This is a genomic window from Hymenobacter aerilatus, assembly GCF_022921095.1.
GTDB lineage: Bacteria > Bacteroidota > Bacteroidia > Cytophagales > Hymenobacteraceae > Hymenobacter > Hymenobacter aerilatus.
In genome coordinates, this window is record NZ_CP095053.1 from 2332495 (window position 1) to 2793867 (window position 461373).

General features: G+C 57.0%; 352 protein-coding genes, 3 tRNA genes, 2 other RNA genes and 1 riboswitch (2 of these 358 cut by a window edge). Of the genes, 183 read left to right on the forward strand and 174 right to left on the reverse strand.

Annotation, left to right across the window (positions count from 1 at the left end):
* The 9 genes from MUN82_RS09985 to MUN82_RS10020 form a co-directional block, all read left to right on the forward strand.
* On the forward strand, nucleotides 1–2780 hold the 3' portion of the coding sequence (locus MUN82_RS09985) for a helicase-related protein (RefSeq protein ID WP_245097130.1). Its footprint begins 64 nt before the window's first position; the window shows 2780 of its 2844 coding nt (coding positions 65–2844); its start codon lies off the left edge, out of view; the stop codon is at nucleotides 2778–2780.
* Between the two features lie 109 nt (nucleotides 2781–2889).
* Complete coding sequence (locus MUN82_RS09990; protein ID WP_245097132.1) at nucleotides 2890–3150, forward strand: hypothetical protein; 261 nt, start codon at nucleotides 2890–2892, stop codon at nucleotides 3148–3150.
* A 212-nt stretch (nucleotides 3151–3362) separates the two neighbouring features.
* The gene (locus MUN82_RS09995) at nucleotides 3363–3623 is read left to right on the forward strand and encodes a helix-turn-helix domain-containing protein (protein ID WP_245097134.1); all 261 of its coding nucleotides are present in this window, start codon (nucleotides 3363–3365) and stop codon (nucleotides 3621–3623) included.
* A 202-nt stretch (nucleotides 3624–3825) separates the two neighbouring features.
* The gene (locus MUN82_RS10000; RefSeq protein ID WP_245097136.1) at nucleotides 3826–5223 is read left to right on the forward strand and encodes a site-specific integrase; all 1398 of its coding nucleotides are present in this window, start codon (nucleotides 3826–3828) and stop codon (nucleotides 5221–5223) included.
* A 9-nt stretch (nucleotides 5224–5232) separates the two neighbouring features.
* Nucleotides 5233–6201, forward strand: a complete 969-nt coding sequence (locus tag MUN82_RS10005) for a hypothetical protein (RefSeq protein ID WP_245097138.1) — start codon at nucleotides 5233–5235, stop codon at nucleotides 6199–6201.
* A 101-nt stretch (nucleotides 6202–6302) separates the two neighbouring features.
* Nucleotides 6303–6581 carry a helix-turn-helix domain-containing protein gene (locus tag MUN82_RS22450; protein ID WP_375374088.1) on the forward strand — a complete coding sequence of 93 codons (279 nt, stop codon included), beginning with the start codon at nucleotides 6303–6305 and terminating at the stop codon, nucleotides 6579–6581.
* Nucleotides 6578–7819 (forward strand): hypothetical protein, encoded by a 1242-nt coding sequence (locus tag MUN82_RS10010; RefSeq protein WP_245097139.1) that lies wholly within the window; start codon nucleotides 6578–6580, stop codon nucleotides 7817–7819. The genes MUN82_RS22450 and MUN82_RS10010 overlap by 4 nt, the downstream gene beginning before the upstream one ends.
* An 842-nt stretch (nucleotides 7820–8661) precedes the next feature.
* Nucleotides 8662–8874 (forward strand): hypothetical protein, encoded by a 213-nt coding sequence (locus MUN82_RS22545; protein WP_245097140.1) that lies wholly within the window; start codon nucleotides 8662–8664, stop codon nucleotides 8872–8874.
* Nucleotides 8875–9223: 349 nt separating this feature from the next.
* Nucleotides 9224–9592 (forward strand): winged helix DNA-binding protein, encoded by a 369-nt coding sequence (locus tag MUN82_RS10020; RefSeq protein ID WP_245097141.1) that lies wholly within the window; start codon nucleotides 9224–9226, stop codon nucleotides 9590–9592.
* Nucleotides 9593–9610: 18 nt separating this feature from the next.
* Here the strand turns inward: MUN82_RS10020 and MUN82_RS10025 are convergent, their stop codons facing one another.
* Nucleotides 9611–9940, reverse strand: a complete 330-nt coding sequence (locus tag MUN82_RS10025) for a hypothetical protein (protein ID WP_245097143.1) — start codon at nucleotides 9938–9940, stop codon at nucleotides 9611–9613.
* 229 nt (nucleotides 9941–10169) lie between these two features.
* Nucleotides 10170–10532: a hypothetical protein gene (locus MUN82_RS10030; protein WP_245097145.1), complete on the reverse strand. Its 363-nt coding sequence runs from the start codon at nucleotides 10530–10532 to the stop codon at nucleotides 10170–10172.
* Nucleotides 10533–10655: 123 nt separating this feature from the next.
* Between MUN82_RS10030 and MUN82_RS10035 the strand changes: the two genes are divergently transcribed.
* The 3 genes from MUN82_RS10035 to MUN82_RS10045 all read left to right on the forward strand — a co-directional run bounded on the left by MUN82_RS10035 (nucleotide 10656) and on the right by MUN82_RS10045 (nucleotide 11856).
* Nucleotides 10656–11156, forward strand: a complete 501-nt coding sequence (locus tag MUN82_RS10035; RefSeq protein ID WP_245097147.1) for a hypothetical protein — start codon at nucleotides 10656–10658, stop codon at nucleotides 11154–11156.
* A complete protein-coding gene (locus MUN82_RS10040; protein WP_245097149.1) occupies nucleotides 11156–11407 on the forward strand; it encodes a hypothetical protein in 252 nt (83 codons plus the stop codon). The genes MUN82_RS10035 and MUN82_RS10040 overlap by 1 nt, the downstream gene beginning before the upstream one ends.
* A gap of 146 nt (nucleotides 11408–11553) precedes the next feature.
* Complete coding sequence (locus MUN82_RS10045; protein WP_245097151.1) at nucleotides 11554–11856, forward strand: hypothetical protein; 303 nt, start codon at nucleotides 11554–11556, stop codon at nucleotides 11854–11856.
* A 666-nt stretch (nucleotides 11857–12522) separates the two neighbouring features.
* Here the strand turns inward: MUN82_RS10045 and MUN82_RS10050 are convergent.
* Entirely contained in the window at nucleotides 12523–12819 is a 297-nt protein-coding gene (locus MUN82_RS10050; RefSeq protein ID WP_245097153.1) for a hypothetical protein, read from the reverse strand.
* Between the two features lie 135 nt (nucleotides 12820–12954).
* On the opposite strand from MUN82_RS10050, the gene MUN82_RS10055 reads away from it, so the two are divergent.
* The 3 genes from MUN82_RS10055 (at nucleotide 12955) to MUN82_RS10065 (ending at nucleotide 15242) form a co-directional block, all read left to right on the forward strand.
* Nucleotides 12955–13215, forward strand: a complete 261-nt coding sequence (locus MUN82_RS10055; protein WP_245097155.1) for a hypothetical protein — start codon at nucleotides 12955–12957, stop codon at nucleotides 13213–13215.
* Nucleotides 13216–13620: 405 nt separating this feature from the next.
* Nucleotides 13621–14274, forward strand: coding sequence for a hypothetical protein (locus MUN82_RS10060; RefSeq protein WP_245097156.1), 654 nt, complete (start codon nucleotides 13621–13623; stop codon nucleotides 14272–14274).
* A 122-nt stretch (nucleotides 14275–14396) separates the two neighbouring features.
* A complete protein-coding gene (locus tag MUN82_RS10065; RefSeq protein ID WP_245097158.1) occupies nucleotides 14397–15242 on the forward strand; it encodes a hypothetical protein in 846 nt (281 codons plus the stop codon).
* 67 nt (nucleotides 15243–15309) lie between these two features.
* On the opposite strand, the gene MUN82_RS10070 is transcribed toward MUN82_RS10065, so the two are convergent.
* The 5 genes from MUN82_RS10070 to MUN82_RS10090 all read right to left on the reverse strand — a co-directional run bounded on the left by MUN82_RS10070 (nucleotide 15310) and on the right by MUN82_RS10090 (nucleotide 16760).
* Nucleotides 15310–15522, reverse strand: a complete 213-nt coding sequence (locus MUN82_RS10070) for a hypothetical protein (RefSeq protein ID WP_245097160.1) — start codon at nucleotides 15520–15522, stop codon at nucleotides 15310–15312.
* Nucleotides 15519–16262, reverse strand: coding sequence for a hypothetical protein (locus MUN82_RS10075; protein ID WP_245097162.1), 744 nt, complete (start codon nucleotides 16260–16262; stop codon nucleotides 15519–15521). The genes MUN82_RS10070 and MUN82_RS10075 overlap by 4 nt, the downstream gene beginning before the upstream one ends.
* 116 nt (nucleotides 16263–16378) lie before the next feature.
* Nucleotides 16379–16452 (reverse strand) — tRNA-Arg (locus MUN82_RS10080).
* Nucleotides 16453–16504: 52 nt separating this feature from the next.
* Nucleotides 16505–16578, reverse strand: a tRNA-Pro gene (locus tag MUN82_RS10085).
* A 94-nt stretch (nucleotides 16579–16672) separates the two neighbouring features.
* A tRNA-Ser gene (locus tag MUN82_RS10090) sits at nucleotides 16673–16760 on the reverse strand.
* Nucleotides 16761–16956: 196 nt separating this feature from the next.
* Here MUN82_RS10090 and MUN82_RS10095 point away from each other — a divergent pair.
* The 19 genes from MUN82_RS10095 (at nucleotide 16957) to MUN82_RS10180 (ending at nucleotide 47758) form a co-directional block, all read left to right on the forward strand.
* The gene (locus MUN82_RS10095; protein ID WP_245097164.1) at nucleotides 16957–17928 is read left to right on the forward strand and encodes a VWA domain-containing protein; all 972 of its coding nucleotides are present in this window, start codon (nucleotides 16957–16959) and stop codon (nucleotides 17926–17928) included.
* 14 nt (nucleotides 17929–17942) lie between these two features.
* The gene (locus MUN82_RS10100) at nucleotides 17943–18917 is read left to right on the forward strand and encodes a tetratricopeptide repeat protein (protein ID WP_245097166.1); all 975 of its coding nucleotides are present in this window, start codon (nucleotides 17943–17945) and stop codon (nucleotides 18915–18917) included.
* A gap of 67 nt (nucleotides 18918–18984) precedes the next feature.
* Nucleotides 18985–20169, forward strand: a complete 1185-nt coding sequence (locus tag MUN82_RS10105) for an acetyl-CoA C-acyltransferase (RefSeq protein WP_245097168.1) — start codon at nucleotides 18985–18987, stop codon at nucleotides 20167–20169.
* Between the two features lie 158 nt (nucleotides 20170–20327).
* Complete coding sequence (locus tag MUN82_RS10110) at nucleotides 20328–21683, forward strand: sigma-54-dependent transcriptional regulator (protein WP_245097169.1); 1356 nt, start codon at nucleotides 20328–20330, stop codon at nucleotides 21681–21683.
* Between the two features lie 441 nt (nucleotides 21684–22124).
* Nucleotides 22125–22202, forward strand: a complete 78-nt coding sequence (locus MUN82_RS22455) for a potassium-transporting ATPase subunit F (protein ID WP_375374096.1) — start codon at nucleotides 22125–22127, stop codon at nucleotides 22200–22202.
* A gap of 60 nt (nucleotides 22203–22262) precedes the next feature.
* Complete coding sequence (gene kdpA, locus MUN82_RS10115; RefSeq protein WP_245097171.1) at nucleotides 22263–23960, forward strand: potassium-transporting ATPase subunit KdpA; 1698 nt, start codon at nucleotides 22263–22265, stop codon at nucleotides 23958–23960.
* Nucleotides 23961–24144: 184 nt separating this feature from the next.
* Nucleotides 24145–26190, forward strand: a complete 2046-nt coding sequence (kdpB, locus tag MUN82_RS10120) for a potassium-transporting ATPase subunit KdpB (RefSeq protein ID WP_245097173.1) — start codon at nucleotides 24145–24147, stop codon at nucleotides 26188–26190.
* Nucleotides 26191–26324: 134 nt separating this feature from the next.
* Entirely contained in the window at nucleotides 26325–26888 is a 564-nt protein-coding gene (gene kdpC, locus MUN82_RS10125) for a potassium-transporting ATPase subunit KdpC (protein WP_245097175.1), read from the forward strand.
* 83 nt (nucleotides 26889–26971) lie between these two features.
* Nucleotides 26972–28057, forward strand: coding sequence for a porin (locus MUN82_RS10130; protein WP_245097177.1), 1086 nt, complete (start codon nucleotides 26972–26974; stop codon nucleotides 28055–28057).
* A 46-nt stretch (nucleotides 28058–28103) separates the two neighbouring features.
* Nucleotides 28104–29273, forward strand: coding sequence for a sensor protein KdpD (locus tag MUN82_RS10135; protein WP_245097179.1), 1170 nt, complete (start codon nucleotides 28104–28106; stop codon nucleotides 29271–29273).
* Between the two features lie 51 nt (nucleotides 29274–29324).
* Nucleotides 29325–31103 carry an ATP-binding protein gene (locus MUN82_RS10140; protein WP_245097181.1) on the forward strand — a complete coding sequence of 593 codons (1779 nt, stop codon included), beginning with the start codon at nucleotides 29325–29327 and terminating at the stop codon, nucleotides 31101–31103.
* Nucleotides 31104–31330: 227 nt separating this feature from the next.
* Entirely contained in the window at nucleotides 31331–35860 is a 4530-nt protein-coding gene (gltB, locus tag MUN82_RS10145) for a glutamate synthase large subunit (protein ID WP_245097183.1), read from the forward strand.
* A gap of 74 nt (nucleotides 35861–35934) precedes the next feature.
* Complete coding sequence (locus MUN82_RS10150) at nucleotides 35935–37404, forward strand: glutamate synthase subunit beta (protein WP_245097184.1); 1470 nt, start codon at nucleotides 35935–35937, stop codon at nucleotides 37402–37404.
* A 139-nt stretch (nucleotides 37405–37543) separates the two neighbouring features.
* Nucleotides 37544–38944, forward strand: coding sequence for a toxin-antitoxin system YwqK family antitoxin (locus tag MUN82_RS10155; RefSeq protein ID WP_245097186.1), 1401 nt, complete (start codon nucleotides 37544–37546; stop codon nucleotides 38942–38944).
* Nucleotides 38945–39567: 623 nt separating this feature from the next.
* Nucleotides 39568–41961 carry a TonB-dependent receptor gene (locus MUN82_RS10160; RefSeq protein ID WP_245097188.1) on the forward strand — a complete coding sequence of 798 codons (2394 nt, stop codon included), beginning with the start codon at nucleotides 39568–39570 and terminating at the stop codon, nucleotides 41959–41961.
* A gap of 742 nt (nucleotides 41962–42703) precedes the next feature.
* The gene (locus MUN82_RS10165; RefSeq protein ID WP_245097190.1) at nucleotides 42704–43069 is read left to right on the forward strand and encodes a hypothetical protein; all 366 of its coding nucleotides are present in this window, start codon (nucleotides 42704–42706) and stop codon (nucleotides 43067–43069) included.
* A 149-nt stretch (nucleotides 43070–43218) separates the two neighbouring features.
* Entirely contained in the window at nucleotides 43219–44628 is a 1410-nt protein-coding gene (gene hisS / locus MUN82_RS10170) for a histidine--tRNA ligase (RefSeq protein ID WP_245097191.1), read from the forward strand.
* 6 nt (nucleotides 44629–44634) lie between these two features.
* The gene (locus MUN82_RS10175; protein ID WP_245097193.1) at nucleotides 44635–45762 is read left to right on the forward strand and encodes an aromatic amino acid lyase; all 1128 of its coding nucleotides are present in this window, start codon (nucleotides 44635–44637) and stop codon (nucleotides 45760–45762) included.
* 61 nt (nucleotides 45763–45823) lie between these two features.
* Nucleotides 45824–47758 (forward strand): T9SS type B sorting domain-containing protein, encoded by a 1935-nt coding sequence (locus tag MUN82_RS10180; RefSeq protein WP_245097195.1) that lies wholly within the window; start codon nucleotides 45824–45826, stop codon nucleotides 47756–47758.
* A 36-nt stretch (nucleotides 47759–47794) separates the two neighbouring features.
* On the opposite strand, the gene MUN82_RS10185 is transcribed toward MUN82_RS10180, so the two are convergent.
* The gene (locus MUN82_RS10185; protein WP_245097197.1) at nucleotides 47795–50587 is read right to left on the reverse strand and encodes a PAS domain-containing hybrid sensor histidine kinase/response regulator; all 2793 of its coding nucleotides are present in this window, start codon (nucleotides 50585–50587) and stop codon (nucleotides 47795–47797) included.
* Between the two features lie 667 nt (nucleotides 50588–51254).
* Between MUN82_RS10185 and MUN82_RS10190 the strand changes: the two genes are divergently transcribed.
* The gene (locus MUN82_RS10190) at nucleotides 51255–51590 is read left to right on the forward strand and encodes a YbaB/EbfC family nucleoid-associated protein (RefSeq protein WP_245097199.1); all 336 of its coding nucleotides are present in this window, start codon (nucleotides 51255–51257) and stop codon (nucleotides 51588–51590) included.
* Nucleotides 51580–52671 carry a glycosyltransferase family 2 protein gene (locus MUN82_RS10195; RefSeq protein ID WP_245097201.1) on the forward strand — a complete coding sequence of 364 codons (1092 nt, stop codon included), beginning with the start codon at nucleotides 51580–51582 and terminating at the stop codon, nucleotides 52669–52671. The genes MUN82_RS10190 and MUN82_RS10195 overlap by 11 nt, the downstream gene beginning before the upstream one ends.
* 111 nt (nucleotides 52672–52782) lie before the next feature.
* Here MUN82_RS10195 and MUN82_RS10200 read toward each other — a convergent pair whose 3' ends face one another.
* A complete protein-coding gene (locus tag MUN82_RS10200; protein WP_185283241.1) occupies nucleotides 52783–53001 on the reverse strand; it encodes a PspC domain-containing protein in 219 nt (72 codons plus the stop codon).
* Nucleotides 53002–53242: 241 nt separating this feature from the next.
* Between MUN82_RS10200 and MUN82_RS10205 the strand changes: the two genes are divergently transcribed.
* Nucleotides 53243–54970, forward strand: coding sequence for a tetratricopeptide repeat protein (locus MUN82_RS10205; RefSeq protein WP_245097203.1), 1728 nt, complete (start codon nucleotides 53243–53245; stop codon nucleotides 54968–54970).
* Nucleotides 54971–55214: 244 nt separating this feature from the next.
* On the opposite strand, the gene MUN82_RS10210 is transcribed toward MUN82_RS10205, so the two are convergent.
* Nucleotides 55215–56228: a Rossmann-fold NAD(P)-binding domain-containing protein gene (locus MUN82_RS10210; RefSeq protein WP_245097205.1), complete on the reverse strand. Its 1014-nt coding sequence runs from the start codon at nucleotides 56226–56228 to the stop codon at nucleotides 55215–55217.
* A 117-nt stretch (nucleotides 56229–56345) separates the two neighbouring features.
* Here MUN82_RS10210 and MUN82_RS10215 point away from each other — a divergent pair, with 117 nt between their 5' ends.
* From MUN82_RS10215 to MUN82_RS10230, 4 genes are all read left to right on the forward strand, one after another.
* A complete protein-coding gene (locus MUN82_RS10215; protein ID WP_245097207.1) occupies nucleotides 56346–56966 on the forward strand; it encodes a TetR/AcrR family transcriptional regulator in 621 nt (206 codons plus the stop codon).
* 86 nt (nucleotides 56967–57052) lie between these two features.
* Nucleotides 57053–57481, forward strand: coding sequence for a hypothetical protein (locus MUN82_RS10220; RefSeq protein WP_245097209.1), 429 nt, complete (start codon nucleotides 57053–57055; stop codon nucleotides 57479–57481).
* Nucleotides 57482–57663: 182 nt separating this feature from the next.
* Nucleotides 57664–58647, forward strand: coding sequence for a pyruvate dehydrogenase complex E1 component subunit beta (locus MUN82_RS10225; protein ID WP_219158344.1), 984 nt, complete (start codon nucleotides 57664–57666; stop codon nucleotides 58645–58647).
* Between the two features lie 136 nt (nucleotides 58648–58783).
* Nucleotides 58784–59323: a DinB family protein gene (locus MUN82_RS10230; RefSeq protein WP_245097211.1), complete on the forward strand. Its 540-nt coding sequence runs from the start codon at nucleotides 58784–58786 to the stop codon at nucleotides 59321–59323.
* A gap of 139 nt (nucleotides 59324–59462) precedes the next feature.
* Here the strand turns inward: MUN82_RS10230 and MUN82_RS10235 are convergent, their stop codons facing one another.
* From MUN82_RS10235 to MUN82_RS10255, 5 genes are all read right to left on the reverse strand, one after another.
* On the reverse strand, nucleotides 59463–59912 hold the full coding sequence (locus MUN82_RS10235) for an acyl-CoA thioesterase (RefSeq protein ID WP_245097213.1): 450 nt from the start codon (nucleotides 59910–59912) through the stop codon (nucleotides 59463–59465).
* A gap of 129 nt (nucleotides 59913–60041) precedes the next feature.
* The gene (locus MUN82_RS10240; protein ID WP_245097214.1) at nucleotides 60042–61001 is read right to left on the reverse strand and encodes a RagB/SusD family nutrient uptake outer membrane protein; all 960 of its coding nucleotides are present in this window, start codon (nucleotides 60999–61001) and stop codon (nucleotides 60042–60044) included.
* The gene (locus MUN82_RS10245; protein ID WP_245097216.1) at nucleotides 60955–61209 is read right to left on the reverse strand and encodes a hypothetical protein; all 255 of its coding nucleotides are present in this window, start codon (nucleotides 61207–61209) and stop codon (nucleotides 60955–60957) included. Before MUN82_RS10245 ends, MUN82_RS10240 begins: the two co-directional genes overlap by 47 nt.
* 28 nt (nucleotides 61210–61237) lie before the next feature.
* Nucleotides 61238–61798: a hypothetical protein gene (locus MUN82_RS10250; RefSeq protein ID WP_245097217.1), complete on the reverse strand. Its 561-nt coding sequence runs from the start codon at nucleotides 61796–61798 to the stop codon at nucleotides 61238–61240.
* 152 nt (nucleotides 61799–61950) lie between these two features.
* A complete protein-coding gene (locus tag MUN82_RS10255) occupies nucleotides 61951–62658 on the reverse strand; it encodes a TonB-dependent receptor plug domain-containing protein (protein WP_245097219.1) in 708 nt (235 codons plus the stop codon).
* 252 nt (nucleotides 62659–62910) lie between these two features.
* On the opposite strand from MUN82_RS10255, the gene MUN82_RS10260 reads away from it, so the two are divergent.
* Nucleotides 62911–64110: an anhydro-N-acetylmuramic acid kinase gene (locus tag MUN82_RS10260; RefSeq protein ID WP_245097221.1), complete on the forward strand. Its 1200-nt coding sequence runs from the start codon at nucleotides 62911–62913 to the stop codon at nucleotides 64108–64110.
* Nucleotides 64111–64286: 176 nt separating this feature from the next.
* Here the strand turns inward: MUN82_RS10260 and MUN82_RS10265 are convergent, their stop codons facing one another.
* Entirely contained in the window at nucleotides 64287–65021 is a 735-nt protein-coding gene (locus MUN82_RS10265; protein ID WP_245097222.1) for a class I SAM-dependent methyltransferase, read from the reverse strand.
* 114 nt (nucleotides 65022–65135) lie between these two features.
* Between MUN82_RS10265 and MUN82_RS10270 the strand changes: the two genes are divergently transcribed.
* The 6 genes from MUN82_RS10270 to MUN82_RS10295 all read left to right on the forward strand — a co-directional run bounded on the left by MUN82_RS10270 (nucleotide 65136) and on the right by MUN82_RS10295 (nucleotide 71372).
* Nucleotides 65136–65570 carry a hypothetical protein gene (locus MUN82_RS10270; protein ID WP_245097224.1) on the forward strand — a complete coding sequence of 145 codons (435 nt, stop codon included), beginning with the start codon at nucleotides 65136–65138 and terminating at the stop codon, nucleotides 65568–65570.
* Between the two features lie 326 nt (nucleotides 65571–65896).
* Entirely contained in the window at nucleotides 65897–67330 is a 1434-nt protein-coding gene (locus MUN82_RS10275; protein ID WP_245097225.1) for a phage integrase SAM-like domain-containing protein, read from the forward strand.
* Nucleotides 67331–67862: 532 nt separating this feature from the next.
* Complete coding sequence (locus tag MUN82_RS10280; RefSeq protein ID WP_245097227.1) at nucleotides 67863–69428, forward strand: hypothetical protein; 1566 nt, start codon at nucleotides 67863–67865, stop codon at nucleotides 69426–69428.
* A gap of 781 nt (nucleotides 69429–70209) precedes the next feature.
* Nucleotides 70210–70512 carry a type II toxin-antitoxin system HigB family toxin gene (locus MUN82_RS10285; RefSeq protein ID WP_245097229.1) on the forward strand — a complete coding sequence of 101 codons (303 nt, stop codon included), beginning with the start codon at nucleotides 70210–70212 and terminating at the stop codon, nucleotides 70510–70512.
* Between the two features lie 42 nt (nucleotides 70513–70554).
* Nucleotides 70555–71019, forward strand: coding sequence for a helix-turn-helix domain-containing protein (locus MUN82_RS10290; protein ID WP_245097230.1), 465 nt, complete (start codon nucleotides 70555–70557; stop codon nucleotides 71017–71019).
* 56 nt (nucleotides 71020–71075) lie between these two features.
* On the forward strand, nucleotides 71076–71372 hold the full coding sequence (locus MUN82_RS10295) for a hypothetical protein (protein ID WP_245097232.1): 297 nt from the start codon (nucleotides 71076–71078) through the stop codon (nucleotides 71370–71372).
* On the opposite strand, the gene MUN82_RS10300 is transcribed toward MUN82_RS10295, so the two are convergent.
* Entirely contained in the window at nucleotides 71373–71756 is a 384-nt protein-coding gene (locus tag MUN82_RS10300) for a hypothetical protein (protein ID WP_245097234.1), read from the reverse strand.
* Nucleotides 71757–71881: 125 nt separating this feature from the next.
* Here MUN82_RS10300 and MUN82_RS10305 point away from each other — a divergent pair, with 125 nt between their 5' ends.
* Nucleotides 71882–72670, forward strand: coding sequence for a hypothetical protein (locus tag MUN82_RS10305; RefSeq protein ID WP_245097236.1), 789 nt, complete (start codon nucleotides 71882–71884; stop codon nucleotides 72668–72670).
* Nucleotides 72671–72714: 44 nt separating this feature from the next.
* Here MUN82_RS10305 and MUN82_RS10310 read toward each other — a convergent pair whose 3' ends face one another.
* From MUN82_RS10310 to MUN82_RS10335, 6 genes are all read right to left on the reverse strand, one after another.
* The gene (locus MUN82_RS10310) at nucleotides 72715–73941 is read right to left on the reverse strand and encodes a hypothetical protein (protein WP_245097238.1); all 1227 of its coding nucleotides are present in this window, start codon (nucleotides 73939–73941) and stop codon (nucleotides 72715–72717) included.
* Nucleotides 73942–74025: 84 nt separating this feature from the next.
* Complete coding sequence (locus tag MUN82_RS10315) at nucleotides 74026–74691, reverse strand: hypothetical protein (protein WP_245097239.1); 666 nt, start codon at nucleotides 74689–74691, stop codon at nucleotides 74026–74028.
* A 218-nt stretch (nucleotides 74692–74909) separates the two neighbouring features.
* Entirely contained in the window at nucleotides 74910–75248 is a 339-nt protein-coding gene (locus MUN82_RS10320) for a hypothetical protein (RefSeq protein ID WP_245097241.1), read from the reverse strand.
* A gap of 244 nt (nucleotides 75249–75492) precedes the next feature.
* Complete coding sequence (locus tag MUN82_RS10325; protein WP_245097243.1) at nucleotides 75493–76047, reverse strand: hypothetical protein; 555 nt, start codon at nucleotides 76045–76047, stop codon at nucleotides 75493–75495.
* Nucleotides 76047–76391: a hypothetical protein gene (locus MUN82_RS10330; RefSeq protein ID WP_245097244.1), complete on the reverse strand. Its 345-nt coding sequence runs from the start codon at nucleotides 76389–76391 to the stop codon at nucleotides 76047–76049. The genes MUN82_RS10325 and MUN82_RS10330 overlap by 1 nt, the downstream gene beginning before the upstream one ends.
* Before the next feature lie 99 nt (nucleotides 76392–76490).
* Nucleotides 76491–77171, reverse strand: coding sequence for a GIY-YIG nuclease family protein (locus tag MUN82_RS10335; protein WP_245097246.1), 681 nt, complete (start codon nucleotides 77169–77171; stop codon nucleotides 76491–76493).
* Nucleotides 77172–78013: 842 nt separating this feature from the next.
* Between MUN82_RS10335 and MUN82_RS22285 the strand changes: the two genes are divergently transcribed.
* From MUN82_RS22285 to MUN82_RS10355, 3 genes are all read left to right on the forward strand, one after another.
* Complete coding sequence (locus MUN82_RS22285; protein ID WP_262922856.1) at nucleotides 78014–82201, forward strand: T9SS type A sorting domain-containing protein; 4188 nt, start codon at nucleotides 78014–78016, stop codon at nucleotides 82199–82201.
* A 124-nt stretch (nucleotides 82202–82325) separates the two neighbouring features.
* On the forward strand, nucleotides 82326–82802 hold the full coding sequence (locus MUN82_RS10350; RefSeq protein WP_245097248.1) for a nucleoside deaminase: 477 nt from the start codon (nucleotides 82326–82328) through the stop codon (nucleotides 82800–82802).
* A gap of 289 nt (nucleotides 82803–83091) precedes the next feature.
* Complete coding sequence (locus MUN82_RS10355) at nucleotides 83092–85863, forward strand: T9SS type A sorting domain-containing protein (RefSeq protein ID WP_245097250.1); 2772 nt, start codon at nucleotides 83092–83094, stop codon at nucleotides 85861–85863.
* 72 nt (nucleotides 85864–85935) lie between these two features.
* On the opposite strand, the gene ffh is transcribed toward MUN82_RS10355, so the two are convergent.
* Complete coding sequence (gene ffh, locus MUN82_RS10360; RefSeq protein ID WP_245097268.1) at nucleotides 85936–87291, reverse strand: signal recognition particle protein; 1356 nt, start codon at nucleotides 87289–87291, stop codon at nucleotides 85936–85938.
* A gap of 219 nt (nucleotides 87292–87510) precedes the next feature.
* Here ffh and MUN82_RS10365 point away from each other — a divergent pair, with 219 nt between their 5' ends.
* The gene (locus MUN82_RS10365) at nucleotides 87511–88818 is read left to right on the forward strand and encodes a glycosyltransferase family 4 protein (protein ID WP_245097270.1); all 1308 of its coding nucleotides are present in this window, start codon (nucleotides 87511–87513) and stop codon (nucleotides 88816–88818) included.
* A gap of 19 nt (nucleotides 88819–88837) precedes the next feature.
* Here the strand turns inward: MUN82_RS10365 and MUN82_RS10370 are convergent, their stop codons facing one another.
* Nucleotides 88838–90634 (reverse strand): hypothetical protein, encoded by a 1797-nt coding sequence (locus tag MUN82_RS10370; protein ID WP_245097272.1) that lies wholly within the window; start codon nucleotides 90632–90634, stop codon nucleotides 88838–88840.
* 307 nt (nucleotides 90635–90941) lie between these two features.
* Between MUN82_RS10370 and pseB the strand changes: the two genes are divergently transcribed.
* The 7 genes from pseB (at nucleotide 90942) to MUN82_RS10405 (ending at nucleotide 98985) form a co-directional block, all read left to right on the forward strand.
* Nucleotides 90942–91964: a UDP-N-acetylglucosamine 4,6-dehydratase (inverting) gene (gene pseB, locus MUN82_RS10375; protein ID WP_245097274.1), complete on the forward strand. Its 1023-nt coding sequence runs from the start codon at nucleotides 90942–90944 to the stop codon at nucleotides 91962–91964.
* Nucleotides 91965–92122: 158 nt separating this feature from the next.
* Nucleotides 92123–93283: a UDP-4-amino-4,6-dideoxy-N-acetyl-beta-L-altrosamine transaminase gene (gene pseC / locus MUN82_RS10380; RefSeq protein ID WP_245097276.1), complete on the forward strand. Its 1161-nt coding sequence runs from the start codon at nucleotides 92123–92125 to the stop codon at nucleotides 93281–93283.
* Between the two features lie 26 nt (nucleotides 93284–93309).
* A complete protein-coding gene (locus MUN82_RS10385) occupies nucleotides 93310–94047 on the forward strand; it encodes a cytidylyltransferase domain-containing protein (RefSeq protein WP_245097278.1) in 738 nt (245 codons plus the stop codon).
* Nucleotides 94048–94221: 174 nt separating this feature from the next.
* Nucleotides 94222–95700 (forward strand): UDP-2,4-diacetamido-2,4,6-trideoxy-beta-L-altropyranose hydrolase, encoded by a 1479-nt coding sequence (gene pseG / locus MUN82_RS10390; RefSeq protein ID WP_245097279.1) that lies wholly within the window; start codon nucleotides 94222–94224, stop codon nucleotides 95698–95700.
* A gap of 88 nt (nucleotides 95701–95788) precedes the next feature.
* A complete protein-coding gene (locus tag MUN82_RS10395; protein WP_245097556.1) occupies nucleotides 95789–96415 on the forward strand; it encodes a DUF4328 domain-containing protein in 627 nt (208 codons plus the stop codon).
* Nucleotides 96416–96460: 45 nt separating this feature from the next.
* Entirely contained in the window at nucleotides 96461–97504 is a 1044-nt protein-coding gene (pseI, locus tag MUN82_RS10400) for a pseudaminic acid synthase (protein ID WP_245097282.1), read from the forward strand.
* 173 nt (nucleotides 97505–97677) lie between these two features.
* The gene (locus MUN82_RS10405; RefSeq protein ID WP_245097283.1) at nucleotides 97678–98985 is read left to right on the forward strand and encodes a glycosyltransferase family protein; all 1308 of its coding nucleotides are present in this window, start codon (nucleotides 97678–97680) and stop codon (nucleotides 98983–98985) included.
* Here MUN82_RS10405 and MUN82_RS10410 read toward each other — a convergent pair whose 3' ends face one another.
* Nucleotides 98986–99702: a DUF92 domain-containing protein gene (locus MUN82_RS10410; protein ID WP_245097285.1), complete on the reverse strand. Its 717-nt coding sequence runs from the start codon at nucleotides 99700–99702 to the stop codon at nucleotides 98986–98988.
* An 88-nt stretch (nucleotides 99703–99790) separates the two neighbouring features.
* The gene (locus MUN82_RS10415) at nucleotides 99791–100786 is read right to left on the reverse strand and encodes a phosphotransferase enzyme family protein (protein WP_245097286.1); all 996 of its coding nucleotides are present in this window, start codon (nucleotides 100784–100786) and stop codon (nucleotides 99791–99793) included.
* 137 nt (nucleotides 100787–100923) lie between these two features.
* Between MUN82_RS10415 and MUN82_RS10420 the strand changes: the two genes are divergently transcribed.
* The 5 genes from MUN82_RS10420 (at nucleotide 100924) to rpiA (ending at nucleotide 108416) form a co-directional block, all read left to right on the forward strand.
* Nucleotides 100924–101766: a TolB-like translocation protein gene (locus tag MUN82_RS10420; RefSeq protein ID WP_245097288.1), complete on the forward strand. Its 843-nt coding sequence runs from the start codon at nucleotides 100924–100926 to the stop codon at nucleotides 101764–101766.
* Complete coding sequence (locus MUN82_RS10425) at nucleotides 101670–104309, forward strand: LpqB family beta-propeller domain-containing protein (RefSeq protein ID WP_245097290.1); 2640 nt, start codon at nucleotides 101670–101672, stop codon at nucleotides 104307–104309. Before MUN82_RS10420 ends, MUN82_RS10425 begins: the two co-directional genes overlap by 97 nt.
* 161 nt (nucleotides 104310–104470) lie before the next feature.
* On the forward strand, nucleotides 104471–105922 hold the full coding sequence (locus tag MUN82_RS10430; RefSeq protein WP_245097292.1) for a DUF7033 domain-containing protein: 1452 nt from the start codon (nucleotides 104471–104473) through the stop codon (nucleotides 105920–105922).
* Nucleotides 105923–106029: 107 nt separating this feature from the next.
* Entirely contained in the window at nucleotides 106030–107499 is a 1470-nt protein-coding gene (locus MUN82_RS10435; RefSeq protein ID WP_245097294.1) for a lipopolysaccharide biosynthesis protein, read from the forward strand.
* Between the two features lie 167 nt (nucleotides 107500–107666).
* Nucleotides 107667–108416, forward strand: a complete 750-nt coding sequence (gene rpiA / locus MUN82_RS10440; RefSeq protein WP_245097295.1) for a ribose-5-phosphate isomerase RpiA — start codon at nucleotides 107667–107669, stop codon at nucleotides 108414–108416.
* Between the two features lie 131 nt (nucleotides 108417–108547).
* Here rpiA and MUN82_RS10445 read toward each other — a convergent pair whose 3' ends face one another.
* Entirely contained in the window at nucleotides 108548–109012 is a 465-nt protein-coding gene (locus MUN82_RS10445) for a hypothetical protein (RefSeq protein ID WP_245097296.1), read from the reverse strand.
* 303 nt (nucleotides 109013–109315) lie between these two features.
* Here MUN82_RS10445 and MUN82_RS10450 point away from each other — a divergent pair, with 303 nt between their 5' ends.
* Nucleotides 109316–109501 (forward strand): hypothetical protein, encoded by a 186-nt coding sequence (locus MUN82_RS10450; protein WP_245097298.1) that lies wholly within the window; start codon nucleotides 109316–109318, stop codon nucleotides 109499–109501.
* Here MUN82_RS10450 and MUN82_RS10455 read toward each other — a convergent pair.
* From MUN82_RS10455 to MUN82_RS10470, 4 genes are all read right to left on the reverse strand, one after another.
* Nucleotides 109498–110238, reverse strand: coding sequence for an EcsC family protein (locus MUN82_RS10455; RefSeq protein WP_245097300.1), 741 nt, complete (start codon nucleotides 110236–110238; stop codon nucleotides 109498–109500). The two genes, MUN82_RS10450 and MUN82_RS10455, sit on opposite strands and share 4 nt — an antisense overlap.
* A 64-nt stretch (nucleotides 110239–110302) precedes the next feature.
* Nucleotides 110303–111331, reverse strand: coding sequence for a Gfo/Idh/MocA family protein (locus MUN82_RS10460; RefSeq protein ID WP_245097301.1), 1029 nt, complete (start codon nucleotides 111329–111331; stop codon nucleotides 110303–110305).
* A gap of 149 nt (nucleotides 111332–111480) precedes the next feature.
* Nucleotides 111481–112287: a M48 family metalloprotease gene (locus MUN82_RS10465; RefSeq protein ID WP_245097303.1), complete on the reverse strand. Its 807-nt coding sequence runs from the start codon at nucleotides 112285–112287 to the stop codon at nucleotides 111481–111483.
* A gap of 447 nt (nucleotides 112288–112734) precedes the next feature.
* Nucleotides 112735–113883, reverse strand: a complete 1149-nt coding sequence (locus MUN82_RS10470) for a DegT/DnrJ/EryC1/StrS family aminotransferase (RefSeq protein ID WP_245097305.1) — start codon at nucleotides 113881–113883, stop codon at nucleotides 112735–112737.
* Nucleotides 113884–114029: 146 nt separating this feature from the next.
* Between MUN82_RS10470 and MUN82_RS10475 the strand changes: the two genes are divergently transcribed.
* A complete protein-coding gene (locus tag MUN82_RS10475; RefSeq protein WP_245097307.1) occupies nucleotides 114030–114920 on the forward strand; it encodes a DUF6565 domain-containing protein in 891 nt (296 codons plus the stop codon).
* A 33-nt stretch (nucleotides 114921–114953) separates the two neighbouring features.
* On the opposite strand, the gene MUN82_RS10480 is transcribed toward MUN82_RS10475, so the two are convergent.
* The 5 genes from MUN82_RS10480 to MUN82_RS10500 form a co-directional block, all read right to left on the reverse strand.
* Nucleotides 114954–115886, reverse strand: a complete 933-nt coding sequence (locus tag MUN82_RS10480; protein WP_245097309.1) for a glycosyltransferase family 2 protein — start codon at nucleotides 115884–115886, stop codon at nucleotides 114954–114956.
* 40 nt (nucleotides 115887–115926) lie between these two features.
* Nucleotides 115927–116616 (reverse strand): cell division ATP-binding protein FtsE, encoded by a 690-nt coding sequence (locus MUN82_RS10485; RefSeq protein ID WP_245097311.1) that lies wholly within the window; start codon nucleotides 116614–116616, stop codon nucleotides 115927–115929.
* Nucleotides 116617–116762: 146 nt separating this feature from the next.
* Nucleotides 116763–116966 (reverse strand): fructose-6-phosphate aldolase, encoded by a 204-nt coding sequence (locus MUN82_RS10490; RefSeq protein WP_185283205.1) that lies wholly within the window; start codon nucleotides 116964–116966, stop codon nucleotides 116763–116765.
* A gap of 148 nt (nucleotides 116967–117114) precedes the next feature.
* An RNA gene (gene ffs / locus MUN82_RS10495) (signal recognition particle sRNA small type) lies at nucleotides 117115–117211 on the reverse strand.
* A gap of 117 nt (nucleotides 117212–117328) precedes the next feature.
* Nucleotides 117329–117760, reverse strand: a complete 432-nt coding sequence (locus MUN82_RS10500; protein ID WP_245097313.1) for a carboxypeptidase regulatory-like domain-containing protein — start codon at nucleotides 117758–117760, stop codon at nucleotides 117329–117331.
* 167 nt (nucleotides 117761–117927) lie between these two features.
* On the opposite strand from MUN82_RS10500, the gene guaA reads away from it, so the two are divergent.
* Nucleotides 117928–119460: a glutamine-hydrolyzing GMP synthase gene (guaA, locus tag MUN82_RS10505; protein WP_245097314.1), complete on the forward strand. Its 1533-nt coding sequence runs from the start codon at nucleotides 117928–117930 to the stop codon at nucleotides 119458–119460.
* Between the two features lie 93 nt (nucleotides 119461–119553).
* Here the strand turns inward: guaA and MUN82_RS10510 are convergent, their stop codons facing one another.
* Nucleotides 119554–121428, reverse strand: a complete 1875-nt coding sequence (locus MUN82_RS10510) for a DUF4153 domain-containing protein (RefSeq protein ID WP_245097316.1) — start codon at nucleotides 121426–121428, stop codon at nucleotides 119554–119556.
* A gap of 275 nt (nucleotides 121429–121703) precedes the next feature.
* Between MUN82_RS10510 and MUN82_RS10515 the strand changes: the two genes are divergently transcribed.
* Nucleotides 121704–123122 carry a redoxin domain-containing protein gene (locus MUN82_RS10515; protein ID WP_245097318.1) on the forward strand — a complete coding sequence of 473 codons (1419 nt, stop codon included), beginning with the start codon at nucleotides 121704–121706 and terminating at the stop codon, nucleotides 123120–123122.
* 81 nt (nucleotides 123123–123203) lie between these two features.
* Here the strand turns inward: MUN82_RS10515 and MUN82_RS10520 are convergent, their stop codons facing one another.
* Together MUN82_RS10520 and MUN82_RS10525 are read right to left on the reverse strand one after the other, a co-directional pair.
* Nucleotides 123204–124865 (reverse strand): beta-N-acetylhexosaminidase, encoded by a 1662-nt coding sequence (locus tag MUN82_RS10520; RefSeq protein ID WP_245097320.1) that lies wholly within the window; start codon nucleotides 124863–124865, stop codon nucleotides 123204–123206.
* 71 nt (nucleotides 124866–124936) lie between these two features.
* Nucleotides 124937–125248: a DUF6686 family protein gene (locus MUN82_RS10525; RefSeq protein ID WP_245097322.1), complete on the reverse strand. Its 312-nt coding sequence runs from the start codon at nucleotides 125246–125248 to the stop codon at nucleotides 124937–124939.
* A 182-nt stretch (nucleotides 125249–125430) separates the two neighbouring features.
* Between MUN82_RS10525 and MUN82_RS10530 the strand changes: the two genes are divergently transcribed.
* Nucleotides 125431–128655 (forward strand): AsmA-like C-terminal region-containing protein, encoded by a 3225-nt coding sequence (locus tag MUN82_RS10530; protein WP_245097323.1) that lies wholly within the window; start codon nucleotides 125431–125433, stop codon nucleotides 128653–128655.
* Between the two features lie 72 nt (nucleotides 128656–128727).
* On the forward strand, nucleotides 128728–129321 hold the full coding sequence (locus tag MUN82_RS10535) for a hypothetical protein (RefSeq protein WP_245097325.1): 594 nt from the start codon (nucleotides 128728–128730) through the stop codon (nucleotides 129319–129321).
* A gap of 137 nt (nucleotides 129322–129458) precedes the next feature.
* Here the strand turns inward: MUN82_RS10535 and MUN82_RS10540 are convergent, their stop codons facing one another.
* Nucleotides 129459–130160: a DUF1361 domain-containing protein gene (locus MUN82_RS10540; protein WP_245097327.1), complete on the reverse strand. Its 702-nt coding sequence runs from the start codon at nucleotides 130158–130160 to the stop codon at nucleotides 129459–129461.
* A 188-nt stretch (nucleotides 130161–130348) separates the two neighbouring features.
* Here MUN82_RS10540 and MUN82_RS10545 point away from each other — a divergent pair, with 188 nt between their 5' ends.
* The 5 genes from MUN82_RS10545 to MUN82_RS10565 all read left to right on the forward strand — a co-directional run bounded on the left by MUN82_RS10545 (nucleotide 130349) and on the right by MUN82_RS10565 (nucleotide 136103).
* Nucleotides 130349–132082: an ABC transporter substrate-binding protein gene (locus tag MUN82_RS10545; protein WP_245097329.1), complete on the forward strand. Its 1734-nt coding sequence runs from the start codon at nucleotides 130349–130351 to the stop codon at nucleotides 132080–132082.
* A gap of 229 nt (nucleotides 132083–132311) precedes the next feature.
* Nucleotides 132312–133640 carry a glutamate-1-semialdehyde 2,1-aminomutase gene (hemL, locus tag MUN82_RS10550; RefSeq protein WP_245097331.1) on the forward strand — a complete coding sequence of 443 codons (1329 nt, stop codon included), beginning with the start codon at nucleotides 132312–132314 and terminating at the stop codon, nucleotides 133638–133640.
* A gap of 238 nt (nucleotides 133641–133878) precedes the next feature.
* Entirely contained in the window at nucleotides 133879–134697 is an 819-nt protein-coding gene (locus MUN82_RS10555; protein ID WP_245097333.1) for a hypothetical protein, read from the forward strand.
* Nucleotides 134698–134821: 124 nt separating this feature from the next.
* Nucleotides 134822–135358 (forward strand): dCTP deaminase, encoded by a 537-nt coding sequence (gene dcd, locus MUN82_RS10560; RefSeq protein ID WP_245097335.1) that lies wholly within the window; start codon nucleotides 134822–134824, stop codon nucleotides 135356–135358.
* A 190-nt stretch (nucleotides 135359–135548) separates the two neighbouring features.
* The gene (locus MUN82_RS10565) at nucleotides 135549–136103 is read left to right on the forward strand and encodes a DUF4890 domain-containing protein (protein WP_245097337.1); all 555 of its coding nucleotides are present in this window, start codon (nucleotides 135549–135551) and stop codon (nucleotides 136101–136103) included.
* A gap of 76 nt (nucleotides 136104–136179) precedes the next feature.
* On the opposite strand, the gene gldC is transcribed toward MUN82_RS10565, so the two are convergent.
* The 3 genes from gldC to MUN82_RS10580 form a co-directional block, all read right to left on the reverse strand.
* Nucleotides 136180–136518 carry a gliding motility protein GldC gene (gene gldC / locus MUN82_RS10570; protein ID WP_245097339.1) on the reverse strand — a complete coding sequence of 113 codons (339 nt, stop codon included), beginning with the start codon at nucleotides 136516–136518 and terminating at the stop codon, nucleotides 136180–136182.
* Between the two features lie 134 nt (nucleotides 136519–136652).
* Entirely contained in the window at nucleotides 136653–137777 is a 1125-nt protein-coding gene (gene dnaN / locus MUN82_RS10575; protein ID WP_245097341.1) for a DNA polymerase III subunit beta, read from the reverse strand.
* A 313-nt stretch (nucleotides 137778–138090) separates the two neighbouring features.
* The gene (locus MUN82_RS10580) at nucleotides 138091–139434 is read right to left on the reverse strand and encodes a type IX secretion system plug protein (protein ID WP_245097343.1); all 1344 of its coding nucleotides are present in this window, start codon (nucleotides 139432–139434) and stop codon (nucleotides 138091–138093) included.
* 66 nt (nucleotides 139435–139500) lie between these two features.
* Between MUN82_RS10580 and MUN82_RS10585 the strand changes: the two genes are divergently transcribed.
* Both MUN82_RS10585 and MUN82_RS22460 read left to right on the forward strand, forming a co-directional pair.
* Nucleotides 139501–139767: a site-specific integrase gene (locus tag MUN82_RS10585; protein ID WP_245097345.1), complete on the forward strand. Its 267-nt coding sequence runs from the start codon at nucleotides 139501–139503 to the stop codon at nucleotides 139765–139767.
* On the forward strand, nucleotides 139748–139882 hold the full coding sequence (locus tag MUN82_RS22460; RefSeq protein WP_375374089.1) for an integrase: 135 nt from the start codon (nucleotides 139748–139750) through the stop codon (nucleotides 139880–139882). The genes MUN82_RS10585 and MUN82_RS22460 overlap by 20 nt, the downstream gene beginning before the upstream one ends.
* 912 nt (nucleotides 139883–140794) lie before the next feature.
* On the opposite strand, the gene MUN82_RS10590 is transcribed toward MUN82_RS22460, so the two are convergent.
* The 5 genes from MUN82_RS10590 to MUN82_RS10605 form a co-directional block, all read right to left on the reverse strand.
* The gene (locus MUN82_RS10590; protein ID WP_245097346.1) at nucleotides 140795–142828 is read right to left on the reverse strand and encodes a hypothetical protein; all 2034 of its coding nucleotides are present in this window, start codon (nucleotides 142826–142828) and stop codon (nucleotides 140795–140797) included.
* A gap of 704 nt (nucleotides 142829–143532) precedes the next feature.
* Nucleotides 143533–144063 (reverse strand): XrtX-associated membrane protein, encoded by a 531-nt coding sequence (locus MUN82_RS10595; protein ID WP_245097348.1) that lies wholly within the window; start codon nucleotides 144061–144063, stop codon nucleotides 143533–143535.
* Nucleotides 144056–144604: an exosortase X gene (gene xrtX / locus MUN82_RS10600; protein WP_245097349.1), complete on the reverse strand. Its 549-nt coding sequence runs from the start codon at nucleotides 144602–144604 to the stop codon at nucleotides 144056–144058. The genes MUN82_RS10595 and xrtX overlap by 8 nt, the downstream gene beginning before the upstream one ends.
* An 89-nt stretch (nucleotides 144605–144693) precedes the next feature.
* Complete coding sequence (locus MUN82_RS22465; protein ID WP_375374090.1) at nucleotides 144694–144792, reverse strand: PID-CTERM protein-sorting domain-containing protein; 99 nt, start codon at nucleotides 144790–144792, stop codon at nucleotides 144694–144696.
* Nucleotides 144793–145346: 554 nt separating this feature from the next.
* Complete coding sequence (locus MUN82_RS10605) at nucleotides 145347–147281, reverse strand: ABC-F family ATP-binding cassette domain-containing protein (RefSeq protein WP_245097351.1); 1935 nt, start codon at nucleotides 147279–147281, stop codon at nucleotides 145347–145349.
* Nucleotides 147282–147360: 79 nt separating this feature from the next.
* Between MUN82_RS10605 and MUN82_RS10610 the strand changes: the two genes are divergently transcribed.
* The 4 genes from MUN82_RS10610 (at nucleotide 147361) to MUN82_RS10625 (ending at nucleotide 150009) form a co-directional block, all read left to right on the forward strand.
* Nucleotides 147361–147726: a hypothetical protein gene (locus MUN82_RS10610; protein WP_245097353.1), complete on the forward strand. Its 366-nt coding sequence runs from the start codon at nucleotides 147361–147363 to the stop codon at nucleotides 147724–147726.
* Nucleotides 147726–148313 carry an HAD family hydrolase gene (locus tag MUN82_RS10615; RefSeq protein WP_245097355.1) on the forward strand — a complete coding sequence of 196 codons (588 nt, stop codon included), beginning with the start codon at nucleotides 147726–147728 and terminating at the stop codon, nucleotides 148311–148313. Before MUN82_RS10610 ends, MUN82_RS10615 begins: the two co-directional genes overlap by 1 nt.
* A 128-nt stretch (nucleotides 148314–148441) precedes the next feature.
* Nucleotides 148442–148966: a GNAT family N-acetyltransferase gene (locus MUN82_RS10620; protein ID WP_245097357.1), complete on the forward strand. Its 525-nt coding sequence runs from the start codon at nucleotides 148442–148444 to the stop codon at nucleotides 148964–148966.
* A 146-nt stretch (nucleotides 148967–149112) separates the two neighbouring features.
* On the forward strand, nucleotides 149113–150009 hold the full coding sequence (locus tag MUN82_RS10625) for an HAEPLYID family protein (RefSeq protein WP_245097358.1): 897 nt from the start codon (nucleotides 149113–149115) through the stop codon (nucleotides 150007–150009).
* Nucleotides 150010–150121: 112 nt separating this feature from the next.
* Here the strand turns inward: MUN82_RS10625 and MUN82_RS10630 are convergent, their stop codons facing one another.
* From MUN82_RS10630 to MUN82_RS10640, 3 genes are all read right to left on the reverse strand, one after another.
* The gene (locus MUN82_RS10630) at nucleotides 150122–150454 is read right to left on the reverse strand and encodes an ASCH/PUA domain-containing protein (RefSeq protein WP_245097360.1); all 333 of its coding nucleotides are present in this window, start codon (nucleotides 150452–150454) and stop codon (nucleotides 150122–150124) included.
* Between the two features lie 152 nt (nucleotides 150455–150606).
* A complete protein-coding gene (locus MUN82_RS10635; protein WP_245097361.1) occupies nucleotides 150607–152232 on the reverse strand; it encodes an amidase in 1626 nt (541 codons plus the stop codon).
* A 43-nt stretch (nucleotides 152233–152275) separates the two neighbouring features.
* A complete protein-coding gene (locus MUN82_RS10640; protein ID WP_245097363.1) occupies nucleotides 152276–152458 on the reverse strand; it encodes a DUF2256 domain-containing protein in 183 nt (60 codons plus the stop codon).
* 130 nt (nucleotides 152459–152588) lie between these two features.
* On the opposite strand from MUN82_RS10640, the gene MUN82_RS10645 reads away from it, so the two are divergent.
* On the forward strand, nucleotides 152589–153593 hold the full coding sequence (locus MUN82_RS10645) for a hypothetical protein (protein WP_245097364.1): 1005 nt from the start codon (nucleotides 152589–152591) through the stop codon (nucleotides 153591–153593).
* A 94-nt stretch (nucleotides 153594–153687) separates the two neighbouring features.
* Here the strand turns inward: MUN82_RS10645 and MUN82_RS10650 are convergent, their stop codons facing one another.
* Complete coding sequence (locus MUN82_RS10650; protein ID WP_245097366.1) at nucleotides 153688–154056, reverse strand: DoxX family protein; 369 nt, start codon at nucleotides 154054–154056, stop codon at nucleotides 153688–153690.
* A 161-nt stretch (nucleotides 154057–154217) separates the two neighbouring features.
* Nucleotides 154218–156392 (reverse strand): hypothetical protein, encoded by a 2175-nt coding sequence (locus MUN82_RS10655; RefSeq protein WP_245097367.1) that lies wholly within the window; start codon nucleotides 156390–156392, stop codon nucleotides 154218–154220.
* 183 nt (nucleotides 156393–156575) lie between these two features.
* Here MUN82_RS10655 and MUN82_RS10660 point away from each other — a divergent pair, with 183 nt between their 5' ends.
* Together MUN82_RS10660 and MUN82_RS10665 are read left to right on the forward strand one after the other, a co-directional pair.
* Nucleotides 156576–157163: a 2'-5' RNA ligase family protein gene (locus MUN82_RS10660; RefSeq protein ID WP_245097369.1), complete on the forward strand. Its 588-nt coding sequence runs from the start codon at nucleotides 156576–156578 to the stop codon at nucleotides 157161–157163.
* Nucleotides 157164–157235: 72 nt separating this feature from the next.
* Nucleotides 157236–157706 carry a hypothetical protein gene (locus MUN82_RS10665; RefSeq protein WP_245097370.1) on the forward strand — a complete coding sequence of 157 codons (471 nt, stop codon included), beginning with the start codon at nucleotides 157236–157238 and terminating at the stop codon, nucleotides 157704–157706.
* A gap of 143 nt (nucleotides 157707–157849) precedes the next feature.
* Here MUN82_RS10665 and MUN82_RS10670 read toward each other — a convergent pair whose 3' ends face one another.
* The 6 genes from MUN82_RS10670 to MUN82_RS10695 all read right to left on the reverse strand — a co-directional run bounded on the left by MUN82_RS10670 (nucleotide 157850) and on the right by MUN82_RS10695 (nucleotide 162177).
* Complete coding sequence (locus MUN82_RS10670) at nucleotides 157850–158524, reverse strand: hypothetical protein (RefSeq protein ID WP_245097372.1); 675 nt, start codon at nucleotides 158522–158524, stop codon at nucleotides 157850–157852.
* Nucleotides 158524–159294 (reverse strand): LVIVD repeat-containing protein, encoded by a 771-nt coding sequence (locus MUN82_RS10675; protein WP_245097373.1) that lies wholly within the window; start codon nucleotides 159292–159294, stop codon nucleotides 158524–158526. The genes MUN82_RS10670 and MUN82_RS10675 overlap by 1 nt, the downstream gene beginning before the upstream one ends.
* A 21-nt stretch (nucleotides 159295–159315) precedes the next feature.
* Nucleotides 159316–159831, reverse strand: a complete 516-nt coding sequence (locus MUN82_RS10680) for an LVIVD repeat-containing protein (protein WP_245097375.1) — start codon at nucleotides 159829–159831, stop codon at nucleotides 159316–159318.
* Nucleotides 159832–160088: 257 nt separating this feature from the next.
* Nucleotides 160089–160850 carry an SDR family NAD(P)-dependent oxidoreductase gene (locus tag MUN82_RS10685; protein ID WP_245097376.1) on the reverse strand — a complete coding sequence of 254 codons (762 nt, stop codon included), beginning with the start codon at nucleotides 160848–160850 and terminating at the stop codon, nucleotides 160089–160091.
* An 83-nt stretch (nucleotides 160851–160933) separates the two neighbouring features.
* A complete protein-coding gene (locus tag MUN82_RS10690) occupies nucleotides 160934–161350 on the reverse strand; it encodes a helix-turn-helix domain-containing protein (RefSeq protein ID WP_245097378.1) in 417 nt (138 codons plus the stop codon).
* Nucleotides 161351–161415: 65 nt separating this feature from the next.
* Nucleotides 161416–162177, reverse strand: a complete 762-nt coding sequence (locus tag MUN82_RS10695; RefSeq protein WP_245097380.1) for an OBAP family protein — start codon at nucleotides 162175–162177, stop codon at nucleotides 161416–161418.
* A 120-nt stretch (nucleotides 162178–162297) separates the two neighbouring features.
* Between MUN82_RS10695 and MUN82_RS10700 the strand changes: the two genes are divergently transcribed.
* From MUN82_RS10700 to MUN82_RS10715, 4 genes are all read left to right on the forward strand, one after another.
* Nucleotides 162298–163200: a helix-turn-helix domain-containing protein gene (locus tag MUN82_RS10700; RefSeq protein WP_245097382.1), complete on the forward strand. Its 903-nt coding sequence runs from the start codon at nucleotides 162298–162300 to the stop codon at nucleotides 163198–163200.
* Nucleotides 163201–163281: 81 nt separating this feature from the next.
* A complete protein-coding gene (locus MUN82_RS10705) occupies nucleotides 163282–164121 on the forward strand; it encodes an SDR family NAD(P)-dependent oxidoreductase (RefSeq protein ID WP_245097384.1) in 840 nt (279 codons plus the stop codon).
* Nucleotides 164122–164308: 187 nt separating this feature from the next.
* On the forward strand, nucleotides 164309–165169 hold the full coding sequence (locus MUN82_RS10710; protein ID WP_245097386.1) for an SDR family oxidoreductase: 861 nt from the start codon (nucleotides 164309–164311) through the stop codon (nucleotides 165167–165169).
* Between the two features lie 415 nt (nucleotides 165170–165584).
* Nucleotides 165585–166532, forward strand: coding sequence for an N-acetylmuramoyl-L-alanine amidase family protein (locus MUN82_RS10715; RefSeq protein WP_311136438.1), 948 nt, complete (start codon nucleotides 165585–165587; stop codon nucleotides 166530–166532).
* A gap of 15 nt (nucleotides 166533–166547) precedes the next feature.
* Here the strand turns inward: MUN82_RS10715 and MUN82_RS10720 are convergent, their stop codons facing one another.
* The 8 genes from MUN82_RS10720 to MUN82_RS10755 form a co-directional block, all read right to left on the reverse strand.
* Nucleotides 166548–166877, reverse strand: coding sequence for a hypothetical protein (locus tag MUN82_RS10720; protein ID WP_245097388.1), 330 nt, complete (start codon nucleotides 166875–166877; stop codon nucleotides 166548–166550).
* Nucleotides 166878–167051: 174 nt separating this feature from the next.
* Complete coding sequence (locus MUN82_RS10725) at nucleotides 167052–168620, reverse strand: DUF6770 family protein (protein ID WP_245097390.1); 1569 nt, start codon at nucleotides 168618–168620, stop codon at nucleotides 167052–167054.
* 61 nt (nucleotides 168621–168681) lie between these two features.
* Nucleotides 168682–169920, reverse strand: a complete 1239-nt coding sequence (locus MUN82_RS10730; RefSeq protein WP_245097392.1) for a M48 family metallopeptidase — start codon at nucleotides 169918–169920, stop codon at nucleotides 168682–168684.
* Between the two features lie 505 nt (nucleotides 169921–170425).
* Nucleotides 170426–171397, reverse strand: a complete 972-nt coding sequence (locus MUN82_RS10735; protein ID WP_245097394.1) for a deoxyhypusine synthase family protein — start codon at nucleotides 171395–171397, stop codon at nucleotides 170426–170428.
* 138 nt (nucleotides 171398–171535) lie between these two features.
* Nucleotides 171536–172024, reverse strand: coding sequence for an STM3941 family protein (locus tag MUN82_RS10740; RefSeq protein WP_245097396.1), 489 nt, complete (start codon nucleotides 172022–172024; stop codon nucleotides 171536–171538).
* Between the two features lie 20 nt (nucleotides 172025–172044).
* A complete protein-coding gene (gene hslV / locus MUN82_RS10745; protein WP_185283159.1) occupies nucleotides 172045–172584 on the reverse strand; it encodes an ATP-dependent protease subunit HslV in 540 nt (179 codons plus the stop codon).
* A 136-nt stretch (nucleotides 172585–172720) separates the two neighbouring features.
* Nucleotides 172721–174457, reverse strand: a complete 1737-nt coding sequence (locus MUN82_RS10750; protein WP_245097398.1) for a pyruvate dehydrogenase complex dihydrolipoamide acetyltransferase — start codon at nucleotides 174455–174457, stop codon at nucleotides 172721–172723.
* Between the two features lie 266 nt (nucleotides 174458–174723).
* Nucleotides 174724–175338, reverse strand: coding sequence for a histidine phosphatase family protein (locus MUN82_RS10755; RefSeq protein WP_245097400.1), 615 nt, complete (start codon nucleotides 175336–175338; stop codon nucleotides 174724–174726).
* A gap of 77 nt (nucleotides 175339–175415) precedes the next feature.
* On the opposite strand from MUN82_RS10755, the gene MUN82_RS10760 reads away from it, so the two are divergent.
* The 10 genes from MUN82_RS10760 (at nucleotide 175416) to MUN82_RS10805 (ending at nucleotide 185226) form a co-directional block, all read left to right on the forward strand.
* On the forward strand, nucleotides 175416–175844 hold the full coding sequence (locus tag MUN82_RS10760) for a hotdog fold thioesterase (RefSeq protein ID WP_245097402.1): 429 nt from the start codon (nucleotides 175416–175418) through the stop codon (nucleotides 175842–175844).
* Nucleotides 175845–175987: 143 nt separating this feature from the next.
* Nucleotides 175988–177199, forward strand: coding sequence for a chorismate-binding protein (locus MUN82_RS10765; RefSeq protein WP_245097403.1), 1212 nt, complete (start codon nucleotides 175988–175990; stop codon nucleotides 177197–177199).
* 151 nt (nucleotides 177200–177350) lie between these two features.
* The gene (gene menD, locus MUN82_RS10770; protein WP_245097405.1) at nucleotides 177351–179171 is read left to right on the forward strand and encodes a 2-succinyl-5-enolpyruvyl-6-hydroxy-3-cyclohexene-1-carboxylic-acid synthase; all 1821 of its coding nucleotides are present in this window, start codon (nucleotides 177351–177353) and stop codon (nucleotides 179169–179171) included.
* A 61-nt stretch (nucleotides 179172–179232) separates the two neighbouring features.
* Complete coding sequence (menB, locus tag MUN82_RS10775) at nucleotides 179233–180057, forward strand: 1,4-dihydroxy-2-naphthoyl-CoA synthase (protein ID WP_245097407.1); 825 nt, start codon at nucleotides 179233–179235, stop codon at nucleotides 180055–180057.
* 76 nt (nucleotides 180058–180133) lie between these two features.
* On the forward strand, nucleotides 180134–180694 hold the full coding sequence (locus MUN82_RS10780) for a hypothetical protein (RefSeq protein ID WP_245097409.1): 561 nt from the start codon (nucleotides 180134–180136) through the stop codon (nucleotides 180692–180694).
* Between the two features lie 440 nt (nucleotides 180695–181134).
* Nucleotides 181135–181872 (forward strand): DUF2490 domain-containing protein, encoded by a 738-nt coding sequence (locus tag MUN82_RS10785; protein ID WP_245097411.1) that lies wholly within the window; start codon nucleotides 181135–181137, stop codon nucleotides 181870–181872.
* A gap of 133 nt (nucleotides 181873–182005) precedes the next feature.
* Nucleotides 182006–182311: a hypothetical protein gene (locus MUN82_RS10790; RefSeq protein ID WP_245097412.1), complete on the forward strand. Its 306-nt coding sequence runs from the start codon at nucleotides 182006–182008 to the stop codon at nucleotides 182309–182311.
* The gene (locus MUN82_RS10795) at nucleotides 182275–182670 is read left to right on the forward strand and encodes a hypothetical protein (RefSeq protein ID WP_245097414.1); all 396 of its coding nucleotides are present in this window, start codon (nucleotides 182275–182277) and stop codon (nucleotides 182668–182670) included. The genes MUN82_RS10790 and MUN82_RS10795 overlap by 37 nt, the downstream gene beginning before the upstream one ends.
* 114 nt (nucleotides 182671–182784) lie before the next feature.
* Nucleotides 182785–183906, forward strand: a complete 1122-nt coding sequence (locus tag MUN82_RS10800; protein WP_245097416.1) for an AMP-binding protein — start codon at nucleotides 182785–182787, stop codon at nucleotides 183904–183906.
* Between the two features lie 78 nt (nucleotides 183907–183984).
* On the forward strand, nucleotides 183985–185226 hold the full coding sequence (locus MUN82_RS10805) for a cation:proton antiporter (RefSeq protein ID WP_245097417.1): 1242 nt from the start codon (nucleotides 183985–183987) through the stop codon (nucleotides 185224–185226).
* 5 nt (nucleotides 185227–185231) lie between these two features.
* Here MUN82_RS10805 and MUN82_RS10810 read toward each other — a convergent pair whose 3' ends face one another.
* Nucleotides 185232–185918 carry a hypothetical protein gene (locus tag MUN82_RS10810; protein WP_245097419.1) on the reverse strand — a complete coding sequence of 229 codons (687 nt, stop codon included), beginning with the start codon at nucleotides 185916–185918 and terminating at the stop codon, nucleotides 185232–185234.
* Between the two features lie 165 nt (nucleotides 185919–186083).
* Between MUN82_RS10810 and MUN82_RS10815 the strand changes: the two genes are divergently transcribed.
* From MUN82_RS10815 to MUN82_RS10825, 3 genes are read left to right on the forward strand one after another with little or no spacing between them, the layout of a single operon-like run.
* The gene (locus MUN82_RS10815) at nucleotides 186084–186533 is read left to right on the forward strand and encodes an ABA4-like family protein (RefSeq protein ID WP_245097421.1); all 450 of its coding nucleotides are present in this window, start codon (nucleotides 186084–186086) and stop codon (nucleotides 186531–186533) included.
* Nucleotides 186534–186559: 26 nt separating this feature from the next.
* On the forward strand, nucleotides 186560–187429 hold the full coding sequence (locus tag MUN82_RS10820; RefSeq protein ID WP_245097422.1) for a hypothetical protein: 870 nt from the start codon (nucleotides 186560–186562) through the stop codon (nucleotides 187427–187429).
* A 60-nt stretch (nucleotides 187430–187489) separates the two neighbouring features.
* Entirely contained in the window at nucleotides 187490–188542 is a 1053-nt protein-coding gene (locus tag MUN82_RS10825) for a sensor histidine kinase (RefSeq protein ID WP_245097424.1), read from the forward strand.
* On the opposite strand, the gene MUN82_RS10830 is transcribed toward MUN82_RS10825, so the two are convergent.
* Together MUN82_RS10830 and MUN82_RS10835 are read right to left on the reverse strand one after the other, a co-directional pair.
* Nucleotides 188532–188885 (reverse strand): STAS domain-containing protein, encoded by a 354-nt coding sequence (locus MUN82_RS10830; RefSeq protein WP_245097426.1) that lies wholly within the window; start codon nucleotides 188883–188885, stop codon nucleotides 188532–188534. The genes MUN82_RS10825 and MUN82_RS10830 overlap by 11 nt on opposite strands.
* Before the next feature lie 254 nt (nucleotides 188886–189139).
* Nucleotides 189140–189799 carry a response regulator transcription factor gene (locus MUN82_RS10835; protein ID WP_245097427.1) on the reverse strand — a complete coding sequence of 220 codons (660 nt, stop codon included), beginning with the start codon at nucleotides 189797–189799 and terminating at the stop codon, nucleotides 189140–189142.
* A 129-nt stretch (nucleotides 189800–189928) separates the two neighbouring features.
* Between MUN82_RS10835 and MUN82_RS10840 the strand changes: the two genes are divergently transcribed.
* Nucleotides 189929–190687, forward strand: coding sequence for a LytR/AlgR family response regulator transcription factor (locus tag MUN82_RS10840; protein WP_245097429.1), 759 nt, complete (start codon nucleotides 189929–189931; stop codon nucleotides 190685–190687).
* Nucleotides 190688–190846: 159 nt separating this feature from the next.
* On the opposite strand, the gene MUN82_RS10845 is transcribed toward MUN82_RS10840, so the two are convergent.
* The 4 genes from MUN82_RS10845 to MUN82_RS10860 all read right to left on the reverse strand — a co-directional run bounded on the left by MUN82_RS10845 (nucleotide 190847) and on the right by MUN82_RS10860 (nucleotide 194045).
* The gene (locus MUN82_RS10845) at nucleotides 190847–191629 is read right to left on the reverse strand and encodes a LytR/AlgR family response regulator transcription factor (RefSeq protein ID WP_245097431.1); all 783 of its coding nucleotides are present in this window, start codon (nucleotides 191627–191629) and stop codon (nucleotides 190847–190849) included.
* Between the two features lie 12 nt (nucleotides 191630–191641).
* Complete coding sequence (locus MUN82_RS10850) at nucleotides 191642–192112, reverse strand: DUF2306 domain-containing protein (protein WP_245097433.1); 471 nt, start codon at nucleotides 192110–192112, stop codon at nucleotides 191642–191644.
* A 71-nt stretch (nucleotides 192113–192183) separates the two neighbouring features.
* A complete protein-coding gene (locus MUN82_RS10855) occupies nucleotides 192184–193284 on the reverse strand; it encodes a sensor histidine kinase (RefSeq protein ID WP_245097434.1) in 1101 nt (366 codons plus the stop codon).
* Nucleotides 193285–193349: 65 nt separating this feature from the next.
* Complete coding sequence (locus MUN82_RS10860) at nucleotides 193350–194045, reverse strand: hypothetical protein (RefSeq protein WP_245097435.1); 696 nt, start codon at nucleotides 194043–194045, stop codon at nucleotides 193350–193352.
* Nucleotides 194046–194299: 254 nt separating this feature from the next.
* On the opposite strand from MUN82_RS10860, the gene MUN82_RS10865 reads away from it, so the two are divergent.
* A complete protein-coding gene (locus MUN82_RS10865; RefSeq protein ID WP_245097436.1) occupies nucleotides 194300–195076 on the forward strand; it encodes an SDR family NAD(P)-dependent oxidoreductase in 777 nt (258 codons plus the stop codon).
* Between the two features lie 190 nt (nucleotides 195077–195266).
* Here MUN82_RS10865 and MUN82_RS10870 read toward each other — a convergent pair whose 3' ends face one another.
* The 5 genes from MUN82_RS10870 to MUN82_RS10890 form a co-directional block, all read right to left on the reverse strand.
* Nucleotides 195267–197516 (reverse strand): TonB-dependent receptor, encoded by a 2250-nt coding sequence (locus MUN82_RS10870; protein WP_245097438.1) that lies wholly within the window; start codon nucleotides 197514–197516, stop codon nucleotides 195267–195269.
* A 257-nt stretch (nucleotides 197517–197773) separates the two neighbouring features.
* Complete coding sequence (gene gldG / locus MUN82_RS10875; protein WP_245097440.1) at nucleotides 197774–199483, reverse strand: gliding motility-associated ABC transporter substrate-binding protein GldG; 1710 nt, start codon at nucleotides 199481–199483, stop codon at nucleotides 197774–197776.
* A gap of 158 nt (nucleotides 199484–199641) precedes the next feature.
* Entirely contained in the window at nucleotides 199642–200367 is a 726-nt protein-coding gene (gldF, locus tag MUN82_RS10880; RefSeq protein ID WP_245097441.1) for a gliding motility-associated ABC transporter permease subunit GldF, read from the reverse strand.
* 138 nt (nucleotides 200368–200505) lie between these two features.
* A complete protein-coding gene (gene gldA / locus MUN82_RS10885) occupies nucleotides 200506–201414 on the reverse strand; it encodes a gliding motility-associated ABC transporter ATP-binding subunit GldA (RefSeq protein ID WP_245097443.1) in 909 nt (302 codons plus the stop codon).
* A 160-nt stretch (nucleotides 201415–201574) separates the two neighbouring features.
* Entirely contained in the window at nucleotides 201575–202264 is a 690-nt protein-coding gene (locus tag MUN82_RS10890) for an SDR family oxidoreductase (protein WP_245097445.1), read from the reverse strand.
* A gap of 12 nt (nucleotides 202265–202276) precedes the next feature.
* Here MUN82_RS10890 and MUN82_RS10895 point away from each other — a divergent pair, with 12 nt between their 5' ends.
* Nucleotides 202277–203050 (forward strand): GIN domain-containing protein, encoded by a 774-nt coding sequence (locus MUN82_RS10895; protein WP_245097447.1) that lies wholly within the window; start codon nucleotides 202277–202279, stop codon nucleotides 203048–203050.
* Nucleotides 203051–203096: 46 nt separating this feature from the next.
* Here MUN82_RS10895 and MUN82_RS10900 read toward each other — a convergent pair whose 3' ends face one another.
* The gene (locus tag MUN82_RS10900; RefSeq protein ID WP_245097449.1) at nucleotides 203097–203810 is read right to left on the reverse strand and encodes an SDR family oxidoreductase; all 714 of its coding nucleotides are present in this window, start codon (nucleotides 203808–203810) and stop codon (nucleotides 203097–203099) included.
* A 111-nt stretch (nucleotides 203811–203921) separates the two neighbouring features.
* Here MUN82_RS10900 and MUN82_RS10905 point away from each other — a divergent pair, with 111 nt between their 5' ends.
* Together MUN82_RS10905 and MUN82_RS10910 are read left to right on the forward strand one after the other, a co-directional pair.
* Entirely contained in the window at nucleotides 203922–204653 is a 732-nt protein-coding gene (locus MUN82_RS10905; protein ID WP_245097451.1) for an MlaE family ABC transporter permease, read from the forward strand.
* 110 nt (nucleotides 204654–204763) lie between these two features.
* A complete protein-coding gene (locus tag MUN82_RS10910; RefSeq protein ID WP_245097452.1) occupies nucleotides 204764–205573 on the forward strand; it encodes an ABC transporter ATP-binding protein in 810 nt (269 codons plus the stop codon).
* An 89-nt stretch (nucleotides 205574–205662) separates the two neighbouring features.
* On the opposite strand, the gene MUN82_RS10915 is transcribed toward MUN82_RS10910, so the two are convergent.
* The 6 genes from MUN82_RS10915 to MUN82_RS10940 form a co-directional block, all read right to left on the reverse strand.
* Nucleotides 205663–207105, reverse strand: a complete 1443-nt coding sequence (locus MUN82_RS10915) for an FAD-binding oxidoreductase (protein ID WP_245097454.1) — start codon at nucleotides 207103–207105, stop codon at nucleotides 205663–205665.
* A 161-nt stretch (nucleotides 207106–207266) separates the two neighbouring features.
* Entirely contained in the window at nucleotides 207267–207842 is a 576-nt protein-coding gene (locus tag MUN82_RS10920) for a Crp/Fnr family transcriptional regulator (RefSeq protein WP_245097456.1), read from the reverse strand.
* 29 nt (nucleotides 207843–207871) lie between these two features.
* Nucleotides 207872–208414, reverse strand: coding sequence for a YfiT family bacillithiol transferase (locus tag MUN82_RS10925; RefSeq protein ID WP_245097457.1), 543 nt, complete (start codon nucleotides 208412–208414; stop codon nucleotides 207872–207874).
* 118 nt (nucleotides 208415–208532) lie between these two features.
* Nucleotides 208533–209153 (reverse strand): bifunctional nuclease family protein, encoded by a 621-nt coding sequence (locus tag MUN82_RS10930; RefSeq protein ID WP_245097459.1) that lies wholly within the window; start codon nucleotides 209151–209153, stop codon nucleotides 208533–208535.
* 98 nt (nucleotides 209154–209251) lie between these two features.
* Complete coding sequence (locus MUN82_RS10935; RefSeq protein ID WP_245097461.1) at nucleotides 209252–210229, reverse strand: electron transfer flavoprotein subunit alpha/FixB family protein; 978 nt, start codon at nucleotides 210227–210229, stop codon at nucleotides 209252–209254.
* A gap of 123 nt (nucleotides 210230–210352) precedes the next feature.
* The gene (locus MUN82_RS10940; protein ID WP_245097463.1) at nucleotides 210353–211093 is read right to left on the reverse strand and encodes an electron transfer flavoprotein subunit beta/FixA family protein; all 741 of its coding nucleotides are present in this window, start codon (nucleotides 211091–211093) and stop codon (nucleotides 210353–210355) included.
* A gap of 74 nt (nucleotides 211094–211167) precedes the next feature.
* Between MUN82_RS10940 and MUN82_RS10945 the strand changes: the two genes are divergently transcribed.
* The 7 genes from MUN82_RS10945 to MUN82_RS10975 all read left to right on the forward strand — a co-directional run bounded on the left by MUN82_RS10945 (nucleotide 211168) and on the right by MUN82_RS10975 (nucleotide 222624).
* Complete coding sequence (locus MUN82_RS10945; protein WP_245097465.1) at nucleotides 211168–211509, forward strand: tetratricopeptide repeat protein; 342 nt, start codon at nucleotides 211168–211170, stop codon at nucleotides 211507–211509.
* Nucleotides 211510–211654: 145 nt separating this feature from the next.
* Nucleotides 211655–212332, forward strand: a complete 678-nt coding sequence (locus MUN82_RS10950) for a response regulator transcription factor (RefSeq protein WP_245097467.1) — start codon at nucleotides 211655–211657, stop codon at nucleotides 212330–212332.
* 186 nt (nucleotides 212333–212518) lie between these two features.
* The gene (locus MUN82_RS10955; RefSeq protein WP_245097469.1) at nucleotides 212519–213877 is read left to right on the forward strand and encodes a sensor histidine kinase; all 1359 of its coding nucleotides are present in this window, start codon (nucleotides 212519–212521) and stop codon (nucleotides 213875–213877) included.
* A 349-nt stretch (nucleotides 213878–214226) separates the two neighbouring features.
* Nucleotides 214227–215519, forward strand: coding sequence for a TolC family protein (locus tag MUN82_RS10960; protein WP_245097471.1), 1293 nt, complete (start codon nucleotides 214227–214229; stop codon nucleotides 215517–215519).
* 42 nt (nucleotides 215520–215561) lie between these two features.
* Complete coding sequence (locus MUN82_RS10965; RefSeq protein ID WP_245097472.1) at nucleotides 215562–216665, forward strand: efflux RND transporter periplasmic adaptor subunit; 1104 nt, start codon at nucleotides 215562–215564, stop codon at nucleotides 216663–216665.
* A gap of 99 nt (nucleotides 216666–216764) precedes the next feature.
* Nucleotides 216765–219929 (forward strand): efflux RND transporter permease subunit, encoded by a 3165-nt coding sequence (locus tag MUN82_RS10970; protein ID WP_245097474.1) that lies wholly within the window; start codon nucleotides 216765–216767, stop codon nucleotides 219927–219929.
* Nucleotides 219930–220473: 544 nt separating this feature from the next.
* Entirely contained in the window at nucleotides 220474–222624 is a 2151-nt protein-coding gene (locus MUN82_RS10975) for a catalase (protein ID WP_245097476.1), read from the forward strand.
* Between the two features lie 135 nt (nucleotides 222625–222759).
* On the opposite strand, the gene MUN82_RS10980 is transcribed toward MUN82_RS10975, so the two are convergent.
* From MUN82_RS10980 to MUN82_RS10990, 3 genes are all read right to left on the reverse strand, one after another.
* Complete coding sequence (locus MUN82_RS10980; RefSeq protein ID WP_245097478.1) at nucleotides 222760–223848, reverse strand: glycoside hydrolase family 43 protein; 1089 nt, start codon at nucleotides 223846–223848, stop codon at nucleotides 222760–222762.
* A gap of 71 nt (nucleotides 223849–223919) precedes the next feature.
* Nucleotides 223920–225473 carry a RagB/SusD family nutrient uptake outer membrane protein gene (locus tag MUN82_RS10985; RefSeq protein ID WP_245097479.1) on the reverse strand — a complete coding sequence of 518 codons (1554 nt, stop codon included), beginning with the start codon at nucleotides 225471–225473 and terminating at the stop codon, nucleotides 223920–223922.
* A gap of 35 nt (nucleotides 225474–225508) precedes the next feature.
* Nucleotides 225509–228592: a SusC/RagA family TonB-linked outer membrane protein gene (locus MUN82_RS10990; protein WP_245097480.1), complete on the reverse strand. Its 3084-nt coding sequence runs from the start codon at nucleotides 228590–228592 to the stop codon at nucleotides 225509–225511.
* 424 nt (nucleotides 228593–229016) lie between these two features.
* On the opposite strand from MUN82_RS10990, the gene galK reads away from it, so the two are divergent.
* Together galK and MUN82_RS11000 are read left to right on the forward strand one after the other, a co-directional pair.
* Complete coding sequence (gene galK / locus MUN82_RS10995; protein WP_245097482.1) at nucleotides 229017–230189, forward strand: galactokinase; 1173 nt, start codon at nucleotides 229017–229019, stop codon at nucleotides 230187–230189.
* A gap of 103 nt (nucleotides 230190–230292) precedes the next feature.
* A complete protein-coding gene (locus MUN82_RS11000) occupies nucleotides 230293–231342 on the forward strand; it encodes a UDP-glucose--hexose-1-phosphate uridylyltransferase (RefSeq protein ID WP_245097484.1) in 1050 nt (349 codons plus the stop codon).
* 151 nt (nucleotides 231343–231493) lie between these two features.
* Here MUN82_RS11000 and MUN82_RS11005 read toward each other — a convergent pair whose 3' ends face one another.
* The 3 genes from MUN82_RS11005 to MUN82_RS11015 form a co-directional block, all read right to left on the reverse strand.
* The gene (locus MUN82_RS11005) at nucleotides 231494–232636 is read right to left on the reverse strand and encodes a glycoside hydrolase family 43 protein (protein WP_245097486.1); all 1143 of its coding nucleotides are present in this window, start codon (nucleotides 232634–232636) and stop codon (nucleotides 231494–231496) included.
* A 3-nt stretch (nucleotides 232637–232639) separates the two neighbouring features.
* A complete protein-coding gene (locus MUN82_RS11010) occupies nucleotides 232640–233740 on the reverse strand; it encodes a cellulase family glycosylhydrolase (RefSeq protein WP_245097487.1) in 1101 nt (366 codons plus the stop codon).
* A 131-nt stretch (nucleotides 233741–233871) separates the two neighbouring features.
* Nucleotides 233872–234849: a glycoside hydrolase family 43 protein gene (locus MUN82_RS11015; protein WP_245097489.1), complete on the reverse strand. Its 978-nt coding sequence runs from the start codon at nucleotides 234847–234849 to the stop codon at nucleotides 233872–233874.
* 361 nt (nucleotides 234850–235210) lie between these two features.
* On the opposite strand from MUN82_RS11015, the gene MUN82_RS11020 reads away from it, so the two are divergent.
* The 4 genes from MUN82_RS11020 to MUN82_RS11035 all read left to right on the forward strand — a co-directional run bounded on the left by MUN82_RS11020 (nucleotide 235211) and on the right by MUN82_RS11035 (nucleotide 241074).
* A complete protein-coding gene (locus MUN82_RS11020; protein WP_245097491.1) occupies nucleotides 235211–236281 on the forward strand; it encodes a glycoside hydrolase family 43 protein in 1071 nt (356 codons plus the stop codon).
* 114 nt (nucleotides 236282–236395) lie between these two features.
* Entirely contained in the window at nucleotides 236396–237418 is a 1023-nt protein-coding gene (locus MUN82_RS11025) for a LacI family DNA-binding transcriptional regulator (RefSeq protein WP_245097493.1), read from the forward strand.
* Nucleotides 237419–237518: 100 nt separating this feature from the next.
* Nucleotides 237519–240008, forward strand: a complete 2490-nt coding sequence (locus MUN82_RS11030) for a M1 family metallopeptidase (RefSeq protein WP_245097495.1) — start codon at nucleotides 237519–237521, stop codon at nucleotides 240006–240008.
* A 214-nt stretch (nucleotides 240009–240222) separates the two neighbouring features.
* The gene (locus MUN82_RS11035) at nucleotides 240223–241074 is read left to right on the forward strand and encodes a transporter (RefSeq protein ID WP_245090084.1); all 852 of its coding nucleotides are present in this window, start codon (nucleotides 240223–240225) and stop codon (nucleotides 241072–241074) included.
* Nucleotides 241075–241237: 163 nt separating this feature from the next.
* On the opposite strand, the gene MUN82_RS11040 is transcribed toward MUN82_RS11035, so the two are convergent.
* Nucleotides 241238–242542: a M20/M25/M40 family metallo-hydrolase gene (locus MUN82_RS11040; RefSeq protein ID WP_245090087.1), complete on the reverse strand. Its 1305-nt coding sequence runs from the start codon at nucleotides 242540–242542 to the stop codon at nucleotides 241238–241240.
* Between the two features lie 86 nt (nucleotides 242543–242628).
* Nucleotides 242629–243396: a hypothetical protein gene (locus MUN82_RS11045; protein ID WP_245090089.1), complete on the reverse strand. Its 768-nt coding sequence runs from the start codon at nucleotides 243394–243396 to the stop codon at nucleotides 242629–242631.
* A 163-nt stretch (nucleotides 243397–243559) separates the two neighbouring features.
* Here MUN82_RS11045 and MUN82_RS11050 point away from each other — a divergent pair, with 163 nt between their 5' ends.
* The gene (locus tag MUN82_RS11050) at nucleotides 243560–244027 is read left to right on the forward strand and encodes an META domain-containing protein (protein WP_245090094.1); all 468 of its coding nucleotides are present in this window, start codon (nucleotides 243560–243562) and stop codon (nucleotides 244025–244027) included.
* 84 nt (nucleotides 244028–244111) lie between these two features.
* On the opposite strand, the gene MUN82_RS11055 is transcribed toward MUN82_RS11050, so the two are convergent.
* Nucleotides 244112–247558: a pyruvate carboxylase gene (locus MUN82_RS11055; RefSeq protein WP_245090095.1), complete on the reverse strand. Its 3447-nt coding sequence runs from the start codon at nucleotides 247556–247558 to the stop codon at nucleotides 244112–244114.
* A 210-nt stretch (nucleotides 247559–247768) separates the two neighbouring features.
* Nucleotides 247769–247886: riboswitch (SAM riboswitch) on the forward strand.
* 150 nt (nucleotides 247887–248036) lie between these two features.
* On the opposite strand from MUN82_RS11055, the gene MUN82_RS11060 reads away from it, so the two are divergent.
* From MUN82_RS11060 to MUN82_RS11090, 7 genes are all read left to right on the forward strand, one after another.
* The gene (locus tag MUN82_RS11060; RefSeq protein WP_245090097.1) at nucleotides 248037–249233 is read left to right on the forward strand and encodes a trans-sulfuration enzyme family protein; all 1197 of its coding nucleotides are present in this window, start codon (nucleotides 248037–248039) and stop codon (nucleotides 249231–249233) included.
* A 9-nt stretch (nucleotides 249234–249242) separates the two neighbouring features.
* Nucleotides 249243–250508 (forward strand): homoserine dehydrogenase, encoded by a 1266-nt coding sequence (locus MUN82_RS11065; RefSeq protein ID WP_245090100.1) that lies wholly within the window; start codon nucleotides 249243–249245, stop codon nucleotides 250506–250508.
* 137 nt (nucleotides 250509–250645) lie between these two features.
* The gene (locus tag MUN82_RS11070; protein ID WP_245090102.1) at nucleotides 250646–251362 is read left to right on the forward strand and encodes an SDR family NAD(P)-dependent oxidoreductase; all 717 of its coding nucleotides are present in this window, start codon (nucleotides 250646–250648) and stop codon (nucleotides 251360–251362) included.
* Between the two features lie 152 nt (nucleotides 251363–251514).
* On the forward strand, nucleotides 251515–252825 hold the full coding sequence (locus MUN82_RS11075) for a cryptochrome/photolyase family protein (RefSeq protein WP_245090105.1): 1311 nt from the start codon (nucleotides 251515–251517) through the stop codon (nucleotides 252823–252825).
* 44 nt (nucleotides 252826–252869) lie between these two features.
* Complete coding sequence (locus tag MUN82_RS11080; protein WP_245090108.1) at nucleotides 252870–253502, forward strand: TetR/AcrR family transcriptional regulator; 633 nt, start codon at nucleotides 252870–252872, stop codon at nucleotides 253500–253502.
* A 138-nt stretch (nucleotides 253503–253640) separates the two neighbouring features.
* The gene (locus MUN82_RS11085; RefSeq protein WP_245090111.1) at nucleotides 253641–254948 is read left to right on the forward strand and encodes an ABC1 kinase family protein; all 1308 of its coding nucleotides are present in this window, start codon (nucleotides 253641–253643) and stop codon (nucleotides 254946–254948) included.
* A gap of 69 nt (nucleotides 254949–255017) precedes the next feature.
* Nucleotides 255018–255872 carry a dienelactone hydrolase family protein gene (locus tag MUN82_RS11090; RefSeq protein WP_245090114.1) on the forward strand — a complete coding sequence of 285 codons (855 nt, stop codon included), beginning with the start codon at nucleotides 255018–255020 and terminating at the stop codon, nucleotides 255870–255872.
* A gap of 160 nt (nucleotides 255873–256032) precedes the next feature.
* Here the strand turns inward: MUN82_RS11090 and MUN82_RS11095 are convergent, their stop codons facing one another.
* From MUN82_RS11095 to MUN82_RS11140, 10 genes are all read right to left on the reverse strand, one after another.
* Entirely contained in the window at nucleotides 256033–256764 is a 732-nt protein-coding gene (locus MUN82_RS11095) for a phenylalanine 4-monooxygenase (RefSeq protein ID WP_245090117.1), read from the reverse strand.
* 375 nt (nucleotides 256765–257139) lie between these two features.
* Nucleotides 257140–258153 carry a 3-deoxy-7-phosphoheptulonate synthase gene (gene aroF, locus MUN82_RS11100; RefSeq protein ID WP_245090120.1) on the reverse strand — a complete coding sequence of 338 codons (1014 nt, stop codon included), beginning with the start codon at nucleotides 258151–258153 and terminating at the stop codon, nucleotides 257140–257142.
* 134 nt (nucleotides 258154–258287) lie between these two features.
* Nucleotides 258288–259070, reverse strand: a complete 783-nt coding sequence (gene trpA / locus MUN82_RS11105) for a tryptophan synthase subunit alpha (RefSeq protein ID WP_245090123.1) — start codon at nucleotides 259068–259070, stop codon at nucleotides 258288–258290.
* 116 nt (nucleotides 259071–259186) lie between these two features.
* Complete coding sequence (gene trpB, locus MUN82_RS11110; RefSeq protein WP_245090126.1) at nucleotides 259187–260392, reverse strand: tryptophan synthase subunit beta; 1206 nt, start codon at nucleotides 260390–260392, stop codon at nucleotides 259187–259189.
* Nucleotides 260393–260458: 66 nt separating this feature from the next.
* Nucleotides 260459–261157, reverse strand: coding sequence for a phosphoribosylanthranilate isomerase (locus MUN82_RS11115; protein WP_245090129.1), 699 nt, complete (start codon nucleotides 261155–261157; stop codon nucleotides 260459–260461).
* 16 nt (nucleotides 261158–261173) lie between these two features.
* Nucleotides 261174–261995, reverse strand: a complete 822-nt coding sequence (gene trpC / locus MUN82_RS11120; RefSeq protein ID WP_245090131.1) for an indole-3-glycerol phosphate synthase TrpC — start codon at nucleotides 261993–261995, stop codon at nucleotides 261174–261176.
* A 76-nt stretch (nucleotides 261996–262071) separates the two neighbouring features.
* Entirely contained in the window at nucleotides 262072–263061 is a 990-nt protein-coding gene (gene trpD / locus MUN82_RS11125; RefSeq protein ID WP_245090134.1) for an anthranilate phosphoribosyltransferase, read from the reverse strand.
* A 62-nt stretch (nucleotides 263062–263123) separates the two neighbouring features.
* Nucleotides 263124–263696, reverse strand: a complete 573-nt coding sequence (locus MUN82_RS11130; RefSeq protein WP_245090137.1) for an anthranilate synthase component II — start codon at nucleotides 263694–263696, stop codon at nucleotides 263124–263126.
* 45 nt (nucleotides 263697–263741) lie between these two features.
* A complete protein-coding gene (locus tag MUN82_RS11135) occupies nucleotides 263742–265157 on the reverse strand; it encodes an anthranilate synthase component I family protein (protein ID WP_245090140.1) in 1416 nt (471 codons plus the stop codon).
* Nucleotides 265158–265385: 228 nt separating this feature from the next.
* Nucleotides 265386–266123 carry an alpha/beta hydrolase gene (locus tag MUN82_RS11140; RefSeq protein ID WP_245090142.1) on the reverse strand — a complete coding sequence of 246 codons (738 nt, stop codon included), beginning with the start codon at nucleotides 266121–266123 and terminating at the stop codon, nucleotides 265386–265388.
* A 517-nt stretch (nucleotides 266124–266640) separates the two neighbouring features.
* On the opposite strand from MUN82_RS11140, the gene MUN82_RS11145 reads away from it, so the two are divergent.
* From MUN82_RS11145 to MUN82_RS11155, 3 genes are all read left to right on the forward strand, one after another.
* Nucleotides 266641–269664, forward strand: a complete 3024-nt coding sequence (locus tag MUN82_RS11145; RefSeq protein WP_245090144.1) for a SusC/RagA family TonB-linked outer membrane protein — start codon at nucleotides 266641–266643, stop codon at nucleotides 269662–269664.
* Nucleotides 269665–269685: 21 nt separating this feature from the next.
* Complete coding sequence (locus tag MUN82_RS11150; protein ID WP_245090147.1) at nucleotides 269686–271287, forward strand: RagB/SusD family nutrient uptake outer membrane protein; 1602 nt, start codon at nucleotides 269686–269688, stop codon at nucleotides 271285–271287.
* 78 nt (nucleotides 271288–271365) lie between these two features.
* Nucleotides 271366–272448 carry a SusE domain-containing protein gene (locus tag MUN82_RS11155; RefSeq protein ID WP_245090150.1) on the forward strand — a complete coding sequence of 361 codons (1083 nt, stop codon included), beginning with the start codon at nucleotides 271366–271368 and terminating at the stop codon, nucleotides 272446–272448.
* A gap of 225 nt (nucleotides 272449–272673) precedes the next feature.
* On the opposite strand, the gene MUN82_RS11160 is transcribed toward MUN82_RS11155, so the two are convergent.
* Nucleotides 272674–274158 (reverse strand): hypothetical protein, encoded by a 1485-nt coding sequence (locus MUN82_RS11160; protein WP_245090152.1) that lies wholly within the window; start codon nucleotides 274156–274158, stop codon nucleotides 272674–272676.
* Nucleotides 274159–274163: 5 nt separating this feature from the next.
* Nucleotides 274164–275246 (reverse strand): cellulase family glycosylhydrolase, encoded by a 1083-nt coding sequence (locus MUN82_RS11165; RefSeq protein ID WP_245090155.1) that lies wholly within the window; start codon nucleotides 275244–275246, stop codon nucleotides 274164–274166.
* A 393-nt stretch (nucleotides 275247–275639) separates the two neighbouring features.
* Here MUN82_RS11165 and MUN82_RS11170 point away from each other — a divergent pair, with 393 nt between their 5' ends.
* Nucleotides 275640–276491: an N-acetylglucosamine kinase gene (locus MUN82_RS11170; RefSeq protein ID WP_245090158.1), complete on the forward strand. Its 852-nt coding sequence runs from the start codon at nucleotides 275640–275642 to the stop codon at nucleotides 276489–276491.
* Between the two features lie 86 nt (nucleotides 276492–276577).
* On the opposite strand, the gene MUN82_RS11175 is transcribed toward MUN82_RS11170, so the two are convergent.
* Entirely contained in the window at nucleotides 276578–279436 is a 2859-nt protein-coding gene (locus MUN82_RS11175; RefSeq protein ID WP_245090161.1) for an alpha-amylase family glycosyl hydrolase, read from the reverse strand.
* A gap of 240 nt (nucleotides 279437–279676) precedes the next feature.
* On the opposite strand from MUN82_RS11175, the gene MUN82_RS11180 reads away from it, so the two are divergent.
* The 3 genes from MUN82_RS11180 (at nucleotide 279677) to MUN82_RS11190 (ending at nucleotide 284125) form a co-directional block, all read left to right on the forward strand.
* The gene (locus MUN82_RS11180; protein WP_245090164.1) at nucleotides 279677–280618 is read left to right on the forward strand and encodes a DUF2279 domain-containing protein; all 942 of its coding nucleotides are present in this window, start codon (nucleotides 279677–279679) and stop codon (nucleotides 280616–280618) included.
* A 338-nt stretch (nucleotides 280619–280956) separates the two neighbouring features.
* A complete protein-coding gene (locus MUN82_RS11185) occupies nucleotides 280957–282054 on the forward strand; it encodes a Smr/MutS family protein (protein WP_245090167.1) in 1098 nt (365 codons plus the stop codon).
* Nucleotides 282055–282253: 199 nt separating this feature from the next.
* Complete coding sequence (locus MUN82_RS11190) at nucleotides 282254–284125, forward strand: M1 family metallopeptidase (protein ID WP_245090170.1); 1872 nt, start codon at nucleotides 282254–282256, stop codon at nucleotides 284123–284125.
* Nucleotides 284126–284595: 470 nt separating this feature from the next.
* Here MUN82_RS11190 and MUN82_RS11195 read toward each other — a convergent pair whose 3' ends face one another.
* Entirely contained in the window at nucleotides 284596–285822 is a 1227-nt protein-coding gene (locus MUN82_RS11195) for a S8 family serine peptidase (protein ID WP_511184976.1), read from the reverse strand.
* Between the two features lie 235 nt (nucleotides 285823–286057).
* Between MUN82_RS11195 and rnpB the strand changes: the two genes are divergently transcribed.
* Nucleotides 286058–286534: RNase P RNA component class A (rnpB, locus tag MUN82_RS11200), an RNA gene on the forward strand.
* A 73-nt stretch (nucleotides 286535–286607) separates the two neighbouring features.
* Here rnpB and MUN82_RS11205 read toward each other — a convergent pair.
* Both MUN82_RS11205 and MUN82_RS11210 read right to left on the reverse strand, forming a co-directional pair.
* Nucleotides 286608–287051: a c-type cytochrome gene (locus tag MUN82_RS11205; protein WP_245090174.1), complete on the reverse strand. Its 444-nt coding sequence runs from the start codon at nucleotides 287049–287051 to the stop codon at nucleotides 286608–286610.
* A complete protein-coding gene (locus MUN82_RS11210; RefSeq protein WP_245090175.1) occupies nucleotides 287051–288331 on the reverse strand; it encodes a PQQ-dependent sugar dehydrogenase in 1281 nt (426 codons plus the stop codon). Before MUN82_RS11210 ends, MUN82_RS11205 begins: the two co-directional genes overlap by 1 nt.
* Before the next feature lie 297 nt (nucleotides 288332–288628).
* Here MUN82_RS11210 and MUN82_RS11215 point away from each other — a divergent pair, with 297 nt between their 5' ends.
* Nucleotides 288629–289786, forward strand: a complete 1158-nt coding sequence (locus MUN82_RS11215; RefSeq protein WP_245090176.1) for a sigma-54-dependent transcriptional regulator — start codon at nucleotides 288629–288631, stop codon at nucleotides 289784–289786.
* 177 nt (nucleotides 289787–289963) lie between these two features.
* Here the strand turns inward: MUN82_RS11215 and MUN82_RS11220 are convergent, their stop codons facing one another.
* The gene (locus MUN82_RS11220; protein WP_245090177.1) at nucleotides 289964–290965 is read right to left on the reverse strand and encodes an acyl-CoA synthetase family protein; all 1002 of its coding nucleotides are present in this window, start codon (nucleotides 290963–290965) and stop codon (nucleotides 289964–289966) included.
* 112 nt (nucleotides 290966–291077) lie between these two features.
* Between MUN82_RS11220 and MUN82_RS11225 the strand changes: the two genes are divergently transcribed.
* Nucleotides 291078–291614: a hypothetical protein gene (locus MUN82_RS11225; RefSeq protein ID WP_245090179.1), complete on the forward strand. Its 537-nt coding sequence runs from the start codon at nucleotides 291078–291080 to the stop codon at nucleotides 291612–291614.
* A gap of 159 nt (nucleotides 291615–291773) precedes the next feature.
* On the opposite strand, the gene MUN82_RS11230 is transcribed toward MUN82_RS11225, so the two are convergent.
* Nucleotides 291774–294194 carry an alpha-ketoacid dehydrogenase subunit alpha/beta gene (locus MUN82_RS11230; protein WP_245090182.1) on the reverse strand — a complete coding sequence of 807 codons (2421 nt, stop codon included), beginning with the start codon at nucleotides 294192–294194 and terminating at the stop codon, nucleotides 291774–291776.
* Nucleotides 294195–294440: 246 nt separating this feature from the next.
* On the opposite strand from MUN82_RS11230, the gene MUN82_RS11235 reads away from it, so the two are divergent.
* From MUN82_RS11235 to MUN82_RS11250, 4 genes are all read left to right on the forward strand, one after another.
* Nucleotides 294441–295229, forward strand: coding sequence for a DUF1573 domain-containing protein (locus MUN82_RS11235; RefSeq protein WP_245090184.1), 789 nt, complete (start codon nucleotides 294441–294443; stop codon nucleotides 295227–295229).
* A gap of 157 nt (nucleotides 295230–295386) precedes the next feature.
* Nucleotides 295387–296523: an alanine dehydrogenase gene (ald, locus tag MUN82_RS11240; RefSeq protein WP_245090187.1), complete on the forward strand. Its 1137-nt coding sequence runs from the start codon at nucleotides 295387–295389 to the stop codon at nucleotides 296521–296523.
* A 152-nt stretch (nucleotides 296524–296675) separates the two neighbouring features.
* Nucleotides 296676–297281, forward strand: coding sequence for an SMI1/KNR4 family protein (locus MUN82_RS11245; protein ID WP_245090190.1), 606 nt, complete (start codon nucleotides 296676–296678; stop codon nucleotides 297279–297281).
* Between the two features lie 8 nt (nucleotides 297282–297289).
* A complete protein-coding gene (locus tag MUN82_RS11250; RefSeq protein ID WP_245090193.1) occupies nucleotides 297290–299200 on the forward strand; it encodes an LTA synthase family protein in 1911 nt (636 codons plus the stop codon).
* Nucleotides 299201–299363: 163 nt separating this feature from the next.
* On the opposite strand, the gene MUN82_RS11255 is transcribed toward MUN82_RS11250, so the two are convergent.
* On the reverse strand, nucleotides 299364–304430 hold the full coding sequence (locus MUN82_RS11255; protein ID WP_245090196.1) for a cellulose binding domain-containing protein: 5067 nt from the start codon (nucleotides 304428–304430) through the stop codon (nucleotides 299364–299366).
* 42 nt (nucleotides 304431–304472) lie between these two features.
* Nucleotides 304473–305807 carry a DNA/RNA non-specific endonuclease gene (locus tag MUN82_RS11260; protein ID WP_245090199.1) on the reverse strand — a complete coding sequence of 445 codons (1335 nt, stop codon included), beginning with the start codon at nucleotides 305805–305807 and terminating at the stop codon, nucleotides 304473–304475.
* 570 nt (nucleotides 305808–306377) lie between these two features.
* On the opposite strand from MUN82_RS11260, the gene MUN82_RS11265 reads away from it, so the two are divergent.
* Nucleotides 306378–306890, forward strand: coding sequence for a hypothetical protein (locus MUN82_RS11265; protein ID WP_245090201.1), 513 nt, complete (start codon nucleotides 306378–306380; stop codon nucleotides 306888–306890).
* Between the two features lie 97 nt (nucleotides 306891–306987).
* Here MUN82_RS11265 and MUN82_RS11270 read toward each other — a convergent pair whose 3' ends face one another.
* The 6 genes from MUN82_RS11270 to MUN82_RS11295 all read right to left on the reverse strand — a co-directional run bounded on the left by MUN82_RS11270 (nucleotide 306988) and on the right by MUN82_RS11295 (nucleotide 314410).
* Nucleotides 306988–308370, reverse strand: a complete 1383-nt coding sequence (locus tag MUN82_RS11270; RefSeq protein WP_245090203.1) for an ABC transporter permease — start codon at nucleotides 308368–308370, stop codon at nucleotides 306988–306990.
* A gap of 4 nt (nucleotides 308371–308374) precedes the next feature.
* Nucleotides 308375–309793 carry an ABC transporter permease gene (locus MUN82_RS11275; RefSeq protein WP_245090205.1) on the reverse strand — a complete coding sequence of 473 codons (1419 nt, stop codon included), beginning with the start codon at nucleotides 309791–309793 and terminating at the stop codon, nucleotides 308375–308377.
* Between the two features lie 3 nt (nucleotides 309794–309796).
* Complete coding sequence (locus MUN82_RS11280) at nucleotides 309797–310504, reverse strand: ABC transporter ATP-binding protein (RefSeq protein WP_311136397.1); 708 nt, start codon at nucleotides 310502–310504, stop codon at nucleotides 309797–309799.
* Nucleotides 310505–310704: 200 nt separating this feature from the next.
* A complete protein-coding gene (locus tag MUN82_RS11285; protein ID WP_245090207.1) occupies nucleotides 310705–313131 on the reverse strand; it encodes a TonB-dependent receptor in 2427 nt (808 codons plus the stop codon).
* Between the two features lie 325 nt (nucleotides 313132–313456).
* A complete protein-coding gene (locus MUN82_RS11290) occupies nucleotides 313457–313792 on the reverse strand; it encodes a hypothetical protein (RefSeq protein ID WP_245090209.1) in 336 nt (111 codons plus the stop codon).
* Between the two features lie 165 nt (nucleotides 313793–313957).
* The gene (locus MUN82_RS11295) at nucleotides 313958–314410 is read right to left on the reverse strand and encodes a type I restriction enzyme HsdR N-terminal domain-containing protein (RefSeq protein WP_245090211.1); all 453 of its coding nucleotides are present in this window, start codon (nucleotides 314408–314410) and stop codon (nucleotides 313958–313960) included.
* A 262-nt stretch (nucleotides 314411–314672) separates the two neighbouring features.
* On the opposite strand from MUN82_RS11295, the gene MUN82_RS11300 reads away from it, so the two are divergent.
* Nucleotides 314673–315446 (forward strand): AMP nucleosidase, encoded by a 774-nt coding sequence (locus MUN82_RS11300; RefSeq protein ID WP_245090214.1) that lies wholly within the window; start codon nucleotides 314673–314675, stop codon nucleotides 315444–315446.
* Between the two features lie 226 nt (nucleotides 315447–315672).
* The gene (locus tag MUN82_RS11305; RefSeq protein WP_245090216.1) at nucleotides 315673–317322 is read left to right on the forward strand and encodes an amidohydrolase; all 1650 of its coding nucleotides are present in this window, start codon (nucleotides 315673–315675) and stop codon (nucleotides 317320–317322) included.
* Nucleotides 317323–317570: 248 nt separating this feature from the next.
* Here the strand turns inward: MUN82_RS11305 and MUN82_RS11310 are convergent, their stop codons facing one another.
* The gene (locus MUN82_RS11310) at nucleotides 317571–318080 is read right to left on the reverse strand and encodes a DinB family protein (protein ID WP_245090220.1); all 510 of its coding nucleotides are present in this window, start codon (nucleotides 318078–318080) and stop codon (nucleotides 317571–317573) included.
* A gap of 266 nt (nucleotides 318081–318346) precedes the next feature.
* Here MUN82_RS11310 and MUN82_RS11315 point away from each other — a divergent pair, with 266 nt between their 5' ends.
* The 18 genes from MUN82_RS11315 to MUN82_RS11400 all read left to right on the forward strand — a co-directional run bounded on the left by MUN82_RS11315 (nucleotide 318347) and on the right by MUN82_RS11400 (nucleotide 351633).
* Entirely contained in the window at nucleotides 318347–319204 is an 858-nt protein-coding gene (locus MUN82_RS11315; RefSeq protein ID WP_245090223.1) for a fumarylacetoacetate hydrolase family protein, read from the forward strand.
* Nucleotides 319191–320021: an amidohydrolase family protein gene (locus MUN82_RS11320; protein WP_245090227.1), complete on the forward strand. Its 831-nt coding sequence runs from the start codon at nucleotides 319191–319193 to the stop codon at nucleotides 320019–320021. The genes MUN82_RS11315 and MUN82_RS11320 overlap by 14 nt, the downstream gene beginning before the upstream one ends.
* Before the next feature lie 9 nt (nucleotides 320022–320030).
* Nucleotides 320031–320819: an SDR family oxidoreductase gene (locus MUN82_RS11325; protein ID WP_245090230.1), complete on the forward strand. Its 789-nt coding sequence runs from the start codon at nucleotides 320031–320033 to the stop codon at nucleotides 320817–320819.
* 198 nt (nucleotides 320820–321017) lie between these two features.
* On the forward strand, nucleotides 321018–322034 hold the full coding sequence (locus tag MUN82_RS11330) for a zinc-binding alcohol dehydrogenase family protein (protein ID WP_245090233.1): 1017 nt from the start codon (nucleotides 321018–321020) through the stop codon (nucleotides 322032–322034).
* A gap of 422 nt (nucleotides 322035–322456) precedes the next feature.
* Entirely contained in the window at nucleotides 322457–325198 is a 2742-nt protein-coding gene (locus MUN82_RS11335; protein ID WP_245090236.1) for a family 78 glycoside hydrolase catalytic domain, read from the forward strand.
* Nucleotides 325199–325223: 25 nt separating this feature from the next.
* The gene (locus MUN82_RS11340) at nucleotides 325224–326363 is read left to right on the forward strand and encodes a glycoside hydrolase family protein (RefSeq protein ID WP_245090239.1); all 1140 of its coding nucleotides are present in this window, start codon (nucleotides 325224–325226) and stop codon (nucleotides 326361–326363) included.
* Nucleotides 326364–326551: 188 nt separating this feature from the next.
* Nucleotides 326552–329032: a beta-galactosidase GalB gene (gene galB, locus MUN82_RS11345; protein WP_245090242.1), complete on the forward strand. Its 2481-nt coding sequence runs from the start codon at nucleotides 326552–326554 to the stop codon at nucleotides 329030–329032.
* 113 nt (nucleotides 329033–329145) lie between these two features.
* The gene (locus tag MUN82_RS11350; protein WP_245090245.1) at nucleotides 329146–332499 is read left to right on the forward strand and encodes a glycoside hydrolase family 2 TIM barrel-domain containing protein; all 3354 of its coding nucleotides are present in this window, start codon (nucleotides 329146–329148) and stop codon (nucleotides 332497–332499) included.
* Between the two features lie 171 nt (nucleotides 332500–332670).
* Nucleotides 332671–333837: an ABC transporter substrate-binding protein gene (locus tag MUN82_RS11355; RefSeq protein WP_245090260.1), complete on the forward strand. Its 1167-nt coding sequence runs from the start codon at nucleotides 332671–332673 to the stop codon at nucleotides 333835–333837.
* Nucleotides 333834–336287 carry a CaiB/BaiF CoA transferase family protein gene (locus MUN82_RS11360; protein WP_245090263.1) on the forward strand — a complete coding sequence of 818 codons (2454 nt, stop codon included), beginning with the start codon at nucleotides 333834–333836 and terminating at the stop codon, nucleotides 336285–336287. Before MUN82_RS11355 ends, MUN82_RS11360 begins: the two co-directional genes overlap by 4 nt.
* Nucleotides 336277–338631 carry an extracellular solute-binding protein gene (locus MUN82_RS11365; RefSeq protein ID WP_245090266.1) on the forward strand — a complete coding sequence of 785 codons (2355 nt, stop codon included), beginning with the start codon at nucleotides 336277–336279 and terminating at the stop codon, nucleotides 338629–338631. Before MUN82_RS11360 ends, MUN82_RS11365 begins: the two co-directional genes overlap by 11 nt.
* 277 nt (nucleotides 338632–338908) lie before the next feature.
* On the forward strand, nucleotides 338909–339352 hold the full coding sequence (locus tag MUN82_RS11370) for a MaoC/PaaZ C-terminal domain-containing protein (RefSeq protein ID WP_245090269.1): 444 nt from the start codon (nucleotides 338909–338911) through the stop codon (nucleotides 339350–339352).
* Nucleotides 339353–339523: 171 nt separating this feature from the next.
* A complete protein-coding gene (fucP, locus tag MUN82_RS11375; protein ID WP_245090272.1) occupies nucleotides 339524–340819 on the forward strand; it encodes an L-fucose:H+ symporter permease in 1296 nt (431 codons plus the stop codon).
* A gap of 169 nt (nucleotides 340820–340988) precedes the next feature.
* Nucleotides 340989–344558 carry a glycosyl hydrolase gene (locus MUN82_RS11380; RefSeq protein WP_245090275.1) on the forward strand — a complete coding sequence of 1190 codons (3570 nt, stop codon included), beginning with the start codon at nucleotides 340989–340991 and terminating at the stop codon, nucleotides 344556–344558.
* A gap of 162 nt (nucleotides 344559–344720) precedes the next feature.
* The gene (locus tag MUN82_RS11385) at nucleotides 344721–346769 is read left to right on the forward strand and encodes an aceric acid hydrolase (protein ID WP_245090277.1); all 2049 of its coding nucleotides are present in this window, start codon (nucleotides 344721–344723) and stop codon (nucleotides 346767–346769) included.
* 211 nt (nucleotides 346770–346980) lie between these two features.
* Nucleotides 346981–348342, forward strand: coding sequence for a sialate O-acetylesterase (locus MUN82_RS11390; RefSeq protein WP_245090280.1), 1362 nt, complete (start codon nucleotides 346981–346983; stop codon nucleotides 348340–348342).
* A 173-nt stretch (nucleotides 348343–348515) separates the two neighbouring features.
* Nucleotides 348516–350825: a DUF5703 domain-containing protein gene (locus tag MUN82_RS11395; protein WP_245090283.1), complete on the forward strand. Its 2310-nt coding sequence runs from the start codon at nucleotides 348516–348518 to the stop codon at nucleotides 350823–350825.
* A 112-nt stretch (nucleotides 350826–350937) separates the two neighbouring features.
* Nucleotides 350938–351633, forward strand: coding sequence for an HAD family hydrolase (locus MUN82_RS11400; protein WP_245090286.1), 696 nt, complete (start codon nucleotides 350938–350940; stop codon nucleotides 351631–351633).
* A gap of 243 nt (nucleotides 351634–351876) precedes the next feature.
* On the opposite strand, the gene MUN82_RS11405 is transcribed toward MUN82_RS11400, so the two are convergent.
* From MUN82_RS11405 to MUN82_RS11485, 17 genes are all read right to left on the reverse strand, one after another.
* Nucleotides 351877–353466, reverse strand: coding sequence for an SLC5 family protein (locus MUN82_RS11405; protein ID WP_245090289.1), 1590 nt, complete (start codon nucleotides 353464–353466; stop codon nucleotides 351877–351879).
* Nucleotides 353467–353715: 249 nt separating this feature from the next.
* The gene (locus tag MUN82_RS11410; RefSeq protein ID WP_245090292.1) at nucleotides 353716–354819 is read right to left on the reverse strand and encodes a Gfo/Idh/MocA family protein; all 1104 of its coding nucleotides are present in this window, start codon (nucleotides 354817–354819) and stop codon (nucleotides 353716–353718) included.
* Between the two features lie 135 nt (nucleotides 354820–354954).
* Complete coding sequence (locus tag MUN82_RS11415) at nucleotides 354955–355653, reverse strand: L-rhamnose mutarotase (RefSeq protein WP_245090294.1); 699 nt, start codon at nucleotides 355651–355653, stop codon at nucleotides 354955–354957.
* A gap of 50 nt (nucleotides 355654–355703) precedes the next feature.
* Complete coding sequence (locus MUN82_RS11420) at nucleotides 355704–357980, reverse strand: alpha-L-rhamnosidase-related protein (protein ID WP_245090296.1); 2277 nt, start codon at nucleotides 357978–357980, stop codon at nucleotides 355704–355706.
* Between the two features lie 77 nt (nucleotides 357981–358057).
* Nucleotides 358058–359926, reverse strand: coding sequence for a right-handed parallel beta-helix repeat-containing protein (locus tag MUN82_RS11425; RefSeq protein WP_245090298.1), 1869 nt, complete (start codon nucleotides 359924–359926; stop codon nucleotides 358058–358060).
* A gap of 156 nt (nucleotides 359927–360082) precedes the next feature.
* The gene (locus MUN82_RS11430; RefSeq protein WP_245090305.1) at nucleotides 360083–361507 is read right to left on the reverse strand and encodes an alpha/beta hydrolase family protein; all 1425 of its coding nucleotides are present in this window, start codon (nucleotides 361505–361507) and stop codon (nucleotides 360083–360085) included.
* Between the two features lie 220 nt (nucleotides 361508–361727).
* A complete protein-coding gene (locus tag MUN82_RS11435; protein WP_245090307.1) occupies nucleotides 361728–362879 on the reverse strand; it encodes a sialidase family protein in 1152 nt (383 codons plus the stop codon).
* A 218-nt stretch (nucleotides 362880–363097) separates the two neighbouring features.
* The gene (locus MUN82_RS11440) at nucleotides 363098–365821 is read right to left on the reverse strand and encodes an alpha-L-rhamnosidase (protein ID WP_245090309.1); all 2724 of its coding nucleotides are present in this window, start codon (nucleotides 365819–365821) and stop codon (nucleotides 363098–363100) included.
* 209 nt (nucleotides 365822–366030) lie between these two features.
* The gene (locus MUN82_RS11445; protein ID WP_245090311.1) at nucleotides 366031–366654 is read right to left on the reverse strand and encodes a hypothetical protein; all 624 of its coding nucleotides are present in this window, start codon (nucleotides 366652–366654) and stop codon (nucleotides 366031–366033) included.
* Nucleotides 366655–366824: 170 nt separating this feature from the next.
* On the reverse strand, nucleotides 366825–367328 hold the full coding sequence (locus MUN82_RS11450) for a hypothetical protein (RefSeq protein ID WP_245090313.1): 504 nt from the start codon (nucleotides 367326–367328) through the stop codon (nucleotides 366825–366827).
* A 277-nt stretch (nucleotides 367329–367605) separates the two neighbouring features.
* Nucleotides 367606–370392, reverse strand: coding sequence for a glycoside hydrolase family 2 protein (locus tag MUN82_RS11455; RefSeq protein WP_245090315.1), 2787 nt, complete (start codon nucleotides 370390–370392; stop codon nucleotides 367606–367608).
* Nucleotides 370393–370492: 100 nt separating this feature from the next.
* The gene (locus MUN82_RS11460) at nucleotides 370493–370879 is read right to left on the reverse strand and encodes an endonuclease domain-containing protein (protein ID WP_245090317.1); all 387 of its coding nucleotides are present in this window, start codon (nucleotides 370877–370879) and stop codon (nucleotides 370493–370495) included.
* Between the two features lie 234 nt (nucleotides 370880–371113).
* Nucleotides 371114–372967 (reverse strand): sialidase/neuraminidase family protein, encoded by a 1854-nt coding sequence (locus tag MUN82_RS11465; protein WP_245090319.1) that lies wholly within the window; start codon nucleotides 372965–372967, stop codon nucleotides 371114–371116.
* A 136-nt stretch (nucleotides 372968–373103) separates the two neighbouring features.
* Nucleotides 373104–374075: a glycoside hydrolase family 43 protein gene (locus MUN82_RS11470; RefSeq protein WP_245090321.1), complete on the reverse strand. Its 972-nt coding sequence runs from the start codon at nucleotides 374073–374075 to the stop codon at nucleotides 373104–373106.
* Nucleotides 374076–374176: 101 nt separating this feature from the next.
* Nucleotides 374177–375571, reverse strand: a complete 1395-nt coding sequence (locus MUN82_RS11475; protein ID WP_245090324.1) for a glycoside hydrolase family 140 protein — start codon at nucleotides 375569–375571, stop codon at nucleotides 374177–374179.
* Nucleotides 375572–375686: 115 nt separating this feature from the next.
* Nucleotides 375687–377348 carry a polysaccharide lyase gene (locus MUN82_RS11480; RefSeq protein WP_245090327.1) on the reverse strand — a complete coding sequence of 554 codons (1662 nt, stop codon included), beginning with the start codon at nucleotides 377346–377348 and terminating at the stop codon, nucleotides 375687–375689.
* Nucleotides 377349–377406: 58 nt separating this feature from the next.
* Complete coding sequence (locus tag MUN82_RS11485) at nucleotides 377407–379074, reverse strand: fucose isomerase (RefSeq protein WP_245090330.1); 1668 nt, start codon at nucleotides 379072–379074, stop codon at nucleotides 377407–377409.
* A 448-nt stretch (nucleotides 379075–379522) separates the two neighbouring features.
* On the opposite strand from MUN82_RS11485, the gene MUN82_RS11490 reads away from it, so the two are divergent.
* On the forward strand, nucleotides 379523–380416 hold the full coding sequence (locus tag MUN82_RS11490; RefSeq protein ID WP_245090333.1) for an AraC family transcriptional regulator: 894 nt from the start codon (nucleotides 379523–379525) through the stop codon (nucleotides 380414–380416).
* A 155-nt stretch (nucleotides 380417–380571) separates the two neighbouring features.
* Here the strand turns inward: MUN82_RS11490 and MUN82_RS11495 are convergent, their stop codons facing one another.
* From MUN82_RS11495 to MUN82_RS11535, 9 genes are all read right to left on the reverse strand, one after another.
* A complete protein-coding gene (locus tag MUN82_RS11495; protein WP_262922816.1) occupies nucleotides 380572–381498 on the reverse strand; it encodes a dihydrodipicolinate synthase family protein in 927 nt (308 codons plus the stop codon).
* Between the two features lie 72 nt (nucleotides 381499–381570).
* Complete coding sequence (locus tag MUN82_RS11500; protein WP_245090339.1) at nucleotides 381571–383169, reverse strand: sodium:solute symporter family protein; 1599 nt, start codon at nucleotides 383167–383169, stop codon at nucleotides 381571–381573.
* Between the two features lie 281 nt (nucleotides 383170–383450).
* Nucleotides 383451–387077, reverse strand: a complete 3627-nt coding sequence (locus MUN82_RS11505; RefSeq protein WP_245090341.1) for a malectin domain-containing carbohydrate-binding protein — start codon at nucleotides 387075–387077, stop codon at nucleotides 383451–383453.
* A gap of 239 nt (nucleotides 387078–387316) precedes the next feature.
* On the reverse strand, nucleotides 387317–390130 hold the full coding sequence (locus MUN82_RS11510) for a glycoside hydrolase family 95 protein (protein WP_245090343.1): 2814 nt from the start codon (nucleotides 390128–390130) through the stop codon (nucleotides 387317–387319).
* Nucleotides 390131–390345: 215 nt separating this feature from the next.
* The gene (locus tag MUN82_RS11515) at nucleotides 390346–391878 is read right to left on the reverse strand and encodes a glycoside hydrolase family 28 protein (RefSeq protein ID WP_245090345.1); all 1533 of its coding nucleotides are present in this window, start codon (nucleotides 391876–391878) and stop codon (nucleotides 390346–390348) included.
* Between the two features lie 295 nt (nucleotides 391879–392173).
* Complete coding sequence (locus tag MUN82_RS11520; RefSeq protein ID WP_245090347.1) at nucleotides 392174–393742, reverse strand: MGH1-like glycoside hydrolase domain-containing protein; 1569 nt, start codon at nucleotides 393740–393742, stop codon at nucleotides 392174–392176.
* A gap of 64 nt (nucleotides 393743–393806) precedes the next feature.
* Complete coding sequence (locus tag MUN82_RS11525; RefSeq protein WP_245090349.1) at nucleotides 393807–396539, reverse strand: alpha-d-galacturonidase; 2733 nt, start codon at nucleotides 396537–396539, stop codon at nucleotides 393807–393809.
* Between the two features lie 213 nt (nucleotides 396540–396752).
* Nucleotides 396753–398483 carry a RagB/SusD family nutrient uptake outer membrane protein gene (locus MUN82_RS11530; protein WP_245090351.1) on the reverse strand — a complete coding sequence of 577 codons (1731 nt, stop codon included), beginning with the start codon at nucleotides 398481–398483 and terminating at the stop codon, nucleotides 396753–396755.
* Between the two features lie 22 nt (nucleotides 398484–398505).
* Complete coding sequence (locus MUN82_RS11535; protein ID WP_245090353.1) at nucleotides 398506–401538, reverse strand: SusC/RagA family TonB-linked outer membrane protein; 3033 nt, start codon at nucleotides 401536–401538, stop codon at nucleotides 398506–398508.
* Between the two features lie 503 nt (nucleotides 401539–402041).
* On the opposite strand from MUN82_RS11535, the gene MUN82_RS11540 reads away from it, so the two are divergent.
* From MUN82_RS11540 to MUN82_RS11570, 7 genes are all read left to right on the forward strand, one after another.
* Nucleotides 402042–403706 carry a pectate lyase family protein gene (locus MUN82_RS11540; RefSeq protein WP_245090355.1) on the forward strand — a complete coding sequence of 555 codons (1665 nt, stop codon included), beginning with the start codon at nucleotides 402042–402044 and terminating at the stop codon, nucleotides 403704–403706.
* A gap of 244 nt (nucleotides 403707–403950) precedes the next feature.
* Complete coding sequence (locus MUN82_RS11545; RefSeq protein WP_245090358.1) at nucleotides 403951–407085, forward strand: DUF6298 domain-containing protein; 3135 nt, start codon at nucleotides 403951–403953, stop codon at nucleotides 407083–407085.
* 110 nt (nucleotides 407086–407195) lie between these two features.
* Nucleotides 407196–408689: a sialate O-acetylesterase gene (locus MUN82_RS11550; protein WP_245090360.1), complete on the forward strand. Its 1494-nt coding sequence runs from the start codon at nucleotides 407196–407198 to the stop codon at nucleotides 408687–408689.
* A 143-nt stretch (nucleotides 408690–408832) separates the two neighbouring features.
* Entirely contained in the window at nucleotides 408833–409735 is a 903-nt protein-coding gene (locus MUN82_RS11555; RefSeq protein WP_245090363.1) for a sugar phosphate isomerase/epimerase family protein, read from the forward strand.
* Nucleotides 409736–409993: 258 nt separating this feature from the next.
* Nucleotides 409994–410671, forward strand: coding sequence for a DUF3826 domain-containing protein (locus MUN82_RS11560; RefSeq protein WP_245090365.1), 678 nt, complete (start codon nucleotides 409994–409996; stop codon nucleotides 410669–410671).
* A 43-nt stretch (nucleotides 410672–410714) separates the two neighbouring features.
* On the forward strand, nucleotides 410715–413960 hold the full coding sequence (locus tag MUN82_RS11565; protein ID WP_245090367.1) for a SusC/RagA family TonB-linked outer membrane protein: 3246 nt from the start codon (nucleotides 410715–410717) through the stop codon (nucleotides 413958–413960).
* A 12-nt stretch (nucleotides 413961–413972) separates the two neighbouring features.
* A complete protein-coding gene (locus MUN82_RS11570; RefSeq protein WP_245090369.1) occupies nucleotides 413973–415781 on the forward strand; it encodes a RagB/SusD family nutrient uptake outer membrane protein in 1809 nt (602 codons plus the stop codon).
* A gap of 90 nt (nucleotides 415782–415871) precedes the next feature.
* On the opposite strand, the gene MUN82_RS11575 is transcribed toward MUN82_RS11570, so the two are convergent.
* From MUN82_RS11575 to MUN82_RS11600, 6 genes are all read right to left on the reverse strand, one after another.
* Complete coding sequence (locus tag MUN82_RS11575) at nucleotides 415872–417290, reverse strand: MFS transporter (protein ID WP_245090371.1); 1419 nt, start codon at nucleotides 417288–417290, stop codon at nucleotides 415872–415874.
* 80 nt (nucleotides 417291–417370) lie between these two features.
* Nucleotides 417371–417991 (reverse strand): nucleotidyltransferase family protein, encoded by a 621-nt coding sequence (locus MUN82_RS11580; protein ID WP_245090373.1) that lies wholly within the window; start codon nucleotides 417989–417991, stop codon nucleotides 417371–417373.
* A 28-nt stretch (nucleotides 417992–418019) separates the two neighbouring features.
* Complete coding sequence (locus MUN82_RS11585; RefSeq protein WP_245090375.1) at nucleotides 418020–419216, reverse strand: XdhC family protein; 1197 nt, start codon at nucleotides 419214–419216, stop codon at nucleotides 418020–418022.
* Nucleotides 419217–419389: 173 nt separating this feature from the next.
* The gene (locus MUN82_RS11590; RefSeq protein ID WP_245090377.1) at nucleotides 419390–421765 is read right to left on the reverse strand and encodes a xanthine dehydrogenase family protein molybdopterin-binding subunit; all 2376 of its coding nucleotides are present in this window, start codon (nucleotides 421763–421765) and stop codon (nucleotides 419390–419392) included.
* Between the two features lie 64 nt (nucleotides 421766–421829).
* A complete protein-coding gene (locus tag MUN82_RS11595) occupies nucleotides 421830–422819 on the reverse strand; it encodes an FAD binding domain-containing protein (RefSeq protein WP_245090380.1) in 990 nt (329 codons plus the stop codon).
* Nucleotides 422820–422825: 6 nt separating this feature from the next.
* Nucleotides 422826–423467, reverse strand: a complete 642-nt coding sequence (locus MUN82_RS11600; protein WP_245090383.1) for a (2Fe-2S)-binding protein — start codon at nucleotides 423465–423467, stop codon at nucleotides 422826–422828.
* 329 nt (nucleotides 423468–423796) lie between these two features.
* Here MUN82_RS11600 and MUN82_RS11605 point away from each other — a divergent pair, with 329 nt between their 5' ends.
* Nucleotides 423797–424468, forward strand: coding sequence for a hypothetical protein (locus MUN82_RS11605; protein WP_245090385.1), 672 nt, complete (start codon nucleotides 423797–423799; stop codon nucleotides 424466–424468).
* A gap of 182 nt (nucleotides 424469–424650) precedes the next feature.
* Here MUN82_RS11605 and MUN82_RS11610 read toward each other — a convergent pair whose 3' ends face one another.
* The 12 genes from MUN82_RS11610 to MUN82_RS11665 form a co-directional block, all read right to left on the reverse strand.
* Nucleotides 424651–427317 (reverse strand): MGH1-like glycoside hydrolase domain-containing protein, encoded by a 2667-nt coding sequence (locus tag MUN82_RS11610; RefSeq protein WP_245090388.1) that lies wholly within the window; start codon nucleotides 427315–427317, stop codon nucleotides 424651–424653.
* A 149-nt stretch (nucleotides 427318–427466) separates the two neighbouring features.
* On the reverse strand, nucleotides 427467–428288 hold the full coding sequence (locus tag MUN82_RS11615; RefSeq protein ID WP_245090391.1) for an SDR family oxidoreductase: 822 nt from the start codon (nucleotides 428286–428288) through the stop codon (nucleotides 427467–427469).
* A 180-nt stretch (nucleotides 428289–428468) separates the two neighbouring features.
* Nucleotides 428469–431489 (reverse strand): lamin tail domain-containing protein, encoded by a 3021-nt coding sequence (locus MUN82_RS11620; RefSeq protein WP_245090394.1) that lies wholly within the window; start codon nucleotides 431487–431489, stop codon nucleotides 428469–428471.
* Between the two features lie 160 nt (nucleotides 431490–431649).
* Nucleotides 431650–435012, reverse strand: a complete 3363-nt coding sequence (locus tag MUN82_RS11625; RefSeq protein WP_245090397.1) for a T9SS type A sorting domain-containing protein — start codon at nucleotides 435010–435012, stop codon at nucleotides 431650–431652.
* A 360-nt stretch (nucleotides 435013–435372) separates the two neighbouring features.
* Complete coding sequence (gene murI, locus MUN82_RS11630; protein ID WP_245090400.1) at nucleotides 435373–436203, reverse strand: glutamate racemase; 831 nt, start codon at nucleotides 436201–436203, stop codon at nucleotides 435373–435375.
* Nucleotides 436204–436269: 66 nt separating this feature from the next.
* Nucleotides 436270–437709 (reverse strand): carboxypeptidase-like regulatory domain-containing protein, encoded by a 1440-nt coding sequence (locus tag MUN82_RS11635; RefSeq protein WP_245090403.1) that lies wholly within the window; start codon nucleotides 437707–437709, stop codon nucleotides 436270–436272.
* Nucleotides 437710–437895: 186 nt separating this feature from the next.
* The gene (csgH, locus tag MUN82_RS11640) at nucleotides 437896–438267 is read right to left on the reverse strand and encodes a curli-like amyloid fiber formation chaperone CsgH (protein ID WP_245090406.1); all 372 of its coding nucleotides are present in this window, start codon (nucleotides 438265–438267) and stop codon (nucleotides 437896–437898) included.
* Between the two features lie 161 nt (nucleotides 438268–438428).
* Nucleotides 438429–439016 carry a hypothetical protein gene (locus MUN82_RS11645; protein WP_245090409.1) on the reverse strand — a complete coding sequence of 196 codons (588 nt, stop codon included), beginning with the start codon at nucleotides 439014–439016 and terminating at the stop codon, nucleotides 438429–438431.
* 131 nt (nucleotides 439017–439147) lie between these two features.
* A complete protein-coding gene (locus tag MUN82_RS11650) occupies nucleotides 439148–439960 on the reverse strand; it encodes a hypothetical protein (RefSeq protein WP_245090412.1) in 813 nt (270 codons plus the stop codon).
* 245 nt (nucleotides 439961–440205) lie between these two features.
* Nucleotides 440206–441612: a CsgG/HfaB family protein gene (locus MUN82_RS11655; protein ID WP_245090415.1), complete on the reverse strand. Its 1407-nt coding sequence runs from the start codon at nucleotides 441610–441612 to the stop codon at nucleotides 440206–440208.
* 58 nt (nucleotides 441613–441670) lie between these two features.
* Nucleotides 441671–442099 (reverse strand): curli production assembly/transport component CsgF, encoded by a 429-nt coding sequence (locus MUN82_RS11660; protein WP_245090418.1) that lies wholly within the window; start codon nucleotides 442097–442099, stop codon nucleotides 441671–441673.
* Nucleotides 442100–442155: 56 nt separating this feature from the next.
* Nucleotides 442156–442671 (reverse strand): CsgE family curli-type amyloid fiber assembly protein, encoded by a 516-nt coding sequence (locus MUN82_RS11665; protein ID WP_245090421.1) that lies wholly within the window; start codon nucleotides 442669–442671, stop codon nucleotides 442156–442158.
* A 441-nt stretch (nucleotides 442672–443112) separates the two neighbouring features.
* Between MUN82_RS11665 and MUN82_RS11670 the strand changes: the two genes are divergently transcribed.
* Nucleotides 443113–445026, forward strand: a complete 1914-nt coding sequence (locus MUN82_RS11670; RefSeq protein WP_245090425.1) for an ABC-F family ATP-binding cassette domain-containing protein — start codon at nucleotides 443113–443115, stop codon at nucleotides 445024–445026.
* Between the two features lie 57 nt (nucleotides 445027–445083).
* Here the strand turns inward: MUN82_RS11670 and MUN82_RS11675 are convergent, their stop codons facing one another.
* Both MUN82_RS11675 and MUN82_RS11680 read right to left on the reverse strand, forming a co-directional pair.
* On the reverse strand, nucleotides 445084–445758 hold the full coding sequence (locus tag MUN82_RS11675; protein WP_245090428.1) for a hypothetical protein: 675 nt from the start codon (nucleotides 445756–445758) through the stop codon (nucleotides 445084–445086).
* A 238-nt stretch (nucleotides 445759–445996) separates the two neighbouring features.
* Nucleotides 445997–446383 (reverse strand): hypothetical protein, encoded by a 387-nt coding sequence (locus MUN82_RS11680; RefSeq protein WP_245090430.1) that lies wholly within the window; start codon nucleotides 446381–446383, stop codon nucleotides 445997–445999.
* 274 nt (nucleotides 446384–446657) lie between these two features.
* Between MUN82_RS11680 and MUN82_RS11685 the strand changes: the two genes are divergently transcribed.
* Nucleotides 446658–448394, forward strand: a complete 1737-nt coding sequence (locus MUN82_RS11685) for a phospho-sugar mutase (RefSeq protein WP_245090432.1) — start codon at nucleotides 446658–446660, stop codon at nucleotides 448392–448394.
* Between the two features lie 167 nt (nucleotides 448395–448561).
* Here MUN82_RS11685 and MUN82_RS11690 read toward each other — a convergent pair whose 3' ends face one another.
* The 3 genes from MUN82_RS11690 to MUN82_RS11700 form a co-directional block, all read right to left on the reverse strand.
* Nucleotides 448562–449836 (reverse strand): aspartyl protease family protein, encoded by a 1275-nt coding sequence (locus MUN82_RS11690; protein ID WP_245090434.1) that lies wholly within the window; start codon nucleotides 449834–449836, stop codon nucleotides 448562–448564.
* 60 nt (nucleotides 449837–449896) lie between these two features.
* The gene (locus tag MUN82_RS11695; protein WP_245090436.1) at nucleotides 449897–450964 is read right to left on the reverse strand and encodes an o-succinylbenzoate synthase; all 1068 of its coding nucleotides are present in this window, start codon (nucleotides 450962–450964) and stop codon (nucleotides 449897–449899) included.
* Nucleotides 450965–451090: 126 nt separating this feature from the next.
* Nucleotides 451091–451342, reverse strand: a complete 252-nt coding sequence (locus MUN82_RS11700; protein ID WP_245090438.1) for a KGG domain-containing protein — start codon at nucleotides 451340–451342, stop codon at nucleotides 451091–451093.
* 269 nt (nucleotides 451343–451611) lie between these two features.
* Here MUN82_RS11700 and egtB point away from each other — a divergent pair, with 269 nt between their 5' ends.
* From egtB to MUN82_RS11730, 6 genes are all read left to right on the forward strand, one after another.
* Nucleotides 451612–452916, forward strand: coding sequence for an ergothioneine biosynthesis protein EgtB (gene egtB / locus MUN82_RS11705; protein WP_245090441.1), 1305 nt, complete (start codon nucleotides 451612–451614; stop codon nucleotides 452914–452916).
* Nucleotides 452917–453076: 160 nt separating this feature from the next.
* The gene (gene egtD, locus MUN82_RS11710) at nucleotides 453077–454069 is read left to right on the forward strand and encodes an L-histidine N(alpha)-methyltransferase (protein WP_245090444.1); all 993 of its coding nucleotides are present in this window, start codon (nucleotides 453077–453079) and stop codon (nucleotides 454067–454069) included.
* A gap of 38 nt (nucleotides 454070–454107) precedes the next feature.
* The gene (locus MUN82_RS11715; RefSeq protein WP_245090447.1) at nucleotides 454108–455229 is read left to right on the forward strand and encodes a pyridoxal phosphate-dependent aminotransferase; all 1122 of its coding nucleotides are present in this window, start codon (nucleotides 454108–454110) and stop codon (nucleotides 455227–455229) included.
* Between the two features lie 51 nt (nucleotides 455230–455280).
* Nucleotides 455281–456672 (forward strand): MATE family efflux transporter, encoded by a 1392-nt coding sequence (locus tag MUN82_RS11720; protein ID WP_245090450.1) that lies wholly within the window; start codon nucleotides 455281–455283, stop codon nucleotides 456670–456672.
* 226 nt (nucleotides 456673–456898) lie between these two features.
* A complete protein-coding gene (locus MUN82_RS11725) occupies nucleotides 456899–457465 on the forward strand; it encodes a DUF922 domain-containing protein (protein ID WP_245090453.1) in 567 nt (188 codons plus the stop codon).
* A 39-nt stretch (nucleotides 457466–457504) separates the two neighbouring features.
* Complete coding sequence (locus MUN82_RS11730) at nucleotides 457505–457855, forward strand: tRNA-binding protein (RefSeq protein ID WP_245090456.1); 351 nt, start codon at nucleotides 457505–457507, stop codon at nucleotides 457853–457855.
* Nucleotides 457856–458009: 154 nt separating this feature from the next.
* Here the strand turns inward: MUN82_RS11730 and MUN82_RS11735 are convergent, their stop codons facing one another.
* Nucleotides 458010–458384 (reverse strand): DUF4296 domain-containing protein, encoded by a 375-nt coding sequence (locus tag MUN82_RS11735; protein ID WP_245090459.1) that lies wholly within the window; start codon nucleotides 458382–458384, stop codon nucleotides 458010–458012.
* 37 nt (nucleotides 458385–458421) lie between these two features.
* On the opposite strand from MUN82_RS11735, the gene MUN82_RS11740 reads away from it, so the two are divergent.
* The 3 genes from MUN82_RS11740 to MUN82_RS11750 all read left to right on the forward strand — a co-directional run.
* A complete protein-coding gene (locus MUN82_RS11740) occupies nucleotides 458422–459324 on the forward strand; it encodes a DUF58 domain-containing protein (RefSeq protein ID WP_245090462.1) in 903 nt (300 codons plus the stop codon).
* On the forward strand, nucleotides 459317–460234 hold the full coding sequence (locus MUN82_RS11745) for a hypothetical protein (protein ID WP_245090466.1): 918 nt from the start codon (nucleotides 459317–459319) through the stop codon (nucleotides 460232–460234). The genes MUN82_RS11740 and MUN82_RS11745 overlap by 8 nt, the downstream gene beginning before the upstream one ends.
* A 617-nt stretch (nucleotides 460235–460851) precedes the next feature.
* A protein-coding gene (locus MUN82_RS11750) for a T9SS type A sorting domain-containing protein (protein ID WP_245090469.1) crosses the window boundary here: on the forward strand, nucleotides 460852–461373 show its start. It continues 1689 nt past the right edge of the window; the window shows 522 of its 2211 coding nt (coding positions 1–522); its start codon is at nucleotides 460852–460854; its stop codon lies beyond the right edge, outside the window.

Consider the following 461373-nt stretch of genomic DNA (forward strand, 5'->3'; position numbering starts at 1 on the left):
ATGGTGCGGGACCAGGGGTAGGTATGCGCTTCGTGAAAGAATACTTCCCGCAGACACAACAAGTGCTACGCATCGCCACGGCATATTTTACCTTGCGCGGCTATAAGTTGGGACGCGAGTTTGTAGCTCCCATCGCGCAACTACATATTCTGGTAGGACGCTCTGAAGAAAAGCACGCCTACGAAGCTGTCATCGATGAAATCGAGGCAGAGTTGGGCCAATGTGATACAGACCTGATGGCAGCCGTAACGGACTTGCTGCAACGCATTCGTACTGGTCGGTTTTTTATTCGCGAAGCCCGGTCAATGCAAGTGCCGTTTCACTGCAAAATTTACCTGATTGACGAGCAGTTGGTCTGGCATGGCTCGTGCAACTACACTTACAAAGGGCTGTGCGTATCAGCCGAGCAGGTCAGTGTCAGCTATGATAAACCTCAGGTTCAGGCTTGGATTAGCTGGTACGATCAGGTGGCCACGCAGGCCCATAATCTGCTGCGAGAGTTAGAGAAACGGCTAGATCAATGGCAGCTTCTGGCTACGCCGTTCGATGCCTATCTGAAGATGCTCCTGCTGCTCGACCATTTACCCGAACTGCCGAAGCATAACGGTGCATTTGCTCCAGCTTTCTACCAGCGTGGTGTTATTGCGCGGGCGTTGCGCCAGGAGCAGGATTTCGGTGGTTCGCTAATTGTGGCCGCTACTGGTTTAGGTAAAACCATTATCGGAGCCGAAATAGCGGGCCGTTTGCAAGTACAGGGTCGGATTCGCCAAACTATTTTGATTGCCCCAACCGGCGTGCTGCCCGAATGGGAACAGCAACTGGATGGCCGCGACGTGCGCTATAAGCATTTTACGCCCCAGGTGGTATTCCGGAAGGCCTCGGAGCAAGAACGTGGGCAAGTACACCACCTTGACAAAGTACTACGGCAAGCCGACCAGCACACGCTGCTGCTTATTGATGAGGCGCACTTTTATCGTAATCAGCTGCTGGTAGATGTTTCTGCCAAGCGCGACAGCCGCGTATACAACCGGCTGCTGCCCCTGGTAGCTGCGGGTGCCCGGGTAGTATTGCTCACGGCAACGGTGTACGGCACCAGCTACCAGAACCTCAATAGTCTGCTGCATCTGTTGCCGCATTCGCCGGACGAAAGTACAGGCCATCCATTACCACGGAGTGTCCGCTCGCACCAGCAATTTCTTGCGCTTCCCGTAACAACGGTGCTGGGTCTGCCCCATGTACTGAAGCTGGCCAGGAACCGCGGCGACGTGGACAACCAAGGTCGGACGTTTATTCAGTTCGAGCACGAGCGGCGCTACCTCCCGCGTTTTATGCGCCTGCGTACAGTGTCTTATCAACTGCTGATGCTGCCTGAAATGGAGCGAGCAGCTGAATCGCGTTGCTTCGACCAGCAGTTTAAAGTCCGCCATTTATATTCTGACGATGCCACTCTGCAGCACCGCGTTGGCCTCACCGACGCAGTATACAACACAACCATCGGCAGCTGGCTCAGCTCTCCTGCAGCAGCTAGCCTATCACTGATCAAGAATCTGGGTTCGCGCGATGCGACGGGCCAGCGTGGTACTGCCACCGATAACAAGAAGCGCCGGCGAGAGCCCAAGGCATTTGAGACACCGTTGTGGTTGGCATCAGATACTCGACAACAGCATTTAGCGCCGCTGTTGACGGCGCTTCAGCAGCTCAGCACGCCGGCCGACGATAAATACCAGGCTGTAGCCCGCATAGTAGAGCGGCATTGCGTAGTCGAACGTGGTAAGGTGCTTCTATTTGTTAACCGGCTTTCTACGGCCATTTATCTAAAAAAAGCGTTTGAGCAGCAGTTTACTATGCTGCGTATCGGCTGCACGGTGGAAGAAGCGCGGGGCGTAGCTCGCCTGGCCTCGCCCGAGCAGCGTCGCACCATTCTGACAGATTTCTCGCCTAAATCGCACCACCAGATGGGCCGCGATAAATACGAGGTGTTACTTTGCACCGATGCTGACGGCGTTGGCGTCAACTTGCAGGATTGTGCCACGGTGGTAAACTATGACCCACCCAGCGGGGCTGATGTACTGTTCCAGCGCGTTGGGCGCATCCTGCGCATGACCACCGACCCAACTCGCGAAGTACACGTGTACACACTCGCGCCCAGTCTGCTGACCGAAAACGGCAATCGGAGCCGAGTGGCGCATACTGTGCGAGAATTGTTTGAGCGTATTACCCAACGACACGAAAAGTCGCGCAGCATTACGGGCGCGGCTGTGTATGCGCCCGGTGCGCAAACCGATATCCAGCTGGATGGCGACATTGATGCGGCCGATTTTGTCCAGCAAGACGAGCTACTCACTGATATCGGCGGCCTAGGAGCTAAATCTGCTCTGACGCACACGGCCACCCTAGAACGCTACCGTTCGCAAGCCGTCACCTTGCCTTCCTTTCTGCTAAGTGCCTGTACCTACTCCTCAGCGCAGCCACGAGTAATCGTATTGATTCAGCATGGCACCTCTTATCGCCTGATTTGCTACAACTGCAAAAAGCAACAGCTGGAAACGCAGCATCAGGACTGGGAACTGCTTGACTGGGTTAGAAGCGAGCCGACTGCTTGCAAAGCGCCCGTGGCAGCTGACCAAGTAGAATACGAAGCTAACCAAGCAGTAAAGCGCTGGGCTATTGAGCAGCAAATAGAGATAGGTGAAGTAATAAAGCGGTGCGCCATATATTTATTGCCCGCCCGGCAACGGCATCATCAGGTCCGGCAGTTGCTCCGTAGTCTAACCCAGTAACCAAATCACTCTATCTAGATATAGCATTGATCATCAGCAAAACATACTACTAGCGTTTTCGCCAGCACAGATACTACTTCGTTAAATACTCAGTGAAAACTTTTACTGTATGATCTTATCATTCAATACTGCTGACCGCTACAATGGCACTTATAAACCTACTCTAGATACGCTTATCATTACCCACGATGCCGTACTGGTGAAGCTTTATACCGAAGGCTATTCGGCGGAAGACATGGTGGACTTTGTCTCCGACCTGATTGCTCTCGGACAGTTCAGTTTGGAAACGCTCAACGACGACCTGCGTCGGGCACGCGTAGCCGCAGAGGTCGATACTGCCCGTCCCGCTGTTGAGGTGGCCCCTAGCTAGGTGCAATTGTATCTACGAGGCCTGTTCAATACGCCGACCCCGAGTGGCCCGCCACTACGACACACGCCCGAGGTGCCGCTCAGCATCCAACTGCCCGATACCATAGCCGAAGAACATCAGACCATCCGGATACTGCGCCAACGTTTTCCGGCACTGCCGATAGCCACCGCCCGCCGCCTGCTGGACTATCCGTTTCCCGGCAACATCCGGGAGTGCAAAATACGATTGAGGGGCTCTACATGCTGCACGCAGAAAGCGAAATTGAGTTGCATCATCTACCCCGCCGCTTGCGTGAACCAGCTGCCGGCACCCTTTCGCTGCGCCTACTCGACGCGGAGCGAGTACATATACTGCATGTGTTGAAACTCAAAAAGGGAGTGAAGCTCCAGGCTGCTATGGCCTTGGACATTGACGAGCGCACACTGGCGGCCAAGCTGCGGGGATACGAAAGCGATGCTACCACTAACGCGTGAGACATGAAGCAATGTAAACCAACGTGTAAACCAACAACAAAAAGCCACCCAGCATCTAAGCTAAGTGGCTCATTATCAACGTGACCCCGATGTGATTCGAACACATGACCGGCTGCTTAGAAGGCATAATGCCATTCGTATTTGTCTGCTACTATCAGTTATCAAATCCACGCTTAAACGATTATAAGGCCATTTTTAGTAATTGCCCTCTATTGCCCGTATCGGTTATTTTACTAGATTTGTAGGCACCACCGTAGGCACCAACCGTTGGTGCCTACACTTTCAGCAGGAGCCGAGCATGAGCAAGACGACCGAACATAAAGAAGGAAAGGCTACGGTTAAGGTGTACTACAAGGTTGGGAAGACCCTGGCCGATGGCTCGCACCCCTTCATGGTTCGGATTACCAAAAATCGAAAGCAGGTTTTCCGGTCTACAGGCTTGAGCCTACACCCAAAGTACTGGAATCCCAAATCAAAAGAGATACGTCGGAGCTATCCGGAACCTGACCGGGATAAGCTGATAAAGGCGCTGGAAGCATGGCGCAAGAAGTACGAGGACGCCGCTGACTCCCTAGTGGCCGAAGATGAGCAGCACGACGCGGAAACGGTACTACGCAAGGTAAGCGAAACCCGCAAGGCCACGCGCCGGGTGTTACTGCTGGCTTACGTTGCGGAACTAGTCGAAGCCCAAGAGAAAGCTGGCCAACTGGGCAACGCCCGCGTGTACCGTCAAACGGCTACGGAGTTGCGCCGCTTTATTATTGATGAGTACAAGGTCGATGATGTGCCTTTCAGCCGGGTAACGGTAGCTTTTTGCAACGAATGGGAGGCCACACTACGCGCTACTAAAGCAGAAGATACAACCCTCTCCCTACGCTTTCGGACGCTCAGGGCCGTATTAAACAAAGCCATTGCCAACGGCCTGACCAAAGCGGAACACTACCCATTTTCCCGCAACCGGGCCGAACAGCACAAATACAGCGTCAGTAAGTTTGATTTAACTACCCGTAAGCGGGCAATCAGTCGGGCCGAATTGCGGCTACTGGAGGCTCTGCCCACCACCGACAACCGGGCGGGCAAGGCAAAGGATGCCTTTCTATTTAGCTATTACTGCGGCGGCATCAATTTCGTGGACTTGGCCCAGCTACGCTGGCGGGATTTGAGCGGCCCGGCTGACGCGCAACGGCTCGACTACGTACGGCAAAAGACTGGTGGCAAATTCTCGGTAAAGCTATTGCCCCCGGCCGCTGCTATTATTGCCCAATACCATCCCCTCACCTATACCGGGCCAGAAAGCTACGTGTTCCCATTCCTCACCATGCAGAAGCACGACACGCCCGAAAAACGCCTAGTGCGATTGCAAAACGTGTTGGGCTGGGTCAATAAGAGCCTGAAACTATTAGGGGAACAAGCTGGCATCAGCACCCCGCTTACCACGTATGTGGCTAGGCATTCCTTTGCGCAGACACTCAAACTAGGCGGGGCGCAAACAGGTATTATCAGCCAGGCAATGGGGCATAAGTCCGAAGCAGTAACGGCTATCTATCTTGACTCCTTCGGCTCCGATCTGGTAGATTCAGCATTCGAGCACCTTCTATAGTTAGCTGCTATGAACTACTATCAGGAACAACAGCAATACATTCAATCTCTTTTCTCCGACACGCATCGGGCAGAGCTTATAAGCTTATATGGAGAGGAGGATACAAATAGCTATTTAGATAGCTTAAGAAAAGACGAGGCGAAGCAGATAAGACTATTCAGAGAATCGAAGGCCCGCCAATTTGAGCAGCAAACAATGAAGGACTGCGATGAAACTGACCCTTTTTACTGGAGTCGGGTGGTTCAAAATGCGGCCGGCAGCTTCATACAAGAAAGAGTAGTGCCGCCGCCATACGGCAGAGCATACCAGTATGTATTCGTAGACACGATTCTGAACGGCTTAGGGGAGAGGATATATCAGTACCTAAATGATACATTTATCGGTGATGAGTGCGATAGGCAATATGTACAAGAGTTACTTGACATGATGGTTACTACAGGCTTTTTTAATGATGATATTGCTATAAGATTTCATAGTGGCGGTGATGGAGGTATCGAGCAGTGGGAAGCAGGGCAAGGTGAAAGGATTGTCAATATCAAAGTAGATGACAAACCATTACCTAGGTTATTCCTTGGCAGAGCTAGAAATATAGTCCGCGCTGACATTGTGCGCCGCTGGATATCTGATAAAGAGAAATCAGCACCTCAACGAGTTAGCCATAGGGCTAAAGCGCCTCTTACTCACAAGAGAGTGGCCTTGCTTGTGTTTCTATTGGGGAAATCTATTAGCAAGAATAATGCAGCGGCAGTTGCTAACGAATATGGATTAAACCCTGCCCCCGGCACTCCAGGAAAGCTCTATGATTATTGGGAAAAGTGGTGCACTAATGATAAGCTGAAGGCTGTGCACAGCAGCAGAGTGGCAAAAGCACTGATAAGAGACATTGAGGCAATAATACCAAATCTAATTGCTGAGCAACAGCAAGTTGAGGCACAGGAGCTAATGCTATATATCCAAGATAACCAGTCATCAAATTAGAAAACTAGTTTAAACCAGTTACGCCAATTAGCATCGGCAAACTTTGATCTATCGCCAGTGAATAGCAGGTAACGAAGCCTGCTATAAAGTAGCGCTAGGTAATGAATAACCCATTTGCGACCCTAGAAGAGTGGCTTCGCCGTATCGAAGCGAACCAAAACGAGTTGCTCCAACGGCTGAATGCTCCCCAACCCAACCTGCCCGAAGTTGGTGGGATTGAACTGGCCTGTGAGGTGCTACGACTAAGCAAGCCACGTATATACGCTCTTGTTTCAGAGCGAAGCATTCCGCACATGAAGCGAGGTAACCGCTTGACGTTCAGTCGTAGCGAATTATTGAATTGGGTCAAGGCAGGCAGTCGGCAAGTATCTGCGCAATGAGTAATAAGCGCAAGTCTGCAACTACTCCTGAGTTGCTCCACACTATTGGGCAGGCAGTGCAACATGAGCAGGAAATGGAAACTCATGTGCATAGGGAAAGTGCCCCCAAACGCGAAAAACAACGGCCGCCGCACTCTCATTTAGCCACCATCTTGGCCGGAGAGAAACGAATAGGCGAGTTAGCAAAGCAGCCCATTATAGGCGTGCTGCCATTCATTCGCCAGTACGAGGAGCCTATCTTCTTTTCTCGCTCTATTAACCTGCTACAAGGGCAAACCGGAGCGCACAAGAGCAGGGTAGGCGAACTGATAAGCGCCGTTGTCATTGCCCAGGATGCCCCCATTTGCGACAATCTTGGCTTTGTTCGCTCGCGCGAGTTGCCGCAAGAGTACACCCTAGTGTATGTGGATACGGAGCGAAACCTAGCCAGCGAGTCTCCCGCAGCCGTGCAACGCATCAAGGAGTGGGCGGGCTATAACAGAGTAGATACGGTGCCGCACTTTCGCTTTATCTCGCTGCAAGGTATAGCCAGGGCAGAGCGGTTTGACGCGCTAACCGAGTTTCTAGAATATGCCCGAGGCACCATTCAGACGCATATTGTAGTGGTCATCGATGTGCTTTCTGATTGCGTCAACGACTTCAACGACCCGAAGGATAGCCTGTTGCTCTCTGACTTGCTCAATCAGGCGATCAATACGTTTGACGTGACGTTTATCGGCATCATCCACGAAAACCCAGGCACCACCAAAGCACGGGGGCACTTAGGCACAGAGATTAGCAACAAGTCTAGTACCGTTGTACAGGTCGGCTATATCAAGCAGGCAAGCGGCGAAGCTACTGAGGTAATAGAATTGCGCTACATCAAACGCCGACATGGCAAACGCAATCTAGTAACCCATGCCCGATTTGACGAGGCTACAAAGCAATTGGTGAAGGCTACGCCACAGGCAGTAAAAGAGGCGCGGAGCCAACGTCAACGGGTTGCTACGCAGGATATGATACAGCCCGCACTCCTAAAGGCTCTTGCCAATGGTCCATTGGAACAGGGCAAGCTCGTAGCCCAGCTATGTGATGAGCTGAAAGCTAGCGGTCGTACAATGCGAGAGCGTTTAAAGGAGCTAGATGGTTCTACTCTCTCAAATGAAGGCGGGCAATCAATCCGTCTACGAAGCACGAAGGATGGCCGGTCAACAAGGTACCAGCTTACGTCGGCTCCAAATACCACTACTCCGGAATAGTGGCATAGTGGCAACTCCTTATAGGGGCTTTGCCAGTTGCCACAATCAACACACAGCCGGATAAATAGTGGCAACTGGTAAATAGAGTATATGCTTTTGCCACTATGCCACTATCGTACAAGCCCCTAACGGTGCGGCAGTCAGCAATCCTTGACGCTAGGCGCTGTGCCTTGTCGAATGCTCCCTTCGGTCCGCTTCGACCCCCTCTAAAAACTTGTCTTAATTGCTGGAAGAACGGTTTTTATCATATCGTAAACCGCAGCGGAGCGGAGGTTTATGATGCCCAGCGGCGAGCGTCGCTTCGTGCTGATGTTGTTTAGTCCGCACCAGTAGCACCCCGGCTACACACCACCCCAACCCCTGTATTTACTCACCCCCGTAGGCGCCCAAACAGGGCACCCCGGCCAAACCATGCCCTTATGTATGTACTTCCCAATGTCCCCACCATCAAATACAACGGTTGCACCTACTACCAAATTCAAGAGGCTCACGACTACTATGTAAGTACGTGCGGCTTTGTCTACTCAACACTTGCGGGCCGTCTCCTCAGTGGGGGCACGCACGGAGGTTATCGACAAGTATGGCTGAAGCTGAATAATGGGACTGAAGCATGGCGAGACGTTCACCGACTCGTAGCAGAGCGCTTCTTGCCCAACCCCGACAATAAGCCGTGGATAAATCATATATCCGGAAAAAAGGACCAGAACGAGGTCGGCAATCTTGAGTGGTGCACTCCGAGCGAGAACACCCGGCACGCCTACGCTACGGGACTACTGAAAGCCAGACACGGCGCCGAACACCACAACTACGGCAAACAATACAGCGAAGAAACCAGGTCTAAAATGGCTGAGGCAAAGCTAGGTGAGGCGCACCCTAAGTTTAAGGGCTGGTACATCACCCCGGCCGGCCGCTATCCTTCGGCCCGAGCCGGCGCCGAGGCCAACGGTACCTACCCCAAGCAGGTGGATAGATGGTGCAAGGGCGGCAAGATGAAAGCTCGGGGATGGGATTTTGAGCCGGCCCAACAGGCACCCGCAATGGCCCAGGCGGCCTAGTCTTTCTCATGGACACGCCTGTTTTGCTGCCCTGCCCGTGGTGTGGCGCCCCGGCTGCCGTCGAGGTGTGCTGCCCACCGTCACCTTACGAGGCGGCACCTACTGAATACTTTATCAGCTGCTCCCACGAGGGCGCGGGGTGCCCGGCAAACTTGGTATTTGTTGGCCCCTGTACCACGCTAATAAAGGCTGCTAGGCGGTGGAACACCCGCGCGACGCCGAGTCAGTAGCGGTAATTTTCAGAAGCGAGTGAGCTGCACACAGCCAATAGGCAATTCAGCCCCTTTCACCCCCTCCACCACCGCCGATAAGGTAGGCGGTGCCCTACCTCAAGCCGTATAAATTCCCCATGTCCAACGTGTTCAAAATCAACACAGAAGAATGGATTGTGCGGGCGCTAGTTAGTGAGCCAGTGCGCAAAAGCACAGCCGCGAAGCACGGTCTACGCCCTAGCCATTTACAGGCCCTGATGGCTCTCTATTCACTGACTCAGCGCGAAATGATAGCCGTTACCCCCGGCGAATTGTACGCCAGCACCCCGACTAGCCCAACGCTGCTACGCTCCTACGTTTGGGTGTTGGTGCTGAAGGGATTCGTGCAACGGAGCCGAGATGCCAGGGGCCGCGCGCGGCTTAGCCTAACGGTAGCGGGTAAGCTATTAATGACTGAGCACGCTCGTAAATTGAAACGGGCGGCCGAGCGCTACCTAGCAGCATAGTAGCTCGTAGCGAGTAAGCTACCGCTTTGGACCCTTAACAAAAATAAGCGTACTCACGCCGCTTCTGTCCTGTCCAGGAATCATGCCTTGCATAGAGTAACCTTCCTGATAAAGTTTAGCAATCACTTTTTGATAATGCACGGCAGCAGCCGATATCCGATCATCGCCAGCCCCGCCTTGAAATTCAGTTTCCTCCGGCTCTTTGCTACCTCGAGCTATTGACAGGAAGACACTCCCTTGACGCTCTTCTACTCTAACAATAATAACCTGAGGCGCCACTGCCTGCGCCAATACCGGCGAGCTACCCAGCACCAGCAGGCAGCCCACCATAAAGAATAGCTTTTTCATAGCGGCCAAGGTACGCACAGGCGTTAGCGCTACCTAGCACAGTGGCAAGTAATGAGCGAGGTATACGCAGAGGCTTAGCCTACACTTTAGGGCCTACCCTCTACTCATCCAAAACCGAATCCCAGAACCGGGTACCCTCGATAAGACGCCCCACCGGCCTAGCCGACTTGCTATCCCACACCACCGAGCCCCCAGGTACAGGCAGAAGCAAAATCTGAAAGCGGCCTAGTTACTTGCCGGCCTGTGTCTGCTGGAATCGAGATAAGAGGTCATCATAATCTAGCTGGAGCTGTTGGCGACGTGCTGTCTCTGCTTCTAATAGCGCCCAGCATTGCGTCTCCTTAGCTGCTTCAGTATCCCGTAGCATCGGCCCTTGCCCAGCTACCAGCCAATTCAAATTCAACTCAGGGCACGCCGTTACGAGCTTCTCCAGCATATCGGCTGAGGGCTTGCTAGTCCGTTCGCTACTGCCCACGAGGTAGCCCACCGCCGAGGCGCTTACCCCTAACTTCTTGCTGAGTGCAAACTTGCTTTGGCCTGTCTTTTCCAGAAAGGCCGCTAGACGGGTGTTAATCGTGTCCTCTTCTTTCACAACTGAGAAATAAAGTGTGCCGTATGTTTGGAATTAATTGCACAACTGTTAATATTTACCACAGTTGTGCAACAAACATAGCGGTTTACCTTTATTCTACCACCAGCCCTACCCCTGCTTACTATGGATTACCTACCCTTGCCCACGACGGGCACCGATGACTATATATGCGAGTTGTACCCGCCCCTGTCGCCTACCCTGTGTCGGGAGCTACGGTTACTACTGACGCCCGAAGAGACGCTGGCCGGCTGCCAGGTGTACGAAGTGGAGGAGCCCACCCTAGGCCCCACGCTGCCCCGTGGTAGCTACGCCGTTGTGCAGCCACTGCCCCCGAGCCAATGGCCTACCGTTCAACCGGGCGAACACTGCTTTCTGACGCTCGAATACCTAGCCGACGCACCGACCGCAGACTTCCTAGCTAATTTCATGTCGAATGAGTTTGTGCGCGTTGTTGCCAACCAGTTGCGCACGGCGGGCACACTGGCGGCCATCATCTCCAAAGACAACCCGCCATATCCCACGGTCTTAACCTTCGAAACAGAGGAACGCGCCGGGCCGGACGCGTCGAATTACTTGCGCGGCATAGGCCGGGTGCTACGTGTCATCTTATTGCCTACTGTGTAATGGGCGCCCGTATTCTGGCCCAGTTCGCCACCGAGGCGCGGGCCGTGGCCGACCGCTACGCATTGGCCCACATCGCCACCGACTACAACCCGCGCCGCACGGAAGGCCCATACGTGTGCCTATACCGTTGGCCCTTCGAGGAGGAATATTCTACTGCTTTCCCTGCCTATACGCCCGAAGATGCCGTGGCGAACTTGGAAGAGGCCCTATGGCAAGCCTACCACTCCAATCAGGTTATCTCCCGGCACTGAAACCCTACACCCTGTTGACTACCTGAAAGGCCCGTGCTTCTAGTGCGGGCTTTTCTACTGAAAATAATTTAGTAGAGTATTAATATACAGATATTTAGCTAAACAAAATACTTTTATGATGCTGGGGTGTCTACTAGGTTTGCGGCATGGAAGTATACAGCAAACAAGAGTTGGCCCCGTGGCTCAAACAGATTGAGCATTTGACCCAGCAAGTACAGGAGCTAGTGGCCGCCCGGCCCGATTGGATACCGGCCGAGGAGGCACAGGCCCTTACCGGCCGCAGTCGTGCATGGTTCTACATGGGGCGTACGGCGGGCACACTGCCTATTACTATGTTGCCCCGCGCCAAAGGCAGTCGGCGCGTCATGTACTCGCGCAAGGATTGTATAGCTTACGGAATCAAACACCGTATTTTACCGCCATGGTACCCGGGGGAAATGCCCAAGTAAAGCAGAGATATACCCTTTAGACCTATGGCGCTAGAAGCGTCGATGCATGAAGTACTTTTAAGGCTATGAGCGACAAATTATACAGAAGAATACTCTGCCTACTGCTAGTTGGAGCCTTGTTTATTGCTTATCAATGGTCAAACAATGGGCGCTATCATAGGGTAGGAGATTCCGGCTTATTCGACTCACGAACAGGTGAGGTATATATAATGAAACCGGATGCCGATATAAAGGGCTGGCACTGGGAACGGGTCACAAAGCCTGTAGAATAGGAGAGCCAATAAAGCAGAAACCCGCTAGATAGTCCAGTGGGCTTCTCTCTTATCTACTTCTAATCGGCGTAAAACGGTGCCGATTGATTAGGCCTCTATGCCTTTAGCTCTTGCCAATAGGCGCCGCGGCCTATGGTGAAAGTATACGTAATACCATTATGCGTAATGGCTGCGGGTACACCCAGTAGATCAGTATTTAGTTGCCCAATCTGCACACCATCCACATAGAACAGGGTGGTAACGTGGTGTGGATGTCTGACGGGCTCAGGATTGTAGCGGAATTGAGTCCCCGCGGCCCCGCACCATACGATACCGCAGTAGTTCTCTTGGCCCTCGGCGTTTCTGCCTGGTCCATTGCCCGTCAGTACGGTTGAGAAAGATGCAGCTGCCACCATTAGGTTAAATCCGTGCGGAAAGGGTAGCGGCCGCTGGGCGTAAAGTAATAGGTCATGCCCTTATATGTGACAGCGCACAACTCGCCACTCAGGTTCGCGTCGAGCTGCCCAATTTGCACACCGTCTATGAATAGCCAACGACAGCAGTAGCCAGCAACATCGTTTGGGATGGGATTGTACTTGAACTCAGTGCCGGGAGCACCGGACCAATGCACACCGCACAGGTTGTCTTGGTTCTCCGCATATTGATACGGTCCATTGCCAGGCAGAGAGGCAGAAAAGGAGGGATTTGCCATAGAGTAAAGATACCCATTTACGGCCTGAAAAATGGCCGGTAGGGGCCACCACGCACCGAGCAAAACTATATTCCGGCTGCCCTATGCTTTGTGGTCAATTCTTTGTAGCATAGCGCCCTATATCAACGATACGCTATGAAAAAACTACTACTATTCTGCTCCCTGTTACTGGCAGGCAGCACTGGCGCCACCAGCGTAGCTACTGCTACCTATGCTACGGCCTCCGGCATCGAGGCCAGGGCCGCCACCGTGTATATCTGCAACAATGGCAAAACAGCCGTGTACCATAGTGGTATGGATTGTTCAGCTATGAAGCGCTGTACCCATGAGACGGTGACAACGACGGAAGCCAAGGCCCAGGGTGCTGGGAAACGTCGGTGTATGAAGTGCTTTTGAGATATGAGAAGAGGAACAATTATAACAGTGGGGCTCCTGTGCTTCTCCTGTAGCCACTCTACTGATGAACAGGCCGCCAAATCTAGCAAGCGACAAACCGCACCGGGCGCGGCCGTAAATATTCAAGAGCTAATGTATTACTCGCATGGAGAACTAGACGCCGTTTCAGCGAAGTACAACATAGGCCGCGACACCGTATTGGGCATCATGACAGAATTTGAGCAGCGCCATTATTCTCCCTTCTCCTCAGATTCGGCGCGGCAATTACAGCGCCCTGGTAACACCATATCAAAGGAATTATCAATACGCTACCAGATACCATGCTCAACAGTCGGGAATATCATATATGATATCAAGGCCCTTACGATCATTAATGAACCTTCATCAAAGGAATAATTATGCATCATGGAATCGACCACAAATTCTAGCGATAATCAATTAGAGCACGTCCTAACCCAGTTGCAATCTTGCGACCAAAGAATTAAAGACGTTGCAAAGTACATGGTTGCTGAAGCAGTACTTTTCCCCATGGATTTGCTGACAAGCGCTGTCTTGAATCGATCTTTGGCAATGCTAAACGGGTTTATCTTATTGATGCGAGGCAACAATTCGCTGACAGCTTTGCATCTTGTTCGTTTGCAACTAGACAGCTTATTGCGGTACTCTGCCGCTTGGCTTGTAAGCGAGCCACACTCATTTGCCAATGAGGTATTAGCGGGCAAATCAATAAAGACATTGAAGGACCGTACAGGGTCCTGTATGCAGGATTGGTACTTAGTTAATGAATTAGCCAAAGAATATGATTGGGTCAAACCCGTGTATCAAGCTACCTCCGGATATATTCATTTAAGTGAGAAGCACTACCATTCTTCTACGAGAAGGAAAGAGGGAGCAGATGACACAATAGAAACAGTGATAAGCAGTGACGACCCATTTATACCTCAATACTTGAAGATAGAAGCAACTGAAGCGATGATTGAAATTACCAATCAAATTTGCAACTACGCCTTTGGCTGGGCAGACACCAAGCATGGTAACGGTCCAGTAGGCGAACAGTAGATAATATTGGCTGTAAATATCATATAGCTCCCGTTTATCCATAGTTATAGGTTTATTTGCTTTCTTAGATAAAATGAGTCTATCTACCACCTTAAATTTTTCTTTTCAATCTAGATAACACCATGAGCTTCAACCCCTATGATTTCTATTTCTCGTACGGATTGTATCAAAAAACACCTTTCAATGAGGAGAATTTTGAGGATCTATTCAATCTAGTATTTTCAGGAAAAAGACAAGATTTATATTGCCCATATTGCCAAAGAGAGACAGTCTTTTCCCCAAATCCCAGAAGGGAAAAAAAGGATAATAGCCCGTATGCCCCCAGCAGCGATATATATACTTTCAGTGATTTTAAGGAAAAATTTGATTTTAGATATTTCCATAATGGAAAAAGATTCGAGATAAGCTACAAGTGCACGAGGGAACAGTATTTAGATCACATTATTTATTTCCAGATGATAATTACCGATAGCGCTATTATGAAAATTGGTCAGTATCCATCTATAGCTGATTTGGGCGCACAGGATATAAAAATTTATGAGTCTGTTCTGCCGAAGAATTACTATAGAGAGTTAAGCAAGGCAATAGGATTATTTTCTCATGGTATTGGTATTGGGTCATTCGTATACATGAGAAGGATATTTGAACAATTGATATTTGATACATATGATGAATATAAAAGTGATATAAATATAGAATATGAAGATTTTAAAAAAATGAAAATGAATAATAAGATAGAAATTTTGAATAGCTTTCTACCCAAAAGTTTAGTTGAAAGAAAAGCATTATATGGAGTACTGAGCAAAGGTATTCATGAATTGGATGAAGATATTTGTAGGGATAGTTTTCCTATAATAAGAGCTGGTATCGAATTTATACTTGACGAAAAAATTAGGCAAATTGAACAGAAACGCAAAGAGGAAAAGTTTAACAAGGATTTTGCTTCTCTAATTAAAAAGCTAAGCTAAAGCAAAGATGTAATAAAAAAGCTCCAGCCTGTAGGCTGGAGCTTTTTTATTAATATCAGGGAACGTACTACGAATACATTAGACTGCACTCGCGTTGCCAACTCATTATAAAAGGATGAAGCTGTGCTACACTTAGGCCAAATATTAATAACACATCGTCTTCGCTCATACCCTCATCAAGTGCATCTAAAGCTGCCCAAGCTTGAAACTTAAGCGTTGTCTCTTGATTAAACTTAAAATCTGAGAGCATACCCAATGTTATCTGATCTCCCGTTTTCATGGCTTTGGACTAAGATACTCTTCAAATCTAACCACTTGTTGTTGATTATACAAATTTAATTCACCATGCCATATAGAACCTATTAGCAGACCTTTCAATGCGGGTACTGACCCCCATTGCCAGATAGGGAAAGGTTGACCAGGGCTTTGTGTGAAGTGTCTGCCTACCTGTCTTTGTAGGGCTTTTATGACGCTTTCCGGCTGTAGATTGAGCCGACTCGCTCTTGTTAACATGTCATCTAATTCTTCCTGATCTACAGCAGAGAATCCAGCTTTAGCCCACACGTATCCACCCACTTCCAACGAAGCACATGTTTCGATAGTTCGAACCTGCAAAATTTTATACTGTTTGTATAATGCTCCGTTAATCACACGAGACAGATTCATGTTTTGCAATGCACCAGGAAGACAGAGATAATCGTGATGTGCTACGAGTTGACCATCACGATTACTCAATCGGCGTTCGAGTATCAGTTTTTCTCGATTATTAAAGATAGCTTCATATTCCATCGTAAGAAGATCACCATTTATATATCCATCTGAAAATTCCCACTTGATAGTCTGCCACTCAAAGCCAAAGGTTCTAGCAGCATCGTTTAAATCCAATGCTAATTTCTCAAAATCACTATCAGGGAGAAACGCTTGGACATTCTGAATGATGGATTCATCACTTGCGTTCCTCGTTCCAGTTATTTTAACCCCGTAACTGCGAAGGTTAGCCAATGTTTCCTCATTAAACATATTAGTATAATAGTATATATATCATATAAGGTAGAGGGGTAAGATGTAGGCACCAACGTGGGCACCGCCAACATAAAAGCCACTTAGCTAGCGAGCTAAGTGGCTGATAATCAGTGTGACCCCGATGTGATTCGAACACATGACCGGCTGCTTAGAAGGCAGCTGCTCTATCCAGCTGAGCTACGGGACCAAAAACAAAAAGCCGGCCGTCCGGCTAGGTGGACGGCCGGCTTCCGCACGGGTCGGGGTGGCAGGATTCGAACCTGCGGCCTCCTGCTCCCAAAGCAGGCGCGATACCGGGCTACGCTACACCCCGAAAAGAATTATGAATTAATGACTAGCAATTAAAACGGGATCTGGCAGACCAGATGACTTTTAATTATTAATTCACAATTCTTAATAATGAGCAGCGGAGAGAGGGGGATTCGAACCCCCGGTAGCCTTTAGAGCTACGGCAGTTTAGCAAACTACTGGTTTCAGCCACTCACCCATCTCTCCAGAAGACGGCTATTCCGTCTGAATGGTGCGCAAATATACGACTGGAATGGAGAAATCAAGCATTTTCAAAAAATATCTTCTTCTCAGCAGCGTTGTGAAGAAGACTGCGCTACCCGGCAAAAGCTATCTTTGCTGGCATGAGTGAAACAAGGGCAACCCGTTATCAAATGACACCCAACAGTTTGGGTACTATTCTATGAGTTGGGCCTACCCTCTAAGCTGGCCCGAACTGACGGCGCTGCTGGCCTTTCTTTTTTTGTATGTGGGCTATGCTGTACGTACGTGGCGCCTGGCTGCGCCTCTGCAACAGCGCGGCTGGCGGTTAGGCTGGAAGCTAATGCTGCGCCTCACGTATTTCAGTTTGCTGTTGGTGGCGCTGCTCGGCCCGGCGTATGGCCTCACCCAACAACCCGTGCGCACGGCGGGCAAAGACGTGTGGCTCCTGCTGGACGTATCGCGCTCCATGGATGCCCCCGATGTGTCGCCTACCCGGTTGCTGAAGGCCCGGGCCGAGCTGAGTGAGTTAATTAACCGGTTTCAGGCCGACCGTATTGGACTAATGGTGTTTGCGGCTGATGCCTTCGTGCAATGCCCGCTAACGTATGACCAGAGCGCGCTGCAATTGTTTGTGAATACCATCCAGACAAATTTATTGCCCGTTGGCACTACAGATCTGGCGCCGGCGTTGGATTTGGTACTGGCCCGACTAAACGCCACGCCCCAGCCCGTGGGAAGCCCGCCCCGGGCCACGGCGCTGGTATTAGTAAGCGACGGCGAAGACTTTGGGGAAAATTTAGAGCCTACAGTGCGCCAACTCACCCGCTCAAGCGTCCGGTTGTTTGCGGTGGGGGTAGGCACGCCCGAAGGAAGCCGCATTCCGCGTAAAGGGGGCTACGTGCGCGACGCCAATGGCCGCGATGCTGTGACGCGCCTGGAGCCAAAATCCCTGCGCCGCCTAGCTGAGCAAACCGGTGGACAGTATTTTGAGTTAACAGATCAACGCAATGAATTTCCGTTGCTCGTGAATGCGCTAAACCGGGTAGAAGGCCAAGCCGAGCAGGTTCGCACCGTATCGGTGGCCGACAACCGCTACCGCTACCCCTTGGCGCTGGCTTTACTGCTCTTAGGGCTCGACATCTTACTGACTGTGAAAATAATTCGTCCGTGAAAAGCTTTGGTCTGTTGCTGCTTCTGCTACTGAGCGATGTGAGTGGGCTAAGCTGGCTTACGCGTATTCATCACCGCAATGCAGCCGTACGGGAGGCCCAGACGGCCTACACTCGCCAGGATTTTGCGGCAGCAGCACGCGCCTACCAAGCGGCCGTGGTGCAGTATGGCGCTACGGAAGAATCCATTGTGCTGAACCTGGCACATGCTTGCCTGCGTGCGGGTCAGCCTGCGCTAGCCCGCGCCTACTATGGCCGCCTGCTCACTAGCCCTACGCGCACCGTGCGCAGCGTGGCCCAGCAGCAGTTGGCGTTGTTGGCCAGCCAGCGCGGCGAGTATGCCCAGGCCGTAGGGCTGCTGCGGCAGGCGCTGCTAGCCTCTCCTACGAATGCGGATGCTCGCTATAACTACGAGCTATTGCGCGACTACCTGGCACGTCGGCAACAGTCGCCGGATATACCACCGCCGGCTGTGCCTCCCACTGCGCAGGCGCCCAAAAAGCCTACTCCACCCCAAGAGCAACAACAGCAGCAGAAGCAGGCCGACACCGGGCAGCAGGGCCAGCGCAACGACCCTACCCTACCCGACGACCCACGCAACGCCCCCCAACCCCGCGCCGACCAGCAGGGTAGGCCCGATGCCCGTCAGCCTGACGCAGCGCCCGGCTCCGAGGCGCGAGGCGGCTTCCGGCCGGGTAGTGGCACCCGGCGCGAGGTAGCTACAGGCAGCACCCCAGGTAGCGTGCGTGGCCTCAGCAACGATGCCAACGGCCCCGCCGCCCGGCAGGGCTATAGTAAGCGGGCTGGAACCGACTTGGCCACCGACGAAGCCCAACTGCAAACCCAACGTGCCCGCCTGGAGCAGATGAACCTTAGCCCCGACAAAGCCCGGCAGCTCCTGAACGCGTTGGGTGCTGCCGAACAGCAATATTTGCAGCAGATTCCGCACAAAGCAGACAAAAAACCAGACTCTGACAAACCAGCGTGGTGATGGCTAGGGCATCGACGCACTAACCATCAACACCTCAGTATACTTATCCACCCCACCCACCCTTTTTATGCAAATCAAAGACGTAGTAATTGTAGCCGCTGTCCGTACCCCTATTGGCAGTTTCGGCGGTAGCCTGTCCTCCTTGTCGGCTACGGAACTAGGCGGCATTGCCCTCAAAGGTGCCCTAGAAAAAGCCGGCGTGCCCCCTGAGCAGGTACAGCAGGTGATTATGGGCAACGTGATTTCGGCCAACTTGGGCCAGGCACCTGCCCGCCAGGCCGCCCGCAACGCCGGCCTTCCCGACACGGTAGAATGCACCACCGTAAATAAAGTATGCGCTTCCGGTACCAAAGCCATTATGTTTGGTGCGCAAGCTATTATGCTGGGCCAGGCCGATGTAGTGCTGGCTGGTGGCATGGAAAGCATGAGCAACGTGCCGTATTACCTCGACAAAGCGCGTTTTGGGGCGAAGTATGGTCATGGCCAAATGATTGACGGCCTAGTGCGCGATGGCCTCTGGGACCCTTACCACGATTATGCAATGGGCAACGCGGCCGAAAACACGGCCAAGGAAATGGGCTTCACCCGCGAGCAGCAAGACGAGTTTGCCGTTGAGTCGTACACCCGCAGTGCCAAAGCAGCTCAGGAGGGCAAGAAAAAGGACGAGATTGTAGCCGTGACTATTACCAGCCGGGGCAAGACCACGGTGGTGGAAGACGACGAGGAATACCTAAAGGTAGACTTTGCCAAACTGCCTGGTCTGAAGCCTGCGTTCCTGAAAGAAGGTGGCACCGTAACGGCCGCCAATGCCTCTACCCTCAACGACGGTGCCGCCGCCGTGCTGCTCATGAGTCGCGAAAAGGCCGAAGAGCTGGGCATAACGCCTCTGGCCCGTATCCGTGGCTTTGCCGATGCTGAGCAGGCGCCCGAGTGGTTTACTACCTCTCCTTCTTTGGCTATTCCGAAAGCACTGAAACACGCTGGCGTGGATGCTTCGGAGGTTGATTTCTACGAGATTAATGAGGCATTTTCGGTGGTGTCGTTGGCGAATAACAAGCTGCTGAACCTGGAAGGCACTAAGGTGAACGTGTACGGCGGTGCCGTGAGTCTGGGACACCCACTGGGAGCCAGCGGCGCCCGCATCGTGACAACGTTGGTAAACGTGCTGCGTCAGGAAGGCGGCAAAATCGGCGTGACAGGCATTTGCAACGGCGGTGGCGGAGCGAGTAGCTTAGTCATTGAGCGATTGTAAGTGTTGATTAGAACGTCCTGTTGAGCTGGTCGAAGCATCTCTACTAATAGTACTCAATTACTCACGGTAGAGATGCTTCGACCAGCTCAGCAGGACGTTCTTGTTTTTCATCAAACCAACTTCAACAACGACGGGCGTGTGCAACGCGCCCCTACCCTATGCCCACTGGAACCATTCTGCTCATCGACGACGAAGCGGTGCTTCGCCAGGCTATTGCCCGCACCTTGGAGCTGGAAGGCTACACCGTGCGCCAGGCCCCCGATGCCCGGCGCGGCCTGGAGGAATTGCGCGCCCACGCCGAAGAGGTGCTCGTGGTGTTGTCGGATGTGAAGCTGCCCGACGGCCGGGGCCTCGACCTCCTACCCCGTTACCGGGCGTTGGCTCCCCTGGCCGAAGTGGTGCTGATGACTGCCTACGGCACCATTGCCGACGGCGTGCGGGCCATGAAGGAAGGCGCCTTTGATTACCTCACCAAGGGCGATGCCGACGACCAGTTGGTGGTAGTGGTAGACCGCGCCGCCGACAAAGCCCGCCTGCAACACCGTGTGGCTGCGCTGGAAAAGAAGGTAGGCACACAGTACAGTTTCGACTCGATGATTGGGCACGCGCCGGCTTTGGAACAGGCTAAGACTATAGCGCAGCAAGTGGCCCTCACGGATGCTACTGTGCTCTTGGAAGGCCCTACCGGCGCGGGCAAGGAGCTATTTGCGCAGGCCATTCATCAGGGTAGTCCGCGGCGGGGCAAGCCATTTGTGGCCGTCAACTGCTCGGCTTTTCCGAAAGATTTGCTGGAATCGGAGCTGTTTGGCTATAAGAAAGGTGCTTTCACGGGAGCCCTGACCGATAAGAAAGGCCAGATGGAAGAAGCCAGTGGCGGCACCTTGTTTCTGGATGAGATTGGGGAGCTGGAAGCCGGTGCCCAGGCCAAGCTGCTGCGCGCCCTCGAAACGCAGGAGTTCACCAAGCTCGGCGACAGCAAGCCTACCCGCGTGAACGTGCGCCTAGTAGCCGCCACCAACCGCAACCTACGCCAGGAAGCCGCCGATGGCCACTTCCGCCCCGATCTGTATTACCGCCTATCGGTAGTGACGGTTCAGGTACCAGCCCTCAGCGCCCGCCGCGCCGATGTGCCGGCATTGGTGCAACACTTTGCCCGGCAGTTTGCGGCCAAGTTGCGCCGTCAGCCGTTGGAAATCAGCTCTGAGGCGATGCAGGCCCTTACGGCCTATCCTTGGCCGGGCAACGTGCGCGAGCTAAAGAACGTGCTGGAGCGCGCCTCTATCCTTACTCCTCCGAATCAGCTCCTCACCGTTGATGACCTGCCGGTGGAAATTCAGTTGGCAGCTGCTGCGGAAGCTCCTACCCCCGACGACCCGCGCAGCTTGCGCAACGCCGAAAAGCAGCACATCCAGCGCATCATGCTGGAAGCGGGCAGCAACAAGGCTGAGGCTGCGCGGATGTTGGGCATCGCGCATACTACCCTCTACCGCAAGTTGCAGGAATACGGGTTGTAAGATTGTCAGTCAGTCGGCTGTTCGCGGCCCCGCCCTACCCGGCGGGGCCGCACGCGTTTAGGGGCGGGGCGAAGTCCCCTGCCAGTCGGACGCATCTAGCATCGGACCTGCAAGCGACTTTCACTAGCATTCTGCACAACGGACTAGCGTTTCGCTAGTCCGACATGCTTTGCATGGGCCATACGCACAACACTATTTACATTATTTATATCTGATTATCAACTATTTAATTATCAAAACCTGCAGTTGACATCGGGGTAGGGCTAGGAATTGCTGAATGATTGGCATCACCAATACACGCAAAAAAGCATATGCCTACTCCCCTGCTTCTGCCGCTTCTCGTGGCTACTGGTTGCGCCGGCTTCCGGCTGTTCTACCGCTCCATTTCCTTTTTCGAGCGCATCTGAATGTGCGCTTTGGCTTCTATCGCTACCTACCATGATGCTTGCCCTGCTCCTGCTTTCTCTGGCTACGTTCGCCTACCTCAGCTACGTGCTGCTGCGCCCGGAGAAATTCTGAATCTAGTTGCTGGTCTTTCGCCCGCACGAAGTGCGCTGCAACTCCCAACGCTCAACCGAAATGAACATTGAATTATTCGGCATCCTCCTGATAGTGGGTGCCACCATGCTACTGGCTGTTCCACTGGGGCGCTACCTGGCTACCATCTACCGCGGCGATAAAAGCTGGACCGATTTCTTGGCGCCGCTGGAGCGCCTACTATTTCGCCTAGCTGGCATCGACCCTACCCGCGAGATGCGCTGGCAACAGCATTTGCTGGCCCTGCTCACCATCAACCTCCTGTGGTTTATCTGGGCGATGCTGGTATTGACCACCCAGGGCAGCCTACCCCTCAACCCCGACCATAACCCCTCGATGCCCGCCGACCAAGCCTTTAATACGGCCGTGTCGTTTCTAGTGAACTGCAATTTGCAGCACTACTCCGGTGAGTCGGGCGTGACGTACTTCTCGCAGGTGTTCTGCCTAATGTTCCTACAATTCGTGACGGCGGGCACAGGTATGGCGGCTTGCGTAGTGGTGTTCAACGCCCTGCGCGAAGGCACTACCGAGAAGCTGGGCAACTTCTACAACTACTTCGTCAAGAGCATTACCCGTGTGCTCCTACCCCTGTCACTGGGGCTGGCGCTGGTGCTGGTGTTCCAGGGTACGCCCATGACGTGGGAGGGCAAAATGGCCCTCGTGACGGTGCAGGGCGATACTACGGCGGTGAGCCGTGGGCCGGCCGCTGCCCTCATCGGCATCAAGCAGCTGGGTACCAATGGCGGTGGGTTCTTCGGCGTCAACTCGGCTCACCCCCTCGAAAACCCTACCTACCTCAGTAACGCCCTGGAAAACATGGGCATCTTGTTGATTCCGATGGCGATGGCACTGGCTTTGGGGTATTACCTGCGCCGCCCGCGTCTGGGCTGGATGGTGTTTGGGGTGATGACGGCTGGTTATTTGCTGCTCCAACTCCCTACCCTCTACCTGGAAATGCACGGCAACCCCGCCCTCACCGCCCTGGGCATCGACCAACGCCTGGGCGCGCTGGAAGGCAAGGAGATGCGTCTGGGTGCGCCGGCCTCGGCGCTGTGGGCCATCAGCACCACCGTTACCAGCAATGGCTCCGTGAATGCCATGCACGATTCGCTGATGCCGCTATCAGGTATGAACACGCTGCTGGGCATGATGACCAATTCCTTTTTCGGCGGCGTGGGGGTAGGCTTCCTGAATTTCTTTGTGTTCATCATCGTAGCTGTGTTCATTTCAGGGCTGCTAGTAGGGCGCACGCCCGAGCTACTGGGCAAGAAGGTGGAAGCCCGCGAGATGAAAATTGCCGTCATCGTGGCGCTGCTGCACCCGTTGCTGATTCTAGCCGGCACGGCCCTCACGGCCTACCTCTACGCCCGTCACCCCGATGCCTACGCCGGCTGGCTAGCCAACCCCGGCTACCACGGCTTCTCCGAAATGCTCTACGAGTTCACCTCCTCGGCCGCCAACAATGGTTCGGGTTTCGAAGGGCTAGGCGACAACACACCCTGGTGGAACATCTCCACCGGCGTGGTGATGCTGCTGGCCCGCTACCTTCCCATCATCGGGCCAGTGGCTATTGCCGGGCTGCTGGCGGCCAAAAAGTACACGCCCGAATCGGCCGGCACGCTCCGCCTCGACACAGCCACATTCGGCCTGATGGTCTTCTTCGTCATCTGGATTATTGCCGCCCTGGCTTTCTTCCCAGCGCTGGCACTGGGGCCACTGGCCGAGCATTTCACGCTGTAGCACGAAACTCCCCTCCTCAGCCGAGGAGGGGATGTTCAGCCGCCAGGCTGAACGGGGGTGGTTGACTCGTTGCTGATGCTGTTTGCCAAGAACGAGCTAACTAAACAACGACTAAACCACCCCGCCTTTCGGGCACCCCTCCTTAAAAAAGGAGGGGACCTCCTACCCTTCGTCTTTCTTCTCCATGTCTTCTCAATCTCAATCTCTCTTTCAACCCGCGCTGGTAGCGGAGGCCACCAAACAGGCCTTCGTGAAGCTCGACCCGCGCACGATGTTCCGCAACCCGGTGATGTTCACCGTGGAATTGGGCACGGTGGTAATGCTCATTGTCACGCTGGGCCTGCTGTTTCGGCCCGATGCCGGCCAGGGTAGCTTCGGCTACAACTTCACGGTATTCGTGGTGCTGCTGCTAACGTTGCTGTTCGCCAACTTCGCCGAGGCCATTGCTGAAGCGCGGGGCAAGGCTCAGGCTAACTCCCTGCGCAAAACCCGCCAAGACACCCCCGCCCGCCTGCGCCTCGATAACGGTAGCTTCCAGCAAATCAGCTCGGCGCAGCTCCAAAAAGGTCAGATTTTCGTGGTGGAAGCCGGCGAAATTATCCCTACCGATGGGGAGATTCTGGAAGGCCTAGCTACCATTGATGAGTCGGCCATAACGGGCGAATCGGCGCCGGTGATACGGGAGGCTGGCGGCGACAAATCCAGCGTGACGGGCGGCACCACGGTGCTGTCGGACCGCATTGTGGTGCTGGTGACTACGGCGCCCGGTGAGTCGTTTCTCGATAAGATGATTGCTTTGGTGGAAGGCGCTTCGCGGCAGAAAACGCCCAACGAAATTGCCCTCACCATCCTGCTGGCCGGCTTCACGCTGGTGTTCATTATCGTGTGCGTCACCCTGAGCCCATTTGCCGATTACGCCCAGACGCCCATTGCCATTTCGGCCTTCATTGCGCTGTTTGTGTGCCTGATTCCGACGACCATCGGCGGGTTGCTTTCGGCCATTGGCATTGCGGGCATGGACCGGGCACTGCGGGCCAACGTCATCACGAAGAGCGGCAAAGCCGTGGAAACGGCCGGCGACATCGACGTGCTGCTGCTCGACAAAACCGGCACCATCACCATCGGCAACCGCAAGGCTACCCACTTCTGGCCCGCGCCGGGGGTAGATGTGCGGCAGTTTGTGGAGGGCGCCACCGTCTCGTCGCTCACCGACGAAACGCCCGAGGGCAAGAGCATTGTGGCCCTGGCCCGCGAGCAGCAGATCAGCCCCGAGCAGCTGCAAGGTAGACTGGAAGGCGCCGAGCTAATCCGCTTCACGGCCGAAACTCGCAGCAGCGGCGTGACGCTCCCCGATGGCACGCGTATCCGCAAGGGCGCCGCCGACGCCATCCGTCAGCTCACCGAAAAAGCCGGCCACCCCTACCCCGCAGAAGTGGCCGAGCGGGTCCAGGCTGTGTCTGCCAACGGCGGCACGCCGCTGGTAGTCAGCCAAAATGATCAGGTGATGGGCGTGGTAGAGTTGCAGGACATCATCAAACCTGGCATTCAGGAGCGGTTTGCGCGCCTGCGGGCCATGGGCATCAAAACGGTGATGGTGACCGGCGACAATCCCCTTACGGCCAAGTTTATTGCTGAAAAGGCCGGTGTTGATGACTTCATTGCCGAGGCCAAGCCCGAAGACAAAATGCAGTACATCCGTGCCGAGCAGCAGCAAGGCAGGCTAGTAGCCATGATGGGCGACGGCACCAACGACGCCCCCGCCCTGGCCCAAGCCGACGTAGGCGTGGCCATGAACAGCGGCACTCAGGCCGCCAAAGAAGCCGGCAACATGGTTGACCTCGATAATGACCCTACCAAACTGATTGAGGTAGTAGAGATTGGCAAGCAACTGCTGATGACGCGCGGCACGCTCACTACCTTCAGCATCGCCAACGACGTGGCCAAGTACTTCGCCATTGTGCCGGCGCTGTTTATGACGGCCATTCCAGCTCTGGGCGCGCTTAATGTGATGGGTCTTCACTCGCCGCAGTCGGCCATTCTCTCAGCGGTGATATTCAACGCCCTCATCATTCCGGCCCTGGTGCCGCTGGCCCTGCAAGGCGTGGCATACAAACCCCTGGGCGCGGCGGCGCTACTGCGCCGTAATCTACTGGTGTACGGGGTAGGCGGTGTGGTAGTCCCGTTCGTCGGCATCAAGCTGATTGACCTGGTGGTAGGGCTTTTCGTGTAGCTGAACTAAAACAAACAAGAACGTCATGCTAACCTGCTTTAGCGTCGCCCAATCGACACAAACGAAGCGGTAGAAAGGCTCCACTCCGTGGATGCTAGATGAAGCATGACCGTCCTCTATAAACATCGACAACCATGAAAACGCATTTGGTTCCTGCTTTCCGCCTTACAGTGGCACTCCTTATAGTATGCTGTGTGCTCTACCCGGCTTTGGTGTGGACTGTGGCCCAAGCCGCCCCTGGTCACGGGGGGGGCGTGCAGGTTTCTTCCAAGGGCCGTGTGGTAGGCTTCGCCAACGTGGGTCAGAAGTTCGACCGGCCCGAATACTTCAACTCGCGCCCCTCGGCCGTAGACTATCACGCCGATGGCTCAGGTGGCTCCAACAAAGGCCCCAGCAACCCCGAGTACCTGGCCACGGTACGCACCCGCGTGGGCGAGTTTCTGCGCCAAAACCCTACCCACCAAGGCCCAGTACCTGCTGAGCTAGTAACCGCCAGCGGCTCTGGCCTCGACCCGCACCTCTCGCCTGAAGGAGCCTACGCCCAGGTAGGGCGCATTGCCCGACTGCGCCACCTGCCTGAAGCCCGCGTACGGGCGTTGGTAGCGGCCCACATTCACGAGCCACTGGTAGTGTTTTTTGGGCCGGCTACCGTGAATGTGCTGGAGCTGAACCTAAAGCTGGATTCGTTGGGCAAATAGCCACTGGTTGGGCGCCTACGACGTCCGACCAGCACATCCCCTCCCCTATTCTAATAGCGCCTTATTTTGCGCAAAATCACTCCATGAAACACGTTGCATTGCTAGTGGCTGCGGCCTTAACCGGTCCCGCCGCCCTGGCGCAAACCGATACCACCCAGGCTGCTCCTACCCCCCTTACCTTCTATGGCTTCGTGGATGGCTACTACGGCTACGATTTCGACCACGCCGCGACCCACGACCGGCCCGCTTTCCTTTACTCCCACGACCGCCAGAACGAGTTTACTATCAACCAGGCCCTGGTGGGTATGCGCTATAATAATGACCGAGTACGCGGGGCTGTGGGGCTGCACGCCGGCACCTATGTAAGTGCCAATTACGCCGCTGAAGACCAGGTGCTCAAGCACGTATTTGAGGCGTATGCGGGCTTCCGACCATTCAAAAAAGCCTGGCTCGACGTGGGTATCTTCGGCTCGCACATTGGGTTTGAGTCGGCCTTGAGTAAGGAAAACTGGACGCTCACGCGCTCCATGATGGCCGAAAACTCGCCCTACTACGAGTCTGGTGCCCGCTTCACCTACGAGGCGGCGCCACAGCTTACACTTACTGGGCTGGTGCTCAATGGCTGGCAAAACATCCGCGAAACCAACCAAGCCAAGGCGCTGGGCACTCAAATTCAATGGAAACCTACGGAGAAGCTGTTGCTTAACAGCAGCACGTTTTACGGCAACGAGCAGCCCCAGGACTCTGCCATCCGTCGCCGTTATTTCCACGATTTCTACCTTACCTATGCCGCTACCAGTCGTCTGAGCGTGGCGGGCGTGTTTGATGTGGGCAAGCAGCAAAGCCAGAGCCGCCGTGGCTACGACACCTGGCACACCGGGGCGGCCTTCGTGAAGTATCAGCTCAGCGACCTGTTTTCCACTACCCTGCGCGGCGAGTACTACTATGCCGAGCGCGGCGTGCTTATCAACAACATCACCCCAGCCCGCACCGACGTTGATTTCCGCACCAGCGGCGGCTCCCTCAACCTCGACTACCTGCCTACCCCCAACGTGGCCGTGCGGGTAGAAGGCCGCTACTTACGCGCCCGCAACGCCATTTTTCAGCACGACGACGGTTTCAGCCGCAACTACGGCAACGTGACTACCAGCGTGGCGCTGTCGTTTTAAGAAGCCTCTCCTCCTATTAGTATAAGGAGAACAACCGTCAGAACTCATGGCCAAAACTACCCAAGATCCACGCGACCTATCGGCCGAGCGGTTTCTGCGCCTCGTGCAGGGTAAACGACGTGGTACCCTGAAGGTATATCTGGGCCTAGCCGCCGGGGTAGGCAAAACCTACCGCATGTTGCAAGAAGCCCACGACTTGCACCAACATGGCGTGGACGTGCTACTGGGCTACATAGAAACCCACCAGCGCGCTGGCACCGTGGCCCAGCTGCACGACGTGCCCCTCCTGCCGCGCAAGCAGCTATTTTATAAGGGCAAGGCACTGGAAGAAATGGACTTGGAAGCCATTGTACAACGCCGACCGCAGGTGGTAGTAGTGGATGAGCTGGCCCACACCAACGTGCCCGGCTCGCGCCACGAAAAGCGCTGGCAGGACGTGGAATATATGGTGCAGCAGGGCATTTCGGTGATTACAGCCGTGAACGTGCAGCATCTGGAAAGCCTGCACGACCAGGTGTTGCACATCACCGGCACCGACGTGACCGAGCGTATCCCTGACCGTCTTTTAAAGCACGCCGACGAAGTGGTGAACGTGGACCTGACTGTGGGCGAGCTGCGCACCCGCCTAGAGGAAGGCCTCATCTACCACGCCGCCAAAGTCCCGACTGCCCTCAATGGTTTTTTCCGGGCCGAGAATCTATTGCAGTTACGACGCCTAGCGGTGCGCGAGGTGGCGCAATTGCTGGGCCAGCAGGTAGCCACCGATGCCGGCGGTGCCCCCGCCGTGGCCGCCCCCCGCCGCACCGACGACCGGCTGCTGGCTTGCATCAACTCCAACGAGCGCGCCGCCCGCGAAATCATCCGCAAAACCTCGCGCCTGGCCGATCAGCTGGGCGCGGCCGTGTGGTACGTGCTCTACGTGCAAACCGCCCGCGAAACCGCCGACCGCATCGGATTGGCAACCCAGCGACACCTATTAAAGAACCTACAGCTGGCCACCGAGCTGGGTGCGCAGATTTTGCGGGTGAAGAACAACGATGTAGTAGACGCCATTCGGCAGGTGGCGCAGGAGAAAAACGCTACCCTACTAATATGCGGTATCACTGGCGAGAAAGGGCTGTGGGAGCAGGTCAGCCGGCGCAGCGTGACGCACGATTTGCTTCGTGCGGTGGCCCGCACCAGCCCTACCCTCGACGTGTATTTGGTAACGTATTGAAGACAGCGTTGAGCACCGCATGACCAAACCGACTTCCTGAACAGCTTCTCCATGAATCTTAAAACGAAAATCAACCTGGGCTTCTTGGCGATGCTGCTGCTGGTGCTCAGCATTGGGGGGTATGCGTGGTACTCACTGCGGCAGCTCGACCGTAGCTCTCGCGATGCCCTCACGGCCAACGTATATTCCGTGGAGCTAGGTCACCGTATGCTCCGCAGCCTCGACCAACTAGCTCAGAGCCCCCTTCCCGACACGGCCGGCACCGCCCGCTTTATGGCGCTGGTACAGCAAGAAGCCCGCAACGTGACGGAGCCCGGTGAGCAGCAGGTAGCAGATGCGTTGGTACGTGGCACGCAGCAGCTGGTGCAGGCTCAACAGGCCGCACGGGATGGTCGGCAGCCACCGGCGGCCTCTCCGCTGGTAGAGCTACGGATACTTACTTACCGCGTCATATCTCTGAACACGGAGGCACTTACTCGCAAAACGGAAGCCGCCAACCAGCGCACCGACCGGGCCAATCGTAACCTTTTAGTCTTCATTACCTTGGCTACCCTGCTGGCGCTGGCACTGGCGAGTAGCGTGCCCGAAATAGCCGTGCAGCCCCTACGCAAGCTCACGGCCGCGCTGAGCCACGCCACCGAGCGCGATTTCACGGCTACCATTCCGCAGGAAAGCGGCGACGAGTTTGGGCAGGTAGCGCGGGCCTTCAACCACATGCTGGCCCAGTTGCGTGAGTACCGTACCTCTACCACCGCCGAGCTGATTACGGAGCGCAACCGCGCCGCCAGCATTGTAGATACCCTGGACGAAGGCCTGTTGCTGCTCGACGAAAACCGACGGATTCTGCTAGCCAACCCCGTGATGTGCGAACTGCTGGCCCTACCCGCCACCCGGCTCGTAGGCCAGTCGGCAACCCAAGTGCGCCTCGAAAACGACCTGTTGCACACGCTTCTCCTACCCCTAGATGCGCCCAACCAGGCAGCGGCCGTGGCGGCAGCCCCGCTGCTGCACATTGCCCAGCGCGGCGAAGAAGCGTTTTATCAACTAGCCGCGCAGGACCTGGTTTCTTATAATGAGGCCACTGACAAAACCGAGCTGGTAGGCCAAATGCTGACGCTGCGCAACGTGTCGGATTTCAAAAAGCTGGATCAGGTGAAGTCTGACTTCCTGGCTACGGTGTCGCACGAGTTGAAAACGCCTTTGTCGAGCATCAACCTGAACGTCCGCCTGCTCCAGGATGAGCGCCTACCCGCCGACGAGCGCCAGCGCGTGACCACCCACATCCGCCAGGAAACCCAGCGGCTGCAACGCATGGTGGCCGAGTTGCTGGCCGTGTCGCGCCTCGATGCCGGGGCTGGCATTCAGCTCGATGTGCGGCCTACAAATTTGGCCGAAGTTGTAGACTATGCCACCGATACCGTGCGCCCCCAGCTCACCGACAAGAAACTCCGGCTGGAGTTGGAACTGCCGCCTACCCTCCCCGCCGTGCGCGCCGACGTGGAAAAGACTACCTGGGTGCTCATCAACCTGCTCGCCAATGCTATCCGCTATTCGCCTAGCGAGGAAGTGCTGACCGTGGCTGCCACCGCCACCGGCGGCTTTGTGCAGGTGCAGGTAGTAGACCACGGCCCCGGCATTGCCGCCGAACACCACGAGCGCATCTTCCAGCGTTTCGCCCAAATTCCAGACAAGGTGGGCTACCGGGGTGGCTCGGGTCTGGGCTTGAGCATTGCTCGCGAGTTCATCACTACGCAGGGTGGTCGGCTGTGGGTAAAAAGCGAATTGGGCAGCGGCAGCCGGTTCTGTTTCACGCTGCCAATAGTCAAATAAGCTGGTTAGCAAATCAACTACACCGCTTTCCCTTCACGCGTTGGGAGAGGTGTCAGAGCGTAGAATTGCATTACGTATTTGTTAATAAATTACCATTTTGTTGATAAAAACATAAATAATCACACTAAAACTACTTATCGCTATGGCAAATCGAACATTTTGTTATAACTTAAATTTTTAGCTAGGCTGCACTACTTCTGGTTGCGGTATCAGGCTATTCTTTCGCGATGAAACTTACCGGTGATAACCAGCAGGGCTTGTACCGTCCGGAATTCGAGCACGACTCCTGCGGCACAGGCTTTATTACGGCCATTGACGGACAAAAATCCCATCAAACCATCTCCGATGCCCTCACCATGCTCGAGAACATGGAGCACCGCGGCGCCTGTGGCTGCGACTCCGACTCGGGCGATGGTGCAGGCATCTTGTTCCAGCTCCCGCACGAGTTTTTGCTCGATGAATGCATCGACCAAGCCGTGCGCCTACCCGAGCCGGGCCAGTATGGGGTAGGCATGCTCTTTCTACCCAAGCGCATAGCCTCCTACGCCGCCTGCAAAACCATTATTACAGAAGTAGCCGCCCAATTGGGCGTGCCGGTGCTGGGTTCTCGCAAAGTGCCCGTCAACCCGGATGGTATCGGCGAAACGGCGCTGTCGGCTGAGCCGCATGTGGAGCAGGTGTTCTTCGGGCGCCCCGCCGGTCTGGCTACCAACGACGACTATGAGCGCAAGCTCTACGTGCTGCGCCGCGCTATTAAAAAACGCGTCTATGAAACGGTGGAATTGGGGAACGAGACGTTCTACTTCACCTCCCTCTCCTGCCGCGTCATTGTCTATAAAGGCCAGCTCACCACCTACCAGGTGCGCTCCTACTACCCCGATCTGTCGGATGCGCGGGTGGTATCGGCGTTTGGTATGGTGCACTCGCGCTTCTCTACCAACACCTTCCCAAGCTGGAAGCTGGCCCAGCCCTTCCGGATGCTGGCCCACAACGGCGAGATTAATACCCTCACCGGCAACCTGAACTGGTTCTACGCCGGTTTACGCTCTATTTCCTCAGCTTATTTTACGCCCGAGGAAATGGAATTGCTGCTGCCCGTTATCGACAACAACCAGTCGGACTCGGCCTGCCTCGACAACATCATCGAGATTCTGCTGCACTCGGGCCGCTCCCTACCCCAGGTGATGACCATGCTGGTGCCCGAGGCCTGGGACGGCAACGAGCAGATGGATGCGCTCAAAAAAGCATATTACGAGTTCAACGCTACACTGATGGCCCCCTGGGACGGCCCCGCCGCCCTCACCTTCACCGACGGCCACATCATCGGCTCGATGCTGGACCGCAACGGTCTGCGCCCCCTGCGCTATACGATTACGAATGATAACCGCATTATTGTAGCCTCCGAGGCTGGCGTATTGGATATTCCGGCGCACACTGTTGTGCGCAAGGGCCGCTTGCAGCCGGGCAAGATGCTGCTGGTCGATATTGAAGCCGGCCGCATCATCACCGACGAGGAAATCAAGCATCATATTGCCACCCAGCAGCCCTACGGGCAGTGGCTAGAGAACTACAAAATCCGACTGGAGGAGCTACCCGAGCCGCGCCTGGCCTTCACTGGCCTCAACGCGGAGGCCGTGTTCAAGTATCATCAGGTATTTGGCTATACCCGCGAGGACATTGATACGCTCATCAAACCGATGGCCCTGGAGGGCAAAGAACCTATTGGCTCTATGGGCGTTGATGTGCCGCTGGCGGTGCTATCGGACCGCCCCCAGCACCTGAGCAGCTATTTCAAGCAGTTCTTTGCGCAGGTAACCAACCCACCTATCGACCCCATCCGGGAGCGGCTGGTGATGAGCCTGGCCACTTTCATGGGCAACAACGGCAACATCTTGGACGAGGACAAGATGCACTGCCACTGTGTGGCCCTGCAACAGCCGGTGCTCACCAACGCCGAGCTGGAGAAGCTGCGCAGTATTGATACGGGCATGTTCAATGCCAAGACCCTGCAAACCTATTTCCGCGCCGATGGCAAACCCGGTGCTCTGGAAGCTGGTCTGAACCGTCTTTGTCGATACGCCGAGGATGCGGTGGAAGATGGCTTTGAAGTGCTGATTCTTTCCGACCGGGCGCTGGACTCGGAGCACGCCGCTATTCCGTCGCTGCTGGCGGTATCAGCCGTGCATCACCACCTGATCAAGAAAGGTTATCGTGGGGCCGTGGGCCTAGTGGTAGAGGCCGGCGACGTGTGGGAGGTGCACCACTTTGCCTGTTTGCTGGCCTTCGGGGCCACGGCCATCAACCCCTACCTGGCGCTGGCTACCATCAAGACGATGCAGGCCGCAGGGCAGCTAGAAACCAAGCTGGACGCGCCGGCGCTGGTGAAGAACTACATCAAGGCGGTGTGCGACGGGTTGCTCAAGATCTTCTCCAAGATGGGCATCTCTACCCTGCAATCGTACCACGGCGCGCAGGTGTTTGAGATTCTGGGCATCAACCAGACCGTGGTAGACCGCTACTTCACAGGCGCTGTGACGCGCATTGGTGGCCTGGGCCTCGATGAAATTGCCCGCGAAACGCTTTATAAGCACCATCACGGCTTCCACGACAACTCGCCCGAGCAGGTACAGTTGCTGCCCGAGGGCGGCCTCTACCAGTGGAAGCGCCGCGGCGAGGCGCACCTATTCAACCCCCAGACGGTGCACTTGCTGCAATACGCCACTCGCACCGACGACTACAAGACCTATCAGAAGTACGCCCGTCTCATCAACGAGCAGACGGAAAAGGCCTTCACCATTCGGGGGTTGCTGAACTTTGCCCACCACCGCAGCGCTGTGCCGCTAAGTGAAGTAGAGCCGGCAGAGAGCATCATGCACCGCTTTGCCACGGGCGCCATGTCGTTTGGTTCGATTTCGCACGAGGCGCACAGCACGCTGGCTATTGCGATGAACCGCATCGGTGGCAAGAGCAACACCGGCGAGGGCGGCGAAGACCCCATGCGCTACGAGAAAATGGCCAACGGCGACTCCATGCGCTCGGCCATCAAGCAGATTGCTTCTGCTCGTTTCGGCGTAACGGCCCACTACCTCACCAACGCCGACGAGCTGCAAATCAAGATGGCACAGGGGGCCAAGCCCGGCGAGGGCGGCCAGTTGCCCGGCCATAAGGTAGACGAGTGGATTGCCAAAACGCGCCACTCCACGCCGGGGGTAGGGCTGATTTCGCCCCCGCCTCACCATGACATCTACTCCATTGAGGACCTGGCCCAGCTAATCTTCGACCTCAAAAACGCCAACCGTGCCGCCCGCATCAACGTGAAGCTGGTGAGCAAGGCGGGGGTAGGCACCATTGCGGCCGGCGTTGCCAAAGCTCATGCCGATGCCATCCTGATTGCCGGCTACGACGGCGGCACGGGCGCCTCACCCATCAGCTCCATCAAGCACGCTGGCCTACCCTGGGAGTTGGGTCTGGCCGAAGCCCACCAGACGCTGGTGCGCAACCGCCTGCGCAGCCGCGTGGTGCTGCAAGCCGACGGCCAGGTGAAAACCGGCCGCGACCTGGCCATTGCGGCCCTACTGGGCGCCGAGGAATGGGGCGTGGCCACGGCTGCCCTCATTGCCGGCGGCTGCGTGATGATGCGCAAGTGTCATCTAAATACCTGCCCGGTGGGTATTGCCACGCAGGACCCCGAGCTGCGCAAGCTGTTCACCGGTCAGGCCGACCATATCGTGAACCTGTTCCGGTTTATGACCGAGGAGCTGCGCGAGATTATGGCCGAGCTGGGCTTCCGTACGGTGAACGAAATGATTGGCAAGGTGCAGTACCTGAAAGTGCGCGACGACATCGGCCACTGGAAGGCCCGCACCATCGACCTGTCGGGTATGTTGCAGCTGGTGATGAACCCCGGCGGCGGCACCCTCTACAACAGCGAAACCCAGGACCACGGTCTTGATACCATCTTGGACTGGCAGCTGCTGGAGCACGCCCAACCCGCCCTGGAAGAGCGCGAGCCGGTGTTTGCTACCTTCCCGGTGAAGAACACCGACCGTACCCTCGGCACGCTGCTTTCCAACGAAATCACCAAGCGCTACCACGCCGCCGGCCTCCCCGAGAATACCATCAACTACAAGTTCACCGGCTCGGCCGGACAGAGCTTCGGGGCGTTCTGCGTGAAAGGTTTGGCGTTTGAGTTGGAAGGCGAGGCCAACGACTACGTAGGCAAGGGCCTGAGCGGCGCGCAGCTCACCATCTACCCCGACAAGAACAGCGGCTTTGTGCCGGAGCAGAACATCCTGATCGGCAACGTGGCGCTGTATGGCGCTACCAGCGGCGAGCTGTTTGTGCGCGGGCAGGCTGGCGAGCGGTTTGCGGTGCGCAACTCCGGCGCTACGGCTGTAGTGGAAGGCGTGGGCGACCACGGCTGCGAGTACATGACTGGTGGCCGCGCCCTCATTTTGGGAAAAACCGGCCGCAATTTCGCGGCTGGCATGAGCGGCGGCATTGCCTGGGTATACGACGAGGACGGCACTTTCCCCGAAAACTGCAACATGGAAATGGTGGAGCTGGAAGGTATCGACACCGAAGACGAGGACCACATCCAGACCCTATTGCGCAAGCACCAGCACCTTACTGGCAGCCAGCTGGCGGCTTATCTGCTAGGTAATTGGCAGGAAGCGGCCGGCAAGTTCCGTAAGGTGTTCCCTGTGGAATATAAGAAGGTGTTGAAGATGGCGAAGTACGAACCGGTGCGGAAATAGACTCCGCTCCGCAAGTACGCCCTTAGTTAGTTTAGCGAAATGCAAAGCTCCGGCTTTGTGCTACCATAAAGATTATGTCTCACATCACCGGTTTCAAAGAGTTTTCCCGCGTCCTACCCCCCAAAGTGGCTCCTACGGAGCGCGTGCGCCACTACCAGGAGTTTATTGGGATGTACTCGGAAGCAGAGCTGAACCACCAGGCAGCGCGCTGCATGGACTGCGGCATTCCGTTTTGCCACTCGGGCTGCCCGCTAGGCAATATCATTCCTGAGTTCAACGACGCTGTGTACCAGCAAGATTGGCAGGAGGCCTACCGCATCTTGTCGTCTACCAACAACTTCCCAGAGTTTACGGGCCGCATCTGCCCCGCGCCCTGCGAGTCGGCGTGCGTGCTGAGCATTCATAGCCAGCCCGTTGCCATCGAGGAAATTGAAAAGCACATCATCGAAATTGCCTTCGAGAAAGGCTTCGTGCAGCCGACCGCACCCCTGCTGAAAACCGGCCAGACGGTGGCTGTAGTCGGCTCGGGTCCGGCGGGGATGGCAGCAGCAGCACAGTTGGTAAAGGCCGGCCACAGCGTGACCGTATTCGAGCGCGACGACCGACCAGGCGGGCTCCTGCGCTACGGCATTCCCGATTTCAAGCTGGAAAAATGGGTGATTGACCGCCGCATTGAGCTGCTTGAAAAGGATGGCGTCGAGTTCCGGTGCAATACGGAGGTAGGCAAGGACATTTCGGCCGATGAGCTGATGAACTCCTTCGATGCCGTGGTGCTGGCCGGGGGCGCTACCATCCCGCGCGACCTCACCATTCCGGGCCGCGACTTGCATGGCATCCACTTCGCCATGGACTACCTCAATCAGCAAAACAAGCGCGTGAGCCAGCCCGACTGGGCCCACGACCCCATCCTGGCCACCGACCAGGACGTGGTGGTGATTGGCGGCGGCGACACCGGCTCCGACTGCGTGGGCACGGCCAACCGCCAGGGCGCCCGCTCGGTGCGGCAGTTTGCCATGATGATGGAGCCGCCCACCGAGCGCACCAAGCACATGCCCTGGCCTACCTACCCCTTGTTGCTCAGCACCACCAGCTCGCACGAAGAAGGTTGCGAGCGGCATTGGGGTGTGAATACCAAAGCGTTTCTGGGTGATATGCGGGGCAATCTACGGGCCTTGCTGGTGACGGACATCACCTGGGAAACCGATGAACGGGGCAAGCGCATTAAGTTCGAGGAAATTGCCGGCTCAGAGCGTGAAATTCCCGCTCAGCTGGCGTTCCTGGCCATTGGCTACCTGCATCCCCAGCACGATGGCCTGCTGACGGACCTGAAGGTAGAACTGGATGAGCGCGGCCACGTACAGGCCACCGAGCGCGACTACCGCACCAACGTAGATAAGGTATTTGTGGCCGGTGATGCACGCCGAGGCCAGTCGCTGGTGGTTTGGGCCATATCAGAAGGTAGGGAAGCGGCCCGGCAGGTAGATTTGTTCCTGACTGGCAAAACTACCTTACCTAGCAAAGACGCGGTGGGTATGTTTGCTTAGAATTCCTTCTTGAGGAGACAAAACGCGGAGGTTCGCAGGGGTCAACGACAACCATCGTTAGAACTCTGCGGACCTCTGCGTTTTGCCTTCACAAACCTCTGCGGGAAATTTTATAGCCCAACTTTCCGTTCTTGCCAGCATGAAACGTTTGCTGTTCCCGCTACTGCTGCTGCCTACCCTCGCCTACCCTCAGAAACTGCGCCGCTTGGTTACGTACCAAGACTCGACTAAAACACGGGTACGCGAGGTATACTCGGCCATTGTAGCCGGCGACACCGTGATGGAAGGTCCTTACAAGCGCTTCTACCGCTCGGGCGCGCTGGAGGCCCAAACCAGCTACCGCGCCGGCAAGGCCGATAGCGCCTACGTAGAATTTTTCCCCGATGGCAAAAAGCGGGTGGAAGTAACGTTCCGGCAGGGTGAGCGGCAGGGGCCGTTCAAGACGTTTTATAACTCGGGCCAGGTAGCACAGGAAGGAACCTACGCCAACGACCAGCCCACCGGCACGTTGCGCTACTACCATCCGGATGGAAAAATTAAGATGGAAACAACCCTGAACAACGGGCAGCCAGCCGGCGCCGTGCGGGAGTTGTATCCGTCGGGCAAGGTGCGTTCGGAAATCACCTATGCCAACGGGCAGCCCAATGGGCCTTCCAAAACGTATTACGAGAACGGCCAGTTACAAAGCGAGTCGACGTACCGGGCCGGCTTGCTCACGGGCTCTTATAAAACGTATTATCCCAACGGCCAGATAGAAACCGAGGTACAGGCCGATGCCAAGGGCAAAGGCACGTACCGTAGTTACTACCCCTCGGGCAAGCTCCGCACAGAAGGTAGTTATGCTGCCGCCACCCTACAGCAACGAGCCGTAACCAACCCACTAGCCGACAACAGTACTAAAGCGCCCACCGCTAACCTGGGCGGCACCAGCAACCTCGATGGCCCCGCGAAATCATACTACGAAAGTGGGGCCGTGAAAAGCACCATGACCTACAAGAGCGGCACGCTGGTAGGTACGCAGAAGGATTTCTTCGAGTCTGGTAAAGTGGAGCAGCAAATCGAGTACAGTAACCAGGCCCGCGACCGAAAGTTGACCACCTATTATAATACAGGTGCCCTTAAATCGGAGCAGCAGTTCAAGAACAACCAGCCGGCCGGCACGTGGCGCACGTTTTTCCCCGATGGCAAGCAAGTGCATTTCGTAGACCCCTACCAGAACGGTAAGCTGGTAGGCGAGCGGCTGGAGTATTTTGAAAACGGCACCGTGCAAAGCCGCGTGACCTACGAAAACGGCCGCCCCACTGGCATGAAACAGGAATTTTATCCCTCGGCAAAGCTCAAGAGCGAAACTACGTACGCTAAAGGTCTGAAAGCCGGCCCCTACCGTCAGCTACGCGAGGATGGTACTTTAGAGGCAGCTGGCGCATTCCGCAATGGGAAAGAAACCGGCGTCTGGACATACTATAAAGCCGATGGCAAAGCAGTGCAGGAAAAGAAAACCTTCCGCAACGGACAGGTGGTGGCACCTGGCACCAAGTAAGCAGCTTTCTGCTGTACAGAGTTACAGATAAGTAAAACAGGAGCCAATAGGAGTAAGCTGACCAATAACGTCGGCGCTCCTGTTGGCTCCTTTTTATTTTCTATTAGCTCTACGCGAATTTTCTTATCCCAAAGTCAGTCAATTAAATACCTATTCACAGGCAACGGTTGTCTCTGTACGCGCGTCTACCATATCAAATGCCTACCTCTTCGACCTTTACATAGAAAAACGAAAATAAATTTACCTAGTACCTTGCGTTGCATAGTACCTTATACTACCTTTGAATCACTAACCTGACATACCCGCTGTGGCGCCCGGCTCTATCCTGGCGTCGCCCGCCGCAGCTACCGGACACCGCCCCGCCAACCGGGCTGGGCTGCTGATTGCGCTTTACTAAAATTATATTTTTCTAAGTCGTCATCTATGCGTTTCGGTTCATGGAGCTGCTTGTAAGCAGCTTCCTTCCCACGTGTGCTTACTCTGGTGGCAGTGCCCCTCCCCCCTCGACGGAACCGCGGCCGTTGGGCTGGCCTCGCATTGCCGGATTTTTCATCCAACTCACCACTCCGATGAACTCCTTCCTGACTTTTCGCCGGGCACTGCGGTGCCTGGGGCTCCTCGTTATGCTCTTTCCGCTAACCGCCTGGGCCCAAACCGCTGGTACGATAACTGGTACGCTACTCGATGCCGCCAACAACCAGCCCCTACCTTTCACGACAGTAGTGCTCCTACAAGCGCGGGACAGCAGCCAGGTGGCAACGGGCACGCAAACCGCTGAAAATGGCACCTTTACTTTAGAGCCCGTGCAGCCTGGCTCCTACTTGTTGCGCACCTCGGCAGTAGGCTACGGCACACTGCGCCGGGTAGTTACCATCACGGCAGCCGCGCCTACCATGCGTTTGGGCACGCTGCGGCTGGCCTCTACCACCACCAAGCTAGGCGAAGTGACCGTAACGGGCGAGCGGGCTGCTGTAGTGGATAACCTGGATAAGAAGGTGATTAACGTAGATAAGGACCTGAATAGCGCTGGCGGTACGGCCGTGGATGTGCTGCAAAACGTGCCCTCAGTGGCCGTGGACCAGAACGGGCAGGCTACCCTGCGCGGCGCCGATGTGGCCATCTACCTCGATGGCAAACCTGCCCCTGCCAGCTTCCGGCTCGAGCAGCTGCCTGCCAGCCGCATCGAAAACGTGGAGGTCATCACCAACCCCTCGGCGCGCTACCCCGCGGCCGGTGCGGGTGGAGTCATCAACATCACGCTCAAAAAACAGCAGAAAGACGGCTGGAATGGCCAAGCAGCCGGTATTTTGGGCACTCGGGATAAGTACAACCTGTCATTGAGCGCTAACCGTAAGCTGGGCAAGCTCAACTTCTTCGGCAGCTACGACGCCAACGACAACCGCTACCGCGGCGAGTCGGACTTGCGCCAAGCGGCTACGGTAGAAGGCCTGACCACGCGCACCGACCAAGATGGCCGCAGCCTACGGCACCAGCAGTACCACGGCGGCCGCTTCGGGGTAGACTACGACCTGACGAAAGACCAAAAAATCACGGTCTCGGCTGATTTGAGCCAGAGCCGGGGCAACTCGCAAGAGAACTTGAATACCCTACTCACTCGCGGCACTGATACCCCGCTGGCCCTGCGCAACCTGGGCTACTCCAACGAGAAGCAGCACGAATCGGTGTACTCGGCAGACTACCGCCGTACCTGGGCCGAGCACAAAGGGCGTGAGCTGACGGCCAACGTGGCCTTCGTAGACGTGGGTGTGGATGTACAGGTAGGGCAGCGCGTGCTGGATGGCCCTGCTTCCTACCCTCGCCAGGAGCGTCGCCAGCTGTACGGGGTAGGCATCAACGTTCTGCAAGCCCAAGCTGACTACGTGCACCCGCTGGGCGAGAAAGGCCGCCTGGATGTGGGCCTGCGCAACGAGTCATGGTGGTCGGATGGCACGACGGACTATCTCTTGCAAGCCGGTGAAAACGAAGCCTTCGTGCGCCTCGACAACCAGTCGTTTGCCTACCGCTACCAGCAGCACGTGCGGGCCGGCTATGCCACTGCCCAGCAGGAGTTTGGCAAGTGGAGCCTACAAGGCGGACTGCGGGCCGAGCACACTACCCTCGACGGCCGCGTGTTGCCCAACACAGGCCAGTTCACCCAGCGCTACCTCAACCTGTTCCCTACAGCCATTCTGGTGCGCACCCTGCCCGGCGACCAGCGCCTGCAACTCAGCTACTCGCGCCGCGTCAATCGCCCCAACTTCATGCAGGTACTTGCCCTACCCATCTACAACGACCAGCGCAACTACCGCATCGGCAACCCTGTGCTACGGCCCGAGTTCATCAACGCGGTGGAACTAGGCCACCAAGCCACTTGGAAACAAACTTCGCTGACAACCACGCTGTTCTGGCGCCAGACTGTTGATGCCATCCAAGCCATCCGCGCCATCGACACGGCGGCTACCCGCCTCAGCGGCCAGCCCGACTTCATCACCCGCACCAGCTACCAGAACTTCGGCCAAACCAACAACTACGGCCTGGAAATGTCGCTGAATCAGCCCCTTGCGAAGTGGTGGAAAATCACGGCCAGCGGTTCGGTATACCGCAACGAGGTGACCAGCTTCCTGGGCGACGGCCGCAACCGCAGCACCGTAACGGGCACGGCCCGCCTGATGAACAACTTCACGCCCACCAAGCAGCTCGATGTGCAGCTTACTGGCAATTACCGCGCGCCCCAACTCACGGCTCAAGGTCGCCTGGCCGCCTTCTACGGTATTGATGTGGCCCTGCGCCAGCGCCTGTTTGAAGACCGCGCCGCCCTCACGCTGCGGGTGAGCGACATCTTCAACACCCGTCGCAACTACACGCAGCTATATTCCGAAGGTCTGGAGTCGAACTTCCGCACTAAGTACGAAACCCGCGTGGCCTACCTCGGCTTCACTTGGTTCTTCGGCAACAGCAAGCCCTCCAAGAAGATCGACCAAGGGCCACAAGGTGGTGGTGGCGGTTTCGGTGGCTAATTGTTGATGTGCTGATGGGTTGAGGGGGTAGGGGTATTCTGAGCGCAACGAAGGGTCTTATGCCTGTTGAACGACAGGCGTACCAACGACTCGTTCAACAGGCATAAGACCCTTCGTTGCGCTCAGAATACCCCTACCCCCTCAACCCATCAGCAATTTGTGGTATCCGACGGTCTGCGTATCGATGTGGCAGTACCCACACAGGCCTCGACTGGCGGCGTTGCTCACCACGCCGGACCAGCCGCTTTACCATTTGTAGCGTTTGGTCGGGGCAATGCAGCCCTTTACTGCCGCTCCCTTGGCGAATAGTTGGGCGTCGACACTGCCTCACGGGCAGCCTCACCCTCGCCTACCCTGCCGCGCGCGGGTTGGTGGGTAGGGCTGTCCTATACTGCCCAGGCCCACTTCTTTCGAGCGCGCCGCCACTAGCATCGCCTACCCACCTACAACCACTAAGCAACCTGAGTATTGCGCCTTGCTGGCTCGTGAGCAACACCCAAAACACTATTGCTCGATTATGTATTTTTCCAAGTACAATCAGTATGAATTACGAAAGGTCTTTGAAATATTTGAACAATAGCGATTTACTTTTTATGGCCACTTATCGGATTATTTTAATGAAAACTGATAATTTTCGACAAAAAGCTGTTTTCGTGTGCACTTTCTATGAATTCGGCCGTTTAAGTATCATTATTCTAACTGCGCTTGCATTTGGGGCAGTTATGAGTCGATTCACGTTACGATGCTACATATTCACCGCGACCCACTGCCTGACCGTTTCCTGCTGATTCCGGCCTCCGATTCATCGGAGTCGGCGGAGTTGGACTTATCACGGTCGCTGCATCGGGCCTCGCGTAGCGACAAACCGTCTATCTGGCTCGACTGTAGCCTGATTACGGACCAGTTGTCGGAGGATGCGGTTGATATTTTATTGGCTTACGCTTTTATGCTACGGCAGCAAGGACGGCAGTTGGTACTCTGCCATGCTAATGAAGCCATTCAGGCCGAGTTTGCCCGCCACGATGAGGCTTCCCAGCCTAGTATCGTCTCCACCCTCCTCGATCAGCCCGATACCGAATCTGGTCAGGTACAACACATCAGCTTATAAAGCTGGCATCAGTCTGCCAACTGGGTTTGCGTACCTTCGCAGTTCATTCACTTTAATGAAGTAGAAGGTAGAAGGAACGGTGGAAGGAATCAACTGGTCAGTGGCCGGCTATTCAATTCCTACCTTTTGCTTCTTGATTTTCAAATCAAATGAAACCCAGCATACCGCAAGGTACCCGTGACTTTGGACCGGCCGTAGTAGCCCGCCGCAACTATATCTTCGGCATCATTCGCCGCACGTTCGAGAAGTTTGGCTATGCCCCGCTCGAAACCCCTACCCTCGAAAATCTGTCGGTGCTGACGGGCAAGTACGGCGAGGAAGGTGACCAGCTGCTGTTTAAGGTGCTCAACTCGGGCAACTTCCTGAAAAAGCAGAAAGGCGATGTCGTAAAAGAAGAAGTCACGCCCGACGACCTGCTGGCCGGCCCTCGCCAGGTGCTGCCTAAGATTGCCGAGAAAGGCCTGCGCTACGACCTGACGGTGCCCTTTGCGCGCTACGTAGTAATGAACCGTGGCACGCTTACATTCCCCTTCAAGCGCTACCAGATCCAGCCCGTGTGGCGCGCCGACCGCCCCCAGCGCGGCCGCTACCGTGAGTTCTACCAGTGCGACGCCGATGTGGTGGGCACCGACTCGCTGCTCTGCGAGGCCGAGATTGTGCTGATGATGTGCGAGGTACTGAACGGGCTGGGCCTGACGGAATTTACTATCAAGATCAATCACCGCCGCGTACTGAGCGCCATCTACCATGCGCTGGGCGGCGAGGGCACCGAAACGGCCCTGTTCACGGCCATCGACAAGCTCGACAAAATTGGGCAGGACGGCGTGGAGAAGGAGCTGCGCGACAAGGGTTTTGGCGACGACGCGCTGGGCCGGCTGTTTGCTCTGTTGGGCGTGGAGGGCACGTTTGGCGAAAAGCTGGAGCGCCTGCAAGCGGCCTTCGTGACGGCTGGCGTAACGCCCGAAAATGAAGACGGTTACAAAGGCTTGCAAGACTTAGCGCGGGTGCAGGAGCTGCTGCAAGGCTTCGGTTTCGCACAGTTCGACCATCTTGATTTCGACGTGACTCTGGCCCGCGGCCTGAGCTACTACACGGGCTGCATCTTCGAAATCAAGATCAACAACGTGAACATGGGCAGCGTGTCGGGCGGCGGCCGCTACGACAACCTAACCGGGGCCTTTGGCCTGCCGGGCGTGTCGGGGGTAGGCTTTTCCTTCGGCGTCGACCGGCTCTACGACTGCCTGGAGGAACTGCAACTATTCCCTACCGACGCGACGACTACTACGCGCTGCCTGCTTGTAAATTTCGATGCCGAGAGCGAAACCGCCGTGCTACCCGTGCTGCGCCAGCTGCGCGAAGCCGGCATTGCTAGCGAGCTGTATCCGGAGGCCGGTAAACTGAAAAAGCAGTTTCAGTATGCCGACCAGAAAGGCATTCCTTACGTGCTGCTGCAAGGCTCGGAAGAGCGGGCGGCCGGAGTAGTGAAGCTGAAAACCATGCAGACCGGCGAGGAGCGGACGTTGCCGCTGAGCGAAGTTGTGGCGGAGCTAAGCAACTAAGCGTATATGGCCGCTGATTTTCTTCTTTCTCCTACTACCCCCCTCACGCTGCCTACCCTGCGCACACTGCTGGCTGGCAATGCCCGCGTGGTGACGGCAGATACTAACGCCCCGGCCGCCACAACTACTCCTGTAGCCTCAGTAGCACCACTCCTGGCGGCCGCCTGCGGAGTAGGCGCCGAAGTACCGCGCGAGCTGGTGCGCCTTATGCTGGTGCTGCAAGCCGGGCAGCAGCAGCGTTGTGGAGCTTCAGCCGCCACCGTGCGCCGCCTGCTCGACTTCTACAACCGCGAGGTGCTACCTGTAGTCTACCAGCAGGGTGGCAACCAAGTAGGGCTGGCCCACCTGAGCCTGCCGCTGTTTGGCCTAGGCGAGGTGAACTACCAGGGCTACCGTCTGCAAACCCGCGACGTGCTGGAGCTATTCGGCTGGGCGCCTTTACAACTGGCCGATGCAGATGCATCGGCGCTTCTAGTCGGGTCGGGCTTCACGCTAGCCTACGCAGTGCAGGCCTGGCTACGGGCCGAGCATTTGGTGTGGGTGGCAGACAACCTCGGCTCCTTATCGCAGGGCAATGCAGACCCTGCACTTCCTTCCTCACACGCAGCTTGCCACGCAGCCCTGGTGTATGTACAGCAGCTGTTGGAAGAGGCGCTTACCGTGGCTCCTACCCCAGCTAATCAACAGCTTGCTACAAAGGAATCCTTAGCCCCACCAACCGACGCTTGGCTAGCCCTAGGCACGCTGCTACTTGCAGTGGCAGAGCTGGGTAGCCGCTCCGCATGGCGCACAGAACTTCTGCTGCGTAACGCGGCGCCTACCTTAACGGGCCTGCGCCACCCGGTTGGTAGTCTCGTGTACCAGAACACGCAACTAAGTGGCGGGGCGTCGGCAGGTACTGCCGCTGAAATAGCCATCAATACGCATCAGCTGCTCGACAATGCAGAGCAGCTGCTTGGCATTGAGCTACTTGTAATTTTGCAGCAGCCTACGCAATTGCCTGCCACAGCGCCGTTTTTAGCGGACGCACGCGAACAGCTACCAGTTCTTGCCGAGCACCAACTGCTATATCCGGCGGTGCACGCAGCCGCGCAATTTGTACATCGCTATATTCGACCTGAGCAGGCTATGTAAGTTGTACCCCTCTCCGAACTGTTCCAGACACGTAACCAGTCCCCGCCGCCGTTAGCATCCCGTGAAACTCTACCAACTCTTCCTGTGCGGCTTGCTGAGCATTGTTGGGCTGACGGCGGCGCGGGCACAATGTCCTACCTCGCCGCCCTCGGCGCAGGCGCGCTTTCGCTTTTTCGATGTCGAAACCAAGCAGGAAATCACCGGTCGGTTTCTGTGCGTGGGCAAACGTGTCCGGATTGTAGATGCCAGCACGCCGCGCTTGGTCCCGGGCCAGGTGTTTTACCAGTGGCAGACCAGCGTAGCGTGCCGGGGGTTCACGGATACCACTTCTTTTTACACCCCTACCACCGCCGGCCCGATTGTACTGACGGCTAACATCAACCAAAACCAAGCTGGCGGTGGCTCCTCGGGGCTGCTGGTAGCGTATCCGGCGTTTGAGGTGAAGACCTCACCCCCGCCTACCTTTTCGCTGGTGAGCTGCACGCCGGGCGCGGTGCAAGTCACCGTAACCGACGCTACCTACGACCGGTACACGGTGCAGGTAGGCAGCGGCACAGCGGTGGCGGCCGCCCGCAATACCACAATTACCTACCCTGTTCCGGCTGGCAGCCCTACTACTGTAACGGTGGCAGGCTACTACACAGCGGCTACCCTGTGCAGCAACTCGGCCACCCAGCCTTTCACGTCGCCCCCTCTGGCCCAGGCGGCCCGGTTTCAGCGGCTGAGCCTGACTGGTACTACGGCCCAGCTCACGTTTGCGGGGTTGCAGGCCGGGTATCAATACAGCTTGCAGCTGCGTGATGCAAGCGCACCCGGCGGCTACCGTACCCTCACGGCTCTTTCGGCGGCGGCTTCCTCCTACTCGCTCCCCAACGCGGCGGTACCGGGTTGCTACCGCCTGCTGCAAACGGACGCCTGCCAGCCCTCCGTTACCAAACTGACTTCCAATGAATTGTGCACAATTGGGCTGACGGCTACTGCCCAGAACAATCAGAATCTGCTCACCTGGGCCACCGACCAGGCCGGGCCTTTTGAGGTAGTGCGCGAGGGGCAGGTAGTGGCACAGCTACCCGCCGGCGCCACCCGCTACACCGATGCAGCCGTAGTATGCGGCACCAGCTACACCTACCGGGTCCGGACCGTTGGGAGCAGCGTATCCGAGTCGGGAGAAGCGCGCGCGACGGCCATTTCGACGGACGCACCGCCAGCACCGGTATTACTAGCAACGTACACGCTGCGCAACCAGATAGAGCTGTCGGTTGGTAGTGCTGCTGGGAGCAATGTGCAGTACACCTACCTACGCGATGCGTCGCCCCTGGCTACCACCACAGCCCGCCTATTGCGCGACTCTACCCAGGCCACACCGGCCACACTGGCACCAGCGTGCTACACGGCCACCGTGCGCGACGCCTGCGGTAACACCTCGCCTCCCAGCGCAGCCGTGTGCCCCGTGGTGCTGACGGCCGAGGCTACTACCGCCGAAGGCACCATCGTGCGCCTGACCTGGACGGCCCTCGGCGCCCCTACCCCTAGCGCGCCCGTTACCTACCGCCTGCTCACGCTGGCCCCCGACAATACGGTGCTCAACGCCCGCCCCGTGACCTTACCTACCACCCTCGACCAGCCCGCCGCCGACCAGCAGGTGCTGCGCTACCGGATAGAAGCCACGGGCGGTGGCTTGCCGGCACCCAGCTACTCCAACGTAGCCACCGTGCCCCGCCGGTTGCAAATAGTGATTCCTAACGCGTTTTCGCCCAACGGCGACGGCCAGAATGATGTATTCGGGGTGAAAGGACGCTTTTTGGGGAGTTTTCTGCTGGTAGTAGTCGACCGGAGCGGCCAGGAAGTGTTCCGGGCCACCGACCGTTCCCAGACCTGGGATGGCCGTATAGGCGGGCGCCTGCCCGTACCCGCCACCTACGTATGGCGCTTCGAAGCCACGGATGCCACCGGCCAGCGCACGGTGGACCACGGCACCGTCACGATTTTGCGCTAGCAGCTACCCTACCCTACCCTACCCTACCCTACCCTACTATGCGGCGCCCTCTGCCGAACGACTGGTAATTAACTGCACCAACAGCCGGCAGAGGTCGTCTTCCTCAAAGGGTTTGGTGAGGCAGGCATCCATACCAGCAGCCAGATAGCTGACCCGGTCTGCCTCAAAGGCGTTGGCCGTCAGCGCAATAACCGGCACAGTGGCCCGGCGCTTGTTTGCACACTGCCGGATAGCCTCCGTTACCTCCACGCCACTCAGGCCCGGCATCTGAATATCGAGGATAGCCGCGTCGTAGTCGTTTTCCTGCAACTGCGACAGCGCATCGAGGCCATTGCCCACGGCATAGACCAGCACGCCCCAGTGTTCCAGCATCACGGTGGCCAGCCACTGGTTCACCATGTTGTCTTCGGCCAACAGCACGCGCACACTGTGCAGCTCTGGGTAGCCGACCGTAGCAGGCTGCTCGGCTGCCTGACCGGTAGCCGCTGCGTCTTCGGCGAGGGGCAGTGTGAGCACAAAAGAAAACGTAGTGCCTTGGTTGGGCAAGCTACTCAGTATCAGTGTGCCCCCCATATAGCGCACCAGCTGCTCGCTGATGGCTAGTCCCAGGCCGGTACCACCAAAGCGGCGGCTGGTCTCAGCGCTGGCCTGCGTGAAGGTGCCGAAAATAGCCTCTTGCCGCTCGGGGTCAATACCGATTCCCGTGTCTGCTACCCAAAAACGAAGCGTCTGGGCTGTGCCAGTGTCAGCCAGTATGGCTACTCCTAGTTGTATGCTACCCCGCTCCGTGAATTTGATGGCATTGCTAAGCAGATTGAGTACTACCTGCCGCAGCCGGTAGGCGTCGCCGAGCAACCGCGGAACGGGCCTGTCATTTGGTGGTAGCACAGTTAGTTGCAGCCCTTTTTCGGCGGCCAGCGGAGCCACCGTTTCCACGGCGGCTTCCAGCAACATCTCCAGGCTGAAGGCTGCCTGATCAAGCTCCAGGTGGTCTGCCGTAATCTTTGCCATATCCAGTACGTCATTCACCAGTGCCAACAAATGCTGTCCTGCCCGCTGCATGGTGGTCAGGTACTCATACTGCTGCGAGGTGAGTGAGGTTTTTTCCAGTAGCGCAGCCATGCCCAGCACCCCATTCAACGGCGTTCTGATTTCGTGACTCATGCGGGCCAGAAACGCTTCCTTTGCCCTGGCGTTGTCTTCTGCTTCCTGCTGCGCCTTTTTCAGCGCCGTAATGTCGGTGCTGACAATCAGCAATTCCGACCCTTTGTCGGATTGCGGCAAGGGGTGCATGTAGGTTTGCAGTATGCACGCTTCGCCCGAGGTCATTTCCAGCGAAATTTCTGTCGTTAGAGATTTCTGCGACAGCATCACCTGCTGCCCGAGCCGATAAATCTGCCGGAGCTGCTGTTGCACAACGGCCGTTTGCTCATCTGCCGGCAGCATATGCTGGCTGCGGGCTGCCATTTCATCAAAGGCGGCGTTCCGAAATACCACTTCGTTCCGGATATTCTTAACGTAAATCACGCTAGGCAGCGAGTCTACAATCAAGCGGATAAAGGCTTCCTGCTCCCGCATACGGGCCTCGGCCTGACGCTGTCGTTCCTCGGCCGCATACCGGGCCGTGATATCAATACCCGACCCTACTACCATTTGCAGGTTGCCCGTGGCACTGATGACGGGGCGTAAGTGGCGTAGAATCCGTTTAGGACCGGTAGTAGTCTGCATGGTTTCTTCCCACAGCACATCGGCATGCGTTTCCAACGCTTCCTGAAAACGCTCTTTCCGCTCCTGCGCCAACTCGGTAGAGCGCCCCCGAAACGCAAAGTACTCATCACTGGTCATACCCAGTATCTGCTGACGCACCTGCGCATTAGAGATGGAAGAGGGATTGGTGAACAGGAAGCGGTGCTCATTGTCGAATACGGCCACATCAACGGGTAGCAGGTTCAGAATAGACTCGTAGAATTCCCGCTGCCGTGCCACAGCTTCCTCTGCTTCCTTCCGCTCCGTGATGTTCAGGCCCGAGCTGACGATCATGCGTACGGTTCCATCGGGCCCCGCAATGGCCCAACTGCGTCGCAACCAGTGCTGCGGCTTGCCAGTGGCTTGATCAATCACCTGCTCCTCCCACACCGACTCGCGCCGGTTGTTTATAGCTTCGGCAAAGGCCTGCTCGCGCTGCTCAATAACCTCCTCCGACCGCTGCCGCATCTGGCACACCTCCCGGGAAGTTCTGCCCAGCATCTGCTGCCGCCGCACAGGATCCGGCTCCACGGCAGGATTCACAAACAAATAGCGGTGTTCCACATCAAATACTACTACCCCTGCGGGCACTTCCATCAGGATTGTCTCGTAGAACAGCTGCTGCTCTACCAGCGCCTGCTTGGCCTGTAGTATCGTGGTAACGTCGGTTAGGTAGTATGTGACGCGGCTATCATTAGAGGTAGAAGCATCCACCACCAGCAGATAATGCCGCTCCCCCACCATCAGTTTTTGCAAGGGTTGCTCCAGCGCAGATGCAGCCAGCGTTTGCAGGCGTTGGGGCAGCGTGGCATGAGCCCGCAACAGTGCGGTTCCGGCTGCATTGGCCCACAGCAGTGTTCCATGCGCATCCGTTTGCAAAATGGGACTAATATTTTGTTCGGGAATGCGCGCCTGAGCACGTAGGGTGTCAAGTTGGGTGGTAGTAGCGACCAGTTGTGCTTCGAGCGCCACAATCCGGGCTTCGGCTGCGGCCAGTGCTTCTTCAGCCCGCAGCCTACCGGCCTGCTCGGCCGCAACATAAGCAGCACACTCTACAGGAGCGGGTGGTAACAGTGTATGCATATAATGTTATAACACCTAAACTAGTTAAACCCGGCGGCTGTAACAGTCGGCAGGTTCCATGCGTTTTTTTATCCACAAACTACGCCAATACGCTTTCAATTATAGCCTTTCCAAGGATAAACTGTGTCCTTCCCAATTTGGTCTATTGAAGCCATTTAGGCAGAGTACCATGCTGCCTTCTATCATTTGCGGCCGCATGGAAACACATACCCTACCCAAATAATTGCAGTAGCTTATATCGATAAAGCGCCTGGCGCTGTACAGTCTGGCACCCACGGGCTACAGTGCAATTTTTATGCATCTTCTGCCTGCTACCTCGTCGCGTCCAGTTGTCTGTACGGGCCGCTCTATACTTTCTGTTTGTGCATCCGTTGTTCTCTGAAGTAGATATGCGAAGACAGCACCCGTAAGCTTAAAAAGCTGTTTGTGCACTCCTCTGAAAACGATGCTCCGCTGCCTATATTGCTACATACCGTAGCTATGCCCGGTACAGGCTTTGCGGATGAAGTGCTACGTCCCACGTCATTTCGCGTAAATTGCGTCCCTGCTAGCGTGCCACCCCTTTGGTATGGGCACGGCTAGTGTTAGCCGCTGCTATTTGCTGCTGGCTACCAACTATTTCTTTTAAGAACCGCGTTTCCGATGAATACGCACAGATTCTACGACTATGTTTGATATGATGGGCATGATGGGCAAAGTGAAAGAGCTGCAAGAGAAAATGCAGCAGGCCCAAAGCGAGTTGCAGTACCTGACCGCCACTGCCGAGTCGGGCGGCGGGCTGGTGAAGGCGACAGCCAACGGGCAGCGCCGGTTGCTGAAGCTGGAAATCGACGAGTCGCTGCTGACCCCGCAAGACCGCGATATGCTGGCCGACCTGGTGGTGGCTGCCGTGAACAAGGTGATGGAGGAGGTAGGCGAGCAGGCCAAGCAGGAATTGAAAAGTAAAACCTCGGGCTTGCTACCCAACCTGCCCGGCCTCGACCTGAGCAACTTTGGCCTCTGATACTACCGCCGCACCCGGCCCGTGCGCCGACGTGGCCGTGGTGATTCTGAATTGGAATGGGCGCCGCTGGCTGGAACAGTTTCTCCCCACCGTGCTGGCCCACGCCGACGGCGCTACGGTGGTGGTAACCGACAACGCCTCTACCGACGACTCGGCGGCCCTGGTGACGCGCTTTTTCCCGCAGGTTAGGCTTATCCAAAATGCTCATAACCTGGGCTTTTGCGAGGGCTACAACCAAGCGCTGGAGGAGCTGCACGCCACGGCCTCGTTTCGCTACTATGTGCTTCTAAACTCCGATGTGGAGGTGACGCCGGGCTGGCTGCCCCCACTACGCGCCCTGCTAGAGCAACAGCCTAAGGTAGCCGCCGTGCAGCCCAAAATCCGACAGTACAGCTCTGATGCCGCCACCCGGCAACAGTTTGAGTACGCGGGGGCCGGCGGCGGCTACCTCGACCGCCTGGGCTACCCCTTCTGTCGGGGCCGCCTGTTCGATACGCTCGAAACCGACCGTGGTCAGTACGACGACCTGCGCCCTGTGGCCTGGGCTACCGGCGCGTGCCTACTGGTGCGCGCCACAGCCTGGCATGCTATGAGTGGGTTGGATACAGCCTATTTTGCCCATATGGAGGAAATTGACCTGTGCTGGCGCCTCTGGAATGCCGGGCACGAGGTATGGTACCACGGCGGCAGCACCGTATTTCACGTAGGTGGCGGCACGCTGGCCAAATCCAACCCGCACAAAACCTACCTCAACTTCCGCAACGGCCTAGCACTGGTGTACAAAAACTCTCCGTCCGCCGAGCTACCAGGGGTGCTTGTGCAACGCTTTTTACTTGATTGGGTAGCCGCCCTGCGCCTGCTTACACAGGGCCAGGTAGCCGACTGCCGAGCCGTGCTACGGGCGCATTGGTATTTTGTGCGTCACGTGCGCCAGTGGCGGCAGCGACGCCAACAGTTTCCGCCCCGGCTACGCATCGACGAGCGTCCCGGTGTATATCGGGGTAGTTTGGTGTGGGCTTATTTCGCCAAGGGCAAGCGCGCGTTTCCGGCACTCACCAGAAAATTATTCAACAAAACGTAGTAGTTTCTTCACAGAGGACGCGCTCTTTACTGCATCAAACAATAGAATACAAAAGGCCCGCGAAAGTTGGTTCGCGGGCCTTCTGATCATGCTGTTTAGTACGTGGCCTGCTTACAAATCCCATACGGTGTAGCGCTGCCGACGCATGGCCTGGCGCACGTTCATCCAGAACGCCAGCACGAAGTACAGCACGATGGGCGAGCCAAACGTAAAAAAGGACGCGTAGACAAACGACAAGCGCACGCTGCTGCGGGAGAAGCCCAAGCGGTTTCCCAGCGCATTGCAAACGCCGAAGCTCTGCTTTTCGATGAAATCCGTAATTCGCCTCATGGTTTCTCGTTCAAGTAAGAGTGTATACTACTCTAGCAGAAATTCAAAATAACACTATTTCGCGCAGGTTGCAAGCCCAACAGCGCAAATCGGGCGAAAACGCAGCCTTTGGGCGGGCTTTTGCGTTTGTTGACCGACCTTTCGTCTGCTTTACCTTCACCGTATGAGAAACTCGCCGCGCTTTGTACTTGCTTTCCTGACCGTAGCCGTCTGTGTGTTACCGGGTTGTACGTTGCCCCGGATGCTAAAGGTTGCACAGGCCGGACAGCAAGTGCGCGTGGCGCCGAGCGTATTAGAAAGCAACGGCGAAAATGTGTTGTTTGAAGTGACGGCGAAAGTACCCGCCCAGCACCTACACAAGGGCGCCGCCTATCAGTTGCAATTTTCTTACCGCTACGACAATGGCCTGTACCAGGACACAATAGGAACGCTACGCTTCATTTCGGGTGAGTACGTGTACGACGACTCTGTGAAAAACCAGCTGGTGATTCGGCGGCAGCTGTCGTTTCCGTATGCGGCGCGCAAGTCGCCGGGCGAGCTTGTGGTGCAGCCGGTGGTTCGTGAGCTGAAGCCGGGCGGCAAGCAGCTGCCGGGCAAATCCTTTGTGGCCGCCCGCGGCATCGTCACGACCGACCGCCTGGTGGTGCGCGAGGATACGGCTATTGCCCTCCTACCCGAATCGGTGAGCAACAACATGAGTGGCACGCGGGTGCTCCCGTTTTTCTTCGATGCGGGTCAAGCTAAAATCCGCAACTACTTGGGTACCAACGTGGCGGCGCTGGAAGATTTCATTGAGGCCAACCAGCACACCGAAAAGGTGATGATTGCCGCCGGCCACTCGCCCGACTCCCTCGACCGCCACGACCCGCGCCTGGCCGACAAGCGCGTGCGTGTATTATTAGACTACTACAAGCACCGCGTCGACACAGATTCCTACCTGAACTCGGTCAAGAATATCGACTTTGAAACTCAGGCCTACCACCGCCGGTGGGACCTGTTTCTGACCAAGGTGCAAAGCTCGGCCCTCAAGCCGGCGCAAATCGACTCGGTAGTACAGCTCATCAACGACACACCTGGCAGCTACGCCCAGAAGGAACAGAGCCTGCACCAGCTCAGCTACTTCGACTACATCGAGCAGTATATCTACCCGGTGATGCGCTTCGGCACAGTGGCCGTGCGCTATACTGCCCCCAAGCGCTACGACTCAGAAATCTACCTACTCTCCAAGAAAATTGTGGAGAAGCAAACCGAGTTGGATGCCCTCACGCCCGAAGAACTGCGCTACTCGGCTCAACTTACCCCCTTGCTGGCCGAAAAGCAGCGCATCTACGAAACGTCAGCGGCGGCTACGGGTAGTTGGCAGTCCTACCACAACCTGGCCGTAGTGCTGCTGCAACGCGCCGAGAAAGAGCCCACCGATAAAGTACGGCGGGCCTACCTCCGCCGGGCGGCCGTCAACTTCACGCTGGCGGCACACCGCAACCCCACGGCCCAGCAGTTTTTCTACGTAGCCACCGCCTACCACCGCGCCAACGACCGGCTAGAAGCTCTTCAAAACTACGACTACGCCATTAAATTGGGAGGACCGCGCCCCTTACTGGAAAAGGTTTTTGCCGATAAGGCAGCCCTGGAAATCGAAATCGGCCAGCTCAGCGACGCCTACGCCAGCCTGGGCTACTCTGGCATCTCCTACCAAAACACGATGAACCGGGCGCTCATCTACCTACTGAAAGGCAACTACCCCGGCGCCGCCGATATCTACCAGCAAGCGCTGCAGATGCGCCCCCAGTCCCCGCTGGTTCATTATTGTCTGGCTGTGGTAGCCGCCCGCCAACACGACGAAGCAGCAGTAGGCTCCCTGCTCCGCCAAGCCGTACAGCTGGACCGCAGCTATGCCAACCGCGCTGTGGTAGACTTGGAGTTTGCGGAGGTAGCCAAGTCGAAGGCGTTTTTGGAAGCGGTACGGTAGGGGCGCCGTGCAGGCGCCTGTCGTTGCTGCTGCTCTTGTTCGACTGCCCCAAACGAACCCTATCCCTATTCCCCCAGAATCCGTCCTACCGTTTGCACGACGTTTGTCAGATGTTCAGACAAGAGCATGTTCACTCGCTGGCAGCTCATGGTAGTAGACCAAGGATGGGCAGTGCTCCTGCACCCCGCATTGCCAACGGTATGGTTAGCGGCTTGCGGGAGGGAGAAAGGGTAACAGTGTCTCTTTACTCCGGCGATACTTCTAGCGTTAGCACCTGGCCACCAATTTGCCGCAGACGGGTCAGGTACGCATGCGGCTCCAGGAGTTGATAGGGGAAGTATAACCCCGCCGGAACCGCAGGCTGGCCGTCTAGACCGAGCAACCGCTCCAGCAGCAAGACTACACCGAGAGCCGTCAACGGCATTTGTCCCTGCGGGTGCACCACCGCGTGCCGGGTGCGCAGCGGTTGCCCTGCGTGGTCTTCCCCGGCGAGGTCAATGAGGATTTCTGTCGACATGGGCTCTCCCTGGCGGCGGGAGGAACTCACACCAAACGCTAGCTTAAACTGTACGTTCGGCGCGCCAGTCGCCGTAGCCAGGCCGAGCACGTCATAAAAGGAGAACGAGTCCGCTTGTTGATCGGTACCATCCACGGCGCGAAAGGAGCTTTTGGCCTCGTCACCTACTTGCCAGGCAAAAGCCCCATCACGCCGAACAAGTGCCGCAGGCATAGTCTTGGTTTGGCGCTCAAAGTCTTCGTAGCCGGCTGGCCCCGTCACGTCTTGCTCATCGAGCAGCGCACCAATCGTAATGGCGTGAACCTGACCAAACGCTTGGGTAAATTGCAGCGTGGGCACGGTAGTAGCACCGACCAGCCATTCCGTACCTAGAACAACGGGGGACGCCTGCGGTTGGTGCATGTAGGTGGCTACCTCGGGACCCATCTCGAAGATGCCTGCCGAAATGCTCACGTGTGGGATGCCGCGAGCTTGGGCAAAGCGAAGCGCGGCAAGGCGGTGGTCCGTGAATAAAACCACTACGGCACTCACTTGGCGTTGCCCTACGCCTAGGTCTTCGGCGGCAAGAGCCAGTGCAATGCCTTCGGCGCTGGGTAGCGTGGCTCCAGCTTCCTGTGCTTTAGCCAGGTCACGGCCGCCCAATAGCAGAGGCACTTCTGGATGGGCATCATAAAGCAACTGGGCTACCCAGCGGCCAACGGTGCCAGAACCACCGACTAAAAGAATGGGATTTTGTACCATAGAAAATGCAAATAGGTATTGAGTACTTTTGACAAATATACCTACTATTAGTAAGTTACCAAAAGTAACTTACTAATAGTAGGTTATTAAGCCTCTTCGTAAGCAGAGATTATACCTATGACTCACTCTTCGGATACTGAAGCCCCTAAGCGCACCACCAGCAGGCTGGCAAAGGAGGAGCGGCGACACCAATTGCTTGCTACCGCGCTTGTTATCATTCGGGAGGAAGGCGCTGACCGTTTAACATTAGGCTATTTAGCAACTCGGGCCGGCGTGTCGAAGCCTATTACATACGAACACTTTGCTACTCGTGTGGGGCTGTTGACCGCGCTCTATAAATTACTAGATGAGCAGCAGTTACACGTATTGCAAGAAGCGTTGATATATGTTCAGCAAAATCTGCGGGATACAGCAGATGTGCTCGCCACCGCCTACATCCACTGCTCTGTCGACACAGGGGGTGAATGGCACGCAGTAAGGGCAGCTTTGGCAGGCAGCGAAGAAATGGGGGCAGTGCAGCAGGAACTGCTAGCCGGTTACGTCCAGTTGTTTAGCACCACTCTGGCTCCTCATAGCTCCTTAGCCCCAGTTGCATTACATCGGTGCTGCGTGGGGCTAGTTGGTGCCGGCGAGGCCCTTTCGGTGCTGATGCTAAGCGGACAGTGTAGTGAGTTGGAAGCAGCCACTGCTTTTTCCTCCTTAATACAGGGCGGCCTCCTGCTTTCGCCTCAACGCTGAGCGTAGGTATTGCAGCAAGCAGCAATCAAGGCCAATGCTGACTCTGCGGAGGGTAGACATACACCGTAAAAACAGATGCTTACTCTATGAAACTATCAAACTTTACGATTAAAAGCTTTACTGAGCTAGAATGGCCTAATGGAGGCTATGCAGATTTGCATAATGATTTCTTATCCAACCAATTAGCATATAAACCTCAGGCTGCAAGCCTAGTTCTATTCTGGACAAAATCGACAGGAGAATGGGCAAAACAAGTTCAGATTGCCTCTCTCAAGATTGTCTTTACAAACGTCAACTTCTTGCGAGTAAGGGAACGTGAGGCGGCCTACCCATTATCGGAGGATGAATGTTTATCTGAAATTGGCTGGTCTCCACCAGATGAGAAAGACAATTTTGACAGCTTTTACCCTGATCAAAACGCTCCCTCCACTTACGACTTACTTATTGGCTTTCACAGTGAATGGGCCATTAAACTTAATGCTGATAATGCTCAGCTATTTATCGAGACTCTTTGAGCCTACCACCCTACCCCTGTAACACAAGCGCAACATGGGTATACCCTCAAGGTCCTTCGATGCACTCAGGCCGACAAACGAGTAGGCACGAATCTGATTTGCCCAACCCGGCTACTCGTCGTAGCTTTACGGGCCGGATATTGCCGGTTTTTCTGTTTTCTGATTGTTGTCATTTACTGTCTATGCGGACTATTCAATTCCGGGAAGCCCTGCGCGAAGCCATGACGGAGGAAATGCGGCGCGATGAGCGCGTGTTTCTGATGGGCGAAGAAGTTGCCGAATACAACGGCGCCTACAAAGTGAGCCAGGGTATGCTCGACGAGTTCGGCCCGGAGCGCGTGATTGATACGCCGATTGCCGAGCTGGGCTTTGCCGGTATCGGGGTAGGCGCGGCGGCCAACGGCCTGCTGCCCATCATCGAGTTCATGACCTTCAACTTCTCGCTGGTGGCCATCGACCAAGTGATTAACTCGGCTGCTAAAATTTACTCCATGTCGGGTGGGCAGTATTCCTGCCCCATCGTGTTCCGTGGGCCTACGGGTAGCGCGGGCATGCTGTCGTCGCAGCACTCCCAGAACTTTGAGAACTGGTTTGCCAACACGCCCGGTCTGAAAGTGGTAGTTCCTTCGGACCCCTATGACGCCAAAGGCCTGCTGAAATCGGCTATCCGCGACCCCAACCCCGTGATTTTCATGGAGTCGGAGCAGATGTACGGCGACAAAGGCGAAGTACCTGAAGAAGAGTACCTGCTGCCTATCGGCAAGGCTGCCGTGAAGCGCGAAGGCAAGGACGTGACGCTGGTGAGCTTTGGCAAAATGATGAAGGTAGCTTTCGGCGCTGCCGAAGAGTTGGCCAAAGATGGCGTAGATGTGGAGGTAATCGACCTGCGTTCGGTTCGTCCTATTGATTACGATACCATCATCGAATCGGTGAAGAAAACGCACCGCCTCGTGATTGTGGAAGAAGCCTGGCCCCTGGCCAGCATCAGCGCCGACATCGCCTTCATGATTCAGCGCCGCGCCTTCGACCATCTCGATGCTCCCGTGGAGCGCATCACCTGCGCCGACGTTCCCCTACCCTACGCCCCTACCCTCATTGAGGCTTCGCTGCCGAACGTGTCGCGGGCTATCAAGGCCATCAAATCCGTGATGTACGCGGAGAAATAGAATTGCATTTCATAAGCGTGTCATCCTGACGCAGGAAGGACCTTATCCAGCTGGAACACTATGTTCGACTGAGATAAGGTCCTTTTGCGTAGCAAAAAATAGCTTTCTCTTATCCTACCCTCTTTTCTCTTCACCTATGAACTACCGCCTGAGCACCCGTCTGGAGCAGTTGGAACGTGCTACAGAACGCCTACTTCAGTCGGCGGAGGCGCTGGGCGAGCGGGCTTACCAATCGCCAGGATCGGGGAAGTGGTCTGCAGCGCAGGTAGTACAGCATTTGCTGGTGTCGGAGACGGGTATTAATCAGTACTTGGAGAAGAAAATCCAGGAGGCCGAAGGGTTGCAACACGCCGGACTTGGGCATTTCTTGCGCAGCCGGTTGCTGCGCGTGTTGCTACGAGCACCGTTTCTGCGCTTCCAAACGCCTGCCTACCTCACGGCTAAAACGCCCATCACGGCCCCACCCCTACCCGAGCTACGCCAGCAATGGGCCAGCGTGCGGCGACGACTGGAGCAAATTCTGAACGAATATCCAGAGCAGCTGATGCGGCGTGCCATCTTCAAACACCCGCGCTCAGGCATGCTCACCATCGCTCAAACGCTGGATTTTATGGTCGACCACGTGCTGCATCATCAAAAGCAGATAGAGCGGATTGAGAAAATGGTGAAGTTGTGAATGGCAGACGCTTGTCATCCTGAGTGGAGCGAAGGACCTTTTCACGTGTGAACGACGGTCATAATAACGACTCGTTCTGGTGTGACAAGGTCCTTCACTGCGTTCAGGATGACAGCTGAATTTTTATGTTCTTTTCTCCCTATTTCGCTTCTTTCACAATATCCTGATAGCTCTCGTGGCGGGCAGCGGCAGTCATAGCAGCGGCTAGCTCGGCTGGCGGCACGGTGAGCTTACGACGCTGCAAATCCAACCAAGCACCATCTACGGTGACGGTGGCCGCTACCACGCCATCGGGTTTGCGAATAGTATGAATGATGCGCCAGCGCGAACCATCGGCGTTCAGGCCAGCCACTTCCGACGATACGGTAATGGACTCACCCAGGCGTACTTCGCGCAGAAAACGCGTGTCTTCCCGAAACAGAATCGGTCCTAGCTGGTGCTCGGTGAAATACTTCATCGTAAAACCGGCCTCGGACAAATATTCCAGGCGGGTATGGGCGGCGTAATCAGTGTAGGCGGAGTGGCGCATGTGGCCGTTGGGGTCCATGTCGGCCCAGAGGGCAGTGTAGGTTTTTTCGTAGGCGGGCATAAGAGCGTGATGGATACAGGAAATGTTGCGGGATAAAACGCGTAAGCACCCTGGTTGTTCAAAAAAACAGCCCCATTGAATTTTCAACGGGGCTGTTTTCTGCAATGTGCATCTGTCCCCTACCCTTTATCAAATAGCAGGGTCGGTGGGCACGTTGGGGTTGGTGAGACGCTCCTGCTGCGGGTAGGGGTAGAAATTGCGCGTACGCTCTACCAACAAAGCCAGCGGGATTGGACGGCTCAGGCGGCGGCTATCGGGCAGGCGCAGGCCGGTCATGAACAGCTCGGCGGCCCGCTGCCGATAGATTTCCGCGAGCAGCGCATCGGCCGTAACGGCGCCGGCGTAAGCCGGTAGGCTAGCCCCTACCCCAAAGGCATCGGCGCTGGAGGCCTGGGTACGCACGGCGTTGATGAGCGTAACGGCCTGCGCCAAGTCGCCGTTCTGGCGCACAATGGCTTCGGCCTGAATCAGGCGCATCTCATCGGGAAGATACACTGGAATGGCGGTGCTTTGCGTGGTGAAGGAACCTGCCACGGAACGCAGCGTGTCGCGGCCCAGCACCGGGTCCGATACTACATCGGTTGGGTTGGTAAGGTAGAAGCACAGGCGCGCATCGCGGCGGTTTACCAGTGCGGCGGGCACTCCAAAGAGGTTGCGCGGCCGGAAGTTGCGTCCCAGCACAATGCTCTGATAAATGGGGTTTGGGTTCTGCGGATTGTATTGGAAAGTTGAGCGGCTACTCAGATTCACCACAGCGGCAGCGGCGGCGGCCTCAGCGTAATTGCCGGCGGCTAGGTTGTAGCGCGCCCGATGGGCATTGATGGTGTTGGCTAGGTCCAGCGTACTGGCCGTTACCTTGGTCGTAAACTCGGCCGAGGGCGCGGTAGTGGTAATCAGCTGCTGGGCTTCATTGAGCAAGCGGATGGCCTCGGCCAGCAGCTGTGCGCGCGGCACAAACGTGGCCTGCCCCGAACGGTCGGAGTTGACGGGGGCCTGTTCGAAGTATTGGGCCAGCGTACCCAGCGCAATGGCTTTAAATAGGTTAGCATGAGCCAGTACGGCGTCGCGGGTGGCGTACCAGGCGACCATCCTTCCAGAATTTTTCCTCCGACAGCTGGTAGGAGCCGCTGGCTTTGAGGTAGCGCTGCCAGTTGCGGTCCTGGTTGATATTGTCGTAAAAAGGCGAGGCGGCATCGAAGCGGATGGCGCCGGTGAGGTACACACGCTGCCCCAGGCCAAAGGTTTGCTGCAAGAAATAGCCTTCTATGCGGCGCTCGGCCCGGTAGTCATTGGCCAAGTAGGTGCCGTTGAAGTTTCTACCCCCGTTACCAGCTGTTGCGAGGCAATGTTGGTGAGCAGCGTGCGGTCAAACTGCTAGGTGCCGCCCAGCGAGGTAGTCGATTCCAGCCAGTCAGGAAGGTACGGCGGTAGCCCAGCGTCAGGTCGTTGTTGTACTGCAGCACCGTTTGGTCCCCACGGCAGGCATAGCCGGCCGCGTAGGTAGGCGTGGTGTTGCCGGGCGGAATAAAGGCCGTGCCAATCTGGGTGTAGGTATCAAAACCGAACACGTTGTCTATCGTGAAGCCCTCAAACGGCGTCAAATTCAGCTGAACGTCGCCAATCAGGCGCGAGGTGCGCTGCTGGAATTTGAAGCGGTTGATGGCCTGCAGCGGGTTGGTGCGCGTCACGATACTGGTAGGCGTAGTGCTAGGGTAGACGCCCGTGGCCTCGTTGGGCCGTGGGTTGATGAAGTTGTTGCTGAAGATAAAGCCTGTGAGGGCTCCGTAGGCCTCGTTGATGCCACCATTGGGCACCTCGTTGCTGGTACTAAGGGTGTAGCTGGCCCCACCCGACACACTGGCCCAGTTGGTAAGAGTCTGCTGCAAGCGCAGGCGGCCGGTATTACGGTTGAAATCGGTAGCGTCGATGATGCCCTGTTTTTAAAATAGGAGCCCGACAGCGTATACTTTGTGTTCTGACTGCCGCCGGATACCGAGGCGTAATTTTCCGTGCCCACGGCCGTCCGGAAAATCTTATCCTAGTAGTCATAGCGCTCTGCGGGTACCTGCGTCAGGTCGGTAGCGGTGGTATTGGCAAATCGGAGTGGGTACTGATTGTAGTCCAGCTTATTGCGCAGCTTCGACACGATAAACTCGCTGGAAACCGTGACAGAAGGCTTGCCTTCCTTGCCGCGCTTCGTGAAGATCTGCACCACCCCGTTGGCCGCCCGCGAGCTATAAATGGCCGCTGCCGCCGCACCCTTAATGACCTCGATGCGCTCAATGTCGTTGGGGTTGATATCGGCCAGGCGGTTTTGGGCGTAGCCGCCTAGATCCAGTAACTCGGGCGAGTCGTTGTTGATGATAACGGTATCCACCAAATACAGCGGTTCCGACGAACCCACGATGGTACTAGTGCCGCGCAGACGCACCGAAATGCCCCCGGCCGGATTGCCCGAGTTCTGCGAAATCTGTGCGCCCGATATCTTCCCCTGCAAGGCCTGGTCTATTTGGGTAGGGGCACCGGCGGTCAACTCGCGGCTGCCTACCGTACTGATGGCGTTGCCGAGCTGCTGCTTGCTGGTAGCCACCGAGTTACCCGTTACCACTACCTCTTTCAAGCCAATCAGGTCCTGCCGCAGCTGCACGTTGGCCGTCATAGTGGGGTTGTTGCCCAGCGTGATGGTTTGCGTGCTATTGGCGTAGCCTTCCGAGCTGACAACCAGCTGATAGGTGTCCGGCGCCACAGCGGCCCGCAGGTCGTAGTTGCCGAACGCCAGCAGCTACCAACCGGCAGCCCCACGGGGCGGCCTACCCAGATGCTCAGAAAAGGATGCGTAGAGTTTACTCATGCACTACAAAAAGTTAGGGTGAAAAGAAGCATAAACCGGCCGCATGTGCCCACAGTGTTTGTTGCGCACATTACCAGTTAGTAGCTCAATGTAAGCGGTTTTGTCTTTTCTTGTAGCACTTTCCTGATACCAGTTTCCTCCTTTTTTATGAATCCCAACCTGCTCCACCTCGTCCGCATAGCGCAACAGCCCGCGCGCCGTATCATTGGCCTAATGTCGGGTACTTCGCTCGATGGGCTGGACGTGGCCTTGTGCCGGTGCGAGGGAAGCGGCTTGCATACGCGGGTGCAGGTAGAGCGCTTCCACACAGTACCCTACCCCGAGGAGGTGAAAAACGAAATCCGGCAGGTGTTTGCCAAAGCCGATATCAGCTTCGAGCAACTCTGCCTACTCAATCCCTGGATTGGCCACTTGCACGCCGATATGGTCTTGGACTGCCTGCGCCAGTGGCAGGTAGCACCCCACGAAGTTGATTGCATTGCCAGCCACGGCCAGACCGTGTACCACGCGCCCAGCCACCAGCACGGCCGCCCCAATTTCCCGAACGCTACCCTCCAGCTCGGCGACGGCGACCATGTGGCCGTACGCACGGGCATTCTCACCCTCAGCGACTTCCGGCAGAAACATTTGGCAGCGGGCGGCGAAGGTGCTCCACTGGCTGTGTATGGCGACTACCTTCTATTCTCGAAAGAAAACGAAGACCGCATTCTACTGAATATGGGCGGCATTGCCAACTTCACCTACCTACCCGGCTCCCGAGAGCTGGCCGGCATCTTCTCCACCGATGTTGGTCCCGGCAACACCCTGCTCGATGCCTTCACGCAGCACTACTTCCCACCCCTCAGCTACGACGCCGACGGCGCGCTGGCTACCCAGGGCCAAGTGCACCAGGCCTTGCTCACTGCCCTCCTCGACCATCCTTTCTTTCAGGCTGATTTTCCTAAAACTACCGGTCCGGAGCTATTTAATAAGGAATATGTGCGGCGGGCGCAGCAGCGTAGCGGCTGCCCTACCCTGCCGCCGTACGATTTGCTGGCCACTCTCACGCAGTTCAGTGCCGAGGGTATCGTGCGGGCGCTGGAGCGTTGCTTCCCCATTCCGCACCTCACGGTATACGCAAGTGGCGGCGGCATGCACAACCCTGTGCTGATGGCCGCCCTAAGCCAGCGCCTCCCTCACTGCCGCTTCACTACCACCGACGAATTGGGTGTTTTACCCGATGCCAAAGAGGCCGTACTCTTCGCCGTGCTTGCCAACGAAGCCCTAGCCGGCACACCCGAAACCTTCCAGGGCGGCCAGCCTGGTAACCCAGCCGTGAGTATGGGCAAGATTTCCTTTGCGCGGTGAGATGGTGAGTAAAAAACGGCTGTCATCCTTCATCCGGCGTCTGCTTGCGAAGGACCTTATGCCCGAAAAAGGAGTCGTTGGTACGCTTATCGTTCTGCCGTGAGAAGGTCCTTCGCGCTGCTCAGGATGACAGCCGTATTTTTACTCACCATCTCACCATTTCACTATCTCACCACTTACAATAGCGTGAGGCGCACGAGGTACTGGTCTTGCTCATCGTGGTCCAGGAATTCGACGGTGTAGCCGGCAGCTTCGGCGTAGTCTTGTAGGATGCTGGCATCGGCGAACAGCCAGTGGAAGGGTGCGCCGGTTTCCTCTTTGTAGCTCATGCGGTATTCTACCTCGCCGTAGTAGGGGCCATTGAGGTTGAGGACCAGAGCGCCTTCTTCGTCCTCGTAGAGGTAGGCTATGTCGGCGGAGGTGGCTAGTATCTGCCCGCCCGGCGCTAGCAGGCCGCGGGCGTGCACCAGAAATTTTTCGAGGCCATCAAGGGTACCTACTAGGCCCAGGCCGTTCATCAGCATCAGAATGGTATCGTAAGGCTGGTCGTTGTGGAGAATGGGGTCGAACAGGTCATGACAGGCTACCTGCTGCACGCCACGCTGCTGCATTACCTGCACCGCACCAGGCGAAACATCCAGGGCCTTCACCGTGTAGCCGCGCTGTTGCAGTTCCAGCGCATGGGCACCGGCACCGGCGCCCACGTCCAGCACCCTACCCTGGCAGGCCTCTAAAGCAGTGCGCTCCAGCTCAGGCATTTCCCACAGGGTACGAAACAAGTAACTGGCCGGCAGGGGCTCATCCTCGGCCACATTGCTGTGCACCGTGAGCGTGGCCGATGCGTGGCCGTGGTGAAAGTCGAGCAGGGCGTGCCCCATGGGGTCGTGGGCGACAGAAGGAGAAGAAGGCATACGAGCAAGCGAAAGACAGAGGAACTACCCTGGTTTAGGCTGCAAGTTACGCCGCATTGCGCGAGTAAACAGCTCTTTTATGGGTTGCTGTATCCTTCGGCGGGCGCGTTGCGTTTGCCCTACGTACATTCACTCCTACCTTACATTCCTTCGGCCATGGCCAGCAACCTCGACTATCTGAATCCCGATCTGCTACCCCTCGAAGAAAAGCTAAACGCCTACCTCGAAGCCGAGCAGGACTATCGACGGGCTGCTACGCAGGCAACCAATCTGCCCGTTGACCACGCTGCCTCCTCCAAAACCGACGACCTTTTCGCCCAGCGCCCCGCCACTGGCAGCTTCGATCAGGCCACCGACGAGGTAACGCAGCAACTGGATACTATGCGCGCGGACATAGAAGCTTTGCGCCGCCAGATAATCGACTTGCTCCCCGTGCGCGACGAGTTTATCAAAGTTAATCTTGGGTATGGTCCCAGCCGTGCCGGGGCATTCCGTATTCCTTCTTCGCCGGCTGATGCGCCAGAATATGAGTTGCGCATTGTGCATTAAACGCCTTCTTTCCCTACCCCGCTAGCCAGCCGCATCTGCACGTAAAGGCCCCGCCGCTCCTGTATCATCTACAAGAGCGGCGGGGCCTTTACGTTTCTACCCCAGGCAGAATCTCATTTCGGGAAACCACCCGATTAGACATAAAAAAAGCGGAACCAACGGCTCCGCTCTTTCCCACAACCAAAACGGGTAATTTCCTAAAATCCCCTTTCTGATTGAATTGAGGCACTTTATTTTTTAGAATCCGGACCATGTTTGTAAAAAATCCGGACCATGTTTCCTGAAGCTTTAGTATTTTAGCATTACCTACTACAACTGCTAAAATCATGGCTACCATAACACCTGTGCTGAAAATTCGGAATAAAAAGAAAGAAGATAACCCACTACGGGTAATGTTCCGACATGGCAAGGTAGAAGTAGTGGTAAGCACATCGGAAAGCATCAAGGTAGAGGAATTACAGAAGGGAAAGATAGTAGGTGAAAAGGCAATTGCCCTGAATGAGTTGGTAGCTAAGATTGGGAGTGACCTTCAGAAAGCCCATGATATCATCCTGAAGCGTGGTGATGAGATAACCAGCACCAGTATCAGAGAAGAGTACGAACGTATCACCAGTGACCGTAGAATGGCTGAATTACTAGCCAAACCAGATGAGTACGCTAAGAACCAAAGAATCAATCAAGGCACTAAAGCTATCAGCAAACTTGAAAAAGAGATAAGCGAAAGAAAAGAGGCTATAGCACTTCACGAACGTAGGCTAGCTGAACTAACTGGTAACATCACCAGAAGTGATAAATCACAACTGTTGGTATCCTACATTGAAAAGTACTTAGAGGAAAAGAAAAACAACCATAAGAACAATACTAGGAACAGTTATTACGCTATCATCAAGATATTGAATGGGTACAATAAGAAGCTAAAAATTACTGATGTAGATAGACGTGTAATGTATGAAATTGAAGATTACATGATTAAGCTACAACACTCTAATAGCACCATAGAAAACTATACTAGTAAGACGAAAGGTATTCTTAACTATTATGGAATTGAACTAGGTTTATCCCAATCTTATAAACAATACAAGTTCAAATTACCTCTTTATCAGAATGAGGTTCTGTACTTCAGTCCCCAACAATTAGTAGACTTTTGGAATCATAAGAAAGAAGCTAAAATTTATGACAAAATCCCAGGTAGAGTTGTGCAGAAAAATTGGCAACGTATTAAAGATATTATGATGTTCATGTGTGGCACATCACTGAGATTCATTGATTGTTTTGAAGACTTCAGAGACACTATCCAAACCACAAATGGTGCAGAGGGTAAGAAGACTGAAAAGATAGTGCTGAGGCCCAGCAAAACGACTAAATATGATGTTGAAATACAGATACCTTTAACCCCTTTGGTTAAGTCTATCTTAGTGAGGAATGATTATAAGTTTAAGAAAATTGAAGACTATTATTTCAGGGACTTACTACGTGAATTCTGTGAAGATATACCATCCTTCCAACATGTAGTAAACAGGCATTACTACATAGGACAAACTAAGCATACTGATAAGAATAAGTACTTTAAAGAAATAGGGGCACATACAGGCCGTAGAACCTTTATCAACTTCGCTTTTCAGTCAGGTTGGACTATCCCAGAAATTTCAGGTTGTACGGGACACTTGGAAGTTAATACATTGATGCTATATGCAAGCAAGGTGAAGCAAACACAAACTAACCCCATGCAGCTATTCCACACACTTGATGATAACTTTTAGTCGGTTTTATCATTTCGCTTAAAACGCTTATACTAAGTTCAACGATTGTTATTCTTTACTTATTATCTCTATATACACTCTACACTACTATATTATCTACTCTATACTTACTACTGTATAGGTAGTACTAGTATCTCTATATGTTCTGGTATGTTCTCTTCTCTTACTCTGGTACACTTGCAAAAATATTGATTATAACATACATATAGTCAACACTTTAGAACGGTAAAAACATAAATAATTATTACACACCCCAATCAAAAGTTGGGGTTTTTTCATGTTCTACCCTTTCGCTGAAGCATGAAGTGAGGGTATGTTTGTTCACTTAGATATAAAATATTTTCGGGTAAAAGTGGATTTCATACACTACCCGACTATTTAGATAAGTAAGCAGCCTGATAAGCTTTCCCCATTGGGTGAAACAGGCAGGGGAAAGGGTAAGTGTTGTTCGTGCTTACCCTTTCATACCACCCCTACGAACAGTCAGAGTGGTATCTGAATATAACTAAAATTAGAAGATAACGAACAAACAATGATTCAACATCAATTCTCTATCCCTTCGAAGATAGATATCAATAAACTACTACGGGATAACATCACCTTCCCTAACCTTGCTGCTGATAAGGCAGAAAACAAGCTACAGCGTTACATAAACGACCATCAAGACAAATACGCCTACTTCATCTCAAAGATTGTAGAAACACGTGTTTTCAATCGTAGCATCAAAAATGATGATTACGTATGCCTGAATTGGGAGAAATTGAGAGACTTCTTAGGTAAGAGATATGCAGATGAAGTACGGGCTAACCTACTTCAATGGAATATTATACAGTGTGATAATCACTTCATCAGAGGCACTAAAAGTTTCGGGTATAGGATTCACCCCAGCTACGTTTCAAAGTCTATTCTACGTGATATTTTCAAGGTAGAAGTGATGGGTAAAAAGCTAGATGCCCAACACAAAGAATATGTAAAGAAGTACACTAGAAATACTACATACTCTAATCTAAAGAAGTTATGTATAGATGTTGATAAAGCTATTACTTATGTAGATACTAAGCTAGATACTACTATATCGTTTCTGTATGATAACATAGATGTATTATCTACTACTACTGTAGAGGATAAGATGTACAGTAAGGTATGTAAAGATATCTCTCTTCTTTCCCATCCTACCTACTCTCTTACTCTGGTACACTTGTTAAAAAGCAAGCTACAACGCAATGATAATAAAGGACTTACAGCGTTTGATATCCTCATAGAATCTGCATACAATCAGTATGATACAGATGTAATGTCAATCAGCAAGATTAAAAACAAGCAATTCTTTCTAGAACAACCAGACACAGAAAGTAGAATCTATACGAATCTAACCAGCCTATCTACGGACCTACGTCAATTCCTCTATCACCATAGTTCAACTGAGAAGTTAGTGAACTTGGATATCCGTAATAGTCAGCCCTTCATTTTTGCAGCTATCCTAAAAGACTATTACAAGGCTTCTACGGTATTACCAGAAGATGTACAGGAATATATCAACCTGTGTGCTGTTGGGACTATCTACGAAGAGATAATGAATCGATTACAGGTAGAGGAAACACAAAGAAGAACATTCAAAATAAAGTTCTTCGCTAATCTATTCTTCTGCAAAAATCAACATAGTGAGAATAGCAAAGCTGGCAAACTCTTCATGCAAGATTTCCCCAATGTGTACCGGGTTATTCATGAAAACAAAGCAGTAAACTATAAGTATCTAGCAATCCTCATGCAGAGAAAGGAAGCTAGCATTATCCTTAAAACCATCTCTAAGAAACTTCAGAAACAAGGTATCTACCATAATACCATCCATGATAGTGTAATAGTACTTGAAAGTGATGTTGAGACTGTGAAGAATCTGATGTTAGAAGCCTTTACGGATGCTATCGGTGTTGCACCCTCAATAAAAGCTGAAGTACTCGCAGAAGAGAAATTTGAAGCATCTATAGCCCCTATTGAAATGGGGTTACTATCTATCAACTACAATGATTTTGATGATATCCTTTCGATTTATTTACTATCTGATGAATACTGCTATGAAGAACTACTTTTAGCCTCTTAACTATACTGATATACAATTACTTATAACATCTTATTACACTATACCCTAATTCAATACCGACGATATAACTAAATACTTAGTTAAAGGAACCCCATACAGCCACTATAGGGGGACATAATAGAGTGACTTCTAAAGTAATGCGTCTATAGTGCAGAAGTTGAGAGAAACCCAGATAGTAATTATGTCTAAAGGCCCAATAGAGAGTATTTAAGAATATAGAAACAAAATATGAAAAACCTACCTACACACGGCACTACTATTAACTACACCTCTACTACAGGTGAACAAATCCTAGCAGCAATCAAAGCAACGCCTAAAGTGGGTGAAGCGCCTACTACAGATGATATCCTGAAGCAATTGAGAAGCAACACAGATAGTATCCAACAGCTAACAGAGAAGATACACCAGCTACTACGCTACCTCTCTACACCAAGCACACCAGATAGTAAGGCAGTGTACCATGATTAAGATAGGCCCCTACCCAGGGGCTTTTTCTTTTGGGTGCTACTTGCAAAAGTCAGATAGAGTGCTTTGAAGTCAGTTTGTCATGTCCCCTACCCTAGTGGCAAATCTTGGAAAAGTTGATTAACATAATATTGGTTATACGGCCACTCATGGAAGAGTACAAACAAGAGTGAAATCAAAGCAACCACTGTAACTACCATAGCTGCCAACCTGACAGAAACCGATACTTACAAATTATGTAAGTATAATTTCGATTTATGTAAGTTATTAGCTATCTTTATTGTATCAACTCTCTGTTTCCTTTCACCCTGCATCTATGCGTACCATTAGCAGAAGCATCATCAATGCCTTCATTGCCCGATACCCTGAATCAGCAGAAGTTTTACGTACATGGTACGCTATCGTAGATGCTGCTGATTGGTCAACGTTTCAGGATATGAAGGATACCTTCAATACTGTAGACTTGATTGGCGACAATCATTATGTGTTCAACGTTGGGGGTAATAAGTATCGGATAATAGCCTTGATTTTCCTCCCTAGCAGACGTGTATACCTACGGGCTATACTCACTCATAAGGAATATGACAAACTCTCTAGAAAGCAGATTTTAGAGATGTAATAGCATAACATTCAGTCAGTTCACATCTTAACTCTCAACATCATGGAAGCCGCACTTTCCTACAACATCACGAATGACACTGAACATCGACAAGCTATTGCCCAGATGATAGCTTTAGAAAAGGATAATGAAAATGGAAAGAATGAAGATAGAATAAATGAAATTGGAGATGCAGTAGTAAAATATGAAGAGTCACAAGGGCATACACCAGAACCGCCCCGAACATTACAAGGCATATTAGAAGTAGAAATGTATAAGCGTAGGATGAATCAACGTGCTTTAGCAAAGGCACTTGAAATCACAGAAACACGCCTAAGTGAGTTCATGAGAGGAAAGAGAGAATTGAATATTGATTTAGCTAAGAAGATACATGTGATTCTAGGTATAGACGGTAACATAATCTTAGAACTCACTACTAATGCAGAACTCTTAGAAAAGAACGTGAAGGGTATGCAACTAACTCAACCTTCACATTCAGAGTGGGATTACCTACGCAAACCATTATAAAAGAAAAGCCCCTATCAAGGGGCTTTTCCATATACCTACACTTCAGTTACTCCATCATGCCTACGTACCAGTACAGTAATAATGAGTATCACTATCTAAGTGATATACCTGATGCTTTTAATTACACCTTTCATGATGGTGTAGAAGAGACTTACAGTACCCTTGAAGATGTCTTTACTAGAGTGCAGCAAGATTCAAGTATGCTAGGAAGCAAAGGATATCAGGTACTCGATATAGAGAGGATTGAAACAGTGAAGAAGCATCTTGAGAACAAAGGTTACTATCAGCTACCCAGTATCATCCGAAAAGGCATTTTCTACAGATTAACAATCAGACTTACCAAAACAGAATAGCTAGACTTCTCTACTCGCTGCATCATAGAGTTTCTTCAGCCTCTCTTTTAGCTTCAGTGTGTCTCCATGTCTCATGAATTCATAGTTACCACGTGAGAAGATAAACCCTGGGTTCAGCAATAGGGCTACAGCTAATCCCTCAAGATTTATTTGTCTATCACCTGTTAATGTATCATAGTGTTCAAATGCTATTCCCAGTGTCTCTAAGTTGTATATAGCACCAAAGGTGAAGGGCTGTAAGTCCGTATTGGCCTTGCTTTTCCAAGATGCTGCATACTCAGTTACGATGTGGTGCAAATGTTTTAAACGTTTGTACTCTTCATCCGAGAAGATTACCGTCAGTATAAGGTAATTATACTGTTCACATAGTTTTTCTACGTCCATAATATTATAGTTATCCCGAATAGTGACAGGACTATGTTACAAACGTATATCATAAAATAAAGATATGCTATACTTGTGATACTGAATTTTTATTTTCGTTGCTTTAAATGAAATCAATAATCTAAATGGAACAGATAAAGAATAACCTACCCTTAATCTCTGCTGCCTTATTACCTATTGCACTCCTAAGGTTGATAATGTACTATTATTACTTTGGTATAGATATATCTAGCTACATTGAATTTACAGAAGCATTAACACTATCAGCACCAGCTTTTTTTCTGGGGGCATTGTTCATCAGTATCATGCTAATAATATTTCAATTAGAAAGTAGAACGAACCGCAATAGTGAAATTTTGAAAAGATTACAATTGAAGCTTAACGCAATAGGTTATAAGAAAAGATTGAAAAAATACTACCTAAATAAAGAAGCTATTGTCACATGTTTCATATATCCCTTAATGTTTTTTGCACTATATTTTATTATAAAACATTTCAAAGCCCCCATAATGCTAGCAAAAATATCTCTTCTATTCGGAATATACATGTTGTTATTGGCCCATTACCCAAAATTAGCGTACGAATTACGTTTAGGACATTTAAGAAGAAAGAAAGAAGTATTACCACAAAAAAATAGAATGCTGATTGATGCTATAGCTTTAGCAGTCATATTCATAGGTACAGTAGCTATTTTAGAAGCTATATATACTGAATATGCATCTTATCCCAAAGAAGCCACTTATGTCACTGAAGATGAAACCATAAAAAGTAATGATGACTACCGTTTTATAGGAAAAACTAAGAACTATCTATTCTACTATAACAGCAAAACAGATTCATATGATGTATACCACTTTGATGATTTCAATAAGCTGACAATAAGTACAGGCAGATACTATCAAAAAACATATTAGAAACAGCCTAACAACATGAAAGACCTTTGATTTATAATTTTATATTAATTGGCTTTACCCGAATCCTTAGAATAAAATAATTCTGAGTCATAATCAAATGTGGGTAGATATGTAACATCGGGCTTCCCACGTAAAATATTTCCTCCGTTAACTGCAATTGCGCTAATCGCATTACAAACACTGTAAAAGCACCCTCTCGCTTCTATTTGCTGAACATCATACTTTTCAAGATGGATAACTTTATTGCGCACCTTGATTGCTTTATTCAATAAATCAGCGTATTCTCTTGAATCTTGAAAGGCATACCCAGTAGCATCTTCTACTAGAATAGCAGCTATATCAGTTATAAACATAGGGTTTCCATTAACCTTAAATTTATTCTTTATAGCATTTTTTGACAATCCTTTTTCTGTATATATCTTATGAAGATAGGGCCGTATCCACGACTCAAATAGAATCAAAGAATCAGCTACAGCCATACGCCAATCATGAGTAGTTATTTTATACCATACGTCTTGATATATCCTTATATATGTTGCAAACTCATGATTATCCAATAATCCATTTCTTAAGAATAGTTCAGTCTGGTAATCATGTGTGTCTTCAAATGATACTGGCGTACCATAATGCTTTAGTACTTGAGTAATCAAAGAATTATCGTTTTCATCAACGTCTAGAAATTGATATTTACCAATACCGTATGTAGTTAGCTGAGGTATGTAATGCTTTTCGTTTATTATCTTATATATTACTAAAAATTTATTCAATGCTTCCATAGCACCATCAACTAATATATCTGTATTATTACCTTCATTATCATCATCACTGTTTAGAGGAAGAGAAGTGTATATGTCATCAAACTCAACATACACAGTGGTAAAACTTAATGCTTTACTGACACTACCGTAAAACTCATGATGAAGTTTTAAGGGCAATTCAGGATTATTTCTTCGTAGAAAACCTATTTTAACAATTCCTATTGACGTTACCACACTATAAGGTTCAATAAATTCAGTAGGAATGTACACTGGTGATTCCTGCACATGAACTGATGTTGGTGTATATGCAGACTTAACAGTTATGTCGTTGCCTTGCTTAAATTGCTTATCCCATTCCTGTAAATCATGGTCATTCACGCTATCCTTCACCATCACAACGAATGGTAAATCGAAACGCAATAGCCTATTTACCACTTTACCGTATACTCTACCTGGTGTCGTTTTTACATCTACTACCTTATGATACTTTTGATTGTATGATGGTTGTTTCATGCTGCCTTTGAATATCTAGAAGTGAATAGTACACTAAGTTAATGAGTCTTTACACATCAAAAAAGGGGCTTCTATGCCCCTCCATTATACTATTCCCATTTTAACCTTCTTTTGATACTCCCTGTGCCATTCGATGTAATCCGCCTTGTACTTGTTGTGCAAATAGTCTTTCAGTTCACCTTCAGGTAAATGCATAGACTGATTGTGTATGTTGAAGATATAATTAATCTCCGTGTTGAAAGGGTTAAGGTCTTCGTGTGCTACTGTATAACGTGGACCGTTTCCAAAATCTATTATCTCACCATTCAACAGTCGTTCTTTAGTTGTCCATCCTACAACCCAGCCCCCAGTTAGTGATTCATTTAGCACAACCTTCACATAATACTTTGCCCATTTAGATTGTTTTTTTAGACATTTCCCTGCTTTAACTTCTTTATTTTCAATTAAATATGAATTTTTATTACCTACTGAAGTCTTTACATCAACAGAGTTTTTAAAGTCTTCTCCTGTATCACCATAAGCCTTATAATCGAGGCTAATTTCCTCTTCAAGTCCCACCAGACGGGCGTATACTGCTTCCCCTTTTAACCCCACTACAAAGGAGTTCTGTTGTCCCTTCATTTCGTACAAACCGGGGGTACCTCGTTTGCGATTTTGCCATTCTATAGCAACTGCTTCTAATTCAGCACATCTATCAGTGATATTAATAAGCTTGCTAGTTGTTAAGTTCTTTGTAAAGTTGTTAATCATATAATTCTACCGGATATTTCTTTTATATATCCAGCGTTCTATTCTAAATAGTACCTCATATTCTTGTTATGTAAGTTCTTGAGAATAACTATTGAAATTTGACAGTATTTCTACCAAAGTCTCATACTTAAATACGTTGAAAACACCTGTAAAAAGAAAAGCCCCTAATGATTAGGGGCTTTTTTATTGCAATAAGAAAGGTGTTGTATCTGGTATCTCTAGGCAGGTTTATCAGCTTTGGAGGCTTTACCTTTACCTGATGCTTTGGGTGCTACTTCTGCTTCATCAGAAGGAAACACAGGTAGTGTGGCGTTTACACCTTGTCTAGCTGCTGCTTTAGCTTCTCTCTCAGCTTTCTTGCTACCACGTGGCGCACGTTGCTTCTTAACAGTAGCAGGTGCTTCGTAATCCTCTTCAAACACTTTAGCCAACTCTTCTACAGTAGCTACAAGCTTTTGGAAAGCTTGACGCATTGCTGCATTTTGGTTAGTCGTTTTAGCAGCATTCTGCATAAAACTTACCATTGCTTGTGGGTCGAAATTTTGGTTATCTGCCATTATCTAGTTGGTTAAATTCTTAAGATGATTCAAAGCTAATAAGAAGATACATATAATCTAATATTACTTTCTCTTTTCTCTAATGTAAGTGTAGGTAGCACCAAACAGGAACACTACTATAGCTGCTACATTCCACATCATTTCATTCCAAGGATAACCACGTACGAAAGCATCATTCAGGGTTATAATCACCATCAGCAGAGTAGCTAGTACCATAGCAGTTATAAAGGCTGCTGTTCCTCCATCATGCGAAGGAAACAGCTTTTTCAATAGTTTTTTCATCATATTCTTTTTTTGTTAATCTCTTTATTGTTGCACCCATTGTATACGGTGCTGTAGATTCACCACCAAAGTAAAAGCCTAGTAACCAGTTGAATAGAGGGTAATCAGGTTGCTTGCTGTATTCAAACTCTACTCCATTTATTGTTACTTCGTAGCTGAATTCAGCATCATTGATACAGATAAGTACCGGAACATTAGGCTTAATAATAAGGGGTGTTTCTAAGTCATTAATCAGCCTCTTACCACCTTGATAGACATAAGGTAGGACTTCGATAGCCTTACCATCTTCTGACGTTCTCCATCCTATCCGGCAACTATTGAAGTGATGGTTATAGGTAGTTGATAAGCCTATTAACTTATTCCAAACTATAGGGTCAATATCACTCTGTTTATATAGACAGGATTCATCAAATCGTACTTCATAATAAATGCTGCTATCGAATGTAATCTTAGGTATGAATGCTGTAGTGTGATAGTGGCAACCTTTCTTAATCTTGTAATCTTCACTACCAAACATTAAATACCTAATTTAACAGCATAGTACTTAGTTACTTCGTGTAGAATACTCACTTTCAAATCCCAGATGTTTTTATAAGTGATATCCATATCTCTGTTCAGGATTTCATCATCTAAGAAGATGGTAGCATTCATTACGGTAGATAAAGCAAAGAATAGTTCTTTGGTGATGCACACTAATTGTTCTTCTCCATCATGTACTTCACTAACCAGATAATCTACTATATCCTCTTTATCAGTACCACTTTTTACGTGTGCTGCTAGCCCTATTTCTTTTGTCTTTACACTCTCAAGTAAAGCTGTAAATTGTTTTAATACGGTTTCAGTAAATCTCATTGTATTCATGTTCTATAGATATATACGTTAAATAGTAACCAGATTGGAACAAGCATAAAAAAACCCTATCAATTCGATAGGGTTTTGCAGTTATTAAGCTAAAGTTGTTTATTTATTAAAGTATTTATTGACTTTACTGGAAAGTCGTACGCCACCTTTACATTTAGACATCCTAGTAACGATGATATCAAGAACATAAGTGTCAGATTTGAACCATTCGCCTTCAGCCCTGTAGAAGCGCAATAGCTGGTGAAGTTCAGCCTCTATATCTTCTGCTACTGAGTAAAGTAGATATAGCTTTGCTGGTGAACCTGTCTGTAGCTGCTTTAATCTACTTCTAACATTAATAGCACGACCTATCTTCACCATGTTGAGTCCTTCAGCCTCTATAACATAGGTATAGTAATCACGTTTAGTGCGCTTAATATTTTCTAACGTAGCAGACGTAAACGACCTTGTAGATGTTGGGCCTTGGTTTGGAGATGTTGGTGGTGTATCCCAACTAATGGAAGAAGTTATTTTAGTAATTAGGCCAATATTCGTCGTGACTGCTGAAAACCTCTCATCGGTACCATAGTCTGCATCACTACCATTTATATTGAATCGGTACTCCCACGAACCATCAGGTGTGTTTGTGTTGCCCCACGCCACACAAAATACAGCGTCATCACACAGCATCGAAATCAGCCCTTTATCATAAGCAGCTTCACGCTTAGCATCTGTGTTAAGTAGCAGTTCCGCCGATTTACACCATTTGATTAACTCGCTAAGGCTAGCTATAGACTTCATTGGTTAGTTATACTGTTTTTTGACCATAGGAAAGATAGGCAAGTGCTTACTCCACTCCAAAAGAAAAGCCCCTAATGATTAGGGGCTTCTTTGTTTCTATCTCTACTCTACCCTCACCTATATATATAGGTGTTTCATGCTTGGAATGGAAGTGGTCCGGATTGCTGGGTTAGATGGTCCGGAATCCGGACCATGTTTTAAGGAATTTTCCGGACCATGTACCGATTCGGGAAATTCTCGAAGTTGTAAAGGGTTGACTGATAGGAAATAAAAAAACGGATAGCATAGCCATCCGTCTTTCCCACAACCAAAACACCTAAAAACTATTCTTTCGTGTTAGGTATTATCAACCTCCGTGCCAAAAAAATAAATACCTATGATATAAATATTCCCAGCATTCTTATTTACATAATACAATTATTTGAAAAAGTATTTCGACCGTCTATAGTCAGGACTCATATTTGATTATATCAGATCATACCGACTACCTCGTCTTGTATATGCTTACTAAACAGACAACTACAAAATTATTTCTTCAAATATCACCATTCAACTTATTTCTATGATTTGGAATTAATTCCAAATCATAGAAAAACTGCGCTATAATAATCATATAAAGTATTTATCACTTTTTATTCCAGCTTCACTTGTCTGCTTTGCACAACACTTTCCTCTGCATGCTGACCTATATGGTCTTGTTTTTTGCCTCACGCTAGTTGTTTTGCCGCCTTACGTTTCTAGAGGCGGCGTTTTGCTATTCACTCTCTTCTCCACTGCTTCCATCTTTCTTCCACAGCTCTCCATCTACCACGCTTATGAAAAGAAACATACTCTGTCGGCATGTGTCTACTAGTAGTGCGCGCATCAGGCAACTGCTGGCGCTGCTAGTGTTGTTGCTGGCTAATACCACGGTATTTGCTCAGTTTCCGCGTCAGGTTAGCTTTTCCACAAACGCTAGCTCTGACTTTAACCTGGGCGGCACGGCCAAACTTACGGGTACCAGCACCAGCACTGATGGCGTTCTGCAGCTGACTACCAACGCCACCAACGTGGCAGGCTACGCCATCGACCAGAAGTCCTTTCCGGCGCCCAACGGCTTTAGCATCTCCTTTGAGTTTTTCTCATACGGGGGCAATGGCGCCGATGGCTTCTCGGTATTTCTGGTTGACGCTGATAAGACTACTGCCAGCGAGACAGGTATCAACGCGTTTCGTATTGGTGCCACAGGCGGTTCATTAGGTTATGCCCAAAAAAATGCTGCACCAGCAACCGGGCAACCGGACCTTAGAAGTCCAGGCGTACCAAACGGCTATATTGGCATTGGTATAGATGAGTTCGGTAACTACGCTAATCCGTCGGAAGGTCGGGTAGGCGGACCCGGCTCACGACCAGATGCGGTGTCGATACGCGGCGCTGGTATAGGTACGGACTACAACAGCACAACGGACTACCCTTACCTGGCGGGCAGCGGCACGCTACCCTTCAGCTTGGACGTAGGTACGGCCGGGCGTGTGACGGATCCTCTAAATCCAAACTACCGCCGGGCCTACATTGATGTTGTACCTCAAGCAGATGGCACCTATAAGATACGGGTGCAAATTCAGCACGGCACGGCTATTCAGACGGCTATTGACAATGTAACCGTCCCAAGACCTCCGGCCAACCTACGCATTGGCTTTGCCGGCTCTACGGGGGGTAGCACCAACTACCACGAAATTCGGAACCTAGCGGTATTGCAGTCACCAGTGGCCACCGACGACCGGGCAGGCACCCGGTACGACCAGCCGGTTACGTTCAGCGCCATTGCCAACGACCTATTCCAGTACAGCACATTCAAGCTGGGCGGTGTCGATCTGGATCCTTCCACTGCTGGTATTCAGTCTACCTATACTGTGGCTGGCAAAGGGACCTTCACCGCAAACGACGAGGGGCAAGTGACTTTCACCCCCAGCGGCACCTTTTCGGGCATTGTTACGATTCCGTATACGGTGCAAGACCTGGCAGGCAGCAACGCTAGCCCCATCTATCAGTCGAACCCGGCCAACATAACGGTGGTGGTATCTGGCGCCGATGTAGCCACTACCATCAGTGGCCCCACGGCCGCCAATCCGGGTGCTTCGGTTACGTATACCGTTTCTACCGTGAACATCGGTCAGGAAGCGGCCCTGAACGTAGTGCCTACGCTGCAGTTGCCAACCTCGGCAACTAATATTGTGATGCCTGCTAACGCTACCCGAAGCGCTTCCAACCTGATTACGTTTCCGGCCATTGCCAGCCTGGAAAGCAGCGCCCCCCCGGTGGCGCATACCGTTACATTCACGATGCCCAACAGCGGCAGCGTGACCGGAACAGCCACTTATACTGCTTCTACCCCCGACCCCAACCTCGACAATAACTCGTCAACTCTCACTACGAATATTATAGGCATCAGCAACGTAACCAGTGGCTGCGCTGCTCCCGGCCAGGATGGTGCTGTAACGCTTACAAGCACCTCCGAGCCCAACACTTACTATCCGGGTCTGAGCGTTGCAACCGATAAGAAAAGCATTGTGCTGGGTACTGTGCGCAATGCTACTGGCCTGCCCATCACGGCTGGCGACCTGCTCCTAGTAATACAAATGCAGGGAGCAGATATTAATACGAGCAACACTACCGCGTATGGCTCAGGCGCAACCGGCAACGGCGGTTCCGGCAATCTGTCGTCTAACTACTCTGCTGGTCAGTATGAGTATGCCATTGCCGCTAGTGATGTTGCCGCAGACGGCACTGTACGACTACAGGCCGCTCTAACGTACTCCTACAGCAATCAGAACTATTCTGACGCTACCGGCGGGCAGCGTCGTTTTCAGGTCATCCGCGTACCGCAGTATGCCTCCGTTATTGTTTCCGGTACTGTAACTGGTTTGCCCTGGAATGGTACCACAGGTGGCGTACTGATAGTTGATGTAGCCGGCCAAACAACATTCTCTACCGGCGCGGTGCTGGATATGAACGGCAAAGGTTTCCGCGGGGGGAGTGAAAAGCAATTTACAGGCGCCTCTGGCTATGCATCCAATGATTATCGTAATGTAGCTGTTACAGGTCTAGCTGGTGCACACGGTTCGAAGGGCGAAGGCCTTGCCGGCACACCGCGTTACGTTAATAACGCAGGCAGTTTGTTGGATACAGGTGTAGAAGGCTATTTCACTGGAAGTGTAGGAAGCGGTGCGCCTGGCAATGCAGGCGGTGGTGGCTCAGATGCTACACCGTTAACTAACCTAGGCAACACCGGCGGCGGCGGTGGCGGCAACGGTGGCAACGGCGGCAATGGTGGTAAATACAGCAGCGACGCTGCCTCTCTAGGAGGAGTAGGTGGGGCTAAAGGTGCTTCTGCTTCTGCCAACCGTTTATTTCTAGGTGGTGGCGGTGGCGCTGGCAGTAGCAATATGGCTGCTTCTACCATAGCCAGCGGTGCTACTGGCGGTGGCATCATCATTATACGGACCGGAATGGTTAGCGGAGCAGGTACGCTTCGGGCTAACGGCAATGATGCCGCTACGAACAGCACCGGATCTGGCGGTGGCGGTGGCGGTGCAGGTGGTACGGTCATGGTAGTAGCTCGCACGACGACAAACATGAGCAATATCGTAGTTTCCACAAATGGCGGTAAGGGAGGCAGCGCAACAGCTGCCACTACCAGTCGTGGCGGCGGCGGCGGCGGCGGCGGCGGCCTGATCTATGCTAACAACGCTCTGTCTCTCGTCTCTTCCAGCCAAGGCGGTACAGGTGGTGACACAAGAGTTCTTGGCCTTGCTAATGCAAAGGGAACAGATGGTGCACCGGGAACTATCAGCGCCGCTACTACTACCAGTATTCCGACCGGTATATCCAGTACCACCGACTGCTTGCCCATCCTCACGGCTTCGCTGGCCACGTCCACACCGCAGCTCACCCGCAGCAGCACTAGTGTTAAACCAGCTACGTACATTATCACAGTAACCAACTCGGGCGGCCAAGCCAACAATGTATCGGCGATGGTAACGATGGGTAACGGCACCAGCCGTACTACTGGTGGTTCTGAGGCCGGCACAGCCAACGGTTTGATCAAATACAAAGCCGGTAGCGCAGTCGTAAAACTTACGGCGGCCGATGGTACTGTCACTCAGCTGTTGGCAGTGGCCCGACGCGGGCAGGCTGCTTCTGCGCAATACACACAGCCTACTGCCGATTCTTCTACGCCCACGTTCAGCAATATCACGATGCCCGCGGGCTCTACCCTCACCATTTCGTACGTAGCCGAGGTGGCTTCCTCCGCGGTGAATAATACGCCTTACCAATCGGGCGTGAAAGTGATATACCCCGACCCTACTCGCACGAGCGATGCCAACTGGGCCTCTCCGGGAATTATGTATACGGCTATGCCAACCACTGCCGTACCCGGCAACAACTACGTGAGCACCAGCTCGATGGCCGAAGACATCATTATTACGCAGCCCCTACCCGTCGAGCTGAAGCAGTTCAGCGTAGCTGTTATTCGCCAAGATGCACAGCTGACGTGGAGCACGGCCTCGGAAAAGAAAAACGACCGGTTTGAGGTGGAACGCTCGTTGGATGGGCAGGTATTTGAGCGGATTGGTACAGTGAAGGGCGCAGGCTACAGCGCGCAGACGCAAACCTACCACTACCTCGATGCAAACGCTGCTCGCCTGAGTGTGGGACACCCTCTGTACTACCGCCTACGCCAGGTGGATATGGATGGCACCGACGCCTACAGCCCCGTACGGGCCATCCAGTTTGATGCGGCGCAGGAGGCCACTGTCAGCGTGTACCCTAACCCTACCCAAACGCAGGCCACACTGGAGCTAACCAGCCTACCAGCCGGCAGCTACCAGGTACGGATTCTGGACCTGACGGGTCGTGTGCTGCGCGAGCAGACACTGGCGGGCCAGCAACTGCACCAATTGTCTGTAGCAGAACTGCCAATGGGCACCTACTTGGTGCAGGTGCGCGGCGCCAATACCAACCTGACGCTACCGTTGTTGCGGAACTAGTCTACCCTGCACGCAGGTTGAAAAGCGGTCCGGCACCTTGCCGGACCGCTTTTTTTGTGCATTTTGGCCCGTTTCTACCCTGCTGAAGGGTAGGGCGCTTTTATTTTCTCTGTTTTTTGTTCCGATGGATTCTCCCCAACCCGAGTTCATGCGCGAAGCCATTCGCCTTTCTATTGAAAAAATGCAGGCCGGTCACGGTGGCCCGTTTGGTGCCGTGGTGGTAAAAGACGGGCAGATTATTGCCCGCGGTTTCAACCAGGTAACTAGCACCAACGACCCTACCTGCCATGCCGAGGTAGACGCCATCCGGAAAGCCTGCACGGCGCTGGGCACGCACCAACTCGACGGTTGTGATTTGTACACCTCCTGCGAGCCGTGCCCCATGTGCCTGGGTGCCATCTACTGGGCCCGCCCGCGGCGGGTATTCTATGGCAATACCAAGCAGGATGCCGCCGCCATCGGCTTCGACGACCACTTTATCTACGATGAAATTGAGCGGCCATTGGCTGAGCGTAGCATTCCGATGGAGCAAGTGCTACCCGAAGAAGCCATAGAAGGATTCAAGGCATGGCAGCGGCACGAAAGCCGTACTTCATACTAACCGCACGTAATTGCATAGCTGGAGATGAATATGATTTATTCTGTTTTATCTCCGGCTATAAATCGTGTTTTAACCTCATATAATACAATATAACAAGCCTTTATGGCTTTCTAATTGATACATACTGGTCTGTACGTTCTATCTACCGACCAGCTTGAAAACTTATTTATTTTATCTTTTCCTACTGTGCTTTACGTGCCGAGCCCTGGCGCAGCAAGGCAGTTGGACACCCGCTAATGCGGATTTGTCTTATCCGCGCACGCTACTGAAAGCCGCTGAGCTCCCCGCCGTGCAAAGGTCCTTAACGCTGCCGGCAAACCAGGCACTCTATACCGGGCTGTTCAATAGCATCAACACCCCACCACCTACGGATACGACCAGCACCAGCGGCCGGCGCAGCCGGGCTACGTTTGCTAAAAACACGGCCTTTGCGCTGCTACTCAACCGGCACCCGGCGTCTGCTGGGGGGCTGGAGCCACTACCGGCCAACCAGCGCGCTACCCTGCTCACCAACGCCACTACCTTGCTGGCTACCCTCAACTTTCAGGTATCGGCCTGGCCATCATACACTGACTGGCAATGGCGCTCCAAGGAGCTGATAGACTACCTGATAGCGTATGATTTGCTGCGCGGAGCCGGCGTGCCGGAAATGGAACTGACCATTGGTCGCGCTAAGCTTCAGAAGTTTGCCGGCAACCTGCACCGGCAGTCAGTGGCTTCTATCTTCGGCTTCACGTTTTATAGCACTGTCAAGAACAACCATACGCTGATGACGGCGGCGGCATTGGGCATGGCGGCCGTGGTGCTCAATGATGCCACCAGCACCACCGCCAGCCAGCAACCCGCTACCTGGATTGCCACCGGACTGTATAACATCGACAATGTACTGTGGCAAGACGCGCAACGGCAGTCGGACCCAACGGCGGTGGCGGGCTATGCTGAGGGGCCATATTATTTCAAGTACGCGTTTCTGAATTGCCTGCCTTTTTTTCGGGCGATGGGGCATTTTTTGCCGGCCGGCTCCCTACCCTATACCTTCAACGGCACCACGCGCAACATCCCCAACCCCTACTACGACCCGCGCTACGACCGTCTTTACCAATGGATATCGGCTATCCTGATGCCCGATGGCCGCTTTCCAGCGTTGGAAGACTCCTATGTGGATATGGGCATGCCCGAGTTGGCCCTTACCGGCAACCCGGCCTACGCGCGTCCGCTGCACCTGAGTAAGCTGGCGCCTACCCAACTAAACTCGCTAACGGCCCAGCTCCGCGACGTGACCGTAGACATGCGCGCTGCCTACCTCGCCGCCAACGTAGCCCCTACCCCTGGTCCATCGGGCACCCTTACATCTTTACCACAAAGCGGCAACCTCATCTTCCGCTCCGGCTCCGACTCACTGGCTTCCTACCTCCACCTTTATGGCAAAAGCCAGCAGGCCCGTACCACCTCCGGCGGCCACCGCCATACCGATGCGGGCAGCTTTGTGCTGCACGCCTACGGGCAGTTGCTGGCCCTGGACGCCGGCTACCTTAGCTTCGACCGCCGCAATGAGGTAAAAGAAGCCACCAACCACAACATGGTGCTGGTGGATAACGCTGGCCCGGCCTCGGATGCCACCAGCGCTGTGGGCACCGTGCAACGCGCTTTCCAAACCGAAAACCTCAGCTACGGCGAAGTGCAGTCTACCTACGCCGGGACCACGATTACGCGCAAAACGCTGTTTGTGCGCAACAGCTACTACCTACTGGCCGATTTTGTGCAGTCCAACGCGCCGCACGCCTATACGTGGCAGCTGCACGGCTATGGGCTGGAAAATGGCACCACCGCCACAGGCACCTTCCAAAGCACCCTCGGGTCCCATGAAGGCACCTGGTCTAAAAACGGTGTGCAACTGCTGGCTCACGTAACGGCTACGGCCGGCGCTACCAATTACGCTACCACTACCAGCGCCCACGAACTCACCTACAATACCCCTGAAAACCACACTACCCTGCTCGTACGCAAAGAAGGTAGCGCCCAAACGCAGTTTCTGGCAGCGCTTTACCCATACACCGCCGAGCCTACCCTCAGCCCCAGCACCACCAGCACGTCCACTACCGCCGCGCTGGCCCTCACCTCTACCTTCCAGGATGTAGTGTTTGCGCAGGCCGATACAGTGTTGACGCAGGACGAAAGCGATTTGCTTCCCCAAGCTGTTAGTGCCGATGGCCTTCTGACTTTTTATTCGCTGGATAAAGCCAATCGATTTGCGCAACTCTTTCTCCAACAAGGCACTACCATACGCTACGGCTCCACACCTGTGCTGACTTCGTCGCGGCGAGCCGATATCAGCTGGCAGCGTTTGAGTAGCAGTTTATACAGTGGCTACGTTAGCCGTGCCACCACCCTTATGCTGCCACTTCCCACAGCACCTCAAACCGTGACGGGCACAGGTGTAGCAGCGTATCAATACGATGCGGCCGCGCAGCAGCTCCGCATTACCCTGACGGAAGCCACCGACTTTCGGGTGGCGGCTACACCCGGCACGCCCCTACCCGTGGTACTGGCCAGCTTTGAAGCGCAACGCCAACCAGCAGCCGTACAACTGCGCTGGCAAACAGCCTCTGAAAGCCAGAACCGCGGCTTCGCTGTGCAACGCTCCACCGATGGCGTGACCTTTACCACTGTGGGATTTGCGGCCGGCGCGGGCGCAGCACACCGCTACGCCTACCACGATGCCACGGCCCCGCAAGCGCTGACGTATTACCGCTTGCAACAGCAAGACCATAATAGCACGGCTAGCCACTCACCGGTAGTGGCTGTGGCGGCTTCCGCTGCTACCCTATCGGTCGCCCCCGTTCCTGCGCAGGATTTTCTGACAGTTTCCTACCCCCATTCACCAATTGAAATCCGCCTGACGCTGTTCGATCAGCACGGCCGAACCATATTACAGCAGAGCTTCCGCCAGCAAACCCAGCTCAACGTTTCGGCCCTGGCAAATGGCTTGTATATACTGCGCGCCACTGACGCCGCCGGACAGCCGATAGGACAGGCGCAACGGGTGGTTGTTGCGCATTAAACAAACATAGCAGAAAACACAACGGCCCGCATCCAGTACTGGATGCGGGCCGTTGTGTGTGCAGCGGGCTTGTTAGAACTTGCCGCCTTTACCCATGCCACCCATCATGCGGGCCATTTGGGCCATACCGCCTTTGGTTTGGCTCATTTTGTTCATGGTGCGCATCATTTTGCGCATGTCCTCAAACTGCTTCATCAGGTTGTTTACCTGCTGGATGTCGGTGCCGCTACCTTTGGCCAGGCGACGACGGCGCGAACCGTTTAGCAGCTCGGGCTGGGCGCGCTCCTTGGGCGTCATGCTTTTGATGATGGCTTCGATAGGCTTGAACGCGTCATCGTCAATATCCACGTCCTTGATGGCTTTGCTCATACCCGGAATCATGCCTACCAGGTCCTTCAAGTTGCCCATCTTCTTGATCTGCTCCAGCTGCGAGAGGAAGTCGTCGAAGTTGAACTGGTTCTTGCGGATTTTCTGGTTGATGCGCTTGGCTTCGTCCTCATCGAACTGCTGCTGGGCGCGTTCTACCAGCGAAATCACGTCGCCCATGCCCAGGATACGCTGGGCCATACGGTCGGGGTAGAACAGGTCGAGGGCCTCCATCTTCTCACCCGTCGAGATGAACTTGATGGGCTTCTCCACCACGGCCCGGATCGAGAGGGCAGCGCCGCCGCGCGAGTCACCGTCGAGTTTGGTGAGCACCACGCCGTCAAAGTTCAGGCGGTCGTTGAAGGTTTTGGCGGTGTTCACGGCGTCCTGGCCGGTCATGGAGTCCACCACAAACAGGGTTTCGGAGGGGTTGATGGCCCGCTTCACCTGCTCAATCTCGCGCATCATCTGCTCATCTACGGCCAAGCGGCCGGCGGTGTCGATGATGACTACCTTTTTGTTGTTCTGCTTGGCGTAGGCAATGGCGTTCTGCGAAATCTCAACGGGATTCTTATTCTCCACTTCGCTGTATACCTCTACCCCAATCTGCTCGCCCAGCACCTTTAGCTGGTCGATGGCGGCGGGGCGGTACACGTCGCAGGCCACCAGCAGCACGTTGCGGTTCTGCTTCTTGATGTGGTTGGCCAGCTTGCCGGCAAACGTGGTTTTGCCCGACCCTTGCAAACCCGAGAGCAGTACCACGGCCGGTTCACCCTTAATCACGATGTCCTGCTTCTCGCCGCCCATCAGCTCGGTCAGCTCGTCATAGACAATCTTAGTCATCAGCTGACCCGGCGACACGCTGATGAGCACGTCGCGGCCCATGGCCTCGTCCTTAATTTTATCGGTTACTTCCTTGGCTACCTTATAGTTCACGTCGGCATCCACCAGGGCACGGCGGATTTCCTTCACGGTAGAAGCAACGTTGATTTCCGTGATGCTACCCTGACCTTTCAGGGTTTTAAACGCACGGTCGAGTTTGGTGGAGAGATTATCGAACATCGGTTGATGTAGTGTTTTTCAATGAGGTGAGGGGCTACGCGGCTGGCTATATAGTATTCACTGGCACAGCCCGCTACCCTACTCGTATGGCGGGACGCCTTTTCTTTATCATCAGTGTACTGCAGAACGAGCCCACAGAAAGTTTACAAAATTAGCCAGAAAACCCCGGAAAGCCGCGGCTGCGTACCTTCGCGCCTCCATTTGAATTATGCCGTGCCCGTGTCTGCCCTGCGTCCGCTTCGTTTGCTTGTGATTACGTACTACTGGCCGCCTTCGGGTGGGGCCGGCGTGCAGCGGAGTCTGAAGTTTGTGAAGCACCTACCGGCGCTGGGCGTAGAGCCTACCGTGGTGACCGTGGACCCCGAGCGCGGCGCCTACCCCGTGCTGGATGAGTCGCTGCTGGCGGAAGTGCCGGCCGGCGTGCGCGTGCTGCGCACCGATACGTCGGAGCCGTTTGGCAGCTACAAAAAAATCACGCGGCGGGAGCAGATTCCGTATGGCGGCTTTGCCAACGAGAGCAAAACGAGTTTCACGCAACGCCTGTTCAAATTTGTGCGGGGCAACTTCTTCCTACCTGACCCGCGCCGGGGCTGGAACCGCCATGCCCTGCGCGCGGCAGCACAGCTGCTGGCCCAGGGCGAGCAGTTCGACGCGGTACTCACCAGCTCGCCTCCCCACTCCACCCAGCTTATTGGTCTGGAGCTGAAAAAGCGTTACGGTTTGCGCTGGGTGGCCGACATGCGCGACCCGTGGACGGATATTTATTATCAACAGGAGCTGCACCAAACAGCACCCGCCCGCTGGCTCGACGCCCGCTACGAGCGCCAAGTGCTGGAGCAGGCCGATATCGTACTGACTACCAGCCCTGATACGCGCTGCCTGTTGCTGGGCAAATCGAAAAAGCTGACTCCGAGCAAGTTCCACGTCATTCCCAACGGCTACGACGAAAGCGACTTCCGCCAACTTTCTACCCCCCCTCCCGACGCGCTGCTTATTACCCATACCGGTACTATTTCGGAAACCTACCACGTGCAGGAGCTGCTGCGCGCCGTGGCCGCGTGCGCGCAGCAGTATCCGACGGTGCCCTTGCGGCTGCGCTTTGTGGGCAAGGTGTCGGAGGGGGTGCGGCAGCAGGTAGCCGTGGCAGGCCTAGCCGACCGCACGGAGTTCCTGCCCTTTGTGCCGCACCACGAGTCGGTGGGGTACCTGCTGCGCAGCACGGCCCTACTGATGGCCATTCCCGACGTGCCGAACAACCTAGGCATTTTGCCGGGCAAAATCTTTGAATACTTGGCGGCCCGCAAGCCCATCCTCTGCGTGGGCCCAGCCGGCTCCGACGCCGACGAGATTCTGCGCCAGTGCGGTGCGGGCCAAGCATTTCCTTACCTCGATTACACCGCCATGCTGGCCTACCTGGAAACACTGGTGGCGCAGTGGCAAACCAATTCTAATCTGGATTTGCCGGGCAACGCGCACACCCGCTATTCTCGCCGCGCCCTCACCGAGCAGCTGGTGAAGCTATTGTAAGGACGCTTGGCCGACACTCTTACCGTAAGCTTGCGGGCAAATAGCTCAATAACTGCGCTTTCCAATCGCGCCAGCCGGAGCGGGCTAGCTTCCTACCCTGCCACTCGCTGATGGCCGTGGCCAGGCCCTGGGCCAGGGTGCGGTAGTGCGCCCGCTGGTAGTGACGCAGGTTGTTGGTGACGTCGGCGGGGGTATGGATGAAGTCGCGCACGTCGATGAGGTAGCAGTTCTCGGCTTCGGCCACAAACTCGGCCAGCACCTGGTTCATCTGCTGATGCCGGGCTTTGGCGCCAGTTTCGCTGGAACCGGGCACGTCTATTTCGGCCCCATTAAGAAAGAAAATCGGGACAGTGGCAGGCACTTGGGCACGCAGCCAGCGCAGGTTTTGCCGAAAATCAGCTGGTGTTTCCTGACCGATACATGTAAACTCCTGCTGAAATTGGCGCAGAAAGGTCTCATCCATCCCCTTGAATTTTCGGCGGGCATGTTTGGCAGCTTGGGTAACGGGGTCCTGCGCCGTTAAGTCGTAATACCCCCCAAAAGGCACCACTATTCCTGAGTTGTTTTCGCGGTACAGCTCTTGGGTATAATCCATCAATGGGCTGTATATCAGCGCGTCGTACTTGCCATCCCACAACTTGGTATCGAAGGCTTCAGCCCCCAGGAAGGGTAGACGCGACAAGCGTTGCCGCTCTGATGCCGATAATTCCCTACCCTGGCGCAGTAGCTCCAAGTGCTCTACGTGCACGGGTATCTGGTTTTCATTCACGTAGTTGAATTCCTCGGTAATTTCCAGCTGAAACGCTTGCAAGAACGGCGTGAGCTGGCCCAGGTCGCAGCCGCCTTTCAGCAGCACCCGCAGGCGCGCAGCGGTATTGCCAGGCGTAGCCGGAGCGGATTGCTCTTGGCTTGGCGTTACGATGGTAATCCAGTCGGGGCGGTCGGTTTGGTTGAGGTCGGTGGCTACCTCGCCTTGCACCTCCAGACGTAGAAAACCCAAATGAGCGTAAGTAAACTGCTCGACACCCAAATGCAGGATACGGCAGGAAAACACGAACTGTATCAGATGGTTACTATCCAGCCCCACCGCATATACCCCCACCAAGCCATAGTCGCCGAACTGGTCGCGCACACGCACGGTGCCCCAGCGCACGGCTGGGTTCTGAAAGCTGACGTGCAGCTCCTCTTTAGTGACGAGCTGCTTGGTGAAATTCAGTTGGTTGGAGCGGTTGATAAGTTCTTCTATGCGGTCCAGATCGGGCAGCACCGCCGCGCCTTCCCGAAACTCGATCTGCACCTGCGCGTCGCGCAAAAAGGCCAGATTGTCGTGGTAGGTGGCACGGGCCTGCTGCTGGCGCTCCAGCAGCTTGTACTGCTCCAGGCGCGAGAAGGTAGGGTCGGGCTTACCGGCGGCGCGAAGCTGGGGCGCCAGCTGAGGTAGGTCAATGGGGTCGGCTACTTGCAGGGTAGGGTTGTAGTAGAGTGCCTCGGCACGATTTACGGGGTTGTCGTCGAGGAACAGCGCATTGGGAGCCCGCAGCTGCATATCTTCCAGCAACTGCTTGATAATGGCGCCTTTGGGCTGCCAACTCACCCGCAGAAATACAAACAGGTCGCGAATGCCCAGCTCCGTCAGCTTGGCTTCTACGGGGGCCAGATCGTTTTTGGAAACCACCGTGTGCACTAGGCCGCGGGCAGCCGTATCACGCACCAGCGCCAGGTTTTCCTCTACGGCTTCTACCGCGCCCTCCGAGAGCGTACCACGCCAAAACGTATCGTCCAAATCCCAGATAATGAGTTTAATAGGCTCCGGCATAGCAGTCTTCGTTGTTCGTATTCGGTTTTCGGCGGTATAGGGCCTACCCTTGTAACCGGCAAAGCTACTGAGTGTCCCGCGAAACGGGCAGCTTGTCATTTCGAGCGCAGCGAGAAATCTGGGTTACGGACTGGAGAACATACGCACTTATATGGCAGCCGCTGAGAATTGTAAAGATGCTCATGCTGTGTCCAGCTTAACACAAGTCGGCCAGATTTCTCCCGTTGGTCGAAATGACAGGCAAACGGCCACACACTTTCCCCCATCAACGAACAACTGCGTACTTTTGCCCTTCTATCAATTCCTTATGGCCCTCGATCTTAATCATAAATCGGTGCTGCTGACAGGCGGTACCGGCTCGTTCGGCAAGCAATTCGTACGCACCGTACTGGAAAAATTCCCACAGGTGCGGCGTCTCATCGTCTTCTCGCGCGATGAGCTGAAGCAGTACGAAATGGCGCAAACCTTCCCTACCGCACAGTACCCGGCCATGCGCTATTTCATTGGCGATGTGCGCGATGCGGCGCGTTTGCAACGGGCCTGCGAGGGGGTAGATATCATTGTACACGCCGCCGCCCTTAAGCAGGTGCCGGCCGCCGAGTACAACCCCATGGAGTGCATCAAGACCAACATCTTCGGGGCTGAAAACGTGATAAACGCGGCCCTGGACTGCGGCGTGAAAGATGTGGTAGCCCTCAGTACCGACAAAGCCGCCGCGCCCATCAACCTCTACGGCGCCACCAAGTTGTGCTCCGACAAGCTGTTTGTAGCGGCCAACAACATGAAGGGCAGCCGGGATTTGCGCTTTTCGGTGGTGCGCTACGGCAACGTAATTGGCTCACGTGGGTCGGTGGTACCGTTCTTTTTGCAGCAGCGCCACACCGGCGTGCTGCCCATCACTCACCCCGACATGACGCGCTTCAATATCTCCCTCGACGAGGGCGTAGACCTGGTGCTGTACGCGCTGGAGCACGCTTGGGGCGGCGAGATTTTCGTACCCAAGATTCCTTCTTACAAGATTACGGAGGTGGCCGAGGCCATCGGTCCCAATTGCCGTCAGGAAATTGTGGGCATTCGGCCGGGCGAGAAGCTGCACGAGGAAATGATAACCGAAACCGACTCCCTGAGCACGGTGGAACTACCGAAATACTACGTTATTCTGCCCTTCACGCCCATCTGGGACGTCGATAAATTCATTCAGCACTTCCACGGCCAGCGCGTGCCCGTGGGCTTTCACTACGACTCGGCTAACAACGAAGAGTGGCTATCGGCGGAGCAGATTCGAGAGGAAATCCGCCAGCACGTGGATGCTAGTTTTGAAGCGGTTTAGAATGGTTGAACAGCTAAATTCGTCTGTCATCCTGAGCTTGCGAAGTACCTTCTCACGCTAGGCGGACTTCGTACCAACGACTCATTCACATGTGAGAAGGTACTTCGCTTCGCTCAGGATGACAGGTTTGTAATCAACCACTTCTACCCTCACCCCCTATGCCTACCCCTCCCATCCCCTACGGCCGCCAGCACATCACCGACGACGACATTCGGGCGGTGACGGAAACGCTGCGCTCCGACTACCTCACGCAGGGGCCGAAGGTGGCGGAGTTTGAGCAGGCTTTTGCTGAGTATATCGGAGTGCGCTACGCCGTGGCCGTCAGCAACGGTACGGCAGCCCTGCACCTGGCGGCGCTGGCGCTGGGCGTGCAGCCCGGCCAGCGCGTGATTACCACGCCCATTACGTTTGCCGCCTCAGCTAACTGTGTGCGCTACTGCGGGGGCGAAGTGTATTTTGCCGACATCGACCCGGCAACGGCGCTGATTGACCTTGCTGCCGTGCGTCGGCTACTCGAAGCCCACCCAAAAGGCCATTTTCACGGCTTGATTCCGGTGGATTTTGCGGGCCTGGCCGTGAATCTGGAGCAAGCACGCCAACTCTGCGACGAGTTTGGGCTGTGGCTGCTGGAGGATGCAGCGCACTCGCCGGGTGGGTTCTTCGTGGATAGCCAGGGTAGGGAACAGCGCTGCGGCAACGGCCAGTTTGCCGATCTGGCCATCTTCTCGTTTCACCCTGTCAAGCACATTGCCATGGGCGAGGGCGGCCTCATCACCACCAACGACAAGGCGCTCTACGACCAACTCTTGCTGTTGCGCACCCACGGCATCACCAAAGACGCCGACCTATTGGAGCAGAACGACGGCGGCTGGTACTACGAGATGCAGACGCTGGGTTTTAACTACCGCCTACCCGACATGCTGGCCACCTTAGGCCTCAGTCAGCTCCACCGCGCCGATGCTGGCCTGGCCCGCCGCCGGGCACTGGCCGCGCAGTACGATGCCGCATTCAGCCAGACAGCAGGCGTGCAAACGGTGGCGCCCGGCCGCACTGGCCACGCCTACCACCTGTATATTATTGAGGTAGAAGATCGTAAGGGCTTATACGACTACCTGCGCGAGCGGCAGATTTTTGCGCAAGTACACTACATTCCGGTGCATCTGATGCCCTACTACCGCGCCCTGGGCTGGCAGCCTGGCGACTTCCCCCACGCCGAGGCCTACTACGCGCACTGCCTCAGCCTGCCCATGTTCCCTACCCTCACCGACGAGCAGCAGCAGTATGTAATAGACTGCGTGCGAACCTTTGTAGCAGGGTAGTTTTATAGAAACGATGTTTTTGGCCTATGACTCTCGCACCTCCCAACATCGGTATCATCTCCCAGGCCCGCATGACCAGCACGCGCCTACCCGGCAAAGTGCTGCTCCCCGTTGCGGGGCAGCCGCTGCTACACTACCATGTGCAGCGCCTGCGCCAGAGCGAGCTACCGCTGTATCTGGCCACCACCACTAATTGGGAGGATGACCGGCTGGCGGATTTTGCGGCGGCCCACAACATACCCTGCACCCGCGGCGACGAGCACGACGTGCTGGGCCGCTACCACCAGTGCGCGCAGGAGCACGGCCTCGACGTGATTGTGCGCGTCACCTCCGATTGCCCCCTCATCGACGGGCCGCTACTGGCCTCGTGCGTGCGCGAGTACGTTCGCTTGGCCAATCCCTACCTCTACCTTTCCAACGTGCTGCGCCGCACCTATCCGCGGGGGTTCGATTTCGAAATCTTTTCGCGCCAATTATTGGAGGAGGCCTACCAACGCGCCACCCTACCCAGCGACCGGGAACACGTGACGCCCTACATTCACCAGAACCGCTCGGGGCAGGTGCACTTCCGCCACTCCAGCCGCGTACCCGACCGCAGCCACTACCGCCTCACCGTGGATACGACTGAGGATTTTGAGCTGGTAAAAACGCTAATTGAACAGCACAGCGCCGACCAGCTCGACGCAGATGCATTAATTCAGCTGCTGGATGAGCACCCCGAGCTGGTGAATATAAACGCGCACGTGGAGCAGAAGAAAGTGTAATGAACTACTGCTAGACCGTCATGCTGAGCGCAGTCGAAGCATCTCACGTGCTAATGCTGGATAGTAATTCTGGGGCATTAAATTACCGGGAGTACACGAGATGCTTCGACTGCGCTCAGCATGACGTTCAACCCCAACCCAATTCACAATTTTTAATTCTTAATTTTTAATTATTTGAACCCTCGTCTGCTACTTCGTGCCGATGGCAATCCGCGCATTGGCCTGGGCCATGTGATGCGCTTACTGGCCTTAGCCGAAATCCTACGTGACCGGTTCAAGAGCGTATTTGTGATACAGGAGCCTGACGCGGCTGTGCGCGACCTGCTGCTGACCACATGCGACGAGGTAATGGAGATGCCCCCCATGCCCGCCGGCGGCGAACCGGCCTGGCTGCGCCAACATGCCCTGCGCCCCACCGATGTGCTGGTGCTTGATGGTTATGATTTCGAGCTGACTTACCAGCAGGCTGTGCGCCCGGCTGTGCACCGGCTGGTGTGCCTAGATGATCTGCACGCGTTTCCTTCCCTAGCCGACCTAGTGCTGAACCCGGCTGGAGGTGTCACCAAAGCTGATTACGAGCTGCGCCAGCCCGGCGCCCGTCTGCTGGCCGGCCCGGCCTACGCGCCGCTGCGCACTGCGTTTCGGGATGCCGCCGCCTTACCTCCCACAACGGCCGATACCGGCACGGTACTGCTTTGCCTAGGCGGCGCCGACCCTACTCACCAAACCCAGCGCGCCGCCACGCGACTGCTATTGTTACCCACCGTACGCCAGGTGCACGTGGTAGTGGGCAGCGCCTACGACCAGTGGGAAAGCCTGCAACAGTGGGCCGATGACCAACCCCGCCTGTTGCTGCACCGCAACCTGCCCGCCCCCGCACTGCGCGACCTGATGCGGCAGTGCGGCACGGCGGTTTGCTCGCCCAGCACCATCAGCTACGAGTATTGCGCAGCTGGCGGTGGCCTATTGTTTTTGCTGCCTACCGCCACTAATCAGCACGACCTCGACCGGTACCTGCGCGGCGCGGGTCTGGCCCTCCCTTACCTCAGCGTGGGCAACGTCCTCACCTCGCCCGAAGCCGAACGCATTGCCGAGCAGCTGCGCGAGGCCCAGCACCAGCACTTCGATGGTTTGGCCCCCCAACGGTTGCGACAGGAGTTTGCGGCCTTGCTGCTCCCTACCCTGCCGCTCCGCCTGCGCCCCGTAGTAGCCTCCGACTCCGACCAACTCCTGGCCTGGGCCAACGAGCCGGCCGTGCGGCAGTATTCCTTCATCCCTACCCCCATCGAGCGTGCCGACCATGAACGGTGGTTTGCCAACCGCCTCCACGACAAAGACTCGCTGCTGCTGCTGGCCGAGGACGAAACCACCCACGAGCCGGCCGGCCTGATCCGGTTTATGGTAGACGAGAGTACAGCGCTACTGAGCTATTTGCTGGCGGCAACGCACCGCGGCCGGGGGCTGGCGGCGGGGTTGCTGGTGGCCGGCGTGCGGGCCTTGCAGCAACAGTTTCCGGAGGTACGGCGGGTAGAAGGGCAGGTGCTGGCTGCCAATGTGGCCTCCGTGCGGGCGTTTGAGCGGGCGGGATTTGTACAGCAAACTGCTACGAATACTTCAGCTGAAAATTATACTTTTATCTGGCATATATCTTGAATCCAATTTATTATTTCATTTTACGCTAGCATCTAACGTGATTATTTCTACTGTACTAGATAATTCTGATCGGGCTAAACAGGCCATCATGTTACTGTGGGCTACTGCTTTTCTACTTGCTTTCTTCACGTTACTCAGCCTGCTGGTTCCGGCAGATGCGGAGGACGGCCTACTAGATGTAGTTCAAGGTATCGTGGCTCTCGTTCTACTGGGACTTTCAATTATAACAGCCGTTTATTTCATTCGCTGGTTTCGCAGAGCATATGCTAATTTAAAAAGGGCTGGGCGCCGCATACAACATGATGATGGGTGGGCTGCAGGGGCGTGGTTTGTTCCATTCCTAAATCTATTTCGCCCCTATTCTATAATGAAGGAAGTATGGGATGGCACCTTTCAGTTGGCTTACGCTCAACAACCGTCCCACCCACTACTACGCTGGTGGTGGATAATTTTTGTACTTACCAGCACTCTAGGACGAGTCGCCAGCTCCTCATCGCGTCACGCTGAAACTGCGCAACAGCTTGAGACAGCAGCTATGTATGATGCTGTTCACACCGTCTTTATCATCGTATTCATCGCACTTACGATTGCCTGCATCAAACGCATTGCGGTAGCCGAAGATCAGCTCCTGCTGCGCCAGCACGTAGACGCCATCGGCGGGCCGGCGCCTGAACCAACGAGCTACTACCCCGACGAGGAAACGCTGGCTTACTAACGCCCGTGGTGCGGCCGATTCGGGCGGGCTTCGTTACTTTGTAGTATGCCTACCATCACCCTCGGTGGCCGCGCCATCGGCCCCGACCACCCGCCGTTTATCATTGCCGAACTCAGCGGCAACCACAACCAGAGCCTGGAGCGCGGCCTGGCTATTGTAGACGCCGTGGCCGCGGCCGGCGCGCACGCCATCAAGCTGCAAACCTATACCGCCGATACCATGACGCTACCCGGCGCCTACCGCATCGACGACCCCAACTCCCTGTGGTACGGCCGCGAACTGCATGAGCTGTACCAGGAGGCATACACGCCCTGGGACTGGCACCAGCCGCTATTTGAGCGCGCTAAACAGCACGGCATGCTGGCGTTCAGCTCGCCGTTTGACGAGTCAGCCGTAGATTTTCTGGAAACGCTCGATGTGCCGGCCTACAAAATTGCTTCCTTCGAGAATATCGACTGGCCCTTACTGCGCCGCGTGGCGGCCACCGGCAAGCCCGTGATTATGAGCACCGGCGCCAGCACCCTGGCCGAAGTAGCCGAAGCCGAGCAGGTGCTCCGCGCCGCCGGCTGCCGGGAGCTAGTACTGCTGAAGTGCACCAGCACCTATCCCGCCACGCCCCTCAACACCAATCTGCGCACCATCCCGCACCTGGCGCAGCTGTTCCCGGCCTCGCCCATCGGCCTTTCTGACCATACGGCCGGGGTAGGCGCGGCCGTGGCGGCTGTAGCGCTAGGTGCCTGCGTAGTAGAAAAGCACGTGACCCTGCGCCGCGCCGATGGCGGGGTAGACTCCGCCTTTTCGCTGGAGCCGGAAGAGGTAGCCACGCTGGTGACGGAAACCGAGCGGGCCTGGCAGGCGCTGGGGCAAATACAATACGGCGTGCAACGCGCCGAGGAAAAATCACGCCTCTACAAACGCTCCCTCTACGTAGCCCAGGACATTGCCGCTGGCGAGGTCTTCACCCCCGATAACCTGCGCGTGGTGCGCCCCGGCCTAGGCCTACCCCCCCGTTACTACGACCAACTTTTGGGCAAGCCCGCCCGGCAAAACTTAGCCGCCGGCACCGCCCTCACGTGGGAGATGCTGTAAGGCCATCCTTTCGACAGCAGATAGAAATCTCGCGTGTTTATTGCCTGTCATGCTGAGCGCAGCCGAAGCATCTCGCCCGTGAGTAATCCCTACCGATTGGGGGTACCGCTGCACGCGAGATGCTTCGACAAGCTCAGCATGACGGTCTTATTTTGTGTTTCAGTCTACTTCTGATGCCCTCCCCTACCCTTCGCCTGCGCGACATCCTGCAACTGCGATTTTCGCCGCTGTTTGCCGGCTTGCCAGCGCGCACGTTAGAAGGTATTTCGCCGCATAGTCCGTGGAAGCGGCTGGCGAAAGTGGCTGGCTACGCGGCTGTGCGGCTGGTAGGCAACGTGTTCCGACCCATTCGCAACGCGGAAGATTTACATGGCAAGGTGTGGCTGTATGTGGTAAGTCAGAACAACTACGAAGCCCTGCATTTTTTGCGTGAATCTTTATCTGACACAGTGCTCGTGGCCGGGCAAAGCAAGCAGATTGGCCGCTACAACCAACAGGTAAACCGGCTTTCGTTGCGGCGAAAGCTGCTCTACTACGGGCAGTTCCCAGTGGCGCTGCTTGGCTTATGGAAAACGGAAGGCCGGCTGGCGTGGCGGTTTTTCGACTTGGTTTTCAATGCTATTGGCTATTACGAGGTGTACCGCCGGGCGCTACGTCACTACCGCCCCCGCGCCGTAATATTTGCCAACGACCACAACGACGACGCCCGCGCTCTGCTGCTGGCCTGCCGCGCCGAGGGCGTCCCCACGGCCTACGTGCAGCACGCCAGCGTGAGCACCAGCTTTCCACCCCTCGGCTTTGATTTGAGCCTCCTTGAAGGTCAGGACGCGCTGGACAAATACCGCCAGTGCGGCCCCGTGTGGGGCCGAGTAGACCTGGTGGGCATGCCAAAAGCCGATGCGTTTCTTGCTCAAAAAAATCAGCAGCCTACCGTGCAATGCGTGGGCATCGCCATCAACCTGCTCGACGAAACGCCTGCCGTATTTGAGGCGGTAACGTATTTGCTGCGCGAGTTTCCTGCCCTTCGCTTCACCTTTCGCCCCCACCCCGGCGACCAGCGCGACTTCACTTCGTTGCGGCAGCAACACCCTACCCTGCGCGTTTCAGATGCCCGCCAGGAAAGCGTTTTCGAGTTTTTGCAGCAGCAAGATGCCCTGGTAGCCGCCGACACCTCTACCCACTTGGAGGCTATCCTGCTCAACGTAGCCAGTATCTACTACCGCTTCGGTACCCACGCCGGCACCGACGATTACTATGGCTACGTAGCGCACGGCCTAGTGCCCCGTGCCCATTCGTTGCCCGAGCTGGGGGCGTTGCTGCGTACCTATCAGCAACACAAGCCGCTAGACTTATACCAACGTGCGGCCTACTACAACGCTACCCTCGGCACCCCCGACGAAGGCCACAGTCAGCAACGCGCCGTGCGCTTGTTGCGGGAGTGGTTGGGTGATTATCCTTCCGCGCTGCGCTCGGAAGGATAATCACCTAGCTGCCCAGTAGCACAGCCCCGCTACCAGTGCGCCCACCAGTGTGTTGAGGAAATTGACCGCGTTGTTGCTCAGGCGCTGCTGCCGCTCCAGAGTAGCACCCAGTACCGAATCGGTGAGGTTGCCGATGGTGCCGGCCAGCACCAGCCAGCCAAACTCCTTTCCCCAACCGAAGCTCAGGCTGTATAACCCCGCGATGAGGGCGCTACCCGCTACCCCGCACAAGGTCCCTTCCAGGCTCACTACGCCATTCAGGCCGCGGGTATCGGGCCGGAGTGTGAGAATGTTGTAGTAGCGCCGGCCGTAGACGTTGCCCAGCTCCGAGGCCAGGGTATCGGCGGTGGCGGCGGCGAAGCTCCCGGCCAGCAGCAGTTGCAATGTGGTGGCCTGGGTAGGAAACAGCCAAGTGCCCACCCCAGCCAGGGCGGCCACGCCGGCATTGGCCACCACCTGGCCAGCTGTGCGCCGGCCTTTGTTTTCCTCTGCTACTCCCAACCGGCGCTTTTCCGCCAGCTGCCAGCCCGAAGCCGCAGAGCCCAGCACAAAAAATGCCGCCAGCATGCTCAACCCGCCGAATCCGCCGCCCAGGTAGATGAGGGCACCCAGCAATCCGCCCACAAGGGCAGCGGCGGGCGTCAGCTTGCCGGCCCGCACACTGTAGAGCATCCCGGCGCCAAGCAGAAACAAAACGATACCAAGTCGTAGGAGCATGCTGACTGGGGTAAGAAATATGCGTGGGCGGCGCCACGGCTTTGAAAAGCAGCAATATTAGCCACTAGATCCAAATCTCCCTAGGTGCTTACACGCCGTACCACTCCGCCCATTGCTTAATGAGAGCTACGCGCTCTTGAATGTACCGGGGCGTGAAGAAGAAATTAGACCAATCATCGAAATTCTCGGCGGCGAAACCCAGGTAGAAAATCCAGAACATGACGCCGAGGTAGGGAATGGCCGCCAGCTCCGCTTCGGAAAGTGGGCGTACCTCGCGGTAGCTGGCCACAAAGACCGCAAACGCCCGCTCCGCTTCGGCCGGTGGCACCCCTTTGTAGTATCGGTCCAGAAAGAAGTGCACGAAGAAGGTCATCACGTCATTCACCAGGTAGCCCTGTCCGGCGAAGTCGAAGTCGAAAAACGTGAGAGAATCCTGAGCGTCGAAGTGAAAGTTTTTGGGCAGGAAATCGTACTGGCAATAGCCGTAGCTGAAGGCGTGGAGGTCGAATTCGGCGAGTTTACTTTCCGCAGTGGCTGCCAGTTCGCGAAGGTAGGCCAGGCCTTCGGGGTAGGCTTTGAATGACGGTTCCAGCACCTGCAAGGGTCTGGTGAGCGTAGTAGCTACGTTGTAAACGGAGCGTGGGTAGGGCAGTTGCAGACCAGCTGTACAATTGTGCACACGTGCCATTTCGCGGCCCACCATACGCAGCTGCGCGTCGCTCAGGGTATATACGTTGCTCCCTTCGGCATAGGCAAACAGCACGCCGTGGCGGGCACCCTCGGCCGCCGCGAAGTGCTGCACGTATTCGCCCGCCGCATCGGCCAGCGGTGCGGCTACGCGGGCGCCGTTGTCGCGTAACTGCGTCAGCAAGGCCACTTCGCCCCGAATCTCGTCCAGGGAGCGGTGCGCCTCGCGGTATATCTTCAGGATGTACTTCGCGGCGGCGCCCTCTAGCACGTACGTGTCGCTAACGCCGCGTAGCAGGTACCGGCACGTCAGGCCCGTGAAACCATATGCCTGCTCAATGTATGGACGTAAGGCTGCGGCAGACAGGGTAGAATACTGAGTAGGGAAAAGGCTCATAAGCGGTAGTTTGCAGAAAATACAGCCGCAAAAATGCAGTATCCGACCAATCAATAGTCGGCACGCAGTAAAAAAAGCAGCCCTACCCCTCCTACTTGCGTCGGTGATGCGTAGTTTGCTTTCTTAGCTGCGCTCCTATGACATCACACCTACTTTCTCGCTTGGGCCTGACTGCGGCCGCTTTCCTGCTTCCTACCCTACCCCTGTTAGCCCAAACTCCACAGCCGCAGTCGGCTTACGCTGAGCCGGCCGTATCACCGGACCACCAGGAGCTGGCCTTCGTGTCGGGTGGCGACATCTGGACGGTGCCGGTAGCCGGTGGCGAGGCTCGTCTGCTGGTGGCCCACCCGGCCACCGAGGGGCGGCCGCTCTACTCGCCAGATGGCACCCAACTGGCTTTCACCTCCACCCGCACCGGCAACGGCGACGTGTACGTGCTCACGCTCGCCACCGGCGCCCTGCGCCGCCTGACGTTCGACGACGCCCCGGAGCAGTTGGATGCGTGGTCGGCCGATGGCAAGTGGCTCTACTTCTCCTCCACCAGCCACGACATTGCCTCCATGAACGACATTTACCGGGTGCGCCTCACCGGCGGCACGCCTATGCCGGTAAGTGCCGACCACTACGCCAACGAGTTCTTTGCGGCTCCCTCGCCCGACGGTACTACCCTGGCCTTCGCAGCCCGCGGCATTGCCGATCGCCAATGGTGGCGGCACGGCCACAGCCACTTAGACGAGGCCGAAATCTGGCTACGACGTGAGCAAAATGGCACGCCTACTTACACGGCCCTCACGCAGGGCGGTGCCAAGGACCTGTGGCCTATGTGGGCAGCCGGCGGGCAGCAGCTGTTTTTCGTATCGGACCGCAACGGGGCCGAAAACATTTGGCGGATGGACGCCAACGGCAGCAATCCTACCCCCTCACCAGCTTCAAGGAAGGAAGGGTGCTGTGGCCGACTATTTCTGTTGATGGTCAACTGATTGTATTTGAGCGCGACTTCAAAATTTGGTCGATGGACACCCGTAACGGGCAGGTGCGCGAGGTGAACATCCGGCGACGGGGCGCACCGGCGGGCAACGTGGTGGAGCGCCAGCGCTTCACGGACCGCTTGCAGGAGCTGGCCCTCTCGCCTGATGGCAAGAAGGTAGCGTTTATCATTCATGGTGAAGTATTTGCCGCATCAGCGGCCGAGGGTGGCGAGGCGGTCCGCATCACCACCACACCCGGAGCCGAGTCGGATGTGTCGTGGTTGCCCGATAGCCGCGGGCTGGTGTACGTGGGCGAGCGAAACGGTACGGCCCACGTGTATCGCTACGACATCGGCACCGGCCAGGAAACCGCCCTCACCAGCGCCCCCGCCAACGATGCCGCCCCGCGCCTCTCACCCGATGGCCGCCAGCTAGCCTATGAGCACGACGCCAAGGAATTGCGCGTACTCGACCTCACCACCAAAAAGGAAAAGGTAATAGCCTCCGCCAGCTTCGACCGGCCGCCCCTGCATGCCGACCGATCCTTCACCTGGTCGCCTGATGGCAAGTGGCTGGCCTTCATGCCGAACCGGGGTAGGCGCTTCACCAACGTATCGGTAGTGCCGGCAGCGGGCGGCGAGGCCCGGCCGGTGAGCTTTGTGGCGAATGCCAACAGCACGGCTGTGTCGTGGAGTCCCGATGGTAAGTATATCCTGTTCGACACGGGTCAGCGCACTGAGGATGCACAGATTGCCCGCATCGATTTGCAACTGCGCACCCCGCGCTTCCGCGAGGACCAGTTCCGCGACTTGTTCCGTGACCCGGCGCCGTCCGTCCCTACCCCCACCGACAAAAACACGGCCCCTACCCTGAAGCCAGCTGCTCCCGCTGGCCCTGACAGAGCCGCTACGGCTGCTCTGCTCGACTCGACCGGCACCAAGGGCAAAGCCAAAACCAGCCCGCTGAAAGGCCCTGTCAGCATCAATTTCACGGATATTCGGCGGCGCTTAAGCTTGCTACCTATTGGCCTGAACGTAGGCGCCCACCGCATCAGCCCCGACGGCAAGTGGCTAGTGGTCACGGGCTACGCGGCTAATCAGTCGAACCTCTACCTATACTCGCTGGATGAGCTGGGCAAGGAAGGCAGCGTGGCCCGGCAGCTGACCTCTACCACCGGCAGCAAGCGTGAGGCGCAGTTTTCGCCCGACAGCAAGAAGATCTACTACCTCGACCAAGGCAAAATTCAGGTAGTGCCTGTGGAAGCCGGCGGCAAGGCGCAGCCCCTGGCCGTGTCGGCCGAAATGGAAGTGGATTTCGATCAGGAAAAGCTGGCCGTGTTCGATCAGGCGTGGAGCTACCTGCACGACCACTTTGCTGATGCCAAGTTCAACGGGGTGGACTGGACCGCCGAGCGCGCCCGCTACGCCCCGCTCATTGCCGGCGCCGAAACGCCCGATGAGGCCCGCCGCCTCACCAACCTGATGATTGGCGAGCTGAATGCCTCCCACCTGGGCCTGAACCCCGGCGGCTCGGGTAGCAGCGGCATTGCGCCCGCCACCGGCCGGCTGGGCCTGCACTTCGATGCAGCAGAGTATGAGCAGCACGGCCGCTTGCGTGTGACGGAAGTCCTACCCCTCAGCGCGGGTGCCTTGGCCGGCATTCGCCCCGGCGAGATACTGGAAGCCGTTGACGGTGTGCCGATTACTGCCACCACTAATCTGGAAGACCTGCTGCAATACAAGGTAAACCGCCGCGTGACATTGCGCTTGGCGGGTGCGGCTACCCCTACCCTCACTACCTCGGGTAAGCGCGGCAAGAAGCAAAAGGCTACCGTTGCGCCAGCCCGCGCGGCTACCCGCGAAGTGGTGGTGCGCCCACTCAGCCGCGACACCGAGAAGGGCCTCGCTTACCGGCAGTGGGTGGAGGAGCGCCGCGCCTACGTGGACAAAGTCAGCGGCGGGCGGCTGGGCTACGTGCACATGTACGATATGTCGGCCAACTCCCTGGCACAACTCTACCTTGACCTGGACACCGAAAACCTGGGCCGCGACGGCGTGGTGGTGGACGTGCGCAACAACAACGGCGGCTTCGTGAACGTGTATGCCATAGACGTTCTGACGCGCCGCAGCTACCTCACCATGACGCGCCGCGACCAGGATGGCCCCATGCCGGCCCGCGCCTCCCTGGGTCAGCGCACCGTGGAGCAGCCTACCATTCTGGTCACCAACCAGCACTCCTTATCTGATGCTGAAGACTTTAGCGAGGGCTACCGTGCCCTAAAGTTGGGCAAAGTGGTAGGTGAGCCGACCGGCGGCTGGATCATCTTCACCTACAACGTGTCGTTGCTCGACGGCTCCAGCCTGCGCCTACCCAACACCACCATCCGCGCCGCCCGCGACGGCCAAATTATGGAGATGAACCCGCGCCCCGTAGACGTAGCCGTGAAGCGTCCCATCGGCGAGAGCTACACCGGCCGCGATGTGCAGCTGGATACAGCCGTAAAAGAGCTGCTGGAGCAGTTAGGTAGTAAGACGGGTAGCACGGGCGGGCAGTGAGATTGTGTTAAAAGCGTTTGTCATCCTGAGCTTGCGAAGGACCTTATGCCCGCAGAACGAGTCGTTAAAACGTTTGTCGTTCTGCCATGAGAAGGTCCTTCGCAAGCTCAAGATGACAGGCGTACTTGAGGTGAAAGATTGGTTTCTAATACATTTACCTGATGCCTACTGCGCCCACCTGGCCACTTTCTTACGCAGTTCCTACCTCTGATGAGGCGCGCATCGCCTATGTACTGCGGCACCTGCGCATGGCTTACCCTACGCTGCCAGATATTCGGATTGGCTACGCAGGCACTCATCCGCAACTTGTAGTACAAGAGGCGTCTAATGGCTTCTTCGAGCAGCAACAACCCTACCCTATCGCGCCCAACTACCGCAAGTGGTTGGGTCGGCAGATTCCTTTTTTCTTCGACCCACATCCCGAAAAGCCATTACTCGAGCTACTGCCCGATGGCCGCGCCGTTATTCACGCGGATATTATTTCGGCGGCCTTCTATCTGCTCAGCGGCTGGCAGGAATACTACTCTGAGGAGCGTGACCTGCACGGCCGCTTTCCCTACGCAGCCAGCGTGCAGAAGCAGTACGACTTCGTGACAATACCTGTGGTCAATTACTACTTCGACGTGCTGAAAATAGCTGTAGAGCATGTCACGGGCCATTCCGTTCCTCCGCGCCGTTGGAGTGGTGCCCCCTTCGCTGCCTGCATCACCCACGATGTCGACAACCTGTATAGCGCCTGGAAAGCGCCTGCCAAAGCCGCTTTGCAGCGCCGCGATTGGTTGGGTTTCGGGCGGCAGCTGTGGCGGCACTTTACCCAGAAAGACGCCTGGAATAACCTGGAAGAAGTGCAGCAAGCCGTGGCATCGTATGGAGCCAAAAGCACATTTTTCTTCCTCACCGAACACCGTAAAGCTCCCGACGGCACTCCCAACGCCGACTATCGTCTACCTCGCATCTGGCCACGACTAGCTGCCCGGCTGCACAATGCAGAAATTGGACTGCATGCCAGCCTCGGCACTGCTACCCACGCCGGCCGGTTGAGCCTCGACTGGCAGCAATTACCACCGCGGACAGGCGCCATTCGCTTTCATTATCTAAGCTGGGAACCTCGTATCACCCCTACGTTTCTCAGCACATACAATTTCGATTATGATTCGACGCTGGGTTTCGCCGAGCATTTTGGTTTTCGTAATTCGTATTGCCTACCCTTCTACCCTTTTAATTTTACCGCCGATTCTTTCGAGCATGACCCACCGCAAATCAAACTTTTTTCGGTGGGTTCGCAACCTCATGATTATACGACACTAAACTCTAAAAATTCCATTCAAACATCTCGCTTCCTCGAAATTCCGCTCAACGTGATGGACACCACGCTCCACCACCCGCGCTACCTCCAGCTGGCCCCCGACGAGGTCCTACCTGCACTGCTCCCGATGCTTCTGGAAATCGAGATGTTTGGTGGTGTATGCACGGTGCTGTGGCACAACCAGAACTTCGACCCAGCCAACACCTACAACGGCCCGCGCCAGTTCCACGACCTGATGCGCTACCTTCGCAGCCGGAATGCCGCGTTTCTAACGGGTACAGAGGTGAGTAGTGAAATGAAGAAATAGTGCGTTTGATGTTTTGCCGATGCTAGCAAAACAATCAACCTAACTACTACTATCAGCATCATCCGAACGCCGAAGTCACCATTTCACCATTTCACCATTTCACCGCTTTGGGTATCGTTCGGCGGCAGGGGCTGCGTAATACTATCATTTCCTACTTCGGGCTGGGGCTGGGGTTCGTGAACACTACGTTTCTGCTGCCACGGTTTCTGGAGCCGGGGCAGCTGGGCCTCACGCAGGTGCTGGTGAGCATTGCTACCATCTACGCGCAGCTCTCGGCCTTTGGGTTTGCCAGCGCGGGCATCCGATTCTTCCCCTACTTCCGCGACGCCGAGCGGCGTCACCACGGCTTTTTGCCGCTCTTGCTGGGGGTGCCATTGCTGGGTTTTGGGTTGATGACGGCGTTATTCTTTCTGGGCAAGCCGCTGCTACTCAGCCTTTATACCGAACAAGCTGCCATAGCTGCCTATTACCCCTGGATAGCCGTACTGGCCCTGTTCACGCTGCTTTATTCCTTGCAGGATGCCTACCTGAAGGGGTTGTATCACACGGCCTTCTCGTCGTTTTTGCAGGAAGTGCTGCTACGCGTGTTGATTGCGGGCGTAGCGTTGTTGTTTGGGATGGGCTACCTCACCTTTCCACAGTTCGTGCTGGCCTACCTGGGTGTGAATAGTGGCCTTACCCTACTGCTAGCGGCCTACCTAGCCTACATCGGAGAGCTGCATTTGCGCCCCACGCGGGCAGTGCTACGGGTGCGGCCCGTGCGCGAGTTGCTGAGCTTTGGGGCATTTGCCCTGCTGTCCAACATTTCCGGCACCGTTATTACTACCATTGATGCGTTGATGCTGGGCTCCAAGGAAAGCCTGGCGGCGGCGGGTATCTACGCCATTGCCAGCAACATCAGCATTGCGCTGGTTATTCCCTCGCGGGCGCTCAACAAGATTGCCTTTCCCTTGCTGGCTGACTATTGGAAAGACCAGGACCTGCCCCGCATGGCCGATTTCTACCGCCGCACCACGCGCTTGCTCACGGTGCTGGGCTGCTGGCTGGCACTGGGCATCGGCCTGAACCTGGATTTTATCTACCATCTGATTCACCGGCCAGCCTACGCGGCGGGCACGGTAGCGGTGCTGCTGCTGCTGGCAGGCCGCTTATTCGACAGCATTACGGGCCTGAATGGCTTAATTGTCGTCACCTCCCCACGCTACCGCTACGATTTGATTTTCAACGCGTCGCTGGCTCTTGCCACGGTCGGCTTGAATCTGCTGTTGATTCCGCGGTTTGGTCTGACGGGTGCGGCGCTGGCGGCGCTGCTGGCGCTGGCGAGCATCAACCTGGCCCGCACGTGGTTTGTGTGGCACAGCTACCAGATGCACCCCTTTACGTGGCGCATTGCGGGCGTGCTGCTGGCGGCCGCCGTGGCTGGCACAGCTGCCTGGCTGGTGCCGTTTGTGCACTCCTACCTTGTGTCCATGCTGCTGCGTTCTGCGGTGCTTACGGGGCTCTATGGGGGGTTGCTCCTAACGTTTGGGCTGGTGCCGGAGGCTCAACCATGGCTGCGCAAGCTACGCGGCCGCTAAGTGGGCAGTGTGGCTTTGCAGCCCTCGTCGCTTCCAGTCTCCCAGTAGTATTCGGCTCTAGAATTACTCGCTCTCAGGCTTGAAATGATGTTCTTCTGTCCCGTTCGTTTCTTATTCGGATGGGCACTTACTACCTTCGCCCTACCCTTTCACCTCATCAGCTGCTCATGTCTGCTACCACGCCTACCCCGCAAGAACTAGAGAAACAAGCCGCCGCCACCGCTGCGTTGCGCTGGGTGCGCGACGGCATGCTGGTAGGCCTAGGTACGGGTAGCACGGCGGCGCCGTTCATTCGGGCATTAGGTGAGGCAGTACGCACCGGACACCTGCGCGTGCAGGCCACAGCTACTTCCGAAGCTAGCGACGCGCTGGCCCGCGAGGTAGGCATCCCCATGGTACCTCCTCAGCGCGGCATGCGCTTTGATCTGACTGTAGATGGTGCCGATGAGCTGGACTCGCATTTGCGCCTCATTAAAGGCGGCGGCGGGGCGCTGCTACGCGAAAAAGTGCTGGCTACGGCCTCCAACTATCTTCTGATTGTGGCCGATTCGTCGAAGGCGGTGCCGCAGTTGGGCAAGTTTCCGCTGCCCCTGGAGGTGGTACCGTTTGCCCTACCCTGGGTGATGGATGCGGTGGCCGAGCTGGGCGCCAACCCCGTAGTACGCGTCAGCAAGACGGATGCCGCGCAGCAGGTGCTTTCCGATCAGGGCAACTTACTGGTTGACTGCCATTTCGGGCAGATTAACGATCCGGCACAACTTGCCACGCAATTGAAAACTATTCCGGGACTGGTAGAGCACGGGTTGTTTTTGGGTCTGGCCAACGCTGCGCTGGTAGCCCACGGCGAGCAGGTACAGGTGTTGCAAGCCGGCATGGCCCCCATGCCGGTAGCGGCGTATACCGACTTTCCGCGTTAGAAAATAAGTCCGCCGAAGCGGGCTGCCTTGTACCCTCACACGCCACCGACCGCAAGGCCGGGCGGCTTTGTTATGGCAAGCTGCTTGTTGCTTTGCAGCGGTATGTATAGCAGTTGTAGAGCACCCTCCGGCTAACTGCACATCTTTCTCGAGAGCTCCGGATAGGAACGTTGCGCAGCGAGCATTTTGGGAAATCGAAATTTCACCTCGCGCAGCCAGGCATACGCCGACTCTACATCGTCGAACATTACCACCACTGGCCCATCTATCTGATACAGCGCAATATTAATCCAGGACTGCGTATCGATGGTAGGCGGGTACGTCCAGGCCAGGTATTCGATGGGTGACAGCTTCATACGTGGCAAGCACTCCGTTGCCAACCACGATGCCACCTCCGGCGACAAACCAGTGACGCTGGTATTGTCGTTGAGCACGCGTGCGTAGCTTTTCTGGCGGAAACACTGCGCTACGGCTGCGCAACTCTCCTGCACCAAACAGAGGGTCAGGTTGCCTTGCCAATCCAGGTATAGCCAGTCATTCTTAGCATCATGAAAAACAGATAAGACTGGTGTAGTAGCGAGTAGCTGTAGATGCATAGAGTGACGTTAGGGGTAGGAAGAGCAGTGGTGCAGAGGGCGGCCATACGGTTTAGGACGATTTTGCCACACTCGCTTTTTAGAGGCAAAGCAAAAGATAGGCCTTTAATCCAACACAACTAGCTATTGAAACATAATAAGGCGACTATTTATCAGAATAAAACAAGCCGTATGTGCTTTTATCCCTTTTGATTAGCACCTCCGTTTTTGATTCATTCCGATACAAACAACAAAATTTTATACCAATTATAAATCCGTAGACAAACTCCCTTCGTAAGTATACGCCTCAGAAAAAGCATTCCCGTGGCGCAGCATATATCAACCGTACAAAACCTGTTTCAGCCAGAAATTTATTTAGAAGCCATCCTGCGTCAGCAGGCGCAACAACTGGCAGGACGCCCGGGCTGGCCCAGCACAGTAGCCGCTGTGTACCAGTGCCTTCTCGACCAGATCGAAGCCGACGTGCTGGCTGGACCGTGCCTGCACTAATCAGCTAGTAGCTTTTCTGGACTTTGTAGCCAGCGCAGCCGGTAGCACTGGCGGGCTGTACGGCCTAGCTGCTCCAGAAGCTGGTAGTTGGCCACCGCGCCCACAGCTGCCCCTACCACCGGGAGCAGCTGCGCTAGCTTGGCCAGATCAATATAGTCCCGGTACTCCTGCTGAAAGGTGCGCCAGTCGAACTCAGCTGCTGTGGGAGGCAGTGTTTTGGCGTACGCCTCCCAGTTAGCCAGCCGCTGATACACGGCGTTGCGCGTGTGCTGGCTGGAAAACGTGAGCTGAAAAATATAGAGCAGGTAGAGCCGCTCGGGGTAGGCGCGCACGTCGTGCCCGTATAGCGCCGCTATATCAAACAACAGCTTCAGTTTAATACCCAACAGCAACGGAAAATCGGCTAGGCCCAGCAGGAACCCGCCCGCGCCCGTGGCTGCGCCCTCCACGGTAGCGGCGCGGCGATAGTACCGAATGCGCCTGTCTACCTGCGCTTCCCGCTCCTCCAAAGACGCAGCCAGCAACGGGCGACGCGTGATGTAGGAAGAGCCGACCAGCACGCCGCGCACCATGTGCTTAATGGTAGCCGTCACGACCTGGTGCACGCGCTCGGGCAGCAGGCCGTTCAGCCGGGTTTGCACACGATATGTTAGCCGGTTTAGCCAAGAGGGCGGCCGTTGCATCCGTTTCTGCCACGCTTGCAGCTCGGCGTAGGCTTGCTGTTCGTAGGAAGTCATCGTTATACCGCCTTGCGTTGCTATTTCTCGGGCTGTATACGTGTTGTGGTTCGTTGGAGGCGTCTTATCCTCGCAACCGATAGATACGCTCTATCATCTCGACCACCTTTACACCGTCCGAAGCATTGGTCACGGCATCAGTCGGATGCCGCACTGCCTGCACTATATCTTCAATCACGTGCACATGATTGGCGGCGCTGCCCTGGTAGGCGCCATACTGATTGGCCGGGTTGGTGGGGGGTAGTACGGGTAGCTGGTAATCGCGCAGGTGGCAGGAGACTACCTGGTCTAGGTACTGCCCACCCAGGCGCAGGCTACCGTGCTCGGCTACCACCGTCAGGGAGCTTTCCAGGTTCTGGTCCCACACGGCCGTGCTGTACTGCAACGTACCAGCACCGCCGCGCACCAACTCAAACGTCACCAGTCCTGAATCCTCAAACTCCGTGATTTTCTGATGGTTGAAATCATAGAAACGAGCCGTTATGTTGGTGATGTCACCGAACACCCAGTACAGCAGGTCGATGAAGTGGCTGAACTGCGTGAATAGCGTGCCGCCGTCCTGCATGTGCGTGCCACGCCAGCTGCCCGGCCGGTAGTAGCGGGCATCGCGGTTCCAGAAGCAATTGATTTGCACTAGGTATATCTGCCCAAGGCGGCCTTCCTCATAGATTTGCTTCAGCCAGCGGGCTGGGGGCGAGTAGCGATTCTGCATCACCCCAAAGGCCAGACGCCCTACCCTGGCGGCGGCGTCTACCACGGCCTGGGCATCGGCGGCGCGCAGGGCCAGCGGCTTTTCTATTACCACGTGCAGCCCATGGTGCAAACCAGCCAAGGCCTGCGGCGCGTGCAGATGGTTGGGAGTGGCCACAGTTAACACATCAGCAGCTGGACCAGCCGCCAGATAGGCAGCCAATGACATAAAAAACGGCACGTCGGGAAACTCAGCCGCCAAAGAAGCCGCTATTGCCGGATCGGTGTCAATAAGCGCTACCAGTTGTGCGCCGGCTTGGCGAGCAACCAACGCCGCGTGGCGGCGGCCGATGTGCCCCACCCCACACACAGCGAAGCGGACGGCGGCAAGAGATTCAGCCAACGAGGTTCGGAAAAGAAACGAAAGAGCCGCAAGCTGCAAAAAAACACGAGGTTTTGCAGCCTGCGGCTCTGTATCTCTAGTAGTATTGGCAACGGGTGCAACGGTCTCAGTTATGCTGATGCCAGACACCTATCCTGCGCAACGGCTGCTTAGAGTATTTTTTGCAGTTCCAGGAAGTTGCTGTTGCTCACGTTTTTGCCCGTACAGCCGAGCTTCTGGGCTTCTTTCTGAATATTGGTGATGCGCGAGCCAGGGTTGGGGTGCGTGCTCAAAAATTCGGGTGTACTGCCGCCGCCTTGCTTCTCGGCTTTGATGAAAAAACCCGCCGCCCCATCGCAAGAGTAGTAGCGCGTGCCGTTGAGGTAGATGGTAGAATACTTATCGGCCTCCGTCTCGAAGCCCCGGCTAAAGCGCAATTGCCCCAAACCAGCGGCAATCTGTGCCAGCTGACCTGGATTTTTGCCTAACAAAATATTGGATAGCAAGCTGATACCGAACTGCTGCTGCAATTGCTGAATGCTGTGACGACGGTCGGCGTGTGCAATTTCGTGGCCCAGCACGCCCGCTAACTGGTTTTCGTTGTCCAGGAATTTAATCAACCCTGAAAATACGTAGATGTGGCCGCCGGGGGTAGCAAAGGCGTTCTGCGTGGCGTCGTCTTTGATGATCTGCACATCCCACGGAAACTGCTTGCGGTACTTAAGGTTGCCGTTGTCGAGTACCCGGTTCACTACGCCATCCAGCAACTGGTAGGCACGCTTGTTTTTACTGCGTTCCAGCAGCTGGCCTTTGGCGCGGTAGGTAGAATCGGTTTGCTGGGCAACCTGGGCACCTAGCGCAATGTCCTGCTGTACGGGCAACAGAATAAAGCCCTGCTTAGGCTGATTGACAGCGGCCACGGCTACTGCTGAAATGATAGAGAGGGGCAACCAGAGCTTAAGAAAAGAGCGGCGCATACTGAAGTAGAAAAGAGGAATAAAGACAGATGAGTAGTACGAAGCAAAGAAAAAATGGTGCCAGCTCCACTCAAATCGTTCTACTTACACCTCGTCTTCACCACATCTCACATTGCCAGCACGATATAGCCCAGGTAGAAAATCGGTAACAAACTGCCTAAAAAAGCCACTACCCCCAGACTGTTATCGGTTTTCCGGCCATGCGTCGCCGTACCAGTGCTATCTGCCAACTCAGAAAAGGTAGCGCACACGGAATGAGCAGTAATGCCACCATAACCATTACTAAACTCATGTCGCAACGAGGCTCGCTGCTGCGCGACGCACTTGCTAAAACTCGATTATAGAGTACACACAGCCATAGTATTGCCGTCATCAATGCCGCCAACGTGCCTAGCAGAAGAATTCCTTACTGATAGCGCCACCACGATTGCCGGATCATTTTTATGCTTAATCCGGCAATTCCTCAACAAGTAACCCTAGTCGTATCGTTTGGGCGATATAGCTTACCTGCTCGTCTGTTAGGGTAGGGTGCACGGGTAGGGCTAGCACCGTGCGGCAGAGCTGCTCAGCCACCGGAAACTGCCCCAGCTGGTAGCCCAGGTAAGCATACGCCGGCTGCTGGTGCACCGGTAGCGGATAGTACACCACCGTAGGCACGCCGTGCTGGTGGAGGTAGGCCTGCAGTTGGTCACGGCGAGTTTCGGCGGGTAGGGTAATAACGTACTGATGAAACGTGTGCGTGCTCTGCGGGTCACGAGCGGGCAGCTTCACGCTTGCTATGCCCTCCAAGAGCGCATCGTAGCGGGCCGCGATGCGCTGACGGGCGGCAGTCCAGGCAGCAAGGTAGGGCAGCTTCACGCGCAACAGTGCCGCTTGCAGGGTGTCGAGGCGGGAGTTGAGGCCGATGTGCTGATGGTGGTACTTCTGCGTCTGGCCGTGGTTGGCCAGCTGCCGCAGCCGCTCGGCCCGCGCCGCATCGTAGGTAAATAACGCGCCTCCATCGCCGAAGCCGCCAAGGTTTTTGCTAGGGAAAAACGATGTGGTCCCTACCTCCCCCACCGTGCCAGCCGGCCGCACCTGTCCGTTTCCGAAGGTATACCGTGCGCCTAGGGCCTGGGCGTTGTCTTCTACCAAGGCTACCGCATGTTGGTCGGCCAGTGCCTGCAAAGCTTCCAGATTGGCGCACTGCCCAAACAGATGCACCGCCACGATGGCGCCTGTTTGGGGCGTGAGGGCTGCTGCTACGGCCGCCGGGTCCAACATACATGTATCGGGTAGCACGTCGGCCACCACTGGGCGTAGGCCCAGCACGGCGGCGGCCTCCAGGGTGGCCACGTAGGTGAAGGCTGGCACAATCACCTCCGTGCCTGGTAGCAGTTGCAGGCTCATCAGGGCTAGCTGTAGGGCGTCGGTGCCGTTGGCGCAGGGCACTACCACGGCGCCGGCTAGCTCCTGACTCAGCTCGTGGGCAAAGGCAGCTACCTCAGCTCCTTGGATAAAATCGCCCGCTGCTAGCACTTGCTGGCATGCGGCGAGCAAGGCCGGTTGCAGCGGGGCGTGCTGGCCCGCAAGGTCCACGAAGTGAATTGGAAACATAAGTAGCAAGTTAGTGAGGATCAGCTAGCCCCGCTACGCTTACGGTTTAGCTTACGCGCAACCCTGGCCGCTCTATCGGCGTTAAAAATAGCTAATCCCATCTGGTTTAGGGCCCTACCAAGCCTTACGCCGCAACCCTCACTCCCATGCTAAAAAGAACTTTCTCCGCCTCTGCTCTTGCCGCCAGCCTACTGTTGGGCGGCCTCACGTTCACGCAGGTAAGCTGCACCGAAAATCAGCAGAAAGAAGTGTCGCAGGAAAGCGACCAAGCCTACAATGACTTCAAAAGCTTCGTTGACGAAACGGAGATGAAAGCCAAAGACGTAGCCAACGAAACCGAAGCCGATTACGAGCGCGAAACGGCCCAATTGAAAGCCGATTACGACGCCAAGGTAGCCGCTGTAGACCGCTACGCCGACAGTTACGACGACCAGCGCAAGCAGGAACTCGACCAGCTACGCAGCCGCTACACCACGGCCTCAGATGCCCGTACTGCTACCTGGACCAGCCGCCCCGCCGTAGCGGCCGACGGCACTGCCACGGTACCCGCCGACGGTACAACCGTTAAAATGGGTAAATTCTACAAGCCCATCTCTTCGGAAATTGCCGTAATGACCCCACAGAACGCGCGGGAAAAGTACAATGCTTTCGTGAACATGGTAGACCGCAACAAGTCTAGCTATGACATAGACGACTGGAACAACATCAACGCCGACTGGCGCGCCATGGACGCCCGGTACGACCAAATCAAAGACCAGATTTCGTCAGCTGACAAACGTCAGATTGCTGAGGAAAAAGGTAAGTATGCGGCCTTTAAGTCAGTAGATAAAACCAAGATTCGCGCGGAGCAAGGTGCTAATGCAGTAGCCAACACAGCTGAAGACGTGGCACAAGGTGCCAAAGAAACAGGTAAGGACATTGGGAAAGGCGCAGCCAAAGTAGGCAAAGACATTGGTCAAGGAGCCGCTAAAGCGGGCAAAGCTGTAGGTGGTGCTGTGAAGGGCGTGTTTGATGGAAAAGACAAAAACAATGAATAATCTACCTGGCATTTAGTTAAAAGGGCCGCCTGCTTATGCAGGCGGCCCTTTTTTATGCGCTCTTTTTCCTACCCTGGCTAACTCCCGTAGCAGCCAATACAGCTTCAATAGATCGAAGTACGCCAAGCGGGGCGTGGCTGAGCATAGGTTGGCATGCAGATGAGGACGTAAGCGCCTGAGCAAGCCACTGGCTAGCTTGCTCAGCCCCAGTTGTTTCAGGCGCAGCGCTGTACGTATCAGTTTGCTATCGGCCCCTACCCCCTCCTTGCGGTAGAGCAGCACTAGATTATGCACTGCCGCCCGCGACTTGCGTAGAAACACAGGCGCTGGGTCTAGGCCGTCGTGTACCACCGGGTTGTCGAGGTGATGCAACAGCACGCCGGCTTGGGCCAGCTGCCAGCCCAGCTTGCTGTCCTCGTGACCGTAACGGGTCAGCGTCTCATCAAACCTAAACCGCTGGAATACCTCAGCCCGAATGAGCAGATTATTCAGCATGAGCTGGGAGGCGGGCAATTGGCGACGGCGAGCGGCGGGTAGGGCCTCGCGCTGCTGAGCATACTGCCAGCGCAGGCGTAAGGAGGGCTCAGTGGGCGGACTACCAACATACGTGATACCACCCACCACCACCGGCGCCAGCGTGCGAGCAGCAGCGTAGCGAGCCAGAAAGTGGGCATCGGGTAGTAAGCTGTCGTTGTCGAGCATTAGCAGCCACTCATAGCGGGCGGCGGCGGCTAGCTGGTTTCGGATGGCGGCACGACCTACATTGCGCGGCAGCTCGGCATAATGCACATTGGGCAACAGCGCCAGCGGACGGTTCTCTAGCTGAAATTCAGTTTGCGAGGCGTCGTCCAGCAGGCAGATTTCCGTGGGGCCTTCCCAATCGGACAACTGCGCGCGCAGCTGCTGCACTAGCAGTGCCACACCCCGGTTGTATACCGGAATCAGAATAGACAGCCCGGGCGTCAAACAGAAAGTAAGAAGTGTGAAATAGAATCCTCTGCGCTACTTACTCTCCTACCCTAAAACTAGCCGCTGTAGAGTCTAGTAATTGCCCATCTTGGCAGCGCAGCACACGGCGCGGATACTGCTGGATAAGCTGGTAGTTGTGCGTAGCCATCAGCACGGCCGTGCCCGCGTTGTTGATTTCTACGAATAGGCGCATAATGCTGTCGGCCACGTCGGGGTCGAGGTTGCCGGTGGGTTCGTCGGCCAGCAATAGTAGGGGCTCATTGAGTAGGGCACGGGCAATCACCACGCGCTGCTGCTCGCCCCCAGAAAGCTGGTGAGGCATTTTGCCGGCCGCGTTGGCCAGCCCTACCCGCATCAGCACCTCCGAAATACGCTGCTTCTTGCGGGCCTTGCCCTTCCAGCCGGTAGCATTCAGCACGAACAGCAGATTATCAGCCACCGAGCGGTCGAAGAGCAACTGAAAGTCCTGAAAGATAATACCCAGCTTACGGCGTAGATAGGGCACTTTGCCAGTGGCCAGCTTCTGCAGCGGGTAATCAACCACAGTAGCCACACCGCCGCCCAGCGGTAGGTCGGCGTAGAGGGTTTTCAGCAGGGAGCTTTTGCCCGACCCGGTGCGGCCTACCAAGTAGGCAAACTCCCCTTTGCCCAGCGTGAAGGTCACGCGCTGCAGCACCGTATTAACGTCCTGCATAATATAGGCATCGTGAAGCTCAACTACGTGCATAGGATATTTTTTGGGGTCTTAGGGACCGAAGGACTGGTTTTTGGGAAATTAAGTAACGGGTTGTAAGAGAATTGAGGGGGCAGTTTTGGGAGTTGGGCGCTTGCTAGTGAACGTCAACCAAAGCCTTTATTCCTCAAGACCCCACTCTATACCTCCAGCTTTTGCAGCTTGCCAAACGAGAGGCCTTCGATAACGGCAGCCAGCGGCTCTTCTTTGCCGGCCAGACCGTAGCGGTGCAGGTCTTTGAGAGGGCGGTCGGCACGGAAATAGGCAATGAGGACAAATTGCTCGTCGCGTAGCTGAATATAATCCGGAATTTTTGCCTTGCCTTTTACTTTGATGATATACATACGGAAAGTAGCTGAATGGCGGAAGCTCGCTGTGCGGCGGTAGTCCTACGTTACCTGCTCGGCGGGGGTTCGAGGCGCCGGAAATGAAAACTGCCCCAAAGCTACCGGTTTGCGTGGTATGGCGCTACGGGCGTTGGGGCAAGGGCAAAAAAAAGCGAGCCAAAATCGCACCGCTCAACCGCCTACCCTTGCTACCTTCCGGTCCTGGGGGAGTTCAGCAGGAGCTGGTCGTTCTGACTCGCCGGTGCAAAGATACGCACGCTATTTGGTTTTGCTGCGCCACAAGGCAATATTTTCTACGCAACAGGACCTGTTAGCGCGCATCAGCCTGATTGTCACGCCGAAAAAAACACTACTCGCAGTTAGTGGCTCTTGCCTTTGCCGTTCCACTCCTTATACGCTTTCTTGCCTTGCTTACGCAACTGCCGCTTGTACTTGTCGATGGGAGCTAGCGAAACGACAGCATCGCCGGTCTGGGGTACATCGGCCTGATTTTCTTCATAGCCGGCGCAGTTCACAATCAATACAGGCTGGGCTTGCCGGGTAGTTAGCAAAAACATGCCCTCCTTATTGGTTATCGCCGTATTATCGCGCTGGTCGCCGCGCACCAGCACGGTGGCCCCGGCCAGCGGCGCGCCGGCAATGGTGGTTACCTTGCCTGTGAGGGTGCGAGGCAGCGCGGCGGTTGGACTAGTTTGCGCCAGTGCCGACGTAGCGCCGATGCTGCCGAGCAGGAGCAGTAAAAAAAAGATAAAACAAGCCGGGCGGTAAATTGAATGGAGGCAGGAGCGCATGCGAATTATGAGTAATCGAGTAGCACAATAAGCTGAAGATAAATGCATTATTCCCGTTTTAGAAATAATACTTACCTGTTTATGCTCAGCTCACTTATTTTCTAATCAGTTACCAAATTCTGCGCCAGCTATACAATCGTTTCGTTCTGCACCGTACCTTTGAGCCCATGCCCGAACAGATTCTGATCCTCGATTTTGGCTCCCAGTACACGCAGCTCATTGCCCGGCGCATCCGCGAGTTGAACGTCTACTGCGAGATTCATCCCTACACCCACGCCCCGCTCCTCACCGAGGATATCCGGGGCGTTGTGCTTTCTGGCTCGCCCTGCTCCGTGCGCGAAGCCGACGCCCCCAACCCCGACCTGAGCGCCTACCTGGGCCAGGTGCCGGTGCTGGGCGTGTGCTATGGCGCCCAGCTGCTGGCCCACCAGAACGGCGGCGAGGTGCTGCCCGCTACCATCCGTGAGTACGGCCGCGCCCGCCTCGCGCATATCAACCAGCACCACCCGCTGCTACACGGCCTGGAGCCCGGCTCGCAAGTGTGGATGTCGCACGGCGACACCATCAAAACCCTACCCGAGGGCTTCTTGGCTATTGCTGGTACCCCCGACGTACAGGTGGCGGCCTACGAAATTGAAGGCCAGTCGACCTACGGTATTCAGTTTCACCCCGAGGTGACGCACTCCACCGACGGCAAGCAGCTGATGCGCAACTTTGTGGTGGACATTTGCGGCTGCGCGCAGGACTGGACGCCTGAGCACTTCGTGGATTCAATGGTAACGGCCCTGCAACACACCATTGGCGACACAGACCAAGTAATTCTGGGCTTGTCTGGTGGGGTAGACTCCTCGGTAGCGGCGCTGCTGCTGCACCGCGCCATTGGACCGCGCCTGCACGGTATTTTCGTGGACAATGGCTTGCTGCGCAAGGATGAATACGAAGGCGTGCTGGAAGCCTATAAAGTGCTGGGCTTGAACGTGCGCGGTGTGAATGCCTCGCAGGAGTTCTACGCGGCCCTGGCCGGCCTCACCGACCCCGAGCAGAAGCGCAAGGCCATCGGCCGCACGTTTATTGAGGTGTTCGACCGCGAGGCACAGAAGGTAGAAGGCGCCCGGTGGTTGGCCCAAGGCACCATCTACCCCGACGTAATCGAGTCGGTGTCGGTGAAGGGGCCGGCCGTGACCATTAAGAGCCACCACAATGTGGGTGGCTTGCCGGAGAAGATGAACCTGAAGATTGTGGAGCCGTTGCGGGCCTTGTTCAAAGACGAGGTGCGCGAGGTAGGCGACGCACTAGGTCTTCCCCACAACATCCTACACCGCCACCCCTTCCCCGGCCCTGGCCTAGGCATCCGCATTCTGGGCGACATCACGGCTCAGAAAGTAGACATCCTGCAACGCGCCGACGCCATTTTCATCGATGGACTGAAAGCGCACGGTCTCTACGACCAAGTATGGCAGGCCGGCGTAATGCTTCTTCCCGTGCAAAGCGTGGGCGTGATGGGCGACGAGCGCACCTACGAGCAGGTAGTAGCCCTGCGCGCCGTAACCAGCGTAGACGGCATGACGGCCGACTGGGCCCACCTCCCCTACGACTTCCTGGCCGAGGTCAGCAACAAAATCATCAACCAAGTGCGCGGTATCAACCGCGTGGTATATGACATCAGCTCCAAGCCACCGGCTACCATTGAGTGGGAATAGAGCAAATTTTAAAGTGTTACATGTTGAGTTTTAAATAACGAGAGGCCGCTGGTACACTACCAGCGGCCTCTCGTCATCTTAACAGACACCTTTCTACTTTTCTCCTACTTCCAGCAATGCATGACCGCTATAGTCATAGGATATGGTGTCCTGTTTTTCGCTACGCCGGAGGCTTTGCAAAAACAAATGCAAGCGGGTTTTGCCAGTGGCGGCACGTAGGTGTAGGAGTTGGTCTAAACTGACGGCTTCATTTTCGGCCTTGAACCCATGAATACGTGTCAGCGAATCAGCAAAAGCACCTGGCGAGAGAGTGAGCCGTATCTGCCAGCGGTGGTTTACCTGTTGTTCTAGCAGAAGCTGCCGGCCATAAGCGCCAGCACGCAGGCGAAAGACACCTGCCCGCGTAGTGACACTGGTGAGCGTGCTATCTTTCTTGTTGTATTGATAATGCTCTACGTTTCCAAGCCAATAGCGACCCTCTCCCAAATCAAAGTCCTCAGCGCCATTGAAGAAGTTGGCCGTGCGTTCATCGTCGGCGGCCGTAGCGTACCGGCTAACCCGCTGGATATCACTCACGGCAAAAGGCTGTTCCTGTTGCCACTGCCGCTGCTTCCATTCTTCCTGTTTTTGTAATGAATCGGGCAAAGCAAGAGAAGCCGTAAAAAACGGCTGTAGCTGCCTAGTAGCATCCCGGTCGGTGAAAAACTCGAAGATGGAGGTAATACGCTGCCGGACTTGCAACGGCAGCTTCGGCACGCGCTGCCCGGCACCGTCGAGCTTGCCGCCTTTCAGCAGCCCGTATTCCGTGCTGATTTCGCGTAGCTGTTTCAGCTGGCTGCGCTGGGCCACGGCAAATGCGCTCCACGGCCCGGCCGCTGACAACAAGGCCACCACCGCCAGCGAGGCAGGAATCCAGATGATGCCCTGCCCGCGCCGCACCAAGAAGTATACGGCCATGCAGAACAGCCACGCCGCCAGCACCAGCACAAAATACCGCTCCTCGGTGATGCCGTAGTCGCGGATGCGGGTACCGATGGCTACGGCCAGTAGTCCCAGCAACGGAAACAACGCCCGGTAGAACCAGCGCGCAAATGTGCGGATCCAGGTATTTTCGGCGGCGTGGCGGATGGGGTGAATCAGCAACAAGGCGAAAATACCGGCCACCGAAAACGCCAGAATTAGGATGGACACCCAGCCTTTAGGGAGCTCCCACTGTACCAGAATGCGGCCCAGGTAGGCGTATAGGATAACTAAGTACAACACCACCAGCGGCAGCAACACAAACTGCGTGAACAGCTTCAGCGCCTTCGGGTAGGGGGCTGCTTGTTCCAACTGTTCAAAATCGGAGGGCACGCCAGCCAGAAAAAACCACGTATTGAATACCGTGGCTAGCGTCACGAACAAATAGCCGAAGAGGTGCTCATCCAGCTTGACATCGAATAGATTATCAATAGCTACCAGCGCCAGCGCGCACCCTGCAAAGAGCACCCCGGAGTAGATACCGGCTAAAAGAATACGCAGGAACAGCGTTTCGTTGTAGCGCCAGAAACCGGGCGTATCGGCTGAGCGGCGCAGCTCGGGCAGGTAGGGGCCGGCGGCCACAGCCAGGTGCATGCCCAGCAGCAGCAGCGCCAGCCGCATACCCCACTCTAGATTGGGCTGTGTGGGCGCCAGTGCGTACCACAGCACCAGCAATGCCAGCACCACGGCCTGCGCACCCCAGCGTCCTGCCGGCTGCCAGCGCCATCGCTCGGTGGCCAAGGCTACGGCCAGCGTACTCGAGAGTCCCAACCCCGCTGCAGAGAGGGTAGGAAAAAGCCAGTCCAGCTGTTGCTGTGCTTTGTTATCCAGATGAATGACGTAGATGCCTACCCCGCACAGCACAAACGCACAAAGTAAGGTGAGTGGAAAGCGACGTACCACCCGCGCTGCTTCGGCAGCCAGGTGCTGGAGGGAGGGTAGCTTCACGAGGTAGTAATAAGGATAGTGACTATGCAATATAGTCGTTGCTCAAACGACAGAATATTATTTTTTGCAGGTACCCGATAGTAGTCAGTCGCTCCGCCCTACAGTTCTCAGGCGGTATCACGACGTAGTAGATACTATGTAGCAAGGAGCGTCATGCCCTACGCTATAGTCCGTGTAAAAATTCGTAAACAAAATTTTACATTTCAATTTATAGGCATACAATTACCTTGTAAATCAAATACTTAAATCCACTACATCCTCTTTTCCGATTGCATATGAAAATTACTAGCCTACTCTTGCTTTGCCTACCAGCAACTACCTCGTTCGGCCAGAATGTGGTGATAAAAGGAATAGATAAATCACACGCACGCACTCATGCTTATATCGCTTTGCATGATGCGTTCTTTGACCCTATTTACTCACGTGATACTCAACTAGAGAGTGTTTACAAGAATGACAGCACCTTTACGATTACCGTTCCTATTGCACAGCAACCTATCATTGCCACCTACGGCGTGAATGGAATGCAAATGTTTGAACCGACTTGTGTACTAACGCCAGGCGCTGATATCACCCTTATTTTACCGGCGAAAAAAGGTGCTTCTCCACTAGCCTTTGCGGGGAAGAATGCGGCGAGCTTCCGCTACTGGTACGAAGTAGACCAACTGGCAGCAGACACGCACATCTATGAAAAGCTGCAAACAGCCAAGAGTTGGCCGGACTACAAACAGCGACTTGACCACTATACAAAGCAGTTGGATAGCCTAGCAGCAGTGCATATCCGCCCCGGTGAGCCACTTTTTCTGCGACAGTTAGTACAAGCCGAGCGCCTTGGTCATTCCTATATGCTGGCTTCTACCCCCCTTTCTTCACATTTGAACGAGGTCGATATTCCGACAATGCAATCTTCCGCTCTGGATTTCAAACTGCTGAATCAAGATGCATTGGTGGGCTCCCAGCTTTATACTGTTGGCGTGTTTAACCTAATTCGGATGACGGATGGTAACCGGCAGGCAAGAAACGCCTCCAATTTTGCTGGGAACGTCCGTTTCATTCAGCGGCACTTTACGGGTCGCATGAGAGACTTCCTATTAGGTAAGCTGGTTGCAGACTACGCGCAAGCCAAAACAAGAATCAACGAACAAGATGCCTTGCTTCCTCTACTACAACAGGCAGTAACAGCGGTACAAGCACCCACATATAAGGCCTGGGCCCAATTCAGCCAACAGTACTACGAACAGGTCAATCAGCCTTTTCCCGCATTTGTATTACAAAGCCCTGTACTAACGTTGGATAGCGCAATTACAACGCTTGGCCAAGTGCTCACCAAATACCGAGGCAAGCCCGTCGTTCTTGATTTTTGGGCTAATTGGTGCGGCCCCTGTAAGCAGGAATTCCGTGAAGGGGCTCAGGAAGTGACTGAGTGGAGACAGAAGGGGTACCAGTTCATCTACCTTTCTATTGATAAGGCACAAGATTATAGCAAGATGAAAGCAGATGCTCAGCAATACCGCCTCACCGAACACGCTTACCTAATTAGCAACGACAAACAAGCGCCGCTTTACACCTATCTGAAACTACACTCCATTCCGCGCTATGTGTTGCTTGATAAAAATGGCGTGGTAAAGGCTCTTGATTTACCCAAACCTAGTAACGCACAGCCCTTCAATGAAATCCTAATGCAGCATCAGTAAGTACGATGTGCGCACAAAAAACGGCTGCCCTACCTTGTCGCTTACAGCACAAGGTAGGGCAGCCGTTTTTTGTGCACTACTCTACTTCTTCGTCTCTACCGGCCATTGATAAGTAAACTTATCATTGATTGGAGCGCCGAAGTAATTCACATTCAGCAGATCCAGGCGCTTCTTGTGCACGTCGAGGCGGCGGTTGAAGTCAGCATACTCCTTGTCTTTTTTGGGCGTCCAGCCTACCTCGGCCAGGGCTACGGCGCGAGGGAACACCATGTACTCCACATACTCCGGAATAATCATGTACTCGGTCCAAACGTTGCCCTGCACGCCGATGATGTGCTTGGCCTGCGCGGTGGTCAAGCTATCGGGCACGGGCTCGTAGGAGTAGGCCTTTTCGGTAGTAAGCAGGCCGCCGATGGTGATAGGCTGGGTTTTGGGGTCAGCCTGGTACTTATCGAGGTAGCAGAAGTCGCCGGGCGTCATGATGGCGTCGTGGTTTTGGCGGGCAGCGGCTAGGCCGCCCTCGGTGCCGCGCCAGCTCATCACAGTGGCGTTGGGCGAAAGGCCACCTTCCAGGATTTCGTCCCAGCCAATCATGCGGCGGCCCTTGCTGGTGATGAACTTATCGATGCGACGGATGAAGTAGCTCTGCAATTCGTGCTCGTCCTTGAGGCCCTCCTTGCGCATCAGCTCCTGGCAGAAGCGGCTTTCCTTCCACTGTACCTTGGGGCACTCGTCGCCGCCGATGTGGATGTACTTGCTGGGGAACAGGTCCATCACCTCGGTCAACACGTCTTCTTCAAACTGAAACGTCTGCTCGCGCGGAAACAGCACGTCCTCGAATACCCCCCATTTGCCGGTCACGGGCACAATCTTGTCGGGGTTGCTGCCCAAGGCGGGGTAGCCCGCCAGCACCGACATGGCGTGGCCGGGCATCTCAATTTCCGGCACCACAGTTACGAAACGCTTCTGGGCGTAGGCCACTACGTCGCGAATTTCGTCTTGGGTGTAGAAGCCGCCGTAGGGCTTGTTATCAAACTTGTTGTCGGCGTAGCGGCCCACCATGGTGTGGTCCCGCTTCGAGCCAATTTGCGTCAGCAGCGGGTATTTCTTGATTTCGATGCGCCAGCCTTGGTCGTCGGTGAGGTGCCAGTGGAAGGTATTCTGCTTGTGCAGCGCAATCAAGTCGATGTACTTCTTCACGAAGTCTACCGAAAAGAAATGGCGGCTCACATCAAGGTGCATGCCGCGGTAGGCAAAGCGTGGCTGGTCTTCGATGGTGCAGCAGGGCACGGCCCACGTTACGCCCGCCACGGGGGTAGGGCTGAACACCTCTACCGGCATCAGCTGCAACAACGACTGCATGCCGTAGAAAAGGCCCTGCGGCTCGCTGGCTGTGATGGTCACCTGCTTGGGCGTTACGCGCAGCTCGTAGCCTTCGGCACCCAGTTTGTTTTTCTTGTTGAGCGCGAAGAAGATACCTTGCTTAGCGGGGCGTTTGCCAGTAGCAATACTAGGCCGACGACCGGTAGCCGTACCCAATTGTTCGGCCAGTAGCTCGGCTACCTGGCGCATCTGCGCATCCGTTTCAGATACGGTAATGGTAAGGTTGGCAGGCAGTGCAAAGGTGCCGGACTGCTCGCGCAAGTGCGTGGGTTTGGGAATGATGGCGTAGCGCGCCGACTGGGCACAGCTGAGCTGCGCCGAAAACAGTACCGCGAGCAGTAGCAAGAGAGAAAGTCGCATAGATTAGGTAGCGGTTGAGGAAAAGAGCGCTCTAGTATACAGCCTTTTGCCGACACTACCCAGTTTTGCCCCTACCCTAGCAGCGCTTCTACCTCCAGCAACAGGCCCGTATTTTCCAGAATTTCGTGCAGCTGCTCCAGCTCCTGCCAACTGAGCACCAGCGCCATACGCTCGGTGGGGGTGCGCAGAGCAATGCAGCGGGCCTCCGGGTCGCGGTAGGCGGAATGGTTGCGCTCGTGCTCTTCTTCAATAAAGCGCCGAAACTCCTGAAATTCTGCCGTGGTGGCTACCAGCGCCAGGTTGCCAAAGCACAAATGCAGGTGCCGGGTGCGCGGGCACCGTAGACAATAGCCAAACGAGTTGTGATGAAAGAACTGCGCCATACACGAAAAAGAAAAGTCAAAAGACATAGACTACCGTAGCAATCAAATCTATTTAGATTTTTTCTAAATAAAAACTCTTCCTTTTCAAGCTCAACATTTGTCAGGCGTCCACTCCTGCTTTTTTTGCGTACAGTTGCACAATGCTGGCCTTCATTAAGGCCGCTTTCTGCCCGCTCGTCTTTATGAAATTCTCCACCCTCTGGCGGCTGTTGGCTGCTGGCTTTGTGCTGCTCTTGCTGTTGCTGCTGGGGGGCGTGTGGCTGCTGGGGTCTACGTACGGGCGCGAACAGGCCAAGAAGCTGCTGCGCCATCGGGTGAGCGAAAACACGGATTTGGTGGTGTCGCAGTTTGAGGTGGATTTTTCGCCTCTGCGCGACTTTCCGCACTTCACCATCTCAGTGCGCAACTTTGGGCTGACTGATACGGCGCACCAGCAGCTGGTGCCCGTGCTGCGGGTAGGCCGCGCCGATGCCCGCCTGGAGCTGGGCCAAATTCTGCGCGGCAAAGTACGCGTGACGCGGCTACAGCTCACCGATGTATTTTTTCATCAACAGGTTGATTCGCTGGGCCAGCAGTGGGGCCTGCGCGGCAAGCGGCGCCACGAGGCCGGCTCTGGCCCGCCCCTCAACTTCCGGCTAGACTCTTTGGTGATCCGGCATCTGCATCTTTCTACCCGCAACGACTACAAGCACAGCACCTTTGCGGCCGAGGTGAACCAGGCGCGTCTTTCGGCGGTGGTGTATGATGGGCAAGCCCGCCTGCGCGGCACCTTGGCCGGGCAGTTGCTGTACTTGCGCACGCGAGGCAACACACTGTTTGCAGGAGAGCCGGTGCGGGCCCAGGTGCGCTACCGCTACGATTTCCGGCAGCGCCAGGGCAAGCTCTGGCACACCTACGCTACCCTCAACGGCGACACGGTGCGCGTGGGCGGCACCCACACCGCCGCTACCGACCGCGAAACCGGCTCCCGCCTCAACCTACGCATGGCCGGCGAGCAGCCACTATTGGATGTACTGCGCACCGCCCTACCTCCCAACCTGCACGCCTACCTGGCCGACGCCCGCAGCCCCAGCAAGGCGCGCATCCGTTACACCATTCAGGGTCTGAGCGGCCCTACTTCCCGCCCCCACAACGTACTTACCTTTCGGCTGCGCAATGCTCGCGTGGTGTGGCCTGACTCGGGTAGGGCCATCCGGCGCTGGGACTTGCTGGGGCGCCTCGACAACGGACCGGCCCACGCCCCTGCTACCACTACCCTCACGCTACCCCGCTGCCGCATCTACTCCACAGCAGGGCAGCTGGATGCCGCGCTTACGCTCCGCAACTTTGTGCGGCCCTACCTGGTGGGCCGGGTGCGTGGCCAGACTGAGCTGCGCAGCCTAGCTACCATTGTAGCACCGGGCCTGTGGCAGGCGCAACAAGGCACGGCTAGTCTAGATCTGCACCTGCGCGGTCTGCTTCCTACGGGTCCTAACCCGGCCCGCGCCCTACCCGCCATGCGTATGCACGGCACGGTGGGCCTGCACAATGCCGCCTTCACGGTGCCTACCCGCCACGCGCACATCACCAACCTGAACGTGCAGCTGGGCTTGCAAGACAGTCTCTGGACCCTGCGCAATCTGTCGGGGCAGCTGGCAGGCATGCGCTTTCGGGCCAATGCGCGCACGGTCTATCTGCTGGATTACCTCACTGACCAGCATCCTACCACGACCATTACGGGCCGTTTTGCGGTGGAGGAGCTGCACGTGCCGCGCCTCCGCTACCTGTTGGCCCGGCCGGCGCAGCAGCGCATAAAAGCTGCGGGCCAGGGCAATGCCGCCAAAGCCATGACCCGCTACGCCAACCTATTCCCGACGGGCCTGCACCTGGACGTGCTGCTGCGCTGCAAGCAGCTCACGCTGCCCACTGACACCCTCCACGAGCTGGCCGTGCAGGTGCGCCACGATGGGCAGCGCGTGCGGCTGACTCACCTGGCGGGCCGGGTGTGGGGTGGGCAGGTGAGCGGGCAGGCGAGCTGGCCCACCGATACCACCGGCAAAATCAGGCCCGTAGATGCACAACTGGCGTTGCGCTTTGGCACTATTAATTACCGCCAGCTGCTCACGCGCCTGAGTCGCCCGCCGGGAAAACAGCGCGCCGCCCGCCGCGCCGCTGGTGCCGACCCCGACCCTTCGTTACGCGAGCTGCTGTTGGAATCGAGCGGGCAGCTCACGTGCACCATAGACCGAGTGAATTTGCTCACGGGTGAAAGTCTGCGCAATCTGCGGCTGCGTTTCGACAAGCAGGGCCCGAGCCTGCGCGTGCCCTACCTCACCTTCCGGACCAGTGACGGAGGCGCCGGCCGGGCGCAGGCCCACGCCGACATTGAGGACTTACGTCTTACCTCAGCCCACGCCGATGTTGATTTCACCTACAGCACGCTCAACATTCAGCGGCTATTGCGGCTGCTGGCCGGCCTCAACCCACCCGATAACTTGTTTGCACCCCGTACGCCGGCCGCTCGGGCAGCGCGGCGGGCGGAGCCAACTTGGGGCGTATCGCCGCTGTTTGATGGCACCATCACTGCCCAGGTGTGCGTGTACGCCGACCGGGTGCGCTATGCCGTGTTGCAGGGCACGCAGTTTCGGCTGCGCTCTACCCTGGCGGCAGGCTCGGCCCGACTGGAGGAGTGCACGCTGCAAGCCTTTGGGGGCGACGTAGCCCTGCGCGGCCGCTTGCGCACCGATGCTGAGGCCGGACACCACCCCCTGCACGTGCAAACCCGCCTCCGCAACGTGCAGCTTCCGGCCCTGGCCGAAGTAGCCGAAGTCCTGAACCTAAATGTCTTGAGCAGCGCCAACGTGCGCGGCACCATGCAGTGCGAAGCCGACCTGCGCACCGACCTCGACGAGGAATTCCTACCCCATCTCAGCCAAACTCTGGGCTACCTCAAGACCAACATTCAGAACCTGGAGCTATTGAACGTGGTGGTACTGCAGGATGCCCTCAAGCTCATCAGCAGGGAGCGGGCCGGGCACCTCTACTTCGAGCCCGTGAAGGCCGAGTTTTTCCTGGATCGGGGCCGTATTCTGATACCCCACCTGCCTTTGCATAGCAACCTTACCAGCATGTCGGTGAGCGGGACGTACTCGCTCAATGGGCCGGCTAACCTGTACGTGGGGATGAATCCGTTTCAGGCGCTTTTCGGCAACAACCAGAAGCGCGTGGCGCGCATTCAGGCGGGCAAGCGGGTGCGGGCGGTGCGGCAGCTATTGTATATCAACCTGCACCGCGAGCAGCCCGGCCCTTTCAAGGTAGGCTTGTTCAAGAAAAAAGAGCAGCGGGAGCAACAACATAATATCAGGCAGGAATACCGCACTCTCCTGCGCCAGCAGCCGCTGGACACCACGATGCGGCTCTTGCAGTAGAAGCTTCTATGCAACGTTTCCTATTGATTTTATCTCCACTAGCTATTCAACTCTCATTTATTTACTATTCTTATGATCAGGCATTTTCATCTTGTAGGCGCTGGGCTAGTGTTGCTGTTGCCCACGTCTACGCTGGCGCAAACTGCGCCAGCAGCCAAGCCTTCCTACATACGCTTGGGGGTAGGCACTGCGAACGATGTGAGCGGCTACTACCGCTCCACACGCCTGGCGCTGGAGTACGCCCCTACCCTGTCCCAGCATTTTGGAGCGGCAGGCCGGATAGTAGGCGTTTTCGGAAAGCCTGACAACAAGTTGGAGCGACAACTACCCAACCAGGATTACAAAGCTGGCTTTGTAGAAGCAGAAGGGATTTACTACCCCTTCGGCACCGACAAGCGCATAGTATTTGGAATCGGTGCTGGTGGCTTTGCGGGCTATTATCAAAAGGATAGCTATTCCTACTTACAGGCTACATCAGGTCAGGTAAATGCATACGAATTGTATTCCTACCGAGGCCCCTATGCGGGCTACCTGTTCTCCCTCAATCTCGACGCGGCTGTAGATGCCCGTCAGTTATGGCGCGTGGGCGCGAAAGCCACCGTGCAAAATGGCCTGAACGGCGGCACAACGTTTACCTATAATCTGACGCTGGCCCGCCGTCTATGACCCTGCCTAGGTTTCCGGCAGTGGTCTGACACGCGCCACCAGCCTCTTTCAACGTCAAAAGCATACTCCCCGCTACTGTTTGTACAAATACAAGCGACAGCGGGGAGTATGCTTTTGGGGCTTTTTGAAGTAATCCGTTAAAAATCGGTCATTTCGTCGCCGCTGCGCAACTGCCCTAACTGGCGCACCGTGAGGTAGCCCAACAGCAGAAATACGCCGTAGAGCAGCGTAACGCCCCAGGTACCCAAGTGGGCAAAAGGATGCAGGATACGGCTCACAATATCGTAGAAAAGCAAGAGCGGATTGGTCACCACATCCCAGCTGTTGAAGCGCAGGTAGCGGCCCAGATACACACCAAAGCTACTCAGCAGCAGGGCCGTGGTGGCAAAGCCCCAGCCCGCGGCCGTACCCAGGCGGCGCTGCACCAGCAGTTGCATATCCAGCAGGGAGGCGTAGGCCAGCATCAGGCCATTCCAGGCGCAGGAGAGCAGCAGCGCTAGGTCGTACCAATAGGGCACGCCAGCGCGGGGGGTGAGGTGAAACAGGTCGGTGAGAATGTAGGGAGCATTGGGGAAAAACAGCAGCCACACCGCCCCTACCGGCAGCAGCACCCGCGCCCGCAGGGGCCGGTCGGTGAGGCCCAGCAACGCGCTCAGGCCAAACGGGATGAAGGCCAGAAACAGGTTCCAGAGCAAAAACACGAACGTCAGCTCCCGGGTATATACCACGCGGCAGACAATCAGCAGAAAGCTGAGCGCCAAGGAGATACCCAGCAACAAAATCAATCCGAGGCGACGGCGCAGAAACGGTACCGGGGCGTGTAGAGTAGTTGTCGACATAACGCAGAGACGGCGCCGCAGCCACGGCACCGCGGCCGGCCACCCGCCGGCTTGTTTCTCCGAAGATACAACGCCCGGCTCTAAAACCCGACGTAGCACCGGCCCGACTTCTGTAATACCTTTGCGCCCGCTTCTGCCGTACACTTCGGCTGACCCTCTCCCGTTTCCTCGCTTTCTGCCCTTTTGCTATGCGGCCTTTTTCTTTCGTTCGACTGCTGTGCGTGCTGAGCAGCGCTGTAGTGTTGCCCGTCACTGTGCCCGCGGTCTGGGCAACTCCTGTGCAGACGCCTACCCCTGCCACTCCTGAGCAGAACACCCGCTACCAGAACGGCAAGCTCTTGCTCGACCAGGGTAGCTACCCGCTAGCCATGAAGGAGCTGGAGCCCCTTACGCCGCCGGCTGCGCGTTTTGAGCGGGCACCCGAGGCCGCCTACCTCTACGCCGTAGCCGCTACCCGCCTGAAAAAGTGGGCCGAAGCCGAGCAGATGCTCAACCTGCTCCGCACCGAATACCCTACGTCGGCGCTGGTGCCCGAGGCCTTGTATCTACAGGGCCAGGTGTCGTTTGAGCAAGGCGAGCCCGACAATGCCCTGCGCTCCTTGCAGCAGCTACCTGCCGGCAAGCTAGCCGCCGAGCGCGAGGCCATGGAAACCAACTACCTCTCGCGCCTCAACGACCGCGCCCTGTTCCAGACACTGTTGCAGCGCTACCCACAAAACGCTACCCTTGGCCGCGTGTACGCCGATAAGCTGCTCGGCGGCTGGTACACGCCCGCCGACAAGGCCACCCTCACGCGGCTAGTGGAGCAGTTCAAGCTAGATCCTACCCGCTACGCGCCCCGCCAGGTAGGCGCCGCCAAGAAAAACAGCTACAACGTTGCGGTGTTGTTGCCTTTTGAATTCACTGATGCTGCCCAGGCCCGCCGCACGCAGTTCGTCACGGACTTGTACGCCGGCATGCGCCTGGCCCAGGATTCGTTGCAGCGGGAAGGCCGTCCGGTGCAGGTATTTGCCTACGATACCGGCTCCGACACCTTGCAGCTCAAGCGGGTGCTGGCCCTACCCGAGCTGGCTTCTATGGATCTGATTATCGGGCCGATCTATAAATCGGGTAGCAAGATCCTGGCCCGCTATGCCCAGCAAAAGCAAATTATTACGGTCAATCCGTTGTCGCAGGATGGGGCGCTGGTAGAAAACAACGCCTGGCACTACCTCTACGAGCCCAGCTCCACTACGCAAGGTCAGCAGGCGGCTCGCTTTGCGCTGGGCACCTTCACCAACCGTACCGCTGCCATTCTGTACGACAACACCAGCGACGATGCCGCCTTCGCCCAGGCCTATAAGGAAGCTTACGAGGCTCAGGGCGGTAAGGTGAAGCTTATGCGCCGCGCCGTAGGCACCAGCACCGACTCAGTATTTGCGCAGGGCTTCGTGGGCTTCGATCTGAAATCGGTAGGGCATTTGGTAGTGGCCTCTACGGGCCGGCGGGCGGGGCCATACACCTTCAAGCGCTTGCAGGCGCAGAAGGTAACGCTGCCCATCATCACCTACGCGGCCTGGCTGGACAACCCTAGCGTTAGCCTCAACCAACTCGACGCCCGCGACGTGTACATGCTCTACCCCCACTACCTCGACCCAGGTGCCATGGGCGTACGCCGCTTCCGCCAGCTCTATACCCAGCAGTACAACCTGCCGCCGTCGGTGTTTGCGGATATGGGCTTCGAGATGCTGTATTACTTTGCCCAGCGTCTGCACGATTACGGTCCGGCTTTTCAGCAGCAATTGTCTGATTCAGGCCCCGTTTCAGGCGCTTTGTTCCAGGGCATTGGCTACCCCGGCGGAGCGCACAGCAACCAGTACGTGCCCATTGTGAAGCTGGAGCGCATGACGGTGGAAGTACAGAACCCCGTGGGGCAGCAGTAATTTTTCAATTTGTCAGCCTGTTGCTATCTGTCATCCTGAGCTTGCGAAGGACCTTATTACGACTGAACGAGTCGATATTACGCTTGCCTTTCCAACGTGATAAGGTCCTTCGCAAGCTCAGGATGACAGATGAAAAAGACGACCTTTTTCCTACCCTTCCCGCATCTTTCCAGCCTGTTGGCTGTTCTTTTCTTTTGCCACTACACAGGCTTCGGCCTTTTTTGACTCTATGCTTTCTTCTGATTCAATCATTGCCCCTACCCTCACGCACACCCAAAGCGCGGCTCTCTTTGAGCAGGCCAAGCAGCACATCCCCGGCGGCGTAAACTCGCCGGTGCGGGCGTTCCGGGCAGTGGGCGGCCATCCGGTGTTTATGCAGTCGGCGCAGGGCGCGTGGCTGACGGACGTAGACGGCAACCGGTATATGGATTTCATCAATTCCTGGGGCCCCATGATTCTGGGTCACGCGCCGGAAGTGGTACTCCGGGCCGTGCAGGAAGCCCTACCCCACTCACTGTCGTTTGGGGCGCCTACCCGCCGCGAAGTGGAAATGGCCGAGTTGATCAAGGAGATGGTGCCCAGCATCGAGAAAGTACGGCTGGTGAACTCGGGCACCGAGGCCACCATGTCGGCCATTCGGGTGGCGCGGGGCTACACCGGCCGCTCCAAGATTCTAAAGTTTGAGGGCTGCTACCACGGCCACGGCGACTCCTTCCTGATTGCAGCCGGCTCGGGCGCTCTCACCCTGGGCACCCCCGACTCGCCCGGCGTGACCAGCGGCGTGGCCCAGGACACCCTCACGGTACCTTACAACGACCTGGAAGCCGCTCGCCAGGCCATTGAAGCTAACCCCGAGCAGATTGCTGCTCTCATTCTGGAGCCGGTAGTTGGCAACATGGGCTTGGTAGCGCCTACCGAGGGCTACCTGCAGGGCCTGCGCGACCTGTGCACCCAACACGGCATTGTGCTCATTTTTGATGAGGTGATGACTGGTTTCCGCCTGGCCCCTGGCGGCGCGCAGCAGCGCTATGGCATCGTGCCGGACATGACCACGCTGGGCAAAATCATTGGGGGCGGCATGCCGGTGGGCGCCTACGGTGGCCGTCAGGACATTATGGATCAAGTGGCGCCGGCTGGCAAAGTGTACCAGGCGGGCACCCTTTCCGGCAACCCCATTGCCACGGCCGCCGGTCTGGCCCAATTGCGCTACCTGCAAAGCCACCCTGAGGTGTATGAGCAGCTAGAGCGCACCACCACCCGCCTCGCCGACGGCACCCGCCAGATTGCCGCCGAGCTAGGTCTGAATTACACCGTAAATCAGGTAGGCTCCATGTTCAGCTTGTTCTTCACCGACCAGCCCGTTACGGACCTCGAAACCGCTAAGCAAGCTAATTTGGAAGCCTTCGGGCGCTACTTCCGTGCCATGCTTAACCGTGGTATCTACCTGGCCCCATCGCAGTTTGAGGCGCTGTTCGTGTCGACCTCTATCACCGATGAACTAGTGGAGCAGTATCTCACCACCTGCCGCGAGTCGTTGCGCGAAGCGCACGGGATGTAGGAGGTTGAAGTTGTGAATTGACAATACGTCTGTCATCCTGAGCTTGCGAAGGACCTTATCACGCCAGAACGGCTATCGTAACAACGACTCATTCTAACGTGATGAGGTCTTTCGCCGCCGCTTGATGCGCGGAATGCTCAGGATGACAGACGTACTTTTATTCACCACTTCACAAACTCACAATTTCACCATTTCACCACTCACCATTTCCCTACCTTTGCGGCAAATCTGCGCCGCCATGTTTCAAGTTCGCTTTTTGCTTTGGGTTGTATTGCTGATAGGATGGGCACCAGTGGCAGGGTGGGCACAAACCGAAACGCCCGCTGTAGCCAACAAGCGCCTGTTTGACCGCACCGTGGATGAGCTGAACTTCCGTACCATGGAAACGGTCTACGATAAGACCTTCACGCGGCGGAAGTTTCCGGTGTCGTTGCGCACGCAGCAGCAACGCAAGCAGTTCGACGACTTCAACGGCAATACAGACCTGAAGAAGCTGTTTTTGAATTACAACGACCTATCGGAGCGCTTCAAGAGCCGTTTTGGCAAGGGCCGCACGGATTTGGCGGAGTTCGAGCGTCAGCTCAATGGTCTGCTCATCGACAAGAATTTCGAGTTCTTTATCAGCGTTATCCCGCGCGATGAGCGTATTGCTCTCATTCGGGCCGAGCAGCGTATCATCAAGCAAGCCACGGCCCAGTTCAACGCCTCGCAGGACCCAACACCGGATGAGTTGGCCACCGACGCGGCCACTGTGCCGCCGGCTGATGGCACCGCCCTACCCTCCGGCGATGCCGCTGAGCTGGAGGACGTAGCTCCCCAGCCGGAAGTGGTGGTACCCAATTCGGGCGGCCCTATCATCCGCTCCGCCGACGTTCCCAGCACGCATGATTGGTTTGACTACCTCACGCTAGCCCTGGCCTTGGGCAGCTCTTTGGGCCTGCTCTACGTGCTCACCAGCGTGCTGCCCGAAATGCGCGCCCGTCTCAACGAGCTAGACCCTACCCACGCTACCCGCTCCTCCGACCCGCTCCCCTCCGACCGCTACGAGGACGAATAATCTTTAATTAATAATTAAAAATCAAGAATTAAGAAGACGCTTACTCCTTGCTTTTTCAACGAGTATTTGATCGTCTTTACACGCTTCATTTTTAGTTATTAATTCTTAATTTTTAATTGAAAACATGATTCTCACCGATCAGCAGATTCTCGCCGAAATTGAGCGGGGCAATATTGTTATTGAACCGTTTGAGCGGGGCTGCCTCGGCACCAACTCCTACGATGTGCACCTGGGCCGCTACCTGGCCACGTACAAGGACAGCGTATTGGATGCCCGTAAACACAATGAAATCAGCACGTTTGAGATTCCGAAAGAAGGCTTTGTGCTGGAGCCCGGTGTGTTGTACCTGGGCGTGACGGAAGAGTACACCGAGAGCCACGCGCACGTGCCCTTTCTGGAAGGCAAGAGCAGCGTAGGACGTCTGGGCATCGATATTCATGCCACGGCCGGCAAGGGCGACATTGGCTTCTGCAACACCTGGACGCTGGAAATCAGCGTCTCGATGCCTGTGCGTGTGTACCACGGCATGCCCGTGGGGCAGCTGATTTACTTTGCGGTGCAAGGCGACGTGCAGACGTTCTACAACCGCAAAGCCAACGCTAAGTATAACGACCGCACCGACAAACCAGTGGAGTCGATGATGTGGAAGAACAGCTTCTAATTCGGATACCAGCGACAAAACGTCCTATCGACCATTCTGCCCCTTGAGTAGAATGGTCGATAGGACGTTCCGGTTTAATATCTCAGCTAAACTACTTTGTGCCTGTCTGCGTTAGAAAGAACGCGCTGGTGGGTAGTGCCTTAGCGGCACCAGCCGGCAACTGATGTTGAACTGCTCCTACTTTATATCCATGAAAAAGCAATTTGCTACCGTTGTGCTTGCTCTTGTAGCAGCTCTTGGCGCGCAGGCGCAGCAGGTTTCCACGGTTATTCCCCGCGACAAAACGCAGAGTACGCCCCGCCTGAACTCCCAGGAAATCAAGGCCGACCGTCTTTCCGCGCAAATGGCCCGCGACCTGCGCCTGAATGGCTATCAATCCGGCCGGGTACAGGCCATCAATGCCGAGCAGGCTAAAAAAATGGCCACCATCGCGCAGCAAAACGCTGGCAACCAAAAAGCTATTGATCAGCAGTGTGATGAAGTGTGCCGGCAGCGCGATGACGCGTTGCGCAGTGTGCTCAGCAATGAACAATACACCAGCTATTACAGTCAGCGCTCTGCCTACAACAAAGTAGCAAAGGACTTCGCTCTGCAAAATGCCGACGCGCAGTTTGTGAAGTCGGTGCGCGACCCTGCGCCGGTCAGCTCCAATGGTGCTACTATTGGCCCAGCCAAAAACACCGCCGACCCGCGCCCAGCGGCTACCCGTGCCCGCGGCGCCACCAAGGCCGACGGCAGCCGTTAGTCTGTCGTTTTCTTACGCAAAAGGCCCCGCTACGCAGTGTAGCGGGGCCTTTTGCGTAAGCGCGGAGCAATATGGGCTATTTGGCTTTGCGCTCCTCTTCCTCGATGTGGTCCATCAACTCGCGGCACACCTCGCGGATGCGACGGGCCATCTTGTCGTCGCTGGTGGCCGTTTGCAGGCTCTCGGCCATGGCGCCCATGGTATCCACGTAGAAACGCTTCATTTCGTCTACGGGCATATCCTTGGTCCACAGGTCAATCTTCATGGTACCGCGCTCGTCCCGGTCCCACAGGGCAATATTGATGGCCTTGGCAAAATGAATGTTTGGCCCCGCATCGGTGGCCTGCCAGCTGATGGCCTCGGGCACCTTCTGGTCGTCGAGGGCGATGCTAAAGTTGATTTCAGATTTCTTCATAGTGAATGGGTAAATGGTTGAATGGCCAAATAGTTTTCAATTCAACCACTCAAAAGAAAAAGCAAATTGATTTGACACGAAAAATGGTTAGCCGCAAGCACGACCAACCATTTCACAAACAAACAATTCAGCCCTTATACATAGTTGTTCAACATCACGGGCATCACCAGCATCAGGATGTTTTCGTTGTCATCCGGGGTGGTGGGCATCAGCAGGCCGGCGCGGTTGGGCGTGCTCAGCTCCAAGGTAATTTCCTCAGAATCGATATTCGACAGCATCTCTTGCAGGAAGCGGGCATTGAAACCGATTTCCATGTCCTCGCCATCGTACTGGCAGGCCAGCACTTCTTTGGCCTCGTTGGAGAAGTCTAGGTCCTCGGCCGAAACCGTCAGCTCGGAGCCAGCCAAACGCAGGCGCACCTGGTGAGTGGTCTTGTTGGAGTAAATGCTGATGCGCTTCACCGTGTTCAAAATCTCCTGCCGACCAATGATGAGGCGGTTGGGGTTGCTTACGGGAATTACATTTTCGTAATCGGGGTAGCGCTCATCAATCAGGCGGCACACTAGGCGCATCTGGTTGAAGCTAAAGAATGCGTTGGAGGTATTGAACTCCACCGTCACGGGCGTAGCCTCGGAAGGTAGGGCGCCTTTCAGCAGATTGAATGCCTTGCGCGGAATGATGATGTTGGCAGTCTGACCCGCGCCCACATCGGAGCGACGGTAGCGCAGCAAGCGGTGACCATCGGTGGCTACGAAGGTCACTTGGTTGTCGGCCAACTGCACCAGGATGCCGGTCATGGCCGGGCGCAGCTCGTCGGTGCTTACGGCGAAAATGGTCTTGTTGATAGCGCGCGCCAGCGACGACGACGGAATCTCTACCGGCGCCGAGCCTTTCACAACGGGCACACGGGGGAAGTCGGTAGCATTTTCGCCGGCCAGCTTGTAGCGACCGTTGGCCGAGGCAATCTCAATGGTATAAGTTTCCTCGTCCAGCGTGAAGGTCACGGGCTGGTCAGGTAGGTTCTTGAGCGTGTCAAGCAGGATGCGCGCCGGAGCCGCAATACGGCCGCTTTCGCGGGCCTCCACGGGCAGCTCCGTTATCATCGACGTTTCCAGATCGGAGGCCGTAATCGTCAGCTTGCCGTCCTCAATTTCGAAGAGAAAGTTCTCCAGAATAGGCACCACAGGGTTGTTCGTGACTACACCGTTGATGCTCTGAAGCTGCTTGAGCAAGGCAGAAGACGAAACGATAAATTTCATATGGGCGGGGCGTTGAGGCTTGGTGAAGTAGAGAGCAAAGATAGGAAACCGCTACCGGGTTTTCTACCTCCGGAACGTCATTTCAGGTAGCACCTCTTTCGCTATAGAGCGTCATTCCGAGCTTGCCGAGGAATCTTGCGTGCTGATGCTAGATAGTAGAGTATCATGCTGAGCGCAGGCGCAGCCGCAGCCGAAGCATCTCTACCGCTTCGGCAGATAGTAAATGATTACGCACGGGCGAGATGCTTCGACTACGGCTGCGCCTGCGCTCAGCATGACGTCGTTCTTCCACCCTATCCTACTCTGCCCTACCCTACCGCTTGTTCACATCTACCGTCTGGTAGCCCACGAGCAAATCGGCGCGGGCGCCGGGTGGGCGGTAGTAGACCAGCAGATCATACTGATTTTCGGTTTCCTGGTGCGAGCCTTCCCACATCACGCTGTTGGGTCCCTGGGGAGTTTGGGTGGCGTAGGTATAGTTGTAGTAACCCTGCTTGAGGAGCACGGTTTTGGTGTAAAGTTGGGCCGCGGCATCGTAGGTGAGCCGGAACTCGTCGCGCAGCTGCCAGTCGGTAAGCTGGCCCAGCACATACACCGGGCCGGGCGCGGCTTGCTCGGCGTGCAATTGGAACGTGACATTGGCGTAGTCGGCGTTGGTCTCGCCGTTGCCGTACTCACGGCTCTCAAACAGACGCTGCCCGTTGATGTCGGGATACTGCGTGTAAGCCTCGCCGACGCGGCTGGCATCGGGGTTGAGCAGCACGGCTTTTGGCACCGACTGTTGATCGAGCTTTAGCATGCCTACCCCCAGCACCTGCAAGGAGCGCATATCAAACGGCCGAAACTCGCTGAGGCCCGGAAACGCGTTTTCGAAGTTGAAATACTGATACTCTAGCCGCTGCTCGGCTTCGCGCACGAAGGTAGGGCGCAGGTTGTACTTGGCATTGTCCCACCGGAAGTTCTGGCGCAGAATCACCTTCAGCTCCTGCGAGGGGTTGACGATGGGGTAGCCCGCGTAGCTAATGCCGAAATTGAGCTGTTGTAGGGTATAGCGCTCGGCCCCCGCCGCAATAGGGCCAGGCTGCAAAAACAGCTGTACGTTGGTGTCATACACTAGCAAGCGGCGCGAAAGCAAGGGCGTGTTGCCGGGACCCTGCACCACCAGTAAGTAGTTGCCGCTGAGCTTCACGCGCGGTACTTGCAGCTTGTAGTGGAAGTAGGGTACGCGGGTACCCACCGACGAGCGGTAATCCGTAATCAGCTGTTCATTGATCTGGTCCAGAAACTGAATATCCGTCAGAATCGACGGTTTCCAGTCCACGTCGCAGTGAATGAGCTTGGCTGTGAGGCGCTGGCTCTGGCTGCCTAGCACATCAAACTCCAGCAAGATGGGTAGGCCCTGCGCCAGGGGCACAATGGGTGGCTGGAAGATGTCGGTATTGCCGCTGGTGCCCACGTAGCACTGCACCGAACGAACGTTGGGGTCGTAGATGTAGTCCTGGTAACGCAGGGTTTTGTCGGCGTAATACTCCGGCGCGGTTTGCTGGCCGGGGGTAGGCGCGGCCTGGCGGGCGGTGTCGGTGCTGGTAATAGGCGTGCCCAGCGGTACGCAGGCAGCAGCCAGGAGTAGGGAAAGCAGAATCGGGGAAAGACGCATAGTGCGAAGGTAACGCGAAGCGGGCGGTTGGCAGTACAGTTAACTCTTACCGTGTAATGTTACACAGTGGCACACGTACGCGGCGGCAAGGGCAAGAAGGACCGTGACCTGCCTTTGCCCGAAAGTCTGCTATTACTGCTACGCGAACAGTTTCGGCAGTTCCGGCCCGTTGTATACTTGTTTGAGGGGCAGTTACCCGGCGAACCATATAGCGAGCGTAGCTTGCAGCTCATGGTGAAGCAAGCGGCCGAGCGGGCCAGTATCCGCCGGCCCGATTACCTTGCACATACTGCGACACTACTACACAACGCACTTGCTGGGAGAGGGCGCTGATATTCGGCGTTATCTGAACCTGCTAGGGCACAGCAGCAGTAAAACAACTGAACTACACACCCTCATAACTTCAAAATCCTGCCTGGTTTCATCGCTCGATTCCCTTAATTTGTAATTTGAGTAGTGATGAAAAAACCTTCTACTGGTATGCTATTCGCTATTAACCCTTCTTATGATGACAGACACTCGCTATTGGATTCTTTGTCATTAATAATTTTGGCACATTATAGTCAATTTAAAAAATAATAAATGATAACAGCTATTAAAGTAATATTTATCATATATACCTCCTGGTTTTTTGCAAACACGGCTTGGTATGTTGCCTTTGAGAATGATTTTATATACAAATCAAATATGACATTCGACGAAACAGTAAAAGCTTTTAGAAGAATAAAAGTTAGAGAGAAGCATCTCACGCCCCCTGGTACGTCAATCGATGGCAACGATATTTTACCTAAAGACACTTTAAAGCGGGCATTAGAGTACCATATTAACTACTATGATACCCTTGAAAAATCTATATATCATGTAATGATTTACCAAAATGGTTTTAATCAAAAACATACGCAGAAAAATACTTACGTAAGTTTCCATTATTTACAGTACTCGGATGGACAGAACATACCTTATGTTCGTAAAGGTTTAAGAATTAGGCATAATAAAATTCTAAAGAACCGATTTGAAAACTTAGTAATTGACAGAGTAAGAGCAGACTTAAACAGTCTTAATCATCAAGCCGTTTACAAGAACCGCATAAAGAGAGTAATACATTTCATTCAATAAAAAATAGGCTATAATGATAGTTAAATGTCAGCATTAACTCATGACCTCACTATCCGCTTAGCTCAACCATTAAAAATACCCTTTAAAAGCCCCGCCCGAAGTACAGAGCTTCCGTCGGGGCTTTTCACATTTTACTGATTACACTACATCTCCGCCAACATTTCCCACTGGTCATTCAGCTGAGCTAACTTTTTTTCATGTGCTCAGACTTGAGGGTGGCGGCTTTTATCACAAAATTCAGATGTTATCTTAACAAGACCTCTACCGTCGCATCGTTCCTTAATGCCCGCTGTAGCACTACCTTGCCTTGGTGGACGACCTTCACCTGGAGCTTATCTTTGATTCTGCGCAGGTCAACATCAAAGGTCGTGTTAAACGCTTTTACTTGGCTGATAGTTAGATGGTCCCACGCAGTTGGCAAGTTTGGGCGCAGGGTGAAAGCATTGAACCCTGTTGGTTCGAGGCCTAGTATGCCTTCGGTGAAGATTCGGCAATACAAGGCGCTTTCGGCGGATAGGTGCGCCATGCCGTTCTCCGGCCAGGCTTCTACGGCATAGGGCACCCGAAAACCGGTTAACCGCGTGGTGGAATAGGATAGTAAGCGCTCCAAGGCTCGGTCTGCCGCGCCTGCCTTAAACGCACCCCGAAACGCATACAGGCTTCCTCGGTCCCAAAATACTTGCGGGGAATCAGTCCCTGGTGTGCGCTCCGTCAGGACACCGTTGGCCGACCACAACTTATCGAACAAGGCATCCAGCGTGCCGGCTTTGCGTTGGTTTAATCCTACCACCAAGGGTAGGCATATCCAGCTGCGCAACGTCGTATTCTCTTTGTAGTATTTATACGTGTGCAAGCCGTCCATCTCAGCGCCAAAATGCTTTTCAATAGCTGTTGCTACTCGCTGTGCACGTTGTTGATAGGTTGTGCGCAGGGCGGCGGGCTTCTGCATAGCTTTCACTAACCGGGCCGCTTGGATCAGCGCCCCGTAATATAAGGAAGAGGTGGAAAGATTGGCTGAGCCAGAAGGAAAACGGCCTTCCAGCTCGTCGCTTTCCGATGCCACAATGCCCTCCGACGTGGTTCGCTTATGACAGTAGTCCAGGCACCACGTAATCAAGGGCCATAGCTCCTCGGCTTTTTTCTTATCGCCTGAGGCGAGCAGAAAGTGCGTGGCGCCAAACGCAATCATGGCCGCGTCGCCGCGGTCACGCTCCCCGAAGGGAAACGTGACATCCATTTCGAACGAAGCCCAGATTTTGCCCCCATCTTTTGGCAGGTTGCGCTGAAAGATGCGGTAGGCGTTCATGGCGGCCTGTACGCCAGTTTGATACCCCAGATACGGAAAGAGGGGGCCACTGTACTCAGCCTGGTCATTAGCCCAGATCCCGACGTAATAATTGCCGCCACCCGGGGAATGAACTAGCCCGTAGCGGGAACGAAAAATACTTTCCGCAGCCCTTATCTTGGAGAAATAGAACAAGGTGTTAATGACCTTGTCTGGCGAGTGCAGGCGTAGATTAGTGGCGATACTATCCAGGAACGTATCGCGGCTTTGTTCGACTGCGGCTACAGAAACAGGTGGCTCTGCTTCGTCGTTTAGCGTTGCTAGGAAGTAAATACCAAAGTCATACTGCTTCCCGGGTTGTAAGGTGATGTTGCGCTGGGCATCGGTGAAGACCCTGCGGTGGTACGTTCCGTGCCAGCCGGCCTCTTCCTGCTTGAGTTCGGTGGCCCCAATTCCTAAAGTACAGGGCGTCTTGCCAGTATTAACCAAGGTCCACTTCTCCACCAGGCACCGGTCTTGCATCGAAGGAAAAAAAGAACGGACAACGGTTAGGCCATCTCTCTCCTTGAAATAAAAGCTGATTTTGCCGTTGATCCTGACGGAATCTAACGCACCGGTCTCATACTTCTTGTCCGCCAGGGTGAGTACGGGTAAGAGGTCATCGGTGTAGGTATCGCGCAGATAGGCGCGGTAAAGAGACTCGTTTGATTTGGTGTATTTGCGCAGTTGCGGAAAGAGAATATCACGGGCAATGCGCAGTTGCTTCTCCTTGGTGACCTCGTAGCGGATAATCCCGGAGACTTGCGTGCCCGACAGTTCAATATTGTCGTTGTGGGAGAGTCTTGTTTCACGGGTCAGGTCCCAGGTGATGCTATTGTCTGCGTTCGGACGCCAGAATAGCTCCTTTTGGTTTTTGAAATCTTGCGCTTGACTTTGGGTGACAAGACCAGTAGCTAGAACGAATAGGATGGTTAGGTAGGCTTTCGTACTCATTAGATACTTTATAGCAGAAAACGGCATAGGTACGTAATTCTATGTACTGCCTCAAGATACTAATAGAAGATTCAGTGCTGCCCAAGCTTTGCTTATCTGGTAGCCCCACAAGCTTCCCCACATCCTGTTCACATAAACCAGCACCTTGGTACGCAGTCAACAGCGAAAAGAATACACCAACAGCGGTGGTTGCGGACAACAAAAAAGCTCCGCTTGTTGACGGAGCTTTTCGCTATACGGTGAAGTTGGGCGGCCTTAGCGAACAAAAAAGCCTTTTGCGAGCCAGGCAGCAACGTTCTGCGAACGGACGAAGCGAGTCTCTACGTGTCCCCAGGCGTCTACTTGGTACATGATTGTTTTACCGGCCTCTCGGGCGTGTAGTGCCGCAAGGTGTTCTGCCGAAGACAGCGGTGGCGTAGGCGATTCGGCGGGTTTGCGTACCCGGGTACGCTTAGATGAGTCAGACATACTGAAACAACTTAAGCATCATGTAAAGGTTTGTGCATCACTCGAATTATATCGAAGCTGTTTAGGAAGTCAACAGTGAATCTCTCTACTTTTTAAACAGCCTCGATACCCAGTTCTTGGCAAATCAACCTCACTAAAACCAAAAAGCCCCACCCGAAGCACAGCGCTTCGGGTGGGGCTTTTTGATTATACTAGCTACACTACATTTCCGCCAGCATTTCCCAACGACCATTTAGCTAAACCGTTTCTTTTGAAACTACGGGGGCATACCAGCGCAGTACCGGCACCAGCGTTATAACAGCCAAAGGCGAGAGGATGAAATGAATGATCTGGCTGCTCAGGGCGTAGGCGGCGGGTAGGGCCAGCAGTTTGCCTACCAGCAAGAGTAATATCCCGCTTCCCCCTGCCACTGCATAAAACAGCACCGCCATACGCCACTGCTGCGCGCTCACCAGCAGCAGCCGCACCAGGGCCAGGCAGGCGGCCAGGTACAGCACAGCGTATAGCCCGGCAACGGGCACACTGCGCGAGCGGTTCATGAGGTGCTGGGCGGCATCATCGTGTTGTACGGCTGAGCCGATGCCAGCACTGGCCAGCAGCCGCTCCCATACGGGTGTTAGTGTGGCGTAGAACTCCTCGGTGTACCACGTGAGGCCGAACAGAAACAGTACCAGCAGCAGTACGCCGCTCCAACGCAATAGCATCTGCGGCGCGAAAAGGCGCATGGCTGGGCCTGGCAGTGCAGAGTAGGAAGCAACCTCAGGCATAGGCGTAGGTGGTTTCGGGCTGGGTAGGCGCGGGCTTGCGAGCAGCCAGGCGCGTGGCCCACCACATCCACAACCCGAAGATGAAGGCGTAGACAATAAATGTGAAGGTGTAGTGATGGTTGAAATCCACTGACTCGTGCGCGTAGTATTGGTTGATGCCTAGGGCAGCGATACGCAACACATTGATGCCATAAATGAGCGCGTTGCCGAGCGGAATAAACCACAGCTTACGCCGTAGCGGGCCAGGAAAGGCCAGCACAAAGCCCGTGAACAGCGCGTACAGCACCAAGCCGTCGCAGGGGGCGCTTACGACTACTGCTGGCACTCCATTCAGAAAGAGGACGTTGGATTGCGCATCGGGCACCATTGCCTGGTAGCCTACTACGCGCAGCACGACCGCACCTGCCGCTGCTAGGTTGTGCATCAGCACAGCATCGAGCCGACCATCCAAAGCCAGCGACTGTTCATAGCCGAAAAACCAGAGCAGATAGAGAATAATGGCAATACTACCTGCGCGTAGAAGAGGGTGCAGCCGGGACATATACTAAACGCTATATAGTAAGCAAAAGCAGCTTTTCGGGGTGATTCCGTTGTGTGACAGAACCACCCCAAAAAGCTGCCGGCGACTTTTTACTTGTTTTTGCGGATGCGACGCACCATGTAGGCGGCACCACCGGCGAGCAATAGTGAAGCACCACCATCAATGGGTGCGTGGGTAGGCGGGGGCAATCCTGTACGGGCAGGGGCAGCAAAATGTCACTTGCCTGAGCTGGAGCTGCGGCGCGAGTTAGCAAAAACGCCGTGATGGCAAAACGCAGAGTATTGGTAAAGATTTTCATGAAGAAAATAAGATAAGGTGAACAGAAAAAGTCAGGCTATGCTACCTCTACCGGACGTCAACGGCTGGGATAACAAGACCAAATGTATAGATCAAATTATACTATTCACATATTTTTCTAAATATATTTTTTAAATAAGCCTATTTAATCACTCAATAGTTAAAAAATCGGTCAATATATGCTACGGACATCGGTATCGACAGCGGTGCTCCTGTCCGCTTCTTGCTATGTTTCATATTGTATTCTAACCGTAGCGGAATCCGCATTAGGCAACTCGTATAGTCAGCGTAGAAAGCAAGCACAGGCTACCAATGGCTGTACCTGTAAACCGCAGAAGGCGGGTAGGCAAGAAAGGAAGAGCTCTTCCTTTCTTGCCTACCCGCCTTCTGCGGTTACTATATTGACCACTGCCCTACTTGACCACCGAAGCAGCTGCAGTAGCTGCTAAATACTTTCCAGCTCGTCTACGCGCTCTGCTAGCTGCTCCCAGCGGGTATTGGTCTTATCCAGCTCCTTTTTCACCTGCTCAAACTTCACTGTGGCGTCTTTCAGCTGTGCGGCGTTGTTGTAGATGGTAGGGTCGGCAAGCTGCTTTTCGTAGATGGCCAACTCCTTTTCCAGCTCCGTAACGCGGGATTCTACCTCCTTTAGCTCTTTCGACGCTTTCGTTAGTTCCTGCCGGGCTGTGTCGCGCTCCGTGGTGGAGAGCTGCTTTTTCTCTTCCTTGGGTGCGGGCTTGGGAGCCGAGGGCGAGGGTAGGCCGGCCTTTTTGGCTTCCTTCTCGCGGTCTTCCTGCCACTGCTCGTACTCGGCGTAGGTGCCGGGGTACTCCTTCAGCTGGTAGTCTTCGATGTACCAGATTTTGGTGGCCACGTTTTCCACAAAGAAACGGTCGTGGCTGATGACGATGAACGTGCCCTCGAACTGGTCTAGCGCCTGAATCAGGATGTTCACCGACTGCATGTCCAAGTGGTTGGTCGGTTCGTCGAGGAGTAAGAAGTTGGCTTCCGAAATCAGGGTTTTGGCCAGGGCCACGCGGCTTTTTTCACCACCGCTCAGCACCTTGATTTTCTTGAATACTTGGTCGCCGGTGAACAGGAAGGAGCCCAGCACGGTGCGCAGCTCCATTTCGTTGCGCTTCGAGCCCGCCTCTATCATCTCCTGCAAAATCTCGTTTTCGATGCGCAGGCTTTCCAGCTGGTGCTGGGCGTAGAAGGCCATAATCACGTTGTGGCCCAGCTGGTGGTTGCCGTTGGTAGGCGCTTCGGTGCCGGCTACCAGGCGCATCAGGGTAGACTTACCCTTACCGTTGGCCCCAATTAGCGCAATTTTGTCGCCGCGCTCGATGTGCACGTTGGTGTCGCGGAAGATGATTTTTTGGTCGTACTTCTTGGTCACGTGCTCCATGCGCAGGATATGGCGGCCAGGCTGCACCGAGAAACGGAACGAGAAATTGACCTTGGCCGCCTCGGGTGCTACGTCCTCAATGCGGTCCATCTTGTCGAGGGCCTTTTGGCGGCTTTGCGCCTGCTTGGCTTTACTGGCTTTGGCCTTGAAGCGCTCAATAAAGCGCTCCGCCTGCCGGATGGCGGCCTGCTGGTTCTCAAAAGCGCCCTTCTGAATCTCGTTGCGTTCCTCCTTCTCTACCATGTAGTAGGAGTAGTTGCCAGCGTAGGGTACCAACTTGCCACCCGTCACCTCTACCGTAGTATTGGTGGTGCGGTCCAGAAACTCGCGGTCGTGCGATACAATAATCACGGCGCCCTCGTAGCCAGCTAGGTAGTTCTCAATCCACTTGATAGAGGGTAGGTCCAAGTGGTTGGTTGGTTCGTCGAGCAGCAGCAGGGAGGGTTGTTGCAGCAGGATTTTCGCCAGCATCACGCGCATACGCCAGCCACCCGAAAACAGCTTCAGAGGCTTTTGCAGCTCCTCCGTCGTGAAGCCCAACCCCTCCAGAATTTCCTCGGTTCGGGCCTGCATGGTGTAGCCGCCCAGCGCCTCGAAGCGCTCCTGCAAATCGGCCAGCTTATCTACCAGGTCGTCGGTGTAGTTGGTTTCGAACTCCAGCAGCGTCTCGTCGATCTGCTTTTGCAGGTCCAACGCCTCGCCAAACGCCTGCATAGCCACAATGAGGATGGGCTCGTGCGAGTCGTAGCTCAGCAAATCCTGGTTCAGGAAGCCCAGCGTCACGTCCTTGCTCATGCTGATGCTGCCGCCGTCGGGCTTGTACTCGCCTACCAACAGGCGCAGCAGCGTCGATTTGCCTTGCCCGTTCAGCCCAATCAGGCCGATTTTGTCTTTGGGCTTAATGTGGAGGTTGGCCCCGTCGTAGAGCGTGCGCGAGCCGAAGTGAAAGTCTAAGTCGTTGATGGAAATCATTTCCTACTTTGCTATAAGCTACAAAGGTAAGGAACTATAGGCGCTAGTGTAAACGCAATATGTATTCAATCCACTATCTATGCTATCTGAAGATTTTTGCACTCGCCTCGAACAGGCTCTGACTACAGCCTTTTGTAATTCACTTGACAGAAGTCTTCGGGGCTACTTTTGCGATGGGATTTTGGCCCCTGAATGGAAGAAGGATTACGTACCTGCTAGCGTTAAGCATACAAAACAAATCGTAACACGTGCGTGGATTGATGAAGGACGACGCAGAGGCAGCAACTCATCTACTCAACGGTTGTATCAGTTGATATTATTACTTGGTAAGCAAACATATGATGACTATATGAAAAAAGGCCAACTCACACAGAGGGCCCCTGTAACTAGTGAAAGAGTATTTATTGATACGGCAACAGCAATTATTACAGTTCAACTTTTATAATGATGAATGAGTCAACTCCTATCCTACTCATTCTGGATATTGACGAAACATTATTACATGCTTCGCACATACCTCTTGGCCGGCCAGCAGATTTTGAAGTATTTGGTTACTACATCTACCTGCGCCCACACCTGACTGAGTTTCTGCTCGGCTGCAGTCAGCATTTCAGATTAGCGGTTTGGTCATCGGCATCGGATGATTACGTAGCTGAAATTATCCGGCGCATTGTACCTAATACTGTTCCGCTAGAATTTGCGTGGGGGCGCAGCCGCTGTACTTATTGTTTCAACAATATAGCGTTTGAACAAGTTGGTTATGCTGATTTTCAGAGTCATTACAATTACGTAAAAGTACTCAAGAAACTCAAGCGACGCGGTTATTCTCTCGACCGAGTAGTAATTGTGGACGATACCCCATCCAAATCCCAGCGCAACTACGGCAATGCTATTTATCCAACAGAATACATTGGTAAACCAGATGACAGAGAGTTGCTACAATTGCTACAGTATCTCGTGCGGATTAAAGATGTTCCTAACGTAAGAATTGTGGAAAAACGTCATTGGCGCGATGTCGTTGCCAACATGTAGTAATATAACCATCACAAGTTTTTACTCTTCCCATCTGTCATTTCAGCAGTATAATTTCGTCACATCTTAGGTGAAACACTGTTGCGCAGCTTACATCAGCATTGCTGCTGATGCTATATCTTCGCCGCATGGCCCCTACCCTTTCGCTAGCTCCTGCCGCCCCCGCCGACATTCCTGCGCTGGAACGCCTCGTCAACCATGCCTACCGCGGCGACGCCTCCCGCCAAGGCTGGACCACTGAGGCCGACCTACTCGATGGCACCCGCGTGGATGCGGCCGAGCTGCACCGGATGCTGGCGGCGCCTGGCGCTACCCTCCTTGTGGGCCGCAACGAGCAGGGCGAACCGGTGGCGTGTGCCTACCTGCACGTGCAGCCGCCACAGCTGTACTTAGGCATGCTTTCGGTGCAGCCTACCTTGCAGGCCCAGGGGGTGGGCCGGCTGCTGTTGCAGGCTGCCGAGCAGCATGCCCGCCAGTACGGCTGCCACCGGATAAAAATCACCGTCATCAGTGACCGAACCGAACTGCTAGCCTGGTATGAGCGCCACGGCTACCAGCGCACCGGCGCCACCGAGGCCTTCCCCACCGACCCGCGCTTTGGGGTGCCACGCAAGCCACTGGCGCTGCTAGTACTAACGAAATCTCTTGGGTAGGGCGCCGAAGTTCTCGTTGCAAAATCCACCCTCAGCACATGGAGTAGGTCCTCACAAAAGAGCAAGCAAATGCAGGTTTTTTCGTGTGGTTGTCGGTTTACACACTAGCTGGGCGTATTGTTGTATTTCATTTACCAACAATTTCAGTGGCTATATCTTTTTCCTTTACCCTACCCCGTGTCTGCCTGGTAGTATTGAGCTTGCTGTGTGGATGCCTACGACCGGCGTACGCACAGGTACTACCTGATTCGCTGAGCACTGTAGGGCGCGACAGCCTCTACATTGCCGAAACAGAAGCTACAGGCCCCGATAAGGTGCTGCACGCCGAGCCGCTCTATATTGACCTGATTCGGGACTTGGGTGCCCGCAAGGGCGAGCGGGAGTGGAACGTAGGCTTGGGCCTCACCGACAACACCGACTACGACGAACACACCCTACTGGTAGAGTATGAGTGGGCACCCGTAAATCGGTTAGGGCTGGAAGTGGAAGTGCCCCTGACGTTTTACTCCGGCAACCGGACACCCGGCAGCCCACGACCTAACCACCAACTCAGTGGCTTCAAAACAGCCATTCAGTATTCGTTTTTCGTCTCGGAAAAATTGAAGACCTCTATGGCCATAGGCTATATCAATGAGCTGACTGCAAACGACTTGAACCGCCTAAACGAAAAGCCTATAACAGGAAATGTGTACAGCCCTTTTTTCGTAGCTGCCAAGCGCTGGGGCAACTCGTTTCACACCCTCATCTATACAGGCCCTATTGCAGAGCAGCATTTTGCCACGGGCCATACCGAATGGTTTTACCAGCACAATACCAGCTTCCACTACCTAATTCCGGGCACGCGCAACTTCTTAGGATTGGAAATTAATCAGCTGTGGGGGCAAGACGATTTTGATACGGTATTGCGCCCGCAGATGCGGGTAAGCCTAGCCGACAATCTGCTGATTGGCATCGTAGGCGGCATTCCAATCGACCGCGAAACCGAGCGGCTGAGTACTTTCTTACGCCTGATCTACGAGCCAGGCCACCGAGGTCCCCGGTAGCCCCTACCCTACCCAAATCCTTTTGCCGCCAGACCCGCTTCCTCTATAATCGAAACGGCCTCAGCAACTTGCTGAGGCCGTTTCGGCTTATTATCGATGCACTAGACTGCGCCTACCATAGGCTGGTATTGGTGATACCCGGCGGCAGCGGCGGATGCTCCGTGAAGCCCAGCACGCACCAGCCGGCTTCTACCCCAAAGGCGCCGCCATGCAGCACGTAGCTGATCCAGCGGGTAGTAGCGCGGCCGGTGTACTGTTCGCTTTCGGGCTCGAACTCGCGCAATAATACTGCGTCGCCTACCTGAAAGTTTCGGTCATTCTGGCGTACGTCGAAGGGCTTGGTGTGGGCTTCTACGGCCGTAAAGCACGAAGGCCAGATTTTAAGTTCGTGCGTTTGGTAGGTAGCTGGTACCGTTTGGGTAGGGAAGGTTGCTATAGATGTCATGATGAAAAGTCAATTAGAGTAAGACATGGATTCTTATTAGAACCCGTTCAAGCGCGAAAGGTGAGCGTGCTTGTCACGTATTCACTTAAACATAACATGCGCCACGGGCAATTTGTGCAAACGCTCCGTCTAACTCCTCACCATCTTCTTCCCTACCCAGCCAGCGGACTCCGAAACTGCGGAGCCTTACGCTGCTTGCTGGCTTGCTCGTAGGCATAGGCCAGCGGCAACAGCGCCGCCTCTTGCCAGGCCCCAGCCACAAACGACAGTCCCACCGGCAAGCCGTGCGCCTGGCCCATGGGCACCGTGATGTGCGGGTAGCCAGCCATGGCGGCCGGCGACGAGAAGCCGGGACCGGGCCAGTAGTCGCCATTCACAAGGTCAATGCAGGGCGCGGGGGCATTGGTGATACCCACGATAGCATCGAGCCGGTGGGTTTGCAAAGCAGAATCAAGGGCACGGCGGGCACCCTCGTGCGACTTGCGCAGGGCGGCTTGGTACTTGGTGCTGGCGAGGCCATCGGTTTTCTCGGCCTGCTCCAGAATTTCCTGCTGGAAGTAGGGCATGGCTTTATCGGCGTGCTGGGTGTTGAAGGCAATAACGTCGGTCAGCGTTTTCACGGCGGCGTTGGCCGTGGCGAGGTACTTGTTCAGGCCATCTTTGAACTCGTAGAGCAATACATCGTATTCGGCGCCACCGAGAGGGTCGGTTTCCTTCAGCAGCTCAATCTCGACGATGGTAGCTCCTTGTGCCTTCAGCAGTTCCACGGCCTGGCGGAACAGTGGCACAGCGTCGTTGTTGCCGGTGAGGTGGGCTTTTTCTACCCCCAGGCGCTTGCCTTGCAGGCCATTGGCATCCAGGAACTTGGTATAGTCGGGGTGCAGATGGCCGGCGCTGGCCTGGGTGGCGGCGTCTTGGGCATCGGGGCCAGCCAGGGCGCCCAGCAGCACGGCCGCGTCGCGCACGGTGCGGGCCATAGGGCCGGCCGTATCCTGGGTAGCCGAAATGGGGATGATGCCCGTGCGGCTCCACAGCCCTACCGTAGGCTTGATGCCTACCACCCCGCTGCACGACGACGGCGACACAATGGACCCATCTGTCTCAGTTCCAATAGCAATAGCGCACAAATTGGCCGATACCGCCGCACCCGACCCCGACGATGAGCCGCTGGGCGTGCGGTCCAGCACGTGCGGATTCTTGGTTTGGCCGCCGCGGCTGCTCCAGCCGCTGGTGCTGCGCGAGGAGCGAAAATTAGCCCATTCGCTTAGGTTGGTTTTGCCGAGCAACACAGCCCCCGCCTCGCGCAACTTCTTCACAATGAAGGCATCTTGTGCAGCTTTATGCACGCTGAGCGCCAACGAACCAGCAGTGGTCTGCATCTGGTCACCGGTATCGATGTTGTCTTTGATGAGCACCGGCACACCGTGCAACGGCCCGCGCACCTTGCCCGCCTTGCGCTCCTGGTCCAGCTGGTCGGCCAGACGCAGGGCGTCGGGGTTCAGCTCAATCACGCTACGTAGGGTAGGGCCGCTTTGGTCGATGGCTTTGATGCGCTGCTGGTACAGTTCCACAAGGCTGCGGGCGGTGCGCTGGCCGCTTTGCAGCTGCTGTTGCAACTCACTCAGCGTAGCTTCGTGCAGCTCGAAGGCATCGGCCGCAGTGGGCGCCGTGGCGGCGGTCTGAGTGGCTGGCGACTTGGAGTCGCAGGCGGGCAGGGAAAAGGTAGAAAGGGCCAGCCCGGTCAGGCCGCCGTTGCGCAGGAATAGTCGTCGGTTCATTGGCTGCATTTTCCGCGTAAGATACGGGCCGAACCGTGGTTTCCTACCCTGGCACCGGGGCAGCTTTGGGGCGGTTGCGTTGGCATTTCTCGCCGCAGTACTTCACTTCCTCCCAGCTGTTACGCCACTTTTTGCGGTACTCGAAGGGGCGCCCGCAGGTGAGGCAGATTTTGGTAGGTAGATTACCCTTGGTGAGCTTGGCGGGGAGGTGGCTGGCAGCAGGCATAGCACGGGTGGCAAGTGAACCGATAGACACACCTTCAAACGGCGTGGGCAGCCGAAAGGTGCGCGGCTTATAACCCTACCCGGTAGCTCCTCCGTAGTGCGTTGATACAACCACCTCATCCTCACCGTCTATGTCTGCTCTCACTACCTTCCGGCGCCCTACCCTACCCCTGTTCTCGCTGGCGTTGCTGGGCCTGCTGGCCACCAGCTGCAAAGAAGATTCCAACGTTACTCCCGATGCACCCGATACCATCACCTTCACGCAATCGGCCCTCTACCCCGAGGGCGTACAGTACGACGCTACCAACAACCGCTTTCTGGTCAGCTCCCAGACGCGCGGCACCGTGGGTCAGGTGAAGGATGACGGCACGTACAGCGCCTTTGCGGAAGATGCGCAGCTAGTTTCGACCATTGGCATGCACGTAGACGATGCCCGCAACCGCGTACTGGTGGCCGTGTCGGACCCGGGTTACAACACGGCCCGCACCACCGAGGCTACCAGACGCAAGCTGGCCGCGGTGGCCATCTTCAACCGCGATACTGGTCAGCGCATTGCCTATGTGAACCTGGGTGCCCTGCGCCCCAACGCAGCCGGCCACTTCGCCAACGATATTGCCGTGGATGGTCAAGGCAATGCCTACGTGACGGACAGCTTCGCACCCATTATCTATAAAATAGACGCTCAAGGCACGCCCACCGTCTTCCTCGAAAACGCCCAATTGGGGGCGCCCGCCGGTTCTTTCGGTCTCAATGGCATTGTATATCACCCCGATGGCTACCTGCTGGTAGCGAAATCGGATGAAGGTGCGCTGTTTAAAGTGCCGCTCAACAACCCGGCGTCTTTCGCCAAAGTGACGACCAGCGTGAATCTACGCGGGGCTGATGGTCTGCTGCTCTACAACAATACTACGTTGCAAGCCGTGGCCAACAACCAAAGCACCGTATACCGCCTCACCTCGTCCGACAATTGGACCTCCACCACATCTACTGGCACCTTCACCACGCCGGCCGTGTACCCCACTACCCTCGCCCGCCGCGGCTCCGATACCTATGTTCTCTACTCCCACCTGAACGCGCTGCAAGCGAATCAGCAGCCGCCCGTATCAGACTTCACGATTCAGGAAGTGGATTTTTAAAGTAGCCTTTGGTTCTACAACACGATGTATGTTGTCCGTTCAGTAGTTTGCTAAGATATCTGCTACTAGCAAACTACTGAACGGAATAGCCGACTTACACCGTGGTGGTTACCGGCCGGCGCAGCCACAACACCACCAGCAGCAATAGTAGCAGCACAATAGCTGGCAAACCGCCCGCCAGCCCACCAGGAATTTTGGTTGCGTGCATAATGATGGCGCCAATCATGATGAAAACCAACCCTAACGCTGCGGGCCGAACAAAGCGTGGTATCAACAGCCCTATGCCTCCCAGCACTTCGGCGGCGGCCACAACATAGGCCAATGCGCCCGGTAAGCCCAGACCGCCAAACATGCCAACTGTACCTGGTAGGTCCATGAATTTTCTTGCTCCAGAAGCAATAAAAGCCAAGGCTAGTAAACCTTGCAGAACCCAGGCAATGATGTTACGAGCAGATGCGGACATGATGGAAAATGGTTGTGGAGTTAAAAATAGGACCGAACGTAGCAATAAGCTCTTTCTGCTATAATAGTAAGCATTGTTCGACTAAAAGACTACTACCCATCAATAGGAGAGACTATCCTGTTACCAGAGTTGACTGAAAACTCTAAGTCACTGAGCACAGCTTACTTGTATACCGGCTTATCCTGTTGCTCGCTGAGCTTTTTGCTGAGCAGGGCGGGCACGCCGGCGCTGTTGAACATGCCACTCACAATGCCTTGCCGCCATAGCGTGAAGACCGACACGCGCAGGTCGCGGGCGGAGGTCATGTTGCCTACCTGAAGCTTGCCCTTGCGCGGGTTATCGTCGCGCAGAAACAGGCCGTTGACGAGCGTCGTTTTCAGGCGGGAGCCGAGCGTTTTGTGGTCGGCACCGCCTTGTTGACTGAGGATGGTCAGCTTGAGGTTGGAGTAGTTGGCCCACATGGGTCCGGTTACCCGCTGGCGGTCGGCTTGTAGCTGAAAGCGAATATTATGCACCAGCCCGCTGCGGAAAACCAGCTGCTTGGTAGGCACCGTCATCGGATTCAACATCGACAGCTGCCCCTCACTGAACGTACCCGTGATGCTGTGCCGCCCGTTGGGGTCGAGTAGATTGGCCCTGAGCGTAGCTTGTAACCGGCAGCGGTTTTGCAGCCACGCCGTGGCGTGCACCACCGCCGGGTGCGCCGCCGACATTCGGTGCGGGTCGTTGGAGAAATTGTCGATGGTACCCGACACTCGGTTAATCGTTAGCTCACCGGGTTTGGGGTTTTGCGGGGCGCGGTAGATGGTATACAGCGTACCATTCTGCACGTTGATGCGCCGTATGTCCAGCGTGAAGCCTAAGTGGCGCAGCGCCTCGGGCGTGGCCACTGAGTGCGCCGGATTGAGGGCAAAACGGCCGTCGCTGCGGGTCTGCACGCGGGGTTGCCGGATGGTCAGCGTCTGCATAGCCAGGCGATGCTGATTGGTGAGGGCTGCGTATTGCACAGCCGTGGCGCGCAGCTGTGGAATAAGTAGCGTGACGTGCGGGGCCTGGTGGTGCTTGCGCCGAGAAAGCTCCGCTACGGACACCAGCGGCCGCAGCCGGAGGTTGTTGACTTCCAATAAACCTCCCCGCGTGGCTAGATGCGCACTTTGGCAGGCCAGCTCGTAGAAAGGCGGATCGAGGCGGGCCATAACCACGCCGGTACGTACATCCCACTGTCGGGCATACAGCACCCGCTGCTGGTCCTGCGCCCCCACCGAATCGATTCGCAGCTGGCTACCCTGCACCGCAATGCGTTGTGACCGGGGCTGCTCCTCTAATCCGCGTATTCGGGCCGAGGCGTTGGCCAGCAGCAGATGCTCCAACTGTACCCTATCAAACCACGGCGCCAGCAGCCGATGAATGGGTGGCGGTGGCACGCGCGGGGCCGTCATGTCGAGGTCGCAAGCCAGCAATAACAGCGTATCGGCCCGAAACCGATGGCGCGCCAGATCCGCTGTATGTAGGCCCGAGAGCAACAGCCGAGGCAGTTGCAGCGCCACGCGGGCATTGCGGCTGCGCACCTCGCTCAGCGGCTGCTGGGGCCGCACCACCACCGAATCAACCACCAGCGTGCCTGGCCGCGATGCAAACCACACCCTACGCAGTGCCAGGCGGTGCTGGGCCGCAGCTGCTTTCAAGTGAAATAGTTGCCCCTGCATAGCGGCGGCGTAGCCTACCCGTTGCGAGTCGGCAGCCCCGGCGGCACTCAACAGAATATCCTGCGCCGAGAAAGTGGCCTGTTTCCAGCCCACTGCCGTGGCACTATCTGGCTGGTAGGTGGCGCGCACGTGGCGAAGGGCCAGATAGCCAAGCCGCAGCCCTTGCAAACGCATGGGGAGGCGTTGGTGGAGTGGCTGGGATTGCCGGGCCGTGGGCAGCTTGCCTTGCAGACGAAGATGGAGAGAATCGAGTACCAGACTATCGACGGGAACTGTACCGCGCTGTAGTAGCTGCCACAGCCCTACCCCTGTTAGGCGGGCATGGCCTAGCCGAAGTTGCAGGGGCGGTAGCGCAGCCGTATCGGTGATAGAAGGCCCTACCGTACGCAGTTGTACGCCGCGCACATATAGGCTCTGGTCCCACAAGCTGGTATGAAGCTCGGCAATGTGCAACTGGTAGCGGCCGTGGGTGCTTTGGGCTACTTGCTTTTCTAGATACTGCCGCAGCCAGGGGTCGAGGGCCAGAAAGGCTACGCCCAGCAGCGCTCCTACCCCCAGCACTGCCCAATACCACCAGCGCCACGTGGGCCGTGCGGGTGGCGAGACAACTTGAGTAGTAGAAGCTGACAACACGAAATAATGAAAAAAGAAATAATACTCCTGTAACGTATAACGGAAGTGCAGCGGTTGTCGCCGCGTTGCTTTTTAGCTGCTTCTGCGGCGTTTACGTACTGTCAGACAATTGCCCAGTTACGCACCCAGCCCTATCTTGCTGGCCGTAGCCTACCCTTTTCGCCTTATACTCATTCTTGCATGCTCGCTATTACCTCGCTGCTCAGCCCCAAATACGCAGCGCATATCAACAAGATTATCAAGAGCCTAGAGGAAAAGTTTGGGCTCGACGATGTGCAGGCTACCCCCGACCCGCACATCACCTACCAGTTGGCCGGGGTGCGCCAGCTGTCGGCCCTGAAAGAAGTGTTGCAGGATGTGGCCTGTACCACTCATTCGTTTCCGGCCTTTACCACCGGATTGGGCGTGTTTCCGGGACCCAACCCCGTCATTTATATTCCAGTGCTACGCTCCAACGAGCTGAATGCCCTGCACCAGCGCATTTTGCGAGCCACTGCTCCCTTGTGCCTGCAAACCGATAAATACAGTGCCCCTGACTGCTGGCTACCGCATATTTCCCTAGCCCTGCACGACACCACCCCCGAGCTGCTGGGCCCCGTGCTGCAATACCTCAATGAGCAAACGTTCAATCTGAAAATCAGCATCAACAACCTGGCTATTCTGCGCCAGGAGGGCGAGCTGTTTGTGCGGGAGAAGGTATTTAAGTTTGAAAGCGCTACGCTTGATGAGGTTGCCCCTATATTGGAGGCACCCATGCCGCGCCTGTAAATTTCTGGGGGTAGGGCGCGGCATTTTGCGCCCCACGACCGACCTTTGCCGCTCAACCACTCCCACTACCTGATGACATTCTACTCTGTCGTACTACTGCTGCACAACTGGACGCGCTGGCTCGTCCTTATCTTTGGTCTCATTGCCATCTTCCGCGCGTTTGGCGGCTGGCAGGGCCGTAAGCCCTACACCGGCGCCGATAATGGCATGGCGGCGGCCTTCGTAGGCTCCATGCACTTGCAGTTGCTGTTGGGCGTGCTGCTGTACTTCTTTTTAAGCCCTGTTGGGCTGTCGATGATGAAGGCCATGGGCGGCGCGGCCATGAAGGATCCGCAAGCCCGTTTTTGGGGGGTAGAGCACATTACGGCCATGATCTTGGCCTGGGCTGCCGCGCAAATCGGGCGCAGCAAATCCAAGAAAATCAGCGACGCCGTACTCAAGCACAAGACTGCCTTTATCTGGTTTACCATTGCGCTGGTGCTGGTGCTCATTATGATTCCGTGGGGCATCTGGAACCCTGCCCGCCCACTAATTCGCCCGTAACCTAGCGCACGGATTTTTGCGGATTGGACGGATTAATCGGATTTTGTAGACGATTATTCTCCGAGCGAAATACAGAAGGCTTGCCAATTGGCAAGCCTTCTTTGTGCATTCGAGTTGGGGTAGGCAAACAACAAGGCTTGCTGCTACCACGCTACGCCTACCCGAAACCCAAGTGGGAAATAGTAGCCGCTGGCGCCGTAGTCGCTCATGCCGCTGTTGTAGTGGCTGCCTGGTACAGTAGCGCGTGCGTGCGCTTGGCGCATGCCAACGCCCATGTATACGTCTACAAACACCGGCAAGGTGGGTAGGAACAGCTGGCCGCCCACCACAGCCGTGGCGCCATACCGATTGATGGTTTCCTTTTGGTCGCGGGCGCGGTATTCGTAGTACGTCAGGCCATTGGCGGCTACTTCCGGCTGCCAGCTCGACGCCCGAAACGCTAGCTCGAAATGCTGGTAGTGCGGCCCGTAACTGACGTAGAATCCTTCCTGGGGCGTTGTTCGCTCGCTGAGGTAGATGCGGTGCTGCACGGCCAGGCCGTAGCCGCGCACCATATCGCGTCCCTCGGTCAGATCGGAGGTGACGTTCTGCACCTTGCCGCGGTAGAACTGAGGCGTGAGTACCAACGCGTGCCGATGCGCCGGTCCCCACAGCCTTTCTGCGCTGATGTGGTAGCCACTCGCCATCAGCGGAACCAGATCAAACTTCACGCTATATGTCCTGACCGGCGGCACCGGCAGTTGGGCCTTCGCGGTGGGTAGGCTGCCGCATACCATGCCCCACCCTACCAGCCAGCGCGTGAGTATACCAGGGCGCATCAGTTGCTGGGCGTAATGGAAAGTTTGCTGAGCGGCGTGAGCGTGCCGTTGCGGTAACGGTACTGGTAGAGCCCACCAGGCCCTATAGCCAGCAGCTGCCCCCGGTGCGGAATTACATCCGAAACGTTTACATCGAAGGTTTGCAAGGTCTTCAGATCCGGTGTATGCTGCGTGCTGAACAGTTTCAGCTGGTCTTTGTCGCACACAAACAGCAGCGCGCTATCCACGCCCAGCCCTAGCGGGTGCTGCATGGGGTAGGTGCGAGCCAGGCGGGGTTGATTGAGGTTGGTGAGGTCAATGACCTGGAGCTGGTCGGGGCCGCCGCCGCAGGTGCGGCCGCTGCGCAGGGTCACGTAGGCAAACCGCTCGTCTACCACCACTGGGTCGCAGCTCACCACGTGCTCGTAAAACGCTAGTTGCTTGGGCTGTGCGGGCACAGAGGCATCAAAAATATACATACCCTGCTGAGTGCCCAGAAAGAGGTAGGGCGCCCGTGGGTAGATGGTTTCAATGCCCATGCTCAGGGGTACCACTTGCCCACGGGTAGGGGCAGCAGGGGTAGCCAGGTCGAACAGGCGCAGGCTTTGGTTGTCCACCACGTATAGCGTATTGTTGAGCACCGTGAAGCGCGCTAGCGACCCACCTTTGCCATCGTTGGCGGCCAGGTCGGCGCTGGCGGGATTCATGTCGCTGTTGGCGCTACACGCGCCCAGGCCCAAGGCCAGCAGCACACTGCAAAAGCGGATAAAAGTTGTAGAAAGTAGGCGCATATGTTATTAATAATAAATAGTTTATAGTTTTTGCCAGCCTATCACCACCGCGTCGGCGGGGCGGTTTGGGGCCTGATATTCAGCGGGAACGTCTCCGGCTTCGGGCATGGGCAGTTCCGGCACGGCGTCCTTCACGCGGTGTACTAGCCGGGCCTTCTGCATATCAGACATATCGAACGTGAGCAGGTCGGAGCCACTGTCGGCGTACAGCATATTGCCCTTCATGGCCACATCCACATTGCCCGGAATGCGCAGAAACGCCACCGGCTGCGGATTAGCGGGGTCGATGTTATTAATAATGTGCACGCCCTCGTACCGCTCGTTGATCAGAAGGTACGGGTCGCGGAGGTAGATTTTGCCAGTATTGTGCATGGCCTGCGGCGGCAGTACGGCCACAGCCTGCTCCAGCTGAATGCGCGGCATCAGCAGGGGCTTGTAGCGCGGCAGTGGCACCCTATCTACAGGGTCTATCATGGGGCAGGCAGTTAGGCTGAGCAGCAGCGCACCGCCTAACAGGCCAGTGTAGAGTTTGTGCATATAAGGGAAGTATAGTGTAGTAGCTATTCTGTGGAGCCCCAGCACGTCCTCGATGGTTGCATCTGGCGTTAAATAAAATAAAGCCAGATGGTTAGCCTACCTATACAACAAGAAAAAAGGCGTTGCTGAGCATAGCGGTCAATCCGCCACGCCCAACAACACCTTACAAAATTGCCGCCTACTCGGCTTATGCCACCCGAACGATAATCGTCCACAAAATCCGACCAATCCGCAGGAATCCGAGCGAATCTGTGGTCCTAGATAGCCTGACCGCCGGTCACCTCAATGCGCTGGGCATCAATCCAAGCGGCTTCGTCGGTGCACAAAAAGGCGACTACCGGCCCAATATCAGTGGGTAAGCCTACCCTACCCATCGCCGTGAGGCTGGCAATGTGGGCGTTTACTCCCTTGTTGTCGCGGGTGCGGCCACCGCCAAAATCGGTTTCAATGGCACCGGGGGCCACTATATTGGCCCGAATGCGGCGGCTGGCCAGCTCCTTCGCCTGGTATTTGGTAAGGGTTTCCGTGGCCGCCTTCATGCTGGCGTAGGTAGCGGAGTTGGGGTAGATAATGCGCGTCAGCCCCGAGGAGATGTTGATGATGCCGCCACCGTCGTTCATCAGCGCCAACGCCTTCTGCGTGAGAAAGAACGGGCCTTTGAAGTGAATATTCAGCATGTCGTCGAACTGCTGCTCCGTGACCTCAGGGTAGGGCTGGTAGAGGCCCGTACCGGCGTTGTTGATCAGGAAGTCGAACCGCTCGGTGCCGAAGGTGCTGCCTAGTGTCGCTTTCACTTGCTCCAAGAACGCGTCGAAGCTGCTTACGTTGGAAGCATCGAGCTGTAGAGCAGCAGCTTTATGGCCCTGGCCCTGAATTTCGGCTACCACGGCTTCAGCTTCTTCTTTTTTGCTGTGGTAGGTCAGCAATACGTCTAGGCCTTTCTGGGCTAGGTTCAGGGCCATGTCTTTGCCAAGGCCGCGGCTGCCGCCGGTTACGAGGGCTATTTTGGGAGTGCTCATCGAAAATAGAAAGTAGTGCGTTAGGTGAATGACACGGCAAAAGTCGGGGTAGGCCGGCGCTCTGCTCTGGTGAGTAGTTCAGATTAACTAGTGACTGTTTCCGAAGTTTCTACCCGTTGCCCGGCCCATAATTCCTCGCGGTACTGCCGGGGCGTGCAGCCCACAAAGCGCTTGAAAAACTTGGTGAAGTTGGACGGGTCATACGTAAGCTGGGCAGCCACGTCGGCCACCGACCGCCCCGCATCGGCCAGCAATTCCTTGGACACTGCTACCAGCTTGCGCTCATAAATGGCGCAGGGTGCCTCCCCAGTGGTTAGCTTAAGCGTGTTGCTGAGGTGGGTAGGATGAATACACAGTTGCCCAGCAAAATCCCGGATTTCCAGCGCCTCGGTGGCTCTACCCGCCGCCAAGTCATCAACGTGAGCGTGCACGAGGCGAGTGAAATCGGCTGTTATTTCGTGCTGGCGAGCCAGAATTTTCTTCGGAACAAGCGGTGGCATAGCAATCAACTGGATGAATAGCGCACTACGGAGCAGCTAGTATTCACCCAACCTGCAACAGCCACTTAATGTTGGTGCGCCGCGCTGGCCCGCTGCGTTACTTCAAACTGCCGCACCTCTCCCTGCTGCCAAGCATCGGCGCCGGGTAGCACGTCGGGTGCCGGAATGTCGGCCCGCTGCCGGCGCTTTTCGGCCGTCGAAATTTTCATGCGTCGGTCGCGCTGGCCTACCATAGCCGTGTCAATCTGGCCATCCTGCGTGAACCCCATCATCAGCTGTGGGCCACCGTAGGGCAGTTCCTTGTCGCGGTCGGTGTGCCAGGTATGAATGGTTTTGCCGTAGGTGCTCACTATTTGCTCCATCAACTCGTGCTCGGCCGCATCGGGTAGGCCCGGCGCCACCAGCGTCCCCGATTTCACCTCGTGGCGGTGGCTGTGCCAGAGCTTCTTTTCCTCATCGGGCAGCTTTTCAAACAAGCGCCGCGACACAATGTATTCTACCCCCATAATCTTGGCCGAGGCAGTATTGCCATCAAAAATCACAGCCTGAATGACATCTTCATTGAGCTTCGTGCAGAAGTGGTGCGCTTCCATCTGCCCGCGCATATTGCCATTGTAGAAGTGGAAGCCATCGAGGTAGATATTCATGTTGCGCAATGGCTCTTTGCCCTGCAATACGTCGGCGCCTGCTTCAAGCACCTTGGTTTTGGTTGATTTTTCGGCGCCGGGCGTCTGCACTGGCGAGCGGGTGTTTTGGTCACCGCAGGCAGATAGGAACAGGCTTAGCAACAAGGCGCAGCCGGGGGAGTAGAAGCGGTTTGCTTTCATCGGGTAGGGAGATAGGTACTTCCCTACCCTACGCGTTACCGAAGGCTCTGTTATGGCCGAGCTGCACGTGTATGCTCCGTATAGTTTTATCATCTTTATTTGATTTACGTAGGTTTGTGTATGCTAAAGCCCCTGAGCCTCGAAGACTTTTACCAGCAGAAAATACACTGGCTGCCCGATAACCTGAAGCAGGACATCGGCCACTTCAACGTGTTTCGGCTCGATGACTTTGTGGGACCGAACGCCTGCCACTTGCCCTACAGCCGCAAGGACTTCTATAAGATTACGCTCGTCACGGGCCGCAGCAACTACCACTTCGCCGACAAAACCATCGAAATCAGGGGCAACGCGCTGCTGTTTGCCAACCCGCTAGTGCCCTACGACTGGGAGCCGCTCGACGACCAGCAGTCCGGTTTCTTTTGCATTTTCACGGAGGCTTTTTTGCAGCGCTACCTGGCGGCGGGCGCCATGGAGCTACCTATGTTTAAGCCTGGCGGCCAGCCGTTGTACGCGCTTACTGATGAGCAGCTGCCTAACATCACGCAGCTCTTCAAGAAGATGGCTGCGGAGCTGGATTCCGACTATGCTTTCAAATACGACCTACTGCGTAACTACGTGTTTGAACTAATACACAGCGCCCTTAAGCTTCAGCCCGCTACTACCCTCTACAAGGAGAGCAACGCGGCTACGCGCATTGCTTCGCTGTTCACGGAGCTGCTGGAGCGTCAATTTCCCATCGAGACGCCGGGCCAACAGGTACGCCTGCGCAGTGCCCATGCCTTCGCCGGGCAGCTAGCAGTGCACGTCAACCACCTCAACCGTGCGCTGAAAGAAGTGACTGGCAAAACCACCACCCAGCTCATTGCCGACCGCCTTTTGCAGGAGGCCCACGCCCTGCTCCGGCACACCGCCTGGAACGTGGCCGAAATCAGCTATTGCCTGGGCTTCGAGGAACCGGCGCACTTCAACAACTTCTTCCGCAAGCGGGCCGGCACCACGCCTACCGCCGTGCGCGTTGTTTGATTTTCGCAAGCAATGGTTTGAACCGGGCAAGCTGCCCGCCCCACGGCCGCTCTACCTTTGCAGTGTACCAAACACGCAACTATGAGCAATTCGAAAATTTGGTTTGTCACGGGTGCCTCGCAGGGCCTTGGGCTGGCGCTGGTGCAACACCTGCTGCAAGCGGGGCACCGCGTGGCGGCTACGTCGCGCCACCCCGATACTCTTATCCAGCTTCTCGGCAACGCTTCCGAAACTTTCCTACCCTTGCACATGGACCTCAGCAACGAGACCAGTGTGCAACAGGCCATCGAGCAGGCTGTTAACACTTTCGGCGGTCTGGAGGTAGTCGTCAATAATGCCGGCTACGGCATTGGGGGCAGCGTAGAAGAGCTGAGCGATGCCGAAACCCGCCAATCGTTTGAGGTGAATGTGTTCGGGGTATTGCGCGTCATTCGGCACGCGCTGCCGCACATGCGCGCCGCCCGCGCCGGGCACATTATCACTATTTCGTCGATTGCGGCGCTAGCCGGCACTGCGGGCTGGTCAGTGTATTCGGCCGCCAAAGCGGCCGTGAGTGCTATGTCGGAAGGGCTGGCGCAGGACGTGGCCCCGTTCGGCATCCGGGTAACGGCCGTGGAGCCCGGTGGTTTCCGCACCAATTTTCTCACTCCCGAATCGTTGGTGTTTGCTGCCCAGCCCCTCGCAGACTACCAGACGGTGCGCGACACACACGCCCGGTACCTGGCCCTGAACGGCATCCAGGCCGGCGACCCAGCGAAGGCAGCAGTAGCCATTGAGCAGCTAGCTGCCGAGCCTACCCCGCCCGTGCACCTACTGCTGGGGCAGGATGCCTACCGCCGGGCTACCCAACAGCTACAGGCCCGTTTGCAGGAAACGGAGGCCTGGAAGGCCGTAACGGTTTCCACTGACTTCGCGCAGTAACCAACGCCAAGTTAAGAAAACATGATTTTTTGGCTTCCGATACGGTAAACTGCCGTTTGGTGCGTCTTTATAAGAGTAGCCCGCTGGCCTACCCTCCCTCACACCTCACCTACTGCTTGCATGCTTTATCTATTCGGAAGTCTAGCCCTTAGTGACTCATTGTCTTACAACGAAACGCTTCAACCACATGACTTCTCAGCAAAACAAAAACATTTGGTTTGTGACCGGCGCCTCGAAGGGGCTGGGTCTGACCTTGGTGCAGCACCTGCTGGCCCGCGGCTATGCGGTGGCTGCCACCTCCCGCAACCTGACCGAACTCCAACAGAACGTGCCGCCTAACGAAGACCGTTTTCTACCCCTGCACATGGACCTCGCCAACGAGGCCAGCGTACGCCAGGCCATCGAGCAGACAATTAAGACGTTTGGCCGCCTGGACGTGGTGGTCAACAATGCCGGCTACGGCCAAGTAGGCGCCCTGGAAGAACTCTCCGACAAAGAAGCCCGCCGCAATTTCGACGTGAACGTGTTTGGGCTGCTGCACGTGCTGCGGCATGCTACCCCTCACCTGCGCCAGCAGGGTGCGGGCCGCGTGTTCAATATTTCCTCCGTCGGCGGTTTCATGGGCGACTTTCCCGGTTGGGGTATCTACTGCGCCACCAAGTTTGCCGTAGCAGGCCTCACCGAATCGTACGCGGCCGAGGTGCAGGAGTTTGGCGTGCAGGCCAGCGTGGTGTACCCTGGCTATTTCCGCACCGATTTTCTAACCGCAGGCTCGTTGGGCACGCCCCGGCAGCCGCTGGCCGCCTACCAAGCCGTGCGCGACTCTCAGCAGCAGCACGAGCAGCAGATCAACGGCAACCAGCCCGGCGACCCGGAAAAAGCCGCCGCCGTGCTGCGCGAGTTGAGTGAAGCCCCTCAGCAGCCCGTACACGTTTTTCTGGGCGAAGATGCCTACCAGATGGCCGACCAGAAAATAGCTACCGTGCAGCAACAGATGCAGCAGTGGCAACACCTGGCCGCGGCTACCAATCTATCCGTTGAGGCTTAAAACGTTAAGCAGCCGCTGAAGCTAGCCTTGCAAACCGTCCAAAAGGCGACGAGACGCATCCTGGCTGAACGATTTTGTACACACGGCGCGGACGATGAGATGCCAGGATGCGTCTTGTCACCTTTCGGGTAGCCCGGAACATAACATAAACAGTTTACAAGGTAGTAGGTTGTTTCAGACTCAAAGGCCCGCAGTTATCCGCGGGCCTTTTTTTGTGGCAGACAACCAATCTTTTTTAAATCAGTTTCTCCCTATATATCTGCCCGGTTTTTGCGGCTTTTGATTCTCCCAAATTGTCCATTACTCTTCTTGTTCTTTGCGCACAGCTACGCTTCTTCTCCTGACCTTTTTTATATCTGCAACTGCCTTTTGCCAAAGCACTTACCGCCGTGTAGTCGCTAAACCCGGCGACGGCGTGCATACGTTGCTCTACCGCCACGGCCTTACCCCCAGCCAGCACGGCCGGCAGTTTCGGGAGCTGAATAAAAAGAATCTGACGAGCCGCAATGGCCTGATTGTAGGCCGCACTTACCTCCTACCCCGCAAAACGGCTACCCCTGCCAAGGCCACCAGCAAGGCGCGGGCCAGCACTGCGCCGGCAACTACTGCCAGCCGCACCGCTATTTCACCACGTGCCCTGTATGGCCCCAAATATGGCCCGGCGCCCGTGCGCGACCATCTCCTGCGCGGTGCGGTGTACTACCTCTCGCCCGGCCACGGTGGCCCCGATCCCGGCGCCATCGGCACGTACGGCACCAGCAAACTAGCGGAGGATGAATACGCTTACGACATCACCCTGCGTCTGGCCCGCGTGCTGATGGCCCACGACGCTACCGTATATATGATGGTGCAAGACCCCAACGATGGCATCCGCGACGAGAGTGTGCTGAAGATGGACAACGACGAAGTCACCTACCCCAACCAGGTGATTCCGCTGAACCAGTTGGCCCGGTTGCGCCAGCGCATTACGCAGGTAAACAAGCTCCACGCCCGCCACAAGGGGGCCTACCAGCGCCTGCTCTGCCTGCATGTGGATAGCCGCAGCGCCGGCCAGAACATCGACGTATTTTTCTACCACCATGCCAACAGCAAAGCGGGTCTCAACCTTGCTAAGAACATTCACAAGGTCTTCACGGCCCGTTACAAACGTGCCCAGCCCAATCGGGCCACCTACTCCGGCAACGTGTCTATCCGCAGCACGCTATATGAAGTGCGCACCAGCCACGCCCCCGCCGTGTTTATGGAGCTTGGCAACATCCGCAACGCCAAAGACCAGCGCCGCTTTCTGGTTCCCGACAACCGCCAGGCCCTGGCCAACTGGATCTGCGACGGGTTGATAGCCGATTACCGCGGGCGCAAATAAGGTAGCCCCAACTCTTCACGGGTTCATCAACAGAAAAAACAGGTTGTGGTACAAAATGCCCTGCTCGCCATCGTGGATGCCATCCAGTCCGGCGTCTTCCATCAGAGCTTCCACCTCCTCATAGTCCTGCAAGAAGTCGATTTCCACGTCTTCCGAATCGGCTGGTTGCGTGTGCACCAGGTAGCGACGCTTCGGTTCTAGCGTGATAAATAGCTTCTGGTACCGGGTTTGGGCAATGAGCAGCGCCTCATACGTATCCACGGTTTCCTCGTCTATGTGAACGAAGACGGTTGTCTTTTCGCTTTCGGGCGTGTGGTGCAGGAAGCTGGCAAGGTCGAGAGGCATAGTGCAGAGGGTAGCCATATGGTGCTATTTCGAAGGTAAGTGTTTCAAACTGGTTTGTGCTTACTGAAAAATGCAGCGTTCTACCTCACTACAACTGTTGGCTGCTTCACCCTGTTAAATTTCAAAAAGAAACCCCGACTCAGGCCGGGGTTTCTTTTTAGAGGGGTAGCGGTATCAGATATTAAGCTTCACTAGTTTCATACCCAACTGATTTTTCTTTTTGTAGTAATCGGCTATCATCACGTAACCGGGCTTTGCCGGATACAGGTAAGAGTAGTTAGCTGCACTGGCCATATTAATCTTGTCTTCCAAGTACTGCCCGTTGTCGCCGAAAGCAATGTTGCCGATAACACGCTTAGTGCCTTCCCCTTTTTCCTTATCAAAATTGATATATACCACGTTGAATTGCGTACTAGCGTCGTTGCGCTGCATAAACTGGTAGTCAAAATCACCCTGCGACTTGATGACGTGCCCTAACAAACCGGCGCTCATCAGGCCAGAACCGGGAGGAAGGGTAGCATTGGATGGGTCTTTCTGATAAAACTTAACCTTTGAAAGCTTTGCCTCCGAATCGAGTTCGAAAACCAGCATATTCCCGATTTTTCCTTTCGAAACGCTAACCTTGCCACCCATAGCCCGCAGTGCAATACCCATTCCGTCGCCCACAATCTTGAACTGCTCGGCCACGATGTACATCTTGCCGTTAGCCCCCTTCACAATAGATTGGGTATAGTTCACGTAGTTATCTTCCATGCTGGCCTTTGCTTCGGCGGGCATAAGGGCCATCACCTCTTTTTGCCAACCGTAGTTTTTGGTACTCACTGCTTTGCCCGCTTCGGAGAAGCGTTTGATGAAAAAGCCCTGACTTTTGTTTACAAAAGGCTTATCATCAAGCTTGTAATATTCGCCAACGGCTACAAACTCACGCTTTTCTGCGTCGAAGGTAAACGAGCTAAGCGAAAGCTGCTCGGTCTTGCTTGTTTCTACCGGCACGTCCAGCACTTTCTTTCCTGTAGCTGCATTAATGGCTATCATGGAGGAGCTTATTTGCTTCGATAACATGCCATCTTTCCGCATCATAATGCCCAGGATGTATTTATCAGTTGCTTCCGTAAGGCTGACCATCTCGTAGAGTTTCGACTTTTCATCGGAGGCCAAGCGCCATTTTGCCTTGGCATTATCGTCGTACATCACGAGGGCGTAGCCTTTAGCCATACCAGTGTAGCTGTTGCGCACAAACCCATGACCAGGCACCGGAAAAAGATCCATTTTACCCGATACACTGCTGGCTTCTCCGTCCTGTTTTATCTGGTTTTGGATGATCATCTTGTCGACTTTCGACAAGTCCTCGATTACTTTACTTCCTAGCTTTTTCAGGCTGGTATCGTAGGTTTCAATTTCCAATGTTTCGTCCTTCAGATTGCAGAAGTAGAAGGCGAAGGCAGTACCGTTGAAGCTGTTTTTTAGCAGCGTAAATCGGTTGGCAGGCTTTTGAATCGTGATGTTGGATACTTTGCCTAAGTCTTGATCATAGAAGTCAAGTATATAATTATCGGTTTTCCGGTCGGCTTTGTCGCCCCGACCAAACATTAGATACCCTTTCACTTCGTTGCCAGCATAAATTGGTGACAGCGCCGAGCGGGTCATATTCTCGATGCCATCAAGCGTTTTGGTTTGCGCGAAAGCCGCCGACGTTGCCAGCGCAAAGCAGGCCGTCAGAGCTGCCCGTTTAATACATAACATAAAACAAAGGGTAAGAAGTGAGGAATAAGCTGTTCTGAAAAAAGTGGAAGAGTAGAAGTTGTCAGCGATGCGCGGCTGCTGTTTTCGGCCGCGGCGCCGAAAACAGCAGCTTATCGAATTTGCCTCCCGCATATTGCTTTTGGTACTGCACTTTGAGAGCTGCCGCCGCTGTCGTCTCGGTGGCTAGCGCACGAGCCGCATAGCAGGCGGCTAGGTCGTATTCGTCAGTGGGAGCAGTTGCATCCAGCCCGGTCTTCTCTGCGAAGCAGGTACTTATGCCTCCAAAATCATCGAGTCGGAGGTCGTATAAACTCAGCAGTAGCTTATTAAAGCTGGCAGGGTTTTGCTCTGATCTATTGGATACTACTTCGGTATAGGTATGCTGCTGCAAATGCTGTCGTAAGGCGTACAAGCTTAGCAACACTACTGAGCGCAGGTAGGTATTCTGCGGCTGCTGAGGCAGAAGTTGTAATGCTTCAAACAGGGCGTGGTCGTAGCAGTCGTAGTCAAACCAGCTCTGCACAACCTCCAGCCGACTAATTTGGCGAATACGTGCAAACGCTGGCGAACTAACAGGCTGTGGGCCTTCGGCTACCCGACCTTGCGCTAGTGTTGACATGAAACGCATCCGCTTTGCACAATCGGGGTGCGACTTAAGGGTATCCGTTGTTTGCAGGGCTGTTTTCTCTGCTGCCTTCACCGTAAAGATGGACTGTGGCTTCGTGGGAGCGGCCTCAAACAATTTGGGGAAAGCAGTGCAGCTAAAGTAGGCTGATAGTGCTAATGGCGCCGTTGTTTCTGGCTCGTCAATGTTATCCAGGAGCTGCAAGGCCCGGTAGGCTTGTGTGGCATCGTAGCCAGTATGGGTTAGCAACACGTACCCGAGCGAATCGGCTTGCTTCTCGTGGCGGCGACTGTGGTAGTTGTTGTTGAGAGTAAAGCCTAATGCCAGTGCTTTGATTTTAGAGCTGATGTTATACTCTGAGTTAATAATGCGACGAAACTCTCGCTTTAGCTCCTGGCTGTGCAGGGTAGTAAGTTGCTCCTGCATGCTACTCTCCATATGTCGACACGCCACGTGAGCTAACTCATGACATAAAATAAAGGCCAGTTGATCTTCATTTTCCAGTCGGGGTAGCAGGCCAACGTTCAGCATCACGATACCACTACCTACGGCATGAGCGTTGGGCTCAGGGTTTCGGGTGAGTATTAGCTTTGCGGAAGCAGGCAACTGCGAGTTAGCCTGCACGATGCGGCTAAACACCTGCTGCACATATGGTTCTAGCTCTGAATCAAGCAAAGCCGAATAGCGAATGGAATTGAAAACGTCCTCGGATGCTTCTTGTACTACCTTCTGATAATGTTCGCGGTACTCTTTCGAACCGCCTTTTGGCAGTGTAAAATGTGCTTTTACTGCACTACGATGTAGAACTGCTAGTTTATAAACCCGAGCTGTATCCTTGGAATAGTAGGGTAAATACGGTTTCTCTTGCGCAAGACCCGAATAGGTAGATGCTACATACAGCAACAATAAACACAACATTCGCAGCATGAAAATGCTATATCAGTATTCTAGCTTATATTATTTACAAAATCACTCACAAGCTAAACTCATGCCATTTATATTAATAAAATCATATTATAAAAAACGCCTGCCCTTGTAGACACGTCGTGAATATGGTAGGCTAGTTAAACTTACCAGAAGCCCAGATAGCATGCTTATTCTTTCATCCACCCACCTACAAAGAAATGCCCGACGCTGAAGCTCAGCGGCGGGCATTTCTATAACAATAACAACAATCCAATTACTGCCCCAGCACCATCGCAAATACCAGCGGCGCTACAATCGTCGCGTCCGATTCGATAATGTACTTGGGCGTATCCTGGCCCAGCTTGCCCCAGGTGATTTTCTCGTTCGGTACAGCGCCGGAGTAAGAACCGTAGCTGGTAGTCGAATCTGAAATCTGGCAGAAGTAGCCCCACAGCGGCACCGAAGTACGCTGCAAATCCTGGTGCAGCATAGGCACCACGCAAATGGGGAAGTCGCCGGCAATGCCGCCGCCAATCTGGAAGAAGCCTACCTTGCTTTCCTCGGTGGCTTGCTGGGTGTACCACTCGGCCAAGTAGATCATGTACTCGATGCCGGTGCGCACGGTGTGTACGTTCTTCACATCGCCGCTGATAACGTGACCAGCGAAGATGTTGCCCAGGGTAGAGTCTTCCCAGCCGGGGCAGATGATAGGCAAGTTTTTCTCGGCGGCGGCCAGCATCCAGGAGTCTTTGGGGTCAATCTGGTAGTACTGCTCCAGCTCGCCCGACTTCAGAATCTGGTAGAAAAACTCGTGCGGGAAGTACCGTTCGCCGGCCTTGTCGGCCTTCTCCCAGAACTTCAGCACCGAGTGCTCGAGGCGGCGCATGGCTTCTTCCTCGGGGATGCAAGTGTCGGTCACGCGGTTCATGTGGCGCTCCAGCAGGGCCTGCTCGTCGGCGGGGGTCAGGTCGCGGTAGTTGGGCACGCGCTCATAGAAGTCATGTGCTACTAAGTTGAAGATATCCTCCTCCAGGTTAGCGCCGGTGCAGCTGATAATCTGCACTTTATCCTGCCGAATCAGCTCAGCTAATTGAATACCCATTTCGGCGGTGCTCATGGCGCCGGCCAGCGTAATCATCATCTTACCACCCTCGGCGAGGTGCTTGTTATAGCCTTCAGCGGCATCAATCAGAGCCGCAGCGTTGAAGTGGCGGTAGTGGTGCTTAAGGAAGTTAGTAACGTTCATTGAGTCGTGTGTTCTGTACTTATGGATGTCAATGTTCTATCAAAAAAGAGGCTGGAATCGTTCAATCAAGATATCCTATATTGAAGATTCTGCCCAGTGTGCTATTGTGGCTAGGTTGTTCACAACAACAGCCTAAGACTAAAGCTGAGCAGCAGCGCTCTGTTTTAGAATATACTCTAGCAGCTGCTCCGGGTTGAGGTCAACGCCGCTTAGATTGATGGATAAAGGCGTAAAGCCCAATGCTGCATTTGCTCCCGCCAGCTTCCGTTTCAGAGGAGGCAATCGGCTCACATAGGCCTGTTCATCCCGCACGTATAAGCAAACAAAGTTTTCCCGGTTTACGGATTGTACGTATGCTCCCGTGATATCGGTCCAGAGAATGATACCTACGCCCAGGGTACGATCCAGGATGCCTTCATCCGTAATCTGCAGCCGTGGGCGAGTATCGAAAAACTGCCACCCTCCTACGGCCGCACAGGCCCCGAAGAAGACAATGGTTATGAGCCCCATACCCCAATTGCCTTTAGTCACAATCATAAATATTCCCATTGCTACAAACGCCAACCCACCCAGGGTTAGTAGCGCATGACGCTTGCGCGAGTTGTAGTAAATCAGGTTCTCCGTCATGTGCGCAACGTAGGGTTGGCTTAGCTGGGCTCCTCGATAATGAGGTTGTGGTTGGTGTAGATGCAAATGTCAGCGGCGATGTGCAAGGCTTCTTCTACCATCTGGCGGGCCGTGAGATGAGGGGCGTGCTTCTTGAGGGCCAACGCGGCGGCCTGGGCAAACATAGAGCCCGAGCCAATAGCGGCTACGTCGTTGTCGGGTTCCAGCACATCACCAGAGCCAGCAATGATGAGCAGCTCGTCTTTGTCTACTACAATCATCATGGCTTCGAGCTTGCGCAGATACTGGTCTTTGCGCCAGTCTTTGGCCAGCTCAATGGCAGCGCGCTTGAGGTTGCCACCGTAGCCTTCCAGCTTTTCCTCAAACTTGTCGAGCAGGCTGAAGGCATCGGCCGTGGAGCCGGCAAAGCCCGTCACGATTTTTCCGCCCTGAAGCTTACGGATTTTGCGCACGTTGTTTTTGGCCACGTGCTTGTCCATGGTAGCCTGACCGTCGGCACCGATGGCAATCTGCCCGTTGTGGCGCACACCGAGGACAGTGGTTGATCTTATCTTGGTCATTAGGTACTAGTTAAAAAGCTGTCATCCTGAGCGGAGCGAAGGACCTTCTCACGGCAGAACGAAAATCGTATTAACGACTCGTTCTTGTGTAAGAAGATCCTTCGCTCTGCTCAGGATGACAAAGAGGGAATTATATTTAGATCAGCATCCGTAGGGGGTCTTCCAGCAGGCTCTTCACCGTTTGCAGGAAGGCCGCGCCGGCTGCGCCGTCTACTACGCGGTGGTCACAGCTCAGCGTCACTTTCATCACGTTGCCGATAACCAGCGCACCATCCTTCACCACAGCAGTTTGCTTGATGCCTCCCACGGCCAGGATGCAGGCATCTGGCGGGTTGATGATGGCCGTAAACTCGTCGATGCCAAACATGCCCAGGTTGCTGATGGTGAAGGTACTACCCTCCCACTCGGCGGGTTGCAGCTTCTTGTTCTTGGCTTTGCCGGCCAGCTCCTTCACCTCGGTAGCAATCTGCGACATGCCTTTGCCGTCGGCATTGCGCACCACGGGCACTAGCAGGCCTTCGTCTACAGCCACGGCTACCCCGATGTTCACTACCTTGTTCTGGCGGATTTTGTCACCCAGCCACGAGGAGTTGATAACGGGGTGCTGCTTGAGCGCTACGGCGCATGCTTTGATCACCATGTCGTTGAAGCTGAGCTTCACCGGCGACAACTCGTTGAGCTTCACGCGGGTTTCCATGGCCTTGTCCATCAGAATTTCCATCGTGAGATAGAAATGCGGGGCCGTGAACAGGCTCTCCGACAGGCGACGGGCAATCACCTTGCGCATCTGCGACACGGGCGTGTCAGTGTAAGTGCCTTCGGCGGCAGCGGGGGCTGGTGCCGGGGTAGGCGCCGGTGCAGCTTTGGGAGCCTCAGGGGCGGGAGCAGCGGCCGGGGCAGCCTGGGGTGCAGCAGCGGGCTGGGCAGCAGGAGCAGCAGCGGGTTGCGCGGCGGCACCAGGCTGGAAGTTTTCAACGTCGCGCTGAATGATGCGGCCGTTGTCGCCACTACCCTTCACCTGGCTCAGGTCGATGCCTTTGTCTTTGGCAATGCTCTTGGCCAGCGGCGAGGCAAAAATGCGGCCGCCGTTGGCGTTGGCCGTTTGCGGTACTTCGGGGGTAGGCGCGGCGTTGGCGTCGGCCGGGCCTTCGGACTTCACGTCTGCAGCAGGCTGGACCGATTCGGCTTCTCCACCCGATTTGCCACTAATGAGGGCTTCCACATCAGCACCTTCTTCGCCGATAACGGCCAGTACGCCGTCCACCGGAATGGCTTCGCCTTCTTTCGGCCCGATGTACAGCAGCGTGCCGTCTTCGTAGTTATCCAGCTCCATGGTAGCCTTATCGGTTTCCACTTCGGCCAGCACGTCGCCGGACTTCACCTTGTCGCCTACCTTTTTCAGCCAGGCGGCAATGGTGCCTTCGGTCATGGTGTCGCTCATCTTCGGCATCCGAATCACGGTGGCCTTTTTGCCGTTGCCGGCAGGAGCTGCCGGGGCAGCAGGCTTGGCGGCTTCGGGAGCCGGAGCGGGTTTGGGTTCTTCCTTCGGCGCCTCGGCAGCGGGAGCCGGTGCAGCTTCAGCAGCCGGAGCGCTTCCGCCGGATTCGCCGTTCAGCAGACCCGAAATATCTTCGCCTTCTTTGCCGATAATGGCCAGCACGCCATCAACGGGCACGCTTTCGCCTTCTTTCGGACCTATGTAGAGGAGGGTACCGTCGTCGTAGTTTTCCAGCTCCATCGTGGCCTTATCGGTTTCGACTTCGGCCAGGACGTCGCCGGACTTCACTGTATCGCCTACCTTCTTGAGCCACGCGGCAATGACGCCTTCCGTCATGGTGTCGCTCATTTTAGGCATTTTGATGATTTCAGCCATCTGCTTTTTGTGCTTGGGTTGGAACGCCAAATTTAGCCCGAATTTCCGGGCAGGCAAGTAATAGATTAAGATGCGAGGCGCAATCTAAGGATTACGTCTGCGCTATTGGCACGTCCTGCTGAGCTGGTCGAAGTACCTCGCGTGCTTTACCAGACCGTCCTGCGGAGCGAAGTCGAAGCATCTCTACCGTGAGTAATCAATTACTATTCTAGCGAAGCACACGAGATGCTTCGACTTCGCTCCGCAGGACGGTCTGTGGTACCGGCTTACGCCAAGTGCGCAATATCCATGAAGTTGCGGGCCGTGAACATGGAGCCGGTGTAGTCCAGCAGGTACAGGCACAGGTTGTGGTGCTCGAAGGCATCCATACAGCTGAGGGGGTAGCCCAGCAGCTGGCAGAGCAGCACGCGCATGGCGCGGCCGTGCATGCATACTAGTATGGTTTCTTCCTCGGGGCGCGACAAAATCAGGTCGATAACCGGGCGCTGGCGAGCGGCTACGTCCTCGGGGCTTTCGCCGCCTATCATGGGGATGCTGGTGTTGCCAAGGCGCCACTGCTGCAGTACGTGGTGGTATTCCTCATCCTCCTCGGCCGTGATGCGAGTGCCTTCGCGGGCGCCCCAACTGATTTCGTTGAGGCCTGCATACTGCTCGTGAGGTAGGCCCAAATCCAGAAACGCCTGCACCGACTGGTGGGTGCGCTGCAACGTGGAGGTGTATACCTTATCGAACGGTACATGGCCATAGGCTGCGAAAAATTGTGCCGCCTGCCGCCGCCCTACCTCGTTCAGGCTGGAGTCGACGCCGCTGCCTTGCACAATGCCGCGCACGTTCAAATCGGTCTGGCCGTGCCGGATCAGGTAGATTTTTTTGACGCTCACTTTCCCGCTAGCTTTGCTGAATTCTCCCGAAAGTACGGATTTCAGGGCCGAAATCCGCGTTGCGCTGTTATCAATATATGACGAATTCTCCCGTTGATCTGGCTGAGCTGAACGCCTGGAGCCGCAATACCCTCGGCGAACATCTTGGCATTGAGCTGACTGAGGTAGGCGACCGGCTGCTGGTGGGCCGCATGCCCGTAGACCACCGCACACACCAGCCGATGGGCCTCCTACACGGCGGCGCCTCCGTGGCTCTGGCCGAAACGCTGGGCAGCATCGGCGCCATGTTGCAGGTAGACCGCACCAAGCAAGCGTGCGTGGGGCTGGAAATCAACGCCAATCACATCAAAGGGGTGCGTGAGGGCTACGTGGTAGGCCGTGCCACGGCTCTGCACGTGGGCCGCACCACGCAGGTGTGGGAAATTCGCATCACCCACGAGGAAACCGGCGCGCTGGTGTGCATCAGCCGTATCACAATGGCGGTGATTGATTTACCGAAGAAATAAGTATTAAGTCTGTCATCCTGAGCAGCGCAAAGGGCCTTCTCACGGTAGAACGAGTCGTTAGTGCGCTTGTCGTGCAAACGTGAGAAGGTCCTTCGCTGCGCTCAGGATGACAAACGATTGACCTTTATACTAATTAGAAAAACATGCAGCAACTTGCCTGGAACCCGGAGCTGCCGACGGCTATGCGGCTGCGGCAGTTGGTGGCTCTGGCCCTCACGTCGGGTAGGCCGGTGGCGCTGTGGCGCCTACCCGGTGCTGCGCACGCCCGGCTGTGCCTTACGCTGAAGGCCGATACAGCGCTGACGGGTTTGCCGCCGGTATTGGAGCCCAGCGCACCCGCGGGCTTTGCCTTTTTTCCGTTCTGGGATTCTGACCACAACCCGCCGCTGTTCCTGCCCGCCGATCTGTTTTTCGATCTGGCTACCCCCGGTACGATTCAGGTGAGTGCGGCGGCGGCAGTTCGCTTGCCGGAGCTGCGGCAGCGCTTTGCCGCCCTACCCCCCACGGCCCCGTTGCCTTGGCATATGAGTCCGCAACCCGTTCCCAAAGCAGCCACGCAGACGGAGTACGAGTCGTTTGTGGCGGCTGGGGTGGCGGCTATTGAGCAGGGCACGGTGCAAAAGGTGGTATCCAGCCGGGCGGTGCGGCGGCCATTGCCGGACGGGTTTGATGCGCTGGCAGCATTTAAGGACTTGCAGCAGCGCTACCCCAACGCCTTCGTGTCGTTGGTGAGTGCGCCGGGGGTCGGCACCTGGCTAGGTGCCACGCCCGAAGTGCTGGCTGAAATTACCGAAGACTCCGTGTTTCGGACGATGGCGCTGGCCGGCACCCAGCCGGCGCAGCCAGGGGTAGCACCCGCCGCCTCGTTGTGGACGGCGAAGGAGATGGAGGAGCATGCCATGGTAGCGCGATACATCGTCAACTGTTTCAAGCAATTGCGCTTGCGCGAGTACGACGAGCGTGGTCCGCGCGTGGCGGCAGCCGGCAACCTGCTGCACCTGCGCACCGATTTCGCCGTGCAGCTCAACCAGGTGCCTTTCCCGAACCTAGGCACTGATATGCTGCGCTTGCTCCACCCTACCCCCGCCGTGGCCGGTATGCCCAAGCAGCCCGCCCTCGACTTCCTACGCCGCCACGAGCACTACGACCGCGCCTATTACGCCGGCTTCCTCGGCCCTGTAAACCTTCCCGAAACCGGCTCTTCGCGCTTGTTTGTGAACCTGCGGTGTTTGCAGCTGCGTCCCCAGGAAGCCATCCTCTACGCCGGTACCGGCCTCACCGCCGACTCCGACCCCGCCCGCGAGTGGCAGGAAACGGAGCTGAAACTTCAGACGATTGGGGCGGTTTTGGAGTAGGACAGTCCATTTTCTCCCTGTCATCCTGAGCGGAGCGAAGGACCTTTTCACGCTAGACAGTAACTATCTAACGCCTGTTGTTCCTACGTGAGAAGGTCCTTCGCTCCGCTCAGGATGACAGACGATCATTAGCAACGAATACCAAGCTTCTATGTCCCTCCAAGCCATTCACAACATCCCCGAGATCTGCGCCCAATTGGGCATCACTGATGCGGTGCTGTCGCCCGGCTCGCGGTGTGCGCCGCTGACCATTGCTTTTGCCCGCCACCCCGGCGTGCAGGTGCGCACAGTGCCCGATGAGCGCGCGGCGGCGTTTATTGGTTTGGGCTTGGCGCAGGCGCAGCGGCGGGCGGTGGCGCTGGTATGTACGTCTGGTACGGCGGGGCTAAACTATGCGCCGGCTGTGGCCGAAGCCTATTTTCAGCAGATTCCGCTGGTGGTCTTCACTGCCGACCGCCCCCCGGAATGGATTGATCAGCTCGACGGCCAGACCATCCGGCAAACAGATTTGTACGGCGCCCACGCCAAAGGTTCGTTCACCCTACCTGTGGACACCACGCACCCCGACGCGGAGTGGCACGCGGCGCGCATTGTGAGTGAGGCCATCAACCTGGCGCAACGGGCACCCGCCGGACCGGTGCAGGTGAATGTGCCGCTGCGGGAGCCGTTCTACCCCAAAGCGGGCGAGGAGCTTACGTTTGGGCCGGTGAAGGTGACCCGAGAGGAAATGAGCGTACCGGCATTACCGCCAAGCCAGTTGGCCGCTCTACGCGACACCATCCGCGACGCCGAGCGTGTACTGGTGGTAGCCGGGCAGCACCAGTGGGAGCCTGCGTTGCAACAAGCGCTGCAACAGTTTGCCACAACGTTTGATGTACCCGTAGTGGGCGACACCATTGCCAATCTACCCTCCGCGATAGGCCGGCAAGATGCATTTTTGGCTGCCCAGAATCCGACTCTGAAAGAGTCGCTACGGCCTACCCTATTACTTACTTTCGGCCAGTCGTTGATTTCAAAAGCGTTGAAATTATACCTGCGCAATACGCCAATTACGCAGCATTGGCACATACAAGCCGCAGGCGAAGTAGCTGATACCTATCGTGCCCTCACCCAAGTAATTCGCTTGGAGCCAGTTGATTTTTTCGCTGCCTTGGCTTCAGCTGATACCGCAGATGGTATAAGCGTCTCCGAGTCTGCTAATCCAAGCTCGATTCCTGGCGCGACTACCATGCGTCCGCCGTTTCCTGCTGATGCCACTCGCGTAGCTCACCCTACCCCCCTAGCAGTTGACGCTGTATCATCTTCTTACGCAACCACCTGGCAACAAGCAGAAACACAAGCTACTAGCTTCCTAACTACCTTTTTCCAGCAACCCAATCAGCCGTTCAACGAATTCACGGCCATCCAACAGACCCTACAACTCCTCCCCGAGTATACAGCGCTGCACCTCGCCAATAGCATGGCGGTACGCTATGCCAACATCATCGGTCTACCCCATGGTAGGGCGGTGGAGGTGTTTGCCAACCGCGGCACCAGCGGCATCGACGGGTGCACCAGCACGGCGGTGGGCGCAGCGCTGGCCCAGCCGGAACGGCCGGTAGTGCTGCTTACTGGCGACGTGGCGTTTTTCTACGACCGCAACGCTTTCTGGCACAATTACCCTACCCCCAACCTGCGCGTGGTGCTGCTGAACAACCATGCGGGCGGTATTTTCCGGCTGATTGACGGGCCACGTCAGCAACCAGAGTTGGAGGAGTTCTTCGAGACGCGCCAGCCGCTACGGGCCGAGAATACGGCGCGGGATTTTGGGCTGCGCTACTTCGCGGTTTCGTCTTTCACAGAACTCGAATCGGCTTTACCCGTTTTCTTTGCAGCGGAAGGCGGTGCGGCACTGCTGGAAATCACCACCGACAGCCAAACCAACGCCGCCTTTTTTGAACACTACCGCAACTCTGTAAAGACTGCTTTCTAAAACATCATCTCTCCCGCGGGTCGAAATGATGCTTTATCTTATCTAATCAACACCCACTTGTATGTCTGAACAACTCGACTGGAAACCCATCAAAGAATTCCAGGAAATTCTCTTCACAGAAGCGGAGGGCATTGCCAAAATCTCCATCAATCGTCCGCAGGTGCACAATGCTTTCACGCCGCTCACGGTGCAGGAGATGATTGAGGCCATGGACATTTGCCGCAACCGCACCGATTTGGGCGTAATTATCCTCACGGGCGAGGGCGGCAAAGCGTTCTGCTCGGGTGGCGACCAGAGCGTACGGGGCCACGGCGGCTACGTAGGCGACGATACCGTGCCTCGCCTGAACGTATTGGACCTGCAAAAGCAGATTCGCTCCATCCCAAAACCTGTAATTGCCATGGTGGCCGGTTGGGCCATCGGGGGCGGGCATGTGCTGCACGTGGTCTGCGACCTGACCATTGCCGCCGACAACGCCCGCTTCGGGCAGACTGGCCCTAAGGTTGGCTCCTTCGATGGCGGTTTTGGGGCATCCTACCTGGCGCGCATTGTGGGGCAGAAGAAGGCCCGCGAAATCTGGTACCTCTGCGACCAGTACGACGCCCAGGAAGCCCTCGATATGGGTCTCGTGAACAAGGTAGTGCCGCTGGATAAGCTAGAGGAAACCACCGTAGCGTGGTGCCGCAAGATTCTGCAAAAGAGCCCCCTAGCGCTACGTATGCTCAAGTCGTCGTTCAATGCTGAGCTGGATGGGCAGGCTGGCATTCAGGAGCTTGCTGGCAACGCTACGTTGCTCTACTACCTCTCCGAAGAAGCTAAGGAAGGCAAGAACGCCTTCATCGAAAAGCGTCAGCCCGACTTCTCGAAATACCCCAAGTTCCCGTAACACGCCGGCACAGAGGGCACGTAAGAGTGGACTTCTACCCTTTTCTGAGGGTGGAAGTCCATTTTTTATTTCTGATATGCGCCTTTCCTACCTAATACTATCCGCTACCCTCACCGCAGGCTTCTTCAGCTGCACTACCTCCACTGAGCCTTCTGCTACTTCCCCTGATCTGGTAACACCCCCTACCCCCGATTCTTCCGTTATACCTCATCCGAACCCCGCGATAAGTCAGAATAAGCCGGTAACACTGGTGGGCCGAACGTTCCGCATTCACTCGATTGCAACAAGGGCCAACAACGCCGACGGCACGGCGCCTTTGTTTGCTATATATCTACATCCCAATGGGCTACGCGATAGTGTACTGGCGGCGCAGGACACCGAGCCGTCGGAGCTTGAACCAGACCGAAAAGCCAAGCTGGGCGTACCGAAAACGGCCGTTATTCTGTTTCAGACCTATTACGCAGGGGCAGGCTACTATTACTATGCCGCGGCAGAGGACAATCTACTACGCATCTATCGGAAGCAGCTAGAAGAAGCTACCTCTAACAACGCGCACTCACCGTTGCCGCAATGGCAGTTATTCAAGACTTTCGCCTTTTTCGCCGATGGCGTGCAGCAAGAATCAGTGGTGCCGTAAGGCAAGTTTTACCTCTTCTTTTCACCGCCGGAATAGCTTATCAACTACCTCTTGCACACCCTGCTGTAGCACTTACACCGCTACCTTCAACTCAAGGGTAGCGGGTTGCTTTTGCAGTAGTTGACCAGCCTCCCTTCATGCTACCTTCAGAATCTCTGGTGTCAGTTTGCACTCTTTGCGCTAGCTGATCGGCAGAACAACACAGCAAGAAGCACATTGCATACCTGTAGTATATTACACTGCAAATCAAATCTTTATCACCTTAAAATCTAGCTTACTGCTTCATCTGCCTGAAAAATTAGCGCCGATTTGAATGCTGCCAGTGGCTTGCAGGCCATGCAGCTGAACGCTACCCCAGGAGAATGAAGCTAACGAACGTCCTTTTTTTCTGTCTTTGCTGTGTCAGCCAATCCGTCGTCGCTCAGATTAGCCCGCCGGGTTTGGGGCAGGCCCACACTGCCGAGTGGCTGGCGGTAGGGATTCGGCAGGACCTCAATTCGCTCAAAAAGTGGCAATCCATGTCGTACGTTGGGCTGGGTCGCAAAAGCAACCCAACCGATTATAATCCGCTGGATAAATCATCCATTCTAGTTCTGAATCAGGAGTTTTACTATCGATTCCACAAACACTGGCAAAGCTCCTTTGCCCTGAGCTACCGCCGTCAGGACGCCTACGCCGAACGCTACCCCTACGACCACGAGGACCCACCCTTCGAGCAGGAGTTTAGAGCCTACAGCCGTTTTTCGTACGTGCTGGAAAACGCTCGCCTCAAGTTTGTACCCACGTTTCGGCAGGAATTCCGCAAGTTCTATACCCCTACCTTCACGAAGGAAGCTGAATCGTTTCAGTTTCGCTCCCGCGTGCGGCTGCAACTGACCCTCAACCTGGATGCAGCCAAAGTGCACCGCCTCATCGTCAGCTCCGAACAGTTGTTTTCGGCTAGTAAGCTGTCGGCGCCAAACCGGTGGACGGGCCTAGCCTACCAGGAAAGCCGGTTCGTGGGCTATTATTCGCTGGCGCCCACATCGTTGCCGTTTATTTTTGACATTGGGTATATGGCTAATCGACTGGGCACTACCTCGCCCAACTACGTGCACTACCTCGCCCTGGACGTCATCTGGAAAAACCCTTTCGGCCACCGAAGCCGGCAACGGACTCATGTGGGTAATCTGGAGTAGCCGGGCCTACCCCATCTAAAACTCTTGCGCATCGTAGCAACGCAATCTACTGGTTGCAGTAAGCAGCCGGTTGGTGTTTGCGGCGGCTCTTACAATGGTGCGCTCCCTACCCTTCGTGGACGACTCACGCTAAATGAAGACCCTGCTTCTGTACTGGTCTATTGCCACCCTCACCAGCGAGCGGGCCAGCATCCAGGACCCGAAGGTGCGTGAGCTGACCGATAGTAGTCTCAAAACGCAGAAGCGTGAGATGCAGCAGCGACTACAGCAGGAAAAAGCGCGGCAAATCATCCATTCCCTTTCAGCTGCGCGTGGCACGCCGAATTACGTAGCGCCCACGGGCAGCCTACGCCGCATTCTGCCGTATGATGCTGTATGCCTGCCATCCGTCGCATTCGCCTTATGCATATTCTGCAATACCTGGTGCTGGCCGGGCTGATGCTGACGCTGGTGTTGCTGACAGGGCAGCCGCGGCACTCCGCGGACACCAAGCAAACAACTACTCTTGTGGTGGTGCTATTGCTGGTGCTGCTAGTGCTGGTGGTAGGGGGTATTTATCTGCTGTTTCGGCGGATGCGGCCCAATCTGCGCCGTCCTGAGGCCGAGAATCTGCGCATCTATCAGAGCGTGGTGCTGCTGCGCAACAGCTTTCTGTCATTAGTGAGCTTGCCGCCCCTTCTACTCTACCACCTCACGGGCGAATGGGTGAACCTGCTGTCCTTTGGAGCGCTGCTGGTAGTACTGTGCGTGCTTACCTTGCCAACCGAGCGGAAGTTTCGGCGCTGGCTGCTCACATGATATTGGTCTCAGTGTAGCGCCGCCGTGTAATTTGATGCCTTTTAGCCGGGAGCTTCGTATGCGGTAGCAGTTGTATGGTTCAACCACGTGTTTTATTTGCGCCCTACCCTGTCTATGGCTACCCCTTCACTCCTCCCCGACTCGCTCCTGCTCAATGGCCGTACGTTTCGCTATGCCGATATCCAGCAATATCCCGCCAACTCGCCTACTGAGCTGAATGGCTACGAGGCTCGCGTGCTGGATTTTTGCCGGCAGTGGCTGAACGGGGCACTGGAATTTGAGTTGCAAACGTCGGGCTCTACGGGTCAGCCCCAGCCCGTGCGCATGACGCGGCGGCAGCTGACCGCCAGCGCCGCCCGCACCGGCGACTATTTCGACCTCGGCCCCGACACCCCCCTACTGGCCTGCTTGAACTGTGAGTTTGTAGGGGGCCTCATGATGCTGGTGCGTGGGTTTGAGCGCCATATGCACATTACCATTGTAGAGCCCCAGGCCGACCCTTTGGTGTTGCTACCCGCCAATGCTTCCATTGCCTTTGCTTCCTTTGTGCCCTTGCAGCTGCGCACCCTACTAGAGACCGGCCGGGCCGAGCAGCTCAACCAAATGAAGCTTATTCTGGTAGGCGGCGCCCCTACCGATGCCGCGCTTACCCAGCAGATTGCCCAGCTTACGGTGCCCGTGTACCTCACCTACGGCATGACCGAAACGGCCTCGCACATTGCCTTGCGCCACCTCAACGGCCCCGAGGCCTCGCCTTACTATCGCGTGCTGCCGGGCATCCACGTAGAGCAGGACGAGCGGGGCTGCTTGGCCATCCGGGCCGATGTCACCAACGATCAGCTCATCGTTACCAATGACCAAGTGCGCCTCCTGGATCAGCACACTTTCGAGTGGCTGGGTAGGGCTGACTTTGTGATAAACAGTGGGGGTGTGAAGGTGCAGGCCGAAAAAGTGGAGCTGGTGCTGGAAGTGGCTCTGGCCGAACTAGAGGTGTCGCGCCGCGCTTTCGTAACCGGCCTGCCCGACGAGCGCCTGGGCGAGCAAGTGACGGCCGTGCTGGAGGGCCACCCCCTACTCCCCGCGCAGCAGGACCAGCTGATAGGCTTGCTAGAGGAGCGGCTGAGCAAGTACGAACGCCCGCGCCGCTTGCTGTTCGTGCCGCAGTTCCAAACCACTGCATCTGGCAAGCTCGACCGGCGCAAGACGTTGAGCGAATTAGCACACATACCGGGGTAACTCAACACTAGCCTACCAGTATAAGAGGTACCGCCAGCACACCACCGGAAGCTACGCTGCCTACCCCTTTCCTACTGCATGTCTATTTTCAACTACAACCACGTTCTGCTTCTGCTTGGCATTGCTATTCTGGCGGTGGCTTGGCTTCCTTCCTTACTCGAAAAATACCCGCTTTCATATCCTATTCTGTTTGTGGCCTTGGGCACTGGGGCTTACTCAATACCGGCTCTCGGCCTACCCGACCCTAGTCCCTTGCACCACAGCAGCCTAGCTACCCACCTTATCGAGTTGTGCGTGATTGTGGCGCTGACCGGTACGGGACTGAAAATTGACCGGGCCTTTTCGTTCCGCAAATGGCGCATCCCACTGCTACTGATTGTGGTTCTGATGGTTATTACTGTGGTCAGCGTTGCGCTGGCGGCATGGTGGCTGCTTGCCGTGGCACCAGCCACCGCTATGCTAGTAGCTGGCGTGCTGGCTCCCACCGACCCCGTGCTGGCCGGCGATGTGCAGGTAGGCGACCCAGGCGAAGGCCGCGAGGACAACGTGCGCTTTGCTCTCACAGCCGAGGCTGGCCTGAACGACGGTTTCGCTTTTCCTTTCATTTATCTGGCCCTGGCGCTTCTTCCGGCTGCCATTCCTCTGTCGGAGCGGCTGGTACACTGGCTGTGGTTTGATGTTGCCTATCGAGTAATAGTTGGTTCGCTATCGGGCTGGTTGGCAGGCAAGCTGTTGGGCTACCTTATTTTTAAACTTCCCAAGCGTTTGAAGCTCAAAGCCTCAGCATATGGCTTTGTAGCGCTGGCTGTTACCCTCTGCACCTATGGCCTCACCGAAATGGCACACGGCTACGGCTTTCTGGCAGTATTTGTGGCGGCCATTACCCTGCGCGGCCGCGAGAAGGTACACGAGTATCATCACCAAATGCACGCTTTTACGGACCAGCTAGAGCGCCTGCTGATTGTGATAACGCTGGTACTATTTGGGGGGAATATTGCCCAGGGACTTCTCTCTACCCTCACGTGGCAGCAAGTGGCCCTGGCGTTGCTCTTGCTACTCGTGATACGCCCACTGGGCAGCATGCTCACGCTCGTTGGCTCGCGCATCACAATGCCCGAGCGCTGGGCTATTTCGTTTTTTGGAATTCGCGGCATCGGGTCGTTTTTCTACTTGGCGTTTGCGCTGGAGAAAGGCAGATTTCAACAGCCCGAACAGCTGCTTACCCTCACCGGCTTTGTGGTGCTGCTGTCGGTTGTGCTGCACGGCGTGCTGGCTACTCCCGTTATGACCTGGCTCGACCGCCGGGCCGGGCGCGCCTAGCGCCGCTACTCCTTTAGCAGCCCGCTTTGGGACAGCAGCCGCTCCCGGCCGCGCACAATCTGATACAAATCGCCCAAAAACAGCTTGACGCGCCCAATCAGAATGATTCCGCTTAGCTCCCGCTCCTCCTTTTGATTCAAGAAAAGCATCTGCCGATAACCAGCCCCGGCCCCTACCCCTATCCACCGAAACACGCGCATGTGTCCTACCACGGAAGGCTCTACCATCCAGATGTGGTCGATGGGCGACTGTTGCCGGTCGCCGTTGGGTAGGCGGAAGCTGGAAAAAACGGTGCCGTAGCCAAACTGCGTGGGCGTGCTCACCTCCCAGCGCGGCGTGCCAACGAGCACATACTCACCGTACACCGTCACGTAGCGAAAGCGCAGTTCACTGTCGGTGCCAACTGGCAGGCCGGGCGGCACCTTGATGCGGGCGGGCACCCCGCCGCTCAGAAAGTACCCCCCCAGGCCCGCCCGCAGCCGGCCGCGCCACTCCACGCCTACCTTCATGCCATAGATGCCCACCAGCTTGCCATTGAGGGGCGAGAAGCGCTGATCGAGCTGCACCACCACCCTGCGGTGCCGCTCCTGGCTGCTGTCGGGCGAGGCTACGCCCAGGCCCCTGCGGGCGGCAGCGGGCCGGGCAGCCAGCACTACCAGCAATAGCAAAAGCAGATGAGTAAAGTAGTTCACGCCCTCGAAATACGCGGCGAAACGACATGAGTTAAGTTTCCGGCCCACGGTTCACCTGTTTTTTTCGCCGCTTCACCCTCGCCACCCACTGCTTCGCCTCGATTTGGGCCACTGCCAGAGGCCGTTGCGCCGAATTTTAAACTCACTAACTCACCACTTCTGGCTATGTCTGACGCTTCCTTACCTACTTCTTTGTTCACCTTGGCCAGTAACATAGCCTTGGGAGGCTGGCTGCTGCTGGTATTAGCACCCCAGTGGCGCATTACGCACCGGGTGGTGGTGAGTGGGGCGTTGCCGCTGGTGCTAGCCGCCATGTATGCAGCGTGCATTGGCTATCACTACCTGAGCCCGCACGGCAGTGAAGGCGGCTTCGGCTCGCTGACCGAGGTAACTGCTCTGTTCCGCGACCCATGGGCGCTGCTGGCCGGCTGGGTACACTACCTCTGCTTCGATCTGGCTGTTGGTGCCTGGGAGCTTCGCGATGCCCAACGGCGCGGCCTGCCTCACTTGCTGGTGGTTCCTACCCTGGTGCTCACCTTTCTACTAGGGCCGGTAGGGCTGTTGCTCTACGCGGGCCTACGCCGGTTCTACCCCGCGCCTACCGTAGTGGCCTGATATCCATTCCTCCACATACTACCCTCATGAAAACGATCTTCGCTCCTGTTCCCGCTATTCGCCCTGCAGTCTTCCGTCTAGGTGCTCATTGGCGTCGGCCGGCTTGGCTGCGCCTGCTGCACGACTCCTACCCCCTGCTTACCTGGGTAGGCTGGCTACACGTGGCGGTAGTGGCTGGCGCCGTCATCCTCTGGCCGCTCGACCACCGTACCGTGACGGATCTGAACGTGTGGATCAAACCATTAAAATTCGGGGCTTCGGGGGTGCTCTACCTCTGGACGCTTGGCTGGCTCCTAGCCGATTTGCCCGCCTCGACGCAAGCCAACGTCCGGCACATTAGCCGCCTGGCGGGCATCACCATGGCCGGCGAAATTATCCTGATTTGCATGCAGGCCGCGCGGGGTACTACGTCTCATTTCAATCTGAGCAGCCCCTTCAACGGAGCGGTGTTTGCCACCATGGGCGTGCTGATTATGGTGAATACGGCGGCCATCGTGTGGGCTTTGCGGCTCACGTTCCGGTACCGGCCCGCGGGGTCGGAGGCGTGGGTGTGGGGCATCCGGCTGGGACTGGGGCTGTTTCTGGTGGGCAGCCTGGTAGGCGGCGCCATGAGCAGCCGCACGGCGCACACCGTGGGCGCGGCCGATGGGGGCGCGGGCCTACCCCTTCTGGGCTGGAGCACCCGTGCCGGCGACCTGCGCACCGCCCACTTTCTGGGTTTGCATGCCCTACAGGCCCTACCCCTGGCCGGCTGGCTGCTGGAGCGCACGGCGCCCCGCCTGCGCACTGGCTTGCAAACCGGCGCCATGTGCCTGATAGCGCTGGGCTACGCGGGTGCCATGGGCTGGCTGTACTGGCAGGCTATCGGCGGGCTGCCGCTGCTGGCTCGGCCGTAATTGCGTTATTTGGTCAGCCACTGCGCCCCGATACCTGCCGGGGCGCGCCTGTATGTCTCTATGAACGACCAACGCCTGCGCCTGCTGGGCATTCCACTGCTGGCGCTGCTGATTACACTGCTGGGCGACGACCCGCATCGGTTCAACTCGTGGCCGCACTTTTTTGTAAACTGGAGCATTTCGCTGCTTTTCACCACGGTGCTGTGGCTGGGCAACCGCCTGCTGTGGGACCTCCTGCTGCGGCGCTTTCCGGGCGTAGAGCACACGGCCCGCCGCCTGTGGTGGCTGGTTGTGCTATGCGTGCTGTATACCAGTGTGGCCTCGGTGGCCATCCTGTTGCTGCTGCATCTGCTGCTACCAGCCTTCTTTCCCCTCGAGGCCCGTGTGTTGCTGGTGCAGGTAGCCTTCAACCTGATTCCGACCACCGTAGTGCAGCTGATTTACGAAAGCCGCCATTTCTTTGAGCAGTGGCTGTGGAATGTGCGCCGGGCCGAGCAGCTGCAAAGCGCCGGAGTGCAAAGCCAGCTGGAAGCGTTGCGCAATCAGCTGGATCCGCATTTTCTGTTCAACTCCCTGAATACGCTATCGGCCCTGATTGAGCCCGACAACGAGCCGGCCCAGCAGTTTGTGGAGCAGCTCGCCGATGTGTACCGCTACGTGCTCCTGAGCCGCGACCAGGCCACCGTGCCCCTGCGCGAGGAGCTGACTTTTGTGGAAACCTACGTGGCGCTGCACAAGGCCCGCTTCCGCGACAATCTGCACGTAGCCTACCACATACCCGAGGCGGCATTAGCGCAGCACGTGGCCCCCCTCAGCGTGCAGCTGCTGGTAGAAAACGCCCTAAAACACAACGTGGCCTCGCAGGAGCAGCCGCTGCTACTCACTATTGCCTACGACCCGACTACCAACTACCTCACGGTGCAAAACCCCATCCGGCCCCGCACGGCCGGACTGCGTCCGCATACCCAGGTAGGGCTCGCCAACGTGCGCAAGCGCTACGAACTGTTGCAAGCTCCTCAACCGGTGCAGGTAGAAACCCACGATGGACTGTTTACGGTGCGGCTCCCGGTGCTACCCGCTACCAAAGCAACGCCCCCAACCACTACTCGCTGACGCTCTGAGTGGCTACCAGCTCCGCATCCAGTAACGTATTGGCCACTAATATGTTGCCCTCACTGGCTTGCACCAGGCTGGTGCCAGCCGGCATAGTCGGCGGATGGCATACCACCAAAGAGGTATGCCGGCGGCGCAGCCGGGCAGCGTAGCGCGTGAGCACCAACAGCATATCGGAGGATAGCACGGATAGTCCGCTGCAATCAAGCCAGATCTGGCCTTTGCCGCTGCGACTTGCCTGCCGCAGCGCATTGCACAGCAGCCCTGTATCGGTTGCCGCAGGTGCCGACTCAACCAAAATGACCAGATAGCTATTCGGCAGAACTTCGCGGTATACCTGCATGGGGCTGACGTTGGAAGGTGATATCAGGGGAGCGGTGCATTTATTGCCGTAGATAACCCAGCACAGACGGAATTATTGTGTGTACCCCGTCTGCCTGCCGGATTGACGGCCTTGCCTTGCGCTGCCTGATGTTGCTCCCAAAATAACGACTTTACCTTAATATAGTTGCATTAAATTATTGATTTTCAAAGTATTACTATAGCAAGCAAGTTGCACTATAACACTATACAACAAGAAAACAGGCAAGTAGTATATTATTCAATCAGCCCATTGCTGAGGGCGTATTTTATCAACGAAGCAGTATTCTTGGCCTGGGTTTTTTCCATCATGTTCTGCCGATGGGTTTCGATGGTGCGCTTACTGTTGTAGAGTTTATCAGCTATTTCGCTGGTAGTAAGGCCTTCTGAGATAAGCTTGAGTACCTCCAGCTCGCGGCGCGACAAAATCGATTCTTTCTTTGCTGGTTCGCTGGGGAGTACGGCCGGCGCAACGCCTGTACCTTGCAGCTTATACAACAGCTGAAAAGCCAGCTCTGAGCACAAAAACTGGCGCCCCGCAGCCACCGAGCGAATACCGAAGATTATTTCCTCTTTGCCAGCATTTTTCAGGATATATCCCGAGGCCCCGGCTTCCATCATGCGGCTGATATAGGCCTCATGGTCCAGCATCGATAAGATTAGCACCTGCGTTTGCGGGTAGAGCGCGCGCACGTGGCGTATGGCTTCTTCTCCACCCATAATGGGCATATTAATATCCATGAGCACTACATCGGCTGGCATGGTAGCCAGCTTGTCTAGCAGTTCCTGCCCATGGCCGGCCTGGTCTACTATTTCAATATCGGGCTCCTGTTGCAGCAGAAAGCTGATGCCATCCCGAATAATGGCATGGTCATCAACGAGTATTGTACGAATCATCCTGATGTTGTGGAAAGGGCAGAAAGTATAGTACTTTCATGTACGTGTTGGGCGCAATTTGGGCTATTTACGCTACACTATTTTCTTCCCGGTGTTCCTCTGTTTGATACCCCCCAGGACTTCCTCTGCATGACTGTTCTGCTTCTCGAAGATGAGTATCCGGCTGCCGAGCGTCTGCAACGGCTACTGCTGCAGGCGGCGCCTGGGGCGCAGGTCTTGGCTGTGCTCGACAGCGTGGCCGGCGCCCTTGCCTGGCTGGCGGCTCATCCTGCGCCCGACCTTATCCTGTCGGACGTTCAGCTGGCCGATGGGCTGAGCTTTGCGCTGTTTGAGCAACTGGTAGTGCGCGCCCCGGTTATCTTCACCACGGCCTACGACCAATATGCCATCCGGGCGTTTCGGGCCAATAGCATCGACTACCTACTCAAGCCCGTGAAGCTACAGGAACTGCAAGCGGCCCTCACCAAGCTGCGCCAGTGGCCTACCCTCCCCGACCCGGCGCAGCGCCTAGAGCGCCTGCTGGAAACACTGGCCGCGCCTCAGCAAACCTATAAAACCCGGTTTCTGGTGCGTAGCGGCGAGCAGCTACTCCCGTTGCCTACGGCGCAGGTAGCCTGGTTCCAGAGCCGCCACGAAACCACTACCCTCGTCACGCAGGAGGGCCAGCGCTTTGTAGTGGAGTACACGCTGGAGCAGTTGGAGCAATTGCTGAACCCGCAGGAGTTTTTCCGTCTCAATCGGCAGTTCATTGCCCAGCTACCGGCTGTGCAGCGTCTGCACGTCTATTTCAACGGCAAGCTCAAGCTCGATTTACACCCCGCCCCCAGTGAAGAAGTACTTGTGAGCCGGGAAAAAGCTACTGTGCTCAAGCAATGGTTAGAGCGATGAGGCGGTTAGATAGTGAGTAGAAATACGACTGTCATCTTGAGCGCAGCGAAGGACCTTCTTACGTCAGCACGATGCTCGCAACAACAACTTGTTCTAGCGTGAGAAGGTCCTTCGCTGCGCTCAGGATGACAGTCGTATTTCCACTCACTACTTACCATCTCACCTTTCTAGCCAGGCGCGGAAGGTGCTTACCCGCTCGCGGCTGACGAGTACGTCGCCCTCGGGGCTGGCGGGGGCGAGGGTTGTTTTCAGGCGGGAGTTGGTGTAGTGGATGATGTCCTGAATGGCGGCGTGGTGCACGAGGTAGGCGCGGTTGAGGCGGAAGAACTCGCGAGGGTTCAGGAGCTGCTCCAGTTGCTCCAGCGTCTGGTCTACCACCACGCGCCTACCCTCGCGGGTTTGCAGGAAGGTGGCCTTCTCAAAGCTGAAGAAATACGCCACCTGCGCCACCGGAATCACCTTGAGGTGCTCGCCTACCTTCACCACAAACTGCTGCTTGTACTGCGGCTGGGGTTGGAGCTGCTGCACCAGCTGTGTGAGCAGGGTAGCATCGAAGGCAGGGGCCGGGGCCGGCTGGCGGGCTTGCAGGCGGGCCACGGCGGCGGCCAGCTCGTCGGCATCAATGGGCTTTAGCAGGTAGTCGATGCTGTTGTGCTTGAAGGCGCGCAAGGCGTATTGGTCGTAGGCGGTGGTGAAGATAACCGGGCAGCGAACCTGCACGCGTTCAAACAGCTCAAAGCTCAGCCCATCGGCCAGCTGAATGTCTAGAAACAGCACGTCGGGGGCGGGTTGCGTGGCGCGCAGCAGCTCGGCGGCTTCCTCCACCGACTCGGCCGTGCCCACCACCTCGAGGGGCACTGGCTGCTTGCGGAGCAGGTCGGCGAGGCGGCGGGCGGCCAGGGGTTCGTCTTCAACCAGAATGGCACGCAGGGGGGTAGACATAGGAGACAAGTGTTATACAGATGTTTTTTTCGGTAAGAACCGTGCGGCGTTCCTACGAATCAGGAGGGAGCCTACTGTGGCCGTGAGTACAGTAGCCACCAGTACCATGGGCCAAAAGCGTTGCGAGGGTAGTGTCCGGGTAAGCGTTTCGGCCCAAAATGCGGCGTAGAGCCCTACCACCGACCAGTTCATGAAATAGTAGTGCCAGTGCAGCGCATTCTTCACGCGCCACCACATGGGCAGTATGCCCCCGGTCAGGACAGTTAGACTAACGATGGATAAGGCGTGAAACGGCCCAAACGTACCAAAGAGATGGTAGATCATGAAGGCGGTGGCGTTCAGCACCAGCATACATGCTACGTATGCATAGCCTAGGCGCTTGTGTGTGTGCCCTCCCTTACGATTTAGCAGCACCATCGCGCCTGTGAGCATAGCCAGCAGTGCCGACAGCAAATGAATGAGTCCGGTAGCAGAGTGAAACATAATAACATACGAGGTTAGGTGTTCAACACATAGGGAGCAGGGGTGCGGCGCTTTATGCACCCAGCATGCTCCTACCCCAGGGTCAGCAGCGGCAGCGCTACCACAAACTCGGTGGCCGTACGCTCAATGCGCACCGGCTGCTCGGTCAGGAAGCCGTAGCGCGCCTGCAAATTCCGCAGCCCCAGCCCGGTCGACTCGGCGGCGGCCACGGTGCGCGGGCGCAGGGTGTTGGCTACGCGCAGCTCGCGGGCAGCAGGGTCTATTTCCACCGTGATGTGTAGCGGGTTGCGCTGGCTGGTGGCATTGTGCTTGAAGGCGTTTTCGAGCAACAGCTGCACGGCCAGCGGTGGCACCAGCAGCGTATCTGCGCTGGCATCTGGCTGCTTTATCTCTACCTGAATGCCTTCGCCCAGGCGGGTGCGCTGCAAGTGCAGGTAAGACTCCACAAAAGCCAGCTCTTCGGTGAGCGGCACAACTTCCTGCTCCTGGCTATCGAGCACGTAGCGGTATACCTGAGCCAGCTGCCGGATGAAGCGCGTGGCACGGGCCGGGTCGTTTTCCTCTACCAGCACCGTCAGGGCGTTCAGCGAGTTGAACAAGAAGTGCGGGTCTACCTGCCGGCGCAGCGAGTCGAGGCGGGCGACGGCGCTTTCTTTTTCCAACCGCTGGGTGCGGATAGCCGCCTCGCGCCAGCCCAGCAAAAACGACCGGCTATGAATAAACAAGGACACCACCGTCGTCGTCACCAGAGGCAGAATAAACTGCCCCCACACGCGCGGCTCCAGTAGCTCGCGCAACGGCCGATGGTGGTAGAGCACCCGAAATCCGCCGTTCACCAGCACAATCACCAGCAACGACAGCACCGTGGAAAGCCCTACTGTGAGCAAAAACCGGCGGAGTGGCTCCTGGCGCCAGTCGGCTTTGCGGTTCAGCCAGGCGGCGGGGTAGCCATTGGCCAGCCACAGACCAACCGTGTAGCAAACGTTGTAGCCGAACGTTAGCCGGAAGTCCTCACTATTGATTGCGCACCCAGGGCAGAACAAAAAGGTAAGCCCCACCGACAACAGCAGCATAAGTCCCAGCAGCTGCCACCAGCGCAACGCATTGGCGTAGTGCTTTTTGAAGGTAGGAACTTCGGCCTTCGTGTGGGCTCTCATGGCTACAGAAATCATAACAGCAAAAAAAGTGTGTGGAAGTTACAGAAAAGCCGGTGGCAGCCAACCCGGAGCACGGCACACTACTTGGCAGCGGCCAGGGCGGTATTGCAGGTTTTGAGGCGGCTCAGTAGCTGCCCTTTGCCCCAATCGGGTGCAATAGCCGACGTCGGCTGAAACGCATCGAATTTCACCTTGGCCTCTTCATACAAAGGCTTGGCTACTTCCGGACCGCCGCCAAACATCTTGGGCGTGAAGAAGGCATTGTTGGCACCGATGAGGTAGGGCCGTGGGTTGTTGGGATTCAGCTTTTTAGCCTGCGCAATGGCCTCGTTCACCATGCCCGAATACTTCATGGAGCGCAGCATGGGCGACACGCCCAGTCGGGCCTGGTAGAGGTAGGCCTGCAATGCCAGCAACTCCGACTCGTCGCCGCCCAGCTTGCGGGCCTGCGCCAGGGCGGCCTCGGCCTGGTCGAGCGTCTTGTCTTTCATGTCGCCTTCTTCCTGACTTTGGAATACGTTGATCAGCAGCGCATAAGCCTGGTAATAGCGCGGCAACCAGTCCTGGGGCGCTACGGTAGCGGCGCGCTCAAACTTAGCGGCGCTGGCCTTCAGGGCAGCGGGGTCGCCAGTTTGCATCAGCTCCTGAATGGTGGCCGCCATCAAGTCCTGGTAGCCGGCCGGGGCCGTTTGGGTAGTGGCCGAAGCCGGTTTCGTTTGAGCCGATGTCGAAAGAGAAGCGGTGGCCAGGGCGAGCAGGAAGAACACCTTTTTCATTGTGGTAAGTGGTTGTGTGGATGTATCATCCAAAAGTCAGCAACCCCGACAATTGATGAAATTTCCTGCGTCTAAAGCGTCAGATAAGCCGGATGAAGTGTAGAAATCTTCTGATGGTATGATGGGCGCCTGGTGTAGTTCGGCTTGCCGGGCGCAATGCCCTTAGCCAAGCAACCCTACCCTGTTAGGCGCGTTTGCGGAAGATGCACAGCCGCCTTTTGGCTGTCCTACCCACTCGTCTCACTTTCTTTCCAATGAAAAAACTAATCAACAAAACAGCCCTCATCACCGGCTCCGATTCGGGAATTGGCCAGGCCACGGCCATCTTATTTGCCCAGGAGGGCGCCAACGTGGTAGTGGTGTACCACACCGATGCCGATGGGGCCGAGCACACGCGCCAGCAGGTGACGCAAGCCGGCCAGCGCGCTCTAGTGGTGCAGGCCGACGTGAGCGATGCCCAACAAGCTGAGCAACTTTTCAAGCAGACGCTGCTGGAGTTTGGTTCCGTGGATATTCTGGTGAACAACGCCGGCGTGAGCGGGGCGCACAAACCCGTGGTGGAGATGCAGCCCGAAGAGTTTGAGAAAACCATTCGCACCGATTTATTTGGGCCATTTTACCTAGCACGGCTGTTTGCCCAGCACCGCAAGCAGCGCGGCGGCAAGGGCAAGATTGTCAACGTCACGTCTATTCACGAGGAGGTAGTATCACCCGGCACGGCCGACTATTGCGCGGCCAAGGGCGGCCTACGCAACCTCACGCGCACGCTGGCCCTTGAACTGGCTGAAGACGGTATCAACGTCAACAACCTCGCCCCCGGCATGATCCTGACGCCCATGAACCAAAAAGCTCTCGACGACCCGCAAAAGCGTGAGGAGGGCGAGCAGCGCATCCCCATGAAACGGGCCGGCCAACCCGAGGAAATCGCCAAACTAGCCCTGTTTCTTTCCTCCGCTGATTCGGATTACGTGACGGGTTCTACTTACGTGATGGATGGCGGTTTCATGCGCATGGTGGCGCAAGGCGCGTAATGAGGGGAGGGGAGGAAGGTGTGAAGGTAAGAAGGGTAAGAAGGGTGTCATCCTGAGCGCAGCGAAGGACCTTCTCACGTCTGAACGACAAGCGTAATAAAGACTCGCCCTCACGTGAGAAGGTCCTTCGCTGCGCTCAGGATGACACCCTTCCTACTCTCCTCTACCTTCCCTACCCTCCTACCCTACCTTAATCCTCCGGCGCCGTGTGCAAATCCACCGGGCGGTTTTTGTTGATGGAAATCAGAAGGTACACGAACACCATGCGGCGGGCCGAGGGGAGCAGTGGCACGGCGGTGTAGCGGCCAGTAGCGGCGTCGGGCGTGCTGGCGTAGCGGTAGCCGAACACGTTCTGGCGGCCCAGGATATTGGAGCAACTCACATGAATGATGGCGAGGTTCTTATGGATTTGGGTGAGGTAGCTTAGGTTCAGACTCAGGTCTTGGAAGCTGGGTAGGCGGCCCGCGTTATAGCCTGTGCCTGTGGCAGCATCGTAGCGGTTGGGGTCGAAGTAGGCACGGGGGCTGCCGTAGCTGTAGGTGGCCCCGAATAGCGTGTGCCACTTATCTACCCAGTACTTACCCACCACCGAGAGATTGTGACGCGCCGCGTAGGTAGGCACTGCCCGTACTGGGTCGAAGCGCTGTTGGCGGCGGGTGTCGAGCAGGCTGTAGCTCACCCAGTAATCGAAGTTGCGCAAGGTGGTTTTGTCACGCCAGAGCACATCCAGGCCGCGGGCGTAGCCGGTGCCGGTGCTGCGGTAAGTAGCGGGGCTGGGCAGTTGGTAAGCCAGCGTGGCCGGGTTGAATGCGCCGGGCAGGTCGTAGCGCACTAGGTTGGCGTAGCGCTTGTCGTAGGCTTCGAGACGCAGCAGCCGGCGGTGCGCTTCGTACTGATACGTGAGCTGGTAATGGCGGGCACGCTCGAAACGCAGGGGCTCCGGGGCGTACTGCCCCAATCGCATGGCATCGTTGGTGGGCGTTTGGTAGAAGTAGCCCCAAGCGCCGGATAACTGGCTGTGTGGGTTGATTTGATAGGCCAGTGCCGCCCGCGGTGCGGCGTTCCAGCGGCCCAGCACCGCCGAGTATTCGGCCCGCGCTCCTACCCTGCCAGCTACCTTGTTGGAGAAGGCAATTTCCGACTCGGCAAAGCCCGCAGCCCGGCGTTCCGTGAAAGCCAGTGCCCGCGTCATGTCGCTTTCCCGAGCTTGATAGTGAAATTGATACCGCTGCGCCAATACTTCTGCGCCCAGCTTTAGGTTCCAGTAGGCACTGGCCGAGTCGTTGGTAACCACGGCCCTACCCACCACCGACTGCTCCAATTCCTGCACGCGCTGCTGGTCGGGTTGGATATGCTGGTTGTCGCGGGTGGCGGCAGCACCGGTTTGCAGACTCCAACCGCGGGCCAAGGGGGTGCGCCAGGTGGCATTGAGGTAGGCGTTGGTGTTGCGCAGGTCTACGGGCTGCCGACCATCAGCGTAGTCGGCGTTGGGTGTGAGTACGGCCATGTGCTGCTGCTGAAACGTTCCGTAGAGTTTCAGCATGCCCATCTCGCCGGTGCGTTGCCGGGCCGCTACCGAGCCACTGGCCGCTTGCAACGTGCGCAGAATCTGCTGGGGTACCAGCCCAAAGTAGGGTCGCATGTTCATGTAATCGGCCGTCACGGCTACCGACGACCGTTCCCACCGCTGCTGCCGGGCCAGCGTCAGCCCACCTAACGACAGCGCCGAAATGCCCGTTTGCGTCTCATCGGCCAAATCCACCGACCGCAGCGCCACCACCGCCGACAACGCCTGCCCGTACTCTGCCGAGTAGCCGCCCGTGCTGAACATCGTGCCCTTGAACAAAGTAGGCGCAAACCGCCCCCGCGCCGGCACGCCGCCCGGTGCGGCATTATAAGGGCTTTGCAGGGGTAGACCGTCGAGGTATTGTTTGGTTTCATAAGCCGCGCCGCCGCGCACAAACAGCTGGCCAGCCTCGCCATTGCGGGTAGTGCCGGGTAGGGTATTCAGGGCGCCGGCCACGTCGGCCTGGGCGCCGGCGGTGGTCTGCACGTCGCGGGCCGAGAAGGTGGTATTGCGCTTGTCGTCGCCGGCCTCGTAGGTACCAGCCGTTACGATTACGTCGCCTAGTTGATTGCGCACAGCCTTCAGCCGAAAGCTGAGTTGATGCGCTTTCCCATCCAGCACCACCGGTTGCTCCTGCGCCACATACCCCAGCAGCGAGGCTACCAGCGGCAGCGTGCCGCTTTGGGTAGTGGTGAACCGGAACCGGCCCAGTGTATCGGTGCTGGCCCCGTCGAAGGTGGTTTTCAAAAACACGTTCACGCCCGGCAGCGGCTGGCCGGCGGCATCGCGCACAGTGCCCGCAAGGGTAGTGGTCTGGGCCAGCAGGCGGCCGGCAGTAAGCAACAGGAGCAAAAGAGGTAGCAGTCGTTTCATCGGGGCAGCAGTGAAGTGATGCCCAAAAGTGCGCGGTGCCTACCGGGTAGGAAATTTGCTGTTACTGAAGTGTTGGATTAGGAGGATGAAGGGTAAGGGGAGGTAGGTAAAGCTATTTCTTATTCCCGGCGAAAATGCTTCTTGTCATCCTGAACGCAGTGAAGGACCTTCTTATGTTAGAACAATGTCGTGTAAACGACTCGTTCTAACATAAGAAGGTCCTTCACTGCGTTCAGGATGACAGATTCCTGTCAATGCTAAAACCGTGCGTACCGCCGCTTGCGCCACCAGGCCCTACCTAAGCCAAATGCGGCCAGTAGTGCCAGCGGCGCTGCCAGATTCAGCAGCTGCCAGCGTTGGCGCTGTTCGGCTACCTTCACCTTGTCCAGGGGGCGGAGGGTGATTTGCTTGCCACGAACGGCGATGAGGCCGGTTTCGTCGAGGAGGTAGTCCACGGCATTCAGCACCAGCTCGCGGTTGGCAAATTCGGTGTTGGCGAGGCGGTCGTAGCCGAGGCGGAAGGGGTTGCCGGTTTTGGGGTCCACGTCGTTGCGCACGAAGTCACCGTCAGGAATAACCAGCAGTTTGGCGGGCTTAGCCAGGGGTGACTTTTCGGGCTGAAACTGGGTGGTACCGGGCTGGGCGCGGTTGGCATAGAGCGAACGGAACTGCCCTTCCAGCAGGTAGCCTACTGGCTCGAAGCTCTGCTTATACAGCTTGGGGTCGGGAGGTAGGCGGGCGTCGTTGAGGTTGACGGGCACAGGCGCGGGCAGCACGCGGGTGTAACGTGAGGTGAACATGAGTGGCGTTTTGCGGATGCCCACGGCCTTCACCGTATCAATGCTGCTCACAAACTTGGTGTACACCGCGTCGAGGTTGCGGGTGATGGGGTGCTGGCTGAAGTTGTTGATGAGGGGGTAGAACTGCCAGGGCAGCGGCTCCACTTGCGGCTTGTCGCCCAGAGTGCCCGTCACCAGCGGAATCACGCCGGAGTTGAGGTCCAGCATGAGGTCGGGGTTGATGCGCACGCCGTACTTAAACAGCATGTCTTCCAGGTTCAGCTGCAAGGGAAACGAGAGCATGCCGCCGCGGTTGGCACTGTCGAGGTTCACGCGCATGGCATCCACGAAAAACAGTGTATTACCGCCTTGTGTGATGAACTGGTCGAGCTTGAACTTCTCTTCCTCGGTGTACGCCGTGGCAGGCTTGGCCACAATGATGGCGTCGAGCGGGCGCAGGTCGCGCACTTTGGTGAGGTTCACCCGGAATACGTCGTAGTTCTGGCGCAGGGAGCCAATCAGGTCGCCGGCTTCGGCGTTGTCCAGCTCACCGTGACCTTCCACGATGCCGATGCGCTTGCGCTGGCTAGGCTCCAGCCGCCGGATGGTGCTAGCTAATTCGTACTCCAAACCTTCAATACTTTGGTTGAGGCGCACGTCGGCGGGGGCGGCCTGGTTGCCACGCAGTAGCAACACTGGCAGCTCCTGTGCGCCCACCGACACGGTAGCCCACGGGAAGATGATTTTCTCGACCCGCTTGCCGTTCTCATTGGCGCCCAGGTTAGTAGGGCGCAGGCCTTTCTTGAGTAGAGTTTCGTAATACTGATTGCGCGCCTGCTCGGTGCCGGCCGCCGAGGGGTCCACAAACACGTAGTGCAGGTTGCTACCCCCATAGATCTGCATCTCGTTCAGTGTCTCGCGGGTGGCCTGCTGCAAGCGCCGGAACGCAGGCGGAAAGTCGCCATCCAGGTACACGGTGATGGTAACAGGCTGCTTCAAATTCTCCAGCAATTGCTTGGTTGCCGGCGACATAGAGTAGCGCTTCTCCTCCGTCAAATCGACACGAAAAAAGAACTGCTGGGCCAGGAAATTGAGCAGTAACAACGCGCCTATTACCACAAAGAACGTAGTTAGGTCGCGTCGCTTGCGGGAGGTAGCAGGGGTAGAAACAGATTCAGACGAAGCCATAAGCGGCGGATTGTAACTCAATTATGACTGTTATCCTGAGCTTGTGAAGGACCTTATGCCCGCAGAACAAATCGTTGGTACGAGCATCGTTCTGTTGTGAGAAAGTCCTTCACTGCGCTCAGGATGACATACTTATTTCACTTCTATTTCACTTACCCCTACCAATTTCTGCTCCGCAGCGCCAGTCGCGTAGCCCACAGCATCGCCACTATCATGCTCAGAAAATATAGCAGGTCGCGGGAGTCGATAAGGCCTTTGCTTAGGTCGCGATAATGGGCGGCAATGCCTAATTGGCTGATGTAGTAAGCCGTGCTACCCTCGAACACCGAAGCCAGCGAGTCGAAGCCCGTGTACACCAAGAAGCATCCTACCACAGCCACTAGAAAGGCAATAATTTGGTCGCGGGTAATAGCCGAGGCAAAGATGCCGATGGCCGCAAACACCGCCGCCAGCAGCCCTAGCCCCAGGTAGGAGCCTACCGTGGCCGCCGAATCGATGTTGCCCTCGGGGTTACCTAGCTGGTATACTGAATAGTAGTAAAGTAGGGTAGGCACCAGCGCCAGCAGTGCCAGCAGCAAGCACGCCAAGTATTTGCCGCCGATAATCTGCCCGTCGGTCAGTGGGCGCGTGAGCAGCAGCTCGATGGTGCCAGCCTTCTTCTCCTCCGCAAACGTGCGCATGGTGATGGCCGGAATCAGAAACAGGAAAATCCAGGGCGCGATGTTGAACAGCGTTTGCAGGTCGGCGTAGCCGTAGTCAAGCACTGAGCTATCTGGAAACACCCACACAAACAGCCCCGTAGCTACCAGGAACACGCCAATAACGACGTAGGCAACAGGTGAACTAAGGAAGGCGTTGAATTCTTTGCGGAGAATGGAATACATAAAAAACGGTTGTCATAACTTTTCTGTCATCCTGAGCCTGCGAAGGACCTTCTCACAGCAGAAAGGTTCGTTATTACGCCTATCGTTCTTCCGTGAGAAGATCCTTCGCAGGCTCAGGATGACAGAAAAGTAGACATATTACTTCGTCAAATTCTTAAACACCTGCTCCAGCGACTGTTCTTCCTGGCGCAGCCCTAGTAATATCCAGCCCTGCTCGGCTGCCAAACGCGAAATGCTGCCGCGCAGGTCGGGACCGGCGGCGTGGATGCGGTAGGTAGCGGGGGCCGCGTCGGCCTCCACGGCTAGGATGCCGGGTAGGGCGCGTAGCGGCGCAGGGTCGATGGGCTGCTCGAACTCAGCTCGGATGAGGGTTTCGCCTTTCGTGCCGGCGGCCAGGTCGGCTACGGGCGAGTCGGCTACCAGTTGGCCGCGGTTGATGATGACCACCCGGCTGCACAGAGCTGTGACTTCGGGCAGGATGTGGGTAGAGAAAATCACGGTCTTGTCCTCCCCTACCTCCCGAATGAGGGTGCGGATTTCGCCGATCTGGTTGGGGTCGAGGCCGGTGGTGGGCTCGTCGAGGATGAGCACGCCCGGGTCGTGGATAAGCGCCTGGGCCAGCCCTACCCGCTGCCGGTAGCCTTTGCTCAAAGCTCCGATTTGCTTGTTCTGCTCGCGCCCCAACCCTACCCTATCTACCATTTGCTGCACGCGTCGGCGTAGCTCACTCCCCTTCAGGCCGTGTACCGAGCCGATGAATTCGAGGTACTCGTGCACGTACATGTCCAGGTAGAGTGGGTTGTGCTCGGGCAGGTAGCCCACGCGGCGGCGCACCTCTAGAGGCTGCTCCGTCACGTCGAAGCCAGCTAGCTTCACGGTGCCGGCCGAGGGCGGTAGGTAGCCAGTGGCAATCTTCATGGTGGTAGACTTGCCCGCGCCATTTGGCCCCAGAAACCCCAGGATTTCACCTTTCCCCGCCGTGAAGCTGATGTTGTTCACGGCGTTTTGCGCGCCGTAGGTTTTTGTGAGTTTCTCGACCTCTACCATGTACGTTGTTGAATCTTACTCTTAGCCGTCATCCTGAGCAGAGCGAAGGACCTTCCCACGAGAGAACGATCTATTGAACGATAACCGTACCAACGACTTAGTTCGTACGTGAGAAGGTCCTTCGCTCTGCTCAGGATGACAAAACCATTTTGGCAGAACTTTATTTCGGCTGTGAAGGCCGCATCTGAATCTCCGAAATCATAGTGGCCTTGGGCGCTTCCAGCGCGTGGATGATGGCGTCGGCAATGTCTTCGGGCTGCATTTTGTGGGGGTTAGGCTCCTGGCCGGGCTCTGTGCCGCCGAAGTTGGTTTCCACCGAGCCGGGCATCACACACGTCACGCGCACGCCATCCTGGCGCACTTCCTTGAACAGCGCATCGGAGAAGCCACGCACGGCAAACTTGGTGGCGCAGTAGCCCGCCATACCCGCCGAGCCAGCGGTACCAGCCAATGAAGCCACGTTGATGATGTGGCCTTCACCTTGCTGCTTCATCCGCGGCAGCACAGCCTTGGTGCAGTAGAACACGCCATGCACGTTGGTATCAAACATAGCGTGCCACTCCTCCGACGGAAAGCCGTCGATAGCGCCCATGTTGCCAATACCGGCATTGTTGACGAGTATTTGCGCCGCGCCCAGCTTGTCAATAGTAGCGGAGTAGGCTTGCTGTACCGACTGCTCATCCTGCACATTGCACTCGAAAAAGTGAAAGTTCTCGTGCTGCAAACCGTCAGGAGCTGAGCGGCTCCAGCCAGCTACTACGGCGCCTTTTGCCAGCAGCGCTTCGGCTGTGGCCTTGCCAATGCCTTTGCTGCCTCCTGTGATTATCGCTACCTTGCCCCGTAAGTCCATATACCTGTGTTGATGTTTCAGATTGCGTTGCTGCCGCAAGTTAATCGCCCTATCCGGCTTTTATGCATCGGGATAGTCAGCAGCCTGCTTTTGTTGTTGATGGCCTGCGGCAGCGACAATGAAGCCGACTGCCTGAAAAGCACGGGCAGCATCACCACCGAACGCCGTGAGTTGCCCGCCTTTCGCCAGTTGTATATCTACGATAACCTCGAGGTAGTGTTGGTGCAAGACACGGCCATCTACGCCGAGGTGCGCACGGGCGAAAACCTGCAGGAGGAGATTAAGTTGGAGGTCACCAATCATCAACTTATTATGCGCAATACCAGTACCTGCAACTGGACGCGCCGCTACGATGTGCCCCGCGAAATCAGGCTGCACACGCCTTCCGTGCTCGACGTATTCCAGCGCGACCAAAGCACGCTGCGCATCCCTACCCCCTTTCAGGCCGACCAGTTCTTCTACCACTTCCTAGGCTCCGGCGACGCCGATCTTAATCTGCATGTGCAGTACCTGAACATGGACATGTACGAGCTAGGCGATGTGACCTTGCGTGGCACCGTGGCCAGTGATGCGGTAACGCTGCTAGGCGGCAGCGGTACCCTCCGCACCACCGATTTAACGGTCCGCAACCTTACGCTCCAAACCACTCGCGGCAGCATCGGCGACGCGCATGTGCGCGCTACTAATACGCTGGGCATCACCCATGCGGGCGCCGGCACCGTTTTCTACCGGGCCCCTACCCCCTACGTGGAGGTGACTGGTAGGGGCAATGTGGTGGCGGAGTAGTATGGTCCTGCTGAGTGGAGTCGAAGCAGGACGTTCCGATCAGAAGCTAGATGTCGCCCAGCTGCGGCCGGATCAGCAGCTCCTCTACCACGGCTTGCTCCGAGAGCTGATAGGTAGCAAATACGGCCTCGGCAAGGTCTTCGGGCTTGATGAACCGCTCGGGGGGTAGGCCGGCGCCGGCCCAGCTGTCGGTATAAGTGGCGCCGGGCAGCACGGCCGTTACGCGCACGTTGTGTTCCTTCAGTTCTTCGCGCAGGTTTTTGGTGAAGCCGTAGAGCGCGTGCTTAGCAATCCCATAGGAGCCCCCGTTGGGATAGGCCGTGAGGCTGGCCGTAGAGCAGATCGTGAAGATGTGCCCGTGGCGCTGCGCTATCAGGCCGGGCAGTAGGGCCTGCGTCACATCGTAGGCACTTAGCAGGTTCACGGCCAGCATCTGGCGCAGCTGCTGGCCGTCGGTGGGCTCGTCTTGCAGGCGGCCGGGGATGAAGGAACCCGTGTTGTGTACCAGCACCTCTATCCTACCCGGCAGCGCCCGTACAAACTCCCCAAACCGAACGGCGTCTGCGTGGTTGCTTAGGTCGGCGGGTAGGGTGTGCAGCACAGCACCCGGCGTGGCCTGCTGCACGGCGGCCGTTAGAGTGGCCAAGTCCTCGGCCGAGCGGGCACAGGTGACAACTGGATACCCAGCCTGCGCAAACCGTTCTACCAGGGCACGTCCTATTCCGCGGCTACCGCCGGTCACAACGATATTTTTTTGCATTCCTTTGTTTATATGTTGAGGTTTTACGTATGGTGCAACAGGCCTGCTTTCGCGTGTGCGTAGGCCCTGTTTTTTCGCAAGTTCCTGCTTTTCTCTTTCCGGACGCTTTTTATGGTAAAGACCTTCGGCTCTTTTCTACTCTTTCTCCAAAGCATGGTTTCCCGCGGCGAGCGGTTCAAAACGCTTTGGAACCGTACCATCGACGAAGCCATTCTTATTGGGGTCGATTCTGTGTTTATCGTGTCGCTGGTGAGTGCCTTTATTGGGGCCGTAACCTGCGTGCAGATTGCCTACAACCTAGTCAACCCGCTTATTCCGAAGGCTACTATTGGCTACATGGTGCGCGAAATGACCATTCTGGAGCTGGCCCCTACCATCACCAGCGTGGTGCTGGCGGGCAAGGTAGGCTCAAGCATTGCCGGCGGCCTGGGCACCATGCGCATCACCGAACAGATTGACGCGCTGGAAGTGATGGGCATCAACTCCTCTTCCTACTTGGTGTTGCCCCGCATTCTGGCCTCCCTACTGATGTTTCCGCTGCTGGTAGTTTTGGCCATGGGCCTGTCTATCATGGGCGGCTACATTGCAGGTACGCTGTCGGGCTCTATCTCGGCGCAGGAGTATATCGAGGGCATCCGTCAGGATTTCATTCCTTACAACATCGTGTTTGCCCTCATTAAATCGGTGGTATTTGCCTTCTTGATTTCGGCTATTTCGTCTTTCAAAGGCTTCAACACCCGCGGCGGCGCCTTGGAGGTAGGGGCAGCCAGCACCGGCGCTGTCACCAACTCCATTATTGCTATCCTGATAGCCGACTTTGTGCTGGCGGCTGTTCTGTTGTAATTGTTTTCGGAACCTGAGGGACCGAGAATCTGGGTTTACGTTTATTAGATAAAACAAAACGTTACCTCTTCTCTGAGTCTCCAGCCCCTCAGTCTCAGACACTAAGAAAGATGATCGAAATTCATAACGTTCAGAAGTCCTTCGATGGCAACGCCGTATTGAAGGGTATCAACTGCACTTTCGAAACGGGCAAGTGCAACCTCCTGCTAGGCGGCTCGGGCACCGGCAAATCGGTGTTGTTGCAGTGCATTGTGGGCCTGATGAAGCCGGATATTGGCAGCATTACCTTTGATGGCACTGTGTTCACCAACAACAAGGTGAATATCCGGCAGGAAATCCGCCGCAAAATCGGGATGCTGTTTCAAGGCTCGGCGCTGTTCGACTCCATGACGGTATTCGAGAATACCGAGTTTCCGCTGAAGATGCTGACGCCCGAGATGACCAAGGAGGAGCGCCGCGACCGAGTGGAATTTTGCCTGAAGCGGGTAGGGTTGGAAAATGCCGGCAACAAAATGCCTTCCGAAATATCGGGTGGTATGAAGAAGCGTGTAGGCATTGCCCGCGCTATTGCGCCCAACTGTACCTACCTGTTTTGCGACGAGCCCAACTCCGGCCTCGACCCACTCACCAGCCTTAAAATCGACGAGCTGATTCACGAAATCACGCACGAGTACAACATCACCACCGCCATCATCACCCACGATATGAACTCGGTGGTGGAAATCGGCGACCACATCATCTTTCTGCATAAAGGCTTAAAGCTGTGGGATGGTACCAAAGACACCATCCTCAACGCCGAAGTACCCGAGTTGAAAGAGTTTATCTTCAGCAGCAGCCTAGTGCGCGCCGCCAAGCGCGTAGACGAGCAGGAAGGCGGCTTGGAAAGCATCTCAGCAGAAGACCCCATGAATGCTCATTAGGTATGTTGCAGATACAACGTGCGTATGCGTTCAGACCACAACTCCGGCTGAAACCTGTGCATCACTAGCGAAATGACCAGCTCTAATTATCAGAGCTGGTCATTTCGCGTTTCTACTCGGTACTGTTGATAGAATTGGTTCTGAAAAACTGCCTGCGGATCGTATTTCTGTTTAAGCTGCAGAAACTCTTGAAACCGTGGGTAAGCGCGTTGCAATTGGGCAGGAGTAGCGTGCAAGCGGTAGGGTAAGTAATACGTACCGCCTAGCCGCTCAGCTTCCGTAATGAGTTTCCGCGTTAGAGCAATCATATCCGCTTCGGCAGCCGGGGTAAGGGCTTGATTGAAGAACAGCACGAACCCAAACACTTCCTCACGAGCGTAGGGTAGGAACGTGTCGTGGTCGGCGTATACGTTGCGTAAGGTTACGTTCAACAAATCTGCCTGGTGGCGGGGAATGCACCGCTGCAACACTCGTCGGAAATGATTGTAGTGGCGGGCTGGAATGAAGTACTCGTGCAAAATATCTGTCTGACCAGTCGAGCGGTTGAGGTAAAGCGCCGGGCTTTCATTCATAATTTGATTACGGCTGAATGTCTTTCCTACCTCATTCCGTGTGAATACCTGCTCCAAATCCCAACGTAGCTGTTTGCCGTAGGCATCACGCTTCGACCCCACAAATACGGCCCGCTTTAGGTTTGCCAGACCCGGTTCAGGAAGGTCAGCGTATGGCGATGCTGCTTGATGCACCACGAAAAAGTTTAGGGTTGATTCTTCCAAAAAATGCTCTTTCGTTACGTTAAGGCGCCCATAGGCCAACTGCACCCGCGGATTAGCATCCACATAACGACGATAGTTGACTAAGTACTCCTCCGCCGGACCAGCCACACGCTGGTAGGTGTACAGCGCATTGGGCACCGTGCGTAAGCGTGCGTCGATGATGATACCAAATAGCCCGTAGCCACCCAGCGTCAGCCTGAAAAGCTGCTGGTTTTGCTGGCGGCTACACGTCAGAAGTCGGCCGTCGGCCAGTAGCACCCGCATCGACTCAACAGTAGCCGCAATGGGTGGCTGATTGGGTTGCCAGCCATGACAGTTTACGCTTAGTGAGCCCCCAATGCTGAACGCATTATCTGATTGCATAGTCGCCACGGCTCGACCGTGACGGTTCAGGTAGGGAATTACATCCGCCCAGTGCGCACCGCTGCCTACCGTTAGCAGGTTCGAAACGGTATCTAGGTGCAAGTAGCGAAACGGCCGCATCACCAGCCGCATACCACCTGCTGCTACCGTGTGGCCTCCCATACTATGTTGTGCGCCGGCAATGGCTACTGGTAGGTGTCGTGCCCGCGCCGTATCCAGTAGCTGCCGCAGTTGCCGGAGCGCCGCCGCCGAATCGGCCGCCACAGCCACCGTTCGCATGGCTGTGGCATTGAGGCCGCTGACATCATTGGCTATACCTGGTTGCGGAGTGAGTGGTTGAGGTGCGTCTCGTGTGTATGCCTGCCAAAGGTGGTGCGCCGGACGCCCCCCCATGCCTAACAGGATACTGCACCCAGCCATTAGGCCAATTACAACATTTCTTTTCCAGCGCACAGCCATATGTCAGCCTACTTAAAGTATACCGACAAAAATCAGCATTCCGCAACGTGCTTTTTCTGATAAATATCATTTTCCATATACCCGCAGCTACTCCTTTAGCTACGGCTCCGCAACCGACTGAGCGTTTCCGGCGCCATGCCCAAATGTGAGGCAATGTGCTGCACAGACACCCGCTGAAACACCGTAGGAAAATCCTGTAGCAGCCGGGCATACCGCTCGGCTGCCGACAGTGCCCGAAGGTGACGGGCCCGCCATTCGCTCAGCACATAATAGCGCTCCGTGAGCACCCGGCCATGAAAATTAAACGCCGGAAAATTCTGGTAAAGCTGTTGCAGCTGCTCGTAGCTAAGGCTAAAGCCATGACTATTCTCCAATAACTCTAGGCACTCTTCGCCGGGTGTTTGGGTAAAAAAGCTAGCAATAGAAATTACAAAATCACCCTCTTGCATAAACCATGAAGACACCTCACGCCCTTGGCGCAAAGTGTAGCCGCGCACCAGCCCACTTTCCAGAAAATATACCCGTCGTGCTACCTGACCTGGTTCCAGTAGCCGATGCTGTGCCGGCCACCTTTCAGGCCGCACGCTGGCTTGCAGAGCAGCCGTGAGAGCCGCCCCAAGCGGCTGAATAGCTGCCAGCGTGGCTAGAAAGCGCGGAGAATTATTTTGCATCGAGCGCACTATTCACGGTTATTTACCCCCTACCACTGCTCGCGGCGGCGCAGCTCCGTAATGTGCGCTAGGTGGTGCCGCCCATGCCAGGCATATAGCACCAGGACCTGATCGAGCGTGAAGGTGCGCTGCGAGCCAGGGTGGTAGAACGTGCGCTGCCATTGTGCATCCGTAAGCTGCCGCAACAGGGTAGTCCAGCGAATGTGCAGCGCCTCCAGCAGCGCCAACGACACGGCAGGCTTAGTAGCAGCCGTGTCGGGCAGCTCGGCCCAGGCGTGCTCCTCGTAGGGGCTGATGGTAGGGGTATCTTCGGTGAGGGCCAACTTGAAGCGCACGTAGCTGTTCAGGTGGCTGTCGGGTAGGTGGTGCACTACCTGGCGCACCGTCCAGCCGCCGGGGCGGTAGGGCGTATCCAGCTGCGCTGGGCTAAGGCCGGCTACAGCCGCCCGCACTTGGTCGGGTAGTAGGGCTAGCTGCGCAATGTAAGCGATGCGGGCACCCTGAGCCAATGGCTGGGTAGGCAGTTCGGGCTGGCCAATGGGGTAGCGTAGGTCGGGAAGGTTGGCTGTCATAAGCGAAGATAAGTAAGGCACGAAAGGTAGTAGTCAAGCGGTAGTAATTAGTCTGCCCATATAAAACAAAAGCCTCTTCCTGAGAGGAAGAGGCTTTTGTTTTATAAAACTAGCTGCGTTATTCCTTGTTGCGTTTGTTTAGCTCGTCGCGGATTTTGGCAGCTTTCTCGTAATCTTCTTTTTCCAGAGCCTGGGCCAGCATTTTGGTCAGCTCGTCCAACGACACCTGCCCGCTGGGCTCACGGGGTTCTGGTGCAGGCTTGCTGCTGCTGGTGTTATCGTCATCATCGTCATCGTCGTCATCCGACTCCTCAGCGTTTTCGTCCAAATCGCTTAGGATGATGCCGGCCTCGCTCAGTACGCTTTCCACCGTATAAATCGGTACGCCGAAACGCAGACCGATAGCAATGGCGTCGCTCGGGCGGGCGTCTAGCTCGAAGGTAGTAGCCCCATCCGAGCACACAATTTTGGAGTAGAACACACCTTCTTTCAGGTCAGAGATTATGACTTCCAGAATGGCTACGTGTACCTGCTCGGCAAAGGACTTGAACAGGTCGTGCGTGAGCGGACGATTAGGATTTATTTTTTCAATCTGAATCGCGATACTCTGGGCCTCAAACATGCCAATGATGATGGGCAGCCGACGGTTGCCGGTCTTCTCCCCCAAAATCAGGGCAAACGACCCCGACTGGGATTGGCTGGATGAAAGTCCTAGTATCTCGAGCTGAATTTTTTTCACAGGAGAAAATATGTGCTGGTAGTGAGGTAAGTGCGCCTAACAGAATTGCAAGGAGCGTTTAGCCTAAAGCATAACGCTCATTATCAATTGTTTACGCCTTAACCTAGTTCCTTAACGGCTTGGGTTAGTTTCGGTAGTACGTCGAATACGTCGCCAACGATGCCATAATCGGCAGCTTTGAAGAACGGCGCTTCCGGATCTTTGTTGATAACCACAATCACCTTGGAGGAGTTTACGCCCGCCAAATGCTGAATAGCGCCCGAAATACCGCAGGCAATGTATAGGTTGGGCGAGATAGTGATGCCCGTTTGGCCCACGTGCTCGTGGTGGGGGCGCCAGTCTACGTCTGATACGGGCTTAGAGCAAGCCGTGGCAGCGCCTAGGGCCTTGGCCAAGTCCTCAATCAGATTCCAGTTTTCCGCACCTTTCATGCCGCGGCCACCCGATACTACCTTATCGGCTTCGGGCAGGAGCACGCCACCGGCCTGGTCCTGCATGATTACCTGCTTGGGCGCATCCGCAAAGTCGGCGTCGGTCAGGTTGGCCGAGAACTTCTCTACCGGTGCAGTCTTGCCAGCTTCGTGTTGGGCCTCGATGGAGTTTTTCTTGACAGCAATAATCTTGCGGTCGGTGGTGAGAGCCACATCGGCCAGGGCTTTGCCCGAGAAGGCGCCGCGCTTCACCACAAATTGTCCGCCTTCGGTGCGGGGCATTTCTACGGCGTTGGTCGCCAGGCTAGCCTTCAGGCGAATAGACAGGCGCGAGCCTACCGCCGCGCCAATGTTGGAGTTGGCCAGCACCAGTACCTGCGCACCTTCCTGCTCGGCAGCGGTGGCAATGAGCTTGGTATACGCACCATTCACGAAGTCTTTCAGGCGAGGCTCGGCATCGTACAGCACTTTGCTGATGCCCTGCTCGCCTAGCTTAGCCAGGTTGTCCTCAGTGGCTTCGCCCACGGCTACGGCCGTGGCCGTGGTGCCCAGCTGCTGGGCTACCTGGCTGGCGTAGGTAGCCACTTCCAGCGAAGATTTTTTCACTTCGCCTTTATCGCACTCTATAACAACTAATACAGACATGTTTTTGCGTTTTTGTCATCCTGAGTGGAGCGAAGGACCTTATCACGTCCGCGCCACTTGAAGTAGGAAAACCAACGAAAGCAGCCGTGATAAGGTGCTTCCTTCGTCAGCATGACAGTCAAACTAGATTACCTTGGCCTCGTTGCGCAGCAGTTTGATCAGCTCGCCGGCATTTTCGGCGGGGATGAGCTTCACACCTTGCTTCTTGGGGGGTAGGGCAAACTCGGTTACCTCCGTGCGGGGAGCGTCGCCGGTGGGCTCTACTACCTTCAGGGGCTTAGTACGGGCCGTCATGATACCGCGCATGTTAGGGATGCGGGGTTCGCACATAGGCTGCTGGCACGACGCCACGAAGGGCGTGTTCACCTCCACGATTTCCTTACCGCCTTCAATCTCACGCTCCAGGGTAGCCGTATTGCCACTCAGGTCCAGCTTCATAGCCGGCGCTACTGTGGGGATGCCCAGCAGTTCGCCTACCATGCCGTGCACCTGGAAGCCGTTGTAGTCGATGCTTTCTTTGCCCATCAGAATTACATCGTAGCCGCCATCTTTGGCTACGTTAGCAATCTGCTCGGCCACGAAGAAAGCATCCTTCGGCGCGGCGTTTACGCGTATAGCGTCGTCGGCGCCAATGGCCAGGGCTTTGCGGATGTTGGGTTCCGTATCGGCTTCGCCTACGTTGAGCACCGTCACGGTACCGCCGCCCTGGGCTTCCTTCAGCTCAATGGCGCGGGTTAGGGCGTATTCGTCCCAAGGATTTATCACAAACTGCACGCCGGCCTTGTTGAACTCTTTGTTGTCGGGCGTGAAGGTGATTTTAGTCGTCGTGTCGGGCACGTTGCTGATGCAAACGAGAAACTTCATTAGGCTGCGTTAGATAGACAAACAATACGGGAAAGCCCCTAATTTCGGGCGAAGATACAGAAAACTCCTACCCGATGGATAACACACCTAGCCGCCTTTCGCAACTCCTCGCTTTCTACGCCGACGACCCGAATGATGCCTTCACGATCTACGCGCTGGCCACCGAATACCGGGCGTCGGACCCGCAAAAAGCCATGGAATATTATCAAACGTTGCTGGATGAGCATCCCGAGTATGTGGGTACGTATTATCACGCCGGAAAGCTGCTGGCTCAACTAGAAAAGCCCGACGAAGCCGAAAAAGTTTTCCGCAAAGGCTTGCAAGTAAGCCGCAAGGCTGGCCAGATGCACGCCGCCAGTGAGTTGCAGCAAGCTCTCAACCAGCACTTGGGCTTAGACTATGAGGACGAGGTGTAAGGTTTTATTTCAGGAACCGAAGGCTGAGAACTAAATAGGGTCTGTCATCCTTCATCTGGCGTCCGCTTGCGAAGGATGACAGTACCTCCTCAGTCTCTACCTAACTATTCATACAGCCCGCCCCCTACCCTACTGAGAAACACCTATGAAAATCCTACTAGTCGAAGATGAGCCGAAGGTGTCCGCGTTTATCCGGCGGGGGCTGGAGGAGGAGCAGTACGAGGTGGAAGTAGCTTACGATGGCACCTTCGGACAGCGCTTGGCGCTTTCGCATGCCTACGACCTAATTATTCTGGATGTGATCCTACCCAACCAGAGCGGCCTGGATGTACTGAAGGCCATACGGCAGCAAGATCAGCAAGTGCCGGTGTTGATGCTCACGGCCCTGGGCACTACCACCGACAAGCTCCACGGCTTCGATGGTGGCGCGGATGACTACCTCGTGAAACCCTTTGATTTTGCGGAATTGCTGGCCCGCGTGAAAGTGCTGACGCGCCGCCGCGGGCAGACGACCAAAGGGGCCGTACTCACCCTAGCCGACCTCAACCTTGATACAGCTGCCAAAACCGTTACGCGCAGTGGCCAGCCCATCAAGCTCACAGCCCGCGAGTTCAACCTGTTGGAGCTATTCATGCGCAACCGCGGCCGGGTACTCAGCCGCGCCGAAATTGCCGAAAACTCTTGGGAAGAGTCCTTCGACTCCGGCTCCAACGTCATCGACGTGTACGTGAACTACCTGCGCAATAAGATCGACAAGAACTTTCCGACTAAGCTTATTCACACAGTAGTAGGCATGGGCTATGTGCTGCGCGAAGAGGGGTAGCAAAAAAGCGTTTGTCATCCTGAGCATTCCGCGCATCAAGCGGCGACGAAGGACCTTATGCCAGTTGAACGAGTCGTTGTTACGCCTGTCGTTCTTACGTGAGAAGGTCCTTCGCAAGCTCAGGATGACAAACGCTTTTTTCTATCTCACTTACTTCCCTACCCACACCTTCCCACCCTACCCCTCATGACCATCCGCAACCGTCTGACGCTCTTGTTTCTCAGCATGGTGGCCGTTATTCTGGCAGTAGCACTCACGGTGGCGTATGTACTGCAAGCCCGGTACTCGCAGCGCGAGTTTCGGCAGCGCCTGCGCGACCGGGCAGAGGTGACGGGCTATATTTTTTTGGAGCAAGACGAAATGCGGGCCGGGGCTTTTCGGTCGTTTCAGCAACGCTATTTGCAGGCGCTGAACAACGAGGTGCTCCAGATTTATGACTCCGACCACCGGGCGCGTTTTCTGGAAGAAGACGAAAGCGTGACGCTCTCCGATAAGCTGCTGGCCCGCATTGTGGTAGATGGCGAAATGTACTTTACCATTGGCCCGCGGCAGGCTATTGGGGTGTTCTACCACGACAACCAAGGCGACTATATTATAGTAGCGGCGGCCGAAAACAAGCTGGGTAAAGCTCGACTGCAAAACCTTGCCCTGATTTTGTCGCTGACGTTTGTAGGCAGCCTAGCCGTTATCTACGTGGCCGGGCGAATCTTTGCGGGGCGGGCGCTGGCCCCTATTGCGGCCGTAAACGACCAGGTAGACCGCATCACAGCCCGTGACCTGCACTTGCGGGTAGACGAAGGCCTGAGCCACGAGCAGGATGAAATTGCCCGCCTGGCCACCACCTTCAACCGCATGCTAACGCGCTTGGAAGACAGCTTTGAGGCGCAGCGCACGTTCGTCAGCAATGCCTCGCATGAGTTGCGCACTCCACTCACGGCCACCATCGGCGAGGTGCAGGTGCTCTTGAAGCGTGACCGGGAGCCGGCTGAGTACCGCGAGGCGCTGGCGTCGGTGCTGGCGGAGCTACAGCAACTAAAAACCCTGTTTAATGACTTGCTGGAGCTTACGCAGGCAGAAACCAGCAGCCTTCATACCGACGATATTCGCCTAGATGAGTTGCTGTGGGAAGCCCGGGAGGCCTTGCTGCCCGAGATGCGACGGCGCGTGCACATTCATCTGGAGGCCCTTCCCGCCGAGCCAGAAGCGCTGGAAATTAAAGGCAATCGTCAGCTGCTCACCCGCGCTCTAATCAATCTGCTGGACAACGCACTGAAGTACTCGGGCGAAGCGCCTGTGGAAGTCACGTTTCGCTACACCAGCGAGGCCATCCGGATCCAGATTCAGGACCAGGGTATTGGCATTGCCGAGAAAGACTTGGCCAACATCTTCCAGCCTTTCTTTCGGGCGGCCAATGCGCGGGGTGTTGTAGGGCATGGGGTAGGCTTACCCTTGGCACGTAAGATTATCGAGCTTCACCAAGGACAGTTGCACATCACTTCTGCGCTGCACCAAGGCACATCGGCGGAAGTAGCTTTCGTTGCTTAAAAGCGGTGAGCTACTCCGCTCACGGCGTGCGTTGCTGAGAAGCGCGGCGGCAGTTTTTGTTGTAGTTGACTATACCGGCAACCACAGCATTGTCAACGGAGCTGCTCCCCTAATTGGCCATCCACTACCTATTTTGTGATGTTGGCTAAAGTCAACATCACAACCATAAAAAAATAATATTCTTGCATTCTTCATGCTTTCATCATTTTTCCACAAAAAACAAGGACAAAAACTATCTATACGACTATATAACGTATTATTTTTCATTTCTAATCAGTTTCTAATGCACCTCTAATACGGCCCTAATACGGGCCGCGTACTCTTGCATATCCTATAATTCACTCCGGATATGCGACGCCTTTTTTCGCTTTTCTTGCTGCTGCTGACGATGGGTGGGGTAGCCCACGCTACAGCCCCTTTTCCCGCGGCGGCCGTGCCCGATACGGCTCAGCTAACCCTCGCCGAAGCCGAGCAGCGCTTCGCCCAAAACAACTTGCTACTGCTAGCCCAGCGCTACAACGTATCGGCGGCGCAGGCGCAAATCCTGCAGGCCCGGCTCTGGGACAACCCTACCCTCTCGCTAGAGCAAAATACGTATAACCCCAACACGCGGCGCGCTTTCGACGTGACCCAGCGGGGCGAGAGCATTGTGCAGGTGCAGCAGCTGTTTGCCATTGCCGGCCGCCGCAAAGCCGCCGCCAACGTGGCCCAACAGGGTGCCCTGGTAGAGCAGTACAACCTGGAAGACCTGCTGCGCAACCTCAACTACCAGGTGCGCACTACCTTCTTCGACCTGTACTACAAGCAACAGACTGTTGGCACCTATAACACTGAAATCAACTCGTTTCAGCGGACGCTGACTGCCTACCAAAACCAGTACGACAAGGGCAACATTGCCCTGAAAGAGGTGATTCGGTTGCGGGCCTTCCTATTTGATCTGCAAACAGAGCGGCAGGCCCTACTTTCCGAAATTGCCACGCAGGAGTCTGATTTGCGGATTTTGCTGCGCGAATCGTCGGGCACTTACTTCCGCCCTACCGTCAACAACGACCGGCTACAGGCGTTGTCGCTCACAGGGTTTTCGGAAGAGCAGCTGGCTGATACGGCTCAGGTAGCCCGCGCTGACTTACGTGCCCGTCAGGCTGATGTGGAGCAGCAAAACCAGAACCTGCGCCTGCAACGCGCCCTGGCGGCCCCCGATCTGGCTGTGGGCTACGTGTACGACCGCGCCGGCAGCTACATCCAGAACTACAACGCCGTGACGCTAGGCGTGGCCGTCCCAATTTTCAACCGCAACCAGGGCAATATCCGCACAGCGCAGGCCCAGATTGAGCAGAGCCGCGCCCAGCGCGACCAGCAGCTCCTCACGGTGCGCAACGACGTGCAGGAAGCCTGGCGCCAGGCCCAGCAAACCGACGCACTCTACCAAACGGCCACCCGCAACATCAGCGACTTCACCCGCCTGATTCAGGGCATCGAGCAGAGCTACGCCAAGCGCAACATCACCATCGTGGAGTTCCTGGACTTCTACGAGAGCTACAAGAACAACATTGTGCAGCTCAACCAATTACGCGCTGCTCGCCTGCGTGCTTTCGAATCGCTCAACTTCTCGGTAGGGCGCACTGTCTTCAACGCCGAGTAAGGCTGCCGATACTTTCAACAGAACAAACTAACCGCATACGATATGAACCGCTTTGCCACGTTGGCCTCTACCCTGGCCCTCCCGCTCGCCGTGGGTTTGGCGAGCTGCTCCACTCACACCGAAGCCGAACAGCCGCACAAAGCCGAGGCCGGCTTCTCGCTGTCGGATCAGATGTTGCAGGAGCTGAAGATTGATACGGTGCACGCCGAACCCGTGCGCGACGAGCTACTGCTGACGGGCCAGATTGCTTCCAACGGCGACAAAACCGTGAAAGTGTACCCGCTGGTAGGCGGCGTGGTAGAGCAGCTGTCGGTGGAGTTGGGCGACCACGTAACCAAGGGGCAGGTGCTGGCCGTGATTCGCAGCAGCGAAATTGCCGACCTGCAAAACCAGTCGTCTACGGCTGGCTCCGATCTGGACATTGCCCGCAAGAACCTGCAAGTGGCCGAGGACCAGTTTGCAGATGGCCTGGCCTCGGAGCGCGACGTGACCTTGGCGCGCCAGGAGCTGCGCAAGGCCCAGAGCAACGTGGGCAAGAGCCGCAAGCAGCTGAATGTCTACGGTGTATCGGCTGACGGCACCTACACGTTGCGTGCCCCCATTTCGGGCTTCATCACGGAGAAAAACGTGACCGACCACATGCAGTTCAACGCCGACAACGTGGGCAACCTATTCACGGTCAGCAACCTGGACGATGTGTGGATTATGGCCAACGTGTTTGAATCGGACATTGCCAAAGTGCACCAGGGCTACACGGCCCAGGTAACGACCCTCTCCTACCCCGACAAAGTGTTCACGGGCCGCATCGACAAGGTGTTCAACGTGCTCGACCCTGACTCGAAGGTGATGAAGGTGCGCGTGCGCCTCGATAATCCCGGCTACCTGCTCAAGCCCGAAATGTACGCCCAAATCAAGGTCGAAAACACCCAAAACGAGAAGATGCTGGCCGTGCCGGCCCAAAGCGTAGTGTTCGACAAGGACCGCAATTTCGTGATGGTGTTCAAGGACCGCAGCCACATTGAAACCCGTGAGGTGAAGGTAGCCAAAACGGTAGGCGACACCAGCTACGTGGAGTCGGGCCTGCAAGACGGCGAGCGAATCATCGCCCAGAATCAGCTGCTGGTGTACGACGAGTTAAATGATTGATTTTTAGCTAGTAGCTGATAGTTAGTAACTATTAGCTTTTGTGCTACGAATCATCGCCCTTACCTCTATAAAAAGCTATCAGCTACTAGCTGAAATCAAATGAACAAGTTCATCCAAGGCATTATTGCCTTTTCGTTGAAGAACCGCGGTTTCATCTTTTTGATGACGCTGCTGGCCATCGTGGCCGGGGTGGTGAGCTACCGGAACACGCCGATTGAGGCGTTTCCGGACGTCACGAACACCGAAATCACCATCATCACGCAGTGGCCTGGCCGCTCGGCCGAGGAGATTGAGAAGTTTGTGACGGCCCCGGTGGAAATTGCTCTGAATCCGGTGCAGAAGAAAACCAGCATCCGCTCGACCACGCTGTTTGGCTTGTCGGTGGTGAAGGTGATTTTCGATGATGGCGTGGACGATGCCTTTGCCCGTGTGCAGGTCAACAACATGCTACAAGATGTGGACCTGCCCGAAGGCGTGGACCCCGAGGTGCAGCCGCCCTACGGCCCTACCGGCGAGATTTTCCGCTATACGCTCGACAGCAAAAGCAAAACCGTGCGCGAGCTGAAAACCCTGCAAGACTGGGTGATTGAGCGCAATCTAAAAGCTGTGCCCGGCGTGGCCGATGTGAACAGCTTTGGCGGCGAGGTGAAGAGCTACGAAATCAGCGTGAACCCCAGCAAAATCCAGGACTTCGGCATCTCGCCGTTGGACCTGTACAACGCCATTCAGCGCAGCAACATCAACGTGGGCGGCGACGTGATAAACGCTGGCCAGCAGAACTTTGTGGTGCGCGGCATTGGCCTGCTCAACAACATCTCCGACATCAACAACACGGTCATTAAGAACGTGAATGGGGTAGGCATTCTGGTGAAGGACGTGGCCATTGTGCACGAGTCGGCCCTACCCAAACTGGGCAAGGTAGGCCGCAACTACGACGACAACATGGTGGAGGGCATTGTGGTGATGCGCAAGGGCGAAAACCCCTCGCAGGTGATTGCTGCCCTGAAGGCCAAGGTGACGGAGCTAAACGAGAAAATCCTACCCTCCGACGTGAAGATCAAGACCTTCTACGACCGGCAGCAGCTCATTGACTTCTCCACAGAAACCGTGATTCACAACTTGCTGGAAGGCATTATTCTGGTGACGGTTATCGTGTTCGTATTCATGGCCGACTGGCGCACCACGGTGATTGTGTCGGTGATTATTCCGCTGGCCTTGCTGTTCGCCTTCATCTGCCTGCGCTTGAAAGGTATGTCGGCCAACTTGCTCTCGATGGGTGCTATTGACTTCGGTATCATCATCGATGGGGCCGTGGTGATGGTGGAAGGACTCTTTGTGGCCCTCGACCACAAGGCTCATGAGGTAGGAATGGAGCGTTTCAACAAGCTCACGAAAATGGGCCTGATCAAGAAATCTGGCCGGGAGATGGGCAAGTCTATCTTCTTCGCCAAAGCCATCATCATCACCGCCCTCCTACCCATCTTCTCCTTTGAGAAGGTAGAAGGCAAGGTGTTCTCGCCACTAGCCTGGACGCTGGGTTTTGCGCTCCTCGGTGCGCTTATCTTCACGCTTACGCTGGTGCCGGTATTGGCTTCGATTCTGCTCAAAAAGAACGTGCGGGAGAAAGACAACTTCTTTGTGCGCGGCATCAACCGCGGAGCGCAACGCTTCTTTGCCTTCACCTACGCCCGCAAAACCATCAGCTTGCTGGTGGCGACGGTAGTGGTAGTAGTAGGTATGGGCGCCTTTCACTTCCTGGGCTCGGAGTTCCTACCCGAGCTGAACGAAGGTTCGATTTACGTGCGCGCTCAGTTGCCGCTGAGCATTTCGCTGGATGAAAGCAACAAGCTCTGTAACGAGATGCGGCGGGTGTTCCTGAGCTTCCCGCAGGTAGGCGATGTGGTGAGCCAGACAGGCCGTCCCAACGACGGCACCGACCCCACGGGCTTCTACAACAACGAGTTCCTGGTGCAGCTCAAGCATACGCCCGAGGTAGAGGCCGAGATGAAGCATAAGGACAAGCGCGAGGCCCTCATTGAGCACATGAAGGAGAAACTGGCCCGTTTCCCCGGCGTGGACTTCAACTTCTCCCAGCCCATTACCGACAACGTAGAGGAGGCCGCCTCGGGTGTGAAAGGCTCCATTGCCGTGAAAATCTACGGCACCGACCTAAAGCTGATGGAAGCCAAAGCCCGCCAGGTATACGACGTGCTGAAGGACATCAAAGGCATCGACGACCTGGGCGCGCTGCGCAATATCGGGCAGCCCGAGCTGCACGTGGAGCTGGACGAGCGGCGCATGGCCCAGTACGGCGTGAGCAAGGCCGACGCCAACGCGGTGCTGGAAATGGCTGTGGGCGGCAAGCAAGCCACGCAGATGTACGAGGGCGAACGGAAATTTCCCATCGTGGTGCGCTACGAGGAAGGCTTCCGCCAGTCGCCTACCCAGATTGCAGCCCTGATGGTGCCTATCATGAACGGCAACTCCGTACCGCTGTCGGAAATTGCTACCATTGGCAACGTGAACGGTCCTTCCCTCATCTACCGCGACGACAACAAGCGCTTTTCGGCCGTGAAGTTCTCTATCCGCGGCCGCGACATGGGTAGCACCATCGAGGAGGCCCAGCGCAAGGTAGACGCTGTGGTGAGCCTACCCAAGGGCTACAGCATGAATTGGACTGGCGACTTCGAAAACCAGCGCCGTGCCACCCAACGCCTCACGCAGGTAGTGCCCATCTCGCTGGCCCTCATCTTCTTCATCCTATTCATCTTATTCGGCAACCTGAAAGACGCCGGGCTGGTACTTCTGAACGTGCCGTTCGCCATCATTGGTGGCATTGCGGCGCTGCTCATCACGCACACCAACTTCTCTATCTCGGCCGGTATTGGCTTCATCGCCTTGTTTGGTATCTGTATTCAAAACGGCGTGATTCTGATTTCGGTGTTCAAGCAGAACATGTTGAAAAAGATGAGCCTTGACGACAGCATCCACGACGGCGTAACCTCCCGCGTGCGCCCCGTGGTGATGACGGCCCTCATGGCTACCATCGGCCTGATGCCGGCGGCCATCAGCACCGGCATTGGCTCCGAAACCTCGAAGCCGCTGGCTATTGTGGTAATCGGCGGCCTGATTACGGGCACCATCCTCACGCTGTTCATCTTCCCGCTGGTGTTTGAGCGCGCCTACCGCGCCGAGCACACACACTATGGCGACGACCCTACCCTGCGTCAGAACCACCGCAAGCCGGCGCTAGCTGGGGCGTAAGTAGCTTTTTTTATTCGGAACAACAGAAGCCCCAACGCCTTTTGGTGTTGGGGCTTCTGTTGTATTAGTACTCCTATACGCTTCAGTTGCCTCAACAGGTCCACGCATGACCCTACAACGAAATTCTATGAGCCACTGGGTGTTTCCGACGCTGCCGGGGTAGGCGACTATAAGCTGCCTCTCGTGACCGATGCACAAGCTCACGGCACTACCATCGACAGGTTCACAATGATTCGTGGCCTGCCACAGCCTCTTATCAGCTTGCCGTGAACCTAGCTGCTCCTACCAATTGAGACTGAACTGCGTGTAATAGAATTCCCAAGAAAGCAGCTTTTATTCAGTCAAAAACGCCATCAGCAACCCGGAAAAACATTCAGTATAACCGATGCAAATGAAATAGAACAGACCAGCTGTATGCTGAACATTAGGCTACTTGTTTTTGCTTTGAAAGGAGCTGCTAGCGGAACATCCATCGGGGAGCGGCGTAGGTTACTAAGGCTGCCAGGTTACTGACGGTGGCTTTTTCAACCCTTTTCAACCGCTTATGAAGCAAGAAAACGAACAGAAGGAACTGCATGTAAACAATGCCGACACGTTGCTGACCACTAATACAGGCGTGCGGGTTTCTGACACAGATAACTCGCTAAAAGCCGGCGAACGAGGTCCTACGCTGCTGGAAGATTTTCACTTCCGCGAGAAAATGACCCACTTCGACCACGAGCGAATTCCGGAGCGCGTAGTACACGCACGGGGCTCGGGCGCACATGGGTACTTCGAGCTATTTGAAGACATGAGCCGCTACACCAGCGCAGGCATTTTGCGGCACACAGGCAAACAAACGCCCGTGTTCGTGCGGTTTTCCACTGTCGTGGGCTTCCGTGGCTCGGCCGATACAGTGCGTGACGTACGCGGCTTTGCTGTGAAATTCTATACCGAAGAAGGCAACTGGGACTTGGTGGGCAATAACATGCCCGTGTTCTTTATTCAGGATTCCATCAAATTCCCTGACTTAGTACACGCTGCCAAACCCGAGCCGCACAACGAGATGCCGCAGGCTTCGGCCGCGCACGACTCGTTCTGGGACTTCATGTCTCTCACGCCCGAAAGCATGCATATGCTCTTCTGGGTGTTGTCGGACCGCGGTATTCCGCGCTCCTACCAGAATATGGAGGGCTTTGGGGTACACACGTTCCGGCTTGTAAACGAGCAGGGCGAAAGCCACTTCGTGAAGTTCCATTGGAAGCCGGTGGCCGGTATGGCCTCGCTAGTATGGGACGAAGCACAGAAAATTGCCGGCAAAAATCCTGATTACAACCGCCAGCAACTATGGGAAAGCATTGAAGAAGGCAACTTCCCAGAATATGAATTGGGCGTGCAGATTATCGAGGAGAAGGACGAGTTTATGTTTGACTTCGACATTCTGGATGCAACCAAGCTGTGGCCCGAAGAGCTGGTGCCGGTACGCATCATCGGCAAGATGACGCTGAATAGTAACCCCGACAACTTCTTCGCTGAAACCGAGCAGGTGGCCTTTCACCCCGGCCACGTTGTGCCCGGTATTGATGTAACCAACGACCCGCTGTTGCAGGGGCGCCTGTTTTCCTACGTCGACACGCAGCTTTTGCGCTTAGGAGGACCTAACTTCCAGGAGATTCCTATCAACCGGCCGCGGATGCAGGTGCACAACAACCAGCGCGACGGGTTTATGCGGCAGACCATCAACCAAGATCGGAAGAACCGCGCCAACTACTACCCCAACTCGCTGAACAATAATTCACCCCGCCCCGCCACCGCCGCCGAGGGGGGCTACGTGCACTACCAGGAGAAAGTGGAAGGCCACAAAATCCGGAAGCGCTCCGAGAGCTTCAACGACCACTACACGCAGGCCCGCCTGTTCTACAACAGCATGACGGCCCCAGAGCAGAAGCATATTGCGGAGGCATTCAACTTCGAGCTGGGCAAGGTAGAGCACCTGCACATTCGGGAGCGAATGGTGGAGCATATTGCACAGGTAGATGTGGCCCTAGCAGTGCAGGTGGCCCAGGAAATCGGAGTGGAATTCGATGAGGCATCTTGGAAAGCCAAGCTCAAGGATACTGCTCACAACGTGGCCGATAAGGTAGCCAGCGCTGTGAGCAGCAAAAAAAGCGTGACGGATTCGCCCGCGCTTAGCATGGAGAAAAACAAGAAGGAGCACATAAAGGGCCGCAAAGTGGCTGTACTGCTCGCCGAAGGTTTCAACCACGAAGCGTATCAGCATTTGCAGCAAACACTGCTAGCGAACGGAGCTGAGCTGGAAGTGGTGTCCACGATGCTGGGCGTGATCAAGGCAGCCGACGGACAGCAGGTAGAAGCAAAGAAAACATTCAATACCACTGCTTCGGTGCTTTACGATGCTGTATTTGTGCCCGGTGGCAAAGAGAGCGTACAAAAGCTGTTGAAGCTGGGCAAAGCGGTTCACTTTATTGAGGAAGCCTACCTGCACCATAAGCCTTTGGCAGCCAGCGGCGAGGGCGTCGACCTGTTCGCTGAATGCCGCCTTCGGGATGTAGCTCTCTCAGATGGCAGCACCCAAATGGATAAAGGTGTGGTAACCGCCCGCGATACCAACTGGCAAGACCTAACGGAAGCTTTCCGTCAAGCCATTGGGCAGCACCGCTTCTGGGAGCGAATGGTAGAAGCTATTCCAGGGTAGGAAGATTGCCTAGCCGCTTTAGTGATCTAGCCGGAGTAAGCAGGGAGACATCCTTTCCCTATCTGTTCCGACAGGATTAGTAAGTAAAAAACCTCAGTGCCGGAAGGCACTGAGGTTTTTACTTTTTGGTGGTAGTTATTCCCCGCTGGGCACGGGTAGGGCTGTGCCTACGGCCACGGGCGTGCCAAAATCGGGCATTCCGTCGCTTTTCCAGGTGAAGCTTTGCATGCGGGGCGTGCGGGAGTTGCTGCATCCCTGACCCGTCATCGGATTGGCATGGTAGACTATCCAATCCTGGGTACCGTCTTTCGATTTGAAGAAACCATTGTGACCGGGGCCGTAGGCCTGACTAGCGGCATTCTTGGAGAAGACCGGGGTAGCCGTTTTGGTCCAGGACTCGGGCTTAAGCGGGTCGGCGGTGCTAGAAGCTGTGAGCAGGCCTAGGGCGTAATCGTCGGTGCTACAGTGGCTGGCCGAGTACACAATGAATGTTTTATCACCGTGTTTCAGCGCCTCGGGGCCTTCATTCACAAAGGGGTAGCCGGTTTTCTCCCAGCCATAGGTAGGCTGCGAAATCTCCACCCGCTCGCCGGTGAGGGTGGTAGGGCTGCTCATTTTGGCAATGTACAGGCGCTGGGTTTCGTTTTCTACCCCGCTGCCAAAATCCTTGTGGCCCGACCATACGAAGTAGCGCTGGCCGTTTTGTTCCAGCACAGTGCCATCAATGGCCCACTTATCATCGGCGGTAGCTACTTTGCCAATCAGCGTCCAAGTGCCGGTGGTAGGGTCGGCAGCAGGGTTTTCCAGCACCCAGGTGCGGTGGCCGCCGCAGCAGTTGGGGTCGGCGCTGAAATACACGTACCACTTACCGTCGAAGAAGTAGATTTCCGGTGCCCAGATGTCGCGGTAGCTGCCGTTGGGCGTCCAGATTATCTTTTCCGGCGCCGTCCCTACCTCCGACATCTTCGCGGTTTTGCGCAGGCGCAAGTCGCCACCCGAGGTGCTCATGTAGTAATAGAAACCATCTTTCTGATATACCCACGGGTCGGGACCAGAATTGAGCAACGGGTTTCGAAAAGTAGCCGCGCCGGTGGTAGGCGGCGTAACAGGCGGGAGGATAGGCGGAGCAGGCGTAGGGTCCGACGACGAACCGCCTCCGCAGGCTAGGGCGCCCAGCAGGACAGCTGGCACCAGTAACCAGCGAGTAAGAATAGCTGCGAACATAAAAAAACAAGGAAGAAGGATTCATGAAAAAGCCGCCGCACCGATGGCAGGCGCGGCGGCTTTCTGTGGCCTTATTGCCAGCCTGGGTTTTGCGTCAGACCGGCCGCATCAATATCAACTTGCGGAATGGGTAGCAGATTGCTTTTGCCAATTACGAAGTTGTTGAAATCAGCATCCCGGGCTTTTAGTTGATCCAAGGTGCTCTGGTTATTTAGCAGATTCCAGCGCTTCAAATCAAACCAACGTAGTCCTTCACCGGTCAGTTCAGTTACGCGCTCGTGCATGATCTGCGTGCGTAGGCTGGCCTGGTCGAAGTTGGCACTGGTAAGCGGCGCCAGGGTAGCCCGGCTCCGCACGCGGTTGATCAACGGAATGGCGTTGGCCGTCTGGCCTTGCTCGTTCAGGGCCTCGGCTTGCAGCAGTAGTACGTCAGCAAAGCGCATCACCCGGTGATTAATGGGCGAATCGAAGTTCTCGAACGTCCGGTAATAATCCGTCTGGTACTTGCGCCAGTAGATACGGGCGCGGTTGCGCGCATCTGTTCTGTACCGGTTCAGAAAACCTACCCCATATACCAATGTGTCGCCATCAACTGGCAGATTGGTAGAGAATTGCCGCCGATTATAGAACACGGTAGCTGCTAAGCGCGGGTCGCGGGCACCACTCGTAGTTCCTTCTTTCAAGAATTCATTTACCACCCAGGGTCGCGCTTCACCATCTACAAAACCGCCGGCATTGGGGGCGCCGAAGAACTGAGAACGTTGCCCGCCCTCTGAGGAGGTAGCGTCGTCGCCGTCGTTGCCTCCTTGCCGGGCGTCGGAGAACTGTACCTCGAAGATGGATTCCGAATTGTTTTCCGTTGTGTGCCGGAAGTTATCGGTGTAGGTGTTGGTGAGCGAGTACTGGTTGGAACTGATGACCTCCGCAAACTGGGCCGAGGCATCGGCCCAGCGGCGGTTTTGCATGTAGGCCTTGCCCAGCAGAGTAGCCGCCGCGTTGCGGGTAGCGCGCCCAATATCATTACCCGAGTAGGACACGTCGAGGTCGGGCTTGGCGGCCAGCAGATCGGTATAAATCTGATTCCATACTGCCTCCTCGGTACCTTGGGGTGGGCGGTAGTCAAGGGTAGATGGCTCCAGCGCCAGCGGCACATTGCCGTAGAGCGATACCAAGTTGAAGTACAGCAACGCGCGCAGGAAGCGGGCCTCGGCAAGCACCCGCGCCTTCAGCTGGGCATTCATCTCAATGGCCGGCACATTGGCAATTACCTGGTTGCAGCGCCAGATGCCCCGGTACCCATCGCGCCACAGATTCTGCGACACCTCGAAATTGTAGTTCACCAGCGTGAACTTGGTGAAGTCGGCCAGCTCGCCCCAGGGGCTTTGGCTGAAGCCATCGTCGGAGCGCAGGTCGTAGGCAAAATTATACCAGCGGCGGTAGGTACCCAGCTGCTGTAGGCCACTATAGCAAGCATTCACGCCCTGCACGGCATCGTCGCTGGTGGCCCAGAAGGAGGCCGTGGTGGGCTGGTTGGGGTTTACCTGTTCCAGCAGATTGTCTTCGCAGGCGGTGGTCAGCAACAGGGTGCCGGCCAGCGCGGTTATTTTTACGAAAGGATATTTCATGATAAAGTAGAGGCGAATGGAATGAAACGACGCGCTTAGAAGCCCAGTTGGATGCCGGCCGTGTAGGAACGCACGATGGGGTAGGTACCATCGTCGATACCACGGGCCAAGCTGCCACCGCCCGGCGTTTCGGGGTCGTAGCCGCTGTATTTGGTGATGGTGAAGACGTTCTGGCCCGTCAGGTACACGCGCAGGCTGCCAATGCCTTTCACCTTACTCAGCGCCGTTTGGGGCACGTTGTAACCAATTTGCAGGTTCTTCAGGCGCAGGTAGGAGCCATTTTCCAGCCAGCGCGTAGAGTTCACGCGAGAGTTGTTGGCAGCCGACACGCCAGCCGCGCCGCCACCGCCCGCTTGCACAATGCGAGGCGTATTGGTGGGGTTTTCGGGCGTCCAGGGGTTGTAATCCGTACGGTAGTTGCTGTTGTCGTCGCCGCGGTCTACCCACCATTTGCCCACGTTAAGCACGTCATTGCCCTGCACACCCTGAAACAGAGCGGCAATGTCAAAATTCGCGTAGCCAGCATTCAGGTTCACGCCGTACTGAATTTTAGGAAACACCCGTCCTACATGTACGCGGTCGAGGTCGTTGATCGTGCCATCTCCGTTGATGTCGCGGTAACGCGCATCGCCCGGCGAGGCATTGGGCTGGGCGCTGGCCGCAATTTCGTCGGCCGTCTGAAACACCCCTTCGTACTGATACAGATAGAACGACCCGATTTCGTAACCTACCTCCGTGCGAGCCGCCCCGTTCGGACCAGCTTGGTAGATCTGGCCGTCGCCTCCTAGTTGCTTCACCCTATTGCGCAGGGTAGTAATATTGGCCGAAGCCCCGTAGGTAAAGGCGTTGCGCGTGTCAGCGTAGCCTAAGTTCAGCTCAAAGCCGCTGTTTTCCAGTCTTCCGATGCGCTGGTACGGGTCACCACCAGCGTTACCTAAAAAGATGGGGGGCACCGGGTTAACTAGCGCTTGGCGCGTTTGAGCAATGTAGTAATCGGCCGAGAGTGTCAGGCGGTCTTCCAGCAGCCCCAGGTCTACCCCAAAATTAGTGGTACGACGCTCCTCCCAGCCAATACGCAAGCTGGGTAGCTGAGTCTGAATCTTCCCATTAACAATGGTTTGGGTAGGCCCAAACGGGTAGTTCACGTTCGGGTTGATGTTGGCCGTGATGAGGTAGGAGCCGCCATAGGCACCACCGAGCAGGTCGTTGCCTAGAGAACCGTAGCTGGCCCGCACCTTCAGGTTGCTGATGCTGCTCACATTCTCAAAGAACCGCTCTTTGGAAATGCGCCATCCTAGCGAGGCAGCGTAGAAGTTGCCGTACTTGTTAGCCGGGTCGAAGCGGGAGGAACCGTCGCGGCGGTAGGCACCCGTCACGAGGTAGCGCTGGTCGTAGTCATAGGTTAGCTGACCGAAGTAAGAACGCTTCGTGAAGGTATACTGATTGCCTTGCACAGCCGGGTTCTGCGTACCAGCACTCAACGCCCAATAGTACTCAGGTCCGGTGCCATAGCCGTAGTTGATGCCACGCGTAAGGCTGTAATCAGTGCGCTGCTCGGAGTAGCCCGCCACAGCCGTCATGTTGTGCAGGCCGAAGCTTTTATCAAACGTCAGCGTATTTTCGGCTAGGCCGAAGAAGTTACTGCCTTGGTTTTCAGCAAAGCTCGACGGGTTCAGCGGGTCATTTTGCCGCCACTGGCCGTATTTGCGCTTGGCTTGGTCGTGGAACGCGTAGTAGTCCATGGCCAGGTTGAGGCGGTAACGCAGAAAATCGGTAAAGGCAAACTCACCGAACACGCTACCCTGCAAGTGGTTCTGGGTGTTAGTATCGTTCAGCAGGTTTTGCAGCGCAATGGGGTTGGTGCCGAAGGTGCTGGCGTTGGTATTGCCAAAGCCGTAGCCCCCGGGGTTGGCCGCATCGTACACGGGAATCACGGGTAGCATCCGCAGCACATCAATGAACGGCACCCCGTTGAGGCGAGTCTGATTGGCGCGCGTAAGCAGCAGGCTCTCCCCTACTTTCAGCTTGCCCTTTGTGAAGCCCGAGTTGATGCGCAGGCTGTACCGCTCAAACTTCGGCCCCTCGATAATGCCTTTCTGGTTGAAGTAGCCGGCCGAAATCAGGTAGTTGGACGTGGAAGTACCGCCCGAGAAGCCCAGGTCGTAGTTTTGTACCGAGCCGTGTTGTAACAGTTCTTTCTGCCAATCGGTATCTACCCCGTTGTCGTTTGCGGCAAATGGCTGCCGGGTTCGGCCGGCGTTGTCGTAAGATTGGTTGTTCAGTTCGCGCCAGCGGGCGGCTCCTACCAGGTCGTAGGTCCGGCCAATCACCTGTGGCCCACCCGAGGCACTCAGGTTGATTTTGGCCTCACCCGAGCGGCCGCGGCGGGTAGTGATGATAATAACCCCGTTGGCACCGCTGGCGCCGTAGGGGGCCAGCGAAGCTGCATCCTTCAGCACTTGTACTGACTCCACATCCTGCGGGTTGAAGTCACGGATATCATACGTCCACAGACCATCCACCACGTACAATGGGCTGCTACCGTTGTTGATAGAACCAATACCCCGGATATTCACGGTAGGATTTTGACCCGGCACGCCCGAGTTGGTCACCTGCACACCCGGCAAGCGCCCCTGAATGGCCTCCGTGACCGTGGCCACCGGTGCCCGGCGCACTTCCGTGCCGGTAGTCGTAGCCACGGAGCCCGTCACGTCCTCGCGCTTTTGCGTGAGGTAGCCTACCACCACTACATCGTTTAGCGTCTGGGCATCCGGCGCCAGCGAAACATCGATGCTCGTGCGGCCGTTCACGGCCACCTCTTGGCTGGTATAGCCCACAAACGAGAAAACGATGGTTGCATTCTCTGGCACTGTCAGAGTATAACGACCATCGGCGTCGGTCTGCGCACCATTGGTGGTGCCTTTCACTACCACGTTTACGCCTGGTAGGCCGACACCCTTCTCATCCACCACACGCCCCGCTACAGCTATATCAGCTACCTTGTTTAGGGCACTGTGCAAGGAAGCGGGCGTAGGTGCTGCTGCAGCCAGCGTCATTGGCACACAATAGAGCAGCGAGGGTAGCGCTATCTGATGTAGGTAACGTACATTTTTTTTCATGATTATTGAAAAGGGAAAGTGGGAACTGTTAGTTTGCAAACGTTTGCCTAGCAGGTTATAAAAGAATGCATTTGCAAACGTTTGCATATTCGTAGAATAAAAAAGCCCGTAGGCTTATAAGAGAGGTAGCTCGTAGAACACGTGATGGCGCTTATTGCTACCGCTACTGAAATATGATACAACTCAACACACCGCAAACACAGGTACAATGGTAGCATTTCAGCGTGCTAAAGTCAAGATTATACTTGAATAATTACATACTATCCCTACCACTACTCAACTGTAGCATGACTCAAAACTATAGGACAAAGCACATACAACGCCTTACCAACCAGTGCAAACTATTTTAAATAAATAAGACAAACGTTTGCGTAAATTTTGTTCTTTTGCACTTAGTATTCTGTTCTATTTCACTTCTTCGCACATGCTTTCTACCACCGTCGCAGCCGCATTCCGGCAACACTATCCTGCAACCCCCTTGCTGGTCCGGGCACCGGGCCGGGTCAATCTGATTGGGGAACACACCGATTACAACAACGGTTTTGTGCTGCCGGCGGCCATCGACAAAGAAATCTGTTTTGCGGTAGCACTGAACAATCAACCGGAAGCACGCCTCTACTCGGTGGACCAGGACGAGCATTATACGCTGAACTTGCAGGATGTGCAGCCAGGCAATACCCAGTGGGCCAACTACCTAAAAGGTGTGGTGGCAGGATTTCAGCAGCGGGGCGTTACAGTGCCGGGCTTCGACTGTGCGTTCGGCGGCAACGTACCCATCGGGGCCGGCTTGTCGTCGTCGGCGGCTGTGGAATGCGGGTTGGCTTTTGCTCTAAATGAGCTGCTCAATGCCGGCTTCAGTCGGATGGAGCTGGCCCTGATTGGGCAGCAGGCCGAGCACCAGTTTGCGGGCGTGCGCTCCGGCCTGATGGACCAGTTTGCCAGCCTGTTCGGCAAGGCCGACCATGTGGTGCGCCTCGATTGCCGCTCGCTGGACTATGAGTATTTCCCCTTCGACACGGCCACTTGCCACATTGTGCTCTGCAACTCCGGTGTGAAGCACTCCCTGGCCAGCTCGGAGTACAACACCCGCCGCCAAGAATGCGAGAAGGGTGTGCAGATCTTGCAGCAGTACTACCCTGAGGTGGAAAGCCTGCGCGACGCTACCCTGGATCAGCTGGACCAGCACCGCGAGGAGCTGGGCGACGTGGTATACCGCCGCTGCTCCTACGTGGTGCGCGAAAACCAGCGCGTAGAAATTGCCTGCCAGCACCTGACCCAAGGCGATTTAGCCGCGTTTGGACAGCAGATGTACGCCTCCCACGCTGGCCTGCGCGACGATTACGAAGTGAGCTGCCCTGAGCTAGATGTACTGGTAGAAATTGCCCGCGAAACGCCTGGCGTTCTGGGCTCTCGCATGATGGGTGGCGGATTTGGGGGCTGCACCATCAATTTGGTGCCTACTGAGTTGGTGGATAGCTTCTGCGAGCGGGCCGCCGCTGAATACCAGAGCCGCCTGGGTCTGCACCTGGAAACGTATAAAACCTCTATCGTGGCTGGCGTGGAGGCATTGCCAGCTGTAGCCACGTCGGGGCAGTAGCCGGCTACCTTTCCGACGGAAGCAGCATGGCCTGCGTATGCTTTCTAACACGTATTGGCGGCTACTTGGCGCCCGTTTTTCACTTTCAGACTTCTAACAGCACATGGCTGAGTTTAATTTCAACGACCATCCCCACCGTCGCTTCAACCCCTTGTTGGGGGAGTGGATGCTTGTTTCGCCCCAACGCTCGAAGCGGCCGTGGCAGGGCCAGCAGGAAGAGCCCGACACCGCTCAGCGCCCTACCTACGACCCTACTTGCTACCTGTGCCCTGGCAACGTGCGCGCCAATGGAGAGCATAACCCGCAGTATACGGGCACCTTCGTGTTCGACAACGACTTTGCCGCCCTGCAAGCCGACGTGCCCGCCGGCGACCTGAACGTAGAAGGCCTGCTGCAAGCCAAGGCCGAGTCGGGGGTAGGGCGCGTGATTTGCTTCTCGCCCCGCCACGACCTCACCCTACCCGAAATGAGCGTGGAGGCCATCCGCGGGGTAGTAGATGTGTGGGTGGAGCAGTTCCGCGAGCTGGGCGCCCAGCCCGACATCAACTACGTACAGATTTTTGAGAACAAAGGGTTCATCATGGGGTGCTCCAACCCCCACCCGCACGGCCAGATCTGGGCGCAACGCCACGTACCCGGCGACCCGGCCAAGGAAACAGTGCAGCAGGAAGTGTATTACAAGGAGCACGGCAAAACGCTGCTGGCCGACTACCTGGCCCTGGAGCTACGCACCAAAGAGCGGGTAGTGGTAGAGAATGAGCACTTTGTGGTGCTGGTACCCTTTTGGGCGGCTTGGCCCTACGAAACGCTGGTGCTACCGCGCCGTGTGGTGCAGGATATTACCCAACTGACCGACGAGGAGCGCACGGCCTTTGCCGACATCATCCGCCGCCTCACCATCCGCTACGACAACCTGTTCCAGACCTCGTTCCCCTACTCCGCCGGCCTGCATCAGCGCCCCACCGATGGCCAGGAGCACGAAAGTTGGCATCTGCACATGCACTTCTACCCCCCGCTGCTACGCTCGGCCACCGTGCGCAAGTTTATGGTAGGCTACGAACTGTTGGCTGAAGCCCAGCGCGACATCACCGCTGAGTATGCTGCCCAGCGCCTCCGCGAGCTACCAGAAGTTCATTATAAGGCTAGCTTGTAAAAGCAGAGTCAACACAAAATTGGCTGTCATCCTGAACGCAGTGAAGGACCTTCTCACGCGTGAACGATACTCGTAACAACGAATCGTTCACGCGTGAGAAGGTCCTTCACTGCGTTCAGGATGACGACTTCCTACCCTCCTACCTTCCGACTCACTTCTCCCCACTAGGCCGGGCCAGGGGCGTGCCCGTAGCTACCGGCACACCGAAATTGGGCGTGCCGTCGGTGTTCCAGGTGAAGCGCTGGGCGCGGGGTGAGCGGAACCCGCCGCAGCCCTGACCGGGCTGGTTGTTGGCATGGTAGAGAATCCAGTCCTGCTTGCCGTCCGGCGACTTGAAGAAGCTGTTGTGACCGGGCGCGTACACGCCGTTGGTGGGATTGGCCTGAAAGACTGGTTCGGGACTTTTTGTCCAGCTTTCGGGCTTGGTCAGGTCGCTTTTGGCGGAGGCCGTGAGCATCCCGAGTTTGTAGGAATCGGTCCAGCAGCCGCTGGCGGAGTAGATGAGGTAGAGCTTGTTGCCGTGGCTGAGCACCTCAGGGCCTTCGTTTACGTCTACATGGGGCGGGTTGCTGGTGGCACCCAGGTCGCCGTCCTTTTCCCAAGCATAGGTAGGGGTAGACACCAGCACGCGTGGGCCATCTACAGTCCACGGGTTTTTCAGGTGGGCCAGGTAGATGTTCTGGCGGCCGTTCACGTCGCCTTCCCACCCCGACCATACCATGTACAGTTCCTTGTTGTGCTCGAAGATGGAGCCGTCAATAGCCCACTTGTTGGTGGTATCGGTGAGTTGGCCTTTGTCGGTCCAGGTGCCTTGCAGGGGGTCGGGCGAGGCGTTTTCGAGCACCCAGAGGCGGTGCGTTTGGTTGGTGCCCGCATCGGCCGCATAGTACACATACCACTTGCCGCGCAGGTAGTGCAGCTCCGGCGCCCAGATTTCGCGGGAGTTGGGGCCGGTGGCAGGGGGCGTCCACACCACGCGCTTCTCAGCCGTACCTAACTGGCTTAGCGACTTAGTTTTCCAGAGCGTGATGTTGCGGCCCGTGGTGTGCGTGTAGTAATAATAGCCGTCGTGGTAGATGCTCCACGGATCGGCGCCGGAGGGTAGCAGCGGATTGGTGAAGGTAGCCTCCGGTGCCGTAGCCGCAGCAGTATCCGCGGGGGTGGTAGCAGCGGGGCGGGTACAGCCCCCTACCCCGCCTAGCAGCGCCACGCTGAGCAGCAAGCTGCTCAGCCACCGGGCAGGTGCTATGCTTCTGGTTGGAGGTAGTGTACGCGATGAAGTCAACAGCGTCATAGCTTATTTACTGTTCAGCTTTTTGATAAGGTCGGCTTCGTCCTGACGGTAGGGCGTGCCGTCTTTGCGGAACACTTCGTGGAACCACTCGATGGGCTCCGAGCCATCGGCCAGAGGCGTATCCCAGGCGTATTTGGTGTTGGTTTTGCCATCTACCAAGCCCCAGTTGATAGCACCCACGTTTTGCTTTTTCAGCATGGGCATGGTGGTGGCAAAGCGGCTGTTGCGCGGTCGGGCCATGTACTCGGTGCAGATTAGCGGCCGGCCGTTGGCTTTTAGCAGTTCCACCACGCGGCGGTGCCAGTCCTCGCTTTCGTAGTTGTGGTAGGTCACCACATCAGAATGACCAAGTTGATAGGTGTTCAGCTTCTCGAAGCCCCAGTTCCACAGGCCGACGCTCAGGGGCTGTGAGGGGTTTACCTCACGCGCCCAGGCAAAAGTATTGCGCAGCAGCGGCAGCGAGGTGTCGCCCTTGCCGGAGTTGCCAGGCTCGTTGTATAAGTCCCAGAGCAATATGCGCTTATCATTGGCGAAGGTGCGCAGCACATCCTGCACATAGGGTTTCAGGACCATGAAGGTAGCCGAGTCGCGCGAGGCCGGGTCGCCGGGGTCCTGCACCCAGCCGGAGTTGTGCACGCCGGTTTTGGGTGCCGGCTGTGTGCCCGGCTGCGACGTCTTGTTCCAGCAGTCATCAAAAAACACGAAGATGGTCTGGATGTGGTGCTTGTCGGCAATGGCCAAGTAGTCGTTCATGCGCTTTTTGAAGCCTGCCTGATCTTCTTTCCAGGCCACGCTGTGCAAAAACACCCGCATGGCGTTGAAACCGATGCCCTCGGCCCAACCTAGCTCTTTGTCAATCGTGGCGGGGTCGAAGGTAGCGGCCTGCCACATCTCCAGCTGGTTGATGGCCGTACTGGGCGTGAAATTGGCCCCGCTGATCCACGCGTGTTGCTTATACCAGGCATTGGCCTTTTCTGCCGACCAGCGCTGGCCAATGGTGGCCGCAGCCACGGCACGGCTCTTGGTTTTGGCTTTCGTTTTCTGCGCCTGCGCGCCAGTGGTCGTTAGTAGCGCCAACGACAAGTAGAGCAATAGTTTTTTCATAGGGAAAGTGGGAGTGGAAAAATGAAGTCGAAGTTGAGGTAGTGCTGTCATTTTGGACGCAGCGAGAAATCTGGCATGTGACGGCGAATACCAGATTCTCACTGCGTTCAAAATGACAGTCGGCTCCTACCCTACTTACTGGTGGGCCAGCGCAGAGACGTTTGCAACGAAACCGGAATGCCGAAATCGGGCGAGCCATCGGGGCGCCAGGTGAAGGGCTGCATGCGGGCGCTGCGGCCTTCGCACTTGCCGTCGGCCTGCTCTTTGGCGTGGTATACCAGCCAGTCCTGGCCGTCGGGCGATTTGGCAAAGCCGTTGTGCCCGGTGCCCCACACGCGGTTTTCAACTGAGGGTTTAAACACGGGCTGCGGCGCTTTCGTCCACGACTCGGCCCGGAGCGGATCGGCGCCTTTAGCGGCTGTCAGCATGCCCAGGCAGTAGTTGTCGTCCCAGCAAGCGCTGGCCGAATACACAATGAACAGCTGACCTTTTTTGCCGGCCAAAAACTCCGGCCCCTCCAGAATCTGCCTACCCCCACCTTTCTCCCAAGCGTGGGTAGGGCGGGCGATGATGGCTTCTTTGCCTTGCTCGATAGTCCAGGGATTTTGCAGGGGCGCAATGCACAGCACGCTCTGCGGCCCCACGTAGGCCGAGTAGAGGAAATACGGCTTGCCGTTGTGCTCGAACACAGAGCCATCAAGGCCGGTGTATTTCGTGTTTACCCTACCCTTGTCTACCCATTGGCCCTGAGTAGGGTCGGCCGAGGCGTTTTCCAGCACAAACACATAGCGATGGTCGTCGTCGGGGTGGCCTTTGTCGGCGGCGGTGTAGTAGAGGTACCACTTGCCGCGCAGGTAATGCAGTTCCGGCGCCCAAATTTGGGCGGAGTTGGGGCCGGTAGTAGGGGGAGTCCAGACTGTGATGGGCTGGGCGCTTCCTACCTCACTGAGCTTCTGGGTTTTCCAGAGGGCAATGCGGTTGCCGAGCGTGTTAGTATAATAGTAATAGCCGCCGCGCTGCGCTACCCACGGGTCGGGACCGTTCTTCTGTAGCGGATTGGAAAATGATTGTTGCGCCCAGGCACTTATCGGGAGTAGTGCTACCAGCAAACCAGTGGCTACACTGCGTGGCAGTAGCCGTTGTCGGTGAAAGCAAGCTTTCTTCCTGATCTGAGCATATGCAACTACTTCTTTCTGTCTTCGCGAAAATCTAATCATCATGCAAACGTTTGCCTTAATACGTAATGGAATGTCAGCGTATGTATCCTAATAGAGATTATCAGCTAGCCAGAAAATAGCAGTATGTTTCCTACTAGTCCTCTCTCCTGGTCAAAATCCAGCTTAATGTTATGCGAGTGCTACTGAGTAGAGGAATGGCAAGCTACTTGTCTAACGCCAATAATGCAAACGTTTGCATCTGATGCCAAAAAACTCTTACTTGCTCGCCCAGCATTTACCTTTCCCTTGCATCATGATTTCCCGCCGTCACTTCCTCCAACAATCTGCTGCTGGCTTAGCCGCACTGGCCTTGGCCAACCAACAGGCCCTGGCTGCCGCCCGCACCTATACCAACCCCGTCTACCCTGGCTCTTTCCCCGACCCTTTCGTGCTTCGCCACGGTAAGCGTTATTACGCATTTGGCACCACAGGCCAGAGCCGCACCACCGATGGACGCATTTTTACGCTGCTTACTTCGGATAATATGGTAGACTGGCGGCCCCAAGGCGGCGTCCTCCTACCCCCACCTGAGGCCGAAGGTGCCGATTTCTGGGCGCCGGAAGTGGTGGAGCACAACGGTACGTTTTATATGTACTACTCCAAGGGCGGCGGCGCCATTGCGTCGTCGGTGGGGCACCGGCTCTACGTGGCTACCAGCCCGAAGCCCGAAGGCCCCTACCAGCAGGTAGCCATGCTGGACGTGCCGGAAAGCAAGTTTACGATTGATGCCCACGCCTTTCGCGACACTGACGGGCAGTGGTATCTGTTCTACGCCCGCGACTTTACGGATACCGACAACGGTTACCGCCCCGGCACCGGCCTGGCCGTGGATAAGCTAGTAGGCATGACCAAGCTGGCCGGCCAGAGCCGTACCGTGATGCGCGCTCGCCACGACTGGACGGTGTTTGAGAAAAACCGCACCATGCCGCTCTACGACAACCGCACTTTTGCGGAGTGGCACACGCTGGAAGGCCCCTTTGTACGTCGGCATAATGGCAAATATTACTGCTTCTACAGCGGCGCTAATTTTCTTACGGACCGTTACGGGGTAGACTATTGCGTGGCTGATACCGTGATGGGCCCCTACCAGGATACGGGGTCCGATAAGGGCGCCCGTGTGCTACACTCTATCCCCGGCAAGGTGCGCGGCCCCGGCCACCACTCGCACACCATGAGCCCCGATGGCAAAACCGAGTACCTCGTGTACCACGCCTGGGACGAGGGGATGAAGGAACGGCAACTCTGCATCGACAAGCTGCTCTGGACGGCCCAGGGCCCCCGCTGCCAAGGTCCTACCTATACGCCCCAGCCGACACCGCGGTAGCCTTGCCATTGCTGTTGTGTGCTTCTATTTCGAATCTTTATCCGTAGGAACACGCAACAATTTGCGCAAATTTGCGGCAACTGTTGTGCTTTCTTACTCTAATATCTCCAGAACTTGGCCCGCGCAAAAGCCTCCATTACCGACCTGGCCGAACAGCTGGGCATTTCTGTTTCTACCGTATCTCGGGCGCTTAGCAACCATCCCAGCATCAGCGACGCTACCAAACAGCGGGTGTGGAAGCTGGCCAAGGAGCTGCATTACCAGCCCAACCACCTCGCAGCTGGCCTGCGCAAAGGCCGCAGCAAGCTGCTAGGCGTAATTGTGCCGCACATCGACGGGCACTTTTTTACGCTAGTAGTTAAGGGCATCGAAACGGTAGCAACCAAGGCCGGTTTCAACGTGCTTATCTGCCAGTCGAACGAAGACGTGGCTCATGAGCGTAAGAACATCGAAACGCTGCTGGGGGCGCAGGTAGAGGGTATTCTGGTGTCGTTGTCGCGCACCACGCGCGACTTTCGGCATTTCGAAAAGGTACAGCAGCAGCAGATTCCATTGGTGTTTTTTGACCGGGTGCTGGATGGTCCCGACGTGAGTGCCGTGGTGCTCGATGACCGCGCCGGGGGTTACCAGTCTACCAAGCACCTCATTCAGCAGGGCTACCGGCGCATTGCGCACTTCGGTGGTCCACAACACCTCAATATCTACAAGGATCGGCGCCAGGGCTACCTCGATGCCCTACGCGAGCACAACCTACCCGTGGAGGAGGAGCTGATCCATATCGGCAACATGAAGATGGAAGACGGCGCTGCTGGCATTGCCCACCTGCTCGCCCTACCCCATCCCCCCGACGCTGTATTTTCGGCCAGCGACTTTGCGGCCGTGGGCGCTCTGCAGGTGCTCAAGCAGCGCGGTCTGCGTGTCCCTCAGGATATGGCGCTGGCAGGTTTCAGCAACGAAACCTTCACCTCCCTCACCGAGCCCATGCTCACTACCATCGACCAACGCTGCGAGCAGATGGGCCAGGCCGCCGTGCGCCTGTTTCTGGAGATTCTGGCCGAGCCCACCGGCGACTTCTCGCCCCGCCGCGTGGTACTCCGACCCGATTTGCTGGTGCGCAGCTCTTCGCAGCCTGTGTAATGTCATTCTGGGCGTAGCGCAGATGGACACATCGCGGGCAACCTTCGCGGCACTTTTGTTTCCTTTGCGTCACAATTCCCCTTCCATCTACTTTTCTCTGATGAATAAAGCCTTCTTGCTGAGCCTGGGTCTGTTTCTGACTACCGCTGCGACTACGCAGGCGCAAACCCCGGCTACGGCTACCACTGTAGCCGAGGCCACTCCTTACCGTGCCACCGCCACCAAGCGCAACGATCTGGTGCACACCAAGCTCGACGTGCGCTTCGACTATAAAAAGCGCTACCTCTACGGCAAAGAATGGGTGACGCTGAAGCCCCACGCCTACCCTACCGACTCGCTCCAGCTCGATGCCAAGGGCATGGATATTCAGACTGTAGCGCTAGTAAATGGCAATGCCAATCAGCCGCTGAAATTCACCTACGACGAGGAGTTTCTGCGCATCAACCTGGGCAAAACTGTGCAACCGGGCACTGAGTACACGGTGTACATCGAGTACACGGCCAAGCCCGACGAGCTGAAAGTGAAGGGCTCGGCGGCCATTACCGATGCCAAAGGCTTGTACTTCATCAATCCCGACAGCTCGGTGGCTGGCAAACCGGTGCAGATCTGGACCCAGGGCGAGACGGAAGCCTCCTCGGCGTGGTTCCCTACCATCGACCGACCCAACCAGAAAACCACTTCGGAAATTTCGATGACGGTGCCCAGCAAGTACGTAACGCTGAGCAACGGCAAAATGACCGACAGCAAGCCTGCCGGCGCTGGCCTCCGCACCGACACCTGGAAGATGGAACTGCCCCACTCGCCCTACCTCTTCATGATGGCTGTGGGCGACTTCAAAATCACGCACGACACGTGGCGCGGCAAGCCGGTAGATTATTACCTGGAGCCCAAATACGCGCCCTACGCTAAGGCAATCTTCGGCAATACGCCCGAGATGCTGGAGTTCTTCTCGAACCGCTTGGGCGTGGAATACCCTTGGAATAAGTATGCCCAAGTAGTAGCCCGCGACTACGTGAGCGGCGCCATGGAAAATACCACCGCTACCCTACACGGCGAGGCGGTAGCTGGCACAGCCCGCGAAATGCTGGACCGCCCTTACGGCAGCAGTGAGTCGATTGTGGCGCACGAGCTGTTTCACCAGTGGTTTGGCGACTACGTAACGGCCGAAAGCTGGAGCAACCTGACCGTGAACGAGTCGTTTGCCGATTTCTCGGAAGGCCTATGGGCCGAGCACAAGTATGGCAAAGACGCCGCCGACGCCCACCGCTTTGGCTATATCCGGCGCTACCTCAGCGGCCCCGGCAATGCCCAGAAGGACCTCGTGCGCTTCCACTACGCCGACAAAGAAGACATGTTTGATGGCGTGACCTACCAAAAGGGCGGTGCTATTCTGGATATGCTGCGCACCTACCTCGGCGACGACGTCTTCTTCAAATCCCTCACCAAATATCTCACCGACAACAAGTTCGGCAACGGCGAAGCACACCAGCTACGCCTGGCCTTCGAGGCTATGTCGGGTAAGGATTTGAACTGGTTTTTCAACCAGTGGTACTTCGGCGCCGGCCATCCCGTAGTGACTATCGACTACGGCTGGGATGCAGCCACCAAACAGCAGAGTGTCACTATCAAGCAAACGCAGGAAGGGCAAAAGTTCATCCTACCCCTGGCTATTGATGTGTATGTGAAGGGTAAGGCCGAGCGCCATCAGGTGTTGATGACGGAAGGCACGCAAACGTTCCGTTTTGCTGCTGCTGGCCAGCCTGAGCTGGTGAACGTGGATGCCACCAAAATGACGCTCTGGCAGAAAACCGACAACAAGCCGTTTAGCGCCTATGTGTACCAATACCAGCACGCGCCCCTGTATCTCGACCGGCGCGAGGCGCTGGTAGCGGCCCAGTCGCGCCAGAAGGAAGATGCTGCCGCCCGCACCCTGTTGTTCTCGGCTCTCAACGACAAATTCTACGGTCTGCGCTTGGCCGCTGCCCAGTCTCTGGACCTGAAAAATGCTGATCTGCGCAAGAAAGCGCCCGCCCTGTTGCGCAAGCAGCTCAGCCAGGAAAAGGAAACTGCCGTGCAGGCCGCATTGCTCAGCAGCCTCGCTACCCTCAACGATAAGCGTGACCAGAATCTGTACGAAAAGTACCTTGACAACCAGTCGTACAATGTACAGGGGGCGGCCCTCAACGGCCTGAGCCTGACCAAGCCTGCCGTGGCCCTGAGCCGTGCCAAATCATTGGAGGCCGATAGCCGTGGGGCCCTCACGCAAGCCATTACCGAAGTGTATGCCAAATACGGCGACGCCAGCCAGTGGCCCTATATTCAGGCGCAGTTTGATGAAGCGGGTGCGCAACAACGCATCAACATGCTGGAAGCTTTGGATGAGGTAATGGTGCGCACCACCGATCCGGCCATCTTCAATGCGGCCCTCACCCGTGTGAAGGAGTTGGGCATCAAGTACAAGCAATACGGCATCGACCAAGCGGTACTGGGTTTGCTGGGTGATGTGCAGCAGCGTAAAACCGGCGCTACGGCTACCCAGGCCAAACAAGACCTTGAAAAAGCCGCGCAGGAAATCCAGCAAGCGCAGTAGGTGGTGAGTGGTGAAATGGTGAATTTGTGAAGTAAAAGCGCCTGTCATCCTGAGCTTGCGAAGGACCTTATCATGTCAGAACTACTTTCGTAACAACGAATTGTTCTTGCGTGAGAAGGTCCTTCGCAAGCTCAGGATGACAGGCGCTTTTACTTCACAAATTCACCATTCTATGAGAAGCTGAACTTTCCACGGCGCGGGCGTGTCGGGAGCTATGCGCACGACCATATTGCTGACGGCTACCGGCTTGCTTCTGCTTGCTGGTCCGGCCCGCACCCTGGCCCAGAACCTCCCCTCCGACCCTGTAGAAAATGCGGATACGCCTTTTATCCGCAACCTCCGCCCCGACCGTCCGGGCCAGACCGTTACGACCAGTATGCTGCATCCCGGCCAGGTGCAGGTGGAACTGGGGACTTTGCGTTACGCGCCGCCAGATGGCTTGGGCCCGCGCCGCACGTTGTCGTCGGCGCTGCTGCGGGTAGGCTTTTTCAACCACATAGAGCTTCGGGCTTCGCAAGGGTATTTAGCGAGCGTATCCGCTCCTACCCCTGTCGGCGATGCGCCATTGCCTACCCTACCCTCTTACTCCAGCGGCTTTGCCCCGCTCACAGTAGGAGCTAAGTTCCTCGCTTCCAGCAACCAAGATGCTCGCTCTCAGGTGGTACTGCTTACCGAGCTGACCCTACCCACCGGCGACGCATCCTACCCTAACCAAACCTACGAGCCGGCAGCCCGCTTGCTGGTATCGCAGCAGCTGGGCCAGCGCTACGGCCTGGAGGCCAACGTGGGCTTTCGGCAGCGCGGCTTCCGGGCCGAGGGCACCAGCCAAGGACACTACTTGGGCACCTTAGCGCTGAATGGAGCTATTCTGCCCACCATCGGCTTTTTCGCCGAAACGTATACTTTCTGGCAGCGCATCTATGGCTGGCAGCCGGGCCTCACGGGCGGCTTGTACTGGCGCCTCCTCCCTGGCCTGCGCCTTGATCTGAATGCCGGAAATACTTGGCGTGCAGGCCGTGCCGCCCCGCAGATAGGCGCTGGATTAAGCGTGCGGCTACCGAAATAGTGAAAAAGTGAAGAGGTAAATAACGAGTAAAGGGGGTATCATCTTGAGTGCAGCGAAGGACCTTCTTCATTCGAACGACGGTCGTACCAATGACTTAGTTCGTACGTGAGAAGGTCCTTCGCTGCACTCAGGATGACACCCCCTTTACTCGTTATCTTACCGTCTACTCCTTCGCTACACGTGTAGGGGTTTGCTGGCCCGATATAATGCCGGTGGCGCTGCGGGCAATAGCGTTAATGACAGCCGTCATATTCTTTAAATCCAGGCTCTCAATTTCATCATCGACGGAGTGGTAGAGCTTATCCGTCGGAATCTGGTCGGTGCTGATGGTATGGGCCGGTACGCCTAGTTTTGCTAGTGTAGCGTTGTCGGAGCGGTAGAATAGGTTTTGCTCGGGGTAGGGGTCGGGTTCGAAACGGAAGGGCGAACCTTGTAGGTTCTGTTGTAGCAGCGGGCCAAAGTTGCTGCGCTCATAGCCGGTGATGAAGGCCGTGTTGGGGCCAAACTTCGCTATTTTGCCAATCATCTCAATGTTGAACATAGCCACCACCTTCTCCGGGTCGAGTTGGCGAGAGAAATACTGCGAGCCGAACCCACCTATCTCCTCAGCCGTGAAAGCTGCAAACACCAGCGTACGGGCGTTTTTCTTCTGTTTCTTGTAGTACTCAGCCAGGGCTACCACGGCTGTAGTACCGCTGGCATCGTCGTCAGCGCCGTTGGCGATGGAGTCGCCGGCTACGGCTTTGATAATGCCCAGGTGGTCGTAGTGCGCCGAGAAGACCACCATTTCTGGGGCCAGTTTTTTGTCGCGGCCGGGTAGCACTCCTACCACATTGCGCATGGCTATCGGCCGGATAGTGGTAGCGCCCGTAACGGCATAGGTAGGCGCCTCACTATTTAACGGTGTAGTGGCCAGCAACATAACAACGGCATGTTCCGCTGGCTTCTGGCCTTTCACAGAGCCGCGGTTCAGCCCCAACAACCGCTTAAACGGCGCCTGATGGGTAGGGTCTACCACCACCACGGCGTCTTCGTGCAGGTCTAGCAGCGGCCGCACCACTTGGTACAGGTTGTCTTGAGCGCCGACCACAACGGTACGCACTCCGGCATCGGCATTGGTCCAGCTGACCTGCGGCCGGCCTGAAACCAGCACAATGTTATCTGCGGGCAGGTCTGCCCCATTTAGGGTAGCTGTGCGGGCGGTGGCTTGTGCCTCATAGGCCTCAAACTCCTGCAAAAATCCGCTTTGACCAGGCAACGGCTTTAGTCCGATGCGCTTGAATTCAGCCGCCAGAAACTGGCCGGCTTTCAGGTTGCCGGGGCCGGCGCTGGGGCGGCCGCCCATATCGTCGGCCGTAAGAGTGCGGGCCACGCGCTCCACGGTAGCCGCCGATACAGCCGGTTGCTTTTGGGCAGTAGATGAAAAGCCAATCAGCAAGCCAGCCGTTAAGAGAAGAAGGTGTTTCATGAAGCAAGCTTACTGCTTTGCACTAGGTTCTGCAACTGAGTGGTAGGTGAACTACAAAAGACGCAATATAATGCGCCTCTCCTTCCCTACCCAGCCGGATCCACTACCCGCATCAGCACCATCAGGTCAGCCTCCGATTTGCCCATGCTCCGGTTGCGGTCGGCTTCGCTTTTCAATTTGGACGTTAGCTCCGGCGCCGCGCTTTGCAACGCTTTCAGTGTGAGTTTGGTGATAGGAACTACTGTGCCATCGGGCCGGCACAGGTAGTATGTTTCCTTGGTCACTAGCTCGTCGTAGCGTTTGTCTTGGCTATAGGCGCCTTTGTAGCTGGCTTGCTCCATTTTCTTTTGGTACTGCTTGAGCACCGTATACTTGCCCTCATGCAGCACCTCCACAAACTCGCGGCCCTGCGCTGGATTCGGGGCTTCCGCGAAGCGCCGAAAGCGCCGCTCGGGGATAGAGCCACCGGCATCCGTCAGCACGAAGCTTTTCACGCGGTTTTCGTTCAGCAACATCGAGTCGGTGCGGGCAGGCTGACGGGCGTAGAGGAGCTGCTGCACCACATCGTATTTCAGCAACACAGGTTGCAGTTTCACATCGTGGTCGGTGGTGACGACGGCCGGCAGCCAGCGGGCAATGGCGTAGGGTGAACCTACCAGTCCCTGATAGCGCGTATCAACGGTATAACCCTGGCCCCCGCGCACAATAGAGTTGATGTTCTCCTGGGCCATCACGCCGCTGCCGCTCGTCGGCACCTGGCTCACCTGCGCCTTGCTTTGTTGCATTGCCAACCCCAACAAGACGGCCGCGACTCCGCCCCAACGAACTGCCCACTGTGTAGTTGCGTACTGCATAATGATTCTAATTTTTAAATAAAGAGAATGTTCCGACGTTGGCTCTAACGGTTCTGCTTTTCTGGCAGTATGCAGTGGTCTACCCCGTTTGTATACATAGATAAGCAGCTGCCCACAAAGTTTTATGTTTGCTGCTCATTCTTTGCTTTTTTCTTACTATTCCATGCGCATCCCTCTGCTTTTCACTACTATAACCACCGCGGCGTTGCTTGGCAGCTGCGCCACCCGCGAGCCGGCCGAAACCAACCAGACACCTGCTACCGCTGCAACGCCCCTCCGCGGCACGTACTGGGTGCTTCACCAACTAGGCAATTCAGCCGTGACTACTCCCGCAGACAGCCAGGAGCTATACCTTACCTTGAGTGCCGACAGCAGCAACAGCGCCCAAGGGCAAGCCGGCTGCAACCGCTTTCGGGGCCGCTTCACTCTCGCCGCCAACGATCAGCTGAGCTTCTCACCGCTCATGTCCACCAAAATGGCATGCCCGCGCTTGGCGTTGGAAAGCCGCTACATAAGCGCCCTCGAGGGCACTACCCGCTACCAACTCGCCGGCGACACGCTGCGCCTACTAGGTGCCCCCGCCGGTACGCAAGTGGTGGCACAATTTCATGCCGGTACAGCTCCAGAGTAAAGAGGTATTGAGTTAAAAAGCGTCTGTCATCCTGAGCGAAGGACCTTCGCTCAGGATGACAGACGCTTTTTAACTCAATACCTCTTACCCCAGCGTCAGCACCAAATCGTCGGCATTCACGAGGGTGCCTTCTTCCAGCGTTACGGCTTCCACGGTGGTATCGTCGGGGGCCGTGATGGTGGTTTCCATTTTCATGGCCTCGATGATGAACAGCGGCGCGTTGCGCTTCACTTCCTCACCAGGCTTCACCAGCACGCGCGACAACAACCCTTGCAGCGGCGCACCTACTTGGCGGGGGTTGGCTTTGTCGGCCTTGGCGTTTTGGACCTTCTTCACTTCCACCGACCGGTCGCGCACTTCCAGGTTGCGGGTTTCGCCATTGATGGAAAAGAACACGGTACGCTTGCCCTCGTCGTTGGCAATGCCCAAAGAGCGGAACTTCACAATGATGCTCTTGCCTCGGGCAATGTCGATGATGCTTTCCTCGCCGGGCTGCATACCGTAGAAAAACAGCCGTGTAGGCACCACCGACACGTCACCGTACTCCTGCACAAACGCCCAGTACTGCTCGAACACTTTAGGATAGAGCAAGTAGGAAAGCAAATCCGTAAACTCCACGCCCGGCCCAAATTTTTCCTGGAACGCCTTCCATTCCGCATCAAAGTCGATGGGTTCCAGATGGGCGTTCGGGCGGTCGGTGTACGGCTGCTGGTCTTTCAGGATGATTTCCTGCAACCCCTCGGGCCAGCCACCCTCGGGCTGCCCAATGTCGCCGCGGAACAGGCTTTGCACCGATTCGGGGAAGTTCAACGTCTGGCCTTTGTCCCACACGTCCTGAGTGGTCAGGTTGTTCGATACTAGGAACAGGGCCATATCGCCTACTACCTTCGAGGACGGTGTCACCTTCGTGATGTCGCCGAACAGCTGGTTCACGTCGGCAAACGTCTTTTTAATCAGCTCAAACTTATCGGCCAGGCCCAGAGCCGCGGCCTGCGGACGTAGGTTGGAATACTGCCCACCAGGAATTTCGTGCTGAAACACGTCGGCCGACCCAGCTTTCAGACCCGATTCAAACGGCTGGTAGTACGTGCGCACGCCTTCCCAATAGTTGCTGAACTCGTTGAGGCTCTGCTGATCAAACTCGCGGTGGCGGGGCGTGTGGCGCAACATTTCCACCGTGGCGTTGAAGTTGGGCTGCGAAGTGAGACCCGAAAGGCTACCCAAGGCTACATCAATCACATTTACGCCGGCCTCTACGGCCTTGAGGTAGGTAGCAGCTTGCAGGCTGCTGGTGTCGTGGGTGTGCAGGTGGATGGGTAGGCTCACGGTGTCGCGCAGGCCCGCAATTAGCTCCTGGGCAGCGTAGGGCTTCAAGAGGCCCGCCATGTCCTTGATGCAGAGGATATGGGCGCCAGCATCTTCAATTTGCTTGGCTAGGCGCAGGTAGTAGTCCAGGTTGTACTTCTTGTTCTGTGGGTCCAGCAGGTCGTTCGTGTAGCAGATGCTGGCCTCGGCCAGTCCTTGCGTTTTCTCGCGCACAAACCGGATGCAGCTCTCCATGCCCGGCATCCAGTTCAGCGAGTCGAAAATGCGGAACACGTCGATACCGGTTTCCCAGCTCTGTTGCACGAAGCGCTCTACCAGGTTGTCGGGGTAGGCCTTGTAGCCCACGCCGTTGGCACCCCGGATCAGCATTTGCAACAGAATGTTGGGCACGGCCTCACGCAGCTTGGCCAGGCGCTCCCAGGGGTCTTCGTGCAGAAAGCGTAGGGCTACATCGAAGGTGGCACCGCCCCAGCACTCCAGCGAAAACGCTTGGGGGTGCTGCTTGGCGAAGCGCTCGGCCACCTTCAGCATATCAAACGTGCGCATACGCGTGGCCAGCAGGCTCTGGTGGGCGTCGCGCAGGGTGGTATCGGTGTAGTGAATGAGGTTGTCCTCGCGCAGCCACTTGGCAAAGCCCTCCGGCCCCAGCTCGGTGAGGCGGTTTTTGGTACCGGGGGGATAGGGCGCGGTAGCGTCGTAGTGGGGCAGCTTGGGCTTGGGCATGTCGCGGGCCGGGTCCTGGGCACCGTGCACGTCGGGGTTGCCGTTCACGATGATGTCGCCTAAGAAGCTCAGCAGCTTAGTACCGCGGTCCTGACGCACCTCAAACTTAAACAGTTCGGGGTGGTCTTTGATAAAGTCAACCGTAGCGCTACCATTCTGGAAATCAGGGTGCGATACGATATTTTGCAAAAACTGAATATTGGTGCGCACGCCCCTAATCCGGAACTCCCACAGGGTGCGCAGCATCCGTTCGGCGGCCTCCTTAAGGGTAGGCGCCTGCGCCGACACCTTCACCAGCAGCGAGTCGAAAAACGGTAGAATCTTGGCGCCCTGGTACACCGAGCCCTGGTCGAGGCGAATACCAAAACCGCCCGCCGAACGGTAGGCCACGATGGTGCCATAATCGGGCTTGAAGTCGTTTTCGGGGGCCTCGGTGGTGAGGCGGCACTGCAAGGCAAAGCCCGTGATGCGGGGCCGCACCTGCGGATCGAGGTTGATTTCGGGGTCCTGCAAGTGGTAACCCGACGCGATATAGAGCTGGGTTTTGATGAGGTCGACGCCCGTCACCATCTCCGTGACGGTGTGCTCTACCTGAATGCGCGGGTTAACCTCAATGAAGTAAATCTCGCCCGCTTCCGGCTTCACCAAAAATTCCACTGTGCCCACGTTGTTGTAGTTCACAGCGCGGGCCAAGCGCAGGGCGTAGTCATAGAGCTGTTCGCGTAGTTCCTCAGCCAGGCCTAGCGCGGGCGCCACCTCTACTACCTTCTGAAAGCGGCGCTGCACGGAGCAGTCACGCTCATAGAGGTGCGTCACGCTGCCGTAAGCGTCGGCCACTACCTGCACCTCAATGTGCTTGGGCTGCTCCACAAACTTTTCCAGGAACACGGTATCGTCGCCGAAGGCTTTTAGAGCCTCGTTGCGGGCCTCGAAAAAGCCTTTTTCCAGCTGGTCATCGTCGCGGATGACGCGCATGCCCCTACCCCCGCCGCCCGAGGCAGCCTTCAGCATCACGGGGTAGCCGATACGGTTGGCCTCAGTCCGGGCCGTTTCAAAGTCGTTCAGTTCTTCTTCACTACTCTGAATAATGGGCACTTGCTCACGCAGGGCCACTTCCTTGGCGCGCACTTTGTCGCCAAGGGCTTCCATCACCTCGGGGCGCGGCCCTACGAAGATGATACCTTCCTCGCCGCAGCGCCGGGCCAGGGTAGCATTTTCGCTCAGGAAGCCGTAGCCGGGGTGGATGGCATCTACGCCGTTGTCCTTCGCTACGCGCAACAGGCCTTCAATATCAAGGTAGGGCTTCAGGGGGTCGTCGTCCTCGCCTATCTGGTAGGCCTCGTCGGCCTTGTAGCGGTGCAGAGAGTAGCGGTCCTCGAAGGTATACACGGCCACCGTAGTGATGCCTAGTTCAGTAGCAGCCCGCATCACGCGGATGGCAATTTCGCCCCGGTTAGCAACGAGGAGTTTGCGAATATTCATGAGTACGTACAGGTGTTTTTGGTCAGCGCGGGCTCAAACTAGGCAATAATTTAACAGAACACGCAGAAACACCCTGTTTTCCTATCAATATTTCAACGCAACGGGCATTTAGCGAGAATACTCTTTTCACCTAATTGAGTAAAAAATAGGCGTTGGGCTTGCATTGAATTATTTGCGCCGTATATTTGCACTACCGCTCCCGAAACGGAGCACTTATCAAGAAAGGCGGAGGGACAGGCCCGAAGATGCCTTAGCAACCGGTAGCAGGACTACAAGGTGCTAAATCCTGTTCTGACTCAGCTACGGCTGAATTGGAAGAAGATAAGTTACAAGATGCTCATCGACTGCAGACGATGCTAGCTCTTCTGACTTATCGGAAGAGCTTTTTTTTATGCCCTTCCGGTGAGAAATCTTGATGAAGTGTTTTGGCTGAAGGGATGCGTTTACGTCCATTTTTCAACGCAAACGTCATTCAACCATGCAAGCTGCAACCCGCCTCCTCCACTCTATTCCCGTTGATGAACTGACCGGCTCTATTGCCGTGCCGATCTACCAGACTTCCACCTTCGTGCAGGAAGCGCCCGGCGTAAATAAGGGCTACGACTACGCCCGCACCGGCAACCCTACCCGCTGTACACTGGAAAAGCTGGTAGCTACCCTCGAAAACGGCCACGCCGGCTACGCGTTTGCCAGCGGCCTGGCCGCCATTGATGCCGTGGTGAAACTACTCTCGGCCGGCGACCAGATTGTGGCCATTGATGATCTGTATGGCGGCGCTTTCCGCCTGTTTGAGCACGTGTATCGTCGTTTGGGCATCGATATCGTGTATTGTGATACGGCCAATCCGGCCAATGTAGCGGCGGCCATCACGCCCAAAACCAAACTGGTGTGGCTGGAATCACCTTCCAACCCTACCCTGAAAGTGTCGGACATTGCCACTATTGCCGACATTGCCCATGCCAACAACGCCTGGCTGTGCGTGGACAACACCTTCGCCTCGCCTATCCTGCAGCAGCCCCTCGACCTGGGCGCCGACATTGTGGTACACAGCGGCACTAAGTACCTGGGCGGCCACTCTGACCTGATTGCGGGCCTAGTAGTGGCTAAAACCGAAGAAATTGCGCTGCAACTGAAGTTTATTCAGAACGCATCGGGTGGTATTCTGGGGCCGTTTGATTCTTTTTTGGTGATTCGCGGACTGGAAACGCTCCCGCTGCGCATTGAGCGGCACAGCGCTTCGGCTCTGAAAGTTGCACAGTTCTTGCAAACTCGTCCCGAGGTAGCGGCTGTGTACTACCCTGGCCTGGAAGAGCACCCCAACCATGCTGTAGCGAAAAAGCAGCAGCCAAAAGGCTTTGGTGGCATCGTTGCCCTCAAGCTGAAAGAAGACACGCAGGAAGCCGCTATCAATTTGGTTACCAGCACCAAATACTTCAAACTAGCTGAAAGCCTGGGCGGAGCCAAGAGCCTGCTCTGCCACCCAGCCACCATGACACACAAATCGACGCCAGTAGACCAGCGTCGTGCGGCCGGCGTAGCCGATAGCCTGGTGCGCCTGTCAGTAGGCTTGGAAGATGCCGAAGACCTGATTGCCGACCTAGCCCAGGCTCTCGACCAGCTTAGCGCCGCCGCTACGGCCGTGGCCGATCTGAAACAGGAAGCTGAACTCGCTTAAGGATACCGCATGACCCGCTCCGACATTCGTATTGGTTTATTTGGGTTTGGCGTGGTAGGCCAGGGCCTGCACACGGTGCTGGAACGCACGCCTGGCCTGCGCGCCCGCATCGGCCGCATTGGGGTGAAGGACCGCACCAAGCAGCGTAGCCTACCCGCCGAGCTGTTTACGTTTGACCGCAACGCCCTGCTGGATGATGCGTCGCTGAACGTGATTGTGGAGCTGATTGATGATGCCGACGAAGCCTACTACATCGTGACCGAAGCCCTGCGCCGGGGCAAAGCCGTGGTGACAGCCAACAAGAAGATGCTGGCCGAGCACCTTCCCGAACTCATTGAGTTGCAGCGCCAGACCGGTACGCCCCTACTTTACGAGGCAGCCGCCTGTGCCAGCCTACCCGTGATTCGGAACCTGGAAGAGTACTACGACACCGACCTGTTGGAGGCAGTGGAGGGCATCATCAATGGCTCTACCAACTACATCCTCACGGCCATGCACCGTGACGCTATTTCCTTTGCCGAAGCGCTTAGCAAGGCGCAGGCACTGGGCTTCGCGGAGAGCAACCCGGCCCTGGACGTAGAGGGCCTCGATGCCCGCAACAAGCTGGTGCTGCTGCTCACGCACGCCTTCGGTCTGGTGACCTCGCCCCAGGAAATCCTGGCCGTGGGCATCGACCGGCTAAGCAACCTGGCCTCCGACTACGCCCGCGAAAAAGGGCTGGCGCTCAAGCTCATTGCCGAAGCCCGCCGCCTACCCGACGGCAATGTGGCCGCCGCCGTGCTGCCTACCCTAGTGCGCCCCGAGCACGAGCTGGCACGGGTGCAGGATGAGTACAATGGCCTCATCACCCAGAGCGGCTTCACCGACCGACAGTTTTTCCTAGGCCGCGGCGCAGGGGCCGTACCTACTGCTTCGGCCGTGCTCAGCGACTTGTCGGCACTTACTTACGGCTACCGCTACGAGTACAAGAAGATCAGCCAGAATACCGACTCGGCCCTGACGCCCGAGGCCGCCGAGGTAGATGTGCTGGTGACATTCACTGACGAGTACGCGCCTCAGGAAACTGATTTCACGCGGGTGCACGAAACGTTCCACTCGGCTACGCGTGGGCACTACCTCACCGGCACCATCGGGCTGGCGCAGCTGGCACAGGCCGAGTGGTTGCAGCTGCCGGGCATTTGTGTAGTGCGCCTCCCTACCCCACTTCGGGCTGCCGCCAATGCTCAGCTTGCTGATACTCAGCTCGCCGGAGCCGAGGCTGTTTTCGCGGAGTAACTAATTATCACCCAAAAAAGCTCGACCGCTAGCAGGGATATTTTCTCTGCTAGCGGTCGAGCTTTTTTGGGTGATGGATAGCCTTTTGCGGGCATTCCTGCGTAGCAGAAACTCAACTGTTCATCTGCTACGTTTTTATGGAATTTGCTGATAAGAATATTCTTCTAGTAGGAGCTTCCTCGGGTATTGGCTTGGCTACGGCCCGCTTGCTGCACGGCATGAAGGCCAACCTATACACGGCATCGCGGCACGAGTCGGCGGAGTTGGCTGAGTTGGGTACCACATTCCTACCCCTCGACGTAACCGCACCCTTTGCTCCTACCGCTTTCGATGCCCTACCCGACACGTTGCACGGCGTGGCGTACTGCCCCGGCAGCATCCGGCTGCGTCCGTTTGAGCGCATTGCGCCGGCCGATTTCCGACAGGATTTCGAGCTAAATGTGCTGGGTGCTGTGCAGGTGGTGCAGGCGGTAGTGAAGCGGCTGAAAAAAGCCAATGGCGCTTCCATCGTGCTGTTTAGTACAGTGGCCGCCGAAACGGGCATGAGCTTCCATACCAGCGTGGCCACGGTGAAGGCTGCCGTAGAAGGCCTCACCCGCGCCCTAGCCGCCGAGTATGCCGGCGCTGGTATTCGCGTGAACTGCATTGCGCCCTCCCTCACCGATACGCCCCTAGCTGCTACCCTCCTCAATACCCCCGAGAAAGCCGAGGCCAGTGCCAAGCGCCACCCCTTGCAACGGGTAGGACAGCCTCAGGACATGGCCTACATGGCGTCTTTTCTTCTCTCCGACCACAGCAGCTTCATCACCGGCCAAGTACTACCTGTAGATGGTGGTATGAGCCGGTTGAAGTAGCGCGGGCCTAGATGGTCCCTGTCATCCTGAGCCTGCGAAGGACCTTCTACCAATTGAACGACCATCGTAACGACAACTCGTTCAATTGGCAGAAGGTCCTTCGCAGGCTCAGGATGACAGATTTCTTTCAGTCCCATGAGAAACCCACCCGTATGAAACTCACGATATTCTGGCACCGGCGCGATTTGCGCATCACCGACAACACCGGCTTGGCGGCGGCGCTGCAAGGGGAGGCGCCGGTAGTGCCGTTGTTCATCTTCGACCGCGACATTCTGGATAAGCTACCTAGCAAGCAAGATGCCCGCGTCACGTTTATATATGATGCAGTGGAGCAGCTGGCCCAGGAAACCGGAGGCGCCAGTGGCACTATGCTGGTATGCTATGGCAAGCCAGAGGAGGTATTCGAACAGTTGCTGAAGGACTACGACCTGGCCGCTGTGCACACCAACGAGGACTACGAGCCCTACGCTCGCCAGCGCGACGAGGCCATAGCCAAGCTCCTAAAACAGAAAAACGTGCCCTTCACAGCGCACAAAGACCAGGTAATTTTTGCCAAGGACGAGGTGCTGACTAAATCGGGCACGGCGGCCAAGGTATACGGCGCTTATAATAAGGCTTGGCGGGCGGCCCTGCAGGACGACAGCTTTCAGGAACGCCCGTCGCGGCAACTGTTTACTAAGAAGAACCTACACCGTATAGATCAAGCTCCGGCTCGCCCTACCCTGGCAGATATGGGATTTGAGCGGTATGAGCAGCCCGTAACCCCCGCTCAACTACTCAATAAAAACGACGTAGAGCACTACGACAAAACCCGCAACCGCCTCGCCGACGACCATGGTACTACCCACCGCTCGGTGCACCTGCGCCACGGCACCCTCAGCGTGCGGCAGCTCATGAGCCAGGCCCAGGAGCTGAACGACAAATTGCTGGACGAGTTGATTTGGCGCGACTACTTTATGATGCTGCTCTGGCACTTCCCCGAAACCGCTGAGGAAAGCTACGACAAGCCGTTTCGGCGCATTGAGTGGCGCAACAACCAAGAGGAGTTTGCGGCGTGGTGCGAGGGGCGCACGGGTTTCCCGCTGGTAGATGCCGGCATGCGCCAGCTCAACCAAACCGGCTGGATGCACAACCGCGCCCGCATCACCACGGCCAGCTTTCTGATTAAAGATTTGCTGATTGACTGGAAATGGGGCGAGCAATATTTTGCCGACAAGCTCATCGATTACGACATGAGCAACAACATCGGCAACTGGCAGTGGACGGCCGGCACCGGCGTGGTGTCGGCTCCCTGGTTTCGCATCTTCAGCCCCGAGAGTCAGCTCCAGAAATACGACCCCAAGCTGGAGTACGTGAAGGCCTGGATTCCGGAGTTTGGCACCGACGCCTACCCCCAGCCGATAGTCGACCACAAGGAGGCGCGCCAGCGTGCGTTGGATGCCTTTCGCGCCGCCCGTAAATAGGCTTTTTGCGGCAACTTAAACCCTTGCTCAACGGTTATACTCTCATGGAAAAGGAAGCTATCAAACTCGCTTATCTCGACTACGTGCTGCGCAAAGGCCAGCCGCCGGTTTCGGTCTACAAGCTCATGCACAAGTTGGGCAGCACTGAAGCCGAGTTCTACCAGCACTATGCCACCTTTGCGGCCATCGACCGCGAGATTTGGGCTGACTTTGGACGCGATGCTCGTGCTCGTGCCGCCGAGGAACCGGTATGGGAGCAATACGGCGCCCGCGAAAAGCTGCTGGGTTTCTACTACACCTTGCTGGAAATTTTGAAACAAAACCGCAGTTACGCGCTGTGGTCGTTGCGCTATTCACTTTCCAAAATGCCGGGCATGACGCCGCGTATTCTGGACGATTTCCGCCAGGGTTTCGAGCAGTTTGTGGCCGATATCCTGCGCGATGGTCGTCGCACTGAGGAAGTGGCCTCTCGCCCCATGATTCAGGAGAAATACCCACGTGCTTTCTGGCAGCAGATGCTATTTGTGCTGGGCTTTTTCGCTAAAGACGACTCTCTGGGTTTCGAGCGCACCGATGCTGCTATCGAAAAAGCTGTTACGCTGAGCTTTGACTTGGTAGGCCGCAACACACTGGACTCAGCCGTGGATTTTGTGCGGTTTCTGGTGCAGAGCCGTTAGGATTGCGCTTTCCCGAAGGACTGTCCTGCTGAACAGAGTCGAAGCCTCTCGCGTGCTGATGCTAGATAATATCCAACGTCAGCACGCGAGAGGCTTCGACTCTGTTCAGCAGGATGGTCTGCAATATTATTCCACCCCATGCCAGATTCCCCTAAGCCGCTCGTTTCCCTACCCACCACCAAGGTTGCCCGTGCTGCCCGTTTCGCCAAAACCGGTTTGAATGTGGGCGCTAACTACGTGAAGCATTATGCCAAGCGGGCGGTGGGCGCCGAAAGCACTACCGCCGACCTGCACCAGGCCAATGCCGAGGAACTGTACGGCGCGCTAAGCGAAATGAAAGGCTCGGTGCTGAAGGTGGCGCAAATGCTGGCGATGGAGAAGAATATCCTACCGACAGCCTACTCCGAGCAGTTTGCCCAGGCCCAGTACCAAACGCCGCCGTTGTCGGGGCCGCTGATTGTGAAGGCGTTTCGCGACGCATTTGGCAAGTCGCCTTTCGACTTGTTTGATACGTTTGACTTGAATGCCCGGCAGGCAGCCAGCATCGGGCAAGTGCACTTTGCTGAAAAGGAGGACAAAGCCTTAGCAGTGAAGGTGCAATACCCCGGCGTGGCCGACAGTATCCGCTCCGATATTCGGATGGTGAAGCCCGTGGCTTTGCGCGTACTAGGGCTAGACGAGACGCAGATGCGGCCTTATCTGGAGGAAGTGGAAACCCGCCTGCTGGAGGAAACCGACTATCAGTTGGAACTGCGCCGCGGACAGGAAATTGCGGCTCAGTGTGGGCACATTCCGCATCTGCGTTTTCCGGCCTACTACCCTACCCTCTCGGCCGCCCGCATTCTTACGATGGACTGGCTGCCGGGCCAACACCTCAAGGAATTCTTGGCAACCAACCCCACTCAGGCTGTGCGCAACCAGTTGGGTCAGGCCCTATGGGACTTCTATGCCTTTCAGATGCACACGTTGCGCCAGGTGCACGCCGACCCGCACCCCGGCAACTTCCTGCTCGATGCCACCAACGGTGGCACACTAGGCGTGCTGGATTTTGGCTGCGTGAAGAATATTCCGGCCGATTTCTACCAGTTGTTTTTCGCTCTGCTCGACCCCGCCGTACTAGCCGACGACGCCCGCCTTGCGGAGTTGCTTACCCAATTGGAAGTCCTTCGGCCTGATGATGCCCCTACCCTACGTGACCTGTACCTGCGCACACTGCGCATTTCGCTGGAGCTGGTGGCGCGGCCTTTTCACCAGCCGGTGTTCAACTTCGGTGACCCAGCGTACATGCAAGCTGTGTATGCCCTCGGCGACGACCTGATGCAGGAGCCTGAGTTGCGGAAGCAGCGCGAGCCACGCGGCTCCCGGCACTTCATCTACGTCAATCGCACCTATGTAGGGCTCTACGCTTTACTAGCTGAGCTGGGCGCTGAGGTAAAAACCAGCTAGGGGCGCGTTGTACGCGCCTGTCGTACAATGGCAGCACCTCATCTTTCTCCCCTCCAACCCTCTTATTTCATGAAAAAACTTCTAACTCTCTGCCTGCTGCTGTTAGTCACTCTCCCATTTGCTTCGGCTCAAATGACGATGAGTTGCTGCGCCAAACCCGCTGCCGCCACCGAAGCTTTTGCCATGCTCGCCAATGATGACGCCTTCGTGGGCGGCCACGATGCCCCCCTACCCTATACCTACCAGGGCGCTGGCAACATGGTTTCCTACCCTACCCCCGATGGCAAAACGGCGAAAGCCTTTATGCTTAAAAGCACTACTCCTTCCACTAAGTATCTTTTCGTGATTCATGAGTGGTGGGGCCTGAATGACTACATCAAGCGCGAGGCAGCGGGCTTTGCGCGGGAGCTGCCCGGCGTCAACATCGTTGCCCTCGACCTCTACGATGGGCAGATAGCCACCGCACCCGCCGAGGCCGGCAAGATCATGCAGAGCGTGCAAACCAGCCGGGCCGAGGCCATTATTAAAGGTGCTATGCAATACGCTGGTTCTAAGGCGCAGATTGCTAGCATTGGTTGGTGCTTCGGCGGAGGCTGGTCGCTGCAAACGGCGCTGCTGGCCGGCAAGCAGGCCGTAGGCTGCGTGATGTACTATGGCATGCCGGAAAAAGACGTAGCCCGCCTAAAAACGCTGAACACCGATGTGCTGGGCATCTTTGCGCTTCAGGACAAGTCGATTTCACCCACTGTAGTGGCCCAGTTCCAGAAAGACATGGCCGCCGCCGGTAAAAAGCTGACGGTGAAAAACTACGACGCTGTGCACGCCTTTGCCAACCCCAGCAACCCCAACTACAACAAAACCTACGCCGACGAAGCCCACGAGTTGGCCGTGGCGTATTTGAAAAAAAGCTTCAAGTTGAAGTAGTATAGTTAGAAAGGCACAGACGCGCAAAGCCCTGTCATTCTGCGCTGGCGAAGAACCTGCTCACACTAGAACAAGACGTTGCTACATCAATCGTTCAAGTGTGAGCAGATCCTTCGCCAGGCAGAATGACAGGGCTTTTTCTCTGACAACTACCTCCCCCCTACCGCACCGCCAATTGCCAGTTGCTGGCCAGCAAGGCCGCCAAATCGGCTACGCTTTCGGTTAGCTGCTCCCAAGAATTGAGCGCAAAGTATTGGTCCTGATAGTGCGCCTCAGAATAGGGCGTGTGCAGCACCGTAGCCAGATCAAACGGGTGGCGCACATCGGTGCTGTTCAACCAGTGGTGAATTTCACCCGCTGACGACAGCAAACCCGCTCCGTAGATGCGTGTGCTGCCGCCTTCCGTCACAAGCCCAAACTGTACGGTGAAGCCGTAGAGCCGCTCCAGTTTTTGCAGTGCTACTGTATCGTGCAAATGCTGACCAGCTACCCTACCCAAAAAGTGCAGAAAATCGGCGAAGGCGTGATCCATTAATAGGGGCAAGTGGCCAAAGGCGCAGTGGAATAAGTCAGGCTCCTCGATGAAATCGAATTGCTGCATAGACCGAATCCAGGTGGTAACCGGGAATTTGCGGTCGGCGAGCAGACCGAAGAAGGTAGCGTCATCCAGCTCACCATCTACGGGCGCAATTTCCCAACCAGTACGCCGCCGTAGTCGCTCATTTACTTCCTCAAATCGAGGAATACCAGTACGCTGAAAACCAATCTGTTGCAGACCTTGCACGAATGCCGTGGCCGCACGTTTGTGTAGCAGCGCCGTTTGACGGTCAAACAAAACCTTCCAGACCAGTTGGTCCTGGGTAGTGTAGTGATGGTAGTGTTGCGTATCCATAGCTTTTGACATAAAAAAAGCCCGGCCTCCGGGTGGAGTCGGGCTTTCGTGGTTTACAGCGTTGTACGTCATGGTTTAGCTTCCGTACTGGCAATACCGCCCGACTCCGTCCTCCGCGGGACGAATATTCAGCATGGCAAAGCACTTGACGGATTGTTGTTGCATGACAAAACAAATATAGAGAATATTTTGAATTTGATACTTTCGTTTAAAAAAAATATCAAAAAAGTGTCGTAAAATATAAAAAATCATTACATAATATTAGTTTTTGATGATATTATTATAACTAAAGGGCGCTTATCTTATCAATTAAGCAACAACCCGTTCAGCTTTACCGATTCTTTATGTCTCCGTCAAATCCTAGCTCCATGGCAGCTATTCCAGCTCCTGCCGCAGGGCATATACCCGGCGCAGGTTGCGGATCAGGCGCGCCGACTCAGCAAAGTTCAGCGTCTGTGCGCCGTCGGAAGCGGCTTGCTCAGGCTTCTCGTGGGCTTCGTAGATGATACCATCGGCGCCGGCCATCACGCCGGCCAGGGCCATATCAGCTACGTAGTCGCGGATACCGATACCATGCGAAGGGTCGACGATGACGGGTAGGTGGGTCTTTTCTTTTAAAATAGGTACGGCGTTCAGGTCCAAGGTGTTGCGCGAGGCTGTTTCGAACGTGCGGATGCCTCGCTCACAGAGAATCAGCTTTTCGTTGCCACCTGAGAAAACGTATTCGGCCGATGACAGCAATTCCTCGATGGTGCCGGAGATACCCCGCTTAATCATCACGGGCTTATCCACACTACCTAGTGCATCGAGCAGGTTGAAATTCTGGGTGTTGCGGGCACCTACCTGAAATACGTCCACGTAGTCGTGCATCTCCTCTACCTGCGACACCTGCATTACTTCGGTCACGATTTTGATACCTCGCTCCCGCGCCAGCTGGTGAAACAGCTTCAGCCCATCCATACCCAGCCCCCGGAATGAGTAGGGCGAGGAACGCGGCTTGAACACGCCGCCGCGCATGATGCGCACGTCATTCTCAACCAAGTGCTGCATAATGCTTTCCATCTGCGCCTCGCTCTCGATGCTGCATGGACCGGCTGCCAGCGTGAGGGTGCCTTCACCGATGCGCACACCGTCGCCCAGGTCGAGGACGGTAGGGCGCACGCGCCATTTGCGCGACACCAGTTTGTAGTCGTCCGACACACGGTGGATGTCTACAATGCCGGGTAGCTGGCCAACACTGCGAATGTCAAAATCGGCCTTACCGATGCCAATGAGGTAGTGCGCACGCTGCGTAGTCACCTCCGTGACTTTGTAGTTCACCGCTTTGATGCGGTTGATGATGGCTTCCCGGTTTTCGGGAGAAATGGCGGGTTCTAGTTGAATGAGCATGAGGTAGCTTTTTGTCATCCTGAGCTTGCGCAGGACCTTCTCACGCGTGAACGACAAGCGTCACAACGATTCGTTCTCGCGTGAGAAGGCCCTGCGCAAGCTCAGGATGACAGTACTTTAGGGTAGCTATTAAATCAATTCAGTACCGATTGTACAAATTGGCGGGCGGCGGCGGGGGCGTCTTCAGCACCATCCATTGCCTTGATCAGAGCTGAGCCGATGATGGCGCCTTCGGCATGCTGGCAGGCGCGGTCGAAGGATTGCTTGTCGCCGATGCCGAAGCCAATCAGACGCGGATTGCGCAAGTTCATACCCTCGATGCGTTGGAAGTAGGCTTCCTGCGCGTTGGCGTCTTGGCCGGTTTGACTGCCCGTAGTGCCAGGACCCGATACGAGGTAGAGAAAGGAATCCGTCAGCTCGTCGATGCGGTGGATGCGCTCGGGCGCAGTTTGGGGCGTGATGAGGAATACCGGCCGCAGATTGTAGCGGCGAAAGGTTTCCTGGTATTCCTCCACGTAATCGTCGAGGGGTAGGTCGGGTAGGATCACACCATCCACACCGGCTTCGGCGGCTTCGCGGCAGAAGTTCTCTACCCCAAACTGCATCACCGGATTGAGGTAGCCCATCAGCAGAATGGGCGCGTCGGGCACACGCTGACGCACGCCCTGCAGCTGACGAAACAGCACGCGCATGTTCATCCCGTTTTGCAGGGCCACCGTGCCGCTGTGCTGTATCACCGGCCCATCAGCCAGCGGATCGGAAAACGGCATTCCGATTTCCACGAGGTCGGCACCAGCCTGGGTGACAGCTTCAATGAGTGGCACCGTGGAGTCGAGTGTAGGGTAACCGGCCGTGAAGTAGATGTTGAGCAGGTTTTTCTTTTTCTGCTCGAAGGTAGATTTGATACGGTCTTTCATGAAAATTATCGTTTGTCATCCTGAGCTTGCGAAGGATCTTCTCACACCAGAACAACTTGAATGGAGTTACTATCTCGCGTAATAAGGTCCTTCGCAAGCTCAGGATGACAAACGTTTTATTTCGACGTGGTCAGTTTTTCGGCGTATTTCAGGTAGGTTTCCAGGTCTTTGTCGCCACGGCCGGAGAGGTTGATGACCACCACATCATCCGGGCCGGCGCCAAGTTGGTCGAGCGCGGCTAGGGCGTGGGCGGTTTCGAGGGCTGGAATGATACCTTCGAGGCGGCTCAGCTCGGCCACGGCGCGCAGGGCGTCGTCGTCGGTGATGGCAATGAAGCGCGCCCTACCCGAGTCGCCAAGGTAGGCATGCAGAGGGCCGATGCCGGGGTAGTCGAGACCCGCAGACAGAGAATACGGCTCGGTAATCTGGCCGTCTTCGTCCTGCATCAGCAATGTGCGCGAGCCGTGGATGATGCCTGGCTTGCCTAGCACTGAGGTAGCCGCCGAATGGCCGGAGTGCACCCCATGACCAGCCGCTTCTACCGCTACCAACTGCACGGTCGGCTCATCGAGGAAGTGATAGAAAGCGCCGGCTGCGTTGGAGCCACCGCCCACGCAAGCCACCACATGGGTAGGCAGTTCGGAATCGGTTTTTTCCAGCAGTTGCTTACGCATTTCCTCGCTGATAACGGCTTGTAAGCGGGCTACCAGATCTGGATATGGGTGCGGACCTACCACCGAGCCGATGATATAGTGTGTATCCACGGGGTTGCTGATCCAGTCGCGAATAGCCTCGTTAGTGGCATCTTTCAGGGTTTTACTGCCACTGGTGGCGGGGCGCACCTCGGCGCCTAGCAGGCGCATGCGGTATACGTTAGGCTTCTGCCGCTCCATGTCGATTTCGCCCATGTACACAATGCACTCCAGGCCCATAAGGGCGCACACCGTGGCCGTGGCCACACCGTGCTGGCCGGCACCGGTTTCGGCAATGATGCGCTTTTTGCCCAGACGCTGCGCCAGCAAAATCTGCCCTACCGTGTTGTTCACCTTGTGGGCGCCGGTGTGGCACAGGTCTTCGCGCTTCAGGTAAATGCGCGTGTTGTACTTCGCCGATAGCCGCTTGGCCTCAAACAACGGGGTAGGCCGCCCCACGTAGTCGCGCAACAGCTGTTGGTATTCCTGCTGAAAGCTAGGGTCGGCCAGAATATCCAGGTATTGGGTGCGCAGCTCCTCCACATTGGGGTAGAGCATTTCGGGAATGAAAGCGCCACCAAACTGGCCATAATAGCCGCGGGCATTGGGCGCAAAAGCAGAAGTAGCCATAAGGTAAGAACCAAGAGCGCACCAGGTGCGCCGGGTGGTGGTTGAGATGGTAGAAGAAAGGTGCCGCTAAGTGCTTGAGATATTACTGCCGGGCCGGAGCCGCTGAAACAGCTGCCGCAGCTTACCCACGTCCTTTTCGCCGGGTGCCAGCTCGAAGCGGCTGTTTAGGTCGATGCCGAAGAGACCAGGTAGGCGCAGCGTTTGCAATTCCTGTGCGTGGGCTAGATCGAGTCCGCCAGCCAGAAAATAGGGTACGCTCAACGGATACTTCGCCAGCAGTTGCCAATTGAACGTAGTGCCGTTACCCCCTAGCTCCGGGCCTTTGGTATCGAACAAGAAGTAATTGCAGCAGTTCACGTAAGGTGCAGCTTGTGCGAAGTCAAACTCCTCACCTACCGAGAAAGCCTTGATAACAAGAATGCTCACGGAACGCAACTCGGCGCATTGCGCGGGCGACTCCTGCCCGTGCAACTGCACCAGATCGAGGCCGTATTCTGCCACCCGCTGCCGAATAATATCCGTGGTTTCGTTTACAAATACGCCTACCTTCAAAACAGAAGAGGGTAGCTTGTTGAGCGTTTTTACGCTGAGCGTTGGCACAGCACAGCGCGGCGACTTGGCGTAGAAGATGAACCCCATGAAGTCTACGCCCAGGTTGGCTACTTCTCGGATGTTGGCGTCGGAGCGCATGCCGCACACCTTAATGCGCAGGCCAGGACTATTAGCAGACGACAACGGATACGTAGCGAGTGGGGTAGGAAACATACGGCTTCAACAAGACTTAAAGAATAACAGCCGGTTCTGTGGCACGCAGCTCCTGCACCAAGGCCGCGCAGGCCTTCTCGGGCCGGCTGTGGCGCATGAAGGCCTCGCCCATCAAAAAACCGCGGTAGCCTACGCTACGCAGGTAAGTGATGTCAGCGGCGGAGGTGAGGCCGCTTTCGGTTACTTTCACAAACTCCGCCGGAATCTGCTCGGCCAGGGTCACGGAGGTTTCCAGGCTTACCGAAAAGTCGTGCAGATTGCGGTTGTTGACGCCTACCAGGCTCACGGCTTCGGGGTGCAGCGTGCGGGCGAGTTCCTCGGCGTTGTGCACTTCCAATAGCACTTCAAGGCCCAGCGAGCGGGCGAACTGGCCCAGGCGCGCTACCTCATCAGCTGAAAGTACAGCGGCAATCAGCAGTATCACATCAGCCCCCATGCTCTTGGCTTCGATGATCTGGTACTCGTCAATCACGAAATCCTTGCGCAGGATGGGGCAGAAATTGTAGCGCCGCGCAATGGTCAGGTCCTCAGTTTTCCCGCCGAAAAACTCCGTATCCGTCAGCACCGACAAGGCCGAAGCGCCCGCCTGCATGTAGCCCAGAGTAGTACGCTCCACGGGGGCATATTGGTTGATAAACCCCTTGCTGGGCGACTTGCGCTTGAACTCGGCAATGATGCCGCTCAGGTCGTCGCGGAGCAGGTAGCGGCGCAGGCTGAGTGGTTGCGCGTCCATATATAAGCTGCGCTCCAGCAGCTTGGTGGGCACCAGCTCGCGGCGCTCGGCTACCTCGTGGCGCTTGTGGGTGATGATTTTGTCGAGAATAGTTTCAGTTGACATCGTGCCTGTGAAGTTTCCCACCGTAATGCGCCGAAGAAACGCTGTGGCGGGCGGTGGGCGTTCAAACAAAGTGAAATTAAGCAGCCAGTAAGCGGCGCAGCGCCTCGCGGGCCCGCCCCGAATCCAGGGATTCTTGCGCAGCGCCTAGGGCTTGCGCAAAGGTAAAATCCGTTTCGCGACCCTGAATGGCCAAGGCTGCGTTGGCCGTCACCACGTCGCGCTGGGCGGGCGTGGCCCTACCCTCCAGCACATCCAGAAACAGCTGGGCCGACTCCTCCACCGTGCGCCCACCGGCCAGGCTCGCGGGTGTAGTAGCCGCCAAACCCAAGTCGGGGGCCGATACCACTCGCTCGCCAGTGCTGGTGGCTACTTTGGCCGCACCGGTCAGCGAGAGTTCATCGTAGCCATCCAGGGCATGAATCACGGTGTAGCGCGTGTGAGTTTGCTGGAAAAGATACTGGTAGAGGCGTAGCAGCTCCAGACTGAACGTGCCCGCTACCTGGTAGCGTGGCCGCGCCGGATTCACCAACGGCCCCAGAATATTGAAGAACGTACGTACGCCTAGCTCCCGCCGAATAGGACCGGCATGGCGCATGGCCGGATGAAACGCCGCCGCGTGTAGAAAGCAAATGTTGGCACGTTCCAGCTGGCGCTTCAGCACGTCGTTGCCTACCCCAAAGTTTATTCCCAGGCTCCCCAACACGTCTGCCGATCCACACACCGACGACACGCCAATGTTGCCATGCTTGGCCACCGGATAGCCTGCGCCCGCTACCACAAAGCACGCCAGGGTGCTGATGTTGAGCGTGTCCTTGCCGTCGCCGCCCGTGCCCACGATGTCTACCACATCGTGCGTGCCCAATTCTGGGTCACGGGAGAGTTCAAGTAGGGCGTCGCGGAAGCCCGCCAGTTCCGGCACTGTAATGGGCCGCATCCGATACACAGTCATGAAGGCCGCCATTTCCGATGCATTGGCGCCACCTTGCCCGATTTGCGTCATGGCTTCGCGGGCTTCGGCGTGCGTTAGGGTTTGCTGGTCGAATAAGGTATTGAGAAGGTGTTTCACGTGGGAGGGAATTTTCTAGGTAGGATGAGCTCTGTCTGTTGAAGGGAAATGTACTCTGGAGTCTATCCTTCCAACCAATTTTTCAGCATCTCCTTGCCATACTCGGTCAGGATAGACTCAGGGTGGAATTGCACGCCGCGCACGTCGTATTCGCGGTGGCGGAAAGCCAGCACCTGGCCCTGCGCATCAATGGCCGTCACTTCCAACTCGGCGGGTATTGAGTCGGGCTGCACCACCCAGGAGTGGTAGCGCCCTACCTTGAACTGCGTGGGTAGGCCAGAAAACAGCCGATCGTTGCCGGTGATGATGTCGGCATCCGTAGCTATGCCGTGCAGCACAGCCGGCAGGTTGTAGAGCGTGCCGCCGAAACTCTCGGCTATGCCTTGGTGGCCCAAGCACACCCCCAGCATGCGCTTGGTAGGCGCATAGCGCCGGATTACCTCCGGCATCAGGCCCGCGTCGGCCGGCACACCGGGTCCGGGCGAGAGCATGATGGCATCGTACTGCTCTACCTCCTCCAGCGTCAGCTTATCATTGCGGATGACGGTGGTTTGGTCGCCGTAGCCCAGCTCGCGCAGTAGCTGCACCAAGTTGTAGGTAAAGGAATCGTAGTTGTCGAGAACAAGAATTTTCATCAGACTAAAAAGCTAAAGCTGTTCTGAGATTTACATTTTCCTACCCTACACCTGCTCGGCCTCTTTCAGGGCTTTGCGCAGGGCAGCCAGCTTATGGTGCACCTCGTTGAGTTCAGAGTTGATATCGGAAGCCGCTACTACCCCAGCACCAGCTTGGAAGTAGAGTTGGTTGTCGGTGCTGAGGAAAGAGCGAATCATGATGGCGTGGTTGAAGTCGCCATTGAAGCCCAGATGGCCCAGGCAGCCGCCGTAATAGCCGCGGGCTGTCGGTTCTAGCTTGTCAATAAGTTGCATGGCGCTGTGCTTGGGCGCCCCCGAAAGCGTACCGGCCGGAAACGTATCGGCCACTACCTGCAAGGGGTTGGTGCCGGGTAGCAGTTGGGCCGTCACCTCGCTCACTAAGTGAATCACGTGGGAGTAGAACTGAATTTCGCGGAATACCTTTACCGCTACTTGGTCGCCGTGGCGGGCCAAGTCGTTGCGGGCCAAATCTACCAGCATCACGTGCTCGGCATTTTCCTTGGGGTCCTGGGCCAGGCGCTCGGCAGCAGCGGCGTCTTCGGCATCGTGACCAGTGCGACGGAAAGTACCAGCAATGGGGTAGAGACTGGCTTTGCTGCCTTTAATAAGGAGTTGCGTTTCGGGCGAGGAGCCGAAGATCTTGAAGTTGCCGTAGTCGAAGTAGAACAGGTAGGGCGAGGGATTGATGGAGCGCAGCGCCCGGTACACGTTGAACTCATCGCCGGTAAAGCCCTGCTGAAAACGGCGGCTCAGCACAATCTGAAACACATCGCCGCGCAGGCAGTGCTGCTGGCCTTGGGCCAGCACCCGCAGAAACTCCTCGTCGGTCTGGTTGGTCAGCACCTCGCCCTGCGTTTGAAACTGAAACTCCGGCAAGGAAGGGTTGCGAATGAGGTTCACCAGTCGCTTCAAGCCGTCTTCGTCTACCGCGTCGCCTTCCAACGTGTGTTCAAACACGTATAGTTCGTTGCGGAAATGGTTAAGCGCAATAACATAGCGGTAGGTGCCATACAGCATCTCCGGAATGTCGCCGGCCGCTTGCTTGGCTGCATTCAGGTCGAGGTCCTCGAAATGCTGCACCGCCTCGTAGCCCAAGTAGCCAAACAGACCACCCGTGATAAAGTCGAAGTCGTTTTCCTCCGTCTGAAAGCTCTGCGCAAACTCCTGTAGTCGGGCTAGTGCCGCGCGGGGCTCGGTTAGGGTTTCAGTAGCGACGGTGCCATCCGGGAAGGTCTGCTTCACCACCCCGCGCTGCACCTCAAAACGAGCTAGCGGGTCGCAGGCCAGATAGCTAAAGGCGTTTTGCTGACCATGGTAGTCGGAGCTTTCCAGCAGCAGGCAGTTGTCGTATCGGTCGCGCAGGCGCAGGTATAGGCCCACGGGCGTTACGGTATCGGCCAGCACCCGTAGGTGGCGAGACTTAAGCGTGAAATGCGGCATTCGGAAAAGCGTAGCGAGGTTGGAGGTAGAGAAGGGCTGAAAAACAGAAAGCCCGGCGGTCGGCCGGGCTTTCTGTTCAAGTATGCGGAGTATACTTTACCGCACGCACAGGGTATCCCGTCCGGAGTTTCGGAGAGGCCACCACCAGGCTTGCAGGCAAAGTTGCGTTGTCATCAGTTTAAAGCAATGTCGTTTTTATCGACGCGCCACAAAGGTAAGCAGCCGACTTTACGGCGCAAGTATTTTTTTGGTTTCCGCTGATTTTCCGAAGAACAGCCATTGATATGCGGCCGGAAACTCCCGCCGCCAGAAACCTTCGTTGTGCTGACCATCGGGGCGCACTACGAAGCGCAGGTTGGCAGAGCGTACACCAGCTTGGTGCAACTGGTCGCGCAGCTGCGTCATGTAGGGTACCATGGTTTCGCTTTCCTGCTGCCCAGCTACCAAGTAGAGCCGGGTAGGGCGCCCCGACCGGGCGCGTTGCACAAAACGGTCCAGCGAATCCTTCGCAAACCAGAGCGCCGGCGAAAACACCCCTACCCTGCCATACACATCTGGGTAACGCAGGGTAGCATACAGCGCAATGAGCGCCCCCATACTGCTGCCCCCAATGCCCGTGTGGCGTCGGCCAGGCCGAGTACGGTAGTGCTGGTCGATATACGGCTTAAGCGTTTCGGTGAGAAAGGCTGCGTACTCCCTACCCTCCCCGCCACCGTACTGCGAGTTGCGCCAGGGCGAGTACTCATCCAAGCGCTTGTCGCCGCCATTATCTATAGCCACTACAATGGTAGCGCGTTTTTCCTGGTTCAAGGCTTCATCTACGCCCCACTCGCCGCTGAAACTGGTTGCCTCGTCGAATATATTCTGACCATCCTGCAAGTAGAGCACCGGGTAGCGGCGGTGACTAGTGGTGTAGCTGGGCGGCAAATACACCCACACCCGGCGCGTGCGATGCAACTGAGGCATTGTCATTTCTAACGTGGAAACGGTAGGAGCAGCTGTGTGCTGCTTCTGAGCCTGCACTGGTTCGGAAAGACACAAAACCGCCAGACCCACAATAGTGGCCACCAGCTTAGAGGGTGCACCTTGCCAATAAAAACAATTGTTTACAATCTTTTTTTGTCTTTGCATTTGTAAGGTAGGCAGCTTCATTTGCGAGGTAGGACGCCTCATTTAGGCTGTACTTTTCTCTTATAACCCTTTCGTATTTAAGGTGCTACCCCAAAACTACCCAAACGTTTGCGGTAGTCAGCATTCCAAAGCCTATCTCATAGGCTATTCAAATGGTTGGGTACAGCTATGAGACACCTATTACACAATTGTGTTTATAGGTTTTATCATAGTACCTTCGCGTTTACATTCAATTTTGGTTGAAAAATCACTGCTTTAGTAGCCATAGCATGTAATTTTTCGTAGCTGCCGAAATCGTTTGCAAAATCGGCTAAGCCGACACTTAAATTCCCAACCCCCTAATCATTTTTCAATGAAACACCCTTACCTGGTGAAACTACTGTTTCTCCTGCTATTTGTGTGCGCTGGTTTCACCGGTGCATTCGCCCAAACCGGCTCTGTGAGCGGCCGTGTGCTGGACGAACAGAAACAGGGCTTGCCCGGCGTAACCGTTGTGATAGAAGGCACTTCCCTTGGTAACTCCACCAATGCCGATGGTACCTACTCTATTCAGAATGTGCCCACCGGTCCGCAAACGCTGGTTATTTCCTTTGTAGGATATAATACGCAGCGTCAGACGGTTACGGTAGCCGCCGGCCAAAATTCGGCTGTGCCAGCTGTTACTATTGGCGAAAATACGACCCTGCTGAATGAAGCAGTGGTAGTGGGTTATGGTACGCAGCGCAAAGAAGACGTAACGGGGGCTATTACGACTGTTTCAGCCAAAGACTTTGTGAAAGGCCAAGTAACTAACCCCGAACAGCTCATCCAGGGCAAAACGGCCGGTGTACAGATTACGACCGGCGGCGGCTCACCGGGTGCGGCAACCACGATTCGTATCCGTGGCGGCTCCTCGCTTAATGCCAGCAACGACCCGCTGATTGTAATTGACGGTGTGCCGGTAGACAATAGCGGCGTAAGTGGCGCTTCCAATGCCCTCAGCCTTATCAACCCCAATGATATTGAAACCTTTACCGTACTAAAGGACGCTTCTGCCACAGCTATTTATGGTTCACGTGCTTCCAATGGTGTTATTCTGATTACCACTAAAAAAGGTGTATCAGGCGAAAAACTAACGGTTAATTTCAGTTCACAGGCTTCCCTGTCGCACCGCTACAACGCCGTGCCTGTACTGTCTGCTGACGAATTCCGCAGTACGGTACAACGCGTTGCCCCCGAGAAAGCTGCTTTGTTAGGTAATGCTAACACCAACTGGCAGGATGAGGTGTTCCGGACAGCTCAGACGTACGACAATAATGTGAGCATAACTGGGGCCGTGGGCAAACTACCATTCCGTGCTTCCTATGGTAACCTCTCGCAGCAGGGTATTTTGATTACGAATCGGCTTATTCGTAATACAGCTTCACTGAGCCTCAATCCAGTACTGCTAGATAATCATCTGCGTGTCAACGTGAATGTGAAGGGCTCTTGGATTGATAACAACTTCGCAGATAACGGGGCTATTGGCTCAGCCGCCGCCTTCGACCCCACCCAGCCTGTGGTTAGCCCTACTGGCAATGCCTTCGGCAATTATTTTGAATATCTCCAGGGCAATGGCACACCCCAGCAAAACGTACCCCGCAACCCAGTAGCGCAGCTTTTGCTACGCCGCGACCGTAGCTCTGTGAAACGCAGCATCGGTAATGCCCAGCTCGATTACAGCTTCCATTTCCTGCCTGATCTGCACGCTAACGTGAACCTGGGTTACGACATCACGCGTAGCAATGGCTCTAATTTTATAGATGCTCGCTCGGCCGGCGCCTATTCCAATACACCCCTAGACGCCTCAAACAGAACGTCGCGCGGTGGTTCGTTCAATCAGTACTCGCAAAACCGTGACAATAAGCTGCTGGAAGCTTACTTAAACTATAGCAAGCAGTTTGGCAGCAATAATCGTCTGGAAGTGCTAGGCGGTTACTCGTATCAGGACTTCATCAGAGACGAGCCTGCCTACCCTACTTTCTTGGCCGATGGCTCCCTGTTTAAGCTAGCTGCCATACCAGTTCGGACGCAGTACACTATCATCTCTTTCTACGGCCGGGCGAACCTTACGCTTAACGACCGGTATGTGTTTACAGGCACACTGCGCGATGATGCGTCCTCGCGCTTCCCGGAGAACAATCGCCACGCCGTATTTCCAGCTGCTTCGGTGGCCTGGCGTCTGAAAGAGGAAAACTTCTTTAAAGACATGACTACCTTCTCCGACCTGAAGCTACGGGCCGGTTATGGTATCACAGGGCAGCAAGATGTGGCCGGCGTTGCTGGCGATTATCCCTACCTCCAGCGTTACGTAATCAACACTCCCACAGCTCAGTATCAACTAGGCAACTCCTTCTTCACGCCCTATTCGCCCCAAGGGTTCAATCGCAACCTCAAATGGGAGCAGACCACTACCTACAACGCAGGTCTGGACTTTGGCTTCTTGGAGGGTAAGTTGAATGGCTCGGTGGATGTGTACTACCGCAAAACCAAAGATCTGCTGGCTCAGGTACCGGTTGCACTGGGTACTAACTTCACCAACTTGCTGGTATCCAACGTAGGCACACTCGAAAACCGCGGGGTGGAGTTGAACCTGAACGCTACCCCCGTAGAAGGCGAACACTGGACCTGGACGTTGAATGCTAACGGTACCTATAACAAAAATCGCATCACCTCACTCGGCACGCAGGTACCTGGTTTCCAAGGCCTCGAAACGAATAACGGCGGCAGCATTTCGGGTGGCACAGGCACTACCATCGGCATTTACAGCGTAGGTGCTCCTTCATCAGCCTTCTATACTTATAAGCAGGTATATGGCCCAGATGGCCGGCCGCTGAATGGCGTGTACGTGGACTTAGACGGTGACGGAACCATCACAGCTCGTGACCGGTATGTAGGCAAGCAGTTTGCACCTAAGGTTATTCTGGGCTTTAGCTCCAACGTAAGCTACGACCGACTCAACTTGGCTTTCACGTTGCGTAGTAACTTGGGCAACTATGTGTACAACAATATCAACTCAAACGCAGGCAACTACCAAGGCATCAACGGTTCGAACAACTTCGTGTCTAACGTGACGGAGGATGCCAACTATACCCAGTTTCCCAACATTGCTCAGACCCGCTTCTCTTCGGATTATTACATCCAGAACGGTTCGTTTCTGCGCATGGAAAACATTACGTTGGGCTATAATGCAGGCACGCTGGGCGGCGGTGAAACGTTGCGCCTCACAGCAGCTGTTCAGAACGTGTTCCTGAGCACTAAATACAAAGGCTTAGACCCGGAAATTTCCAACGGGATTGATAACAATGTGTATCCCCGCCCGCGCACATACACACTTGGCCTGAACTTAACTTTCTAGCTTTCTGCTTTCAATTATAGTATGAAAAAGAATATTCTCCGCCACGTTTCGGCGCTGGCGCTGGTCTCCTCTTCGGTGCTCACGATAACGTCGTGCACGGATGATCTGGACCGTTTGCCTAAATATGACCTTACCTCAGAAGCTGTGTACAAAGATGCGGCTGGCTATAAGTCGGTGTTAGCTAAAGTGTATGGTGGCTTCGCCCTCACCGGGTCGCAGGGACCAAACGGTAACGGTGATGTGAAAGGTATCGACGAAGGTACCTCTGACTACATACGGCAGTATTGGAGTGCCCAGGAGTTGACCACGGATGAAGCAGTAGTGAACTGGGGTGACCCAAACATTCAGGACTGGCACCTGATGAACTGGACACCCACTGGCCTACTGGTGCAAGGACTATACAGCCGCATTCTGTACGAAGTAACCCTGTGCAATAATTTCTTACTGGAGTCGACGGATGCCAAGTTGAGCAGCCGAGGCATCAATGAGACGGATGCCGCTACTATCCGTGCATACCGCGCTGAAGTGCGTTTCTTACGTGCCTTGGCCTATTACCATGCCCTGGATCTTTATGGCAATGTGCCATTTGTTACTGAAGAAAATGAGATTGGGGGAACTACTCCTCCTACTCAAACTACACGTCCTGAGCTATTTGCCTTTATTGAACGGGAGCTACAAGCTATTGACGCCGATTTGCCTGCTCCTCGCCAGAATGAGTACGCTCGCGCTGACAAAGCCGCCGCGTGGATGCTGCTAGCCAAGCTTTACCTTAATGCTGAGGTATACACCAAAACGGCCCGCTATGCAGATTGCGCCACTAATGCGAAGAAAGTAATAGATGCCGGTTACACCCTTACGCCACAGTACCGAAACCTGTTCCGCACAGATAATAACACAAGCCGGGAAATTATCTTTCCCATTGCCTATGATGGCCGCCGCACGCAGAGCTATGGGGGTACTACCTTCCTAGTTCATGGACCTGTGGCCAGCACTTCCGACCGAAATTGGAATCCTGCCAGCTACGGCATCGATGGGGGTTGGGGTGGTTTGCGCACTACGTCGGCCTTCTATCGTCAGTTTCCAGATACCGCGGCTGATAATCGTGCTAAGTTCGTAACGGGTGGGCAGACCTTGGAAATCAACTCACTTATTGATTTTTACCAAGGCTACGTACCTATTAAGTTCAAAAACGTTAGCTCTACGGGTGCTCCCGGCTCTGATCTTGTTTTTGCAGATACGGACTTCCCTATGTTCCGTCTAGCCGATGCCTACCTGATGTATGCTGAAGCAGCCGTACGTGGTGGTGGCGACCGAAACCTGGCTTTGGAATACGTGAACCGAGTGCGTACGCGGGCCTACAAAAATACTCCGGCCGGCAACATTACTTCTTCGGAACTAACGCTGGACTTTCTGTTGAACGAACGCTCCCGCGAACTGTATTGGGAAGCAACTCGTCGCACAGACCTTATTCGCTATAATCGTTTCACTACGCGCGACTACCTGTGGCCGTGGAAGGGTGGTGTGAAGGAAGGGACTGCCGTACAGGACTACCGCAATCTATTCCCAATACCAGTATCTGACCTAAGCGTAAACCGAAACTTGGTACAGAACCCAGGTTACTAACTTACATGGCTGCCAAGCAATGCTATGTTGTTTGGCAGCCTGTATCGTCTCTTTTTCTACAGTATAATTCCCCGCACAATGAAAACTTGGTTTACCAAAATATTGGGAGTAGGCGCGGTTGCTTTACTCCTCACCGCGTGTGAGAAGGAGGATGAAAAAACGGTGATTCATCCGAGCGGTGGGCCTACCCTTACAGCCTCTTCTACAGCCTTGGGCACGCTCTCCATGGATAACGCAGCCAAAGAAGCCGTTACGTTCAATTGGACTGCTCCTAACTACGGCTATGCTGCGGCAGTCACTTATACGCTACAACTCGATGTAAAGGGTAATAACTTCAAATCACCTAGTGAGTTTACTACCACTTCTTCCAGCCGTACACTCACAGTATCGGAGTTGAATAGTGCATTGCTGGCCTTGGGTATTGCACCGGGCTCGGCAGGTCAGTTGGATGTACGCGTTAAGTCAGACGTAGGCAGTAACACTGCCTATGCACAACTTTCCAGCGTCACCTCTTTAACAGCAACTCCTTACCTATCTGTTATTGCGTACCCATCGCTGTACGTACCTGGTGACTATCAGGGTTGGGCACCTGATAAAGCGCCTAGAGTTGCATCTCCTACCAATAATGGCACCTACGAGGGGTATATTAACTTTGCTAGCGCTAGTCCTTTCAAATTCACAAGCACGCCTAGCTGGGCCAACACGAACTACGGTCTTGTGGGTACAGTCACTACAAACGCAACTACTAAAGTTACCTCAAGCTCCTTATCAACAGATGGAGGCGCTGGTAACCTTTCTGTCCCAACAGCAGGCTACTACCGTATTGTGGTGGATATTCCGAACCTAACTTGGACGGCTACACCTACTACTTGGGCAGCTATTGGCTCTGCTACCCCCGGCGGGTGGGATAACCAAACTCCTTTGACCTATAACGCTACTACAGGTACGTGGTCGGCTGTAATGACTCTAAGTGCTAATGGCGAGCTTAAATTCAGAGCGAACAATGGCTGGGATATCAACTACGGTGACAACAAAGCAGACGGGGTTCTCGACTTTAATGCTGACAATATCAAAGGTCCCGCAGCAGCTGGCAGCTATTTGGTCACGCTTGATTTAAGCCAGGGCGCGGGTAATTACACCTACTCTATCCGAAAGAATTAATCTTCTTTTCCCGCTTACAAGAAAGGCTCCTGATACTACTCAGGAGCCTTTTTTAATGGAGCTAATCGTCGGCGCACCTATTGTGCGTAGTGTGGTTACTCTACTTTATTACTAAGTATATACTGGTAAATTTTGCTTCTCAGTCAGTAGATTACTTATCCCAGTAGAGCCATTTAAACGGCTCTATCTTTCGCCCTTTGATTGTTGCGTTGCTCCTATCCCGCTTCACTGCAGCTGCACCGACTCGATGTCTACGTGCCGGGCAGCCGGTGCTGCGGGGAGGATAATCTGCAACACCTCGGCGTCGGCCAGCTGTAGCGTCGGGAGCTGCGTAGCAGGCTGAAAGGTTAAGGGCAGGAAGCTGGGGTAGGGTCGCGGACTTAGCAGCAGCGGCGCGGGCCGGAAGTCGGCTAATGGCACGCGCAGGATTTGCCGATCGGGACCCATGGTGATTGTAGCGGCGTAGGCAGCAGCATCCTTGGTTACTAGCACTACTTGCAGTGTGGTACCAGCTTGGCTAGCAGAACCTGTCAGTAGTAACTCCTTGCTGCGACTCGTAGCCTGGTGGCGGCCTTGCACCTTATCACCAAAATACGCTCGCAGGCACACAGCCGGACCGTCAGTTACTGCAGTAGCGCCAGTTTGAGGTATGCCAAGCAGGCGCAACGCCAGAGCACCCGTGGCGGGCGTAGTCACGTAGTCGGCATAACTACCCTCGCTGATGCGTCCTATTTCTACCTGGTCATGGTCGGTGGCGGCAGTGAACAAAGGGATGGGCGTAGCGGCCGGCACAATAGGTACTTCCCAATGCTCTGCATGTGCATAGTCCCAATTGAGCGGTGAGCCCGCAAAATTACCTGGGAAGGTAGTTGTCTTACTTCCCTGCTTTATAACCACCCAGTACCGCAACAGGCCCGGATACAGCAGCTCGGCCGGTACCGTAGTCTCAAATGAAGGGTAGGAGCCACGCCGCATGGGTAGGGTTTGGGTACGACCGTAGTAGTGTTGCGCCACCAGCAGCACACTATCGGTGGGGGCCAGCCCTACCACCTTGGCCGCGAGACGCAGCTGTTGCCCAGCCGATACCTGGGGGTAGGCTTCGTGTACCACTTGCAGGCCAGCAACGGTAGGCGTAGGGGCCACAAACTCACCTAGCCGCAACGTACCTACCCGCGTTTGGCCAGTCCAGGCAGTGGTTTTCTGCTCTGGAGCTGCCAACAGGTATACGCCCGGCCGCACAGCCACCTGTCCGTCGGTAGCCTCTGCCTGGGATGTGTTGCCTTCGTTGAGGCCGCGCATGGAGAACTGCGGCCCTAAATCGGCTAGTGAAATGCGTACGGGATGTGTGTTCCACTCGATACGCGTAACGATGCGTTGGAGTGAGGCTTGTGCGAAGGGGTCAGCTACTTGCACCGCATCGGGCATCACCTCCAGGCGCCATATGCCCGGCGCCAGCTGGTCGAGGAAGTAGGCCCCGGTGCCCTCGTAGCGCACTACTGGCGACGAACCTACCCCGGCCACATGCCGCAGCGCAGTGGGCTTTTGAGGTTGTATATGCGTGGTGCTGGTGTAGTAAAAGGCCTCAGGCATGTTCATCTCGCTGAGCTGCTCGCGGTAGCTGATACGAAACGCTCCAAAGGTGGAGTCGGCGGGGTAGGCGGCTTGTTGCTGCCCACGCTTCACCTGCCGGAACACCTGCCCGGCAATCAACAGGCTCAGGGCTTTCGCGGGGTGTAAGCTAGATTGAGGTAATGCGTCTGGTACTCGGTGTTGGCGTAAGCAATGGCCAAGGGGTCGTAGGCAAACTGCGTAGCCCACTGAAAACCCGCTGCCCGAAAGCTGCGAGCCATGGCGGGGTACATCACGGGCTGCAAAACATCCGCCGACTCAAACTCATATACCATCTTAGCCTTCGACTTGAACCGCGGATCCTGGCGGTAGGGAATCGGGTATTGGTCGACGTAGGGTAGGAAGTTGCCGCGCAGGGTGTGGCCTCCTACCAAGCCCTCGGGGTACCATTGGTACGTGAGGCCATCCACTTTTGCATTAAGAATAGCTTCATGCACCTGCGGGTTTTCAGCTATGTTATAGAACACTGGTTTGCGGCAGCCAGTGTTGCGAATGGCGGCGGCCATGCGGTCGGCAAAGGCCGTTACCTGCGCAGCCGGCTCGCGGTAGCGCGGCTCGTTGCACACCTCAAAGGCAATAATATCAGGGTCCTGACGGTTGAGCTGCTTGGTATACGTGTTGCGGTGGTTGAGAAACTGCGTGAGGTAGCGCTCCTGCGCCGCCACAGCTCGCGGGTTGGTGTAGGCCTGCACCTTGTCGTAGATAGACGAAAAGCCCGTCATGGCCGAGTCGCGCTCGGGGTAGCCGTTGCCCCAATAAGCAATGGGCGTCAAGATGATTTTGATACCGCGCTCTTTAAGACGGGCCACCAGAAAATCGAGCAGGCGTAAGTGCTCATTTTCCAGCAGGTTGCCTACCGTATCGGTAATTTCTACGTCCCATACGTGCACTCGAAACGCATCGACGCCCAACCGGGACAGGTGGTACACATCCTGCTCAATAGCCTGCTCTAGCGATACACCCAACCGCCGATGGGCACGGTAAGAATAGGCAAATGGTGTAGTGTAGTTAACGCCGAAAAGCGCTACTTCCTGCCTGCCTTTCTGCCACCGTAGCACGCCCTGCTTGTCTACATAAACACCGCCCTGCGAAGAAGTGCGTTGAGCCTGGGCGGTAGGCATTTGCACCAGAAAAAACGAGAAGAGAAGATAAAGAAAAGATTTATCCATCGGGGAAAATGATTACACATGCTGCTCAGTGCCTGCCGTACGAGCCCGAAACGTATGACGGCACCTTCCTGAAAGTAAAACCCCGGCAAGTTAATGCAAACGTTTGTCTAACTCTGAGCGCCTACCAACTTACTTGGTTGCGGATAGTCACTGTGTTTCCGTCGGCTTTTACCTTTGCTCATTTGTAGTTTCGTACTCTTTCGAGGATAATCTATTCTGTTGGTCTTTCACTTTTTTCTTGCTCCATATCCTTGCCTTTCAGTAACATCCTGACAAACGACTTTCAACTACCGAAAACTTTTCCGTGCTTCGCTATTCTGCGCTACGTGGTAAGTACACACCCTACCCCGGGATGCTGCGTATTTCTTCTTTTTACTTTCTTCTACCCTACCCATGATCATCATCGCTGACGGCGGCTCCACTAAAACCAACTGGTGCCTAATCGACAATGCAGGCACACGCATTTATTTCAACACCGAAGGCTACAACCCTTACTTCATCAACACCCAGGGAATCATTGAGTCGCTCGAAAAAAGCCTGCCCGATAACCTGGACCTGCCGGCCATCAGTGAGGTGTATTATTACGGTGCCGGGTGTTCTACCCCGGAGAAGGTAGAAACCGTAGCTGCGGCCATGCGCCACGTGTTTAAGCAGTCGGAAGTGTATGTGGGCCACGATCTGCTGGCGGCAGCCCGTGCGCTGCTGGGCCTGGAAAAGGGCTTTGCCGCTATTTTGGGTACGGGCACCAACACCGCCCTCTACGATGGCAAAGACGTAACGCTGAACATTGACTCTCTAGGCTATTTCCTGGGCGACGAAGGTTCAGGCTCGTTCATTGGCAAGCGCCTGTTGCGCGATTACATGCGCGGCTACCTACCCGATGGCCTCCAAGAGGCCTTCAAACAGCAGTACGAACTCGACAACGAAGAAATCTTCGACCGTCTCTACAACCAGCCCCTCCCCAACCGCTTCCTGGCCAGCTTCGCTAAGTTTGCCTACGACCACAACAACGTGAGCTACTGCCGCGACATCGTACTGGAAGGCTTCAACACGTTCTTCGACAACTTGGTGGTGCACTACCCCAACTATCAGGAATACACCTTCAACTGCATCGGCTCGGTGGGCTATAACTTCCGCGATGCCCTCACGCAGGCGGCCAAAAACCACGGCATGGAAGTCGGCAAAATCATCCGCTCCCCTATTGATGACCTAGTAACGTACCACACGGTACTCGCCAAGAAATAGCCTATATGCGTTAAGCATGACGCACAGCTAAAACAAAGAAGGCGGCTCCACTGGAGCCGCCTTCTTTGTTTTAGCTGTGCGTCAACCTAGTGCTGCACTACCAGGCGCGTGGTTTGCTGCTGCGTGCCGGCTTGCAGGCGCACGAAGTAGATACCGTTGGCCAGGTTGGCTACAGGCAGGGCTAGCTCGTGGGCACCGCTGGTCTGGCGGCCTGCTACGGGTACCGTGCGCACGGTGGCGCCCAGCATGTTTTGCACCGTCACGGTGACGGTAGGCACGGCGGCGCTTAGCTCGTAGTAGAGCGTGGCGGCGCCACCCGTGGGATTGGGCGAGGCCAGCAGCTTGAGGCCGCTTACTGCCTGCGCACTCTTCACAGGCAGCACCGAGTTGGCGGGCTTGGTAATAGGCTTGCTGGTATACACGAAGTACTCGCCGGGTTGCAATGTGATGGTCGCATTGGCATCGGCCACATTCATCGGCGTGCTGGTAAGGTAGTTATACCACGTACCAGTTTGCTGAAACTTGGGGTTGATGGTGGTGGCTGTCACGCCGAAGTTGCCGAGCACCGTCACGCTCAGGTCATTGTTGGATAGGTGAATGGCCTTGGCCTGCCCGGTTAGCTCCTGCGAAAAGGCGGTAGGCGCCGTAAATACCGGCTGTTTTTTCAACGCAATCAGGGCGCGGTAGGTGTCATAGAGGTGGCGACGGTCGGCCTGGCGGTAGTACTCCCAGCGGATGGGCTTGTTGCCGGTGCGGCCGTTTTCGTTGATGCTTACCTCGTACCCCACCTCACCGAACTGCCAAATCAAGCGTGGACCAGGCACCGTGAAGAAGAAGGCAGCCGCCATCTCGTTGCGCTTCAAAGCCGTAGCCAGATCTTTCACGCTGTACGTTCCGTTGCTGTTGCCGTAGCTTAGGTTTTCGAACATCAAGCGCTCCTCATCGTGGCTTTCCATATAGGTCACGAGGTTGGGCTCCATCCAATCGCGCTGCCGGTAATAGCCCCAGTTGAAGTCCCATCCGTCGCTGTAACCTAGTGCGGCTTGCTTGTAGTTGTAGTGCAGATTACCCCACAGCATCAGTCCAATAGCTGATAGCGCCTTCTCCTCGTCATTGCTACCCAAATGCTCCAAAATGGGGTAGGCAGTGGCACTTACGCTAGCTATGTAGTCGTGGTAGTCCTTCCAGATGGCTACGCGTGAGGCATCATATTGACCCCAGGCGTCGTACGTAGCGCCGTTTTCGGCTGTGCCTACATCGCGTTGTGTGAAGCCTTTCGAAAGGTCGAAGCGGTAGCCGTCGATATGGTATTCCTCCAACCAAAACTGCATCACGCGCTTGCTGAAATAGCGTGTGTAGGCGCTTTCGTGGTTGAAATCGTAGCCTACGTTGGCGGGGTGCTTGGCCGTTTGGTTGAACCACGGGCTGTTCGCGGCGGGCTTATTCCCATCAAAATACAGCTGCACCATCGGCGACTGGCCGAAGGAGTGGTTGAGCACCATGTCTAGCACCACGGCAATGCCGCGGCGGTGACACTCGTCAACCAACTTTTTAAGGTCGTTTTTGGTGCCGTAGTATTTGTCGGGGGCGAAGTAGAACGAGGGGTTGTACCCCCAGCTTTCGTTGCCCTCAAACTCGTTGATGGGCATCAGCTCCAGCACGTTCACGCCCAGGCGCTGGAGGTAGGCCAGCGAGTCGGTCACCGTTTTATAGTCGTGGCGGGCCACAAAGTCGCGCACGAGCAACTCGTATATCACCATGTTGGTGCGGGCCGGGCGCTGGAAGTTGGTCGTAGTCCAGGTATAGGGTGTCTGGTTGGTTTGCAGCACCGATACAATGCCGGTGGTCTTGCCTGTCGGGTAGGCTTTCAGGTTGGGGTAGGTCACGGCCGGGATGTACTGGTCGTTGTTGGGGTCCAGCACTTTCTCGGTGTAGGGGTCGGCGATGCGCAGGCTGCCGTCTACCAAGTACTGGTAGGCGTATTCCTGGCCCGGCGTGAGGCCCTCAATCTGTACCCACCAGCGGCCATTCTCGGCATCGTTGGCATCGGTGCGTTTCATTAGGGTAGCGGCCGTGGGCTGCCAGTTGTTGAATTCGCCAATTACGTACACGCTTTGCTTGCCGGGCGCCGTGAGACTCAGAACAACAGAAGTACCGCCGTTCAGGTAGGTCACCCCATCCTTCTTCGCGCCGGTAGGTAGGGCAGCCGTGGTGATGGTAGGCTGCACAAGTAGTAGGCGCTGATCCGTAACGGTAGTAGTGCCGTTGGTGGCCGTGAGCATCAGCGTATTAATACCGGGCTGCGTGACAGCCACCGTAGCCGACAGCGAGGTAGCGTTGGCCTGCTGCGCCACCTGCGTGCCGTTGAGCGTGAGCGTGAGGGTAGCCGCCGCCGAGGCCGTAGCCGTCACGGCTACCGAGCCGCCGCTCACCAGCACCGGATTGTTGTTGCTCGTGGCCGGCGACGTGATACTGGCCTGCAAAGCCGTAGTCTGCGACACGTCTACGAAAATATCCGTGTTGCCAGCGCCTTTACCTTCGGGTGTGCCATTGGCCCCGCGAAACACCATAGCCAGTTGCCGCACGATTTCGCCCGAACCCTTCAGGCCAGGATAGTAGTCTTCGGGCACGAAGGTGATGCTGTAGCGATGGTTGCCCAGTGCCGTCATCTTTTCAGCCGCAATGGGCGTACCGAAGCCGTTGGTATTCTTCACGTGCTTCCAGTCGCTGGGCGTGGTGCTCAGGTTGGTGATGACGCCAGTGTAGATGTATACGTCGCCGGTGTAGTTGGCCATGCCGGCGTTGCCTTTAGTGGCATCAAAGGTGAGCGTTACCTGCTCCGTTGCGCGGAAGAAGGTAGGCGTAGCCGTTACCACCTGCGCCCAGGCGGCGGGGGCGCCGCTCAGCACAGCCAGCAAAAGCCAGAGGAGTCGAAGTGTTTTCATTCAGACGTTAAAAAAGTGGGAATTTGAAAAGAAAGACGGCAGCAGACCCAAGCAAAAAACGCTGTTTTCCGGCTCCGTAATCGTTTGCATAGTAAAGGTACGCATTGTCTTTTCCCAGTATCAAATTGCACCCGGGTTTTGTGCGTAGTTTTGCATTTTGCTATTGCCTGCTCTGCCGTAATGCCACTTTTCCGCTCTGTTTGCTACCCTTTTACGTGCTGGAGTACCCTGCTGCTACTGTTGAGCCTACCTCACCTGCCAGTACAAGCACAGGTGGTTGCCGGGTTGCGCACGCAGCCCTATCGTTCTGCTTTTTCTTACACGGCGCCTACCCCCGTTCCGCAGCTTACCCTACCCGATTCAGTGCGGCAAGCCCGCCTTAACCGCCGCCTACCCCTGTTGGCCGGTGGACTGGTCGTTACTTACGCGGGCCTTACTTATGGCCTCAGCAAAGCCTGGTACACGGGCGAGCGGAGCAGCTTTCATTGGTTCAATGATTTTCCGGAGTGGAAGCAGATGGACAAAGCCGGCCATTTCTGGGGGGCCTTTCACGAGAGTCGGGGTGCCGTGGACATGTTGCGCTGGGCGGGTCTTGACGACCGTAAGGCTATCTGGTACGGCGGCTTTGTGGGATTCTTACTGCAAAGCCCTATCGAAATTCTTGATGGCCACGACCCTAAGTACGGCGCCTCGGCCACCGATCTGGCGGCTAATTTCCTGGGCTCGGTGGGGCTGATTGGGCAGCAGCTGGCCTGGAATGAGGTGCGCATTATGCCTAAAGTATCCTTCCGAACCACGCGCTACGCGCCCATGCGCCCCAACGTACTGGGCCGCTCATTTGCCGAGCGTCTGTTGAAAGACTACAACGGCCAGACCTATTGGCTGGCCGTAGATGTAGGTGCCTTTATGCCTGCCACCTCGCGCTGGCCCCGCTGGCTACAGCCGGCAGTGGGCTACGGTGCCCAGCAAATGGTCTACAACGATGCCAACGCCAACGCCGCCCTGGGCCTGCGCGCCTACCGCCAATACTACCTTTCCCTCGACGTAGACCTCCGCCATATTCCTACCCGCAGCAAACTATTGCGCCGCGTGTTCTACGTAGCCAGCATTTTCCACCTGCCCGCGCCGGCTCTGGAATACAGCAACCGGCGCGGCCTGGTGTTGCACGGGCTGTATCATTAGGTCCGACTGACGGATTCCCTTGGAGTTTCCGGATTTCGCGGATTTTGTGGCTGCTCGCTACGCCAACCAACCTGGCGCTACAAGCAAAGGCTGCTACGTTCTACTTTTCTCGTCTGTCTACGCCAACGCCGCGGCACACCTTCTCGACCGCCGTATTTGCTACGTTTTACTTTTCTCGTCTGGCTCCCCCTCTCCTTTTCGGAGAGGGGGCCGGGGGTGAGGCGCACCGTTGAACGCACCACCTAGCCAACAACTCACAACGCACCAAGCAACGCTGCCACCGTTTGGCCGTTACTTTTGTTGTATTCTGAAATTGAACCCACCCCCTCATAAACGAAATGCAAGTAGGAGATAGAGTGCGGCTGCTGACCGGCCGCGAAGAAGGTATTGTTACCCGCCTGCTCGACAACGATCTGGTAGAAGTAGCCATTGATAATGATTTCACGATTCCGGTGCTGCGCCGGGAGGTGGTGGTAGTGGCTGCCGAGGAGCAGAAAGCCTTCGGGCAAACGGCGGCAGCCGTGGCCAACGAGCGCAAAGCCGCTAGCACCGGCGCTGCCCGCGCCGCGCAGGCCGCTGGCGAAAAACCCGCACCGACTGCGGCTGCGGCCAAGAAAGGCAGCAGCCCTACCCCACCACCCGCGAAGATTGCGAAGGGACTATACTTGGCTTTGGTGCACCAGTCGCCAGAGCTGCTAGCCGTGCACGTCATCAACAACACCGACGCCGATGCGCTCTACACCTATGGCGAGGAGCGCTCCGATGGCACCTACCGCGGCCTGGCCTCCGATAAGCTAGGCCCCAAAGCCGCCAGCAAGCCCCTGGGTCACTGGCACCTAAAGGATTTCGACAAGTGGCCGGCCGTACTGGTGCAGCTTCTCCCCCACCAGCTCAACGGCACCACAGCCTACGAGCTGCTGAGCAAGCGTACTCAGTTTAAAGCAGCTACCTTTTATAAAAGCCGTCAGCAAGCGCCAGTGCTCCAGAAGGAGGCCTATCTCTTCCAGCTCGACGAGAAACCCGCCGCGCCCCTTGCGCCCCCTACCCCCGAGAAGCTGGCCGAGACCCTAAAGGCCCAGCTTTCCGGCGATGCGCCCGCCAAGCCCGCTGCCGTGGCTCCCGCCCCTGAGCCCGTGAAGGCCATTGTGGCCCCGCCGCACGAGCTAGATCTGCACATTGAAGCCTTGCGCCCCGAGGGCGCTGAAGGTCTCAGCAACACAGCCATGCTCAAACTTCAAATGGATACGTTTGAGGATGCCCTGTCGCGGGCGTTGGCCACCAACATGCACGAAATCGTGTTTATCCACGGCGCTGGCAATGGCACACTGCGCAAGGAAATTCACAAGCACTTGAGCCGAAATAAGGACATCAAGTTTTTTGAGGATGCCCGCAAGGAAAAGTTTGGTTACGGTGCTACGTTGGTGCGGCTGAAGTAAGCGGCAACTGATGGTTGGCTAGCGAAACACGTCTGTCATCCTGAGCAGCGCGAAGGACCTTCTCACGTGTGAACGATACTCGTAACAACGACTCGTTTATACGTGAGAAGGTCCTTCCCGCTGCTCAGGATGACAGACGCTTTGGTTAATGCCTCATACATCTGAAACAGCTAGGCGCGCTTATTGCGTACTCCATATCATGTTTCGCACCCCTTCTCTCGCTTCTCTTCTGGTGCTTGGCTCCTTTGCGGTGCAGGCCCAGCAGCCCCTACCCATCCCGCGCAACCTAGCCGACACCTACGCCAAAGGCACCCGCGCTGAAAGCGGCCTGCCTGGCCCTAACTATTGGCAGAACACCGCTGATTATACTATTAAGGTCAATTTCAATCCAACTACGCGCCTGTTAAAAGGCACCGTAGATATTGCCTACCAGAACAACAGCCCCGACTCGTTGCGGCAGTTGGTATTCAAGCTTTACCCTAACATTTACCAGAAAGGCGCGCCCCGCGACTCGCGCTTTTCCCCCGCCGACCTCACCGACGGCGTGCAGATTGAGCAGCTGACCATCAACGGCCAGGTCACCGACGAAAGCCAGCGCCGCATCGATGCCACCAACATGACGGTGCCCGTGCGCCAGGCCATTGGCCCCAAGCAAACGGCCCGCGTGACGGTAGCCTATTCCTACACCCTCAACAAAGGCTCGCACCAGCGCACTGGCGAAGTAGAGCCTGGGGCGGCCTTTGTGGCCTATTTCTTCCCGCGCATCGCGGTGTACGACGACATCGACGGCTGGAACCGCATTCCGTACACCGGCTCGGCGGAGCTCTACAACGACTTCTGCAACTTCAAGGCAGACATCACCGTGCCCAAGGATTTCGTGGTGTGGGCCACCGGCACGCTCACCAACACCCAGCAGGTATTGCAGAAGAAATACGCGCAGCGCCTGCAAGATGCGGAGCGGAAAGACGACATCATCACGATTATCAGCGCTGCCGAGGCCAAACGCAAGGGCATCACGGCAAACAACGCGCAGAATACCTGGCACTTTGAGGCCCAGGACGTGGTAGATTTCGTGTTTGCTACCTCCGACCATTATGCCTGGCAGGCCAGCAGCTTAGTGGTAGACCCCGCCACCAAGCGCCGCACCCGCGTAGATGCCGCCTACAATCCCAAGCATAAGGATTTTGAGGAGGTAGTACATTTTGCCCGCCGCACAGTGGAGGCCATGAGCTACACGTTTCCGAAGTGGCCCTTCCCCTACCCTCACGAAACCGTATTCGACGGCCTCGACCAGATGGAGTACCCCATGATGGTGAACGACAATCCCACCAAAACCCGCGAGGACGCCATCACCCTCACCGACCACGAGATCTTCCACACGATGTTCCCATTCTACATGGGCACCAACGAAACCAAGTACGGCTGGATGGACGAGGGTTGGGCCACCATCGGCGAGTGGATCATCTCCCCCCTCATCGACCCCAAGGTAGTGGACGAATACGGTGTGGCCCCCTACGCCCGCTCTGCCCACACCGAGCAGGATATGCCCATCGTCACGCTCACCACGCAGCAGTCGGGCGTGCCGTTCTACCTCAACTCCTACCCCAAGCCGGCGCTGGGCTACCTCTACGTGAAGGATATGCTTGGCGACGAGTTATTCACGAAAGCGCTACACACCTACATTCGCAACTGGCACGGCAAGCACCCCATGCCCTACGATTTCTTCAACTCGATGAACGCCGGGGCGGGCCAAAACATGAACTGGTTCTGGCAGCGCTGGTTTTTCGACAGCGGCTATCCTGACCTGGCCATCCAAACCGTGACCAAGCAAGCTACCGGCTACCAGGTTGTTGTAGCCGCCAAAGGCACCAAGCCCGTTCCTGTAGACCTCACCGTAACCTTCACAGACGGCACCACCACCAAATTGCACCGCTCCGTAGCCGCATGGCAGTCCGGCAATACCTCCGTCACGCTGGATATCCCTACCAACAAAACGGCCAAGCGCATGGTGCTGGGTAGCACCTACGTGCCGGATAGCTTTCCGAAGGATAATGTGTGGGAGGGTAGGTAGATTATGGGTATCTTACTAATGCTTGCGCTGCTATTAGCTACTATTGCTTGGTGTCGAGCTATGTTGGCGATAGTTATTACCTCTTCTCAAACAAGTCTAAAAGTAATATTCATCAGAATTTTCTTAGCTATTACGCTGATAATTTGGCCGATAATAATGTGGAGTACTACACGCAGTATATATACTTTCGGTCCGCCGTTCATCTATATGCTCTTTTCAGTTTTTGTCCCCTGCACTGTAGGTGAAATCCTATTAAGCTCTAAGACTAGAAGACCTAGAGGAAACCGTTTTTTCGTAGCACATTCACTATTTTTAGCAGTAAGTGTGGTCTTCCCTTTCATACTTACTTACTATTTCATAATGCCTGAAAGTATGAGTATACACGTCCTCCTAGGTTTAGAACCTTATCATTAAAAAAGGCCGCCGCAACCCACGTTGCGGCGGCCTTTTTATGTAATAGCACATCTATTCTACAAATGCGCAATCGGATCGGCGTTGCCGTCGGGGTCGTTTTTCACGGTGCCGCTGGTAGTGAAGCTCTTACCTCGTAGCAGCAGCACACCGGCCATGTGCGGGCTAGCCATAGAGGTGCCGCTGATGGTGTTGTACCCACCACCTAGCCAGGTAGACTGAATATTCACACCAGGCATGCAGTAGTCCACCGGTGGGTTGCCGAAGTTGGAGAAGGAAGCCCAGCTGTCGGAGCTGTTCATGGCCGAGATGGTGTAGATGTTGGGTCCATTCACGCGGGCGGGCGAGTGATTGTTAGCGTTGTCGGTTTCGTTGCCGGCGGCCAAGGCAAACAGTACCCCACCTTGCGAGGCGCGTAGCACGGCATCGTCCAGGGCCTGCGATACGCCGCCACCCAGGCTCATGTTGGCCACGTCGCCAGCTTTGCCGTTGGCCGCTACGTAGTCGACGCCGGCAATAACGCCGGAGTTGGAGCCGCTCCCGCGCGAGTCGAGCACACGCACTGCCACCACTGAGGCACCTGCTGCTACCCCTACCACCCCAATATTATTGTTGCGGGCCGCAATAGTGCCCGCCACGTGCGTGCCGTGGCCGTTGCCATCATCAGGCGACGTATAGCCTTTGCCGCTGGTGAGGAATGAGCGGCTGCGCGTGACGTCTACATTTAGGTCGGGGTGGTCTAGGTCAATGCCGGAATCAATTACCCAAGCTGTTTTACCGGTACCATCGCCGTAGCCTACCCGTGCAATGCCATAGGGAATGGTTTGGGCAGCTGGCGCAGTGCCTCCACCGCCTGGTTTACCCAGCGAAATCACTTGATCTTGCTCTATATACGCCACGCTGGCATCCATACGTAGCGCCGCAGCCTCGGCGGCCGTCAGCTTAGCCGAAAAGCCTTTCAACACGTGACCGTAGGCGTGGCCCACCGCTTGCTCGTTCAACCCACGCGCTTTCAGCAAACCATAGGCTTTGGCTTTCACTTTCCGCACTTTGCCTTCGTAGTTGTCGGCTGAAGTGGTAGCTACGGCATCCTCTTTCAACACCACAATGTATTGCCCGGGCAACACATCATCGGCTGATTTTGCATCGTTTGTCACGGTGGCTACTACCGGGTCCGAGGGCATTGCCATTTCGTCGGAGCAAGAAGACAAAGCCGCGGAGCCAGCCATTACTGTAGCTATTACTGCCCAAGAGGACAGACGCAAGTGATGTACTTTTTTCTGCATGATACTGAAACTTGGAGGAAAGGAAGGAATGAAAATAAGCGATGCACTTCCCACTCAAGTCATAATCAGAAATCGATTACGAACCGAATGGTCTCATCAAACTATCCCTTTTATTAATTTTTTCATATCATATTGCAGAAAATAATTCTGCTCTTATATTCAATAACCACTCTATTACTTTTGCACTTTAGCACGTTGGCTGCTTTCCTAGCAGCGTTGCGCTATCTTTGCATCCGTAATGAGTTGCTCCACCGCGGCGCCAGACGTAAGAATGGCGACGAGGAAAGTCCGGGCAACACAGAGCACCCTGCTTCCTAACGGGAAGGACTGGGAAGCGTAAAGCAACCCAGGACAGCCAGTGCCACAGAAAACTACCGCCGTTTTGGTAGGGTGTGGGGGTAAGAGGGTGGGAGTGCAAGAGGGTTTTCCCTCCTACCCTCTTACCCCCACACCCTCCTACCCTAACAAAAAGGTAAGGGTGAAAAGGTGCGGTAAGAGCGCACCAGCGGCCGGGTGACCGTGTCGGCTGGGTAAACCTCAGGGGTTGAAAGACCAAATAAGCGGACACGCCCCGGCCCTCGGGCCGAGGCACCGGGCGGCTCGTCCGGCGTCCGTGGGTAGGTTGATGGAGCCTTTCCGCGAGGACTGGCCTAGATAAATGGTGGAGGCGCGGCAACGCGTACAAAACCCGGCTTACAGACTCATTACCCACAACAAAAAGCCGCCGCAACTCTTGTTGCGGCGGCTTTTTTGCTTCCTACCCTCACAAGAGAGTAGAAACACCTCTACTTCTTCTTTGCAGCGCGGGCAGTTTTCACTTCTGCGGCCTGCACGGCACTGGCTTTATTGCCGAAGCTATTGCGCACGTAGGTAAGCACGTCGGCAATCTGCTGATCGGTCAGGAAGTCGTGGGCGGGCATCGCATTTTGGTAGGATTCGCCGTCGATATCTTGGTCTTCCATACCGTTGAGCAGCACGTTGATGAGGCGGGTTTTATCGCCCAGTACGTAGCTCGTCTTCGTAAGGGGCGGATTCATGTTCTGCACGCCGCCACCATCGGCCATGTGGCAGGTCAGGCAGTTTTGCGTGTACACTTTCTTGCCCGATGCCAATACCACCCCCGACACGGCAGCGGTGCCCGGCTTTGAGGTAGGCGTAGCAGGCTTCTTCTGGGCTAAAGCGGGTAGGGAAAGCAGCGCAAAAGCAACAATCAGGAAGGGAGACTTCATTATTTTTTGTTGTAAACGATACGGTAGATGGTGCCCTTCACGTCGTCAGAGACGTAGAGCGAGCCGTCGGGACCCTGAGCCAGGCCACAGGGGCGGTGGTCGGCACGGCCAGAAGCAGCTTTTTCAGGCGAGCCGGCAAAGTTGTCGGCAAACACTTCCCAGTTGCCACTGGGCTTGCCATTCTTGAAGGGCTGAAACACAACGAAATAACCTTTTTGCGGCTCAGGAGCACGGTTCCAGGAGCCGTGGAATGCAATGAACGCACCGTTCTTATATTTCTCCGGGAACATGGAGCCCGTGTAGAACAGCAGGCCGTTGGGGGCCATGTGCGCAGGGTAGGCCGCGGCCGGATTGATATACTTATCGTCCACGGTTTTCTTGCCGTCGCCGCCGTACTCGGGCGCCATCATCTTCTTGCTTATTTCCTGGTTGTAGTAGATGTAGGGCCAGCCGGCGTTATCACCTTTATTGAGGGCATACATGCACTCCGCTGGAAACTGCGCCGACTCTTTCTCGGTGTACTTATCCGGGAATAGCGTATGCAACTGGTCGCGGCCGTGCTGCATCACAAATAGCTGGTTGTCTTGTTGGTTCCAGTCCAGCCCTACTACGTTGCGAAGCCCCGTGGCGTAGCGCGTACCGTCGCCGTATTTCTGATTCAGCTTGTTGGCCTTGAACTGCCAGATGCCACCTGCCGAGTCCAGCACCGGGCAATTGGGCATACCCATGGAGCCGGGGCGCCGGTCGCGCTCCTGGCAGGAGTTAGAGAAAGCACCCACGTTCACGTAGATGTTGCCGTTGTTGTCGAGCACCACCGATTTGCTTTCGTGCTGGCGGCGGTTGATCAGGCCCGTCACGATTTTTTCGGGCTGGGTAGGGTTGGTCACTTCACCTTTGCTGTCGAGCTTGTAGCGGTACACGTCTTCGTCGGAAGAGGCGTATAGGTAACCGTCTTTGCTGTACATGCCCGTACCGCCGTAGCCGCCGAAGCCGCCCGTAACGGTAGCTTTGCCGGCACTACTGGGGCGCAGCACCAGAATGCCTTTGCCGTCTTTCACGCGGTTTAGCTTTACGTATACTACGCCCTGGGGCGTGACGGTAAGGTGGCGGGCCCGGCCACCGGTTTCGGCAGCTACCAGGGCGCTGAAGCCGGTAGGCAGTTTTAGCCCGGCATTATCGGCATCGGGTACTACCCGGTCGGGTGTGGTTAGCGCGTATAGCGCAAGGCTACCAACCACGGCGGCGGAGGGTAGCAAGAAACGAGTCAAGGTGTTTTTCATGGAATGGGTCGGTGAGTTTGCCAAGTAACGCGGGCGGCGGACGACGGTTGCTTTTACCGGCTTCGGGATAGGGGTAACGCGTCTAGGCATCCGCAGTCAGCATCGGTTGCAAGCTGCCGATTATTTCGGTGAGTTATATGCAAACTATACCTGCGCGAACGTTCGTATACAAAGCAGCAGTTCCAGCCAACCGCTACCCACCGGCTTTGGTTTCTGATACGAAGCCGCTACACGGCTGACCGCTGCTTTTTGCTACCTTCGCTCCCTATACGCATCACTCGCTCTCTTATTCGTTTCATGCCCCGTATTCTCATCATCGACGACGAAAAAGCCATTCGGAATACTCTAAAAGAGATTTTGGAGTACGAGAGCTATAAAGTCGACCAGGCCGAGGACGGCCCTACTGGCCTCGATATGCTTATCAAAGATAAGTACGACGTGGTGCTCTGCGACATCAAAATGCCCAAGATGGATGGCATCGAGGTGCTGGAGCGCGCCCAGATCGTGGCTCCCGACGCGGCCTTTATTATGATTTCGGCCCACGGCAACATCGATACGGCTGTGGATGCCACCAAAAAAGGCGCCTACGACTTCTTACAAAAGCCACCAGACCTCAACCGCCTGCTCATCACCGTGCGCAACGCCTTGGACCGCACCAAGCTGGTAGCTGAAACCAAGACGCTGAAGAAGAAAGTCGCCAAGAACTCGCAGATGGTAGGCACCTCACCGGCTCTTGAGACGGTGCGCCGGGCCATTGAGAAGGTAGCTCCTACCGATGCCCGCGTGCTCATCACGGGGCCCAACGGTGCCGGCAAGGAAATGGTGGCCCGCCAACTGCACGAACTAAGCGGCCGCAACAGTGGTCCCATGATTGAGGTAAACTGTGCCGCCATTCCTTCGGAGCTTATCGAAAGCGAGCTATTTGGCCACGAAAAAGGTTCGTTTACCTCGGCTGTAAAGCAGCGCATCGGCAAGTTTGAGCAGGCCGACGGCGGCACGCTGTTCCTCGACGAAATCGGGGACATGAGCCTCTCGGCGCAGGCCAAGGTGCTGCGGGCTTTGCAGGAAAACAAGATAACGCGGGTAGGCGGCGAAAAGGAAATTTCGGTGAATGTGCGTGTGCTAGCGGCTACTAACAAGAACCTGTTGCAGGAAATTGCCGACCGCAACTTCCGCGAAGACTTGTACCACCGCCTCTCCGTCATTCTCATTCAGGTGCCACCGCTCAACGACCGGCGCGAGGATATCCCGGCCCTCATCACCAAGTTCTTGGCCGACATTGCAGGCGACTACGGCAACAAGCCCAAGAAGGTAGATCCCGCCGCTATGAAGTACCTGCAAAACCTCGACTGGCGCGGCAATATCCGCGAGTTGCGCAACGTGGTAGAGCGCTTGGTGATTATGAGCGACGATACCATTTCCGAGAGCGACGCTAAAGCGTTTGCGGGGAAGTAAGTGGGTTACTAGTTAGTCAGAGCAAAAAAGCGTTTGTCATCCTGAGCGCAGCGAAGGACCTTATGACCGTAGAACGATAAGCGTACCAACGACTCGTTCCAAGGTGATAAGGTCCTTCGCTGCGCTCAGGATGACAAACGCTTTTTTGCTCTGACTAACTAGTAACTATCTAATAACTTACGCCATTTGATTGCACCCGCGCACGTCAGAATTATCCATCCTACCTAGTACCTCAAATGAGCCATCGGGGTGCATACGCGCTAAGTCTTTGGTTTCGATAAAAGCGCAGCTGTCCACGTTGGCGAGGTCGATGACGTTGAGGGCGCCGTCGGGGCGGTCCGTGCTGACGGAGAACGGGTCGCTAGGGTCGCGCAGGAGCACCCGCAGTTGGGCAGGCGCGTGGAAACGACCGTCGCCGAAGCTATAGGCCTGGCTCAGGAGTTCCGTCATACCGTACTCAGAGTGAATGCCAACGGGACCGAAGGCCTGTTGCAGCTCCTCGTGTAGTTCTTCGCGGATCATCTCGCGACGCCTACCCTTCATGCCGCCGGTTTCTAGTACGGTGAGGTTTTGCAGTTCGGGCGCCGGGCCGTATTCGGCAGCCAGGTCCAGCAGGGCGTAGCTCACGCCGAAGAGCATGATGCGGCGGCTTGGGTCGCGCTTTGCCTCGGCCAGGGTAGCCAATAGAGCGGCGTGGTCGCGCAGAAAGAACGCCTCGTGCTTCTGCCCGGAGCGGCGGGCAAAGTCGTCAATCATGGCCACCAGCGACGAATTGCCCTGCTCCAGATAGGAAGGCAGCAAGGCCAGAAACGTCCAGCTAGTAAGTGAGCCGTAGAACTTCTCGAAGATAAGGGTAGCATTGTCGCGGTAGAGTTGCGGGTCGCGGAGCTGGTGGCGGCTGCGCTGCTGCAGGGTGGTGCCGCTGCTCAGGAACAGCTCCTGCCCTACCCACGTCTGTGGCTCGGTGCGTACATCGTGCGTCTTGAAGAACTCGATGGGTAGAAAGGGAATATCGGTGAGGCGTTGCACGGTCTGCGGGTCGCGGCCCAGTTGGGCGAGGTAGGCGGCGTAGGGCGGACAGTGCACGGCCTGGTAGCGGAACAGGGTAAGAGCGGTTTCTTCTGCTTGCTCCACCGTGAGTTGGGGTAGGGCACGCAGGTAGGTTTGCCGGAAACTCATTAGTACATATTGGGGTTAGAATCGTACAACAAACAAACGCCCGCTTCGTTGGGAAATGTGTACCTTGTTGCCGTCTGAAACGTCTTTTTCGGGTCTTTCTTTATCGCCTTTTATGCTCACTACTCGTACGCTTGCACTGGGTGCTTCCTTCCTGCTGATTGGTGCCGGCGTGTCGTCGTGCCTCACCCCGCCCGACTATCCGGACACGCCTAGTATTGAGTTTAAAAGCATTACAGCCACGCGGGCCGAGCAAAATGGTACGCCGTACGATGCCGTGCGAGTTACGATTTCCTTTCGGGATGGCGACGGCGACCTGGGTCTGAATAATGGGGAAACCAGTCCGCCTTATAGTGAAACGAACAGCGACGGTACTAAGAATAAGTTTTACAACAACTACTTTTTCCAGCCCCAGATTTTACGGGGCGATACGTACGTTGACTACAACTTGGCTTTCCCTTACGACAGCCGTTTTCCCCGCATCACCTCCGACGACCGCAAAGAGCCGAAGCGCGGTACGCTGAATTTCGATCTGCAAGTCTTCGACAGCACCTTCCCAACCGGTTCCAAAATCCGCTTCAAAGTATCCATTGCAGACCGCGCCCTGAACATGAGCAACGAGGTGGTGACGGATCCAATTACAGCAAAATAGAAGTAACTCGTACAACGCCTGGCCAGCAGCAAACTCCCGCTGGTCTTTCCCAGTCCGATGCCTTTTGGTGTCGGACTGTTTGTTTTTTATCCTATGCGATGCAAATGGAACAGGAAAGCACCGGCCCGGCTCTATAAGAGCCGGGCCGGTGCTTTTGCCCTAGTAAATAGCCGGAAACTGCTTGGGGTTGGTTTCGTGCAGCAGCTCATATACTGTATCGAATACGTCTTCGGCGTTGGGCTTGCTGAAGTAGTCGCCGTCGGAGCCGTAGGGTGGGCGGTGGGCCTGGGCCGAGAGGCAGCGTGGCTGCGCATCGAGGTGGCGGTAGGCCTGCTGCTGGTCCAGCACCTGCTGCATCATGTAGGCTGTAGCACCGCCGGGTACGTCTTCGTCGGCAAACACTACGCGGCTGGTTTTGCGCAGGCTGTCGGCGATGATGTGCTGGGTGTCGAAGGGTAGCAACGTCTGCACGTCAATCACCTCCACCGAAATGCCTACCTCGGCTAGTTGCTGGGCTGCGTCCAGTACAATGCGGCACATGGAACCATAAGTCACCACCGTCACATCGATACCTTCGCGCAGCACCTCAGGCACACCCAGGGGTAGGGTAAACTCACCCACGTTAGTTGGAACCTGCTCTTTGAGGCGGTAGCCGTTCAGGCATTCAATCACAAGAGCCGGCTCGTCGGAGCGTAGCAGTGTGTTGTAGAAGCCCGCCGCCTGCGTCATGTTGCGCGGCACCAATAGCTTCATCCCGCGAATGGAACCCAGCACCATCTGAATAGGCGAGCCGGAGTGCCAGATACCTTCTAGCCGGTGTCCGCGCGTGCGTACAATCAGGGGCGCTTTCTGCCCGCCCTTAGTGCGGTATTGCAGGCTGGCAAGGTCGTCGGAGAGAATCTGGATGGCGTAGAGCAGATAGTCGAGGTACTGCACTTCGGCAATAGGCCGTAGGCCGCGCAAGGCCGCACCAATGCCCTGCCCCACAATAGTGCACTCCCGAATGCCAGTGTCCGTCACGCGCAACTCGCCAAACTTGGCCTGCAAGCCCGCAAAGGCCTGGTTTACGTCGCCGATGCGGCCTACATCTTCGCCAATGGCGAAGATGGTAGGGTCGCGGCGAAAGTTGGCCTCAAAACACGCCTGCAGCACCTCGCGGCCGTCTACGGGCGGAGCGTTGCGGGCAAACTCGGCGGGCACTTCTTCAATATTGGTGGTGGCATGCTCGCTCTGGCTGTGCAGGTAGGAGTTGTAGCGGTCGGCGTTGTCGGCTTCGGCTTGCTCCAGCCAGTTCAGCAGGTCGCGGCGGGCGGCACTGCGCTGGCCGCGCACCTGGCGCAGCACCCGGCGCACCGTACGCATAATATCGGCCCGAATAGGCGCGGGGTTGAATTGCAGCCCCGATACCAGTTCGCGCAACTGGTCTTCGGTATTGGTTTCAAGCAGCAGGGCATCAAGCAGCTTCACTGCCTCATCGCGCTCCTGCTTGATGGGGCTGAAGAAGGCGTTCCAGGAGGCAGTACGGGCCTGCTTCACGGTTTCTTTGGCTTCTGCTTCTATGCGGTCCAGCTCGGCTACGGTGGCGTGACCTTCTACCAGCAGCCACTCGCGCATCTTGCGCAGGCAGTCGTGCTCTTCTTCCCAGCTCAGGCGCTCCCGGCTCTTGTACCGCTCGTGCGAGCCGCTGGTGCTGTGGCCCTGGGGCTGCGTCACCTCCGTTACGTGGATGAGCACGGGCACGTGCTGGGTGCGGCACACTTCGGCAGCGCGCTGGTAGGTGTCAATAAGGGCGGGGTAGTCCCAGCCTTTCACTACAAAAATCTCGAAGCCGTCCTGCCCCTCGCCTTCGCGCTGAAAGCCAGCCAAAATAGCCGAAATGCTTTGCTTGGTGGTCTGATACTCGGCTGGCACCGAAATACCATAGTGGTCGTCCCATACCGACATCAGCATAGGAATCTGCAACACACCGGCCGCGTTGATGGCCTCAAAAAACACCCCCTCGGAGGTACTCGCGTTGCCGATGGTACCGAATGCTACCTCGTTGCCTTGGGTGGAAAGCTCCGTGAACTGGTGCAGCTCGGGGTTCTGCCGAAACAGCTTGGAAGCGTAAGCCAGCCCTACCAGACGCGGCATCTGGCCTGCCGTGGGCGAAATATCAGCTGAGGAGTTTTTGCTGGTCGCTAGGTTCCGGAACTGGCCATCCTCGTCGAGCAGGCGGGTGCCGAAGTGTCCGCCCATGCTGCGGCCGGCCGAAGCGGGGTCGGCTTCCGCGTCGGGGTTGGCGTAGAGCTGCGCAAAGTATTGCTGCAAGGTCAGCTCACCGATGGCCAACATAAAGGTCTGGTCGCGGTAGTAGCCGGCACGCCAGTCGCCGGGCCGGAAAGCACGGGCCATGGCCAGCTGGGGCAGCTCCTTGCCATCCCCGAAAATGCCAAACTTGGCTTTACCCATAAACACTTCCTTGCGGCCAGCCAACGAGGCCTGTCGACTTTCCCACCCCAGGCGGTAATCGTGCAGCAAGTCTTCCCGGCGCAGAGCAGTTGCGGTGAGCAGGTCGGCAGTTTCAGGAGTAGTAGACATAGAAAAGCAGAAAAAGAACAGAAGTACGGGTGGGAATATAGGAGGGAGTAGATGTAGGCCAATGCGGCACACAAAAGTACGGAAAATGCCGGGGCAGGAGAATGCGCCCCCTTACCGCCCGTTTCGTTGCTGTGCCGGTCAGCTAGTACGTATCTTTGCCGGAACTGACTGCTGCCGGTTTAAGTTACGCTCTCTGAGAGACTTTTGCGCCGCGAGAATTTTTCTTTTACCACTTATCTGCTACTTATGCCTGTTCCTTTACGCTTCGTGGCCAGCTTGCTGCTGTGCCTAGCTGGCCTCGCCACGACGGTCCACGCCCAGGGCATCATCACCTTTCAGGAGGAACTATATGATTTTGGGAAGGTGCCCGAGGGCACGGTGGCCACGCACGAGTTCAAGTTCAAGAACACCGGCAACCAACCCGTGGTGATTGGCAACGTGCAAGCTAGCTGCGGTTGCACCACGCCGGAGTGGACGCGCACGCCCATCCTACCCGGCAAGATGGGCGTGGTGAAGGCTATGTATAGCAGTGCCGGGCGGCCGGGCGTATTCAACAAGACCATCACTGTTACTACCAACACCAACGCGCCCAGCACAGTACTCACCATAAAAGGCACGGTGCTGAACAAGGAAGAAATTCGCAAGTCGCTTACGCCGGCCGAACTGGCGGCTGCGCCGAAGGCCGTGGTGGCCCAGCCGGTGCACAACTTTGGCCGCATCGAGGCCGGCCAGCAGCCGGTGGCCCGCTTCGTGGTGCAAAACACGGGTAAGCAGGATCTTGTGTTCAGTGGTATTTCGTCGGGCTGCTACTGCATTGGGTTCAAAACGCCACCGGGTCCTATCAAGCCCGGCCAAAGCGGCACCCTAGACATCATCTACACCCAGCGCAAGCTTGGCGCGATGGTTGACGAAGCCACCCTCACCAGCAACGACCCACGTAGCGACCTGAAGCTGACGCTGAAAGCCGAGGTAGTGAAAAGTCTGAACGCTGCCAGCCTAGTGAAAGAAAGCGACGTGAGCGTTCCGTTTAAGTAGTGATGTTTAGAGGGCAAGCTATGAGTTTGACGTTCTAATGAAGTGAGTGCCGAGTAGTGCACAGGCCGCTTTATATAGAACGTCACCCTTCACAACTTCACCACTGCTGTATATTTGCATTTCCATTTCCCATTTCTCTTATTTTTTCTTTTCTGCCATGTTAATCGGCGTTCCGAAAGAGATTAAAAACAATGAAAACCGCGTGGGTCTGACGCCCGCCGGCGTTGCCGAGTTGCGCAAGCACGGCCATACGGTGTACGTGCAGGCCACGGCTGGTCTGGGCAGCGGCTTTCAGGACGCCGAGTACCAGCAGGCAGGCGCCGAACTACTCCCAACCATTGAGGACGTGTACGCCACGGCCGAAATGATTATCAAGGTGAAGGAGCCGATTCAGCAAGAGTATGCGCTGATCAAGGAAGGTCAATTGCTGTTCACCTACTTCCACTTTGCCAGCAGCGAGGAGCTGACCCATGCTATGCTGGAGCGTAAAGCCGTGTGCTTGGCCTACGAAACTGTGGAGTTGCCCTCGCGCGCCCTACCCCTGCTGATTCCGATGAGCGAGGTGGCTGGCCGCATGGCCCCCCAGGAAGGCGCCAAGTACTTGGAGAAGCCGCTGAAAGGCCGCGGTATCCTGCTGGGCGGCGTGCCCGGCGTGAAGCCCGCGCACGTGCTAGTATTGGGCGGTGGCATTGTGGGTACGCAAGCAGCTAAGATTGCCGCTGGTTTGGGCGCGCAGGTGACCATCATGGACATCAGCCTGAACCGTCTGCGTGAGCTGGATGACATCATGCCCAAAAACGTGTCGACGGTGTACTCGAACGAGTACAACATCCGCGAGGCTATCAAAACCGCTGACCTCATTGTGGGCGCTGTGCTAATTCCGGGTGCCAAAGCACCCCACCTCATCACCCGCGACATGCTGAAGGACATGAAGCCCGGCACCGTACTCGTCGACGTGGCTGTGGACCAAGGTGGCTGCATCGAAACCTGCCGCCCCACTACGCACGAAGACCCTACCTTCATTATTGATGAGGTGGTGCACTACTGCGTGGCCAACATGCCTGGCGCAGTGCCCTACACCTCTACCCTAGCCCTCACCAACGCTACCCTACCCTACGCCGTGAAGCTGGCGAACCAGGGCTGGCGCGTGGCTTGTTTGCTCAACGAAGACCTGCAGAAAGGTCTGAACGTGGTGAATGGCGAAGTGGTATACAAAGGCGTAGCCGATGCTTGGGGCCTACCCCTGGCCAGCGTTGAATCGGTGCTGAAGCCTATGCCGACGCCCGTTGCGTAAGCTGCTTTTGACATAGTAGCATTATTGAATACTAGAACGTCATTTCGAACAGCGGGAGAAATCTCGCGTGCTGACGCCAGGTGGTAATCACCGGAGCACGCAAGATTTCTCCCGCTGGTCGAAATGACGTTCTCTTTTGCTTGTCTTTCAACATGAAAGGAGTTATTTACCAAGGCGAGCCGGTGTCGGACGCCGCTACGTTTGCCCGCCTACCCCTGGCGTTGCAGAACTACCTGTTGCAGTGCAACGGCCTGCTGGCCTATCAGGGCGGCCTGCACCTGCGCGGCTGCTGCCAAGCGCCTGCGTGGCACTCGCTACGCCATGCCTGGGAAGGCGAAACTGCGTTATCGGCTCGCTACCAGAAAGTGCGTCCCACCGATATACCGTTTGCCGAGGATTACGCCGGCAACCAGTTCCTGCTGCGTGGCGAAGAAGTGGTGTTTCTGGACGCTGAAACTGGCGAAATTGCCTACCTCCAGGTTGACTTCGAGAAGTTTATTGCGGGCGTAGAGAAGTTTCCGCAGCAGGCGCTGGGGCTTGAACTATTGATTTCCTACCTGAAAGGCGGCGGGCACCTGCGCCCCGGCGAGCTGCTGAGCATACAGCCGCCGCAGTGCGTGGAGGCGCCCAACCAGCAACGCACGCTACGCCCCCAGCCCACCGCTGAGCGCCTAGCGTTTCTGGCTGACTTCTACCGCCAGATCCGCAACCTCCCCGATGGGCAGGCCCTGCGCATTTCGCCTTCCTCTGACCAATAGCCGCGCCTATGCCTATGCTTGCCTTCCGGCTGTTGCTGCGCCGATTTTCGCTGCTGCTGGCGGTGTATCTGCTGCTGCGCCTGGGCTTTTACTGGGCCAACCACACCACGTTTGAGGAGGCCACGACCGGACAGGTGCTGCTGGCCTTCTGGCACGGCTTCCGGTTCGATATAGCGGCGCTGCTCTTGCTGAACCTGCCGTGGGTGGTGCTATCGGCAGTGCCGGCGTATGGGCGCGGGTGGCAAAGGCTGCTGCGCGTACTATTCGTGGTGCTGAACACGCTGGGCATTGCGCTTAATATCATTGACGCTGAGTATTTTAAGTTTATTGGTCGGCGTACTTCCAACGAGCTAACCACCATTGGTGACGACGTGCGCCGGCAAGCGGGGCAGTTGGTGGGGCAGTATTGGTATTTGCTGCTGCCGCTGCTGGCACTGCTGGCCTTGCTGTGGTGGCTGTACCCGCTGCCTACTCAGCGCGCCGTGCAGGATGAGCGGACGCGTGGGCGTACTCGGCGCCCAGCTGCCCACTATGGCAGCTGGGCGGCACAGCTGGTGCTGCTGGCCGGGTTGGTAGTGCTGGGCATCCGGGGTGGGTTACAGCTAAAGCCGCTGCGCACCGGCGCGGCCTTTGTGCAGCAGCCAGCCGTGCTGGGCCACTTAGCACTCAACAGCACCTTCACCTTCATCAAAAGCCTGGGCTATCAGAGCATCGACCATCGGCAGTACTTCGCCTCCGATGCTGCGCTACGGCAGGCGCTGGCGGCACGGTCCCTGCCGGCCCCTACCCTCCCCCCACGCCCCGACAACGTGGTGGTACTCTTGCTAGAGAGCTTTGCCTCAGAGTATGTGGGGGCCGAAAACAACGGCCGCGGCTACACGCCATTTTTCGATTCGCTGGCCACGCAGGGGCTGTTTTTTCGGGAGCATTACGCTAATGGCCGACGCTCTATTGAGGCCTTACCGGCCACGCTGGCGGGGCTGCCGTCGCTCCTGGAAAGCCCGTTTATTACCTCCAACTTCCAGACGGATGAGATGCATGGCCTGGGCGAAATCCTGGCGCGGCAGGGCTATAGCACCAGCATGTACCATGGCGCCCAGAATGGCACCATGGGCTTCAACACGTTTGCCGGGGCCGCCGGTATGCAACGCTATTTAGGACTGGAAGAATACCCCGGCGCCACCCAAAGCCCCAATTTCGACGGCCATTGGGGTATTTTTGATGAGCCCTACCTGCAGTATTTTGCCCGGCAACTAGGGCAGCAACGGCAGCCGTTTTTCAGCTTGCTGTTCACGCTCAGCTCGCACGAGCCGTTTGGGCTGCCAGCGGGGTATGAGAAGCGTTTTCCGAAAGGCACTTTGCCTATTCATCGCACCATTGCCTACACCGATTTCGCGCTACGGCAGTTCTTCAAAACGGCGGCCCGGCAGCCGTGGTACCGCAATACGCTGTTTGTGCTGCTAGCCGACCACACTTCCCAATCGGACCGGCCAGGCTACCGCAATACGCTGGGCGCCTACAAAACGCCGCTGCTGCTGTTCCATCCCAGCCACGCCCTACCCCCGGCCGACGTACACCGCATCACCCAGCAAGCCGACGTGCCCGTCACCGTGCTCGACTATCTGCAACGCGGCGCTAGCGCCCCACTCCTGCCCTTCGGCTACTCCGTATTCGACCAAGGCACTACAGGCCGCGCCATGTTCCTGAGCGGTGGCAGCTACTTCTTGGTTCACACTGATTTTGTGACCGAGCTAACCACCGATAACCAGGTGCGCCTCTATCCTTACCGTACCCACTTCATCCCAGCCACGCCCCTAGCGAATCCCGACCCGCAGAAGCTACGGCAGTATGGGGATGAATTAAAAGCGTGCGTGCAGTTTTACGTGAATGGCTTGGTAGATAATACGTTGTATAAGTAATAGCTAGAAGTCGTTCTGACTGGGCGCCTCACCCCTTGGCCCCCTTTCCGAAAAAGGAGAGGAGGAGCCAGCCGACAAGGTTTTATCTAGTGTGATATAAAGAAAAGCCCCCACCAGCTTACGCCGGTGGGGGCTTTTTGCCTGTCTATACAGGCAGATGCGCTTAGCGACGTACGAGCTTCACTTGCTGCACACCGTTGGCGGTGGTCAGGCGGGCCAGGTAGACGCCGGCGGGTAGGCCAGCAGGTTGCCAAGTTACGTGCACTGGTTGGCCTGCATTGGCTTTGCCAGTGGGTAGTTGCTGCACTAGGCGGCCACTCACGTCGTAGATGGCCAGCGTATAGGCCTGGTCCTGATCCAGCGTGAAGGTCAGCTGCGTTTCATCAGAGAAGGGGTTGGGGTAGCTGCGCAGTGCCACGGCGGCGCTTGCACTACCCTCTTCAGCCACTGTTAGTGCAGTGCTGGTAGCCGAGGCAGCCAGGGCGCCGGCTGGCTCGGTGCCGTATACCAGTTGGCCTTGCAGGTACACCGTCACGCGGGCATTTTCCAGTATGGCGTTGCCTTTAGCCTGGTAGGAGTAGTCGTTGGTGTGCTGGAAAGCCGACCAATCCTGTTTGTATAGGCGGTACTGAATGTTACCGGTGCTGCTGAGCGGCGCAAACGTGCCCAGCGCCGCGCTGAAGCGCACTTCAGCATAGGTTTGGGTGCCCGAACGGCCCGTCACAAGCCGCACGTTGTTGTTGCCTAGTTGGGCATAGTCTACGGCTGAGAGCAGGGCAGCCGTGCCCTCGGGGCTCAGCCAGTAGCGCACCGTCAAGTCCTGGTAGGCGGCGGGGGTATTGCCCTCGTTGCGCACTTGCAGGGTCGTGCTGATGGTGTTTGTGGTAGTCGAAGACGACGTGTTTTGCACGTACACACGCAGGTTGCGGGTAGCAGCTACCGGAGCCGGCTCCACGCCCCCTACCAACTGCCCATTGCGGTACACCGTGATGCGTGCATTCTTGGTATAAGCGCTGTTGTTGGCGTAGGAATAATCATCGGCTTCGTTAAAGTTAGTCCAGTCCTGCTTGTAGAAGCGGGCCTGAATGGGGCCGGAGCTGGCACCGGCCGCCAGGTTGCCCGCCGCAGCCGAGAAGCTATACTCCATGTAGCCAAACGCACCCTGACGCGGCTCGGTGAGCGGTACGTAACGCAACTGTACACTGCCAGTGCCCAGCTGAGCGTAATCTACAGCACCTTGCATGGCGGCGTAGTTTTCCGCCGTCAGCCAGTAGCGCACCGTGAGTTGCTGGTAGGGAATGGCCGTGCTGCTTTCATTACGCAGTTGCAGGTAGGGCTTGATGGCGTTGTTGGTAAGCTGGCGGTCGGCATCCAGGTGCAGCACGCTCAGACTAGCGGCCGTGGCCTGCACCGTTACGGCAAACGTCTCGCTCACCGTTCCGCAGCTGTTGGTGGCTGTAGCCGTTACGGTAGTAGTGCCTACGGGGAAGGTGTAAGGTGAGGTAATGGCCGTTGCGGTGCCGTTGCGCACAATGCTATAAGTCAGCACTGGAGCAGGACTACCCGTGGCCGTAGCCGCAAATGCTACAGAGGCACCCGTCTGGCCATAGGCCGCCGATACAGGGGCCACGGTAGGCACGGTTACGACGGGCGGCGTATTCACAATAACGGTAGCAGTACCCGTGGGCGTGAGGCCGGTGCAATTAGCATCTGATACGGCCGTGAGGCGGTAGGTGGTGGTAGCGGCGGGTTGCACCGTCAGCAGGTAGTTGCCTTCGGCATTCACCTGGTCGGCCGTTACAGTCAGGGTAGTGGCGCTGCCGCCCTCGGGCTGGTAGCTTACGGTCCAGGGTGCTGCGCCGGTCAGGTGCACGGTCAGCGTGGTCGACTCGCCTGCGCATACGGTGGCAGTGCCGGCAAGGGTAGCCGTGGGTAGAGCACGCACCGTTACGGCCTGCGTGTAGGTGTTAGTGCACGTGCCCTGCGTAATCGTCAGCGTAGTCTGGTAGGTGCCGGCCGCGGCATAGGTGTGCGTGAAAGCCCCTTTGGTGGTATAGTCGGTTTTGCCGTCGCCATCCACATCCCAGGCAAAGGTGGCGTTGTCTTCTACTACTGTGGAAGTGCTGGTGAAGGCCGTGGCCGTGCCCACGCACACAGTGGTAGCCGCAAAGGTCGGCTGCGGCGTTTCGCAGGTAGTACCCGTCTGCACGGTGCGGTAGGTAGTTCCCACCCGGATGCCGTCGATGACCAGTGCTGGCGAGCTGGAACCCTGGCGTAGGGCCAGCGTGCCAATATCAGACGGTGAGGAAGTACCGGCTTCGCTGACACTAATGTTGGCAGTGGCCGGCTCGGCGTCGGCAGCCGGATTGATGAACAGCTGGCTCACATTGCCGCTTTCATCGAACATGTATTTCACCACCAGCTGGTAGGTCGTGTTCAGCTCATACTCCGTAGTGGTATAGGTAGGCGCGCCGCTGCCGCTGATGCCGAACTGTAGCTTGCCCGTACCCGACCGGCGCACAAACACCCGCGGCCGGAAGGCAGAGCCTAAGTTAGCGGGACCCAGGTGCAGGAAATAGTCACCGGTTGTAGTGGCGTTGCTCACGTTCACCAAGAACGACGCGTACACCGGCGTGCGGGCATACACCGGCGCAAACTGCCGATTCACATCCTCGCCGCTGCCCGTCAGGGCCGTGGCGTTGCCGATGTTGCTGGCGTCGTAGCCGGGGTAGCTCAGGCTGGGCGTCACCACGGTGAGGGAGCGGGAGCCTGCACCGCTGTGGGCCGTCCAGTTGTTGGCGGTCAGCAGCGTACCGACTGGGTATTCAAAGTTTTCTACCAGCAACAGCTGCGCCGGAGCGGCCGGTGTGGTTTGCTCCAAGGTAGCGGGTGCAGTGGTCAGGTAGTTTTCGGCGAAGGGCGTGCCATTGTCGTTGAATGCTACGGCGGCAAACGCGTACGACGTGGCCGGGCGCAGGCCGGTTACTAGCACGCTATCGGCGTTGCCGCTATATACTACGTAGTTGCCGGTGCCTACCTGGCTACCCTGCCCAAAGGCCGCATTGGCGGTGTAGGTGGTAGCATCGGTGGGCAGCGCATCTACAGTGCTACCCTGGCGCACCAGCACTAGGCGCTTGGCACCATTGCCGCCCGTTAGGCGCAGCTGCACCGAGGTGCTGGTTACCTGCGTGGCCACGAGCGTGGGCTGCGTGGTAGGCTCGGTAGCCAGTGCTACGGCGGCAGTTGTGAAGGCAAACTCCTCGCCGTAGGCTGTGCTCACAGCCGTAGTGGCATAGGCGCGCACGTAGTAGGTAGTGCCAGGCAGCAGGTCGCGGAGCACGCTTGTGAAGGTGCTGGCTTCGGTGCTGTCCACTGTGCTGTTGGTGCCCAGGGTAGGGTTCACCTCCGTACCCCACACCACACCACGGGCCGTTACGGAGCTGCCGCCGTCGTTGGCGATGGTGCCGCCAGTAGTGGCAGTGGTAGTCGTGATGGCCGCTACGGCCGTGGTGCTCAGCGTGGCCGGGTATACAGGCGCCGTGCCGGTGCCGCTTATTGCCACGGCCTGTGCCGGCTGGCCAGTGCTGGTTACGGGGATAGAGGTCTGATACGCTTGCGCCGCCGTGGGGGCAAAACGCACATCAATGGTGGTATTGCCCACCGTGCCACCGGCAGGAGCCAGCGAAATGGTGCAGCAAGCAAATGGATTGCTACCCGTGCGAATCTCAACGCCCGCCGGGGGCGTGAGCAGGATGGGACTCGTGAGGCCACTGCCACTCACCGTAAACGACTGGCCCGCCGAAGCGCCGCCCGCTACCACGCTGCCGAAATCGGTTAGGGTAGTAGCCGACACGGTTAGCTGGGGCTGTGGGGCTGTTAAGGTGATGGTGATGGGGGCGCTAGTGCCGGTTACATTGCCGCAGTCGGTAGTGGCCTGGGCCACTATATAATAGGTGCCCGCGCCAGGGAAATCGGAGCCGCTTACGCGGTAGGTAGCCGTGGTGGCATCGCCAAGAGGCGTGAACGGACCGGCTGGGCTGGTGCCGTACAGCCAGTTGACGGTAGAAGGCGCAGCAGCCGTGGCCGTCAGCAGCGTACCGGTGCCCGTAGTAGCCAGCGTTTGGCTGCCTGCGGGCGTTACTGTTACAGTGTTGGTAGCCGGGGCCAGGGTCACCGTCAGGTCGGTGCCGTTGTTGGTGCCGAGCGTAGCCGGAGCGTCGCTCACCACCCGAATGCGGTAGCCGGTGCCGCTAGGCGTGCCGGCTGGCAGCACCGCCGAGATGGGCGAGCTGCTACCCGTGCCGATGATGTTGGCAGTGGTATTCGTCGGGAATACGCCATTGGCATTCGACAGCTGCGCCTTAAACGAGCCACTGAACGTGCCCGTAGCGGTGAAAGGCACCTCAAACGCGGCGCTGCTGGCGCTGGCGGTCAGGCAGTAGGACCCAGCATAGGCCGAAGGCGTGGTGCTGATGCTAGCTGTGGGTGTAGGGGTAGTACCGCCAGCCAGGGTAGGCGTCAGTACCAAATCATCCAGACCAATACCTTGGGCATTGGAGCTACCCCCTACCCCCAGGTAGGTCCAGCGCAGGTAGTAGGTAGCGTTGGCGGGCAGGTTGAGGCCCGTGAGCGTCAGCTGCTTAGTTTCCGAAACAGGTGGGTAGTGGTAGGCGTTGGTGCCGGCCGGCAGGCTCACAGTGGCGGATTGCGCTTCCCAGGTCACGCCATCAGCACTTACAAAAAACTGCCACTCAAATGCGCGAGTGTTGGTGCGGTATTTCTCCACCGCAAACTCTACCCCCAGATCCTGAATGGTGGTACCAGACGTATTTTGCACGGCCAGCAGCACGTGGCGCGGCGCCGTGTAGGTGCCACTGGCCAAGAAGCCAATGGCGCGGTCCGACGACGAAGCTGCTGCCCCGAAATTGTAAGTTCCGCCCGAAGTGAAGTTGTTGCCGTTGGCGGCCTGCGTGAAGGCCGTGTAGTTGTTGGCGCTGGTGTAGGTAGGCGCAGCTTCGGCCGAGAATGTGAAGCCAGCCGGTAGCACGCCAGCCGCCGTGGTGCCCAGGCTGTTGAAATCAACCGTGGTAGCGGTACCGGCGAGAGGCAGCTGGGCCTGCGCCGGCAGAGCTAGGCTGCCCAGCGCTGTGGCCGCCACCAGCGTGCGGAGGCGCCCCAGCAGGTGCTGCGCAGGTCGCCGAAAAGAGGAAAGGGTAAAACGTGTATCCATAGAAAAGCGGCCGGGCCGCAACAAATCGTAAGAAATAGAGGATTAGTTGGTGGGGCCGTTGTCTACTTTCGCTTCCACCACGGCCTGCACCTCCAGGGGTAGGGCTGAGAGCAGATCCAAGCCCGTGGCGGCCTCAATGGCATCCACGGACGTGCGGTAGTCGCCCCACTGCTCGCTGATGGAGTTGGTATTGGGCGTATCGATGGCAATGATGCGGGTAGCGGCCGTGATGCGAGCCACGTCGTTATCGCCCACTGGCAAAATCACAATCACCTTCCACACGCGGTTAGGCACCGTCACGCGACCCTGGTCGACGGTATTCGTAACGCCACCGTTGCTGCCCGTGCCGCCTACCCCGTAGCTGCCCATTATCACATACACCTCGTTATCAGGCAAAAACGTGCGAGTATAATTCTCCAGGTTGGCCCATGTTTTCTGGTTGTTGTTGGGCGCCTGCGGAATCATGTTTGTCATCAGGAACGTGGCCGAGTTGTTTTCGCGCGTCGAAGTGCGGTCGGCCGAAGGGCAGTTGTGGCCTCGGTCAAAACCCGAGCCCGTGTAGCTGCTCGACTGCACCTGGTACCAGCCATCGGGCAGGCTAGTGTCGTTGCGGAAGTTATCCTGCCGACCCACACTACCGCGGTCTGAGGCATCGAGGTGCCAGCTCACCCAGTTGGGCGTGCCCCGGTCGCGGCTATACGACACGGCGTACTGTGGCTTGTCGAGCAGGTAGTTATTGGGGTAGCTGGGGTCGGCCGTGGCCCCGCTGGGGTTACCCAGCGCCAGGTGCGAGTTGTCTTCCGACGGCGCCGTAACGCCGAAGGGCGTCACCGCAAAATCGTCGATGTTTAGCCGCGCCGCGCCGCCCGAGGTTTTGCGAATCTCAAACTTAACCGCGCCCGGAATATTCACCGTAAACGCCGCGGCCTGTAAGGTGCTAGTGGTGGTGAATACCGTGCCGCCTACCTTGGTCCACTTGTCGCAGTTGCAGGCGGTTTGGGGCTGGGCCCACAGTTCCCAGCTGCTGCTGGCATCGGTACCGTAGAGCGCGTGTTGCACCGTAACGGTAGCGGCCCCGTTGGACAGGAAAAACTGCATGGTGAGGCGCCCGGCCTGTTGCAGGCGGATGGCCTGCGCGCCATTTTTATGGTCGGCCTCAGAGGTTCCCGTTACAGCATCGGTGAGCAGCCAGGCACCCGAGGGAAATGTTACTTCTCCGGCTAGGTACGCGGGTTTCGTGCCCGTATCGAAGGTTTCTTGCGTCGCGCCCGTGGGTGCGGGCGTGGTTTGCCCCAGCACATGCGATGTGGGTAGGGCAAAGTAAGACAAGAGGAGCAGCCTCGAAAGGCGGTTTCCCCAGCGTAAAAGTGTTGGCATGAAGTAGATAAAAGGGTCCAAAACAGCCTCCTACTGGTAGGGGCACAATACAGCGCACAAAGCTACGATGCGCAGTAGGATCCTATCATCACCAAATTGTTAAATATTGAAATTATGTACAAATGATTACTTATATAATAATATTTATACAACCTACTTCAATAATAGCTTATCAGCTGTTCCTTTTTAACTGGTTCACTTTAGATGGCACGCTAATAAATTTCATATTACTTATATCCTATAACATCATAAAGCATCCATTCACGCATTTTCTTACTAATTAATTATTTTACTAATCTCGCTTATACCTCCGCTTCCACCTGACAAGATAAATTGCACTCTACCTCTCCCTTTCAACTAAACGCCGATAGGCCTACTCTATTTCCTCGCTTTCCCCTAAAAAGCTATTACCCTACGGATTCCATCCTGTTTGTATCGCCCACCAGGTTTTTGATATGGGAGTTGATTCTAGTGTTTGCACCGTCATACTGTGCGGAAATGCCACATACGCTGTATTGATTAAAGAAAAACGATACATTAGAATACATTCTCACGCAGACTTCCTACAGGATGCTAGAGTTCAAAGAGACGCAAAAAATGACTCAGTGGTGGTTGTGGCTCCTATTAGCGGGGGTTGTTGGAATTTGGGTTTGGGGCATTACGCAACAAATTATTCTGGGCCATCCTTTTGGCAACCATCCTATGTCGAATACGGGGTTGCTAGTATCCGCCATCTTCCCTCTAGCTATTGTTGCCTTTTTTTACTCTCTCACCCTCACCACCACCGTCAATGCGCAAGGAATCCGGCTGCACTACGCACCACTGACTAGTACGCAGCTGATTTGGGATGACATTCGAGAGGCTGAGGTTGTCCGCTACCGGTTTGTAGGATACGGCATCAGAGCCTCCCCAACCTACGGCATGGTATACAATGCAAAAGGCAACACCGGCTTATTAATTCATAAAAAGAACGGAGAGAAGTTTTTACTTGGCACGCAGCAGCCCGAACGCCTCATGCAAACAGTAAATCATTTTATTTCAATCGATTATACTAGCCCCAAAGTATCAACTCCTAGTGTCTGATGCGGACCAATTTCTGCCAAGTCAGGAGAAAAAAGCACTGCCTTTGATCCGCTTGTGCGTTGACCGGTCCAGCGTCTGCGTCAGGCCGACCAGCGGATTAGCGCAGTGCCACTGGCCGCGCCCGGAGCAGCCACCACCCAATGCTTCCTACCACTATTGTGCTGATGAGCAGCTTCCACAATCCTTGCACAGCCGTGGGGGTTTCGGAGGTGCTGGTGAAGGTATGAATAGGCTCGCCGGCGTAGTCGGCGTGGGTGAAGGGCGTTTTGTTGAACAGGAAGGGGTAGTAGTAGGCCCGCAATGCATCGTGGTAGCGCACCACACTCTGCTGAAAGGCCAGGTGGGTAGGCAGGTCGGAGCCAGCCAGGGCGTTGAGGCTGGTTTGTACATTGACAGCCGGTGACAGCCAGTTAAGTTGTTCTACCAACTCGTAGCGCTGGCGCAGACCAGAGGTATAGGCAGCAGCCAGGGGCTGCACCGATTGGTCGCCGAGGTGCTGGAAGGCGTAGTACCAGCGCCACACGAAGCGCTCCTTGATGGTCGTTGTATCGCGCCACTGGGGGTAGAGCGCAAAAAAGCGGTTCATGGTTTCGGCCTTGGGCTTGTCCCAGCCGCCGTGGATTTCCTCGCGCTGCTTCACCGTTAGCTCGATACCCTGGGGTACGGGGCGCTTCGCAGCTACGTACACGTTCAGCAGACCGGGTACCAGCACCAATAGCAGAAGCCATAGCCCCACCATCGCCACCGCATTGAAAGCCGACGGCCGCTGCCACGCCGTGACCACCAGCGCTACCCCAAACCAGAACAGGCAGTACAGCGTCACCAAAGCCAGCCACAGCCCTACCCGAGCATCGAGCGGCACCTGCGCCCACCCCATTGCCACCGCCGACAGCAACCACGCCAGCCCAAGCACCAGCCCAAGCCGAAACGTGAGCTTGGCCCCTACCACCACGCCAGCCGACACTGGCTGCGCCAGTAGCAACGGCAGAATTCCCTGCTCCCGCTCGCTCGACAACAGATTAAAACACAAGGCAATAATCAGCAGCGGAAATAAATAGACCAGCACAAAGGCCAAGTCGAAGTTACCGCTGAGCATTTTGGTGGGATTTACGTTTTCGGCGGCGTAGAGCTGGCCTTGCAGGCCCAGCAGCCGCAGCTTCACGTAGGAGGGGTTCACGTCGCGCTGACCCAACGAGAGGCTCGCCCAAGGTAGCGGGTGGTGCACGGCGAAGGTGGTGTGATAGTAGCCAATGTTGCCGGCGTCTTCGGGTTCCGGGAACTTGGCTTTCAACTCCTCCACGTTGTGGCGGGCCAGGGTAGGCAGCTCGGCCAAGTGCTGGCGCTGCCGGTTTATTTCGGTGGTGCCGTAGTAGATGCCGTAGAGCCCCACCAGCAGCACCAAGCCCGTGAGGACCACAAGGCCTTTGGCGGCCCTGAAGTGCCGCCATTCGTACTGTACTAAAATCCAAAAAATCTTCATCAGCCTATACCACAGGAGTTTTGTCAATTACTTTCAGGCCAAGCCAGCTCAGCCCCACAGCCCACAGCAGCAAGGCCAGCGCGGGCAGCAACAGGTAGCCTAGCGCCCAGCCCACAGGCGGCGCCTGGTAGGCGAAGGTGGGAATGGCCTGCCAGGTAGCAGCATCTAGCTTGCGCTCTTTGTCGCCGTAGCCCATGCTGGCCTGCAAGCCGTTGAGGCGTTGCACTAGCTGATAGCGGTAGTCCTCGGCGGCCTGCTGGAAGTGCACATAATGGGCAAAATCGGAGCCGGCTAGGCCCATCGACAGCGGCCGGATGGCCTGGTAAGGGTTTAGCAGCCCAACCCAGTTGGAAATGGCGTTTTGGCGCTCGTAGGTGCCGGTAAGGTCGGCGAAGTGCTGTTGGTATACCTTGCTGGTATAAGCCTCGCTCTCGGCCATTGCCAGACCGCCCACACTCACGGGTAGTTTTTCTTCAGAATCGACGCCGTACTGTTTCAGCAGGTTGGCTTTGAGGGCGGCCGTGCGTTGGTCCTGCGGGTCGTGGCCGTTGATGCCCTTTTGCGCCGCTTCGTGCACGTCGGCGTCCATTTGGGCTTTGGTGACGGTGGGGAACAGGGTAGCACCCAAGTTGGCCGTGGCCTTGGGTAGGATGATGCAGCCCAGCATCCAGCAGCCCAGCAGCAGCACCAGCGCCGAGCGTCCGTGCCGCTGCCGCGCCGACACCACCACTGCGCCTACTATCCACAGGAAGAAATACACCGCGTAGCTCACCACAAAAAGGGCCAGCCGCACCCACACATCGGCGTTGTGGACAAACGTTTCTTCTCCAAACAACAGCCACGCGGCCAGCGCCAATGCTGGCCCTACCACCAGCACCACAGCGCGGCCATAGCCCGCAATCTTCCCCCACGCCACTCGCCGCAGCGGCACGCCCTGACTTACAAGTAACTTGAGCGTGCCGGTTTCGTGCTCCTCTGTGAAAGCGCTGAAACACAGAAAAATAATGAGCAACGGTACCAGCACTTGCAGCACAAACGCCACCGTCAGCTCCCCAAACCGAATGAGCGAACCCGACTGCTGAGCCTGACTGAAGTTGACGCTGTTCTGCTGGTGGGCCTCCAAGTACACCGACGCGCCGGTGAATGAGTCCAGCCCCGCATCCAAAAAGCTCAGACCCGAACGCGGCCGGAAGGCAAACGAGCCGTAGTGTGCTACCCGGTGCGGGTGGCGGTTGGGCTGGTGGTGAAACTGGTCGTTGACGGTTTGCTGGGCTACCATGCGTTCCTGTTGCAAGGTGCGGTAACTGGCCCGTCCTACCAGCGTGGCCGCCAGCAGCAGCGCCAGCAGCAACACGCTCAGCACCACAAAGCGCCGGTCGCGCAGGGTACTCACGAATTCTTTTTGGGCAATGCTCTGTATCATGGGCTATTGCATATAGGTGAGGTAAAGCTGCTCCAGCTCGTTGGCATTCAGCGTGGCGGTGGGGCGCACATCTACTAGCTCGCCCTCGCGCATAATGCCTACCCGTGTGCCTACCTCCTTGGCCCGGAAGATGTCGTGAGTGGCCATAAACACGGCCGTGCCTTGCTGGCTCAACTGGCGCAACAGCTCCGAAAACTCGTTGCTGGCTTTAGGGTCGAGGCCAGAGGTCGGCTCATCGAGCAGCAGCACCTTGGCGTGCTTGGCCACGGCAATGGCAATGCCTACCTTCTGGCGCATGCCTTTGGAGTAGGTGCCCACGCGGCGTTGCACGGCCTCGGCCGGCAGCCCGGCCTGGGCCAGGTAGGCCAGCAACTCGCTTTCCTTGTAAGAAAAACCCGCTAAGCTGCTGAACAGCGACAGATTCTCTAGCCCCGTGAGGTGTGGGTAGAGCATCACATTCTCAGGAATGTACGCTAAGTATTGCTTGATTTTGAGCGGGTTGGCCGCCACCTCCAGCCCGTTGAGGTAGGCCGCCCCGGCCGTAGGCTCAATGAACCCCAGAAACAGGTTGATGGTCGTGCTCTTGCCAGCGCCATTCTGGCCCAGCAGACAGAACACTTCGCCCGCTTCAATCTGTAGATTCAGTCCGCGCAACGCCAGCTTATCGGGGTATTGCTTGCGCAGGTCTTTGGCTTCGAGGATGTAGGTCATAAGGTTGGTTTATGTTTTAGAGCTAGAAGCTAGAACTAGCTCCCCTCCTTTTTTAAGGAGGGGTCGGGGGCGGTAAAGGTCGTCTGGACGATGCTAGAGCTAGTTTTTAGTTGTCGTTCAATGGGTTTTACCATCCCCTACCCCCTCCTTAAAAAAGGAGGGGAGCTAGTTCTAGCTTCTGACTTCTCAACTTTTAGCTTCTAAAAAGTATACCCCAGCGTGGCCATGAAATTGCGGGGAGCACCGGGGCTGGCGCGGAAAAAGTCGTAGCCACCCACGAAGTAGTACTTGTCAAACACGTTGTTGAGGTTGACGTGGAAGTTGAAGCGGTTGATGGTGTAGAACAGTGCCACATCGGCCACGGTGTAGCTGGGCCAGTGTGCCCAGTATTTCGCGCCGGTGCCTACTGCTTCCACCTGATTTTCGCTGCGGCGGTTGCCTACGTAGTTGCCCCCTACCCCTATCCCGAAGCCGCGCAAGGTTGGCGTAGTGAAAACATACTTGGCCCACAAGCCGCCCATGTGCTTGGGTGCATTGGCGAGCGGCTGACCGTCTTCGGCCAGCAAATCAGCATCCAGCACTTCCGTGTGGTTGAAGGCGTAATTCAGGTTCAGACTGAAGTTCGGCAGGATGTTGCCGGTTAGCTCTACCTCCGCGCCGCGCGAGCGGGCTATACCGTTTTGGCGGTACACCTGCCCGCCCTCGGCCGTGAGGCCGTTAGTGGCTACCAGTTGGTTACGCTTCTCAATCTGATATACCGCCACCGTTCCAAACAGCGCCTTATCGAAGAACTCACCCTTCAAGCCAGTTTCAAGCTGGTAGCTAGTTTCGGGGCTAAAAGCCGAAGTACGGCCGTAGCGCTCCGGAAAGCGGATATACTCGGGCTTAAGCGGCCGGAAACCCGAGCTGTAGCTGGCGAAGTAGTTCAGGTTGTCGAGCAGGGAGTACGTAAGGCCGGCGCGGGGTAGCAAGCGGCGCTGCGGAATGGTGGTAGAACCGTCGCCGTAGTCGCGCTCGTCGGCGAACAGCTCGTAGCGCACACCCAGCAGCACGCCCAGGCGCGGCGTCACTTCCAACTGGTCCTGCGCATAGATACCCACCGTATGGTACACCGAGTTGATGTAATCGACAAAGAACTGCGGCAAGGGCCGGCGGATGTATTTTGTTGGGTCTTGAATTTCGTACAGCGGGTTCTTCAAATCGAAGGTCAGCGGAGTGGCTACGCCGTTCACCAGCTTTTGCCGGGCCTCAAACATGGTGCTCTGCTTGTCGGTGTTGAAGCGGATATAATCGGCCCCGACTACTACTTTATGAGCAATTGGGCCGGTGTTGCGGTTCAGCGAGAAGTAGGTTGAAAGGTTTTTGGTGTATTCCTCGGCGCGGCGGTCGAAGTAGCGCAGGTTCACGACAGTGTTAGCGGGCGCGTCGGCGAAGCTGTTTAGGGTGCGGTGCTCGCTCAGGTTCTCGTTATAGGTAAAATCGAGGTAGGACGCGCTCAGCGTCAGCCAGTCCGTGAATTTGTGCGTGAGCGAGGCGTTCAAGTAGTAGGTGTTGGTGCGGAAGTAGTCGCTGGGCTGGCTCAACGTTAAAGAACGCGATGTCGCATACAAGTCGTTGGCCCGGATGGGTAGGCCCCGGTCAAGGTAGCCGTCGATGTGGGTGTACACCAGCTCGGCGTTCAACGTGGTTTTGTCCGATACCAGGAAGGTCACCGTAGGCGCAATCATCAACGATTTGGTGTCGTTCACGTCGCGGAAGGTGTTGGTCTTTTCGTAGCCTGCGTTGAAGCGGTAAAGCACGTTTTTCTGCTCGTTGAGTGGGCCCGTGAAGTCGGCCGTGGCGCGGGTAGTATTGAAGCTACCCGTAGAAAACGTGACGGCCTTGCGCGCTTCGGCCAGCGGCTTCTTGGTTACCATGTTGATAGTGCCACCGGGGTTGATATCGCCAAATAGGGCCGCGCCGGGGCCTTTCAGCACCTCTATCCGCTCCAGGTTTACTGTGAGCGGCGCCTGCGTGAAGGAGTTGCCGTAGCTGAATCCCGAGCGCAGCCCGTTCAGCAGCCGAAAGCCGCTTTCGTAGCCATTGCGGAAGCCTCGTACGGTAAAGTCGTCGTAGTGCGAGTATTGCGCCACACCGGCTACGTTGCGCACCACATCCGTAAGGCGGAACACCTGCCGGTCCTCCATCAGCTCTTTGGTCACGGTGCTAATGGACTGCGGCACGTCGATGAGTGCCGTGGCTGTACGCGTGCCCACAAAGCTGTAGTCGCTTTTGTAGGTAGTCTCCTTGCGGCCCAGCACTTCCACTTCCTGCAAAGCGTTGGAGCTGGCCGTTAGCCGTATCTCCACGGTAGCCTGGGGTGCCTCAGCCGTGAGCAGCACCGTGCGGCGTGCCTCGCTGAAATTGAGGCTGCGCGTAACCAGCGTAATTTGCTCCAATGGGAGCTGATCGAGCATAAAGCGGCCCTGCGCATCGGTAAGAGCGGCAAAGCGTCCGGTGGTTTCTACCACCGATACCCCCTCGAGAGGGCGGCCATCGTTGTTGAGGATACGGCCCGTAATCTGCCCTTGCTGGGCAAAGGAAAACAACGGCATCAGCCAAAAAAAGGCGAATAAAAGGTGTCGCATGAGGGTGCTGAAAAACCTGTGGCGTACGCCCAGGTTAGCCACGTGAGGGTGGCGGTTGGAGGGGAACGAAGAATGGGGTGGTTTGCAGGCGTTGCGAAATCAGGCAACAGCTAGCGTGTGAAGGCTTTACCAAAGCGCACGGCTGGCAGCCACTATAGGCAAACTACGGACGGTGCACACCACGCGTACCATATGGCATAGGCTGCTGGCCCACGGCACGGTGTAGCTATGTTGCAACCGACAAATAATGCTGCGACCAACGCAGCGGCTACAAAGCGCTTCGCAACGAAAGCAGTGCGCTCAACAGAAAAGTGCTGTGGAAAGGCTACCCTACAGGTGGGCCGCGTAGGGCCGGGCAATACCAGCTATAGCTTACCCGATGCACAACGGTCTGAGGCTGGTAGCGAGGGTAGAGCAGCACATGCCAAGGCGCTGGCATAGTTAGCGCCGCCGCGAACTGGAAGGGCGTATCATAAAATTGCTCTACCGCGCAATGCTGGTGCTGAGGTGTGAGCAAAGCTTTGTTGCTGCCCTGGCTTGCCGGCGTTTGGGTAGGCCCAACGGTGGTATGCTTGGTATGCCCGTGCGCGTGCAAGCTCAGCATAGCCGACTCCGGCGTCAGGATACGCCCGAGCAACAGCAGCAGCCACCAGGCTACCAATTGATGACGGCAAGCTCGTACTAAAAGCAACGCACAAAGGCTAGGTGAAACGCAAAGGTAGGCAGGGTTTTACTAATGCAACTGTGTTGCGACATAAATTATTTCCTCTCTATCTCTGTGCACACATCCCCTCTTTCTTTGCGTTAGCCTTCGAACTCGATGCTCCTACCCTACCGTCCCGTACGGTGGCACCTCACTCAGCCGCTTGTTGGTACGGTTTTCAAAGTCGACGCGCCAGCAGTAGTGCTCCAAGCCATTGGTGAGTAGCAGCAGCGGTGCCCCAATGGTTTGGTTGTAGGTAGCAGCCTGCATGGCTACAGCCGCTGTGATGGGCACGGAGGGCGCTTTGCATTCTACCAATAGCAGCGGCCGGCCGTGAGCGTCGTAGGCGCAGAGGTCGGTGCGCTTGCGGCGCTGATTGTAGGCGTGGCCCCGCTCTAGGGAGAGCAGGCCCAGCGGGTAGCCCAGGTGACCGGTGAGATAGTGCACTACGTGCTGGCGCACCCATTCCTCGGGCGTTAGGACTACGTGCTTGCGGCGTAGCACGTCCCAGATTAGGATATTTCCGCCTGAATTTGTAACTTTGTAGTCGAAAGGCGGCAGGTTTAAGGCTTGCATCACCTCCAAAGGTACGGCCCAGAACTTCGGTTCCCGCTTTTTCGCTCCGTGCCGTCGTATCCTGACTTTTCAGGAACCGACGGCTTTTTTGTACCCGGACACATGGTTGTATGGCTATATGCTTGAATGGTTGTTTTCACAGCCAGCCACTTCGCCACACCCTGCATCTATGGAATAAACAAGGGCGGTATGCTGAGTGTAGTCGAAGCCTACCACTGAGTTTAAAAACTATCAATCAATAACTTAAACATAAAATCATCTTATGAAAACAAAAGCTGACATTGTAGAAAACTGGCTACCGCGCTACACGGGCGTACCCCTGAAGGACTTTGGACAGTACATCCTACTCACCAACTTCCTAAACTACGTGCACATGTTTGCCGAGCAGTTTGGGGTAGAGGTGCAGGGTCTCGACAAACCCATGCAAACGGCCACCGCCGACGGTATCACCATCATCAACTTCGGGATGGGCTCGCCGATGGCGGCTACCGTAATGGATTTGCTCTCAGCCGTGAAGCCAAAAGCAGCCTTGTTCCTCGGCAAGTGCGGCGGTTTGAAAAGCAAAACCAAGCTCGGTGACCTGATCCTACCCATCGCGGCCATTCGGGGCGAGGGTACTTCCGACGACTACTTGCCCGCCGAGATTCCCGCCCTACCCTCCTTCCGGTTGCAGCGCGCGGTGTCGTCGATGATCAAGAAGTACGAGAAGGACTACTGGACCGGCACCGTGTACACCACTAACCGCCGCGTGTGGGAGCACGACACGGCCTTTAAAGACTACCTGCGCCAGATTCGGGCCATGGCGGTGGATATGGAAACGGCCACCATCTTCACGGTGGGCTTCGTAAACGAGATTCCACACGGCGCGCTGCTACTGGTGAGCGACAACCCCATGACGCCCGACGGCGTGAAAACCTCGGAAAGCGACAAGAAAGTAACCGCTGATTTCGTGACTACGCACCTACAAATCGGCATTGAGTCGCTGCTGGAACTGCGCAACTCCGGCGAATCGGTGAAGCACATGCGCTTCGAGTAGGGAATCCTGCTCTGCGCTTTCGGCCCTGCCCCACCCGGCAGGGCTTTTTTTGTGAATCACAGTTATCTGTCATCCTGAGCTTGCGAAGGACCTTCTCACGCAAGAACAAGACGTTGTTACTTCTGTCGCTGGCACGTACAAAGACCCTTCGCAAGCTCAGGATGACAGATAAGGTAGTGATGACAAATAGGCATTGTACCTTTCGATTCCTTTTCTACCTACCTCTATGACCCGACGCCTACTACCGCTTCTCTTCCTGCTTCCGTTCCTGGGTTGCCAGTCTACCACCCGCCAGCAAGCCGATCTGCTGGTGTACAACGCCAGCGTATACACGGTCGACTCTGCCTTCAGCAAAGCCCAAGCGTTTGTGGTGCGAGATGGCAAATTTGTGGCGGTGGGCACGACCAATGATTTGCGTGCAAAGTATCAGGCGAAGAAAGAGGTAGATGCCGATGGCCAGTTTATCTACCCTGGTTTCTACGATGCACACTGCCACTTCTACCGCTACGCCCTGGGCCTGCGCTCGGCCGACTTGGTAGGCACTAACTCGTGGGCCGAAGTGGTCGGCCGCCTGACGAAGCATCATCAGCAGCAGTCCGATGCCACTTGGCTCACGGGCCGTGGCTGGGACCAGAACGATTGGCCTACTAAGCAGTTCCCCACCAAAGACACCCTGGATGCGCTGTTTCCCAGCACGCCCGTGTTTATCACCCGTGTGGATGGGCACGCTGCCCTGGCCAACCAAGCGGCACTGAACCTGGCCGGCATCACGCCCAACACGCCTATCAGCGGCGGCGTGATTGGTCGCGATAGGCAGGGCAAGCTCACGGGCTTGCTGGTAGATAACGCCGTGAAACTGGTATCGGCTCGCATTTCGGACCCTACCCCTAACGAGGCCGAGGAAGCATTGCTGCAAGCCCAGGAAAACTGCGTGGCCGTGGGCCTCACCAGCCTCGCCGACGCCGGCCTCGACCGCCAGGACATTGAGCGCATGGCGGCCTTGCAAAAGCTAGGTAAGCTGAAGCTGCGCCTCTACGCCATGCTCAACCCTACCCCCGAAAACAAGGCCTACTACTTGCCCAAAGGCCCGGTATTTCAAGACCGCCTGACTATCTGCTCCTTCAAGGTATACGCCGATGGGGCGCTGGGCTCGCGCGGGGCTAGTCTGCTGGCGCCCTACACCGACCACCCTGAGGAAACCGGCTTTCTGCTCCAACACCCTGAGTACTACCGCGACCTGGCGAAAGAACTGGCTGCTACCAAGTTTCAGATGAACACCCACGCCATCGGCGACTCCAGCAACCGCCTGCTGCTAGATATTTATGGCGCTGCCCTCCAGGGCCAAACCGACCGGCGCTGGCGCATTGAGCACGCTCAGGTGGTAAGCCGAGCCGATATTCCGAAGTTTGGTCAGTACCATATTGTGCCCTCCGTGCAGCCTACCCACGCCACCTCCGATATGTATTGGGCCGGCGAGCGACTGGGCCAGCAGCGCCTCGAAACCGCCTATGCCTACCAGGATTTGCTGAAGCAATACGGCCAGGTAGCGCTGGGCAGCGATTTTCCGGTAGAGGACATCAACCCGCTCTACGGCTTTCATGCGGCCGTAGCCCGGCAGGATGCGAAGAACTACCCCACTGGCGGCTTCCAGATGAGCAACGCCCTAAGCCGCCCCGATGCCCTGCGCGGCATGACCACCTGGGCCGCCCACGCTGCTTTCGAGGACAAGCAAAAAGGCCAGATCAAGCCCGGCATGGTCGCCGATTTTGTGGTGCTAAACACCGATTTGCTGCAAGCCCCCACCGAGAAATTGCGCGGCGCCAAAGTGCAGCAAACCTGGATTGCCGGGGAGAAAGTGTTTTCAATGAAAAAATAAGTGGCTCTACTTGTAACGCAAAGCGGCCGTTCAACTTAAGCTGAACGGCCGCTTTGCGTTACAAGTAGTACGATGATGGCGCGGGGCTGTGCCCCGTGTCTACTAGCTTGGTAGGCCTCTGGCCTACACGTCTGCACGACAGCTTATGTACTTAGCTCCTTATGGCGCGGACGACAGCAGGCCAGAGGCCTGCGCATAATTAGCACGGGGCACAGCCCCGCGCTATTACTGGGCCATCACTAGCAGTATTACTGCTCGTCGGCGCTGGGGCCATAGAGGCCAGGTATTGGTATATCAAGCAGGCGCAGGTACACGGTGAGCTGGCCGCGGTGATGAATGCTGTGGTTGAGGCCCATCAGGCGGATGGCGGTGGCTTTGGGCCAGTCGAACAAGGTATGCTCGCCGCGGTGCAGGCGGAAACTGTCGGTCAGTTGTTCGTCGTCGGTGGCTTGCAGGGCTTGGCGCAGGGTAGCGCTGTACTCGTCGAAGCGCGCCAGCAATTCCTCTTGGCTGGTGGGCGTGGGGCCGGGCTTGGGGCCATTAGGGTCGAGAAAGTCCCGGGAGGCGTGCTGCACGAATAGCTGCTTGAACGCCAGCAGGTTCACGACGTGCGTGGCCAGTTGCCAGAGCGTCATGCTCTTGGGGTGTGGGCGGTAGTCGGCCTGGTCATGGGGTACGCGTTCTAGTACTCGGCGGGTGCTCGCCAGTTCGTGGTCCAGTTCGCTCAGGATATTCTGCTGGACGGAGGAGGTATGCATACGTGGTGGTAAAAAGTGAAAGCAGATTAATTAAACCTAAAACTCGTAAAAAGTTATGGGTTGGGACCTAGCGGACCTTATCCTACTAGGCGCCTTTGCATCCGTTTTCGGCTGTTTAGTGCGCTTTTGCTGCACAGGACGGGCCAGGAGAGTAGGCCGCATTGCGGGCCGTAGCTTGTCGGCTCAGAAGCCAGAATGGGCCTGCACTTGTCGATTTTTTGATAGTATGCGGCCCGAAACGCTCTATTCTTTCTTTTCCTGCTTGCATGAAACTGATCCGCTACGGCCAGCCCGGCCACGAAAAACCCGGCATTCTGCTCCACGACCAGCCCTACGACGTGTCGGCGTTTGGCGAGGACTACAATGAGGCATTCTTTGCTAACAACGGCTTACAACGCCTTGCCGAGTTTGTACAGGCACACGAAGGCCAGCTCACGCCCCTCGCCGATGGTGAGCGGCTAGGCCCACCAGTGGCCCGGCCATCTAAAATCCTGTGCATCGGCCTCAACTACGCCGACCACGCCAAGGAAACTGGCGCCATGCCTCCGCCCGAGCCGGTGCTGTTCATGAAATCAACCACCTCCTACATCGGCCCGCACGACGACATCATCATCCCCAAAAACTCGGTAAAAACCGACTGGGAAGTGGAGCTTGCCGTGGTGATTGGCAAGCGCGCTTCTTACGTGGAAGAGGCCGACGCGGCCGACTACATTGCCGGCTACACCCTGCACAACGACGTGTCGGAGCGGGAGTTTCAGCTGGAGCGCAGCGGCACCTGGGACAAGGGCAAAGGCTGCGACACCTTCGCGCCGGTAGGCCCGTTTCTGGCTACCCCCGACGAGGTAGGCGACGTGGACAATCTGCGTTTGTGGTTGTCGGTGAACGGCAAAATGATGCAGGACGGCACCACGGCCAACCTCATTTTCAAGATTCCCTTCCTGATTTCCTACCTCAGCCAGTTTATGACCCTGCTGCCCGGCGACATCATCTCCACCGGCACGCCAGCCGGGGTAGGGCTGGGCTTCAACCCGCCCGTGTACCTCAAGCCCGGCGACGTGGTGGAGTTAGGTATCGACGGCCTGGGCACGTCCCGTCAGCAGGTGAAAGCATATGGCCAGAATTGACGCCCACCAGCATTTCTGGCACTTCGACGCCGTGCGCGACGCCTGGATAACGTCCGACATGGGCGCCATCCGGCGCGACTTCCTACCCTCCGATCTGGAACCGCTGCTCCAACAGCACAACCTGGATGGCTGCGTGGCGGTGCAGGCCAGCCAGAGCGAAGACGAAACCGATTGGCTGCTGACGCTGGCCGAGGAGCACGCCTTCATTCGGGGCGTGGTGGGCTGGGTGGATTTGCAAGCCGACAACGTGGCCGAGCGGCTAGCGCACTACGCGCAATTCGAGAAGCTGAAAGGCTTTCGGCACGTGTTGCAGGGCGAGGCCGACCGCGCCCTAATGCTGCAACCTGCGTTTCGGCGCGGACTGGCGGCGTTGTTCGACGCAGGCTTCACCTACGATCTACTGATTTTACCCGACCAGCTTGGCTACGCCGCCGAGCTGGCCGAGGCCTTCTCTACCCAGTCCTTCGTGGTCGACCACCTGGCTAAGCCTCTCATCAAGGCTGGCGAGCTGGAGCCCTGGGCCACCGACATCCGGGCGCTGGCCGCGCACGAAAACGTGCTGTGCAAAGTGTCGGGTATGGTGACGGAGGCCGACTGGTTCCGCTGGCAGCCCCAGGACTTCCATCCCTACCTTGATGTAGTGTTCGAAGCTTTTGGGCCGGAGCGGCTCCTGTTTGGCTCCGACTGGCCGGTGTGCAACGTGGCCGGCGGCTACGCCCGCATGGTAGAGCTGGTTGAAGACTACCTCCGCACTTTTTCGGCAGCCGAGCAAGCCCAGTTTTGGGGCGAAAATGCCACCGCTTTCTACCGTCTCTAATTTCCCACCATGGATTTACAACTTCAAAATCAGGTTATTATCGTCAGCGGCGGGGCCAAGGGCATCGGCGAGGGCATTGTGCGAGTGCTGGCCGCGGAGGGGGCCATTCCGGTTATCATCGGGCGCAACGCGGCGGATAACGAGCGGGTGGTAGCCGACGTAACCGCCGCGGGCGGGCGGGCGGGTCAGGTAGCCGCCGAGCTATCAGATCCTGCCGAGTGCGCCCGCGCCGTGCAAGCCGTGGTGGAACAGTTTGGCCGCGTAGATGGTCTCGTCAACAATGCCGGCGTGAACGACGGCGTGAGCCTGGAACACGGTACGTATGAGCTGTTTATGCGCAGCCTGCACCGCAACATGGTGCACTACTATCTGCTGGCCCACCACGCATTGCCGGAGCTGAAGAAGTCGAAAGGTGCTATTGTAAACATCACTTCTAAAACCGCCGAAACGGGCCAGGGCAACACCTCGGCCTACGCCGCGGCCAACGGCGGCCGCAATGCCCTCACCCGCGAGTGGGCGGTGGAATTGCTGAAATACGGCATCCGGGTGAATGCTCTGGTGGTGGCCGAGTGCTGGACGCCCGCCTACGAAACCTGGATTCAAACCCTACCCAATCCCGAGGAAAAGCTCCACGAAATCACCAGCAAGATTCCGCTGGAAAATCGCATGACTACGGCTGAGGAAATTGCCAACACCACCGCCTTCCTACTGTCGCCGCGTAGCAGCCACACCACCGGCCAGATTGTGCACGTGGATGGCGGCTACGTGCACCTCGACCGCGCCCTCGCCAACGCCTAAATGCTGATGTATAGATGGCGCGGGGCTGTGCCCCGTGTCTACTATAGTGGCAGGCCTCTGGCCTGCCGTCGTCTGCGCCACCAGGAGTATTGTTCTAGCGGTACAGGACAGAGGCCTGTGCCTAGTAGACACGGGGCACAGCCCCGCACCATCTTCACCTATCTATAGCTTGCCGCTGTATCATCCTACGTACTACCCGTGAATACACTTGTTTGCTCCGCGCCTACCCAACTCGCCTACGAGCATCGCCCCGCCCCTACTCTGCGCCCGGGCTATGCCCTGCTGCGCATCCGTCGTATTGGCATCTGCGGCACCGATCTGCACGCGTTTGAGGGCACGCAACCCTTCTTTTCCTACCCCCGCGTGCTGGGCCACGAGTTGGCCGGCGAAATAGTAGACCCCGGCGACGCCACCGATTTTCGGGTCGGCGAAGCGGTTACGTTCATTCCCTACTTCGGCTGCGGCACATGCATTGCCTGCCGGCGCGGCCTACCCAATTGCTGCGTGCAAATGCAAGTATGCGGCGTGCACCTCGATGGTGGCATGACGGAGCTGCTAGCCGTACCCGCCGCCGCGCTGGTGCACGGCAATGGCCTCAGCTTCGATGAGTTAGCCTTGGTGGAGCCGCTGGCTATTGGAGCGCACGGCGTGCGCCGGGCCGGAGTGCAGCCCGGCGAGTTTGTGCTAGTGGTGGGCGCCGGCCCCATTGGGTTGGGCGTGATGGAGTTTGCCCGCATTGCTGGTGCGCACGTTATTGCCCTCGACCTCAACGAGCAGCGCCTAGACTTTTGTCGTACCGCCCTCGGCGTGGCGCACACCATCAACGCCGCCGATGCAGACGTGGCCGAGCAACTGCGCCACATCACCCACGGCGATATGCCCACGGTGGTGATTGATGCTACGGGCAGCCAGCGGGCCATCAATAATGCGTTTCAGTACCTGGCCCACGGCGGGCGTTTTGTGCTGGTAGGGTTGCAGAAAGGCGACATCAGCTTTTCGCACCCCGAGTTTCACAAGCGTGAAGCCACGCTCATGAGCAGTCGCAACGCCACCCGCGCCGATTTTGAACACGTGCTGCACGCCATGCACCAGGGGTTGGTGAAGCCTGCCACCTACATCACCCACCGCGTGCCTTTTGGGCAGGCCAAGGACGTATTTGCCAGCTGGCTCGACCCCAGCACGGGCGTCATCAAGGCCATGATAGAAGCCGGGTAGGCCGTTGGGCTTGGTACCATCTTGGGTTGATGTGGCGCCGCCTGGATGCTACCTGTGCTAACATCCTACAACAACATGCTAACGGGTAGGACAAGCGCCATAGCCAGGAATTTAACTTTGTAGAGGCTGTGCAAGAGGCCCATTTTAGCAGTTTCGGAGCGGTATACGCAGCTTGCGCCATGGCGGTGCGGACACGTATTCCGACTCTGAAACCGCTTTTGGGTACGTCTGGCCCGAGCCATTTTCTGCGCGCCGTGGAGGCTGAGTTCCTACCCGGCCACTCGTCGCGCATTAGTATGACCTGATTTGCCAGCCCCTGACTAGCGTACATGATGCGGTTTCCTTTTTCCTTCTATAACGGCCGCTCATTTTTCCCTACCCTTCTTTGCTGCTGTTTTCTACAGCTTCATGCCGTGGCCGTTGTGGCTCAACGCCTGACGGTTTCTCAACTGCACTGCAATGACCAGTCGGCTCCGCAGGGCATACAAAGCCGCACGCCGGCCCTAAGTTGGGAGTTGGCTTCCGACCAGCGCAATACCACCCAAACGGCCTACCGCATCCTCGTAGCCGACAGCGAGAAAAGCCTCGCCAAAAACGTCGGCAACGTGTGGGATTCGCAGAAAACCACCTCGCCGGCTTCCATTCAGGTACGCTACGCCGGCCGGCCCCTGGAACCCAATAAAACCTACTACTGGAAAGTAAAAACCTGGGACAACCACGGCCAGGAGTCGGGGTGGTCGGCGGGGGCAGCGTGGCATACGGGCCTATTTGCGGCCTCGGACTGGCAAGGCGCGCAGTGGATTGGCTACGAAAAACTGCCCGAACAGCACGTGAACGTGCTGCCTGTAGACGGCAAAAAAGATACGTACAACGACAACAACGTGCTGCCGTTGCTGCGCAAGGAGTTTGCGGCTCGCAAAAAGGTGAAGTCAGCCACGCTGTTTATCAGTGGGTTGGGACAGTTTGAAGCTGTGCTGAACGGTCAGAAAGTCGGCAGCCACTTCCTCGACCCCGGCTGGACCAAGTACGATCAACAGGCTCAATACGTGACCTTCGACGTGACCAAGCAGGTGCGCAAAAGCTCGAATGCCCTGGGTGTGCTGCTTGGCAATGGCTTCTACTACGTGCCGCCCGTGAAGGGTCGTTTCCGTAAGCTGAAAGTAGCTTTCGGCTACCCCAAGCTGATTTGTCGACTGGCTGTTGAATACAAGGACGGCTCCCGGCAGGATATCGTCAGCGACCAATCCTGGAAAACCGCGCCCGGCCCCATCACCTTCAGCAGCATCTACGGCGGCGAGGATTATAACGCTACTCTAGAACAACCCGGCTGGGCTACCCCCGGTTTCAACGACAACAGCTGGAAAGCGGCCCTACCCGTAGCTGGTCCGCCGGAGTTGCTGGCCCAGCAGCAGGAGCCGTTGCAGGTGTTCGACACCTTTCAACCCCAGCGGGTTACGCAGCCCACGCCCGGCCAATGGGTGTACGACTTCGGCCAGAACGTCTCCGGCATTGTGGAGCTGCAAGTACGCGGCCACCGCGGCGATACGGTGCGCATTGCTCCCGCCGAGTTGCTGGCCGCCGACGGCACCGCCACGCAGAAAAACAGCGGCCGGCCCTACTACTTCACTTACATCTTGAAGGGCGACGGGGTGGAAACCTGGCGGCCGCGGTTCAGCTACTACGGTTTCCGCTACGCGCAGGTAACAGGCGGCGTACCCAAGGGCGAAGCCAACTCCAATGGTCGGCCGGAAATTATAAGCCTGACCAGCTTGCATACCCGCAACGCCGCGCCCCGCGTGGGCGAGTTTTCGTGTTCGAATGACCTATTCAACCGAACCAATACACTGATTGACTGGGCCATCAAGAGCAACCTAGCCAGCGTGTTCACCGACTGCCCTCACCGCGAAAAGCTGGGCTGGCTGGAGGAAACCCACCTGATGGGCGCTTCTATGCGCTACAACTACGACATTGCCACACTCTGCCGTAAAACCATTCAGGACATGCAGGCCTCGCAACTGCCGAGCGGCCTGGTGCCGGAAATTGCGCCCGAGTATGTGAAGTTTGAGTGGGGCGGCGACATTTTCCGCGACTCGCCGGAGTGGGGCAGCGCCAGTGTGCTGCTGCCCTGGTATGTGTATCAGTGGTACGGCGACCAGCAGGTTTTGCGCGACGCCTACCCCATGATGCAGCGCTACGTGGCCTACCTCGGCACGCAGGCCAAAGACCACATCAACAGCAAAGGCCTGGGCGACTGGTACGACCTAGGCCCTAAGCCGCCGGGAACTTCTCAGCAAACGCCCATGGGCGTAACCGGCACGGCCATGTACTACCACGACCTTACCATTCTGGCCCAGATAGCCCGCCTCCTCGGCAAAACCACCGAGGCCACCAGCTACGAGCAGTTGGCTGGCGAAGTACGGAAAGCATTCAACCAGAAGTTCTTCAACCCCAGCACCAAGCAATACGCCACCGGCAGCCAGGCTGCCAACGCCATGGCCGTGTATATGGGCTTGGTGGAGGGAAAAGATAAAGTCGCGGTAGTTGAAAACCTGGTGCGCGACATCCAGAGCCGCGACAACGCCCTCACGGCCGGCGACATCGGTTACCGCTACGTGCTGCGCGTACTGGAAGACGCCGGCCGTTCCGACGTCATTTTCACTATGAACAACCGCTCCGACGTGCCCGGCTACGGCTACCAGCTCGCCCAGGGCGCCACAGCCCTGACGGAATCGTGGGCGGCCCTACCCACGGTTTCCAACAACCACTTGATGCTGGGGCACTTGATGGAATGGTTTTATGGCGGCTTAGCTGGCATCCGGCCGGCCGAGGGGTCTGTGGCCTTCAACAAGATTGACATTCGGCCCGAGCCAGTGGGCGACGTCACTAGCGCGAAGGCCAGCTACCATTCGCCCTACGGGTTGATTGCCGATGAGTGGAAAAAAACGGCCGCCGGCTTTGAGCTGACGGCTACCATTCCAGCCAACACCACCGCTACCGTGTACCTGCCCGCTACGGCGGCTTCTACTATTACCGAAAGCGGTCAGCCGCTGGCGCAGCGTCCGGAGCTGAAGATACTGGGCGTGGCCGATGGTCGGGCGCGAGTAGGGGTAGGGTCGGGCACGTACCGCTTCCTAGTCAGCACGCCGCCTACCAGCTCCAACTAACTCCGTCCCTACCCCTCGCATCCATATGAAACTGAAACATACCTGCTTACTACTCGCCGGGCTGCTGAGCCAGACGTTTGCTCAGGCGCAATCGAAGCCGAAGGAAGTGTCTGCTGATGTGATGCAGAAGGTGTACGAGGAGGTGAAGACGCCTTACAAGTACGGCCTAGTGCTCGTCACCGACGACAACCAGAAGAAAATGGATTGCCCGAGCGTGTTCCGCAAGGGCAATAAGTGGTACATGACCTACATCATCTACGACGGCCGTGGCTACGAAACCTGGCTGGCGCAGAGCAAGGACCTGCTGAAGTGGGAAAACAAGGGCAAGATCATGGCCTTCACCGACACCACTGATTGGGACACCAACCAGAAGGCCGGCTACGTAGCGTTGCAGGAGTACAAGTGGGGCGGTAATTACAAGTGGCAGCCCTACCAGAGCAAGTACTGGATGTCGTATTTCGGCGGCAAGTCGCGCGGCTACGAGAAGGGCCTGCTGTCCATCGGTATGGCCTACACTGAGAAGGACCCCACCACCGTGCACCCATGGCAACGCCTACCCCAGCCCGTGCTGCGCCCAGACGATGCCGACGTGCGCTGGTGGGAAAACCACACCATCTACAAAAGCTCGGTTATCTGGGATAAATCGAAGCTGACCGGCCACCCCTTTGTGATGTACTACAACGCCAACGGCGACTCGCTGGACACCAAGCGCGGTGCTGAGCGCATCGGCATGGCCGTGTCGGATGACATGGTGCACTGGCAGCGCTACCTGCGCAACCCCGTGCTGAACCACCACAAAGGCATCACCGGCGACGCCTACATTCAGCAGCTGGATGGAGTTGACAAAGGCCTGTATGTGATGTTCTACTTCGGTGCCTTCTACCCCGGCGTAACGGGGGCCGTGAACCGCTTCGCCTGCTCCTACGACCTCGTTAACTGGACCGACTGGAGCGGCAAGAACCTGGTAGAGCCCTCCGAGCCCTACGACGAACTGTTTGCGCACAAGTCATTTGTAGTGAAGCACAAGGGCGTGGTGTACCACTACTACTGCGCCGTGAATAAGCCCGACCAGCGCGGCATTGCCGTGGCTACCTCGAAGGACCTGGGCAAGAGCACGGTGAACTTCATCGCGCCGCCAGTGAAGAAGAAAAAGGAGGCAAAGTAGCCCGAACGGTTCGCCTCACCCCCCGGTCCCCTCTCCGAAAAGGGAGAGGGGGAGCCGAACGAAACAGGATAGATAGAATACCAAGCACAACACAAAACTGCCAAACGCTGCTCGCGCCGCCGGGGCTCCCCCTCTCCCTTTTCGGAGAGGGGACCGGGGGGTGAGGCGCCCACCAGAACAACCAACTCATGCGCTTCCTTTCCTTCCTACTACTACTCCTTCTCACCCTCCAAGCCGCCGCGAAGCCACGGCTGGAGCCGCGCCAGGTAGTGGAGTTCAACAAAGGCTGGAAGTTCTACCTCGGCGACGAAACGCAGGCCAAAGACGCGGGCTTCAATGATGCCAACTGGCGCCCGCTCACGCTGCCGCACGACTGGAGTATCGAAGGTAAGTTCGACGAGAAAAACCCGGCTAAGCCGGAAGGCGGTGGGCTGCCTACCGGCATAGGCTGGTACCGCAAGTCATTCACGTTGCCGGCTGTGAAGGACCGAAAGGTCTACATCGAGTTCGACGGGGTGTACCAGAACAGCGAGGTTTGGCTGAACGGCCAACTGCTCGGCAAGCGCCCCAACGGCTACATCTCTTTTCGCTACGACCTGACGCCGCACCTGCGGCCTGCTGGCCAGCCCAACGTGCTGGCTGTGCGCGTTGATAACTCGGCGCAGCCGAACTCGCGCTGGTACACCGGTTCGGGTATTTACCGGAACGTGCGGCTGGTAATGACCAACAAGGTAGCCGTTGACCACTGGGGTACCTTCGTGACGACACCACAGGTGAGCCAGGATGCCGCCACTATTGATGTGAAAACCACTATTCGTAACACGGCGGGCACGCGGCGGCCGGTGCGGGTGGAAACGGTGGTGCTCGATGCTAAGGGTAGCCCGGTAGCGCAACAGGTATCGGATAAGGTGAAGCTGACGGACTCGACTACGCTGATAGCGCAGACCATCAGCCTGAAACAGCCGCAGCTGTGGTCGGTGAAGCAGCCCTACCTGTACCGCGTGCAGACGCGCATTCTCGATGGCAAGAAAGCTGTCGATGAATACGAAACGCCACTGGGCATCCGCTATATAAACTTCGACGTGCAGAAGGGCCTCTCGCTGAACGGCGAGCCGATGCGCATACTGGGCGTCAACCAGCACCACGACTTGGGGGCCTTGGGTGCGGCCTTCAACGTGCGGGCCGCCGAGCGCCAGCTGCAGATGCTGCGCGACATGGGTTGCAACGCCATTCGCATGTCGCACAACCCGCCCGCGCCGGAGCTGCTGGACCTCTGCGACCGAATGGGCTTTCTGGTGATGGACGAAGCCTTCGACCAGTGGCAGAAGAAGAAGAACGGCAAGGACTACCACCTCGACTTCCCGAAGTGGCACCGCCGCGACCTGGAAGACATGGTGCGCCGCGACCGGAACCATCCGTCGGTGTTTATGTGGAGCATCGGCAATGAAATTCGGGAGCAGTTCGACAGCACCGGCACGCGCCTTACCAAGGAGCTGACCGCCACCGTGAAGCGTCTCGACACTACCCGCCCCGTAACCTCGGCGCTGACGGAGCAGGAACCCGACAAGAATTACATGTCGCAGGCGGGCGTGCTCGACGTGCTGAGCTTCAACTACAAGCACGAAGGCTACCCCGAGCTACCCAAGCGTTTCCCCGGCCAGATCTTCTTAGCTACCGAAACCGCCGCGGCCTTCGAAACCCGCGGCCACTACGATCTGCCGTCAGATAGCGTCCGCATCTGGCCGAAGGATGGCAAAACCAAGCTCACCAACGGCAACCCCGACTTCACGGCCTCGTCGTACGACAATGCCCGGCCGTATTGGGGCTCCACGCACGAACCGGCCTGGCGGGCTATCAAGCAGAACAAGCACATGACCGGTACATTCATCTGGTCGGGCTTCGACTACCTCGGCGAGCCACTGCCCTACCCCTGGCCGGCGCGCAGTTCCTACTTCGGCATTATTGATTTGGCCGGTTTCCCGAAGGATGCCTACTACCTCTACCAGAGCGAGTGGACCGACAAACCCGTGCTGCACCTACTGCCGCACTGGAACTGGCGCCCCGGCCAAACTGTGGACGTGTGGGCCTACTACAGCCAGGCCGACGAAGTGGAGCTGTTGCTCAACGGCAAGTCGCTGGGCATACGCAAGAAGCAGCCCGACGACCTGCACGTGATGTGGCGCGTGCCCTACGCGCCCGGTACGCTGCAGGCCATTTCGCGCAAAGGCGGCAAAACCGTCCTCACGCGCACCATCAAAACCGCCGGCCAAGCCGCCAAAATAGAGCTGGTGGCTGACCGCGGCAGCATTCAGGCCGACGGCAAGGACCTGTCGTTCGTGACGGTGCGGGTGCTCGATGCGCAAGGTAATCTGGTGCCCGATGCCGCTAACCAGGTGAAATTCAACCTAGGCGGCCCCGGCCTGATTGCCGGCGTCGACAACGGCTACCAGGCCAGCCTGGAACCCTTTAAAGCCGATACGCGCAAGGCGTACAACGGTATGTGCTTGGCCATTGTCCAAAGCACTGAGCAGACTGGCACCATCACGCTTCAGGCTACTGCCGAAGGCTTGGCGCCCGCCAGCATCACCATCAAGAGCGGCAGCACGTCCGCCGCTTCGCTTTCCAAGAGTGCGGAAGCTACCACCGCCGCAAGCACTTCCAGCAAATGAGTAACCCGCAGCAAACAATGAGTCCGCAAAACATAGCACCTCACGGTATCCAAGCTAATCGTCAGGCTCCCTCTCTTCCTGAGAGGGGGCCGGGGGGTGAGGTCCGCCGGGGTGTGAGGCGCGCCGTCTGCGCGGCCCTGCTGCTGTTACCTAGCTTGCTGCACGCGCAGGAAGCCAGTGTGTATTTCTTCCCCGGCGTCTCGAATCCGCCGCGCATCTACCCCAACGAAGCTGACGGCTATCAAATCCCGCAAATCACGGAGTTGAATCGCGACCCCGCCCGTGCCACGGCCTACTCCTTCCCTACTGAACAAGGCGCCCTAGCCGGCGACCGGGAGAAATCGACGCGGCTGATGTCGCTGAACGGCAACTGGGACTTCAGCTTCGCCGTGAAGCCGGCCGATGCGCCCAAGGACTTCTACAAAAGCCGCGTGAGTGGCTGGAAGCAGCTGGCTGTGCCCGCTAACTGGGAGATGAACGGCTACGACCTGCCCATCTACAAAAGCGCAAAGTACCCGTTCCGGCCCGTCAACCCACCCTTCGTGCCGCAGGATTACAACGGGGTGGGCTCCTACCAGCGCAGCTTCACCGTGCCCGCCGGCTGGCAGAACATGAACGTGACCCTGCACTTCGGTGGGGTTAGCTCGGCGTTTAAGGTGTGGGTCAATGGCAAATTTTTGGGCTACGGCGAGGATAGCTGCCTACCCTCGGAGTTCAACGTGACGCCCTACCTGCAGGCGGGCGAAAACGTGGTGTCGGTACAGGTAATGCGCTGGTGCGACGGCTCCTACCTCGAAGACCAGGACCACTGGCGCACCAGCGGCATTCACCGCGAGGTGCTGCTGCTGGCCGAGCCTAAGATGCGCATTGCCGATTTTCACTGGCAGGCCAAGCTGGACAAGCAGTACAAGGACGCCGTGCTGAGCATACGTCCGCGCCTGGAAAACCTGACCGGCAACAACGACATCAGCGGCTACCAGCTGAAGGCCCAGCTCTACGACAAAGCGAGCAAGCCGGTGCTGGATAAGGCACTGCAAATCACCGCCGATGGGGTCATCAACGAGCGTTACCCGCGCCTCGACAATGCGAAGTTTGGCCTGCTCGAAACGACTGTTCAGAACCCGCTGAAGTGGAGCGACGAAGCGCCGAACCTCTACACGCTGGTGCTCACGCTGACCGACAAAACCGGCGCGGTGCTGGAAAGCAAGAGCTGTAAGGTAGGCTTCCGCAGCATCGAGTTTGACAAGCAGACGAGCAAGCTGCTGATCAACGGTAAGCTGACCTACCTCTACGGCGTGAACCGCCACGACCACCACCCGACCAAGGGCATGGCCATTTCGCGGGAGGATATCCGCAAAGATGTTGAGACGCTTAAGCGGTTCAATTTCAACTGCATCCGCACCAGCCACTACCCCAACGACCCGTACTTCTACGACCTCTGCGACGAATACGGCATTCTGGTAATGGACGAGGCCAACCTGGAAACGCACGGCTTGGGTTCGAAGCTGAGCAACGACCCGGCCTGGACCACCTCCTACCAGGAGCGCAGCATGCGCATGGCTTTGCGCGACAAAAACCACCCTAGCGTCATCTTCTGGAGCCTGGGCAATGAGTCGGGGCGCGGGCCGAACCACGCGGCTATGGCGGCCTGGCTGCACGATTTCGACATCACGCGGCCCATTCACTACGAGCCCGCGCAGGGCGACCATCACGCCGAGGACTACATCGATCCGTCGAACCCGAATTACCCGAAAAACCACGCCTACCGCATTCAGGTACCGCGCGACCAGCCCTACGTGGACATGATCAGCCGCATGTACCCTGGCTTGTTTACCGCGGAGCTGCTGGCGAATCAGCAAAACGGCGACAACCGCCCCATCTTCTTCTGCGAGTACTCCCACTCCATGGGCAACGCTACCGGCAACATGAAGGAGTTCTGGGACATCTGGCGTAGCACTAAGCGCGTCATCGGCGGCTGCATTTGGGAGTACCGCGACCAGGGCCTGCTGAAGCGCGACTCCACCGGCACGGCCTACTACGCCTACGGCGGCGACTTCCAGGAGAAGTACTACGACGATTTCACCATCAAGGGCATTGTCGATTCGGAAGGCAATCCGAAGGCGGCGATTTACGAGTGCAAGCGCGTGAATCAGCCGATTGAAAGTGAGTTGGTTGACGCCGGCAAGTCGCTGTTGAAAATCACGAACCGCCACGCACTGAAGTCGGTAGCCGATTACGTAGCTACCCTGACGGTGCGCGAGGACGGCCGCGTGGTTAGCACCAAGCTGCTGCCGCGCATTCGTTTGGCCGCTGGCCGCGACACTACTATCAGCCTAAAGCCCTACCTGCCGAAGCTGAAATCAGGTGCGGAATACCTGGCAAACATTTCGTTTACGCTGCCGGAGCAGGCCGTTTGGGCCGCCAAAGGCCACGAAGTAGCCAGCAATCAGTTTGCCCTGACTGGCGTTGCGGCTCCTACCAAACCCGCCAAGAGCTTCCCGGCCGTAGCCGTGCGCGACGACGCCAAGGCTTACACGCTCAGCGGCAAAAACTTCCAGGTAATTATCGACAAAGCCACGGGCGCGCTGACCTCCTACAGCCAGCGCGGTGCCGAGCAGCTAGCCGCTCCGCTCCTACCCCACTTTACCCGCCCGCTCACCGACAACGACCGCCGCGGCTGGAAAGCCGATAAGAAGCTGAAGGAGTGGTACACCGCCGAGCCGAAGCTAGAAAACCTGACGCTTGACAAGGCGCAAGCCGGCACAGCCAGCCTCACGAGTACCTACAGCCTCATCGACGGCAACACGAAGGTGCGCGTAACCTACACCGTGAACGGCGACGGCGTGCTGAAAGTAGACTACGCCCTTACGCCGGCCGCCGGCCTGCCGAACATCCCGAAAGTGGGCATGCAGTGCGGCATCCGGCGCAGCTACGACCAGCTGAGCTACTACGGCCGCGGCCCCTGGGAAAACTACATCGACCGCCGCTACGGCATCGACGCGGGCATCTACACGCAACCACTGCCGGGCGCGGCCGAGTCCTACGTAGTGCCGCAGGAATTCGGCTACCGCACCGATATCCGCTGGATGCAGCTCACCGACAAGCAGAACACCGGCCTGCTGGTAGTGGCTGATTCGCTGCTGAGCATGAGCGCGCTGCCATTCACGGAAAAGAACATCCAAACGGCCCGCCACACCAATAAGCTCAAGGACGCCGGCTTCATCACGCTGAACATCGACCTTGCGCAAATGGGCGTGGGCGGCAACACCAGTTGGGATGCCCAGGCCGCCCCCATCGACAAGTACCAGATTCCGTCCAAGCCTTACCAATACAGCTTCTACCTGTTGCCCGTTAGCGGCAAGAAGGCTGATGTATCGGCGCTGGCCAGAAGTATCCGGTTCAACACTCCAACGACCAAAACTGCACCGCAAACCACGCCGACCGGAGCAACCGGTTCCCTACGCTAACCCCATACACTAGGCTCCCTGCATCTGGCTCCCCCTCTCCTTTTCATGTCGCGTATCAAGCGAGGTAGGGGGCCGGAGGGTGAGGCGCACGACAGGCGCAACGTCAGCGGTAGAGATGCTTCGACAAGCTCAGCATGACGTCCTAAATAGCTTCGAATACAACTCCATTCAATGCCAACCGAACACATTCACCTCAAAGGAATTACCTGGAACCACAGCCGGGGCTACGTGCCGATGACGGCCACTGCACAACGCTTTTCGGAGCTGAACCCTAACGTATCGATTATGTGGGAGAAACGCTCGTTGCAGCAGTTCGCTGATGAGTCGATTCAGCAGCTGGCCGAGCGGTTCGACCTGCTGGTTATCGACCACCCCTGGGCGGGTTTCGCGGCCCGTACCGGTTCCATTCTACCGCTTGATAAGCACCTGCCGGCCGAGTTCATGGCCGATCAGCAGCAGAACACCGTCGGGCATTCCTTTGAGAGCTACTCGTTCAACGGCCACCAATGGGCGCTGCCCATCGACGCCGCTACGCCCGTAGCCGCCAGCCGCCCCGACCTACTGGAGCAGCACGGCCTCTCGGTGCCGCAGACGTTCGACGACCTGCTGGCCCTGGCCGACCGTAGCCTGGTAGCCTTCGCGCTGATTCCCATCGACACATTGATGAGCTTCTACATGTTCTGCTGCTCGCTGGGCGAAGACCCGTGCCAGCGCGAGGACGAGGTAGTAAGCGAAGCGGTGGGCGTGCAGGCGCTGCAGATGTTCCGACAGCTCGCCAGCAAAGTCGATCCGGCGTGCTTCCACCGCAACCCCATTCAGGTGTACGAGGCCATGACGCAGACCGACGAGTTGGCCTACTGCCCGTTTGCCTACGGCTACTCCAACTACGCTCGCCGCGGCTACGCCCGCCGGCTGCTGCACTTCCACGACCTCGTGAGCCTGACGCCCGGCGGCACACCCATGCGTAGCACCCTGGGCGGCACGGGCCTGGCTATTTCGGCCAAGTGCCAGCACGTAGCCGAAGCCGTGCGCTACGCCGAATTCGTAGCCTCTCCGGCTTGCCAGCAGACGCTATTCTTCGACAACGGCGGCCAGCCCGGCCACCTCAGCGCCTGGCAGGACGAGCACACCAACCAACAGTCGCACGACTACTTCGCCGCTACCCTCCCAACGTTGCAACGCGCTTTCCTGCGCCCGCGCTACCACGGCCACATGTTCTTCCAGGACCACGCCGGCGAACCAGTGCGCCAGTACCTCATGAACGGCGGCGACGAACGTGCGCTGCTGCGCGAGCTGAACGAATTGTACGTGAAATCCAGAGCTGTAGAGTTAGTATGACACGGCCGTTAGAAGGGTTGCTGGTTGTCGAGTTCTGCCAATTTCTGGCCGGGCCTTCCGCAGGTTTGCGCCTGGCCGACCTGGGCGCCCGCGTCATTAAAATTGAGCGGCCGGGTGCGGGCGAATCGGGCCGGCAGATTGCCATCAAGAACCTGTTCGTTGATGGTTCCAGCCTGGTTTTTCACACCATCAACCGCAACAAAGAGTCGTACGCCGCTGACTTAAAAAACCCGGAGGACCTAGCCCGCGTGAAGCTGCTGCTGGCCCAGGCCGACATCATGACGCACAACTTCCGGCCGGGCATCATGGAGAAGATCGGGCTGGATTACGACTCGGTGCGCGCTCTGAACCCGCGCATCGTGTACGGCGTGGTGACGGGCTACGGGTCGGTTGGCCCTTGGGCCAGCAAGCCGGGCCAGGACTTGCTGATTCAGTCGCTATCCGGCCTGGCCTACCTCTCGGGCACGCAAGGCGATGGGCCGGTGCCGTTCGGCATTGCCGTGGCCGACATCATCTGCGGCTCGCACTTCGCGCAAGGTTTGCTGGCGGCGCTGCTCAAGCGGAACAAAACCAAGCAGAGCGTGCTGGTGGAAGTCAGCCTGCTCGAATCGGTGCTTGACCTGCAATTTGAGCTGCTGACCACGCACCTGAACGACGGCGGCCAACTGCCCCAGCGCGGCGCAGCCCGCGGCACTGCTCATGCCTACCTTAGCGCCCCCTACGGCGTGTATCAGACCCAGGACGGCTACCTGGCCCTGGCCATGGGCAACCTGCCGCAAATCGACGCTACGCTTGGCTGCGGCATTCTGGATAAGTGCCCGAACGCAGATTCCTGGTTTGCGCAGCGCGACGAAATAGCAGCTCTGCTGGCGGCAGCACTCCGCGAGAAACCGACCCAACATTGGCTGTCGGTGCTGGAGCCGCAGGGCATCTGGTGCGGCGAGGTACTGAACTACCAGCAGGCCACCAGCAGCCCCGGCTTTCAGGCCCTAGGTATGCGGCAACTGGTGGAACTGCCCGACGGCCAGCAGCTGCCTACCACTCGCTGCCCCATCCGCATCGATGGGCAGAAGCTGTACTCGCCCAAAGCCGCGCCCCGGCCTGGTCAGCACACCGAGGTTATTAATGAGGAGTTTAAACTGACCTCACCTCCTAGCGCCCTCTCCAAAGAGGGGGAACTAGACTCTAGTTCTAAAATCGGGGAGGCCAGAGCTGGGCAAGCTAAGTTAGAAGTTAGCTCCCCCTCTCTTGTGGAGAAGGAACTAGGGGGCGAGTCCCCGCTCAAGGGCCTCTTGGTCGTTGATTTCAGCCAGTTCCTCTCCGGCCCTTCCGCTAGTTTGCGGCTAGCCGACCTGGGCGCCCGCGTTATCAAGATTGAGCGGCCCGAAACGGGCGACATCTGCCGGCACCTGTATACCTCGAACGTTATCATGAACGGCGAGTCGTCGGTGTTTCACGCCATCAACCGCAACAAGGAAAGCTTCGCGGCAGACCTAAAAAACGAGCTGGACCAGGAGCAGGTATGGGCGCTGGTGCGGCAGGCCGATGTGGTGATGCACAACTACCGCCCCGGCGTGATGGAGCGCCTCGGTTTCGACTACGCCAGCGTGAAAGCGCAGAACCCCGGCGTCGTGTACGGCGAAATTTCGGGCTACGGCACCGAAGGCCCGTGGCGCGACAAGCCCGGTCAGGACCTGCTGCTGCAATCAGCTTCGGGCCTGACGTGGCTGAGCGGCAACGCCAGTAGTGGCCCCGTGCCCATGGGGTTGTCTATCGTGGATATGCTGGCGGGCGCCCACCTCGCGCAGGGTTTGCTGGCTTGTTTGGTGCGGCGCAGCATTAGCGGCCCAGGCACCAACTCAGGCGGCTTGGTGCAGGTGAGCATGCTGGAATCGGCCTTCGATTTCCAGTTCGAAACCATTACCACCTTCTTCAACGACGGTGGCGTGCTGCCCGAGCGTACGCAGCATAACAACGCCCACGCCTACCTCGGCGCACCCTACGGCATCTATCAGACGCACAACGGCTACCTGGCCCTGGCTATGGGCTCGATTCCGGTGCTGGGCAAGCTGCTGGGCTGCCCCGAGCTGCTAAACTATCCTGAGCCCGCGCAGGCCTTCGCGCAACGCGACGAAATCAAGGACATTCTGGCCCGGCACCTGCTCACCGACACTACCGAAGCCTGGTTGGCTATTCTGGAGCCCGCCGACATTTGGTGCGCCAACGTGCTGAGCTGGGACAAGCTGCTGCAGCACGAGGGTTTCCGGGTGCTGAACATGGTGCAGGAAGTGCAGATGTCGGACGGCTACACCTACCAGACCACCCGCTGCCCTATTCGGCTGGATGGGGAGCTGCTGAGGGCCACGAAAGGCTCTCCCAAGCTCGGCGAAGACAACGCGGCGCTGCTACAGGAATTCATGGACCTGAAAACCTTTCGTCATGACGCCTGAGCAGCCGGTTTTCCGCATTGCGGTGCGCAAATTTGGTCCGTTTGAAAGTGCCATGCAGAAGCTGTGGGACGGCTACTGCCAGCACTCCGGCTGTCAGCTGGCCGTCGAGATGGTGCCCATGGACCTGCACCCGCTGCACCAAAGCCTGCTCACCAACGAAGGCCTGCTACGCGGGGCTTGGGACGTGGCCCACATCAACACCGATTGGCTGCTGGAAGCCCACACCGCCGGCGCCCTCGAAAACCTGACGCCCTACCTGCAAGCCGACCCGCCCGCCGGTTTTCCGAAGGGGTGGAGCTCGTCGCTGCTAGGGATGCAGCAGTACGGCGACGCGGTAGTGGGCCTACCCTTCCACGACGGCCCCGAGTGTCTTATCTTCCGCAAAGACCTGTTTGATAGCCCGGTTGAGCAGGAAAACTTTCAGCGCCAGCACGGCCGCCCCTTGGAGCCGCCTACTACCTGGGCCGAGCTGCAAACCGTAGCGCAGTTCTTCCACCGCCCCGCCGAAAACCTGTACGGCCTAGTAGCTGCCGGCTACCCCGACGGCCACAACACAGTATTCGATTTTTGTCTGCAACTCTGGACCCGCGGCGGGCAGCTGCTCGACGAACAAGGCCGCGTCGTTATCGACTCGGAAGCGGCGCGGGAAGGCCTTTCCTACTACCGCCAGTTGCTGCAAGACCAAGCGGCCATTCACCCACAGTCCATGCAGTACGAATCGGTGCAGGCGGGGCAGGCCTTTGCGCGGGGAGAAGCGGCCCTGATGATTAACTGGTTTGGCTTCGCGGCGGTGTGCGATGTGGACGAGGCTTGTCCGGTGCGCAGCAAGGTGGACATTACCAGCATTCCGCGCGGCGAAGGCTTGCAAGGTCGTTCGGCTTCGCTGAACGTGTATTGGCTGTATGCCATCGGCGCAGGTAGCAAGCACAAAGACGTAGCTTACGACTTCATGCGCTACGCTACCCGGCCCGAAAACGATAAGCTGCTGACGCTGGAAGGTGGCATCGGCTGCCGTATTTCTACCTGGCACGACGCCGAAATAAACGCCCTGGTGCCCTACTACCACAAGCTGGAAATGCTGCACCAGCAGGCCGAGAGCTTGCCGCAGAAAGCCAATTGGGCGCAGATAGCCACTATCATCGACGAGGTGGTGCTACAGGCCATCAACTCCGACACGCCCACGGCCGAGCTGCTGGCCGCCGGGCAACGCAACATCAATCTGCTCGACCATGTTTTCTGCTCGACCATGTTTAAGATCAACGATATCGAGGTTCCCTATCTGCCGGTGCTGCCCGAAAAGCCGCTGCCCATCGTCATCATCGGGGCGGGCGGCATTGTGCACGACGCGCATTTGCCGGCCTACCGCAAGGCGGGCTTCGAGGTAGTCGGCATCACGAATCGCACCCGCGCCCGCGCCGAAAAGCTGGCCGCCGAGTGGGGCATTCCGCACGTGTACGACTCGGTAGCCGAGGCCGTAGCCCACGCGCCCGCCGATGCCGTGTACGACATCACCATCATGCCCGAGCAGTTTGTGGCCACCTTGGAGCAGCTGCCGGACGGCTGCGGCGTGCTGATTCAGAAGCCCATGGGCGACTACTTCTGGCAGACCCAGGAGATTCTGGAAGTGTGCCGCCGCAAGAAGCTGGCCGCTGCTATTAACTGCCAGCTGCGGTTTGCGCCCTACGTGAGTGCCGCCCGCGAGATGATTCGGCAAGGCCTCATCGGTGAGCTGTACGACATGGAAGTGCGCGTGACGCTGGAAACGCCCTGGGAGCTGTTTCCGCACGTGATGGTGCACCCGCGCCTGGAAATTCAGTACCACAGCATCCACTACATCGACCTGCTTCGCTCCTTCCTGGGCGAGCCAAGTAGCGTGATGGCCAAAACGCTACGGCACCCAGCCAAGGCGCTGTCGTCGTCGCGCTCCACGATTTTGTTTGACTACGGCGACACCATGCACGCCGTCATCAACACCAACCACGACCACTCCTTCGGTCCCGAAAACCAGGAAAGCTTCATCAAGTGGGAAGGCACGAAAGGCGCCATTAAAGCCCGCATGGGCCTGCTGATGAACTACCCTCACGGCGTGCCCGATAAGTTTGAGTACTGCCTGATGCGCGAAGGTGAAACGCCTACCTGGCACACCGTAGAGCTGGAAGGCTCCTGGTTCCCCGATGCGTTTATGGGCACCATGGGCAGCCTGATGCGCTACAAGCAAGGAGAAATCGACGTGCTGCCGACCAGTGTGGAGGACGTTATCAAGACCATGGCGGTGGTAGAAGCGGCTTATGCGTCCAGTGATGCTGGCAAGGCCTCACCCCCCGGCCCCCGAAGAAATGCTTGATGCGCATTTCCCCATAGAGAGGGGGGCCAGACGATTCAGCGCAGCCACTTTGGCTACTGCCTCCGCCGCTGCTACCGCGAAGCAGTAGACCGCAGGACACTTCCCAAATCCTAATAAAGCACCTTACCGACTTAACCACTCAACATCCCCCCAGCTACCGAGCAGTAGCAGCCATGCAGGCGCTAGCCGAAATGGATACGCTGCTGTCGTCTGGCTCCTCCTCTCCACGATGCCGAGCATCAAGCGAGGTAGGGGGCCGGGGGGTAAGGCCCCTCCTATGTACTTCAAATCCACCTTCTTCGAGGACTATACCCTGAGCGACAAACGCGTGACGCTCGGCCGCACCATCACCGAAACCGACTTCGTGGTGCATGCCGGCCACACCGGCGACTTCTTCCCACACCACCTCGATGCTGAGTGGTGCAAAACGCAGCCCTTCGGCCAACGCATTGCCCACGGCACCATGATTTTCGCCATCGGCATTGGCCTAACGGCTTCAGAAATCAACCCCGAAGCCTTTTCAAAGGGCTACGACCGGCTGCGGTTCGTGAAACCGGTGCACATCGGCGACACCATCCACTCGGAAGTTACTATTTCGGCCAAAGAGGAAGGCAAGAAGCCCGGCTTCGGCACCGTTACCGAGCACGTGGAAGTCATCAACCAGCACGGCGAAGTAGTGCTGGCCTGTGACCACCTGCTCGTTGTGAAACTTAGAAACTAGATAGTAGAACGTAGAGCTTAGAAGGCAGAAAATTCTACGTTTTATAGAATGCGCTTATAGCTTACACCAAGCTAAATCTCATTTTCTAAGCCCTGATTTTTGCTTTCTAAGCTCTACACTACACCCGCTAAGTTCTAAGCTCTACCTTCTAAGCTCTAACACCCCCACCACATGGCCCTACCCACCACCGCGCCCGTGCCAGCCGCTACCGGCGCCGCACAACAGCGCACCTATCTGCTGCCGTTTATTCTGGTTGTTTGCCTATTCTTCTTGTGGGGCATGGCGCACAATCTGGATTCCATTCTGATTCCGCACTTGAAAAAGGCGTGTCAGCTCAACAACCGGCAGTCGACGCTGGTGGATACGGCCGTGTTTCTGGCGTATTTTCTGATGGCTATTCCGGCCGGGGTGCTGCTTAAAAAACTGGGGTATAAGTTCAGCATTATTATAGGGTTGCTGGCGTTTGCGGGGGGCGCGTTCCTGTTTCTCCCGGCCGCCGATGCCCGCTCCTACGGCTTGTTTCTGACGGCCCTGTTCATCATCGGCTGCGGGCTGACCATCCTGGAAACGGCTGCCAACCCTTATGCTACCGTGCTGGGCCCGCCCGAATCGGCCACGAGTCGGCTGAACCTGGCAGCGTCGTTCAACGGGCTGGCGGCGCTGGTAGCGCCCATTATCGGCACCAACCTGATTTTGTCAGGCAAGGAATACACGCCCGAGCAGCTGGCCGCCATGACTGACGCGGCCCGCACGGCTTACCTGAACGCCGAAGCAGCAGCCGTGAAGACGCCCTACCTCGTGCTGGGCTGCATTCTGGTGGCGGTGGCGGTGCTGTTCTACTTCTCGTCTTTGCCCGAAATCAAGGCCTCTGAAAGCGAGCCGTCGCAGGGCGGTTTCTTCGCCGTGCTAAAGCACCGGCACCTGACCTGGGCTGTGGTAGCGCAATTTTTTTACGTGGGCGCGCAGGTGTGCGTCACCAGCTTTTTCATCCGGATGGCCAAGCAGGGCGGCGGCCTCGATGAGAAAACTGCTGGCTACTACCTCGGGCTGTATGGGCTACTATTCATGGGTGGCCGCTTCATTGGTACGGCCTTGCTGAAGTACGTTTCCTCCCAACGGCTGCTCTCCATCTACGCCGTGGCGGCCGTGGCGCTGTGTGCCGTGGCGGTATTCGGCGACGGCGCCTACGTGATTTACGCGCTGGGCGGGCTGGGCTTCTTCATGAGCATCATGTTCCCCACGATTTTCGCCCTGGGCATTGCCGGCCTCGGCGACGACACCAAGCAGGGTTCCTCCTGGCTGGTGATGTCCATTGTGGGCGGCGCCATCCTACCCTACCTCATGGGCACCGTCATTGATTTGCAAGGCGACAATACCCAGGCCGGCTACGTGGTGCCGCTGGCGTGCTTTCTGGTGGTGCTGCTCTTTGGGCAATATGGGTATCGGGTGCGGGGAAGGGTGGTGTAGCACCCCACCCCCCGGCCCCCTCCCCTCCGGGAGAGGGGGAGCCTGACATCAGCTTACAGCAAACTATCAAATAAGAAAATACAGAAATACTCAACAGTAACATCCGCGCCGCCGTGGCTCCCCCTCTCCCGGAGGGGAGGGGGCCGGGGGGTGGGGTCTACGATAGAACATGAACAACCGCTTGCTCCCCAAGGCCCTCCTAACGCTGGCGCTGCCGCTCCTCGGCGGGCTACCCGTTTCGGTGCGCGCCCAGCAAGCGCCTACCCCCAACCTCGAAACCCTCTTCCAAAACCCACCCGAAGCGGCCCGCCCATGGGTGTTCTGGTACTGGATGAATGGTGCCGTAACGCCTGAAGGCATCACGGCCGACCTGGCCGCTATGAAGGAAGCCGGCATCGGCGGGGCCTACCTCATGCCGATCAAGGACGTGGAGAATCCGCCGGCCATTACGCCGCCGGCCCGGCAACTCTCGCCGCAGTGGTGGAAGATGGTGAAGCACGCCATGACGGAAGCCGACCGCCTGGGCCTGAAGCTGGCTATGCACGTCAGCGACGGGTTTGCGCTGGCCGGCGGCCCCTGGATTACGCCGGAGCTTTCTATGCAAAAGCTCACCTACAGCGAAACCCAGACCACGGGCGGCAAACGGTTGAGCCTGACGTTGCTACAGCCACCCGCCGTGCAGGGCTACTACCGCGACGTGGCCGTGTACGCCTACCCTACCCCCAGCAGTACGGCCTCTACCTACACTACCAAACCCAAGGTAACCAGCAACATCCCTGACAGCCAACCAGCCCTGCTCGCCGTGGCTGGCAATAAGGAAACCCTTAAGTCCAATGAGCCGGGCTGGGTGCAATACGCTTTTGACCAGCCCTTTACCTGCCGCTCCATCCGCGTCCGCTCGAAGGGTTATAACTACCAAGCCAACCGCTTACGGGTGGAAGCCAGCGACGACGGGCGCACGTTTCGGCCGGTGATGCAGCTCCGACCACCGCGCAGCGGCTGGCAGGACAGCAGCGCCGTAACCCACGCCCTACCCGCCACCACGGCACGGTACTTCCGGTTTGTGTACGACCCAGCCGGCTCCGAGCCGGGCGCCGAGGACCTGGACGCGGCTAAGTGGAAGCAGAGCCTGAAAGTGACGGAAATCCGCCTGTCGTCGGAGGCGCGCATCAACCAGTTTGAGGGCAAGAACGGCGAAGTGTGGCGCGTGAGCGAACGGACCACTGCCCAGCAAGTGCCCGCGGCAGACTGCGTGCCGCTCAACAAAGTCCTCAACCTCACCGACAAGCTCGACGCCACCGGCCGCCTTACTTGGCAGGCCCCGCCCGGCCGCTGGACCATCTTGCGCATGGGCCACACCAGCACTGGCCAAATCAATACCACCGGTGGCGGGGCGCGGGGGCTGGAGTGCGACAAGTTCAACCCCGAGGCCGTGAAGCTGCAGTTTGACAGCTGGTTTGGGGAGGCCGTGCGCCAGGCCGGCCCGGAGTTGGCCGGGCGGGTGCTCAAGATGTTTCATGTGGATAGCTGGGAGTGCGGCTCGCAGAACTGGTCGCGCAACTTCGCGGCGGAGTTTCGGCAGCGCCGCGGCTACGATTTGCTACCCTACCTGCCCGTGATGGCCGGCGTCCCCCTGCAAAGCGCCGACCAGTCGGAGCGGGTGCTGTTTGACGTGCGCCAGACCATTGCGGAGCTGGTGAACGACAAGTTTTACGTGACCCTGAAGGAGCAGGCGCACGCCAAGGGCTGCACGTTTTCGGCCGAAGCCATAGCGCCCACGATGGTCAGCGACGGGCTGCTGCACTACCAGCACGCCGACGTGCCCATGGGTGAGTTCTGGCTGCGCAGCCCTACCCACGACAAGCCCAACGACATGCTCGACGCCATTTCGGGCGCGCACATCTACGGCAAAAACATCGTGCAGGCAGAGGCTTTCACGGAATTGCGCCTGGCTTGGGACGAGCACCCTGGCATGCTGAAGGCTCTGCAGGACCGCAACTACGCGCTGGGCGTCAACCGCATGGTGTACCACGTGTTCGTGCACAACCCCTGGTTGGACCGCCAGCCGGGCATGACGCTCAGTGGCATCGGTCTGTTCTTCCAGCGCGACCAAACCTGGTGGAAGCCCGGCCGCGCCTGGGTCGACTACGCACGTCGGTGTCAGGCGCTGCTGCAACTCGGCCACCCGGTGGCCGACGTAGCCGTGTTTACGGGTGAGGAAACACCGCGCCGCGCCATTCTGCCCGACCGGCTGGTGGCCACCCTACCCGGCATCTTTGGGCCGCAGGCAGTGGCGAATGAGAAAAAGCGCTTTGCCAACGTAGGCCTGCCCATGCGCGAGCAGCCCGAGAAAGTATCTGCCTCGGCCAACATGTACACCGCCGACGAGTTGGTGGACCCACTGCACGGCTATGCCTACGACTCTTTCAACAAAGATGCTCTCCTGCGCCTGGCCAAGGTAGAAAACGGCCGCATCGTGCTGCCCGGCGGCGCCAGCTATGGTTTGCTGGTGGTGCCCGGCGCCCACCCTCTATGGCCCAATAGCACCTCCATGTCGCCCGAAGTGGCTGCCAAACTACGCGAGCTAGCCCAAGCCGGCGCCACCATCCTTCTAGACCGGGAGCCCGCCCGTTCTCCGTCGCTACAAAAGTTTCCAGCTGCTGATAACGAGGTGCAGCAAGTGGCATCTGATTTTCAGCAACTATCTACTAAAAGCACAACCTCGTCTGGCTCCCCCTCTCCTCGGGAGAGGGGGCCGGGGGGTGAGGCGAACCGCCAGAACGGCCCACAAGTAACCGCCGCAACCACTGCCGCAACCGCTTCTGCCGCCACTGGCCGCGTCCTGCAAGGCCCCTACACCGCTCCTACCTTTGAACCGCTGGGCCTACCCCGCGACGTAGTCGCCACAACCCACGACGGCCGCCCGGCCCGCGGCATTGCCTGGAATCATCGTACCGCCCCCGAGTTCGACATCTACTTCATTTCCAACCAGCTTGATTCAGTCCAGATGATCGATTTGAGCTTGCGCGTCAGCGGCCGCCAGCCGGAGCTGTGGGACGCGGTGACGGGTGAAATGCAGCCGGCCCGCAATTGGTTTAGCGCGGAAGGACGCACCCGCTTGCCCCTCTACCTGGAGCGCAACGCCTCGGTATTTGTGGTATTGCGCGAACCAACCACGCAAACGGCCGCTTCTGCCGGCATGAACTGGCACAAGCTTCTACCCGTGCAGATGCTGGCCGGCCCGTGGCAAGTGCGCTTCGACCCGGAGATGCACGGCCCGACCCAGCCCGTCGCCTTCCCTACCCTCACCGACTGGAGCCAGCACCCCAACGACTCCATCCGCCACTACGCCGGCACCGCCGAGTACAGCCAAACCTTCCGCTGGCAACCCTCGAAGCAGCTGCGAAAACAGCTGAAGCAGCAGGATAAGACGCCTGTTTATCTGGAGTTGAACACCGTCGCCAACCTCGCCGAAGTGACGCTCAACGGCCAGCCCATCGGCACGGCCTGGACGGCTCCCTACCGCCTCGACATCACGAAAGCGCTGCGCAGAGGCGACAACCAGCTCAGCATCCGCGTGACGAATACGTGGGCTAATCGCCTCATCGGCGAGCAAGCCAAGCCCGCCGACCAACGCCGCGTCTGGACGCCTGCGCCCCTACCCGCCGCTAACAAACCGCTCCTGCCAGCAGGGCTGCTGGGGCCGGTAAACATCAGTTTGTCAAATGATTATAGATAAACCTCACCCCTCAACCCCCTCTCCTCGGGGAGAGGAGGAGCCGAACGATTGCCAAGAGTCTAAAAGATAGTAGAACAAACTGCCAAACCGCGCCGCGTGGCTCCCCCTCTCCCCGAGGAGAGAGGGCCGGGGGGTGAGGTCCACCGCCAGAACAAATAGACCATGCCCTATCCTACTCATAAACTACTCGCCGCCGGCCTACTCACCCTCGCGGCCGTAGCCGCCCGGCCTGCCGCCGCCCAAACCAAAGCCCTGACGAACACCACCGCCAGCACCCACGCCAAGCTGCGCGGCGTAGACGTGGGCAGCGTGGCTTGGACGGATGGCTTCTGGGCCGACCGGTTTGAGGTGTGCCGTACCTCTATGGTACCCACGATGTGGGCGCTATATAAGGACTCGCTAAAAAATCATGCTTTCCGCAACTTTGAAATTGCGGCCGGTTTGCAGAAAGGCAGCCACTTCGGCCCTTCCTTCCACGACGGCGATTTTTTCAAGCTGATGGAGGCCGTGGCCGCTACCTACGCCGTGACCCGCGACCCCAAGCTGGACCAAATGCTCGACGAGGTGATTCCCGTGATTGCCAAAGTGCAGCGCGCCGATGGCTACCTGAGCACCCAGGCTACCATTGCGGCCCGCAATGAAGGCAAGAACGTAGCCTTTCAGGACCGTCTGAACTTTGAGACCTACAACCTGGGCCACCTCATGACGGCCGCCTGCGTGCACTACCGCGCCACTGGCAAAACCACCATGCTCGACCTGGCCAAGAAGGCCACCGATTACCTCTACAATTTTTACAAAAAAGCCTCGCCTGAGCTGGCCCGCAATGCCATTTGTCCCTCGCACTACATGGGCGTGGTGGAGATGTACCGCACCACCCGCGACCCGCGCTACCTGGAGCTGGCCAAAAGCCTGATCGACATTCGGGGCATGGTGGCCGACATTGGCACCGACGACAACCAGGACCGCATTCCCTTCCGGCAGATGCAGAAAGCCGGCGGCCATGCTGTGCGCGCCAACTACCTCTTTGCCGGCGTGGCCGACGTGTATGCTGAAACCGGCGACCCTACCCTGCTGAGCACACTGGACAAGATGTGGGACGATGTGACCCAGCACAAGATGTACGTGACGGGGGCCTGCGGGGCCCTCTACGATGGCGTATCGCCGGACGGCACGGCCTACAAGCCCGATACGGTGCAGAAGATTCACCAGGCCTATGGCCGCGACTACCAACTGCCCAACCACACGGCCCACGGCGAAACCTGCGCCAACATTGGCAATGTGCTCTGGAACTGGCGGATGCTGCAAGTAACCGCCGATGCCAAGTACGCCGACGTGCTGGAAACGGCGCTGTACAACAGCGTGTTGTCGGGCATCAGTCTTGATGGCAAGCGCTTCCTATACACCAACCCGCTAGCCTACTCCGACGAGCTGCCATTCAGTCAGCGCTGGTCGAAGGACCGGGTAGAGTACATAGCCCTGTCCAACTGCTGCCCGCCCAACGTGGTGCGCACCGTGGCTGAGGTAAGCAACTACGTGTACAATGTATCGAGTAAAGGCCTGTGGCTGAACCTGTACGGCGGCAACACCCTCAACACGAAACTTGCCGACGGCTCACCCCTGCAACTCACCCAAAAGACCGATTATCCCTGGGATGGCACCGTGACGCTCACGCTGCAACAAGCTCCTAAAAAGCCGTTTTCGATGTTCTTGCGTGTGCCCGGCTGGTGCGAAGGTGCCAAGCTGCTGGTAAATGGCAAGCCCGAGTCGGTGACGCTGAAACCCGGCACCTACGCCGAAGTGAACCGCCGTTGGAAGAAAGGCGACAAAGTGGAGCTAACCCTACCCATGCCCGCACAGCTGGTAGAGGCGAACCCACTGATAGAAGAAACGCGCAACCAGGTAGCCGTGCAGCGCGGCCCCGTAGTGTACTGCCTCGAGACCAAGGACTTACCTGCTGGCCAGCAGCTTAAGGCCCTCACGCTACCCGCCACCACCCAGCTCACGCCCAAGCACACCCGCATCGAAAACAGCGACGTGGTGCAGCTTACTGGCACTGCCCAGCTGGCCGCCGAGCCGCAGTGGAACGGCCAGCTCTACCGCAAGCTCTCCGACCGCCAGCCTACCCCCGTGCCCATCACCCTCACGCCCTACTACGCCTGGGGCAACCGCGGCCACTCAGAAATGCAAGTGTGGATTCCGGTGAGCAAGTAACCCCCGCAAACGCTTGATGCGCACTGCCTTGAGGATAGCAGATTGATTAGTTGAGAGTAAGATTTTGATTTACATGAAAGAAGAAAACATAAATACTATACGCAAATCGCTCGGTTTCTCCTTCCCATTCCGGAGAAGGGGCCGAGGGGCAAGGCGAATCATCTGTTCTCTGCTTCTTCTCCTCCCTACCCTCCTCCGCGCCGAATTGCGCTTGTCCTCTCTCTTCACCGATAACATGGTGTTTCAGCAGCAGGCTGAGTGTGCCGTGTGGGGCTGGGCGAAGGCCGGCAGCACCATTACGGTGGCGCCAAGCTGGGGCAAACAGAAGTACACCGCCAAAGCCGATGCAGCCGGAGCATGGCGCCTGAAAGTGAAAACGCCCGCCGCTGGCGGACCATACACGCTCAGCTTCAGCGGCGACGACAAGCCGGTGAAGCTGACCAACGTGTTGGTAGGCGAGGTGTGGCTCTGCGGAGGCCAGTCGAACATGGAGATGCCGATGAAGGGCTTTAAAGGGCAGCCGGTACTGAACTCGAACGAAGCGGTTCTGCATTCCAAAAACGACCAGCTGCGTCTGTACACCGTACCCCGCTCGTCGGTAACTGAGGTGCAGGAGAACAGCAAACCTTCGCCCTGGCGCGTGGCCGAGCCGGAGGCGGTTAGCAATTTCAGTGCTACTGCCTATTACTTCGGACGTCTGCTGCAGGAACAGCTGCATGTGCCGGTGGGCCTACTGCACTGCAGCTACAGCGGTTCCTTCATCGAGGCCTGGATGGATGTGGAGAACCTGAAGCAGTTTGCCGGAGTGAAGATTCCGGCCAAAGGCGACACCATCAAGCAGGTTAGCCGCACGGCCACTACGCTGTATAACGGCATGTTGCACCCCATCGAAGGCTACGGCATCAAAGGGGTCATCTGGTACCAGGGCGAGTCGAACTACGACCGGCCCGACGAGTACCAGAAGATGCTGGCGGCCATGGTGAAGCAGTGGCGCACCAAGTGGGGCATGGGCGACTTCCCGTTCTACTACGCCCAGATTGCACCTTTCGATTACACCCGCACGTCGAAAAACAAAGGCGGCAAGTACAACTCCGCTTTCGTCCGCGACGCCCAACGCAAGGCGCAGGAGCAGATTCCGAACTCGGCTATGGCCGTGCTGCTCGACGTGGGCGAGGAAGCCAATATTCACCCCATGCGCAAGGAGCCTGGCGGTACGCGCCTGGCCCTGCTGGCCCTGCAGAAAACCTACGGTCTGAAAGGGTTCGGGGCCGTTAGCCCATCGTACGAGTCGATGACGGTGAAGGGCAGCGAAGCGGTCGTGCGTTTCAAGGATGCCCCGATGGGCATGACAGCTTTCGGGCAGGAGTTGAAAGGCTTTGAAATAGCCGGCGCCGATCAGAAGTGGTACCCGGCTACAGCGAAGATTAACGGCAGCTCCATCACCGTATCGGCCGATGCCGTGAAGACGCCGGTAGCGGTGCGCTATGCCTTCCAGGACTTTACGCGGGCTACCTTATTCGGCAACGACGGGCTGCCGGTGTCATCGTTCCGCACAGACGATTGGGCGGAATAGCCGCCTCCCCCCCGGCCCCCTCTTGGCTGCGCCGACCTTCGGTTCAAAAGAGAGAGGAGCCTGACGATTGCCCAATCCTAACCTGCATGCTTCAAGCGTTTAATTGTTTCGATTTCGCTGACAAAACTAGTCGTCTAGTTCCCCCTCTCCTGTCGAGGATAGGGGGCCGGGAGATGAGGCACTATATCTGGGCGGCCGTACTGCTCCTGCTGCCCTACCTCGGCCAGGCCCAGGAACTTGCCAGCAACAACATCATCTGGACCAGCCAAAGCAAGAACAGCGGCGAGTCCATGCCCTGTGGTGGTGGCGACATCGGCCTGAATGTGTGGGCCGAAAACGGTGACGTGCTGTTCTACGTGGCTCGCAGCGGCACCTTCGATGAGAATAATTCGCTGCTAAAGCTCGGTCGCGTACGCCTGCGCCTTACCCCGAATCCGTTTGAAGGAAGTGCATTCAAGCAAACGCTAAACCTGCAGCAAGGCAACGTAACGCTGACTGGCACCGCTGGAAAGACTACGGCCCAGGTACACATCTGGGTTGATGTGTTCAAGCCGATAGTGCATGTCGAGGTCAGCAGCAACGAAAAGCTGGCGGCCGAGGCTACCTACGAAAGCTGGCGCTTTGCCGATCGGCTGTTGAAAGCCAAGGAAAACAATCAGAATTCCTATAAGTGGGCGCCACAGGGCGAGGTAAAAACCCGCCACGACAGCATAGCCTTTCGCAACCAAGGCGTTGAATTCTTCCACCAGAACCGCCCGCAGACGGTGTTTGACGTCACAGTGCAGCAACAGGGCCTGGCGGCGGTGAAGGCGCAGCTATTCAATCCGTTGCAGGAGCTGATTTTCGGCGGCACGCTGCAAGGCCCGAACATGGCGGCGGCGGGTACTACCACCGGCCAATACCTCAGCACACCCTACACAGGCTGGAAGCTGAAAAGCCGCACGTCGGCCAAGTCGCACTCGTTGCAGGTTGCGCTGCATACGGCTTACACGCCCAGCGCGGCGCAGTGGCAGCAAGGGCTGCAGCCGACGCTAGCCGCCGCCCAGCAAAACCCCAAAGCTGCCCGCCAACGCACCCTGGCCTGGTGGCGCGACTACTGGAGCCGCAGCTTCATCCACGTGCAACCTGCTAACGCTGCGAGCAATGCGCCCGAGTGGCAAGCCGGCCGCAACTACCAGCTGATGCGCTACATGCTCGGCTGCAATGCGTTCGGGCAGTACCCCACCAAGTTCAACGGCGGCCTGTTTACCTACGACCCGGCCCTGACCGATTCCACGCTGAAGTTTACGCCCGATTTCCGCAACTGGGGCGGCGGTACGCACACCGCGCAAAACCAGCGGCTGGTGTACTGGCCCATGCTGAAAAGCGGCGACGCGGCCCTGCTAAAGCCGCAGTTTGCGTACTATCTCCGCTTACTTAACAATGCCGAATTGCGCAGCCAGGTGTACTGGCAGCACAAAGGCGCCTGCTTCACCGAGCAGCTCGAAAACTTCGGACTGCCCAACCCCGCCGAGTACAACTGGAAACGCCCCGCCGACTACGACAAAGGCATGGAACATAATGCCTGGCTGGAGTACGAGTGGGACACGGTGCTGGAGTTCTGCCTGATGATGCTCGAAACGGAGCGCTATGCCGGGCAGGATGTGGCGGCGTATCTGCCCTTCATCGAAAGCTGCCTGACGTTCTTCGACCAGCACTACCAGTACCTCGCGAAACAGCGCGGCGCCAAAGCCCTCGACGGCGAAGGTCACCTGGTACTCTACCCTGGCTCGGGCGCCGAAACGTACAAAATGGCCTATAACTCCACGGCTACCATCAGCGGCCTGCGCACGGTGCTCACGCGCCTGCTGGCCCTGCCGACGCAGGTTGGTACGGCCGAGCAGCGCAAAAGCTGGGAGGGTATGCTGGGCCGTCTGCCTGGTATCAGCTTCCGGGAAGTGGACGGGCACAAGGTTATTTCGCCAGCCAAGCTCTGGGAGCGGGTAAACAACACCGAAAGCCCGCAACTGTACCCGGTGTATCCGTGGGGCCTGTACGGCATCGGCCAGCCCGACCTGGAAACGGCCGTGAATACCTACCGCTTCGACCCCGACGTGCAGAAATTCCGCTCGCACGTGGGCTGGAAGCAGCACAACATCTTCGCCGCCCGCCTCGGCCTCACCGACGAAGCTGCCGAGCTGACGCTGAAGAAGCTGCAGGACTCCGGCCGCCGCTTTCCCGCGTTCTGGGGCCCCGGCTACGACTGGACGCCCGACCACAACTGGGGCGGTTCCGGCATGATTGGCCTGCAGGAAATGCTGCTGCAAACCGACAATCGAAAGATCTATCTGCTACCCGCTTGGCCGAAGACTTGGGATGTGCATTTCAAGCTGCACGCGCCTTACCAGACGACCGTAGAATGCACTGTGAGGAATGGGCAGGTGCAGGAGCTGAAAGTGCTGCCGGAATCGCGGCGGCAGGATGTAGAGGTGCTGCTGAAGTAAGCTGCTGAAGCCGGTTGGTGCGGGCAAGTTCGGTAACTTTGCCCGCGTTTAACCGTCACGAACTGGCCTGTTTCGCAACGTGGCGGCGCGGTTTGTCTACTTGTTTCCTGCCATGCCTACCCCCCAACTCATTGCTTTCGACGCCGACGACACGTTGTGGCCCAACCAGCCGCATTTCGATTACGCCGAAGCTCAACTCTACAACCTGCTCACCCACTACGCAGACGCTGATACATTGGGGCGGCACTTCTACGAAGTTTGGAAGCAGAACATGCACTTGTTTGGCTATGGTGCCAAGTCGTTCATGCTCGCCATGATCGAAACCGTCATTCAGCTTACCAATGGCGCCGTAACAGGCACGGAAATTCAGCAGATTCTCGACCACGGCAAGCGCCTGCTCGACTTTCCCATTGAGCTGCTGCCTCACGTGGAAGAAGTGCTGGCCGAGCTGAAACAGCGCGGCGTGCCACTCATGTTGCTTACCAAAGGCGACCTGTTCGACCAAGAAAGCAAACTGGCCCGCTCAGGCCTGGGCGACTACTTTGATTATGTGGAAATAGTGAGTGAGAAAAACGAGGCTACCTACCGCCGCATCCTAACGCGCTACCAAGTACAGCCTGCCGACTTTGTGATGGTGGGCAACTCGCTCAAGTCGGATATTCTGCCGGTGCTACAACTCGGCGGGCAAGCCATTCACGTGCCCTACCACGCCACCTGGATACACGAACAAGTGCCCGCTGAGCAGTTGGCGGGCTTGTCGTTTCACCGCGTGGCCTCGTTGCAGGAGGCACTGGCGTACCTTTCGTAGAAGCTGCTAATTGGCCCCGTACCTGGCGCGAGTTTAGCGTAGCGTAACTCGTGACCAGTCTTGATGTGGAGGCTGAGCCTCCACTGTCGCGCAGCGACAAAGCGGCTCTGCGCCACTCGCCTTCAGTGGGATAATATGCGCCAAACGACACTGTTCTGATGCGAGGCGCAGCCTCGCCCGGAAGCTTAGCACGAGTTACGCTACGCTAAACTCGCGCTAGGTGCCGCTATTGGAATGCTGCCTTCAATGCCCGTTGAACACCACGTACAACCCTACCATTACCACTGCCAACGCGGCCCAGAGCAGGCGCACGCGCGGGGTAGGCTTGGCCAGCTCGCCGTAGTCCACAATCCGCCGCTCGGCCTGGCCTTTCACGTCGGCCAGTGAAACGACTACCGCCGCCAGCAGCAGCACGGCGAAAATCAGGAACGACAGGATAAGGTAGTGCGGCCAGAAATTGTACTCGCTGGGCGGCAGCACCCACAGGTACACCACGCCTACCCCCAGGCTGAACGCCGAGCCCCACGATAGCACGCCATCGACGGCCCGCTGGGTGGTGCGCCGCCAGAATACCGTGAGCAGGAACACCACGGCTAGCGGCGGCGCAATGAAGCCCAGTACCGCCTGAAACACATCGAACAGATTCAGCCCTTTCACCGAATCGATGGCCAATGCCATGAGTACCGCGAACAGGCAGCCGACCAGAACCGTCGTGCGGCCCACGCGCACCACGTCGGCATCGGTGGCTTGCGGGTTGATGCGGCGGGCGTACACATCCATGGCAAACACGGTGCTCAAAGCGTTCAGCGACGAGCCGATAGTGCCCACCAGCACCGCAATCAGCACTACCACTACCAAGCCCTTCAGGCCGGCCGGGAACAGGCTGGTTACCATCGTCATATAGGCCTGATCGGGGCTGGCGAGGCCGGGAAACAGGATGGCGCACAGAATGCCGGTGAGGATAAACAGCGGCAGCGACAGGATTTTCAGCCAGCCAATGAAGTTCACACCCAACTGACCTTGTTCCAGGTTTTTTGCCCCTAGCACCGATTGCACCATAGCTTGGTCGGTGCAGAAAAACGCCACCGCCGACACGGGGTAACCTAGCAGAATGGCGTACCACGGGTACTTCGGATCAGAAGCGGGATGGATGAGATTCCAATAGTCGCCGGGGACGCTGTGGAACACCTTGCTCAGGCCGCCTACCTTGGCTACCCCGATGATGCTAAGCGTAAGCGACACCCCGATGAGTAGTAGCATCTGAAACACGTTCACTTTCGCAATGGCTTTCAGTCCGCCGGCGTAGGCAAACAGGCCCGCAAACAGCACTAGCACAATCACCGATTGCCACATGGGCACGCCCAGAATCTGCCGAACCAGCACGCCGCCCGCAAACAGGCCCAAGGACAGCCACGAAATCAGAATCTTGATCAGCGCGTACCAGGCCAATATATTTTGGGTAGAGTCGCCGAACTGCTGCCCCATAAAGCCCGGCATGGTACTAACGTTAGCCGCTAAGTAGCGCGGCGCAAACACCACCGCCAGCAGGAACAGAAACACGAAGGCGTACCACTCGAAATTCACCGCCACGATGCCCGTACTGTACCCGATGCTGGCAAACGCCAGCAGCATCGACGGCCCCACGTTGGTGCCCCACATGTTGAACCCGATACTGGGCCACCCGAGCGACTTATTCGCCAGAAACAGCGACTCTTCGGTTTTCTCTTTCTTCGAGAAGCTAGCCCGGTAGCCGATAGTGAACAGGATAATCAGGTAGGCCGCCACGATGGCGTAATCCCAGATAGTCAGGCGTCCGAGTAGATTGTTGCCCATGCGATGGGGAAGGGGAAAATAGGAATTGCGAGGTTGTTATAACGTCATGCCTGATCTGGCGTCCGCTTGTCGAAGCATCTCTACCGCTTCGCCTGCACTTCATCAAAGCAGCTTTACTAGAACGTCATGTCGAGCTTGTCGAGACATCTCGCGTGCTGACGTTGGGAGTACCTCAACGAAGCGGTAGAGACGCTTCGACAAGCGGACGCCAGATCAGGCATGACGTTCTTTTGGTTTGTCTATCAAGCTCTAGTTGCTTGACTCAGCAGCAGCGTAGCTGGTATTTAGCTTGACGCCATGCTCGTCCAGAACGTCCTGCACGCGCACCGGCTTGCCGGTCTGCAACGAGCGGTCCATGGCCTGCAGCAGCGCCACAGTACCGATGCCTTCGCGGATATCGGGGTAAGCCGTGAAGCCCTCCGTGATGGAATCGGCGAAGTATTCAAGGTAGTTCTGGTACTCGCCGGCGTGGTGGCTCTTGCCTTCGAAGCGGAAGTAGTGCTTCAGCTTATGCTCCCAGGTAACAATGCGTTCCTCACCGGTGCGGTCGGTAATGGCGTAGCGCAGGTCCATGTAGTCGCCTTGGCTGGCGCCCTCAGTGCCACGCAGGATGCAGCTCATTTCCGAGTCGCGGGTGACGGGCTGCACGGGGCCGGTGTAGGCTCCGCTCACGCGGGCCACGCGGCCGTCGGTGGCTTTAAAGATGAAGTGCATGGTATCCTCGTGCTGCAGGCCACCAGCTTTTCCGTTGGAGCTGAGCATGCCGTAGCCCATTACCTCCTCGATGTTGGGCAGGTACCAGCGAATGAAGTCTACCGGGTGGCTGAGGCCACCATAAAGCCACTTGAAGCGGTTTTCCAGCGACCAGCCTTTGGCCAGAAACCAGCGGTGGTCGGCGTGGTAGTAGCCTTCGATGGTAATCAGCTCGCCGATGAGGCCGGCTTCGTAGTCGGCCCGTTGGCGCTTGATGGGCTCGAAGAAGCGGGAGCTTTGACCGATGAAGACCTTCTTGCCGGTTTGCTCTACCAGCTCTAGCAGCTCGTTGGCCTTGCTCAGGTCGTCGATAAACGGCTTGGTGCAGACGACGTGCTTACCTGCCCGCAACGCCTGCGACACGTGCTCGGCGTGCAGGTGGTCGGGGGTGTAAATGGCAATGATGTCGATTTCTGCATCATCGAGCAGGTCCTGGTAATTCGTCGTGACGCGACCCGTGTACTGAAACTCGGCTATGCGGTGCTGGCACAGCTCCTCGTTCCGGTCGCAGATGGCGCGCAGTTCCAGCTTCTCGCTCTGCAGCGCCGCCGACATAGTGCTCCGGCCTTCGCCGAGGCCCAGTATTCCTATTTTTAGCATTCGATTGGTGGTTGATAGTTTAGTATCAAATCAGAGTGTCATTCCGAGCTTGTCGAGGAATCCCGCGTGCTGATGTTGAGTGAACACTCCAGACGCCAGCACGCGAGATACTCCGGCAAGCTCAGCATGACGTTGTTATTGTTTTTGAGATACAGCCCGCTTCACAGTCGCCACCGGTTTCAGAAACACCCAGGTTTCGCCGGGCTTGGTACCCGTAATGCCTTCCTGGTACTGCTTCATCAGCGCGTTCCAGTCGTCGACGCGCGGGTTATTCTGGGTAGTGCGCGGGTTCAGCTCATCCAGGTCAGCACCTTTCGGAATACTGATAATGAGCATCAGCTGCCTACCCTGCCGAAATATCAGCAGCTGCTGAAAGCTGGCGTTGCAGAAGCCGTTGGATACTTCGGGCCACTTCTGAAACTGCGTGGCGTGGTACTGCAGGTACTCCTGCTGCTTGGCTTCGTCCTTGACGAGGTTAGCCGTCAGGATGATGTTGTCCCATTGCTTGGCGGTGGTCTTGTCGGTGCAGCGCTGCCGGTCGAACTTGTAAAACGGCGCATCATACAGCTTCACGGTAGCGCCTTTATAGGCCGCTTTTACCGTCTGTTGTAGCTTCCTGATGCTGGCCGTTGGGCCGTAGGCTACTAGGTGGTTTTGCCAGTTGTACACACCTGTGGTTGGCACGCCGTTCTGGCGGCAAAGGGCCAGTAGTTTGTCCGTAGACAGCGGCGTTGTGCCGACGATTTCGACTACCGACGTTGGACCGGATTGCGCGAAGCTTGCGGTTGCTAGCAGCCACAGCAATAGCAGGACGCCTATGTGCGGCTTGTTCAAAGAATTTTTAGCCCGCAGATGGCGCAGAGGTTTTCGCAGAAGTCGTGCTATCATACCGCTTGGTAGTTTACTACGTACTCGCGGCCGGGCTGCAGCTGTAGCTCGTATTCGCCGTTACCTTTTGCCTGGATTTTCGCGCCTTTACTGCTGGGTTTCTTCTTGCTTTTGAACCGTAGTGTACCAATGCCGGACGCGCCTTTCACCTTCAGCTGCTTGGTGCTGGCGGTTACGGCAATGTCACCGGTAGGGGTGGGTACCGAGCCTTCCATCCATTGCAGGCCGCCGAGGTTCGGTACTACTTCGTAGGTCGTGTAGCCGGCCGAAAGCGGCTTTACGCCGAGGTAGTACTTGCCGAGCAGGTAAATCGGGCTGGCGCCCCAGGCGTGGCATAGGCTCTTGCCGAAGGGGCGACCGTACATCGACAGGTGTTCGGTGCCTTTCTTGGTGGGGTCGTATTCTTCCCAGAACGACGTTGCGCCTTCGTTCAGCATACCGCCCCAGTACGACTTCATTTCCTTGAGCACGTAGGGCTGCTCGCCCAGGGCGCATAGGGCTTCCAGCTCGTAGAAACGCATGTAGGGGGTAGTAATTTTCGCCACCTGCGGGTTCAGCAGCACCGACTTTTTTACCTGTTGCTCTTGCTCGGGCGTGAGGTAGTCGAAAAAGATGCTGAACATGTTGGCGTAGCGCGTCACGTTTTCGGTGGGCTGGCCGTTCACGCGGCTGTGCACCAGCGCGCCTTTGCTGGGGTTCCAGTAGGTAGCGAAGATTTTCGTTTTCAGGTCCGACGCCAACTGCTGGTATTTCTGCGCGCCGGCCTGGTCGCCTACAAGGTTGGCGCACAGGGCCATGCTTTCCAGGCTGCGGCACAGCAGCAACTGTTCGAAGCTCACTTCGCCCTGCTTGCTCAGCCCGTCGGCCCAGTCGATAAACACCCAGTCGCCAGCCAGGCCTTCCATGTAACCGTCTTTGTTGCGGCGGTTCAGGCAGTAGTCCATCAGGCTTTGCATGCGCGGGTACAGCTGCTTCACTACGGTTTTGTCGCCGGTGTACTGGTAGGCGTCGTAAATGCCGATAAACCAGTAGAAGGTGTAGTCCATGATGGTATTCACATGGCTCGTCACCGGGTCTTTGCCGCGCAGGGCAAAGTTGGTGCGGTTCACGGTGGGCGTGTCGAAGTACAGGTAATAATTCATCAGGTAACTCTGGTAGGCGTCGCCTGACCAAATCCATCGGTCGCGCTTAATACCGTCGATGAAAAATTCCCGCGTGTTCAGGTGCATGGTGTAGGCCGCCACGTCCCAGATCTTGTTCAGCTGGTCATCGGAGCAGCGGAACTTGCCCCGTTGCGTCACTGGCGCGTACTCGTAGAGCATCGACACCGAATCCAGGGTCACGCCCGCTTCCGGCCGGATGTTCACGAACCGAAACGCCTTCGACAGCGTCGTCAGCTTGTCACCTTTTTGCGGCTGGTTTACATCCATGCGTTCCAGCGTTTCGCAGCCCTCAATGCTCAGCGCCTCTTCCTTCGATTCGCCGAAGTAGAGCGTGGTGGCACCCGTGCCTTTCAGACCGTGCAGGCGCACATAGCCGAACGTTTCCTTCCCAAAATCGACCAGCATGCTGCCGTTTTCGCCGCGCGTCACCTTGGCCGCGCGCTTGGGCTCAGTCTTGAGCTTGAAGGTAGAGGGCAGCGTTTGAGGGTCGTTGAAGTTCCAGGAGCCGGCCGTCAGCCACGTCGTACCCGATTGGTCCGAGGCTTTGCCCGAGGCATCAATCCACTCTTTATCCTCGAACGTTACCAACCACGAGCCATCGGTGCCAATGGTGTTACCGCGCACGTACACCGCCGGCACGTGCTGCTGGTTGTAGACTTTGATGTTGATGCGGTGCTTACCGGCCGGCACCGTCATGCGCGTGGGGTAGCCGGTTATAAGCTTGCCATCGAGCTTCACGTTGTACTGCCCTTCGGCGCGAATCTCTACCTCTTCGGGCTGCTGTAGGTCATAGTCCTGGTGAAAGTCGATGAGGGCATAGTGGCTGTCAAGGCGCCAGAACGGCGGAAAGAACGAGCCGCGCTCGGTGCGGCGGTTCTGCATCTGGTTGCTCAGCCAGATTTCATAGTCGCCGGGGTACCAGATCCAAGTGGCTTTGGCAGCTTGCTGGGCCTGGGCAAAGTTGGGTAGGGTGAGCAGAAGCAGGAGAAACGCGGCTGTCAGCAGACGGAGCGCCTCACCCCCCGGCCCCCTCTCCTCAACAGGAGAGGGGGAGTCACGGCGGCGCGGGCTCTTGCTGGTTGTATCGGCTGCTTTATTGAGTTGTAACATAGAATCAGTCTTCTGTTTTTTTCATCTGGCTACCCCTCTCCATTTTTGGAGAGGGGGCCGGGGGTGAGGTGCCACCGTCAGGGCTTTTTCAGCAGCTTCTGGTACTTCGGCTCCAGCCCGGCGGCTTGTTTAATGGGGTCTGACACCATAGGACCGTTGTTTTTCCAGACGTTGCCGGGGCCGTTGGCATTGGCGAGAAACTTATCGGCCGGACACCAGTTGTCGCGCACGGTGATGTTGGAGGAGCCTTCGTCGAGGTAAAGGTAGAACCAGTGGTCGGGGTCGTGCACGTAGGGGGCGCGGCCGATGTCGTCTATCCGGTTTTCGCTGATAACCGTGCCCGGCTGGGCCGAGAGGGTGTACACGCCCGCCACATCGTAGGTGTGCTGGGCGTAGTGGTGGATGTAGTTGGCCGTCACGCGGTTGTCGCGCATGCAGTTAGCGGTTTTGGTCCAGCCCCAGCCCACGCTGATGCCGGTGTAGGGCACTTGACTGATTTCGTTGTGACGAATAGTGACGCCCCGCACAAAGCCCGCCCCAATACCCACACAGCCCCAGTCCTCGTTGCCGCAGTCGGTGAGTAGGTTGTTTTCAATAAGTTCGTTGGTGCAGATTTCTCGCTCGTCCTGGGGGTTGTAGGGTAGGTGGGTTTCCACGCTTTCGTCGGAGAACTTGCCCAGTTGAATCCCGTTGCCGGCCACGTCGCGAAAGGTGCAGCCTACTACGGTATCGTCGTGGGTGCCGCTCTGGTAGTCGAGCCCGGCCGAGGCCATGTGCAAAAACTGGCACTGCTCGAAGCACGTGTGGTGCGCCGCGGCTACCTCTACCCCTGCCGGCGGCCTGCCAATCCAAGCCTGGTTTTCAAGGCCAGCTTTGTCGGGCGTACCGGGTTTCGCCAGCGAATAGCCATCCAGCAGATACATACCCGCCTGCAACGGCACGTGTCCCTGCTCCGAAGGCCGCAGCCAGGTGGAATAAGCAAAGGTCAGGCCCTTGAATTGCACATAGCTTACCGGCTGATCGAGGGTGCCTTCTACCCGCACCAGCGTTTCCAGCGTGGGCACTACTACCTGGGCCGTACTCAGGTTTTCGCCGGTGCGGGGCCAGTAGTACACTTGTCCGCGCGGGGCGTCATAGTACCACTCGCCGGGTTCATCGAGCAGCTCAATGGCATTGGTAAGGAAAAAGGCCGAGCTGCCGTTTTTGCCATCAATGATAGGCCGCGGCCAGGGGTGCTCAAACTGAATCCGGCTTTCGGGTTCCTGAAACGTAACGCGGGTTTTGTCGCCCTCTACTGTTAGCGTTTTGAGGCGCAGCCAGTTCACAGCCCACATCTGGTGCAGCACCATTTCAGCCTGGGCGGGTTGGCGTAAGCTGCCCAAGGCTGCCGTGGGCACCAGGGTTTCACGTTTATCGGTATCCCAGGTAAGTAGGCGGGGTAGGTTGTCGTTGTTGGGTGTGCGAGCACGGACAGCCTTCTGGCCGTTCACCCACAGCTGCCGAAAGTTCAGCGTCCGGCCGCCTACCTTCGGCACCTCGGCTACCCACACCTGGCCTTTGGCCGCCTTCGGCAAACCAGGAACACTACCAGTTGCTTTCTTCCAACCCGTCACGCTCACCCCGCCACTGAGCACCGGCACCTCGCCGGGCGCGGCCTCTACTATGGTAGGGCTGCTGGCCGTGCCGGAGTCCTCGGGTCGAAAAAACCACGGCTCATGCAGGCGGTACTCGCCCCCTTTCACCCAGATATGCACGCCGTTCTGTACCGAAGCATCGTGCAGGCGGCGCAAGTCGCGAGCCTGGCGCAGGGCCATGTTCAGGGTAGCCAACGGCTTTTCGGCGGTGCCGGGGTTGCGGTCCGAGCCGGTGGGCGACACCCAGATGTCCGCGGCCTGGGTGGTGGCAGCGAGGAGGTTTAGGGAAAGGAGGAAAGCGTATCGGGTCATTCAGTGCGGGTTGGGGGTTGTTCGTATGGGGGACCTCACCCCCTAGTCCCCTCTCCTCGGGGAGAGGGGGAACTAGTTTTTAGAGCTAATTCTAGTACTAGAGCTAGTTCCCCCTCTCCCCGAGGAGAGGGGGCTAGGGGGTGAGGTGAACCGTTACTACTTCTGCGCGTGTCCATCAGCAGTTCTAGCCTTATTGAATACCGCCTGCAACTCCTCGAAGCTATGCAGGGCATTGGCTGGCAGCCCCTCCCCTTTTGGGCCGAAGACCTTCTGGGCCTCCTCCTTTTCGATAGTCACTTTCGATTCGTCCAGTTTACCGGAGGCGTCTTCGGCAGCACGTAGGTTCAGGTTCAAGTATTTGGCCATGAACTCGTACATGGCCTGGCGTTTGGAGGGGCCGTAGTCGTGTTTTTCTTTGGGGAGATGCACGTTTTGCGCCAGCTCGGGCTTGCCGTAGTAGCCGTAGAGGGTGCGTAGGTAGGGCATGGCGGTTTCGGGGGTTTGGGCGGTCCAGTCGCCGCCGTCGGTGATGGCGAGTAGGGGGCGCGGGGCAGCCATGGCGGCTACTTCGGCGTTGTTGGTGCCGTCGCCGCAGAGGTGCACCGGCTGGCCGCTTTCGCAGGGGCAGCCGCCGCTATGGTAGGTCGAGAGCATCACCACGGGCACGCTCACTTTAATGCGGTCGTCCAAGGCCGTGAGTAGCATGGTCTGGCTGCCGCCACCCGACCCGCCGGTGATGGCCACGCGGGTGGGGTCGGTATTTTTCAAAGACAACAGGTAGTCTAGCGCCCGCTCGCCGTTTAGAGCCTGAATGGTCATGGCGAGGCTGCGGCGGTGGTCTTCACCCTTGAATTGCAGCAGGGATTCGCCCCAGGCAAACAAATCGTAGCTGTACACCATGGCACCCATGCGGGCCAGCGTGGCGCAGCGCAACTGCGCATCGGCGCGGTAGCGGCCGTCGCCAAAGTGGCCATCTGGACTGATGATAACGGGCACTTTGCCTTTGGCTTTCAGCGGCTTGTAGATGGAACCCGTCATATAGAGACCGGGTAGGGTTTCCAGCGCCACGTTCTCCACGGTATAGCCGTCGTACTGGCGCTTGTTGGTGATGATGGGCTTGCTGGTGGGCTTGGCCGGCATGGGCGAAAGGCGTAGCGCTTCCCACATGCAGCTGCGCAGCTCAGCCTTGCGCTTTTCCCAGCTGGCCACGTCGTGGTAGCGGGTGGCGAGGTAGGCCAGCTGTTCGGCTCCTTCTTCGGGTGTTTTCAGATGATACTGAAAGGTTTTCAGCTTGTAGGCTTTGTCGCCGGTTGGGGTCACCTGCAAGTCGAGCGGCCCCAGCACGTTCTTCAGCGTCTCGTTCACATCGGGTCGGAAGCGCCACTCAGCATAGGTCACGTATTTGTCCTTCACCAGTGCCGCATCAGGCCTAATTTTCACCCCGTAGCGCTGCTGAATTTGGTCGAGCACCTGCTGAAGCGACTCGCGGTATTGGTCGTCGGAGTTCGGCGCAGGCGTTTGGGCTTGAGTCGCGGCGGCTCCTAGGGTGAGAAAGAGGAACGGGATGAGTCTTTTGAGCATGGTTCTGACGGGGGCCTCCCCCCTAGCTTGTAGCTTTTAGAGCTAGTTTCTAAGTCTAGCTCCCCTCCTTTTTTCAAGGAGGGGTTGGGGGTGGTTCGGCTAGGATTAGAAAGGTTAGAGCTAGTATCGTTCTGACAAATTTTACCACCCCCTACCCTCTCCTCGGGGAGAGGGGAGCTAGCTCTAGAACTAGTTTCCCTCTCCCCGAGGAGAGGGAAAACTAGTCCTGCGTAATCTCCGCCGTTTCTGTGGGTGCCTGATACCCCGGAATCGTCGGCCACTGGCCGTTTTCAATCTTCACCAGCTTCAGCTTTTTCGGGTCGATAATGGTGTGTTTGATGGCTTTCCGGCGCCAGGTGTACACCACGTGCACCAGCCCATCTTTGGTCTGAATGACGGAGGGGTAGGAATACTGGCTGATGGGCGAGTCTTCGATGATGGCCCCGGCGTACCAGGTTTTGCCGTCGTTCGATACCGACACGTTCAGCGGGGTGCGCGGGCCTTTGGCTTTGTCGCCGGGGGGTAGCACGTGGTTGTACACCAGCAACTGCCGACCATCTTTCAGCGTCACGGCGTCGGTACCGGAGTTGTTGCCGGGCAGCGAGGTTTTGGCCAGCGGCGTCCACGTTTTGCCATTATCTGACGACCACGATTCCAGGATGGCCCGGTCGCGGCTGCGGCACAGCAGCTGGAGCTTGCCGCCCTTGTGCTTGAGAATGCTCGGCTGAATGGCGCCCTGCGTCTGGCCGTTGTCGATGGGACCAATCATGCTCCACGTTTTGCCGTTGTCTTTTGAGGCTTCGAGGTGCACACGCCAACCGCCACTACCCTCGGTGCTGGTCGGCGACAGCAACGTGCCATCGGAGAGCAGTACCGGCTTGTTCTTCACCGGCCCAATGTAGCCCTCTGGCAGTGCCTTGGCCTCCGACCACGTCAGGCCGTTGTCTTTAGACGTACGCATCCAACCCTTCCATTCCGAAGGTTTCGGGCCGATTTTGTAGAACAGCAGCAGCTCGCCGCCGGGCACCTGATAGAGCACAGGGTTCCAGGTAGGGTAGCGCAGGGATTCGCTCTGCACGCCGTTGGCTACTTCCACCGGCGCGGTCCAACGTCCGTTTTCCTGCCTGCTCACCCAGATGCCCACATCGGGGTTGCGCTCCTTGGTACCCCCAAACCACGAGGCCACCAACCCTTTCGGCGTCTCGACAATGGTAGCGGCGTGGCTTTCCGGGAAAGGCGCTTTCTCAAAGATGAACTCGTCTTTAAGGATGCCCGCCTTCCAGGGAGCTGCCTGGCTCTGCGGCTGCTTTTGGGCTACCGAGCAGCTAGCGGTGAGGGTAGAAAGGAAGAGTATGGAAAGGGTGTGTTTCATCTTGGCTGATTGTACTTCAATGTTCTATGCTGGTCGTTCTGGCGGGGCGCCTCACCCCCCGGCCCACTCTCCGAAAAATAGAGATGGGGAACCGGACGATTGGGAGACGTAAGCTTCCTTTGCGCCGCCGTGGCTCCCCTCTCCCTTTTGGAGAGGATGCCGGGGGGTGAGGCGCACATCCTTCGGTTACCGCACCACAAACGCATACTCTCCCGAGCCTACCTCAAACACAGCCCTACCCCCTCCTGCCGCACGAACTTCACGCCGGGTGCGCTGGCAGCTTTTTTGCCGCTTTCCTGCACCTTCTTGGCATCATTGGTAGGGATGTAGACCAGCGCCTTCGTATTGCCGGGCACGGTGATGTTCCAGGTGAAGCGCTTGCCGTCCTGTTTCCAACTGCTCTTGACGAGGCCGCGCACCGAGCGGTACGACGCCTGCACCAATGTAAGGCCGTTGGTTGGGGTAGGCTTCATTTCAAGTTGCGCGAAGCCCGGCGTGGTGGCTTTGATGCCGGCCAGGTCCTCATAGCACCAGATGAGCAAGTCGCCGAGCAGCATCACGTGGTTTTGGGAGTTCATGGCAGGGTCAGCGGTGTTGCCGTTCCACAGCTCCCAAATGGTGGTGGCACCGTTGGCGGCCATGTAGCCCCAGCTCGGGTAGTCGCGGTTGGTAGCGAGGCGGTAGGCCACATCGGGGCGACCGTGGGCCGTGAGGCCGCGCATGAGGTGCTGCGTGCCAATCACGCCGGTGCTGATGTGGCCGGTGTTCTCGACCATGATTTTATCGACAATGTTCTGGAACACCCGCCCTTCGTCTTCTTTCGGCACCATGCCGTAGGCCAGCGGCAGCAGGTTGGCCGTCACGGTGTTGTTGCTGTACTGGCAGTTGTCTTTGTTCAGGAATTTCTGGTTGAAGGCCGTTTTCAAATCGGCGGCCAGCTGGGCAACCTCCTTTTTATCTTCGGGCTTATCGAGCACCTCGGCGAAGCCTTGCATCAGCCCCAGCAGGTGGTAATAGGTGCTGCTGGCAATGAGCACGCCGTCGGTGTTGCGGGCGGGGTCTTTCGAGTGAATCATCTCTTTCGACTCCGGCGGCACGCACCAGTCGCCGTACTTGTCTTTGGTGATGAGACCGTTAGCGGAGTAGTTCTGACGCATGTAGGTCAGCCAGCGCTTCATCGAGTCGTAGTGGCGGGCCAGGGCCTGCCGGTCGCCGTATTGGCGGTAGAGCATGTCGGCCACCGTGAGGTAGGTACCGGGCCAAGTCACGTTGTCGCCGTAGTAGCGCCAGAACGCGGGGGCCACGTCGGGGATGCTACCGTCGGCTTTCTGGGCCTGTTCGATGTCGTTCAGCCACTTAGCATACAGACGCGAGTTGTCGAACACGAAACTCTCGCCGTAGGCCCCGGTAGTCCGGTCGCCGAGCCAGGGCTGCCGCTCGTTGCGTTGCGGGCAATCCACGGGCATGCCCTTGTAATTGCTCCGAATGCCCCAATAGGCATTCTTATAGATCTGGTTGAGGGTAGGGTTCGACGTCGAAAACTCCCCGGTCGTGGCCATGTTGTCGTACACCACGCGGCCGTCGAAATCGGCCAGGGTAGGCGTGCCGGGGTAGCCGTCGATTTCGGCGTAGCGGAAGCCGTGGTACACGAAGGTCGGCTCCCAGGTTTCGGGGGCGCCGCCGCGCAGCGTGTAGGTGTCGGTCACGCGGGCGTCGCGCAGGTTGGCCACGTACAGCTCGCCGCTGGGTTGCAGGGTTTCGGCGAAGCGTAGCGTCACCTTGTCGCCGCGCTTGCCGCTCACCCGCATCCGCAACCAACCGGCCATGTTCTGGCCCATGTCGAGGATGTACTTGCCGGAGGGTAGGCGCTTGATGGACGCGGGTTTCAGCGTTTCCATCACCTTCATGTTCTCGTTCATCTGCGCCTCGAAGGTGCCACCGGGCTCTTGCACCAACTCGGCCTTCAGCCAGTTTTTAGCGTCGAAGCCAGCGGTGGCCCAGCCGGACATTTCCTTGGTGGCGTCGTATTCTTCGCCGTCGTACTCGTTGTTGGTGCGGATGGGGCCGTCGGCGGTGCCCTGCCAGGTGTCGTCGGTTTTGATGATGTCGCGCGAGCCGTCGGCGTAGGTTACTTCCACCTGCATCAGCAGCTTGGGGTAACCGAACGTCTTGATTTTGTAGGGCTTGTAATGCTGGCGCATGGCGTAGAAGCGGCCGTTCCCGAGGGCCACGCCCACGGCGTTGGGTCCACTTTTCAGCAGTGGGGTCACGTCGAAGGTGTTGTACTTCACGCCCTGGGTGTAGTCGGTGGGGCCGGGGGCCAGCACCTGCTCCCCTACCCGCTGCCCGTTCAGGTACAGCTCGTACAGCCCCAGCCCGATGATGTAGGCCGTGGCTTGCTTAATGGGCTTGTCGGCCTTGAAGGTTTTGCGGAAGTAGCGGGCCGAGAGGCGGGCGTGGCTGGTTTCGTCGTCGCCGGGGAAGGCGCGGTCGAAGCCGATCCAGCGGCCTTTCCAGTCAAGGTAGTTGAGCAGGCCCATGCTCCAGTGGGCGGCGGGGCTCCAGGCGGTTTCGCCCTGGGTGGTCCAGGTGCGCACCTTCCAGTAGCAGCGGGTGCGGCCGGGCAGCGGCACCCCCGCATACCGCACGTGCACCGACTGCCCCGAACTGATTTTGCCGGAGTTCCACAGGTCGCCCTCGTCGGCAGCCAGCTTCTCGGGCGTGGAGGCCACCAGCACCTGGTAGGCGGTTTGCTCCAGGCCGCGCTCGGGGCTGCTCAGCTCCCAGCTCAGGCGCGGCGCGGTGGCGTCGATGCCTTCTGGGTTGGTGAGTAGCTCGCAGCGGAGGCGCTCCAGCTGCACGGCGGCGGGCTTGGGTGCCTCGCGGAACGCTGTGAGCAGCAGAGCAGTAAGAAGAGAATATAGTAGAATGCGGGTGTTCATAGTGGACGGGACCTCACCCCCCGGCCCCCTCTCCTCGGGGAGAGGGGGAGCCTACCGATTGGCAGGTCTGGGCCGTGGGGCTGTGCTGGGCACTTTTGGCGTCCACTAGTTCAGCATTTTTTGCCCTCCATCATTCTAGGATCTTAGCATAATGCTTTAGGATTTGGACATGAGTAAACTCGATGCACAAACCACTTATTTGTCGGTGCCTAAGGATGATATTTGCTTAAGTTGACTTTCGTCTCTCCTGTAGTGTAAATAAGAGTCAGGGTATTCTGGTTAACAATGATATCACTAAATTGATATTCTGGTATCAGGCCTTTTAATTCTCCATTAAGTCGTATAGTATATTTCCTACCTGTATCAATATAATATATAATTAATGTGTTAGGGGAATATAAATACAAGACAAAGTCATAAAAATTATGGCTAGAATGATCATAAATCAACTCACCAAATTCTCTCAATTTTATACCTGTTGTTTTATCAATTAAAACAAAATTACATGGACCGTTTGCAGGACAACCACTTCTGAAAAGCAATGTGTTTTTATATTCTTTAGATAACTGGTATCCGAGTCGATAAGTATAACCTGATAAATCTACTGGAACCTCATTAAGTACTCTTTTCCTACCCTTGGCACTTTCAAGCGTAAGCCAAACTCTGTTGCAATTAAATTGCCAGTACAACTTGCTGCCATTCTTAAGAAAAGTGGTTTTACAATCAGTTGTATACTCCTTCATCTTGGGTTCGGACTTACAATCACACTCCTTTTTTTGCCCAAAAGATGGATTCGCAATCAAAATAAGTACTGCACTAATAATTGCTTTCATATTTATACTAAAAAATCAATTGCATCACGCAACAAAAATATTCGATAATATTTTTGTTGCGTGATGCAATTTAAATAAATATACATATCTGTAGTGACAAACGTCTTTACTACATTTTAGACATATGTTAACGCGACCTGAAGGGCATATTTTTATACAGCAATCTGTAGCTATTTATCATTTATTCGTTTCGCTCTCAACTGTTCAACATCAGTTATATCCTTCGCTCTAGCATTGACCTCTTTATCAGCTATTAAATCATTAAAGCTGATGAACGGAATATCTATTTCGGCTACCGTAACAACTTCCCGGCTTCCAAAAGACACACCAAATTTCAGCGGTGCTTTTAGTTCAGGCAGTAGGTCAAGCGTGAATTGTTCGAAATCGTATTTGAAGAATGACTTTCTGGGATTAGGAGTCTGCTCATCTTTATATTCCGTAACGTTTTGCCCGAGTTCTTCCAGTACCTTCAGGAGCTTGAAGTAGTTACCGTAGGTCGGATTATACCAAATATCTAAATCGGGTTTGTCCGCAACTGCGCCGGCTGCATTTATAGATAGCCTATAGTAGCCGTGCAAGGCAACCGCTGTACCGCCAACAATCAGGTACTCAATATCCTGTTTATTGAGGACGCCGCAAACAGTCAGGATGCTACCTACCAGATTATCGTCCATTGGAAGATTTCACCTTTCTCTTAGCAGCTAATTCGCGCTGTAAAAGCTTCATAAACTCTTTAAATTCAGCGTGTGCTTTGTCACGTTCTGACGAGGTTACGTTGGTCGGTTGACTGGCTGACTTCAGCGCTTCGAAGGTGGTATATCGTGTTAGCTTGGCCATATCTTTAGCGTTAGTACTGTTAACAAGCTACTAACGCTAAAGATAACAACGAAGCGGTAGAGATGCTTCGACTGCGGCTGCGCCTTCGCTCAGCATGACGGTCTACCTACTGCCCTACTTACCCGAAAAATCAAAATACAACGTCAGTTCCTTCGCGTACGAAGGGTCTTTGCTGTAGTCGTAGTACATGTTGGCGCGGCCCATGGGGCCCATGTTTTCGGGCTTCTGCGATTTGGTGCCGATAGGCGGGATGCCGTGCATGAAGGAGAGGTTGCCGCTGGGGAAGGCTGGGGCCGTGTTGTAGGGCTTGGCGCCGAAGCGGGGCGTGAACAGGCGCAGGTACACGTCTTCTTGGTCGCAGAGGATGGTGAGGGGCTGGCCGGTGGTCTGGAGCGTGAGCCAGTAGAAGTTGGAGTAGTAGCCCTTGAACTCGGGGTACACGGGGGACTTGGTGCCGTCGGGCTCGCCGGTGCTGGTGTTGTTGTAGTCTTTGGTCCACACGCCCAGGTTGGTGCCTTTCATGCGGTCTTTCCACACGCGGTAGGGGCCGTCGCCGCGCCACTGGATGCCTTTTACCTCCTTTTCGGGGTAGTTGAAGCTGATGCCAGCCAGCTGAAAATCGTAGTCTTTGGGGAAATACTTGGCCGTCATCCGCACCCAGCCCGAGGGGTACACCGTCCACTGCAACGACTGGTAGCGGCTGTCTTTGCCAAACTTGGCGTCGATGACCACGTTTTGGCCTTCCTGGCGCTGGCTGAGGCCCTCGAAAGCTGTTTCGCCCTCGGCCAACACCGGACCGTGGCTCAGCGGAATGATGCCCTTGGCGTTGCGCACCTGCCGCAGCAGGCCAGTTTTGCGGCTGAACGTAAGCGTGACGCCATTGGCCGCCACGGTGTAGAGCGAATCGCTTTCCGATACTTTGGCGGCGCTGGTGCCCTGCATGGTCACGAGGCGCTGGGCTACCTGGGCGGGACGGGCAATGGGCCAGCTCCAGGTGTATATCTCGCGGCCGGTGGGGTCAGTGGCCGTTACGTAAAGCACGTCGTGCTGCTGCCAGTCGGTGGGTAGGGCCAGCTTGAGCGTGCCGAACTCCGTGGGCGCGATGCTGGGCACGGTGGCCGTGCCGGTTTTGGTAACAGGTGCGGCCTTGCTGCCGGGTGCGGGGAGTTGGGCTAGCTTCCAGGTGAAGCGGCACTGGTTCAGGTTGGTGAAGTGGTAGCGGTTCTGTATCCGGAATGCACCGTCGAAGGCCGGCGTGATTTCGCGGCGTTCGAAGAACACCGGGCTCCACACTTCCTTGATGGTATAGTAGCTCCCCTCCTTCTCGTGGTAGGGCCCCACGATGCCATCGGGGCCATGGTCGCCATCGGTGTCGAGGATGTTGCCCTTGTCGGTGCGCACCACGGCGGCGTCGGCGAAGTCCCAGAGGAAACCGCCAGCCGAGAGCGGCTCGCGCCACATTTGCTCCCAGTAGTCTTCGAGGCCGGCGCCGTGGCCGCCGTCGTAGAGGCCGTGCAGAAACTCGGTGGGGAACACCACATTGTGGCCATGCAGGTGGGTACCGTTGCCGTAGTCGTAGTTGATGTAGTGCTGGGTATCGGTGCCGCGAAACACCTGCCAGGCGTGCACCACGGGGCGCTTTTGCAGGTCCATGCGGTCGAGCACGGGGTCGAGGTCGAAGTTGTGGCCGCCTTCGTTGCCGTTCACCCACACCACAATGCTGGGGTGGTTTTCATCTTTGCGCACCATTTCCTCCGTGAGCTTGGTGCCGGTGGGCGTGTCGTAGGCCTGGTGCCAGCCAGCTACCTCGTCGAGTACCATCAGCCCCAGCGAGTCGCAGGCGGCCAGGAAATGGTCGTCGGGTGGGTAGTGCGACATGCGCACGGCGTTCATGTTCATGTCCTTCATCATTTGCACGTCGGCAATGCTCAGCTTCTTGCTGGTGGTGCGACCGGAGCTGGGCCAGAACGAGTGCCGGCACACGCCCTTAAACTTGACTTTGGTGCCATTGAGGTAGAGGCCGTCTCGCTCGCGCAGCTCCACCGTGCGGAAACCAATGCGCTTATCCACAGTGTGCACAGCCTTGCCGCCCTGGCGCAAGGTCATGGCCACACGGTAGAGGGTAGGCGTTTCGGACGTCCAGAGCTTGGGGGAAGGTAGGGTGGTTTGCAGGTGGGTGGTACCGCCAGCTGCTACTGGGCTGCGGAACTCGCCGCCTACCTTCTGCCCGGCCAGGGTGTAGAGTTGGCCTACCACTTCGTCGGCGGCAGTGCCGGCGGTGTATACGTCGGCTTTCAGGGAGCCATCGGCCTTGGCATCTACGGCTACGCGGCTGATGTGCGTAGTGGGCACAGCCTCCAGAAACACCGGCCGGAAGATGCCGCCGAATAGCCAGAAGTCACCGTCCCGCTCGGCGTTGTTGACAGATTGGTTGGCCGAGTGCTTGGACACGGTGGCTTCGAGCAGGTTGGTCTTGCCGAATTGCAGCAGCTTGGTGATGTCGTACTTGAAGCGGTAGTAGGAGCCCTGGTGGATAGGCCCCGCCGATTGCCCATTGATTTTCACCTCAGTGTCGGTCATGGCCCCGTCGAACACGATGTTCACCGTCTTGCCCTGCCAACTCTTCGGCACCTTGAACTTGAACTTATACAGGCCCTTTTCCTTGCCTCGGACCGAGTCTTTGGCGAAACCGTAGTCGTACTTACCGAATCCTTGCAACTCCCAGTTGGAGGGTACGGGAATGGTGGTCCACTTGCCGGAGTTTTGGCCGGCGGTGCAGTAGAACTGCCACTTCACGGTGTTGTCGTTGCCGGTGCCGGAGAGGAACTGGGTTTCCGTGGTTTGGGCGTGGAGGCTTTGCAGCGGCAGGAAGAGTAGTAGGGCGAGTAGGTATTTGGGCATGATGTGCTGGTGGTGGACCTCACCCCCCGGCCCCCTCTCCTCGGGGAGAGGGGGAGCCACGGCGGCGCGGGTGCTGTGTGTTTGGGGTAGTGTAGTTGTGTTAGCCTTCGGTGGTTGGCAGGAGTGTGTTTAGGTGTTTGATGATGGTTTGTAGGACCTGCGTTGTGTTGTGCAGCACTTCTTCGTTGCTGAAGCGGACGACCAGGAAACCGGCTTCCTGTAGCTCGTGCGTGCGGCCACCGTCGTATTCGGCCTGGCTGGCATCGGCGTGGACGCTACCGTCTACTTCGATGATCAGCCACGCTTCTAAGCACACAAAATCCACAATGAACTGCTGGATGGCGTGCTGCCGCCGGAACCGAGCGCCTAGCTTGTAGTTGCGCAGCTCCTGCCACAAATGGTCTTCGGCTTCAGTGGGTTGCTGGCGGTTGGTACGGGCGTAGTCTTTTAGCGTCTTTTTCCAGCGGTCGGCATCGGTGGTGTACATGCGGTAGGGCTCGTTCACTTCCGGGACCTCACCCCCCGACCCCCTCTCCTCAAGGAGAGGGGGAGCCCGACGATTTTCGTCTACTTTATCTGAACTGTAGTTCAGGTTCCTATCACTGGTATCACTATCCATAGAAGCACTAATTAAGAGCCAGAAAAGGCTGAAATAAAGTACCGTGCCACCGTGGCTCCCCCTCTCCCCGAGGAGAGGGGGCCGGGGGGTGAGGTCCCGCCATCAGGGCGTATCCACCGCCCCACTCGTCTTCAACGACTTCACATAAAACACCGCCTCTGGCACCGAGCCACCAGCATCTTTCAGGTCATATGCCTGGTCAGCGGGGGTGTCGGGGGTAGGGAAATGGCGGGCCTGGCCGGTGCGCAGCATCACGCGCTCGAACGCCGCCACCGGGGCGTAGAAGATGTACGTGCTGGTTTTGCCGCCATTTACCGTCACGGTGCAGGTGCGGTTGGGCGCGTCGAGGGTCACGCGGAGGTCGAGCTGTTTGTTGGGCTCGTACTTGGTTACACCCTTGAAACGTGCGCCGGCTTTGTAGCTGAGCGTGCCCGTCGAGTCGAAGGAAAGCTGCACAGCAGGCGAGCCTTTGGCATCCTGAAACTCGATTTGCAGCAGGCCGTGGTCGTTCTGGCCGGGTATCACCGACAGCTCGGCGGTTAGCTGCTTGCTGGCAGGAATGACGCGCTCAGCTTTAGCGTAGTCGAACTTGTCCGCATCCTTTAGAACCATTCCCTTGCTCCCATCCGGTAGCTTACCAATTTCTACTGGTGCCTTCACCAAGCTATACGTGTTCCAGTTGGCTAGCTCCTGGCCGGCGGGTAGCTGGGCAAATACATCATTGGCGTGGCCGGTAGCCGTGGCGCGGATGGGTACTGGTACCGAGGCCACCCAAAGATCCTCCTTGTTCACGCTGTAGGTCACCCACATCTTGCCGTCGGGTGGGGTGCCGTTGCCGGGTAGGATGCCGCGCACGTATTGCGGACCGTAGCTTTTGTAGTTGCCGCCGTAGCGCATGGGCGTGATTTCGCCGTGCACCAGCCACAGATCGGTGTAGTCGAGGCCGTTTTCGGAGGTAGACACTGCCAGCGGCCACCGGAATTCCGAGGGGTTGTACACCGTGGCGTAGTGCCCATCGGACGTGCGCTGCCCCCAGATTTTGGCGTTGCTGTTCACAAAATGCGGCGCCCGAATAACAGGGTTCGGCCAGCTTTTGCCGCCATCGGGGCTGATGCTGGTGAGGGCGTGCTTCCACAGGCCCACTACCCGCTTATCGGGTAGGGAATAGTAGCTAAAGGCCTTGTATTCCTTGTGAATGGGGATAAGCGGGTCGTCGCGGTCCTGCTCCTCCACCATCTGCTGCATCATCAGCGGCGAGGCCAGAATTTCCTCACACGCCGCTACGAAGCTTTTGTCTTTGCTCTTCTTGTAAAATGGGTAGGTCGATTTCGATTGGTCCCAGGTTTTGTTGTAGCGCAGAAAGTAGATCGGTCCCAACTTGCCGTTAGGCAACACCTCACGCACTACCCGCCCAATGCCCTGCCCGTCGTTGGGGTCGTCTTTAGCATCGAGGGCAATGCCGTAGTAGCCCAACGTGAGCAGGCGGTTTTTCTTCGACACGTAGAAGCCCACGCGCTGGTGCATCACGGCCTCCAGGTTTTTGGCCACCTTGCCGGGCTGGTCGGGCTTGACGAAGCCGTCGGGCACCTTGTAGGGCGGGAAGATAACCGTGGGGTTGGTCCAGGTCTGCCCGTCCTTACTTGTCAGCAGCAACGTGCGGCCGGGCGGAATATGCTCGCCCACAGGGTTGCTGAGGTATTGCAGGTAAAACTGACCATTCCAATAGGCCAGCATAGAAGCATGGTTGTAAGTCCAGCCCTCGCCATTGGCCGCCGTAGGGTGCTCACGGTCAGCGCGCAGTACCTGTTGGGCATGTGTGCCAATAGCCGGCCGCAGCTGCCCGTGGTGGTAGTCTACGTTGCTAAGCGTGGTGCCTGTGTAGCGGATGGTTTCGGGCGTGGTTTGGGCGTGGGCGGCCGCGCTGAGAAGCAAGGTGGCAGCAAGCGGCGCGAGCATGGGCCTCACCCCCCGGCCCCCTCTCCAAAAAGGAGAGGGGGAGCCAGACGAAAAAGTTAGAGCCGAGTCGTTCGGCTCCCCCTCTCCTTTTCGGAGAGGGGGCCGGGGGGTGAGGCCCTTCGTATGGTTTATCTGCTTACTCATCCGTTCCACTCATTGAGGTTGCCGATGCGCCACCAGCCGGCGCACTCTGCAACAGGTTCTTCAACGTCTTGCGCGGCACCTGAAACACGGTGCCGTGCTTGTGCCCCTCGGGCACACTGGTTTGGGCCGACACGTCGGTGAACGTCTTGAAATCCGACGTTTTCATCACGCCGTAGCGCTTCTCGCGGTAGGCGTCGTAATAGATCAGCCACTCGTGGTGGGGTAGAGCCAGCACGCTGGGGCCTTCGGTGAAGTTGCCGGTGAAGGGCGCCGATACGTTCGAGAATGGCCCCAACGCCGTTGGGCCGAAGGCTACTTTGATGTTGCGCTCCGGCCGGGTATTGTCCTTCACCACCAGCACGTAATCCTTTGACTTGCGCGGCACTAGCACGGCATCAATGGCGCTCCAGCCGGGGTCGAGGAAGAGCTTGGCGGGCGCAAACGTCTTGAAATCCTGGGTAGTCGTGTAATAGAGGCGGTGGTTGTTGTCCTCGTCCTCCTGCCCTTTCGGGAAACGGAACGGGATAGTGCTGGCCCACACAATGATGTACTGCTTCGTAGGTGCATCGTAGAAGATTTCCGGCGCCCACACATTCACGGTGGTCGGCTCATGACCCATCACATCCACAAACTGCTGCGCCGACCAGTGCACCAAATCTTTCGACGAAGCGTAGCCAAAGCCCTTGTCGCCCTTCCACCCGCAGGTCCAGACGAGGTGATAGGTGCCATCTGGACCGCGGGCGATACTCGGGTCGCGCATGATCTTGCTGGGCCCTACCTGCGGCGTCAGGAAGATGCGGTTTAGATCCTGCCACTTATAGCCGTCGTAGCTGTAGAGCAGGCGCAGCCCCTCGTTGGCCGGCTCATGAAACGACGTGAACATATACACGTCTTTGGAGCAGGCCGAGAGCAACGCGGTGCTGAGCAGCAAGGGTAGGAAACGCAGGAGGCGGGGGTTGTGCATTGTTAGGATTAGAACGACGTCATGCTGAGCATAGAATCTCTACCGGTAGACTTTACCCCCTCTCCTCGGGGGCCGGGGGGTGAGGTGCTACACTAGGGGGCCTACACTGAATCCAGCACCAGCACCCAGTCGTTGCCGTCTTGCACATCGCCGGGCGGGTTGAACTCGCGGGTGCCTTTGTTGGGAAACGTGCCAATGGTGGTCTTTTTGCCATCACGTGGGCTGAACCAAGAGGCCTTCACTTTCGCGCCGCCGATTTTGCCAAGATTTACCTTCATAGTGCGTCCGTTATAGGTATAAATAAATGCGTAGTTCTTGCCACGGGTAGCCAACAGGCGGTTGTACTTCTCCCCTACCTCACCGGCTAGCAGCGACTGATCGGGCACCCGCTCGAAGAAGGGCCGCGAGAGCATTAGCTGCTTCAGGTATTGCATCTGCGCGGCGCCGGGCGCGTTAATGGCCGACGACCACAGTTCATCCGACCCATAGGCGCTGCCCTTGTCGAAGGAGCTGTGCATCTGCATCACCGAGTTTTGCCCGTAGGTGTAGCCAAATGCCCCCGCAAACACCGACCAGTAGCCGTAGCGACGCACATCGGCGTCGTTCCAGCGGGGTTGGGTGATGTCGTGCAGGCCCTGCGGAATACCCTCGTACGACGGCTCCCCGTCGATGCTGGGTTTAATGGGCGTCATCTTGTTGTCTACCAGCTGGTAGCGCCAGTTGTCCTCGCCGTAGTGTTTCTGCTCCTTGCGCGAGGTATCTTGTGCGTAGCGCCGGTGGCCCGACTGGTACATATTGAAATCCAACCACTTTGCCTGATGAAACCAGTCCGACGACTGCGTGCGCCCGCGGGGATGGTAGGTTACGAGGTGGTTGGGGTCCTGAGCCTTCAGCGTACTGCCGATGGTGTTCCACACCTGCAACGAGTCAGAGCCGGCAATGTCGCCGCCGTTCAGCCAGATGATGTTCGGGCGGTTCTTGTAGCGCTCGGCCAGGAAGGTTGCGTAGGTTTTGGCCTGTTGCTGGTTCACTTTGCCACCCTTCACGTTGGTGCCCCACACGGGCACTAGGCCCATGTAGAGGCCTTTCTTAGCAGCTAGGTCTACGATGTAATCGACATGGTCCCAGAAATCGTACTGGGTGGGGTCGGTAGGCGAGTTGCCTTTCGTGACGAGTGGCCGGGCTACGTCGCCGTGCACCAGAGCCGAGTCGCCGTACACGTTCACGCTGGGCACCTGGTGCAGCACCATCACTTGTATCACATTGAAACCCTTCTGACGACGGTCTTCGAGGTAGGTTTCGGCTTCCTCGCGCTTGAGTTTGTTGAACAACAGCCAGCCCGTGTCGCCGAGCCAGAAGAACGGCTTGCCGTCTGCTTTCATCAGGTAGCGGCCGTTGTCCGACACCTTCAGCCGACCCGTAGGCTCGGCAGCCGGCGCCCAGGCCACTAGTGAGAGGAGCAGGAAGGCAAGTAAGTTGCGGGATTTAAAAGGCATTCAGTTAGGAAAGTTCTTGAGAAATTATGGCCGTTATGCTACGCTGTGCAGACGGTGGACCTCATCCCCCCGGCCTCTCAGGGAAAGGGGGCCGGGGGGTGAGGTCCACCGTCTGCTACGATTTACTCTTACCTGCTTCCGGCCGCACATTCTTCACGTCTACAGCGCTATTGAGGTAGACTTCGATGTTGGTGTAGCCATCTTTGCCGGCTACTTTGCTGGCGTCGGAAGGGTCGTTGGGATTCAGGCCGTGCTTCTTTTCGTAGTCATCGGGCATGCCGTCTTTGTCCGAGTCTTTGTAGGGTTTGCCCGTATAGGTGGGGTAGCCCCCTACCTGGGCGGGGTCCGTAATGATGCCCTGCTTATAGGAGTCGGCGGGTAGGCGACGCTTGATATAGGGGCTCTTGGGGGTAGGCTGGGCGTTTTTGGCGTAGGTGATTTTGCCGGTGCGCACTTCCTCCACTACGCGGGCATCCACGGCGTCGCGCTTAGGTAGGGTAGCGCCGGCGTTGGCCAGCACGTACTGGTAGGCCTCTTGGGTGGGTATCACCGTTACGTGCGGGAAAGGCAACGGCTCTTTCAGCCGGATGCCAGCCAGCACTTTCTCCGGCTCGGCTACGCCTTCTACCTGCACGCCGCCGTCCCAGTTGTCCTTGGTTACCTTCTCGTTGCCTTCCACAATATTGCCGGCTACGTAGGCCTTGCCATATTTATCCTTTTTGTCTTTGTCGCGGCTGGCTTCGGGCTTCAGGATGCGGTAGCTGATGGGCTGGTCGAGCGGCGTGATGGGACCAGGCTTCATGTAATTGTTCACGAAGTTGTACTCCGAACGGTCGTCGCCGCCATCGGCCGAGCGGTTCCACCAGTTAAATACCACGTTATTGGCGAAGTTGAAGTCGCCGTACATGCCCACCGAGGGGTTGCGGGCAATGTTGTTGGCCCACAGGTTGCGCACAAACGCACTGTTCAGGCCCCCAATGGTGCTGCCGAACGCGTGATTGTAGTAGTCCAGCGCCTCCGAGAAGATAGAGTTCTGAATGGTGATGTTCACCGTGGGCAGCTTGTCGGCCTTGCCAGTTTGCGGGTTGTTGTACACGTGCCGGTAGATGGACATGTTTTCATCTAAGCCCCACGAAGCCGATACGTGGTCTATGATGATATTGCCGATGGGGTTGCCGCCCAGCGCGTCGTCGCGGCGGCCTACGTCGGTGGCACCGCGCCGGAAGCGCAGGTAGCGCACAATCACGTCGTGCGTGTCAATCCACACCGACTCGCCGGCCACGCACACCCCGTCGCCGGGGGCCGTTTGGCCAGCCAGCGTGAGGTAGGGCGCCCGAATGATGATGGGGCTTTTCAGCTGAATGATACCGGCCACGTTGAATACAATCGTGCGTGCGCCGCCTTGCTCGCAAGCCTCACGCAGGGTACCGGGGCCGCTGTCGGCCAGGCTGGTCACTACGTACACCTTGCCGCCACGGCCGCCGACCGTGAAGGCACCCCCGCCCTCGGCTCCCGGAAACGCCGGAATCTTGGCCTGCTGCAAATCGGAGGGCTTAGCCGCCCACGGCACATAGGGCCTACCCTGCTTGGCCTCGCGCTCCACAATGGGTAGGGCTTTGGCCCAGGCCTCGTCGGAGCGCTTTTTGGCGGCGTTCAGGTCCGCCTCGGCCTTGGCTTCCACGTCGGGCGGAATGGTAGGGTATTGCGCCAGCGCGGGCCGAGCGGCACACGCGGCTACTACGATACCGGCAGAAAGGCAAGTCAGGCGTAATGTCATCAGTAGAAAAGATTGAAAAGCAATAGAGTATACAACAACGAATGGACGGGCGCGGCGCCTACCCCAATACAGTGGCCTGCGTTGCCCGAGACATAGCAGATGTAGTAGTAACGCCTTTTACATCGCCGCAGAAATGCACTTCTACCCCTAGCTCGGCCAGGGCAGCGGCCTTGATGCGACACATTTGGTGGGCTTTGGCTGCATAAGGCGCATACACCACTTGGATGTGGTTGGCCTTGTGCCGGCCCATGAGCTGGTCGCGCGAGACGCCGCAGAGCACAGCGTGCATGATGGGCCACTCGGGGGTGGTTTCCTGCCAGCGGCGCTGGGTTTCGGCGGCGGGCAGGCTTACCACCTCCCCTACCCCCAGGTCGCAGTGCAGCTTGCCGTCTTGCACGTACACGCGGCTCCACACAATGGCGCCCGGCCGGCTCACGCCCCGCAGCGTGCCGCCACCCAGACGGAAGTACATGGGTGTTTGCCGCTCGCTGCTGGCTCCTTTGTATTCATCAATAAAATGCGCGGGCGGGGCAGCTCCCGAAATCAGGAACACCCATACAAACTCCTCGCCCTCGCCGGTGTCGTAGGCCTCGCCCCAACGGATGTCGTGCAGGGTGGTTTCGCCGCTCATGCCCAGCTCGTTCCAGAGGCGGTAGGTGAGCAGGGCGTCGAGGCCGGCACACTCGTCTACCTCGTTGAAGTGCGGTAGGGCTTGGCCCGCGTACAGCTCCTCGCCGGTGGTAGAAAAAACGGGGGGCCGGTCGGTGTTGTTGAGCAGGCCTTCTACCAGGTCGCTGGCCGGCACCAGGTCTTTCAGACCTTGCTGGTACTGAATGCCGATGGTGTCGCAGCCAAAATCGGCGGCCAGGCGCACGGCGGCCACGTACATCTTGCATTGCAAGAGGGTTTGCCGCTTGGTGAGCTGGGTGGCTTCGTCGGTGCCCCAGTTGAACTTCATGCCTTTGGCCAACAGCCAGTCGAGCACCTGCTGGGCGTCGGCATCAGACACCTCGCGCATGGCCGCGTAGAGCGTCGATTGGCTGAGTCGCTCCTTGAATATGCCAGTGGCGTGCAGCAGCTCGTCGGGCACAATAGCGTTGTACATGCCCATGCAGCCCTCGTCGAACACACCCATAATGGCTTTTTGCTCCCGAAACTGCCGGCCGAAGCTACGGCCGGTTTCCTCGTCGGCGGAGGGTAGGGTCACGGCGGGTAAGCTGCGCACGTGGCTGGCATCCTGCTCTATCCTGCCCGTGGCAAGCCACTGCTCCAAGCCCTGCGTAAAAAACGCATCGGTGAAGTCTTCGCTCCAAAGTGTGCTGTACGTCACGCCGGCTTTGGTCAGGCAGCCATTCAGGTTCAGCATGCCTACCAGGCCAGGCCACTGCCCGCTCCAGTTAGCCACCGTCAGGATAGGGCCTTGGTGCGTGGTGAGGCCGGCCAGCACGTGGTGCGAGTACTGCCACACGCTCTCGGCCACAATAAGCGGCTGCGTGGGGTCGATGCCCCGAAATACCTCCATGCCCATCTTCTGCGAGTCGATGAAGCCGTGCTGCTTCGCGGGGTCGTAGGGGTGGGCGCGGCGCACGCTCCAGCCCTGTTTTTCGAGGGCGGCGGTGAGCTGGGCTTCCATCTCGGCCTGGGCAGCCCAGCATTTTTGGTTGGCGGCCAGGCGCAGGTCGCCGCTGGCTAATAACAGTACTTCGGTAGAGGTAGTCAGGACCACGGCTTGGGGGGATGAGACGTTGGAAAGGCAGCTGTGCTTTCCGGCAGAAAGCAATGCTATTGTGGGGGTAGCGCTGGTATAGCCCGGCTACCGGAAATGCTTCAGAACAAATATGCCGGTTAGTTCTCCCCGTGCCCTACCGCTTCTTGCCTACTTAGTATAGGATATTAGCATAGCCTGGCGCATGGGGCAATACGACCTCTCTGAAGGGGTGTGGAGCGGCTGATTTGCGGCTCTCCTGCTTTAGGGCAGTAGACTACATGAGAGTGTAGCCGGTGTAACCTGGTACATTAGTATCATTCTCCATGGATACAGCAGGATTACTACCTTATTATATGCGGCTTCTTCTCGGATAATATCCTAGAGTGTCCACACGTTTTTCACTCCCTACCTGCTTAGCCCTGGAGCTGCTAGTTGCTTACTCTACTCCCACCAACAATTCCCTATTATGAAAGCTCATTTCCATAAAGTTCCGGTTAGTGCGCAAAGCTCCTTCAGCATCCGCCACGACCGTAAACCTAACTTCGGTACCACGTGGCACTACCACCCCGAGTTGGAGCTGCATTATGTTATCAAGGGTGAAGGGGTACGCCTGATTGGGGACAACATCAGTAATTTCTCCTCCGGCGAAATCGTTTTACTAGGCGCCAACCTGCCGCACACCTGGCGCTGCAACGAAGAGTATTTTCAGTGCAACCCCGACCTGGAAGTAGAGGCTATTGTGATTCAGTTTTTGCCCGAGTGCCTGGGTCGCTACCTGCTGGGCCTACCCGAAGCCTACCTCGTACCCAAGCTGTTTGAGAAAGCTAAAAGTGGTTTGCTGATCGAAGGCGACGCCCACGCCCGCCTGGCACCCCTGATGCTGGCTGCCGTAGAGGCCACCGACCTAGACCGCATCATCATTTTTTTATCAATCCTCAAGATTCTTTCTGAAGCTGCAGATCTGCAAACGATTGCAGCTGACCATCACGCGTTTAAGAAATCGAATGAGTCGGATTCGCAGCGGATCAACAAGGTTTGCAACTACACGCTGTCGAACTACAAGAACGAAATCACGCTCGACGAAATAGCCTCTATCAGCAATTTGAGTGTCACCTCGTTCTGCCGCTATTTCAAGCTGATTACCAAGAAAACATACTACGATTTCCTGATCGAAATCCGCATCAGCCAGTCCTGCCGCCTGCTGATTGAAGACAAGCTCCCCACAGAGGTTATCTGCTTTGAGTGCGGCTTCAACAACGTGTCGAATTTCTACCGGCACTTCAAGAAAATCACGAAAATGACGCCCTTGGAGTACAAGCGCAAGTACCTGCGCAACTACCGCGAGCTGGTTGCGGCATAGGTAATACATTATCGTCCTTTACACACAGCTGTCATCCTGAGCAGAGCGAAGGACCTTCTCACGCGTGAACGACTACCGTACCAACGACTCGTTTCTACGTGAAAAGGTCCTTCGCGCTGCTCAGGATGACAGGTGAATAGAAATTTGCTGCCTAACTACGCCACCAGCTCTAGGCTACGGCTGAGAGCGGTGTAGTCGGTACCCAGCGTTTCGACGCTGCGGCGCACGCTGCCCGACAGCTCGCCTACCTTGCGGCGGGTGAAGGTAGGGATGTCGATGCCGCGCTGCCGAAGCGAATATTTGGCCACAATGGGGTACACATTGTGCATCACATCCATATTGCGGATGAAAAACTGCTGCACGGCGTCTACCTCGACCGCCACTTCGGGGTTGTCGTAATTATTGCACAGCCAGACAATTAGCTCCGGAAAGAAATTACCCTGAATGCACGACAGCCCCGCCGCACCGGCCCGCAGCGACTCCACCGCGTGGCCCATGTAGGCGTCGTATAGACCGAAGCGGTACCCCTCGGCGGCAGCTATTTTCGCTTTCACCTGGTCAATGTCGAGGCAGGTATCTTTGTGGTACGTTACGCGGCCGGTTTGCACAAACTGGCCTAGCTGCTCGGCCGAGAGCAGGCGCTTGTAGGGCTCGGGACACTCGTAGAAACCCAGCGGGATGCTATCCGTCCAGTCAAGCAGGCGCATCACCCGCTCGTTGAATACCGCCTTCGACTCGCTCTGGGCAGCCAGCAGGCCCGTGATGACGATGACGGCCTCGGTGCCGGCTTCGTATACCTGCTTCACAAAATCGGCTTGCTCGGGGAGGCTGCCGGCAAAGGTGCCGGTGGCCACTACCGGCACGGCTCCGCCTACCACGTCTACCACGTGGCGGATGCTTTGCAGGCGCTCTGCATCACTGAGCTCAAACATCTCACTGGATAGGCAGTTGGCAAACAGCCCGGTGGCGCCGGCGCGTAAGTACAACTCCGTTAGGCGGGTAAGCGCCGGGTAATCAATCTGCCCATCGTTTTGGAAAGGCATGAGCATGACCGGGACAAATCCCTTGCGCGATTTTTCCATTTTCGTAGAAACCAAACTATAGTGGAGAGGGGAAGACCAGCCTTGCAGGGCCGTATGAGAAAATACAGAGCGTTAGTAAACAGGTTCTTTTTTGAGCGTGGGCACCGCGGCCTTTGTGGGTTTTCGGGGCCAAACCTGGCCTAGCAGCAGACCCACAAGGAAGATACTGAGCGTGCCAACCACGATAATCATGCTTTTATGCAGCGGATTGCGGAAAGCCGCCAAGCTCTCGGGCAGGTTGGGCGAAAACGTCATCCAGAGAATGACCAGTACACCGATGATGGTGGCGGTGAGGGCCGCGTGGTTGCCGGTTTGTCGACTGATGACGCCCAGCAGAAACAGGCCCAGCATGCCCGCCGCAAAGATGCCCGACAGCTCCCACCACACATCCAGCACGCTTTTCACCCCGATCATGGCAATGCCGGTGCCCATGCCCAGCAGCCCCGTGACGACGGTACCGATGTGCAGCAGGCGCAGCGTTTGGCGGCCCGTGAGGTGGGGTTGGAAGTAACGGCCGTAGATGTCGGCGGTGAAGACAGTGGCCGAGGCATTCATGCCTGAGCTAATCGTGCTCATAGCCGCCGACAGAATGGCCGATACTAACAGCCCTACCAAACCCGGTGGCACCTTCGTCACGATGAAGTGGGGCATCACCTTGTCGCCGTAGTCGGCGGGGAGCAGCTGGGCGGCGGTTTGGCTGATTTGGGCAGCCGTGGCTGTGAGGGGTAGGCGCTCGGCAGCTACTTTCAGCTTCACGGCCTCAATCAGCTCAGGATGCACTTGGTAGTAGGCAAACAGCGCCGAGCCGATGATGAAGAACAGCAGCGAGGCCGGCACATACACCCACACGCACAGCCAGATGGACTTGGCCGCCTGCTTGGCCGAAGCGGCCGTGTGGTAGCGCTGCACATAGTTCTGGTCGACGCCGAAGTTGTTGAGGTTGATGAAGAAGCCGTAGAGCAGTACCACCCAGAAAGTCGACTGCGTGAAGTCAGGCGCGAACCCACCAAGGCTGAACTTATCCTGCGCCTGTCCAATGCTGGCAATGCGGCCTATCCCACCGGGCATGTTGTCCGCAATCAGGTAGAGAATCAGCAGTGCGCCGCCGGTTTTGATGATGCCCTGCACCACCTCCGTCCAGATAACGGCTTCAATACCACCCAGTACTGTGTAGATAATGATACATACCCCCGTTACGAGCATCACCATTTCCATGGAAAAGCCGGTGAGGGCCTGTAAGGTGAGGGCAATACCGAAGAAGATAGACCCAATGCGCGCCAGTTGCGTCAGCAGAAAGCACACCACCGCGTAGGTACGCGCCCAGCTCCCAAACCGATTTTCCAGGTGCGTATAGGCTGATATTTCACCGGTGCTGCGATAGAACGGCACAAAGTAGCGCGCCGCTACCCACGCCGCCAATGGCATCGAGAGGCTAAATACAAAGGCGTTCCAGTTGGCCCCAAACGCCTTGCCCGGCACCCCCAGAAAGGTGTTACTACTCAAGAAAGTAGCGTAAATACTCAGGCCAATAGCCCAGCCCGGAATGCTACCAGAGGCGCTGGAATACTGTTCTGGATTTTTGTTTTTCCGGGCAAAGTACACCCCCACGCCAATCATGGCGACTAGGTAGAGGGCAATAATGGCTAGGTCAAGAACGCGCAGACTATTCATGGGACAAACTTGTCAAAATGCGGCGAATCTTTACCTGAGTGGGTTAAAAGGAGGATCTATAACAAATTTACCTAATACCGCCCCCGCCACCGTGTATGATTTTCCCTACCTATTGTAGCATATTGACTTTTCGGCAGGTCGCATAGACAAGCGGTTGTCATCCTGAGCAGAGCGAAGGACCTTCTGCCAGTTGAACGACTGATGTACGAACGACTCGTTCAACTGGCAGAAGGTCCTTCGCTCTGCTCAGGATGACAAACGATTTCACATCACCCCCTACCCTACTGCACCTCCAGCCCCGACACGCTCAGGCCGGTGGCGTCGGTGGCAGTGAGTTTGATGAGGTAGCTCCCGGCGTTGATCATGGAGCCAGTGGAGGAAGCCAGATAGTTCCATTTGCCGGGCTTGGAGGGCACCAGCTCCACGGCTTCTTCTTTGATAACAGTGCCATCGGCCAGCGTCACGGTAAGCTTGGCGGTGAGGGGCTTGCTGAGCTGGTTGGCGTAGCGCACCGTGAGCGAGTAGGTATCGGCCACGCCTACCTGGAAAGTCCATTCCAGGGCGCCACCACGTGGTTCTTTAAAGGTGATGCTCTCCTTACCGTGCACGGTTTCGCGCACCATGCCGGGGCCGCTGGTGCGGGCGGTGGCAGGCTTATAGCCCGTTACGGGCTTCAGGTCATAAGCTGGCTCAATGGTACTGGCCCGCTGCACCACCACAAGGTAGGGCAAGGTGTTGGGAGTTGCGGCATCGGGTCCGAGGGTGACGGTGGCGCCGGCCGCAAACCGCTTACGGTACACGCGGAATGGGTGGGCGCCGGTGGCATCGGCCAGCTCAAGCGTGGTTTTGGTGTCTTCGTAACCTTGCAGCCAGGTAGGACGGGTAGGCTGGCGAGCGTCGAAAGCGAGGTAGACGTCGGCTTCGACGCTTAGGCTTAGGTTCTGACGAGTCGCCTCACCCTCCGGCACCCTGTCCATTTTCGGAGAAGGGGCGCTAGGCGTCTTTGCTTGGCTCTTTTTAGTGGTGATGGATTTGGCTGGTACTACGCTCATCGGTTGGCGCAACCACTCGGCGCCGTAAAGCACGGAGGGTAGGCTGCTGAAGGTAGCCGAGCCGTTGGTGTAAGGCTGATTGCCGGTGTCCAGCCACGTTTCGGCTGACCAGTTGCTTAGACCGCTTACGCTGCTGATAACCGGTTTTGGGGCTGGGGCGGGCTTGGCGCTGGCATTGGTAGTGGCAATAGCCACGGCCGACAGCAACGCCTGCCCGGAGGCCACGCGGGGGAAGGAAATGACCAGCTGCCCGTCTGTTACGCGGGCTTTCACTGTTTTCTTTAGAGCATGGTCGTGGCCTACCTCTTTCCAGATGTCGAGGTCGTGGATAACAGTATCCTGGTTGATAGCCACATCGAATAGGCGCCAGCCGGTGCAATCAAGGCCACCACCGGTGCCGAGCCAGGGCTCCGTGAAGTACAGCTCTACTTGGTATTCACCGTTGGGCACCGGGAAGGTATAGCGCAGCGCGTCGCGGCCGTAGCGGAAGCTCTGGAATAGTGCCTGATCAGCGGTGCCCTGGATGGGGTCGAAGGTGCGGCGCTGGCTGGCGAAGAACGGGTTCAGCCCTGGAAACTCCCGCGTCCACGACTCCGAGCCCCAAGTGTTGGGGGTGGTACGAGGCTGATCGGCTTGCCAGGTCTGGCCCTGGCTATCCGTGTAGGCAGGGCCGCCGCAGTTCACGCGGTAGAGGTAGTTGAGGCCCGGTTGCGGGGCCGTTATCGGCTGAACATTGGTCAGCAGCTTGTCGAAGCCGGGCGCTTTCGGCAGGTGGTGCAGCACGATGTAATCTTTGGCTACGGCCTTGCCGTTCACGTACCCAATAGCATAGAGCACGTTGTACTTGATATCGACCCCATCCCACTGAAAATGCGTTCCTACCCCGGCGCGAGTTTTCCTACCCAGGGAGGCAGCATTTGCATCGTTGAACAGCTCCACCTCGTCGCAGTTGGAATACACAATAAGGCTGTCCTGGCGACCGGGCGTCAGCCACCGGTCGGGCCAGGTGTGGGAGGCCAGGTACACCATCGGCTCGGTTTCTTTGGGCGCATAGTGGCTGCGGAACATATAGAAGGCATCCGTGGGCTCTTCCCAGGGCGTGAGCAGGCCCTTGTAGTTGACGGGGCCGATGCGGTCCAGCTCGCGCCAGCCCTCGCCGCCCTGCACCCGGCCGGGGTTGTCGTGCGAGGTCAGCAGCCAGAAAAAGTGGCCGGCCGTATTGGCTTTGGCTTCTTCCGCGAGGCGTACTTTCAGCTCCATCAACTGCGTGAACCGGTCTTCGCTGAAGGGGCCGCTGTTGAAGGCGGGCGGACCTTCCTGGTGCAAATCGAGGGTGCGCCAGGCGCCGTACTCGCCCACCAGCACCTGCCGTTGCAAGTCGGCACCATACTGGGTAGGGTCGCCGCCGTAGGTGCCGGTCCAGTTCTGGGGCACGTCCCAGTCGGTGCCCTTGCCGCCGTTGCAAGTCGTCACTTTCCGTTCGCGCGAGGCCGTGGGGTCGAGCTGGCGGATAAGGGCAGTGCATTCGCGGGCGAAGTCCTCGGGCAACGTGCTTTCGTTTTCGAGGCCCCAGAGCACCACCGAAGGCGAGTTGCGCCGCTCCTTGATCCAATCAACGAGTAGGGTTTTGAAGTTCTGCCGGAACTCTGGCGTATCGTACCACACGTGGGCAGCCATTTGTGGCCACCACAACACGCCCAGCGAGTCCCAGTTGGCCTGATAGCGCAGGTTGTGGGGCTGGTGCGCGTCGCGGAAGGCGTTGAAGCCAGCGGCTTTCACCATCCCTACCCGCGCCTGAATCTGCTCCGGCGTGAAGGCGTGGCTTTGGCCCAGCAGGTGCTCGTATTCGGCAATGCCATTGATAAGCACCGGCTTACCGTTCAGCAGAAACTGCTTTTGCCCGGCCGCCGCGGCAGCGCCAATCGGCCAGCTCACCCACCGGATGCCGTAGGACGTGGTCTGCTCGTCGAGGAGCTTGCGACCGGCACTTACGCGCGTTACCAACTGGTACAAATACGGGTCTTCCAACGACCACAAGTGCGGCTGCTGCAACGTGGGGAGTTGCTGGCGCAGCGGCTGCATCTGCCCCGCCGCCAGCTTGTGCTTCGATTTCGTCTCGGCCACTACCCTACCCTGCTTATCCAGTAGCTGATTCACTACGGTGAGCGTCTGCGCTTTGCGACCGTAGTTTTTTACCTCTGTCTCCACGTGCAGCCGCGCCGCCTGGGCCGTCAGGGTCGAGTCGGCCCAAATGTGCACACCGAACGGCTCTACCCGCACCGGATTGGTTATCACCAACGATACGGGCCGGAAGATGCCCATGGGCTGAGAGCCTTCGGAGAAGCCGCGCTCCTCGGAGCAGCCCCCGCACACCCACGGCAGGTCCTGGATGTTGGCCGGATGATCGGCGCGCACAGCCAGCACGTTGGGGCGGCCGCTGGGGCTGAGGACGTCGGTTACGTCGAGCGTGAAGGTGGTACGTCCGCCGGCATGGTAGCCCACCTGCTTGCCGTTCAGCCACACCGTAGCATAGGACCCTACCCCCTCGAAGAACAGAAAATAGCGGGCATCCTTCTCAACCTTGGGCGTGGTGAAGGTTTTACGGTACCAGGCGTAGCCGTGGCGGTTGCCGTGGCGTAGGCGCCGGTAGCCCGCGTAAGCGTCCCAGTTGTGCGGCACGGCCACGGTTTGCCAGGCTTTATCCTGATACTCAGTCTTTTCAAAGCCATTGTACGCCTGCTGATTTACGTCGTCGGCCACGGTGCGCCAGTGGTCCAGCAGTGGCACGATGGTGCGCGACGTTTGGGCGTGAGCGGCCGATAGGGTGAATAGTAGAACGAGGATTAGGTAGCGCATGGTGTTTGGTTTGCGGCGTGGGGCGGCGCGGGTGGGCGCCTCACCTCTAGCCCCTCTCCGAAAAAGGAGAGAGGGAACTAGTTTTTAGATTTTCTAGAACTAGCTCCTCTCCTTTTCTCAAGGAGGGGTTGGGGGTGGTAAACATCGTCTGAACGAAGCTAGAGCTAAAGGATTAGAGCTAGTCTCCCCTCTCCTTTTCGGAGAGGAGGGCTAGGGGTGAGGTGTACTAAAGCTAGTTTCTACCCCTTTTTCAACTCCCCATTCAACGTATACTTTTTCCCTTTTTTCGTCTTAAACTTCACTTCCTTCCCCCCATACCGCACCACGCAATCTTGCCCAGCTTCCGACTGAATCTCCACTGCCTGCAACTTCCCCTGCGTCCAGCGCAGGTTCACGGTGAAGTTGCCGCGGGCACGGAGGCCGCGTACCTCGCCGGTGGGCCAGGCGGTGGGTAGGGCGGGGAGCAGGTCGAGCGTGCCAGACTGGCTTTGCAGGAGCATTTCAGCCATGCCGGCCGCGCCGCCGAAGTTGCCGTCGATCTGGAAGGGCGGGTGGGCGTCGAAAAGGTTGTGGTAGACGCCACCTCGCTCGCTGCCGTTGGCCCCTTCGGCGGGGGAAAGGAGTTTTTCGAGGATGGTAAGGGCGTGGTTGCCGTCGCGGAAGCGGGCCCATAGGTTCAGCTTCCAGGCCAGGCTCCAGCCGGTGCCCTCGTCGCCGCGCTGCACCAGGGAGGTGCGGGCGGCTTGCAGCAGCTTGGGGTCGGCCCAGGTGATGTCGGTACCGGGAAACACGCCCCAGAGGTGCGACACGTGGCGGTGGGTATCGGTGGGGTCGTCTTTGTCTTCGAGCCACTCCTGCAGCTGGCCGTGTTTGCCTACCTGGTTCGGGGCCAGTTGCTGGGCTTTGGTGGTAAGTTCCTGTTGCAAATCAGCATCCAGGCCCAGCGCCTGCGCGGCGGCGGCGGTGTTGCGAAACAGCTCCCGGATAAGCTGGTGGTCCATGGTAGGGCCAGCTACTAGGCCGCCGTGCTCGGGCGAGTTGGAAGGCGTACTGATCAGCCAGCCAGTGCGCGGGTCTTTCACCAGAAAATCGAGGAAGAAGGTGGCTGCTTGCTTCATCACAGGGTACTGCTCGCGCAGAAAGTCCCGGTCGTGCGTAAACTGGTAGTGCTCCCAGATGGGTAGCGTCAGCCAGGCCCCACCCGTCACCCAGATGCCGTGGTTGGAGGCGTTGATGGGGGCCGTGCCGCGCCAGAGGTCGGTGTTGTGGTGCAGCACCCAGCCGCGGGCGTTGTAGTGCTCCTTGGCCGTGACTTGCCCGGCCTCGGCGGCTTCATTGATCAGCGTGAACAAGGGCTTGGTGCAGGCCGACAGGTTAAGTACCTCCGCCGGCCAGTAGTTCATTTCCAGGTTGATGTTGGTGGTGTACTTGCTCCCCCAGGAGGGCGTCAGCGACTCGTTCCAGATGCCTTGCAGGTTGGCTGCCTGCCCACCCATCCGCGACGATGCAATCAGCAGATAGCGCCCGTACTGCATATATAGCGCCTGCAAGGCCGGGTCGGCCACGGGGCTGAATTGCCGGATGCGCTCATCGGTAGGCAGTTGCTCGTTTTGGCTGTGCCCCAGGTCTACATTGAAGCTGCTGAACAACTGCTGATAATCGCGCACGTGCTCTTTCCGAAGTGCTGCGTACGACGCGCTGCCTACCCGCTGCTGGGCCGCCGCCGCTAGCTTCTCCGGCTCCCCCGACACATCGTTGTAGCTTTTGAAATTGGTGGCCGCCGTGAGGTAGAACGTGGCTTCGTCGGCGTTTTGTAGCTGGATTTGCTGATCAGTCAACGTCACGCGGCCGCCTTTGGTAGCTACTCGCAAGTGGCTCACGCCGCGCAACACACCATCTTTCACCTGCACGGCCAGGGCCAGGGTGTGGTCGTCTACGCGAGAGAGTTTGTAGTCTTTGTGCGGACTTTGCAGCAGCGCATTCAGACTGATGCTACCCTTTTTGCTGGCCGTAAGGCGACATACTACGGCGTTGCGCGGAGCATTGGCGAAGTACTCGCGGGTGTAGGTAGTGCCGTTTTGGGTGTACGTGGTGCGGGCTACGGCTTGTGTGATGTCCAGTTCGCGGCGGTAATTCGTGGCCTGGCCCTTCGTTGCAAAATCAAGCAGCAAGTCGCCAAACGGCTGGTAGGAAGCCTGGTAGCTGGGCGCTAGCGGCGGATTCTCGTCCTGCACCCAGTACTGCCAAGCGGGGTTCAGCGGCACGTTCTGGGCTGGGTCGGCGCCTTCGGGGTACACCACAAACACGGGCTGCTGCTCCTTCACCCCAATCAGGCCGCCCTTGTCGTAGTAGTTGATTACCTGAATGGCTACCTCGTTGCGGCCCGGCCGAAGCGCGGCAGCTGGCACCCGGTAGCGCCGCTTCTTGCTGATGCCCTCGTCGGTACCGATTTGCTGGCCGTTCACGTAGGTAATATCCGCGTCGCGGATGCGGCCGAGGCTGAGCGTCACGTCTTTACCGGCCCAGGCGGCGGGCAGGTCGAAGCTGGTACGAAACCATACAGCGCCGTCCAGACCTTCCAGGCTGGGCATGTCGGCGTTTTCCCAACCATTGGGGGTAGGGATTTGCAGCGGCTGCCAGGTATGGCCAGGCGCAGTGGCTTGGGCTGCTTTCATGGCCTGCACTTGTTGCAGCCAAGCAGCCTTGCGGTCGGCATAGCCTTCCTCATGGTCTTGCATGCCCATGAAATGCTCGGCAGCCAGTGCCTCGGCCTCCTTTTGCTTGCCCGCCGCCAGCAGCGCCCGCATCTGCGACAGGTACTGCGCCGCCCCTGGCCGGGCATAGGGGCGCGGCCGGCCGGTCCAGAGGCTGCTCTCGTTGAACTGTACCCGGTCCTGCCCTACCCCCCCAAACACCATACCCCCTACCCGCCCGTTACCGATGGGTAGGGCATCGGTCCACTTCTCCGCTGGTTTGTTGTACCAGAGCTTTAGCGGCTGCTGGGCCTGGGCAAGGGTAGGAATAAGGATCAGGAGGAAAAGCAATCGGAGCATAGAAGCTATACTGAGCGAATTAGGAAGTTGATGGCGCGGGGCTGTGCCCCGTGTCGGCTAGTAGCAGGCTTCTAGCCTGCACACTTAAGTAGCTCACCAGAGACACGCTCACGGTGCAAACGACGCAGGCCAGAGGCCTGCTTACTAGCCGACACGGGGCTCAGCTCCGCGCCATAAAGGACCATACGTGGTGAGGTGCCCATCCACATTCATTGCTACGGCCCTACCACCCGCTCCGTCACTTCCGCATCTTGCGCTACAGGCAGCTTCACGCGCTTGAAGTTGTTGTTTTGCAGCACGATGTTGCGGGTTTTAGCGCCTTTTAATTTCAGGAACGTATCGGTGCCGGTAGCGGGGAAGCAATTGTAGATGAAGGCGTCCTCGGCATTGGTTAGCTCCACGGGAGGCGTAGCGGCGCTGGGCATGGTGCTACGCAGGCCGTCGAGCCAGAGCTGGCGCACGTTTTGGGCGCGCACCGCAGGGCCGATTTGCGGATTCACCTGCACGTTGTGAAAGGCGATATTGCGGGCTTCCTTGATGGTGAAGCCCTGTTTGCTGTCGATGTTGAGGTTGGAGAAGGTGACGTTTTCGATGGGCATTTCTTCCAGGCCATTCAACAGACCAGCTTGGTTACCCTCAGCCGTAATGTTGCTAAAGTGGATGTTGCGGAAGCGCGGCGTGCGCTCCGACACCGGCTCGGCGGGCGTGTTGGCGTACTGCATATCCAGCACAATCATCTGCTCGCGGATGTTCTTCATCACCACGTTATCCACCCGGATATCCTCTACCACACCGCCCCTACCCCGCGCCGTTTTGATGCGGATGCCGCGGTCGGTGCCGTCGAAAATGCAGTTGCTGATGGCTATTTTCTTCACCCCGCCCGACATCTCCGAGCCTATCACCACGCCGCCGTGGCCCGAGAGCATGGTGCAGTTGGTGATGGTGTAGTTCTCGGCCGGCACGTTTTGCTGCCGGCCCGACCGGTCCTTGCCCGATTTGATGGTGATGCAATCGTCGCCCACGCTGATGTGGCAGTCGGAAATGTGCACGTTGCGGCACGACTCTGGATTGATACCATCCGTGTTCGGCGACTTGGGGTTGTTGATGGTCACGCCCGTAATTGTCACGTTGTCGCAAAATTCTGGGTTGACGGTCCAGAATGGCGAGTTGCGAATGGTGATGCCCTCAATGCGGACGTTTTTGCAGTACATCGGCTGGATGAACGGTGGGCGCATGAAGCCGCGCTCAATCACGCCGGGCAGGTCGGGCTTCAGAATGTTCTGGTTCAGCCGAAAAAACTCCTGTTGCCACTTCGAGTCCTGGCTGGCGCGTGATTTACCTTCGGCAAAGTCCCACCACTTTTTGCCCTGCCCGTCAATAATGCCCCTACCCTTGATGGTGATATTTTCGGCCTTATACGCGTAGAACAGCGGCGAAAAGCTGGTGATGTCGGTACCCTCGTAGCGCGTGGGCACCATGGGCAGGTAGTCGTCGAAATTGTCGCTGAAGTAGAGCACCGCCCCAGCTTCGATGTCGATGGTGATGTTGCTTTTCAGGTGAATGGGGCCAGTGCGGTACTTGCCGGCCGGGAAGTATACTGTACCACCGCCCGCTTTGCTGGCCGCCGCAATGGCTTTGCGAATGGCGTCGGTAGCGAGCTTGGTGCTGTCGTTGCGGGCGCCGTATTTCAGCACATTGTAGTACTGCTGGGCGTAGGTTAGCTGAGGTAGGCACAGCAGCAGGAGCAACGTTAGTAGGCGGAGCGCTTTTCCAGCGGTTTGGGTTGTTCCAGTGGGCGCCTCACCCCCCGGCCCCCTCTCCGAAAAGGGAGAGGGGGTGCCAAGCGTTTTTTTAACCGCAACCATATTTTTCACAGAATTAAGTTTTCGTTTTTTCTTCTGCCCCCCCCCTCTCCTTTTCGGAGAGGGGGCCGGGGGGTGAGGCGCCCACTAGAACAACATCAGCAACAACGTCAACCACCCCAGCGTCTGCTTCGCAGCCGCGTCCCCTCTCATCTGAGGAGGGGAGTTTGTTCTTCTGGTTTTACAGCTTTGCCGTTACCCGTTCCAATTTGTTGGCGCGGGCAATTTCCTTCCCATCGACCAGCACGCGCAAGCCTTTGCCGCGGCCGTATTTCTGGCCGGTTTTGTCCCAGAGCACCGTCAGCATGCGGTTGTGGTAGCGCACCTGGTCGAGGCAGAAGTAGTCCCACTGGCCTTCCGGCACCAGGGGAAATACTTCTACCACGTTATCGGGGCGGGGTTTCAGGCCAACGAGGCCGGTGATAATGAGGTCGGCGAAACCGGAGTGGTTGTAGTAGCTGCTGCGCGGGTTGTTGCCCTTCAGCCACTCGCCGTTCTTTTCGTCCTGGTACTCCCCAATATAGGGCACGCCCTTTTTCTGGAACGACAGCGCGTATTTGCGCAGCTCGTCGTAATACACCTGGGGCGTCATGGTGCCGTGGTTTTTGTACTCGGTGAGTAGGTTGGCCAGGCCTTTCAGCGTTTGGGTGGTAGCGTAGGGCCACACGGCGCCGTCCCACTCGCAGCCGTGGCCCGAGCCGTGGGTGCGGAAGCCGGGGGCGCGGCGCTCGGCCGTGGTAATGCCCCAGGGCGCTTTGAATCCACCTTCGTCGGTGAGCTGGGTCCACTGCCGGGCATACTCGGGCTTATCGGGGGGTAGGGAGAAGTACCAAGGAATGTAGCCCAGCTGCTCGCGCCACTCGCAGAGGCCGCCTTTTTCGTACTGCACTTTGTAGAAATCGGCCTTGTCATCCCACAACGTGGTATTGACCAGTTGCTTCAGCTGCTCGGCCTTCTGGGTGTACTTCTGCGTGAGGGTATCGTTATCCGTCAGGCGGCCCATGGCGGCCAGGGCCTTGGCGTTGCCATACATGTAGCTGTTGATGGTAGGGCGCACGTTTTTTTCCTTGCGCCCACCGCTGATGGATTCCTCCATGGCGTCCTTCACATCGTACTGCCAGAACATGCCGTTGGGTAGCATCCGCTCTTTTTCCCAGAGTTTGTAGTTGGCTGCAAGAGCGGGTAGCACTTCTTTCACGAAGGCCTGATCTTTCTGCACCTTATACAGCTCGTATACAGCATCTTCCAGCCAGCCGCTGAAACCGTGCAGCCGGGGCGCATTGCGCTTGAAGTCGGTATAGAGCCAGAACTTGGTATACTGCTGCGTGTATTGCGGATCGTGCAGCCAGCGCCCCTCGTTGAGGTGGTGGCCCAAGGCGCTGCTGATGGTATTGTAAGTGCCGCCGTGCTTCATCGGGGTGATGAACTCCGTGAACACGTACCCATCAGGCGTTTGTTTGAGGTGCTTACGATAGGCCCACCAGCGGTAGTAATACGCCTGCTGCATAGCCGAATCAGGACACTCAAACAGGGGCACCTCCCGCGCCATCCAGTCGGCGGCCTGGGCGTTGGGCACGTGGTTCACCACAAACTCGCTGTCGAGGCTGTTGTACAGGGCCACCCGTTGGCGCAGGTCGGCTGCCGTCAGTACCGGGCCGGCGGCGCGCGTCTGAGCCGTTTGGCCGGTAGGAGCGCAGCTGGTAGCCAGTAAACCAAGACTCAGGGCAAGAAGTGGGGCGCGGAAGGACATACAGAAGTTTGCGAGTAGAGAAGATGGGTACCGATGGAGCGCGTCGTTTGCCAGTCCGGCGCCATTATTCAAACAGCCAGTCGATTTCATCGGCCTGCGCGGTAGCGTCGCCGAGGCCGGCATTGTAGGTGCGCACCTGCTGGTTGGCATCTACAAAACCCAACAACAGGCAGGCTCCTTTACCTAAGTTTAGCGTGTGCGTACCGGGCTTGAAGGAATAGGTGTGCACGTTTACAGAGGGCATACCAGCCACGGCCACGGCATTGGCAATCTTGATGTCGGCCTGACCGTAGTCGTTGGCGCTGGCGTCGGTTTCGAGTTGGGGGGCGGGCAGATAGCGGGGGCTTTTCTTGTTGAAGTAGCCCACCAGCAGCTGCACCGGCCGGGTGGTGCTGAAGCGCAGTTCCGTACCCTGCCGCACCTGCTGGGCCTTGCTCATCCGAATGCCGCTTAGCTTAGCAAAATCGAGGGCGGCAGCCGTTATCTGCGCCGTGGTATCGGTGAAGGCCGATTGCCCTTCCCCTACCCGGTACGTACCGCCGGTTTTGCTGAGTAGCTTCACGGGGGCATTGGCCAGGGCCACTACTTTTTTGGCGGCGGCTTCGGGCTTCACCTGCTTCAGCGAATCGATGCTGTGTTGCAGGTTGGCTAATTCTTTCTGATACACCGGCAACATTTCCACCCAGGTGATGTAGGTAGCATCCACCCCACGCATCGGAATTTTGCGCTGCATGGTTTGCATGCTGTTGGCGTAGCGGTAGGTAGGCAGGGTCAGATCGGTCAGCTTCTGCCAGTGCTGCACGCTGCGTTGCAGGTAGGGCACGGCTTGTTCCAGGTCGGCCACGTTGCGCGAGTACTTATAGCGCAGCACGCGCAGAGCGGCTTGCACCTTATCAGCGTAGAAGTTAGCCAGCGCATCCTGGCAGTACATGTCGTTCTTCAAGCGGGCAAATTCCTCCTTGTCCTTCGTCACGGCAGGAGCGGCTTTGTCGATGGCGGCCACCGCGGCTTTGCCGTGCGCTATTACCTCGGCGGCAATCTGCGGGGGCGTCTCGCCAATGTGCTTCTCGCCCTTCGCCTCCTTCTCGGCATACTCAATAATCATCTCTCCTTCCGGCGCTTCCGACTCATACAGCAGCGTAAACAAGCCGTAGCGCTTCGGATTGATGAGCTGAGTCATCAGCATACCCAACGTGAGGGTCTGGCGGTTGCCGTCGGTGATGCCGTAGCGGCGCAGCAGCTTGGGCTCTATTTCGCCAGCCTGTTCGTAGGCTTCCAGGATTTGTTGCCCCGCGGTGGCGTCGCAGCCGTATTTCTGGCTTAGCTCATTGCCCCAGTACGTCACCTCGTCCGGGCGGGGGCGGTTGGCCTTCCAGGCGTAGCGCGACCATGCTTTGTACCATATCCAGTCGCGGTCGATTTGCAGCAGGCGGTTGCCATCGGCCAGCTTATCGGCCGTGTAGGGCCAGTCCCAGTACGATGCCTGTGGGTACAGATGCAGGCCGTTGGCACCGTAGATGTTGTGCATGGCTTGCACCGATTTCTGAATGAAGTCGGCTGAGCCGTAGCGGAACGGTTCCAGGTTGGCCAGAATGTGCACGTTCTGAATGTGCACCGAGTTCATGCTGCTCAGCTGCCGGTGCAAATCGGCCCAGGTGCCGCGGGGCGTGTAGGTCGTCAGGGCCTCACCGTTGAACTTGGCTTCGGTGTATAGATTCTTGTACAACGGCAACGCGGCATTAATCACGCGGGGCGCGTCGGTGTCGTGGGCACGGAGCACAATAGGCGGCTGCTCGGTCGTGCCAAGGGCTTTCAAACCGTCCTGCACACCCGGAATGATGGTTTTGGTAAACCAATCCACATCGTCCTGCCCCACGCCTTCCATGGCTTCACCCAAGGCCACCATCAGGCCTACATTGGGGTACTTCTCTACAAACGCTGCAATTGATTTGCGCGTGTAATCGGCCAGTAGTGGGGTAATGGGCCGGTTGCGGTCCTGGGTTTTGATGTTGTGGTGCTCGGCAAAGGGCTTCGAGACGATGATGTTGTAAAACATCTGAATCACCCAGATACCACGCTTATCAGCCTCCTCGGTGAGAAAGCGGTACATCTCCTCATTCTTTTTAAACGTGGCCTCGTCTACCTCCACGGCGTAGGGATACTCCTTCAGCCGCACCAGCGAGGCAAAAGGATGCCCGTTCCAGAGGTAGAGCGAGTTCATGCGGCTGTCGGCCAGCATGTCGAGGTACCTCACCCACAACTGCTTGTCGTAGAGCCAGGGAAATGTTTCGGGCGTATACGGGTATTCGTACACGCCCCGGCCCGGCAGGTAGGTAGGCTTTTGCACACCAATACAGGCGCCACGCAGTACCATTTCCGGTTGGTCGGTGAGAGCCAGTTCCTCCAGCTGACCCTGCGCCTTTACCCGATCGGCCAATTCCAGACATCCGTACAGCGCCCCGGAGTTGTCGGTACCACTGATGAGTAGGATGTTATTTTTTGCGGGAATGATGGAAAAGCCCTCCTTGCCCGGCGCCTTGGCGGCACTTACACGGTAGGCGGTAGTGGCTTGTTGCAGCAGCGGATCGGTGGCGCGGCCTACCACCAGCAGGTTTTTCGGCTTCTTTGGCAGCTTCTCCTGTTCCTGCACCTGCACCGGGTAGCCTACCCCGCGCAAGGCGTTGGCCAGGCGCTCGGCCCCGTAGCGCAACCGGGCATGAGCTCCTTTGGGCAGCACAATGGTTTGGCTCGGTCGCTTGGCCGGCGGGGTAGCGGCCACAGTTGGCAGGGCCAACATGCTGCTAATACTCAGGCAAATAAGCACTACCCTTTTCCATACGCTTCCGCTCATTGGTCTTTTCTTTTAGTAAGTTTTGGTAGCATTTGATAGACTAAAGAGTCCTCGCATGCTAGTGATTAGGTGCTGGTGCTGGTATAGACCTCCCCCCCCGGCCCCTGCAAATGCTTGATGCGCATTACCCCGGGGAGAGGGGCCGGGGAGGTCAGCATCTTAGTATCCCGGATTCTGTCCGAATTCCGATCCGTTGGTGAGGGCGTTTAGCTCCTCTTGCCGGACGGGCCGCAGGCGGTGGTAGTCCTGCACCTGCGTAATGTCGGGGTTGCGCTGCTTGATGTAGTTCACGAAGTTCTGCCCGTTCTTGGTGCGCTTCACGTCGAACCAGCGGAGATGCTCGCCAGCTAATTCGCGGGCGCGCTCGTCCAGGATGAAATCGGGGGTGATGTCGGCGGCTGTCACCTGCATGGCGGCCGTGTAGTTCACGGGGGTTTTCTTGGCGGCGCGGGTGCGCAGCACGTTGATCATGGTGGCGGCAGCGGCATTGTTGCCCAAGCGGTTTTCAGCCTCGGCCGAAATCAGGTACATCTCGGCCAGGCGCATCACCACCACGTCTTTGCTACCGGCTTGCACGTTGGGCGCCGAGCGGTCGGGGTCGCGGAATTTGCGCAGCGTCACGAAGTTCAGGCCGTTGCGGATGGTGCCGTTGGGTAGGTACACGTCGTTGCGGTCGTACACCACGTAGGGCTTCGTGCTTTTATTGGGCAGGGCTCTTTTGGTGATGACCATGGCTGTATCGCCCACGCGCATCTGCCGGCCCACAAGGCTGGCGTCTTTCTGGTAGGTAGCAACATCGGCAGCGGTCCAGGTATAGGCCCGGTTGGCTATCCACACCTCCTGAAACGAGCCGTCGTAGCGACTGTCGCGCTGCTCATTGTAGAGGTCGAGCAGCGTGAGGGTAGGCATCAGGCGGCGGTTGTTCTCAAAGCCGTAGTCCAGGCTGAGCTGCAGCCCCGGCTTGTTGCTGTACTGCGTCTGAAACACCTGAAACAGACGGTTGCCGTTGTTGTCCACGTTCAGGCTGGGGTCGGTGGAGTTGCTCACCACGTAGAGCGCCTCGCCCCCGTCGCGGCCCAGCGTTTTGTTGTTGGCCGGGTTCCAGAGGTCGGCGTAGCTGGTGCGCAGGTCGGTGCGCAGCTCGCTTTTGCGCGCAATCACGTCGTTGGCCGCGTCGCGGGCGCGGGCGAAATACTCCTGCCCCCCATCGTAGTACGCCCGCGACAGGTAGGCCCGCGCCAAAAAGCCCATAGCGGCCTTTTTGGTGGCGCGGCTGTACTCATTGCCCCAGCTCACGGGCAGATTTTCAGTCGCAAACTGCAGGTCACTGATAATCAAGTCGTAGAACTCCGGTATCGAGCTACGCACGGCCGTCAGCACAGGGTCTTGGGTTTCCTGAGTGCGCAGCATCACGCCACCCCAGGTTTCTACCACGTGCCAGTAGTAGAAGGCCCGCAGGAAGCGCAACTCGCCTTCCCGCTGGTTACGCACCGTGGCGTTGGTGAAGCCCGCGTCGCCGATGCGGTTGATGCCGGCGTTGCAGATGTTAATGGCTCGCCAGAGCAGCGTCCAGGCGGCGCGGTTGGGGTTGCCTTGCAGGGGCGTCAGGCCGACGTATTGGGTGAGCTGACTGGCGTAAGTGCTCTTGCTGCTATTATACCATAAGTCGGTGCCCGACTCGCCCATGAAGACGCCATCTTCTTTGCCGTACCAGTTGCGCTGCTCGAAGTAGGCACCATTCACGGCCGTTACGAAGCCTTCGGGGGTAGTCCACACCGTATCGGCGGTGGCGTTGGAGGGATTATATTCTTCCAGGTCGTTGCAAGCGCCCAGGCCCAGGGCCCCGATCAGCAGCACGCGTCCTAGTCGTGTGGGGGTGAGAAATTTCATGGTCAGATCGAAGAAAGTTCAGTTAAAAGCCCAGGTTCACACCTACTACAATCTGCCGGCTCAACGGCGTCGATTCGTCGCCGCCGCGCTCCGGGTCGTAGTCCTTAATCAGGCGGCTTTTAGAAAGCACCAGCAAGTTGGAGCCCGTCACGTACACGCGGGCATTTTCGAGCAGGGCTTTGCCAGCAATGGTTTTGGGAATGTTATAGCCCAGTGTCAGCGTCCGGATTTTAAAGAAAGAGCCGTCGATGAAGTTCAGGGCCTGGTAGCCGGTGTAGCCCGCATACGAGCTAAGTGAGGTGCCCCGGCGTGGCCGCGGAAAGTCGTTGGAGGGGTTTTCCGGCGTCCAGTAGTCGATGATGGCCGGGCCGTTGCCGGAGCCCGCAGGGTTGTAGCGCCCCAGGAACTGCGCGTTGATCATCTGCCCATAGCGGGCCACGGCAAACACGTTCAGATCGAAGCCGCGGTAGGAGAAATTGTTTTGCAAGCCTGCCACCCACTTCGGCACAGTCGAGCCAATGTATTTCTGGTCGTTGGCATCAATCACGAAGTCACCGTTCAGATCGGCCAGCTTGATGTCGCCGGGCTGGAAGGTGTAGTTGCCTACCTTGTACCGGGCGGCTTCGTCGGCCTCGCTGGTTTGCCAGATGCCCAGCTTCTCGTAGGTGTAGAACGAGCGAATGGGGCGGCCCAGCAGCAGTGAGTTGGTTTCGGGTCCGCTTGTGGCAATAATGTCGCGGCCGTCAATCAGCTTGGTGATTTCCTCCTTGTTGCGGGTGAAGGTGAGGGTAGTCGACCACTTAAAGTTATCGTTGGCAATGTTTTGCGAGGTAATTGCTAGCTCGACGCCGCGGTTGCGCGTGGCCCCAATGTTCTCATACACGTTCGACACACCCGAGGAAATGGGCAGCGGGCGCAGCAACAGAATATCAGACGTGCGGGTATCGTAGTAGTCGAACGTACCCGTCAGGCGGTTGCCGAATAGGCCAAAGTCCAGACCCAGGTCCAACGTAGCTGATTTTTCCCAGCCCAGGTTGGGATTGCCTACCGTGGGTAGGAACTGATAGGTCTGGGCCGGCACGTCGCCGAGGGCTAGGCGCGGGTTGGCAAACAGCACGCTCTGCGTGCCGTAGGGCGCAATGGAGTAGTTGCCCGATACGCCGTAGCTGGCACGCAGCTTTAGCTGCGTTAGCTTGGTAACGTCTTTCAAGAAAACCTCATCGGCGATGTTCCAACCCAAGGCTACCGAGGGAAAAAAATCCCACTTGTTACCGGCAGCCAAGCGCGAGGCACCGTCGTAGCGGCCGCTGGCTGTGAGCAGGTATTTGCCAGCAAAGCTGTAGTTCACGCGGGCCGCATAGGCCATGTTATTGGAGCCCACGTAGGGCGACGTGATATTACGCGTGATGGCCGTGCTCGTGGAGCTGAGGTCGTAGAACAGCTGCGAGGCCAGCAGCTGGTTAGTGCCGCTGGCAAAGGTGACATCTACGTCGCTCTGGATGTAGCTGGTCAAGCCCGTCAGCGTGACGGAGTGCTTGCCAATCTCACGCGAGTAAGTCAGGACGTTGTCCCAGTTAAAAAAGCGGTCAAAGGTGTTTTGCGTGGAGGCCACCGAGGTGCGGGTGTTGGCCTGGCCCAGGGAAGTGCGGTCGTCGTAGATGCCGCGCCGCCGGAAGTCGATGTTGGTGCCGAAGTTCGAGCGGAAGCTCAACCCTTCCAGCGGCTTCACCTCCAGGTAGGCGTTGGCAATCACGTTGGTGCGAATGGTGTTGTCGCGGGCCACGAAGGGCGTGCGCTCGTCGGCCAAGGGACTGATGCGGGCCTGGTCGGCGGCAATCGGAAACTGGTTGATTTCACCCTGTTCATTGTAGGGCACACCCAACGGGCTCAACGAGGTAGCCTGGCCCAGCGGGCTGCGGCGGTCGTTCTGCTTGTAGTAGTTTACCTGGCTCAGTAGCCCTACCTTAAACACCTTGCTGATGGTCTGGTCGAGGTTCAGGCGGGCGTTGTAGCGGTTGTAGTTATTGTTGCTGAGCATGCCTTCCTCGCGGAAGTAGCCCAGCGACGTAAACACTTTGGTGTTATCGGAGCCACCGCGCAACGAGATGGCGTGGCTTTGCTGCGAGCCGCGGTTTTTCACCAGGTCCACCCAGTCTACCCACTGCCCGGCCTGCACGGCGGCGTACTCGCCGGGGTCGGGGAAGATGGTTGGGTCGTCGGCGGGGCTGTTCCAGTCGCCGGTGGTGCGCCAAGCTTCCCGGCGCAGGTTCAGGTAGTCTTCGCGGATGCGCGAGGCCGGGAAGCGGTAGTCGTTTACGCCGTAGTAGCCGTTGTAGGCCACGCGCACCTTGCCGGCCGCGCCACGCTTGGTGGTCACAATCAATACGCCGTTGGCACCCTGCGCCCCGTAGATGGCCGTCGACGACGCATCTTTCAGCACCTCAATGCTCTCAATGTCATTGGGGTTGATGTCGCTGATGTTACCGCCCTGGAAGCCGTCAATCACCACCAGCGGGCCGTTGTTGGCGCCATTGATGGAGCGCGTACCCCGAATCAGGATGTTGGAGCCCGCGCCGGCCGCGCCCGAAGCGCGCGTGATGTCGGCGCCGGGCACACGACCTTGCAGGGCCTCCACCGCGTTGTGGGTAGGCGTCTGCACAATATCGTCAGACTTCACCGAGTATACTGAACCCGTGAGGTCGCGCTTTTTTACGGTGCCGTAGCCAATGACTACCACCTCGTCTAGCGCGGCCTGGTCGGGAGCCAGCTGGATGTTGAGGCGGGCCTGGTCGGGGCCGGGCGTCACCTCCTGCTCTTTGTAGCCCAGGTAGCGAATTACCAGCGTAGCCGCCTGGTTGCCCGGCACGGCCAGGGTGAAGTTGCCTTCATTGTCGGTAACGGTGCCAGTGGTGGTGCCTTTCACCAGCACCGTAACACCAATAAGTGGCTCGTTGCTGTCGGCTGCTACTACCCGGCCGGTGAGGCTGCGGGTCTGCGCGTAACTGGTTGCCACTGTGCAGGCTACCAGCGCTGCCGAAAGGATACTATGCCGCATAAGATAAGCTGTATTCTGAAATGATGTCCCCTACCCTGCGCTGTCACAGAGTAGGCTCGGTCAAAACTACTTAGCAACAGAGCGACTTATCCGTACTATTTTTCCCTAGTTCTGTATAATGTTATCCTCCGCCTCATTAGCCTGTAATGGCCAAATCCAGCCACTACGCCGCATTTTTCTGCTTCGGTTGGTTGCAGTTTTATCCCCAAGCACAACCTTAAGCCGACAGTCTACGGACATGCAACGATACTCGTAAGCGCTTCGGCTTCTGCCTGTTTCCTACCCACAAATCAGTCGCAACATGTGCCGGCCTTCCTCAATTGGTGCCGGCCTACCCCTGTGCGCAAGCAGCCGGCTAAGCCTGCCTCAGTGTAGCTGCCGGAACCTTGCTGCTGACGTATTTTGCGGCGCATGCTAATATCCTACACAGGCTCGGAAAAATGGTACAGGTGCGGCGTGCCTTTATCCTGTTACTTAGCTCCCGTCAAAAATCATCCCCATCCATGAATAAATACGCCGCTTCTTTTCTTGCTTCCGTTGCCCTGCTGTCGCTGCCTCAGGTGGTGCGGGCGCAGTACCCCCAGATTCCGGCTGACATCCAGAAAGCCAGCAAGGAACTGATGGATGAGGCCGAGCGCCAGTCGAACATCGCCTGGGCCAAGGCCTACCCCATCATCCAGAAAGAAGCCCGCGAGGGCAAGCCCTACATTCCGTGGGCGGGCCGCCCCATCGACCTGCCCCAGTCGCCGATTCTGGCGTTTCCGGGCGCAGAGGGCGGCGGCGCGTACAGCTTTGGCGGACGCGGCGGTAAAGTAATCGTGGTGACTAGCCTAGAGGACCGCGGCCCCGGCACCCTGCGCGAGGCCTGCGAGCAAGGCGGCGCACGCACGATTGTATTCAACGTGGCGGGCATCATTCGGCTGAAGAGCCCCCTCATCATTCGGGCGCCCTACGTGACCATAGCGGGCCAAACCGCGCCCGGCGACGGGGTATGCGTGGCCGGCGAGTCGGTATGGATTAACACCCATGACGTAATTGTGCGCTACATGCGCTTCCGTCGGGGCGAAACCAATGTGGGCCGCCGCGACGATGCCATTGGGGGCAACCCCGTCGGCAACATCATGATTGACCACGTATCGGCCTCGTGGGGGCTGGATGAAAACATGTCGATGTACCGTCACATGTATAATGATAGCACCGGGGCTATTGAGCAGAAGCTGCCTACGGTGAACATCACCATTCAGAACTCCATTTTCTCGGAAGCCCTGGACACCTGGAACCACGCGTTCGGGAGCACGCTGGGCGGTGAGAACTGCACCTTTATCCGCAACATGTGGGCGGATAATGCCGGCCGCAACCCCTCGATTGGCTGGTTTGGAGTGTTCAACTTTGTGAACAACGTGGTATTCAACTGGGTGCACCGCTCCACCGATGGAGGCGACTACCGGGCCATGTACAACATCGTGAACAACTACTACAAGCCCGGCCCCCAAACGCCGATGGATTCACCGCTGGCCTACCGCATTCTGAAGCCCGAATCTGGCCGTAGCAAACTGGGCTACCTCACCTTCGGCCGCGCCTACGTGGCCGGCAATATTGTGGAAGGCAACGAGAAAGTAACCAAGGACAATTGGGACGGCGGCGTGCAGGTGGAAGACATGCCCAACACGGGCAAATACCGCGAGCAGATCAAGTGGGACAAGCCCCTACCCATGGCTGGCGTGACGCTCCTGACGGCCGAAAAAGCCTACGACTACGTGCTCGAAAACGCCGGCGCTACCCTACCCAAGCGCGACCCGGTAGATGTGCGCATCGCCAAGCAGGTCCGCACCGGCAAGATTGAGTATGACCCCAACGTGAAGCTGCCCGAGACGCAGTTCAAGCACCGCCGCCTACCCATCGATTCGTACAAAAACGGCATCATCACTGATATCAATCAGGTAGGGGGCTACCCCACCTACGCCGGCACGCCTTACAAGGACTCGGACAAAGACGGCATGCCCGACGACTACGAAAAGAAGCATCGCCTGAACCCCAACGACCCTTCCGACGCCAGCAAAGTGGCCGGCAAAGACGGCTACACTAACATCGAAGTCTACCTCAATAGCGTGGTAGAGCTGAAGGAAGTGAAGCCGAAATCGTCGGTGATGCTGACGCGGGTGGACTAGCCGGGCGTTTACCGTACGATTCACCTCACCCCTAAGCCCCCTCTCCTCAGGGAGAGGGGGGAACTAGTTTTTAGAGTTAATACTAGCTCCCCTCCTTTTTAAGGAGGGGAGCTACCCTAAAAAACTAGCTCTAAAAGGTTAAAAACTAGTCTCCCTCTCCTTTTCATGTCGCGCATCAAGCGAGTGTAGGGGGCTAGGGGGTGAGGCACCCCCGCCCGAACAACCGCTCTCAGATTGTCCCAACGTGCCCAAGTTTCCCCTCCTCTCTCTCCTCCTGTTCCTGAGCACCGCCGGACCACTGGCGGCGCAGAAGAAACCCAAGCCTACCCCTCCTCCGCCACCCGTTGCCAACAGCAAAGAGGGTAAGCTCGTCTACACCGCCGACTCGCTCGGCAACCGCATACCAGACTTTTCCTACTGCGGTTACCAGGCTGGCAACCAAGCTATTCCGTTAGTACCCGCGCGGGTGGTAGTGCCTGCCAAAGCTGGGGATGCTACCGCCCGCATTCAGGCGGCATTAAATTATGTGGCCGGTTTGCCCATGGGGAAAGATGGTTTCCGAGGGGCAGTAGTGCTGGAGAAAGGACGGTTTGAGGTAGCGGGCCGCTTATGGATGCGCGCTTCGGGCGTGGTATTGCGCGGCAGTGGGATGCAGGAAGGCGGTACGCTGCTCGTGGGCACCACCTACAGCCGCGACCATCTCATCACGGCCACCGGCCGCGACGACCGGCGCTTGGAAAAGCCACAGCCTGTTACCGACAAATACGTGCCCGTAAATGCCCGCACTGTGCACGTGGCCACCCCTGCCGCCTTCAAGGTAGGCGACCGGGTGCTGGTGCAGCGCCCCTCCACCGCCGAATGGATTGCCAAGCTCGGCACGCAAGCCTTTGGCGGGGGCGAGTCGGCATTGGGGTGGAAGCCAGGGCAGCGCGAGCTGGCCTGGGACCGGCAGGTAGTGGCCATCGACGCCAACGGCCTCACGCTGGACGCGCCCATCACCACGGCCCTCGACCAGCAGTATGGCGGCGGCACCGTGGCCCGCTATACCTGGCCGGGCCTGCTCACGAGGGTAGGCATTGAGAATCTAGCCTTGGAATCAACCTTTGACCAGGCAAACCCTAAGGACGAGGCGCACCGCTGGATGGCCGTGGTGCTGGATAACGTGCAAGATGTCTGGGTGCGGCAGATGGCGTTTCGGCACTTTGCCGGCTCGGCTGTACTAGCCCATACCAATACTCGCCGCCTGACCGTGGAAGACTGCATTTCGACGGAACCCGTCTCGGAAATTGGGGGTGAGCGTCGCTATACCTTCCTTACCAAAGGCCAACAAACGCTGTTTCAGCGGCTCTACGCCGAGCAAGGCTACCACGATTTTGCAGTGGGCTACTGCGCAGCTGGTCCCAACGCCTTCGTGCAGTGCGACTCGGAGTTACCCTACAGCTTCAGCGGCGCCATTGACAGTTGGGCCTCGGGTACCTTGTTTGATATTGTGAAGGTAGACGGCAACGCCCTGCGCTTCGGCAACCGCGGGCAGGATGGCAATGGCGCCGGCTGGGCCGCCGCCAACAGCGTATTCTGGCAATGCAGCGCCGCCCGCGTGGATTGCTACCGACCGCCCACGGCCCAAAACTGGGCGTTTGGCACTTGGGCACAATTTGCTGGCGACGGTTACTGGAATCAGTCCAACGAGCATATCAACCCGCGCAGCCTCTACTACGCTCAACTGAAAGAACGCCTGGGTGAAACCTCTGTGGATGGCCGCGCCGTGTTGCTGCCCATGGAAACCGAGGCGTCCAGCAGTCCGCCCGTATCGGTGGCGCAGGAGCTGACCAAGCTGGCGCAGCAGCCCGCCCCTACCCTACTGGCATTCATTAAGGAAGCACCTACCCGCCAGCCGCTTACCGCTTCAAGCTCAGCCGTTAGCGTTGATAAACTGAAAACAAAAACCGCCCCTACCCTCGCCAACGCGCCGGCCATGCAGCTGCGCAACGGGCTGGTAGTGCGTGGCGATGCTGTGGTGTTGGGCCAACACCAGCAGGTGCCGTGGTGGAATGGCAGCGCCCGTCCCTACGGCCTACCTAAGGCCAAACCGCACGTGACGCGCTTCGTGCCAGGCATGACTGGGCAGGGTCTCACCGACGACCTCGACGACATGACCGACTCGCTCCGCAATGACAACATTGTGGCCCTGGCCCACAACTACGGCCTGTGGTACGAGCGCCGCCGCGATGACCACGAGCGCATTCGGCGGATGGACGGGGAGGTGTGGCCGCCGTTCTACGAGCTACCCTTTGCCCGCAGCGGCCAGGGCACGGCCTGGGATGGCCTCAGCAAATACGACCTCACCAAGTACAATAAGTGGTACTGGAACCGCCTGGCGCGCTTCGCGGAGCTGGCCGATCAGAAAAGCCTGGTGCTGCTGCACAACCACTACTTCCAACACAACATCATCGAGGCCGGGGCGCACTATGCTGACTTCCCGTGGCGGCCGGCCAATAACATCAACAACACTGGCTTTCCGGAGCCTGTGCCCTATGCCGGCGACAAGCGCATCTTCCTGGCTGAGCAGTTTTACGACGTGAATGACCCCGCACGCCGGCCCTTGCACCAGGCGTATATCCGGCAGTGCCTCAACAACTTTGTAGGTAAAACGGGGGTAATTCATCTAATTGGCGAAGAATTTACCGGTCCGCTGGCCTTCGTGCAGTTCTGGTTGGATACGGTGAAAGAGTGGGAGGCCGAAACCGGCCAGCACCCACTCATTGCCCTCAGCACCACCAAAGACGTGCAGGACGCAATCCTAGCCGACCCCGCCCGCGCCGCCGTGGTCGACGTTATCGACATCAACTATTGGCACTACCAGGAAAACGGTACCGCCTACGCCCCGCAGGGTGGCCTGAACCTGGCCCCGCGCCAGCACGCCCGCCTGCTCAAGCCTAAGCGCAGCTCCTTCGAGCAAGTGTACCGGGCCGTGCGCGAGTACCGCCAGCAGTTCCCCGACAAAGCCGTGCTCTACTCCGCCGACGGCGCCGACGCCCACGGCTGGGCCGTCCTACTAGCTGGTGGCTCCCTGGCCAGCATCCCCCGCGTAACCGACACCCGTTTTGCCGATGCCGTAGCCACTATGACGCCCGTAGCCGGCCTCCCCGCCGGCCAGTGGGCTCTATCCGACAACAAAACCGGTCTGCTGCTCTATCACGAGGGCAAAGGTCCTACCCAGCTTGACCTCTCACAGTTAAAAGGCACCTATGTGGTGCACCGCATCAACCCCAAAACCGGCCAGATTGCCAGCAAAAAGGAAACGGTGAAGGGCGGCAAACTGACCACCCTCTCCAGCGTTGGGAACGGAGCCGAGGTCATTTGGCTTGCGAAGAAATGAATATGAAGCAGATAAAGCGCCTCACCCCCCGTCCCCTCCTCCGAAAAGGTAACGCGCATAAAGCGTTTGAGGGGGTGCGTTCAATGGCCAACTTATATTCGCTTACGTCTGTGCCGCCGTGGCTCCCCCTCTCCTTTTCGGAGAGGGGGCCGGGGAGTGAGGCACCCCGCCTGCTGACGTTGCTCCTCTTTGCTCTACTCAGCACCCTACCCGCCGCTCACGCCCGCATCGCCCTACCCCGCATCCTGGGCCATAGCATGGTGTTGCAGCGCGAAAGGCCGGTGCCCATCTGGGGAACGGCCGCGCCCGGCGAGGCCGTAACGGTGCAGTTTGCTGGCCAGCAGCAGCGCACCACCGCCAATGCCGCCGGGCACTGGCAGGTACTGCTGCAACCGCTAAGAGCCTCCGCCACGCCGGCTGAGCTGACCATTAGCGGCCCTGCCAACACCATCCGCTTGCACGACGTGCTGGTAGGCGAGGTGTGGCTGGCCTCGGGGCAGTCGAACATGGAGTACACGATGCGCAAAAACAGCAAGGTGACCCGCCCCAACGTGCCCGGCCAAAACCCCGTGGACGAACTGGACTACGCCCACAACCCAGCCATCCGCATCTTTCTAGTGAACCGTAAAACCCTGGCTCGCCCCGATTCCACACACCGAAACTGGAGCATTGCCCAGGACTCGGCGCTTCGGGCGTTTTCGGCGGCGGCGTATTTCTTTGCCAAGGAGCTGCACCAGCAACTGCAGGTGCCGGTGGGCGTTATTTCGTCGGCGGTGCCGGGCAGCCGCATCGAGCCGTGGGTGGCCGAGGCGGCGTTTGCAAAAGACCCGGTGTTTGGTGGGCAAAAGATAGACGGCGACCCAGGCAAGTTTTACGAATCCATGATTGAGCCGCTGGCGCCGTTTGCCCTGCGCGGCTTTCTATGGTACCAGGGTGAAAGCAGCTGCTATCTGGCCGAAACTACCACCTATACTCAGAAAATGCGCACGCTCATCAGCAGCTGGCGCTCAACCTGGCACGACGCCGACCTGCCGTTCTATTACGTGTCGCTGGCGCCGTTTCACTACTCCCAGGAAAAGGCCCAGGTGCCACTCACCCGCGAAACCCTACCCCGCCTCCGGGAAGCGCAGGCCGCTGCTCTGCAAATTCCGCATACGGGTATGATAGAGACAACCGATCTGGCTACGGCTGAAGGGGGTATTCACCCCGGCTTCAAATGGGAAATAGGCAGACGCCTGGCCTTGCAGGCACTCCGCCATACCTATAAGAAAAAGGAGGTAGTGGCCGACGGCCCCGTATTTGACCATCTGAAAGTGCGCGGCCGCAAGGCTGTGGTGTATTTCCAGTCCTTGTCCGCTCCCCTGGTCAGCCAGGATAACAAGCCTCTCACGCACTTCGAGGTAGCCGGCCCGGATGGCGTATTTCACCCGGCGCAGGCCCGCATCAAGGGTAAGCAGGTAGAGGTGCAGTCCGACGCCGTGAAGCACCCTACATCCGTGCGCTTCGGCTGGGACGAGCTGGCCCAACCTAACCTGTTTGCCGGCGGCCTACCCGCCCGCCCTTTCCGCTCCAACAAGCCTGCTGACGTAGTGAGTGCACGCTAACTGATATATATAGAACGTCCTGCGGAGCGCCGCTGAAGCATCTTGCGTGCTGACGTCGAGTTAGTAGTTCGATGTCAGTACGCAAGATGCTTCGGCGGCGCTCCGCAGGACCTCGTTCATTTCCATCCCAAATCTCCTATCCTATGTCCTACCCCCCACTTTCCCGCCGCAACTTTCTCCGCACCAGCTCCTTGCTCACTGCTGGCCTGTTGCTGCCGTGGCCGGCCCTACCCGCTGCGCGCAAGAAGCTCACCTACAAAGTGGCGGTGGTAGACCTGATGATTTTGAAGCGGCAAAAGCTGGGGGCGCTGCCGCTGGCCAAAGAAATCGGGGCCGATGGCGTGGAGATTGATATGGGCGGCCTGGGCCAGCGCGACACCTTCGACAGCAAGCTAGCCGACCCCGCTATGCGCCAGGAGTTTCTTGACAAAGCCCGCGAGCTGAACTTGGAAATCTGCTCCCTGGCCATGACGGGTTTCTACGCCCAGTCTTTCGCCACGCGCCCTACCTACCAGCGCATGGTGCAGGACTGCATCGACACCATGAAGGCCATGAACGTGAAAGTGGGCTTCCTACCCCTCGGCACCCAGGGCGACCTACGCAAGAACCCCGAGCTGCGCCCCGCCATTGTGGAGCGCCTGAAGGTGGTAGGCCAGATGGCCAAAAAAGCCAACGTTATCATTGGCATCGAAACGGCGCTGGATGCGCAGGGAGAGGTGGACCTGCTGCGCGAAATCGGCTCCAAGCACATTCAGATTTACTTCAACTTCTCCAATCCGCTCAAAGAAGGCCGCGACTTGTGCCAGGAGCTGCGCGTTTTAGGCCGTAAGCGCATCTGCCAGATGCACGCCACCGACGAGGATGGTGTGTGGCTGCAAAACAATACTCGCCTGGACATGCAGAAGGTGAAGCAAACCCTGGCCGAAATAGGTTGGGACGGCTGGCTGGTGGTAGAACGCTCCCGCGACGCCAACGATGCCCGCAATGTGAAAAAGAATTTCGGGGCGAATACGGCCTACTTAAAATCGGTTTTTCAGACAAGCTGAAGCGTGGCCAATACGCCTCGCAAACGCCCAAATATCCGCCTGACGGAACGGAAAAGCACTTGTAGCAAACGTTGGTGCAAAGGTTTCCGGAGTACTAAAGCGAGGGATGCGAAACGGTTTTCGATGCGCCTACGCAGCTCCTATCGGTAACGTTTCAGCTTACATGATAAGATTGTATAAAAAGTTGGCATAAAGCTGTATATACGTCGTCCGGATCATTTCTAAATTGCTTCACTCATAAGTATTTAGAACCTGACGATGAGCTACACCTTACACCGACTATTGTTAGCAGGCTTTGTGGTTACGGCGCCGTTCCTGCACGCCGCCGCACAATCGACCGCGCCTTCCGAAACGCCGGAAGCGGCTTACACCCGCGTAGTGACGGAAAGAGCCGCTAAAATTGTGGCTACCATCCAGCCGCTGGAGCCCAAAAAGGTGGAGCCGGTCCGGGACCTGATTGCGGAGCAGTACCGCCGCCTCAACGACCTGGATGAGCAAAAGAAAGCCCAGCTGACAGCTCTGAAAGCCCAGCCCAAAGAGGCGCAGACCGAAGAAGCCAAAAAGGCCATCGAAGCCAAATCGACGGCGGCCCTGACCAAGCTGCACGCGCAGTACCTGAAAAAGCTGGGCCGCCATCTCTCGCCCGCGCAGATAGACCAAGTGAAGGATGGCATGACCTACGGCGTACTGCCCATCACCATCAAGGCCTACAACGACATGCTGCCCAACCTGACGGAAGCGCAGAAAACGCAGATTGTAGCCTGGCTAACCGAAGCCCGCGAGCATGCCATGGATGCCGGCTCCTCGAAGGAGAAGCACGCGTGGTTTGGCAAGTACAAAGGCAAGATCAACAACTACTTATCGGCGGCCGGCATTGATATGAACCAGGCTGGCAAAGATTGGCAGGCCCGCCGAGCTGCCGCCAATTCTAAGTAACGAAAGCATTACAGCGCATGTGTTTTACCACAATCCAACTGCTATGACCCCTTCTCTACTTGTTCCTGTACCCTCACGCGTCCGCACCCGGCCAAACGCAGCGTATACGCTGCTGGTAGGATTGCTGCTGGGCGCGGGCCCTGTCTGCGCGGCCGGTACTCCCTCCTACTTCCCCCATCGGGCCAACGTCAACGCTCCGTTTTTTCTGAACATAACAGGTACGGTGCGTGATGCCAAGGGCGAGGTTATTCCGGGGGTGAGTGTGGTACTGAAAGGCACAACCACTGGCACAACCACCGACGCCCAGGGGGTGTTCCGCATCAACCTGCCTACCGGCAACGAGGTACTGGTGTTCAGCTCCATTGGCTTCAAGAAGCAGGAGATTATCGTGAGTGGCCGCACCACGCTGGATGTGAAGATGGTAGAGGAGTCGGCGGCGCTGAATGAGGTAGTGGTGGTAGGCTACGGCACGCAGTCGCGGGTGAGTCTGACGGGCGCGGTGGCCACCATCGACATGAACAAGATCGATGAGCTGCCGGTAGGCGACCTTTCCACGGCGCTGGTAGGCCAGCAACCCGGCGTGGGTGTGAGTGGCGGCACCGGCCGCCCCGGCGATAAAGGCAGTATCACGGTGCGCAATCCCGTAGTGAAATCCAAAGATGGCGGCACTACCAGCCCGCTCTATGTGATTGACAACGTGGTACGCACGGAAGAGGACTTCAACCTGCTCGACCAATCGGAAGTAGAGGCTATTTCGGTGCTGAAGGACGCGGCCGCCGCCATCTACGGCGCCCGCTCCAACCAGGGCGTAGTGGTGGTAACTACCCGGCGTGGCCAGGTCGGTGCGCCTAAGTTTTCTTACAGCGGCTCGGTGGGTGTTTCCGACGCCGTGCGGCTGCCCTCCATGATGAGCGGCCTGGAGCACGCCACTTACCTCAACAACTACAACCTTTACCGGGGGCGGCCGGACACGGACCCGGCCTACTACACTCCCGATGAGCTGGAGTATTTTGCTACCCACGACACCAACTGGCTGAAACAGGCCTGGAAGCCCTCAGTAGTAACCCGCAATGCGCTGAACGTGAGCGGCGGAGGCGAACGGGCCACGTACTTCGCCTCCGTGACGTACAACCGCCAGAACGGTAACTTCGATAATATCAACTCCGATAAGTGGACGTTTCGGGCTAGCACGGACGTGACTGTGGCCCGCGGTCTGAAAGCCGGCCTCTCGCTTAGCGGCGACCTGTACAAGCAACGCATGTACTACTTCAAGCAGGGCCAGGAAAGCGTAGAGAACGATATGCGCTCCTTGCTCTGGACGCCGCGGTTTTCGGCCTTCTATATTGATGGCGTACCGGCCTACCAGGCCCCTGGCTTTGGCAACACGAATAGCATTGAAGCTACGCACTTCTTCGAAATCCAGAACTCCAACAACTACACCTCGCAGCGCAACACCGGCCTGAACCTGACGGCCAATATCGACTACGAGCTACCTTTTGTGAAGGGCCTGAAGGCCCGCGTGCTGTACGCCCGCATTCTGGACAACAACTTTGGTAAGCAGTACGGTACGTTTTACAACGTGACCGAGTTTGCCGGTCTGGGCGAACATCGGCACATTCCAGGGGGCAACGTGGTGCAGGTCCGCTCCATCCGCAACGGTGATATTGTGCGCGTGGTGCCCAGCTACAGCGACCGGTACCAGTTCAATGGCTACTTAAACTACGACCAGCAGTTTGGGCAGCACCGCATTTCGGCGCTGGCGTTCTTCGAACAGGCCGAAACCCGCTTCGAGGAAACCAAGAACTACCGAACCGGCACCGTGCCCGGCGGCTACGACAACATGCGCTTTGCCACGGGCGAGCAGGTGACGGAAGAAACGAATACCGAGGTAGGCATTCTGTCCTACGCCGGTCGTATCAACTACAGCTACGCCGACAAGTACTTTGTAGAACTGGCCGCCCGCTACGACGGCTCTACCAACTTTGCGCCTGAGTACCGCTGGGGCTTGTTCCCCTCGCTATCGGCGGGCTGGGTGATTTCGGAGGAACGATTCTTCCCCCGCACGCCGGTGGTGAGTTTCCTGAAAATCCGGGGTTCGGTGGGCTTACTGGGCGGTGATGCCACCCGCGCCTACAACTGGCAGGAGAACTACCAGTTCCAGATTGGTAAAGGGGCAGTGTTTAATGGCAACAACGACCGTACGCTGACGGCCTCGCCTAACAACGCCATGGCCAACCGTCGGGCCCGCTGGGACAACAACACCAAGTACAACGCCGGTATCGACGCCCGCTTCCTCAACGACCGGTTGTCGTTTACGCTGGATGGTTTCTTCGACCACCGTTACAACATGCTAACGGGTATTACAGCCTCGGCACCGTTGCTGATTGGGGCACCCATTCCGTCGGAAAACTATTCTACTATCAACGGCTTCGGCTACGAGGTGTCGTTGGGCTGGGGCGATAATATCACCCCGGACCTGTCGTACCGCCTGAATACCTTCTTTGCCTGGAGCGATGATAAGCAGGTGAAGATTGACGTAGAGCAAGGCCGCCGCAACACCTACCGCGACCTAACGGGCCGCTCTAGCGACCCAGGTGTAGAGGGCTACAAATACCTAGGCATGTTCCGCTCAGATGATGATATTGAGCGCTTCTTTGCCAGTAATCCTCAACTGGACAGGAACACTTACCGGCTGTTTGGCGATGTTCCACGTCCCGGCATGCTCTACTACGAGGATATCCGTGGCCCTAAGGACGCCAACGGTCAATACACGGCCCCCGACGGCAAAATCACGGAGGACGACATGACTTACCTCACCCACAAGGCCAGCAACCACTACAGCCTGGGTGTAAACCCCAGCATCAAGTTCAAGGGGTTCAGCTTCCAGGCCACCATGGGCATGTCGTTTGGGGGTATGTCGACGGTAGAGGGCTCGGCTCGCAAAGTAGCTACGGCTAACTCTAATCGCCCCGCTTTCTGGGCCGACCACTGGACGGAAGACAACAGAGATGCCAAGTATCCTGCTCCCTACACCAGCAACACCTACGACCGCACCTCGGAGTTCTGGTTCAGAAGCGCCCTCACGGCTGGCATGCGCAACGCTACCATCTCCTACACCTTCCCTACGGCGCTTGTAAACCAGGTGAAGATGAGCAGCGTGAAGGTATTCTTGGTGGCTGTTAACCCCCTCAATTTTTATAACCCCTACGACTACAAAGTATACGGAGGTGCCTACGATTCCTACCCCACCATGCGCTCTTTCTCGCTGGGTCTGAACGTTGGCCTCTAATCTTCCGAAATCATGAAAATCACTCGCTACCCTACCCTGCTCGCACTATCGGCCTCGCTGCTCACGCTGGCCGGCTGCCAGGAAACACTGGATAAAGAGGACCTGACGGCTGCCAGCGAGGCTCTGGTGTTCCAGAATGAGTCGTTGGCGTTCCTCAACCTGAGCTATATCTACGACCAGAATTTAACAAACTGGTTTGGTTTGACGGGCCAGGGCTTGGGTAATACCAACCCTAGTGGCTTGTCGGAAGAAGTGGCCAGCGAAAGCAAGTACTTCGAGGGCACCATCACCCAAAACGATGTAACGGATTTTGGGACGTCGCTGAATGCCACGAATAACTACGGCAAGCTGCGTACCATCAACACGTTTATCCGCGCTATTAACCAGTCACCCATTCCGTCGCAGCCCCGCAACCTGATGAAGGGGGAAGCCATGTTTTTCCGGGCGTGGCGCTACTTCGATCTGGTGCGTGTCTACGGCGGGGTGCCGCTGGTGCTCACACCCCTGGACGGTGTAGGCGAGGAAGCCCGGGAAGCGGCTAAACTGCCCCGCAATACCACCACCGAGACCTACAACCAGATTATAACGGACTTGGACTCGGCTATTGCCTACCTGCCCGGCAAGTGGCCTAGCGCATCGTGGGGTCGCATCACCAAGGGCGCCGCCGCGGCCTTCAAGGCGCGGGTGCTGCTCACAGCCGCCAGCCCGCAGTTCAACCCCTCCGACGACGTGGCCAAGTGGCAGCGGGCCTTCGACGCCAGCAAGGAGGCCAAGGCTATCCTGGATGCCAACGGCTTTGGCCTGCACGCCTCTTACGACCAACTCTGGTTTCAGGAGGTGAACAACCCCGAGGCCGTGCTGGTGACGGGCTACAACAACAGCCAGGGCGCCCAGAACAGAAAGAACAACGGCTACGACAACAGCACCCGCCCCGCCTACACGGGCACTAGTGGCACTTCCAACCTACCTACCTGGGATATTGTGCAGGCCTACCCCATGCTCGACGGCAAGAAACCCGGCGAGTCGACGGCCTACCCCTACTCCATGCAACTGTTCTACAAGAACCGCGACCCACGCTTCGATAAGACGATTGCCTACAATGGTTGCACGTGGCCGCTGAACGGCAACAACAACTTCCGCCTTTGGACCTACCTGCGCGGTACCACCAGCGTGGAGCCGTCTAAGCCTACCAATACCAGCTTCTACCTGCGCAAGGCCATCAACCCCACGTTGGCCCCCGGCGATGTGCAGTTTGCCGGCACAGACTGGATTGAGCTTCGCTACGCTGAGGTACTGCTAAACCTGGCCGAAAGCGCCTGCGGCGCTAACAACCTGAACGAAGCCTACACTCAGCTGAAAGCCATCCGGAAGCGGGCGGGCATCCTACCCGGCACGGGTACCATGTACGGCCTGACCGCCGGTATGAGCCGCGCCCAGATGTTCGACGCCATTCTGTACGAGCGGCAGATTGAGTTGGCCTTCGAGGGCAAGCGTTTCTGGGATTTGCGCCGCTGGAAGCTGATCGAACAGAAATTGAATGGTATGGATAAATTACGCAAAGGCCTGACTATCACGCTTAAAACAACAGCTCCCGCTAACTTTGCTACCATCCGGGATAATTTGCCCCTCGATTCACTGTACCGAAACTACTTCACGATTACGACCAACATCCGCGACACGCGCTATCAGACCCTTCGTACAGGCATACAATGGAAGCCGGAGTATTACTTCTTCGCCATACCACAATCTGCCATCGATAACAACCCCAACCTGATTCAGAACAACGGTGTGTGGGGTGGCGCTTTCGACCCGTTGCGATAGTCCCTGCTACACACGAGGCACAACGAAGAAGGCCGAACCGCAAGTTGCGGTTCGGCCTTCTTCGTTTCTGGTTGATATGTTTTGTGGTATTTATAGCTTCTTGGCGGGCATGGCCACGTTGGGGGTAGCGGGCGGCGGGCCAGGAATCGTATTCGTGGTAAAAGGTTCTTGGCGGAGCTTCTTGCCGCGCAACTGGAGCAGGAAAATCAGCCCCAAAATAAAGAACACGATGAGCGCCAGAATGCTATTGCGCATGGAACCGGTAATCTGGGCAATAACGCCGAATACGGCTGTACCAATCACAATGCTCAGCTTCTCGGTTACATCGAAAAAGCTGAAAAAGGCGGCAGTATTGGGGGTGTTTTCGGGAATAATTTTGGAGTAGGTAGAGCGCGACAGGCTCTGTACTGCCCCCATGGTAAGGCCAATTACGGAGGCCAACGCGTAAAACGACCACCCGGCCTGCACGAAATAGCCCGCCACGCAGATCAGCGCCCAGATGACCACCGACCAGCTCAGGGCGCGCGTGTTCCCGATGCGCTCCGATAGCTTGGCAAACAGGTAGGCACCCAAGATGCCCACCACTTGCAGCAGCAGAATGGTGATAATTAGCGCTGTGCTTTCGAGATGCAGCTCCTTGTCGCCGAAAATGGTGGCTACGTACATCACCGTCTGCACCCCCATATTATAGGTGAAGTAGGCCAGCAGGAAAATCTTCAGGTTGGGCAGCTGCTTGAGTTGGTCCCACACTTTGCTCAGCTCCCGGAAGCCATTGAGCAGCCAGCCCGAGTCGGAGGCGGAGGCGGCCGGGCGGCCGGGGTCGGCGGGGAGTGAGAAAAATGTAATCTGAGCGAAGCCGGCCCACCAGATGCCCGTTAGCAAAAAGCTTAGCCGCGTAGCGAAGGCCTTTTCAATACCCAGCGCTTCGTTGAAGGTGACCAGCAACAAGCAAATAACCAGCAGCAGCACAGAACCGATGTACCCCATCGAGAAGCCCCGCGCCGATAGAGAATCGTACTGTTCTTCTGAAGAGATGATAGGCAAATAGCTATTGTAGAAGACAATAGAACCCGAAAAGCCGATGGTAGCCGCGATAAAGATGAATGTGCTAAGCGTGAGCGTATCCGGGGTGAAGAGAAACAGCGCGGCGCACGAGGCGGCTCCCAGGTAGCAAAACACTTGCATGAAGAGCTTCTTACGCCCCGAAAAGTCGGCCAATGACGTTAAGAACGGGCTAACCAACGCTATCAGCAGGAACGCCGCCGAAATAGCATACGTCAGCAATGATGAGCCTGGCACCTCAAACCCTAGGAAGTTAACTACATCTGTTTCAGGACTTAGCTCTTCCGTGATACTACCCCAATAGATGGGAAAAATGGACGAGGTAATTACTAACGGGTATACCGAGTTGGCCCAGTCGTAGAACGTCCAGCCGCGGGTGATGCGCTTGTCGTCTTTGGGTACGCTCTGAAAGCCCGCGTCGGGGGCGGGAGTAGCGGTAGCACTCATACAGTCATAGGATTAGAGAGGAAATAAGCAGAACAAATAACGGGATTCCGGCTACCCGGTTGTTGCCGTCGGGTTCAAACTTACAATATCTCCTCGCCGCGCAGCAAAGCTGCATATTGCGCCTCCGTATCCACATCAACTGCACCCGCCGGAAACGGTACAGTGGCTACCCACTCTGGGTGTTGGCGCAGCAACTGTTGTGCCCCGGCCGCGTCGGGTAGGGCGCGTAGCAATGGCAGCACGCTCTCCGCGAATAATACTGGTACTCCGCGCACGGAACCGTACTCGGCAGCCACAATGGGCTGTTGGGTGGCCAGCTGCGTTACCACGAGCTGCCGCAACAGGGTAGGCGTAACATGGGGCTGGTCGCAGAGCAGCACGAGGATGCTGGTTAAAGCTGGCTGATGGTGTTCCAAAACACTCAAGCCTGCTTTCAGCGAAGCGCCCATGCCGGTTTGCCAGGTAGGGCAGTGCACCACCTGCACAGGCAGATCTGTTAGCTCGGGCAGTAGCTCCGCGTGCAAGGCACCCGTCACGACGACCACTGGCCCCAGCACGGCCGCTACGGCCGTAGTGGCAGCCCGGCGCAACAGGCTTTGGCCTTCGTACGGCAGCAGCTGTTTGGGCCTACCCAAGCGCGACGACGAGCCTGCCGACAGCAGCAGCACACCCACTACCGGTATCGGAGAGGCCTCCTTCAAAGTTTCTTGCGGTGTGTTGTCCACGCCCCTACCCTCCCAGCTCGCACACTGCCGATACAGCCGCGCTGGCGGCCAGCTCCCCATCGGAAGCAATGCGGGGGTGAATGGGGTGCGGTGAGTCGCGCAGGAAACCGGCCGGCCGCCCCGACAGTACCGCTTGGATTTCGGCCACAATGGACAAGGCAATTTCCTCGGGTGTCTCGCTACCTAGGTTCAAGCCAATGGGGCTGTGCAGGCGCTGTTGCAGACGCTGAGCGGCATCGGGTACGTCTTTTTCTAGCTCTTCGAGTAGGCGCAGATATTTCTTACGAGGTCCCAGCAGACCAATGTACGGCGTGGGCGCATCCAGCAAATGGCGCAGGGCGGCTAGGTCATAATAGTAGTTGTGGGTCATGAGCAGGGCAAAGCTACCGTCTTGCGGGAGGGTAGGCACCTGGTCTACGGGCACCACGCGCACCGTTTCGGCCTCGGGGAAGCGGGTGGCCTGCGCCAGACCGGGGCGGCCATCTACCACGCGCACGCGCCAGCCCAAGGTAGCAGCCATACGGACCACGGGTTTTACGTCGTTGCCAGCCCCGAAGATGGTGAGGCGCACAGGTGGCCGCAGCAGTTCAAGGCTCACACGCACCTGCCCTACCTGCGAAGGGTAGCTGCGGGTAGCTGGCTGGTTATCGGCTAAAGCCTGCCGAGCATCTGCCAGGATATGCTCATATAGCGCCGAGTGGGTAGGCAAGCTGCCTTCCACTGCGCCGCTGGCTGTGAGGAGCAGCCGTTCCCCTACCCTGGCCGGCGCCGTGGAAGGGCCATCTAGGTGAAAGACCGTCGCTACAACGGCCGGCTCTTCTACCCCTTCCCACCAACTGCGCAACAGCTCCAATGGGTTGCGGGCATTGTCGAAAGCAAGCGGCTCCAGCAAAATCTGCACAATGCCCTGGCAGCCCAGCGCCGAGCCAAATTGCAGGTCGTCGTCGGGGTCCGTAGAGTCGTAGGTGACGACGGTGGGCTGCTGGCGCTGAATGCACTGCCGGGCGCGGCGGCGGGCGTCGCCTTCCAGGCAGCCGCCGCTGATGGCGCCGGTCAATTGTCCATCAGCAGTTACCAACATGCGGGCACCCGGCCGGCGGTAGGCCGAGCCGGCCAGATCAACCACCGTAGCTAACGCGCACGGCCGTTCGGCCGCGCGGTGCGCGTCGTAAGCAATGAGCAAGCGTTGCAGTTCGGTCATGGATTAATTCACTTTTGGTTGTCATCCTGAGCATTCCGCGCATCAAGTGGCGACGAAGGACCTTCTCACAGTAGAACGAGTCGTTGTTACGATAATCGTTCTACTGTGAGAAGGTCCTTCGTCGCCGCTTGATGCGCGGAATGCTCAGGATGACAACTTTCTATATATCCGTCCTACGCCGTAGTGCGCAGGGCTTCCAGCATTTTGTCTGGTGTGATGGGCAGGCTGCGCATGCGCTTGCCGGTGGCGTTGTATACGGCGTTGGCGACAGCAGCAGCCACGCCCACAATCCCAATTTCTCCGATACCCTTCACGCCCAACGCGTTAATGTAGGGGTCCTTTTCCGGCACAAACTCGATTTGCATGTCGGGGATGTCGGCATTGACGGGAATGTGGTACTCGGCCAGGTTGTGGTTGGTGTAGCGGGCGTAGTTGGGGTCCCGGAAGGTTTCTTCCATCAGCGCCGAGCCAATACCAAAAATGGCTCCACCGTAGAGCTGGCTGGTGGCGGTTTTGAGGTTGAGCACCTGCCCTACCCCGTGCACCCCTACCCAACGCGTGACGCGGATGGTGCCCAGGTCCGGATCGACTTCCACCTCGCAGAAGTGGGCGCCGAAGGAGTGCATGGAGTGGCCCGAGGGCTTTTCTTCCTCGCCTTTCTCATTTTTACCGCCGGGTTCTTCGGGGCTTGCTGCTGCGCCTCCTGCCCCTGCAAAGTGCTTTTCCTCATAGCCTGCGCCGTACTTGCCCATGGCCATGCCTTCCATGTCGGTCATGCCACTACGAGAGAGGGCAGCCACCAGCGTTTCGCCTTTCTTGGGGTTCTTTTTCAAGAACATGCGGCCCAGCTCTACCTTCACATCGGTGGGCTTGGCTTTGTAGAGTGGTGATTTTTTATCGCCTACAGCCATGTCAATCACCTTCTTCCACAGATCCTCGGCCGCCGCCATAATGGACGATGACACTGTGCCGGCCGCTTGCGAGCCGCCCGAGCCGGGGGCAGTGGGTAAGCGCGTGTCGCCTAGCTCGAAGCGCACTTTTTCGGGTGGCAGGCCCAAGGCATCGGCCCCTACCTGCGTCATCACAGTCCAGGTGCCGGTACCCAGGTCGGTAGCGCCGCTCTGCACCACGGCGTGGCCGTCGGCAAAAAGGCGCACGCGGGCCGTGCCCTGGGCGCTGTGTACGGGGTAGGTAGCCGTAGCCATTCCCATGCCCACCAACTTGTTGCCCCGGCGGGTCTGGCCGGGCTTGGAGTTGCGCTTGTTCCAGCCAAACAGCTCAGCCCCACGCGTATAGCATTCCTTCAACGATTTGCTCGACCAGGGCTTGCCTTTGTCGCTGTAGTCTTTATCAGCGTAGTTGAGGAGGCGAAATTGCAGCGGGTCGATGTTGAGCTGGTGGGCTAGATCGTCCATGGAGCTTTCGAGCGCAAACGAGCCGGGCGCCTCGCCGGGGGCGCGCATCCACACGGCCGTCATCACGTTGGCGCGAGCCAGCTCGTAGCGGGCCGAGAAGTTGGGGCATGCATATAGCATGTTCACCACCTTGCTGTTCGACTCGGCATAGTTATCCCAGGGCGAAGTCGTCGACTTTTTCTCATGGATCAACGACAACAGCTTGCCTTCCTGGGTAGCGCCTATTTTTAAGGTCTGCTCCTGGTCTTCGCGGTGGCCCACCGAGGTGTACATCTGGGGGCGGGTGAGCACCAGCCGTAGCGGCCGGTTCACGGCGCGGGCCGCCAATACCGTCAGAATCGTGTGGGGCCAGAACGAACCTTTGCACCCAAAGCCGCCGCCTAGGTGGTGCGTCACCACGCGCACCTGGTCGCGCGGAATACCCAGCAGATTCGCCAAAGAGCCCTGGCTCATGGTAATGTTCTGGGTCGATTCGTAGACGGTCAGCCGGTCGCTACCCTCCCACACGGCGGTGGTGGCTGCGGGCTCCATGGGGTTGTGGTGGTTGATGGCGTGCACGTAGGTTGCCTCGTGCTTCACTGGCGCACTGGCGTAAGCTTGCTCGGGGTTGCCGCGCACCTTGCGCCCATCGGTCTTGCCGTTCTGAATCTTCTGCGGATCAAATAGATCAGCCTTCGGATCCTGGTAAGAATCAATGGGCTTCTCCACCTGATACGACACCTTGATGAGGGCTGCCGCCTGGGTGGCGCGTTCCAGCGTATCGGCCACTACCACCGCCACGGGCTCACCCGCATAGTGAATCTCGGCATCCTGCATGGGCAAATACGACTGCGCCGCCTGCCACTTTTTTTCCTCCTTCAAAGCACTAGGCACTTTAGCCGGCTTTGGGATATTTTGGTACGTGAAAATGCTGATAACACCCGGTTCTTTGGCCGCCGCCGTGGTATCAATGCTGGTTATTTTGCCTTTTGCAATGTCGCTGGTTTTCAGCACGCCATGCACCAAGCCATTCACCGGGTACTCGGCCGAGTAGCGGGCCGTGCCCATCACCTTCGCCCGACCGTCTACGCGGTCCATGGGCTTGCCTACGACGTTTGTGGGGGGTAGGGTGGGTTCGAAGAAATTGGTTTCCATATCGGTAAGGGCGCGTTACACGCGCCCGTTTATCGTTGCTGTTGTGTTGGCTGTCATCAAGCGTTTACCCCTTGGCGGCCACTTCAGTGAGGGCGCGCACCAGCGTGTTCTGCACCATGTCTACTTTGAAGGCATTGTGCTTGTAGGGCTGAGCACCGCGCACAGCCGCCGCTGCCGCCGCCCGGAAGGTGGCTTCGTTGGCGGGCTTGCCTACCAGCAGTTGTTCGGCCTCCTTCGAGCGCCACGGCTGGGCCCCTACCCCTCCTAGTGCTACCCGCGCTGAGCGGATGGTACCGCCCTGCACATCAAGCCCCACAGCGGCCGATGTTAGCGCGTAGGCGTAGCTGGCTCGGTCGCGCACCTTCATATACAGCGACTTGCGGGCGTGCTCAGCCTTGGGCACCGTCACGGCTACAATCAGCTCGTCGGGTTCCAGCACGGTTTCAATGTGGGGCGTTTTGCCGGGTAGGCGGTAGAACTCGGTGAGGGGCACGCGGCGCTGTTTGCCTTTGGCGTTTTCCAGCGTCAGCACCGCATCCAGGGCAATGAGGGCTACCGACAAGTCGCCGGGGTAGCTGGTGGCAATGCAGGCGTCGGAAGTGCCTAGGATAGCCAGGTTACGGTTGTCGCCCTCTTTGGCGGGGCAGCCGGTGCCGGGCTCGCGCTTGTTGCAGGGGAAAGCCGTATCGCGGAAATAGGGGCAACGAGTACGCTGCAAGATGTTGCCGCCAATGCTGGCCATGTTGCGCAGTTGCGCCGACGCCGCCAGCAGCAACGATTGCGAAATAGCTGGGTACTGGTCCACCACCAGCTTGTGCTCGCCTACGTCGCTCATGCGCTCCAGGGCGCCAATGCGTAAGCCGTCGTTGCTTTGCTCAATGCCCTTGAAGGGCAGCATATTCACGTCAATCAGCTGATTGTGGTTTTCCACGTTCAGCTTCATCAGGTCGATGAGGGTAGTACCCCCGGCAATAAACGCCGCCGATTTATCGTCGCGCTTGGCCCCGGTGGCTTCTTTGGCCTTGGTGGCCTGGAGGTAGGAAAAGTTATTCATGATTGATTACGCCTTCATGCTTTTTTCAGCTTCCAGAATGGCCGCTGTGATGTTGGGGTAGGCGCTGCAACGGCACAGGTTGCCGCTCATCCACTCCCGTACTTCGGCCTCGGAGCCGGCGTGGCCTTCTTTCACGCATGCCACCCCCGACATAATCTGGCCGGGCGTGCAGTATCCGCACTGGAATCCGTCGTGCTTCAGGAAGGCTTCTTGCATGGGGTGCAGCTTGTCGCCCTGGGCTAGGCCCTCGATGGTGGTGATTTCCTTGCCCTGGTTCATCACGGCCAAACTGAGGCAGCTCACAATGCGGCGGCCGTCTACGTGCACGGTGCAGGCGCCGCACTGGCCATGGTCGCAGCCCTTCTTGCTACCCGTGAGGCCCATGTACTCGCGCAAGGCATCGAGGAGGCTCACGCGGGGCTCCAGTTGCAGGGTCCGAACGGTGCCGTTCACTTTCAGCTGTACCGGTGACACGCCCGCTACTTTTTTGGAAAGTGCTGTGAGGCGTTCGGCCTGGCTGATAAAGGGCGGCGCCATTACCAAGCCCAGAATACCCCCGGCCTGCTTCATGAAAGTTCGCCGGGAACCGCCGTTGGGCGTAGCTCCGGGGGTGGTGCCGCTCTGGTCGGCCGGAGAATCGTTATACATCAGAAAGAAATGTTTTTAATAAGAAAAGGGGTGGCGGCTGCTACCCTCGGCAAGTAGCACAACGGTAGGCTACAAGTGTTGCTGAGAGAGGATTTCTGGAAATATCTTTACTTAGAATCTTTCTTAAGAAACAGATTCACAATATTTTATATTCCAAAAACAAGCAGCCTCTCGTCTACGGCTCTCCTCAAAACTTGGTTGCAAGCAATTGGATAGCCACCCTGTTATTAGCAGTCGGCAACTGATATCTTTGCGGGTCGGCGGCGCGTCATCTACTAGGGTTAGCGCCCTACCCAACTACCACTCAGTTACTTGCCTTTCGCTTTAGTATGTCTGTTTCTTTTCTGCGCTTCTCTGGTTTTTCGGCTTTGCTGTTAGTCGCCGCTTGCACCAGCAATAAAAATCTGGAGCAGGATAGCCCCCAAGTCAGTGCTGAGGCGGTGGCCCCTACCCTACCTGCAGCCCCTTCCAAAGCCAAGGCACCCCGCTTGGCGCAGTTGGATACCACCCATTTTTCGCCGCGCTTCGTCCGTAGCTTCCAGGAAACCAACAAGGCTGAAACCAGCTTCGACGTGCACGGCAGCTGGCTGCTGCTCAGCCCTACCGACTCGGTGGCCTTTCCGGTGGCCGAGCTGCCTGCCAATGCGCCAGTAGTATACGCTGCCACCGAAAAAGGCCGCGCTTACCGCCTCACGCTCACGCGCCGCAACTACTCCACGGTGCATTACGTGGCGGAAGCGCGTCAGGGTAGCAAGCTACTCAGCCGCCAAACTGGCCTAGCTGATTTGAACCCGAGCTTTTTCGCGGATATCGAAATTCCGAAAGACAGCGAAACCGGCCTACCCTTCAGCGCCTATGAGTTTCAGGCTGCCACACCGCAGCAGCAGGGTTTCGCCGTGCTCATCGGCCGCAGCCAAGACGCCGATAAAGCGCAGATCTACGGCGGCACACAACCCCAGCAAAACGCATGGCACAACGTGCCTACCCTGCGGCGGCAGTAGCGGGGTCTTAAGTGCTGAATAAAAGAAAACGTGTGTCATCCTGAGCGCAGCGAAGGACCTTCTCACGTGTGCACGAGTCGTTGGTACGTCAGTCGTTCGCACGTGATAAGGTCCTTCGCTGCGCTCAGGATGACAGACGTTTTCCTTTATTCACTAACTCACTATTTCACCTGTACACCACCTCACAACTCCTCCGCTGGGTGTTTGTCTTGGCGGCGGGGTTGTAGGAGTTTGGCAATCAGGCCGGTCCAACCGGTTTGGTGGCTGGCGCCGAGGCCGCAGCCGTTGTCGCCGTGGAAGTATTCGTGAAAGAGCAGATAGTCTTTGAAGTGAGGGTCCGTTTGCATCTGCTGGTTGTTGCCCATGGCTGGCCGCCTACCCTCCGCATCGCGCAAAAACAGCTTGCTCAGGCGCTCCGTTAGGGCGTCGGCTACGGCCAACAACGACACGTACTGCCCGGAGCCTGTAGGGTACTCCACCACAAAATCGTCGCCGTAGTAATGGTGAAACCGCTGCAACGATTCGATAATCAGGAAATTAACCGGAAACCAGATTGGCCCGCGCCAATTGGAGTTGCCTCCAAATAGGTCAGACTGTGACTCGCCCGGTTCGTAGCTCACCGTGAAGCTTTTGTCCTCGGTCTTGTACACATAGGGATGCTCCAGGTGGTAGCGCGAGAGGGCGCGCACGCCGTACTCCGAGAGAAATTCTGCCGTGTCGAGCATGCGGGCCAACAGGCGTTTCACGCGGTGGCCGCGCAGCAAGGACAGCAGGCGGGTAGCGCCCTCGCCCGGTTGCTGCCAGTGCGACACCAGCTTGGCCAGATCGGGGCGGTGGGTCAGAAACCAGTCCATGCGCGCCTTGAAGCGGGGTAGCTCCTGCAGCATGTCGTCGTTGAGCACTTCCACCGCAAACAGCGGAATCAGTCCTACCATGGAGCGCACCTTTAGCATCTGGCGACCCCGGTCGGGCGAGTTCAACACATCGTAATAGAACTCGTCATCCTCGTCCCAGAGCGAATACCCACCGCCTACCTTGGTCATGGCTTCGGCAATGTAGAGGAAGTGCTCGAAGAACTTGCTGGCCATATCCTGGTACACCGGATTAGTGCGGGCCAGCTCCAGGGCAATGCGCATCATGTCGAGGGCAAACATGGCCATCCAGCTAGTGCCATCGGCCTGCTCGATGAACACGCCTTCGGGCAGATCGGCGCTACGGTCAAACACGCCAATGTTGTCCAGCCCCAAGAAACCACCCTCAAACACGTTGCGGTTCTCGCCATCCTTGCGGTTCACCCACCACGTGAAGTTGAGCAGCAACCGGTGAAATACCGTTTCCAGAAAGCGTGTGTCGCCGTGACCGTGCCGGTTTTTCTGGTCGATTTTGTACACGCGCCACGTGGCCCAGGCGTGCACCGGTGGGTTCACGTCCTCAAATTTCCACTCGTAGGCGGGCAGTTGGCCGTTGGGCTGCATGTACCAGTCTTTGGTGAGCAGCACTAACTGCTTTTTGGCAAACTCAGCATCCAATATCGCCAGCGGCAGGCAGTGGAAGGCCAGGTCCCAAGAGGCGTACCAGGGATACTCCCACGTGTCGGGCATCGAGATGATGTCGCAGTTGTTGAGAGTGGTCCAGTTGTGGTTGCGGCCCTCCTTGCGCTCGGGTGGCGGAGGGGGTAGGGCCGGGTCGCCATCCAGCCATTGGCGCACGTTGTAATAGTAAAACTGCTTGCTCCAGAGCATCCCCGCGTAGGCTTGCCGCTGAATGTTGCGGGCGTCGTCGCTGTGCATATCGCGCTGCACCACCGCGTAATAGGCATCGGCCTCCTCGCTGCGCTGCTGCATCAACTGGTCGAATTCCGCAAAGGGCTCGTCTACGTTGGCGGGCGCCAGGCGCAGACGCAGCACCTGCTCACCACCGGCCGGAATGGTCAGGGAATAATGCACGGCGGCTTTGGTGCCGCGCTTCGCTGGGTTCACGGCCTGCTCGTGCCCGTACACCACGTAGTTGTTGATGCCGTCTTTGTAGTACTGCGCTTCCGAAGGAGCGTTGTAGAGGCGCTGGGTATTGGTCTCGTTTTCGCAGAAGAGCAGGTCGGGTTCCCCTTCATAATACAGGTACCGTTCGCCCAGCTCGCGGTGGTCGACGCTGATGCTGCCACCCGCCTCGGTTGCGTACAGCTGCGGGCAGTAATTGTCGTGCCCCCACGCCCAGGTGTTCCGAAACCACAGCTGGGGTAGCACCTGCACGGTGGCTTCTTCGGGGCCGCGGTTGCACACCGTAAGCTGAAGCAGGATATCTTCGGGCCCTACCTTGGCGTACTCAATGAACACGTCGAAGTAGCGGTTTTCCTTGAAAATAGCTGTATCCGGCAGCTCAAATTCTGCCTTGTGCCGGCCCCGGCGAGCATTTTCCTGCACCAGCCACTCATACGGAAACGCTCGTTGCGGATACTTGTAGAGCATCTGCATGTAGGAGTGCGTGGGGGTATTATCAAGGTAGTAATACAGCTCCTTCACGTCCTCGCCGTGGTTGCCCTCGGGGCCGCTCAGCCCAAACATCCGCTCCTTCAGGATGGGGTCTTGCCCGTTCCAGAGCGCCACCGATAGGCACAGCAATTGGTCATCGTCGCAGATACCGCCAATGCCGTCTTCACCCCACCGATAGGCTTTGCTGCGAGCCATGTCGTGCGTGACGTAGTTCCAGGCGTTGCCATCGGGGCTGTAGTCTTCGCGCACGGTGCCCCACTGCCGCTCCGAAAGGTAGGGACCAAAGCGCCGCCAGGGCGTTGCAGGGTCGTCGATCTGCGTTAGCCGGTGATGTTCGGGGCTTTGTTCTTTTGTGGTCATACGATTTCGCTTGCCGATTTATGGGTGCCCGCTCCCCTCTTCAACTATCAAATTAATGTGCTTGCACAGCCTGCCTAAAACCAATGCTCGTGCACCGTGGCCAAACAACGGCTATGGTGCACGAGCATTCATATGATTCATAACCAGGGTTAGCCATTGTCAGCAAACCCAGGGTAGAGCGTCATGCCGCCATCGGCAAAGAGCGTCGTACCCGTCACGTAATCCGACTCATCGGAGGCCAGCCAGGCGGCTACCTCGCCTATGTCGTCGGGCTGCCCGATACGGCCGTATGGAATCAGCTCCAGCAGTTTGTTGAGCGCCTTTTTCGTGCCCCAGGCTTCTTCGTTGATGGGAGTTTGGATGGCGCCCGGCCCAATGCTATTCACCCTGATTTTGTGTGGCGCCAGCTCTTGCGCCATGCTCTTCATCAAAAGCATGATACCGCCTTTTGAGGTGGCGTAGTTGACGTGCCCGGCCCATGGAATCACCTCGTGCACGGAGCTCATGCAGATGATCTTGCCGGCAGCTTTTGAAATTTCCGGCTGCACGCCGCGCTTCACAAACTCGCGGGCGGCTTCGCGAGCGCACAAAAATTGCCCCGTCAGGTTCACATTCAGCACGTCATTCCACTCGTCCAGGGTCATATCCAGGAAAGCGGCATCTTTCTGAATGCCCGAATTGTTGACCAGAATGTGCAGCGTGCCGAAGCGCTTTTTGATGTCCTCAAACATCGCCAGCACGTCCGGCTCTTTACTCACATCGGCGCGCACGGCGTAGGCCTTACCACCTATTTTTTCGATGGCTGCCACGGTTTCATTGGCGCCTTCTTCGTCGTTATGATAGTTTACTACCACCATTGCACCGTCGGCAGCCAAGGCCAGGCATACCCCTACCCCGATGCCCGAGCTGCCGCCCGTTACCAGTGCCACCTGATTGCGCAACCGGGGCTGCGCTTTCATTTCTATAGCCATATGCAAAGTCATAAAAAGAGAACGGAATAGTCCGTAGACTCCTAAATGACCGCACAGGTTACAGCAACCTAGCAAATACCGCTGCAGCGGTCAGCGCATTAGAAGGGGAAGTTGTACGTGCTGCACCCCCCTTATACAGGCGACAAACAGGCCAGCACGTCCTCAGCTGCGGCGCGCTATCTACTTCACCAGCAACAGCTTCTGCCGAGTCAATGCTTGGCCAGCTGGCTGCATCTCAAGTACGTAGAGCCCAGCAGGTAGCGCGGCCAACGAGTGAGTGGTTGTGCCTGCCGTAGCCTGGCCCGTATAGACCACCTGCCCCGCGCTGCTGATTACCCGGAAGCGGGCCGCGGTGGTCAGATAGAGGATGAGCTGGTCTGTTACTGGATTTGCGAAGTAGTTGGCCACATTTTCTGTTGGCAACGCCGCAATGGAGCGCACGGGCGACTCCGCCGCCCATCCATCCGTATCCACCTGCCGCAGCCGATAAGTGACTGCTTCGCCCCCAAGCGTAGTATCGAGGTAGTGATAGGCATGGGCCTGGGTGGTAGTACCATGGCCAGGTAGGCTACCGCGTAACACAAATGGACTACCGTTGGTACTGCGCCATATTTCAAACCGTGCGTTGTTTAGCTCGGTGGCCGTAGCCCAGCGTAGCAGCGCGCCGGTGGCACAGCGCTGCGCTGTGAAGGCTGTCAGCTCCACTGGCAACGGATTCTGGCTGGCCACGGGGCTGGTGCTCGCCAACGCAAACCAACTGAACGAGGTAAACTCACTGGACGTGATGGTGCCGCTGCTGGCCGTACCCGAGTAAGCGCTGCGGCCGATATTGCTCCAAACGTTGTTGTTGTTCTTGGCAATAACCAGGGAGCCGGCTTCGGGCGCATTCACCCAATCATCGGCGCCGTAGCTTACCGTGATGGTACCCGCAAAGTCGCCGGCAGCCGGGACAGGCGTAGGAGTTACCTCGAAATAGCGCACCCGACTCACCCGCGTCAGGCCACCGCTCAGGCTACCGATGCCACCTTCCTCTACCTGCGTGGCCGTGAAGGTGGTAGGCACAGCAAGTTTGCTGATAGTGAGCACGAGCGGTCGATACACACTACCGCGCAGCCCTACCCTACCCAGCGGAAACCGCAGGCTACCCGCACCACTGGCAGCATACGACATGGGGCCGTTGATAAAGCTTTCTGCACCGCCGCCACTGATAGCAGCCCCCGCTGCCAGGGTCAACGGATTCATTATGCTAGTGATAAGAGGCCCCGCTGTGAGTTGCAGCGTGCCATTCACAGTTACGGGAGTGGCCAATATCACCCCGCTGGGGTTATTGATTTGCAGCGTTACGCCAGCACTGAGGTAGCTATCAGTTCCCACAGCTCCCAGGGTAGTCCCACTGATATTTTGAGGCAATACCCCATTCAGCACCAATTGTCCGGTTGTCGGAGCACCTGTAGTGGTGGGCGCGAAGCGCAGCGCCCCCTGCATATTCAGGTTGCCGGCTACTTTTAATTCCCCCGTCACGTTGGGCGCAAATACAACCGTTGGCTCAATAATCAGGTCGCCCCGAATGAGCAAACCTGTGCTGCTACCCGTGTAGTTGGTGATGGTAGCGGCGGGGTTGGCGCGTAGCACCAGTGTAGGGTAGCTACGCCGGCTTAAGGAAAGCGCGGAGGAAGATGTATTGGTGGCGCGAAACTCCCAACGGCCGGCTTCGGTACCGGCAACAGGTGCTAGATTTTCTACCACCGTTGCGTGCGCACGGTTGGTATAGTGTTGATACGTGCCACCGTTGTAGATATACACCGTCGGATTACTACCGGCTACCGTCAGCGCCGCGCCGAGGCTGTTGGCGTTAGGGCCAGCACTGTTCGTCACGGTTCCTTTATTGTAGATAGCCAGGGCTACCTCGTTCGCGGCGCTGCGCGTCAGCGTCAGCGCGCTGCCGTTGGTGTTCAGGGCCGGTACTTCAAACCCAATTGGTTCTCCACCCCCAGGATTGACAGTCAGCGACTGAATGGAAACGGCAGGCTCTACCGTGGCAGTAGTGGTAGTGGCAGATTGTAACAGCACTTTGTAGCTGGCTGCTACAAACATGTGGTCCAGCACTACATCGGTGGCGGCACCTGGCACCACATCGTTGCTCCAGTTGGCTGCATCAAACCAGTAGCTAGTGCCAGCGCCACCGTCCCACCGCACGGTTTGGGTGGTTGTAACTGGTGCATTCGTCGTTCCCGACACAGCTACCCCCGCCGAAGTAGTACCGCTGGTATTGGTAATAGTGCCCGCGACGTTACCTGCTGCAGTGCTGCGCATCACTACGTATATCGTGCTGGTCAGACTACCCCCAACCGGCGTTCCGGTAGCAATGGAGGTAGCATAGGGCCCACCCGATGTCAGGGCCACCGCGTATCCTGCCGGCGCTGTCACAGTCACCGCGGCATTCAGGCTGCTTCCTGTCAAGCTGTAGCTCTGCTCATCCGAATCGGCTCCGGTGGTTGCTACAAAGTTGGTAAGGGTAGAAGGCGATGCGGTTAGCGTAGCGCCACAGTTATTGGCTGGTGTGCTGCTATTACGCGCTACTGGCGTACCCGTCGCGAAGTCCGTGCGGTTATTGTCGGTATCTGTGCAGCCATTGCTGCTTCTGCTCACGCTCGATGTGTTACTCGGTGCCAAGGTAGGCTGGCTGCCTTCAAAATCATTGGCAGAGCCGTAGCCTACGAAATCCACTACATTAGCCCCCGTAGAGCCCGTCACGCCTATGCTGCTGTTGGCCAGCGCTACCTTACCGGCAGTTCCGGCCATATTAATTTGCCCCGCTGCATCCGGCGTAGGTAGGTCAGCGCCGATGGTTCCGCTGCTGAAAAGCTGAACCAGATAATAACGACCAGGAGCAATGGTGCCAGTAAGAGCAAGGCTTGCTGAGAAAGCGCCAGTGGAAGCTGCGTATTGCACTGTCCAGCCGTTCAGATCCACAGTAGTATTACCACGGTTGAACAGTTCCACAAAGTCGTTCTTATAGGTAGCCCCAGTATTGCCACCGCCGCCGTACACCTGACTTATTACGATGGAGGAGCTAACGGCCGGCCTACTACTGCTGGCGTGTTGTGCCTGGCTACACCAGGGAATCAGCGCAAACAGCCCGGTTACGGCACACCATATTGCTAAACACTGTTTGCTCCACCGCTTCGCCCAAATTTTCATAACTACAGAAGATAAAATACAACTCACGCATGATAAAGGCTATGCCAAGCATAGTTATACAAAATATGGTCCAACAGTTAGCCGAACACACCTAGACACGCTAAAACACAAAAGCGCCTCAAGCATCTGCTTGAGGCGCTTTTAGCAAGAAGTGGTTACCCTACTCCTTTACTATTTTCCGGATTATCTTTCCAGTATTCGTCTCTACGGTTACTAGATACGTGCCGGTGCGCAATGTGCTCAGCGATACGCGGTTCGTAGCGTCGAGTGTGCTGGTCAGCACAATTCGGCCTGTCAGGTCTGCTACTGTCACGCGAGCCCCTACCAACGGCTCGTTAGCGCTGATGTTCAGCACATCGTGAGCGGGGTTAGGGTAGAAGGTTGCTTCGCGGGCGGCCTCCGTGTTGGTAATGGCGGCTACTGGCGAGTAGGCAAACGTACCATCCTCATCCACCTGCTTCAGACGATAGTAGGAAGTGCCCGAGAGTGGCTGCACATCAAGTGCCGAGTAGACCGTTGCGCTGGCTTTAGAGCCGTGTCCTTTCACGAACTGTAGCGCGGCAAATTGCTCGCCATCCTGGCTGCGCTGCACCTCAAACCCTTTGTTATTCTTCTCGCTGGCCGTAGCCCAGTCCAGCTTCACACCACCGGCCGTGAGTTTGGCAGCAAACGACTTCAGTTCTACAGGCAGCGGCGTACCGGGAGCTACATACGCTGGCACTGCTTCTGGAACAGTCGGCGTCAGATAGTTTTCAGCAGTTTGTACGCTGGTTGGGTTACCGTTAAGGGTAGTAATGTTATTGTACTCAAAAATGTAGAAGTAGTAGGTCTTAGCTGGGTCAAGCGTTCTGATAACTGCCTGGGCGTTTGCACCAGAGTACACAACAAAATAGCCAGAAGCAAACTCTCGCTCACCATACTCCTGGTTGCCGGTCACGTAAGGATTACCATTTTCAGGCAGCTTATTTAAAGCCGCTTGCTCACTGGCAATAATCAAACGCCCTTCGCCGTACCCCTGCGCAGCATAATTGCCGGGAAGATTAAAGTTGACAGTAGCCGACGTCCCGTTGCGCGTTACAGTAGCTATTACATCTCTGGTCGGACGCGTATCGATAGAAGAGCCTACCACCGCAAAGTTTGCAGCAAAAGCCTGAGGCGAACTGGTAGAAAAATCGTTGCTCTGGAACCGTAGGGTAGCGCTGGCACCATTCTGTCCACCCAAGTATGTTGGGGAGTACCGAACGTAAATAGTGCGGGAAATGCTGCTCGTCTGTGGGTCCGGATTCACTACCAGCGTATTCGAGAAGGTCGTGTTATCAAGCGACAACTGGAACTGCGGAGTATTATCAGGGTTCGAACGGTTTTCCTGCTGCAGGAACGATATAGTAACCGTTTGATTTACACGCTTACCGGTCAGCGTTAATCCTTGTGCCGTACCATTAGTACCAATAATTACCAACTCACGATTCGCATACGCCTGCTCGAGTATCAGCGACGGCTCGCTTGTACCCGTTACAGACAGGGACACACCTAATGCCGGGTTGCTGGTGTGTAGGATGGTATTGGTATTCGTTTGCGCAGCAGTAGGAAAATACCGCACATAAATCCGGGTAGCCGATAAGTCATTACCAGAGTTCCGTGCTACAACAATCGTATTACCCGTGGTAGTGAGAGCAGAGAAATTATTTGTAGTCGAGATCTGGAAGAAATTGGGGGCCTGTATCGTTACATCCTGCAACAGGTTTGTGCCTGTAATAATATAGGACTGCACTAATGAAGGCTGACCAGGCACTGCTTCAAACACAGCTAGCGTACCTTCTGTGTTGATCGTAGAGTTACCTTCTAATACAGGCGACGCTGTTACGTTCACCGTTTTCGGCAACGCATTACCACTACCCACGCTAATAGTACCGTTGAAAGCTCCAGATGCTACGGGTCCTACCAGTCGCACCTCAATAGTGCGATTAGATACAGTTCCGTTTACGGGCGCAAACGATAAGGGTGTATTAACAAAGCTTCCGCCTGCCAATTGGTCACGAATAACGATGTTACTATTTGAAGGTGTGATAATCAGGTTCTCGGTAAGGTTGGTTCCACTCACGTCGAACGTGAGGGTAGTAGACGAGCCGCTACCCGATGCCGTACCGAAAGCCAGATCTGTAGGAGCTGCGTTAACAGTTGGGCCCGTAGGAGCTGCTGTAGCGGTAGCCGTTAATTCCACAACTTTATCGCCCGCCCCAGTTGACGCCACACGAATGCCGCCTGTTATAGTACCGCTTGTGGTAGGCAGAAAACGCACCTGTAATGTTGTTTGTGCTAATGTGCCGTCAACAGGCGTCAGCGTAATTGCATTGTTGGTGAAACTCCCCGTGTTCCCAAGACGAATTTGATAATTTGTATTGGGTGGAGTAACGATAACATCAGCAGTCAGATTATTACCACTAACAGTAAAGTTGCTGGGGGTAGAGGCCTGCCCTACTACTGTGGATCCTCCGAAAGTAATAGAAGGCGGTGCTACCAGTGTAGAAGGAGGCCGCACCTCGCTTGTACCGCTAAGCGATACATTTCTGGTTTCCGAACCTGAACTGGATACTGTTAGAGTACCACTATAGGTTTTCGCAACGGTAGGCGCAAAAATGACGTCAATTGCTGTGCTTGCTACATTGCCGTTTGATTGCGTCAAAGTTGTGGTTAATGAGTAATCTTCGGTCCCTTTGCGTAGCAAGAACCCATCTGGCGCAGTAAGAACGATATTGCTTGTCAGACCAGCTCCGCTTACCGTAAGTCTTGAAGCAGCTGAACGCTCATTTACATAAGTGTTATTGAAATCAATATTAGATGTTGAAATGCTGATACCCGTTTGTGAGCCAACTAGTTCTATATCATCAATACTGTATAAAACTGTAGCGCCACTAACTTTACGAAAACGAATAGTAAGGGAATTAACTACTGGAATAGCCGACGTTATCCTCAACGCATTCCAACCACGAACAGAGACATTGGTGCTTCCATTAACGGGCTCGTATGTAGCAGCAGTGAATGAGGTTCCATTCACACTTGTTTCAACAACAAAATTGTTTCTTAAGGTACTAACTGATTGAGTACCAGCTCTTCCACTGGGTATATAGAGCGAGAACGTAAGCTGGCCACCACTAATAGGACCAATTATATCACTTATAACGAAAGTCCTTTCGGTCGAAGTACTAACTACTGCTCCATCAACGAATGCTCCGAAAGTGATATTCCCACCATTAGAGGCTCCAGCTAGTGGATTAGTCACGGGAATGATGCTTTCATCGCCACCTATTGCAGTGCCAGAATAAGTGAGTAAGCCCTCATCAAAATAGTTTTCAGTTTCGGCTGTGGGAATATCATCACCTGCCAGTACCAAGCCCATAGTTTCCTTAAATACTGTACGAGCTTGCGCATTAGCAATACTCGGCACCAGTATACATATCAATAACAAGGCAAGTAGCCTATGAAAACTGACCTTGCTCCAAGGTAAACTGTACAATTTTTTCATAACGAGTGGAAAAAGGAGGTTCTTTTGGAATATGCTTTTTTAAGGAGCATAAGGTTTGTGCTTCTACGAAATAGGTTCAGTCTATATCATAAGTATTTAATGAAAATTTATGATTTATTCAATAAACACTATCAAAACAGACCTTTCCGTTCTTCCTACTTAAGGAGCCATAATTCATGCCAAGCCCCATAATGAGGCGTGAGCAGCACTTGCCGATACTCTATGTAAGATTGATTTATAATGCCTTACGTTATGACTCTTCCCGAGCTAAGTACAATTACTGGAAAGGACATAAGTTTTGACTGTGCAAAATAGGGGATATAACTTTCCCAATCACACAGCTTCACCTAATTAGTATTTCTACTCCCAGAGTGGATACAGTTCGAGGTTTACCTCTTGCCCAAAGAAAATGCGTGTACTCTCCTCAAAACTGCGCGTAAAGTCGGATACGTAGAAGTGGTGTTGTGAGCGAGCAGAGGTCGGAGCCAGCAGCTGATGTTCTATTAATAATTCCTTTAATGCCAGCGCTACTACATCAGAAGGATCCAGCACATCAATACGATCCTGGTAAAACTGAGTTATCTGCTCCCGAATCAGAGGGTAGTGTGTGCAGGCAAGTACTAACGCTTCAATAGATTCCAGCGAGGTATCGGACAGGTAGTTTTGGATAACGCTTTCACTGATAGCATTATCGAAGAACCCCTCCTCTACCATCGGCGCCAGCAAGGGGGTAGCCAGGGCGTGCAGCTCAATTCCAGCAGCCAAATCGTCAATCTTTTTTCGGTAGACGTTGGAACCCACTGTTTGCTTGGTCCCAATCAGGCCAATGGTGCGCCCGGCATAGTGCTGCCCTACGTACGCCACAATCGGATCTATTACATTCAGCACCAGCGCCTTGCTACCTACATATTCGCGCACTAGCTCGTAGGCCGCTGCCGAGGCTGAGTTACAGGCAATCAGAATGACCTTGCACTGCTGCCGCAACAGCACATCGCAGATCTTCACTGAATACGCCTGAATGGCCGCGGTTGACTTATCGCCGTAGGGCAGATGCGCCGTATCGCCAAAGTAAATAAGCCGCTCGTGCGGCAATGCCTGGTTTACGGCCCGGGCTACCGTGAGGCCGCCAATACCACTGTCGAAAATGCCGATGGGGCGTGAAGAATTGAGCGGAGAAGAAAGGAGTGCCATACGGGCACCAAAAATAACGGCTTTCTTCCAGTCCTCTATCTTTATTGATTTGTCTGCTAGGCGTTACTATTTCCAATCGGGATAGGTTGCATTTTCAAACAGCCGCACTCGGTTGGAACCGTTCAATTCAACTGTCCACACCTCCGGCACGGAGCGCGCCACGTTATTCACTTGCACGAAGATAATTTTACTACCATCTGGTGCATACTGCGGCAGTATGTCGTTGAACCCAATGGGCTTGCTGTTATTGGTGCCGTTACTTGCATTCGTGCCCGCTGATATATCTACTACATCGCTACCATCCAGGCGCTGCGAAAAGATATGCGCGTTGAGCTGCCGGCCGGTAACGTCGTCGAATCCGTCTACGTCGCGGGTGTAGAGCAGGCGGCGCCCGTCGATACTAAACGAGGGCGAATCGAGGCGGCCGGGCAAGTTTCCAACGGCAAGCGTCAGGCCAGTACCGTCTGGTTGGAGGTAATACAGCTCAGCATCGTAGATACTGACGCCTACGGTTTGTACCACAATACGATTGCCTTGGCTGGTCCAGTCGCACTCCCGGAAGTGGCGGTCGGGAGGCGCAGTGGCTACCAGCACCAGGCCTGTACCATCGCGGTTGATTCGGTATAGCTTGTTGTAGCTGCTGTATAACAGCTGCGACCCGTCTGGCGACCAACAGTAGCCCGTGCCGAAATTGAAATAGCCTTCTATAGGTAATTGCGTCACTTGACGCGGCTCAGACCCATCTCGGTTCATCGTGTACAGCTGATACTGCCCGGTGGCGTTGGAAGCATAGGCTATCCGGTCGCGGTTGGGACTTAGGCGGGGCGCAGTTTCTACGAAAGCAGAAGTGGTGAGACGTAGCAGCGTGCTGCCGGTGGCATTAGATGAGTAGATGTCTGTATTGCCGTTTACCTGGCGGGCATACAGGTAGCGGTTATCGGGCAGCGCTTCCGTGGTGAAGCTCCATAGGTTGGAGCGCGTGGCGGCGCCGTTTGCGTTTCGTACCGTTACCTGCCAGAAGTAGGTGGTATTGTAACGTAACCCCGTGGCGCGCACGGTGGTGTCGCGCGAGTTGGTGAGCAGCTGACGGCGGACGGCGGAGTTACTTTCGTAGAGCAGCACATCGTAACGTAGGGAGTCGCTGAGGGGTGCGGGGCGCACTGGGTGCCACTCCAGCGTGACGTCGGGACCGGGCACGGTAGCTTGGTCGGCGGGCGCGGGCCGAGTAGGTGCGGCGGGCGCAGCAGCAGCCTGGCTTTTCGTGAGAATGATGGCTACCTGAGCCGTCTGATTTTCCTCTACCGTAATGGTGGTGGTGGCCTGCTGATATTCAGTTTTGGAAGCGGTGATGGCGACGCGCCCGGTAGGTACTCGCTCCAACAGAAAATTTCCCTGGGCATCGGTTACAACGGCCGAGGTAGCGGGCGTTGTGCTGATAGCCACGTTGGCCAGAGGTTGGTTGGTGCGGGCGTCGCGTAGCACGCCTGCTACGTTTCCATAATACACGGGCTCTACTGGGGTGTCTTCGCAGGCGCTGAATGCTAGCCAGCAGAAACAATAAAAAAGCCACGTGTACCAGGTTGCGCGTACAGGAAGAAGCATTACAGCAGTACTATAAAAGAGTGGGTGGTAGGCAGATAGACGAGGCAAACAGTAGCCTGTCAGGCGACAGCTGCTACTGCTATTCATAAGTTAAGGGGTCGGGGTGGTTTGCCCCACTGAATCGCGGGCCAGCAGCACACCAGCGCGTGTGTATATGCGCAACTGGCCGGTGTAGGCGCTACCTGCATTTACTGCCACGTGTGACAAGCGCACCGTTTGCCCGGGCATCACCTCAAACTCGCCACTTTGCCGGCTTGTTGCTTGTCCGCCCCGACTTCTTTTTGCCACCTGTAGCTCGTAGCGGTAGCTGGCTGGCTGGCTGCTCTGACTACGGCAGTAGCCAGTGATATGCAGTTCGGTTTCGTCATGCTCCAGTAAGAGTTTCGCCTCACAAGGTATTTCCCTACCCTGATAGGTCAACAGGCAGCCAAGCACCAATAAGTGTAGTATAGATAACAGCATAGGCGAACCAAGTAAGCGGTTTGTTTTTCAGCAGTAGTGAGTGGATCCTTTGGCAACTATTATCGAAATCAACTAGTCCTGTACATAGGACCCGGCGACGCGACCCGCAACGGAAAGACCAACCACATGGGCTGGTCTTTCCTGGGTTACTGGGCGCAACGTTACTGCCCGATTTTGCCCTGCTCGATGCTCAAGCGAATGCCGTTGCCACGCATTTCGATGCTGTAGCCTTGCGGCACCAACGGGCCTGTATCGCGGGTACTTAGTAAGTTGTTGTTGCCTTCCTGCAACAGGCGGTACTCTACATTGGACGTCTGGGCCTGACGGTTCACCATGTTTCCGCTACCCTTTTGCACTAAAGTAGTCAGGTTTTGGTCGCCGGTTGTCTCACTCACGGCCGCATTATCTTGGCCTTGCTGGGTGATACGCGTGGTGTTGCCCGTGCCCGTTTGCACAATGTAGGCTTTGTTCAGGCTGCCTACCTGCTCAATGTAAGCCCGGTTGGCTTGGTTGCCTGCATTCTGCTGAGTGGTGAGAGCCGTATTGCTGTTGCCTTGCTGCACAATTTCTGACAAGTTCTGCAGGTTGGCAGTCAGCGGCAAGGGCAAATTTTTCCAGTTAGCACCCAGGTCCTCTACCAGACGCTGCTCAGCCGTTGCGGCTTCACTACGACCAAGCTGCTGGGCAAGTACGGGATGGGTGCCCCAGCTCAGCAGGCTGCTCAATGCCAAAAGCAGTGCATATTTCATAGGTGATTTTTCAAGGAAATGGCGGTTTCACTCTTCCACTACAGAAACCGTAGCCGGGCGCTGCTCCCCGGCGAGAGACGTACGCGCCCGGCTAGTTAGGTGTAGGGTGTGCGTGTCACACACCTCCTCGCTTAGCGACGATCCTGCGAAACGTAAGCGGCGTTGTTGTTACCACCTTGCTGAATGGAGCTGCGCTGGTACTGGTCGCCGGAGAGTATCACACCGCTGGCCAGGGTTTTGCCCTGAAGCGTCACGGCCGTGTTATCATTACCCGTCTGCTGCTGCACGGCGGTGCTGTAGTTGGTATGCTGGAAAACATCCCCACTGTTGCGGTTGCCCTGTTGGTCTTGAGAAGACAGGTTGTTGTTGCCGTACTGGTTGAGGTTGGCAATGTTATCGTCACCTGTACCAGAGCCTACCCCCTGCTGCCGCTGCTGGGCCCAGTTGTTGTTGCCGTTCTCCGTGCCGCCAGGAGTATACGAACCATCTACTTGGTCTACGTTGATGCCCGCCTTATTACGGCGACCATTTTGCAACTGAATCGTAGTGTTTTGGCTGCCCCATACAATAGCCTGTGCCTCGTTGTTACTACCTGTTTGCACTTGCAGGCCGTAGTTGCGGTTACCCTCGCGCTGGTAGAGCTGGGCGTTGTTTTTGGTGCCGCTTTGGTCTACTACCGCTACGTTGTTGCTACCAAGGTCTTTAGCTGGCGCGCCCGCAGCCTGCCCCTGAATTACCACTGAGCAGTTGTCGATAGAGCCTAATGCCGGAGCATTATAATTAGGATTAGGATTGCTCTGATTTACGGGCCGAGCGTTTAGAGCAATTGTTTCGCAGCCGATGCAATCATTTACATTACGAAACTCAGCGCGGGTTCCAGTTTGTGCATGAGCGGCCCCAGCCAGTAACATAGCACCCGCAATCAAAAGTTGAATGTTTTTCATGGTGTTCAAATAGAAATATGGTGGGATTCAACGGCAGATATTTTCTGCCGCTTATGCGGTACTCGTGTGCTCTTTCCGGAAGAACAAGTCAAATATAGAATTCATAATCAAAACCGCAAACGATTTCGTATTGAAATAATATTTTTTATTATAAAAATAATTATACAATTGAAAGCTTATGGTACTACTCCTGTCTACAGTATCAAAACAGTACAATTCCATTGTTTTTACCATATTGATTTCACCTACTCTTTGTAGGCTTTGCTCCGTTTTTTTGGACTGCCCACCATGTAGGTAAGCCCCACTTGTAAAGAGGTAGTATTATCGTTGTATTGCCCCACAGCCGCGCCATCTATATTATCGCGCAGAAATAAACGGCCGTCGGCGCTACCCGTGGCGTACCACTTCCCACTGAGCTGATATTCCAAACCCACGCCCAGGGTAGCGTGGGGCACTACCCCACGGGGCCCAGCGTCGTTACCGAGGCCGTGTTGGGTGGCTCCACCGGCTAGCGTCAGGTAGGGCGAGAGCCTGTCGGTAGGCAGCACGCGCATTTGCACCCCTGCCTCAGCGTAGAAAATCGTTTGGTCGAAGAAGCGTTGCGTGGCCAATCGGCCACCGCCAGCCGCTACAAAGGGTAGCCAGCGTCCGCCTTCCAACTGGTACGACAGCTTGCCCTGTACCGCAGGGGTGATGCGTGGGTTGGCAAAGTCGCCGGCGTAGCGCTGGGCGCCCGCCGTGAGGGTAGCATGCAAAGCGGGGTGGCGCTCCAGTACCTGCCTACCCAGCACATCGTACCGCAGGCCGTACTCCCGCTCCCGTACGTAAGCCATCATTTTGCTACCGGTGCGTTCCGTAGAATCCTGCACCGACCACAGATTCAGCTGGATACCTTCGAAAACAAGGGCCTGCACGGCCTTTTCAATGGCATCCTTCACGGCCATTTCGCTGGGCTCGTTGTAGGTGAAGCCCGTTTCGGTTTCTAGCAGCCGTTTGAACTTCACAAAGCGAAATAGGCTGGCATCCACCTGCTGCGACAGAATGGTTTTAGATGTGTATACGGTCTTCAGAATCTGGCCGGTACTGGTACTGATGGCTCGCAGGTATACCGTCACGCGGTCCTGCCGGTACTGCCCCGAGGCGCCGGCTCCAAAGTAGCGCAGGCCAGCTCCACCCGTCAGCATATTGGCGTCGTAGGAGATGATACCGCCTTCCAGAATCACGCCCGCAAACAGCAAAGGGGGTAGGGCGGGCTGCTTCACACCCGTTTGCTCGGCAAACTCGGCGCGGGTAGAACGAATGATTTTACGCTCGTTGAGCAGGTTGCCCAGATTTTCGCGCTCGATAGGGTCAAACCACCCTGACTCCTCCAGGGCTTTCAGTAGGATGGTGGTAGCGCCCTGCGTAATGGCTGTAGAAAAGCTGGAACCGTTGAGCTGGGGCTTGTACTGGCCGGTCTGGTCGCGGAATTTGTATACGGCCACCACCGTACGGGACTTAGGCGCTGGCAGATCCCGCATTTCGCGGTTGCCGTTCACCTCGGCACCCAGCCGGGCACGCTCCGTGCTGAACGGCTGATGAAAATAAGGCGTGCAGCCCGCCAGAAGTAGACCGCATGCGATAGGTAGGTAGTGGAATAGACGTAGCTTCATAGGGGGGTGGGAGACGGAGGCGGTCAGGCAAAACAGCGGGGTGGGTAGGGCCCGCGGCTTACGGAATGTTGGGGATAGTAACGGTCGTCTGGTTGCCGGTTGCCGGGTCGGAAATCTGAATGACCACTCCCGCACTCCCCGGTGTCACCTGAATCTGGTAACCGCCTACCTGGTAGGTACCTGCTCGTACGCTGCCTCCCTGCCCAAACTGCGAGGTAATGAAGCGGTCGGTCAGCTGGCTCAGAATCTGCCGGTTGAGGCCCGCCGCGAAGTCAGCCAGCGGGTCGGTGGGGGTTTGCGCACGGCCGGCGTTCGGGTCTTTGTTGGTGTCCTGAGCCGTGGCGGCGCTCAGCATCCAGGAATAGTTGAAAGAGTTGCCGCCCCCAAAGTTTGGGTTCTTCGGCTCATAAATAAAGTCCTGCGCGTGCGCAAACCCCGGCAGCAGGTACACACTCAGCAGAACAAGACAAACGCGGAGTATTCTCATGGGTAAAATGAATGAGAGGGTGGGAAATAAAGGCTGATGTTGAGGTAGAAAAGCAACTAATACACTTCTAAGACGCGCCGCTCGCCCTGTTCTAGCTGACGGCTAATATCCTGGCTGATTTGCAGGTATTCCACTGCCAGCGCAATAGCCTGTGCGGCGGCTTCCTCTACTAGTTCTTGACGCGGCTGCAACGGAAATTCGAGCAAGTCTTCGTTGTTGACGCTCAGTGCTACCAGAGCCGAGTTGCCGCGCGCCGGCCGTTCGCTGATGGTTACTACAAAATCCTGTATGCCCACAGGAGCTTCAAAACCGGCATAGAAGGCATCGTAGAAATCGTGGCCGATTTTCGTCACCGTTTGGTCTACCACCAACCCGCTCGACTCGGGGCCGCCGGTGGGTGCTCGGCTAGACTGAAGAGAATCGGCGCGGAGCAGCAGGCGCAAGGCTTCCTCTACCTTTTTGGGGGAGAGCTGCTTACTTTCCTGCTTGCCCGGCAGCTTGGAATCGGCCTTCGTGGGTTGATTTGCCCGCACCGGTGCCCGGCGCTCGGCCTGACCATAGACAGCAGGCATTCCCAGCAGCCCTACCCAATACAGTAGGATACAACATGCCCGACGTATAACACAACCTCCCAGACTATTCATAAAATTGTCTTATTTTTATCAAATAGGACTTATCCCAACCTATGCTGTCCTTTTGTTCTGTTTTATTAATGATGACTAACCACCTTATAAACAGCCTGAACTGCCAGCACTCATAAATATAATTGTCTAAAAAAATAATACAAATCCCTGCACTTTTATTTGCACTGTATTTATCAATTAAACAATATATAATAAAATAAATTATATTTATATACCCCTGTTTCACGTTTTATATAGCAGGGGTAGGGAAGCGCCGGTAGTGACAGCCCACATGCCGGGGCCGGAAAATGGTCATTCTACCTTGGGCTGGTCAGACGAAATCCGGTAGGGCAGGCGGCTTTCGGGTAGTCCTTGCCTTACCTTTGTACCATGAATCTGCTTTCCGCTGAGAATATCTCGAAAAATTACGCCGACCGTTGGCTGTTCCGCGACCTGAACTTTGGCCTACAACAAGGGCAGCGCGTGGCGCTGGTTGGCATCAATGGCACTGGCAAAACCACGCTGCTGCGCATTTTAGCCGGTATTGAGCCCGGCGACACCGGCTCGGTGAGCGTGCGCAAGGATACCCGCGTGGCCTTTTTGGGTCAGCAGCCGGTGTTTGATGAAAACCTGACGGTAGAGGAAACCATCTTTGCCAGCCAAAACGCTACCCTGGCGGCCATCCGCGACTACGAGCACGTGGTGAACGACCCCAACCACTCGCCCAACGAGCTGCAACGGGTGCTGGAACTGATGGATGCCCACAACGCCTGGGACTACGACTCGCAGGTGAAGCAGATTCTGGGTCGGCTGGGCATTCTGGGCGAGTTGCTGGCGCGCAAGGTCAGTAACTTGTCGGGTGGACAACGCAAGCGCGTGGCCCTGGCCCGCGTGCTGATCGAGGAGCCCGACGTGCTAATCCTGGACGAGCCCACCAACCACCTCGACCTCGATACGATTGAGTGGCTCGAAAACCGTCTGGCCTCCCCTACCCTGACGCTGCTGATGGTAACCCACGACCGCTATTTCCTGGATAAAGTAGCCAACGAAATTGTGGAGCTGGACCAAGGCCGCGTGCACCGCTACCAGGGCAACTACTCCTATTTTGTGGAGAAGAAAGCCGAGCGCGAGCAAATGGAAACCGTGGAGGTGGAGAAGGCCCGCAACCTGCTGCGCAAGGAGCTGGAATGGATGCGCCGCCAACCTCAGGCCCGCGGTACCAAGCAAAAAGCCCGCATCGACGCGTTCTACGAAACGCAGGAGAAAGCCAAAACCAAGATTGGTGGCCCGCAGCTAGAGCTATCTGTGAAAACGACCCGCCAGGGCGGCAAAATCATTGAGGTAGAGCACTTGCACAAGCAGTTTGGCGACCATGTGGTGCTGAACGATTTCAGCTACGTCTTCAAGAAAAAGGACCGCATCGGTCTGATTGGCCCTAATGGCGCGGGCAAGTCTACCCTGCTCAACATGCTCACGGGCCGCTTAGCCCCCGATTCGGGCACGGTGGATGCTGGTCAGACCACTGTATTTGGCTACTACACCCAAACCGAGCTGGAGTTCGATGACTCGCAGCGGGTAATTGATATTGTGAAGGAAGTGGCCGAGGTAGTGGAAATGGCCAATGGCGACGTGGTGACGGCGTCGCAGTTCTTGCAGCACTTCCAGTTTCCGCCGGCTCAGCAGTATACGCTGGTGAGCAAGCTGAGCGGAGGCGAAAAGCGCCGCTTGCAGCTCTTGCGCGTGCTCATCAAGAACCCCAACTTCCTGATTCTGGACGAGCCGACGAACGATCTGGACATCATTACGCTGAATATCCTGGAGGATTTTCTACTGAACTTCCAAGGGTGTCTGCTCATCGTATCGCACGACCGCTACTTTATGGATGCACTGGTGGAGCACGTGTTTGTGCTGGAGCCGGGCGGCGTGATGCACAACTTCCCCGGCAACTACACCGATTACCGCGAGTGGCAAAAGGAGCACAACACGGCTGAATACCAGCAGCAAGCTGCCAAAACGGCGAAGGCCGCCGCAGGCGTGGCGCCGGCTGCCACCCCGGTTGCTCCTGCCCCTACCCCAGCAGCGGCCCCCAAACGCAAGGCCTCCTTTGCCGAGAAGAAAGAATACGAAACCCTGGAAGCTGATATGGAGAAGCTGGAAACCGAAAAGCAGCAACTCATAGAAAAGCTCAGCAGCGGTACCGGCACTCCACAAGAGCTAGCCGACTGGGCTGCCCGTCTCAAGAAAATCGATTCGGAGCTGGACGAGAAGGGCGAGCGGTGGCTGGAACTAGCCGAGATTGTGTAGATGTACTTAGCTAAACAAAAACGCCGGCCCCTAGGAGCCGGCGTTTTTGTTTTGTGGTCACTGCTTCGTTCGGTTTTGCGTGAAATCGAACGTGGCGGGCTGCTGCCCGTCAACAGGCACTACTACCCGAATCACATCGGCCGCATCGGTACGCGGAAAGTAGACGTAGCCGCGAATGTACTGGCCCGGCGGCAGGGTATTTTTGCGTAGCAGCCGTTGCTCTACCTCATCCTTCGTGTATCGTACTTGGTCGGCGGCGATGCTGTGGTCTATGCGCTGGTTGGTGTAGTAGTTTCGCTCATTCTGTTGCCGATATGCGCGTGCTTCTATCTCCTCGTCCGTTTCTTTTTTCTTGATACTAACCACGTTTTCTGTGATGTGGCCCAACGTGGTGAGCAGCTCACCGAAACTAACTTTGGTGGCTTCTTTCGATTCATAAGCCAACTGCGTTTCCAGCTGTTGCATACGCTGCTCTGGGTCGATGGCCGCTACGCGTGCCGGCACATTGGTAGGCGCACCCGCTGTTGCGGCCTGGGTGGTCACGGGTTGGTAGAAAAACTGCTCGGGAGCTACCAGAATGGGCTGCGAGGAGCCGTTCTCTACCACTGCCTCAAACACCAGCTCCCTACCCTCGTACCGCACAAAGCTCATCTGCACTAATAAGCTATCTTGCTCGTGCAATACCATTTCGCGCCCTTCATACCAAATTGTATGCTCTGCTGTGGGCTTCATGGTAAGGAAATAAGATGGTCCGCACGCAGTCAAGAAACCGCCAAGAACGAACAGCAACAGATAGTGCAGCACACGCATAGGGTAGGAGGCTAAAGAATAGCTATACTGAAAGTAAATAAACGAAGCATTCGATAAATAATATATAGAAGCGGCCCGGTAATTCTTTAGGCTATATCATAAAATAAAACCCAGGCTGCGGTAGTGCAACCTGGGTTCTAGCAAGACATTTTTCCTGCTTCTACGCCTTCCACACTTCCTGACGCACGGCTTTGCCTACAGTCAGGATGAAGCGAGTAGGGTTGGGCACCAACGTGAGGCGGGCTTCCTTGCCGGAATATTTCTCAGAGTCGATCCAGACGCCTTCTTTGGGGGTAGGCTCGCCGCTGGTATTGGCGGGCAGGTAGGCAGTGGGCAGCAGCACGTCGGTATCGGAGCCCAGTTCGTCGTGCACTTTCTCCAGCGCTTCTTCCAAGAACTGGCCGTACTCATCGTTGAAGTCGTCTTCCAGATCGTGCAGCTCCTCTTCCACGTCGTCGTAGCGGGCGTCGTCGTAGGTGAGGGTTTGCAGCTCTGCCTTTTTCTCAATCAGGGTAACGAGGGCTTGATTTAGTTCAGTAACATTCATAGGTGTACAACGGCGGAGGTTAGAGTTAGCGATACAAAGGTGGGGAGGAATCCCTACATTTCTACGGTAGCAGGACGCAACGGCCAGCAAAGGGCCTACCGGCAGGCCAATATACGAGGTGGCAGACAGTTCGTCTTTTTAGTGGAATTACTATGCTATACGTACGTAGTCGCCAAGATTCGTTGGTGTATTTCTGGCTGATGTTGCGTAAACCTCTTTTCTTTACCGCCGTTCTCACACTACCTACGTTTTTTAATTCCACCATTTCCTCTTTATGGCTCTCTCCCCCGACGTTCAGCAGAAAATAGATACCTGGCTTACTGGCAACTACGACGCAACTACCAAAGCCGACATTCAGCAGCTAGTAGCTACCGGCCAGGAAGATGCGCTCAACGACGCGTTCTACCGCGACCTGGAATTTGGTACCGGCGGCCTGCGCGGCGTAATGGGCGCGGGTTCTAACCGCATGAACCGCTATACACTGGGCATGGCCACGCAGGGCCTGAGCAACTATCTGCTGCGCTCGTTTGGCGGCCAAGAAATTAAAGTGGCCATTGCCCACGACTCGCGCAACAACAGCAAAGAGTTTGCGCGCATTGCGGCTGATATTTTCTCGGCCAACGGCATCACGGTGTATCTGTTCGATGCCCTACGCCCTACCCCGGAGCTGTCGTTTGCCATTCGCTACCTGGGCTGCCAGAGTGGCTGCGTTATCACGGCTTCGCACAACCCTAAAGAGTACAACGGCTTTAAGGTGTACTGGAACGACGGTGCGCAAGTGGTAGCCCCGCACGACAAAAACATCATCGAGGAAGTGCAAAACATCCGGTCGGTAGACGAGGTGAAGTTCCAGGCCGATGAGTCGAAAATCCAGTTGATTGGGCAGGATCTGGACGATGCCTACCTCCGGCAGGTGCAGCAACTCAGCATCAACCCAGCCGCTATTGAGCGCCAGTCGGACCTGAAAATTGTGTTTACCCCGTTGCACGGTACGGGCATTACGCTGGTGCCGCAGGCACTGGAGCGCTTCGGCTTCCGCAACGTGCACGTAGTGCAGGAGCAGGCTACCCCCGATGGCAACTTCCCCACGGTGCAGTCGCCGAACCCCGAGGAAAAAGTGGCCATGCAATTGGCGCTGGATCAAGCAAAAGCCCTCGATGCCGACATCGTACTAGCCACTGACCCCGACGCCGACCGCGTAGGCATGGCCGTGAAAAACGATAAAGGCGAATGGGTGCTGCTGAACGGCAACCAAACGGCTGCCCTGCTCACGCAGTACATCCTCTCGGCGCGCAAGCAAGCCGGCAAGATGACCGATCAGGACTTCATCGTGTACACCATCGTGACTAGCGACGTGCTTGGTGACATTGCCAACCGCTACCAGGTGAAGGCCTACAACACGCTCACGGGCTTCAAGTACATTGCCGGTATCATCCGCGAGCTGGAGGGTAGGGAAACCTATATCTGCGGCGGCGAGGAAAGCTACGGCTTCATGATTGGCGACTTTGTACGCGATAAAGACGCTATATCGGCGTGCGCACTGGTGGCCGAAATGGCAGCCGTGGCCAAAGACAAAGGCCGCACGCTATACGAGGAAATGGTGCAGATGTACGCCGACTATGGCCTCTACAAAGAGCACCTGATTTCGCTGACCAAAAAGGGCCAACGCGGCGCTGAGGAAATTCAGGAAATGATGCGCGAACTGCGCGCCAATCCGCCCGCTACCATCGCCGGCTCGCCGGTAGTGGAAATTCGGGACTACAAAACCGGTAAAATCACGGACAAGCGCACCGGCCAAACCACCGATACCGGCCTGGAAAGCAGCAACGTACTGCAATTCCTAACCGAAGACGGCAGCAAAATCTCGGCCCGTCCTAGCGGCACCGAGCCAAAAATCAAGTTCTACTTCAGCGTGAAGCAGCCGTTGAAATCAACCGTTGATTTCGAGCTGGCTGACCGCACCCTGGATCAGCGCATTCAGGCAATTATCGAGGATATGCAGTTGAAGTAGGGCTAGTTTTGATAGACCGAGAGAGTCTGTCATCCTGAACGCAGTGAAGGACCTTCTCACGGTAGGACGATGCTCGTAACAACGACTCGTTCTACCGTGAGAAGGTCCTTCACTGCGTTCAGGATGACAGACTTTTCCTATCCCCTCAACAACCCAGTCCCTACCCCTCATATCTGCCTTCTCAGACGCAGGCTAGTAGAATACAACTCCCCGCTGGCGCGGCGCACGATAATTACTAGCTCGCGCTGGTCGCCGGAGTGTAGCAGGCGGCTGATTTGTGTGAGCGTCATGTTGCCGGTAGGTTGCATGTTAATGATGAGCAGCTCGTCGTCGGGTTGCAGGCCGGCGGTGGCAGCAGGCGAGCCGGGTTCTACCTTCAGAATAAGGTAGCGCCGGTAGTCGTTGCCCACGGCCAGCAGCTCGATGCCGCTCATATCGTGCTCGAAGGGGTCGTGGTAGAGGGCATTGGGACGTAGCAGCAGCTGACTACGCCGGTAGTCGATGATGGTGGAGAAGCGCTTGAGCAACTCAAAGCCCAGGCCCCCGTCGCGCGGTACGGAGGCTTTCAGGCGTACTTCCTGCGCGTCGGGAAACGACGTGAGCAACGACTGCACTTGGTAGCGCCCCAGCTGCATGCTCTTTACCCGGGCCAGGTAGCCATTAATGTTGCCACTAAGGCCCAGCCCCAGCTGCGCCCGCAGGCGATGCTCGGGTAATGGAATATTGGCCGCTGAGCCGGTTTCCAGTGACAGGGCATGGCCCGCGCCCGTGTCCAGCAGCAGCTTCAGGGGCATCGTCAGCGTATCGTTGAGCTGTACGGCGGTGGTTAAGTACATGCGGTTGGCCCGCAGCGTCAGCGGTACGCGTGCCCACCGCCGCGAGCGGGGCGTCCGGTACCGGACTGGGTCGTGGAGGTAGAGCAGCGCCGGGTCGGTGTGTACTTCCACCACAAAGCTCTGAAATACATCATACCCCAAAATGCCGTGAATGGGCATTCCTACGTAGGCCGACAAGTTGAGCACGTCTTCCGAAATGGCGAAAAACGTGAGGGCCGGGGCCACGGCACCCGGCAGCTGCACCAGTACGCTATCCACGCGGTAGGCCAGCAACGGCTGTTCCGACTCGCCGGCGCCCATCAGCCGGATTTCCTCCCCCGTGCGTAACTGCAGGAAGTTTTTCACGGCCGGATCGGTGAGAATGGAAATCCCTACCCCCGAATCGAGCAGGAAGTTATAGGGGCCCTGCCCGTTGAGGCGGGCACTCACGATAATTAGATTGCGCTGCAACAGAAAGGGTAGGCTGATGCGACGCGCCCGCGGCCGCTCGAACTGAAACGCTGGCTTTTCCTGCGCTACCAATGGCCCGGCGCTCAGCAGCAACGCCACCAGCAGCCACAAACGGCTACCCTGAAAAATCAGCGTAATTGCTTGAGAGAGGAGCATGTGGGTGGAAAAGGGCGTCGGGTAAGATACGTAAAAAACGCACACCCTGCCACTTCGTTCCTACCCCGGCATTTCCCACATCCCCTGCGGATTATAATGCAACGCTCCTTCCCGGATGTGCAGCGGCGCCGCCACATTATTGTGGTACAGCTGGCCCGTGCCCAGCCCCTGCGGAAAGCCATCCGTTACGTAGTGCCCGGCAAACTGACTGATGGCGTTCAGCCCCACATTGGATTCCAAGGCTGAGGTCAGCCACCAGCCGATGCCTAGCGGACCGGCTGCCTGCATCCATTGCAGCGTGCGTTGCAAGCCGCCCAGCAGGGTAGGCTTCAGAATAACGTAAGCCGGCCTGACTTCCGTGAGCAGCGCCGTTTCCTGACCTTCGGGCACACCAATCAGCTCCTCATCCAGCGCCACCGGCACCGGCGACTCGCGGCAGATGCGGGCCATTTCGGACCACTGCCCCGCAGCAATGGGCTGCTCGATGGAGTGAAGCGCAAACTCGCTCAGAGCCTCCAGCTTGGCCAGCGCGTTGGCGGGGGTGAAGGCGCCGTTGGCATCTACGCGTAGCGTCAGCACCTCGGGCCCGGCTACGGTCCTGATTTCGCGCAGCAGTTGCAGCTCCGTGGCAAAATCCAGGCTACCGATTTTCAGCTTCAGGCAGGTGTAGCCCTCGGCTAGCTTTTTCTGGATTTGCTCGCGCATAAAGGCCGCGTCGCCCATCCACACCAAGCCGTTGATGGGTAGGCCTACTTCGCCTCGGCTAAAGGACGTATCGTAGAGCAGGCGCCGGCCGCCGTGTTGCAGGTCGAGCAGGGCCGTTTCGAGGGCAAAGCGCAGGGCTGGCAAGTCTTCCCCTACCCACTGGTGCGCGGCGTCGGGTAGCAAAGCTGGCAGGGCTTGGCGGTTGACCTCAGCGCACAGCGCTTGCAGGTGCGCTTCGAAGCGGGGGTCATAATCCGGGCTCAGGCCAGCCAGCGGCGCAGCTTCGCCCAGCCCTACCACGTGGGGCTGGGTGGTATCGTGCACGTGCAGGTACCAAGCCACGTGCTCGGTGAGGGCACCCCGCGAGGTGCGGGCCGGAAATTTGAAACGAAGCGGGCGACGGGAGTAGCGAAGCGTGAGCATAAGAAACCGACAGTAGGTGGGCCATTGGTACACAACAGCGCCGGCCGATTTCAGTTGGCCCCACTACAAAAAATAAACCCCTGGCTTAGCCAGGGGTTTATGCATACAATATAGACCGTTTACTGTCTAGCGAGTAGCTGTAGATGGACGCGTACGGCTAGCCATACCACCTTTGCGGCCGGCAGCACGGGCTTCTTCGGAGGTGAAGCGGTGGCCGCGGCCGCTGGCGTGCGAGGCTTTGCCGCCTTCGCTAGCAATACGGCGCTGCTGCTCAGGATCCATAGCGGCAAAACCACGAGGGCTCTTCGTAACCGTTTTGGTGGCCCGGCGCTGCGCCGGACGACGCGAGGGCGAGGTTGGAGTGGCGTTGGTTTGCATAGCGTTTAATGTGTTAGATTGGTTGGAAAAGATGAAACACAACATCTGCTACCGGCACAAACCGGCAGAGAGCTCGAAACAAGAGACGATAGAAATACTACAAAGGCACACTTTAGTCGATGCAAATCAAGGTTTATACTGAACAGTATGGTTAGTTTCCGCAGTCGATTGCGCTAAATACGGATGAGCTTCCGGGGCTTCCGCCCGCTCTATTGTCCGCCTCCACCCATTTTGTCGTACCTATTAGCCATCTGCCACCTTTGCTGCCTATGTCTACTTCTGCTTCTTCCGTTTCTGTTGCCCCTACCTTTCTCTCCACCGCCAACTGGCTGACGCGCTACCAAGCCGTGCGGGAGCAGTCGGTGGCACTGTGTCGCCCGCTGCTGGCCGAGGACACGGTGGTGCAGCCTACCCTCGATGTGAGCCCGCCCAAGTGGCACCTGGCGCACATGAGCTGGTTTTTTGAAACGTTTTTGCTGCGCGAATACCTACCGGGCTACACGGTCTTCCACCCGGAGTACGCCTACCTGTTCAACTCTTATTATAATTCGCTGGGCAGCCGCGTAAACCGCGCCGACCGTGGCACTATTTCGCGCCCGCCCCTAGCCGATGTGTATGCCTACCGCGCCCACGTAGACGCGCACATGGCGCAGCTGCTGGCCCTGGCCGATACGCTACCGGCCGCCTTCGCCGAGCTATTTGAGTTGGGCTTGCAGCACGAGCAGCAGCACCAGGAGCTGTTGGCTACGGATATCAAGTACATTTTGAGCACCAGCCCGCTGGCACCGGCCTACCTACCCGCTCCCACCGACCGCGCCACGTCTGCCTCGGCCCCGGCCGCTACCTGGCTACCCGTGAACGGGGGCATGAACCGAGTAGGCTACGAGGGCACCGGCTTTTGCTTCGACAACGAACTGCCTGTGCACGACACCTACGTAGCTGATTTTGAGCTACAAAACCGACTGGTGACGAATGCTGAGTATCTGGAGTTTATCCAAGCCGGCGGCTACCAAGATTTCCGTTACTGGTTAGGCGAGGGTTGGGACCTGGTGCAGCGCGAAGGCTGGCATGCGCCCCTGTATTGGGTGGAGAAAGACGGGCAGTGGCTGCGCTTCACCCACCACGGCCTGCAACCCCTAAACCTGGCGGCACCAGTAACGCAGATTAGCTTCTACGAGGCCGATGCCTACGCGCAGTGGGCTGGCTACCGCCTACCCACCGAGCAGGAGTGGGAAATTGCGGCCCGGCAGTTTCAGCCGAACCCGGCCGCCGGCACTTTCCTGGAAAGCGGCCTCTTCGACCCGCAGCCCCTGCCCGCCGACGCCGACCCTACGCAGTGCCACCAGCTCCTCGGCGACGCCTGGGAGTGGACCTACTCGCCCTACCATCCCTACCCTGGCTACCAGCGCGCAGCCGGCGCATTGGGTGAGTACAACGGCAAGTTTATGGTGAACCAGTTGGTACTGCGTGGTGGCTCGTGCGCCACCCCCGAAAGCCACATCCGCCCCACCTACCGCAATTTCTTCCACGCCGACAAGCGCTGGCAGTTCACGGGTATTCGCCTGGCCCGCTGAACTAGTTGGCATTCTGCTAACAGCTGTCATCCTGACAAAGGAAGGACCTTATCACGTTTGAACGACCATCGTACAAACGACTTGTTCTTCCGTCATAAAGCCCTTCCTTCGTCAGGTTGACAACCGTACAATAAAACCTGCACCTGACACCTTTTCTTTCATGCCCCACCTCTCCTCTTCTACCTCCACCGAGCCAGCGGCAACAGCCACCGACCTGGGCCAGCACGTAGTCGATGGCCTGAGTCGCACGCCCAAGATGCTGTCGTCGATGTATTTCTACGACGACGAGGGTAGCCGGCTGTTTCAGCAGATTATGGCCCTGCCGGAGTACTACCCTACCCGCACTGAGTTTGCGCTGCTGACCACGCACCAGGCCGCCATTGCCGACGCCCTGCGCCCCACGGCTGCCGATGAGCACTTTTTTCTGGTGGAGCTAGGCGCCGGCGACGGCCTAAAAACCAAAATCTTACTTCGCCATTTACTCGAGGTTGGCGCGCAGTTTACCTATGTACCGGTAGATATTTCAACGGGGGCGCTGGACGGCTTGGTGGCCAGCCTTTCGGATGAGTTGCCGGCGCTGATCGTAGAGCCCGTTACGGCCGACTACGCCGATGCGCTGACGTTGCTGGCCGCCCGGCCGGGACGCAAGGCCGTGCTGTTTCTGGGGTCCAACATCGGCAACTTCCTACCCGAGGACCGGCAAGACTTCCTGCGAAGCGTAGCCCGCCCGCTCTCCCCCGACGACCGGCTGCTCATCGGCTTCGACCTGCAAAAAGACCCGCGCCTGATTCGGGCGGCGTATGATGATACCCAAGGCGTGACGGCGGCGTTCAATTTCAACCTGCTCACGCGTCTGAACCGCGAGTTGGGTGCTGATTTCGACCTGGCACACTGGCAACACTACACCGACTATGACCCGCTGAGCGGGGCTGTGCGCTCGTTTCTGGTAAGCACCCGTGCCCAAACGGTGCAGTTCACGGCCCTGGACTTGCACGTAGTGTTTGCAGCTTGGGAAATGATTCATACCGAGAACTCCTACAAGTTCACCCTACCCCAGATCAAGCAGCTAGGCCGCGAGGCTGGGCTCACGCTGGTGCATTCCTTCTCCGATGCGCAGGCGTATTTCGCCGATGTAGTGCTGGCACCCCAATAGCTGCGGCCTGCCTGTTCACGTTCAGTCGTCTGCTGCCCATGTCTGCTACGTCCTCGTCTTCTCTGCTCAGTCTGGCCTCCGGCTATGGCCCCTACCCTACCCCGGCCGTGGCGGTAGAGGCGGCTATGGCTACCCTGCGTACCAACCAGGCCCTACCCGTGCCGGCGGCCGAAGGACAGCCGGCATTGCGGGAGGCCCTGGCGGCACGTTACCAGCACCGCGGCGCCACCCACGTCACCCCCGACCACGTGGTGGTGACGCCCGGTGGCAAAGCGGGTTTGCTCACGCTGCTACAAGCCGTGCTGCAACCCGGCGACGAAGTGCTGGTGCCCACGCCCGCGTGGTTTGGCTTTTGGGAGGTGACTAGACAAGCGGGCGGAGTGGTGCGTACGCTGCCGCTTTCTGCCGATAATAACTACGCCTTCACACCGGCGCAGCTCACGGAGGCCCTCACGCCCCGCACCCGGCTGCTGCTGCTTACCAATCCTAACAACCCCACGGGGCGCCTGTATACGCGGGCTGAGGTAGGGGCGCTGCTGGCAGTCACGCAGCAACACCCCGAGCTGCTGGTACTTTCCGACGAAATCTACGATTTGGTGCAGTTCGGCGAGAAGCCCACGCCTACCCTGCTGTCCTTCCCCGACCCACACGCGCAGCACCTGGTACTCAATGGCTTCTCGAAGTCGCTGGAGCTAGTGGGCTGGGGTGTGGGCTATTTGGTAGTACCGCCAGCGCTGGCCCGCACCTGCGCGGCTATTCAGTTTGCTACCGGTAAGTCGGTGCCTGTGCCGGCGCAGGCGGCGGCCCAAGCAGCCGTAGAAGCCGCCGATGCCATTGCGGCCGACCTGCTGGCCCAGCTGGCACCTAACCGCGCTCAGCTCCTGCACGCCTTAGCCACCCTACCCCTCGTGCCTGCCCTACCCCCACCAGCCGGTACCTACTACGCCTTCCCCGACTTGCGCGCCTACCTGCCCGCGGCTGAGCCAGCAGAGGCAGCGAATCTGGTAGCGCATATCAAGCGCCACGGGCTGGAGGTGGTAGACGGCACCAACTGCGGCGCGCCAGGCTTTGTGCGGCTGTCGTACGCCGTGGAGCCCGAGGTGCTGACCGAAGCGCTGGGCCGGCTGCGCACGGCGCTAGCGGCGGTAGCCAGCAAGTAGCTACTCCCTGCGCATTACGCTACCTTTGCCGGCTCATTTGTCTGCTTTGTCATGCCTCTCACTGCGCTCCGTCCACATATCAAACCCACCTTGCTACTGGCCTACCCGGTGGTGCTTAGCCAGTTGGGCCACGTGCTTGTCAACGTCTGCGACAGCGTGATGGTAGGCCACATTGAGCCGCCCGCCTTGGCGGCCACGTCGCTGGCGGCTATTTCGCTGGGCGTGAGCACGAGCACGGTAGGGCTGGTACTGGGCCTGGGCGTATCACTCGGCATTACACCGCTGGTGGCCGCCGCCAACGGCCGCCGCGACGTGCCCGCACTGGGCCGATTGCTGGTAAATGGCGTGTGGCTGTGCTTGGCGGCCGGCTTGGTACTGGCTTTGTTGGGCTTCGCCCTGACGCCGCTGCTACGCCACCTGCATCAGCCGGCCGCTGTGGAGGCCCTAGCCCGCCCCTGGATTCAGGTGCTGTTTGTGTCTTATGTGCCCCTCATGCTGTTTCAGGCGTTCAAGCAGTTTGCTGAGGGCCTGGGCCTCACCCGCCAGGCCATGTACCTGTCGATTATCGCCAATGTGGTAAACGCCTTTTTGTGCTACGTGCTGATTTTTGGTCATTTCAGGGTAGAGCCCATGGGCATGATGGGCTCGGCCTGGGCCACGCTCACGGCGCGCGTATTGATGGCCGTGCTGATGGGTGCCTACGTGCTACGAGCGGCTCGCCTGCAACCGTACCGCGAGGCCGCCAGCGCCCAGTTCCTCCCCGATGCCCCTACCCTACGCCGGCTGTTAGGTCTAGGTGCTCCTATTGGGGTGCAGATGATGTTCGAGATGGGTGCCTTCAGCTTCTCGGCCATCATGATTGGCTGGCTAGGCGCCACGCCGCTGGCCGCGCATCAGATTGCCATCAATGTGGCGTCCGTCACCTACATGGCTGCCAGTGGCATTGCGGCGGCGGCCACCATCCGGGTAGGCAACTTCTACGGCCTGGGCGACGGCCCCAGCGCCCGGCAAGCGGGTTTTACGGCCTACTGGCTCACCTTCGTGTTCATGAGCACGATGGGGCTGATACTAGTAGCAGGTCGCGGCTTCATCCCCTACCTCTACAACGACACGCCGCTGGTAGTAGAGCAAGCTGCTGGGCTGCTGCTCATTGCCGCACTATTTCAGGTGTCCGATGGCTTGCAAGTGGTAGGACTGGGCGCGTTGCGCGGCCTGGAAGATGTGAAAGTGCCCTCCGTGGTGGCCTTGCTGGCCTATTGGGCTGTGGCGCTACCCATAGGCTATGGCCTGGGCTTTGGAATGGGCTGGGGCGCCACCGGCGTATGGATAGGGCTACTTACCGGCCTCACACTGGTGGCGGGCGTGCTGCTGTGGCGCTTCCGCCAGCACAGCCTCCAAACGCCAGTAGCCGTAAACCCTGAGCGCATTGTACTGGCGCATTGAGTGGTGAGTAAGAAACACGTGTGTCATCCTGAGCGGAGCGAAGGACCTTGTCACGTTAGCACGAGCCGTTATTACGTCCGTCGTTCACGCGTGAGAAGGTCCTTCGCTCCGCTCAGGATGACACACGTGTTTCTTACTCACCACTTTTCACCATTCAGCATCTCACCACCTCGCAACTAAACAACTTGCTTTTGGCGTTGGCACGGAAGTAGTATTCCTGTCTGCCATGTCGTTTCTGTCGTTTCTGTTGCCCGCGCTGCTGCTGGGTCGTTTTTCTCCTGCCTCCGCGCCTACCCAAACCACGCCGCCTAAGCCGGCCGTCATTGCGTGGTCGGCGCAGCGCAAGCTCACCTGGGCCGATTTCAAGAGCAAGCCTACCCCTGCCGACCGTCTGGCCGCGCTGACATCGGGCAACATTGATGTACAGGTAGGCTGCAAGGACTTCGTGTTTTCCTCGCAGGTGCAGGCTGTATTTATGCCTGCCGAGTCGTGGGTGCGGGAAGCTACCACGGCCAGCCCCGATCTGCTGCGCCACGAGCAGCTACACTTCGATATTACGGAGCTATATGCCCGCCGCATGCGCCAGAAGCTGAGCCAAACGCAGTTCGACTGCCAGCACCTGCAACCTAAGTTTCAGAACCTGACTAAGGCCATGTTTGCGGAATGGCAGCGCGAAGAAGCGCGCTACGACCAAGCCACCAACCACGGCCTGAACAAGCAGCAACAGCAGCTCTGGGAAACCCAGGTGCAGCAAAAGCTAGCGCAGTTAGAGCAATTTGCGCTGGCCCAATAAGCCGTTGGTGTTGCATGAAGCGCTACCTTGGCGCTTCATATGACAACATCTCCTACCCTACTTTCCTGGGACGAATTCACCCGCGTTGATCTGCGCGTGGGCACCATTGTAGAAGCCCGCGAGTTTCCGCAGGCGCGCAAGCCGGCCTACCAGCTACTGATTGATCTGGGGCCAGAAATAGGCCTGAAGCGGTCCAGCGCCCAGATCACGCACCACTATCAACCCGCTGACCTCGTAGGCCGCCAGGTATGGTGCGTAGTCAACTTCCCACCCAAGCAAATCGGCCCCTTTCGCTCCGAGGTGCTCGTGACGGGCACACCCGATGCCGATGGACACATTGTGCTAGCCACAGTGGCTAGCCCCGTTCCCAATGGCAGCCGTTTATTGTAGAAGAGGTGAGGTGGTAAATGTGCAAAACGTCTGTCCTCCTGAGCTTGCGAAGGACCTTCTCACGCGTGAACGAGTCGTCATTTCGCTTGTCGTTCACGCGTGAGAAGGTCCTTCGCAAGCTCAGGAGGACAACCGCTCTGTATTCACCGCTTTTCTATTTCGCACTTTTACTGTTTACTTCTTCCAGCTTCTTTTCGCGGGCAGCTAGGCTGTCGATAATCTCTCCGTAGATTTTGTCGAGGTCTTTGTCATGGATAGCGTAGTAGCGGTAGCTCTGCTGAAAGGCCGAGTCTGTAACCTGATGTTGCTGCAATACCAAGCGCTGCTGTTCGTTGTAGAGCGCCCGCGCCGAATCGGTGCTCAGGCGTCCCGACTCGATGCGCGCTTCCAGAATGTGCAGGTCGATGAGGATGCCGCGCATTTGCTCTTTGGAGAGCAGCTCGGCGGGCGGCACGGCCAGTTCGGGCCGGTCGCAGCTGCCTAATAACAGGCTCAAAGACAGCAGAGCGCAGGATAAAAGAGTTTTCACGTGAGCAAAGTTAGCTAGATCCCGTAGTTTAGCCGTGATGAATACGCCCGAAGCCACGCCTTTTCAGCAACTCGTGCGCCGCTTGCGGCAGATGGAGATACGTATTCTCAAAACGGCCGATGCGCAGTTGCAAGGCGATTTCAGCTCGGTGTTCAAAGGCACGGGGTTGGAGTTTGATGATGTGCGCCTCTACCAGTACGGCGACGAGGTGCGGGCCATCGACTGGGCCGTATCCAGCAAAGGCCACGGTACGTTTGTAAAGACCTACAAGGAAGAACGCGAGCAGTCGGTTTTATTGCTCCTTGATGTTAGCGCCTCGCAGCAGGTAGGCGCCCAAGGTAGGCGCAAGCTCGATGTGGGCCGCGACATCTGCGGCCTACTAGCGCTGGCAGCCGCCCGCCAGGAAGCGCAACTGGGCATCTTCGCGTTTTCTGACCAGAAAGAGCTGTTTTTGGCACCTGGCAAGGGTATTCGGCACGCTTATGCCCTCATCAAGCGGCTGTTTGACCTGGAGCCCCGCTCGCGCCAGACCAATGTGGCCGAAGGCATCAAGCAAGCGCTAGGGCTGCTAAAGCGCCGCAGCATCGTGCTCTTGATTTCGGACTTTATCGACACCAACTATGAGCGGGAGCTAACGATGCTGGCCCGCAAGCACGACCTGATTGTGGTGCAGCTACTGGACCAACGCGAGCGGCAGTTTCCGCCCCTGGGCATCATTCCGCTGCTTGACCAGGAAACCGGCCGTACCGTGTGGACCAACACGTCTTCGGCCGCGTTTCGGGCGCGCTACCGGGCCACCTACGAGCAAAACCGCGAGCAGATTGGGCAGATTTGCCGCCGTCACCGCACTGAGTTTCTATCCATCGCCACCGACTCTGACTTTGTGCCGCAGCTGGTGAGCCTGTTCCGGAGGCGCAACCAGCGAGGTGGCCGTGGGTAAGCGCGCTGCCTGGGTAGGGCTGTTCTGGCTGCTGGCTGGCAGCACGGCGCACGGGCAAGCAACTCCCGCCGACACACTACCGCGAGGCCACTTTGCGCAGCCCACAGTACAGGTAGGGCAGCCCATTCGCTACGAGCTGACGTACCGCCACGCCCCCAATCTGGAGGTAATTTTTCCAGATTCGACGGCCAATTTTGCGCCGTTTGAGCTGATTCGGCGTTCCTACCAGCCTACCCGCACCCGCCAGGGCCGCAGCCTCGACCGCACCGTGTACCTGCTGCGCACCTTCTCCCTCGACCCTGTACAGCAGTTGCGCCTACCCGTGCTGGTGCTGCGCGGCCGCGACACGCTCACGGTGCCTACCCTCCCCGACTCGGTACGGCTGACGCGCACGGCGGCGCCCTTACAGCCAGGCACCCCTACCCCCACCCTGCGCGCAAACGTGCAGACGCTTCCTGTAGAAACGCGCTTTAACTATCCGTACTGGCTAGCGAGCTTGGCGCTGCTGCTGCTGCTGGCGGGTGGGGTGGTGTTGGGTTTTCGCAAGAGCTTGCGCCGGCGCTACCAGCGGTACCGGCGGCGCAAGAACCACGCGTATTTTCTTGCGCAATACGCCCGCCATGTGGAGCGGTTTGAGCTGTCGCGCTCTCTCACCAACATGGAGCGGGCCATCACACTCTGGAAAAACTACCTCAGCGGCCTCGAGAACAGCAACATCAACAGTCTGACTACCCGCGAGATAGTGGCCCATTATCACCACGATTCGCGCGTGGCCCAAGCCCTTCACTTAGCCGACCGCATGATCTACGGCAACCAACTCATGGAGGAAGAAACCGAAAGCGCGCTGGTGTTTGAGTTGCTGCGTGACTTTGCGCAGACGCGCTACCAAGCCGACGAGCAGGCCGCTTAGAAGCCATCTGCATCGGCTTTGCTGATCATCTAGTGATGTAGTTACAGCGCGAGGCGAGTTGGGTCTCTAGAAGAAGTTGTTAGGCGAGTCCTTGCTCGCCCATACATGTGGGTAAAATTCCAGCACGGAAAACACACCTATACCCGCTCAGGCTATAGCGAGCAGGGTTTGCGCTTGACGAGCATTCCGGCTCGTACAGAGCAGAGAGATAAGTCTTTAAACGTGCATTACAGACCCAACACCGCAAATGAGGTTGAATTGGTCGCCACAATTTTGAACAAAATTTTGGCCTCTTAAGCATTGACTTTAGAATCGCACTTCCCTGCACTATTGAGTACTGCGACTCATATTCCTTTTCCAAGGGATTGATTATACGGTGGTTGTTGATATGCACATATGCGAGTTAGACATGCCACAAAGAATTGCTAAAACAATTTAGCAAGCAGCTACGCGGCTTTAGGACAGTAAGCTTAATTTCCAGAATTCTATATTCGATCAAATAGTCAATTCACTTAAACACAACCTATTATCAACCTACTCCTACCTGTATGATTACTTCATTAAGAGTAAAAGGGGCAGTGCTTGTGTGCCTGCTTCAAATGATCATCTCTCCCTCTATGGGTCAAGTAAGATGGCCGGCCAATCAACTGCTTCCTTCTTTCCCAGCACCGGCCAAAACACAGGATCTTATCTATCTGCGCGAGGTTACTTCCCGCTGGGAAGCTGAGGGTTCATCGCTTGGTCACGGCACCGGCCGCTTGGAAGGCGACGGATGGCTTTGCCAGACCGGCATTGACGCGCCTAACCGGCATATGGTCTATGGTCCCTACGTCACCAACATACCGGCCGGGCCCAATGTGGCCGAGTTTCGCTTGAAGGTCGACAACAATACCGCTAACAACGATTCGATAGTAGACCTTGACGTTCGGAATGCCACCACAGGCCAAACGCTGGCCTCGCGGACGCTCACCCGGCGGCAATTCCCGGTCGCCTCCGACTACACCAACTTTACGCTGCCGTTTACATTGCCGGCAGACAATCAGTCGTTGGAATTGCGCGTGTTTTGGCGCGGTACTTCCTACACAAAAGTGGACTGGGTTGGCCTGCAGCAAAATCAATCGTCTGCCGAACTGTATTTG

Bases quoted from the DNA above. Each gene is read 5' to 3' on its own strand.
- MUN82_RS09990 (WP_245097132.1), top strand. From the start codon at position 2,890: ATGATCTTATCATTCAATACTGCTGACCGCTACAATGGCACTTATAAA.
- MUN82_RS10005 (WP_245097138.1), top strand. From the start codon at position 5,233: ATGAACTACTATCAGGAACAACAGCAATACATTCAATCTCTTTTCTCC.
- MUN82_RS22450 (WP_375374088.1), top strand. From the start codon at position 6,303: ATGAATAACCCATTTGCGACCCTAGAAGAGTGGCTTCGCCGTATCGAA.
- MUN82_RS10010 (WP_245097139.1), top strand. From the start codon at position 6,578: ATGAGTAATAAGCGCAAGTCTGCAACTACTCCTGAGTTGCTCCACACT.
- MUN82_RS22545 (WP_245097140.1), top strand. From the start codon at position 8,662: ATGGCTGAGGCAAAGCTAGGTGAGGCGCACCCTAAGTTTAAGGGCTGG.
- MUN82_RS10020 (WP_245097141.1), top strand. From the start codon at position 9,224: ATGTCCAACGTGTTCAAAATCAACACAGAAGAATGGATTGTGCGGGCG.
- MUN82_RS10025 (WP_245097143.1), bottom strand. From the start codon at position 9,940: ATGAAAAAGCTATTCTTTATGGTGGGCTGCCTGCTGGTGCTGGGTAGC.
- MUN82_RS10035 (WP_245097147.1), top strand. From the start codon at position 10,656: ATGGATTACCTACCCTTGCCCACGACGGGCACCGATGACTATATATGC.
- MUN82_RS10040 (WP_245097149.1), top strand. From the start codon at position 11,156: ATGGGCGCCCGTATTCTGGCCCAGTTCGCCACCGAGGCGCGGGCCGTG.
- MUN82_RS10045 (WP_245097151.1), top strand. From the start codon at position 11,554: ATGGAAGTATACAGCAAACAAGAGTTGGCCCCGTGGCTCAAACAGATT.
- MUN82_RS10050 (WP_245097153.1), bottom strand. From the start codon at position 12,819: ATGGCAAATCCCTCCTTTTCTGCCTCTCTGCCTGGCAATGGACCGTAT.
- MUN82_RS10055 (WP_245097155.1), top strand. From the start codon at position 12,955: ATGAAAAAACTACTACTATTCTGCTCCCTGTTACTGGCAGGCAGCACT.
- MUN82_RS10060 (WP_245097156.1), top strand. From the start codon at position 13,621: ATGGAATCGACCACAAATTCTAGCGATAATCAATTAGAGCACGTCCTA.
- MUN82_RS10065 (WP_245097158.1), top strand. From the start codon at position 14,397: ATGAGCTTCAACCCCTATGATTTCTATTTCTCGTACGGATTGTATCAA.
- MUN82_RS10070 (WP_245097160.1), bottom strand. From the start codon at position 15,522: ATGAAAACGGGAGATCAGATAACATTGGGTATGCTCTCAGATTTTAAG.
- MUN82_RS10075 (WP_245097162.1), bottom strand. From the start codon at position 16,262: ATGTTTAATGAGGAAACATTGGCTAACCTTCGCAGTTACGGGGTTAAA.
- MUN82_RS10095 (WP_245097164.1), top strand. From the start codon at position 16,957: ATGAGTTGGGCCTACCCTCTAAGCTGGCCCGAACTGACGGCGCTGCTG.
- MUN82_RS10105 (WP_245097168.1), top strand. From the start codon at position 18,985: ATGCAAATCAAAGACGTAGTAATTGTAGCCGCTGTCCGTACCCCTATT.
- MUN82_RS10110 (WP_245097169.1), top strand. From the start codon at position 20,328: ATGCCCACTGGAACCATTCTGCTCATCGACGACGAAGCGGTGCTTCGC.
- MUN82_RS22455 (WP_375374096.1), top strand. From the start codon at position 22,125: ATGCTTGCCCTGCTCCTGCTTTCTCTGGCTACGTTCGCCTACCTCAGC.
- kdpA (WP_245097171.1), top strand. From the start codon at position 22,263: ATGAACATTGAATTATTCGGCATCCTCCTGATAGTGGGTGCCACCATG.
- kdpB (WP_245097173.1), top strand. From the start codon at position 24,145: ATGTCTTCTCAATCTCAATCTCTCTTTCAACCCGCGCTGGTAGCGGAG.
- kdpC (WP_245097175.1), top strand. From the start codon at position 26,325: ATGAAAACGCATTTGGTTCCTGCTTTCCGCCTTACAGTGGCACTCCTT.
- MUN82_RS10130 (WP_245097177.1), top strand. From the start codon at position 26,972: ATGAAACACGTTGCATTGCTAGTGGCTGCGGCCTTAACCGGTCCCGCC.
- MUN82_RS10135 (WP_245097179.1), top strand. From the start codon at position 28,104: ATGGCCAAAACTACCCAAGATCCACGCGACCTATCGGCCGAGCGGTTT.
- MUN82_RS10140 (WP_245097181.1), top strand. From the start codon at position 29,325: ATGAATCTTAAAACGAAAATCAACCTGGGCTTCTTGGCGATGCTGCTG.
- gltB (WP_245097183.1), top strand. From the start codon at position 31,331: ATGAAACTTACCGGTGATAACCAGCAGGGCTTGTACCGTCCGGAATTC.
- MUN82_RS10150 (WP_245097184.1), top strand. From the start codon at position 35,935: ATGTCTCACATCACCGGTTTCAAAGAGTTTTCCCGCGTCCTACCCCCC.
- MUN82_RS10155 (WP_245097186.1), top strand. From the start codon at position 37,544: ATGAAACGTTTGCTGTTCCCGCTACTGCTGCTGCCTACCCTCGCCTAC.
- MUN82_RS10160 (WP_245097188.1), top strand. From the start codon at position 39,568: ATGCTCTTTCCGCTAACCGCCTGGGCCCAAACCGCTGGTACGATAACT.
- MUN82_RS10165 (WP_245097190.1), top strand. From the start codon at position 42,704: ATGCTACATATTCACCGCGACCCACTGCCTGACCGTTTCCTGCTGATT.
- hisS (WP_245097191.1), top strand. From the start codon at position 43,219: ATGAAACCCAGCATACCGCAAGGTACCCGTGACTTTGGACCGGCCGTA.
- MUN82_RS10175 (WP_245097193.1), top strand. From the start codon at position 44,635: ATGGCCGCTGATTTTCTTCTTTCTCCTACTACCCCCCTCACGCTGCCT.
- MUN82_RS10185 (WP_245097197.1), bottom strand. From the start codon at position 50,587: ATGCATACACTGTTACCACCCGCTCCTGTAGAGTGTGCTGCTTATGTT.
- MUN82_RS10190 (WP_245097199.1), top strand. From the start codon at position 51,255: ATGTTTGATATGATGGGCATGATGGGCAAAGTGAAAGAGCTGCAAGAG.
- MUN82_RS10200 (WP_185283241.1), bottom strand. From the start codon at position 53,001: ATGAGGCGAATTACGGATTTCATCGAAAAGCAGAGCTTCGGCGTTTGC.
- MUN82_RS10205 (WP_245097203.1), top strand. From the start codon at position 53,243: ATGCTAAAGGTTGCACAGGCCGGACAGCAAGTGCGCGTGGCGCCGAGC.
- MUN82_RS10210 (WP_245097205.1), bottom strand. From the start codon at position 56,228: ATGGTACAAAATCCCATTCTTTTAGTCGGTGGTTCTGGCACCGTTGGC.
- MUN82_RS10215 (WP_245097207.1), top strand. From the start codon at position 56,346: ATGACTCACTCTTCGGATACTGAAGCCCCTAAGCGCACCACCAGCAGG.
- MUN82_RS10220 (WP_245097209.1), top strand. From the start codon at position 57,053: ATGAAACTATCAAACTTTACGATTAAAAGCTTTACTGAGCTAGAATGG.
- MUN82_RS10225 (WP_219158344.1), top strand. From the start codon at position 57,664: ATGCGGACTATTCAATTCCGGGAAGCCCTGCGCGAAGCCATGACGGAG.
- MUN82_RS10230 (WP_245097211.1), top strand. From the start codon at position 58,784: ATGAACTACCGCCTGAGCACCCGTCTGGAGCAGTTGGAACGTGCTACA.
- MUN82_RS10235 (WP_245097213.1), bottom strand. From the start codon at position 59,912: ATGCCCGCCTACGAAAAAACCTACACTGCCCTCTGGGCCGACATGGAC.
- MUN82_RS10240 (WP_245097214.1), bottom strand. From the start codon at position 61,001: ATGGTCGCCTGGTACGCCACCCGCGACGCCGTACTGGCTCATGCTAAC.
- MUN82_RS10260 (WP_245097221.1), top strand. From the start codon at position 62,911: ATGAATCCCAACCTGCTCCACCTCGTCCGCATAGCGCAACAGCCCGCG.
- MUN82_RS10265 (WP_245097222.1), bottom strand. From the start codon at position 65,021: ATGCCTTCTTCTCCTTCTGTCGCCCACGACCCCATGGGGCACGCCCTG.
- MUN82_RS10275 (WP_245097225.1), top strand. From the start codon at position 65,897: ATGGCTACCATAACACCTGTGCTGAAAATTCGGAATAAAAAGAAAGAA.
- MUN82_RS10280 (WP_245097227.1), top strand. From the start codon at position 67,863: ATGATTCAACATCAATTCTCTATCCCTTCGAAGATAGATATCAATAAA.
- MUN82_RS10285 (WP_245097229.1), top strand. From the start codon at position 70,210: ATGCGTACCATTAGCAGAAGCATCATCAATGCCTTCATTGCCCGATAC.
- MUN82_RS10290 (WP_245097230.1), top strand. From the start codon at position 70,555: ATGGAAGCCGCACTTTCCTACAACATCACGAATGACACTGAACATCGA.
- MUN82_RS10295 (WP_245097232.1), top strand. From the start codon at position 71,076: ATGCCTACGTACCAGTACAGTAATAATGAGTATCACTATCTAAGTGAT.
- MUN82_RS10300 (WP_245097234.1), bottom strand. From the start codon at position 71,756: ATGGACGTAGAAAAACTATGTGAACAGTATAATTACCTTATACTGACG.
- MUN82_RS10305 (WP_245097236.1), top strand. From the start codon at position 71,882: ATGGAACAGATAAAGAATAACCTACCCTTAATCTCTGCTGCCTTATTA.
- MUN82_RS10310 (WP_245097238.1), bottom strand. From the start codon at position 73,941: ATGAAACAACCATCATACAATCAAAAGTATCATAAGGTAGTAGATGTA.
- MUN82_RS10315 (WP_245097239.1), bottom strand. From the start codon at position 74,691: ATGATTAACAACTTTACAAAGAACTTAACAACTAGCAAGCTTATTAAT.
- MUN82_RS10320 (WP_245097241.1), bottom strand. From the start codon at position 75,248: ATGGCAGATAACCAAAATTTCGACCCACAAGCAATGGTAAGTTTTATG.
- MUN82_RS10325 (WP_245097243.1), bottom strand. From the start codon at position 76,047: ATGTTTGGTAGTGAAGATTACAAGATTAAGAAAGGTTGCCACTATCAC.
- MUN82_RS10330 (WP_245097244.1), bottom strand. From the start codon at position 76,391: ATGAATACAATGAGATTTACTGAAACCGTATTAAAACAATTTACAGCT.
- MUN82_RS10335 (WP_245097246.1), bottom strand. From the start codon at position 77,171: ATGAAGTCTATAGCTAGCCTTAGCGAGTTAATCAAATGGTGTAAATCG.
- MUN82_RS10350 (WP_245097248.1), top strand. From the start codon at position 82,326: ATGGATTCTCCCCAACCCGAGTTCATGCGCGAAGCCATTCGCCTTTCT.
- ffh (WP_245097268.1), bottom strand. From the start codon at position 87,291: ATGTTCGATAATCTCTCCACCAAACTCGACCGTGCGTTTAAAACCCTG.
- MUN82_RS10370 (WP_245097272.1), bottom strand. From the start codon at position 90,634: ATGCCGGAGCCTATTAAACTCATTATCTGGGATTTGGACGATACGTTT.
- pseB (WP_245097274.1), top strand. From the start codon at position 90,942: ATGGCCCTCGATCTTAATCATAAATCGGTGCTGCTGACAGGCGGTACC.
- pseC (WP_245097276.1), top strand. From the start codon at position 92,123: ATGCCTACCCCTCCCATCCCCTACGGCCGCCAGCACATCACCGACGAC.
- MUN82_RS10385 (WP_245097278.1), top strand. From the start codon at position 93,310: ATGACTCTCGCACCTCCCAACATCGGTATCATCTCCCAGGCCCGCATG.
- MUN82_RS10395 (WP_245097556.1), top strand. From the start codon at position 95,789: ATGTTACTGTGGGCTACTGCTTTTCTACTTGCTTTCTTCACGTTACTC.
- pseI (WP_245097282.1), top strand. From the start codon at position 96,461: ATGCCTACCATCACCCTCGGTGGCCGCGCCATCGGCCCCGACCACCCG.
- MUN82_RS10405 (WP_245097283.1), top strand. From the start codon at position 97,678: ATGCCCTCCCCTACCCTTCGCCTGCGCGACATCCTGCAACTGCGATTT.
- MUN82_RS10410 (WP_245097285.1), bottom strand. From the start codon at position 99,702: ATGCTCCTACGACTTGGTATCGTTTTGTTTCTGCTTGGCGCCGGGATG.
- MUN82_RS10415 (WP_245097286.1), bottom strand. From the start codon at position 100,786: ATGAGCCTTTTCCCTACTCAGTATTCTACCCTGTCTGCCGCAGCCTTA.
- MUN82_RS10420 (WP_245097288.1), top strand. From the start codon at position 100,924: ATGACATCACACCTACTTTCTCGCTTGGGCCTGACTGCGGCCGCTTTC.
- MUN82_RS10430 (WP_245097292.1), top strand. From the start codon at position 104,471: ATGCCTACTGCGCCCACCTGGCCACTTTCTTACGCAGTTCCTACCTCT.
- rpiA (WP_245097295.1), top strand. From the start codon at position 107,667: ATGTCTGCTACCACGCCTACCCCGCAAGAACTAGAGAAACAAGCCGCC.
- MUN82_RS10445 (WP_245097296.1), bottom strand. From the start codon at position 109,012: ATGCATCTACAGCTACTCGCTACTACACCAGTCTTATCTGTTTTTCAT.
- MUN82_RS10455 (WP_245097300.1), bottom strand. From the start codon at position 110,238: ATGACTTCCTACGAACAGCAAGCCTACGCCGAGCTGCAAGCGTGGCAG.
- MUN82_RS10465 (WP_245097303.1), bottom strand. From the start codon at position 112,287: ATGCGCCGCTCTTTTCTTAAGCTCTGGTTGCCCCTCTCTATCATTTCA.
- MUN82_RS10470 (WP_245097305.1), bottom strand. From the start codon at position 113,883: ATGTTTCCAATTCACTTCGTGGACCTTGCGGGCCAGCACGCCCCGCTG.
- MUN82_RS10475 (WP_245097307.1), top strand. From the start codon at position 114,030: ATGCTAAAAAGAACTTTCTCCGCCTCTGCTCTTGCCGCCAGCCTACTG.
- MUN82_RS10485 (WP_245097311.1), bottom strand. From the start codon at position 116,616: ATGCACGTAGTTGAGCTTCACGATGCCTATATTATGCAGGACGTTAAT.
- MUN82_RS10490 (WP_185283205.1), bottom strand. From the start codon at position 116,966: ATGTATATCATCAAAGTAAAAGGCAAGGCAAAAATTCCGGATTATATT.
- MUN82_RS10500 (WP_245097313.1), bottom strand. From the start codon at position 117,760: ATGCGCTCCTGCCTCCATTCAATTTACCGCCCGGCTTGTTTTATCTTT.
- guaA (WP_245097314.1), top strand. From the start codon at position 117,928: ATGCCCGAACAGATTCTGATCCTCGATTTTGGCTCCCAGTACACGCAG.
- MUN82_RS10515 (WP_245097318.1), top strand. From the start codon at position 121,704: ATGAAAATTACTAGCCTACTCTTGCTTTGCCTACCAGCAACTACCTCG.
- MUN82_RS10520 (WP_245097320.1), bottom strand. From the start codon at position 124,865: ATGCGACTTTCTCTCTTGCTACTGCTCGCGGTACTGTTTTCGGCGCAG.
- MUN82_RS10525 (WP_245097322.1), bottom strand. From the start codon at position 125,248: ATGGCGCAGTTCTTTCATCACAACTCGTTTGGCTATTGTCTACGGTGC.
- MUN82_RS10530 (WP_245097323.1), top strand. From the start codon at position 125,431: ATGAAATTCTCCACCCTCTGGCGGCTGTTGGCTGCTGGCTTTGTGCTG.
- MUN82_RS10535 (WP_245097325.1), top strand. From the start codon at position 128,728: ATGATCAGGCATTTTCATCTTGTAGGCGCTGGGCTAGTGTTGCTGTTG.
- MUN82_RS10540 (WP_245097327.1), bottom strand. From the start codon at position 130,160: ATGTCGACAACTACTCTACACGCCCCGGTACCGTTTCTGCGCCGTCGC.
- MUN82_RS10545 (WP_245097329.1), top strand. From the start codon at position 130,349: ATGCGGCCTTTTTCTTTCGTTCGACTGCTGTGCGTGCTGAGCAGCGCT.
- hemL (WP_245097331.1), top strand. From the start codon at position 132,312: ATGCTTTCTTCTGATTCAATCATTGCCCCTACCCTCACGCACACCCAA.
- MUN82_RS10555 (WP_245097333.1), top strand. From the start codon at position 133,879: ATGTTTCAAGTTCGCTTTTTGCTTTGGGTTGTATTGCTGATAGGATGG.
- dcd (WP_245097335.1), top strand. From the start codon at position 134,822: ATGATTCTCACCGATCAGCAGATTCTCGCCGAAATTGAGCGGGGCAAT.
- MUN82_RS10565 (WP_245097337.1), top strand. From the start codon at position 135,549: ATGAAAAAGCAATTTGCTACCGTTGTGCTTGCTCTTGTAGCAGCTCTT.
- gldC (WP_245097339.1), bottom strand. From the start codon at position 136,518: ATGAAGAAATCTGAAATCAACTTTAGCATCGCCCTCGACGACCAGAAG.
- dnaN (WP_245097341.1), bottom strand. From the start codon at position 137,777: ATGAAATTTATCGTTTCGTCTTCTGCCTTGCTCAAGCAGCTTCAGAGC.
- MUN82_RS10580 (WP_245097343.1), bottom strand. From the start codon at position 139,434: ATGCGTCTTTCCCCGATTCTGCTTTCCCTACTCCTGGCTGCTGCCTGC.
- MUN82_RS10590 (WP_245097346.1), bottom strand. From the start codon at position 142,828: ATGAGTACGAAAGCCTACCTAACCATCCTATTCGTTCTAGCTACTGGT.
- MUN82_RS10595 (WP_245097348.1), bottom strand. From the start codon at position 144,063: ATGCCTGAGGTTGCTTCCTACTCTGCACTGCCAGGCCCAGCCATGCGC.
- xrtX (WP_245097349.1), bottom strand. From the start codon at position 144,604: ATGTCCCGGCTGCACCCTCTTCTACGCGCAGGTAGTATTGCCATTATT.
- MUN82_RS10605 (WP_245097351.1), bottom strand. From the start codon at position 147,281: ATGATTTCCATCAACGACTTAGACTTTCACTTCGGCTCGCGCACGCTC.
- MUN82_RS10610 (WP_245097353.1), top strand. From the start codon at position 147,361: ATGCTATCTGAAGATTTTTGCACTCGCCTCGAACAGGCTCTGACTACA.
- MUN82_RS10615 (WP_245097355.1), top strand. From the start codon at position 147,726: ATGATGAATGAGTCAACTCCTATCCTACTCATTCTGGATATTGACGAA.
- MUN82_RS10620 (WP_245097357.1), top strand. From the start codon at position 148,442: ATGGCCCCTACCCTTTCGCTAGCTCCTGCCGCCCCCGCCGACATTCCT.
- MUN82_RS10630 (WP_245097360.1), bottom strand. From the start codon at position 150,454: ATGACATCTATAGCAACCTTCCCTACCCAAACGGTACCAGCTACCTAC.
- MUN82_RS10635 (WP_245097361.1), bottom strand. From the start codon at position 152,232: ATGAACCGACGACTATTCCTGCGCAACGGCGGCCTGACCGGGCTGGCC.
- MUN82_RS10640 (WP_245097363.1), bottom strand. From the start codon at position 152,458: ATGCCTGCTGCCAGCCACCTCCCCGCCAAGCTCACCAAGGGTAATCTA.
- MUN82_RS10645 (WP_245097364.1), top strand. From the start codon at position 152,589: ATGTCTGCTCTCACTACCTTCCGGCGCCCTACCCTACCCCTGTTCTCG.
- MUN82_RS10650 (WP_245097366.1), bottom strand. From the start codon at position 154,056: ATGTCCGCATCTGCTCGTAACATCATTGCCTGGGTTCTGCAAGGTTTA.
- MUN82_RS10660 (WP_245097369.1), top strand. From the start codon at position 156,576: ATGCTCGCTATTACCTCGCTGCTCAGCCCCAAATACGCAGCGCATATC.
- MUN82_RS10665 (WP_245097370.1), top strand. From the start codon at position 157,236: ATGACATTCTACTCTGTCGTACTACTGCTGCACAACTGGACGCGCTGG.
- MUN82_RS10670 (WP_245097372.1), bottom strand. From the start codon at position 158,524: ATGCGCCCTGGTATACTCACGCGCTGGCTGGTAGGGTGGGGCATGGTA.
- MUN82_RS10675 (WP_245097373.1), bottom strand. From the start codon at position 159,294: ATGCGCCTACTTTCTACAACTTTTATCCGCTTTTGCAGTGTGCTGCTG.
- MUN82_RS10680 (WP_245097375.1), bottom strand. From the start codon at position 159,831: ATGCACAAACTCTACACTGGCCTGTTAGGCGGTGCGCTGCTGCTCAGC.
- MUN82_RS10685 (WP_245097376.1), bottom strand. From the start codon at position 160,850: ATGAGCACTCCCAAAATAGCCCTCGTAACCGGCGGCAGCCGCGGCCTT.
- MUN82_RS10690 (WP_245097378.1), bottom strand. From the start codon at position 161,350: ATGCCACCGCTTGTTCCGAAGAAAATTCTGGCTCGCCAGCACGAAATA.
- MUN82_RS10695 (WP_245097380.1), bottom strand. From the start codon at position 162,177: ATGAAAGCAAACCGCTTCTACTCCCCCGGCTGCGCCTTGTTGCTAAGC.
- MUN82_RS10700 (WP_245097382.1), top strand. From the start codon at position 162,298: ATGCTAAAGCCCCTGAGCCTCGAAGACTTTTACCAGCAGAAAATACAC.
- MUN82_RS10705 (WP_245097384.1), top strand. From the start codon at position 163,282: ATGAGCAATTCGAAAATTTGGTTTGTCACGGGTGCCTCGCAGGGCCTT.
- MUN82_RS10710 (WP_245097386.1), top strand. From the start codon at position 164,309: ATGACTTCTCAGCAAAACAAAAACATTTGGTTTGTGACCGGCGCCTCG.
- MUN82_RS10720 (WP_245097388.1), bottom strand. From the start codon at position 166,877: ATGCCTCTCGACCTTGCCAGCTTCCTGCACCACACGCCCGAAAGCGAA.
- MUN82_RS10725 (WP_245097390.1), bottom strand. From the start codon at position 168,620: ATGTTATGTATTAAACGGGCAGCTCTGACGGCCTGCTTTGCGCTGGCA.
- MUN82_RS10735 (WP_245097394.1), bottom strand. From the start codon at position 171,397: ATGAACGTTACTAACTTCCTTAAGCACCACTACCGCCACTTCAACGCT.
- MUN82_RS10740 (WP_245097396.1), bottom strand. From the start codon at position 172,024: ATGACGGAGAACCTGATTTACTACAACTCGCGCAAGCGTCATGCGCTA.
- hslV (WP_185283159.1), bottom strand. From the start codon at position 172,584: ATGACCAAGATAAGATCAACCACTGTCCTCGGTGTGCGCCACAACGGG.
- MUN82_RS10750 (WP_245097398.1), bottom strand. From the start codon at position 174,457: ATGGCTGAAATCATCAAAATGCCTAAAATGAGCGACACCATGACGGAA.
- MUN82_RS10760 (WP_245097402.1), top strand. From the start codon at position 175,416: ATGACGAATTCTCCCGTTGATCTGGCTGAGCTGAACGCCTGGAGCCGC.
- MUN82_RS10765 (WP_245097403.1), top strand. From the start codon at position 175,988: ATGCAGCAACTTGCCTGGAACCCGGAGCTGCCGACGGCTATGCGGCTG.
- menD (WP_245097405.1), top strand. From the start codon at position 177,351: ATGTCCCTCCAAGCCATTCACAACATCCCCGAGATCTGCGCCCAATTG.
- menB (WP_245097407.1), top strand. From the start codon at position 179,233: ATGTCTGAACAACTCGACTGGAAACCCATCAAAGAATTCCAGGAAATT.
- MUN82_RS10780 (WP_245097409.1), top strand. From the start codon at position 180,134: ATGCGCCTTTCCTACCTAATACTATCCGCTACCCTCACCGCAGGCTTC.
- MUN82_RS10790 (WP_245097412.1), top strand. From the start codon at position 182,006: ATGAAGACCCTGCTTCTGTACTGGTCTATTGCCACCCTCACCAGCGAG.
- MUN82_RS10795 (WP_245097414.1), top strand. From the start codon at position 182,275: ATGCATATTCTGCAATACCTGGTGCTGGCCGGGCTGATGCTGACGCTG.
- MUN82_RS10800 (WP_245097416.1), top strand. From the start codon at position 182,785: ATGGCTACCCCTTCACTCCTCCCCGACTCGCTCCTGCTCAATGGCCGT.
- MUN82_RS10805 (WP_245097417.1), top strand. From the start codon at position 183,985: ATGTCTATTTTCAACTACAACCACGTTCTGCTTCTGCTTGGCATTGCT.
- MUN82_RS10815 (WP_245097421.1), top strand. From the start codon at position 186,084: ATGTCTGACGCTTCCTTACCTACTTCTTTGTTCACCTTGGCCAGTAAC.
- MUN82_RS10820 (WP_245097422.1), top strand. From the start codon at position 186,560: ATGAAAACGATCTTCGCTCCTGTTCCCGCTATTCGCCCTGCAGTCTTC.
- MUN82_RS10825 (WP_245097424.1), top strand. From the start codon at position 187,490: ATGAACGACCAACGCCTGCGCCTGCTGGGCATTCCACTGCTGGCGCTG.
- MUN82_RS10830 (WP_245097426.1), bottom strand. From the start codon at position 188,885: ATGCAGGTATACCGCGAAGTTCTGCCGAATAGCTATCTGGTCATTTTG.
- MUN82_RS10835 (WP_245097427.1), bottom strand. From the start codon at position 189,799: ATGATTCGTACAATACTCGTTGATGACCATGCCATTATTCGGGATGGC.
- MUN82_RS10840 (WP_245097429.1), top strand. From the start codon at position 189,929: ATGACTGTTCTGCTTCTCGAAGATGAGTATCCGGCTGCCGAGCGTCTG.
- MUN82_RS10845 (WP_245097431.1), bottom strand. From the start codon at position 191,629: ATGTCTACCCCCCTGCGTGCCATTCTGGTTGAAGACGAACCCCTGGCC.
- MUN82_RS10850 (WP_245097433.1), bottom strand. From the start codon at position 192,112: ATGTTTCACTCTGCTACCGGACTCATTCATTTGCTGTCGGCACTGCTG.
- MUN82_RS10855 (WP_245097434.1), bottom strand. From the start codon at position 193,284: ATGATTTCTGTAGCCATGAGAGCCCACACGAAGGCCGAAGTTCCTACC.
- MUN82_RS10860 (WP_245097435.1), bottom strand. From the start codon at position 194,045: ATGAAAAAGGTGTTCTTCCTGCTCGCCCTGGCCACCGCTTCTCTTTCG.
- MUN82_RS10865 (WP_245097436.1), top strand. From the start codon at position 194,300: ATGAAAAAACTAATCAACAAAACAGCCCTCATCACCGGCTCCGATTCG.
- MUN82_RS10870 (WP_245097438.1), bottom strand. From the start codon at position 197,516: ATGAAACGACTGCTACCTCTTTTGCTCCTGTTGCTTACTGCCGGCCGC.
- gldG (WP_245097440.1), bottom strand. From the start codon at position 199,483: ATGGCTTCGTCTGAATCTGTTTCTACCCCTGCTACCTCCCGCAAGCGA.
- gldF (WP_245097441.1), bottom strand. From the start codon at position 200,367: ATGTATTCCATTCTCCGCAAAGAATTCAACGCCTTCCTTAGTTCACCT.
- gldA (WP_245097443.1), bottom strand. From the start codon at position 201,414: ATGGTAGAGGTCGAGAAACTCACAAAAACCTACGGCGCGCAAAACGCC.
- MUN82_RS10890 (WP_245097445.1), bottom strand. From the start codon at position 202,264: ATGGACTTACGGGGCAAGGTAGCGATAATCACAGGAGGCAGCAAAGGC.
- MUN82_RS10895 (WP_245097447.1), top strand. From the start codon at position 202,277: ATGTTTCAGATTGCGTTGCTGCCGCAAGTTAATCGCCCTATCCGGCTT.
- MUN82_RS10900 (WP_245097449.1), bottom strand. From the start codon at position 203,810: ATGCAAAAAAATATCGTTGTGACCGGCGGTAGCCGCGGAATAGGACGT.
- MUN82_RS10905 (WP_245097451.1), top strand. From the start codon at position 203,922: ATGGTAAAGACCTTCGGCTCTTTTCTACTCTTTCTCCAAAGCATGGTT.
- MUN82_RS10910 (WP_245097452.1), top strand. From the start codon at position 204,764: ATGATCGAAATTCATAACGTTCAGAAGTCCTTCGATGGCAACGCCGTA.
- MUN82_RS10915 (WP_245097454.1), bottom strand. From the start codon at position 207,105: ATGGGGGGGCGTCCGGCGCACCACCTTTGGCAGGCATACACACGAGAC.
- MUN82_RS10920 (WP_245097456.1), bottom strand. From the start codon at position 207,842: ATGCAAAATAATTCTCCGCGCTTTCTAGCCACGCTGGCAGCTATTCAG.
- MUN82_RS10925 (WP_245097457.1), bottom strand. From the start codon at position 208,414: ATGACAGCCAACCTTCCCGACCTACGCTACCCCATTGGCCAGCCCGAA.
- MUN82_RS10935 (WP_245097461.1), bottom strand. From the start codon at position 210,229: ATGTCTGTATTAGTTGTTATAGAGTGCGATAAAGGCGAAGTGAAAAAA.
- MUN82_RS10940 (WP_245097463.1), bottom strand. From the start codon at position 211,093: ATGAAGTTTCTCGTTTGCATCAGCAACGTGCCCGACACGACGACTAAA.
- MUN82_RS10945 (WP_245097465.1), top strand. From the start codon at position 211,168: ATGGATAACACACCTAGCCGCCTTTCGCAACTCCTCGCTTTCTACGCC.
- MUN82_RS10950 (WP_245097467.1), top strand. From the start codon at position 211,655: ATGAAAATCCTACTAGTCGAAGATGAGCCGAAGGTGTCCGCGTTTATC.
- MUN82_RS10955 (WP_245097469.1), top strand. From the start codon at position 212,519: ATGACCATCCGCAACCGTCTGACGCTCTTGTTTCTCAGCATGGTGGCC.
- MUN82_RS10960 (WP_245097471.1), top strand. From the start codon at position 214,227: ATGCGACGCCTTTTTTCGCTTTTCTTGCTGCTGCTGACGATGGGTGGG.
- MUN82_RS10965 (WP_245097472.1), top strand. From the start codon at position 215,562: ATGAACCGCTTTGCCACGTTGGCCTCTACCCTGGCCCTCCCGCTCGCC.
- MUN82_RS10970 (WP_245097474.1), top strand. From the start codon at position 216,765: ATGAACAAGTTCATCCAAGGCATTATTGCCTTTTCGTTGAAGAACCGC.
- MUN82_RS10975 (WP_245097476.1), top strand. From the start codon at position 220,474: ATGAAGCAAGAAAACGAACAGAAGGAACTGCATGTAAACAATGCCGAC.
- MUN82_RS10980 (WP_245097478.1), bottom strand. From the start codon at position 223,848: ATGTTCGCAGCTATTCTTACTCGCTGGTTACTGGTGCCAGCTGTCCTG.
- MUN82_RS10985 (WP_245097479.1), bottom strand. From the start codon at position 225,473: ATGAAATATCCTTTCGTAAAAATAACCGCGCTGGCCGGCACCCTGTTG.
- MUN82_RS10990 (WP_245097480.1), bottom strand. From the start codon at position 228,592: ATGAAAAAAAATGTACGTTACCTACATCAGATAGCGCTACCCTCGCTG.
- galK (WP_245097482.1), top strand. From the start codon at position 229,017: ATGCTTTCTACCACCGTCGCAGCCGCATTCCGGCAACACTATCCTGCA.
- MUN82_RS11000 (WP_245097484.1), top strand. From the start codon at position 230,293: ATGGCTGAGTTTAATTTCAACGACCATCCCCACCGTCGCTTCAACCCC.
- MUN82_RS11005 (WP_245097486.1), bottom strand. From the start codon at position 232,636: ATGACGCTGTTGACTTCATCGCGTACACTACCTCCAACCAGAAGCATA.
- MUN82_RS11010 (WP_245097487.1), bottom strand. From the start codon at position 233,740: ATGAAAAAACTATTGCTCTACTTGTCGTTGGCGCTACTAACGACCACT.
- MUN82_RS11020 (WP_245097491.1), top strand. From the start codon at position 235,211: ATGATTTCCCGCCGTCACTTCCTCCAACAATCTGCTGCTGGCTTAGCC.
- MUN82_RS11030 (WP_245097495.1), top strand. From the start codon at position 237,519: ATGAATAAAGCCTTCTTGCTGAGCCTGGGTCTGTTTCTGACTACCGCT.
- MUN82_RS11035 (WP_245090084.1), top strand. From the start codon at position 240,223: ATGCGCACGACCATATTGCTGACGGCTACCGGCTTGCTTCTGCTTGCT.
- MUN82_RS11040 (WP_245090087.1), bottom strand. From the start codon at position 242,542: ATGAAACACCTTCTTCTCTTAACGGCTGGCTTGCTGATTGGCTTTTCA.
- MUN82_RS11045 (WP_245090089.1), bottom strand. From the start codon at position 243,396: ATGCAGTACGCAACTACACAGTGGGCAGTTCGTTGGGGCGGAGTCGCG.
- MUN82_RS11050 (WP_245090094.1), top strand. From the start codon at position 243,560: ATGCGCATCCCTCTGCTTTTCACTACTATAACCACCGCGGCGTTGCTT.
- MUN82_RS11055 (WP_245090095.1), bottom strand. From the start codon at position 247,558: ATGAATATTCGCAAACTCCTCGTTGCTAACCGGGGCGAAATTGCCATC.
- MUN82_RS11060 (WP_245090097.1), top strand. From the start codon at position 248,037: ATGCAAGCTGCAACCCGCCTCCTCCACTCTATTCCCGTTGATGAACTG.
- MUN82_RS11065 (WP_245090100.1), top strand. From the start codon at position 249,243: ATGACCCGCTCCGACATTCGTATTGGTTTATTTGGGTTTGGCGTGGTA.
- MUN82_RS11070 (WP_245090102.1), top strand. From the start codon at position 250,646: ATGGAATTTGCTGATAAGAATATTCTTCTAGTAGGAGCTTCCTCGGGT.
- MUN82_RS11075 (WP_245090105.1), top strand. From the start codon at position 251,515: ATGAAACTCACGATATTCTGGCACCGGCGCGATTTGCGCATCACCGAC.
- MUN82_RS11080 (WP_245090108.1), top strand. From the start codon at position 252,870: ATGGAAAAGGAAGCTATCAAACTCGCTTATCTCGACTACGTGCTGCGC.
- MUN82_RS11085 (WP_245090111.1), top strand. From the start codon at position 253,641: ATGCCAGATTCCCCTAAGCCGCTCGTTTCCCTACCCACCACCAAGGTT.
- MUN82_RS11090 (WP_245090114.1), top strand. From the start codon at position 255,018: ATGAAAAAACTTCTAACTCTCTGCCTGCTGCTGTTAGTCACTCTCCCA.
- MUN82_RS11095 (WP_245090117.1), bottom strand. From the start codon at position 256,764: ATGGATACGCAACACTACCATCACTACACTACCCAGGACCAACTGGTC.
- aroF (WP_245090120.1), bottom strand. From the start codon at position 258,153: ATGCTCATTCAACTAGAACCCGCCATTTCTCCCGAAAACCGGGAAGCC.
- trpA (WP_245090123.1), bottom strand. From the start codon at position 259,070: ATGAAAGACCGTATCAAATCTACCTTCGAGCAGAAAAAGAAAAACCTG.
- trpB (WP_245090126.1), bottom strand. From the start codon at position 260,392: ATGGCTACTTCTGCTTTTGCGCCCAATGCCCGCGGCTATTATGGCCAG.
- MUN82_RS11115 (WP_245090129.1), bottom strand. From the start codon at position 261,157: ATGTTTCCTACCCCACTCGCTACGTATCCGTTGTCGTCTGCTAATAGT.
- trpC (WP_245090131.1), bottom strand. From the start codon at position 261,995: ATGTCAACTGAAACTATTCTCGACAAAATCATCACCCACAAGCGCCAC.
- MUN82_RS11130 (WP_245090137.1), bottom strand. From the start codon at position 263,696: ATGAAAATTCTTGTTCTCGACAACTACGATTCCTTTACCTACAACTTG.
- MUN82_RS11135 (WP_245090140.1), bottom strand. From the start codon at position 265,157: ATGCCGCATTTCACGCTTAAGTCTCGCCACCTACGGGTGCTGGCCGAT.
- MUN82_RS11140 (WP_245090142.1), bottom strand. From the start codon at position 266,123: ATGCCTCAGTTGCATCGCACGCGCCGGGTGTGGGTGTATTTGCCGCCC.
- MUN82_RS11145 (WP_245090144.1), top strand. From the start codon at position 266,641: ATGAAACACCCTTACCTGGTGAAACTACTGTTTCTCCTGCTATTTGTG.
- MUN82_RS11150 (WP_245090147.1), top strand. From the start codon at position 269,686: ATGAAAAAGAATATTCTCCGCCACGTTTCGGCGCTGGCGCTGGTCTCC.
- MUN82_RS11155 (WP_245090150.1), top strand. From the start codon at position 271,366: ATGAAAACTTGGTTTACCAAAATATTGGGAGTAGGCGCGGTTGCTTTA.
- MUN82_RS11165 (WP_245090155.1), bottom strand. From the start codon at position 275,246: ATGGATAAATCTTTTCTTTATCTTCTCTTCTCGTTTTTTCTGGTGCAA.
- MUN82_RS11170 (WP_245090158.1), top strand. From the start codon at position 275,640: ATGATCATCATCGCTGACGGCGGCTCCACTAAAACCAACTGGTGCCTA.
- MUN82_RS11175 (WP_245090161.1), bottom strand. From the start codon at position 279,436: ATGAAAACACTTCGACTCCTCTGGCTTTTGCTGGCTGTGCTGAGCGGC.
- MUN82_RS11185 (WP_245090167.1), top strand. From the start codon at position 280,957: ATGCAAGTAGGAGATAGAGTGCGGCTGCTGACCGGCCGCGAAGAAGGT.
- MUN82_RS11190 (WP_245090170.1), top strand. From the start codon at position 282,254: ATGTTTCGCACCCCTTCTCTCGCTTCTCTTCTGGTGCTTGGCTCCTTT.
- MUN82_RS11195 (WP_511184976.1), bottom strand. From the start codon at position 285,822: ATGCAGAAAAAAGTACATCACTTGCGTCTGTCCTCTTGGGCAGTAATA.
- MUN82_RS11205 (WP_245090174.1), bottom strand. From the start codon at position 287,051: ATGAAGTCTCCCTTCCTGATTGTTGCTTTTGCGCTGCTTTCCCTACCC.
- MUN82_RS11210 (WP_245090175.1), bottom strand. From the start codon at position 288,331: ATGAAAAACACCTTGACTCGTTTCTTGCTACCCTCCGCCGCCGTGGTT.
- MUN82_RS11215 (WP_245090176.1), top strand. From the start codon at position 288,629: ATGCCCCGTATTCTCATCATCGACGACGAAAAAGCCATTCGGAATACT.
- MUN82_RS11220 (WP_245090177.1), bottom strand. From the start codon at position 290,965: ATGAGTTTCCGGCAAACCTACCTGCGTGCCCTACCCCAACTCACGGTG.
- MUN82_RS11225 (WP_245090179.1), top strand. From the start codon at position 291,078: ATGCTCACTACTCGTACGCTTGCACTGGGTGCTTCCTTCCTGCTGATT.
- MUN82_RS11230 (WP_245090182.1), bottom strand. From the start codon at position 294,194: ATGTCTACTACTCCTGAAACTGCCGACCTGCTCACCGCAACTGCTCTG.
- MUN82_RS11235 (WP_245090184.1), top strand. From the start codon at position 294,441: ATGCCTGTTCCTTTACGCTTCGTGGCCAGCTTGCTGCTGTGCCTAGCT.
- ald (WP_245090187.1), top strand. From the start codon at position 295,387: ATGTTAATCGGCGTTCCGAAAGAGATTAAAAACAATGAAAACCGCGTG.
- MUN82_RS11245 (WP_245090190.1), top strand. From the start codon at position 296,676: ATGAAAGGAGTTATTTACCAAGGCGAGCCGGTGTCGGACGCCGCTACG.
- MUN82_RS11250 (WP_245090193.1), top strand. From the start codon at position 297,290: ATGCCTATGCTTGCCTTCCGGCTGTTGCTGCGCCGATTTTCGCTGCTG.
- MUN82_RS11255 (WP_245090196.1), bottom strand. From the start codon at position 304,430: ATGGATACACGTTTTACCCTTTCCTCTTTTCGGCGACCTGCGCAGCAC.
- MUN82_RS11260 (WP_245090199.1), bottom strand. From the start codon at position 305,807: ATGCCAACACTTTTACGCTGGGGAAACCGCCTTTCGAGGCTGCTCCTC.
- MUN82_RS11265 (WP_245090201.1), top strand. From the start codon at position 306,378: ATGCTAGAGTTCAAAGAGACGCAAAAAATGACTCAGTGGTGGTTGTGG.
- MUN82_RS11270 (WP_245090203.1), bottom strand. From the start codon at position 308,370: ATGAAGATTTTTTGGATTTTAGTACAGTACGAATGGCGGCACTTCAGG.
- MUN82_RS11275 (WP_245090205.1), bottom strand. From the start codon at position 309,793: ATGATACAGAGCATTGCCCAAAAAGAATTCGTGAGTACCCTGCGCGAC.
- MUN82_RS11280 (WP_311136397.1), bottom strand. From the start codon at position 310,504: ATGACCTACATCCTCGAAGCCAAAGACCTGCGCAAGCAATACCCCGAT.
- MUN82_RS11285 (WP_245090207.1), bottom strand. From the start codon at position 313,131: ATGCGACACCTTTTATTCGCCTTTTTTTGGCTGATGCCGTTGTTTTCC.
- MUN82_RS11295 (WP_245090211.1), bottom strand. From the start codon at position 314,410: ATGCAAGCCTTAAACCTGCCGCCTTTCGACTACAAAGTTACAAATTCA.
- MUN82_RS11300 (WP_245090214.1), top strand. From the start codon at position 314,673: ATGAAAACAAAAGCTGACATTGTAGAAAACTGGCTACCGCGCTACACG.
- MUN82_RS11305 (WP_245090216.1), top strand. From the start codon at position 315,673: ATGACCCGACGCCTACTACCGCTTCTCTTCCTGCTTCCGTTCCTGGGT.
- MUN82_RS11310 (WP_245090220.1), bottom strand. From the start codon at position 318,080: ATGCATACCTCCTCCGTCCAGCAGAATATCCTGAGCGAACTGGACCAC.
- MUN82_RS11315 (WP_245090223.1), top strand. From the start codon at position 318,347: ATGAAACTGATCCGCTACGGCCAGCCCGGCCACGAAAAACCCGGCATT.
- MUN82_RS11320 (WP_245090227.1), top strand. From the start codon at position 319,191: ATGGCCAGAATTGACGCCCACCAGCATTTCTGGCACTTCGACGCCGTG.
- MUN82_RS11325 (WP_245090230.1), top strand. From the start codon at position 320,031: ATGGATTTACAACTTCAAAATCAGGTTATTATCGTCAGCGGCGGGGCC.
- MUN82_RS11340 (WP_245090239.1), top strand. From the start codon at position 325,224: ATGAAACTGAAACATACCTGCTTACTACTCGCCGGGCTGCTGAGCCAG.
- galB (WP_245090242.1), top strand. From the start codon at position 326,552: ATGCGCTTCCTTTCCTTCCTACTACTACTCCTTCTCACCCTCCAAGCC.
- MUN82_RS11355 (WP_245090260.1), top strand. From the start codon at position 332,671: ATGCCAACCGAACACATTCACCTCAAAGGAATTACCTGGAACCACAGC.
- MUN82_RS11360 (WP_245090263.1), top strand. From the start codon at position 333,834: ATGACACGGCCGTTAGAAGGGTTGCTGGTTGTCGAGTTCTGCCAATTT.
- MUN82_RS11365 (WP_245090266.1), top strand. From the start codon at position 336,277: ATGACGCCTGAGCAGCCGGTTTTCCGCATTGCGGTGCGCAAATTTGGT.
- MUN82_RS11370 (WP_245090269.1), top strand. From the start codon at position 338,909: ATGTACTTCAAATCCACCTTCTTCGAGGACTATACCCTGAGCGACAAA.
- fucP (WP_245090272.1), top strand. From the start codon at position 339,524: ATGGCCCTACCCACCACCGCGCCCGTGCCAGCCGCTACCGGCGCCGCA.
- MUN82_RS11380 (WP_245090275.1), top strand. From the start codon at position 340,989: ATGAACAACCGCTTGCTCCCCAAGGCCCTCCTAACGCTGGCGCTGCCG.
- MUN82_RS11385 (WP_245090277.1), top strand. From the start codon at position 344,721: ATGCCCTATCCTACTCATAAACTACTCGCCGCCGGCCTACTCACCCTC.
- MUN82_RS11395 (WP_245090283.1), top strand. From the start codon at position 348,516: ATGAGGCACTATATCTGGGCGGCCGTACTGCTCCTGCTGCCCTACCTC.
- MUN82_RS11400 (WP_245090286.1), top strand. From the start codon at position 350,938: ATGCCTACCCCCCAACTCATTGCTTTCGACGCCGACGACACGTTGTGG.
- MUN82_RS11405 (WP_245090289.1), bottom strand. From the start codon at position 353,466: ATGGGCAACAATCTACTCGGACGCCTGACTATCTGGGATTACGCCATC.
- MUN82_RS11410 (WP_245090292.1), bottom strand. From the start codon at position 354,819: ATGCTAAAAATAGGAATACTGGGCCTCGGCGAAGGCCGGAGCACTATG.
- MUN82_RS11420 (WP_245090296.1), bottom strand. From the start codon at position 357,980: ATGTTACAACTCAATAAAGCAGCCGATACAACCAGCAAGAGCCCGCGC.
- MUN82_RS11425 (WP_245090298.1), bottom strand. From the start codon at position 359,926: ATGACCCGATACGCTTTCCTCCTTTCCCTAAACCTCCTCGCTGCCACC.
- MUN82_RS11430 (WP_245090305.1), bottom strand. From the start codon at position 361,507: ATGCTCAAAAGACTCATCCCGTTCCTCTTTCTCACCCTAGGAGCCGCC.
- MUN82_RS11435 (WP_245090307.1), bottom strand. From the start codon at position 362,879: ATGAAACACACCCTTTCCATACTCTTCCTTTCTACCCTCACCGCTAGC.
- MUN82_RS11440 (WP_245090309.1), bottom strand. From the start codon at position 365,821: ATGAACACCCGCATTCTACTATATTCTCTTCTTACTGCTCTGCTGCTC.
- MUN82_RS11445 (WP_245090311.1), bottom strand. From the start codon at position 366,654: ATGAAAGCAATTATTAGTGCAGTACTTATTTTGATTGCGAATCCATCT.
- MUN82_RS11450 (WP_245090313.1), bottom strand. From the start codon at position 367,328: ATGGACGATAATCTGGTAGGTAGCATCCTGACTGTTTGCGGCGTCCTC.
- MUN82_RS11455 (WP_245090315.1), bottom strand. From the start codon at position 370,392: ATGCCCAAATACCTACTCGCCCTACTACTCTTCCTGCCGCTGCAAAGC.
- MUN82_RS11460 (WP_245090317.1), bottom strand. From the start codon at position 370,879: ATGTACACCACCGATGCCGACCGCTGGAAAAAGACGCTAAAAGACTAC.
- MUN82_RS11465 (WP_245090319.1), bottom strand. From the start codon at position 372,967: ATGCTCGCGCCGCTTGCTGCCACCTTGCTTCTCAGCGCGGCCGCCCAC.
- MUN82_RS11470 (WP_245090321.1), bottom strand. From the start codon at position 374,075: ATGCACAACCCCCGCCTCCTGCGTTTCCTACCCTTGCTGCTCAGCACC.
- MUN82_RS11475 (WP_245090324.1), bottom strand. From the start codon at position 375,571: ATGCCTTTTAAATCCCGCAACTTACTTGCCTTCCTGCTCCTCTCACTA.
- MUN82_RS11480 (WP_245090327.1), bottom strand. From the start codon at position 377,348: ATGACATTACGCCTGACTTGCCTTTCTGCCGGTATCGTAGTAGCCGCG.
- MUN82_RS11490 (WP_245090333.1), top strand. From the start codon at position 379,523: ATGAAAGCTCATTTCCATAAAGTTCCGGTTAGTGCGCAAAGCTCCTTC.
- MUN82_RS11495 (WP_262922816.1), bottom strand. From the start codon at position 381,498: ATGGAAAAATCGCGCAAGGGATTTGTCCCGGTCATGCTCATGCCTTTC.
- MUN82_RS11500 (WP_245090339.1), bottom strand. From the start codon at position 383,169: ATGAATAGTCTGCGCGTTCTTGACCTAGCCATTATTGCCCTCTACCTA.
- MUN82_RS11505 (WP_245090341.1), bottom strand. From the start codon at position 387,077: ATGCGCTACCTAATCCTCGTTCTACTATTCACCCTATCGGCCGCTCAC.
- MUN82_RS11510 (WP_245090343.1), bottom strand. From the start codon at position 390,130: ATGCTCCGATTGCTTTTCCTCCTGATCCTTATTCCTACCCTTGCCCAG.
- MUN82_RS11520 (WP_245090347.1), bottom strand. From the start codon at position 393,742: ATGTCCTTCCGCGCCCCACTTCTTGCCCTGAGTCTTGGTTTACTGGCT.
- MUN82_RS11525 (WP_245090349.1), bottom strand. From the start codon at position 396,539: ATGTTGGCCCTGCCAACTGTGGCCGCTACCCCGCCGGCCAAGCGACCG.
- MUN82_RS11530 (WP_245090351.1), bottom strand. From the start codon at position 398,483: ATGAAATTTCTCACCCCCACACGACTAGGACGCGTGCTGCTGATCGGG.
- MUN82_RS11535 (WP_245090353.1), bottom strand. From the start codon at position 401,538: ATGCGGCATAGTATCCTTTCGGCAGCGCTGGTAGCCTGCACAGTGGCA.
- MUN82_RS11540 (WP_245090355.1), top strand. From the start codon at position 402,042: ATGAATAAATACGCCGCTTCTTTTCTTGCTTCCGTTGCCCTGCTGTCG.
- MUN82_RS11555 (WP_245090363.1), top strand. From the start codon at position 408,833: ATGTCCTACCCCCCACTTTCCCGCCGCAACTTTCTCCGCACCAGCTCC.
- MUN82_RS11560 (WP_245090365.1), top strand. From the start codon at position 409,994: ATGAGCTACACCTTACACCGACTATTGTTAGCAGGCTTTGTGGTTACG.
- MUN82_RS11565 (WP_245090367.1), top strand. From the start codon at position 410,715: ATGACCCCTTCTCTACTTGTTCCTGTACCCTCACGCGTCCGCACCCGG.
- MUN82_RS11570 (WP_245090369.1), top strand. From the start codon at position 413,973: ATGAAAATCACTCGCTACCCTACCCTGCTCGCACTATCGGCCTCGCTG.
- MUN82_RS11575 (WP_245090371.1), bottom strand. From the start codon at position 417,290: ATGAGTGCTACCGCTACTCCCGCCCCCGACGCGGGCTTTCAGAGCGTA.
- MUN82_RS11585 (WP_245090375.1), bottom strand. From the start codon at position 419,216: ATGACCGAACTGCAACGCTTGCTCATTGCTTACGACGCGCACCGCGCG.
- MUN82_RS11590 (WP_245090377.1), bottom strand. From the start codon at position 421,765: ATGGAAACCAATTTCTTCGAACCCACCCTACCCCCCACAAACGTCGTA.
- MUN82_RS11595 (WP_245090380.1), bottom strand. From the start codon at position 422,819: ATGAATAACTTTTCCTACCTCCAGGCCACCAAGGCCAAAGAAGCCACC.
- MUN82_RS11600 (WP_245090383.1), bottom strand. From the start codon at position 423,467: ATGTATAACGATTCTCCGGCCGACCAGAGCGGCACCACCCCCGGAGCT.
- MUN82_RS11605 (WP_245090385.1), top strand. From the start codon at position 423,797: ATGTCTGTTTCTTTTCTGCGCTTCTCTGGTTTTTCGGCTTTGCTGTTA.
- MUN82_RS11610 (WP_245090388.1), bottom strand. From the start codon at position 427,317: ATGACCACAAAAGAACAAAGCCCCGAACATCACCGGCTAACGCAGATC.
- MUN82_RS11615 (WP_245090391.1), bottom strand. From the start codon at position 428,288: ATGGCTATAGAAATGAAAGCGCAGCCCCGGTTGCGCAATCAGGTGGCA.
- MUN82_RS11620 (WP_245090394.1), bottom strand. From the start codon at position 431,489: ATGAAAATTTGGGCGAAGCGGTGGAGCAAACAGTGTTTAGCAATATGG.
- MUN82_RS11625 (WP_245090397.1), bottom strand. From the start codon at position 435,012: ATGAAAAAATTGTACAGTTTACCTTGGAGCAAGGTCAGTTTTCATAGG.
- murI (WP_245090400.1), bottom strand. From the start codon at position 436,203: ATGGCACTCCTTTCTTCTCCGCTCAATTCTTCACGCCCCATCGGCATT.
- csgH (WP_245090406.1), bottom strand. From the start codon at position 438,267: ATGCTGTTATCTATACTACACTTATTGGTGCTTGGCTGCCTGTTGACC.
- MUN82_RS11645 (WP_245090409.1), bottom strand. From the start codon at position 439,016: ATGAAATATGCACTGCTTTTGGCATTGAGCAGCCTGCTGAGCTGGGGC.
- MUN82_RS11650 (WP_245090412.1), bottom strand. From the start codon at position 439,960: ATGAAAAACATTCAACTTTTGATTGCGGGTGCTATGTTACTGGCTGGG.
- MUN82_RS11655 (WP_245090415.1), bottom strand. From the start codon at position 441,612: ATGAAGCTACGTCTATTCCACTACCTACCTATCGCATGCGGTCTACTT.
- MUN82_RS11660 (WP_245090418.1), bottom strand. From the start codon at position 442,099: ATGAGAATACTCCGCGTTTGTCTTGTTCTGCTGAGTGTGTACCTGCTG.
- MUN82_RS11665 (WP_245090421.1), bottom strand. From the start codon at position 442,671: ATGCCTGCTGTCTATGGTCAGGCCGAGCGCCGGGCACCGGTGCGGGCA.
- MUN82_RS11670 (WP_245090425.1), top strand. From the start codon at position 443,113: ATGAATCTGCTTTCCGCTGAGAATATCTCGAAAAATTACGCCGACCGT.
- MUN82_RS11675 (WP_245090428.1), bottom strand. From the start codon at position 445,758: ATGAAGCCCACAGCAGAGCATACAATTTGGTATGAAGGGCGCGAAATG.
- MUN82_RS11680 (WP_245090430.1), bottom strand. From the start codon at position 446,383: ATGAATGTTACTGAACTAAATCAAGCCCTCGTTACCCTGATTGAGAAA.
- MUN82_RS11685 (WP_245090432.1), top strand. From the start codon at position 446,658: ATGGCTCTCTCCCCCGACGTTCAGCAGAAAATAGATACCTGGCTTACT.
- MUN82_RS11690 (WP_245090434.1), bottom strand. From the start codon at position 449,836: ATGCTCCTCTCTCAAGCAATTACGCTGATTTTTCAGGGTAGCCGTTTG.
- MUN82_RS11695 (WP_245090436.1), bottom strand. From the start codon at position 450,964: ATGCTCACGCTTCGCTACTCCCGTCGCCCGCTTCGTTTCAAATTTCCG.
- MUN82_RS11700 (WP_245090438.1), bottom strand. From the start codon at position 451,342: ATGCAAACCAACGCCACTCCAACCTCGCCCTCGCGTCGTCCGGCGCAG.
- egtB (WP_245090441.1), top strand. From the start codon at position 451,612: ATGTCTACTTCTGCTTCTTCCGTTTCTGTTGCCCCTACCTTTCTCTCC.
- egtD (WP_245090444.1), top strand. From the start codon at position 453,077: ATGCCCCACCTCTCCTCTTCTACCTCCACCGAGCCAGCGGCAACAGCC.
- MUN82_RS11715 (WP_245090447.1), top strand. From the start codon at position 454,108: ATGTCTGCTACGTCCTCGTCTTCTCTGCTCAGTCTGGCCTCCGGCTAT.
- MUN82_RS11720 (WP_245090450.1), top strand. From the start codon at position 455,281: ATGCCTCTCACTGCGCTCCGTCCACATATCAAACCCACCTTGCTACTG.
- MUN82_RS11725 (WP_245090453.1), top strand. From the start codon at position 456,899: ATGTCGTTTCTGTCGTTTCTGTTGCCCGCGCTGCTGCTGGGTCGTTTT.
- MUN82_RS11730 (WP_245090456.1), top strand. From the start codon at position 457,505: ATGACAACATCTCCTACCCTACTTTCCTGGGACGAATTCACCCGCGTT.
- MUN82_RS11740 (WP_245090462.1), top strand. From the start codon at position 458,422: ATGAATACGCCCGAAGCCACGCCTTTTCAGCAACTCGTGCGCCGCTTG.